375 protein-coding genes, 4 tRNA genes and 3 pseudogenes (2 of these 382 running past the window's edge) are annotated in these 461373 nt (G+C 62.3%); 218 read left to right on the top strand and 164 right to left on the bottom strand.

What is annotated here, in order from left to right; genetic code table 11:
• Positions 1–427, bottom strand: the 5' portion of a protein-coding gene (locus AC0IYN_RS30070; protein ID WP_406597874.1) for a sterol desaturase family protein. It extends 251 nt beyond the left edge of the window; only the first 427 of its 678 coding nucleotides appear in the window; the start codon lies at positions 425–427; its stop codon lies off the left edge, out of view.
• Positions 428–633: 206 nt separating this feature from the next.
• Between AC0IYN_RS30070 and AC0IYN_RS30065 the strand changes: the two genes are divergently transcribed.
• The 6 genes from AC0IYN_RS30065 to AC0IYN_RS30040 all read left to right on the top strand — a co-directional run bounded on the left by AC0IYN_RS30065 (position 634) and on the right by AC0IYN_RS30040 (position 7568).
• Complete coding sequence (locus tag AC0IYN_RS30065) at positions 634–1557, top strand: substrate-binding domain-containing protein (RefSeq protein WP_457239909.1); 924 nt, start codon at positions 634–636, stop codon at positions 1555–1557.
• Positions 1558–1620: 63 nt separating this feature from the next.
• Complete coding sequence (locus AC0IYN_RS30060) at positions 1621–3129, top strand: sugar ABC transporter ATP-binding protein (RefSeq protein WP_406597872.1); 1509 nt, start codon at positions 1621–1623, stop codon at positions 3127–3129.
• Entirely contained in the window at positions 3095–4087 is a 993-nt protein-coding gene (locus AC0IYN_RS30055; RefSeq protein ID WP_078049333.1) for an ABC transporter permease, read from the top strand. The genes AC0IYN_RS30060 and AC0IYN_RS30055 overlap by 35 nt, the downstream gene beginning before the upstream one ends.
• 22 nt (positions 4088–4109) lie before the next feature.
• Positions 4110–5189 carry an alcohol dehydrogenase catalytic domain-containing protein gene (locus AC0IYN_RS30050; protein WP_471844663.1) on the top strand — a complete coding sequence of 360 codons (1080 nt, stop codon included), beginning with the start codon at positions 4110–4112 and terminating at the stop codon, positions 5187–5189.
• A 2-nt stretch (positions 5190–5191) separates the two neighbouring features.
• Complete coding sequence (locus AC0IYN_RS30045; protein ID WP_471844661.1) at positions 5192–6724, top strand: FGGY-family carbohydrate kinase; 1533 nt, start codon at positions 5192–5194, stop codon at positions 6722–6724.
• A gap of 118 nt (positions 6725–6842) precedes the next feature.
• Complete coding sequence (locus tag AC0IYN_RS30040; RefSeq protein ID WP_471844659.1) at positions 6843–7568, top strand: SDR family oxidoreductase; 726 nt, start codon at positions 6843–6845, stop codon at positions 7566–7568.
• Here AC0IYN_RS30040 and AC0IYN_RS30035 read toward each other — a convergent pair.
• From AC0IYN_RS30035 to AC0IYN_RS29970, 14 genes are all read right to left on the bottom strand, one after another.
• Positions 7565–8569: a LacI family DNA-binding transcriptional regulator gene (locus AC0IYN_RS30035; protein WP_471844657.1), complete on the bottom strand. Its 1005-nt coding sequence runs from the start codon at positions 8567–8569 to the stop codon at positions 7565–7567. The two genes, AC0IYN_RS30040 and AC0IYN_RS30035, sit on opposite strands and share 4 nt — an antisense overlap.
• Positions 8570–8627: 58 nt before the next feature.
• Positions 8628–9491, bottom strand: a complete 864-nt coding sequence (locus AC0IYN_RS30030) for a LysR family transcriptional regulator (protein ID WP_457248125.1) — start codon at positions 9489–9491, stop codon at positions 8628–8630.
• A 508-nt stretch (positions 9492–9999) separates the two neighbouring features.
• On the bottom strand, positions 10000–11403 hold the full coding sequence (locus AC0IYN_RS30025) for an amidase (RefSeq protein ID WP_471844655.1): 1404 nt from the start codon (positions 11401–11403) through the stop codon (positions 10000–10002).
• Positions 11400–12668, bottom strand: a complete 1269-nt coding sequence (locus tag AC0IYN_RS30020) for a Zn-dependent hydrolase (RefSeq protein ID WP_457240198.1) — start codon at positions 12666–12668, stop codon at positions 11400–11402. Before AC0IYN_RS30020 ends, AC0IYN_RS30025 begins: the two co-directional genes overlap by 4 nt.
• A gap of 13 nt (positions 12669–12681) precedes the next feature.
• Positions 12682–13377 (bottom strand): ABC transporter ATP-binding protein, encoded by a 696-nt coding sequence (locus AC0IYN_RS30015; protein ID WP_048719438.1) that lies wholly within the window; start codon positions 13375–13377, stop codon positions 12682–12684.
• A complete protein-coding gene (locus AC0IYN_RS30010) occupies positions 13377–14126 on the bottom strand; it encodes an ABC transporter ATP-binding protein (protein WP_471844652.1) in 750 nt (249 codons plus the stop codon). Before AC0IYN_RS30010 ends, AC0IYN_RS30015 begins: the two co-directional genes overlap by 1 nt.
• Positions 14123–15133: a branched-chain amino acid ABC transporter permease gene (locus AC0IYN_RS30005; RefSeq protein ID WP_406598997.1), complete on the bottom strand. Its 1011-nt coding sequence runs from the start codon at positions 15131–15133 to the stop codon at positions 14123–14125. Before AC0IYN_RS30005 ends, AC0IYN_RS30010 begins: the two co-directional genes overlap by 4 nt.
• Before the next feature lies 1 nt (position 15134).
• Positions 15135–15995 carry a branched-chain amino acid ABC transporter permease gene (locus tag AC0IYN_RS30000; RefSeq protein WP_471844650.1) on the bottom strand — a complete coding sequence of 287 codons (861 nt, stop codon included), beginning with the start codon at positions 15993–15995 and terminating at the stop codon, positions 15135–15137.
• A gap of 57 nt (positions 15996–16052) precedes the next feature.
• Complete coding sequence (locus tag AC0IYN_RS29995) at positions 16053–17255, bottom strand: ABC transporter substrate-binding protein (protein ID WP_406598996.1); 1203 nt, start codon at positions 17253–17255, stop codon at positions 16053–16055.
• Positions 17256–17479: 224 nt separating this feature from the next.
• Entirely contained in the window at positions 17480–18250 is a 771-nt protein-coding gene (locus AC0IYN_RS29990; RefSeq protein WP_471844648.1) for a FadR/GntR family transcriptional regulator, read from the bottom strand.
• Between the two features lie 107 nt (positions 18251–18357).
• Positions 18358–19107 carry an alpha/beta fold hydrolase gene (locus AC0IYN_RS29985; RefSeq protein ID WP_471844646.1) on the bottom strand — a complete coding sequence of 250 codons (750 nt, stop codon included), beginning with the start codon at positions 19105–19107 and terminating at the stop codon, positions 18358–18360.
• A gap of 107 nt (positions 19108–19214) precedes the next feature.
• Positions 19215–20633, bottom strand: coding sequence for an efflux transporter outer membrane subunit (locus tag AC0IYN_RS29980; protein ID WP_471844644.1), 1419 nt, complete (start codon positions 20631–20633; stop codon positions 19215–19217).
• Positions 20626–22596, bottom strand: a complete 1971-nt coding sequence (locus AC0IYN_RS29975; protein ID WP_457267764.1) for a MacB family efflux pump subunit — start codon at positions 22594–22596, stop codon at positions 20626–20628. Before AC0IYN_RS29975 ends, AC0IYN_RS29980 begins: the two co-directional genes overlap by 8 nt.
• A gap of 1 nt (position 22597) precedes the next feature.
• On the bottom strand, positions 22598–23767 hold the full coding sequence (locus tag AC0IYN_RS29970) for an efflux RND transporter periplasmic adaptor subunit (RefSeq protein WP_078049318.1): 1170 nt from the start codon (positions 23765–23767) through the stop codon (positions 22598–22600).
• Positions 23768–24023: 256 nt separating this feature from the next.
• Here AC0IYN_RS29970 and AC0IYN_RS29965 point away from each other — a divergent pair, with 256 nt between their 5' ends.
• The 4 genes from AC0IYN_RS29965 to AC0IYN_RS29950 all read left to right on the top strand — a co-directional run bounded on the left by AC0IYN_RS29965 (position 24024) and on the right by AC0IYN_RS29950 (position 28081).
• Positions 24024–24506, top strand: a complete 483-nt coding sequence (locus AC0IYN_RS29965; protein ID WP_078049317.1) for a sigma-70 family RNA polymerase sigma factor — start codon at positions 24024–24026, stop codon at positions 24504–24506.
• Positions 24507–24626: 120 nt separating this feature from the next.
• Positions 24627–25964: a lysine N(6)-hydroxylase/L-ornithine N(5)-oxygenase family protein gene (locus AC0IYN_RS29960; protein WP_406598990.1), complete on the top strand. Its 1338-nt coding sequence runs from the start codon at positions 24627–24629 to the stop codon at positions 25962–25964.
• A 66-nt stretch (positions 25965–26030) separates the two neighbouring features.
• Positions 26031–27251, top strand: coding sequence for a putative DNA modification/repair radical SAM protein (locus AC0IYN_RS29955; protein ID WP_471844641.1), 1221 nt, complete (start codon positions 26031–26033; stop codon positions 27249–27251).
• A complete protein-coding gene (locus AC0IYN_RS29950; RefSeq protein ID WP_471844639.1) occupies positions 27248–28081 on the top strand; it encodes a TIGR03915 family putative DNA repair protein in 834 nt (277 codons plus the stop codon). Before AC0IYN_RS29955 ends, AC0IYN_RS29950 begins: the two co-directional genes overlap by 4 nt.
• Positions 28082–28205: 124 nt before the next feature.
• Here the strand turns inward: AC0IYN_RS29950 and AC0IYN_RS29945 are convergent, their stop codons facing one another.
• The 7 genes from AC0IYN_RS29945 to ctlX all read right to left on the bottom strand — a co-directional run bounded on the left by AC0IYN_RS29945 (position 28206) and on the right by ctlX (position 34082).
• On the bottom strand, positions 28206–28703 hold the full coding sequence (locus AC0IYN_RS29945; RefSeq protein ID WP_016974875.1) for an Lrp/AsnC family transcriptional regulator: 498 nt from the start codon (positions 28701–28703) through the stop codon (positions 28206–28208).
• A gap of 5 nt (positions 28704–28708) precedes the next feature.
• Positions 28709–29539, bottom strand: a complete 831-nt coding sequence (locus AC0IYN_RS29940; protein WP_471844637.1) for an ABC transporter ATP-binding protein — start codon at positions 29537–29539, stop codon at positions 28709–28711.
• 3 nt (positions 29540–29542) lie between these two features.
• A complete protein-coding gene (locus AC0IYN_RS29935; protein ID WP_457240191.1) occupies positions 29543–30256 on the bottom strand; it encodes an ABC transporter permease in 714 nt (237 codons plus the stop codon).
• Positions 30253–30954 carry an ABC transporter permease gene (locus AC0IYN_RS29930; RefSeq protein ID WP_071495875.1) on the bottom strand — a complete coding sequence of 234 codons (702 nt, stop codon included), beginning with the start codon at positions 30952–30954 and terminating at the stop codon, positions 30253–30255. The genes AC0IYN_RS29935 and AC0IYN_RS29930 overlap by 4 nt, the downstream gene beginning before the upstream one ends.
• 132 nt (positions 30955–31086) lie before the next feature.
• The gene (locus tag AC0IYN_RS29925) at positions 31087–31866 is read right to left on the bottom strand and encodes an ABC transporter substrate-binding protein (protein ID WP_406598987.1); all 780 of its coding nucleotides are present in this window, start codon (positions 31864–31866) and stop codon (positions 31087–31089) included.
• Between the two features lie 226 nt (positions 31867–32092).
• Positions 32093–33139, bottom strand: coding sequence for an ornithine cyclodeaminase (locus tag AC0IYN_RS29920; RefSeq protein WP_099492967.1), 1047 nt, complete (start codon positions 33137–33139; stop codon positions 32093–32095).
• A gap of 16 nt (positions 33140–33155) precedes the next feature.
• Positions 33156–34082, bottom strand: a complete 927-nt coding sequence (gene ctlX, locus AC0IYN_RS29915) for a citrulline utilization hydrolase CtlX (protein ID WP_078049311.1) — start codon at positions 34080–34082, stop codon at positions 33156–33158.
• 266 nt (positions 34083–34348) lie between these two features.
• On the opposite strand from ctlX, the gene AC0IYN_RS29910 reads away from it, so the two are divergent.
• Complete coding sequence (locus AC0IYN_RS29910) at positions 34349–35245, top strand: GNAT family acetyltransferase (protein ID WP_457248714.1); 897 nt, start codon at positions 34349–34351, stop codon at positions 35243–35245.
• Positions 35246–35343: 98 nt separating this feature from the next.
• On the opposite strand, the gene AC0IYN_RS29905 is transcribed toward AC0IYN_RS29910, so the two are convergent.
• The 5 genes from AC0IYN_RS29905 to AC0IYN_RS29885 form a co-directional block, all read right to left on the bottom strand.
• On the bottom strand, positions 35344–36363 hold the full coding sequence (locus tag AC0IYN_RS29905) for a branched-chain amino acid aminotransferase (protein ID WP_406598985.1): 1020 nt from the start codon (positions 36361–36363) through the stop codon (positions 35344–35346).
• A gap of 203 nt (positions 36364–36566) precedes the next feature.
• Positions 36567–37946, bottom strand: a complete 1380-nt coding sequence (gene lpdA / locus AC0IYN_RS29900) for a dihydrolipoyl dehydrogenase (protein ID WP_471844632.1) — start codon at positions 37944–37946, stop codon at positions 36567–36569.
• A gap of 3 nt (positions 37947–37949) precedes the next feature.
• Positions 37950–39209, bottom strand: a complete 1260-nt coding sequence (locus tag AC0IYN_RS29895) for a dihydrolipoamide acetyltransferase family protein (protein WP_457239785.1) — start codon at positions 39207–39209, stop codon at positions 37950–37952.
• Complete coding sequence (locus AC0IYN_RS29890) at positions 39210–40268, bottom strand: alpha-ketoacid dehydrogenase subunit beta (protein WP_034107322.1); 1059 nt, start codon at positions 40266–40268, stop codon at positions 39210–39212.
• 1 nt (position 40269) lies between these two features.
• The gene (locus AC0IYN_RS29885) at positions 40270–41505 is read right to left on the bottom strand and encodes a 3-methyl-2-oxobutanoate dehydrogenase (2-methylpropanoyl-transferring) subunit alpha (RefSeq protein WP_406598982.1); all 1236 of its coding nucleotides are present in this window, start codon (positions 41503–41505) and stop codon (positions 40270–40272) included.
• Between the two features lie 195 nt (positions 41506–41700).
• Between AC0IYN_RS29885 and bkdR the strand changes: the two genes are divergently transcribed.
• Positions 41701–42186, top strand: coding sequence for a Bkd operon transcriptional regulator BkdR (bkdR, locus tag AC0IYN_RS29880; RefSeq protein ID WP_010209335.1), 486 nt, complete (start codon positions 41701–41703; stop codon positions 42184–42186).
• On the opposite strand, the gene AC0IYN_RS29875 is transcribed toward bkdR, so the two are convergent.
• Positions 42183–43046 carry an MBL fold metallo-hydrolase gene (locus AC0IYN_RS29875; protein WP_471844628.1) on the bottom strand — a complete coding sequence of 288 codons (864 nt, stop codon included), beginning with the start codon at positions 43044–43046 and terminating at the stop codon, positions 42183–42185. The two genes, bkdR and AC0IYN_RS29875, sit on opposite strands and share 4 nt — an antisense overlap.
• 167 nt (positions 43047–43213) lie before the next feature.
• Between AC0IYN_RS29875 and AC0IYN_RS29870 the strand changes: the two genes are divergently transcribed.
• The 4 genes from AC0IYN_RS29870 to AC0IYN_RS29855 all read left to right on the top strand — a co-directional run bounded on the left by AC0IYN_RS29870 (position 43214) and on the right by AC0IYN_RS29855 (position 48251).
• Positions 43214–44458, top strand: a complete 1245-nt coding sequence (locus tag AC0IYN_RS29870; RefSeq protein ID WP_471844626.1) for an NAD(P)/FAD-dependent oxidoreductase — start codon at positions 43214–43216, stop codon at positions 44456–44458.
• Entirely contained in the window at positions 44459–45271 is an 813-nt protein-coding gene (locus AC0IYN_RS29865) for a sulfite exporter TauE/SafE family protein (RefSeq protein WP_457248718.1), read from the top strand.
• Between the two features lie 185 nt (positions 45272–45456).
• A complete protein-coding gene (locus tag AC0IYN_RS29860; protein ID WP_406598978.1) occupies positions 45457–47103 on the top strand; it encodes an MFS transporter in 1647 nt (548 codons plus the stop codon).
• Positions 47100–48251 (top strand): HlyD family secretion protein, encoded by a 1152-nt coding sequence (locus AC0IYN_RS29855; protein WP_458374942.1) that lies wholly within the window; start codon positions 47100–47102, stop codon positions 48249–48251. The genes AC0IYN_RS29860 and AC0IYN_RS29855 overlap by 4 nt, the downstream gene beginning before the upstream one ends.
• A gap of 77 nt (positions 48252–48328) precedes the next feature.
• On the opposite strand, the gene AC0IYN_RS29850 is transcribed toward AC0IYN_RS29855, so the two are convergent.
• The 10 genes from AC0IYN_RS29850 to AC0IYN_RS29805 all read right to left on the bottom strand — a co-directional run bounded on the left by AC0IYN_RS29850 (position 48329) and on the right by AC0IYN_RS29805 (position 57384).
• Positions 48329–49186 (bottom strand): aldose 1-epimerase, encoded by an 858-nt coding sequence (locus AC0IYN_RS29850; protein WP_471844623.1) that lies wholly within the window; start codon positions 49184–49186, stop codon positions 48329–48331.
• A 66-nt stretch (positions 49187–49252) separates the two neighbouring features.
• Entirely contained in the window at positions 49253–50533 is a 1281-nt protein-coding gene (locus AC0IYN_RS29845; RefSeq protein ID WP_078049299.1) for a TRAP transporter large permease, read from the bottom strand.
• A gap of 1 nt (position 50534) precedes the next feature.
• Positions 50535–51062, bottom strand: a complete 528-nt coding sequence (locus AC0IYN_RS29840; protein ID WP_078049298.1) for a TRAP transporter small permease — start codon at positions 51060–51062, stop codon at positions 50535–50537.
• Between the two features lie 64 nt (positions 51063–51126).
• Positions 51127–52089: a TRAP transporter substrate-binding protein gene (locus AC0IYN_RS29835; protein ID WP_099492957.1), complete on the bottom strand. Its 963-nt coding sequence runs from the start codon at positions 52087–52089 to the stop codon at positions 51127–51129.
• A gap of 51 nt (positions 52090–52140) precedes the next feature.
• Positions 52141–53016, bottom strand: a complete 876-nt coding sequence (locus tag AC0IYN_RS29830; protein WP_457239777.1) for an SMP-30/gluconolactonase/LRE family protein — start codon at positions 53014–53016, stop codon at positions 52141–52143.
• Between the two features lie 3 nt (positions 53017–53019).
• The gene (locus tag AC0IYN_RS29825; RefSeq protein WP_406598974.1) at positions 53020–53844 is read right to left on the bottom strand and encodes an NAD-dependent epimerase/dehydratase family protein; all 825 of its coding nucleotides are present in this window, start codon (positions 53842–53844) and stop codon (positions 53020–53022) included.
• 193 nt (positions 53845–54037) lie between these two features.
• Positions 54038–55300, bottom strand: a complete 1263-nt coding sequence (locus AC0IYN_RS29820) for an OprD family porin (protein WP_406598973.1) — start codon at positions 55298–55300, stop codon at positions 54038–54040.
• A 395-nt stretch (positions 55301–55695) separates the two neighbouring features.
• On the bottom strand, positions 55696–56553 hold the full coding sequence (gene copD / locus AC0IYN_RS29815; RefSeq protein ID WP_457248723.1) for a copper homeostasis membrane protein CopD: 858 nt from the start codon (positions 56551–56553) through the stop codon (positions 55696–55698).
• Between the two features lie 3 nt (positions 56554–56556).
• Complete coding sequence (copC, locus tag AC0IYN_RS29810; RefSeq protein WP_457248724.1) at positions 56557–56922, bottom strand: copper homeostasis periplasmic binding protein CopC; 366 nt, start codon at positions 56920–56922, stop codon at positions 56557–56559.
• Positions 56923–56940: 18 nt separating this feature from the next.
• Positions 56941–57384 (bottom strand): GNAT family N-acetyltransferase, encoded by a 444-nt coding sequence (locus tag AC0IYN_RS29805; protein ID WP_078049291.1) that lies wholly within the window; start codon positions 57382–57384, stop codon positions 56941–56943.
• Between the two features lie 143 nt (positions 57385–57527).
• Between AC0IYN_RS29805 and AC0IYN_RS29800 the strand changes: the two genes are divergently transcribed.
• On the top strand, positions 57528–58148 hold the full coding sequence (locus AC0IYN_RS29800) for a TetR/AcrR family transcriptional regulator (RefSeq protein ID WP_041160967.1): 621 nt from the start codon (positions 57528–57530) through the stop codon (positions 58146–58148).
• Positions 58149–58227: 79 nt separating this feature from the next.
• Here AC0IYN_RS29800 and preA read toward each other — a convergent pair whose 3' ends face one another.
• The 3 genes from preA to hydA all read right to left on the bottom strand — a co-directional run bounded on the left by preA (position 58228) and on the right by hydA (position 62486).
• The gene (gene preA / locus AC0IYN_RS29795; protein WP_406598970.1) at positions 58228–59502 is read right to left on the bottom strand and encodes an NAD-dependent dihydropyrimidine dehydrogenase subunit PreA; all 1275 of its coding nucleotides are present in this window, start codon (positions 59500–59502) and stop codon (positions 58228–58230) included.
• Positions 59502–60869, bottom strand: coding sequence for an NAD(P)-dependent oxidoreductase (locus tag AC0IYN_RS29790; RefSeq protein WP_099493008.1), 1368 nt, complete (start codon positions 60867–60869; stop codon positions 59502–59504). Before AC0IYN_RS29790 ends, preA begins: the two co-directional genes overlap by 1 nt.
• Positions 60870–61046: 177 nt before the next feature.
• Positions 61047–62486 (bottom strand): dihydropyrimidinase, encoded by a 1440-nt coding sequence (gene hydA / locus AC0IYN_RS29785; protein ID WP_457239775.1) that lies wholly within the window; start codon positions 62484–62486, stop codon positions 61047–61049.
• 590 nt (positions 62487–63076) lie between these two features.
• Here hydA and AC0IYN_RS29780 point away from each other — a divergent pair.
• Both AC0IYN_RS29780 and AC0IYN_RS29775 read left to right on the top strand, forming a co-directional pair.
• Positions 63077–64564 carry an NCS1 family nucleobase:cation symporter-1 gene (locus AC0IYN_RS29780; protein WP_071493508.1) on the top strand — a complete coding sequence of 496 codons (1488 nt, stop codon included), beginning with the start codon at positions 63077–63079 and terminating at the stop codon, positions 64562–64564.
• 89 nt (positions 64565–64653) lie between these two features.
• Entirely contained in the window at positions 64654–65937 is a 1284-nt protein-coding gene (locus AC0IYN_RS29775; RefSeq protein WP_457248726.1) for a Zn-dependent hydrolase, read from the top strand.
• 100 nt (positions 65938–66037) lie between these two features.
• Here the strand turns inward: AC0IYN_RS29775 and AC0IYN_RS29770 are convergent, their stop codons facing one another.
• The 3 genes from AC0IYN_RS29770 to AC0IYN_RS29760 are packed head-to-tail and all read right to left on the bottom strand — an operon-like array spanning position 66038 to position 71820.
• Positions 66038–67456, bottom strand: a complete 1419-nt coding sequence (locus AC0IYN_RS29770; RefSeq protein ID WP_471844616.1) for an efflux transporter outer membrane subunit — start codon at positions 67454–67456, stop codon at positions 66038–66040.
• Positions 67440–68609, bottom strand: a complete 1170-nt coding sequence (locus tag AC0IYN_RS29765) for an efflux RND transporter periplasmic adaptor subunit (protein ID WP_406598668.1) — start codon at positions 68607–68609, stop codon at positions 67440–67442. The genes AC0IYN_RS29770 and AC0IYN_RS29765 overlap by 17 nt, the downstream gene beginning before the upstream one ends.
• Positions 68599–71820, bottom strand: coding sequence for an efflux RND transporter permease subunit (locus tag AC0IYN_RS29760; RefSeq protein WP_406598669.1), 3222 nt, complete (start codon positions 71818–71820; stop codon positions 68599–68601). The genes AC0IYN_RS29765 and AC0IYN_RS29760 overlap by 11 nt, the downstream gene beginning before the upstream one ends.
• Before the next feature lie 195 nt (positions 71821–72015).
• Between AC0IYN_RS29760 and AC0IYN_RS29755 the strand changes: the two genes are divergently transcribed.
• Complete coding sequence (locus AC0IYN_RS29755) at positions 72016–72441, top strand: PA0061/PA0062 family lipoprotein (RefSeq protein WP_457239097.1); 426 nt, start codon at positions 72016–72018, stop codon at positions 72439–72441.
• Here AC0IYN_RS29755 and AC0IYN_RS29750 read toward each other — a convergent pair.
• Positions 72438–72599, bottom strand: coding sequence for a hypothetical protein (locus AC0IYN_RS29750; RefSeq protein WP_406598670.1), 162 nt, complete (start codon positions 72597–72599; stop codon positions 72438–72440). The two genes, AC0IYN_RS29755 and AC0IYN_RS29750, sit on opposite strands and share 4 nt — an antisense overlap.
• 210 nt (positions 72600–72809) lie before the next feature.
• On the opposite strand from AC0IYN_RS29750, the gene AC0IYN_RS29745 reads away from it, so the two are divergent.
• Positions 72810–73472, top strand: a complete 663-nt coding sequence (locus AC0IYN_RS29745; protein ID WP_457239098.1) for a C39 family peptidase — start codon at positions 72810–72812, stop codon at positions 73470–73472.
• A 135-nt stretch (positions 73473–73607) separates the two neighbouring features.
• On the opposite strand, the gene pbpG is transcribed toward AC0IYN_RS29745, so the two are convergent.
• Positions 73608–74531 (bottom strand): D-alanyl-D-alanine endopeptidase, encoded by a 924-nt coding sequence (gene pbpG, locus AC0IYN_RS29740; RefSeq protein ID WP_046035572.1) that lies wholly within the window; start codon positions 74529–74531, stop codon positions 73608–73610.
• Between the two features lie 208 nt (positions 74532–74739).
• Complete coding sequence (gene folD / locus AC0IYN_RS29735) at positions 74740–75594, bottom strand: bifunctional methylenetetrahydrofolate dehydrogenase/methenyltetrahydrofolate cyclohydrolase FolD (RefSeq protein WP_471844612.1); 855 nt, start codon at positions 75592–75594, stop codon at positions 74740–74742.
• 279 nt (positions 75595–75873) lie between these two features.
• On the opposite strand from folD, the gene AC0IYN_RS29730 reads away from it, so the two are divergent.
• From AC0IYN_RS29730 to AC0IYN_RS29680, 11 genes are all read left to right on the top strand, one after another.
• Positions 75874–75950: transfer RNA gene (locus AC0IYN_RS29730), tRNA-Arg, on the top strand.
• A 32-nt stretch (positions 75951–75982) separates the two neighbouring features.
• Positions 75983–76058: transfer RNA gene (locus AC0IYN_RS29725), tRNA-His, on the top strand.
• A 56-nt stretch (positions 76059–76114) separates the two neighbouring features.
• Positions 76115–76199: transfer RNA gene (locus tag AC0IYN_RS29720), tRNA-Leu, on the top strand.
• An 80-nt stretch (positions 76200–76279) separates the two neighbouring features.
• Positions 76280–76355, top strand: a tRNA-His gene (locus tag AC0IYN_RS29715).
• 400 nt (positions 76356–76755) lie between these two features.
• Positions 76756–78066, top strand: a complete 1311-nt coding sequence (gene tig / locus AC0IYN_RS29710; RefSeq protein ID WP_034107271.1) for a trigger factor — start codon at positions 76756–76758, stop codon at positions 78064–78066.
• Between the two features lie 91 nt (positions 78067–78157).
• Positions 78158–78793, top strand: coding sequence for an ATP-dependent Clp endopeptidase proteolytic subunit ClpP (gene clpP, locus AC0IYN_RS29705; protein ID WP_034107269.1), 636 nt, complete (start codon positions 78158–78160; stop codon positions 78791–78793).
• A gap of 111 nt (positions 78794–78904) precedes the next feature.
• Positions 78905–80188 carry an ATP-dependent Clp protease ATP-binding subunit ClpX gene (gene clpX, locus AC0IYN_RS29700; protein WP_010209414.1) on the top strand — a complete coding sequence of 428 codons (1284 nt, stop codon included), beginning with the start codon at positions 78905–78907 and terminating at the stop codon, positions 80186–80188.
• A 175-nt stretch (positions 80189–80363) separates the two neighbouring features.
• Complete coding sequence (gene lon, locus AC0IYN_RS29695; protein WP_078049279.1) at positions 80364–82760, top strand: endopeptidase La; 2397 nt, start codon at positions 80364–80366, stop codon at positions 82758–82760.
• Between the two features lie 133 nt (positions 82761–82893).
• Entirely contained in the window at positions 82894–83181 is a 288-nt protein-coding gene (locus AC0IYN_RS29690) for an HU family DNA-binding protein (protein WP_221034285.1), read from the top strand.
• Positions 83182–83412: 231 nt separating this feature from the next.
• Positions 83413–85287, top strand: a complete 1875-nt coding sequence (locus AC0IYN_RS29685; RefSeq protein WP_471844608.1) for a SurA N-terminal domain-containing protein — start codon at positions 83413–83415, stop codon at positions 85285–85287.
• 99 nt (positions 85288–85386) lie between these two features.
• Entirely contained in the window at positions 85387–85911 is a 525-nt protein-coding gene (locus AC0IYN_RS29680) for a GNAT family N-acetyltransferase (protein WP_406598673.1), read from the top strand.
• Here the strand turns inward: AC0IYN_RS29680 and AC0IYN_RS29675 are convergent.
• On the bottom strand, positions 85858–87063 hold the full coding sequence (locus AC0IYN_RS29675) for an MFS transporter (protein ID WP_471844605.1): 1206 nt from the start codon (positions 87061–87063) through the stop codon (positions 85858–85860). The genes AC0IYN_RS29680 and AC0IYN_RS29675 overlap by 54 nt on opposite strands.
• A 117-nt stretch (positions 87064–87180) precedes the next feature.
• On the opposite strand from AC0IYN_RS29675, the gene AC0IYN_RS29670 reads away from it, so the two are divergent.
• Positions 87181–88080: a LysR family transcriptional regulator gene (locus AC0IYN_RS29670; RefSeq protein ID WP_214497767.1), complete on the top strand. Its 900-nt coding sequence runs from the start codon at positions 87181–87183 to the stop codon at positions 88078–88080.
• An 89-nt stretch (positions 88081–88169) separates the two neighbouring features.
• On the top strand, positions 88170–88955 hold the full coding sequence (locus tag AC0IYN_RS29665; RefSeq protein ID WP_457248412.1) for a DUF2242 domain-containing protein: 786 nt from the start codon (positions 88170–88172) through the stop codon (positions 88953–88955).
• 1 nt (position 88956) lies between these two features.
• Here AC0IYN_RS29665 and aceE read toward each other — a convergent pair whose 3' ends face one another.
• On the bottom strand, positions 88957–91617 hold the full coding sequence (aceE, locus tag AC0IYN_RS29660) for a pyruvate dehydrogenase (acetyl-transferring), homodimeric type (RefSeq protein WP_471844602.1): 2661 nt from the start codon (positions 91615–91617) through the stop codon (positions 88957–88959).
• Positions 91618–91763: 146 nt separating this feature from the next.
• Between aceE and AC0IYN_RS29655 the strand changes: the two genes are divergently transcribed.
• A complete protein-coding gene (locus AC0IYN_RS29655) occupies positions 91764–92234 on the top strand; it encodes a MarR family winged helix-turn-helix transcriptional regulator (protein ID WP_078049272.1) in 471 nt (156 codons plus the stop codon).
• Between the two features lie 99 nt (positions 92235–92333).
• Here AC0IYN_RS29655 and AC0IYN_RS29650 read toward each other — a convergent pair whose 3' ends face one another.
• From AC0IYN_RS29650 to AC0IYN_RS29640, 3 genes are all read right to left on the bottom strand, one after another.
• The gene (locus AC0IYN_RS29650) at positions 92334–93350 is read right to left on the bottom strand and encodes a transketolase-like TK C-terminal-containing protein (RefSeq protein WP_471844600.1); all 1017 of its coding nucleotides are present in this window, start codon (positions 93348–93350) and stop codon (positions 92334–92336) included.
• Positions 93351–93684: 334 nt separating this feature from the next.
• Positions 93685–94713, bottom strand: coding sequence for an AraC family transcriptional regulator (locus AC0IYN_RS29645; RefSeq protein ID WP_471844598.1), 1029 nt, complete (start codon positions 94711–94713; stop codon positions 93685–93687).
• On the bottom strand, positions 94710–95840 hold the full coding sequence (locus AC0IYN_RS29640; protein WP_471844596.1) for a carbon-nitrogen hydrolase family protein: 1131 nt from the start codon (positions 95838–95840) through the stop codon (positions 94710–94712). Before AC0IYN_RS29640 ends, AC0IYN_RS29645 begins: the two co-directional genes overlap by 4 nt.
• A gap of 212 nt (positions 95841–96052) precedes the next feature.
• Here AC0IYN_RS29640 and AC0IYN_RS29635 point away from each other — a divergent pair, with 212 nt between their 5' ends.
• Positions 96053–98092, top strand: coding sequence for an oxidoreductase (locus tag AC0IYN_RS29635; RefSeq protein ID WP_471844594.1), 2040 nt, complete (start codon positions 96053–96055; stop codon positions 98090–98092).
• Between the two features lie 57 nt (positions 98093–98149).
• Positions 98150–99034 (top strand): 1-aminocyclopropane-1-carboxylate deaminase/D-cysteine desulfhydrase, encoded by an 885-nt coding sequence (locus AC0IYN_RS29630; RefSeq protein ID WP_471844592.1) that lies wholly within the window; start codon positions 98150–98152, stop codon positions 99032–99034.
• Here the strand turns inward: AC0IYN_RS29630 and AC0IYN_RS29625 are convergent.
• The 3 genes from AC0IYN_RS29625 to AC0IYN_RS29615 form a co-directional block, all read right to left on the bottom strand.
• On the bottom strand, positions 99024–99581 hold the full coding sequence (locus AC0IYN_RS29625; RefSeq protein WP_406598681.1) for a cytochrome b: 558 nt from the start codon (positions 99579–99581) through the stop codon (positions 99024–99026). The genes AC0IYN_RS29630 and AC0IYN_RS29625 overlap by 11 nt on opposite strands.
• Before the next feature lie 114 nt (positions 99582–99695).
• The gene (gene phnX / locus AC0IYN_RS29620) at positions 99696–100523 is read right to left on the bottom strand and encodes a phosphonoacetaldehyde hydrolase (RefSeq protein WP_078049265.1); all 828 of its coding nucleotides are present in this window, start codon (positions 100521–100523) and stop codon (positions 99696–99698) included.
• Between the two features lie 104 nt (positions 100524–100627).
• Positions 100628–101737 (bottom strand): 2-aminoethylphosphonate--pyruvate transaminase, encoded by a 1110-nt coding sequence (locus AC0IYN_RS29615; protein WP_471844589.1) that lies wholly within the window; start codon positions 101735–101737, stop codon positions 100628–100630.
• A gap of 113 nt (positions 101738–101850) precedes the next feature.
• Between AC0IYN_RS29615 and AC0IYN_RS29610 the strand changes: the two genes are divergently transcribed.
• On the top strand, positions 101851–102711 hold the full coding sequence (locus AC0IYN_RS29610) for a LysR substrate-binding domain-containing protein (RefSeq protein WP_406598684.1): 861 nt from the start codon (positions 101851–101853) through the stop codon (positions 102709–102711).
• Here AC0IYN_RS29610 and AC0IYN_RS29605 read toward each other — a convergent pair.
• Positions 102681–103577 carry a LysR substrate-binding domain-containing protein gene (locus AC0IYN_RS29605; RefSeq protein WP_078049262.1) on the bottom strand — a complete coding sequence of 299 codons (897 nt, stop codon included), beginning with the start codon at positions 103575–103577 and terminating at the stop codon, positions 102681–102683. The genes AC0IYN_RS29610 and AC0IYN_RS29605 overlap by 31 nt on opposite strands.
• A gap of 257 nt (positions 103578–103834) precedes the next feature.
• Here AC0IYN_RS29605 and AC0IYN_RS29600 point away from each other — a divergent pair, with 257 nt between their 5' ends.
• Both AC0IYN_RS29600 and AC0IYN_RS29595 read left to right on the top strand, forming a co-directional pair.
• A complete protein-coding gene (locus tag AC0IYN_RS29600; RefSeq protein ID WP_471844586.1) occupies positions 103835–105160 on the top strand; it encodes an MFS transporter in 1326 nt (441 codons plus the stop codon).
• Between the two features lie 109 nt (positions 105161–105269).
• Complete coding sequence (locus AC0IYN_RS29595) at positions 105270–105977, top strand: YebC/PmpR family DNA-binding transcriptional regulator (protein ID WP_028616915.1); 708 nt, start codon at positions 105270–105272, stop codon at positions 105975–105977.
• Positions 105978–106065: 88 nt separating this feature from the next.
• On the opposite strand, the gene AC0IYN_RS29590 is transcribed toward AC0IYN_RS29595, so the two are convergent.
• A complete protein-coding gene (locus AC0IYN_RS29590) occupies positions 106066–107349 on the bottom strand; it encodes a protein kinase (protein WP_471844584.1) in 1284 nt (427 codons plus the stop codon).
• A 39-nt stretch (positions 107350–107388) separates the two neighbouring features.
• Positions 107389–108483, bottom strand: a complete 1095-nt coding sequence (gene zapE, locus AC0IYN_RS29585) for a cell division protein ZapE (protein WP_471844582.1) — start codon at positions 108481–108483, stop codon at positions 107389–107391.
• A gap of 215 nt (positions 108484–108698) precedes the next feature.
• Here zapE and AC0IYN_RS29580 point away from each other — a divergent pair, with 215 nt between their 5' ends.
• The 7 genes from AC0IYN_RS29580 to AC0IYN_RS29550 all read left to right on the top strand — a co-directional run bounded on the left by AC0IYN_RS29580 (position 108699) and on the right by AC0IYN_RS29550 (position 114995).
• On the top strand, positions 108699–109196 hold the full coding sequence (locus AC0IYN_RS29580) for a Csu type fimbrial protein (RefSeq protein WP_428847465.1): 498 nt from the start codon (positions 108699–108701) through the stop codon (positions 109194–109196).
• Positions 109190–109732, top strand: coding sequence for a Csu type fimbrial protein (locus AC0IYN_RS29575; protein ID WP_471844580.1), 543 nt, complete (start codon positions 109190–109192; stop codon positions 109730–109732). The genes AC0IYN_RS29580 and AC0IYN_RS29575 overlap by 7 nt, the downstream gene beginning before the upstream one ends.
• Positions 109733–109750: 18 nt before the next feature.
• On the top strand, positions 109751–110293 hold the full coding sequence (locus AC0IYN_RS29570) for a Csu type fimbrial protein (protein WP_078049257.1): 543 nt from the start codon (positions 109751–109753) through the stop codon (positions 110291–110293).
• A gap of 2 nt (positions 110294–110295) precedes the next feature.
• Positions 110296–110784, top strand: a complete 489-nt coding sequence (locus tag AC0IYN_RS29565; RefSeq protein WP_406598689.1) for a Csu type fimbrial protein — start codon at positions 110296–110298, stop codon at positions 110782–110784.
• Between the two features lie 25 nt (positions 110785–110809).
• Positions 110810–111598, top strand: a complete 789-nt coding sequence (locus AC0IYN_RS29560) for a fimbrial biogenesis chaperone (RefSeq protein WP_471844578.1) — start codon at positions 110810–110812, stop codon at positions 111596–111598.
• A 71-nt stretch (positions 111599–111669) separates the two neighbouring features.
• Positions 111670–114027 carry a fimbria/pilus outer membrane usher protein gene (locus AC0IYN_RS29555; RefSeq protein ID WP_471844852.1) on the top strand — a complete coding sequence of 786 codons (2358 nt, stop codon included), beginning with the start codon at positions 111670–111672 and terminating at the stop codon, positions 114025–114027.
• Between the two features lie 50 nt (positions 114028–114077).
• Complete coding sequence (locus tag AC0IYN_RS29550) at positions 114078–114995, top strand: Csu type fimbrial protein (protein WP_050587889.1); 918 nt, start codon at positions 114078–114080, stop codon at positions 114993–114995.
• Here the strand turns inward: AC0IYN_RS29550 and AC0IYN_RS29545 are convergent.
• Positions 114992–115729 carry an anti-sigma factor family protein gene (locus tag AC0IYN_RS29545; RefSeq protein WP_471844575.1) on the bottom strand — a complete coding sequence of 246 codons (738 nt, stop codon included), beginning with the start codon at positions 115727–115729 and terminating at the stop codon, positions 114992–114994. The two genes, AC0IYN_RS29550 and AC0IYN_RS29545, sit on opposite strands and share 4 nt — an antisense overlap.
• Entirely contained in the window at positions 115726–116232 is a 507-nt protein-coding gene (locus AC0IYN_RS29540) for a sigma-70 family RNA polymerase sigma factor (protein WP_406598693.1), read from the bottom strand. The genes AC0IYN_RS29545 and AC0IYN_RS29540 overlap by 4 nt, the downstream gene beginning before the upstream one ends.
• Positions 116233–116399: 167 nt before the next feature.
• On the opposite strand from AC0IYN_RS29540, the gene AC0IYN_RS29535 reads away from it, so the two are divergent.
• Entirely contained in the window at positions 116400–117482 is a 1083-nt protein-coding gene (locus AC0IYN_RS29535; RefSeq protein WP_471844573.1) for a catalase family peroxidase, read from the top strand.
• Positions 117479–118018: a cytochrome b gene (locus tag AC0IYN_RS29530; protein WP_457248427.1), complete on the top strand. Its 540-nt coding sequence runs from the start codon at positions 117479–117481 to the stop codon at positions 118016–118018. The genes AC0IYN_RS29535 and AC0IYN_RS29530 overlap by 4 nt, the downstream gene beginning before the upstream one ends.
• A 37-nt stretch (positions 118019–118055) precedes the next feature.
• Here AC0IYN_RS29530 and AC0IYN_RS29525 read toward each other — a convergent pair whose 3' ends face one another.
• Positions 118056–119207: a M14 family metallopeptidase gene (locus AC0IYN_RS29525; RefSeq protein ID WP_406598696.1), complete on the bottom strand. Its 1152-nt coding sequence runs from the start codon at positions 119205–119207 to the stop codon at positions 118056–118058.
• Between the two features lie 466 nt (positions 119208–119673).
• Complete coding sequence (locus tag AC0IYN_RS29520) at positions 119674–120024, bottom strand: DUF6124 family protein (protein ID WP_457248428.1); 351 nt, start codon at positions 120022–120024, stop codon at positions 119674–119676.
• Between the two features lie 131 nt (positions 120025–120155).
• Between AC0IYN_RS29520 and AC0IYN_RS29515 the strand changes: the two genes are divergently transcribed.
• Positions 120156–120788 carry a LexA family protein gene (locus tag AC0IYN_RS29515; protein ID WP_471844570.1) on the top strand — a complete coding sequence of 211 codons (633 nt, stop codon included), beginning with the start codon at positions 120156–120158 and terminating at the stop codon, positions 120786–120788.
• Here AC0IYN_RS29515 and AC0IYN_RS29510 read toward each other — a convergent pair.
• The 4 genes from AC0IYN_RS29510 to AC0IYN_RS29495 are packed head-to-tail and all read right to left on the bottom strand — an operon-like array spanning position 120785 to position 126311.
• Entirely contained in the window at positions 120785–122710 is a 1926-nt protein-coding gene (locus AC0IYN_RS29510) for an acetyl/propionyl/methylcrotonyl-CoA carboxylase subunit alpha (protein ID WP_471844568.1), read from the bottom strand. The two genes, AC0IYN_RS29515 and AC0IYN_RS29510, sit on opposite strands and share 4 nt — an antisense overlap.
• Positions 122707–123513, bottom strand: a complete 807-nt coding sequence (locus tag AC0IYN_RS29505) for a gamma-carboxygeranoyl-CoA hydratase (RefSeq protein WP_406598700.1) — start codon at positions 123511–123513, stop codon at positions 122707–122709. Before AC0IYN_RS29505 ends, AC0IYN_RS29510 begins: the two co-directional genes overlap by 4 nt.
• Positions 123514–123528: 15 nt before the next feature.
• On the bottom strand, positions 123529–125136 hold the full coding sequence (locus AC0IYN_RS29500; RefSeq protein ID WP_406598701.1) for a carboxyl transferase domain-containing protein: 1608 nt from the start codon (positions 125134–125136) through the stop codon (positions 123529–123531).
• Between the two features lie 11 nt (positions 125137–125147).
• Positions 125148–126311 (bottom strand): isovaleryl-CoA dehydrogenase, encoded by a 1164-nt coding sequence (locus tag AC0IYN_RS29495; protein ID WP_406598702.1) that lies wholly within the window; start codon positions 126309–126311, stop codon positions 125148–125150.
• A gap of 148 nt (positions 126312–126459) precedes the next feature.
• On the opposite strand from AC0IYN_RS29495, the gene AC0IYN_RS29490 reads away from it, so the two are divergent.
• Positions 126460–128091 carry an AMP-binding protein gene (locus tag AC0IYN_RS29490; protein WP_471844565.1) on the top strand — a complete coding sequence of 544 codons (1632 nt, stop codon included), beginning with the start codon at positions 126460–126462 and terminating at the stop codon, positions 128089–128091.
• Positions 128092–128731: 640 nt separating this feature from the next.
• On the opposite strand, the gene AC0IYN_RS29485 is transcribed toward AC0IYN_RS29490, so the two are convergent.
• From AC0IYN_RS29485 to AC0IYN_RS29475, 3 genes are all read right to left on the bottom strand, one after another.
• Complete coding sequence (locus AC0IYN_RS29485; RefSeq protein ID WP_406598704.1) at positions 128732–129631, bottom strand: hydroxymethylglutaryl-CoA lyase; 900 nt, start codon at positions 129629–129631, stop codon at positions 128732–128734.
• Positions 129632–129647: 16 nt separating this feature from the next.
• Entirely contained in the window at positions 129648–130040 is a 393-nt protein-coding gene (locus AC0IYN_RS29480; protein WP_078049239.1) for a MerR family transcriptional regulator, read from the bottom strand.
• A gap of 79 nt (positions 130041–130119) precedes the next feature.
• Complete coding sequence (locus tag AC0IYN_RS29475) at positions 130120–131055, bottom strand: LysR family transcriptional regulator (protein ID WP_406598705.1); 936 nt, start codon at positions 131053–131055, stop codon at positions 130120–130122.
• A gap of 151 nt (positions 131056–131206) precedes the next feature.
• Between AC0IYN_RS29475 and AC0IYN_RS29470 the strand changes: the two genes are divergently transcribed.
• Complete coding sequence (locus tag AC0IYN_RS29470) at positions 131207–132436, top strand: acyl-CoA dehydrogenase (protein WP_078049237.1); 1230 nt, start codon at positions 131207–131209, stop codon at positions 132434–132436.
• A 107-nt stretch (positions 132437–132543) separates the two neighbouring features.
• On the opposite strand, the gene AC0IYN_RS29465 is transcribed toward AC0IYN_RS29470, so the two are convergent.
• Together AC0IYN_RS29465 and xthA are read right to left on the bottom strand one after the other, a co-directional pair.
• The gene (locus AC0IYN_RS29465) at positions 132544–133875 is read right to left on the bottom strand and encodes a substrate-binding domain-containing protein (RefSeq protein ID WP_471844562.1); all 1332 of its coding nucleotides are present in this window, start codon (positions 133873–133875) and stop codon (positions 132544–132546) included.
• A 514-nt stretch (positions 133876–134389) separates the two neighbouring features.
• A complete protein-coding gene (gene xthA, locus AC0IYN_RS29460) occupies positions 134390–135202 on the bottom strand; it encodes an exodeoxyribonuclease III (RefSeq protein ID WP_406599803.1) in 813 nt (270 codons plus the stop codon).
• Between the two features lie 169 nt (positions 135203–135371).
• On the opposite strand from xthA, the gene AC0IYN_RS29455 reads away from it, so the two are divergent.
• The 7 genes from AC0IYN_RS29455 (at position 135372) to AC0IYN_RS29425 (ending at position 146319) form a co-directional block, all read left to right on the top strand.
• Positions 135372–136022, top strand: a complete 651-nt coding sequence (locus tag AC0IYN_RS29455) for a GNAT family N-acetyltransferase (protein ID WP_078049234.1) — start codon at positions 135372–135374, stop codon at positions 136020–136022.
• A gap of 64 nt (positions 136023–136086) precedes the next feature.
• Positions 136087–137814: an autotransporter assembly complex protein TamA gene (locus AC0IYN_RS29450; protein ID WP_406599804.1), complete on the top strand. Its 1728-nt coding sequence runs from the start codon at positions 136087–136089 to the stop codon at positions 137812–137814.
• Positions 137814–141485 carry a translocation/assembly module TamB domain-containing protein gene (locus AC0IYN_RS29445; protein WP_471844559.1) on the top strand — a complete coding sequence of 1224 codons (3672 nt, stop codon included), beginning with the start codon at positions 137814–137816 and terminating at the stop codon, positions 141483–141485. Before AC0IYN_RS29450 ends, AC0IYN_RS29445 begins: the two co-directional genes overlap by 1 nt.
• 168 nt (positions 141486–141653) lie before the next feature.
• Positions 141654–142127, top strand: a complete 474-nt coding sequence (locus tag AC0IYN_RS29440) for a MarR family winged helix-turn-helix transcriptional regulator (protein ID WP_078049231.1) — start codon at positions 141654–141656, stop codon at positions 142125–142127.
• On the top strand, positions 142124–143575 hold the full coding sequence (locus AC0IYN_RS29435; protein ID WP_471844557.1) for an efflux transporter outer membrane subunit: 1452 nt from the start codon (positions 142124–142126) through the stop codon (positions 143573–143575). The genes AC0IYN_RS29440 and AC0IYN_RS29435 overlap by 4 nt, the downstream gene beginning before the upstream one ends.
• A 15-nt stretch (positions 143576–143590) precedes the next feature.
• Positions 143591–144790, top strand: coding sequence for an HlyD/EmrA/EmrK family protein (locus tag AC0IYN_RS29430; RefSeq protein WP_078049229.1), 1200 nt, complete (start codon positions 143591–143593; stop codon positions 144788–144790).
• Positions 144790–146319, top strand: coding sequence for a DHA2 family efflux MFS transporter permease subunit (locus tag AC0IYN_RS29425; protein ID WP_078049228.1), 1530 nt, complete (start codon positions 144790–144792; stop codon positions 146317–146319). Before AC0IYN_RS29430 ends, AC0IYN_RS29425 begins: the two co-directional genes overlap by 1 nt.
• A gap of 90 nt (positions 146320–146409) precedes the next feature.
• On the opposite strand, the gene lpxH is transcribed toward AC0IYN_RS29425, so the two are convergent.
• The gene (gene lpxH / locus AC0IYN_RS29420) at positions 146410–147159 is read right to left on the bottom strand and encodes a UDP-2,3-diacylglucosamine diphosphatase (protein ID WP_471844554.1); all 750 of its coding nucleotides are present in this window, start codon (positions 147157–147159) and stop codon (positions 146410–146412) included.
• The gene (locus tag AC0IYN_RS29415; RefSeq protein ID WP_078049226.1) at positions 147156–147659 is read right to left on the bottom strand and encodes a peptidylprolyl isomerase; all 504 of its coding nucleotides are present in this window, start codon (positions 147657–147659) and stop codon (positions 147156–147158) included. The genes lpxH and AC0IYN_RS29415 overlap by 4 nt, the downstream gene beginning before the upstream one ends.
• A 249-nt stretch (positions 147660–147908) precedes the next feature.
• Between AC0IYN_RS29415 and AC0IYN_RS29410 the strand changes: the two genes are divergently transcribed.
• From AC0IYN_RS29410 to AC0IYN_RS29395, 4 genes are all read left to right on the top strand, one after another.
• Complete coding sequence (locus AC0IYN_RS29410; RefSeq protein ID WP_406599806.1) at positions 147909–149609, top strand: glutamine--tRNA ligase/YqeY domain fusion protein; 1701 nt, start codon at positions 147909–147911, stop codon at positions 149607–149609.
• Between the two features lie 18 nt (positions 149610–149627).
• Entirely contained in the window at positions 149628–151016 is a 1389-nt protein-coding gene (gene cysS, locus AC0IYN_RS29405) for a cysteine--tRNA ligase (protein ID WP_458374995.1), read from the top strand.
• A 349-nt stretch (positions 151017–151365) separates the two neighbouring features.
• On the top strand, positions 151366–151527 hold the full coding sequence (locus AC0IYN_RS29400; protein WP_471844551.1) for a hypothetical protein: 162 nt from the start codon (positions 151366–151368) through the stop codon (positions 151525–151527).
• Between the two features lie 61 nt (positions 151528–151588).
• Positions 151589–152275 (top strand): reverse transcriptase domain-containing protein, encoded by a 687-nt coding sequence (locus AC0IYN_RS29395; protein ID WP_471844549.1) that lies wholly within the window; start codon positions 151589–151591, stop codon positions 152273–152275.
• Between the two features lie 60 nt (positions 152276–152335).
• Here AC0IYN_RS29395 and AC0IYN_RS29390 read toward each other — a convergent pair whose 3' ends face one another.
• The 3 genes from AC0IYN_RS29390 to AC0IYN_RS29380 form a co-directional block, all read right to left on the bottom strand.
• Entirely contained in the window at positions 152336–152671 is a 336-nt protein-coding gene (locus tag AC0IYN_RS29390; RefSeq protein ID WP_471844547.1) for a DUF6124 family protein, read from the bottom strand.
• Between the two features lie 301 nt (positions 152672–152972).
• The gene (locus AC0IYN_RS29385) at positions 152973–153671 is read right to left on the bottom strand and encodes a Type 1 glutamine amidotransferase-like domain-containing protein (protein WP_471844545.1); all 699 of its coding nucleotides are present in this window, start codon (positions 153669–153671) and stop codon (positions 152973–152975) included.
• Positions 153672–153715: 44 nt separating this feature from the next.
• A complete protein-coding gene (locus AC0IYN_RS29380) occupies positions 153716–154267 on the bottom strand; it encodes a dihydrofolate reductase family protein (RefSeq protein WP_471844543.1) in 552 nt (183 codons plus the stop codon).
• 113 nt (positions 154268–154380) lie between these two features.
• On the opposite strand from AC0IYN_RS29380, the gene lepB reads away from it, so the two are divergent.
• Positions 154381–155049, top strand: coding sequence for a signal peptidase I (lepB, locus tag AC0IYN_RS29375; protein ID WP_471844541.1), 669 nt, complete (start codon positions 154381–154383; stop codon positions 155047–155049).
• Positions 155050–155199: 150 nt separating this feature from the next.
• Here lepB and AC0IYN_RS29370 read toward each other — a convergent pair whose 3' ends face one another.
• The 4 genes from AC0IYN_RS29370 to AC0IYN_RS29355 form a co-directional block, all read right to left on the bottom strand.
• Positions 155200–155898 carry a Type 1 glutamine amidotransferase-like domain-containing protein gene (locus tag AC0IYN_RS29370; protein WP_457240411.1) on the bottom strand — a complete coding sequence of 233 codons (699 nt, stop codon included), beginning with the start codon at positions 155896–155898 and terminating at the stop codon, positions 155200–155202.
• Between the two features lie 8 nt (positions 155899–155906).
• On the bottom strand, positions 155907–156206 hold the full coding sequence (locus AC0IYN_RS29365) for a hypothetical protein (RefSeq protein ID WP_406599811.1): 300 nt from the start codon (positions 156204–156206) through the stop codon (positions 155907–155909).
• Positions 156203–160264: an RHS repeat-associated core domain-containing protein gene (locus AC0IYN_RS29360; RefSeq protein ID WP_471844538.1), complete on the bottom strand. Its 4062-nt coding sequence runs from the start codon at positions 160262–160264 to the stop codon at positions 156203–156205. The genes AC0IYN_RS29365 and AC0IYN_RS29360 overlap by 4 nt, the downstream gene beginning before the upstream one ends.
• A gap of 117 nt (positions 160265–160381) precedes the next feature.
• On the bottom strand, positions 160382–160903 hold the full coding sequence (locus tag AC0IYN_RS29355; protein ID WP_471844536.1) for a hypothetical protein: 522 nt from the start codon (positions 160901–160903) through the stop codon (positions 160382–160384).
• Between the two features lie 240 nt (positions 160904–161143).
• On the opposite strand from AC0IYN_RS29355, the gene AC0IYN_RS29350 reads away from it, so the two are divergent.
• The gene (locus AC0IYN_RS29350) at positions 161144–161602 is read left to right on the top strand and encodes an HIT family protein (RefSeq protein WP_457240578.1); all 459 of its coding nucleotides are present in this window, start codon (positions 161144–161146) and stop codon (positions 161600–161602) included.
• A 126-nt stretch (positions 161603–161728) separates the two neighbouring features.
• Here AC0IYN_RS29350 and AC0IYN_RS29345 read toward each other — a convergent pair whose 3' ends face one another.
• The 7 genes from AC0IYN_RS29345 to AC0IYN_RS29315 form a co-directional block, all read right to left on the bottom strand.
• Positions 161729–162067: a Na+/H+ antiporter subunit G gene (locus AC0IYN_RS29345; protein ID WP_028616866.1), complete on the bottom strand. Its 339-nt coding sequence runs from the start codon at positions 162065–162067 to the stop codon at positions 161729–161731.
• On the bottom strand, positions 162064–162342 hold the full coding sequence (locus AC0IYN_RS29340) for a K+/H+ antiporter subunit F (protein ID WP_005789171.1): 279 nt from the start codon (positions 162340–162342) through the stop codon (positions 162064–162066). Before AC0IYN_RS29340 ends, AC0IYN_RS29345 begins: the two co-directional genes overlap by 4 nt.
• Positions 162339–162827, bottom strand: coding sequence for a Na+/H+ antiporter subunit E (locus tag AC0IYN_RS29335; protein ID WP_406599837.1), 489 nt, complete (start codon positions 162825–162827; stop codon positions 162339–162341). The genes AC0IYN_RS29340 and AC0IYN_RS29335 overlap by 4 nt, the downstream gene beginning before the upstream one ends.
• Positions 162824–164506 (bottom strand): monovalent cation/H+ antiporter subunit D, encoded by a 1683-nt coding sequence (locus tag AC0IYN_RS29330; protein WP_406599838.1) that lies wholly within the window; start codon positions 164504–164506, stop codon positions 162824–162826. The genes AC0IYN_RS29335 and AC0IYN_RS29330 overlap by 4 nt, the downstream gene beginning before the upstream one ends.
• A complete protein-coding gene (locus AC0IYN_RS29325) occupies positions 164503–164847 on the bottom strand; it encodes a Na+/H+ antiporter subunit C (RefSeq protein ID WP_003192163.1) in 345 nt (114 codons plus the stop codon). The genes AC0IYN_RS29330 and AC0IYN_RS29325 overlap by 4 nt, the downstream gene beginning before the upstream one ends.
• Positions 164847–167768 (bottom strand): monovalent cation/H+ antiporter subunit A, encoded by a 2922-nt coding sequence (locus AC0IYN_RS29320; RefSeq protein ID WP_471844531.1) that lies wholly within the window; start codon positions 167766–167768, stop codon positions 164847–164849. The genes AC0IYN_RS29325 and AC0IYN_RS29320 overlap by 1 nt, the downstream gene beginning before the upstream one ends.
• A gap of 211 nt (positions 167769–167979) precedes the next feature.
• On the bottom strand, positions 167980–168909 hold the full coding sequence (locus AC0IYN_RS29315) for a DMT family transporter (RefSeq protein ID WP_099492835.1): 930 nt from the start codon (positions 168907–168909) through the stop codon (positions 167980–167982).
• A gap of 92 nt (positions 168910–169001) precedes the next feature.
• Between AC0IYN_RS29315 and AC0IYN_RS29310 the strand changes: the two genes are divergently transcribed.
• The 11 genes from AC0IYN_RS29310 to AC0IYN_RS29260 all read left to right on the top strand — a co-directional run bounded on the left by AC0IYN_RS29310 (position 169002) and on the right by AC0IYN_RS29260 (position 179917).
• The gene (locus AC0IYN_RS29310; RefSeq protein WP_406599840.1) at positions 169002–169565 is read left to right on the top strand and encodes a helix-turn-helix domain-containing protein; all 564 of its coding nucleotides are present in this window, start codon (positions 169002–169004) and stop codon (positions 169563–169565) included.
• 154 nt (positions 169566–169719) lie between these two features.
• On the top strand, positions 169720–170916 hold the full coding sequence (locus AC0IYN_RS29305) for an SfnB family sulfur acquisition oxidoreductase (protein WP_471844528.1): 1197 nt from the start codon (positions 169720–169722) through the stop codon (positions 170914–170916).
• Between the two features lie 11 nt (positions 170917–170927).
• Positions 170928–171254 (top strand): acyl-CoA dehydrogenase, encoded by a 327-nt coding sequence (locus AC0IYN_RS29300; protein WP_078049214.1) that lies wholly within the window; start codon positions 170928–170930, stop codon positions 171252–171254.
• On the top strand, positions 171254–172633 hold the full coding sequence (locus AC0IYN_RS29295; protein ID WP_457240363.1) for an LLM class flavin-dependent oxidoreductase: 1380 nt from the start codon (positions 171254–171256) through the stop codon (positions 172631–172633). Before AC0IYN_RS29300 ends, AC0IYN_RS29295 begins: the two co-directional genes overlap by 1 nt.
• Positions 172634–172775: 142 nt before the next feature.
• Positions 172776–173678, top strand: a complete 903-nt coding sequence (locus tag AC0IYN_RS29290) for an AMP-binding protein (protein ID WP_471844525.1) — start codon at positions 172776–172778, stop codon at positions 173676–173678.
• Complete coding sequence (locus tag AC0IYN_RS29285) at positions 173675–174448, top strand: ABC transporter ATP-binding protein (protein ID WP_406599843.1); 774 nt, start codon at positions 173675–173677, stop codon at positions 174446–174448. The genes AC0IYN_RS29290 and AC0IYN_RS29285 overlap by 4 nt, the downstream gene beginning before the upstream one ends.
• Positions 174445–175326: a branched-chain amino acid ABC transporter permease gene (locus tag AC0IYN_RS29280; protein ID WP_471844523.1), complete on the top strand. Its 882-nt coding sequence runs from the start codon at positions 174445–174447 to the stop codon at positions 175324–175326. The genes AC0IYN_RS29285 and AC0IYN_RS29280 overlap by 4 nt, the downstream gene beginning before the upstream one ends.
• Before the next feature lie 4 nt (positions 175327–175330).
• Positions 175331–176380: a branched-chain amino acid ABC transporter permease gene (locus tag AC0IYN_RS29275; RefSeq protein WP_099492826.1), complete on the top strand. Its 1050-nt coding sequence runs from the start codon at positions 175331–175333 to the stop codon at positions 176378–176380.
• Between the two features lie 21 nt (positions 176381–176401).
• Positions 176402–177742 (top strand): ABC transporter substrate-binding protein, encoded by a 1341-nt coding sequence (locus AC0IYN_RS29270; protein ID WP_471844521.1) that lies wholly within the window; start codon positions 176402–176404, stop codon positions 177740–177742.
• Between the two features lie 3 nt (positions 177743–177745).
• Positions 177746–178513, top strand: coding sequence for an ABC transporter ATP-binding protein (locus AC0IYN_RS29265; protein WP_471844519.1), 768 nt, complete (start codon positions 177746–177748; stop codon positions 178511–178513).
• Positions 178514–178525: 12 nt separating this feature from the next.
• A complete protein-coding gene (locus AC0IYN_RS29260; RefSeq protein WP_471844517.1) occupies positions 178526–179917 on the top strand; it encodes an FAD/NAD(P)-binding protein in 1392 nt (463 codons plus the stop codon).
• 553 nt (positions 179918–180470) lie between these two features.
• Here the strand turns inward: AC0IYN_RS29260 and AC0IYN_RS29255 are convergent.
• The 4 genes from AC0IYN_RS29255 to AC0IYN_RS29240 are packed head-to-tail and all read right to left on the bottom strand — an operon-like array spanning position 180471 to position 185100.
• Positions 180471–181718, bottom strand: a complete 1248-nt coding sequence (locus AC0IYN_RS29255; RefSeq protein ID WP_471844515.1) for an efflux RND transporter periplasmic adaptor subunit — start codon at positions 181716–181718, stop codon at positions 180471–180473.
• The gene (locus tag AC0IYN_RS29250) at positions 181708–183186 is read right to left on the bottom strand and encodes a TolC family protein (protein ID WP_406599153.1); all 1479 of its coding nucleotides are present in this window, start codon (positions 183184–183186) and stop codon (positions 181708–181710) included. The genes AC0IYN_RS29255 and AC0IYN_RS29250 overlap by 11 nt, the downstream gene beginning before the upstream one ends.
• Entirely contained in the window at positions 183179–184396 is a 1218-nt protein-coding gene (locus AC0IYN_RS29245) for an ABC transporter permease (RefSeq protein ID WP_471844513.1), read from the bottom strand. Before AC0IYN_RS29245 ends, AC0IYN_RS29250 begins: the two co-directional genes overlap by 8 nt.
• Positions 184393–185100, bottom strand: a complete 708-nt coding sequence (locus AC0IYN_RS29240) for an ABC transporter ATP-binding protein (protein ID WP_078047835.1) — start codon at positions 185098–185100, stop codon at positions 184393–184395. The genes AC0IYN_RS29245 and AC0IYN_RS29240 overlap by 4 nt, the downstream gene beginning before the upstream one ends.
• Positions 185101–185456: 356 nt before the next feature.
• Between AC0IYN_RS29240 and AC0IYN_RS29235 the strand changes: the two genes are divergently transcribed.
• Positions 185457–186212, top strand: a complete 756-nt coding sequence (locus AC0IYN_RS29235) for a TetR/AcrR family transcriptional regulator (RefSeq protein WP_078047836.1) — start codon at positions 185457–185459, stop codon at positions 186210–186212.
• A gap of 219 nt (positions 186213–186431) precedes the next feature.
• Here the strand turns inward: AC0IYN_RS29235 and AC0IYN_RS29230 are convergent, their stop codons facing one another.
• Together AC0IYN_RS29230 and AC0IYN_RS29225 are read right to left on the bottom strand one after the other, a co-directional pair.
• Entirely contained in the window at positions 186432–187493 is a 1062-nt protein-coding gene (locus AC0IYN_RS29230) for an FUSC family protein (RefSeq protein ID WP_078050896.1), read from the bottom strand.
• A gap of 156 nt (positions 187494–187649) precedes the next feature.
• Entirely contained in the window at positions 187650–189266 is a 1617-nt protein-coding gene (locus tag AC0IYN_RS29225) for an NADP-dependent glyceraldehyde-3-phosphate dehydrogenase (protein ID WP_406599156.1), read from the bottom strand.
• 138 nt (positions 189267–189404) lie between these two features.
• Here AC0IYN_RS29225 and AC0IYN_RS29220 point away from each other — a divergent pair, with 138 nt between their 5' ends.
• Positions 189405–190274 (top strand): Dyp-type peroxidase, encoded by an 870-nt coding sequence (locus AC0IYN_RS29220; protein WP_406599157.1) that lies wholly within the window; start codon positions 189405–189407, stop codon positions 190272–190274.
• Positions 190275–190366: 92 nt separating this feature from the next.
• Here AC0IYN_RS29220 and AC0IYN_RS29215 read toward each other — a convergent pair whose 3' ends face one another.
• Entirely contained in the window at positions 190367–190828 is a 462-nt protein-coding gene (locus AC0IYN_RS29215; protein WP_457239987.1) for a winged helix-turn-helix domain-containing protein, read from the bottom strand.
• A 604-nt stretch (positions 190829–191432) separates the two neighbouring features.
• On the opposite strand from AC0IYN_RS29215, the gene AC0IYN_RS29210 reads away from it, so the two are divergent.
• The 7 genes from AC0IYN_RS29210 to AC0IYN_RS29180 all read left to right on the top strand — a co-directional run bounded on the left by AC0IYN_RS29210 (position 191433) and on the right by AC0IYN_RS29180 (position 197086).
• The gene (locus AC0IYN_RS29210; protein WP_016969018.1) at positions 191433–191594 is read left to right on the top strand and encodes a hypothetical protein; all 162 of its coding nucleotides are present in this window, start codon (positions 191433–191435) and stop codon (positions 191592–191594) included.
• A gap of 103 nt (positions 191595–191697) precedes the next feature.
• Positions 191698–192582, top strand: a complete 885-nt coding sequence (locus AC0IYN_RS29205; RefSeq protein ID WP_457239984.1) for a SctD/MshK family protein — start codon at positions 191698–191700, stop codon at positions 192580–192582.
• Positions 192583–192590: 8 nt separating this feature from the next.
• On the top strand, positions 192591–192947 hold the full coding sequence (locus tag AC0IYN_RS29200) for a hypothetical protein (protein ID WP_078047840.1): 357 nt from the start codon (positions 192591–192593) through the stop codon (positions 192945–192947).
• Positions 192947–193282, top strand: coding sequence for a tetratricopeptide repeat protein (locus AC0IYN_RS29195; RefSeq protein ID WP_406599160.1), 336 nt, complete (start codon positions 192947–192949; stop codon positions 193280–193282). Before AC0IYN_RS29200 ends, AC0IYN_RS29195 begins: the two co-directional genes overlap by 1 nt.
• Positions 193279–195414 (top strand): type III secretion system export apparatus subunit SctV, encoded by a 2136-nt coding sequence (sctV, locus tag AC0IYN_RS29190; protein ID WP_457267160.1) that lies wholly within the window; start codon positions 193279–193281, stop codon positions 195412–195414. The genes AC0IYN_RS29195 and sctV overlap by 4 nt, the downstream gene beginning before the upstream one ends.
• Positions 195411–196691, top strand: a complete 1281-nt coding sequence (locus AC0IYN_RS29185; protein ID WP_471844508.1) for a type II and III secretion system protein family protein — start codon at positions 195411–195413, stop codon at positions 196689–196691. The genes sctV and AC0IYN_RS29185 overlap by 4 nt, the downstream gene beginning before the upstream one ends.
• A 14-nt stretch (positions 196692–196705) precedes the next feature.
• A complete protein-coding gene (locus tag AC0IYN_RS29180) occupies positions 196706–197086 on the top strand; it encodes a hypothetical protein (RefSeq protein ID WP_099493875.1) in 381 nt (126 codons plus the stop codon).
• A gap of 245 nt (positions 197087–197331) precedes the next feature.
• Here the strand turns inward: AC0IYN_RS29180 and AC0IYN_RS29175 are convergent, their stop codons facing one another.
• On the bottom strand, positions 197332–198096 hold the full coding sequence (locus AC0IYN_RS29175; protein ID WP_457239981.1) for a tetratricopeptide repeat protein: 765 nt from the start codon (positions 198094–198096) through the stop codon (positions 197332–197334).
• Positions 198097–198144: 48 nt separating this feature from the next.
• Between AC0IYN_RS29175 and AC0IYN_RS29170 the strand changes: the two genes are divergently transcribed.
• The 13 genes from AC0IYN_RS29170 (at position 198145) to AC0IYN_RS29110 (ending at position 207472) form a co-directional block, all read left to right on the top strand.
• The gene (locus AC0IYN_RS29170; protein WP_457239986.1) at positions 198145–198708 is read left to right on the top strand and encodes a type III secretion protein; all 564 of its coding nucleotides are present in this window, start codon (positions 198145–198147) and stop codon (positions 198706–198708) included.
• A 12-nt stretch (positions 198709–198720) separates the two neighbouring features.
• The gene (locus AC0IYN_RS29165; protein WP_078047846.1) at positions 198721–198954 is read left to right on the top strand and encodes a hypothetical protein; all 234 of its coding nucleotides are present in this window, start codon (positions 198721–198723) and stop codon (positions 198952–198954) included.
• A 9-nt stretch (positions 198955–198963) separates the two neighbouring features.
• Positions 198964–199398, top strand: coding sequence for a hypothetical protein (locus AC0IYN_RS29160; RefSeq protein ID WP_457239980.1), 435 nt, complete (start codon positions 198964–198966; stop codon positions 199396–199398).
• Positions 199399–199402: 4 nt separating this feature from the next.
• On the top strand, positions 199403–200185 hold the full coding sequence (sctJ, locus tag AC0IYN_RS29155; RefSeq protein ID WP_406599164.1) for a type III secretion system inner membrane ring lipoprotein SctJ: 783 nt from the start codon (positions 199403–199405) through the stop codon (positions 200183–200185).
• Entirely contained in the window at positions 200182–200796 is a 615-nt protein-coding gene (locus AC0IYN_RS29150) for a type III secretion protein (protein WP_457239979.1), read from the top strand. The genes sctJ and AC0IYN_RS29150 overlap by 4 nt, the downstream gene beginning before the upstream one ends.
• Positions 200793–201377 (top strand): FliH/SctL family protein, encoded by a 585-nt coding sequence (locus AC0IYN_RS29145; protein ID WP_406599166.1) that lies wholly within the window; start codon positions 200793–200795, stop codon positions 201375–201377. Before AC0IYN_RS29150 ends, AC0IYN_RS29145 begins: the two co-directional genes overlap by 4 nt.
• The gene (locus AC0IYN_RS29140) at positions 201374–202696 is read left to right on the top strand and encodes a FliI/YscN family ATPase (protein WP_471844503.1); all 1323 of its coding nucleotides are present in this window, start codon (positions 201374–201376) and stop codon (positions 202694–202696) included. Before AC0IYN_RS29145 ends, AC0IYN_RS29140 begins: the two co-directional genes overlap by 4 nt.
• 532 nt (positions 202697–203228) lie before the next feature.
• Entirely contained in the window at positions 203229–203675 is a 447-nt protein-coding gene (locus AC0IYN_RS29135; RefSeq protein ID WP_457239977.1) for a hypothetical protein, read from the top strand.
• Complete coding sequence (gene sctQ / locus AC0IYN_RS29130) at positions 203672–204673, top strand: type III secretion system cytoplasmic ring protein SctQ (protein ID WP_457247791.1); 1002 nt, start codon at positions 203672–203674, stop codon at positions 204671–204673. Before AC0IYN_RS29135 ends, sctQ begins: the two co-directional genes overlap by 4 nt.
• Positions 204670–205323 (top strand): type III secretion system export apparatus subunit SctR, encoded by a 654-nt coding sequence (sctR, locus tag AC0IYN_RS29125; protein WP_078047854.1) that lies wholly within the window; start codon positions 204670–204672, stop codon positions 205321–205323. Before sctQ ends, sctR begins: the two co-directional genes overlap by 4 nt.
• A gap of 10 nt (positions 205324–205333) precedes the next feature.
• Positions 205334–205603 carry an EscS/YscS/HrcS family type III secretion system export apparatus protein gene (locus tag AC0IYN_RS29120; protein ID WP_016969171.1) on the top strand — a complete coding sequence of 90 codons (270 nt, stop codon included), beginning with the start codon at positions 205334–205336 and terminating at the stop codon, positions 205601–205603.
• Between the two features lie 6 nt (positions 205604–205609).
• The gene (sctT, locus tag AC0IYN_RS29115) at positions 205610–206422 is read left to right on the top strand and encodes a type III secretion system export apparatus subunit SctT (protein ID WP_016978389.1); all 813 of its coding nucleotides are present in this window, start codon (positions 205610–205612) and stop codon (positions 206420–206422) included.
• A 3-nt stretch (positions 206423–206425) separates the two neighbouring features.
• Complete coding sequence (locus AC0IYN_RS29110; protein ID WP_471844499.1) at positions 206426–207472, top strand: EscU/YscU/HrcU family type III secretion system export apparatus switch protein; 1047 nt, start codon at positions 206426–206428, stop codon at positions 207470–207472.
• A gap of 31 nt (positions 207473–207503) precedes the next feature.
• Here AC0IYN_RS29110 and AC0IYN_RS29105 read toward each other — a convergent pair whose 3' ends face one another.
• Positions 207504–207926, bottom strand: coding sequence for a hypothetical protein (locus AC0IYN_RS29105; protein ID WP_457247792.1), 423 nt, complete (start codon positions 207924–207926; stop codon positions 207504–207506).
• 407 nt (positions 207927–208333) lie between these two features.
• Between AC0IYN_RS29105 and AC0IYN_RS29100 the strand changes: the two genes are divergently transcribed.
• The gene (locus AC0IYN_RS29100; RefSeq protein WP_457267167.1) at positions 208334–208792 is read left to right on the top strand and encodes an REP-associated tyrosine transposase; all 459 of its coding nucleotides are present in this window, start codon (positions 208334–208336) and stop codon (positions 208790–208792) included.
• Positions 208793–209099: 307 nt separating this feature from the next.
• Here AC0IYN_RS29100 and AC0IYN_RS29095 read toward each other — a convergent pair whose 3' ends face one another.
• Positions 209100–211883, bottom strand: a complete 2784-nt coding sequence (locus AC0IYN_RS29095; protein ID WP_471844848.1) for an ATP-binding protein — start codon at positions 211881–211883, stop codon at positions 209100–209102.
• Between the two features lie 608 nt (positions 211884–212491).
• On the opposite strand from AC0IYN_RS29095, the gene AC0IYN_RS29090 reads away from it, so the two are divergent.
• The 7 genes from AC0IYN_RS29090 to AC0IYN_RS29060 are packed head-to-tail and all read left to right on the top strand — an operon-like array spanning position 212492 to position 216335.
• Complete coding sequence (locus AC0IYN_RS29090) at positions 212492–212764, top strand: BufA1 family periplasmic bufferin-type metallophore (protein ID WP_078047860.1); 273 nt, start codon at positions 212492–212494, stop codon at positions 212762–212764.
• Positions 212761–213189, top strand: coding sequence for a DoxX family protein (locus AC0IYN_RS29085; protein ID WP_457239707.1), 429 nt, complete (start codon positions 212761–212763; stop codon positions 213187–213189). The genes AC0IYN_RS29090 and AC0IYN_RS29085 overlap by 4 nt, the downstream gene beginning before the upstream one ends.
• An 18-nt stretch (positions 213190–213207) precedes the next feature.
• Complete coding sequence (locus AC0IYN_RS29080) at positions 213208–213969, top strand: alpha/beta fold hydrolase (RefSeq protein WP_471844495.1); 762 nt, start codon at positions 213208–213210, stop codon at positions 213967–213969.
• A 26-nt stretch (positions 213970–213995) separates the two neighbouring features.
• The gene (gene bufA2 / locus AC0IYN_RS29075) at positions 213996–214268 is read left to right on the top strand and encodes a BufA2 family periplasmic bufferin-type metallophore (RefSeq protein ID WP_016979675.1); all 273 of its coding nucleotides are present in this window, start codon (positions 213996–213998) and stop codon (positions 214266–214268) included.
• A gap of 54 nt (positions 214269–214322) precedes the next feature.
• Positions 214323–215147 (top strand): MNIO family bufferin maturase, encoded by an 825-nt coding sequence (bufB, locus tag AC0IYN_RS29070; RefSeq protein WP_457247794.1) that lies wholly within the window; start codon positions 214323–214325, stop codon positions 215145–215147.
• Complete coding sequence (locus AC0IYN_RS29065) at positions 215144–215893, top strand: HvfC/BufC family peptide modification chaperone (protein ID WP_457267169.1); 750 nt, start codon at positions 215144–215146, stop codon at positions 215891–215893. The genes bufB and AC0IYN_RS29065 overlap by 4 nt, the downstream gene beginning before the upstream one ends.
• On the top strand, positions 215886–216335 hold the full coding sequence (locus AC0IYN_RS29060; RefSeq protein ID WP_406599179.1) for an alpha/beta fold hydrolase: 450 nt from the start codon (positions 215886–215888) through the stop codon (positions 216333–216335). Before AC0IYN_RS29065 ends, AC0IYN_RS29060 begins: the two co-directional genes overlap by 8 nt.
• Before the next feature lie 3 nt (positions 216336–216338).
• On the opposite strand, the gene AC0IYN_RS29055 is transcribed toward AC0IYN_RS29060, so the two are convergent.
• Entirely contained in the window at positions 216339–217064 is a 726-nt protein-coding gene (locus AC0IYN_RS29055) for a carbonic anhydrase (RefSeq protein ID WP_406599180.1), read from the bottom strand.
• Between the two features lie 200 nt (positions 217065–217264).
• Between AC0IYN_RS29055 and AC0IYN_RS29050 the strand changes: the two genes are divergently transcribed.
• The 3 genes from AC0IYN_RS29050 (at position 217265) to AC0IYN_RS29040 (ending at position 220314) form a co-directional block, all read left to right on the top strand.
• Positions 217265–218629 (top strand): MFS transporter, encoded by a 1365-nt coding sequence (locus AC0IYN_RS29050; RefSeq protein WP_457267170.1) that lies wholly within the window; start codon positions 217265–217267, stop codon positions 218627–218629.
• A gap of 70 nt (positions 218630–218699) precedes the next feature.
• On the top strand, positions 218700–219830 hold the full coding sequence (locus tag AC0IYN_RS29045; protein ID WP_406599182.1) for an MFS transporter: 1131 nt from the start codon (positions 218700–218702) through the stop codon (positions 219828–219830).
• Between the two features lie 16 nt (positions 219831–219846).
• Complete coding sequence (locus tag AC0IYN_RS29040) at positions 219847–220314, top strand: MEKHLA domain-containing protein (RefSeq protein WP_406599183.1); 468 nt, start codon at positions 219847–219849, stop codon at positions 220312–220314.
• Here the strand turns inward: AC0IYN_RS29040 and AC0IYN_RS29035 are convergent.
• Positions 220311–220832: a DUF3087 domain-containing protein gene (locus AC0IYN_RS29035; protein ID WP_100491055.1), complete on the bottom strand. Its 522-nt coding sequence runs from the start codon at positions 220830–220832 to the stop codon at positions 220311–220313. The two genes, AC0IYN_RS29040 and AC0IYN_RS29035, sit on opposite strands and share 4 nt — an antisense overlap.
• 113 nt (positions 220833–220945) lie before the next feature.
• On the opposite strand from AC0IYN_RS29035, the gene AC0IYN_RS29030 reads away from it, so the two are divergent.
• The 6 genes and pseudogenes from AC0IYN_RS29030 (at position 220946) to AC0IYN_RS29005 (ending at position 224993) form a co-directional block, all read left to right on the top strand.
• On the top strand, positions 220946–221125 hold the full coding sequence (locus AC0IYN_RS29030; RefSeq protein ID WP_099493890.1) for a hypothetical protein: 180 nt from the start codon (positions 220946–220948) through the stop codon (positions 221123–221125).
• Between the two features lie 14 nt (positions 221126–221139).
• The gene (locus AC0IYN_RS29025; protein WP_471844490.1) at positions 221140–221340 is read left to right on the top strand and encodes a DUF6021 family protein; all 201 of its coding nucleotides are present in this window, start codon (positions 221140–221142) and stop codon (positions 221338–221340) included.
• A gap of 1335 nt (positions 221341–222675) precedes the next feature.
• Positions 222676–222952, top strand: a pseudogene (locus tag AC0IYN_RS29020) (beta-barrel domain-containing protein); the annotation flags it as partial.
• An 86-nt stretch (positions 222953–223038) separates the two neighbouring features.
• Positions 223039–223587 carry a hypothetical protein gene (locus tag AC0IYN_RS29015; RefSeq protein WP_457267171.1) on the top strand — a complete coding sequence of 183 codons (549 nt, stop codon included), beginning with the start codon at positions 223039–223041 and terminating at the stop codon, positions 223585–223587.
• A gap of 11 nt (positions 223588–223598) precedes the next feature.
• Positions 223599–223742 carry a hypothetical protein gene (locus AC0IYN_RS29010; protein ID WP_457267172.1) on the top strand — a complete coding sequence of 48 codons (144 nt, stop codon included), beginning with the start codon at positions 223599–223601 and terminating at the stop codon, positions 223740–223742.
• A gap of 90 nt (positions 223743–223832) precedes the next feature.
• Positions 223833–224993 carry a hypothetical protein gene (locus AC0IYN_RS29005; protein ID WP_471844487.1) on the top strand — a complete coding sequence of 387 codons (1161 nt, stop codon included), beginning with the start codon at positions 223833–223835 and terminating at the stop codon, positions 224991–224993.
• A 141-nt stretch (positions 224994–225134) separates the two neighbouring features.
• Here AC0IYN_RS29005 and AC0IYN_RS29000 read toward each other — a convergent pair whose 3' ends face one another.
• The gene (locus tag AC0IYN_RS29000; protein ID WP_078047890.1) at positions 225135–225371 is read right to left on the bottom strand and encodes a DUF6555 family protein; all 237 of its coding nucleotides are present in this window, start codon (positions 225369–225371) and stop codon (positions 225135–225137) included.
• Positions 225372–225491: 120 nt separating this feature from the next.
• Between AC0IYN_RS29000 and AC0IYN_RS28995 the strand changes: the two genes are divergently transcribed.
• From AC0IYN_RS28995 to AC0IYN_RS28925, 15 genes are all read left to right on the top strand, one after another.
• Positions 225492–226319 (top strand): arylamine N-acetyltransferase family protein, encoded by an 828-nt coding sequence (locus AC0IYN_RS28995; RefSeq protein ID WP_406597136.1) that lies wholly within the window; start codon positions 225492–225494, stop codon positions 226317–226319.
• A 133-nt stretch (positions 226320–226452) separates the two neighbouring features.
• Entirely contained in the window at positions 226453–227205 is a 753-nt protein-coding gene (locus AC0IYN_RS28990) for an outer membrane beta-barrel protein (RefSeq protein WP_214497514.1), read from the top strand.
• A 145-nt stretch (positions 227206–227350) separates the two neighbouring features.
• Positions 227351–227707 (top strand): c-type cytochrome, encoded by a 357-nt coding sequence (locus AC0IYN_RS28985; protein ID WP_406597137.1) that lies wholly within the window; start codon positions 227351–227353, stop codon positions 227705–227707.
• A gap of 73 nt (positions 227708–227780) precedes the next feature.
• Entirely contained in the window at positions 227781–229112 is a 1332-nt protein-coding gene (locus AC0IYN_RS28980) for a D-arabinono-1,4-lactone oxidase (protein WP_471844846.1), read from the top strand.
• Positions 229113–229168: 56 nt separating this feature from the next.
• Positions 229169–230377, top strand: a complete 1209-nt coding sequence (locus AC0IYN_RS28975) for a DSD1 family PLP-dependent enzyme (protein ID WP_471844844.1) — start codon at positions 229169–229171, stop codon at positions 230375–230377.
• A 247-nt stretch (positions 230378–230624) separates the two neighbouring features.
• Complete coding sequence (locus AC0IYN_RS28970; protein WP_406597212.1) at positions 230625–231218, top strand: transposase; 594 nt, start codon at positions 230625–230627, stop codon at positions 231216–231218.
• 59 nt (positions 231219–231277) lie between these two features.
• Positions 231278–232861 carry a ShlB/FhaC/HecB family hemolysin secretion/activation protein gene (locus AC0IYN_RS28965; RefSeq protein WP_457247803.1) on the top strand — a complete coding sequence of 528 codons (1584 nt, stop codon included), beginning with the start codon at positions 231278–231280 and terminating at the stop codon, positions 232859–232861.
• Between the two features lie 24 nt (positions 232862–232885).
• The gene (locus AC0IYN_RS28960; RefSeq protein WP_406597139.1) at positions 232886–234685 is read left to right on the top strand and encodes a DUF2341 domain-containing protein; all 1800 of its coding nucleotides are present in this window, start codon (positions 232886–232888) and stop codon (positions 234683–234685) included.
• A gap of 11 nt (positions 234686–234696) precedes the next feature.
• Positions 234697–235122 (top strand): ExbD/TolR family protein, encoded by a 426-nt coding sequence (locus AC0IYN_RS28955; protein ID WP_010211136.1) that lies wholly within the window; start codon positions 234697–234699, stop codon positions 235120–235122.
• A 3-nt stretch (positions 235123–235125) separates the two neighbouring features.
• Positions 235126–235830: an energy transducer TonB family protein gene (locus AC0IYN_RS28950; protein WP_123476590.1), complete on the top strand. Its 705-nt coding sequence runs from the start codon at positions 235126–235128 to the stop codon at positions 235828–235830.
• 43 nt (positions 235831–235873) lie between these two features.
• Complete coding sequence (locus tag AC0IYN_RS28945) at positions 235874–237574, top strand: putative porin (RefSeq protein ID WP_406597141.1); 1701 nt, start codon at positions 235874–235876, stop codon at positions 237572–237574.
• An 18-nt stretch (positions 237575–237592) separates the two neighbouring features.
• Entirely contained in the window at positions 237593–238219 is a 627-nt protein-coding gene (locus AC0IYN_RS28940) for a DNA repair protein (protein ID WP_471844481.1), read from the top strand.
• Between the two features lie 20 nt (positions 238220–238239).
• Positions 238240–238692 carry a YbjN domain-containing protein gene (locus tag AC0IYN_RS28935; protein ID WP_406597143.1) on the top strand — a complete coding sequence of 151 codons (453 nt, stop codon included), beginning with the start codon at positions 238240–238242 and terminating at the stop codon, positions 238690–238692.
• On the top strand, positions 238689–239630 hold the full coding sequence (locus AC0IYN_RS28930; protein WP_471844479.1) for a peptidylprolyl isomerase: 942 nt from the start codon (positions 238689–238691) through the stop codon (positions 239628–239630). Before AC0IYN_RS28935 ends, AC0IYN_RS28930 begins: the two co-directional genes overlap by 4 nt.
• 50 nt (positions 239631–239680) lie before the next feature.
• The gene (locus AC0IYN_RS28925; RefSeq protein WP_471844477.1) at positions 239681–240658 is read left to right on the top strand and encodes a LysR family transcriptional regulator; all 978 of its coding nucleotides are present in this window, start codon (positions 239681–239683) and stop codon (positions 240656–240658) included.
• A gap of 570 nt (positions 240659–241228) precedes the next feature.
• Here AC0IYN_RS28925 and AC0IYN_RS28920 read toward each other — a convergent pair.
• Positions 241229–242101, bottom strand: coding sequence for a LysR family transcriptional regulator (locus tag AC0IYN_RS28920; RefSeq protein WP_406597146.1), 873 nt, complete (start codon positions 242099–242101; stop codon positions 241229–241231).
• Between the two features lie 93 nt (positions 242102–242194).
• On the opposite strand from AC0IYN_RS28920, the gene AC0IYN_RS28915 reads away from it, so the two are divergent.
• The 4 genes from AC0IYN_RS28915 to AC0IYN_RS28900 are packed head-to-tail and all read left to right on the top strand — an operon-like array spanning position 242195 to position 244877.
• Positions 242195–242743: a DUF4865 family protein gene (locus tag AC0IYN_RS28915; protein ID WP_457239338.1), complete on the top strand. Its 549-nt coding sequence runs from the start codon at positions 242195–242197 to the stop codon at positions 242741–242743.
• 47 nt (positions 242744–242790) lie between these two features.
• Positions 242791–243345, top strand: a complete 555-nt coding sequence (locus AC0IYN_RS28910) for a histidine phosphatase family protein (RefSeq protein ID WP_099492492.1) — start codon at positions 242791–242793, stop codon at positions 243343–243345.
• 45 nt (positions 243346–243390) lie between these two features.
• Positions 243391–244146 carry a precorrin-6A synthase (deacetylating) gene (gene cobF, locus AC0IYN_RS28905; RefSeq protein ID WP_406597149.1) on the top strand — a complete coding sequence of 252 codons (756 nt, stop codon included), beginning with the start codon at positions 243391–243393 and terminating at the stop codon, positions 244144–244146.
• An 11-nt stretch (positions 244147–244157) separates the two neighbouring features.
• Positions 244158–244877 carry an alpha/beta hydrolase gene (locus tag AC0IYN_RS28900; protein WP_471844474.1) on the top strand — a complete coding sequence of 240 codons (720 nt, stop codon included), beginning with the start codon at positions 244158–244160 and terminating at the stop codon, positions 244875–244877.
• A gap of 132 nt (positions 244878–245009) precedes the next feature.
• Here AC0IYN_RS28900 and AC0IYN_RS28895 read toward each other — a convergent pair whose 3' ends face one another.
• Positions 245010–245564 (bottom strand): DcrB/PsbP domain-containing protein, encoded by a 555-nt coding sequence (locus tag AC0IYN_RS28895; protein WP_457247808.1) that lies wholly within the window; start codon positions 245562–245564, stop codon positions 245010–245012.
• Between the two features lie 72 nt (positions 245565–245636).
• Positions 245637–247445 (bottom strand): monovalent cation:proton antiporter-2 (CPA2) family protein, encoded by a 1809-nt coding sequence (locus tag AC0IYN_RS28890; RefSeq protein WP_471844471.1) that lies wholly within the window; start codon positions 247443–247445, stop codon positions 245637–245639.
• A gap of 186 nt (positions 247446–247631) precedes the next feature.
• Between AC0IYN_RS28890 and AC0IYN_RS28885 the strand changes: the two genes are divergently transcribed.
• The gene (locus tag AC0IYN_RS28885) at positions 247632–247937 is read left to right on the top strand and encodes an XRE family transcriptional regulator (RefSeq protein ID WP_122726305.1); all 306 of its coding nucleotides are present in this window, start codon (positions 247632–247634) and stop codon (positions 247935–247937) included.
• 32 nt (positions 247938–247969) lie between these two features.
• Positions 247970–248866: a LysR family transcriptional regulator gene (locus AC0IYN_RS28880; protein WP_471844468.1), complete on the top strand. Its 897-nt coding sequence runs from the start codon at positions 247970–247972 to the stop codon at positions 248864–248866.
• Here the strand turns inward: AC0IYN_RS28880 and AC0IYN_RS28875 are convergent.
• From AC0IYN_RS28875 to AC0IYN_RS28855, 5 genes are all read right to left on the bottom strand, one after another.
• Positions 248856–249257 (bottom strand): RidA family protein, encoded by a 402-nt coding sequence (locus tag AC0IYN_RS28875; protein ID WP_100491029.1) that lies wholly within the window; start codon positions 249255–249257, stop codon positions 248856–248858. The two genes, AC0IYN_RS28880 and AC0IYN_RS28875, sit on opposite strands and share 11 nt — an antisense overlap.
• 82 nt (positions 249258–249339) lie before the next feature.
• Positions 249340–250242, bottom strand: a complete 903-nt coding sequence (locus tag AC0IYN_RS28870; RefSeq protein ID WP_078047914.1) for an EamA family transporter — start codon at positions 250240–250242, stop codon at positions 249340–249342.
• A gap of 53 nt (positions 250243–250295) precedes the next feature.
• Positions 250296–252200 (bottom strand): asparagine synthase (glutamine-hydrolyzing), encoded by a 1905-nt coding sequence (gene asnB, locus AC0IYN_RS28865; protein ID WP_471844465.1) that lies wholly within the window; start codon positions 252198–252200, stop codon positions 250296–250298.
• A 45-nt stretch (positions 252201–252245) separates the two neighbouring features.
• A complete protein-coding gene (locus AC0IYN_RS28860) occupies positions 252246–253205 on the bottom strand; it encodes a diiron oxygenase (RefSeq protein WP_406597155.1) in 960 nt (319 codons plus the stop codon).
• An 80-nt stretch (positions 253206–253285) separates the two neighbouring features.
• Positions 253286–254071: a crotonase/enoyl-CoA hydratase family protein gene (locus AC0IYN_RS28855; protein ID WP_406597156.1), complete on the bottom strand. Its 786-nt coding sequence runs from the start codon at positions 254069–254071 to the stop codon at positions 253286–253288.
• Positions 254072–254178: 107 nt separating this feature from the next.
• Between AC0IYN_RS28855 and AC0IYN_RS28850 the strand changes: the two genes are divergently transcribed.
• From AC0IYN_RS28850 to AC0IYN_RS28840, 3 genes are all read left to right on the top strand, one after another.
• Positions 254179–254976 (top strand): AraC family transcriptional regulator, encoded by a 798-nt coding sequence (locus tag AC0IYN_RS28850; protein ID WP_406597157.1) that lies wholly within the window; start codon positions 254179–254181, stop codon positions 254974–254976.
• Between the two features lie 103 nt (positions 254977–255079).
• Positions 255080–256633: a DUF726 domain-containing protein gene (locus tag AC0IYN_RS28845; RefSeq protein ID WP_471844462.1), complete on the top strand. Its 1554-nt coding sequence runs from the start codon at positions 255080–255082 to the stop codon at positions 256631–256633.
• A 41-nt stretch (positions 256634–256674) separates the two neighbouring features.
• The gene (locus AC0IYN_RS28840) at positions 256675–257997 is read left to right on the top strand and encodes an Nramp family divalent metal transporter (protein ID WP_078047920.1); all 1323 of its coding nucleotides are present in this window, start codon (positions 256675–256677) and stop codon (positions 257995–257997) included.
• A 212-nt stretch (positions 257998–258209) separates the two neighbouring features.
• Here the strand turns inward: AC0IYN_RS28840 and AC0IYN_RS28835 are convergent, their stop codons facing one another.
• Positions 258210–259142 carry a LysR family transcriptional regulator gene (locus tag AC0IYN_RS28835; protein WP_406597159.1) on the bottom strand — a complete coding sequence of 311 codons (933 nt, stop codon included), beginning with the start codon at positions 259140–259142 and terminating at the stop codon, positions 258210–258212.
• Between the two features lie 118 nt (positions 259143–259260).
• Between AC0IYN_RS28835 and AC0IYN_RS28830 the strand changes: the two genes are divergently transcribed.
• From AC0IYN_RS28830 to AC0IYN_RS28820, 3 genes are all read left to right on the top strand, one after another.
• Positions 259261–259749: a DMT family transporter gene (locus AC0IYN_RS28830; RefSeq protein WP_078047922.1), complete on the top strand. Its 489-nt coding sequence runs from the start codon at positions 259261–259263 to the stop codon at positions 259747–259749.
• 4 nt (positions 259750–259753) lie between these two features.
• Positions 259754–260206 (top strand): DMT family transporter, encoded by a 453-nt coding sequence (locus AC0IYN_RS28825; RefSeq protein WP_406597160.1) that lies wholly within the window; start codon positions 259754–259756, stop codon positions 260204–260206.
• A gap of 88 nt (positions 260207–260294) precedes the next feature.
• A complete protein-coding gene (locus AC0IYN_RS28820; RefSeq protein WP_406597161.1) occupies positions 260295–260465 on the top strand; it encodes a metallothionein in 171 nt (56 codons plus the stop codon).
• A 164-nt stretch (positions 260466–260629) separates the two neighbouring features.
• Here the strand turns inward: AC0IYN_RS28820 and AC0IYN_RS28815 are convergent, their stop codons facing one another.
• Together AC0IYN_RS28815 and AC0IYN_RS28810 are read right to left on the bottom strand one after the other, a co-directional pair.
• Positions 260630–260902: a hypothetical protein gene (locus AC0IYN_RS28815; RefSeq protein ID WP_025855728.1), complete on the bottom strand. Its 273-nt coding sequence runs from the start codon at positions 260900–260902 to the stop codon at positions 260630–260632.
• 14 nt (positions 260903–260916) lie between these two features.
• On the bottom strand, positions 260917–261159 hold the full coding sequence (locus AC0IYN_RS28810) for a DUF6555 family protein (protein ID WP_471844457.1): 243 nt from the start codon (positions 261157–261159) through the stop codon (positions 260917–260919).
• 116 nt (positions 261160–261275) lie between these two features.
• On the opposite strand from AC0IYN_RS28810, the gene AC0IYN_RS28805 reads away from it, so the two are divergent.
• The 3 genes from AC0IYN_RS28805 (at position 261276) to AC0IYN_RS28795 (ending at position 263293) form a co-directional block, all read left to right on the top strand.
• Positions 261276–262040, top strand: a complete 765-nt coding sequence (locus tag AC0IYN_RS28805; protein ID WP_471844455.1) for an AraC family transcriptional regulator — start codon at positions 261276–261278, stop codon at positions 262038–262040.
• A gap of 89 nt (positions 262041–262129) precedes the next feature.
• Positions 262130–262303: a DUF1427 family protein gene (locus AC0IYN_RS28800; protein ID WP_406597163.1), complete on the top strand. Its 174-nt coding sequence runs from the start codon at positions 262130–262132 to the stop codon at positions 262301–262303.
• Positions 262304–262333: 30 nt separating this feature from the next.
• Positions 262334–263293 (top strand): quinone oxidoreductase family protein, encoded by a 960-nt coding sequence (locus AC0IYN_RS28795; RefSeq protein WP_406597164.1) that lies wholly within the window; start codon positions 262334–262336, stop codon positions 263291–263293.
• Positions 263294–263337: 44 nt separating this feature from the next.
• On the opposite strand, the gene AC0IYN_RS28790 is transcribed toward AC0IYN_RS28795, so the two are convergent.
• The 3 genes from AC0IYN_RS28790 to AC0IYN_RS28780 all read right to left on the bottom strand — a co-directional run bounded on the left by AC0IYN_RS28790 (position 263338) and on the right by AC0IYN_RS28780 (position 266422).
• The gene (locus AC0IYN_RS28790; RefSeq protein WP_458375031.1) at positions 263338–264366 is read right to left on the bottom strand and encodes a purine-nucleoside phosphorylase; all 1029 of its coding nucleotides are present in this window, start codon (positions 264364–264366) and stop codon (positions 263338–263340) included.
• 14 nt (positions 264367–264380) lie between these two features.
• Entirely contained in the window at positions 264381–265328 is a 948-nt protein-coding gene (locus AC0IYN_RS28785) for a nucleoside-specific channel-forming protein Tsx (RefSeq protein WP_406597165.1), read from the bottom strand.
• 155 nt (positions 265329–265483) lie between these two features.
• Positions 265484–266422, bottom strand: coding sequence for a helix-turn-helix domain-containing protein (locus AC0IYN_RS28780; protein ID WP_406597166.1), 939 nt, complete (start codon positions 266420–266422; stop codon positions 265484–265486).
• A 260-nt stretch (positions 266423–266682) separates the two neighbouring features.
• On the opposite strand from AC0IYN_RS28780, the gene AC0IYN_RS28775 reads away from it, so the two are divergent.
• Both AC0IYN_RS28775 and AC0IYN_RS28770 read left to right on the top strand, forming a co-directional pair.
• Positions 266683–267942: an ABC transporter substrate-binding protein gene (locus tag AC0IYN_RS28775; RefSeq protein WP_471844842.1), complete on the top strand. Its 1260-nt coding sequence runs from the start codon at positions 266683–266685 to the stop codon at positions 267940–267942.
• An 18-nt stretch (positions 267943–267960) separates the two neighbouring features.
• A complete protein-coding gene (locus AC0IYN_RS28770; protein WP_099492480.1) occupies positions 267961–268734 on the top strand; it encodes an L-iditol 2-dehydrogenase in 774 nt (257 codons plus the stop codon).
• A 42-nt stretch (positions 268735–268776) separates the two neighbouring features.
• On the opposite strand, the gene AC0IYN_RS28765 is transcribed toward AC0IYN_RS28770, so the two are convergent.
• Positions 268777–269469, bottom strand: coding sequence for an NUDIX hydrolase (locus AC0IYN_RS28765; protein WP_078047934.1), 693 nt, complete (start codon positions 269467–269469; stop codon positions 268777–268779).
• A gap of 147 nt (positions 269470–269616) precedes the next feature.
• On the opposite strand from AC0IYN_RS28765, the gene AC0IYN_RS28760 reads away from it, so the two are divergent.
• From AC0IYN_RS28760 to nadE, 3 genes are read left to right on the top strand one after another with little or no spacing between them, the layout of a single operon-like run.
• On the top strand, positions 269617–270264 hold the full coding sequence (locus tag AC0IYN_RS28760; protein WP_406597169.1) for a nicotinamidase: 648 nt from the start codon (positions 269617–269619) through the stop codon (positions 270262–270264).
• An 11-nt stretch (positions 270265–270275) separates the two neighbouring features.
• On the top strand, positions 270276–271493 hold the full coding sequence (gene pncB, locus AC0IYN_RS28755) for a nicotinate phosphoribosyltransferase (RefSeq protein ID WP_457239324.1): 1218 nt from the start codon (positions 270276–270278) through the stop codon (positions 271491–271493).
• Between the two features lies 1 nt (position 271494).
• Entirely contained in the window at positions 271495–272304 is an 810-nt protein-coding gene (gene nadE / locus AC0IYN_RS28750) for an ammonia-dependent NAD(+) synthetase (RefSeq protein WP_458375035.1), read from the top strand.
• On the opposite strand, the gene AC0IYN_RS28745 is transcribed toward nadE, so the two are convergent.
• The 7 genes from AC0IYN_RS28745 to AC0IYN_RS28715 are packed head-to-tail and all read right to left on the bottom strand — an operon-like array spanning position 272305 to position 278744.
• Complete coding sequence (locus tag AC0IYN_RS28745) at positions 272305–273336, bottom strand: ABC transporter substrate-binding protein (RefSeq protein WP_471844449.1); 1032 nt, start codon at positions 273334–273336, stop codon at positions 272305–272307. It lies immediately after the preceding gene.
• A 14-nt stretch (positions 273337–273350) separates the two neighbouring features.
• Positions 273351–274448 carry an NAD(P)/FAD-dependent oxidoreductase gene (locus AC0IYN_RS28740; protein ID WP_406597176.1) on the bottom strand — a complete coding sequence of 366 codons (1098 nt, stop codon included), beginning with the start codon at positions 274446–274448 and terminating at the stop codon, positions 273351–273353.
• Positions 274445–275788 carry an FAD/NAD(P)-dependent oxidoreductase gene (locus AC0IYN_RS28735; RefSeq protein ID WP_471844447.1) on the bottom strand — a complete coding sequence of 448 codons (1344 nt, stop codon included), beginning with the start codon at positions 275786–275788 and terminating at the stop codon, positions 274445–274447. The genes AC0IYN_RS28740 and AC0IYN_RS28735 overlap by 4 nt, the downstream gene beginning before the upstream one ends.
• Complete coding sequence (locus AC0IYN_RS28730) at positions 275785–276075, bottom strand: (2Fe-2S)-binding protein (RefSeq protein ID WP_078047941.1); 291 nt, start codon at positions 276073–276075, stop codon at positions 275785–275787. Before AC0IYN_RS28730 ends, AC0IYN_RS28735 begins: the two co-directional genes overlap by 4 nt.
• A complete protein-coding gene (locus tag AC0IYN_RS28725) occupies positions 276075–276869 on the bottom strand; it encodes an ABC transporter permease (RefSeq protein ID WP_078047942.1) in 795 nt (264 codons plus the stop codon). The genes AC0IYN_RS28730 and AC0IYN_RS28725 overlap by 1 nt, the downstream gene beginning before the upstream one ends.
• A gap of 4 nt (positions 276870–276873) precedes the next feature.
• Positions 276874–277719 carry an ABC transporter permease gene (locus AC0IYN_RS28720; RefSeq protein WP_406597178.1) on the bottom strand — a complete coding sequence of 282 codons (846 nt, stop codon included), beginning with the start codon at positions 277717–277719 and terminating at the stop codon, positions 276874–276876.
• Complete coding sequence (locus tag AC0IYN_RS28715) at positions 277716–278744, bottom strand: ABC transporter ATP-binding protein (protein ID WP_406597179.1); 1029 nt, start codon at positions 278742–278744, stop codon at positions 277716–277718. Before AC0IYN_RS28715 ends, AC0IYN_RS28720 begins: the two co-directional genes overlap by 4 nt.
• A gap of 242 nt (positions 278745–278986) precedes the next feature.
• Here AC0IYN_RS28715 and AC0IYN_RS28710 point away from each other — a divergent pair, with 242 nt between their 5' ends.
• A complete protein-coding gene (locus AC0IYN_RS28710; RefSeq protein WP_406597180.1) occupies positions 278987–279817 on the top strand; it encodes an IclR family transcriptional regulator in 831 nt (276 codons plus the stop codon).
• A gap of 134 nt (positions 279818–279951) precedes the next feature.
• Here AC0IYN_RS28710 and AC0IYN_RS28705 read toward each other — a convergent pair whose 3' ends face one another.
• Together AC0IYN_RS28705 and AC0IYN_RS28700 are read right to left on the bottom strand one after the other, a co-directional pair.
• Positions 279952–280617 (bottom strand): response regulator, encoded by a 666-nt coding sequence (locus tag AC0IYN_RS28705; protein ID WP_078047946.1) that lies wholly within the window; start codon positions 280615–280617, stop codon positions 279952–279954.
• Positions 280592–283975 carry an ATP-binding protein gene (locus tag AC0IYN_RS28700; protein WP_471844442.1) on the bottom strand — a complete coding sequence of 1128 codons (3384 nt, stop codon included), beginning with the start codon at positions 283973–283975 and terminating at the stop codon, positions 280592–280594. The genes AC0IYN_RS28705 and AC0IYN_RS28700 overlap by 26 nt, the downstream gene beginning before the upstream one ends.
• 301 nt (positions 283976–284276) lie before the next feature.
• Here AC0IYN_RS28700 and urtA point away from each other — a divergent pair, with 301 nt between their 5' ends.
• The 6 genes from urtA to AC0IYN_RS28670 all read left to right on the top strand — a co-directional run bounded on the left by urtA (position 284277) and on the right by AC0IYN_RS28670 (position 290559).
• A complete protein-coding gene (urtA, locus tag AC0IYN_RS28695) occupies positions 284277–285485 on the top strand; it encodes an urea ABC transporter substrate-binding protein (protein ID WP_065906042.1) in 1209 nt (402 codons plus the stop codon).
• Between the two features lie 133 nt (positions 285486–285618).
• Positions 285619–286536, top strand: a complete 918-nt coding sequence (gene urtB, locus AC0IYN_RS28690; protein WP_069023195.1) for an urea ABC transporter permease subunit UrtB — start codon at positions 285619–285621, stop codon at positions 286534–286536.
• A 10-nt stretch (positions 286537–286546) separates the two neighbouring features.
• A complete protein-coding gene (gene urtC / locus AC0IYN_RS28685; protein ID WP_471844439.1) occupies positions 286547–287710 on the top strand; it encodes an urea ABC transporter permease subunit UrtC in 1164 nt (387 codons plus the stop codon).
• Entirely contained in the window at positions 287707–288465 is a 759-nt protein-coding gene (urtD, locus tag AC0IYN_RS28680; RefSeq protein WP_105523748.1) for an urea ABC transporter ATP-binding protein UrtD, read from the top strand. The genes urtC and urtD overlap by 4 nt, the downstream gene beginning before the upstream one ends.
• A 10-nt stretch (positions 288466–288475) precedes the next feature.
• On the top strand, positions 288476–289165 hold the full coding sequence (gene urtE, locus AC0IYN_RS28675; RefSeq protein WP_457267017.1) for an urea ABC transporter ATP-binding subunit UrtE: 690 nt from the start codon (positions 288476–288478) through the stop codon (positions 289163–289165).
• Between the two features lie 281 nt (positions 289166–289446).
• A complete protein-coding gene (locus AC0IYN_RS28670) occupies positions 289447–290559 on the top strand; it encodes a hypothetical protein (RefSeq protein WP_406597184.1) in 1113 nt (370 codons plus the stop codon).
• Positions 290560–290657: 98 nt separating this feature from the next.
• On the opposite strand, the gene AC0IYN_RS28665 is transcribed toward AC0IYN_RS28670, so the two are convergent.
• The 3 genes from AC0IYN_RS28665 to AC0IYN_RS28655 form a co-directional block, all read right to left on the bottom strand.
• Entirely contained in the window at positions 290658–292046 is a 1389-nt protein-coding gene (locus AC0IYN_RS28665) for a class II fumarate hydratase (protein ID WP_406597185.1), read from the bottom strand.
• A gap of 12 nt (positions 292047–292058) precedes the next feature.
• The gene (locus AC0IYN_RS28660; protein WP_033897419.1) at positions 292059–293363 is read right to left on the bottom strand and encodes a cation:dicarboxylate symporter family transporter; all 1305 of its coding nucleotides are present in this window, start codon (positions 293361–293363) and stop codon (positions 292059–292061) included.
• Positions 293364–293438: 75 nt separating this feature from the next.
• The gene (locus AC0IYN_RS28655; RefSeq protein WP_406597186.1) at positions 293439–294794 is read right to left on the bottom strand and encodes a class-II fumarase/aspartase family protein; all 1356 of its coding nucleotides are present in this window, start codon (positions 294792–294794) and stop codon (positions 293439–293441) included.
• Between the two features lie 113 nt (positions 294795–294907).
• Here AC0IYN_RS28655 and AC0IYN_RS28650 point away from each other — a divergent pair, with 113 nt between their 5' ends.
• The 6 genes from AC0IYN_RS28650 (at position 294908) to AC0IYN_RS28625 (ending at position 300748) form a co-directional block, all read left to right on the top strand.
• Positions 294908–295639, top strand: a complete 732-nt coding sequence (locus tag AC0IYN_RS28650) for a GntR family transcriptional regulator (RefSeq protein ID WP_406597214.1) — start codon at positions 294908–294910, stop codon at positions 295637–295639.
• Positions 295640–295729: 90 nt separating this feature from the next.
• Positions 295730–296959 (top strand): formamidase, encoded by a 1230-nt coding sequence (gene fmdA / locus AC0IYN_RS28645; RefSeq protein WP_406597187.1) that lies wholly within the window; start codon positions 295730–295732, stop codon positions 296957–296959.
• A gap of 2 nt (positions 296960–296961) precedes the next feature.
• Positions 296962–297309, top strand: a complete 348-nt coding sequence (locus tag AC0IYN_RS28640) for an FmdB family zinc ribbon protein (protein ID WP_457239295.1) — start codon at positions 296962–296964, stop codon at positions 297307–297309.
• A gap of 15 nt (positions 297310–297324) precedes the next feature.
• Positions 297325–298368 carry an aliphatic amidase gene (locus AC0IYN_RS28635; RefSeq protein WP_406597189.1) on the top strand — a complete coding sequence of 348 codons (1044 nt, stop codon included), beginning with the start codon at positions 297325–297327 and terminating at the stop codon, positions 298366–298368.
• 3 nt (positions 298369–298371) lie between these two features.
• A complete protein-coding gene (locus AC0IYN_RS28630; protein ID WP_471844432.1) occupies positions 298372–299355 on the top strand; it encodes an AAA family ATPase in 984 nt (327 codons plus the stop codon).
• A gap of 37 nt (positions 299356–299392) precedes the next feature.
• Positions 299393–300748, top strand: coding sequence for an MATE family efflux transporter (locus AC0IYN_RS28625; RefSeq protein ID WP_406597191.1), 1356 nt, complete (start codon positions 299393–299395; stop codon positions 300746–300748).
• On the opposite strand, the gene AC0IYN_RS28620 is transcribed toward AC0IYN_RS28625, so the two are convergent.
• A complete protein-coding gene (locus AC0IYN_RS28620; RefSeq protein ID WP_100491010.1) occupies positions 300732–301319 on the bottom strand; it encodes a TetR/AcrR family transcriptional regulator in 588 nt (195 codons plus the stop codon). The two genes, AC0IYN_RS28625 and AC0IYN_RS28620, sit on opposite strands and share 17 nt — an antisense overlap.
• A gap of 141 nt (positions 301320–301460) precedes the next feature.
• Here AC0IYN_RS28620 and AC0IYN_RS28615 point away from each other — a divergent pair, with 141 nt between their 5' ends.
• Positions 301461–302633 (top strand): MFS transporter, encoded by a 1173-nt coding sequence (locus AC0IYN_RS28615; RefSeq protein ID WP_471844428.1) that lies wholly within the window; start codon positions 301461–301463, stop codon positions 302631–302633.
• On the opposite strand, the gene ispG is transcribed toward AC0IYN_RS28615, so the two are convergent.
• From ispG to dxs, 3 genes are read right to left on the bottom strand one after another with little or no spacing between them, the layout of a single operon-like run.
• Positions 302601–303878, bottom strand: coding sequence for a flavodoxin-dependent (E)-4-hydroxy-3-methylbut-2-enyl-diphosphate synthase (gene ispG, locus AC0IYN_RS28610; protein WP_471844426.1), 1278 nt, complete (start codon positions 303876–303878; stop codon positions 302601–302603). The genes AC0IYN_RS28615 and ispG overlap by 33 nt on opposite strands.
• Positions 303875–304810 (bottom strand): 4-hydroxy-3-methylbut-2-enyl diphosphate reductase, encoded by a 936-nt coding sequence (gene ispH / locus AC0IYN_RS28605; RefSeq protein WP_406597195.1) that lies wholly within the window; start codon positions 304808–304810, stop codon positions 303875–303877. The genes ispG and ispH overlap by 4 nt, the downstream gene beginning before the upstream one ends.
• Before the next feature lie 2 nt (positions 304811–304812).
• Entirely contained in the window at positions 304813–306633 is a 1821-nt protein-coding gene (dxs, locus tag AC0IYN_RS28600) for a 1-deoxy-D-xylulose-5-phosphate synthase (protein WP_406597196.1), read from the bottom strand.
• A gap of 313 nt (positions 306634–306946) precedes the next feature.
• Here dxs and ispC point away from each other — a divergent pair, with 313 nt between their 5' ends.
• The gene (gene ispC, locus AC0IYN_RS28595; RefSeq protein WP_457267024.1) at positions 306947–308110 is read left to right on the top strand and encodes a 1-deoxy-D-xylulose-5-phosphate reductoisomerase; all 1164 of its coding nucleotides are present in this window, start codon (positions 306947–306949) and stop codon (positions 308108–308110) included.
• Positions 308111–308490: 380 nt separating this feature from the next.
• Here the strand turns inward: ispC and AC0IYN_RS28590 are convergent, their stop codons facing one another.
• Together AC0IYN_RS28590 and AC0IYN_RS28585 are read right to left on the bottom strand one after the other, a co-directional pair.
• The gene (locus AC0IYN_RS28590) at positions 308491–308856 is read right to left on the bottom strand and encodes a type II toxin-antitoxin system HicB family antitoxin (RefSeq protein ID WP_406597198.1); all 366 of its coding nucleotides are present in this window, start codon (positions 308854–308856) and stop codon (positions 308491–308493) included.
• Positions 308853–309104, bottom strand: a complete 252-nt coding sequence (locus AC0IYN_RS28585) for a type II toxin-antitoxin system HicA family toxin (protein WP_457239291.1) — start codon at positions 309102–309104, stop codon at positions 308853–308855. Before AC0IYN_RS28585 ends, AC0IYN_RS28590 begins: the two co-directional genes overlap by 4 nt.
• Before the next feature lie 210 nt (positions 309105–309314).
• Here AC0IYN_RS28585 and AC0IYN_RS28580 point away from each other — a divergent pair, with 210 nt between their 5' ends.
• The 4 genes and pseudogenes from AC0IYN_RS28580 to AC0IYN_RS28565 all read left to right on the top strand — a co-directional run bounded on the left by AC0IYN_RS28580 (position 309315) and on the right by AC0IYN_RS28565 (position 338526).
• Positions 309315–320315 carry an amino acid adenylation domain-containing protein gene (locus tag AC0IYN_RS28580; RefSeq protein WP_471844422.1) on the top strand — a complete coding sequence of 3667 codons (11001 nt, stop codon included), beginning with the start codon at positions 309315–309317 and terminating at the stop codon, positions 320313–320315.
• 3 nt (positions 320316–320318) lie between these two features.
• A pseudogene (locus AC0IYN_RS28575) lies at positions 320319–334512 on the top strand (non-ribosomal peptide synthase/polyketide synthase); the annotation flags it as partial.
• Between the two features lie 33 nt (positions 334513–334545).
• Positions 334546–335835: pseudogene (locus AC0IYN_RS28570) on the top strand (condensation domain-containing protein); the annotation flags it as partial.
• Positions 335824–338526: an amino acid adenylation domain-containing protein gene (locus tag AC0IYN_RS28565; protein ID WP_471844840.1), complete on the top strand. Its 2703-nt coding sequence runs from the start codon at positions 335824–335826 to the stop codon at positions 338524–338526. The pseudogene AC0IYN_RS28570 and the gene AC0IYN_RS28565, both read left to right, overlap by 12 nt.
• Positions 338527–338664: 138 nt before the next feature.
• Here the strand turns inward: AC0IYN_RS28565 and AC0IYN_RS28560 are convergent, their stop codons facing one another.
• Together AC0IYN_RS28560 and AC0IYN_RS28555 are read right to left on the bottom strand one after the other, a co-directional pair.
• On the bottom strand, positions 338665–341046 hold the full coding sequence (locus AC0IYN_RS28560) for a TonB-dependent siderophore receptor (RefSeq protein ID WP_406597202.1): 2382 nt from the start codon (positions 341044–341046) through the stop codon (positions 338665–338667).
• Between the two features lie 154 nt (positions 341047–341200).
• Positions 341201–342853, bottom strand: coding sequence for a cyclic peptide export ABC transporter (locus AC0IYN_RS28555; RefSeq protein WP_099492452.1), 1653 nt, complete (start codon positions 342851–342853; stop codon positions 341201–341203).
• 200 nt (positions 342854–343053) lie between these two features.
• On the opposite strand from AC0IYN_RS28555, the gene AC0IYN_RS28550 reads away from it, so the two are divergent.
• Complete coding sequence (locus AC0IYN_RS28550) at positions 343054–343881, top strand: N(5)-hydroxyornithine transformylase PvdF (RefSeq protein WP_457239287.1); 828 nt, start codon at positions 343054–343056, stop codon at positions 343879–343881.
• A gap of 120 nt (positions 343882–344001) precedes the next feature.
• Here AC0IYN_RS28550 and pvdO read toward each other — a convergent pair whose 3' ends face one another.
• Genes pvdO through pvdM form a run of 3 tightly spaced genes read right to left on the bottom strand, consistent with a single transcriptional unit; the run spans position 344002 to position 347536 of the window.
• On the bottom strand, positions 344002–344862 hold the full coding sequence (pvdO, locus tag AC0IYN_RS28545; protein WP_471844419.1) for a dihydropyoverdine dehydrogenase: 861 nt from the start codon (positions 344860–344862) through the stop codon (positions 344002–344004).
• A 34-nt stretch (positions 344863–344896) separates the two neighbouring features.
• Positions 344897–346168 (bottom strand): pyoverdine-tailoring periplasmic protein PvdN, encoded by a 1272-nt coding sequence (gene pvdN, locus AC0IYN_RS28540; protein ID WP_471844417.1) that lies wholly within the window; start codon positions 346166–346168, stop codon positions 344897–344899.
• A gap of 18 nt (positions 346169–346186) precedes the next feature.
• Positions 346187–347536, bottom strand: coding sequence for a pyoverdine-tailoring dipeptidase-like protein PvdM (gene pvdM, locus AC0IYN_RS28535; protein WP_406597206.1), 1350 nt, complete (start codon positions 347534–347536; stop codon positions 346187–346189).
• 142 nt (positions 347537–347678) lie between these two features.
• On the opposite strand from pvdM, the gene pvdP reads away from it, so the two are divergent.
• The 5 genes from pvdP (at position 347679) to AC0IYN_RS28510 (ending at position 377629) form a co-directional block, all read left to right on the top strand.
• Positions 347679–349304 carry a pyoverdine maturation tyrosinase PvdP gene (gene pvdP, locus AC0IYN_RS28530; RefSeq protein ID WP_471844415.1) on the top strand — a complete coding sequence of 542 codons (1626 nt, stop codon included), beginning with the start codon at positions 347679–347681 and terminating at the stop codon, positions 349302–349304.
• 440 nt (positions 349305–349744) lie between these two features.
• On the top strand, positions 349745–362572 hold the full coding sequence (locus AC0IYN_RS28525) for an amino acid adenylation domain-containing protein (protein ID WP_471844413.1): 12828 nt from the start codon (positions 349745–349747) through the stop codon (positions 362570–362572).
• Complete coding sequence (locus AC0IYN_RS28520) at positions 362569–373863, top strand: amino acid adenylation domain-containing protein (RefSeq protein WP_471844411.1); 11295 nt, start codon at positions 362569–362571, stop codon at positions 373861–373863. Before AC0IYN_RS28525 ends, AC0IYN_RS28520 begins: the two co-directional genes overlap by 4 nt.
• 652 nt (positions 373864–374515) lie before the next feature.
• A complete protein-coding gene (gene macA, locus AC0IYN_RS28515) occupies positions 374516–375667 on the top strand; it encodes a macrolide transporter subunit MacA (RefSeq protein ID WP_406597609.1) in 1152 nt (383 codons plus the stop codon).
• 3 nt (positions 375668–375670) lie between these two features.
• Positions 375671–377629, top strand: coding sequence for a MacB family efflux pump subunit (locus AC0IYN_RS28510; protein WP_368946498.1), 1959 nt, complete (start codon positions 375671–375673; stop codon positions 377627–377629).
• 132 nt (positions 377630–377761) lie between these two features.
• Here AC0IYN_RS28510 and AC0IYN_RS28505 read toward each other — a convergent pair whose 3' ends face one another.
• Positions 377762–378433, bottom strand: a complete 672-nt coding sequence (locus tag AC0IYN_RS28505; protein ID WP_471844408.1) for a LuxR C-terminal-related transcriptional regulator — start codon at positions 378431–378433, stop codon at positions 377762–377764.
• Positions 378434–378588: 155 nt separating this feature from the next.
• A complete protein-coding gene (locus tag AC0IYN_RS28500) occupies positions 378589–379824 on the bottom strand; it encodes a methionine gamma-lyase (RefSeq protein ID WP_406597612.1) in 1236 nt (411 codons plus the stop codon).
• A gap of 123 nt (positions 379825–379947) precedes the next feature.
• On the opposite strand from AC0IYN_RS28500, the gene AC0IYN_RS28495 reads away from it, so the two are divergent.
• The 5 genes from AC0IYN_RS28495 (at position 379948) to AC0IYN_RS28475 (ending at position 385437) form a co-directional block, all read left to right on the top strand.
• Positions 379948–380418: an Lrp/AsnC family transcriptional regulator gene (locus AC0IYN_RS28495; protein WP_233895559.1), complete on the top strand. Its 471-nt coding sequence runs from the start codon at positions 379948–379950 to the stop codon at positions 380416–380418.
• 888 nt (positions 380419–381306) lie between these two features.
• On the top strand, positions 381307–381897 hold the full coding sequence (locus AC0IYN_RS28490; RefSeq protein ID WP_471844404.1) for an antibiotic biosynthesis monooxygenase: 591 nt from the start codon (positions 381307–381309) through the stop codon (positions 381895–381897).
• Entirely contained in the window at positions 381894–383732 is a 1839-nt protein-coding gene (locus tag AC0IYN_RS28485) for an amidohydrolase (protein ID WP_406599761.1), read from the top strand. The genes AC0IYN_RS28490 and AC0IYN_RS28485 overlap by 4 nt, the downstream gene beginning before the upstream one ends.
• A 24-nt stretch (positions 383733–383756) precedes the next feature.
• The gene (gene ycaC, locus AC0IYN_RS28480; RefSeq protein ID WP_122728863.1) at positions 383757–384374 is read left to right on the top strand and encodes an isochorismate family cysteine hydrolase YcaC; all 618 of its coding nucleotides are present in this window, start codon (positions 383757–383759) and stop codon (positions 384372–384374) included.
• Positions 384375–384555: 181 nt separating this feature from the next.
• Positions 384556–385437 carry a LysR family transcriptional regulator gene (locus tag AC0IYN_RS28475; protein ID WP_078047987.1) on the top strand — a complete coding sequence of 294 codons (882 nt, stop codon included), beginning with the start codon at positions 384556–384558 and terminating at the stop codon, positions 385435–385437.
• On the opposite strand, the gene AC0IYN_RS28470 is transcribed toward AC0IYN_RS28475, so the two are convergent.
• Together AC0IYN_RS28470 and AC0IYN_RS28465 are read right to left on the bottom strand one after the other, a co-directional pair.
• Positions 385424–386461, bottom strand: a complete 1038-nt coding sequence (locus AC0IYN_RS28470; RefSeq protein WP_457240157.1) for an AraC family transcriptional regulator — start codon at positions 386459–386461, stop codon at positions 385424–385426. The genes AC0IYN_RS28475 and AC0IYN_RS28470 overlap by 14 nt on opposite strands.
• Before the next feature lies 1 nt (position 386462).
• On the bottom strand, positions 386463–387377 hold the full coding sequence (locus AC0IYN_RS28465; RefSeq protein ID WP_406599763.1) for a GGDEF domain-containing protein: 915 nt from the start codon (positions 387375–387377) through the stop codon (positions 386463–386465).
• A 389-nt stretch (positions 387378–387766) separates the two neighbouring features.
• Here AC0IYN_RS28465 and AC0IYN_RS28460 point away from each other — a divergent pair, with 389 nt between their 5' ends.
• From AC0IYN_RS28460 to AC0IYN_RS28440, 5 genes are all read left to right on the top strand, one after another.
• On the top strand, positions 387767–390280 hold the full coding sequence (locus AC0IYN_RS28460) for a TonB-dependent receptor (RefSeq protein WP_471844401.1): 2514 nt from the start codon (positions 387767–387769) through the stop codon (positions 390278–390280).
• Between the two features lie 142 nt (positions 390281–390422).
• Complete coding sequence (locus AC0IYN_RS28455) at positions 390423–392288, top strand: phytase (protein ID WP_471844399.1); 1866 nt, start codon at positions 390423–390425, stop codon at positions 392286–392288.
• Between the two features lie 46 nt (positions 392289–392334).
• Complete coding sequence (tolQ, locus tag AC0IYN_RS28450) at positions 392335–393027, top strand: protein TolQ (RefSeq protein ID WP_406599766.1); 693 nt, start codon at positions 392335–392337, stop codon at positions 393025–393027.
• A gap of 15 nt (positions 393028–393042) precedes the next feature.
• Entirely contained in the window at positions 393043–393489 is a 447-nt protein-coding gene (tolR, locus tag AC0IYN_RS28445; RefSeq protein WP_471844397.1) for a protein TolR, read from the top strand.
• A complete protein-coding gene (locus tag AC0IYN_RS28440; RefSeq protein WP_471844394.1) occupies positions 393486–394247 on the top strand; it encodes an energy transducer TonB in 762 nt (253 codons plus the stop codon). The genes tolR and AC0IYN_RS28440 overlap by 4 nt, the downstream gene beginning before the upstream one ends.
• Positions 394248–394373: 126 nt before the next feature.
• Here the strand turns inward: AC0IYN_RS28440 and AC0IYN_RS28435 are convergent, their stop codons facing one another.
• From AC0IYN_RS28435 to AC0IYN_RS28405, 7 genes are all read right to left on the bottom strand, one after another.
• Complete coding sequence (locus tag AC0IYN_RS28435) at positions 394374–395318, bottom strand: D-isomer specific 2-hydroxyacid dehydrogenase family protein (RefSeq protein WP_471844392.1); 945 nt, start codon at positions 395316–395318, stop codon at positions 394374–394376.
• Positions 395315–396493: an acyl-CoA dehydrogenase family protein gene (locus AC0IYN_RS28430; protein WP_471844389.1), complete on the bottom strand. Its 1179-nt coding sequence runs from the start codon at positions 396491–396493 to the stop codon at positions 395315–395317. Before AC0IYN_RS28430 ends, AC0IYN_RS28435 begins: the two co-directional genes overlap by 4 nt.
• Before the next feature lie 116 nt (positions 396494–396609).
• Positions 396610–397293, bottom strand: a complete 684-nt coding sequence (locus AC0IYN_RS28425; RefSeq protein WP_406599771.1) for a peroxiredoxin-like family protein — start codon at positions 397291–397293, stop codon at positions 396610–396612.
• Positions 397290–398654 carry an LLM class flavin-dependent oxidoreductase gene (locus AC0IYN_RS28420; RefSeq protein ID WP_471844386.1) on the bottom strand — a complete coding sequence of 455 codons (1365 nt, stop codon included), beginning with the start codon at positions 398652–398654 and terminating at the stop codon, positions 397290–397292. The genes AC0IYN_RS28425 and AC0IYN_RS28420 overlap by 4 nt, the downstream gene beginning before the upstream one ends.
• Before the next feature lie 13 nt (positions 398655–398667).
• Positions 398668–399645, bottom strand: coding sequence for an ABC transporter substrate-binding protein (locus tag AC0IYN_RS28415; protein WP_471844384.1), 978 nt, complete (start codon positions 399643–399645; stop codon positions 398668–398670).
• Between the two features lie 310 nt (positions 399646–399955).
• A complete protein-coding gene (locus tag AC0IYN_RS28410; RefSeq protein WP_471844382.1) occupies positions 399956–401539 on the bottom strand; it encodes a rhodanese-related sulfurtransferase in 1584 nt (527 codons plus the stop codon).
• Positions 401536–402147 (bottom strand): cysteine dioxygenase family protein, encoded by a 612-nt coding sequence (locus AC0IYN_RS28405; RefSeq protein ID WP_025856214.1) that lies wholly within the window; start codon positions 402145–402147, stop codon positions 401536–401538. Before AC0IYN_RS28405 ends, AC0IYN_RS28410 begins: the two co-directional genes overlap by 4 nt.
• 217 nt (positions 402148–402364) lie before the next feature.
• Here AC0IYN_RS28405 and AC0IYN_RS28400 point away from each other — a divergent pair, with 217 nt between their 5' ends.
• On the top strand, positions 402365–403270 hold the full coding sequence (locus tag AC0IYN_RS28400) for a LysR family transcriptional regulator (protein WP_078048001.1): 906 nt from the start codon (positions 402365–402367) through the stop codon (positions 403268–403270).
• Between the two features lie 233 nt (positions 403271–403503).
• On the top strand, positions 403504–404298 hold the full coding sequence (locus AC0IYN_RS28395) for a class II aldolase/adducin family protein (protein WP_078048002.1): 795 nt from the start codon (positions 403504–403506) through the stop codon (positions 404296–404298).
• Positions 404299–404805: 507 nt separating this feature from the next.
• Here the strand turns inward: AC0IYN_RS28395 and AC0IYN_RS28390 are convergent.
• Positions 404806–405888 carry an LLM class flavin-dependent oxidoreductase gene (locus AC0IYN_RS28390; RefSeq protein WP_406599283.1) on the bottom strand — a complete coding sequence of 361 codons (1083 nt, stop codon included), beginning with the start codon at positions 405886–405888 and terminating at the stop codon, positions 404806–404808.
• Positions 405889–406143: 255 nt separating this feature from the next.
• Between AC0IYN_RS28390 and AC0IYN_RS28385 the strand changes: the two genes are divergently transcribed.
• Entirely contained in the window at positions 406144–406800 is a 657-nt protein-coding gene (locus AC0IYN_RS28385) for a hypothetical protein (RefSeq protein WP_457248848.1), read from the top strand.
• 23 nt (positions 406801–406823) lie between these two features.
• Here the strand turns inward: AC0IYN_RS28385 and AC0IYN_RS28380 are convergent, their stop codons facing one another.
• On the bottom strand, positions 406824–407366 hold the full coding sequence (locus AC0IYN_RS28380; RefSeq protein ID WP_458375069.1) for an acyl-CoA thioesterase: 543 nt from the start codon (positions 407364–407366) through the stop codon (positions 406824–406826).
• 108 nt (positions 407367–407474) lie between these two features.
• On the opposite strand from AC0IYN_RS28380, the gene AC0IYN_RS28375 reads away from it, so the two are divergent.
• Positions 407475–408434, top strand: a complete 960-nt coding sequence (locus tag AC0IYN_RS28375) for a GlxA family transcriptional regulator (protein ID WP_471844377.1) — start codon at positions 407475–407477, stop codon at positions 408432–408434.
• 169 nt (positions 408435–408603) lie between these two features.
• Here the strand turns inward: AC0IYN_RS28375 and AC0IYN_RS28370 are convergent, their stop codons facing one another.
• Both AC0IYN_RS28370 and AC0IYN_RS28365 read right to left on the bottom strand, forming a co-directional pair.
• Positions 408604–409068, bottom strand: a complete 465-nt coding sequence (locus AC0IYN_RS28370) for a hypothetical protein (RefSeq protein ID WP_082224460.1) — start codon at positions 409066–409068, stop codon at positions 408604–408606.
• Between the two features lie 146 nt (positions 409069–409214).
• Entirely contained in the window at positions 409215–409937 is a 723-nt protein-coding gene (locus tag AC0IYN_RS28365) for a pirin family protein (RefSeq protein ID WP_078048007.1), read from the bottom strand.
• Positions 409938–410117: 180 nt separating this feature from the next.
• Between AC0IYN_RS28365 and AC0IYN_RS28360 the strand changes: the two genes are divergently transcribed.
• Both AC0IYN_RS28360 and AC0IYN_RS28355 read left to right on the top strand, forming a co-directional pair.
• Positions 410118–411068, top strand: a complete 951-nt coding sequence (locus tag AC0IYN_RS28360; RefSeq protein WP_471844374.1) for a GlxA family transcriptional regulator — start codon at positions 410118–410120, stop codon at positions 411066–411068.
• 95 nt (positions 411069–411163) lie between these two features.
• A complete protein-coding gene (locus AC0IYN_RS28355; protein WP_457248851.1) occupies positions 411164–412687 on the top strand; it encodes a winged helix-turn-helix domain-containing protein in 1524 nt (507 codons plus the stop codon).
• Here the strand turns inward: AC0IYN_RS28355 and AC0IYN_RS28350 are convergent.
• Both AC0IYN_RS28350 and AC0IYN_RS28345 read right to left on the bottom strand, forming a co-directional pair.
• Entirely contained in the window at positions 412634–415396 is a 2763-nt protein-coding gene (locus AC0IYN_RS28350; RefSeq protein WP_457248852.1) for an ATP-binding protein, read from the bottom strand. The genes AC0IYN_RS28355 and AC0IYN_RS28350 overlap by 54 nt on opposite strands.
• 58 nt (positions 415397–415454) lie before the next feature.
• Entirely contained in the window at positions 415455–415853 is a 399-nt protein-coding gene (locus AC0IYN_RS28345; RefSeq protein WP_406599290.1) for a helix-turn-helix domain-containing protein, read from the bottom strand.
• 204 nt (positions 415854–416057) lie between these two features.
• Here AC0IYN_RS28345 and AC0IYN_RS28340 point away from each other — a divergent pair, with 204 nt between their 5' ends.
• A complete protein-coding gene (locus AC0IYN_RS28340) occupies positions 416058–416966 on the top strand; it encodes a LysR family transcriptional regulator (protein ID WP_406599291.1) in 909 nt (302 codons plus the stop codon).
• Between the two features lie 381 nt (positions 416967–417347).
• Complete coding sequence (locus tag AC0IYN_RS28335) at positions 417348–417785, top strand: carboxymuconolactone decarboxylase family protein (RefSeq protein WP_078048013.1); 438 nt, start codon at positions 417348–417350, stop codon at positions 417783–417785.
• A 4-nt stretch (positions 417786–417789) separates the two neighbouring features.
• Here the strand turns inward: AC0IYN_RS28335 and AC0IYN_RS28330 are convergent, their stop codons facing one another.
• On the bottom strand, positions 417790–418560 hold the full coding sequence (locus tag AC0IYN_RS28330) for an AraC family transcriptional regulator (RefSeq protein WP_471844370.1): 771 nt from the start codon (positions 418558–418560) through the stop codon (positions 417790–417792).
• A 99-nt stretch (positions 418561–418659) separates the two neighbouring features.
• Here AC0IYN_RS28330 and AC0IYN_RS28325 point away from each other — a divergent pair, with 99 nt between their 5' ends.
• Positions 418660–419790, top strand: a complete 1131-nt coding sequence (locus AC0IYN_RS28325; RefSeq protein ID WP_471844367.1) for an MFS transporter — start codon at positions 418660–418662, stop codon at positions 419788–419790.
• Here AC0IYN_RS28325 and AC0IYN_RS28320 read toward each other — a convergent pair.
• The gene (locus AC0IYN_RS28320) at positions 419780–421933 is read right to left on the bottom strand and encodes a TonB-dependent siderophore receptor (protein WP_471844365.1); all 2154 of its coding nucleotides are present in this window, start codon (positions 421931–421933) and stop codon (positions 419780–419782) included. The genes AC0IYN_RS28325 and AC0IYN_RS28320 overlap by 11 nt on opposite strands.
• Positions 421934–422149: 216 nt before the next feature.
• On the opposite strand from AC0IYN_RS28320, the gene AC0IYN_RS28315 reads away from it, so the two are divergent.
• Positions 422150–426475 (top strand): dermonecrotic toxin domain-containing protein, encoded by a 4326-nt coding sequence (locus AC0IYN_RS28315; protein WP_471844363.1) that lies wholly within the window; start codon positions 422150–422152, stop codon positions 426473–426475.
• A gap of 5 nt (positions 426476–426480) precedes the next feature.
• On the opposite strand, the gene AC0IYN_RS28310 is transcribed toward AC0IYN_RS28315, so the two are convergent.
• Entirely contained in the window at positions 426481–427383 is a 903-nt protein-coding gene (locus AC0IYN_RS28310; protein WP_471844361.1) for a helix-turn-helix domain-containing protein, read from the bottom strand.
• Between the two features lie 139 nt (positions 427384–427522).
• On the opposite strand from AC0IYN_RS28310, the gene AC0IYN_RS28305 reads away from it, so the two are divergent.
• Genes AC0IYN_RS28305 through AC0IYN_RS28295 form a run of 3 tightly spaced genes read left to right on the top strand, consistent with a single transcriptional unit; the run spans position 427523 to position 431282 of the window.
• Positions 427523–428881, top strand: coding sequence for a glutamine synthetase family protein (locus AC0IYN_RS28305; protein ID WP_458375074.1), 1359 nt, complete (start codon positions 427523–427525; stop codon positions 428879–428881).
• Between the two features lie 23 nt (positions 428882–428904).
• Positions 428905–429993 carry a polyamine ABC transporter substrate-binding protein gene (locus tag AC0IYN_RS28300; protein WP_471844358.1) on the top strand — a complete coding sequence of 363 codons (1089 nt, stop codon included), beginning with the start codon at positions 428905–428907 and terminating at the stop codon, positions 429991–429993.
• Positions 429990–431282 (top strand): NAD(P)/FAD-dependent oxidoreductase, encoded by a 1293-nt coding sequence (locus AC0IYN_RS28295; protein ID WP_471844356.1) that lies wholly within the window; start codon positions 429990–429992, stop codon positions 431280–431282. Before AC0IYN_RS28300 ends, AC0IYN_RS28295 begins: the two co-directional genes overlap by 4 nt.
• A gap of 114 nt (positions 431283–431396) precedes the next feature.
• Here AC0IYN_RS28295 and AC0IYN_RS28290 read toward each other — a convergent pair whose 3' ends face one another.
• Positions 431397–432281 (bottom strand): LysR substrate-binding domain-containing protein, encoded by an 885-nt coding sequence (locus AC0IYN_RS28290; protein WP_406599300.1) that lies wholly within the window; start codon positions 432279–432281, stop codon positions 431397–431399.
• 113 nt (positions 432282–432394) lie between these two features.
• On the opposite strand from AC0IYN_RS28290, the gene AC0IYN_RS28285 reads away from it, so the two are divergent.
• The 3 genes from AC0IYN_RS28285 to AC0IYN_RS28275 are packed head-to-tail and all read left to right on the top strand — an operon-like array spanning position 432395 to position 434660.
• Positions 432395–433399 (top strand): aldo/keto reductase, encoded by a 1005-nt coding sequence (locus tag AC0IYN_RS28285; protein ID WP_406599301.1) that lies wholly within the window; start codon positions 432395–432397, stop codon positions 433397–433399.
• A 17-nt stretch (positions 433400–433416) separates the two neighbouring features.
• Positions 433417–434214 carry an SDR family NAD(P)-dependent oxidoreductase gene (locus AC0IYN_RS28280; protein ID WP_099493446.1) on the top strand — a complete coding sequence of 266 codons (798 nt, stop codon included), beginning with the start codon at positions 433417–433419 and terminating at the stop codon, positions 434212–434214.
• Positions 434215–434243: 29 nt separating this feature from the next.
• Positions 434244–434660: an SRPBCC family protein gene (locus AC0IYN_RS28275; RefSeq protein WP_406599302.1), complete on the top strand. Its 417-nt coding sequence runs from the start codon at positions 434244–434246 to the stop codon at positions 434658–434660.
• A gap of 119 nt (positions 434661–434779) precedes the next feature.
• Here AC0IYN_RS28275 and AC0IYN_RS28270 read toward each other — a convergent pair whose 3' ends face one another.
• Together AC0IYN_RS28270 and AC0IYN_RS28265 are read right to left on the bottom strand one after the other, a co-directional pair.
• Positions 434780–436171 (bottom strand): sensor histidine kinase, encoded by a 1392-nt coding sequence (locus AC0IYN_RS28270; RefSeq protein ID WP_406599303.1) that lies wholly within the window; start codon positions 436169–436171, stop codon positions 434780–434782.
• Positions 436149–436832 carry a response regulator transcription factor gene (locus AC0IYN_RS28265; protein ID WP_003219726.1) on the bottom strand — a complete coding sequence of 228 codons (684 nt, stop codon included), beginning with the start codon at positions 436830–436832 and terminating at the stop codon, positions 436149–436151. Before AC0IYN_RS28265 ends, AC0IYN_RS28270 begins: the two co-directional genes overlap by 23 nt.
• Positions 436833–437147: 315 nt before the next feature.
• Between AC0IYN_RS28265 and AC0IYN_RS28260 the strand changes: the two genes are divergently transcribed.
• Complete coding sequence (locus tag AC0IYN_RS28260; protein ID WP_471844351.1) at positions 437148–438053, top strand: hypothetical protein; 906 nt, start codon at positions 437148–437150, stop codon at positions 438051–438053.
• 98 nt (positions 438054–438151) lie between these two features.
• Here the strand turns inward: AC0IYN_RS28260 and AC0IYN_RS28255 are convergent, their stop codons facing one another.
• On the bottom strand, positions 438152–439363 hold the full coding sequence (locus AC0IYN_RS28255) for a multidrug effflux MFS transporter (protein WP_471844349.1): 1212 nt from the start codon (positions 439361–439363) through the stop codon (positions 438152–438154).
• Positions 439364–439455: 92 nt separating this feature from the next.
• On the opposite strand from AC0IYN_RS28255, the gene pdxR reads away from it, so the two are divergent.
• The 5 genes from pdxR (at position 439456) to AC0IYN_RS28230 (ending at position 446891) form a co-directional block, all read left to right on the top strand.
• Entirely contained in the window at positions 439456–440877 is a 1422-nt protein-coding gene (gene pdxR / locus AC0IYN_RS28250) for a MocR-like pyridoxine biosynthesis transcription factor PdxR (protein ID WP_471844347.1), read from the top strand.
• Between the two features lie 26 nt (positions 440878–440903).
• A complete protein-coding gene (locus AC0IYN_RS28245) occupies positions 440904–441242 on the top strand; it encodes a hypothetical protein (RefSeq protein WP_016975572.1) in 339 nt (112 codons plus the stop codon).
• A 96-nt stretch (positions 441243–441338) separates the two neighbouring features.
• Positions 441339–442568 (top strand): TolC family protein, encoded by a 1230-nt coding sequence (locus tag AC0IYN_RS28240; protein WP_471844345.1) that lies wholly within the window; start codon positions 441339–441341, stop codon positions 442566–442568.
• On the top strand, positions 442561–443736 hold the full coding sequence (locus AC0IYN_RS28235; protein ID WP_471844343.1) for an efflux RND transporter periplasmic adaptor subunit: 1176 nt from the start codon (positions 442561–442563) through the stop codon (positions 443734–443736). Before AC0IYN_RS28240 ends, AC0IYN_RS28235 begins: the two co-directional genes overlap by 8 nt.
• Complete coding sequence (locus AC0IYN_RS28230) at positions 443733–446891, top strand: efflux RND transporter permease subunit (protein WP_471844341.1); 3159 nt, start codon at positions 443733–443735, stop codon at positions 446889–446891. Before AC0IYN_RS28235 ends, AC0IYN_RS28230 begins: the two co-directional genes overlap by 4 nt.
• Here the strand turns inward: AC0IYN_RS28230 and AC0IYN_RS28225 are convergent.
• Positions 446821–447729, bottom strand: a complete 909-nt coding sequence (locus AC0IYN_RS28225) for a MurR/RpiR family transcriptional regulator (protein WP_012723775.1) — start codon at positions 447727–447729, stop codon at positions 446821–446823. The genes AC0IYN_RS28230 and AC0IYN_RS28225 overlap by 71 nt on opposite strands.
• 284 nt (positions 447730–448013) lie before the next feature.
• On the opposite strand from AC0IYN_RS28225, the gene AC0IYN_RS28220 reads away from it, so the two are divergent.
• From AC0IYN_RS28220 to AC0IYN_RS28170, 11 genes are all read left to right on the top strand, one after another.
• Complete coding sequence (locus AC0IYN_RS28220) at positions 448014–449951, top strand: bifunctional 5-dehydro-2-deoxygluconokinase/5-dehydro-2-deoxyphosphogluconate aldolase (protein ID WP_457248970.1); 1938 nt, start codon at positions 448014–448016, stop codon at positions 449949–449951.
• A gap of 130 nt (positions 449952–450081) precedes the next feature.
• Positions 450082–450969 carry a myo-inosose-2 dehydratase gene (iolE, locus tag AC0IYN_RS28215; protein ID WP_406599683.1) on the top strand — a complete coding sequence of 296 codons (888 nt, stop codon included), beginning with the start codon at positions 450082–450084 and terminating at the stop codon, positions 450967–450969.
• A gap of 3 nt (positions 450970–450972) precedes the next feature.
• Positions 450973–451761, top strand: coding sequence for a 5-deoxy-glucuronate isomerase (gene iolB / locus AC0IYN_RS28210; RefSeq protein ID WP_471844338.1), 789 nt, complete (start codon positions 450973–450975; stop codon positions 451759–451761).
• A gap of 29 nt (positions 451762–451790) precedes the next feature.
• On the top strand, positions 451791–452606 hold the full coding sequence (locus tag AC0IYN_RS28205; protein ID WP_471844336.1) for a TIM barrel protein: 816 nt from the start codon (positions 451791–451793) through the stop codon (positions 452604–452606).
• A gap of 10 nt (positions 452607–452616) precedes the next feature.
• Positions 452617–454548 carry a 3D-(3,5/4)-trihydroxycyclohexane-1,2-dione acylhydrolase (decyclizing) gene (iolD, locus tag AC0IYN_RS28200; RefSeq protein ID WP_471844334.1) on the top strand — a complete coding sequence of 644 codons (1932 nt, stop codon included), beginning with the start codon at positions 452617–452619 and terminating at the stop codon, positions 454546–454548.
• 19 nt (positions 454549–454567) lie between these two features.
• Positions 454568–455578 (top strand): bifunctional inositol 2-dehydrogenase/D-chiro-inositol 1-dehydrogenase, encoded by a 1011-nt coding sequence (gene iolG, locus AC0IYN_RS28195; RefSeq protein ID WP_406599679.1) that lies wholly within the window; start codon positions 454568–454570, stop codon positions 455576–455578.
• 154 nt (positions 455579–455732) lie between these two features.
• Positions 455733–456761 (top strand): Gfo/Idh/MocA family protein, encoded by a 1029-nt coding sequence (locus AC0IYN_RS28190; RefSeq protein ID WP_406599678.1) that lies wholly within the window; start codon positions 455733–455735, stop codon positions 456759–456761.
• 127 nt (positions 456762–456888) lie between these two features.
• Positions 456889–457065 carry a hypothetical protein gene (locus AC0IYN_RS28185; protein WP_012723783.1) on the top strand — a complete coding sequence of 59 codons (177 nt, stop codon included), beginning with the start codon at positions 456889–456891 and terminating at the stop codon, positions 457063–457065.
• Positions 457066–457113: 48 nt separating this feature from the next.
• Complete coding sequence (locus tag AC0IYN_RS28180; protein ID WP_038848453.1) at positions 457114–458043, top strand: sugar ABC transporter substrate-binding protein; 930 nt, start codon at positions 457114–457116, stop codon at positions 458041–458043.
• 65 nt (positions 458044–458108) lie between these two features.
• Positions 458109–459662: a sugar ABC transporter ATP-binding protein gene (locus tag AC0IYN_RS28175; protein ID WP_406599677.1), complete on the top strand. Its 1554-nt coding sequence runs from the start codon at positions 458109–458111 to the stop codon at positions 459660–459662.
• A 26-nt stretch (positions 459663–459688) separates the two neighbouring features.
• Positions 459689–460711: an ABC transporter permease gene (locus AC0IYN_RS28170; RefSeq protein ID WP_471844330.1), complete on the top strand. Its 1023-nt coding sequence runs from the start codon at positions 459689–459691 to the stop codon at positions 460709–460711.
• Positions 460712–460783: 72 nt separating this feature from the next.
• On the opposite strand, the gene AC0IYN_RS28165 is transcribed toward AC0IYN_RS28170, so the two are convergent.
• A protein-coding gene (locus AC0IYN_RS28165; RefSeq protein ID WP_471844327.1) for a dermonecrotic toxin domain-containing protein crosses the window boundary here: on the bottom strand, positions 460784–461373 show its end. The gene runs 4162 nt beyond the window's last position; only the last 590 of its 4752 coding nucleotides appear in the window; its start codon lies beyond the right edge, outside the window; its stop codon occupies positions 460784–460786.

Below are 461373 nucleotides of genomic sequence, written 5' to 3'. Positions count from 1 at the left end.
CGGCAACGTTGGGGCTCCAGTGCTTGAGCAGCCACCAGGCGGGCAGGGTGATTGCCAGGCTGTGCAGCACGATCAGCCAGGCTGGGAACAAGATCACCCGCCAATCCCGGGGGCTGTCGTAGGTCATGTGGCCAGGGGTGAAGAAGCTGTGATGATCGCCGGTGTGGCGCGCATAAAACAGCCGGGCCAACCCGTGTTTATGGTGGCCGAGGTGGCGGTGGACCAGGTAGATGCAGAGGTTGAAGAACACCAGGGTCAGCGGCACGGTCAGCCATTGCACAGCGCTGATCTGATGGGTGGATGACCAGGCCAGGGCGATGCACACGATGCCGTAGCCGAACACGAAACTGGCGTGCAGCCAAGGGTTGTAGTGAGGCGCGACAGTGGCGCGGTAACGGGCGCGGAAGGTCTCGGTGGGGTGGTCCATGGCGGGTTGCTCGGTGTTTTTTTGTTGGAAAGTGAGCTTAGTTGGCGCCAGGGAATGTGCGAGTTTTTGCAGGCAGCGCCGCTCCCACATTTTGATCGCGACCGACCAGCGGCCCCTTGCGCCCCTCTTATTTACTTGCTAGTTTCTCGCAAAATGTTAACGATAACATTTGCTCTAAAAATAAAAACAAAACAGAGAATCACGCCATGAAAATGCTCCCGAAAACCCTGTGTTTATTGGCTGTAAGCATCACCCTCGGCACCGCTGCCCCTGCTTTTGCCGACGCTGCAAAGCCGATCCGCATCGGCGCGTCCTTCCAGGAAATCAACAACCCATATTTCGTCACCATGAAAAACGCCCTCGAAGAAGCCGGGGCGACCATCGGCGCGAAATTGATCATCACCGACGCCCGTCACGACGTGTCCAAGCAGGTCAGTGACGTCGAAGACATGCTGCAAAAAGGCATCGATATCCTGCTGATCAACCCCACCGATTCGGTCGGCGTGCAGTCGGCAGTCAAATCTGCCCACGCCGCCGGTGTCGTGGTCGTCGCGGTGGACGCCCAGGCGGACGGCCCGCTGGACTCCTTCGTCGGCTCGAAGAACTTCGACGCTGGCTTCCAGGCCTGTGAATACCTGGCCAAGCACATCGGCGACAAAGGCAATATCGCGATCCTCGACGGCATCGCCGTGGTGCCGATCCTGGAGCGTGTTCGCGGCTGTAAAGAAGCCGTGGCCAAGCACCCGGACATCAAGATTGTCAGCATCCAGAACGGCAAGCAGGAACGTGACCAGGCGCTGACCGTCACCGAGAACATGTTGCAGGCCCAGCCCACCCTCAAGGGCATTTTCAGCGTGAATGACAACGGATCGCTCGGCGCGCTCTCGGCCATCGAGGCCAGCGGCCTGGACGTGAAGCTGGTCAGTGTCGACGGCGCGCCCGAAGCCATCAAGGCGATCCAGAAGCCCGGCAGCAAGTTCATCGCCACCTCGGCCCAGTACCCGCGCGACCAGATCCGCCTGGCGCTGGGCATTGCCCTGGCCAAGAAGTGGGGCTCGCAGGTGCCGGCCACCATCCCGGTGGATATCACCCTGATCGACCAGGCCAAGGCCAAGGATTTCAGCTGGTAAATCGCCCAGGCCCCACGCCTACCGTGGGGCCCAGGTCATCCTTCTGAATACGAGGTCGGCGGTATGAGCAGTCTTCTGAAGCTGGAAAACATCTGTAAGCGTTACCCGGGCGTACAGGCCCTCAAGTCCATCAACTTGCAAGTCGAGCGCGGCGAGATCCATGCCTTGCTCGGGGAAAATGGCGCGGGCAAATCGACGCTGATGAAGATCCTCGGCGGCGTCGAGCATCAAGACGAGGGCCAGATCCTGATCGACGGCCAGCCCCGGCAGTTCGCGACCTACCGTGATGCGATTGCCGCCGGCATCGGCATTGTGTTCCAGGAGTTCAGCCTGATTCCCTACCTCACGGCGGTGGAAAATATCTTCCTTGGCCATGAGTTGAGCAACCGCTTCGGCCTGCTGCGCAAGCGCGAAATGGTCGAGGCCAGCGAGGCGTTGTTCAAGCGCCTCGGCGTGACCATCGACCTGCAATGTGCGGTCAAGCACCTGAGCGTGGCCGAGCAGCAGTTTGTCGAAATCGCCAAGGCCCTGGCCCTGGATGCGCGCCTGTTGGTGCTGGATGAACCCACCGCGACGCTGACGCCCAGCGAGGCCGAACTGCTGTTCGAGATCATGCGCGAGCTCAAGCGCCAAGGCGTGGCGGTGATTTTCATCTCCCATCACCTGGAGGAAATTTTCCAGGTGTGTGACCGCATCAGCGTGTTGCGCGACGGCGGCAATGTGGGCGTTACCGATGTGGCTGACAGTGATATCGACCGGCTGGTCGAGATGATGGTCGGGCGCCGCCTGGAATGCAGTTTTCCACCCAAACCGAACACCGAGCGCGGCCCGCTGTTGCTGGAGGTCAAGGACATCCAACTGGTGCGCAACGGCCCGCACAACAGCTTCCAGCTGCACAAGGGCGAGATCCTCGGCTTTGCCGGCCTGGTCGGTTCTGGTCGTACCGAACTGGCCCTGGGCATGATGGGCGCGCTGCCGTCGGTGAGCAAAGACGTGTGGCTGCGCGGTGAAAAAATCACCCTCGACGACCCGGCCCAGGCCCTGGCGCATGGCATCGGCCTGCTGCCGGAAAGCCGCAAGAGCGAAGGGCTGATCACCGATTTCAGCATTCGCGAAAACATCTCCCTGAACAACCTGCCCAAGTACCAGAACGCCTCGGGCCTGATCGACAAAAGCCGCGAATGCGCCAGCGTCGAGGGCCTGATGAAACAACTGTCGATCAAGGCGCCCAGCAGCGAAAGTCGGGTGTTCAACCTCAGCGGCGGCAACCAGCAAAAGGTTGTGATCGCCCGCTGGATCAACCACCACTGCGACGTGCTGGTGTTCGACGAACCCACCCGTGGCATCGACGTGGGGGCCAAGGCGCAGATCTACGCGCTAATGCGCAACCTCACCGAACAGGGCTACGCAATCATCATGATTTCCTCCGAATTGCCGGAAATCATCGGCATGTGCGACCGCGTTGCCGTGTTCCACAAGGGCGCCATCGTCAAGCTGCTGGAAGCGTCCGCCGTCAATCCTCAAGAGGTCATGCGCCATGCAACAGGGGGCTCAAGTGAATACGTCCATTAGTACCGGCGACAACAGCCGGCTGCGCCTCAACCTGGCGCGGCTGGTGCGCTCGCCGGCCTTTTACCCGTTCGTGGGGCTGGTGGTGGTGACCCTGGTGATGATCCTCGCCAGCGACACCTTCCTGACCGCCAGCAACCTGTCGAACATTGCCCGCCAGGTGTCGATCAACGCGATTATCGCGGTGGGCATGACCTGCGTGATCCTCACGGGCGGCATCGATTTGTCGGTGGGGCCGGTGATGGCGTTGTCCGGCACGCTCACGGCCGGGTTGATGGTCGCTGGCCTGCCGCCCGGCCTGGCGATTGGCGCGGGGATGTTGATCGGCGTGGCCTTCGGCATCGGCAACGGCCTGTTCGTCGCCTACCTGCACATGCCGCCGATCATCGTGACCCTGGCGACCATGGGCATCGCCCGTGGCCTGGGCCTGATGTACACCGACGGCTACCCGATTTCGGGGTTGCCGGAGTGGTTTGGCTTCTTCGGTCGCCAGAGCCTGTTCGGCATTGAAGTACCCATCCTGATCATGCTGATCACCTACGCCGCCGCCTATGTGCTGCTGCAACACACGCGCATCGGCCGCTACATCTACGCCATCGGCGGCAATGAAGAAGCGGTGCGCTTGTCCGGCGTGCGCGCGGCGCGCTTCAAGTTGCTGGTGTACGGCATCAGCGGCCTGACGGCGGCGATTGCCGGGCTGGTACTCACCTCACGCTTGATGAGCGGCCAACCCAATGCCGGCGTGTCGTTCGAGCTGGATGCGATTGCCGCCGTGGTGCTCGGCGGTGCGTCGATCGCCGGTGGGCGTGGCGTGATCGTCGGCACCTTGCTTGGCGCCATGCTGCTCGGCGTATTGAACAACGGACTGAACATGCTCGGCGTTTCGCCCTACGTCCAGAGCGTGATCAAGGGCGGGATCATTTTGCTGGCGATTTTCATCAGCCGTCAGCGCCATAAATAAACTCAAGACAGGACCTAACACCATGGACAAGCACACCGAAATGCAAGCCGTCGTTTGCCACGGCCCCAAAGACTATCGCCTGGAGCGCATCGGCAAACCCCAGGCGCGCGCCAATGAACTGGTGATCCGCATCGCTGCCTGTGGCATTTGCGCCAGTGACTGCAAGTGCCACTCCGGCGCGGCGATGTTCTGGGGTGGCGACAACCCGTGGGTCAAGGCGCCGGTGGTGCCGGGGCACGAGTTTTTCGGCTATGTGGTGGAAGCGGGCGAGGGCGCCGAAGAGCACTTTGAAGTCGCGGTAGGCGACAAGGTGATCGCCGAGCAGATCGTGCCCTGCGGCAAGTGCCGCTTTTGCAAATCCGGCAATTACTGGATGTGCGAAGTGCACAACATCTTCGGCTTCCAGCGCGAAGTCGCCGAAGGCGGCATGGCCCAGTACATGCGGATCCCCAAGACCGCCATCGTGCACAAGATTCCCGAGTCGGTGTCGCTGGAGGACTCGGCGCTGGTGGAGCCGATGGCGTGTTCGATCCATACCGTCAACCGTGGCGATATCCAGCTCGACGACGTGGTGGTGATCGCCGGCGCCGGTACCCTCGGCCTGTGCATGGTCCAGGTCGCCGCGCTGAAAACCCCGAAGAAACTGGTGGTGATCGACATGGTCGACGAGCGCCTGGAGCTGGCGAAGACATTCGGCGCCGATGTGGTGATCAACCCGTCGCGCGACAACGCCCGCGAGATCATCAACGGCCTCACCGACAACTATGGCTGCGACGTCTACATCGAAACCACCGGCGTGCCGGCCGGCGTGACCCAGGGCCTGGATTTGATCCGCAAGCTCGGGCGCTTTGTCGAGTTCAGCGTGTTTGGCGCCGAGACCAGCGTCGACTGGTCGATCATCGGTGACCGCAAGGAGTTGGACGTACGTGGCGCGCACCTCGGCCCGTATTGCTACCCGATCGCCATCGACCTGTTCGAACGCGGCCTGGTGACGTCCCAAGGCATCGTCACCCATGATTTCCCGCTGGACGATTGGGCCGAAGCCTTCGAGCTGGCCAACTCGACCAAATCGATCAAGGTGCTGCTGAAGCCGGTGGTCTGAGCATGAATTACGTGATGGGGGTCGACATAGGAACCCAGAGCACCAAGGCGCTGCTGGTGGATGCCCAAGGCACGATCATCGCCCAGCACAGCCAGGGGTATCGTGTGGATACCCCGAAAGTGCGCTGGGCCGAGCAATGGCCGCAGGTCTGGCTCGATGCGGTCGAGGCGTGCGTGGCGCAGTGCATGGCCAAGGCCGGCGTGGCCAAGGATCACGTGAAGGCCCTGTGCATCAGCAGCCTGTATGGCGGTTCGGGGATTGCGGTGGATGCGCAGCTCACACCGCTGCACCCGTGCCTGATCTGGATGGACCGCCGCGCCGGCGAGCAGGTGGCCTGGGTGCGCGAGCACGTGGACCTGGAGCGGTTGTTCGCGGTCACCGGCAACTCGGTGGACAGTTACTACGGCTTCACCAAGATGCTCTGGCTCAAGCAGCACCAGCCAGAGGTGTGGGCGAAAACCCGCTACTTGCTGCCCCCCAACAGCTACATCAACTGGTGCCTCACCGGGGAGCTGGCGGTGGACCATAGCAGCGCCGGCAATATCGGCGGTGTCTATGACGTAAAGGCGCGCAGCTGGTCTGCCGAGATGCTCGATGCGCTGGGCATACCGCACACCATGATGCCGGAGCGCCTGGTGTATTCCGGGGAAGTCGTCGGTGGGTTGCTGGAGGGTTGGGCTGCGCGTCTGGGCCTGCAGGCTGGCACACCGATTCTGGCTGGTGGCGTCGATGCGGCCATGGCAACGCTGGCCGCAGGGGTGACGCAGCCAGGCAATCACGTGGCAATGATCGGCACCAGCATGTGCTGGGGTTACCTCAATCAGCAAGTGGATGCACACCATGGCTTGGTGAGCATGCCCCACGTCTACAACGGTCACCGTGACCTGTACATCTTTGGCGGTGCGATCACAGCCGGTGCGTCGGTGAGCTGGTTTCGCGAGCAGTTCTGCCAGGCCGAGGAGCAGCAGGCCAAGGCCATCGGCCAGGACAGCCTGGTGCTGCTGGAGCAGCGCGCGATGACGATTGCGGCGGGCAGCGAAGGCCTGTTGTTCCTGCCGTACCTGATGGGTGAACGCAGCCCGGTGTGGGATGACCGCGCCAGTGGCAGCTTTGTCGGCTTGAACCTCTACCACAGCCGCATTCACCTGTATCGCGCGGTGCTGGAGGGGGTGAGTTTTGCCCTGCGCCACAACATCGAAGCGGGCACGCGCGGCGCGCATTCCCTGGACCCACGCTTGATCGTGGTCGGTGGGGCGAGCCATTCGGACCTGTGGATGCAGATCATCGCGGATGTCACGCGGTACCCGGTGTACACCATTGTCCAGGAGGTGGAAGCGGCGCTGGGCGCGGCGTTGCTGGCGGCGCACACGGTGGGGTTGGTGAGTGATGGGGAGATGGACAAGGGGTGGGTGCAGTTGGCGTTGCGGGCTGAGCCCAAGGCGGAAAATGTCGAGGCGTACGACCGTGCGTTCGGCGAGTACCTGAAGCTGTATCCGGCCCTGAAACCGATCATGCACAGCCTGCAATCCCACTGACCCAACACGCCCCAAACCTGTAGGAGCTGGCTTGCCAGCGATAGCGATCTCACGGACGCCATCGCCGGCAAGCCGGGCTCCTACAAGGGGATCTCCATTGTTTTTGAGATGTGAATTCATGAACGCAGCTTTTGACTTCACCCACCAACGCATCCTCGTCACCGGCGCCAGCAGCGGCATTGGGCGCGAAATCGCTTTGCAACTGATCGCCAGCGGCGCCGACGTCTTCGCCCTCGGCCGTGACGCGCAGGCCCTGGCCCAACTCGGTTGCCACACCCTGTGCCTGGACATCGCCGACAGCGCCGCCCTCGACAACGCCTTGAAGGACCTGCCGCCGCTGCACGGCCTGGTCAATTGCGCCGGCATTTCGCGGCTGGAGCCTGCCGCCGCCATCAGCGCCGACGCCTTCGACCTGGTGATGCAAGTCAACGCCCGCGCCGCCGCCCAGGTCAGCAGCCGGGTAGCGGCGAAAATGATCGAAGCACACATCGCTGGCAGTATCGTGAATGTCTCCAGCCAGGCCTCGCTGGTGGCCCTGGACGATCACCTCGGCTACTGCGCCTCCAAGGCCGCGTTGGATGCGATCACCCGCGTGCAGTGCGCCGAGTGGGGCCGCTTCGGCATTCGCGTCAACAGCGTCAACCCGACGGTCACGCTCACGCCGATGGCGGCCATGGCCTGGTCCGAGCCGGCCAAGCGCGACCCGGCGCTTGCGGCCATTCCACTGGGGCGTTTTGCTGAAACCGTTGAAGTGGCGTTGCCGGTGCTGTTCCTGCTGAGCAGCGCCGCCAGCATGATCAGCGGCGTCAGCCTGCCCATCGACGGCGGCTACACCAGCCGCTAGCCGTTTTCCAACTGGCCGGCGATCACCACCTTGTCCCGTGGCTTGTGCGGGTCTTCGAGGCGGTCGAGCAGCAGGCGTACCGCGCTGCTGCCGGCCAGGGATGCATCGTGGGCCACGCAGGCGATGGGCACGCCGAAGATATCGGCGAAGGGCAGGCGGTCGATGCCGCAGATGGTCAGGCTGTCGTGGGGAATGTTGTGCATGCGCAACGCACGCAGGGCGCCCAGGGTGATCAACTGGTTGAAGCCCATGATCGCGTCTGGCGCCGAGTGTTCGGCCAGGTAGTCGAGGGTGTGCAGGTAGGAGGGCATCAGCGTGTAGTCGCCGGCCTGCACTTCGACCTGCACCTGAGGGTGTTCGGCCAGCACTTCGCGCAGGCCCTTGAGGCGTTCGACGGTGATGCGCGAGTGCTCGGGGCCGGTCAGTACCAGCAGGCGCCTGAGGTCGGGCGTCTGGCGCAGCAGGTAGTGCGCGGCCTGGATGCCGCTGTGGTAATTGTCGAGCACCACGCGGCTGAACGGGCTGTCGTGGATCGTGCGATCGAGCAGCACCACCGGCGTCTTGCCGTTGCCCAGGCGTTCGAGGTAGTCGGGCTGGTAGCTCGGCTCGTCGGAGACCGGCGACAGGATGATCCCGGCCACGCGGTAGCCCAACAGGGTATCCACGGCTTTGCTTTCCAGCTCTTCCAGCTCGTCGGTGTCCACCAGCATGATGGTGTAGCCGTGTTTTTTCGCCTCGCGGGAAATCGCCTTGATCATTTCGCTGTAGAACGGGTTGTCCACCGAGGCGGTGATCACGCCGATGATCAGGCTTTCACTGCGCTTGAGCCCGCGCGCGAAGGCATTGGGCACATAGTCCATTTCCCGCGCCACTTCGAGGATGCGCGCCAGGGTGGCCGGCTTGACCAGGTCGGGTTTGCTCAGTGCGCGGGACACCGTGATGGTGGTCATGCCGACCCGTTTGGCGATGTCGCTGATGGTGACGGACTTTTTCTTGTTCATCGGTAAGGCTGCAAAAGGAAACACCCGCAGGCTAGCATGCGCGCAGGTATAGGATGATTCAAATCAACGGGTCCCAGCGCTGCGACCAGTCACTTTCGGCCTTGACCACCTCACGCAGCAACGCCAGCGCCTGTTGCAACACCGCCGAATCCCGCGCCCGTGAATACACTACAAAGGTGGGGAAGTTGAACTCCGGCGCCTTGGGCACGCGCTGCATCACGCCGCTGTCGAGGTAGCTTTGCACCACGCGGGTACGGAAATAGCCGGCGCCGCCGTTCTCCAGGATGTACTGCAGCGCCAACGGGCCGAGGTTGAAACTCAACGCGGCGCGTGCCTTGTCGGGCAGGGCGGCGTCATGCTGCTGGCGAAAGCCCGGCCCCCAGTCGATATACACGTAGGGGGCCGGGTTGCTCACCAGTTGCACCAGGATCAGTTTTTCTTCCAGCACCTGCTCCACTTGCAAGCCGGGCCAGTATTGCGGCTGGAACACCAAGGCAGCGTCGAGCACGCCCAGTTCCAGCTGGCGCAACAGGTAGTCGCCTTCGCGCACTTCGGTGCGCAGCGCATAGCCGGGGATGTGTTGGCGCAGGGCCTGGGCCCAGCCGAGCATCAACGGGTTGCATAGGCTGACCTCGCCGCCGATGTGCAGCACGTTGCGGTAGCCATCGGGCAACGGCAGGTCGCGTTTTGCGGCTTCCCAGGTTTGCAGCAATTGGTTGGCGTATACCACGAAGGCCTCGCCGTCGGCGGTCAGCCTGGCGCCGGCGCGGTTGCGCACGAACAGTGTGCTGCCTAGCTGGCTTTCGAGGCTTTTGACCCGCGCGGTGATGGCGGTCTGGGTGACGTGCAGTTTCTCGGCGGCTGCGGCCAGGCTGCCGCAGCGGGTGATTTCGAGGAAGGTGCGTGCCAGTTCGATGTCCATGAAGCCCCCGGGGATGAATGGGGGACAGTGTAATGGAATGTGGTTGAAACTGTGGGAGGGGGATTGGCTGCGATGGCGGTGGTGATGTGGACATATCCGTTGTTTAGGTAACGGCTGGTATGGGTTCCGCCCTTACGGCGGGTCACTTTTGGAAAAGAGCCCCAAAAGTAACCAAAAGGGCTCTTGCCCCAACACTCGGTACCTCGCCTAGGCTCGGTATGCCCGTAATCCGACAGGTATTTGGGGGGCCGCCGCCACGCGCCATCCATGGCGCGGGGCGGCTAAACCGGCATCCCTGCCAGTTTACCCCCCAAATCCCTGTCGAATTCCGGCCAGCGTGTTTGACGGGGCGCCTAAGATCAAAATCAAAAGCACGGCGGCCTGGTAGCCGACCTGAGTGGTTAGATCTGTAGGAGCCGGCTTGCCGGCGATTGCGGTGTGTCGGTGACGGGTGAGGTGTCTGACACGGCGCTATCGCCGGCAAGCCGGCTCCTACAGGGAGTGCCTTTCAGGTTGGGGTTTGTGGGGCTTGGAGGTGCTGGGTCGGGAAGGCCTTCGCGTAGGCGTGGCAAACCCGCAACACCTGTTCGTCGGCAAAACGCGCGCCTACTACATGCAAGCCCACCGGCAAGCCGTTCGCTGCCAACCCACACGGCACCGAGGCTGCCGGTTGCTGCGTCAGGTTGAAGGGGTAGGTGAACGGTGTCCACTGTGTCCATTCCTGCAAACCCGAACCCGGTGGCACGTCATGCCCGGCATCGAACGCGGTGATCGGCATCATCGGCGATACCAGCACATCGTAATGCTCATGGAACGCCGCCATGCGTGCCACCAGTGCCGCGCGGGCTTCGAGGGCTGCGTTGAAGTCATCCAGGCTCAACCGTTCGCCGCGCTGGGCGATGCGTAGCAGGCCGGGGTCCAGCAGTTGTTTTTGTGCCTCGCTCATGGGCCCGGTCAGGCGTGCAGCGCCGGCTGCCCACAAGGTGCTGAAGACTTCCAATGGGTCACTGAAGCCGGGGTCGATCTGCTCGACATGGGCGCCCAGTTGCACCAGGCCTTGCACCGCCTGGGCGACCACCTTGGCCACTTGCGGGTCGACATTCACGTAACCGAAATTGGGGCTGTAGGCGACGCGCAAGCCTTTCAAATCCGCTGCGCCCGACAGCCACGGTGTGGTGCGTGGCGCGCCGATCAAGCCATCGCGCGCGTCCGGCTGGGCGATGGTCTGCAGCATCAACAAGCTGTCTTCCACCGTGCGGGTCATCGGCCCCAGGTGCGAGAGGATCGTCATGGAGCTGGCCGGCCACTGGGGCACATAACCGAAGGTCGGCTTGATCCCGAAAGTGCCGGTGAATGCACAGGGAATCCGGATCGAACCGCCCGCATCGCTGCCCTGGTGCAACACGCCGAGGTTCAACGCCGCCGCTGCGCCTGCGCCGCCGGACGAGCCGCCCGCCGTGGTGCGGGTGTCCCAGGGGTTGCGGGTGATGCCGTACAGCGGGTTGTCGGTGACGCCTTTCCAGCCGAATTCCGGGGTGGTGGTCTTGCCCAGCAGCACCGCGCCGGCCTTGCGCATAAAGGCCGGGAAGGGCGCGTCGACGTCCCACGGGCCTTCGGCCGATGTGGTGCGCGAGCCCTTGCGGGTTGGCATGCCGACGGTCAGCGTCAGGTCTTTGATCGACGCCGGCACACCGTCCAGCGCCCCGCAGGGTTGGCCGTTAAGCCAGCGTTGTTCCGACGCGCGCGCGGCATTCAGCGCGCCTTCCGGGTCCACGTGGCAGTAGGCGTTCACCACCGGGTTGTAGCGTTCGATCCGCAGCAAGGCGTCTTCGGTGACCTCTACCGGCGACAAGGTCTTGTCGCGAAAATGCTGCAGCAGTTGCACCGCCGTCAGTTGGCCGATCTCGCTCATGCCACGTCCCCCTGCGCTGCGTTGACCATGGCCCGCAGCAATACCGCGCAGCCCGCCGCCAGGTCGTCCGGCGCGGCGTTTTCGATTTCGTTATGGCTGATGCCGCCTTCGCACGGCACGAAAATCATCCCGGCCGGGCCCAGTTCCGCGACAAAAATCGCGTCGTGCCCGGCGCCGCTGACGATGTCCATATGGCTCAAGCCCAAGGCCTCGGCGCCTTCACGCACGGCGTTGACGCAGGCCGGGGCGAAGTCCAGCGGCGGGAAGTCGGCGGTGGGGGTCAGTTCGAACGTCAACCCGTGCCTGGCGGCCGTGGCTTCGATCACGCCGCGCACTTCATCGACCATGGCTTGCAGCGTGTCCGCGTGCAGATGACGCAGGTCGAGGGTCATGTGCACCTGGCCGGGAATCACGTTGCGCGAACCGGGGTGCAAGCTCAGGCAACCCACCGTCCCGCAGGCGTGGGGTTGCTGCTGATGGGCGATGCGGTTGACCGCGCTGACCACCTCGGCGGCGCCGACCAGGGCGTCCTTGCGCAGGTGCATCGGCGTCGGGCCGGCGTGGGCCTCGACGCCGGTAAAGGTCAAGTCGAACCACTTCTGGCCCAGGCAGCCCATGACCACGCCAATGGTAGTGGCCTGGTCTTCCAGTACCGGGCCCTGTTCGATATGCGCTTCGAAATACGCACCCACCGGGTGGCCGAGTACCGCGCGGGAGCCGGCATACCCGATGCGCTGCAATTCGGCGCCCACCGACAGGCCCTGGTCATCGACTTTGTCGAGGGTGTCCTGCAAGTCGAACTTACCGGAGAACACCCCGGAGCCCATCATGCACGGCGGAAAACGCGAGCCTTCTTCGTTGGTCCACACCACCACTTCAATCGGCGCTTGGGTTTCGATGCCCAGGTCATTCAGGGTGCGAATCACCTCCAAACCGGCCATCACCCCGTAGCAGCCGTCGAACTTGCCGCCGGTGGGTTGAGTGTCGATATGGCTGCCGGTCATCACCGGGGGCAGGGCCGGATTGCGCCCGGCACGGCGCGCAAAGATATTGCCGATGGCGTCGACACTGACGCTGCACCCCGCGGCCTCGCACCATTGCACAAACAGGTCGCGGGCCTGGCGGTCGAGGTCGGTCAGTGCCAGGCGACACACGCCGCCCTTGGCGGTGGCGCCGAGTCGGGCCAGGTCCATCAGCGATTGCCACAGGCGGTCGCGGTTGATCAGTGGGGCGTTGCTCTTGAGCGGTTGCGCAAAACTATTCATCTGCAATCTCCGGTCAGGCACTCAGGGCCAAATAGCGGTTCTTGATGGTCGGGTCGGCGCGGAAGGCGGCGGCGCTGCCCTCGTAGACCACGCGGCCCTGTTCGAGCACGTAATGGCGGTCGGCGAGCTTGTCGCAGACCATCAGGTTCTGTTCCACCAGCAGTACCGGCAGGCCGTCGTCCTTGACCTTGCGCAGGATTTTCACCAGCTCGTCGACGATCACCGGGGCCAGGCCTTCAGTGGGTTCATCGAGGATCAGCAGCTTGGGGTCGTTGAGCAGCGCGCGGGCGATGGCGAGCATTTGTTGCTCGCCGCCGGACAGCGCGTGGCCGGCGTTTTTGCGCCGTTCCTTGAGGCGCGGGAACATGCCGTAGACGTCTTCGAGCTGCCAGCGGCTGGTCTTGCGCGCGGCGATGCGCAGGTTTTCCTCGACCGTGAGCAGGCGGAAAATCCCACGGTTCTCCGGCACCAGCGCCAAGCCCTGGCGGGCGATTTCAAAGATCTTCTGGCCCACCAGTGCCTGGCCGTTGAAGTGGATCTGGCCCTGGCGCGGGCAGATGATGCCGAGGATGCTGCGCAAGGTAGTGGTCTTGCCGGCGCCGTTACGGCCCAGCAGCGTCACCAGTTCACCGGGGTTGACGGTCAGCGACACGCCTTCCAGCACGTGGCTCTTGTCGTAGTAGGAATGGATATTCTCGACGATCAGCATCAGGCAGCCTCCCCAAGGTACGCCGTGCGCACACGTTCATCGGCACGCACGAATTTCGGCGTGCCTTCCACCAGGATCTGCCCGTGGCTCATCACTGTGATGCGCTGGCTGATGGACATGACAATGCTCATGTTGTGTTCGATCAGCAGCACCGTGTGGTCGCGGCCGAGGTCGCTGATCAGCTGGGTCATGATCGGGATATCGTCGATGCCCATTCCCGAGGTGGGCTCATCCAGCATCAACAGTTTCGGTTTGGAGCAGATCGACATGCCCACCTCCAGCACCCGCTGCTGGCCGTGGGACAACTCACCGGCCAAGGTGTCGGCGCGGGCCGTGAGTTGCAGGCGTTCCAGCACCTGGTCGGCCATCTCCAGGTGTTCGCGCTTGCTGTCCACGCGGCGCCAGAAATTCAGTGCGCGTGCACCGTCGCGGCCCTGGGCGGCGAGGCGCAGGTTTTCGCGCACGCTGAGGTTCTGGAACAGGCTGGTGAGCTGGAATGAGCGCGCCATGCCCAGGCCCACACGGCCGTGGGCCGGCTTGCGCATCAGGTTCCTGCCGTCGAAATGAATCGCCCCGGCCGTGGCCTGGCGTTCGCCGGTGAGGCAGTGGAAAAGGCTGGTCTTGCCGGCGCCGTTGGGGCCGATGATGGTGTGGATGGTGCCGGCCTCGACCTTGAGGTTCACGCCATTCACCGCGTGGAACGCGCCATAGGCGAGTTCCAGGTCTTTGGTTTCCAGCAGGATGCTCATAGCCCTTCCTCCTTGGCGACGACGACGCTCTTGCGGCTGCCGCGCACCTTCTCGAACAGCGACGCCAGGCCGCCCCACAAACCGCCGCGCATGAAGATCACCACCAGGATCAGGATCACCCCCAGCAGCATCAGCCAGCGCGGCCACAGGTCGGAGAGGAAATCCCCGAGCAGCACGATGGAACCGGCACCGAGCAATGAGCCGAACAACGATCCGGTGCCGCCGACGATGGTCATGATCAGGATGTTCTCGGACATCGCCAGGTCGATATTCGACAGCGGCACAAAGTGCAGCAGCATCGCGTACAGCGCCCCGGCAATTCCGGTCACCGCGCCGGACAGCACAAACACCAGGATCTTGAAGTGGCGTGTGTCATAGCCGATGGCCGAGGCACGGGTTTCGTTTTCGCGGATCGCCATCAGCGTGCTGCCGAAGGGCGAGGCAATCACCCGGCGTGCGCCGATGAAGATCAGCAGGAACAGCACCGCGACAAAACCGTAGAAGGCGCGGGCGTCGGCCAGCGACAACAACACGGTGTCCCCCAGGCGAATCTCCGGGCGCGGGACGCTGAGCAGGCCGTTGTCGCCGCCGGTCCAGTCGCTGAGGGTATAGGCGACAAAGTAGGCCATCTGACTGAAGGCCAGGGTCAGCATCACGAAGTAGATGCCGGTGCGACGGATCGCCAGGGCGCCCACCAGCAACGCCAGGAAACCACCGGCCACGGCGGCGCCGAGCAACGCGGTGAACAGCCCCAGTTGCAGGTGGATCATCAGCAGCGCCGCGCAATAGGCGCCGGCGCCGAAGAAGATGCCTTGGCCAAATGACAATAATCCGGTGTAGCCCAGCAACAGGTTGCAGGCCAGGGCGGCCATGGCAAAGATCAGGATCTCGGTGGCCAGGGTCGCCGAGGGCAATATCAACGGCAGGCCGATCAGCACCGCCAGCACCCACAGCAACATGGCCTTGGACTGGGTCTTGGCAAACGGCAGTGGATTTTTCTCGCTCATGTCAGGCTCTCCCGAACAGGCCGTAGGGACGGACCAGAATCACCACGGCCATGGCGCCGTAGATCATCAGGCTCGCACCCTGGGGCCAGAGTGTGGTCATCAGGCTTTGCACCACGCCCACCAGTAAACCGCCGACCAGCGCACCGCTGAACGAGCCCATGCCGCCGATCACCACCACCACGAAGGCGACGCCGAGAATTTCCGGGCCGACGAAGGGCTGGGCGCCGCGCAATGGCGCGAACAGCACGCCCGCAACGCCGGCCAGGGCTACGCCGAGGGCGAAGGTCATGGAGAACAGCCGGAAGATGTTGGTGCCCAGCAGCGACACGGTTTCGGTGCTTTCACTGCCGGCCCGCACCAGGGCGCCGAAGCGCGTGCGTTCCAGCAGCAGCCACAGGCTCAGGCCGACCAGCCCGGAGAACACGATGAGGAACAGGCGGTAGTAGGGGTAGACGAAGTCACCCACCACCAGCACGCCGCGCAGCAGTTCCGGCACGGCGACGCTCTTGCCCACCGGGCCCCAGATCATCACGCTGGCTTCCTGGATGATCAGCGCGATCCCCAGGGTCACCAGGATCTGGAACATGTGCGGCAAATGGTAGATCCGCTGGATCAGCAATCGCTCGATGGCCCAGGCCAACGCGGCCACCACCAACGGCGCGATCAGCAGCGCCAGCCAGAAGTTGCCGGTGAGGCTCACGGCGGTGTAGCAGATGTAGGCGCCCAGCAGGAAGAACGCACCGTGGGCGAAGTTGACGAAGTTGAGCAGGCCGAAAATGATCGTCAGCCCGACCGCGATCAGGAAGTAGATCATCCCCAACCCAAGGCCGTTGAGGATCTGGAACAGGTAAAGATTTAGCATGCAGGAACCCTCGGCAGGACGCCGCTTGCGCGGCCCTGCGCTACAAAATTCAGGGGATCAGCCGAGCGTGCAGCCCGTGGCTTCCACTGGCGGGAACGACTGGCCGGCACTGAGCACCTTGGCCAGGTCATCCTTGTCGGCCATGTCGGCCGTGGCCTTGCCGATCAGCAGGTAATAATCCTTGATCACCTGGTGGTCGCCGGCGCGGATCGATTCCTTGCCGGTGGGGCCTTCGAAGCTCAGGCCCTGCATGGCCTTGGCCACGGTCGGCCCGTCGAAGCTGCCGGTGGCGATGATGGTGTCGAGCATGACCTTGGTGCTGATGTAGTCGGCGGCCAGCGGGTAGGTGGGGTTGATGCCGTATTTGGCCTGGGTGAGCTTGACCAGTTCACGGTTGAGCGGGGTGTCGACCTGGTGCCAGTACTGCGCGCCGAGGTACACGCCTTCCAGCACATCGCTGCCCAGTTCCTGGAACTGGTCGAGCCCGGCGGACCACACCAGCAACACCTTCATGCGTTCCTTGATACCGAAGTTGACCGCCTGGCGCAGGGTGTTGGACGACTGGCTGCCAAAGTTGAGCAGCACCAGCACATCGGGCTTGGCGGCGATGGCGTTGGTCAGGTAGCCGGAGAACTCCTGTTCCTGCAACGAGTGGTAGCTGTTGCCGATGTGTTCCAGGCCGTTTTCCTTGAGCACATTTTTTGCGCCTTCGAGCAGCGCCTCACCAAACACGTATTGCGGGGTGATGGTGTACCAGCGCTTGGCGTCCGGCAGCAGCTTGATCAGCGGCACCAGGGTCTCGCGGATGGCGCCGTAGGTGGGCACCGACCAGCGGAAGGTTGCCTTGTTGCAGTCCTTGCCGGTGACTTCATCGGCGCCTACCGGGGTCATGAATACGCCACCGACCTTGTCCACTTCCTTGGCCACCGCCAGTGCCGACGATGACAAGGTGCAGCCCTGGAAGAACCGCGCGCCGTCCTGCTGGATGGCTTCCTGCACCTTGCGCACGGCCTTGCCGGCATTGCCTTCGGTGTCGATGACCTTGTAGTTCAGCGGGCGGCCGAGCAGTACGGGGTGTTGCTCCACGGCCAGGCGTGAACCCATGTCGGCAAATTTGCCATAGCTGGCAAACGCGCCAGACATGGACTTGAGGCCGTAAAAGGTAAAGGGCTCGGCGGCGAATGCCGAACGCACGCTCAGCGGGAGGCTGAGGGCGGCGGCTGCGGTAAGACTGGCTTTCAACAACGTACGACGCTGCATGGGGTGACTCCCTGGTTTAGTTATTGGCAGGAGTGGCAATGGCGATACGGTGGAGCAAGGGCCTGTGGGCAGGCCTGTTATTGGTTGGGGCAAACACTGTCTCTGTAGGAGCCGGCTTGCCGGCGATGCAGGCAACTCGGTGGGTCAGTTGAACTGAGTCGATGCCATCGCTGGCAAGCCAGCTCCTACATTGATTGGGGGGCCACAGTAGGTACCGTGGTGTGTCAGTGGTGGTGATCGAACTCCAGTAGAAAATGCGGGCTGACCTGGCCTTCAAGGGCGGTCATGTGGTGTTCGGCATCGCACATGTGTTCATGCATCAAGCTGCGCACCGCGCTTTCGTCCCCGGCGCGGAAAGCGGCCAGCAACTGCTTGTGATAATCCAGGTTGGCCGCGTCGAATTGCTTGCGCTTGGGCTTGTAGGCTTTTTTCAGCACCACCAGGTCGCGCAGCAGGTCGTTGAGGAATTGCGCCGTGAAACTCAGCAGCGGGTTGGGGCAGGCCTTGGCCAGCAGGTTATGGAACTCCAGTTCCGCCAGGCGTTGCTCGCGTTGGCCGGCCTCGCTGTCTTCCGGGGCGCTGCAGAAATCCACGTTGTCTTGCAGGGCCTGGTAGTCGTCTTCGCTGAGGCGCCCCAACACCGACACGGCCAACTCCACTTCGATAACCTTGCGCAATTGGTACACCTGCTCGCCGTCCAGGTGCTGGAAGTGCAGGTAGTTGCGCAAGGCGCGGCTGGCCGGCTCGGTGCCCGCCTGGTTCAGGTACGCGCCGCCGCTGGGGCCGGTGCGCGTGCTCACCAGGCCTTCCACTTCCAGGGCCTTGAGCGCCTCGCGGGCCGAGCCCTTGGAGCACTGGAAACTTTCCATCAGCTCACGTTCGGTGGGCAGGCGGTCGCCGGGCTTCAGGGCGTCGGTGACGATGGAGCGCTTGACCGACTCGACAATCACATCGGACAGCTTCTGGCGTTTGCGTCTCAGCGGGCGGCTTAGCATGGGTTCGATTTATCGTATTAATGCGGATAAATAGCACTTAATAACGATCGAGGTGCAGCGTCAACGGCGGGTGTCGTTTTCGGTGGCAACAGGTCGCAAACGGGTTGCTACTCCGCGTTTGCGGAATCAAGGCAACGCGTGGATCGCGGCGGTTGCTTGCCGTAGACCAGGAAGTCGCCCACCCAGCGGTTGATACACGCGCTGGCGTCCTGTTTGACCGGCTCTTTGAGGCGCAACTGTTCGACCAAGGGAGCGGCCGTCCCGGGCTGTTGCCCGTTGACCAGCACCATGCGCGCCACCCGTTCGGGAAACTGCGCGGCGTAATGGTTGCCCAGGCGGGCGGCAGTGGCGTGGCCCAGGTAGAACATTTGGGCATCGCCGAGTTGGGTACGGACGAACTCCAGGTCTTGAACCGCCTGTTCGATAGCGTTCTCGTTGCTGAGGTCGCGGGTGCTCAGTTCGATGACATCGTAGCGGTTGACCAGTGTGCGATAGGCCGGGTTGGCGTGGGCGCCCCAGAGGCTGGTCAGGCTGATGGCAAAGGTGCCGCCCTGATGCTTTCGTGCGGTGTCGCCGGCCTGGGCAAACACCACGCCTAGCCGGTTCAATGGGTCTCTGGCACCGACGCGGGTCAAGTAAAGGCGCAGGTTGCCTTGCCGGGGCGCGGCATGGTTGCGCGGTACGGACACAGTGCCGCATTGGGTGCGTTCCAGCACCTCGGGGTCCAGGCGGTCAGCGGTGGGGAGGGGGCAGTCCAGCAGCCAGTCGATGGTGGTAGGGGGAATCAGCGGCTGGGCAGCGGCAGTGCCTGCGGTCAGCCAGAGGCAGGCGCACAGCAGGTGTCTTGCAACAATCATCGAGAGGTCCTGGGCGGCCGTGTAGTGGCGGCTTTTTTACCAAGGACCCTGGCTCGATGAATGTAGGGTGAAAAGACGGCTTGTGTACGAAACCGGAGTTTTGTTTATCAGATCCCTTGCTTATCAGAGCGCGGTATTTGCCAACCGCCCCCCAGCGCTTTGTACAAGGCGATGCTGGCTTGCAGGCGTGACAGGCGCAGTTGCACGTTCTGGTCCTGCGCCGCATACAGGGTGCGCTGGGTTTCCAGCACCGTGAGCAGGTCTTCGGCGCCTGCCTGGTAGCGGCTCTCGGCGATCTGAAAGGCACTCTGCGCCTGTTGCAGTTCTTCCGTTTGCCATTGGCGTTGCTGGTCGAGGCGAGTGATGCTGCTGAGGGCTTTTTCCACATCGGCAAAGCCGTTGATGATCGCGCCGCGATAGGTTTGCAGCAGTTCATCCTGGCGGGCGCGGGCCTTGTCGCGTTCAGCGCTTAAACGACCGTTGTTGAAGATCGGGCCCACCAGGCCGGCGGTCAGCGTGTAGTAGGGGCTGCGCAGCACATCCATGGCCTTGTAGGCATCCGAACCCAGGGTCGCGCCGAGGGTGACGGCGGGCAGCATCGCCGCGCGCGCCACAGTGACGTCGGCCTGGGCCGCTGCCAACTGAGCCTCGGCCTTGGCGATATCGGGCCGGCGGCTGAGCAATTGGCTGGGCATGCCAGCGCCGATGTCCGGCCAGGTGAGTGCCTGGAACGGTTCTGCCCCCAGGTTCAGCGCCTGCACCGGCTGGCCGAGCAGGGCGGCCAGGGTGATGCGGGATTCTTCGGCCAGTTGCTGGATCAGCGGCAACTGGCGCTGCTGGCTGGCCACCAGGCTTTTTTGCTGGGCCAGTTCCAGGGCGGTGGCGGAGCCGGCGTCGTAGCGGGTTTGCACCAGGTCGAGCACGTTGCGTGCATTGGTCAGGTTAAGCGCGGCGATCTGCTCGCGCTGGTGGGCGGCGAGGGTTTGGGCATAGCGGTCCGCCACGCTGCTGAGCAAGGTCAATTCCACCGTGGCTTGGTCAAACTCGCTGGCGCGCAGGCTCTGCAGGGCGCTGTCACGGGCGGCCGCGCGGCCACCCCAGAAGTCCACTTCGTAACTGGCGGTGAGGTTGGCACCAAAGTTGTCGACGGCGTCATCGCTTTGTGACGCGTCAAGGTCCGGCCCACCTTTGCCGCGCAGCAATTTCTGATGACTGGTGGCGAGGTTGAACTTCACTTCCGGCAACAACGGTGCACCGGCAATCACCGCACTGGCCTGGGCCTGGCGCACACGGGCCATGGCGGCGGCCACGTCGAAACTGTCACGGCGGGCCTGGTCGACCAGGCGGTTCAACTGCGGGCTGCCGAATTGGGTCCACCACTGCTGGTTGGTGGCTTGCGCCGCATCACGCTCGGCATATTGCCAGGCGGCGGGCGGGGCGATGCCGCTGTCGGGGGCGGCGGGGTTGCCGGCGCAGGCACTGAGGAACACGCACAGGCCGGACACGCACAGGGATCGTTTATTCACTGGTCAACGCCTTAACCGGATCGAGCCGGGCAGCTTTACGGGCCGGCATAAAGCCGAATACGACACCGGTGACCAGGGCGCAACCAAATGCGCCCAGCACGGCCACCAGGGAAAACTGCACCGCCACCTCTGCCAGCACCAGCACGCCGCCCACCAGCAAGGCCAGGGCGATACCGCACAGGCCACCGACCACCGAGAGCATCACCGCCTCGGTGAGGAACTGGCGCAGGATGTCGCGCTGGCGTGCACCGGTCGCCATGCGAATGCCGATTTCACGGGTACGCTCGCGCACGGTCATCAACATGATGTTCATTACACCGATGCCGCCCACCAGCAGGGAAATCGCGGCAATCGAACCCAGCATCAGCGACAGCGTATTCTGCGTGCGGGCCTCGGCCTGGATCATCGCGGCGTTGTTGGTCAGCTCGTAATCACGCTTGCCGTTGTGCAGCTTTTGCATCAACTGGTCGATGGCCACCTCGGCCTCGTGCACCTTGCGCGCGTCGGCTGCGGCGATCACCACATACTCGGGGTTGTAGCTGCCGAACAGGCGCACGCTGGCGGCGGTGTAGGGGATGGCGATACGGTCGTCACTGTCCTTGTTGCCGGAGCTGGCGCCTTTTTCCGCGAGCACGCCGATCACCTGGAACGGCACGTTTTCAATCAGGATGTATTGGCCGATAGGGTTAACCTCGCCCTTGAACAGCTTCTCACGCACGCGATGACCGATCACCGCGACGGTGGCGGCCGCGCGCTCATCGGCTGCGGTGAAGTAATTGCCCTCGACCACCGGCCAATTGAAAATCGCCGGGAAGTTGGTGTCGTTGCCGCCCACATAGGCCATGTAGTCGACGTTGCCGAAACGCACCCCGGCCTCGCTGCCATTGACCGGCATGATGCGCTGCACCTGGGGCAATGCCGCCAGCGCGTGGACATCGTTGAGGGTCACGATCCCCATGGGCGTGCGCGGGTTGGGCGACGACCCACTGAGGTAGAGAATGTTGGAGCCGAACGCACCCATCTGCGCCATGACCTGGCGCTTGCTGCCTTCGCCCACCGCCAGCATCACCACCACCGACGCCACGCCGATGATGATGCCCAGCAGCGTCAGCGCGGTGCGGAAACGGTTGATCCACATCACTCGCCAGGCGGCCTGCACCGCGTCCACCAGTTCGGCTTTCCAGGCGCCATTGTGCTCGGCGCCGTCGGCCAGGCGCTGGCGCAGGTCCACGGCTTGCAGGGCGCCGGTCGTGGCGACGGGGACGGCGTCGCTGTCACCGGCCGAGTCACTGATGATCAAGCCGTCGCGAATCTCGATGATGCGGTTGGCCCGCGCCGCGACTTCGCGGTCGTGGGTGATCAGGATCACCACGTGGCCCTGGCTGGCCAGTTCGTCCAGCAGGGTCATGACCTCGGCGCCGCTGTGGCTGTCGAGGGCGCCGGTGGGTTCGTCGGCAAGGATGATATGGCCGCCGTTCATCAACGCACGGGCGATGGACACCCGTTGCTGTTGGCCACCGGAAAGCTGATGCGGACGGTTGCCGGTGCGCTCGGCCAGGCCCAGGCGCGTGAGCAGGGCGTTGGCGCGGGCATGGCGCTCGGTGGCGCTGATACCGGCATAGATCGCCGGCATCTCGACGTTTTCCTGGGCCGAGCCCGAGGGAATCAGGTGGTAGCCCTGGAACACAAAGCCAAAGGCTTCGCGGCGCAGCCAGGCCAGTTCGTCACTGTCCAAGTGCGCGACGTTCTCGCCGGCGAACAGGTAGTCGCCGATGCTCGGACGGTCGAGGCAGCCGAGGATATTCATCAGCGTGGACTTGCCGGAGCCGGAGGCGCCGACGATGGCGACGAATTCCCCGGCGTGGATGGCCAGGTCGATGCCGCGCAATACGTCGACCTGCGGGCTGTCACCGCCGCCGTAGGATTTGCGGATGTTCTTGAGTTCGATCAGGGGCGTGGTCACCTCAACCCCCGTTGCCGTCGGCCGGGCCGATCAGCAGTTGATCACCTTCGTTCAGGCCGGCGAGCACCTGCACGCGCAGGCGGTCGCTGATGCCGACCTGCACTTGGCGCTGCTCGATACGGCCGTTCTTGCCCACGACCTGGGCGATCTGCTGGCTGGCGTCCGAGGTTCCCTGCAGCGCAGCGACCGGTGCCGTCAGCGTGTCCTTGGCCTGGCTGGCGACGAAAAACACCTGGGTGGTCATTTCGGCCATCAACGCGTTGTCGCTGTTGTCCACATCCAGCAACACGGTGTACAGCACCACGCGGCCGCTGCCGCTTTTATTCGAACTATTGGGGCTGCCGCTGCCCTGGGTTTCATTCAACGGTTTGGGCGGGATCGGCAGGATCTGACGCACGGTGCTGGTCCAGCGTCGGTTGCCGCCGCTCAGGGTGGTGAAATAGGCGGTCATGCCCGGTTTGACGTGGCCGATATCGGCTTCCGAGACTTCCGCCCACACGGTCATCGGTGACAATTTGGCGATCCGCAGGATCAGGGGGGTCTGCTGCTGGGCATTGAGGGTCTGGCCGACCCGCGCGTCCACCGCGACCACGGTGCCGGTCATTGGCGCGTAGATACGCGTGTAGCCCAACTCGGCCTCATCGCTGCGCAGGCTGGCCTGGGCTTGCTGGATCTGCGCCTGGAACATGTCGACCCGGGCCTGGGTGGCGCTCAGTTCGGCTTTGGCGGTTTGTACATCTTCTTCGCGGGTGGCGTTGCCGGCGGCCAGGCGCTGCTGGCGCTGGTACTTCTGGCGCGCCAGTTCGTGCTGGGCCTTTTGCTCCTGCAGCTGGGCCTTGAGGTTCTCGATGGCATAGCGGCTGGCGTCGAGCTTGGCTTTTTGCGTGGACGGGTCGATTTCCACCAACAGCTGGCCTTCCTGGACCTGGTCGCCGGCCTCGACGTGGATCTTGCGGATCTGCCCCGACGCCTGGGCGCCCACGTCTACGTAGCGACGCGGCTGCAAGGTGCCCAGGGCGGTCACGCTGTTCTCGATATTGCCGCGGGTGACGGTGACGGTGGTGAGGGTGTCACGCCCCGGCGGCAGCACCTGCCAGGCCGCGACGGCAATAAGGGGGATCAGGCACGCGATAACGAGCAAGGCGCGTCGGGCAGGTCGAGGGCGTTTCATGCTTGGGTTTCCAGCCAGGAAAGTTCGGACCGCAGTTGCGGGAGAGCTGACAAGTAAACGAGAGAATTGCGCGGGGATTTAGGCGGTTACATAAGCAGTTACAGCTCCCTTGAAGAAAAATTTCGTCCGTTGATGCAAGTCTGCTTTAAAAGTAGATGAGAATTACTATAAATTGCACGCACTCAAACTGCCATCACCTTAACGCTGTCTTTTTTGCACCCAGGGACCTAATGCCGCTACCCGGCGGCCGGGAGTCATGTTGGAAAACTACTATCGCGAGCTGGTGTGTTTCCTCAACGCCAAGCTGGGCAACCGTCAGGTGGCCGAGGATGTGGTGCATGACGCGTATGTCCGGGTGCTGGAACGTTCCAGCGACACCCCCATCGAACAACCCCGCGCCTTTTTGTACCGCACCGCGCTCAACCTGGTGATCGACGGCCACCGGCGCAATGCCTTGCGCCAGGTTGAACCCCTGGACGTGCTGGATGCCGAAGAACGCTTCGCCAGCAGTTCGCCCCACACCAACCACGACCACGCCCAACGCCTGGAACTGCTCGAACGCGCCCTGGCCGAACTGCCGCCGGCCTGTCGTGACAGCTTCCTGCTGCGCAAGCTCGACGGCCTCACCCACCTGCAGATCGCCGAGCGCCTGTGCATTTCCCGCGCCCTGGTGGAAAAACATATCGTCAACGCCATGAAGCACTGCCGGGTGCGGATGCGCGAGTGGGAAGCGCACTGATCACTGATCAGTTAAATTTTATTTCACTGTCCTCGTTTCCTATCAACACACGGCCTGTTGTTCAGGCCTTGAAAGGTATTCCCGCCCCACCGCCAAGGGGCTTATCCAGAGGACACTGGAATGACACAGGCAATTGCTTCGCCCGCGGTTCACGACCTGATCGGTATCGGTTTCGGCCCTTCGAACCTGGCGCTGGCCATCGCCCTGCAGGAGCGCGAGAAGGCCCAGGGCAAACTGGACGTGCTGTTCCTGGACAAACAAGCCGACTACCGCTGGCACGGCAATACCCTGGTGACCCAGAGCGAACTGCAGATCTCGTTCCTCAAGGACCTGGTGACCCTGCGCAACCCCACCAGCCCGTACTCCTTCGTCAATTACCTGAAAGCCCACGACCGCCTGGTGGACTTCATCAACCTGGGCACCTTCTACCCGTGCCGCATGGAGTACAACGACTACCTGCGCTGGGTCGCCGGGCAGTTCCAGGCCCAGGCGCGGTATGGCGAGGAAGTGCTGGCCATCGAGCCGATCCTGCACCAGCAGCAGGTCGAAGCCCTGCGCGTGATCTCCCGCGATGCCCTGGGCGAGCAGCATGTGCGCACCACCCGTTCGGTGGTGGTCAGCGCCGGTGGCACGCCGCGCATTCCCGAAGCGTTCAAGGCGCTCAAGGGTGACAGCCGGGTGTTCCACCATTCTCAATACCTGGAACGCATGGCGACGCAGCCGTGTGTCGACGGCAAGGCCATGCGCATTGCCATCATCGGCGGTGGGCAGAGCGCGGCGGAAGCCTTTATCGACCTGAACGACAGCTTCCCGTCGGTGCAGGTCGACATGATCCTGCGTGGGTCGGCGCTCAAGCCGGCGGATGACAGCCCGTTCGTCAACGAAGTGTTCTCGCCGGCCTTCACCGACCTGGTGTTCCAGCAAGAGGGCGCCGAGCGTGAGCGTTTGGTCGCCGAGTACCAGAACACCAACTATTCGGTGGTGGACCTGGACCTGATCGAGCGTATCTACGGCATCTTCTACCGCCAGAAAGTCTCCGGCATCGCCCGCCAGGCCTTTCGCACCATGACCGTGGTGGAAAAGGCCACCCCAGGCCCGCTGGGCATTGAATTGGTGCTGCGCAACAACGCCAACGGCGACACCAGCGTCAACCATTACGACGCGGTGATACTGGCCACCGGCTACGAGCGCCAGACACACCGCGCGCTGCTGGCGCCGCTGGAAGCCTACCTGGGCGACTTCGACGTGGCGCGCGACTACCGCATCGTCACTGACGAACGTTGCAATGCCGGCATCTACATCCAGGGCTTCAGCCAGGCCAGCCATGGGTTGAGCGATACCTTGCTGTCGGTGCTGCCGATTCGCGCGGATGAGATTGCAGCGTCGCTGTATGCCTTGGACCGTGGACGCGGCCAGGGGCGTTCGGTGCAGGACCTGTTGCTCGCCACCGCGAGCTGACAGGCTGCACTTGTGACCTGGAGGGTTGGCTGATACTGTACAAAAAACCAGTATCGGTAGCCCTCCATGCAGTTGATCGAAAAACTCAGCATTCTCGCCGACGCCGCCAAGTACGACGCATCCTGCGCCAGCAGTGGCGCGCCCAAGCGCAGTTCCGAGGGCAAGGCGGGGCTGGGGTCTACCGATGGCATGGGCATTTGCCACAGCTACACGCCGGACGGGCGATGTGTGTCGCTGCTCAAGGTGTTGCTCACCAACTTCTGTCTTTACGACTGCCAGTACTGCGTCAACCGCCGCTCCAGCGACGTGCCCCGCGCGCGTTTCAGCCCGGAGGAGGTGGTCACCCTGACCCTGGATTTCTACCGACGCAATTGCGTCAGCGGGCTATTTCTCAGTTCCGGTATCATCCGTTCGTCCGACTACACCATGGAGCAGTTGGTGCGGGTCGCCAAATTGCTGCGCGAAGAGCATGACTTCCGTGGCTATATCCACCTCAAGACCATTCCCGATGCCGACCCGGCGCTGATCGCCGAAGCCGGGAAGTATGCCGATCGACTGAGCGTGAACATCGAATTGCCCACCGAGGCCAGCCTGCAGACCCTGGCGCCGGAAAAAAAGATCGTGTCGATCAAGCAGGCCATGCAGACCATCTACACCGGCGAGCAGACGGTCCGTAACGAGCCGCGCGCGCCGCGTTTTGCCCCGGCCGGGCAGAGCACGCAATTGATCGTCGGCGCGGATGACACCGATGACAGCACCATCCTCCACGGTGCCGAGGCGCTGTATGGCAACTTCAAGCTGCGCCGCGTGTATTACTCGGCGTTCAGCCCCATCCCCAACAGCCCGAAAAGCGTGCCCCTGGCCGCGCCGCCGTTGATGCGTGAACATCGCTTGTACCAGGCCGATTTCCTGCTGCGCAGCTATGGGTTCAACGCCAATGAACTGTTCAAAGGCCCCGGCCACCTGGCCCTGGACATCGACCCCAAGCTGGCTTGGGCCCTGGAAAACCGTGACGTGTTCCCCCTGGACCTGAACCGCGCCGAGCCGACCTTGATCGCGCGCATCCCGGGCATTGGTTTGCGCACCACCCAGCGCCTGGTGGACCTGCGCCGCGAACGCAAGATCCGCTTCGAAGACCTGGCGCGCATGCGCTGCGTACTGGCCAAGGCCAAGCCGTTTTTCATCACCAGTGACTACCACCCGCAACAAGCCGACAGCACCAGCGTGCTGCTGCGCGAACAATTGCGCGACCGCCCGCAACCGCAGCAAATGGGGTTGTGGGGATGATCAGCCTGGAATGCGACAACCTGTTCAGCACCTGGCGCGACCAGGCGCGCTGGTTGCTCAGCCATCAGGTAGACCCCAGCCAGGTGAGTTGGGGGGAGGCGGAGGTGGCCGACCTGTTTGCCACCGACCAGTCGATTCCCGAAGCGCCTGGGCCGTTCCAGACGCGGGTGCCCAAGGCCCTGCTGGAACTGCTGGAATCGGCCGCCTGCCACCACGGCGACCAGCGCTGGAGCCTGCTGTACGAAGTGTTGTGGCGGGTCAGCCACGGCGACCGTACCGCCATGCTGGCAGGGGACAAGCTGGGCAGTGAGTTGCAGCGGCGGATCAAGCAGGTCAGCCGCGAGGCGCACCACCTGCATGCGTTTGTGCGGTTTATTGCGTTGCCGGCGCAGGCGGGGCCGGAACTGCCCGAGTACGTGGCCTGGCATGAGCCGGCCCATGACATCTTGAAATCAGCCAGCCAGCATTTTATCGGGCGCATGGGCCGTCATCGCTGGATGATCGCCACGCCGTTGGATGGGGTTTACTACGACGGTGAGCAGTTGATCCATCAACGTGAATGCCCCGAGGCGTGGCGGCAGTTGGCGCAGAATGTCGAAGACCCCCACAGTGCGATGTGGCTGACCTACTACAGCCACATCTTCAACCCGGCGCGGTTGAACCCCAAGGTGATGGAAGGGCATTTGCCCAGCCGGTTCTGGAAGAACCTGCCGGAGGGCAAGTTGATACCGGGGTTGATCAGCGAAGCGCGGACGGGGAAGCAGAAGGATGGGCAGGCGAAGATGATTGGGGTCAAGCCTGGCAAGAAAATACTAAGTGGGCACGGTTAAAAAATGTGGGAGCGGGCTTGCTCGCGAATGCGGTGTATCAGTGACAAATTAAGTGACTGACACTCCACATTCGCGAGCAAGCGCGCTCCCACAGGGGTTATGCAGTGTTTGGTGAAATTGGGGCTCAGGCCAGTTCGGTGGCGGTGTTCTTCACCACCGCCAATTCCGGATGCGCCACCAACTTATCGATGTGCAACTCGTCATTGTTCAACCAGGTCTCGGTCAGCACCCGGTAGTGCTCCATGTCGCGGCAGCGCATGCGCAGGCTGTAGTCAAACGGCCCGCTGATCAACTGGCATTCGAACACTTGCGGGCAGGCCTTCACACAGGCTTCAAAAGCCTTTTGCGCCGACCGCCCGCTTTGGTTGGACAAGGCCACCAGCACCAGCAACGACAGCCCTGGCGAGACCATCTGCACATCGATGATCGCACCATACCCACGGATCACCCCGCGTCGCTCCAGCTTGCGCACGCGTTCCAGGCAGGGCCTGGGCGTGAGGTGCACCAGCGACGAGAGCTTTTCGTAGGTGATACGCCCCTGGTGACGCAGCACTTCGATGATGGCTTCATCGATGCGGTCCAGCGCAGGGGAGGAATGGGGTCCGTTGGCCTTGGTATCCATGGGTTTCACTTCAAACGGTTGGAAAGAAATTGCTGCAAGCGCTCGCTGCTGGGGTGGTCGAGGATCCTGGCGTCGCCGTGTTCCTCGACACGGCCCTGGTGCAAGAACAGCACTTGGCTGGACACCTGGCGGGCAAAGCCCATCTCGTGGGTGACCATCAGCATGGTACGACCTTCCTCGGCCAACGTCTGTATGACTTTGAGGACTTCGCCTACAAGTTCTGGGTCGAGTGCGGAAGTCGGCTCATCGAACAGGATGATCTCCGGCTCCATCGCCAGCGCCCGGGCAATCGCCACGCGCTGTTGTTGGCCGCCGGAGAGGAACGCCGGGTACTGATCGGCCACGCGGCCTGGCAGGCCGACCTTGTCCAGGTACAGGCGCGCACGTTTCTCCGCTTCGGCGGCGCTCACGCCCAACACCCGGCGCGGGGCCATGGTGATGTTTTCCAGCACGGTCATGTGGCTCCACAGGTTGAAGTGCTGGAACACCATGGCCAGGCGCGTGCGCAGGTTCTGCAATTGATCTTGATGCGGCGCACGGGTGCCGGCGCGGCCCTGGCGCATTTCGATGCTGATGCCGTCCAGGGTGATCACCCCAGCGTCCGGCTGTTCGAGGAAATTGATGCAGCGCAGCATCGTGCTTTTGCCGGAGCCGCTGGCGCCGATCAGGCTGATCACGTCGCCATTACGGGCGTTCAGGGACACGCCCTTGAGCACTTCGTGTTCGCCGTAGCGTTTATGGATGCCTTCGACCTGCAGCTTGATGGCCGCGGTGGCGGGTGGGGCGATGGGTTCATCAACAGGATAAGCGGCCAGGGCCTGCGCGGACTGATTCATGGGTTAGCCTCGGGTAGGAACAAGAAAACGCATCCAGCGACGTTCGGCCAGTCGGAACAGGCCCACCAGTGCAAAGGACAGCAGCATGTAGAGCAGGGCAGCGATACCGAATGCCTGGAACGTCAGGAACGTCTCGGCATTGGCGTCGCGGGCCACCTTGAGGATGTCGGCGACGGTGGCGGTAAAGGCCAGGGACGTGGCGTGCAGCATCAGGATCATTTCGTTGCTGTAGGCCGGCAATGCGCGGCGCAACGCCGCCGGTACCACCACAAACAGGTTCAGCCGCCAGCCGTGCAGGCCGTATGCGCGTGCTGCTTCGATTTCGCCGTGGGGAATATTGCGGATCGCCCCGGCAAAGATTTCCACGGTGTAGGCGCAGGTGTTGAGCACAAAGGCCAGCAGGGTGCAGTTCAGCGCATTGCGGAAAAACTGGTTGAGCAGGGCGTTGTCCTGCACCACTTCCAGGCTGTACAGCCCGGTGTAGCAAATCAGCAACTGGATATACAGCGGCGTGCCGCGAAACAGGTAGGTGTAGACCTCCACCGGCCAGCGCAGCCAGAAGTGCTCGGAAACCCGCGCGAGCGCCAACGGTATCGATAGGAAAAAACCGAACACGACAGAGATGATGAACAACCACAACGTCATCGCTACGCCGGACAGTCCTGTGCCATCGCTGAACAGATAGGCCAGGCCGTATTGCTGGAACAGTTCGATCATCGCGCCATCCCCTTGATGCCGAGGTTGTAGCGCCGTTCGAGGCGCTTGAAGATGCGGTTGGAGAGGGTGGTGATCACCAGGTACACCAGGCCCGCTAGGATCAGGAAGTACAGAGGCTCGTTGGTGGTCTTGCCGGCGTTCTGCGCGGCCTTGACCAGGTCCGACAGGCCGATGATCGACACCAGCGCCGTGGACTTGAGCAGCACCAGCCAGTTATTGCCCAGGCCCGGCAGGGCAAAACGCATCAGTTGCGGGAACAGCACCAGGTGAAAGCGCTGCCAGCGGCTCAGGCCGTAGGCGGTCGCGGCTTCCAGTTGGCCGACTGGCACGCTGAGGATCGCGCCCCGGAAGTTCTCGGTGAAATACGCGCCGTAGATAAAACCCAGGGTGACGACGCCCGCGGTAAACGGGTCGATTTCAAAGTAATCCCAGCCGAACACTTCGCTCAGGTCGTTGAGCCACAGTTGCAGGCTGTAGAAGATCAGCAGGATGAGCACCAGGTCCGGCACGCTGCGGATCAGCGTGGTGTAGAGCGTGGCCGGTACGCGCAGCCATTTGGCGCTGGAGAGCTTGGCGCCGGCGGCGATCAGGCCCAGGGCGAGGCTCAGGGCCAGGGCCAGGAATGACAGTTTGAGGGTCATCCAGGCGCCTTGGGCCAGCATCGGGCCGTAGCCTTGCAGGTTGAGGAATTCGTTCATTGGGAGAATCTCTAAAGGGCGCAGACAACCCTGTAGGAGCCGGCTTGCCGGCGATGAGGCCCTTGGGTTCAGCGCAATGCTTCAGGCCGCCATCGCCGGCAAGCCGGCTCCTACAGGGATCAGCCGTTGGCATCACTCGTTGTAGATGTCCTGATCGCCGAAGTACTTCTTCTGGATCTGTGCGTAGGTGCCATCGGCCTGGACGGCGGCGATGCCCTTGTTGATCAGCGCACGCAGTTCCTGGTCGTTCTTGCGCAGGCCCATGGCGATGTCCAGGGGCAGTGTCGGGTCCTTGAAGGCCGGGCCGGTCTTGAAGTCGGCGCCTTCGGGTTTGGACAGGAAGTTGAGCTGGGCTTCGAGCTTGTCGGTCAGGGTCGCGTCGAGGCGGCCGTTTTGCAGGTCAGCGTAGTTCTGGTCCTGGGACTGATACGCCTTGATTTGCGCGCCGAGCTTGGCCAGGTGCGCGCGGGCATACGCCTCTTGCAACGAGCCTTGCAGCACGCCGACTTGCTTGCCCTTGAGGGACTCCGGGGTGTCGCCGAAGTCGGCGCCCTTGCGGGTGATCACCGAAGTCGGGCTGAGGAACAGTTTGTCGCTGAAGTCGATGATTCTTTCACGCGCTGGGGTAACGGCCATGGAGGACATGATCGCGTCGAACTTGCGTGCGCGCAGGGCCGGGATCATGCCGTCGAATTCGTTGTGGACCCAGGTGCATTTCACTTCGAGCTTGGCGCAGATCGCGTTGCCCAACTCGATATCGAAACCTTGCAGGCTGCCGTCGGCGGCCACGGATTCGAAGGGGGGGTATTCGGGGAAAACGCCGAAGCGGATTTCTTTCCAGTCCTGGGCGTGGGCGGCGGTTGCGCAGAGTGGCAACAGCAGCGCGGCGAAGAGTGATCGCAATGGAGTCATGTGCAGGTCCCTATATTTTGTAATTGATGTCAGGGCAGTGAATAACTGGGAGCAGAGAATGCTTCATGATGGTGCGTTTTTTGTGTCGTTTACCCGGTGCCGAAAGCGCAAATTGCGCTGTTAAAACCGCCAATGCAGCGGAATCGGCTGTAGCACCCGCTGAATCGGCTTTTGCGCCTGCAAATCCTGGCCTGCCAGCGGCGCAAAGCGGCAGGCCAGAGCGTTTTCAGGCGCGCTTTTTCTGCTGCGCGCGAGGCTGTTGGGCCAGGCGTGCGAACAGGTCTTTCGGGTCGGCCAGGTCCGGCACCAGTTCAAGGGTGCTGCCCACGTCCAGGGCCTTGGCCACGTCCAGCACATAGCGCAGGGCAGAGTAGTCTTCGATGGCAAAACCCACCGAGTCGAACAGGGTGACCTGGCGCGCATTCTCGCGACCGGGCTTCTGGCCGTTGATGACTTGCCACAGTTCGGTGACGGGCGAATCCTGCGGCATATGCTGGATTTCGCCTTCGATGCGGCTTTGCGGTTCGTACTCGACGATCACGCGGGCGCGCTCGACGATACGTCGGTCCAGCTCGGTCTTGCCGGGGCAGTCACCGCCGACGGCATTGAGGTGCATGCCCGGCTCAATCATGTCGTCGGTGAGGATGGTGGCGTAGGCCTTGTCGGCGGTCACGGTGGTGACGATGTCGGCGCCTTTGACCGCTTCGGCCACGCTGCCGGCCAGGATGACCTTGATCGCCGGGAAGGCCTTGAGGTTGGCCGCCAGCTTGGCGGTGGCCTTGGCGTCGATATCGAAAAGGCGGATTTCAGTGATACCGAGCATGGCGTGGAAGGCCAGGGCCTGGAATTCGCTTTGCGAGCCGTTGCCGATCAGCGCCATGCTGCGGCTGTTGTCGCGGGCCAGGTAGCGGGCGACCAGCGCCGAGGTGGCAGCGGTACGAATCGCGGTGGTCAGGGTCATTTCCGCCAGCAGCACCGGCAGGCCGGTGTCGACATCGCCCAGCGCGCCGAAGGCCATCACGGTGAGCATGCCGGCCAGGGTGTTTTTCGGGTGGCCGTTGACGTATTTGAACGCATACAGCGAGGCGTCGGAAACCGGCATCAGCTCGATCACGCCGTCCGGCGAGTGGTTGGCCAGGCGTGCGCATTTTTCGAAGTCCTGCCAGCGCAGGTAGTCGGCGCGAATGTACTCGGCCATTTCGGTAATGCAGGTGGGCAGGCCTTTTTGCGAGACCAGGTAGCAGAGGTCGTTCACGTCGATGTAGCGGGTCATGGCAAGACTCCTTGAGTTATTGGAAGGTGGTGCGGGCCGGCAGATGCACTTCCGCCAGCATGCAGCGGGCACTGCCGCCGCCGATGCGTTCGATGTTGTCGATGTTCACCACCACTGGCCGCGTATGGCGTTCCACGTGTTGGCGCTGGGCGGGCTGCAAGGCGCCCCAGGCGCTGGCGGACATCACCAGCAGCGGCTGGCCGTCGCGGTCGTGGACTTCGAGCATGTTGCCGGCGAACGCCTCCAGCTGATCGAAATCCAGGGCGAGGATGTCCTTGCCGGTATCGCGCAGGGAGCGTTCCAGGGCCTGGCGCTCGTCGGCGTGGGGCAGGGCTTGCAGGCACACCACCGAGAGGTCGCGGCCGACGCTCATCATCACGTTGCTGTGGTAGATCGGCGCGTGGTGGCGGTCGACGGCGTGGAACACGCAGAGCTGGTAGTCGAGGCGTTCGGCGAACTGGCGCAGGGCGTCGTGGTGGGTGCGCCCGGAGTGGCAGGCGTAGCTGATGCGGTGCTGGCGGTCGAGCACCATGCTGCCGGTGCCTTCGAGGAAGATGTTCTGTTGTTCGAGGTGGCTGAGGTCGATGGTGTCCTTGACGGTAAATCGCTGTTCCAACACTTGCAGCACGCCTTTGTTGCGTTCCAGTCGTCGGTTCTGGCCTTCCATCGGGTACAGCACCAGGCTGCCGTCGGCGTGGCTGCTCCACCAGTTGTTGGGGAAGATCGAGTCGGGTGTATGGGGCGCCGGGGTGTCCTGCACCACCAGCACTTCCACGCCATGCTGGCGCAAGGTGGCGACATAGCCGTCGAACTCTTCCAGCGCTTTCTGCTGTGCGCTGAGCGGGTCGAGGGGCGGGCGTTGGAAACGGTTGTTGATCGCGGTGTCCGGGTTGAAGGCAAAGCGCGCCGGGCGAATCATCAAGACGGTGTTGGTGGTTTGCATGGGTGCACGGGTCCATGGGTTGAGCTGTGGGAATAGTGTGTGGCTTGTGCGGGATGAATCCCGGCTGAAAGCTTGGGAAGGCTCAGCCGGGAAAGCTGAAAAGGGTAATGGCACAGCCGAATCGGCTGTAGGGGGTGGAATGCGATCAACTGTAGGAGCCGGCTTGCCGGCGATAGCGCCGGGTCTGACACACCGCTATCGCTGGCAAGCCAGCTCCTACATTAGTATGGGGGCGGTCGTGAAACCCGAGCCAGGAAGGAGAATGTATGTCTACCGCCGTTCGTACTGCCCAAACCGCCGATGCCGAGGGGATCAGCCAGGTCATTCTGGCGGCCCTGCACAGCAGCAATGCGCGGGACTATCCGGCGGATGTGATTGCGCGGGTTGCCGCTAACTTTACGCCTGAGGCGGTGCTGGAACTGCTCAAGCGTCGCGTGGTGCTGGTGGCGGTTCAAGAGCGGGTGATCGTTGCCACTGCGGCCCTCGATGGCAATGTGGTGCGCTCGGTGTTCGTCAACCCGGCGCTGCAAGGACAGGGCATTGGTCGGCTGTTGATGATCGAGATTGAGCTACGCGCCCGCGAAGCCGGAGTGACGGTGCTGAGCGTGCCGTCTTCGCTGACAGCCGAGCCGTTCTACGCCAAGCTGGGGTTCCATACCGTGCGCGACGTCTACCACGGCAACGAGCGTACGCTGGTGATGGAAAAAGCGCTGCTGTCGCGCCACCCTATCGGGCCGTACCGCGACCGCCCGCACCGGGCGCAGGTGGTGGCGTTATGGCAGGAAGCATTCGGCTATGACACGGCGCATAACCTGCCGACGCTGGCGATTGATAAAAAGCTGGCGGTCAACGACGGGCTGTTTTTCGTCGCGATGGACAAAAAAACCGTGATCGGGACGATTCTGGCCGGCTACGACGGGCATCGCGGCTGGCTGTATTCGGTGGCGGTGCACGCTGACTATCGGCGGCATGGCCTGGGGTCGTCGCTGGTGCGGTATGCGGAACAGGCATTGACGGCGCTGGGCTGCGTGAAGATCAACCTGCAGATCACCAGTGGCAATGACGCGGTGGCGGGGTTTTACGAGGCGCTGGGGTATGGGGTGGAGCCGAGGATCAGCATGGGCAAGAAGATTGCCGAAAACATCCCGAAGAACGGCGCGTAAACCTGTAGGAGCCGGCTTGCCGGCGATGAGGCCCTTGAATTCATCACAGTATTCAAGGCAGCCATCGCCGGCAAGCCGGCTCCTACAGGGTTTATGGGTTAGACCTTGACGATCCAGCCGGCGGGGGCTTCGACGTCACCGGTCTGCACGCCGGTCAGCTCTTTGTAGAGCTTCTGGGTGATCGGGCCGACTTCGGTTTCGCTGTGGAACACGTGCAGCTTGCCGTTGTACTGGATGCCGCCGATCGGCGAGATCACCGCAGCCGTACCGCAGGCGCCGGCTTCCTTGAACTGGTCGAGCTTGTCGATGAACACTTCGCCCTCGATCACGTCCAGGCCCAGGCGGGTCTTGGCCAGTTCGATCAGCGACAGGCGGGTGATGCCTGGCAGCACCGAAGGCGACTTCGGCGTGATGAACTTATTGTCGTGGGTGATCCCGAAGAAGTTGGCCGAGCCGACTTCTTCGATTTTCGAATGGGTCATCGGGTCCAGGTAGATCGCATCGGCAAAACCGGATTTCTTCGCTTCGGAACCTGGCATCAGGCTGGCGGCGTAGTTGCCACCGACCTTGGCGGCACCGGTGCCCTGTGGCGCGGCGCGGTCGAAGGTGGATATCTGGAAATTGTGTGGCACCAGGCCGCCCTTGAAGTAGGCGCCGACCGGAATGGCGAACACGGAGAAAATGAACTCCGGCGCAGTGCGCACGCCGATGTTGTCACCGGTGCCGATCACGAACGGGCGCAGGTACAGGGCGCCGCCGCTGCCGTACGGCGGGATGAAGCGCTCGTTGGCCTTGACCACTTGTTTGCAGGCTTCGATGAAGTCTTCGGTCGACACATGCGGCATCAGCAGGCGTGCGCAGCTGCGCTGCATGCGGGCGGCGTTCTGGTCCGGGCGGAACAGGTTGATCGAACCGTCCTTGCAGCGATAGGCCTTGAGGCCTTCAAAGCATTGCTGGCCGTAGTGCAGGGCGGTGGAGCCCTCGCTGATGTGCAGCACGTTGTCGTCGGTCAGGGTGCCTTCTTGCCATTCGCCGTTTTTCCAGACCTGGAGAAACCGCTTGTCGGTCTTGATGTAGTCAAAACCCAGCTTGTCCCAATTGATGCTTTCGTTACCCATGACACCCTCTATCGTTGGTCAAGTCGGTTTTTTTCTGGATGGGCGCAACAATACTTCATTCTTGGCCGGTGTGGGAGCGGGTGGGCGGACCATTCAGCCTCTGTAATGGCTGATCCACCGCTATCGCAGGCAAGCCAGCTCCCACATTTGCAATGCATTCCACTGTGGGAGCCGGGCTTGCCCGCGATGGCCTCACCTCGTTTTTACAGGTGCAGCGCGTGGCCCAGGGCCCTTAACGCGGCTTCCTGCACGGCTTCACCGAGGGTCGGGTGGGCGTGGATGGTGCCGGCCACGTCTTCCAGGCGCGCGCCCATTTCCAGGCTCAGGCCGAAGGCGGTGGACAGTTCCGAGACACCCACTCCCACGGCCTGCCAGCCGACGATCAGGTGGTTGTCACGGCGCGCCACTACCCGCACGAAGCCGGTTTTCGACTCCAGGGTCATCGCCCGGCCATTGGCTGCGAACGGGAAGCTCGACACGATGCAGTCCAGGCCAGCGGCCTTGGCTTCATCGGGGGTCTTGCCGACCACCACCAGTTCCGGGTCGGTAAAGCACACCGCCGGGATCGCGGCCGGGTTGAATTCGCGGGGTTTACCGCTGATCAGTTCGGCCACCATCTCGCCCTGGGCCATGGCGCGGTGCGCCAGCATCGGCTCGCCGCTCAGGTCGCCGATGGCATACACGTTGCGCATGCTGGTCTGGCAGCGGCTGTCGATCTTGATCGCTGCGCCGTTCATCTCCAGGTTCAGCGCTTCGAGGTTCCAGCCTTGGGTGTTGGGTTTGCGACCCACGGCAACCAGCACCTGATCCGTTGCCAGCGACAGGGTGTCGCCATTCGGGTCGCGTACTTGCAGGCTGCCATCGGCAAAACCCGTGACGCTGTGCTTGAGGTACAGCTTCACGCCCAGTTGCTTGAGGGATTCGTTGACCGGCTGCGTCAGCTCGGCATCATAGGCCGGCAGGATGCGGTCCTGGGCCTCGACCACACTGACCTCGGCGCCGAGCTTGCGGTAGGCAATCCCCAGCTCCAGGCCGATATAGCCGCCACCCACCACGATCAAACGCTTGGGCACTCGCGTTGGCGCCAGCGCTTCGGTGGACGAAATGATCGGCCCGCCAATCGGTAGCATCGGCAGGTTGACGCTTTTCGAACCGGTGGCCAGCAGCAGGTGTTCGCACTGGATGCGCTGGTGGCCGACGTCGACGGTCTTGCCGTCCACCACCTTGGCCCAGCCGTGGATCACCTGCACTTTGTGTTTCTTCAGCAGGGCGGCGACGCCGGTGGTCAGGCGGTCAACAATGCCGTCTTTCCATTCCACGCTTTTGCGGATGTCCAGGGTCGGCACATCCACTTCGATGCCCAGTTGCGAACCCTGGCTGTGGTGGATGGTTTGCTGGAACTGTTCGGCCACATGGATCAAGGCCTTGGACGGAATGCAGCCGATGTTCAAGCAGGTACCGCCCAGCGCCTGGCCTTCCACCAGGATGGTCGGGATGCCCAGTTGGCCGGCACGGATCGCCGCCACATAACCGCCTGGGCCGCCGCCGATGATCAGCAGCGTGGTATTCAATGTCTGCGTCATGCCTTACTCCAGGAACAGGCTGGCGGGTTGTTCGAGCAGGCCGCGAATGGCCTGGATGAATTGCGCCGCGTCCATGCCATCGACCACGCGGTGATCGAACGAGCTGGAGAGGTTCATCATCTTGCGCACCACGATCTGGCCCTTGATCACCATCGGCCGCTCGACGATACGGTTGACGCCCACGATGGCGACTTCCGGCAGGTTCAGCACCGGCGTGCTGACGATGCCGCCCAAAGCGCCGAGGCTGGTCAAGGTAATGGTGGAGCCCGACAGTTCATCCCGACTGGCCTTGCCACTGCGCGCAGCCGTGGCCAAACGGGCGATTTCCTCGGCGTTGCCCCACAGGCTGCGGGCTTCGGCGTGACGCACCACCGGCACCATCAGGCCTACGTCGCTCTGGGTGGCGACCCCTACGTGTACCGCGCCAAGACGGGTGATGACCTGGGCTTCATCGTCGTAACGTGCGTTGATCTGCGGGAAGTCCCGCAATGCCACGACCATGGCGCGCACGATAAACGGCAGCAGGGTGAGCTTGCCGCGCGTGGCGCCGTGCTTCTCGTTGAGGTGCACACGCAGCTCGTCGAGGGCGGTGACGTCGATCTCTTCCACATAGCTGAAATGCGCGGCACGACGGGTGGCGTCCTGCATGCGCTGGGCGATCTTGCGGCGCATGCCGATCACCGGGATCTGTTCTTCGGTGTGGCGTTCGGCGTAAGGGTTGGCAGCCGTTGATGCCTTCGCCGTACCTTGTTGGAGGTAGGCGTCGAGGTCTTCGTGCAGGATCCGGCCTGCCGGGCCAGTGCCCTGGACCAGGCGCAGTTGGATACCTGCATCCAGCGCATGCTTGCGCACAGCAGGGGACGCCAATGGGCGTTCGTCAGCTTCACGTGCCACAGGCGCTTGGGCCGCAACTACCGGCGCAGGTTTGCTTTCAACCACCACCGGCGCAGGCTTGGCTTCAGCCACCGGCGCGGCCTTAGGCGTTTCCTTCACGGCGGGTGCTTCCTTGGCGTTGCCCGCGCCTTCCACTTCAATGCTGATCAGGATACTGCCCACGGCCATGACTTCACCCGGCTCGCCGCCGAGGGAGATCACTTTGCCGTGCACGGGCGAGGGAATGTCCACCATCGCCTTATCGGTCATTACATCCGCCAGCACCTGGTCTTCGACGACCATGTCGCCGACCTTCACATGCCACACCGACAGTTCAACTTCCGCAATGCCTTCGCCAATGTCCGGCATCTTGATAACGTGCGTGCCCATTCAGACCTCCATGACCCGTTTCAACGCCGCGCCCACTCGGGACGGCCCTGGGAAATACGCCCACTCCTGCGCGTGCGGGTAGGGGGTGTCCCAACCGGTGACGCGTTCGATCGGCGCTTCCAGGTGGTGGAAGCAATGCTCCTGCACCAGCGACACCAGCTCGGCACCAAAGCCGCAGGTGCGCGTGGCTTCATGCACCACTACGCAACGGCCGGTCTTCTTCACGGAGTTGACGATGGTTTCCAGGTCCAGTGGCCACAGGCTGCGCAGGTCGATGACCTCGGCGTCGATGCCGGTTTCTTCGGCGGCAACTTGCGACACGTACACGGTGGTGCCATAGGTCAGCACAGTGACGGCCGAACCCGGACGCACGATGGCGGCCACGTCCAGCGGCACGGTGTAGTAACCGTCGGGCACCTGGGCTTGCGGGTGTTTCGACCACGGGGTTACCGGGCGGTCGTGATGGCCGTCGAACGGGCCGTTGTACAGGCGCTTGGGCTCCAGGAAGATCACCGGGTCATCGTTTTCGATGGAGGCGATCAGCAGGCCCTTGGCGTCATAAGGGTTCGACGGCATCACCGTGCGCAACCCGCAAACCTGGGTAAACACCGCTTCGATACTCTGGCTGTGGGTCTGGCCGCCGTAGATGCCGCCGCCGCAGGGCATGCGCATGGTCAGCGGCGCGGTGAACTGCCCGGCCGAGCGGTAACGCAGGCGCGCGGCTTCGGAGATGATCTGATCGGTGGCAGGGTAAACGTAGTCGGCGAACTGGATCTCGGCGACCGGGCGCAGGCCATAGGCGCCCATGCCCACGGCCACGCCGATGATGCCGCTTTCGGAGATTGGCGCGTCAAACACCCGCGAGCTGCCGTACTTGGTCTGCAGGCCTTCGGTGCAACGGAACACGCCGCCGAAGTAGCCGACGTCCTGGCCGAACACCACCACGTTGTCGTCACGTTCGAGCATCACATCCATGGCCGAGCGCAGGGCCTGGATCATGGTCATGGTGGTGGTGGTCATGGCGGTTTCCACTTCAATGCTGTTGTTGTGATCGTTCATGTCAGATCCCCAACTCTTGACGCTGGCGCTTCAAGTGCTCCGGCATCTCTTTGTAGACGTCTTCGAACATGGTCGCGGCGCTTGGAATCTGGCCGCCGGCAAGGGTGCCGTACTGTTCGGCTTGTTTTTGCGCCGCAATCACTTCGGCTTCAAGTTCGGCACTGACCGCCGCGTGTTCCTCTTCGGACCACTGGCCAATGTGGATCAGGTGCTGCTTGAGGCGCGCAATCGGGTCGCCCAGGGGGAAGTGGCTCCAGTCGTCGGCGGGGCGGTACTTGGACGGATCATCGGAGGTGGAATGCGGGCCGGCGCGGTAGGTGACCCACTCGATCAGCGTCGGGCCCAGGTTGCGGCGCGCACGCTCGGCAGCCCAGGCGGAAGCGGCGTACACCGCGATGAAGTCGTTGCCGTCCACACGCAGGGAGGCGATGCCACACCCCACGCCGCGTCCGGCAAAGGTGGTGGCTTCGCCGCCGGCGATGGCTTGGAAGGTGGAAATGGCCCACTGGTTGTTGACCACGTTAAGGATCACCGGCGCGCGGTACACGTGGGCAAAGGTGAGGGCGGTGTGGAAGTCGGATTCGGCGGTGGCGCCGTCGCCGATCCAGGCGGAAGCGATTTTGGTGTCGCCCTTGATCGCCGAGGCCATGCCCCAGCCCACGCCTTGTACGAACTGGGTGGCGAGGTTGCCGGAAATCGTGAAGAAGCCAGCGTCTTTCACTGAATACATGATCGGCAACTGACGGCCCTTGAGCGGATCACGCTCGTTGGACAGCAGTTGGCAGATCAGGTCCACCAAGGGCACGTCGCGAGCCATCAGGATGCTTTGCTGGCGGTAGGTGGGGAAGCACATGTCGTCGATGTTCAAGGCCAGGGCCTGGGCGCTGCCGATGGCTTCTTCGCCAAGGCTCTGCATGTAGAACGACATTTTTTTCTGACGCTGGGCGACCACCATGCGGTTGTCGAAGATCCGCGTCTTGAGCATGGCGCGCATGCCTTTGCGCAGAATCTCGACGGGGACGCTTTCAGCCCAGGGACCGAGGGCCTGGCCCTGGTCGTCGAGCACGCGGATCAGGCCCTTGGCCAGGTCGGCGGTGTCGGCGGGTTCTACGTCGATGGCGGGTTTGCGCACCAGGCCGGCGTCGGTCAGGCGCAGGTAGGTAAAGTCGGTCTTGCAGCCTGGGCGTCCCGAGGGTTCAGGGACGTGCAGGCGCAGTGGTTCGTACTGCTGGGTCATGGCTTTCTACGCTCTATCTTGTGAATTTCTTGTAGTGGGCGCGCTAGCTGACAGTCAGACTCCGGGTAGGAGAAATCTTGTCCTACAACAATCATAGGCGTGGCGTAGAAGAATATTTATCTCTGTTTCGTTGCGCTCAAGACCATTTGCGGATAAAAAAACTGCATAAACATAATAAACAGGTGATTTTGTCTCATGCGCAAACTGGACCGTACCGATATCGGCATTCTCAACGCCCTGCAGGAGAATGCCCGCATCACCAACGCCGACCTGGCCCGCTCGGTCAACCTGTCGCCCACGCCGTGTTTCAACCGGGTGAAGGCGATGGAAGAACTGGGCCTGATTCGAGACCAGGTCACGCTGCTCGACGCCGACCTGCTGGGCCTGCACGTCAACGTGTTCATCCACGTGAGCCTGGAAAAGCAGAATGAGTTGGCATTGCAGCAGTTCGAAGGTGCGATCTCCGACCGGCCCGAAGTGATGGAGTGCTACCTGATGGCCGGCGACCCGGACTACCTCATCCGCGTGCTGGTGCCGACGATCCAGTCGCTGGAACGCTTCATGATGGACTTCTTGACCAAGGTGCCGGGCGTGGCCAACATCCGTTCCAGCTTCGCCCTCAAGCAGGTGCGCTACAAAACCGCGTTGCCGCTACCGGCCAACGGCATCAACCTGGGTTAGAGGTGGTTGACCGGAATCTTCAGGTACACCACACCATTGTCCTCCGCCGGCGGCATATTCCCCGCCCGCACATTCACCTGGATCGCCGGCAGCAACAGCGTCGGCATCCCCAGCCCTGCGTCGCGCGTGGTGCGCATCTCGACAAACGTGGCTTCATCCACGCCATCATGCACATGGATATTCCCCGCGCGCTGCTCGGCCACCGTGGTCCTGCACTTAGCCTCACGGCCTTCAGGCGGGTAGTCATGGCACACGTACAACTCGGTTTCCAACGGAAACGCCAGCAACTTGCGCATCGACGCATACAACTGCCGCGCATCGCCGCCAGGAAAATCACAGCGCGCCGTGCCCACGTCCGGCATGAACAGCGTATCGCCCACCAGGATCAGCCGGTCGTCGATCAGATAGGCCATGTCCGCCGGCGTATGCCCGGGCACATGCAGGGCCTGGGCCTTGATGGCGCCGATATGAAACACCTCATCCGGCGCAAACAAGTGATCGAACTGCGAGCCGTCCACGCGAAATTCCGGCTCCAGGTTGAACAGGTTCTTGAACACGTCCTGCACTTTACTGATGGATTGGCCAATCGCGATCTTGCCGCCCAGCGTGCGACGCAGGTAAGGCGCGGCAGAGAGGTGATCGGCGTGGGCGTGGGTTTCGAGCAGCCACTGCACCTGCAGGCGATGTTCGCGCACATAGGCAATCACCTTGTCGGCCTGGCGTGTGTCGGTGCGACCGGAGGCGGGGTCGTAGTTGAGGACCGAGTCGACGATGGCACAGGGGCCATCATCTGATTCGTGCAGGACATAGGTGTAGGTCGACGACGCCTCGTCCAGAAAGGCTTGTATCAACGCGGGCATGGCGGCGGTCCTTGTAGTGGATTGCGGCTTACATTCGAGATGTTTTCCACATAGGCTTGCGAGCTTAAGTGAAAAAAACGGTCCGAGGCAAAGGATCGACCTGTAACGGAACGTGACGCCACACGGCAACGCTCCTTGTGTGCATCGAATTAAAAAGGCGATAGACCATGACCGAACAACACTGGGGCCCTACCATCAGTGGCGATATCGTAGTCATCGGCGGCGGTTCGGCGGGCATAGGCCTGCTGGCCAGCCTGCTCAAGCGCGACCCCCACCTGAATATCACCTTGATTGAACCGAGCGACCACCACTGCTACCAGCCTGCCTGGACCCTGGTGGGCGGCGGCGCCTACGACCTGGAAAAGACCCGTCGCCCGCTGGCCGACGTACTGCCCAACGGTGTCACCTGGGTGCAGGCGGCCGTCACCGAACTGCTGCCGGACGAGCAAACGCTGGTCCTCGACAATGGCCAGCGGGTGAGCTGGAACAACCTGATCGTGTGCCCCGGCCTGCGCCTGGCCTGGGAGAAGGTCGAAGGCCTGCAAGACACGCTTGGCAAGCATGGCGTCACCTCCAACTACAGCTACCAGCACGCCGCCTACACCTGGCAGTTGGTGCAGCAACTCAAGGGCGGCAAGGCGATCTTTACCCAGCCGGCCATGCCGATCAAATGCGCGGGCGCGCCGCAGAAAGCCCTGTATCTGTCCTGCGACCACTGGCTCAAGCACGGCGTGCTGAAAAACATCGACGTCGAATTCGACCTGGCCGGCGCCGCGCTGTTTGGCGTGGCGACCTTTGTGCCGCCTTTGATGAAGTACGTGGAAAAGTACAACGCCCGCCTGGCGTTCAACGCCAACCTGGTCAAGGTCGACGGTCCGGCACGCAAGGCCTGGTTCGAAGTGAAGGATGCCGAAGGCACGGTCAGTATTGAGGAAAAAACCTTCGACATGCTGCACGTGGTGCCGCCGCAAGTGTCGCCGGATTTCATCCGCCAAAGCCCGCTGGCCGATGCGGCGGGCTGGTGCGAAGTGAACCCCCACAGCCTGCAACACCTGCGTTACCCACACATCTTCGGCCTGGGTGACGTGTGCGGTACCACCAACGCCAAGACTGCCGCTGCAGTGCGCAAGCAGATCGTGGTGGTCGCCGAAAACCTGTTGGCCCTGCGCAAACAGGCGCCGCTGCCGCTCAAGTACGACGGCTACGGTTCCTGCCCGCTGACGGTGGAGAAGGGCAAGGTGGTGCTGGCCGAATTTGGCTACGGCGGCAAGCTGCTGCCGACCTTTCCCCTCGACCCAACCCAGGCGCGTCGCTCGATGTGGTTCCTCAAGGCCACCTTGCTGCCGTGGTTCTACTGGAATGGCATGCTCAAGGGCCGCGAGTGGCTGACCCGCCTGAGCAAGGTGGACTGAATGCTGCTGGCCAGTGTGTTGGGGTTATTGATGGGCCTGGTCATGGGCCTGACGGGTGCGGGCGGCGGCATCCTCGGGGTGCCGGCGCTGGTACTTGGGCTGGGCTTGAGCATGACCCAGGCCGCGCCGGTGTCGTTGCTCGCTGTGGGCGCGGCAGCGGCGGTGGGGGCCATCGACGGTTTGCGCCACGGCCTGGTGCGTTACCGCGCCGCGTTGCTGATCGCCTTGCTGGGCGCGCTGTTTTCGCCGGTGGGGGTGTTTCTTGCCCACCAACTGCCGGAAGCGCTGCTGATGGGCCTGTTCAGTGCATTGATGGTGCTGGTGGCCTGGCGCATGTTGCAGCGCGAAAAACGCGAGGCGGGGCCGAGTGACCATGGCGCCGCGTCCTGGGGCCAGAAGAACTGCATGCTCGACCAGCAGACCGGGCGCCTGGCCTGGACTGCCAAATGCAGCGCGACCCTGGCGGCCCTCGGCGCGGTGACCGGTGCCGTGTCCGGCTTGCTGGGCGTCGGCGGTGGCTTCTTGATCGTGCCGGCGTTCAAGCAACTCACTGACGTGCAGATGCGCGGCATCGTCGCCACCTCGTTGATGGTGATCAGCCTGCTCTCGCTGATCGGCGTGGCCGGCGCGTTCCATGCCGGTGTGCGCATCGAGCCGCTGGGCGGGGTGTTTATCGGCGCGAGCATCGTCGGCATGCTGGCCGGGCGGCGCCTGTGCTCGGTGATTCCCGCGCGTACCTTGCAGGTGGGGTTTGCCAGCCTGTGTGTACTGGTGGCCGTTGGCATGTTGGTCAAGGCCGGTCTTACATCCTAAGTGCCGGGCTTGTGACGGGGCCCGTCCTACGCCGAAGTTGCCGGGCACCCGCTGCCCGTACAAGACCGCGCTCGTTTGGAGGGTCAATCACCGCCTCGACATGGCAAGATGAACTCCGCTCAGGTTTACTACTCCCTGAGTAATGGTTTTACCGACATCCTGCGTCGGGTCATCTAGGTCATCGAATGAACAAATACACCCCTCACACCTGGGAGCCCCATGAGCGGCCAAGCCTGCCTGGCTCGCCGTCGACGCCGTTGCACCCCACCCACAAGCGGTGGCTGTTTGCGATGGTGGGCGTGCTGGTAGCGATTACTGGGGGGTTGGGTAATGCGCTGGTCATTGCCAACCTGCAATACCTGCAAGGTGCTCTCGGCGCGACCACCGCCGAAATGGCCTGGCTGCCCGCCGCCTATGTGATGACCAACGTGTGCATGAACCTGCTGCTGGTGAAGTTCCGCCAGCAGTTCGGCCTGCGCGCGTTCACCGAGGTGTTCCTGGTGCTGTATGCACTGGTGACGTTCGGGCATTTGTTCGTCAACGACCTCAACTCCGCCATCGCCGTGCGAGCGGCCCACGGCATGGTGGGCGCGGCGCTGAGTTCATTGGGTTTGTATTACATGATCCAGGCCTTCCCGGCCAAGTGGCGCTTGAAGGCCTTGGTGCTGGGGTTGGGCACGGCGCAATTGGCCTTGCCACTGGCGCGGCTGTTCTCCGAAGACCTGCTGCAAATCGCCGAATGGCGCGGGCTGTATCTGTTTGAACTGGGCATGGCGCTGATCTGCCTGGGCTGCGTATTCCTGCTCAAGTTGCCGCCCGGTGACCGCTTCAAGACCTTCGAAAAACTCGACTTCCTCACCTTCGCCATTCTTGCAACCGGGGTTGCCTTGCTCTGCGCCGTGCTGTCCCTGGGCCGAATCGACTGGTGGCTGGAAGCGCCGTGGATCGGCGTGGCCTCGGCCTGCTCGCTGGTGCTGATCATGGCCGGGCTGGCCATCGAGCATAACCGCGCCAACCCGATGCTGATGACCCGCTGGCTGGGCAGCGGCGTAATGATCCGCCTGGCATTGGCGGTGGTGCTGATTCGCATGGTGCTGTCCGAACAGTCCACTGGCGCCGTGGGGTTCATGCAGATGCTGAACATGAGCTACCAACAGATGCACACGCTGTACGTGGTGATGCTGGCCGGAGCGATCGCGGGCCTGGCGGTCAGTGCGCTGACCATCAACCCGGCGCATTTGCTGATGCCGCTGGTGATTTCCCTGGCACTGATGGCGACGGGGTCGGTGATGGACAGCTTTTCCAGCAACCTCACGCGGCCGCAGAACCTGTATATCAGCCAGTTCCTGCTAGGCTTCGGCGGTACGTTCTTCCTGGGGCCGACCATGGTGCTGGGCACCAAGAACGTGCTGACCAACCCGCGTAACCTGGTGAGTTTTTCGGTGATGTTCGGGATCTGCCAGAACCTCGGCGGGCTGATTGGCGCGGCGTTGCTGGGCACGTTCCAGATTGTGCGCGAGAAATATCACTCCAGCATGATCGTCGAACATTTGACCTTGCTGGACCCGCGTGTGGCCGCGCGGGTGCAGAGCGGCGGCTCGGCCTACGGCGGCATTGTCGCCGACCCCGAGCTGCGCAACTTGATGGGCATTCGTAGCCTGGCCACGGCGGCAACCCGCGAGGCGAACGTGATGGCCTACAACGATGTCTTCATGCTGATCGCGATCATCGCGATACTGACCATGATCTGGATCTTTATCCGCAGTCTGTGGCTGATGAGCACCACCCAGGCAGCAGCCACTCCCGTTCAACCCAGCGGCGCTTCTTCATGACCGAACCGACTTCCACCACCACGACCACCAACGCCATCGCCTCCACCCCGGAGGGCAGCACACCGCCCGGCGCCACGGTGACCGAGCCGCGCTCCTTGCGGGTGCGCATCGTCTCGTCCCTGGGCTTTGCCGCGATTGCCATCGTCGGGGTGCTGATCGTGTTGTATGCCTGGCAGTTGCCACCGTTCAGCAGTGCCGTGGAAACCACCGAAAACGCCTTGGTGCGTGGGCAGGTGACAATTATCGGCCCGCAGCTCAGCGGCTATGTGTTCGAAGTGCCGGTGCAGGACTTCCAGTACGTGAAGGCCGGCGACCTGCTGGTGCGCCTCGACGACCGCATCTACAAGCAGCGCCTCGACCAGGCGCTGGCACAACTGGCGGTGCAGAAGGCCTCGTTGGCGAATGTGGTGCAGCAGCGCAACAGCGCCGAAGCCACCATCCAGTTGCGCCAGGCGGCATTGGCGGACAGCCAGGCGCAGGCGCGCAAGAGCACCGCCGATCTGCGTCGCAATGAAGAACTGATCAGTGACGGTTCGGTGTCCAAGCGTGAGTTGGACGTGACCCGCGCCGCCAACGCGCAAACCATCGCGGCGGTGGCCCAGGCCCAGGCCAGCCTGGAAATCGCACGTCAGGACCTGCAGACCGTGATCGTCAATCGCGGCTCACTGGAAGCGGCCGTGGCGAGTGCCGAGGCGGCGGTGGAGCTGGCGCGCATCGACCTGTCCAACACCCGCATCACCGCGCCACGCGACGGGCAACTGGGGCAGATTGGCGTGCGCCTGGGGGCCTACGTCAACTCCGGTGCGCAGTTGATGGCGCTGGTGCCGAAGCAACTGTGGGTGATCGCCAATATGAAGGAAACCCAGATGGACAATGTGCAGGTCGGCCAGCCGGTGACCTTCACCGTCGATGCCCTGAACCACCGCAAATTCCACGGCACGGTGCAGCACATTTCCCCGGCCACCGGCTCGGAGTTCAGCCTGTTGCAGGCAGACAATGCCACCGGCAACTTCGTGAAGATCGCCCAGCGCGTGCCGGTGAGGATCACGGTGGACCCCGACCAGGCCGAGAGCGAGCGGTTGCGGCCGGGGTTGTCGGTGGTGGTGAGCATCGACACGGCAGGACGCCTTAAAAACAGCCCGCCCTGACACAGCCCCCACCGTGTAGGAGCCCGGCTTGCCGGCGATGGCGTGCTTACAGACGTCATTGCCGGCAAGCCGGGCCTCTACAAAGGGCAGTATTTGAGGCTGAAATCCAGGTGGGTTGACTGGCCCTGTTCCAGCCGCTTCAAACCGGGCCGGCCAGGCAGGTGATGAGCATTCACCGGATGGCTCACCGGCTCGATGCAAAAGAACCCCAGCCCCGGCGGGCAGTACAGCAGGAAGTAATCCGCGCCGCTCGCCTGGCATTCCAACGCATACCCGAGCTCCGGTTGTTCTATCCGGCAGTGTCCGTCCCATTGGCAGAAACCATTGTCCACCAGGCCTTCCGGCAGGGCTTTCAAGGCGCTGAAGTCCCAGGCCTGCGGCACCGGCGCCAGCCCCGTAGGCAACTTGGACGCGTCACTCATCCACACCTGCGACGCCCTGGCCTGCAGCCGCGTGGTGGCTCGGCGTGGCAGGTAGGGATGCAAACCCAACCCATGCCAGGCGGCTTTTGCGCCGAGATGGGTCACGCGCAGGGCAATGCTCAGTTCACCTTCGTGCAGGCGAAATCGCTGCTCGGCGCGATAGGCGAAGGGCGTGTCGCACTCTACCGCCAATACCGCTTCATCCTCAGTGTGGCTCAGCACCTGCCAGGCCTGTTGCCAAGCCGAGCCATGGATCGGCAACGGGTCGGTCAGGCTGTTGGGCGCGAGGGTCAACCAACCGTCGGGGTTGTCGAAACCGCCTTGGGCAATGCGGTTGGACCAGGGCGCCAGGGGGTAACACCCCAGCTTGCCCGGCAGGCCAGTACTGATCGCCAGCTCGTCGCTATGGCGCAACAGCGGCTGGCCGGTGGCGCGCACGCTCCAGTTGACGATGCTGCCGCCCACGGCCGGGGCCAGGGTCAGCACGGTCAGTTCATCTCTGAGTTCCAGCATCACATGTTCACCTTGAAATGCAGGTCACTTGTAGGCGCCAGCTTGCCGGCGCCTGCAAGGGGAGGGTTACAGCACCACGCTGGGCAGCCACAGCGACAGCGCCGGGATGTAGGTCACCGCCATCAGCACCAGGAACAGCACGCCATAGAACGGCAGCAACGCCTTCACGGTTTTCTCGATGCTGACCTTGCCCACCGCCGCGCCCACAAACAACACGGCACCCACCGGTGGGGTGATCAACCCGATCCCCAGGTTCACCAGCATGATCATGCCGAAGTGCACCGGGTCGACGCCGATCCCCAGGATCACCGGCAGCAGGATCGGCGTGAGGATCAGAATCAGCGGCGCCATGTCCATCACCGTGCCGAGCAACAGCAGCATCGCGTTGATGCACATCAGGATCACGTAGCGGTTGTCCGACAGGGTCAGGAACAGCGTGGTGATCTTCGCCGGGATCTGCATCAGGGTCATGATGTAGCCGAAACTGGCGGCAAAGGCGATCAGGATCATCACGATGGAAATGGTGCGCACCGTGCGGTGCATCAGCTTGGGCAGCTCGCTCCATTTATAGTCGCGGTAGATGAACATGGTCACGAAGAATGCCCACAGCACGGCAATCGCGGCGGACTCGGTGGCCGTGAAGATGCCCGAGAGAATACCGCCGAGGATGATCACCATGGCCATCAGGCCCCACAGCGCATCGGCGCAGATTTTCAGGGCCTGCTTGAGCGGGATGACTTCGCCCTTGGGGTAGTCGCGCTTCTTGGCGAAGATCAGGCACAGCACCATCAGGCAGGCGCTCATCAGCAAGCCCGGGACCACGCCGGCCATGAACAGCGAAGCGATCGACACCGTGCCACCCGCTGCCAGGGAGTAGAGCACCGAGTTGTGGCTGGGCGGTGTCAGCAGGGCCTGCACCGAACCGCTGATGGTCACGGCCGTGGCGAACTCCCTGGGATAGCCCCGGCGTTCCATTTCCGGGATCAACACCGAGCCGACCGAGGCGGTATCGGCCACCGACGAGCCGGAGATCGCACCAAAAAATGTCGAGGCCATGATGTTCACCAGGGACAGGCCGCCGCGCACAAAACCTACCAGCACCCCGGCAAACGCCACCAGCCGGCGCGACATGCCGCCCTCGGCCATGATCGCCCCGGCCAGCACAAAAAACGGAATCGCCATCAGCGAAAACTTGTTCACCCCGCCAGCCACCTGGATCATCAGGGCCTGGAACGGAATGTCGATCCACCACGCGCCGATCAAGGCGGCCAGCCCCAGGGCGTAGGCCACGGGCATGCCGATCAGGATCAACGCGATAAAGCTGCCCAACAGAATCAATGCGTCCATATCAGGCGGCCCCTTCGCTTTCTTCAACCAGGTCGAAACGCACGACCCGACGGTTGCTCTGGTCACCGAGCAGGAGTTTCTCCAGCACAAACACCAGGGTCAGCAGCCCGCCAATCGGGATCGGCATGTAGGTGATGCCCACGCGCAACGTGGGGATGGCGCTCATGAACTGGTTCCAGGTGGACAGGCACAGCTTAGTGCCCCAGATCGCCATGAACAGGCAGATGGTTGCCATCAGCAGCTGGGAAACGATGCCGACGACGCGGCGTTGGGTGGGAGGCAGGCGGTCGGTGATCATCGCCACCGACATGTGCGCCCCGGCGCGATAACTGGCGGCGGCGCCGATGAAGGTGAATACCAGCATCAGCAGGATGGCGGTGGGTTCCGGCCAACTGGAACCGGTGCCGAGGACGTAGCGGGCGAAGATGCCCCAGGGAATGATCAATGCGACCCCCAGTACCGAGAGGCCGGCGACCCAGATGCAGGTCATGTAAATGCGGTCGTTGATGCGCAGCAGTAAATTCTTCATGGCGTTCACCGTAACCGGGCGCGTCAGTGCCGACCGCGCCGGGCCTTGCTAGAGAAGGAGGGCGTTACTGAACGGCGTCGATGCGCTGGATGATGTCGGCGTAAGCCGCACCGTATTTGGCGCGCACCGGCGCGGTGGCGTCATAGAAGGGTTTTTTGTCGACAGTGATGAACTCGACACCGGCGGCCTTGAGCTTGGTTTCACTGCTGGCGGACTTGGCGTCCCACAACACGCGCTCGTCAGCCTGGGCGGCCTTGGCGGCGTTTTTCACCATGACCTGCTGCGCGGGGGTGAGCTTGTTCCAGGTGATTTTCGACATCACGATGGGCTCGGGCAAAATCAGGTGCTCGGTGAGGGTGTAGTACTTGGCGTTCTGGAAATGGTTGTGTTCCAGCAGCGTCGGCGGGTTGTTTTCTGCGCCGTCGATCACGCCGGTCTGCAGGGCACTGAAGATCTCGCCGGTGTCCATGGCGATGCCGTTGGCGCCCATTTCATTGAAGGCCTCGATGAACAGCGGGTTGCCTTGCACACGGATTTTCATGCCCTTGAGGTCTTCGATCTTGCGTACCGGTTTCTTGGTGTAGAGGTTGCGCGTGCCGCCGTCCATCCAGGCCAGGGCCACCAGGCCGAACTCCGAGTCGGTGATCTTGGCGAGGATCTCATCGCCGATCTCGCCGTCGATAACCTTACGCATGTGCGCCTGGTCACGGAACACGAACGGCAGGTTGAACACGTTCACGTCGGGGACCACCGGGCCGACGATACCCAGGCTGACCCGGGCCATCTGGATGGCACCGACCTGGGCCTGTTCGACCACTTCCTTTTCGGAGCCCAGGACGCCACCGGGGAAGAACTTGAAGGTCAGTTCACCGTTGCTTTCCTTGGTCAGGGCCGCGCCCATGTTCTTTTCGGCGACCACCGTGGGGTAACCGTCCGGGTGGATGTCGGCAAATTTGATTTCCAGCGCGTGGGCAGCGCTGCTGAGGGTGAAGAATGCAGCGGCGAGCAAGGTGCGTTTGAAGTCCATGGGATGTCTCTCCTGTCTTGTTATTGTTGTATTCAAGGCACAGCGATGCAGCTAGAGGATGAACTGGGGCTCCGGCAATCCGACAACGCCGGGGTTGAGGGCGAACACGCCGCCGGACAGTGACTGCGCACTCTGGTCATCACGGATCGAGGTGACGAACAGGGTGTCCAGGCGACTGCCGCCAAAGGCGCACATGGTGGGTTTTTTTACCGGTACGGTGAGGGAGCGGTCGAGGCGACCTTCGGGGGTGAAGCGGTGGATGAGCCCGGCGTCGTTGGCGCAGATCCAGTAGCAGCCATCGGCGTCCACGGCGGCGCCATCGGGGCGGCCCAGATGGTTGTGCATGTCCACGAACACGCGGCGATTGGACGGCGTGCCGGTGTCGATGTCGTAGTCGAAGGCCCAGATCTGCTGCACCAGTGGGTGGGAGTCCGAGGCATACAGGGTGCGGCCATCCGGGCTGAACGCGAGGCCATTGAGGGTGATGAACCCGCCCAGTTGGGCGTGGGGTGCCGCGCCGGACGCGTAGCGGTAGAGGGTGCCCTCAGCCGCGTTCAAGCCCATGTTCAGCACCATGCTGCCGGCCCAGAAACGACCCTGGCGATCACAGCGGCCGTCATTCAGGCGCATGTCCGTGCGCGGGTGCTCGATGCTCGCCAGGGGCGTGGTGTCGAGGCTGCCATCGTTGTGTGGGGTGAGCTGGAAGAAGCCGGTTTCCATCCCGGCGACCCAGTTGCCCGCCGTGGTGCGGGCGATACAGGCGAGCATCTGCGGGGCTGTCCAGGCGGCGATATGGCCGCTGGCGGCGCTCCAGCGTTGCAGGCCGCCATTGGGGATGTCCACCCAGTACAGGGCGTTTTCCCCAGGCACCCACACCGGGCATTCACCCACGGCATTGCGCGCGTCGACAATCAATTCGGCGCTCATGGGTCAATCACCGAAGGGGCCGGCTGCGCAGAACGCGCCGCCTTGGTAAACCTTGGCCGGGTCATTGTCGGCCACCGGTGGCTGGGTTTCGACCTGGGCGCGGAACACCTCGGAGCTGTCCTTTGGCGCAAAGCCCAGGTGGGCGGCGTAGCGGTTGTCCCACCAGGTGTCGAGGTTATCCGACATGCCGTAGACCACCGTGTGGCCGACGTTCGGCGTGTACAGCGCGCGTTCGAGCAGTTGGGTCAGGTCATCGAAGCTCAGCCAGGTGTGCATCATCCGACGGTTCTGCGGTTCCGGGAACGACGAGCCGATGCGGATGCTCACGGTCTCGATGCCGTAGCGGTCGAAGTAGAAACTGGCCATGTCTTCGCCGTAGGACTTGGACAGGCCGTAGTAGCTGTCCGGGCGGCGAGGGGAGTGGGCGTCGAGGGTTTCGCCCTGCTTGTAGAAGCCGATGACATGGTTGGAACTGGCGAAAATCACGCGCTTCACGCCATGGCGACGAGCGGCCTCGTAAATATGGAAAATGCCGCAGATGTTGGCACCGAGGACTTCTTCGAACGAGCGCTCCACCGATACGCCGCCAAAGTGCAGAATCGCATCGACGCCTTCTACCAGGTGGTGCACGGCGTGTTTGTCGGAGAGGTCGCAGGGTTGCACTTCTTCGGACGCATCGGCCGCCGGGGCCATATTCGCGATGTCCGACAGGCGCAGCACTTGGGCATATGGGCGCAGGCGTTCGCGCAGGACTTTGCCCAGGCCACCGGCGGCACCGGTGAGCAGCAGGCGGTTGAATGGAACAGGCGTGGTTGTGGTGGTGGTCATGAGGGTTCCATTGTTGTTGTAGGTTGTCGTATGACTAGGCGGAAGTATCGTTAGTGATTCCCCAAGTTGTCAACGATCTTGCTGGCGGCAAAATACTATTGTGGGAGCTGGCTTGCCGGCGATTGCGGACTGTCAGTTGACATCTACATTGCTGATGCGCCGCCATCGCAGGCAAGCCCACACATTGGTCGCGTTACAACAGTGAGATGGGATAGCTGACAAAAATCCGGTTCTCATCGAACTCGTTGTTGCTGAAATCCCGACGCATGGTCGAATTGCGCCAGCGCACGTTCAGGTCCTTCAGCGCACCGCTTTGGACCGTGTAGGCCAGTTCCGATTCGCGGCCCCATTCCTTGCCGTCGGTGATCGCCCCGGTGTGCACGTTACTGCCGCTGATGTAGCGGTTCATCATGGTCAGCCCCGGAATGCCAAGCACCACGAAGTTGAAGTCATGGCGCACCTGCCAGGATTTTTCCTTGGCGTTATCGTAGCTGGCGTTGTAGCTGTCGTTGGCCAGGGTGCCGCCGCTGGTGCCGTTGACCCGCATCCACACGCTGTCGCCGGTGAGTTTCTGCAGGCCCACATAGAAGGTGTTGCCGTTGTACTTGGCCGAGAGCAGGGCGAAGGCGGTCTTGTTGTCGAGGTCGCCGGCCAGGGCGCTGCCGTCTTCCTTGCCGTTGAAAAAGCCGAGGTTGGCGCCCAGGGTCCAGTCGCCCACGGGTTGGCTGTGGGTCAGGTTGAAATACTGTTGCTGGTAGATATCCGTGAGTTCGGCGTACCACACGCCGACCTGGGTGCGTTTGTCGTTGAAGCTGTATTCGCCGCCGCCGAAGTTGAAGCGGTCGGAGGTGAACGCGGCTTTGCCGTTCATGAACATGTCTTCCATGCTCGCGTCGTTGCGCGGGCTGTTACCGCGGAACTGGCCGCCGTAGAGGGTCAGGCCGGCGATTTCGCTGGAGGTGACCTGGCCGCCACGGAAGGTCTGGGGCAGCGAGCGACCGTCGTCGGAGCGCAGGATCGGCAGCACCGGCATCCACTCGCCGACCTTCAATTCGGTCTTCGACAGCTTGGTTTTCAGGGCCACGCCCAGGCGGCCGAAGTTGTCGGCGGGGCGCCCATCATCGTGGATCGGCAATAACTGCGTGCCACCCGTGCCTTTGCCGCCGTCGAGTTTTTGCGAGTACAGGCCCAGGACATCAATCCCGAAACCCACGGTGCCTTGGGTGAAGCCGGACTTGGCATCAAGGATGAAGTTCTGCGTCCACTCTTCGGCCTTGCCCTGAGGGTTGGTTGGGTTGGTGAAGTTGCGGTTGAAGTAGGCGTTGCGCAGGTTGAGCGTGGCCTTGGCGTCTTCGATAAAACCGTCGGCGTGGACGCTGAGGGGGAGGGTAAATGCCAGGCTGCCTAGACCGAGGAGGCCGATAGACGAGGAGGAATTGCGGGCGAATTGACTCACAGTGGAACTCCCTTTTTGTTGTTTTTATTATTTGTCGTACGTCGTCGTACAACATTGAGGGGGATATTTGCGGGGTTTTTGAGGGCTGTCAAGCGGAAGTTATACGATGACTTGGGGTGGCTTGATCTAGAGCGGGCAGGATCAATGTGGGAGCTGGCTGCCTGCTAAGGCGGCCTGACAGTCGACCACAATCTAACTGTTGCCCCGCGATCCAACTGTGGGAGCGGGCTTGCTCGCGAAGGCGGCCGGACAGCTGACCGCTATCTGACTGTAGCCCCGCGATCTAAATGTAGGAGCTGGCTTGCCGGCGATGGCATCGACTCGGTCTGTCTGATGTACCGAAGTGTCTGCATCGGCAAGCCAGCGCCCACATTGATTGCGTTCCAATTTCTTTTTTAGCCAGCCATGACCATCGGCGGAAGGGTGCCCAGCAGCGAAACGGCGGCTACCGCCGAAACACCCAGTAACCATTCCAGCATCACGCTGGCCTTCAAGGTGCCCGGTCGCGCTTCACAGCGTTCGATACGCAGGCGGTTCAACAAGGCCAGTACCAACATTCCCAGCACCAGCAGAACCTTGATCAACAGGATCAGCGCGAACCCGTTGAACAACGGCGTGGGCCACAGTTGCCCGGTGAGTACGCGCACGTTGATCAGGCCGGTGACCAGCAACCCGGCGACGAGGCCATAGCCCACGCCGCTGAAGCGTCTGAGGATCGCCTGCACCGGGTGCACATGCGGCTGCCTGAGGATCAGGACCAGCAGTAACAGCCCGCCGAGCCACGCCCCCACGCAGACCAAGTGCACCACTTGGTTGAGGATCAGCAATTGCCCGCTGAGCCCATCGAGCATAGCGCCATGCCCGACCGGCGCCAGCGTCGCCAGCAGCAGCGCGATTACCGGCAGGCGCAGTGCCGGCCAGGGCTTGATCAGCACGATGACCAGCAGCAGGTTCAGCAGCAGGTGCCAGGTCCATACCTGGCCAAAAAAGGTCTTGCCCAGGACCAGTTGCACCGTGGCCGGCTGCAACGCCGCCGCCCAGCTGCCGGCCATGCTGGCAGTGATCAGCAGCAACCAGGCGAGGCCGGAGCCCAGCCCCAGCCAGGCCAGCCCACGGGAGATACGGTGAAGTTGCCGGTCGAGTACCGGTTGCGGTCCAGCGCCCACCAGCCAGGGCCTGAACACACAGGCCCCGAACATCAACAACACGACGGTGAAATGCAGGAAGCGGCACAGCACCAGCAGGGTCGCCATGGGTTATTGGCCGACCTTGAAGCTGTATTCACCGTTGCTCTTGTGGGTGTCGACCGAGACTGCGTTCCACACCAACTTGTAGTTGCCGGCGGCCAAGGGCGCGGCCGGCGTGACAACCAGGACTTTTTTGTCGGCATCCGGGGTTTCCAGGCCCTTGATGGCGATTTCGGTGCCGTCCTTGCTCAGGGACACCTTGGTGAACGTGGCTTCGACGCCTTCGCTGAAGGTCAGGCGCAGATCCTTGGGCGCGGCGACGCTGCTGTCTGCCGCAGGTTCAGCGCTCTTGAGATGGGCATGGGCAAACGCCGCCGAAGCGCCCAGCAGGGAGGCGAGCAGGGCGACGGTGGTGAGGCTTTTCTTGATCAACATTGTTCAATACCTTCAGGTTCAGGGAGTCGGTAGAGCCATGTGCAGCAAGGGAAAGGGTTTGCCTTCGCCATCCAGCGGCGAGCGCGCGACCTGGATAAAACCATAGTGCAGGTAGAACCCCACGGCCTGGGGGTTTTGTTCATTCACATCCACCGTGAGGGTGTCGTGACGGGCGCGGGCGTGGTCCAGCAACTGGCGGCCAATGCCCTGGCCTCGACGGTCCGGGTCGATAAACAGCATTTCGACATTTTGCCCTCCGGTGCCGATAAAACCGGCGATACCGTCCTGATCCTCGTATACCCACACCTCCAGGGCGGGCATGGGCAGGTAAGTATCGCGCACCAGGGGCAGCAACCGTTGAATGTCGTCCTCGGGGAGGAAGTCATGGGTGGCGCGTACCGAGCGCTCCCACAGCGCTCCCAGCACGGGGTCGTCGGTGGCCACGCGAGGTCGAATAGTCATTGCAATGATCCTTCATGGGGATCGCGATCCTAACCAATCCGTTTTCCAGGGGAAAGGTTCGCGTCAGAAGTTTCATTATGGCTTGTCGCCGCGATCTAGAGCCGATGGTAGTCTTTAAGCCAAGTTGTTGTCAGGGAGCCCTTATGGGCAATCACAAGATCGGAATTCGTCGGGTCAACGTCGAAAAAATCCTGCTGGCGGCGGAGAAAGTCTTCGCCGAAAAAGGCTATGGCAGCACTGCCATGGCCGACATCGCTGAAGAAGTGCAACTGCCGCGCTCCAACCTGCACTACTACTTCACCACCAAAAGCGAGCTGTACAGCGCCGTGCTGTTCGACCTGCTGGAAGTGTGGAAGCAGGACGCCCTGAGCTTCGAAACCTTCGATGACCCACGGGTGGTGCTCAGTAGCTACATTCGCGCCAAGATGCAGCGCTCGCGCACGCGGCCGTATGGCTCCAAGGTGTGGGCCAATGAAATCATCCACGGCGCGCCGACCCTGGGTGAGGCACTGGATGAAAGCCTGTACGACTGGGCCAAGATGAAGGAAGCGAAAATTCGCCAGTGGGTGGAGGACAAACGCATCCTGCCGGTGGAGCCGTCGAGCCTGCTGTACATGATCTGGGCCTCGACCCAGCACTATGCCGACTTTGATCACCAGGTGAAGATCCTCAACGATCACCAGCCGTTGTCGGACATGCAGTTCGAGAAGGCGATACAGACGGTGACAGGTGTGATCTTGCGGGGGATTGGGTTGGAGCCTTGATGTCGGTGAGCTGATCCCATTTTTGTGGTGAGCGGGCTTGCCCCGCGCGAGGCAAGCTCGCTCACCACACTATTTCGGTTTACACAGCCTCCCTGTATGGATTCCTCGGATCCTGCGTCCAATTCAAAAACGGCTTGCCCGTGTCCATCGGCACCATCTCGATACAATCCGCCACCGGGCAGGTGATCTGGCACAGGTTGCAACCCACGCACTCATCATCGATGACCTCGTATTTATGCGTGCCATCCGCCAACTTCACACTCGAAATGGCCTGGTGCGAGGTGTCTTCACAGGCAATATGGCAACGCCCGCAGCCAATGCAGGCTGCCTGGTCGATCTTGGCGATCACCTGATAGTTGATGTCCAGGTACTTCCAATCGGTGGTGTTGCCCACCGCGCGCCCGGAGAATTCCTGCAAGCTTGTGTAGCCCTGGCTGTCCATCCAGCGCGACAGCCCGTCCTTCATCTCTTCCACGATCCGAAACCCGTGCAGCATCGCTGCCGTACACACCTGCACCGCGCCGCAGCCCAGGGCGACGAATTCCGCTGCGTCGCGCCAGTTGCCGATGCCGCCGATGCCGCAGATCGGCAGGCCCTGGGTCTGCGGGTCGCGGGCGATTTCGGCGACCATGTTCAGTGCAATTGGCTTCACCGCCGAGCCGCAGTAACCACCGTGGGTGCTCTGGGTGCCGACCACCGGCAGGGCGACCATGCGCTCCAGGTCCACGCTGGTGATGGAGTTGATGGTGTTGATCAGCGACACCGCATCCGCACCGCCGCGATACGCCGCCCGCGCTGCCACACGGATGTCGGTGATATTGGGCGTGAGCTTGACGATCACCGGCAGCGAGCAATACGTCTTGCACCAGCGTGTCACCTGTTCCACATACTCCGGCACCTGGCCCACCGCCGCGCCCATGCCGCGTTCGGGCATGCCGTGGGGGCAGCCGAAGTTCAGCTCGATTCCGTCGCAACCGGTGGCTTCCACCAGCGGCAGGATGTTTTTCCAGGACTCCTCCACGCACGGCACCATCAGCGACACGATCAGTGCGCGGTCGGGCCAGTCCTTTTTCACCTGGGTGATTTCCCGCAGGTTGATCTCCAGGGAGCGGTCCGTGATCAACTCGATATTGTTGATGCCCAGCACCTCACGGTTGGCGCCGTAGTGGGCCGAGTAACGCGATGACACGTTGACCGCTGCCGGGTCTTCACCCAGGGTTTTCCACACCACGCCGCCCCAGCCGGCTTCGAAGGCGCGCACCACGTTGTAGGCCTTGTCGGTGGGCGGCGCGGAGGCCAGCCAGAACGGATTGGGGGCTTTGATACCGGCAAACACAATCGAGAGATCGGCCATTACGCAGCCTCCACATTCAGCATGAGTTGGGCGTGCATGGCTTCGGCAGCCAGCTTGCCGTGTTGCACGGCCTGCACGGTAAGGTCCTGGCCGAGGCTGACGCAGTCGCCACCGGCATACACTCCGGGAATACTGGTGCGCAGCTGTTCGTCGACGAAGATGCGCTCACCGACGCGGTGCAGTTGCTGCGCCAACGGGTCGTGCAGCGCCTCGTTGTCGAATCCCTGGCCGATGGCCTTGAAGATCGCATCGGCGGCCAGCTCGAAGGTTTCGCCGGTGGGGTGCAAGCGGCCGTTCTCCATGCGCGTTCGCAAAAAACGCATGCCGCGTACGTGGCCCAGGTCATCCAGCAGCACGGCTTCGGGCTGGGCCCAGGTGAGCAGGCGCACCTGGTTGGCCTTGGCGATGTCTTGTTCATGGTGGGTGGCGCCCATGTCCGCCAGGCCTCGGCGGTACACGAGGTTGACGTCGCGGGCGCCGAGGCGGGCCATTTGCACGGCCATGTCGATGGCGGTATTGCCGGCGCCGAGCACAATGCAGCGGTCGGCCAGCGGCAGTTGAGTCAGGTCATCGGCCTGGCGCAACTCGCGGATGTAATCGGTAGCGGCGAGCAGGCCGGGGGCGTCCTCGAAGGGCAGGCCCAGTTGTTTGCTTGCCGCCAGGCCGAGTCCCAGGAAGACGGCGTCGAATTGCTGGTGCAGCTCGCTCAACGTGAGATTGTCCCCCAGTCGCTGGCCGTGACGGATCTCGATGCCGCCTATCTGCAGGAGGAAATCCAGCTCCTTCTGCGCAAAGTCGTCCACCAGTTTGTACTTGGCGATCCCGTATTCATTCAGGCCGCCGGCTTTTTCCCGGGCTTCGAAAATCACCACGTCATGACCGTGCAACGCACTGCGGTGGGCGCAGGCCAGGCCAGCGGGGCCGGCACCGACCACCGCGATGCGCTTGCCGGTGGACGCGGCGCGGTGAAAGGGATGCTCGGTGAAGTGGGCATTGTCGACCGCATAACGTTGCAGGAGGCCGATCAGCACCGGGGCGCACTCTTCGGCGTTGTTACGCACGCAGGCTTGCTGGCACAAAATCTCCGTGGGGCAGACCCGCGCGCAACTGCCGCCGAGGATATTGGCCGAGAGGATTTTCTGCGCCGCGCCTTGCACGTTTTCGGTGTGGATATTGCGGATAAACGAGGGGATATCGATCTCGCTGGGGCACGCGTTCACGCACGGCGCGTCGTAGCAATACAGGCAGCGCGACGCTTCCAGTTGCGCCTGGCGCGCATTGAGGGGCGGTGCCAGGTCGGTGAAATGGCTGGCGAGGGTGGCGCCATCCTCAACGGGATGGGGGAGGTGGGTCAGGGTCTGGATCACGGTGGTGGCCTCACGGTTATTGAGGTGCTGCCTCTGATGGGCATTGGTTTTTGTGTTGCCGGTGCTGGCTTTATCGCAGGCAAGCCAGCTCCCACAGGGGATCGGGTTCACATCGTTCAAATGTGGGAGCCGGCGGTGCGACGATTCGACTTGCCCGCGATAGGCCGAAGGCCGCTTTTAGCGTTTCACTGCAGTGGGCCTGGAACGCTCCGCCCGCTTGCTCAACTGCTCGAACACCGCCGGATACGCTGGTCGCTCTACATACCGCCCGGCCCCGCGCTCGGCGCGCAGGTCGCCATCGGCCCAGACCAGCTTGCCCTGGCTGATGGTGTGGCTCGGCACGCCGCGCACGGTCTTGCCTTCGAAGATGTTGAAGTCGACCTGCTGGTGATGGGTCTTGGCGGAAATGGTCCGCGTGCCCTCTGGGTCCCACAGCACCAAGTCAGCATCCGCACCTACGCGAATCGCGCCTTTGCGCGGGTAGAGGTTGAAAATCTTCGCGGTGTTGGTGGAAGTCAGTGCGACGAACGCCTGCATCGACAGGCGCCCGGTGTTGACGCCTTCATCCCACAGCAGCGCCATGCGGTCTTCGATACCGGCTGTGCCGTTGGGGATCTTGCTGAAGTCGTCACGGCCGGCGGCTTTTTGCTCGGCGCAGAAGCAGCAGTGATCGGTAGCGGTGGTGTGCAGGTTGCCGGATTGCAGGCCGTGCCACAGCGCCTCCTGATGCCCGCGCGGGCGGAACGGCGGGCTCATTACATAGCCGGCGGCGGTGTGCCAGTCGGGGTGCTGGTAGACGCTGTCGTCCAGCAGCAGGTGGCCGGCGAGGACTTCGCCGTAGACTGGCTGGCCCTTGCCACGGGCGTAGGTGATTTCGTCCAGCGCCTCTTTGGTGGACACATGCACCAGGTACAGCGGCGTGCCGATGGTCTCGGCGATGCGGATCGCGCGGCTGGCCGCTTCGCCCTCCACCTGGGACGGACGCGACAGCGGGTGCGCTTCCGGCCCGGTGATGCCCTGGGCCATCAGCTTGCGTTGCAGGTGATACACCAACTCGCCGTTTTCGGCATGCACCGTGGGCACTGCGCCCAGCTCCAGGCAGCGCTCGAAGCTGGCGACCAGGGTGTCGTCCGCCGCCATGATCGCGTTTTTGTAGGCCATGAAATGCTTGAAGCTGTTGATGCCGTGGTGGCTGACCAGCTCGGCCATTTCCTCGCGCACCTGCTCGCTCCACCAAGTGATCGCCACATGGAAGCCATAGTCGGACGCGGATTTTTCCGCCCAGCCGCGCCACTGGTGGAAGGCTTCCAGCAAGGATTGCTGTGGGTTGGGAATCACGAAGTCGATGATCGACGTGGTGCCTCCCGCCAACCCTGCCGCCGTGCCGCTGAAAAAGTCTTCACTGGCCACGGTGCCCATGAAGGGCAGTTGCATATGGGTGTGGGGATCGATGCCGCCGGGCATCAAGTATTGGCCGCTGCCATCGAGTATTTCAGTGCCGGCGGGAATATCCAGGTTCGTGCCAATGGCGCGAATTAGACCGCCTGCGCATAACACGTCGGCGCGGTAACTTTCATCATGGGTAATAACGGTGGCGCCACGGATCAACAGCGACATGTCGAGTTCCTCACAGGCTTGACCGGCTTGTGCCAGTTCTAAGTGTTGTAATGCTGCTTACCGACGGTCGGTTAATTCCTGTCATCGGTGACAGGAATAGAAACTAGCCCGAGTTATTCGATTGGGCAAGAAGATTTTTTATAAGCTTATATAGTGTTTAACATATTGATTAATAAGGTAAAAAAATAGAAATCACCAAAATGTCGCGCCCTCTCACCATTTTGACGCACTTGACAGGTTCTTAAATTGAGCAACATTTCTTATTGCAAATCAGACGCTTGAGACATACCCCTTGACGAAGGCAGTGAATAAAAATAATTGTGTTGCACCAGATTGAGTCCTGATCGTTCGGGCAACTTCCACGTTATCTAGCCTGAGTAACGCGGCAAGTACCGAAGGCTCAATCGGAAAGCTGATTAACATCAGCCAGTTATATACGCGGTGTGGGTGCGGTATCGGTTGTCGGCACGGTTATTGAGTGCAGTGGCGGCTGGCCGGACCCGTGATGTCATGTTGTTTACGAGGTACTCCGGCCGCCTGCACCCAATGGCAGGCGAGCAAAAATAATTCGAAAAAACCGTGGAGCGGCCATGCAACAGAACAGATCGCAAGTCATTGAGCGCAACGGCCTGTACGAACTCGACGCCGGCCCCGACGTCCTCGACAGCCCTCGCTACAACCACGACATGGCACCGACCAAGGTGCATGAACGCACCTGGAACAAGTGGCACATCACCGCGCTGTGGGTCGGCATGTCGATCTGCGTGCCCACCTACACGTTGGGCGGCGTGCTCACTGCGTATTTCGGCCTGTCGGTGGGCGAAGCGCTGATGGCGATTTTGCTCGCCAACATCGTGGTGCTGATCCCGTTGACCCTCAATGCGTTCCCTGGCACGAAGTACGGCATACCGTTTCCGGTGCTGCTGCGTTCGTCGTTTGGCATCCTCGGTTCGAACGTGCCATGCCTGATTCGGGCACTGGTGGCGTGCGGGTGGTTTGGTATCCAGACGATGTTCGGCGGGTTGGCGATCCACCTGTTCCTGGGCTCGATTTTCGAGGGCTGGAAGTCCCTCGGCGGCACGGGTGAAGTGATTGGCTTCATGATTTTCTGGTGCCTGAATTTGTGGGTGGTGCTGCGCGGTGCCGAATCGATCAAGCGCCTTGAAACCCTGTCGGCGCCGCTGCTGGTGGCGGTGGGCATTGGCTTGCTGGTGTGGGCGATGCCCAATGTGTCGATCAGTGAGTTGATGGCGATCCCGCCGAAACGCCCGGAAGGCGCGAGCCTCACCGGTTACTTCATGGCCGGGCTCACCGCGATGGTGGGATTCTGGGCCACCTTGTCGCTGAACATTCCCGACTTCAGCCGCTACGCCAAAAGCCAGAAGGACCAGATCCTCGGGCAGATATTCGGCCTGCCGCTGACCATGTTCCTGTTCGCCGCCCTCGGCGTGATCATGACCGCCGCCTCGGTGAAACTGGTGGGCGTCAGCGTGTCCGACCCGGTGACCCTGATCGGGCATATCCAGAGCCCGGTGTGGGTGGCTGTGGCGATGGCATTGATCATCGTCGCGACCTTGTCCACCAACACCGCGGCGAACATTGTCTCGCCCACCAACGACTTCCAGAACATCGCGCCCAAGCTGATCAATCGCACCACCGCCGTGATCCTGACCGGCCTGGTGGGCTTGGCGTTGATGGCCCATGAGCTGCTGAAAAAGCTCGGGCTGATCGTTTCCGATGTGAGCCTGGAGACCGTTTATTCCAATTGGTTGCTCGGCTATTCAAGCCTGCTGGGGCCGATTGCCGGGATCATGGTGGTGGACTACTTCATCACCCGCAAACAGCAGCTCGACCTGGCAGGCCTGTACCGCGATGACGTTTACCCGGCCTGGAACTGGAGCGGCTTCATCGCCTTTGGCGTGCCGGTGGTGCTGACCTTGCTGTCACTGGGCAGCGATGCGTTCAGCTGGTTCTACAGCTATGGCTGGTTTACCGGTTCGGCCTTGGGTGGCTTGTTGTACTACGGGCTCAATGCCAAGCGCGGGGCCAGCCCGGTCGCGGTGAAAACACCACTGTAAATAATTTGAAATGCAATCCACATGCATGACCGCATTCCATTGATGGCATTGAGTCAATCCATAAGAAATGTAGCCTGAGGAGATCCCCCATGAACGCTGCCCTCGACGTTCTGCAATCGACCCATCAGCACATCAACCGGGACCGCCTGTGGCAGTCACTGATGGACCTGGCCAAGCTCGGCGCCACCCCCAAGGGCGGCGTCTGTCGCCTGGCCCTTACCGACCTCGACCGCAAGGCCCGCGACCTGTTCGTGCAGTGGTGCGAGGCCGCAGGCTGCACCGTGACCGTCGACGGCATCGGCAACATCTTCGCCCGCCGCCCTGGGCGCAATCCCAACCTGCCACCGGTGATGACCGGCAGCCACATCGACACCCAGCCCACCGGTGGCAAGTTTGATGGTTGCTTTGGCGTGCTGGCGGGTGTGGAAGTGCTGCGTACGCTCAATGACCTCAAGGTGGAAACCGAGGCGCCGCTGGAAGTGGTGGTGTGGACCAACGAGGAAGGCTCGCGCTTCCCGCCGTGCATGATGGGCTCCGGCGTGTTCGCCGAGAAATTTACCCTGGCGGACACATTGGCCAAGGTCGATGTGGACGGCGTCAGTGTCGGCGATGCATTGAATGCAATTGGCTATGCGGGCTCGCGTCCGGTCAGTGGGCATAAGGTCGGTGCGTATTTCGAAGCACATATCGAACAAGGCCCGATTCTTGAGGACGAGAAGAAAACCATCGGTGTGGTGCTCGGCGCACTGGGGCAGAAGTGGTTTGACCTGAAGCTGCGTGGGGTTGAAGCGCATGCGGGGCCGACGCCGATGCACCTGCGCAAGGATGCTCTGGTGGGCGCGGCAGCAGTGGTGGCGGCGGTCAACGCGGCAGCGCTGGGTCATCAACCCCATGCGTGTGGCACGGTGGGTTGCTTGCAGGCTTATCCGGGATCGCGCAATGTCATTCCCGGCGAAGTGCGCATGACCCTGGACTTCCGCCACCTGGAACCGGCGCGCCTGGACTCGATGATTGCCCACGTGCGCCAGGTCATTGAAGACACCTGCGCCAAACATGGGCTGAGTTTCGAGATGGAGCCCACCGCGGACTTCCCGCCGCTGTACTTCGACAAAGGCTGCGTGGAAGCGGTGCGCAATGCGGCGAATGGCCTGGGCCTGTCGAACATGGACATCGTCAGCGGGGCAGGGCACGACGCAATCTTCGTCGCCGAACTGGGGCCGGCGGGGATGATCTTCGTGCCGTGTGAAGGCGGCATCAGCCATAACGAAATCGAGAATGCCGCGCCGGATGACCTGGCGGCAGGGTGTGCGGTGCTGCTGCGCGCCATGGTGGCCGCATCGGCGGCCATCGCCAGCGGCAAGCTCGCCGCCTAAGCCATCACCGCCCAACGTAGGAGCCGGCTTGCCGGCGATAGCGGCGTGTCAGGCACCACGCTATCGCCGGCAAGCCGGCTCCTACGGAGGATGGACAGTGTCAGGAAGAGGGCTGCCAGCCGCCACCCAACGCGGTCACCAGCCCGACGCTCGCCTGTAACTGCCGGGTCTGCACCGCCTGCAAGGTCCGCTGCGCTTGCAATGCTGCCGTCTGCGCCGTCACCACATCCAGGTAGCTCACGGCCCCGGCCTGGTAGCTGTTCATGGCCAGCGCTTGGGTGTGCTGCGCCGCATCCGCCGCCGCTTGCTCATCCTGCGCCTCCTGCTGCAAATCGCGCAGTTGTGCCAGGTTGTCTTCCACCTCGCGCACGGCCTTCAGCACCTGGCTGCGGTAGTGCGCCGAGGCTTCTTCAAACTCGGCCTTGGCCTGGCGTTCATTGGCGCTCAAGCGCCCGCCATCAAAGATCGGCAAGTTCACCAACGGCCCCAGCGCCCAATAGCGATTGCTAGCGGACAACAAGTTACCAACCCCTTGGGTCTGGCCGCCGATCAAGCCGGTCAGGCTGAAATCCGGGTACCACGCCGCCTTGGCCACGCCGATATTGGCGTTGGCGGCAAACACGCGACGCTCCGCCGCCGCGATGTCTGGCCGGCGTTGCAGCAGATGGCTCGGCAACTGCGATGGGACGCCCGGCAGTGCGATCAATTGCTGGCTCGGCGGCACGCTAAAGTCACTGGCCGCCACACCCACCAACTCACCTATGGCGTGTTCGGTGAGATTGCGCTGCCCGCGGACTTCATCCCGTTGCGCCTTGGCTTCGGCGAGTTGGTTTTGCGCGCGGGTGAGGTCCAGCTCCGAAGCAATCTGGCCCTCATACCGACTGCGGGTCAGTTGCAGTGCCTGGCTGAAATCCTCCAGTGAACTGTTGAGAATCCGCGCCTGTGCATCCAGCCCATTGAGTTGCACATACAGCGTCGCCAACTGATGTTGCAGGCTCAGGCGCGCCACGGCCAAGTCATCGCCGGACGCTTGTGCCTGGGCATCGCCGGCCGCGACCTGGTTGCGGATTTTGCCCCACAGGTCCAGGTCATAACTCAGCGAAAACCCCGCCGTATTGCTGTTGTACACCGACGGCTGCGTGGTCCCCCGCAATGGCCGCGAGTCCGATTGACGCTGGCGCAATGGCTGCGCGCTGGCGGTGACCTGCGGGAACAGCCCGGCATGCAGCTGGCTGGCATACGCCTGGGAGGCATCGAAGTGTGCCAGTGCCGCCGCCAGGTCCGGGTTGGCCTTCAGCAGTTGCTGTTGCAGGTCGTTCAGGCGCGGGTCGTGGTAGAGGGTCCACCAATCGGGCGCCAATGAGTCGGACGGCTGCGCGCTGTGCCACGGGCCATCGCTGGTCTGTTCGCGGTAATTCGCGGGCAGGTCAAGTGACGGCACTGTGTAGGTGGGCGCCATCGAGCAACCCTGCAACGCCAACAGCATCAACGCCGCGAGGGGCTTAAGCCTTGGGCGCATGCGTACCTCCAGAGGCGTCGGCCAGTTGCACCGGGTCGCCTTCGCGCAGGGCGTCGGGCGGGTTGTCGACCACGCGGTCGGCGGGTTTCAGGCCTTGGTCGATGACCAGGCGTTCGCCCAGGTCGAGGCCGATGTGGATGTCTTGCAGGTGCACATGATTCTGCGCATCCAGCACGGCCACTTGGGTGCCTTGGGCACGGAAGATCAGCGCGCTGGCCGGGATGCTCACGCCATGGGTGTCCGCCGGAATCGGCAGGGTGGCTTCGGCGTAGTCGCCGGGCAGCAACTCGTCATTGGGGTTGTCGGCGACGAACTGCGCGAGCAGGGTGCCGGAGCGGCGGTCGATGGCGGTGGAGTCGCCGATCAGGCGCGCCTTGAAATGCTCGCCGGGGTGCTCGGGCACGGTCAGCTCGGCTTCTAGGCCTGGGTGAATGACCGCCGCATAGTTCTGCGGCACAGGCACATACAAGCGCAATTGGTGGGTGTCGGCGATGTTGAACAGCTCTGGGTCGCTGTCGGTATCAGCCTTGATCAACTGGCCGATGTCGGTGTTGCGCGCAGTGATGGTGCCCGCGAATGGCGCGCGGATAGTCTTGTAGCTTTCCAGTGCCGTAAGCCTGGCGTAATCGGCAGCGGCGGCTTCGGCGTTGGCTTTGGCGGCAGCGGCGTTGGAAGTTTTTTCATCGGCCTCCTGGCGCGACACCGAGTGACTGGCCAGCAGGTTCTGCCAGCGGGTGGCGGTGGTGGCGGCCAGGCGTGCATTGGCCTGTTCCTGCACCAGCCGCGCATGGGTTTGGGCCAGTTGTTGGTCGAGGTCGGGGCTGTCGATCTCGGCGAGGATCTGCCCGGACTTGACCTGGGTGCCGATGTCGGCTTTCCAGTCCTTGAGGTAGCCGCTGACCCGGGCGTGGATCGGCGCCTTGCTCCAGGCTTCCAGGTGCGCGGGCAAGCGCAGGGTGTCGCCCGCGGCATTCTGCTGCGGTTGGAACACCATCACTTGCGGGACGGCGGCGGTCTCGGTCCAGGCAGTGACCGATTGTTCGTGCAATGTGCGGGCGTGCAGGCCGTTGGCGACCAACAGGGCGGCCAGGGTCAGGCCGCCGACACCCATGAGCATCAGACGCTTGCGCGAGGGTTTGTGATCAGACGACATGAGACGTTTCTCCAGCAGTTGCGCGAGTAGGGTGACGACCGTGGACCAGGCTGAAGACCACGGGGACAAACAACAGGGTGGCGGTGGTGGCGAGGATCAGGCCGCCGATCACGGCGCGGCCGAGCGGGGCGTTCTGCTCTTCGGAAATCGCCAGGGGCAACATGCCGATGATCATCGCCAGGGCGGTCATGCACACCGGGCGGAAGCGCGTGTAACCGGCTTCCAGGGCGGCCTTCAGTGCATCACCATGTTCGGCCAGGCGTTCACGGCAGAAGCTCACCACCAGGATCGAGTTGGCGGTGGCGACGCCCATGCACAGGATCGCGCCGGTCAAGGCGGGCACCGACAAGGACGTGCCGCTGAGAAACAGCATCCACACAATCCCCGCCAGGGCCGCCGGCAAAGCAGTGATGATCACGAACGGGTCGACCCACGACTGGAAGTTGACCACGATCAGCAGGTAGATCAGCACCACCGCACCGAGCAGGCCGAAGCTCAGGCCGCTGAAGGCTTCATGCAGCGCGTCGATCTGCCCATGCAGGCTGATCACCGCGCCTTTGGGGCGCATGGATGCGGTGTCGTCCAGCACTTTTTGCACGTCGCGGGCCACGCCGCCGAGGTCGCGGCCTTGCACGTTGGCGTACAGGTCCAGGGTCGGTTCGATGTTGTAGTGGGTGACCACCGCGGGGCTTTGCACGCGGGCAATAGTCGCCACGCCGCCAAGGATCTGCGACTGGCCGTCAGCGCCGGTCACCGGCAGGGCTTCCAGTGAGGGCAGGCTGTCGAGGCGGTATTGCGGGGTCGCCGCTACGATGGAGTAGGACACGCCGTTGGCCGGATTGAGCCAGAAGGTTGGCGCCACCTGGGAGCTGCCGGCGAGGGAGGCGACCATGCTGTTGGTCACGTCGCGCTCGGTGATGCCCAGGCCATTGGCGCGCATGCGGTCGACGTTCACCTGCAGCGACGGGTAGCCGGTGGACTGCTGGATACGCAGGTCGGCAATGCCCGGTACGTGCTGCAAGCGACGCTCAAGCTCCACCGCATAGGCACGGTTTTCTTCATCGCTGCGCCCGGAGATTTTCACGTCCAACGGGGCGGGAGCGCCAAAGTTGAGGATCTGGCTGCTGATGTCCGCCGGCAGGAAGGCGAAGTGGCTGCCGGGGAAACTTTGCGGCAAGGCTTCGCGCAGTTTTTTCACGTAGTCGGCGGTGGGGGCGTGGTCTTTTTTCAGGGTGACCTGGATATCGCCGTCCTGCGGGCCGATGGTGCCGCTGCTGCTGTAGGCCATGTCGATGCCGCTGAGCGGGATGCCAATGTTATCGACGATGGTGTCCAGCTCTTCGGCGGGGATGACTTCACGAATCCGCGCTTCGATGCGGTCGAAGGCGGCGGCGCTTTCTTCGATACGCGTGCCCAGTGGCAAACGCACGTGAAGGGCCAGGGCGCCTGCATCGGTGGCTGGGAAAAAGTCCTGGCCCAGGCTGGGCAACAGCAGGAAGGACGCCAGGACACAGGCCAGGAAACCGACGATAAAACGCTTGCGGTTGCCCAGGGCCAAGGTCAGCAGGCCGTGGTAGGTGTCACGGATATTCGAGAAGTGGCGCTCGAACCCCTGCTGGAAATTCAACACCGATTGCAGCACCGCATTGCGTGGTTTTGTGTGCTGCTCGCCTTCGTGGTGGTTAATGAACTCATCCTCTGGATGATGCCCCGCACCGGCCTCGGGCGTGTGCGGCTTGAGCAGGAACATCGCCAGGGTCGGCACTAGCGTACGCGAGAGGATGAAGGAGCTGGCCATGGCAAAGATCACCGCCAGGGCCATTGGCCGGAACAGGTAGCCGGCGATGCCTTGCAGCAAAAACATCGGCACGAACACGATGCAGATACACAGCAGCGAGACGAACGCCGGCCCGACAATTTGCGCGGCACCGTCGAGGATCGCGGTCTTCACCGCCTTGCCTTGCTCCAGGTGCCAGTTGATGTTCTCGATGGTCACCGTGGCGTCGTCCACCAGGATCCCCACCGCCAGCGCCAGCCCGCCCAACGTCATCACGTTGAGGGTTTGCCCGCTGACCGCCAGCAGCGCGATGGCCGACAGCACGGCCAGCGGAATCGATGCAGCGATGATCAATGTCGAACGCCAACTGCCGAGGAACAGCAGGATCATCGCGCTGGTCAGCAACGCGGCGATGATGCCTTCCTGGGCCACGCTGCCTACCGATTGCTTGACGAACACCGAGGCGTCGCCGAGCAGCGAAGTCTTCAGCGACGGCGGCAGGGTTTCATTGATGCGCGGCAGCATCTGGCGGATGCCGTCGATGATCGACAGGGTCGAGATGCTGCCGTTTTTCAGCGCCGGCATCAGCACCGCGCGATGGCCGTCGACGCGCACGATATTGGTCTGCGGCGGCGAACCATCGCGTACGTGGGCCACTTGGCCGATGGTGATCAGCGCACCGTCGACGGTCTTGATCGGCAGGTCATTGAGTTCATCGATGGCCTTGGGGCTGTTGTTGAGCAGGATCGTGTATTCGTTGGGGCCGAGTTTGGCGGTGCCCACCGGGATGATCTGGTTCTGCAACGCCAGGGCATTGCCCACGTCCTGGGCCGACAAGCCTTTGGCGGCGAGCGCCTGCGGGTCGAGGTCGAGGGTGATCTGGCGTTGCTTGCCGCCCATGGGTGTGGGCATGGCCAGGCCGGGCAGGGCGCTCAGCGGCAGGCGGATATTGTTCTGCACCAGGTCGCGGATCTTCGCTTCCGAGAGGCTCGGGCTGGAGAACGCCATCTGCAGGATCGGCACCGTCGAGGCGCTGTAGTTGAGGATCAGCGGCGGCGTGATGCCTGGGGGCATTTGCTTGAGTACGGTTTGTGAAACCGCCGTCACTTGGGCGTTGGCGGTGCGGATATCCACGCCAGGCTGGAAGAATATTTTCACGATGCCCATGCCGGGCAGCGATTGCGATTCGATGTGTTCGATGTCGTTGACGGTGGTGCTCAGGGAGCGTTCGTAGGTGTAGATCACCCGACCGGCCATGGCGTCCGGCGACAGGCCATTGTACTGCCACACCACGGCGACCACGGGGATGCCGATATCCGGGAAAACGTCAGTGGGGGTACGCAGGGCCGCCATCGGCCCGATGATGCAGATGAATATGGCCAACACGATAAACGTGTACGGCTTTTGCAGTGCGGTCTTTACCAGCCCGAGCATGCGTGAACCTCCAGAGGAGCAGGATTGCAAACCCCGGCAGTCTCGCGCGACCCACCTAACACGCACCTTTCAGCCAGGTGAAGGAACATTTAGGTAAGCGCTGAAGATCGTTTCATATGTATTCATTTGTTCTACACAGGTCCACTCCCCAAGCTTGTAACCCATCGGACACATGTCCTGCTTTGGAGCCCTGCCATGTCACTCAAAACCCAGTCACTCAAACCATTGCTGTTGATCCCCGCCCTCGGTGCCGTGCTGTTGTTATCGGCGTGCGCCGGCCCGATCCCCAAGGCTGACCCGAGCGAAGCGTGGATCGGTCTGAAAGAAGAAGCACCGAACGACCTGATGGCCGAGCGTGTAGACGGCAAGCGCGTGGATGACGGGCGCTTTTTTGAGGTGCCGCCGGGCGACCATCGCTTGGATGTCACGCTGTTCGAAGAAGAGCCGGGCGACGACAACCAGCAGGACTGCCAGGGTCGCGTCGAATACAAGCACTTCAAGGCGGGTGAGCACTACACTCTGGTGGAATCCAGCCTCGGCACCACCGTGCGCGCCGCCTTGATGGATGGCCACGGCAAGGAAGTCGCGGCGACTCAGGACTTCAATTGCATGCCTGGCTAGGCGTGGTGCACTGCCGCCTTATGGGGCTTGGCAGGTGCAGCGGGTTTGACGTGGGGGTGATGGTGCCGGCGGGTTATGCGCAACACCCCCCACAACATGGCGCCGGCTACCGCCAGCCAACCGCAGATCAACAGTAAAATCGTTGTTGCAAGGCTCATTCGGGCCTCCTTACGCCCCGTCCGGGGCACACACAGTCTTCTCAATGGACAGTCTAGCTATCTGGCCGTTGCCTGCTATTGACCAATGGTCGTGTCCTTCCAACTTCTTTGCTCTATCCATTCCCTTTACTAAGCCTGCGGGCTATACCCGCGTGGCCGGGCGTCCTATGATCAGGGCCCTTACCGGCAGTTGATCAAGAGAGTAGAAAATTGCGGTTACGGTCAAACCTTAAAACATCCGTTCTATTGGCCTGCGCCCTGGGGCTTGCGGCCTGTTCCGCAACGCCGTCGAAACTGGCGGGCCTGCCGGAACGTGTCGAACTCAATGGCGTGCCGACGTTTCGCAGCGAGGCTTATCAGAGCGGTCCTACGGCATTAGCCAGCATGCTGTCGCAACAAGGCATTGTCATGACACCGGGGTTGCTGGATAAGCCGCTGCATCTGCCGGGCGGCGAAGCGGACCTTGAGCGCAATATGCAGGTGCTGGCGCGCGAGTACGGGCTGATGGTGTACCCGCTGGACGCCAAGCTGACAGCGGTGCTGGCACAGGTGGCGGCGGGTTATCCAGTGATGGCGCGGATCGGCGGCGGGCTGTGGTCGGACGCGCACTACGTGGTCGTGGTGGGTTTCAATCAACAGAAAAGCACGGTGTTGCTGCGCTCGGGCATGGACCGGCGGTTGTTGATGAGCTTCAGCGACTTTGAGTCAAAGTGGAACAGCGCCGGCAGTTGGGCGATCCTCACCCAGCGCCCGAGCCAGTTGCCGGCCAATGTGGACGCCCAGCGCTGGCGGGATGCGGCCAACGCGACGGGCCAGGCGGGGCAGGAGCGCGCGGCGGCGCAGGCGCTGAAGGTGCTGGCGGAACGCAAGTAAACAACACACCGACGCTCCAGTGCGGGCGCTGGGTTGTGTGGGAGCCGGGCTTGCCCGCGATGCAGGCACTGAGGTGTTCCAGTTACACCGCGGTGATGCGATCGCAGGCAAGCCAGCTCCTACATGAATGTGTGATCAGCGACGTACTTCGGCGGCGTTAGGACGGTTTTTCAGGTTCTTGTCAGCCTTGTAGCGCAACGCCACATCCGGCACCGAACCGCTCTTGCCGGTCTCGACCCAATTGCGGATACGGCTGGCATCGGCAAAGTGGGTGAATTTGCCGAAGGCATCCAGGATCACCAACGATACCGGGCGGTTGCCCATGCTGGTCACCAGCACCAGGCAGTGGCCGGCCTGGTTGGTGAAGCCGGTCTTGGTCAGCTTGATGTCCCAGTTGGCGCGGTTGATCAGATGGTCCGTGTTAGAGAAGCCCAGGGTGTAGTTGGGCTTGCGGAACGACACGGTCTTTTCCTTGGTGGTGCTCAGTTGGCTCAGCAGCGGGTAGTGACGCGCGGCGGCCAGCAATTTGCTCAGGTCACGGGCGGTGGACACGTTGTGGATCGACAGGCCCGTGGGTTCGACATAGTGCGTGCTGGTCATGCCCAGCGCCTTGGCCTTGGCGTTCATCGCGGCGATGAAGGCTGCATAGCCACCCGGATAGTGGTGGGCCAGGCTCGCGGCGGCGCGGTTTTCCGAGGACATCAGGGCGATCAGCAGCATTTCCTTGCGCGGCATCTGGCTGCCGATCTTCACGCGCGAGAACACGCCTTTCATTTCGGGCGTGTCGGTGATGTTGATATCGATGTACTCATCCATGTTCTGCTTGGCTTCGAGCACGATCAGGCCAGTCATTAATTTGCTCACCGAAGCGATGGGCACCACCACGTCCGGGTTGCTGGAATAAATGACCTTGTTGGTCTGCAGGTCGACCAGCATGGCGCTGCCAGAAGCGATTTGCAGCTTGGACGTATCACGCGGGGCCTGGGTGGTTTCGGCGGCGTGCGCGAAGTTGCCTGTGAAAGCGAAAAATAGGCTGATGATAGAAAGACGAATTTTCACGCGGATGAACTCGCTAAAAAAGTAAGGAAATACCGTTCGGAAACGGGTTTTTGGTAAATGCCGTTACATTTTAGGAGTATGGATCAGAAACTGTCGAATGTTCTTCTAGAACCGGACGAAAGTGCTTAAAAACTAAGAAAAAACAGGTTTTATTGCGGGCAATAAAAAGCCCTGCGATAAGGCAGGGCTTTTTCAGTACGCCTGGTTATTAATCGTGCAGGGTTTCGGCGGCGTACAAGGTGTTCTCAAGCAGGCAGGCGCGCGTCATCGGGCCGACGCCGCCTGGTACTGGAGTAATCCAGCCAGCGCGGGGCAGGGCGGTTTCGTACACCACGTCGCCGACCAGCTTGCCGTCGTCCTGGCGGTTGATGCCTACGTCGATGACGATGGCGCCTTCCTTGATCCACTCACCCTTGACCAGGCCCGGCTTGCCGGCGGCGACGACCACCAGGTCAGCGCGGCCAACGTGGCCGGCAAGGTCCTTGGTGAAGCGGTGGGTGACGGTCACGGTGCAGCCGGCCAGCAGCAGTTCCATGGCCATCGGGCGACCGACGATGTTGGACGCGCCGACGACCACGGCATCGAGGCCGTACAGGTCGACACCGGTGCTTTCCAGCAGGGTCATGATGCCTTTCGGGGTGCACGGGCGCAGCAGCGGGATGCGCTGGGCCAGGCGGCCGACATTATAAGGGTGGAAACCGTCGACATCCTTGTCCGGGCGAATGCGCTCCAGCAGTTTGGAGGCGTCCAGGTGCTCGGGCAGTGGCAATTGGAGCAGGATGCCGTCGATCGCGGGATCGTCGTTGAGGCCGTCGATCAGGTCGGTAAGGGCCTGTTGGGTGGTCTCGGAAGGCAAGTCGTAGGACTTGGAAATAAAGCCGACCTCTTCACAGTCTTTACGCTTGTGCGAGACATAAACCTGAGAGGCAGGATCGCTGCCGACCAGGATCACCGCGAGGCCCGGCGTGCGCAGGCCTTGCTGGCTGCGCTCGGTGACTCGTTTGGCGATCTGCTGGCGCAGGCTGGCGGCGATTGATTTGCCGTCGATAAGTTGTGCAGTCATTACGCGTGATTAACCATCGAGAGGGGGAAGAAAAGTGCGCGCATTCTCGCATGCCAGGACGTGAGGGCAAAGGCGCTTGGTCTGCAAATTGCCCTAACCCCTTAAATAAAATCAGTTTTTTTCAAAAAAGATTTGACGGGTTTCGAGGGCGTCTATACTATTCGTCGCACTTGTCGGGCACAGCCTAGCACTGGTTAAGAAGGTCGAGCAGAATGGCGTGTTGTTCTGCAAGGCTGGAAGCACTTAGTTTGTAATCTTCAAAGAGTACAGATTAATCAGGCGCCCGTAGCTCAGCTGGATAGAGCATCCGCCTTCTAAGCGGATGGTCGCAGGTTCGAGTCCTGCCGGGTGCGCCATTAGGCAGCTTTGGCACAAGTAGCGCTATATGGTGGGCGTAGCTCAGTTGGTAGAGCACGGGATTGTGACTCCCGTTGTCGAGGGTTCGATCCCCTTCGTCCACCCCATATTTTAAAAGGCGCCAGATTAATCGTCTGGCGCCTTTGCTTTAAGAGCTTCAAGCGCGGATGTGGTGGAATTGGTAGACACACTGGATTTAGGTTCCAGCGCCGCGAGGCGTAAGAGTTCGAGTCTCTTCATCCGCACCAAATAAAGCTTGGCCCCGTTGAAAAACAGGGTAGGGCTCAACAAAGAAGAAGTGGTTTGGTTTCTTTGTTAACGCAATATGGTGGGCGTAGCTCAGTTGGTAGAGCACGGGATTGTGACTCCCGTTGTCGAGGGTTCGATCCCCTTCGTCCACCCCATATTCGAAAGGCGCCAGATTTAACAGTCTGGCGCCTTTTTTGGTTTCAGCGGTTCGAATATTCCGCGGCTGCAGGTACTGGGTCGCAATGGCAGGGCGTTTCGTCGTATTTATGTATCTCGATGATGCCGCACTGCCTGCCGGCCCTGTTCGAAGGGTTGGCCGTCAGGGAGATGGATGACGACTTCTTCTATATATAGAAGGGGCGGCGCACAGCCCTGGCGTGATGGGCTGTATTTGTCACCGGGGCGGGGTGCGTCAGTGCCTTCGTACCGATAAATTGCCGGCTGTTTTCGGGCGTATTTCCAGTAGGGTGACTTCTTGAGTTTGACCCACTAGAATGCATGCCCTTGATTGGGGTCGGAAATGGCCGGCTAACGTCTGTGCAACGAGGAATATCCATGCAAGTTTCTGTTGAAAATACTACTGCTCTTGAGCGCCGCCTGAGCATCACCGTGCCGGCTGAGCGTATCGAGACTGCGGTCAACAAGCGTCTGCAGCAGACTGCCCAAAAGGCCAAGATCGCTGGTTTCCGTCCAGGCAAAGTGCCAATGAGCGAAATCAAGCGCCGTTTTGGTGCCGATGCGCGCCAGGAAGCTGTCGGTGACGTGATCCAGGCTTCCTTCTACGAAGCAGTGGTTGAGCAAAAGCTGAACCCGGCTGGTTCGCCGTCGATCGAGCCTAAGTCCCTGGAAGCAGGCAAGGACCTGGAATACGTTGCCGTATTCGAAGTGTTCCCTGAGTTTGAAGTGGCCGGTTTCGACGGTATCGCTATCGAGCGCCTGAGCGCCGAAGTGGCTGATTCGGACCTGGACAACATGCTGGAAATCCTGCGCAAGCAGAACACCCGTTTCGAAGTGGCCGAGCGTGCTGCCCAGAACGAAGACCAGCTGAACATCGATTTCGTTGGCAAGGTTGACGGCGAAGCATTCGCTGGCGGCTCCGCCAAGGGTACTCAGCTGGTGCTGGGTTCCAACCGCATGATCCCGGGTTTCGAAGACGGCCTGGTTGGCGCCAAAGCCGGTGAAGAGCGCGTTCTGAACCTGACCTTCCCTGCTGACTACCAGAACCTGGACCTGGCTGGTAAAACCGCCGAGTTCACCGTGACCGTCAACAGCGTGTCCGAGCCTAAGCTGCCAGAGCTGAACGAAGAGTTCTTCGCTCAATTCGGTATCAAGGAAACCGGCATCGAAGGCTTCCGCACCGAAGTTCGCAAGAACATGGAGCGCGAGCTGCGTCAGGCCATCAAGTCCAAGGTCAAGAACCAGGTCATGGACGGTCTGCTGGCCGCCAACCCGATCGAAGTGCCTAAGGCCCTGCTGTCCAACGAAGTGGATCGCCTGCGCGTGCAAGCTGTTCAGCAGTTTGGTGGCAACATCAAGCCTGACCAACTGCCGGCCGAGCTGTTCGAAGAGCAAGCCAAGCGCCGCGTCGTGCTGGGCCTGATCGTGGCTGAAGTGGTCAAGCAGTTCGACCTCAAGCCTGACGAAGACCGCGTTCGCGAAATGATCCAGGAAATGGCTTCGGCCTACCAGGAGCCTGAGCAAGTCGTGGCTTGGTACTACAAGAACGATCAGCAGCTGAACGAAGTGCGTTCGGTTGTGCTGGAAGAACAAGTTGTGGATACTGTTCTGCAGAAGGCTAAGGTGACCGACAAAGCGGTCTCTTACGAAGAAGCAGTCAAACCGGCGGAAGCAGCACAAGCCGACTGATTGTCCAACTCGTTGGAAATTCAACCATAAGCCAGCCTCGCGCTGGCTTATGCGTTTTCAAGACATGACTATTTGGGAGTAACTGCAGAGCATGTTCCGTAATTCCTATATTCAGCAGAACTCTGATATCCAGGCCGCTGGCGGCCTGGTCCCGATGGTTGTCGAGCAGTCCGCTCGTGGCGAACGCGCCTACGACATCTACTCGCGCCTGCTCAAGGAGCGAGTGATCTTTCTGGTGGGCCCCGTAGAGGACTACATGGCCAACCTGATCTGTGCGCAGCTGCTGTTCCTTGAAGCGGAAAACCCGGACAAGGACATCCATCTCTACATCAACTCCCCGGGCGGTTCGGTGACTGCAGGCATGTCGATCTACGACACCATGCAGTTCATCAAACCTAACGTGTCGACCACCTGCATCGGCCAGGCTTGCAGCATGGGCGCGTTCCTGCTGACAGCAGGTGCCGAGGGCAAGCGTTTCTGCCTGCCGAACTCGCGCGTGATGATTCACCAGCCATTGGGCGGTTTCCAGGGCCAGGCTTCGGATATCGAAATCCACGCCAAGGAAATCCTGTTCATTCGTGAGCGTCTCAACACGCTGATGGCCAAGCACAGCGGGCGTACCCTGGAAGAAATCGAGCGCGATACCAATCGCGACAACTTCATGAGTGCCGAAGCGGCCAAGGAATACGGGCTGATCGACGCAGTGATCAGTCAGCGCCCCGCTTAATATAAGCTGCTCAAAATAGGGCTGGTCGGCATGCCGACCACTGGCGGGCTTGAAAAAGCCCGCATAAGCCTTCATCTTGTGTTGCAAGCCTATCGGATTTGGATCGAACGAATGACTGACACCCGCAACGGCGAGGACAACGGCAAGCTGCTCTATTGCTCCTTCTGTGGCAAAAGCCAGCATGAAGTACGCAAATTGATTGCCGGCCCCTCGGTGTTTATCTGCGACGAATGCGTCGACCTGTGCAATGACATCATCCGTGAGGAGGTGCAGGAAGCCCAGGCCGAGAGCAGTGCGCATAAATTGCCTTCGCCTAAAGAAATCAGCGGCATCCTTGACCAGTACGTGATTGGTCAAGAGCGTGCAAAGAAGGTTCTGGCCGTAGCGGTGTACAACCACTACAAACGCTTGAACCAGCGTGACAAGAAAGGCGACGAAGTTGAACTCGGCAAGAGCAACATCTTGCTGATCGGTCCTACAGGTTCGGGTAAAACCCTGCTTGCAGAAACCCTCGCTCGCCTGCTGAACGTTCCGTTCACCATCGCCGACGCCACCACCCTCACCGAGGCTGGCTACGTGGGTGAAGACGTCGAGAACATCATTCAGAAACTGCTGCAGAAGTGCGACTACGACGTAGAGAAAGCCCAAATGGGTATTGTCTACATCGACGAGATCGACAAGATCTCGCGCAAGTCGGACAACCCGTCGATCACCCGGGACGTTTCCGGTGAAGGCGTGCAGCAGGCCCTGTTGAAGCTGATCGAAGGCACGGTTGCTTCCGTACCGCCACAAGGCGGCCGCAAGCACCCGCAGCAGGAATTCCTTCAGGTTGATACACGCAACATCCTGTTCATCTGTGGCGGTGCGTTCTCTGGTCTGGAAAAAGTGATCCAGCAGCGTTCCACCCGTGGTGGCATCGGTTTCAGTGCAGAAGTGCGCAGCAAGGAAGAAGGCAAGAAGGTGGGCGAGTCCCTGCGTGAAGTCGAGCCTGACGATCTGGTCAAGTTCGGTCTGATCCCGGAATTCGTTGGCCGTCTGCCGGTCCTCGCGACGTTGGACGAATTGGATGAGGCGGCTCTGATCCAGATCCTCACCGAGCCGAAAAACGCCCTGACCAAGCAATACGCCAAGTTGTTCGAGATGGAAGGTGTAGACCTCGAGTTCCGTACCGACGCACTCAAATCAGTGGCCAAGCGGGCACTGGAGCGCAAGACCGGTGCACGTGGCCTGCGTTCGATTCTTGAAGGCGTGCTGCTCGACACCATGTACGAGATCCCCTCGCAGTCCGAGGTGAGTAAAGTGGTGATCGACGAAAGCGTTATAGAAGGTAAGTCCAAGCCACTGTATATCTACGAAAACAGTGAGCCGGCTGCCAAGGCTGCGCCAGACGCGTAAGCGTTTCGCAGTGTCGGTATAAACAAAGGGGCCTCCAGGGGCCCCTTTGTTTTTACGGCGTTTTTTACGCCAGAGCGTTTACTGCGTTTAACTGCTGGCAATAAGCTTGTTTTTTTTGCATGCAGCCCCCATCTTGGTTTCAAGCTTACTTTTCAACTGTCATAGAGGCGAAATCATGAAGACAACCATCGAATTGCCTCTCCTGCCGTTGCGTGATGTCGTCGTCTATCCGCACATGGTTATCCCGCTGTTCGTGGGGCGCGAGAAGTCTATCGAAGCCCTCGAGGCCGCGATGACGGGCGACAAGCAGATCCTGCTGTTGGCCCAGAAAAATCCTGCTGATGATGATCCAGGCGAAGACGCCCTGTATCGCGTCGGTACCATTGCAACCGTGCTGCAATTGCTCAAGCTGCCCGATGGCACCGTCAAGGTGCTGGTGGAAGGTGAACAGCGCGGTGCGGTCGAGCGCTTCATGGAGGTGGACGGCCACCTGCGCGCTGAAGTGGCGCTGATCGACGAAGTCGAGGCCCCGGAGCGCGAGTCCGAAGTGTTTGTACGCAGCCTGCTCTCGCAATTTGAGCAGTATGTGCAGTTGGGCAAGAAAGTCCCGGCTGAAGTCCTGTCTTCCCTCAACAGCATTGATGAGCCAAGCCGCCTGGTCGACACCATGGCCGCGCACATGGCGCTGAAAATCGAGCAGAAGCAAGACATCCTCGAAATCATCGACCTGTCGGCCCGTGTTGAACATGTGTTGGCGCTGCTGGATGCTGAAATCGACCTGCTGCAGGTCGAGAAGCGCATCCGTGGTCGCGTGAAGAAGCAAATGGAGCGCAGCCAGCGCGAGTACTACCTGAATGAGCAGATGAAGGCCATTCAGAAGGAGCTCGGCGACAGCGAGGAAGGCCACAACGAAATCGAGGAGCTGAAAAAGCGCATCGATGCCGCCGGCCTGCCGAAAGACGCCCTGACCAAAGCCACCGCCGAGCTGAACAAGCTCAAGCAGATGTCGCCGATGTCGGCCGAAGCCACCGTGGTGCGCTCCTACATCGACTGGCTGGTGCAGGTACCGTGGAAGGCCCAGACCAAAGTACGCCTGGACCTGGCGCGCGCTGAAGACATCCTCGACGCTGACCACTATGGCCTCGAAGAAGTCAAAGAACGCATCCTCGAATACCTCGCCGTGCAAAAGCGCGTGAAGAAGATTCGTGGTCCGGTGTTGTGCTTGGTCGGCCCGCCTGGTGTAGGTAAAACCTCCCTGGCCGAGTCGATTGCCAACGCCACTAACCGTAAATTCGTGCGCATGGCCCTCGGTGGTGTACGCGATGAAGCGGAAATCCGTGGTCATCGCCGGACTTACATCGGTTCGATGCCAGGAAGATTGATTCAAAAGATGACAAAAGTGGGCGTGCGCAACCCGCTGTTCCTGCTTGATGAAATCGACAAAATGGGCAGCGACATGCGTGGCGATCCGGCCTCTGCCTTGCTGGAAGTGCTCGACCCCGAGCAGAACCACAATTTCAACGACCATTACCTGGAAGTCGACTACGACCTGTCCGACGTAATGTTCCTGTGCACCTCCAACTCCATGAACATCCCGCCAGCCCTGCTGGACCGGATGGAGGTGATTCGTCTGCCGGGTTACACCGAAGACGAGAAGATCAACATCGCCGTCAAATACCTTGCGCCCAAGCAGACTTCGGCCAATGGCTTGAAGAAAGGTGAGATCGAGTTCGAGGTCGAGGCGATCCGCGACATCGTGCGCTATTACACCCGCGAAGCCGGTGTACGGGGCCTGGAGCGCCAGATCGCGAAGATCTGCCGCAAGGCGGTCAAGGAACATGCACTGGAAAAACGCTTCTCGGTGAAGGTCACGGCCGACTCCCTTGAGCACTTCCTGGGCGTGCGTAAATTCCGCTATGGCCTGGCCGAGCAGCAGGATCAGGTCGGTCAGGTGACTGGCTTGGCGTGGACCCAGGTGGGCGGCGAGTTGCTGACTATCGAAGCCGCGGTGATCCCGGGCAAGGGCCAGCTGATCAAGACCGGTTCCCTCGGTGACGTGATGGTCGAATCCATCACGGCCGCGCAGACTGTGGTGCGCAGCCGCGCCCGGAGCCTGGGGATCCCCCTGGACTTCCACGAGAAGCACGACACTCACATCCACATGCCGGAAGGGGCGACCCCGAAAGACGGCCCTAGCGCTGGCGTAGGCATGTGCACGGCCCTGGTGTCGGCATTGACAGGCATTCCGGTACGCGCCGATGTTGCCATGACCGGGGAAATTACCCTGCGTGGCCAGGTATTGGCGATCGGTGGTCTGAAAGAGAAATTGCTTGCTGCACACCGGGGTGGTATCAAGACCGTGATCATTCCTGAAGAGAATGTTCGCGACTTGAAGGAAATTCCGGACAATATCAAGCAAGATCTTCAGATTAAACCGGTTAAATGGATTGACGAGGTCCTGCAAATTGCGCTGCAATACGCGCCGGAGCCCTTGCCGGATGTGGCTCCGGAGATAGTTGCAAAGGACGAAAAACGCGAGTCTGATTCCAAGGAAAGAATTAGCACGCATTAATGCGTTAAAGCCTGGTGGCTTCCTTGACAGCTTTTTAGAGCCCTTGTTATAAAGCGGCTCTTAAGTGTCTGTAGGCCATTCAGCACTGGTTTTTGCTTTCACCAAAAAACTTAGAATCATACTCAATAGATATATAAGGGGACTTAGAGTGAACAAGTCGGAACTGATTGATGCTATCGCTGCATCCGCTGATATCCCGAAAGCTGCTGCTGGCCGTGCGCTGGATGCAGTAATCGAATCCGTCACTGGCGCTCTGAAGGCCGGCGACTCCGTGGTACTGGTAGGCTTCGGTACTTTCTCTGTGACTGACCGCCCAGCTCGCACTGGCCGCAACCCACAGACTGGCAAAGCACTGCAAATCGCTGCTGCCAAGAAACCAGGTTTCAAAGCCGGTAAAGCCCTGAAAGAAGCCGTTAACTAAGCTTCGATCTAGCCTTTACCTACCCGGGTCGAACGTAGGTTCGACCTGGCAGCGGAGCGGCAGCTGACCCACGTATCCATCGGGTCGCCACGCCGGGGGTGTGGGTTCAAACCCCCGTCCGCTCCGCCAGTTACGAGAAGGCGCATCCTCGGATGCGCCTTTCTTCTATCCGGACTCTACCCACGCTCCACGGTTGCCTATTTTTGAAGTTCAACCGTTTCTGGGGGACGCATGCTGCAAAATATCAGGGACAATTCACAAGGCTGGATTGCCAAGACCATTATCGGGATCATCGTCGCATTGATGGCGTTCACCGGTATCGAAGCCATTTTCCAGGCTTCGGGTAACAGTAAGCAGGACGTGGCCAAGGTCAACGGTGAAGCAATCACCCAGACCGAATTGAGCCAGGCCGTCGACATGCAACGTCGCCAGCTGATGCAACAGCTGGGCAAGGATTTCGATGCTTCCCTGCTGGACGAAAAACTGCTGCGCGATGCGGCCCTCAAGGGCCTGATCGATCGCAAGCTGCTGCTGCAAGGCGCCGCCGATTCCAAGTTTGGCTTCTCTGAAGCCGCGCTGGACCAAGTGATCCTGCAGACGCCGGAATTCCAGGTGGACGGCAAGTTCAACGCCGACCGTTTTGACCAGGTCACTCGTCAATTGGGCTACAGCCGCCTGCAGTTCCGTCAGATGCTGACCCAGGAAATGCTGATCGGCCAGGTTCGCGCAGGTATTGCCGGCAGCGGTTTCGTCACCGATTCCGAAGTGCTGGCATTCGCCCGTCTGGAAAAACAGACTCGCGACTTCGCCACCGTCAACATCAAGGCCAACCCTGCGGCGGTGAAACTTACCGACGACGAGGTCAAGGCTTACTACGACCAGCACGCCAAAGAGTTCATGACCCCTGACCAAGTGGTTATCGACTATCTGGAACTGAAGAAGTCTTCCTTCTTCGACCAGGTTGCCGTGAAGGACGATGAGCTGCAGGCTGCCTATCAGAAAGAAACCGCCAACCTCGCTGAACAGCGTCGTGCCGCGCATATCCTGATTGAAGTCAACGACAAGGTCACCGACGCGCAAGCCAAGGCCAAGATCGAAGAAATCCAGGCCCGCCTGGCCAAGGGTGAGAAATTCGAAGCCCTGGCCAAGGAGTTCTCCCAGGATCCAGGTTCGGCCAACAGTGGCGGCGACCTGGGCTTCGCCGGCCCTGGCGTCTACGATCCGGACTTCGAAGCTGCCTTGTACGCGTTGAACAAGGACCAGGTCTCGGCGCCGGTGCGCAGCACCTTCGGTTGGCATTTGATCAAGCTGTTGGGCGTTGAAGCACCACAAGTGCCGACGTTTGCCAGCCTGAAAGACAAGCTGACCAAAGAGCTCAAGACCCAGCAGGTCGAGCAGCGTTTTGTCGAAGCGACCAAGCAATTGGAAGATGCGGCATTCGAAGCCTCCGACCTGGCCCAGCCAGCGTCCGACCTGAAGCTGACCGTTCACACCTCCGCGCCATTTGGCCGTGACGGTGGCGAAGGTGTCGCGGCCAACCGCGCCGTGGTCACCGCTGCGTTCAGCCCGGAAGTCCTGGATGAGGGTGCCAACAGCACCGCCATCGAGCTGGACCCGGAAACCATCATCGTGCTGCGTGCCAAGGAGCACCTGAAGCCTTCGCAACTGCCGCTGGAAAGCGTTGCAGCGGCGATTCGCACCCAGATGGCCAAGGAACGCGCCAGCGCGGCTGCCAAGGCCCACGCTGACGAGTTGATCGCCAGCCTGCGCGATGGCAAAACCCCGCTGAACCAGCCGGTCGACGGTCAGGCATGGAAGGTCACTGAAGCGGCTACCCGTAGCCAGGAAGCGATCGACCCGGCCGTGCTGCAAGCCCTGTTCCGCATGCCCAAGCCTGCGGCCAAGGACAAGCCGACCTTCACCACCGTGACCCTGGCTGACGGTAGCCTGGTGATCGTGCGCTTGAACGGCGTCAACGAAGCCGCTGCCCCAACGGACGAAGAAAAGGCGCAATACCGCCGCTTCCTCGCCTCCCGCGTGGGCCAGCAGGACTTCGCGGCCTACCGCAAGCAGCTGGAAACCAAGGCTGACATCAAGAAGTTCTGATGTTGGTTTGAACAAAAAGCCCCCGGCCTGAAAAGTCCGGGGGCTTTTTTATGTGCGCTAGACTGGGCATTCGTTATCGCCGACCAAGGAGTTTCAAGCGTGTCTATTCAAGGAAAAGAAGACTGGGTGATCCGTCGTGCCAGCGCAGCGGATGCTCCGGCCGTGCTGCAGGTGTTTGACGAGGTGATCGCCTGGTTTGTCGGGATGGGTAATAACGCCCAATGGGGCACCGCGCCCTGGTCCGCATTGCCCCGGCGGGTAGCGCAAGTCACAGACGCGTGTGCCATGCCCGGTGCCTGGGTGGTTGAAACGCCTGAGGGGCGGGTGCTGGCGGCACTTGTGCTGGGCGAGCCCATGCCTTACGTACCGCCAGCGTCTGAGCCGGAAGTCTATGTGCGTTTGCTGATCGCCGCACGTGATGCACGTGCGCGTGGGTTGGGTCGGCAGCTGTTGGCGTTCGCCGATGAGCGTGCCCGCGCTGCCGGGGTCAAGCGCCTGCGCGTGGACTGTTACGCCGGCGGCACGGGCGACCTGGTGCGTTTTTACGAGGCGTGCGGGTATCAGCGTATTTCAACGTTCGACCTTGAAGGGTGGCCGGGCCAGTTGTTGGGGCGCCGCCTGTAACGCGCCGGCCAGGGCCAGTAACATCAGCAGCACAACCGCCCAGGCAAATGCGCCGACGCCCCAGCCTTCGAGCAACACACCGCCCACCAAGCCGCCGCCTGCGATGCCCAGGTTCCACACGGTCACCAGCATCGATTGCGCGGCGTCCGCCGACTCGCCGGCCGATTTGGCCAGCGCTGTTTGCAGCAGGGCAGGCAGGCCGCCGAACGCCAGGCCCCATAACGCCACGGCGAGGTAGATCACCGCTGGCAGGTTCAGCCAGAACGACAAGGCCAAGGCGACCAAACCAAACAGCGCGCAACTGATCAGCAGCAGTGCACGCAACCACCGGTCAATCAACACACCGGCCAGCCAGATGCTCAACAGCGCGGCGAGGCCGAACACCAGCAGCACGCGGTCGATATCGGCGGCAATGCCCGCCGGCACCAGCAATGGGGCGATGTAGGTGTAGAGAATGTTGTGGGCCAGTACGTAGGTAAAGGTCACCCACAGCACCGGACGAATACCCGGCAAGCTCAGCACTTGATGCAGGGCCAAGCGTTTTGCGGCCTGTTCGCCGGCGAAATCCGGCAGTTGCAGGCGCGCCACTATCAACAGCAACAGCGTCAGGCCGGTCATGAGTGCAAAGCTCAGGCGCCAGCCAACGGCGGCGCCAAGAAACGTACCTGCGGGCACACCCAACGACAGCGCCAGCGGGGCGCCCAGCATCGCCACTGCAATGGCTCGACCTTGCAGGTGTGGCGCGACCATCCGGCTGGCATACCCCGCCAACAACGCCCACTGCAGCCCGGCGAACACACCGGCAAAGAAGCGCGCCACCAGGGTCAGCCCATAGTGGCTGGAAAGCGCGGTCACGCTGTTGACCAGGGCGAAGCCGCCAATCGCCACCAGCAACAACGGCCGGCGGCGCCAGCCGCGCGTCAACAGCGTCAGCGGGATGGCGGCGACGAGTGAGCCCAGGGCATACAGCGTCACCAGTTGGCCAACCAGTGCGGGCGACACGCCCAGGCCTTCGCCCATCTGTGGCAGCAGGCCGGCGGGCATGGCTTCGGTAAGGATGGTGATAAAACCGGCACTGGCCAAGGCCAGCAAACCTCCCAGCGGCAGGGTGTCTTTTTGAGCGGTTACGGGGGAATCGGTGAGGGAAGTCATCACACTCTATCCATGCAAAAGGGCAAGCAGGCAGAGTAAGGGGCTGTTGCCTGCGGAAAAACAGGCTAAGGTTCCGAACTTATCGGACGTAGGCGTCCTTAATCATTGTGAGGGATCATGGACAACTTGGGCAGCCTCTCGGTATTCGTGCAGGTGGCGGAGACGCGCAGCTTCACCCTCGCAGGGCGTGTACTGGGTGTGTCATCGTCGGCCGTCGGCAAGAGCATCGCGCGGATGGAAGAACGCCTGGGCGTGCGGCTGTTTCACCGCAGCACCCGCAGCATCACCTTGACCAGCGAGGGTGCGCTGTTCCTTGAGCGTTCACGGCGTATCCTGGCCGAAGTCGAAGCCGCCGAGCGCGAACTGACAGAGGCCAGCGCCACGCCCCGAGGCAAGTTGCGCATCAGCGTGCCGCAAGTGCGTGGCTTGTTGATGCCGGTGCTCAGCGATTTCATGCGGGCTTACCCGGAGATCGAGTTGGATGTGGATTTCTCCGACCGCATGGTGGACGTGATCGAAGAAGGGTTCGACGCGGTGATTCGCACGGGCAAGCCGGAAGATTCACGCCTTATGGCGCGTCATCTGGGGCATTACCAGCTGGTAGTGGTGGGCACCCCAGCCTATTTCCGCGAGCATGGCACCCCGCGACTGCCGCAGCAGTTGAGCGAGCATGCCTGCCTGCGTCACAAGTTCTGCGCCACGGGCAAGCTGGAGCCCTGGCCGTTGCGCCTGGCTGCCGGCGCCTCGGAACCTGTCTTGCGTGCCCCGTTGGTCAGTACCACCATCGAGTCCCTCAACCACGTGGTGCATGAAGGCCTGGGGATCGCCTGCCTGCCGGACTACATGGTCAATCAGGCCGTTGCCGACGGGCGCCTGCAACGGGTGCTGGATGACCACCTGGAACATCGGGGCAGTTTCTGGCTGTTATGGCCATCAAGTCGCCATGCGTCGGTCAAATTGCGCGTGTTTATTGAGCATATGTGCGCAGGGCTTTTTCCTGCGAGTGGTGCAATCTAAGGCTGTGACGTTTTACCGACAGGAATGCGCGCGCCAAGGCCTCGTTCTGTTGCACAATACCGCCCGGACCGTTTTCCTCAGGATTTTCAATGTCGACATCATTTCACTTGCGTAGCCTCGGGTTGGCGCTGGTGTTGGCGGGCGCCGCGGGCTGCTCGTCACCCAAGACCGCTATTTATGAACATGAGAATTTCGACGACTCCGGTACGTTTTCCCGGGATTACCCGGTGACTGATGTCGCTGCGTGCGAAGCCGCACGGCGCGCCTTGCTGAGCCAGGGCTACATCATCACCAGCAGCGACCCGAAACTGGTCGTGGGTAACAAGAGCTTCCAGCAGACCGGCGAGACCCACTTGCAGATCAGCTTCAACGTGGTGTGTGCCGATGATGGCAAAGGCACCAACCATTCGACGATGTTCGCCAACGCCTTGCAGGATCGCTACGCGCTGAAGAAGGTCAACAACTCCGCGAGCCTGGGGGTTGGGGTGTTGGGTTCGGTGTCGATGCCGATCGGCTCCACCGATGACTCGATGGTGAAGGTGGCGAGTGAGACCGTTTCGGCGCCGAAATTCTACGAGCGTTATTTTTCGCTGGTGGATGTGTTCCTGCCACAGGAAGTGAAGAAGGCCGAGCATATCCCCGAGCAACCGAAAGCCGAGCTGGGGGTGCCGGAACCCAAAGTCGCCCCGGCTGCCGAGAAGGTCGAGCCGCCGAAGGAAGAGCCTGCCGCCCCGCAGCCTGTCTCCCAGCCCGTCACGCCACCTGCCGAGGCCGCGCCGATTGCGCCGCAGGCAGAGCCCGCACCGGCCACCAGCAACCCGGACCTGCCTGCGCCGACAGAAGCGATTCCGCCCCTGCCGACGCCTGCGCAGTAACTCAGATTGCTGCGGGGTCGACCTTGTCGACGTTGATCCCGTAGCGGCTGATCGCTTCACTGACGTTCTCGCGTTCGATCACACCGTCATCCGCCAACGCCTTCAAGGCCGCCAGCGCGATGAAATGCCGGTCCACTTCGAAGAACGCCCGCAGGGTTTCACGGGTGTCCGATTGCCCAAAACCGTCCGTGCCCAACGCCACAAAGCGCCGTCCGGGAACGAAGGGGCGAATCTGATCGGCAAACAGCTTCATGTAGTCCGTCGCCACCACCACCGGCCCCGTTTCACTGGCCAGGCATTGCTCCACGTAGCTCACCCTTGGCTCGCTCTGCGGGTGCAGCAGGTTCCAGCGCTCCACGGCATGTCCGTCACGGCGCAACTCGGTGAGGCTGGTTGTGCTCCATACATTACTGTGGATGCCGAAGTCCTTGTGCAGCAGCTCGGCCGCCGCAATCACTTCGCGCAGGATTGAGCCGCTGCCCATCAGTTGCACCTGGGCCTGCGTGCTAGCACTGAGCCGGTACATGCCCTTGAGAATGCCGTCCTCCACACCTTCGGGCATTGCCGGGTGCGGGTAGTTTTCGTTCAGCAGGGTGATGTAGTAGTAAACGTCCTCTTGCTGCACGTACATCCGCCGCATGCCCTCGCGAATAATCACCGCCAGCTCGTAGGCAAACGTCGGGTCGTAGGACACGCAGCAAGGGATCACTGACGACAGGATATGGCTGTGCCCATCGTCATGCTGCAAGCCTTCGCCCATCAGCGTGGTGCGGCCTGCCGTGGCCCCCAGCAGGAAGCCGCGCGCCCGCGCATCGCCTGCCGCCCAGGCGAGGTCGCCAACGCGTTGGAAGCCGAACATCGAGTAGAAAATATAAAACGGCACGGTCATCACACCGTGGTTGCTGTAGGACGTACTCGCCGCGATCCATGAGGAAATGGCGCCGGATTCATTCAGGCCTTCCTGCATGATCTGTCCGTCCTTGCTTTCCTTGTAGTAGCTCAGTTGCCCTGCGTCCTGCGGGGTGTAGAGCTGGCCTACGGCGGAGTGGATGCCGATCTGACGGAACAGGCTTTCCATACCGAAGGTACGCGACTCATCCGGTACGATGGGCACGATCAACTTGCCCAGGTGCGGATCCTTGAGCAGGGTGCCAAGGATGCGCACAAAGGCCATGGTGGTGGAGATTGCCCGTTCGCCGGTGTCCTTGAGCTGGGTGGCGAAAGCGGCCAGTTCGGGGATCTGCAAGGGTTCGACCGCGCTGTGGCGCGCCGGTACGTAGCCGCCCAGGGCGTGGCGGCGAGCGGCGAAGTAGCGGGCCTCTTCGCTGTCGGCTGCGGGCTTGAGGTAGGGGAGGTCGGCGAGCTGGTCGTCCGCGACGTCCAGGTCGAAACGATCGCGGAATGCTCTAACCGCATCGGCGCCCATTTTCTTCAATTGATGGTTGATGTTCTGGCCTTCGCCGGCTTCACCCATGCCGAAACCCTTGACGGTTTTCGCCAGGATCACGGTGGGCTGGCCGCCATGGCGCACGGCAGCCGCATAGGCGTTGTAGACCTTGTCCGGGTCGTGTCCACCCCGTGAGAGTTTCCAGATTTCGTCGTCGGACATGTCCGCAACCAACGCAAGTAATTCCGGGTACTTGCCGAAGAAATGTTCACGCACATAGGCGCCGTTCTGTGACTTGTAGTTCTGATAGTCGCCGTCCACGCATTCCATCATGCGTTGGCGCAGCAGGCCGCTTTGGTCTTTGTCCAGCAGCGCGTCCCAGCCACTGCCCCAGATCACTTTGATCACGTTCCAGCCGGCGGCGCGGTACAGGCTTTCGAACTCCTGGATCACCTTGGCGTTGACGCGCACGGGGCCGTCCAAGCGTTGCAGGTTGCAGTTGACCACGAAGATCAGGTTGTCGAGTTTCTCGCGCCCGGCCAGGGAAATGGCGGCCAGGGATTCCGGCTGATCCATTTCACCATCACCGAGGAAGGCCCAGACCTTGCGTCCCTGGTGTTGCTTGAGGCCGCGCAATTCCAGGTAGCGCATAAAGCGCGCCTGGTAAGCGGCGGTGATGGGGCCGAGGCCCATGGACACGGTAGGGAATTGCCAGAAGTCCGGCATCAGCCGTGGGTGTGGGTAGGACGAAATACCGTCGCCACCGGCCTCGCGGCGGAAGTTGTCGAGTTGCGCTTCGCTGATGCGGCCTTCCAGGTAGGCGCGGCCGTAGATGCCGGGGGAGGAGTGGCCCTGGATGTACACCAGGTCGCCCTCAAAGCTGTCGGTTCGGCCACGGAAGAAGTGATCAAAACCTACGTCGTACAGCACTGCGGCTGACGCATAGGTCGCGATGTGCCCACCGACGCCTGAGTGTTTGCCTGCACGCAACACCATCGCCATGGCGTTCCAGCGGATAAACGCATTGGTACGGCGTTCGATGGCCAGGTTGCCAGGGTAGGGCAACTGCCGATCCACCGGGATTGTATTGACGTAGGGCGTAGTCACCCTCCCGTAGAAGTCGCCATGCCGCGCCACGTCGAAATCCAGCAACTGATCGATCAGGTAGTGGGCGCGCGGGCGGCCTTCGGTGGACAGCACCGATTCGATGGAGTCCAGCCACTCGCGGGTTTCCTGTGGATCGTCATCGCGTCTGACTGCGTTGTTCGGGGTCATGTGAGGCTCCAGGGTAGGCGGATTTCAAGTGGCGGGCTCCTTGTGGGAGTGCCGGCAAATGTAGTTGCAATTGCAACTACATGACCGAATCTAGCGCGGGATGAGCTACTATTGCAACCTTCTTGAAATTGCCCGGATGGTGTTGCATGTCGTCGAAAGAACCAGATGTATGGTTCCGTTTTGTCAGGGCCCACAGGACGGTCATCCGCGAAATCGAGCGGCGCCTGGCAGAGGCGGGCCTGCCACCCTATGCCTGGTATGACGCGTTGTGGGGCCTGGAAAGCGGCCCCGACGGTACCCGCCGCATGCACGAACTGGCCGATGTGCTGGCCATCGAGCGCTACAACCTCACACGGCTGGTCGACCGTCTGGAAAAGGACGGCTTGGTGGTGCGTTCACGCTCCGACGGCGACGGCCGCGCAGCGTTTGCCTCGATCACCGAGGCCGGTCGGGTGCTGCGTAAAAAGATGTGGAAGATCTACGAAAGCACGGTGGATGAGCTGTTCCTGTCACAGATCGAGCCCGAGCAACGCCAGTGCTTTGCCGACGCACTGGAGCGCACCGCCGGGCTGGCGATGGACGCCGGCGTCCAGACCCGCAGCCGCCGCAAAACCTAAAGCCCCACGAAACCGTGTAGGAGCCGGCTTGCCGGCGATAGCGGCCTATCAGGCAGTCCATTCCAGGCTGACACACCGCCATCGCCGGCAAGCCGGCTCCTACAGTCCAGCGCGTTCCACTGCATAGCGATTCATCGCGGCCTGCACCTGCCGTGCGTCGATCCGCCCTTCATCCGCCAATGCCCTGAGCGCCGATACCACGATCCAATAACGACTCGGCGCCGCCGCCTGCACCGATCCCGCGCCCAGCGCCACAAAGCGTGCATCCACGTGTGCCGCTAACTGATCGACAATCGCCTGCGGATAGCCGGTCACTGCAATCACTGGCGCTGCATTCCCGGCCAGGCAATCGCGTAGATGGCAGCTGCGCTTGGGCACCCCGGGGTGCAGGCGATTCCAGCGTTCAGCCGCGCCAGCCTCGCGGGCCAGTCGTGTGTAGCTGGGGCAGCTCCACAGTTGCGCGGTGATGTCCCAGTCCTGTTCCAACAGTTGCCTGGCCTGCAACACCTCTTCAAGCGCCCGGCCTGCGCCGAGCAGTCGCACATCCGCAGGGGTGTCAGGTTGGAGTCGGTACATGCCCTTGAGTGCGGCTTCTCGGTCCTGCTCACTCAGGGGCGCCGCGCTTTCATGATCATGCAGCGCCAGGTAATAGAACCCGGGCTTGCCGTCGACATACAGGCTACGCAACGCCGCCAGCACAATCGCTTGGGCTTCCTCGCCGGAGGCCGGGTCATACGGCGTGCAGCACGGGTGGGTGGCGAGCCATAACGGTAGGGAAGGCTGCGCGCCCTTGGGCCACCGGGAGGGTTGGTTTTCGATGTCGTTGCACAAGATGCCGCGCTGGTGGGCAGCGTCGGACAGCGCACTCAACTGCGCCGACGATTGCGCACTGTGCAGGTACAGCAAGGGTTTTTCGACGGTATTACGCGCGAACCAACCCGGCCAGTGACCCACGCGCCGGGAGCGTGACTGGCCGCGGATCACCCAGGCCTGACGGCTGAATTCGAGGGTGTCGGCCATGCTTGTCACGGTGTACAGCGGTGAGCGGCTGGCGGGCGTGGCAGCACTCAGGGCGTCGATGCAAAGCTGCGCGGCGTGTGCGGTAGCGGTGGTCATGGAGAGGGTCACCTGGCGACAAATGCCATTACCCTAATGGAAACTCGCAAGTGATTGCAAATGCAATGATTGCAAAAGTGCCTTGATGGCCGGGTGCTAAATCCCTGCAACGCTGCTACGTTTAATCCTTGAGTGCAGGAACGTCATGGCGTCGACATTTTTTCGTCATGACGGCACTTTAGGCTGGCTGTGCAGGTCATTAATCAGCAGCCGCTTTTAACATCAAGAAGGAGTCCGGCATGGACGATTACCAGGAAGAACTGCTCGAGTACCACGCGATTGAGTCGGACCCGCTGGAACCCGCTGACGATGCAACAGAGTTGTAAGACCGACTTCAGGCGGAATGCCGCTGACTGCGGCGAAATTCCCCTGGGGTCTGGTTGTTCCATCGCCTGAAGGCCCGTTGAAACGCCTGGGCCGAGGCAAAACCGAGCAGATAGGCGATCTCGCCGAACGCCAGTTCCGTATCGCGAATGTAGGTCATGGCCAGGTCGCGGCGGGTATCGTTGAGAATCGCGCGGAACTGAGTGCCTTCTTCGGCCAGTTTGCGGCGCAGCGTCCAGGTGGGCAGCTTCAGGCGTGCCGCCACTTCTTCCAGGTCGGGTTCCCGGCCGCCATTGAGCATCGGCCCGAGCAAACGGGTAATGCGCTCGCGCAGGCTGCGGGTGCGCGTCAACTGCTCCAATTCCCTTTCGCACAGCTGTAACAGCAATTGCCAGGTGCTTGGGCAGTGCTGCGGGTTGCGCAGCGCCAGGGTGTGCTGGTTGAGGCGCAATTGATTGGCGTCGGCGCCGAAGTGAACGTCTCCCAATGCGTTGTAGCAATCGCCGTATTCTGGCGTGTCGAACTCGATATCGATGCGCTGCGCCTGCACCGGTTGCTGGGCCAGGCTCGACAATTGATGCAGCCAGCCAGCGATGATCGAGTCCACCACAAAGCGGTTGTAGGCGTTGTAGGGGCTGATGGAATAGAAGCGCAGCCAGGCGCCTTCGGCATCTTCGACAAAGCTCGACTGCCCGCGATAATTGGAGCCGTAAAGCGCCTCGAAGCGCGTCAATGCGCGCGCCGCCTCGCGTACATTGGGCGCCTGGGCGGCGGTGACGCCGGCCAGCCCGGCCTGGCTCAAGCGGCTGAGCTGGCCCATGCGCAAGCCCAGGCTCGGGTCGCCGGTGAGTTGGATGGCCGCGTGGCCCAGGCGCATGTAGCGTGGAATCGACAAGCGTGCGCCGGCCTCGGCGAGGCGGGCCGGGTCGAGGCCGTATTGCAACAGCAGCGGCTGTGGGTCCAGGCCGTGGCTGTGGATGGCATCGGCCAGGGTGTGCACGAAGCCCACCGACAGATCCCCCAGCCGCACCGGTTTCACAGCCAGATATTCAACAGGCGTGCGCCACGCGCTTCACCATCGGCGCTGATTTGCCCATTGCTGCTGAGAAAGCTGTGCCCGGCGGTGCCCAGGTCCCAGAACTGCCCGCGCAGGAACACGCTCATGCCGGCGCTGGCCTGGCTGATGGGTGGCTGGCTGATCAGCGTGAGCCGACGCCAGGCCTCGCCCTCGCTGAGCTCTTCGGGCTTGAGGCTGATTTCGGTCGGGGTGGACACGCTTTTGAACCCGCGCCAAGGGCGGTCCCAGGTATCGCGACCGAGCACAAAGGCCGGCACTGCAATCAACTGCGCACCTTGCTCGTTGAGTTTGCGGTAGTTGTCCGGGTACCAACTGTCGCTGCCGACCAGCACACCCAGGCGCCCGGCCGGGGTGTCGACCACGCTGACGACGTTTTCATCGCCGGGCTGGATAAAGCCGCGTTCATCGTAGATCGGGTAGAGCTGGCGCTGTGGGTCGCCGATCGGCAAGCCATCGGCGGCAAACACCACGCTGGCGTTATACAGCGCGCCATGGCCGACCTGCAGTTGACCCTGGCTCACACTCGGGTTCGGCAGGGTGATGGAGCCGGCCACCAACGTAACGCCGAACTCCTTGGCCAGGCCGCCGAACAACAGCTGATAGTCCCGCGCCATGTCTTGGGCTTTCATGCGCAGGTAGGCGTCGTCGGTGCGGTTGTCGCCCGTGGCACTGATCCAGGCGCGGGCGAACAGCAGCGGGTTGCTGACCGACAGCCAATTCATCGCATCCTTGGCGTGAAGGGCCTGGTACACCTCGTTCTTTTCGCCGGTGAGCATCAGCCAGGTGCCGATATGTTCAGGCAGCACCACAATGGTCTTGTCATTGATCAGCCCCTGGTCACGGGCTTTTTGCAGGTAGGCCGCGAGTTTCAGGTGCAGGCGTTCCAGGCTCTGGTAGTCAGCGGGAAACAACTCTGGCTGGATGCCCAGCAAGTTGCCACGGTCGGCAGGCAGGCCTTCGTTGACGGCCAGTGTGATACGCAGGTCCGACAGGTAATGCCCCACAGGGCGCTCCTGGGTCCAGACCAGATACGCGGCGATGGCGGCAACCAGGGCCATGGTGACGGTGAAAATCAGAAGTTTACGCATGGGGGAACAGACAACAGACCGTGTGCAGGGTTCGCCGACTAGGGTAGGGCGCATGGGCGGCCTTGCCAAGGGGCGCTGTGCATTTGGATCAATAAGTTGTCAGTTTCAGTCATTGAGCCGTCGTCCACCGCCTCTTAGTCTGTGGGACATAAACCGATGGCAGGCCATTCGAGCCTTCCACGTCCCGTGATGATCCGTTGTGGAGCTTGACCATGACCGCTGTTGCCTACCCGCACCTGCTGGCCCCGTTGGACCTGGGTTTTACCACCTTGCGCAACCGCACCCTGATGGGCTCGATGCACACCGGCCTGGAAGAAAAGCCCGGCGGTTTCGAACGCATGGCGGCCTATTTTGCCGAGCGCGCCCGTGGTGGCGTTGGCTTGATGGTGACTGGCGGTATTGGCCCCAATGACGAGGGCGGCGTGTATGCAGGCGCCGCCAAGCTGACCACCGACGAAGAAGCGCAGAAGCACAAGATCGTCACCCAGGCGGTACACGAGGCGGGCGGCAAGATCTGCATGCAGATTCTTCATGCCGGCCGTTATGCCTACAGCCCCAAGCAGGTTGCGCCCAGTGCGATTCAAGCGCCGATCAACCCGTTCAAGCCCAAGGAACTGGACGAAGAGGGCATCGAAAAGCAGATCCAGGATTTTGTCACCTGCTCGCTGCTGGCCCAGGTCGCCGAGTATGACGGCGTGGAAATCATGGGGTCCGAAGGCTACTTCATTAACCAGTTCCTCGCGGCTCACACCAACCATCGCACCGACCGTTGGGGCGGCAGCTACGAAAACCGTATGCGCCTGGCGGTGGAAATCGTGCGCCGCGTGCGTGACGCCGTGGGCCCGAATTTCATCATCATCTTCCGCCTGTCGATGCTCGACCTGGTGGAAGGCGGCAGCACCTGGGAAGAAATCGTGCAGTTGGCCAAGGCCATCGAAGGCGCCGGTGCGACCATCATCAACACCGGTATCGGCTGGCACGAAGCGCGCATCCCGACCATCGCCACCAAGGTCCCACGCGGCGCGTTCAGCAAAGTCACCGCCAAGTTGCGCGGTGCGGTGCAGATTCCGCTGATCACCACCAACCGCATCAATACCCCGGAAATCGCCGAGCAGATCCTGGCCGAAGGCGATGCCGACATGGTCTCGATGGCGCGTCCGTTCCTGGCAGACCCGGAGTTCGTCAACAAGGCCGCCGCCGGCCGTGCCGATGAGATCAACACCTGCATCGGCTGCAACCAGGCCTGCCTGGACCACACCTTCGGCGGCAAGCTGACCACCTGCCTGGTCAACCCGCGGGCCTGCTACGAGACTGAGCTTAACTACCTGCCGGTCCAGCACATCAAGAAGATCGCCGTGGTCGGCGCCGGCCCTGCCGGTCTGGCGGCGGCCACGGTGGCGGCGGAGCGCGGCCACCAGGTGACGCTGTTCGATTCGGCCAGCGAGATCGGTGGTCAGTTCAATATCGCCAAGCGTGTGCCGGGCAAAGAGGAGTTCTTCGAAACCCTGCGCTACTTCAAGCGCAAATTGCAGACCACCCACGTGGAGCTGTGCCTCAACACCCGCGTCGACGTGGCGCAGTTGGCGGCAGGCGGCTATGACGAGATCATCCTGGCCACCGGCATTGCCCCGCGCACCCCGGCGATTCCAGGGATCGACAATGCCAAGGTGCTGAGCTACCTGGACGTGATCCTGGCGCGTAAACCCGTCGGCAAGCGCGTCGCGGTAATTGGCGCGGGCGGTATCGGTTTTGACGTGTCGGAATTCCTTGTGCACCAGGGCGTGTCCACCAGCCTGGACCGCGAAGCGTTCTGGAAGGAGTGGGGGATCGACACCCAGTTGCAAGCCCGTGGCGGTGTGGCTGGGATCAAGCCGAAACCCCATGCACCGGCGCGTGAAGTGTTCCTGTTGCAGCGCAAGACCTCCAAAGTCGGCGATGGCCTGGGCAAGACCACCGGCTGGATCCACCGTACCGGCCTGAAGAACAAGCAGGTGCAGATGCTCAACAGCGTCGAGTACCTGAAGATCGATGATGAGGGCCTGCATATCCGCATTGGCGCCGAGGGCGAGCCCCAGGTGCTGGCGGTGGACAACATCATCATCTGCGCCGGCCAGGACCCGCTGCGCGAACTGCAGGACGGCCTGGTCGCGGCCGGCCAGAACGTGCACCTGATCGGCGGCGCCGATGTGGCGGCCGAGCTGGACGCCAAGCGCGCGATCAACCAAGGCTCGCGTCTCGCGGCCGAGCTGTAAGCCCCCGGACGGGGCGGTGTTAGACTACCGCCCCGTTTTTCATGCAGATCCCTCCCGATGGGTCCCTTCGATTGGCTTCCCCACGCACCGCTTGAGCCTTTGCAGCTGGAATGGCTGAACGGCGTCGAGTTGGCCGTGCTGCGCCTGGATCGCATCGACCCGCTGATCAGCGGCAACAAGTGGTTCAAGCTCACCGGGCACTTGGCGCAGGCGCAAACCGCGCGTGGGCTCATCAGCCTGGGCGGCGCTTACTCCAACCATCTGCACGCGTTGGCTGCCGCCGGCAAGCGCTTCGGTTTCCCTACCGTGGGCTTGTTGCGCGGGCATGCGCAAGACACCCCCACCGTCCTCGACTTGAAAGCCTTTGGCATGCAACTGCATTGGCTGGGCTATGGCGGTTATCGTGCGCGGCATGAACCGGGTTTCTGGCTGCCTTGGCGCGAGCAGTATCCCGACCTGCACCCCGTGCCCGAAGGCGGTGGCGGGCTCGCCGGTGCGGTTGGCTGTGGTGTGCTGGTACAACAGGCTCGCGCGCAGTTGCCCGCACTGGGCTGGGCGGATTACGACGTCTGGTGGCTGGCCGCCGGCACGGGTACCACGCTGGCGGGCCTGGCGCTGGCAGAGGCGGGCGCGCACCCGGTGTACGGCGCCATGGCGGTGCCGGATGACCACGGCGTGGCACAGAACGTCGACGCCCTCGTGCAGGGCGGCTATGAGCTGCTGGACGCCAGCCGAGGTGGCTTCGCCAAAGTCGACCCGGTGCTGCTCGACTTCATCGACGCCACGCAACAGGCTTGTGGCTTGCCCCTGGAGCCGCTCTACACCGGCAAGGCGTTACTGGCCTTGAAGATGCAGATCGAGGCCGGGCGCTTCGCACCTGGTACTCGCCTGGTGTTCGTCCACACCGGCGGCCTGCAGGGCAACCGGGGCTTCACGGGTTAGCGCGCTTGCCCGGCATCATGCGCAACGCCGTGTTGTCCCGCAGGATGTAATGGTGGGCAATCCCAGCCAGTGCATGCAGCCCGATCAGCCAGTAACCGACCTTGCCGAACCACACATGCCAGCCTTCGATCTGCTTGGCCAGGTCCTTGTTCTCACCGATCAACGGCGGCAGCTCCATGCCGTAGAACATTACCGAATGGCCCTCGGCACTGACGATCAGCCAACCGGCAATCGGCATGCCGATCATCAACGCGTAGAGTGCGAAGTGCATCAGGGTCGCCAACAGGCGCTGCCATTGCGGCGGCGCCGGTACGATCTTCGGTGCCACCCCCAGGCTGCGTGCGAACAAACGCAGCCACACCAGCACAAACACGGTGAGGCCAAACATAAAGTGCATCTCGACGATCAACGTGCGCGCACCGCTGCCTTTGGGGAACTGGCCGCGTAACTCAATGCAGGCGTAGACCACCGCCAGCAGCACCACCATCAACCAGTGCAGCGCGATCGACATGGTGCTGTAGCGCGTATCGGAGTTTTTCCACGGCATTGCTGGGTTCCTCACTCATCAGGGCAAACCTCCATTCTTTGGCGATGGAGTCCTTTAACTGTATGCCGGTTTTGAGCGCTTTGCCTGGCGTAAGTGCCGTTGTGTTGACCTCTATCAGTGGCTTTGCGGCATTTCCCCACGGGCCAGGCGCGCATTGATGTCGGTGATGACAGCGGGCAGGTCGTTGAGGGTGTCGATCAGGTAATGCGGGCGCGAGCCTTCGAACATGGCCTCGATACGCTTGCGCTCGCGGTCCAGGGTGGTGCTGTCCAGGGCGCGGAACTGTTCATACGTCAGGCCCAGGGCATTGCCGGAGCATGTCAACGCCACGGTCCACATCCCGGCACGGCGCCCTTCGAGAATGCCCGGCACCGTGTCATCGACCTTCACGCACGCCGCCACGTCATCGATGCCCAGCGCGATCACGTTGGCCAGGGCCTGGGCAGGCCATGGGCGACCGTTGGGTACTTCGTCGGTGGCGACCACGTGGTCGGCGATATAGCCATTAGTGGCGGCCAGGGCGACGACCTTGTCCATCACTTGCTTGGGGTAGCCGGAGCACGAGCCGATCTTGATGCCTTGCACGCGCAGCCGGGCGATGACGTCGAGGGCGCCAGGAATCAGGGCTGAGTGTTCGGCGATTTTCTCGATCTGCAACGGCATGAAGCGCTGGTAGATGGCGGTCACGTCATCGTCGGTGGGCGTGCGGCCGAAGGCCTTGCGGTAGCGTTCGGCGACTTGCGGTTGATCGCAGAGGGTACGGATATGGTCCCACTTGCCCATGCCCATCGGGCCACGGGCTTCTTCGATAGACACTTGCACGTCGAACTCGGCGAAGGCCTCGACAAAGATTTGCGTGGGGGCAAACGAGCCGAAGTCGACCACGGTGCCGGCCCAGTCGAGGATGACGGCCTGGAGGGTGTTGGGGTTTTGATAGTTCATGGTTAAAAATCCTGTGGCTCATAGGGGCACTGTAGGAGCCGGCTTGCCGGCGATAGCGATCTCCAGGACGCCATCGCCGGCAAGCCAGCGCCTACGCGGGGGTGTCAAATCTCGAGTACTTCCATTTCTTGCAGCACGTCGGCTATCGCCTTGACCGCCGCCCGCATCCCTGCCGCGTCGACATGGCCGATGCAGCCCACGCGGAAGGTTTCCACTTGGGTCAACTTGCCCGGGTACAAGATGAACCCCTTGGCCTTGACCCGTTCGTAGAAGTCCTTGAATTGGTAGCGCGGGTCTTTGGGCGCGTGGAAGGTGACGATAATCGGGGCCTGGATATCTGCTGGCAGGAAGCTGCGCAGGCCCAGTTCACCCATGCCATCGAGCAACGCCTGGCAGTTGCTGGCGTAGCGTTTATGACGCGCGGGCAAGCCGCCTTCTTCCTGGTATTGCAGCAGCGCCTCGTGCAGGGCCGCCACCACGTGGGTCGGCGGCGTGAAGCGCCATTGGCCGGTCTTGGCCATGTAGCTGTGCTGGTCGAACAGGTCCATCGCCAAGGAGTGGCAGTTGCCCCGGGCGGCGGCCAGCGCCTGTTTGTCGGCAAAGACGAAGCCCATGCCCGGCACGCCTTCCAGGCATTTGCCGGAGGCAGCGATCAGCGCGTCGAACGGCACTTCGCGGGCGTCGATGGGCAGTGCGCCGAAGGAACTCATGGCGTCGATGATCAGGCGTTTACCGTGGTTTTTAACCACCTGGGCGATGTCCGGCAGAGGGTTGAGAATGCCGGTACTGGTTTCGCAGTGGATCAGCGCCACGTGGGTGATGGCCCTGTCGGCTTGCAGCAGGCGGTCCACATCGGCGGCGGTGGTGGGTTCGTCCTCGGCGGTTTCAAAGGTGCTGAAATCGCGGCCCAGGACTTCGCAGATTTTCGCCAGGCGCTTGCCGTAGGCGCCGTTGATCAGCACCAGTACCTTGCCGTCACGCGGGACCAGGGTGCCAATGGCCGCTTCCACCGCGAAGGTGCCGCTGCCTTGCAGGGGCACACAGTGGTGGCTGCCCTCGCCGTGAAGGATCGCCAGCAATTGCTCGCACACGCTGGCAGTGAGCTGGTTGAAACGGTCATCCCATGAACCCCAATCCACCATCATGGCCTGGCGGGTGCGGTGGGAAGTGGTCAGGGGGCCGGGGGTCAGCAGGATGGGCGCGGCAGTGGTCATCTCAAGTCCTCGCAAGGCATCGGGGGTTGAAGCTACGGCGCTTAAATTGCAGTTTGGCTTGTTATCAATCAAATTGTTTGTTGTTATGCGAGCTATCAGTGAGGCCGATAGCTATGAACCTGTTCCAATTGCGTGCATTCGATGCCGTGGCCCGTGAGGGCAGTTTTACCCGTGCCGCCGCGCGGCTGTTCATCAGCCAGCCGGCGGTGACCGGGCACATCAAGGCACTGGAGGAGTACTACCAAATCCCGCTGCTGCGCCGCACCGCGCGACGGGTCGAGTTGACGGAAGAGGGCGCACGCCTGGCGGCAATCACCCGGGCGATCTTCGGCCTGGTGGACGAAGCACAGACCTTGTTGGAGGCCAACCGCCAGTTGCTCACCGGGCGCCTGGAAGTCGCGGCGGACGGGCCGCACCTGGTCATGCCGATGATCGCCAGCCTGCGCGCACGTTACCCAGGCATCACCGTCAACCTGCGCTTGGGCAACGCCCAGGAAACCCTGGCGGCGTTGTTGTCCGAGCATGCGGACGTGGCGGTGCTCACGGAAGTGGAGCCGCGCAATGGCCTGCACCTGCAACCGTTGAGCGAGTCGCGGATCTGCGCGTTGGTGCCGGCCGCGCACCCTTGGACGCTGCAGCCCAAGGGGATTCGCCTGGCGCAATTGGATGCGGTGATCATGGTGCTGCGAGAACCCAGCTCGATCACCCGGCGCACCTTCGACGACGCCTGTGCCGCCACCGGCGTGCAACCCAAGGTGTTGCTGGAGCTGGACAGCCGTGAGGCGGTGACCGAGGCCGTTGCGGCCGAGTTGGGCGTTGGCGTGGTGTCGTCCATGGAGGTCAGCCAGGACCCCCGGGTGCGGGCGGTGCCGATCCAGGGGGAGGGCCTGGTAAACCGGCATATGCTCGGTTGCATGGAGCGGCGCCGGTCGCTTCGCTTGATTCAGGCGTTCTTTGAGCTGGCGCCGGGTTGAAGGCTGTCGCGCACGATGTCGAGAAAGGTCGCCACCACCCGGCGTGAACTCTGTTCCTTGAGGCACACCAGGGTCTCTTTCATCCGTTGGCTGCAATCGCGGATCGGCATGGCGTACACCCGTGAGTCGGCGCCGAACTCCGCCGCCGAGACCACACCTACCCCAATCCCCACCACCACCGCTTCGCGCGCCGCTTCACGGCCTTCGACCTGGATCGCCGGGCGAATGCGCAGCCCGGCCTGGTTCATCTCTTGTTCCAGGGTCTGACGGGTCACGGAGCCGATTTCGCGCAATACCAGCGGCGTGTCGTCGAGGTCCGCGAGGCAGATGGATGCTCGTCCGGCCCAGGGGTGGTTGCGTGCGACAAAGGCCAGCAACTGGCCGTCGGGCAAGGGCAGAGACAGCAGGCGTTCGTCGTCGACGTCGCGCCCCAGCAGGGCCAGGTCGGCCTGGTAGTTGTACAGGCGAAACAGCGATTCGTCGGTGTTACCGGTTTCGATCTTCACGCTGATCCCTGGGTAGCGTTGGCAGAAACGTGCGATCTGCGGGAGCAAGTGCACGGGAGCATCCACCGCCAGGGTGAGGGTGCCGGTCTGCAAGGCGCGAGAGTCTTGCAGCAACTCTTCGGCTTCGGCCTCGATCACAAACAGGCGCTGGGTGATGGCCAGCAGCCGCTCGCCCAGGTCGGTCAGGCGCACTGAGCGTTTATTGCGATGAAACAGCAGCACGCCAAAGCGTTCTTCGAGCTTGCGAACCTGGTCGGAAATCGCCGGTTGGGTGAGGAACAGGCGCTCGGCGGCCTGGGTGAAACTGCCGTGGAGTGCCACGGCATGAAAGGCTTTGAGTTGGGCGTGGGAAACCGACATCGCAGATCCTCTTACAAGCTGAGCTTATATTTGAAATACGATAAATCGATTTTACCTATTAGTCAGCCGTTGCTTTGATACGCCCCAGTCGCCGTAGGTTGAGTCCTACAACTGCGGTGACCATGGGTCCTGGCAAACAGGGCTCATCTGACCAATGCCGCGCCCTACAAGGCCAGGCGTTGCAGTGCTCAACAATAAAAAAACAGGCATTTGTTTTCGATTCTGCCGGCACACTCACACCTGAGGTCAGAACCACCATGAATATCCCTATGGGTAGCATCAAGCGTTGGCGCGTGCAGATTTTTGCCATCACCTGGCTGGCCTACGCCGCCTTCTATTTCACGCGCAAAGCATTTTCCGTTGCAAAGCTGGGGATCGGTGACGACCCGAGTTTCCCCCTCGACAAAATGATGATGGCCAACCTCGATGGCCTTTACCTGGCGGCGTACGCCGTGGGGCAATTCACCTGGGGCATGTTGGCCGACCGCTTCGGGCCACGGGTGGTGGTGCTGGGCGGCTTGCTGATTTCGGCAGCGGCCGCGTTGGTGATGGGCACGTTTGCGACCTTGCCGATCTTTGTCACCTGCATGTTGATCCAGGGGCTGGCGCAGTCCACCGGTTGGTCAGGGCTCTGCAAGAACCTCGGTAGCTTCTTCCCGGCGCAGCAGCGCGGGCGGGTATTGGGTTTGTGGAGTTCGTGCTACGCGTTTGGTGGGCTGGTGGCGTCGCCCTTCGCCGGGTGGTGGGCCTACACGTTGGTCGGCAGTTGGCACGCAGCGTTTATCTCTAGCGCGGCGGTGGTGGGCGTGGTGGCGGTACTGTTCTTCATCTTCCAGCGCAACACACCACAGGATGTGGGCTTGCCCGCGGTAGAGCCAGAGCCCGTCTTGACCGCAGAGCAGGCTGCCGCCGAAAAACGCATCAGCGTGCTGGAGCCGCTGCGCGCCATCCTGCGCAACCGCACGGTGCTGACCCTGGGGCTGGCGTATTTCCTGCTGAAACCGGCGCGCTACGCGATCCTGTTGTGGGGCCCGGTGATCGTCTATGAGCAAATGCCATCGGTGGGCAAGGTCGGGGCGGCGATTGTGCCCACGGCGTTCGAGCTGGCCGGGCTGCTTGGGCCGATCATGATCGGCCTGGCCTCCGACAAACTGTTCGGTGCCCGGCGCATGCCCGCCTGTGTGCTGAGCCTGCTGGCGCTGACCGTGGCCCTGGCGTTGTTCATGGGCGCGTTGCACACCGGCAGCGTGATGCTGGTGATGGCCTTGCTGTTCGTGATGGGCCTGACCCTGTACGGGCCGGACTCGATGATCAGCAGCACCGCCGCGATCGACTTCGGTACCGCCAAGGCGGGCGCCACGGCGGCTGGCTTCGTCAACGGCTGTGGTTCGGTCGGCGCGATCCTCGGCGGCTTGTTGCCGGGTTACTTTGACACCGTGACGGTCTTTATTGTGTTTGCCGGCGCCGCATTGTTTTCCGCCCTGGTGCTGATGCCTTACTGGAACGCCAGACCGGCGGTACTGGCCCAGGCGGGCGACTTCGTGCCGGACCGCAGTGGGGCGATCAAACCCCTGCGCACCTGAAGGCCTGGCCGGTTTTTTGGTGGATTAGAGTGTTTTTGCGCTATAAACTCTGCCCCCAAAGCGCCGGCCAGTAGACGTTTCGGCGCGATGGACGAAAAGAGAGTGAGTCATGGGCGCACAGTGGAAAGTCAAACATAAAGAAGCGGCAGCCAATGCCAAGGGCAAGATCTTCGGCAAGCTGGTGAAAGAAATCACCATCGCCGCCCGCAACGGCGCGGACACCTCCACCAACGCTCACCTGCGTCTGGTCGTGGAACAGGCCAAGAAAGCCTCGATGCCCAAGGAAACCCTGGACCGCGCCATCAAGAAAGGCGCCGGTCTGCTCGGCGAAACCGTGCAATACCACCGCGTGACCTATGAAGGGTTCGCCCCGCACCAGGTGCCGCTGATCGTCGAGTGCGTGACCGACAACATCAACCGTACCGTGGCGGAAATCCGCGTGGCGTTCCGCAAGGGCCAACTCGGTGCTTCCGGCTCCGTGGCCTGGGACTTCAACCACGTCGGCCTGATCGAAGCCTCGCCGGACAGCCCGGACGCCGATCCGGAAATGGCCGCCATCGAAGCCGGTGCCCAGGATTTCGAAGACGGTGAAGAAGAGGGCACCACCCTGTTCATCACCGAGACCACCGACCTCGACGCCGTGCAGAAAGCCTTGCCGGAGCAGGGTTTCACCGTGCTCTCGGCCAAGCTGGGCTATCTCTCGAAGAACCCGGTGAGCGGTTTGAGCGATGAGCAGATGGCTGAGGTTGAAGCCTTCCTCGAAGGCCTGGACAACCACGATGACGTGCAGGATATGTTTGTCGGGTTGGCTGGCTGACGCTTACGTGCTGACTGACAATGCCTTGTAGGAGTTGGGTTGCCGGCGATGGTGGTTTCAAGGACGCCATCGCCGGCAAGCCCGGCTCCTACAGGATGTGTGTTATTTCGTTGAAGCTCGGCCGTGCCAGCACATCGCGCTGACAGCATCTTTTTTGCAGCTCGACTAATTCACTGCTCACCTGTCCTTCAACCCGCTCCAGCAGTTCCCCCAGCAAAATCCCGAACGCCCGCACTTCTATGCGCTGCAACGCCCTGGTTTCCACCGTGTTCGCCATCGCATGAAACGACGCTGCGCCAAAATCCCCCAGCAGACAATCGCCCGCTTCATTCCACAGGATATTGTGGCCGTACAGGTCACCATGGGTGATGCCGTGCCGGTGCAGGTGCGCGCCCACCGAAGCGATCCCGCGTGCGATGCGCAGCGCCACCGCCAGGCTGAAGCGAGTGCCCGTTTCGTAGATGTCGCGGGTGCACGAGGCCAGGCTCGGCAGGGCTGCGAGGTTGCGGTAGCTCGGGTCGATCAGGTCCATCACCAACGCGGCCTGGTCGTCAGGGTGGCCGACCAGGCGGCCCTCGACCTTGATCAGGTTGGGGTGCAGTCCAGCAGCAATGCAGGCCTGCATTTCGTGCAGCGGCGAGCCGTCGCTGGTGATGCTGCCTTTATACAGCTTGACGGCGACAGGTCTGCCTGACGGTTTCCACAGCGCTTTGCGGATGACACCGGAAGCGCCTTCGCCGAGGACTTCGGCCAGTTCCAATTCGGGCCAGGGAATATCTGGCGTGGCGTCATCGCCCGCCACCTCCACTGCCATTTCCACCGGGTTGCCGGCATACGCCAGCCACGTCAGGCTGGGCAACGCCAGCAGCCACGCTGGCAAACGTGTAAAGCGGTTGGAGGCGATGCGCAGCAACTCAAGGTTGTGGCAGTCGGCCAGGCTTTCCGGCAGGTGGCCCAGTTGGTTGCCGGCCAGCATCAGTTTCTGCAGCAGAGGCCGTTCACCCAGTTCGCTCGGCAATTGACTGATGCGGTTATCGGTCAGGATCAGCCAGCGCAACAGCGGCGGCAGGGCGGTGGCGGGCACGTGACTGATCTGGTTGGCCTTGAAGCCGATCATGCTCAGCTTGGCGCATTGGCCCAGGCCGGCTGGCAGCTCGGTGAAGAGGTTGTCCGAGCAGAACAGCACGCGCAGGTGCGGCAGGCGGTACAGGTCGTCCGGCAGGCTGCTCAAGGCATTGCCGCTGAGGTTGAGGATTTCCAGGGAGTCGGCCAGCTCGAAAATTTCCCGGGGGAATTCGGTGAGTCCGCAGGACAGGTCCAGGCGCGTGATGCCGGCCAATTGGCCGGCCTTGAGTTGGGCGAGGGTATTCATGAACGGCGCGGTCACTCGGCGAGATGGCGTAAATGGCGCTCATGATACCGGGTCGGGCGCGTGTTGCGCGTTGGCCTGCTGCAATTGTACGAGACGGCTGGCAGTGCGCGCCAGGTCGATGGCTTGGCCGCTCAAGGCAACGTCGAGCGGTAATTCGCCGATCAGTACCAGGTGCTTGTCGCGGTCGTAGAGCACGTCCACCAGGTTGATAAAACGCTGCTGCACGGCAATCGGGCAGTCCGCCAGTCGGGGCAGGCCGTCGATGATCCAGTGGTCGTAGTCCTGGCATAGCAGCAGGTAGTCCATCACCGCCGTCAGTTGTTCGCACAGGTCGTTGAAGGTGAAGGCGACGCTGCGCCCTTCATGGCGGCGACACATCAACGTTCGGTGGCCGACGGCCAGGGGGTGGGGCGGGCAGTCCGCAGCGGGTAGGTCGAGCGCCGCCCGCTGGCTCGGGGTGCCCGGCCACAGGTACTGACCGCAGGTGAAACGTTGCGCGCTTTGGGCTTGGGGCAGGCTGCGAAAGTCTTGGGGCGAGCTGACTTCCAGCACCTCCATGCGCGCATCGATCAGGTCGATCACCGGCTTGAAGCGCTCGTGGTACAGGGGGTTGGGCAGCAGCCCTTGCGGTGCATAGTTGGAGGTCACCAGCACCAGCACACCGCGCTCGAACAGGGCCTTGAACAACCGCGTAATCAGCATGGCATCGCCGATATCGTGGACGTGGAATTCGTCGAAACACAGCACCCGGCAGTCTGCCAACTGTTCATCGAGGGTCACGGCCAGGGCATCGTCCTGCGCACGGTGCGTGAACATGCCGCGATGCAGGTGGGCGAAAAAGTCATGGAAGTGCACGCGCTGCTTCTCGGCGATCGGCAACGCCTGGAAAAACCCGTCCAGCAACCAGCTTTTGCCGCGTCCCACCGGTCCGTGCAGGTACAGGCTGCGGGCGGGCTGGCCGGCCAGCAGGTGCTGGGTTTCCCGGGCCAGGGCGGTAATGGCGCGGGTTTGACCGGTGCTCAGGGTGTAACCCTGTTGCTCGGCCTTTTGCTGAAAGAAGGCGGGGATGGGTGAGGCGTCGAGGGTGTCGGGCTTGTTGCCGAGCAGGCGACGGATCAGGGAAAGCGCGGCCAATGCAAGTCACTCTGTATTTCAGTGGTCGCTCACTTTAGGGCGCTCGCCGCGTTTTGACCAATAGAGAAGGGCGCTGCCAGCTATCTCGAAAAAGCATGTCACACAGGTAATCCTGTCCAGACTGGCAGTTTCTCGCTGAGTGACTAACCTCCTACACAGCAGTCACCCCTGTACAAGGATTTGGGGCAGTGAAGGGACGAGCAGTATTGGCAGTCATGGGCGCGATGCTCTGCAACACGGCTTACGGTGCACAACTCCAGGTGGAGGTGCGTATCGACGTGCAGCGGGGCTGCCAGCTGGTGGGGACCACCCGCAGTGCTGGCATCGAGCAACTTGGCGTATTGGATTTCGGCAGCGGCCCGCGTCTGGATGACCCGGCCGGGCCCCTGAGTGCGGCGTTGATCAGCCAGCGCCAGCCGCGCCTGGAGTGCAACCCCGACACGCCGTACCAGGTACGCGTCGATGGCGGCCTGCATGGCGGCACCGGCGAAGTGCGCTACCTCAGCGCTACCCCATCGACCAAACCCATACCCTATCGCATCTATGCCGACGCCGCGCGGCGCGTGCCGTTGCCGGTCGATGTGCCGCTCAGCGGCCGGGTGCCGGACGCCGGGTTCGTCGACCTGCCGCTCTACGGGCGCATCGAGCCGCTCAAGGACATCCCCGCCGTCGGCCGCTACACCGACCTGCTCAAGGTGACGGTGACATGGTAAGCCGCTGCCTGGCCCTGGTGGCCATGGGCGGCCTGCTGTTGCTGGCCGAAGACGCGCAGGCGGCTGTCGCCAGCGGGTTTATCCAGGCGCGGCTGGTGATCACCGCCAGTTGTGAGGTGAGCAAAGGCGTCGAGAGTGCGCCGGTCAGCCCCACGGGCGGCACGGCGATGCTCGACTTCGGCAGCCAGGGCCCGACCTGGAGCAACCCGTTGGGCGCCGGCATCACCGATGGCGACAAGGCGCCGTTGGCGGTGTCGTGCAACCCCTCGGTCTCGAGCTTCACCGTGACCATCGACGGTGGCACCAACGGCGACGGCACCACCCGGCGCCTGAGCAATGGGCGCCAGATGATTCCTTATCGACTGTCCGCCGACCCGCAGGGGCACAGCACCTACAGCATCGGGCAGCAACGCAATTTTGTCGTGGCCAAGGGCACCCAGATACCGATCCCGGTGTTTGGCTCCGTGGTGGCAAATACCAGTGCCTTACCGGCAGGGATCTACACCGACACGTTGACGGTGACACTGGACTGGTAACTCAAGAGGATGAAAACCATGCATGTACTTGTTTCGCGATTAGGCGTCTGTGCGCTGGGCCTGGCGATGGCCTCCAGCCTCAACGCGGCAACCACGGTGACGGGGCAGATCACCTCCAGCCTGACGTTGATTGCCAGTTGCCAGGTCAACGGCTCCGGGGCGGCCACCGGCCTGAACTTCGGTTCCTTGAATTTTGGTACCACCAACAGCCTGTTCACCAACGCCGATGCCCAGTTGCTGGGCGGTACCGGCACCGGTGGGGCGTTGTCGATCCTGTGCTCTAGTGGCACCACGCCAGCAGTCAAGGTGCGCGCCGGTGCTCATGACGGCGCATCCCCGGGAGGCAGCCGCGCATTGGCCGACGGTGCGGGCAACTTCGTGCCCTACGACTTCTATACCGACAGCGGCCACTCCGCGCTGCTGGCGATCGACGGCGTGATTACCCTCGCCACCAGTACCGGCGTGGCGCAGACCGTCAACCTCTACGGTCGGGCGGTGGGCAAGGCGGGGCTGCCGGCAGGCACCTACACCGACACCGTGGCCGTGGAACTGACGTTCTAGCGATGTGGCTCAGAGCCTTGATGGCCTGTGGGCTGGCAGTGCCGCTGCCGTTGTCGGCGGTGACCAGCCAGAGCTTCCAGGTGAGCGCGACCATTACCCCCGGCTGCCTGATCGTGGGCGGCGGCGCCAATTACGGTGCGCTGACTTACGGCAGCTACTCGGCGCTGGCGACAGGCACGGTCACGGCTGCGCTGACGGGGGGCGTCACCTTGCAATGCACGCCGGGGGTGACGCTGAGCATGAGCGTCGACGGCGGGCAGCACAGCAGCACCGGGCGCAATTTGCAGCTCAACAGTGGTAGCGCGCGGGTGGCTTACCAGTTGTTTCGGGATGCGGCGTTCAGCCAGAGCCTGGGGATCGGCCAGAGCGTCAACGTGGCCTACAGCGATGCGAACAACATCAGCCTGCCGATCTACGGGCGGGTGCAATTGCCGGGCAATCAGCCTGGGGGGACATACAGCGACACGCTGCAGGTGCAGCTGACGTGGTAAGGCTATCGGTATAAGGAGTGGGGTTATGCGTTCACCTTCCCGGCGGCTGTGGGCCGCGGGTATTGCCTTGAGTGCGGTGTGCTCGGCGGGGCTTGTGCAGGCGGCCAGCTCGGTGCTGATCTGGCCTATCGACCCGGTGCTGGAGGCCGATCAACAGGCCAGTGCACTGTGGCTGGAGAACCGCGGGACCGAGACTGCAAGCCTGCAGATTCGTGTGTTCGCCTGGAGCCAGAGCGGCTTTGACGAGCAGTACCAGAACCAGCGCGATGTGATCGGCAGCCCGCCCGTGGCGCGAATCGAGCCGGGGCAAAAGCAACTGGTACGCCTGACCCGCACCCGTGAAGTACCACCGGGGCAAGAGTTGGCCTACCGCATCATCATCGATGAAATCCCTTCACCCTTGCAGGTGCCCACGCCGCCGGAAGGCAAGAACACCGCAGCGGCGATCCGCTTTCAGATGCGTTATTCGGTGCCGCTGTTTGCCTACGGCGCAGGCCTGTGGAGCAAGGAAGACAGCACGCGCCAGCGCGATCCCAAGGGCGCCGGCAAACCGGACTTGAGCTGGCAGAAAGTCACGGTGGCGGGGCGCCAATACCTCGAAGTGCGCAACCAGGGCGCCGTACATGCGCGCCTCACCGATGCTTCGTTCAAACAGGGTGGGCAGACCCGGCCTCTGGTGGACGGCCTGCTGGGCTATGTATTGCCCGGCGCGACCATGCGCTGGCCGGTGCCGGACGGGCTGTCGGCCGACCAGCCGTTGCAGGTCAGGATCAACGGTGCGCAACAGATGGAGAGCCTTGCGCCGAAGCGGTAACGGCAGCGTAGCGGGGCTGGGAGGCCCCGGGTTTTAAACGGATGGAGATGTCCATTGAAGGACACAACGCCATGGTGAGTCGTGGTCGGGCTCGCAGTCTATGGCTGTCGGTGGTAGGCGGGCTGGGCGGCGCAATGATTGCGCTTCCGGGCGTGGCTGGCGACCTGCCACCGCCCCCGAGCAGTATGGAGGCTGTCGCCGATGCACAGTTGTTTCTGGAGCTGGTGGTCAACCAGATGGACACCGGCCGCGTCATCGCGGTCGATCAGCGGGCCGGGCAACTCTATGTGCCGGCCAGCGCACTGCAGGACGTGGGCATGAAGCTGCCCGGCGAATTGAGCGGCAACGTGGCGCTGGACAAGATCCCCGGCCTGCACAGCGATTACGACAGCAACGGCCAGCGCCTGCTGCTGGATGTGCCGCCGTCGTGGCTGAAGGAACAATTTATCGGCAACCGCAACACTTACCCGCGCACCCAGGCGATGAGCAGCTTCGGCGCCTTGCTCAACTATGACCTGTATTTCAACGACACCGACGAAGGTGGCAGCTACCTCGCCGCCTGGAACGAAGTGCGGCTGTTCGACAACTGGGGCACCTTGTCCAATACCGGTCAGTACCGCCAGACCTTGGCCGATGGCGTCAGCAGCAGTACGTTCAACAACGGCTACCGGCGCTACGACACTACCTGGCGGTTCTCCGACGATGAGCGGCTGCTGACCTACGAAGCCGGTGACGTGATCAGTGGCGCCTTGCCCTGGAGCAGTTCGGTGCGCCTGGGCGGCGTGCAGTTCTCGCGAGACTTCGCGGTGCGCCCGGATCTGGTGACATACCCCCTGCCGCAATTTGCCGGTGAGGCCGCGGTGCCGTCGTCGGTGGACCTGTTTATCAACGGCTACAAATCTGACAGCGCGCTGCTGCAACCGGGGCCGTACACCCTGACCAACGTGCCGTTTATCAACGGCGCCGGCGAAGCGGTGGTGGTGACGACCGACGCCCTGGGTCGCCAGGTGTCGACCACCGTACCGTTCTACGTGACCAGCACGTTGTTGCAACAAGGCCTGACGGACTTCTCGGTGGCCGCCGGTTCCTTGCGTCGGGAATACACCTTGAAGGATTTCGCCTATGGCCCCGGCGTGGCCAGCGGCACTTTTCGTTATGGTTATTCCGACAACCTGACCCTGGAGAGCCATGCCGAGGCCTCCAGTGACCTGACCCAGGGCGGCCTGGGCGGCAACCTGCGGCTGGGCAACTTCGGCGTGCTCAATACGGCTGTCAGCCAAAGCCAGTTCGAAGGGCGCACCGGCCAGCAACTGAGCCTGGGGTATCAGTACAACAGCACGCGCTACAGCCTCTCGTACCAACGGGTCGAGCGACGCGACGAATACGCCGACCTGACCCTGGTCGACACCCCTTACGCCAGCCTCAGCAAGCGCAGCGAACAGGTGACGCTGAGCCTCAACCTCGAGCGCTTCGGCAGCCTGGGCATGGGTTATTTCGACGTGCAGGCGGCGGACGATTCGCGCACGCGCCTGCTCAACCTGAGCTGGAGCAAACCGCTGTGGCGCAACACCAGTTTCTACCTGTCGGCCAACCGCGAGATCGGCGACAGCAATTGGGCGATGCAGGCGCAGTGGGTGATTCCGTTCGATCTCAACGGCAGTCTGGCCTTGAGCACCGAGCGCAGCAAGGACGGCGCCAGTCGCCAGCGCCTCAATTACAGCAGCGCGGTGCCGAGCGAGGGCGGGGTGGGCTACAACCTCGGTTATGCCCAGGGCGATGGCGCGGCGTACCGGCAGGCCGACCTGACCTGGCGCTTGCAGTCGGTGCAGTTGCAGGCCGGCGTGTACGGCAGCAGCGATGCCGAGACCCGCTGGGCGGATGCCAGCGGCTCGCTGGTGTGGATGGGCGGCGACACCTTTGCCGCCAACCGGATCAATGATGCCTTTGTGGTGGTGAGTACCCAGGGTTTCGCCGGGATCCCGGTGCGCTACGAGAACCAGCTGGTGGGCGAAACCGACCGCAACGGCCACCTGCTGGTGCCGTGGAGCAGCGCGTACTACCGCGCCAAATATGAAATCGATCCGCTGAACCTGCCGCTCAACGTGCAGAGCCCGAATGTGGAGCAGCGTGTGTCGGTGCGCCGTGGCAGTGGCTACCTGCTGGAGTTCCCGCTGCGCCGGGTGCTCGCGGCCAGCGTCACCCTGGTGGACACCCAGCATCAGGAACTGCCCCTGGGCAGCCTGGTGGTGCACGAGCAGAGCAACCAGCAGGCGGTGGTCGGCTGGGATGGCCTGGTGTACCTGGAAAACCTCTCGGCGCATAACACCTTGCAGGTCACGTTGGGTGAAGGGCGTACGTGCCAGGCGCGATTCGATATGGACGAGCAGCAACAAGGCGTGCCGCTGATCGGGCCGTTGGTGTGCCAATGAGGGGGCTGGGGTGGCTGTCTGTCGTAGGCGTAGTGTTCTCGGGCCAGGCCATGGCAGCGTGTTCGGTGGTGACCACGCTGCCGGCGAGCTTCGGGTCGATCAGCTCGATGACGGTACGCACGGCGGCGCAGGCCACGTCGACAGCCAACTCAGGGTTGAGCTGCACCTCGGCATTGATCTCGCTGCTGGTGTCTTCCGACCATTTCTACGCGACGATCACCTCCTCCAAGACCGGCATGGTCGGGCCTACCGGTGACGTCATCGGCTATACGATCTACGCCAACAACAGCACCAGCTTTCCGATAACCCGTGGGGCGCAATTCGATTTTGGCGGGGCGGGGGGCATTGCCCAGAGCATCGGGTTGATCGCGGGGCCTGGCTCGAAAACCGTGCCGCTGTACGTGAGCAGCATCACCGGCAGCAACGTCGCCGCAGGCTTGTACACCGAGACCTTGAACATTGCCTGGAACTGGAACTACTGCTCGGGGATTGGCATTGGCGGTGTCTGCCTGGGCCGCGACATCGGCAGTGGCACGGCCGCTTTGACGGTGAGCATGACCGTCACCAATGACTGCCAGATCACCGCGCCCAATATCAGTTTCGGCAGCGCCCCGGTGATCAGTGGTTTCACCACGGTGACCGGGCAGGCGAGCATTTCCTGCACCAAGGGCAGTGCGTACAGCGTAGGGCTGAGCGACGGCCAGAATTCAGTCAGCGCGGGCGGGCGGCGGCGGATGATCTCAGGCAGCAACTACCTGGCCTACGACATCTTCAAAAGCGCCGGCACCACCCGTTGGGGCAGTGTGGGCGCGGCGCGTCGCGACAGCTCCACCGCCGAGGTCAACCCCGGCAATGGCCTGGGCACCGGCAGCCAGGTGTTCAACTACAACGCCAGGATCTATAGCGATCAAACCACTCCGCCGGCCGGCACCTACCTCGACAACGTGGTACTCGACGTGGGCTTCTAGAACTCCAGCATCGCCGGAGTGGGCTGGTCTGCCGGGCTGACCACCGCATAGTTGTAGCCGGCACCGGACCAATATTGGGCCTGCAAGCCATCGGCACTGCGGCTGCCACGGGGCAGGAAACCGTTCTCCGGTCCCGGTGGCCGGATATAGAAACTGATGCGCCGCCCTTGTGGGTCTTTGTACAGCACCATGGCCGCCGCGCCTTGCTCGGTGGTGAGCAGGCGCCCGCTGACCGGCGTGAACCCGGAACCGCTCAAGTCAGGCAAGCGATGGGCCTGGTTGAAGTAGCGATCGAGCCAGGCCTGCATTGTGCCGCTCCCTTGAACTTGATAATCGGCGGGCATGATGCCGTCCTGGGCGAACAAGCGGAACGCCTGCATCGCATCGGCCATCGGCAATGGGGCGGGCTGGGTGGCTTCACGGGCGTGCCAGCCACCGACACCGCCAAGGCTGACGGCGATCAGTAGCACGGCTGCCGAGGCGAAGTGGCGGCGCGACTGGCGCTTGATGCGCTGGCGAATCAATGCCGGGTCCAGGTCCGGGTTGGGCGGCTGTTGCAGGGCACCGCCCAACGCCGCGCGCAGCAACTGTGCGTCGTGCTGCCAGGCATGGACCTGGGCCGCGATGTCGGGGTGGGCCGCCAGATAGGTTTCAAGCACACGGCGATCACTCTCCAGCAGTTGGTGATCGACGTAGGCATGCAAATCGCGTTCGCTGGGGGGCAGGCTGATCATTTGAGTATCCGCAGGGAAGGGCTGGCAATTTCGCCATCACTGAGTTGGCGCAGGGCTTGGCGCGCCCGCGACAGGCGCGACATCACGGTACCGATGGGCACTTCGAGAATCTCGGCGACTTCCTTGTAGCTCAAGCCTTCGACCGAGACCCATAGCAGCAAGGCGCGCTGCTCGGTGTTGAGTTGATCGAAGGCTTGCAGGGTCGACTGAGCGATCACGGTACGTTCCACCGACGGTTGCGCGTCGTCGCGTCCGGTAAAGAATTCCAGCATGCGTGCATAGCGTCGGGTGCGGCGGTGGGCATCGAGGAACTGGCGGTAGAGGATCGAAAACAGCCAGGCGCGCAAGTCGCCTTCGACGCGTTTATCGGCCCAACTGATGATCCCCCGTTCCAGGGTCGACTGCACCAGATCGTCCGCACTGCTGGCGTTACGGGTCAGGGACACGGCAAAGCGCCGCAGCCTGGGGATGAGTTCACGTAACTGTTCGTCGAGTTCATGCATGGGAATCTGGCTGGTCACTACGCTGGGACTAGAAAGACGTGCGGCGTTGAGTGTTATTCCCCTTGCTTGAAAATAAATACCAGGCCAGGGAATAGAGCCGACCGGCGTTCGTCTTAATGCTCCGACCTTATGTTCACCCCTAAGGCCTTTGGCCCTGGAGTTCCTTCATGGTAGATCACTCATCACCGCCCCGTCCCCCGTTGAGCACTGCGAGCCTGATCGCGCGCCTGGCGGGTATCGGTGCCGTGGTTGCGGTTGTGGCGGGGGCATTTGCCTACGTCAATGGCACCCTCGACCCACAGCGCCTGCGCCCTAAAACCCTGGTCAATGCCCTGGAAACCAACAATGGCGTGCACCCCGGCTTCCGACGTAACCATGCCAAGGGTGTGTGTGTCGCGGGGTATTTCGAGAGCAGCCCCGAGGCCCGTGCCTACTCCAGCGCCCAGGTGTTCAGCGAGGCCAAGACTCCGCTGGTCGGCCGGTTTGCCTTGCCCAGCGGCAACCCCTATGCGCCCGACAGCAGTGTGCCGATCCGCAGTTTTGCCGTGCAATTCACCCAGGCCAACGGCCAGCAGTGGCGTACGGGCATGAACAGCATGCCGGTGTTCCCGGTGGGTACGCCTGAAGCGTTCTACCAGATGCTCAAGGCCGGTACTCCGGAGCCGGCCACTGGCAAACCGAACCCGGCGAGCATGCCGGCATTCTTTGCCGCTCATCCCGAGACCGCGCCGTTCCTGGCGTGGGTCAAGACCGCCAAGCCCTCGGCCAGTTATGCGACCGAAACCTACAACGGTATCAACGCGTTTTACCTGGTGGGTGCCGATGGCAAGCGTCAGGCAGTGCGTTGGGGGGTGGTCCCGCAGCTTCAGGATGCGGCGGGCGATGTTGCGCCGGCCGGGAGTGACTTCCTCGAACAAGACCTGGTGCAGCGCCTGGCGACTGGGCCGTTGCGCTGGCAGTTGAACATGACCCTGGCCAATCCTGGGGACCCGCTGGACGATGCGAGCAAGGCCTGGACCGGCGAGCATAAGGTGATCAACGCCGGCACCCTGGTAGTGCAAAGCAGCCAGCCGCAAGCGGACGGTGATTGCCGCGATATCAACTTTGACCCGCTGATTCTGCCCAGCGGCATCGAAGCCTCCAATGACCCCTTGCTGGCAGCACGTTCGGCGGCCTATGCCAGTTCGTACCTGCGCCGCGCCGGTGAAGTCAGCCCGTTGCACAGCGCCCCTCAGGAGTCGAAGCCATGAATGCCCAACCACGGTTCTTCGCGCCGCTAGCGCGTCTGTTGCACTGGCTGATGGCGCTGATGGTCATCGCCATGCTGTTTATCGGCGCGGGCCTGGCGGCTTCTGTGTCGCAGCGGCATGAGTGGTTGATCCACCTGCACAAGCCGCTGGGGATCGCGATCCTGGCGTTGGTGATCGTGCGGTTGGTGGTGCGCTTCTCTACGCGCCAACCCCCGTTGCCGGCTGACTTGCCGCTGTGGCAAGTAGTGGCGGCCAAGGCCTCCCATGTGGTGCTGTATGCCTTGATGCTGGTGTTGCCGCTGCTGGGCTGGGCAATGATTTCAGCGGCGGGCGACCCGGTGATGCTCAGCAGTTCGGTGCAGTTGCCAGCGCTGGTGGGCGCGAACGCGCCGTTGTTCGCGGTGTTGCGCAAGGCCCATGGGTTCTTAGCCTACTTGTTGTTCCTGACGGTGCTGTTGCACCTAGCGGCGGCGTTGTTCCATGGGTTGATCCGGCGCGATGGCGTATTGCAAAGCATGACCGGCAGCAAACGCTGATTATGTAGGAGCCGGCAAGCCGGCTCCTGCAAGACGTTTAGCGTAGGGTGGTCACGATGTCGGCGACGGTGCTCAGTACGTCTTTACCCAGCTGCTTGGAGCGCTCACCGGACCAGCCGGTTTTCAGGTTGGGCGCGTCGTCGTTGTCCTTGAACGGCATTTCCAAGGTCAGGGACAGGCAGTCGTATCGCTGGCCAACGGCGTTGCACGCCAGGGTCATGTTGGCTTCGCCCGGCAGGTCGCGGGTGTAGCCGTAAGTGGTCTGGAAGTCGCGGGTCAGGCCGCTCAAGTGGCTGCGAAAGTGTTTTTCCAATGCCTCGATGCGAGGTGTGTAGCCGGGGTTGCCTTCGCAGCCGGCGGTGAAGACGTAGGGGATTTCCTCGTCACCGTGGATATCGAGGAACAGATCCACGCCGTACGTTTCCATCTGTTGTTGGACGAACCACACTTCCGGGCTCATCTCCTGGCTGGCGCTCTGCCAGGCACGGTTGAGGTCCTGGCCCATGGCGTTGGTGCGCAGGTGACCGTGGAAGGCCCCGTCCGGGTTCATGTTGGGCACCAGGTACAGGTCGGCGACTTTCAGCAGTTTTTTCAGCTCGGCGTCACCGTCCTGTTGCAGGCGTTCGATGATGCCCTCCATGAACCATTCGGCCATGTGCTCGCCAGGATGCTGTTGGGCGATGATCCAGATATTGCGGCGGCCTTCACCGCCTTTGCCGCGACGCAGCAACTGGATGTCACGGCCCTCGGCACTCTTGCCGGTGGCCAGTAATTGCGTGTTGGCGCGGTTCAGGGCCTGCTCGATCAGCCAGTCGTGACGTGCACGGCTGTAGGGTTCGAAATAGGCGAACCACGCATGCTTCTCGCGGGTTTCCAGGCTGATATGCAGGATTTCCCCATCAAAGCGCGAAGGCACCCGGAACCAGTTGATGTGGTCATAGGACGCCACGGCGTTGTAGCCGCTCCACGCGTGCGGGTAGGAAGACTTGCCCGCGTTGCTCAAGCGGAAGGTGTGAGTGTGCCCCACGTGCATGCCTTCGGCCTTGAAGTGGAACCATTGGTAGTGTTGGCTGCGCGTGTCGGGTTTGATGGCCAGCAATAACTGATAGGCATCGTGGGCATCCAGTACCTGGATATTGCCACTGTCGAAGTCGGTGCTGATTTTGATGGACGTCAAGGCCACGGTCATAGTCTGGGTGCCTGAATATGAGTGTTGTGGCGGCCATATTACACAGGAGTCTGGTAAAGGCTGGATGCAAAATTGTTGCGGAGGGGAGGGGGGCGTCATCCGTGACGCCGCCGCAGCTTAGAATCTATGAGATTGATTCTCAAGCGCTATTTCGCAAAGATCTGCGCTAGAGCGTTCGACTGGCTTTCTTTTGGCGATGGTCTTTTGCTACCATGCGCGCCATCGAGCAACACACAGTCTTCATTAGCCTGAAGCCATGCCAGGAAAACTGGCAAAAAAAAGACCCGGCCAAAGAGCCGGGTCAAAAACCGTGATTAGCCTGATGAGGAGATATTCCAAGAGTCCGACCTAAGGTCCCTTGGTCTATCGACTGATCTCGCGATCAGCTAGGTCCAATAATAATCATTATCATTTGCAAGTCAAATGTTTTTATCCCCTGGATAGAAATATTTTTTCTTCGCGCCTGTTATACGTTCGCTTGAGCCTCGGGCGCTCGCAACGACCGCTCCACCATCGCCTTCGCCATATCAATCAAATACACCACTGAAAACGCCAGGTCGCGCTGATTGCCCTGATGGCTGCTCGCAGATTCATAGGCCGTGGCCGCCGCACTGCGCAACAGGTCCGAGGCGTGCACCAGGGCTTCCTCCTGGCTGATGCCTGGCTTGATGGCAAACAGTGCGCCGTCGGGCACGGATGCCGACATATCTTCTTTCAAGTAAAAGTCCAATGCGCGCTGGGCGGCGCCGCTGCTGCGCAGGTCGTGCAGCTCCGTGTCTTCAGGGAGTTCGGGCAGGAGGTACGGGCTTGTCGTCATAAGGGGCAGTACTCTGGGTGGGTGTCGAAAACCTTATGCCCGATGATAGTACGTATCGTATTTATGTCGTTTTATGGATTACTACAAACTGTTTATTGCCCTGGAAACTGCGTGCCGTATTGTCAGCGCCCATGGATAACTGGATTGCGTTGGTCAGGGCCAACATGGAAGACCGCAAGGTCACGCAGGGTGAACTGGCAGAGCGCCTGGGCATGTCCCAGGGCGGCGTGGGCCATTGGCTCAACAAGCGCCGTGCGCCAAGCCTGGTGGACATGAACCGAGTATTGGCGGCGCTGGGGCTCGGGTACCTGGAAGTCGCCCTGGATATTCGCGAGCGGGCCGCTGAGGTGCCTCCAGAGAAAAACTACAACCCGTATTTCCGCTACCCCGTCAGCGATTGGAGAGGGCTGTGCGAGGTCCGCGAAGAGCGGGCACCTTATCGCGCCACCCGCTTCGAGTTGAGCGATTATCATGCCCAAGGCGAGGCGTTCTGGCTGCCGGTCACAGGCGATGCCATGACCGCGCCCAGCGGCCTGAGCGTCAGTGCGGGCATGATGATCCTGGTCGACCCGGCCATTGCCGCCAAACCCGGCAAACTGGTGGTCGCCCGATGGGAAGGGAGCCCCCAGGCAACCTTCCGCCAGTTGTTGGAGGAGAGCGGCCAGCTTTACCTGGTACCGCTCAACCCCACCTATCCCAAACAGTTGTTGACCGACGATTGCCGCCTCCTCGGCGTCGTCGTGCAGGCCACGGCGAAGTTTTAACCTGCTGTTTCAAGCTCCACCAGCGCGCAACCTTCTGCAACCATTTCGCCCTCCTGGCAGAACAGGGCCTTGACCACCCCGGCCTGGGGCGCGCGGATGCTGTGTTCCATTTTCATGGCTTCCAGCACCACCAGTTGCGTACCGGCCTCGACGTGCTGGCCCAGCTCCACCAGTACGCGCACGATGCTGCCGTTCATGGGTGCTGTCAGGCCGCCTTGGTGGGACTGGCTGGCCTCGACCGCGGCGATCGGGTCGAACAGCGTCACGCCCTGCATTTCGCCGTCCCAACGCAGGTACACCGTGCGGTCGTGCCGTACCGCCAGATGGCTGCGACGCACGCCCTGATGTTCGATCAGCAGCTGCTCGCCGCGCAACGGTGGCGGCTCTGCGGCCAGTGTGACCAGCCGATCCTGGCCATTGCAGCTCAAATGCAGTGAGACCTCGGCAGGCAGCCCGGCACGAAACCCGCGCTTATCCGCCCACGGTCCCTCACCCGATGGCAGGCTCTGAATAAAGGCCGAGCCCGCCGCCTGCCAGAATTCATCACTCAGTTCCCCAGGCGCCGGCAGCAACTCATCCTGATAGCGCGGGATAAACGCGGTATCCAGCTCGGCCGCCGCAAACGCCGGGTGCCCGATAATGCGCCGCAAAAAGCCCAGGTTGGTCTTGAGCCCGCCCACGGCAAACTCATCCAGCATGCCCAGCAAGCGCAGTCGCGCTTGTTCACGGTCCTCGCCCCAGGCAATCAACTTGCCGAGCATGGGGTCGTAGAAGGGCGACACGCTGTCGCCTTGCTCGACCCCGCTGTCCACGCGACGCCCCGGCCCCGGTGCGGATTCGCGGTAGAGCGTCAAGTGCCCGGTAGCGGGCAGGAAATCATTGGCCGGGTCCTCGGCATACAGGCGCACTTCTATCGCATGGCCAATGAGCGGCACCTGCGCCTGGGTGATCGGCAACGCCTCGCCCTGGGCGACACGAATCTGCCAGGCCACCAGGTCCAGGCCGGTGATCGCCTCGGTCACCGGGTGCTCCACCTGCAGCCGCGTGTTCATCTCCATGAAGAAGAATTCGCCGCGTGCGTCGAGCAAAAACTCCACCGTACCGGCACCGACATAACCGATCGCCTGGGCAGCCCGCACAGCGGCTTCGCCCATGGCCTTGCGCTGCTCGACACTCAAGCCCGGCGCCGGTGCTTCCTCGACGACTTTTTGGTGGCGGCGCTGGATCGAGCAGTCCCGTTCATTGAGGTACAGGCAGTGCCCATGCTGATCGGCAAACACCTGGATCTCCACGTGACGCGGCTTGAGCAGGTACTTTTCCACCAGCATCTGCCCATTGCCGAAGGACGACAGCGCTTCACGCTGGGCCGACGCCAGGGCTTCGGCCAATTGGCTGACGTCTTCGACCACCTTCATGCCTTTGCCGCCGCCACCGGCCGTGGCCTTGAGCAGCACGGGGTAGCCGATGCGTTCGCAGGCGGCGCGGAAGGTGTCCAGGTCTTGGGCTTCGCCATGATAACCGGGCACCAGGGGTACGCCTGCGGTTTCCATCAGTGCCTTGGCGGCCGATTTGCTGCCCATGGCATCAATCGCCGAGGCGGGCGGGCCGAGGAAGATCAGCCCGGCTGCTTCAACCGCGCGGGCAAACCCGGCGTTCTCGGACAAAAAACCATAGCCTGGATGAATCGCCTGGGCGCCACTGGCCTGGGCGGCGGCGATCAGTTTGTCGATTTGCAGGTAGCTGTCAGTGGCCTTGCTGCCACCCAGGTCGACACGAATATCGGCCTCGCGACTGTGACGCGCATCGCGGTCGGTGGCGCTGTGCACTGCCACGGTAGTCAGGCCCATGGCCTTGGCGGTGCGCATCACCCGGCAGGCAATCTCGCCACGGTTGGCCACCAGCAGGGTCGTCAATGTGCTCATGAACGTGGCTCCTGGGGCTGCCAGCTTGGCGAACGTTTTTGCAGGAAGGCGCGCAAGCCTTCCTGGCCCTCGGCGCTGACACGAATGCGCGCAATGGCGTTTTCGCAGTAGCGGCGCAGGGCCGGGGTGAGGGCGCCGTTGCCCACTTCACGTAGCAAGTCCTTGCTGGCGCGCATGGCTGCTGGGCTGTTTTGCAGCAGGTTGGTGATCCACTGTTCGACTTGAGCGTCCAGCTCGCCAAGGGGATAACTTTCCGCCAGCAAACCGATGTCCCGCGCGCGTTGGCCGCCAAAGCGCTCGGCGGTCAGGGCATAGCGCCGCGCCGCGCGTTCGCCGATGGCTTGCACCACGAACGGGCTGATCACCGCCGGCGCCAGGCCGATGCGAACTTCCGACAGGCAGAACTGCGCGTCATCCGCGCCAATCGCCATGTCGCAGCAACTGATCAAGCCCAGCGCGCCACCGTAGGCCGCGCCTTGCACCACCGCGAGGGTCGGGATCTTCAGCTTGGCCAGGTTGTACATCAGCTCTGCCAGTTCGCGGGCGTCGTCCAGGTTGGTGTGGTAATCCAGCTCGGCCGACTGCTGCATCCAGGCCAGGTCGGCGCCGGCGCTGAAGTGCTTGCCGCGCCCACGCAGGACCAAAAAGCGCAGGGACGGATCGCCTTGCACCTGGTCGAGGGCGATGATCAGTTCGCGGATCATCTGGGCATTGAACGCGTTGTTCTTGGCTTCACGACTGAGCCACAGCGTGGCAAAGCCACGGGGGTCGGTGATCAGTTCCAGGGTATTGAAATCGCTCATGGGGTACAGCTCCATTTACATGCGGAACACGCCGAAGCGGCTCGGCTCGATGGGGGCGTTCAGCGCGGCGGACAAGGCCAGGGCCAGCACGTCGCGGGTCTGCAACGGGTCGATCACACCGTCGTCCCACAGGCGCGCGCTGGAATAGTAGGGGTGGCCCTGGGTTTCGTACTGGTCGAGGATCGGCTGCTTGATCGCCGCCTCTTCTTCGGCGCTAAAGCCCACGCCGGCGCGCTCGGCCTGCTCGCGCTTGACCTGCACCAGCACACCGGCCGCCTGTTCGGCGCCCATCACACCAATGCGTGCGTTCGGCCACATCCACAGGAAGCGCGGGTCATAGGCACGGCCACACATGCCGTAGTTGCCGGCACCAAAGCTGCCGCCGATGATCACCGTGAACTTCGGCACCTTGGCGCAGGCCACGGCGGTGACCAGCTTGGCGCCGTGCTTGGCAATGCCGCCGGCTTCGTACTTCTGGCCGACCATGAAGCCGGTAATGTTCTGCAGGAACAACAGCGGAATGCCGCGCTGGCAGGCCAGTTCGATAAAGTGCGCGCCTTTTTGCGCGGCCTCGGCAAACAAAATCCCATTGTTGGCCAGGATCGCAATCGGGTAGCCGTGCAGGTGCGCAAAACCGCACACCAGGGTGGTACCAAACAGCGCCTTGAACTCATCGAATACCGAGCCATCCACCAGGCGTGCGATCACTTCGCGCACATCAAAGGGCTGCTTGGGGTCGGCCGGGATCACCCCGTACAGCTCTTCGCTGCTGTACAACGGCGCCACGGGCGGTCGTTGCAGCAACTCGCCCTGTTTGCGCCAATTGAGGTTGGCCACGCTGCGCCGGGCGAGCGCCAGCGCATGTTCATCGCTGTCGGCATAGTGGTCGGCCACGCCGGAGATCTTGCAGTGCACATCGGCACCGCCGAGGTCTTCTGCACTCACCACTTCACCGGTCGCGGCCTTTACCAGCGGCGGGCCGGCAAGGAAGATAGTGGCCTGGTTACGCACCATGATCGCTTCGTCGGCCATCGCCGGCACATAGGCACCACCGGCGGTGCACGAACCCATCACCACGGCGATCTGCGGGATGCCCTGGGCACTCATGTTGGCCTGGTTGAAGAAGATCCGCCCGAAGTGCTCGCGGTCGGGAAACACTTCATCCTGGCGCGGCAGGTTGGCACCGCCGGAGTCCACCAGGTAGATGCACGGCAGGCGGTTCTGCTCGGCGATGGTCTGGGCGCGCAGGTGTTTTTTGACCGTAAGCGGGTAGTAGGAGCCGCCTTTCACCGTAGCGTCGTTGGCGACGATCATGCATTCGACACCTTCCACGCAGCCGATCCCGGCGATCACCCCGGCAGCCGGCACGTCTTCGCCGTACACCTGATGGGCGGCCAGTTGGCTGAGTTCGAGAAACGGCGAGCCCGGGTCAAGCAAACGATTGATCCGCTCGCGGGGCAATAGCTTGCCGCGCGACGTGTGCCGCTCCTGGGCCTTGGCGCCGCCGCCTTGCTGCACGTGGGCGAGCAGGGTGTGCAGGGCGTCGACCTGATGGCGCATCGCCGCGCTGTTGGCGGCAAACTCCGCCGAGCGCGGGTTGAGCTGGGTGTGCAAGGTGGCCATGGTGCGCTCCTTCAGCGGGTTTCGTTGAAGAGTTCGCGACCGATCAGCATCCGGCGGATCTCACTGGTGCCGGCGCCGATCTCATACAGCTTGGCGTCACGCAGCAGGCGCCCGGCCGGGAATTCGTTGATGTAGCCATTGCCGCCGAGAATCTGGATTGCGTCGAGAGCCATTTGCGTGGCGCGTTCGGCGCTGTAGAGAATCACGCCGGCCGCATCCTTGCGTGTGGTCTCGCCACGTTCGCAAGCCTGGGCCACCGCATAGAGGTAGGCGCGGCTGGCATTGAGTTGGGTGTACATGTCGGCGACCTTGCCCTGGATCAGCTGGAATTCGCCGATGCTCTGGCCGAACTGCTTGCGGTCATGGATGTACGGCACGATCAGGTCCATGCAGGCTTGCATAATGCCGGTAGGGCCGCCGGACAGCACCACGCGCTCGTAGTCGAGGCCGCTCATCAGCACTTTGACGCCGCCATTGAGCGCGCCGAGGATGTTTTCCTCCGGCACTTCCACGTCATCGAAAAACAGCTCGCAGGTGTTGGAGCCGCGCATGCCCAGCTTGTCGAACTTGTTGCTGCGGCTGAAGCCTTTCCAATCGCGCTCGACGATGAACGCGGTAATGCCGTGCGGACCTTTTTCCAGGTCGGTCTTGGCGTAGATCACATAGGTACTGGCATCGGGGCCGTTGGTGATCCAGGTCTTGCTGCCGTTGAGCACGTAGCGATCGCCACGTTTATCGGCGCGCAGCTTCATCGAGACCACATCGGACCCGGCATTCGGCTCGCTCATGGCCAGGGCGCCGACGTGTTCGCCGCTGATGAGTGTGGGCAGGTACTTGAGTTTCTGTTCGTGGTTGCCGTTGCGGTTGATCTGGTTCACACACAGGTTGGAGTGCGCACCGTAGGACAGCGCCACCGACGCCGAGCCCCGGCTGATCTCTTCCATGGCCACCACGTGGGCCAGGTAGCCCAGGCCGGCGCCGCCGTATTCTTCCGGCACAGTGATGCCCAGCAGGCCCATGTCACCGAACTTGCGCCACAGGTCGGCGGGGAACAGGTTGTCGATATCGATCTGGGCCGCGCGGGGCGCGATCTCCTTGCTCACGAAGGACTGCACCTGGTCGCGCAGCATGTCGATGGTTTCACCGAGGGCGAAGTTCAGGGACGGGTAACTCATGGACAGGCACCTTAATGTGAGCGTTGTTGTTGTGTGGAGGGCGCCAGGGGAGGGCGCTCACCTTTACGTTAACGTAAGCTTGCGTCACGGCGCTGTCAATCGTAGTTTACGTTTACGTCAACCTACAAAAAAGACAACAGGGGTCGTTATGGATCAACCGAATCAGAGCTTCAGCCGTGGCTCTCAGGACAAGACCTTGCTGGCCATGACCATCGGCCAGGCCTTTGATCACACGGTCGCGCAATATCCCGAGGGCGAGGCCCTGGTGGTGCGCCATCAACAGCGCCGCTACACCTGGCGGCAGTTGGCCGAGACCGTTGAGCTGCACGCCCGTGCCTTTCTTGCCCTGGGCATGCAAGCCGGCGACCGCCTGGGTATCTGGGCGCCCAATTGCGCCGAGTGGTGCATCAGCCAGATCGCCAGTGCCAAGCTCGGCGTCATTCTGGTCAATATCAACCCGGCGTACCGAAGCACTGAACTGGACTACGTACTCAAGCAGTCCGGCTGCCAGTGGCTGGTGTGCGCCGGGTCGTTCAAGACCTCTGATTACCACGCGATGTTGCAAGAGCTGAAGCCTGACCTGCGCGGCATGATCAGCCTCGACCCCAGCCCGCCCCCGGGATTCCTGCCCTGGTCGCAATTGGCCGCGCTCGGTGCAGGCATCCCGCCCGAACAGGTGCACAGCCGCCAGGCCAGCCTGCACTTCGACCAGGCCGTGAACATCCAGTACACCTCCGGCACCACCGGCTTCCCCAAGGGCGCCACCCTCAGTCACCACAACATTCTCAATAACGGCTACATGGTCGGCGAAAGCCTGGGCCTGACTGCGCAAGACCGCCTGGTAATCCCGGTGCCGCTGTATCACTGTTTCGGCATGGTCATGGGCAACCTGGGTTGCATCACCCACGGCACCACCATGATCTACCCAAATGACGGCTTCGACCCGCTGCTGACGCTCACCGCCGTCGCCGAAGAGCGCGCCACCGGCCTGTACGGCGTGCCCACCATGTTCATCGCCATGCTCGATCACCCGCGCCTCGGTGACTTTGACCTGTCCACCTTGCGCACCGGCATCATGGCAGGCGCCACGTGCCCCATCGAAGTGATGCGCCGGGTCATCAGCGAGATGCACATGAGCGAGGTGCAGATTGCCTACGGCATGACGGAAACCAGCCCGGTGTCCTTACAAACCGGGGCGGACGACGACCTGGAACGCCGCGTGACCACGGTCGGGCGCACCCAGCCGCAGTTGGAAAACAAGATCATCGACGCCGACGGCAACACGCTGGTGCGCGGTGAAATTGGCGAGTTATGCACCCGTGGCTACAGCGTGATGCTCGGCTACTGGAACAACCCCGATGCCACCCGCGAGGCCATCGACGACGACGGCTGGATGCACACCGGCGACCTGGCGAGCATGGACGCCCACGGCTACGTGTGCATCGCCGGGCGTAACAAGGACATGATCATCCGTGGCGGCGAAAACGTGTACCCGCGTGAGGTGGAGGAGTTTTTCTTCACCCATCCAGCGGTCGCGGATGTACAGGTCATCGGCATTCCGGATGCGCGTTACGGCGAGGCCATCGTCGCCTGGGTCAAGTTCCATCCAGGGCATGTGGCCAATGAGCTTGAGTTGCAAACCTGGTGCAAGGGCCGCATCGCACACTTCAAGACGCCCAAGCATTTCAAGTTCGTGGACGAGTTCCCGATGACGGTGACGGGCAAGATCCAGAAATTCCGCATGCGCGAAATCTCCATCGAAGATCTCAAGAACGCTTAATTGTAGGTGCCGGCCTGCCGGCGATGAGGTCTTCGAGATCGCTGTAGGTCTTGCGACCGCCATCGCTGGCAAGGCAACGCCTACAGGGGGAGGGAGGCAGTGATAGAAAGCACAAAGGGGACCCGAGGGTCCCCTTTAACGTGTCGTTGCGTGCTCTTTTTTATTATTGAGGGGCGGTCTATTGTTGTTTTTGGCAACCGTTACCCTTTACCGCTGTTTTGGGCGACCCCCATCCGGGGTCAAGAGCAAACGTATTTTTTTGAGCGCTGATCTGCTTCTTCGTGAACGATCCAACCAGTGGGTAGCTACCTGAGGTAGTTTTATTTTTCTCTAACCGGTTGTGGGTTTCGGCACGCCGTACCCTGCGAAGCACATCTTCTCCAAAAAAATCTGTTAGCTGCGTCTCTGCCGTGTTGTTTTTGTTATGTCAGAGTCGTTTCGTCTTATTTTTATTAGGTTTGGTGCTTTTTATTCTTGTTATGCCATAGAGATAGCAGAAGCCGTGCCAACTTTTAAATTCCCTTTAAAATCAATGAGATAATTTTTATGTAGGGAATGGCCTACGGCAAATACGACAAATTATGTTCCCGTGTTACTCGATGTGTAGCCGTGCGGTAACACATTGTCACGGCGAAGCGACTCAACCGGCGTTACGCGCCTTCGCTACACGCGATCCGGTAGGCCGGCCCAGCACAGTGCTGATTTGCTGGCCCGCGCCAATCAATGCCTCCAGGTCGATTCCTGTGTGGATTCCCAGGCCGTTGAGCAGGTACAGCACGTCTTCGGTGGCGACGTTACCGCTGGCGCCTTTGGCGTAGGGGCAGCCGCCGAGGCCCGCGATAGAGCTGTCGAACACGGTGATACCTTCCAGCAGGCTGGCGTAGATATTCGCGATGGCCTGGCCATAGGTGTCGTGGAAATGCCCGGCCAGTTTGTCCCGTGGCACCTGCGCGGCGACCACCTCGAACAACCGCCGCGTCGCGCCCGCCGTGCCGGTGCCGATGGTGTCGCCGAGGGACACCTCATAGCAGCCCATGGCATACAACTCCCGCGCGACCGCTGCCACTTGCTCCGGCGCGACCTCACCCTCATACGGGCAACCCAGCACGCACGACACATAACCGCGCACGCTGACCCCGTGCTGCCTGGCGGCCGCCATGATCGGCGCGAAGCGCTCCAGGCTTTCGCTGATGGAGCAGTTGATATTGCGCTGGGAAAACGCCTCGGACGCCGCCGCAAACACCGCCACTTCCTTTACGCCGGCCGCCAATGCGTCCTCGAACCCGCGCAGGTTCGGCGCCAGTGCCCCGTAGGTCACGCCGGGCTTGCGCTGGATCTGCGCGAACACCTCGGCGGAACCCGCCATCTGTGGCACCCACTTGGGCGAGACGAAACTGCCGACTTCGATGTAGCTCAGGCCCGCCGCGCTGAGGGCGTCCACCAACTGGACTTTGTCCGCCACGCTGATGGGTTGGGCTTCGTTCTGCAGGCCGTCGCGCGGGCCGACTTCCACCAGGCGTACGTGTGAGGGGAGGGACATGGCAGTTACCTTCTGATCAATGGCCGGCCTGGCGCATGGTGTGGGCCAGGGCCTGGGTGCAGCGCTCTTCGGCGGTGTCCAGTTCCAGCTTCATCTGTTCGATATCCAGCAGTTGCTGTTCCAACTGCTCGCGGCGCTCGGTGATCTTCGCCAGCATGCTGTTGAGCTGCACGTGGTTACCGCTGGTGGGGTCGTAGAGTTCGATCAACTCGCGGCATTCCGCCAGGGAAAAGCCGATGCGCTTGCCCCGCAGGATCAGCTTGAGGCTGACCTTGTCGCGCGCCGAGTAGATGCGCTCCTGGCCCCGGCGTTCCGGGGCCAGCAGGCCTTGTTCTTCATAGAAGCGAATGGCGCGGGTGGTGATGTCGAGCTCGCGGGCGAGGTCGGAAATGCTGTAGGTCGTGCTCATGGGGGCGCTCAAGAAGGTCTCGGCGCTAAGCTAATGTCAGGTTGACGTAAACGTCAAGCGAATCACGGTAGGAGCCCTCTCAGGATTGTTGTCTGTCGAGTTTCTTTTCGTGTGCCGTCACCTGCTGGCACAGCTCGATCATCTGCTCGCGCATCCAGCGGTTTGCCGGGTCCTGGTCGGTGCTTTCGTGCCAGTACAGGTGAGTTTCCACTGGCGGCACGTCGTTGACCGGCAGGTTGAACCAGTGCAGTTCGTGGCGGCGGGCGAAGCGCTCGGGCACGGTCATGACCATGTCGGTCTGCTGCAACACTTGCGACGCCATCAGGTAATGCTGGGAGCGCAGGGCGATCTTGCGCTGGATGCCCATCTTGCCCAGGGCCAGGTCGACGTGGCCCAGACCGTTGCGGCGGCTGGAGATGTGGATATGGGTCAGCGACAGGTAGTCATCCAGGGTCAGCTTGTCCTTGCCGGCCATGGGGTGGCCCTTGCGCATGGCGCATACGTAGCGGTCTTCCATCAGCTTGACGTGGCGCACCTGCGGGTCGGTGTTCAACGGCGCATCCACGGCAAAGTCCAGGCGTCCGGCGGCCAGTTCCTTGGTGGTCTCGCGGCGCTTGGACAGGAAACTCTCGATCACCACCGTCGGCGCCAGGCGGCGCAAGCGCTGGAACAACAGCGGCAGAATCACCGCTTCGGTCAGGTCAGTCATGCTGATGCGGTAGGTCTTGGCCGCCTGTTGCGGGTTGAAGATGCGGCTTTCCTGCACCGACACCCGCAGCAACGACAGCGCATTGCGCACCGGGCCGATGATGTTCTGCGCCATCGGCGTGGGCACCATGCCCTGGGCGGTACGCACGAACAGCGGGTCGTTGAAGGTTTCCCTCAGACGCGCCAGCGCGTTGGACACCGCCGGCTGGGTGATGCCGACAATCTGCCCGGCGCGGGTCAGGTTGGCTTCGGTGTAGATCGCGTCAAAGACGATAAACAGGTTGAGGTCGACCTTGCTCAGATTCATTTCGTAGCGCTCTTATTGTTAGGTGGCCATACGTCGATCATATATCGGTGATGAATGTTAATACACGCCGAGAATAGGCTAGGTAAATTATCAGCGCTGTTCTAGCATCGATTGCATGACCTAAACAACCTCTCAGAGAAGGGAGCTGCTCATGGATTTCGCCTATTCGCCCAAGGTTCAGGAACTGCGTGAACGCGTCACTGCGTTCATGGATGCTTACGTTTACCCGGCCGAGCCGGTGTTCGAACGCCAAGTCAGCGAAGGCGACCGCTGGCAGCCCACCGCAATCATGGAAGAGTTGAAAGCCAAGGCTAAAGCCGAAGGCCTGTGGAACCTGTTCCTGCCTGAATCCGAACTGGGCGCCGGCCTCACCAACCTTGAATACGCGCCGCTGGCTGAAATCATGGGCCGTTCCCTCCTGGGCCCGGAGCCGTTCAACTGCTCTGCCCCCGACACCGGCAACATGGAAGTGCTGGTGCGCTACGCCAACGAAGAGCAGAAACAACGCTGGCTGGAGCCGCTGCTGCGCGGCGAGATCCGCTCGGCGTTCGCCATGACCGAGCCGGACGTGGCGTCTTCGGACGCGACCAACATGGCCGCCCGGGCCGAGCGCCAGGGTGACGAGTGGGTGATCAACGGCAAGAAATGGTGGACCTCCGGCGCCTGCGACCCGCGCTGTAAGATCCTGATCTTCATGGGCCTGAGCAACCCGGATGCGCCGCGCCACCAGCAGCACTCGATGATCCTGGTACCGGTGGATACCCCCGGCGTGAAAATCGTGCGCCCGCTGCCGGTATTCGGCTACGACGACGCGCCCCATGGCCACGCCGAAGTGCTGTTCGACAATGTGCGTGTACCGTACGAAAACGTACTGCTGGGCGAAGGCCGTGGCTTTGAGATTGCCCAGGGGCGTCTTGGCCCAGGCCGGATCCACCACTGCATGCGCTCAGTCGGCATGGCCGAGCGCGCGCTGGAGTTGATGTGCAAGCGCTCCGTCAGCCGTACCGCGTTTGGCAAACCACTGGCCCGCTTGGGCGGCAACATCGACAAGATTGCCGACTCACGCATGGAAATCGACATGGCGCGCCTGCTGACGCTGAAGGCGGCGTACATGATGGACACCGTGGGTAACAAAGTGGCGAAAAGCGAAATCGCCCAGATCAAGGTAGTGGCGCCGAACGTAGCCTTGAAGGTGATCGACCGCGCGATCCAGATTCATGGCGGTGCCGGGGTGTCCAACGACTTCCCGCTGGCCTACATGTACGCCATGCAACGCACCCTGCGCCTGGCCGACGGCCCGGACGAAGTGCACCGCGCGGCGATCGGCAAGTTTGAGATCGGCAAGTATGTGCCTAAAGAGCTGATGCGCAGCGGCCAGTAACACCACCCACCCCTGTAGGAGCCGGCTTGCCGGCGATGAGGCACTTGAGACCTGTGTAGATCTCTCGGCCGCCATCGCCGGCAAGCCGGCTCCTACAGGGAGGTGGGTCAGTAGACCCACACCTCCACCCGCCGATTCTTGATCCGGCCTTCATCTGCCGTATTCGCCGCCACCGGCATCTGCGCGCCAAACCCACGAATATCCCGCAGTACCACACCGTTTTTCACCAATTCCCGACGCACCGCCATCGCCCGCAACTTTGACAGCAGCGCCGCTCGCTGCGGGTCATCCTTGGCATCACCAAAGCCCACCAGCGACACCTGTTTGTCGAGCTTGCCATGGCTCTTTATATACGCCACCACCCGCTGCAGATCCTGGCGCGCCTTGTTGTCCAGGCTCGCACTGCCTTCCTCGAAGCGAAAATTCACGGTCAGACGCTGTGCCTCGCGGGCGATAGCCTGATAGTCCTCGGGCATCGAAGTACGGGGCTCCACGGCGATCGCCTGCACCTGCTGGGCGATAAACCCGCTGGCCGCGACAATCGCCTGGCCCTTGCTGCTCTGGGTAAAGTCCACCAGTGCCTTGGCCCACGGGTTGCGTGCCGACGGCGGCAGGTAAAAGAACAAGCGGCGGGAGAGGGGGTAATCCTCGGTGGCGATCAAGCTGTTCAGGGGCAACATGGGTTGTGAGTCGCCATCCACAATCGCCACCGCCTTGGCCTGGCGCACGTAGGGCAGGCCGATAAAACCGATGCCCTGGGGATCCCGGCTGACTGCATCGGACAACTGCTCGCTGGACTCGAAGCGCTTGGCGGAGGGCGCCAGCGGTTTGCCGCGCAGGCGCAGCACCAGGTCCTTGAAGGTGTCGTAGGTGCCGGATTGGTCATCACGTGCGTACACCTGAATCGGCCCGCCGACGCCGCCCACGGCCTCCCAGGTACTGGCTTCGCCATTGAAGATCTGCGCCAGTTGCTCGGTGTTCAGGCTGTTCAACGGGTTTTGCGGGTTAAGGATGATCGCCAGGCCGTCGATGGCGATCACCTGTTCGGCTTCGGGGCTTTTCAGGTCGCCGAGGGGTTCGAGGTCGACCAGTTCGCTGTCCTTGATCGGGCGGGACGAAGCCGCCAGGTCGGCTGTGGTTTTTTTCAGCGCTGTGAAACCGGTGCTGGACCCATGGGCCGCGACCTCGATGGTGACGGTCTTGCCCTGGCGCGTCTTGCCGATTACACGCTGTTCATTGGCGCCTTCGGCCGGCTCATTGTGCACGGCCAGCAGGCCCTGGTGTTCCATCAAGCCTTTGACCAGCGCGGGACCCAGTGCTGCGCCAATGGTGTTGGAACCCTGGATGCGCAATGCAGGGCCTTGGTCGGGAACGGGTAGGGGGGCAGCAACAGAAGCGAGGGGTAACAGGGTCAGCAGGAACAGAACGCGCAGCCTCATGCCGCCACCTTCTCAAGCCAAAGGGAGTGCTGCGAGAATAAGTCAGGCAGGTTGCATAAATATGACGCAACTGTAGGAGCTGGCTTGCCAGCGATGGCGGTCCGACAGCCGACCTGGATGTTGGGTCAGGCCGAGTACATATCCGTTATTTAGGTAACGGCCGCCTAGGGTTCCGCTCTTACAGCGGCTCACTTTTGGAAAGGCCCAAAAGTAAGTAAAAGGCCTTCGCCCCAACACTCGGCACCTCGCTTAGGCTCGGTGTGCCCGGAATCCGACAGGTATTTGGGGGGCCGCCGCCACGCGCCATCCATGGCGCGGGGCGGCTAAACCGGCATCCCTGCCGGTTTACCCCCCAAATCCCTGTCGAATTCCGGCCAGCGTGTTTGATGGGGCGCTTTAGATCAAAAGCACATCAAAAGCAGATCAAGATCAAGAGCGGCTCGCTTCGCATCGTGGTTACCGTGGTTACCGTGGTTGCTACAGCGTTCTGTAGTTACCTGGCTGGACGGTGTCGTCAGCTCAGTTCGAGCCAGATAGGCGCATGGTCCGATGGCTTTTCCAGGCCGCGCAGGTCGTAGTCCACGCCGGCGTCCTTGACGCGCGGCATCAGGCCGTTGGAGGCCAGGATCACGTCGATCCGCAATCCGCGCTTGGGCTCATCTTCAAAGCCGCGGCTGCGGTAGTCGAACCAGCTGAAGCGGTCGGCCACGTCCGGGTTGAGGTGACGGAAGCTGTCCACCAGGCCCCAGTTTTTCAGGCGGGCCATCCACTCGCGTTCTTCTGGCAGGAAGCTGCACTTGCCGGTCTTGAGCCAGCGCTTGGCGTTGTCGGCGCCGATGCCGATGTCGCAGTCTTCCGGGGAAATGTTTACGTCGCCCATCACCACCAGCGCCTGGTCATTGCTGAACTGGCTTTCCAGCAGGTGCTGCAAGTCTGCATAGAAGCGCTGCTTGGCCGGGAATTTGGTGGGGTGGTCGCGGCTTTCGCCCTGGGGGAAGTAGCCGTTCATGATGGTGACCGGGTGGCCGTTCTCGTCGGCGAAGGTGCCCCAGATGAAGCGGCGCTGGGCGTCTTCTTCATCACTGGCAAACCCTTTGTGCACGCTCAAGGCTTCTTTGCGCGAGAGCAGGGCCACGCCGTAGTGGCCTTTCTGCCCGTGGTAGTACACGTGATAGCCCAGGGCCTGTACTTCGGCGAGGGGGAACTGGTCGTCGTGGACCTTGGTTTCCTGCAGGCCGATCACGTCGGGCTGGTGCTTTTCAATCAGCGCCGCCAGCTGATGAGGGCGGGCGCGCAGCCCGTTGATATTGAAGGAGACGATTTTCATGGTCGGCAGTCCAGTCCTGGCAAAAGGGCGATGCTAGCGGACAAGTCGGACGGGGGCCAGCGTGGCGGTAGGCCAGATGCGCTGCTAATGTCTGGGAACGACTCGTGCTGCGTGGGTTCGTACCCATAAGAACGCCGCCTCCTGAGCGGTGCCCAGGGAGATTGATTGTATGCCTGACACCTCGACTGCCATTGCCGAAATCCGCCTGCTCAACAGCGGCTATTCCCGTGAGGCTCGTTCACTGCTGTACCAGGCCTATCGTCACGAGCCGACCTTTGCCTACATTTTCGAAGCCGAGCGCTCGGGCTACGAGCAGCGGGTACGCGCCACCGTGCGCGAGTTGGTCAAGCAGCATTTCTTTCAGAAACTGCCGGCGATTGGCCTGTTCGTCAACGACCGGCTGATCGGCATCGCCCTGATTGCGCCTCCGCAACGGCGCCTGGGGATCACCGAGAGCTGGGCCTGGCAATTGCGCATGTGGCTGAGCACCGGCGTGCGCGGGACGCGGCGCTACCTCGACTACCATCATGCCGTGCTGGCGTGCCTGCCGAGTGAGTCGGTGCATGTGTTGCCATTGCTGGGGATTCACCCGCAATTCCAGGGCAAGCATTATGGCGAGCAGTTGCTTGAGGCCGTGCACAACTGGTGCGCCGAAGACCCGCATTCGGCCGGTGTGGTGCTGGATACCGGCAATTCACGCTACCTGGAATTCTATAAACGCCAGGGCTATGAGGAAATTGGTGAAGTCGCTATAGGCCCCATCCTGGAACACGTGTTTTTTCATCCGAACCCCCAGCCGTTACATGCTGCAACGGCTTAGCGCAGAATTTTTCAGAATTGTCTGAGTTCTAAGTTTCTCCCCAGCTCGTGTAGCATCCGCGCCTATGAAGTTTCCAGGAAGATTTACCAGCGGCTTGGTTCTGCTGTTCACAAGCTGCGGCGCGTTTGCGCAAAGCGAATTGGACGTGCGGATCAAGCCTTCAAACGACGCGTTGAAAGCCAACATCGAAGGCTATATCGGCGGGGTGGGTGATCGTGATGAAGAGGCCCTGCTGCGGTTCAGCCGTGGCGCCGAGGAGCAGGCGCGCAAAGCCGCCCAGGCGCTGGGTTTCTATCAGCCACAGATCGAAAGTGATGTGAAGGGCGGAAAGAACCCGCGCCTGATCCTTACCATCGACCCCGGCGAGCCGGTGCATTTGCGTAACGTGACCATTCGGGTCGACGGCCCTGCCGCCGACCTCAAGGCCTTTCGCGTGCCCGTCAGCGACGACCTCAAATCCGGTGCCGTGCTCAACCACGGCCATTACGAAGACGCCAAGCGTCTGATCCAGAACCAGGCGTCGCGCTACGGCTTTTTCAGCGGGCGCTTCACCCACCAGACACTTTCGGTAGACCCGCAGGCCGGTGTCGCCGATATCGAACTCATCTACGACAGCGGCCCGCGCTACACCCTTGGCAAGGTCAGCTTTGCCGGCGATACGCCGTTCGACGAAGAACTGCTGCAACGCATGGTGCCGTTCAAAAGCGGCACGCCCTACGATTCCGAACTGATCGCCGAACTCAACCAGAACCTGCAAGCCAGTGGCTTTTTCGAAGGCGTGCGCGTGGACGCCGCCCCGGCCGCCTCCAGCAATGACACGATCCCGGTCGCCGTGCGCCTGGAAACCCGCAAGCCGCGCACCATGGGCCTGGGCCTGGGTTTTTCCACCGACGTGGGGCCGCGCGGCAAAGCCAACTGGACCCGCCACTGGGTCAACCCCCAGGGGCACAGCTATGGCTGGGAAGCCGAACTGTCGGCGCCACGCCAGAACGTCGGCCTGTGGTACGACATCCCGCTCGACCCGCCGCTCACCGACAAGCTGCGATTCGCCGGTGGCTACCAGAATGAAGAAATCGCCAACACCGACACCCTGAGTAAATTGCTCACCCTCGGCCCCGAGTGGCACAGCAAGTTACCCAGCGGCTGGACCCGGGTGATCTCGCTCAAGTACCAGCGCGAAGAATATCGCCTGGGCAATGACTCCGGCCTGAGCAACCTGGTGATGCCGGGGGTCAGCTACTCCTACCTGCGCAGTGACAACCGTATCGATCCGCACAATGGCTACCGCCTGCAATTCGATACCAAGGTGGCCAAGGAAGGCCTGGGGTCCGACACCAACCTGCTTTATGGCACGGCCATGGTCAAAGGCCTGACCACTTTGTGGGACAACCACCGCTTCCTGGCGCGTGCCCAGGTGGGCGGCAGTGCCACCAATGGCTACAAGTCGGTGCCGCCGTCGCTGCGCTTCTTTGCCGGTGGCGACCAGAGCGTGCGCGGCTATGAGTACCAGACGCTGTCGCCCGAGAACGACCGTGGCGACCGCATTGGTGGTCGTTACATGGTCGCCCTGAGCGCCGAGTACCAATATTCCATCGCCGAAAAATGGCGAATCGCGACCTTTATCGACCAGGGCAACTCGTTCAATACCCTGGAAATGCCCAGCCTGAAAACCGGCGTAGGCGTCGGTATTCGCTGGGTGTCGCCGGTCGGCCCGATCCGCCTTGACCTGGCCCATGCCCTCGAAGATCCGGGTGGCGTTCGATTGCACTTTTCCATGGGGCCTGAGCTGTGATGCGTGGTGTGAAAATAGCGGGGTTGGCCGTGGTGGCCATCCTCGCCGTGCTGTTACTGGCAGTGTGGGCGGTGCTCGGCACCCAGGCGGGCAGCCGTTGGGCCTTGGCACGCGTGCCAGGCTTGAGTGTCGAAAATTTCCAGGGGCATCTGGGCGGCCAATGGAGCGCCGACCATTTGCTGTGGCAGCAGGACACCAGCCGCATCGAACTCCAGGCGCCGCAGTTCGACTGGTCGCCGGCGTGCCTGTTGCGCATGACCTTGTGCATCGACCGCTTGGACGTGGAACAGGTCAGCCTGCAATTTCCACCGAGCACCGAAGAAAGCAGCGGCCCCATCGCACTGCCTGACTTGAAGCTGCCGGTGGCCATCCAGTTGGGCGACGTGCGCGTCGGTAGCCTGCTGTTCAACGGCAGCGAAGAGCTCAAGGGCCTGCAACTGGCGGCGCATTGGACCGCCGCCGGTATGCAGATCGACTCGGTGCACCTGCAGCGCGATGGCCTGGTGCTGGACCTGGCTGGCCTGCTGCAACCCACCGGCGACTGGCCGTTGAGCGCCAGCGGTAATCTGAGCCTGCCCTATGCGCCAGGTGATGCACCCTGGAAGGTGGCGCTCAAGGTGGATGGCGACCTGCTCAAGACCCTCAAGCTTGACGCCGACAGTACGGGCTATTTGCCGGCCAAGCTCACGGGGGAACTTCAACCCCTGGTGGAAAACCTCCCGGCTCAATTACACATCACCGCCGACGGCTTCAAGCCCAGCGCCGAGCTGCCCGACACCCTGCAACTCAATCAACTCGACCTCACCGCCAAAGGTGATTTAAGCCGTGGCTACCAACTGCTGGGCAAAGCCGTGCTGCCGGCGGAAAATGGCCCGGTAGACTTGCTGCTGCAAGGCAAGGTCGACGCCAAGGGCGCACAGATCGCCGGCCTGGACCTGAATGCCGGTGACAAGCAAAGTCTCAAGCTGACGGCCCAGCTGGACTGGCAACAAGGCTTCAGCGCCGACGCCAAGATCGATTGGCTGGACTTCCCCTGGCATCGCCTCTATCCGGTGATCGACGAGCCGCAAGTCACCCTGCGTACTTTCAATGGCGAGATCTCCTACAAAGACGGCAACTACCTGGGCAACCTCAAGGCCGACCTCGATGGCCCGGCGGGCAAGTTCAATGTGGTCACGCCGTTCAGTGGCGACCTCACGCAAATCTTCCTGCCCGAGCTGAAACTCACCGCCGGCCAAGGCAAGGCCGAAGGCCACCTGAACCTGCAATTTGCCGATGGCATTGCCTGGGACACGGCCCTCGACCTGTCGGCGCTGAACCCGGCATATTGGGTGGCCGAATTGCCCGGCACCCTGGCTGGGCCGTTGCGCAGCAAGGGCGAGTTCAAGAACGAGCAACTCAAGCTCAATGCCGACCTCGACCTCAAGGGCCGCCTGCGCGGGCAAACCGCGGTGCTGGCGGCCAAGGCCGAAGGCGCGGGCGAGCAGTGGACCCTGGCCAACCTGGACATCCGCCTCGGCGACAACCGCATCAACGGCAGTGGCAGCCTGCAACAACGCCTGGCCGGCCAGATCGATATCAAGCTGGCGCGCCTGGCCCAGTTGTGGCCGCAGTTGCGCGGCCAGGTCAATGGCCGGCTCGACGTGGCCGGCAGCCTCAACGCCCCTCAGGGCAAACTCGCCCTCAAGGGCCAGCAATTGGCGTTTGCCGAGAACCGCCTGCAAAGCCTCACCCTCGATGCCAACCTGGATAACGCCCAGCGCGCCAAAATCGACCTCAAGGGCAGCGGAATCCAGGCTGGCGATACCCAGGTCGGCACCCTGACGGCCAGCGCCCAGGGCGATATCAAGAACCAGAAAGTCCAACTGGACCTGGCCGGCCCGTTGGTCAAGCTGGCCCTGGCATTGGACGGCAATCTCGACAAAGGCAATTGGCGCGGGCGCCTGGCCAGTGGTGATGTTCAGGCCGGTGGCCAGGACTGGAAACTGCAGGCGCCGGCAAAGATCGAGCGCATGGCCGATGGCAAGCTCACCTTTGCCGCGCATTGCTGGGTGTCCGGGCCCGCCAGCCTGTGCGGCGAAGACCAGCGTCTGATGCCCGAGCCTAAGCTGCGCTACCACCTCAAGCAATTCCCCATCGACAGCCTGGCGGCATTCCTGCCCAAGGATTTTGCCTGGCAGGGCAAGCTCAACGCCGACCTGCAACTGGACCTCCCGGACAGCGGCCCCAAAGGGGTGGTCTCGGTGGACGCCAGTGGCGGCACCCTGCGCGTCAAGGACAAGGACCAGTGGCTGGATTTTCCGTACGACACGTTGAAGCTTGAAACCACCCTCAACCCCAAGCGCATCGACACCCAGCTCAACTTCCGTGGCGGCAAGCTGGGTGAATTGATGGTGCAGGCGCAAATCAACCCGTTGCCGAAGAACAAGCCGATCACCGGCAATTTCAACCTGGCCGGCCTCGACCTTTCCGTGGCGCGGCCGTTTGTGCCGATGGTGGAAACCCTCAGCGGCAAGCTCAATGGCAATGGCCGTATTTCCGGTGGTTTGCTGGCACCCCAGGTCAACGGCAACGTGAATCTGGTGGGCGGCGAAGTGTCCGGCCCGGAACTGCCGATCAGCCTGGAAGGCCTGAACGTGCAAGCGCTGATTGCGGGCGAAAGCGTGCAGCTCAACGGCGCCTGGCGCAGTGGCAAGGCGGGGCAGGGCAGCCTCAAGGGCCAGGTCGACTGGGGCCAGGCACTGGTGGTGGACCTGAGTTTGCAAGGTTCGCAACTGCCGGTCACGGTCGAGCCTTACGCCGTGCTGGAAGTGGCCCCCGACCTGAAGATCAGCCTGAAGAACGACAAGCTGGCGGTCGCCGGCAAGGTGCACATTCCACGTGGCGATATCACCGTGCGCGAGTTGCCACCGTCCACCGTCAAGGTCTCCGATGACACGGTGATCGTCGGCAGCCAGACCGAAGAGGGCAAGCCGCCGATGGCGATGGCCATGGACATCGACGTGGTGGTGGGCGAGGACAAGCTCAACTTCTCGGGCTTTGGCCTCACCGCCAAGGTACAGGGCCATGTGCACATCGGCGACAACCTCGACACCCGTGGCGAGCTGTGGCTCAACGATGGCCGCTACCGAGCCTATGGGCAGCGGCTGGATGTGCGCCGTGCGCGCTTGCTGTTTGCCGGGCCGCTGGACCAGCCCTACCTGGACATCGAAGCCATCCGCAAGACTGACGATGTGGTTGCCGGTATCCGCCTCAGCGGCAGTGCCGAGCAACCTACCACGCAAATCTTCTCCGAGCCGGCCATGAGCCAGGAACAGGCGCTGTCCTACCTGGTACTGGGCCGTCCCTTGAGCAGCACCGGCGAAGATAACAACATGCTGGCCCAGGCCGCGCTGGGCCTGGGGTTGATGGGCAGCGCCGGGGTGACCTCGGACTTGGCCAACAAGTTGGGCATCCAGGACTTCGACCTCGACACCCAGGGCAGCGGCAACAACACCGCCGTGGTCGCCAGCGGCAAGATCACCGAAAAACTCAGCCTGCGTTACGGGGTAGGGGTGTTCGAGCCGGCCAGTACCATCGCCTTGCGCTACCTGTTGAGCAAAAAGGTGTACCTCGAAGTGGCGAGCGGCGTGGCCAGCTCACTGGACATCTTCTACAAACGCGATTTCTAACCCCCACCATCCTTGTAGGCGCTGGCAAGCCGGCGCCTACAGTCTTGTGCATCCCGCCGCTTGTCCGCCAAATACCAAGCAAGCTAATAATTCCATTTGACATTCGCTGCCTAAGCAGTAACATCTTGTCATACATTCACTGCCTAGGCAGTAATAAGGTGACTTCCGATGCCCCACTTCACCCCTGACAGCTTTCGCAACTGCCACCTCGGCCTGCTCCTGGGCCGGGCGGCGCTGCTCAAGGACCGCATTATCGACACCCATATGGAGCCGCACGGCGTGACCGCCGCGCAGTTCAAAGTGTTGATCATCATTGCCCAGTTCGACGTCGATACCCCGGCGGAGCTGTGCCGCAACCTGTCCCTGGACAGTGGCTCCATGACCCGCATGCTCGATCGCCTGGAGCAAAAGGGCTTGCTGGCACGCCAGCGTTCCGAGCAGGACCGCCGCCAGGTGCGGCTGGTCCTCACGGAAGACGGCCAGCGCCTGGCAGACATGCTGCCGCACATCGGCGCCCAGTCGATGAACGAGCTGGCCGGCGCCCTGGAGCCTGGCGAGCTGCAAACCCTGGAAAAAATCCTCAAGAAAATTCTCGTCGCAGCCGGTGACGCCATCGTCATCCAGCGGGTAGGTAACTCATGAACACACGCGCATTCAGCCTGGTGCTGGTGGCGATGACACTGGCCGGTTGTGCCAACTACAGTGGCCTCGACACCCAAGGCAAACGCCTCGACGCCAACACCCTGCAAACCGGTAAGTCCCTGAGCGGCATGACCCTGTCGAGCGCTGCCTGGCCGACCGCCGACTGGTGGAAAAGCCTCGGCGACCCACAGCTCGACGGCCTGATCCAGGAAGCCCTGCAAAACAGCCCCGACATGCAAGTCGCCAGCGCCCGTGCCCACCAGGCCGAAGCCGCTGCCTACGCCGCCAACGCCGAGCGCATGCCGACCCTCGACGCCAGCGCCGGTGTCAGCCGCTCGCGCCTGGCCAAAGACCAGGACCCGCGCGGTGAAGGCGATGCTTATTCGACCGTGCGCAACATCGGCGCCAGCTTCAACTACAACTTCGACCTCTGGGGCGGCCAGCGGGCGGCCTGGGAAGCTGCCTTGGGTGAGGCGCGTGCCGCCCAAGTCGACCAGCAGGCGGCACGCCTGACCCTGGCCGCCAACGTGGCCAAGGCCTACAGCGACCTGGGCCAGGCCCATATCGTGCGGGACCTGGCCAATGACGACCTCAAGCGCACCCGGCAGATGCTCGACCTGGGCAAGCGCCGCCTGAATTCGGGCATCGACAGCCAGTACCAGTTCCAGCAGACCGAAAGCCTGGAAGCCAGCGCCCAATCGCAACTGATCGACGCGGAAAAACAACTGCAAAGCGCCAAGATTTCCTTGGCGGTGTTGCTTGGCAAAGGCCCGGACCGGGGCAGTGAGCTGGCGCGGCCCGCCGTGCTGAAACCCAGCGCCGTCGCGGTGCCATCCGTGCTGCCGGCCGAACTTCTTGGCCGTCGCCCGGACCTGATCGCCGCGCGCTGGCGTGTGGAGGCGGCCGGCAAGAACATTGATGCGAGCAAGACCCGCTTCTATCCCAACCTCAACCTGAGCGCGAGCGCCGGGGCCGAGTCGTTGCTGGGGGATGCGATGTTCGGGTCGGCCAGCCGCTTCTTCAACATTGCGCCGACGATCTCGCTGCCGATCTTCGACGGCGGCCGCCTGCGCGCCGACCTCGACGCCCGTGACGCCGACTACGACCTGGCGGTGGCGCAGTACAACAAGACCCTGGTGCAAGCCCTGGGCGATATCGGCAACACCCTTTCGCAACTGCGCGACACCGGCCGGCAGATCCAGGCCCAGCAACACGCCGCGGACATTGCCCAGCAGTCCTACGACACCGGCGTGCAGCGCTACAGCTCCGGGATCGGTAACTACCTGGATGTGCTGAGCATCGAGCAGCAATTGCTGCAGGCCCAACGCCAACTGGCGACCCTGAATGCGGCGCAGATCGACCTGTCGATTCAATTGATGCAGGCCCTGGGCGGCGGCTACAGCGCCGACAACGTGGCAGCGACCACCCCAGCCACACGCACGGAATAATTTGAGGTATTTGTCATGGCCACTGCCGAAAACACCAACGCAACCGAACAACCCAAAGACAACAACCCACGTAAACGCAAAGTGATGCTGATCGGCCTGGCGCTGATCGTCATCCTCGCCGTGGTCGGCGTGTGGGGCTGGTATGAGCTCTACGGCCGCTTCAACGAAAGCACCGACGACGCCTACGTGAACGGCAACGTGGTGGAAATCACCCCGTTGGTCACCGGCACTGTGGTCAGCATCGGCGCCGACGATGGCGACCTGGTCCACGAAGGCCAGGTGCTGATCAACTTCGACCCGAACGACGCCGCTGTCGGCCTGCAAAGTGCCCAGGCCAACCTGGCCCGTACCGTGCGCCAAGTGCGCGGCCTGTACAGCAACGTCGACGGCATGAAGGCCCAGGTCAATGCACAGAAAGCCGACGTGCAAACCGCCCAGGACAACTTCAATCGTCGTAAAACCCTGGCCCAGGGCGGGGCGATTTCCCAGGAGGAGCTGTCCCATGCCCGTGACAGCCTCACGGCGGCCAAAAACGCCCTGACCAACCTTGAGCAGCAACTCAAAACCACCAATGCGTTGGTGGACGACACGGTGATCAGTTCCCACCCGGATGTGCAGGCCGCTGCCGCGCAATTGCGCCAGGCCTACCTGACCAATGCGCGCAGCACCTTGATCGCACCGGTCACTGGCTACGTGGCCAAACGCACCGTGCAACTGGGCCAGCGCGTCCAGCCGGGCACCGCGTTGATGGCGGTGATCCCGCTGAACCAGCTGTGGATCGACGCCAACTTCAAGGAAACCCAACTGCGCAATATGCGTATCGGCCAACCCGTGGACATCGAGTCGGACATCTACGGCAGTGACGTGAAGTTCAGCGGCACCGTGGACAGCCTGGGTGCCGGTACCGGCAGTGCGTTTGCCCTGCTGCCGGCGCAGAACGCCACCGGTAACTGGATCAAGATCGTGCAACGCGTACCGGTGCGCATCCACGTTAACGCCGATGAGTTGGCCAAGCACCCACTGCGCGTGGGCTTGAGCACCGTGGTCAACGTGGACCTGCATGACCAGAGCGGCCCGGTACTGGCGCAACAGCCCCCACAAAAGGCCTCGTTCACCACCAACGTGTATGACCGCCAATTGGCCGAGGCTGACGCCATGATCAACCAGTTGATCCATGACAACAGCACCGCCGCACCCAAGGCTGCGCAACGCTGATGAGCAATAACGCCTCCTTCACGCCACCCAGCCTGTTGATGGCCACTATTGGCCTGTCGCTGGCGACCTTCATGCAGGTGCTCGACACCACCATCGCCAACGTGGCGTTGCCGACCATTTCCGGCAACCTTGGCGTGAGTTCGGAGCAGGGCACCTGGGTCATCACCTCGTTTGCGGTGAGCAACGCCATCGCCTTGCCGCTCACCGGTTGGCTCAGCCGCCGGTTCGGCGAGGTGAAGCTGTTCTTGTGGGCGACCCTGCTGTTTGTGCTGGCGTCGTTCCTCTGTGGTATTTCCACCTCGATGCCGGAGCTGATCGCGTTTCGGGTCATACAAGGCCTGGTGGCCGGGCCGTTGTACCCAATGACCCAGACGCTGTTGATCGCCGTGTACCCGCCGGCGAGGCGAGGCATGGCCCTGGCGCTGTTGGCGATGGTGACGGTGGTGGCGCCGATTGCGGGGCCGATCCTCGGCGGCTGGATCACCGATAGCTACAGCTGGCCGTGGATCTTCTTTATCAACGTGCCCATCGGCATCTTTGCGGTGATGGTGGTGCGTTCACAATTGAAGAAACGCCCGGTGGTCACCAGTTTCCAGCCAATGGACTATGTGGGGCTGTTGAGCCTGATCGTCGGGGTCGGCGCCTTGCAGATCATCCTCGACAAGGGCAACGACCTGGATTGGTTCGAATCCAACTTCATCATCATTGGCGCGGCGATTTCGGTGATTGCCCTGGCGGTGTTTATCATCTGGGAGCTCACCGACAAACACCCGGTGGTCAACCTGCGGCTGTTTGCGTACCGCAACTTTCGCATCGGCACCATCGTGTTGATCCTCGGTTACGCGGGCTTCTTTGGCATCAACCTGATCCTGCCGCAGTGGTTGCAGACCCAGATGGGCTACACCGCCACCTGGGCCGGCCTGGCAGTAGCGCCGATCGGCATCCTGCCGGTGCTGATGTCGCCGTTTGTCGGCAAGTACGCGCACAAGTTCGACCTGCGCCTGCTGGCGGGCCTGGCGTTCCTGGCGATTGGCTTGAGTTGCTTCATGCGGGCGGGCTTCACCAATGAGGTGGACTTCCAGCATATCGCCCTGGTGCAGCTGTTCATGGGTATCGGTGTGGCGCTGTTCTTCATGCCGACCTTGAGCATCCTGATGTCCGACCTGCCGCCGAGCCAGATTGCCGACGGCGCCGGCCTGGCGACTTTCCTGCGGACCCTGGGCGGCAGCTTCGCGGCGTCGCTGACCACCTGGATCTGGATTCGCCGGGCGGACCAGCACCATGCGTACATGAGCGAGAACATGACCACCTACGACTCCGCGACCCGCGACGCCTTGCAGGCGCTGGGCGGGGCAGGGCAGAAGGCCTACACGCAACTGGACCAGATCCTCACCAGCCAGGCGTACATGATGTCCACCGTGGATTACTTCACGTTGCTGGGGTGGATGTTCATGGGATTGATGCTGCTGGTGTGGCTGGCCAAGCCGCCGTTTGGCGCCAAGGCCGGGCCGGAGGCTTCCGGCCACTGATTCGAGGGTGTACGCGATCAAAAATGTGGGAGCGGGCTTGCTCGCTCCCACATTAGATCTCTGTCACATCGGATCGGTAGTGTCTGAAGCTCAGGCACCAGGCAACGCCAGCTGTGGATTGACGAAATCAAACGCCGCCAACTGAAACCCTTGCTCATCCACCTGCAACGCCCAGCCCTGCTTGTCCCAATCCCCCAGCACAATGCGCTTGGCCGCCTGGTCGCCAATCTGCAGCTTGTGAATGGCGGGGCGGTGGGTGTGGCCGTGGACCAGGGTGCGCACGCCAAACTGCTGCATCACGCGGGGCACTTCCTCGGGGGTTACATCGACGATGTCGTTGGCCTTCATGCGCGTCTGCGCACGGCTCTCACTGCGCAGCTTGCGTGCCAGTTTATGGCGCGTGCCCAGCGGCAGGTGCCGCAGGATAAACAACACAATCGGGTTACGCAGGATGCGCCGCAGCTTCATATAGCCGACGTCGCGGGTGCAGAGGCTGTCGCCGTGCATCAGCAGCACGGGCTCGCCATGGAGCTGCACGACACTCGGGTCCTTGAGCAAGGTGGCACCTGCGGCTTTGCAGAACGCCTTGCCGATCAGGAAATCGCGGTTGCCGTGCATGATGAAAATCGGGGTGCCGCTGTCGCTCAGCTCGCGCAGAGCCTTGCAGATCGAACGCTGGAAGGGGGTCATCCCATCGTCGCCAATCCAGGCTTCAAAGAAGTCCCCCAGAATGTACAACCCCTGGGCGCCATGAGCGCGGTGGTGAAGCAGATCCAGAAACGCCCGGGTGATGTCCGGGCGCTCCTCTTCCAGATGCAAATCTGAAATCAGCAATATCACCCAACGATCTCGGCTTTCTCGACGATCACGTCGTCTACCGGAACGTCCTGGTGACCGGCTTTACCGGTGGTCTGCACGCCTTTGATCTTGTCAACGACGTCCTGGCCTTCGGTCACTTTACCGAATACCGCGTAGCCCCAGCCCTGCACGTTCTTGCCGCTGTGGTTCAGGAAGGCATTGTCGGCGACGTTGATGAAGAACTGCGCGGAGGCCGAATGCGGCTCCATGGTACGGGCCATGGCGACGGTGTACTTGTCGTTGGAAAGGCCGTTGTCCGCTTCGTTCTGGATGCTTGGACGCTTGTCTTTCTTTTCTTTCATGCCAGGCTCGAAACCGCCGCCCTGGATCATGAAGTTGCCGATGACACGGTGGAAAACGGTGTTTTCGTAGTGGCCGGCGTTCACGTACTCGATGAAGTTGGCGACGGTGATCGGCGCTTTCTCGGCGTTCAGCTCGATGACGATGTCACCGTGGTTGGTGGTCAGTTTGACTTGAGTCATGTTCACTACTCTTTTCAGGGAATTCGTGGGTTTGGGTGCCTGGGCACCACGACCGGTATGGCGAAACTGCGGCCAAGGGGCGCAGTTTAGCGTGCCCGGCGGGAATTTCGAGGTGGTTTTTTACCGCCTATGCAATAAATGCTGCAGTTTTCGGTGCTGCCCTGTCAGGTGCTTGACAGCATCGGCTATGATATCGCCTTTGTTTTATCTGGCCTCACCCGGCCACGAACCTGTCTGTTCAAGGATCCTATGAGCAAGCCCACTGTCGACCCTACCTCGAATGCCAAGGCCGGACCTGCCGTCCCGGTCAATTTCCTGCGCCCGATCATCCAGGCGGACCTGGATTCGGGCAAGCACACGCAGATCGTCACCCGCTTCCCGCCAGAGCCCAACGGCTACCTGCACATCGGTCACGCCAAGTCGATCTGTGTGAACTTCGGCCTGGCCCAGGAGTTCGGTGGCGTCACGCACCTGCGTTTCGACGACACCAACCCGGCCAAGGAAGACCAGGAATACATCGACGCCATCGAAAGCGACATCAAGTGGCTGGGCTTCGAATGGTCCGGTGAAGTGCGCTATGCCTCGAAGTATTTCGACCAGTTGTTCGACTGGGCCGTCGAGCTGATCAAGGCCGGCAAGGCCTACGTCGACGACCTGACTCCGGAACAGGCCAAGGAATACCGTGGCACTCTGACCGAGCCGGGCAAGAACAGCCCGTTCCGCGATCGTTCGGTAGAAGAGAACCTCGACTGGTTCGCCCGCATGCGCGCCGGTGAGTTCCCGGACGGCGCCCGCGTTCTGCGCGCCAAGATCGACATGGCCTCGCCGAACATGAACCTGCGCGACCCGATCATGTACCGTATCCGCCACGCCCATCACCACCAGACGGGCGACAAGTGGTGCATCTACCCGAACTACGACTTCACCCACGGCCAGTCGGACGCCATCGAAGGCATCACCCACTCCATCTGCACCCTGGAGTTCGAAAGCCACCGTCCGCTGTACGAATGGTTCCTCGACAGCCTGCCGGTACCGGCGCACCCGCGTCAGTACGAGTTCAGCCGCCTGAACCTGAACTACACCATCACCAGCAAGCGCAAGCTCAAGCAACTGGTCGATGAAAAGCACGTACACGGTTGGGACGACCCGCGCATGTCGACGCTGTCGGGCTTCCGCCGCCGTGGCTACACACCGGCGTCGATCCGCAACTTCTGCGACATGGTCGGCACTAACCGTTCCGACGGCGTGGTCGACTTCGGCATGCTCGAATTCAGCATCCGCCAGGACTTGGACGCGAACGCCCCGCGCGCCATGTGCGTGCTGCGTCCGTTGAAAGTCGTGATCACCAACTACCCGGAAGACAAGGTCGACAATCTCGAACTGCCGCGTCATCCGCAGAAAGAAGAACTCGGTGTGCGCAAGCTGCCGTTCGCCCGTGAGATCTACATCGACCGCGATGACTTCATGGAAGAGCCGCCAAAGGGCTACAAGCGCCTGGAGCCGAACGGCGAAGTGCGCCTGCGCGGCAGCTATGTGATCCGTGCCGACGAAGCGATCAAGGACGCCGATGGCAACATCGTCGAACTGCGTTGCTCCTACGACCCGGAAACGCTGGGCAAGAACCCTGAAGGCCGCAAGGTCAAGGGCGTGATCCACTGGGTGCCAGCCGCGGCGAGCATCGAGTGCGAAGTGCGTTTGTACGATCGCCTGTTCCGCTCGCCGAACCCAGAAAAGGCCGAAGACAGCGCCAGCTTCCTCGACAACATCAACCCTGACTCCCTGCAAGTACTCACTGGTTGTCGTGCCGAGCCATCGCTTGGCGACGCACAGCCGGAAGACCGTTTCCAGTTCGAGCGCGAAGGTTACTTCTGCGCGGATATCAAGGACTCGAAACCAGGTCAGCCGGTATTCAACCGTACCGTGACCTTGCGTGATTCGTGGGGCCAGTGATTCTCTAAGGAAGCCGTTGTGCTAACGATCTACAACACACTCAGCAAGACCAAAGAAGTCTTCAAGCCGCTGGATGGCAACAAGGTGCGCATGTACGTGTGCGGCATGACCGTGTACGACTACTGCCACATCGGCCACGGCCGCAGCATGGTTGCCTTCGACCTGGTGACCCGCTGGTTGCGTTTCAGCGGCTATGACTTGACCTATGTGCGCAACATCACCGACATCGACGACAAGATCATCAACCGCGCCAATGAAAACGGCGAGTCGTTCGACGCGCTGACCGAGCGCATGATCGCCGCGATGCACGAGGACGAGGCCCGCCTCAATATCCTCAAGCCGGACATGGAACCGCGTGCCACGGACCACATCCCTGGCATGCACGCGATGATCCAGACCCTGATCGACAAGGGTTACGCCTACGCCCCAGGCAACGGCGACGTGTACTACCGCGTCGCCAAGTTCATGGGCTACGGCAAGCTGTCGCGCAAGAAAATCGAAGACCTGCGCATCGGTGCACGTATCGAAGTCGACGAAGCCAAGCAGGACCCGCTCGACTTCGTGCTGTGGAAAGCTACCAAGCCGGGCGAGCCAAGCTGGGAATCGCCATGGGGCGCCGGGCGTCCGGGCTGGCACATCGAATGCTCGGTGATGTCCACCTGCTGCCTGGGTGACACCTTCGACATTCATGGCGGCGGCAGCGACCTGGAGTTCCCGCACCACGAAAACGAAATCGCCCAGAGCGAGGCCGCCACCGGCAAGACTTACGCCAACGCCTGGATGCACTGCGGCATGATCCGCATCAATGGCGAGAAGATGTCCAAGTCCTTGAACAACTTCTTCACCATTCGCGACGTGCTGGCGAAGTACCATCCGGAAGTCGTGCGTTACCTGCTGGTGTCGAGCCACTACCGCAGCGCCATCAACTACTCGGAAGACAACCTCAAGGACGCCAAAGGCGCCCTGGAGCGTTTCTACCACGCGTTGAAAGGCCTGCCCGCCGTGGCACCGGCCGGCGGCGAAGCCTTCGTCGCACGGTTTACCGAAGTCATGAACGACGACTTCGGTACACCGGAAGCCTGCGCGGTGCTGTTCGAGATGGTGCGCGAGATCAACCGTTTGCGTGAGAGCGATCTCGACGCCGCGGCCGGCCTGGCGGCGCGCCTGAAAGAACTGGCCAGCGTGCTTGGGGTTCTGCAAATGAAGCCTGAAGATTTCCTGCAAGCCGGCGCCGAAGGGCGTGTGGATGCGGCTGAAGTGGATGCGTTGATCCAGGCGCGTCTGGCTGCGCGTGCCAATAAAGACTGGGCGGAATCCGACCGTATCCGTGACCAACTGACCGCGATGGGTGTGGTGTTGGAAGACGGGAAGGGCGGGACGACGTGGCGGTTGGCTGATCAGGCCTGATCGGTAAACGCTGAACGAAAAACGCCCCGACTGGTTCGGGGCGTTTTTTATTTTGCGTCTGAAAGTTTTTCAACCGACGAGTCCATAGTAGTTATGTTTTTTGCTCTGGCGCGAGAACACCTCTACCGTCGATAAATGATGGCTGCATGATATTGCAAGCCACAAACTTAAGGTGATAGGATCCAATCTTCCTGGCGACAGGCTGCCCGTCAGCGTGTCCCTCATCGCGTCACTATGTGATCTCTGGGTTGCCCGAATGTACACGTTATGTGTCATCGGTTTCCTTGTTGGTTGTAAAGCCATGCGCTAAGCGCTCGGTAAGCCAGGAATTCAGATGAGGTACGTAATCATGAAGAAATTCGATTACAGCCAAGCTCGAAAGCGTGTTGAGTTTGCTACCGCGGTCATCACTTTAGCTACGGCTATTGTGGAGTTCGCGAATGCAGTTCTGCCGCTTTTGGGCGTGGCTTTTAACTATTCTGAGCAGTTAGCTGATGCAAAACTCTCATAAATGGGTCAGTAGATTTAAGCTAAGATCCAAAACTTGAGTCTATGTCCCGACACCTGATACTTTGCGGGAAGGTAGGTTTTTAAAAAAGCTTATAGAGCTTAAGTGGTCCCCTCCAAGTAACTATTACCATCTAAAGCCGGGTGGTCATGTTGATGCAATTAAATATCATCTGGATGGAAGGTTTTTTATTCGTGCGGATCTAAAGAAATTTTTTAATAGTATTAATAGAAGTCGAATAACTCGTGAGTTAAAGCCTTATTTTGGTTATGACAAAGCTAGAGAAATTGCCATGGAGTCAACGGTGTCGATACCTGTTGAATCAGGGCAAGTGTTCGCACTTCCATTTGGCTTTGTGCAATCAACAATTATAGCCTCTTTATGTCTTCATAAGAGCGCGTTGGGTAAAGTACTACAGAAACTAAATAAAATCGAAGGTGTGAAAGTCAGTGTTTACGTAGACGATATTATTGTGTCTTCCCAATGCCTCGAAAAAGCTCATGCTGCGCTCGAAATGATACTGGGTAGTGCGGATAGATCCGGTCTGGTATTGAATGTTGATAAGCTGAAGGGGCCGTCAGAAGCCATAACGGCGTTCAATATCGACCTGTCTCCCAACTCGGTTTCGATAAATCAGCTTCGATTTAACGAGTTGCTATCGGATTATAGGGGGGCAGACAGCAGATACAAAAAGTGTGGGATTTGGGGGTATGTTAATTCGGTTAACTCTGCGCAAGCTGCGAGCTTGTGATATTCGAAAATCTAAAGGGCGGATCTAAAAATTTGATTTAGGCGCGCCCTATGTTTAACGCTATCTATCAAAATCGGTATTGTGTCGAGCTAAAGTTGTGTCGACCAACAGTTTTACTCCCTCCAGCATCCGGCAAATCCCTAGTGCCACGCTGCGAGGACTCCCGTCGATTTCAAACGCCAAATGGCTTGCCAGCGCTTGAACCGATGCAAGATCTTCCGACGCGTTGATCAGTAGCGTCTCGACGTCTAATCCTTCACGGACGGTAAACAAGCCATGATCCTCAGCAGATGGGGCTGGCTTTTCAGACGGGTTCAGGTAGTGATTTATTGCTCGATGAGCCGCAGTATGAAACGCGGCTGAGTCTGACGGCGGATTTGGACTGTCTTTGATCATGACGAAGCTCCTAGAGTATTGGAGTCACCACCCATCGCTGCGAAACGATAATCGGGTGGCAGCTGTACGCAGGTTCGCAGACCGGGACTCTAGGCACCCGGCATACCCGAAGGTATCCCGCGCACAGCCGCCATAACATCAGGCATAAAAAAGCGCCCTCGGTGTTGAGGTGAACGCTGTGCGTCTAGAGTTTAACCGGGCTGCGAAACCCGGTCGCTGAGTTTTCAGCGACCACCGAAGATTAGGTGGTCATTTTCCGAGCGACACCCCTAAAACGCTGTCGGAAATTTCCTTGCTGCGTTTACCCACCTGAAGTTTGCAATACCTGTGCTAGGTAGGGGGGCCTTGTACTGACTTTATAGGCGTTACTAGCTGCGTCGTTATAGATCGTCTCGTGGTACTTGCCGCCCTTGAAATGCAAAGCGACGCCATCATCGACCGCGTAGGCGGGTCGTATCCCCTCACGCTGAACAAGCTCGACAAACGACGTTTCCCTTCCTGCTTCTGAGCTGAAATGCGGACACAGTGCTCCTGGTAGCAAGCCCAGGCCGTGAACCAGCGCAAATACTCCTCCTGAATCGGAATGCCCGTGCTCGAACCAGCAAATGGCGCCTGCACTGACACCACACAGGACTTTGCCGTTTTCCCAGGCCCTCTTCAGATGGTCCACTACAGCAAATTCGCGCCAGATCGCCAACATGGCGCGGGTATTTCCGCCTGGTACGTAAATAATGTCGGCTTGCTCAAAGAGTGATGATACATGGTTGGCATTGGGGAAGGGTGAAATGAAAAATGCCAGCGTGGTTACACGGCAGCCAACGCTTTCATATTTGGCGGTGAAATCGGAAATCTTGATTCGGTCATCGCCATTGGCGGTGGAGATGTAGAGCACAGTAGGGTGCGTTTTGCCTGATGACGCGACGATGTGTTTATCGATACGCGTCATACGCTGCATGTCTTCGGTGGACTCGCCGCCGATAACAATAATGTGCTTAGTCATCCTGACCTCCTGTCCGTCTTGCGCGATATGAGTGTCTGCCGCCGCTATGAAGATTGCATCACTTGATACCGACTTTGAACAAAACCATTGTCCGACTCATGCGTGCCGATATGGCGAAGCTCAAGTTCTCGACTGATCTGGCTGAAGAGTGGGATCCCTTGCCCGAGTAAAACCGGGATACGCGTAATGATCAGCTCATCGATCAGGCCCGCTTCAAGAAACGCCTGGATCGTTTGGCCTCCGTCGATATAGAGGTGCTTCATGCCGCGCTCGGCTAACGTTGCCACGAGTGAGGTGACGTCTCCTGCCATGACCTCGACCTTGCCCTCCAGGTGCGCAGGGATCTGCAGAGGCTGGTGGGACAGCGCAATGACGGGCGTGCCCTCGTAGGGCCACTCGGGGAAGGACAAGATTTTCTCCAGGGTTTTGCGACCCATTACCAGTGCATCGACCGTGGCGATGAAGCGTTCATAGGTCACGCCGTTCAACTCGGCGGTTTCGTACTCTGGTCGGTGCAACCACTCGATATCACCGTCCGGGCGGGCAATAAAGCCGTCGATGCTGGTTGCGATAAAAACGGAACATTGGGTATCCATGGCGAAAACTCCTTTTAGTGCGCGTGGACGCTAATGTTAATTTAATCCTCGCGTGCAACAACCGGGCGTCTAAGAAACAGTCCTGATGCCCCTTTCCTGTCGTGCGAGGATGTATGCAAAGTTGGGTGATCCGTTACCGTTACGCAATCATTTTCTGGATGTGCTTCGGCGTTTTCCGTACATCCCTGGCCGACTGGAATCCCATTCCCTCTGGCTCCATGCGCCCGACCTTGATGGAGGGCGATGTGGTGTTGGTGAACCGGGTGGCCTACGACCTCAAGCTGCCGCTCACGGACATTTCCCTGGCCAAGCTCGATAACCCCCAACGTGGCGATGTGGTGACGTTTTCATCGCCCAAGGACGGCATGCGCCTGATCAAGCGCATCGTCGGCATACCCGGTGACACCCTGGAAATGAAAGATGAGGTGTTGTGGGTCAACGGCGTGCCTGCCACCTACAGTGACGCGCAGGACATCAGCGAACCCATCCTGCCCGGCCATACGGTGCCAGGAATCAAGCTGAACGAGCGGGCGGCCAACCGTCAGCGCACGGTGCAGTTCATGCCGACGGTGCGGGCAATGCGTAATTTCGGCCCGGTGGTGGTGCCGGCCGACAGCTATTTCATGCTGGGGGACAATCGCGATAACAGCGATGACTCACGGTATATCGGCGTTGTGCCACGCCGGCTGTTGATCGGGCGCGCGCACCATGTGCTGGCGTCGGCAGAAATCATGGATCACTGGATGCCACGCCTGAACAGGTTTGGCGCGCCGATCCTGTAAGGACAAGCCCCCATTACCCCTGTAGGAGCTGGCTTGCCAGCGATGGCGGCGTGTCCAATACAGTGACGGCGACTGACACGCCGCCATCGCAGTTCAGATTGAGCTCATGGTCTGTTCCTTCAAAGGACTGCACCTGGAAAAGGGAAGGGCCTAGCCGCCGGAAACCTGCGAAAGCTGTGTTAGATACGGAGGTGCCGTAGTGACGTCATAAGCACTCTTTTTCGCGTTGTTATGAATCGTCTCGTGGTATCTGCCGTTCTTGAAATGCAGGGCGACGCTATCATCGACCGCGTAGGCGGGCTGTACACCTTTGAGCCGGACAAGCTCAACAAACGAAGTTTCTCTTCCCGCCTCTGAACTGAAATGCGGACACAGCGCTCCAGGCAGAAAACCCAGGCCGGCAATCAGGGCGAACGCTCCCCCTGAATCGGAGTGCCCATACTCAAACCAGCAAATCGCCCCTGCACTGACCCCACACAGGACCTTGCCATTTTTCCATGCCTTTTCCAGAAGGCCCACTGCGCCAAATTCATGCCAGATAGCTAACATGGCGCGAGTATTCCCGCCTGCCACGTAGATGATGTCGGCTTGCTCAAACAACGATGAAACATGATCTGGGCAGGGAAAGGGTGGAATGAAAAATGCCAGCGTGCGCACGCGGCAACCAGCACTCTCATATTTGGCCGTGAAGTCGGCAATCTTTACACGGTCGTCGCCGTTGGCGGTGGAGATATAGAGAACCGTGGGTTGGACCTTGCCGGATGACGCGACGATATGTTCGTCGATGCGGGTCATGCGAGTCATGTCTTCGCTGGACTCGCCGCCTATGACAACGATATTTTTATCCATCGTGTTTTTTAACGCTGTATTAATTGAGATTGCGCACGGAGGAGTAGCGTGCCTAGCGTATCAATTGATTGCGTGGTAAGAGTCAAAATAGGTGAGTCCCAGTCATAGTCTTTGACGACCTTTATCTGGAAGTGGCCTTTTGCATCGAATGAAGGAAACCAACCTACATCGAGTAAGAAACCGTCCGGATACTCCACCTGAAGCATATCCTCCTTCAAGTTGTGTACTTGATCTTCAATCGCGGACTCCTCCAGCAAAGAAAGCTCATCATAGGTGATATTGCCGTGTATGAAGTCTAACGAGATCATTTGGTTAATCTCTTGAATTCTTGCTCAGAAATAGGATGGCCGTGAATGGTTTTTGCGCTTAATTCTATGCGTATCCAACGGCTCGGAGCCCCCTCGCTCGCGCCGATGCTTTCAGCATACTCCATCACTTTCCAAGGTTTGCCATTCGTCGTCATCCTTCCGTTTTTATAGGCTTCTCTCTCCAGGTTTTCAATATCTATCCCTGGCCGGTACTTGGCTGGACCAGATTTTGTCGTCGTCACGATATGTTTCCAAGACACTTTCTTTGAGGGACTGTGCTTATAGCCATGAGGCGTCCATTCAATATCTTCAGGGGAAGGAAGCGGTGGGTGACCTTCGTTGACGTTCGCGTTGCTCGGAGAGCTTTCAGGACTTTTAGCTGGATCACAGTTGCCAGGGCACTTGCTCAGCCCCAGTGGATCCACCCAACCCGTAGGATTAGGTACGTACTGGTAGGCGTTGATCCCACCCGCCAATTTCACCGGGTCTGGCGTGAGGTAACGACCAACATCCGGATTGTAGTAGCGATGGCGGTTGTAATGCAGCCCGCTTTCTTGATCGAAATACTGTCCCTGGAAGCGCAGCGGGTTGTCGACTTTTCCTATGTCGAGACGGCTGATTTCGCCATACGCGCGGTAATGCGCGGACCAGACGATTTCGCCATCCGGGGCGGTGAGTTCCTGCGGGGTGCCGAGGTGGTCGAGTTGGTAGTGGTAGGGCTTGGTTTCCTTTGGGCCGAAGCCTTCCAACAAGGCCAGCGGGCGGAAGCTGTCCGGTTCGTAGAGGTAGCTGCGGTGGCGGTTCGCGTGGTGCTCGGCGATGAGTTTGTCGCCTTGCCAGAAGAACTCAGTCGTGATGCCGTCGACGGTTTTGCTGATACGCCGCCCAAACGCGTCGTAGCGATAGCTCGCGGTTTGGCCGTTGGGCGTCTTAACGCCGATCAGCCGATGCTGGCAGTCGTAACGGTATTCGGTGACGAGTTGATGGCCTTTGCCGCGTCGTTCGCGGATGAGGTTGCCGAAGGCGTCGTAGTCGTAGTGGTGGTCGCCTTGGATCATCAGGCGGTTGCCGGCGACGATGTCGGGGCCGGGGCGGTCTTGCATGAGCAGGTTGCCGGCGGGGTCGTGGCCGAAGCGTTCTTGCTCGTCTTGGGTGTGGTCGGCGCGGGTGAGGCGGCTTAGGGGGTCGTAGTGGTAGCGGTGATCGCCTTTGCGGGTGTCGAGCAGACGGGTGAGGTTGCCGGATTTGTCGTAGTCGTAGTGGCGGCGGTATAGCGGGCCTTCGGCGTCGTTGATGCTCTGGTTGACCAGGCGTCCCTGGTGGTCGTGTTGGTAGTGGCTGAGCAGTTGGCCTTGTTGGCGTTGCTGTTCTTGGCCAGCTTTGTAGAGATGAGATGTAAGGATTTCACCGTTCAGTTCGACGGTGGCGAGGTGACCGCCTTTGTCGTGTTTGAAGGTGAGGCGGTTGTTGTCCGGCAGGCGTAGGTTTTGAAGGTGGCCGCAGGCGTCGTAGCCGTAGCGCAGGGTGCCCCAGCCTTGGTGTTCGGCGGTGAGGCGGTTTTGTGTGTCGTATTCGTAGGCCAACGCCCAGTGGCCGTCCTCGACGCTTAAGAGATTGCCTTGGCGGTCGTAGGCATAATCAACCAGGTTGCCATCAGGCAGGGTTTTTCGTACGAGCCGACCGGCATAATCGCGCTCGTAGCGGGTAACCAGCTGACTGCCGTCATCGCCGTGTTCGGTCTTTTCCTGCAGGTTGCCATTGAGGTCGTAGACGTAAGCCGTGCGCTGACCGTCAAACCCGGTTTCCTGCTGGATCAGGCCGTTGCTGTGGTACTGGAGTCGGTAGGTTTCGCCAACCTCGTTTTCGATCTCGGTCAGCAACAAACGCGCGTTGTCGTAACGGTATTTGACCTGGCTGCCATCAGCGTTGATGCGCCGGCTGATCAGGTGCAGGCCGTTGGCGTATTCGTAGCGGGTGACGTGCCCCAGTTCATCGTGCTCGGCGGTGATTTTTCCGTAGGGGTTGTAGCTGTATTCCCTGAACTCGCCGCCTGGCTGTACAACGCGAATCAACCGACCCACGCTGTCCCACTGATACTGGGTCAGCGTGCCATGCTCATCCTCCCGCGCAATTTGTCGCCCAAGATCGTCATAGCGATAGCGCTTAACGCCGCCATTCGGCAACTGCTCCTCAAGCAACTGACCACGCTCATTCCAAACCAGCCGATGACAGCTGTGATCGGGATACCAAACCTGCGTCAGTTGCCCGCGTTTGTTGTAGCTGTACTCAGTCGAATGGCCGTCAGGATCGGTCCTACGCGTAACGTCGCCCTGGTCATTACGCTCATATTTCCAAACCGCCTTATCCCGCCTTACAACCCGTACGAATCCATTGTCATGCTCGTAGGATGTTGGCTCATCATCCCCAGGAAACACCGCCACCAAACGTCCAGCTTCGTCGTACTGGTAGGCCGTGATCGCGCCCAGCGGATCCTGCTCAACCGTCAGCCGCCCGTTGTCATCGTAGGACTTAAAGTGCTCGGCCCCGTCCGGATCCACCCGTTGCACCAGCCGTGCGCGCTGATCGTGGACATAGACTTCCTGGCTACCATCGGCGTTAAACACCGTGACCTGCCCGTTGTCGTCCCATGCATACCGCGTGTCCATCTGCGAAAAGCTGGCCCAGTGGCGGACACACCGCGCCGCCTTGCCAGCCCGTTCCCACTCCCAGTAGAAACTCGCCCCACCGGCCAAGCCGCGCTCAAGAATGACGTGCTGATCGTCGTACCGATAAACCTCGCTTTCGCCGACAGCGTTAGTCGCTGAAATCAGTCGCCCAAGGTCGTCATAGGCGTAGGAAACAACCGTCTGTTCCGTCACCCAAACATACGGACCCTCGTCCACGATGCGTTGAACTTGGTAGTCCACCGCCACGATCCGGCCCGACGCGTAGCGCAACAACAGCGAGCGCCCCACACCGTTATCGAGCCGCTCAATGCGCCCCAGAAAATCCCGGGCAATACGCAGTCGGTTGTCATACGCGTCGCTGATCGCTGTCAGCACACCGTCGCGGAAGTGGTAGAAACGTGACGCCTGAGCCAGCACCAGTTCATCGGGCAACGACCCTAAATAGATCGCCGCTTCAGCCAGGCTATTGGTGATTGCGGGGCGAGAGATCGACGGCAAGGGCAGGGTGGTCGAGCGGTTTTCATGATCGGTCCACACCACCGAATCACCGGAAACACTCAGCCGATGCGCCAGTGAGTGACTCCAGCCAAACCCCAATCCGCAATCCATTTCCACCGCGCTGGTGCGGTACAACCGGGTCCACTCAAACGGCAACATCCCGTCCAGCGCCCCATCGGTGAGGGTCAGCAGTTCCTCGCCCGTGACCATCGACACCGGGCAGCCGTTAGTGGCGGTCTTGTCGGAAGAGGCGGCAGCATCCCCAGCCGGATTCTTCGCAACAGCCGGCGCATCATCCACATGTTCCTGGCGCACCAACACCGTCCGCTGGGACTTGTTCCGAGCCACCGGTACCGGGTTGGCAATCACCTGATCCCCAGCCTTCAATGGCGCATCCGGAATCGTCTTGATCGTTGTGGCCGGGCTACTGAGCAATATCGGCTTAGCCACCTCCGCGTGGTCATCCACACGAAACTTCCCGAAGTGCCCAGCCATGTGCTCCAACCACCTGCGCGCCCGCTGAGACTTGATGCCACCCAGCACCTTCGAACTCAAACGCACCGCCATCCCCATTCCTGCGGTGGCCAGGCACAGCAACAAATTGATCAATACTTCGGCGCTGACTTCCCCCAGCAACTCGTTCATATAAGGCGGCGGCAACATCCGCATCCAGCTGACCATCGCCGACACATAAATGAACAGCAGCGGCTCATCGCTCAGCACCAACAAGCCCTTCGCTAGGCTTTCGGTACCAAGCTTCAACAGCGTTTCAAATTCTTCCTGGGTCAGGTAATGCAGCAGCTTTTCGGCATACCCCAATGGGTCTAAAAACCACTGAAACATCTGCTTGATGTTTTCCCAGAGTGAATACAACGCTCCACCAAACCCGCGTGCGTACGCCTCCTGCAGCGAGAGATAGCGCTTGAGGAAGTTGGCTTCGGAATAACCTTTCCACAGCGGTTCAAACTTGGTGCTCCATTCCGCACGCAGTCACCCTTCCAACGGTGCGATAACCGCCTGATAAGAGGCGTACAGCGCCTTGAAGTGCTCTTTGGACACGTTGGGGTAGAAACTGACCCGGTACTGTTGGTTGCGATCACATTCCTTGATTTCGAGAATGCCGCTGGGACCGATGGTTTTATGGATGGGCTCCCCGAGTGGGCCACCCTTTGGGTCGATGCGCTGCACCATCACGGGCGTATTGCCAATGGGCACGAATCGAGAGCTCTGGAACATATGCACCAGAGTCAGCGTGCCATCCGCCTGGCAAGTTGCGGTGGTGGTACTGGGAAACAGGGAGCGGTTGATCGGCGCAACCAGCGCCACTTCATCCCCAACCTTGAAGACCTGCTCGATATCCAGCGCCGAAAAGCTGAAAAAGCTCTCAGCCCAGGCGTCGTAGTGATTTAGGCAGCGCTTGAAGTCGCTGATGACGGATTCGACGTCTCGCGTCTTTGAATCCAGGGCGGCCAGTACCAAAAAACCAATGGTTTGGCTGGTCACTTCGATCATGAGGCCGCCCCATTGACCGGGGGCCAAACAAATAATGCCATCTGCAATCCCTCGCACTGTGTATTCAGGCGAGGGACTTTGCAGAGGTCTTCAAGGGCGAAGAATAGAGGTTGTCCGGTGCTGATGTGGGAAGTTTCGGTAAACTGTGCGACCGCCGAAGATAGGGGTTTGACTCCCACCCAATCCTGACTTTAGATGTTTGCCACGACCAAACCCACGATGAAACCAGCGGTGATTAAAATGGATTGTATCTTCTGCAGCATTGTTCAAAAGACCTCCCCAGCGCACATTCTGTGGGAAGACGACCAGCATATGGCGTTTCTCTCGATCTTCCCTAACACCCCCGGTTTCAGCGTGGTAATCCCCAAGCAGCACTACGGCAGCTATGCGTTTGCGCAGTCGGATGAGGTGTTGGCCGGGCTTGCTATCGCCGCGAAGAAGACTGCGCAACAGATCGACCGCGCGTTTCCCGATGTGGCCCGTACGGGGATGATTCTTGAAGGGTATGGAGTGGATCATTTGCATGCGAAGCTGTTTCCCATGCACGGGACGGGCGGGGACAGTACCTTCAAGCCCATCAGCTCCAAGGTGGAGAAGTTCTTCGAAGCCTATGAGGGCTATATCTCGTCCCACGATTTTGTGCGGGCGGATGATGCCGAGCTAGCGGAGTTGGCGGCGCACATCAGATCATTTGTCTAATGCAAAACCAAATGTGGGAGCGGGCTTGCTCGCGAATGCGGTGGGTCAGTCGCTGATGTGCTGACTGAAAAACCGCATTCGCGAGCAAGCCCGCTCCCACATTTTTTACTGTGTTCGCTTGATGAATCAGCGGCGGCTGCTGACTTCGGCCGGCACATCATCACCGGCCATGCGCTTGCGGAACAGTGCAGTGCGGGCCAACAGCAACGTGGTCACTGGCACGGTGATCGACAACAAGATCGGTATCAACCACCCGTGCAACACCGGCCCGGACTTGAGCACCGAAAAATAAATGATCGACGCCAACGCCACACACCACGCCCCCAGCGTCGAAGCCAGTGCCGGCGGGTGCATGCGCTGGAAGAAGTCCTTCATGCGCAACAACCCGATCGCGCCGATCAACGCAAACACACTGCTGAGCACCAGCAGTACCGCGACGACGATTTCCATCCATAACGGCATCATTCAATCACCTCCCCACGCAGCAGGAATTTGGCCAGGGCAAACGAGCCCACGAAGCCGAACAGCGCGATCAACAGCGCCGCTTCAAAGTAGGTGTCACTGGCATAGCGAATGCCCAGCACCAGCATCATCAGCATCGCCAGGATGTACAGGTAGTCCAGCGCCAGTACCCTGTCTTGCGCCGACGGGCCCTTGAACAGGCGGATCAGCGTCAGCACCATGGCCAGGGAGAACAGGAACAGGCTGAACAGGATCGCATTGGAGAGCAGGGCGCTCATTCGAAGATCTCCATCAGGGGCCGTTCGTAGGCCTGTTTGAAGTGGGTGATAAACGTCGCCTCGTCATCCAGATCAAACACGTGCAGCAGCAAAATGCTGCGGTCCAGGGCCAGTTCCGACCAAACGGTGCCTGGGGTCACGCTGGTGATCATCGACAGTACGGCCAGGCCGTTGGGGTCGCGCAGGTCCAGGGGGATCTTGATAAAGCGCGAACGCGGGGGGCGCGAGCCGCAGGTCAGTACGCCCCAGGCCACGTGCAGATTGGAAATAATCACGTCGCGCCCGACCAGGAAAAACAGGCGGATGATCACCCCCGGGCGGCGGATACGGATCGCCAGCGGCCGCAACGGCGCCATCATCAGCGGTGCAAGAACGCCCAACAGCGCGCCCAGCAGCAGGTTGCCGGGGCTGACCGACAGGTTCAGCACCAGCCACAACACCCACAACGCCAGGGACAGCCACGGAGCAGGGAGCAATCGCTTCATGGTTGCACCTCCAGCGCGGCCGCCTGGGCTTCAGGGCTTGGCACTGGACGTGTCGCCATCACGGCCATCACATAGTGTTCCGGGTTATTCAGGCTGACGGCCGTGTCCTGGGTGTAGCGCATCAGCGGCTCGGCCTTGAACGTCAGCAGGATGCTGAGGCCGAGCAGGAAGAAGATCGGCAGGCACTCGTAACGACGCAGCAGTGGCGATGGACGCTCTTCCGGGGTCCAGAAGCGCTGGATGCCCAGGCGCGCGAAGGCGATCAACGACGCCAGGCCGGAAAGAATCAGCAACGCCACCAGGCCCCACGCGGCGGGACGAATCGGCTCGTCAACACTGACGCCCAGGCCCAGCGGATTGACCAGCGCACTCAACAGGCTGAGCTTGCCGATAAACCCGGAAAGCGGCGGCATGCCGATAATCAGCAGGGCGCAGGCGATAAAGCTCAGGCCCAGGAAGGCCATGGTCCAGGGAATCACCTGGCCGACCACGGCTTTCTGCTCGTCATCGAGGTTGACGCCAGGACGCGGATGCAGGGATTCCATGGCCTTGGGCAGCGCATCGATCTCTTCATCCAGCGGCAGGTCGTTGGCCGAGCGTGACCGCTCGATCAGTTCGGCCAGCAGGAACAGTGCGCTCAATGCCAGCGTCGAGCTGACCAGATAAAACAGCGCCCCAGCGGTGAGGCTCGGCTGGGCGAAACCCACGGCCGACAGCAGGATCCCGGCCGACACCAGGATGCTCAAGCTGGCCATGCGCTCCAGCCGCTGCGCCGCCACCATCGCCAGCGCCGCGCAGATGATGGTTGCCATGCCGCCGTATACCAGCCAGTCACCGCCAAACAGCGCCGAGGCACCGGCCTGGCCGGAAAACAGCAGGGTCCACAGGCGCAGCACGGTATACACGCCGACCTTGGTCATGATCGCGAACATCGCCGCCACCGGCGCACTCGCCGAGGAGTAGGCGGGGGCCAGCCAGAAGTTCAGCGGCCACATGCCGGCCTTGGCCAGGAATGCGGTCGCGAGGATGGCCGCACCGGCGTGCAACAGGCCGCGATCCGCCTCGGGCACCAGCGGGATTTTCAGCGCCAGGTCGGCGAAGTTCAGCGTACCGGTAACACCGTAAATCATCGCCGCGCCAATCAGGAACAGTGACGAGGCCAGCAGGTTGATCGCGATGTAATGCAGCCCCGAGGACACCCGCGCACGCCCGGAACCGTGCAGCATCAAGCCATAGGACGCCGCCAGCAGCACCTCGAAGAACACGAAGAGGTTGAACAGGTCGGCGGTGAGAAAGGCTCCGTACAGGCCCATCATCTGCACCTGGAACAACGCGTGGAAGCTGGTGCCCGCGCGGTCCCAGCGGGCCATGGCGAACAGTAGCGCGCTCACGCCGATGATCCCGGTGAGCACCAGCATCAGCGCCGACAATTGGTCGACCACCAGCACGATGCCAAACGGCACTTGCCAGTTGCCCGGCAGGTACACGCCGATCGAGCCGGGGCCGCCTTTTTGCGTCCAGTACAGCAGCAGGATGGCGATGCCCAGGCCGATCATGCTGGAGAACAGGTTGATACGCGCTTTCAGTGGCCGGTGCTTCTCGCCGAGCATCAGCATCAGGGCTGCGGTGAGCAACGGCAGCAGGATCGGCGCGACGATCAGTTGATTCATCCACGTCATTCCTTGGGCTCCCGGCCGTCCACATGGTCAGTGCCGGTCAGGCCCCGGGACGCCAGCAACACCACCAGGAACAGTGCGGTCATGGCGAAGCTGATCACAATGGCCGTGAGCACCAGCGCCTGGGGCAGTGGATCGGTGTAGTTGAGCAAGTCTTGCGGCACGCCGTCCTTGATGATCGGCTCCTTGCCGATAAACAGGCTGCCCATGCTGAAAATGAACAGGTTGACCCCGTATGACAGCAGGCACAGGCCCATCACTACCTGGAACGTCCGTGGCCGCAGGATCAGCCAGACGCCGGAGGCGGCCAGGACCCCAATGGCAATTGCGATGACTTCTTCCATCAGGCGGCTCCTTCCGTTGCGGCAACCACTTTGGCCTGGTTGCTCGGTTTATGGGCCCGCACGGACTGGTGACCGAGGGCGGTAAGCATCAGCAACGTCGAACCGACGACCATGGCGTACACGCCGACGTCGAAGAACAAGGCGCTGGCGACATGGATGTCGCCCAGCACCGGCAGGCTGAAATGCCAGGTATGGGTGGTCAGGAACGGATACCCGGCAAACAATGCACCGAGCCCGGTCAGCGTCGCCGAGAACAGGCCAAAGCCCATCCAGTGCATCGGTCGCAGGCTCATCTGCGCCTCGACCCACTGCGTGCCGGCAACCATGTATTGCAGGATAAACGCGACCGACATCACCAGGCCGGCGACAAACCCGCCGCCCGGTTGGTTGTGGCCGCGCATGAACAGGTAGAACGACACCACCAGCGCTATCGGCAGCAGCAGGCGCACCAGCACCGCCGGCACCATCATGAAGCCCAGGGCGGTGTCGCTGGCCTGGCGCGGGTTGACCAGGTCGGTGGCCACGTCCGGCGCCAACTGGCGCTGTTGCGCGGGCAGTTGCATGCTTTCCTTGGATGGGCGGAAGCGCCGCAGCAGGGCGTAGACCGTCAGCGCCACGGCGCCAAGCACGGTGATCTCGCCCAGGGTGTCGAAGCCACGGAAATCCACCAGCATCACGTTCACCACATTGCTGCCGCCGCCTTCGGGCAGGGCGCGGCTTAAATAGAACGAGGAAATGTCGTTGGGTGTCTGGCGGGTCAGCATCGCGTAGGACAGCAGCGCCATGCCGCCACCCACCACCGTGGACAACAGGAAGTCACGCAAGCGACGGATGCGAGCCTTGCGCAGCGAGCTGGGCAGTGGCGAGACTTCTTCGATCCGCCGTGGCAGCCAACGCAGGCCCAGCAGGATCAGCACGGTGGTCACCACTTCGACCACCAGTTGGGTCAGCGCCAGGTCCGGCGCCGAGAACCACACAAAGGTGATGCAGGTCATCAGGCCGCACACGCTGACCATGGTCAGGGCTGCCAACCGGTGATACTTGGCTTGCCAGGCGGCGCCGAGGGCACAGGCAATCGCCAGCAGCCACAGGGTCACGAACACGATGGAACCGGGGATCTTCGGTCGGTCGCCCCAGCTGAGGCCGCTGTTGAGCATCGGGATCATGCCGCCGATCACCGCCACCAATACCAGCAGGAACAGTTGCGTCTGCAGGCGCTTGGTGCTGATGCGTTTCTCGATCTTGCGCACACCGCGCATCATCACTACCAGGCTGCGCTCGAAACCGCGCTTGCCGTTGAAGTAGCTGATCACCGGCGGGTATTTGAAGCGGCCACGCTTGAGTTGCTTGCGCAACAGCAGGTACAGCACCACGCCGCCGGACATGGCCACCAGGCTCATGATCATCGGCGCGTTCCAGCCGTGCCAGATCGCCAGGCTGTACTCCGGCAGCACACCGCCCACTACCGGCAGCGCGGCGGCGGCGAGGATCGAGCCGACCACCTGGGCCGGGAAGATGCCCACCAGCAGGCAGGTGAACACCAGCAGCTCGACCGGCGCACGCATCCAGCGCGGCGGTTCGTGGGGCGTGTGCGGCAGGTTGGTTGCGGTAGGGCCGAAGAACACGTCGACGGTGAAGCGCAGTGCGTAGGCCACGCTGAACGTACCGGCGATGGTCGCGATCAACGGCAGGGCGAACTCCACCCAGGCGGTCGAGGTGATGAACACGGTTTCGGCGAAGAACATCTCTTTGGACAGGAAGCCGTTGAGCAACGGTACGCCCGCCATGGACGCACTGGCCACCATCGCCAGGGTCGCGGTAAACGGGATCAAACGCACCAGCCCGCTGAGCTTGCGGATATCCCGCGTGCCGCTTTCGTGGTCGATGATGCCTGCGGCCATGAACAGCGAGGCCTTGAATGTGGCGTGGTTAAGGATATGGAATACGGCTGCGACGGCAGCCAGCGGGCTGTTCAGGCCAAGCAATAAGGTGATCAGCCCGAGGTGGCTGATGGTGGAGTAGGCCAGCAGGCCCTTGAGATCATTCTGGAACATGGCGCAGTAAGCGCCGAGGAGGAGGGTGAGAGCGCCGGCACCGCCGACGATCCAGAACCATTCTTCGCTACCGGACAGCGACGGCCACAGGCGGGCCAGCAGGAACACGCCGGCCTTCACCATCGTCGCCGAATGCAGGTACGCCGACACCGGCGTGGGCGCCGCCATCGCGTGGGGCAGCCAGAAGTGGAAGGGGAACTGGGCGCTTTTGCTCAAGGCGCCGATCAGTACCAGGGCCAGCATGACCGGGTACAGCGCGTGCGCGCGAATCTGATCGCCCGCTGCCAGCACCCGATCCAGGTCGTAGCTGCCGACGATATGCCCCAGCAACATCACGCCCGCCAGCAGGCACAAGCCGCCCGCACCGGTAACCATCAACGCCATATAGGCGCCACGCCGTGCATCGGCGCGGTGGTGCCAGTAGCCGATCAGCAGGAACGAGAACAGGCTGGTCAGTTCCCAGAAGAACACGATCTGGACCAGGTTGCCGGAGATCACCAGCCCGAGCATGGCGCCCATGAAGGCCAGGAAAAACGCGAAGAAGCGCGGCACCGGGTCATCCGGCGACATGTAGTAGCGCGCATACAGCGACACCAGTGTGCCGATACCCAGCACCAGCATCGAGAACAGCCAGGCAAACCCGTCCATGCGCAACACGAAGTTCAGCCCAAGGCTGGGCAACCACATGAATTCTTCGCGGATCACGCCACCGTGGGCGATCTGGGGGTAGAGCAGGGCGACTTGAACGGTACCGACCAGGGCCACAAGGCCAGCCAGCAGGGATTCGGTGTTACGTGCATTGTGCGGCAGCAAGGCCGCCAGACAGCTGCCAATAAACGGCAGAAGCAGTAGAACTATCAGGGACATAGGCTTCTAATCTGCGGGAGTTTGGGATGCATCATACGTGCCGCTTTAACGATCACCAAACGGCAACATGTGGCAGGATCCTACAAGATAGGTCGAAACTGCTCATTTGGCCTTGTTTAAAGTGACCGCATTCCTACGGGCGACACCGCTCCCTGTGGGAGTCGGGCTTGCCCGCGATGGCAATCTGACAGCCACCGCAAGCATTCGGACCCTATCCCTGCTGTTCCTGTTCCCGCTCATCGCGCAATTCGAGGGCCTTCTGCCCCTTGGTCTTCATCTCACTGACAATCACCGCCGCCACAATCAACGCCGCCCCCAGCATCGCAATCGGCGGAAAACGCTCCCCCGCGATCCGCCCCACCACGCCGGCCCACACCGGCTCGCCGGCATAGATCAACGTGGCGCGGGTGGGCGAAACACTTTGCTGCGCCCAGTTCATCGCCACTTGGATCACCGCACTGGTCAAGCCCAGGCCCACTGCACTGAATAGCAATAACCATGAAAACCCCGGCAGCGCCTCGCCCATCGGCACCACCATCAGGAACGACAACAACGACGCCGTGGCCAGTTGCACCACGGTCACCCGGCGCACATCCACCTGCCCGGCAAATGCGCTGATCAGGATGATCTCTGCCGCGATCGCGACCGCGCCGATCAACGTGGCGATTTCACCGGGGCTGAAATTCAACGAAGCGCCCGCCGGCCCCGTCAGCAGCATCAACCCGGTGAACGCCAGCATGATACCGATGCTCGGCATCAACCCCGGGCGCCGGCCCAGCACCAGCCACTGCAGCAATGGCACGAAGGGCACATAGAGCGCGGTGATAAACGCCGACTGGCTGCTCAGGATCGTCTGCAGGCCGATGGTCTGCAACCCGTAGCCAAACATGATCGCCACGCCGATAAACACCCCGGCCTTCAACTCGAACAGGGTCAGGTCGCGCAGGGTGCGCAAGGAAAAGAACCCCACCACGATGGCCGCCGCCGCAAACCGCAGGCCGACGAAAAACATCGGGCCACTGACGGTCATCGCATGCTGCACCAGCAAAAAGGTGCCGCCCCAGATCATGGTGATCACCACCAGGATGCATTCGGCTTTGCTGAAACGGTTGAAACGCGAAGGGGAGTTCGGGGTGGTCATGGCGGCTCGGTCTTGCAAGGGAAAGGCACGGACCGCACAATGCGCCGCACGCTGGGCAGTATACTGCGCACACCCACCCATTGAGCAATATAGTGCACAAAGAAAATTCACACCGGGCCTCGGTCCTGCAGCACGTCAGCCAGAATGTCCGGCGCCTGCGCCATGCCGCCGACCTGAGCCAGACCGCGCTCTCGGAAAAATCCGGGGTCAGCCGGCGCATGCTGGTGGCCATCGAGGCGGGCGAAAAGAACGTCAGCCTGTCCACCCTCGACCGTGTTGCCGAAGCGCTGGACGTGGCGTTCAGCGACCTGATCCAGGCCCCGGATGCGCCTGACCACAGCCGTATCAACGAACTGGCCTGGGCGGGTGAAATTCCTGGGAGCAAGGCGGTGCTGTTGGCCAAGGCCACGGCGCGGCGTGAGGTCGAGTTGTGGGAAATGCAACTGGAGCCGGGCGATCGCTACAGTCCCGATCCCGACCCGGATGGCTGGAGCGTGCAGCTATTTGTATTCGAAGGCTGCCTCACATTGCTGGTGGGCGAGGAAGAAAAGCACGTTGCCGCCGGTGAGTTTTATATGTTCGCCAGCCGACACGTCCATGGCTATCGCAATGATGGCGACGTGGCTGTGCGGTTTGTGCGCAACGTGGTGATCTAACTGTTCACCCGGCAACAGTGGATGGACACTTTGCTGGTTTGAACGACGCGCTACTGCGCTTAACTGCCCGCAACACGCTGATTTTATTGGCGATTAGATTCAGGCACGACTCCTGCAATCACTCCAGTATCCCCTCGGAGCCTGGAGTCGGCCCATGTCAGCCCACCCTCAACACCCTGCCCATGTCATCCGCTCGGACGCGGAAGCCATCGAGGTCGCCACGCGCCTGGCTGCACGTTTTGCCGTCGACGCCAGCGCGCGCGACCGTGAGCGTCGCCTGCCGGTGGCCGAACTCGACGAGTTTTCTGCCAGCGGCTTGTGGGGCATCACCATTCCCAAAGCGTACGGTGGCGCCGGAGTGTCCTATGTGACGGTCGCCGAGGTGATCAAATTGATCTCCGCCGCCGACCCGTCCCTGGGGCAGATCCCACAGAACCATCTGGGCGTGGTGGATATCCTGCTGCAAACGGCCACAGAGGCACAAAAGCAGCACTACTTCGGCAAAGTCCTCCAAGGCTACCGTTTCGGCAACGCGTTCTCCGAAGCCAAGAGCAAGAACGCCGGCACCTTCGACACGCAGATTCGCTTCCACGGCGACACCGTGCAAATCAACGGCGAGAAGTTCTACTGCACCGGCGCGCTGTTCGCCCATATTGTGCCTACGGTCGGCAATAACGAACACGGCCAGGCGTTTATCGCCTTCGTCGAACGCAATGCCCAAGGCTTGCAGGTGATCGACAGCTGGGACGGCTTTGGCCAGCGCACCACCGCCAGTGGCGGCGTGACCCTCGACGGCGTGACCGTGCCCGTGAGCGCGGTGATTCCAGCCCACTTGGCCTTCGACCAGCCCACGGCCAATGGCCCGATCTCGCAGATCATCCAGGCCGCCGTCGACACCGGCATCGCCCTCGGCGCGCTGGAGCAGGCGAAGCACTACGCGCGCCAAGCGCGACCCTGGATCGACAGCCAGCAGGATCACGGCTGGCAGGACCCGTTCACCATCGCCGCCATCGGCGACCTGGAGTGGCGCGTGCACGGCACCGAAGCCATTCTCGCCAAGGCCGGCCTGGCGGTGGACCGCGCCCTCGCTGAACCGAGTGAAGACAGCGTGGCCCATGCCTCGTTGGTGGTCGCCCAGGCCAAAGTGCTGTCCGCCGAAACCGCCTTGCTCGCCAGCAGCAAACTCTTCGAACTGGCCGGCACCCGCTCTGTCACCGGCAAGCACAACCTCGACCGCTTCTGGCGCAACGCACGCACCCACACCCTGCACGACCCGGCCCGCTGGAAATACCACCTGATCGGCAACTTCGTGCTCAACGGCGTGAAGCCCGCGCGCCACGCCTGGAACTAAGGAGCTTAACCATGACTGCACTGAGCCTTGCGCGCCAACTATTGGACAGCACCCGTCGGCATGTCGAGAAAAGCGATGACCCCTACGTGATCAGCCGCTTTGGCGACTTACAGATTCGCGTCGATGTCGCCGCTGCCCTGTTGGAACGCGCCGAAACCCATCCCAGCCCGGTGGCCGCCACCGAAGCGCAAATTGCCGCCGCCGAAGCCCTGATCGCCGCGAGCAACGCCGAATTCGAATTGACCGGCCAACGCACCGCACTGCCGTCGACCCTCGACGACCCCCTGCGCTGGAAATACCAGGTTGTCGGCAACTACCACCTCAACGGAGTGCTTTGATGTCCCGTGAAATCCGCTTGAATGCCTTCGACATGAATTGTGTCGGCCACCAATCGCCCGGCCTGTGGGCGCACCCGCGTGACCGTTCGTGGCAGTACAAGGACCTGGAATATTGGACCGACCTGGCGAAAATTCTCGAACGCGGCAAGTTCGACGGCCTGTTTATTGCTGACGTGCTCGGTATCTATGATGTGTACAACGGCAACGGCGACGCGGCGATTCGCCAGGCGGCGCAGGTGCCGGTCAATGACCCGCTGTCGCTGATTGCGCCGATGGCGCTGGTCACCGAGCATCTGGGTTTTGGCCTCACCGCTTCGTTGTCCTTTGAGCATCCGTACCCGTTCGCCCGCCGTCTCTCCACCCTCGACCACCTGACCAAGGGGCGCATCGGCTGGAACATTGTCACCTCCTACCTGGAAAGCGGCGCCAAGAATCTCGGGCAGAAAGCCCAGACCGAACACGACGCGCGCTACGACTACGCCGAAGAATACCTGGAGGTTTGCTACAAACTCTGGGAAGGCAGTTGGGAGGAGGGCGCCGTGCTACGTGACCGTGAGCGTCGGATTTTCAGCGACCCGAGCAAGATCCACGAAATCCGCCATGTCGGCAAACACTTCCAGGTGCCCGGCATTCACCTCTGCGAGCCGTCACCGCAGCGCACGCCGGTGCTCTACCAGGCCGGTGCGTCTAGCCGTGGCAAGCAGTTCGCCGCCGAACAGGCCGAGTGCGTATTCGTCGCCGCGCCCTCCAAGGTGCTGCTGAAAAAGACCGTCGCTGACATCCGCCGGCGTGCCGCCGAAGCCGGGCGGGATCCGAAGAAGATCCTGATCTTCAACTTGCAGACGGTGATCGTCGGTGAGACCGACGCCAGGGCCAAGGCCAAGTTTGACGAATACAAATCCTACGTCAGCTACGAAGGCGCGATGGCGCTGATCTCTGGCTGGACCGGCATCGACTTCAGCCAGTTCAAGCCCGATGAACCGCTCAAGCACGTGCACACCAACGCGATTCAATCGGCGGTGGAAGCCTTCTCCACGGCGGACCCGAACAAGGTCTGGACGCCAAACGAACTGGCTGACTGGGTCGGCATCGGCGGCTTTGGCCCGCTGTTTGTCGGCGGCCCGGAAACCGTGGCAGACCTGTTGCAGGAGTGGGTCGAAGAAACCGATGTCGACGGCTTCAACCTGGCCTATGCGCTGACCCACGAAACCTTCATCGACGCCGTGGACCTGCTGGTGCCGGAGTTGCAGAAGCGTGGCGTGTACAAGACTGAGTATGCCCAAGGCACGCTGCGCGAGAAGTTGTTTGGCGATGGCGCGCGGTTGGGCGCCAATCACCCCGGCGCCGGCTATCGCGACCTCAAGGCCAACTCAATCTAACCCTGTAGGAGCCGGCTTGCCGGCGATGGCGCCCTCAAGATCGCTATCGCCGGCAAGCCGGCTCCTACAGAGATTAGGGTTTTCAAATATCCCGGCCAGCGGACCACCGCACGCACACCACCCAATAGGAGCAAAACCCCCTATGAGCGTGCACGAACTCAAACGTCCGCTGGCCCTGGAATGGCCCGCCGAACTGCTCGGCAACCTGCCCAAGGCGCTGGAACAACTGCAGCACTGGGCGCAGATCACGCCGCTGCACATCGCCCTGCGCCACAAGCGCCAGGGGCAGTGGTACGCGTGGCGCTGGATCGATGCATTGCGTGACGTCGAGCGCCTGGCCGATGGCTTGCGCCAGCAAGGTTTCAGCGAGCACTCGCGGCTGGCCTTGAGCGGTGCGTTCGAGCCGAACCTGTTGTTGCTGGCGCTGGCGGCGCAATCCATCGGCGGGCAGGTCCTGACCCTGGCTGACGACCTGGAACCCGAGGCGCTCCAACAGCACCTGTGGCGCATTCGCCCCACCCATTCCTATGTGCAGAGCCGCCAGAACGTGCGGCATTGGCAGTCGGCCAATCTGATGGACTTCGCCCAATTGCTCGGTCCGTTGGCGCCCGCGCAACACCTCGCACGTTGGTGGCATCCCACGGCGGAGACCGTGCTGTGGAGCGAAGAGGGCACCCATTGGCAGGGTGGCCTGGCGGTGGTCCTGGAGCAGTGGCTGAACAGCGGCCATGGCCTGGCCTTCCCGGAAAGCCTGGCGTCGGCGCGACGTGACCGCAGTGAAGTCGCCCCCACCGGCCTGCTGCTGTCGCCCGCACGTCTGCAGCACTTGGCCGACGAGATCGAGAGCCGCCTGGCGCCCCACGGCACCTGGCGCCGTCGCCTCTGCGACTGGGCCATCGCCCATCCGCAAAGCGGCCTGCGTCGCCTGCTGAAAAACCGCGTGCGCAAACTCCTGGGTTTCCAGCGTCTGGCGTATATCTGGCAACCCGTCAAATCCACCCCTTCGCCGGCGTGGCTGGCGGAATTCAAGCGGGACATCGCATGAGCCAGGCCATTCTCCAAGTGCGGGATATTTCGCTGTCGTTCAAGGGCGTCAAGGCGATCAATGCCTTGTCCTTCGAGGTGGCGCGCGGCGAAATCTGCGCGCTGATCGGCCCCAATGGTGCGGGTAAAAGCTCGTTGCTCAACGTGCTCAATGGCGTGTATCGCTTCGATGCTGGCGAGATTGTCTTCGAAGACCAGCACTTCCACCGCATCGACCCCTTGGGTGCCGCGCGCCGGGGCATTGGCCGCACTTTCCAGAACAACGCGCTGTTCAAGAAGATGAGCGTGCTCGACAACCTTCTCACCGGCCTGTCGCGCCACATGCGCAGCAGCGTTATAGAGCAGGCCCTGGGCTTGCCCCGCGCACGCCGAGAAGCCGAGGCATTCCGGTTGCGGGCCCAGGGCATTCTTGAATTCCTGGAGCTGCAAGCCCATCGCGATGTGTTGGTGGGCAACCTGTCCTACGGCCTGCAAAAGCGCGTGGAACTCGGCCGGGCGTTGATCGCCGGGCCGAGCCTGTTGCTGCTGGACGAGCCCATGGCCGGCATGAACGCCGAGGAAAAACAGGAAATGGCGCGCTTCGTCGCTGATGTAAACCGCGACCTCGGCACCACCGTGGTGTTGATCGAACACGACATGGGCGTGGTGATGGGCCTGTCCGACCATGTGGTGGTGCTCGATTACGGGCGCAAGGTCGGCGATGGCACGCCAGCCGACGTGCAGGCCAACCCCGAGGTGATCGCGGCCTACCTGGGAGTTGTAAACCCATGACGTTCTTCTTCGAAACCCTGCTCGGCGGCCTGCTCGCCGGCACCATGTATTCGTTGGTCGCCATCGGCTTCGTGCTGATCTACAAGGCCAGTGGTGTGTTCAATTTCGCCCAGGGCTCGATGCTGCTGTTTGCGGCGCTGACCTTTGTCAGCCTGCATGACCAAGGCGTGCCGTTTGCCCCGGCGCTGCTGCTGACCGTGATCGTGATGATCGTCGGCGCCTTGCTTATCGAGCGGCTGGTGCTGCGGCCGCTGGTGAACCGTTCGCAGATCACCTTGTTCATGGCCACGTTGGGCCTGTCGTTCATTATCGAAGGCCTGGCCCAGGGCTTGATGGGCTCCCAGGTGCGCGCCCTCGACCTGGGCATCGACGACGTACCGTTGTTCGTTGGCCCGCTGATGCTCAGCCAGTTCGACCTGATCGCTGCCGCCGCTGCCGTGGTGCTGGTGACAGTGCTGGCGCTGCTGTTCAACAAAACTCGCATCGGCGTGTCGCTGCGTGCGGTGGCGGATGACACCACGGCGGCGCTGTCCATCGGCATCAACCTCAACCGCATCTGGCAGATCGTCTGGGCGGTGGCGGGCATCGTCGGGCTGGTGGCGGGCCTGCTGTGGGGCGCGCGCCAGGGCGTGCAATTCTCCTTGTCGCTGGTGGTGCTCAAGGCCTTGCCGGTGTTGATCATCGGCGGCTTTACCTCGATTGGCGGGGCGATAGTCGGCGGGCTGATCGTCGGCGCGGCGGAGAACCTCGCCGAGGTCTACATCGGCCCGTTGATTGGCGGCGGCATCACGCCGTGGTTCGCCTACGTATTGGCCCTGGCCTTCCTGTATATCCGTCCCGCCGGCCTGTTCGGCGAGCGCGCCATCGAGCGAGTCTGAAACCATGTCGATCCCCGTTGCTCAAGACACCGCGCCGTTGTTGCTGATTCAGCGGCGCATCCCCTGGGCCCTCAGCGGCCTGTTGGCGCTGGCCTTCATCGTGGTGCCGCTGTGGGGCAATGACTACTGGCTGAACGCGATCCTGATCCCGTTCCTGGTGCTGTCGCTGGCCGGGCTGGGCCTGAACCTGCTCACCGGCTACACCGGCCAGACCTCGGTGGGGGCGGCCGGCTTCATGGCCGTCGGCGCATTTGCCACCTACGGATTTTTACTGCGCCTGCCGGAGCTGGGGTTGCCGGTGGCGCTGCTCGGTGGTGGCATCATCAGCGCCTTGGTCGGCCTGCTGTTTGGCCTGCCGAGTTCGAGGATCAAGGGCTTCTACCTGATGGTCACCACCCTGGCCGCGCAGTTTTTCCTGGAGTGGCTGTTCGTCAAGTTCCCCTGGTTCTACAACTACGGCTCGTCCGGGACCATCTCTGCGCCGAAGCTGGCGCTGTTCGGTCATGACCTCAATACGCCGTTGGGCCGTTACCTGCTGACCCTGGTCACCGTGGTGCTGTTGACCTGGACCGCGATCAACCTGGTGCGCAGCCAGGTCGGCCGCAACTGGATGGCGATCCGTGACATGGACACCGCCGCCGCCGTAGTCGGCATCCCGGTGGTGCGCTACAAGCGCCTGGCGTTTGCGGTCAGCTCGTTTTACTTAGGTATTGCCGGCGCGCTATGGGCCTTTGCCTACCTGGGCACGGCCAGCGCCAGCAGCTTCGATATCAATCGCTCCTTCCAGATCCTGTTCATCATCATTATCGGCGGCATGGGCAGCATCGCCGGCAACTTTGTCGGCGCGGCCTTCATCAGCCTGCTGCCGATCTTCCTCAGCCATGCCGGCCAGGCACTGTTCGGCGGTTCGGTGGATGCGGGGCAGTTGCAGAACCTGCAGAAAATCATTTTTGGCGTGTTGATCATCGTGTTCCTGATCAAGGAACCCGAGGGTTTGATTCGCCTGTTGCACAACCTGCGTGACCGTGTGCGGCAGTGGCCGCTGCGTTTCTAACATTCCCTCAAGAGAATTCCCATGCGTGCATCCTTGAAACGTTCCATGATCGGCGCCGCGTTTACGCTGGCAACCCTGGCCGGTGCGGTCCCCCAGGCGATGGCTTCGCCGGACCAGCAATTCATTCCCCTGGCCACCTATCGCGTGGGCGCCTACGCCTCCAGCGGTGTGCAGGTGTGGGCCGGGATGATCGACTACCTGCGTTATATCAACGAGGTCGAAGGCGGCATCAATGGTGTGAAGCTGGTGTGGCAGGAGTGCGAAACCGAGTGGACGGCGGAGAAGGGCATCGAGTGCTACGAGCGCTTCAAGAATGGCCTGGATGGCGCCCCGGTCGCGGTCTACCAGCCCAACGGCGCGCCAGCGGCGTATGCGCTGAGCGAGCGCGCTGAAGTCGACAAGATCCCGCTGATCACCCTCGGCTACGGCCGCACCGAAGCCACCGACGGCACCGTATTCCCCTACAACTTCCCGGTGATGCTGACCTTCTACAGCGAGGCGTCGACGCTGGTGAACTACATCGCCCAGCGCGAAGGCGGCTTCGACAAACTCAAGGGCAAGAAGATCGCCACGGTCTACCACGACTCGGCCTATGGTCGCGAAACCCTCGGCCCGCTGAAGCTGCTGGCGCAAAAGTACGGCTTCGAAAACATCCAGATCCCGGTGGCCGACCCCGGCAACGAGCAATCCGCGCAATGGCGCCAGGTGCGTCAGGCCAACCCGGACTGGGTGTTCCTGCGCACCTGGGGCGTGTCCACACCGGTCGCGGTGAAGACCGCTGCGCGTTTCGGCTTCCCGGTGGACCACATCGTCGGTGATATCTGGGCCAGCTCCAGCGAAGACGTGTTGCCCGCCGGTGCGGCCGCCAAGGGCTACCTGGCCCTCACGCCCTACCCGGCCGGGGCTGATTTCGAGATCCACAAACGCCTCAAGCAGTACATCCTCGACAAGGGCCACAGTGACCTCAAGGACCTGAAGAACTTCGGCAGCGTCTACTACAACTCCGGCCTGGTGAACGCCGCCGTGGCGGTAGAAGCGATTCGCACCGGCCAGGCCAAGTTCGGCAAGCGCCCGCTCAATGGCGAAGAAGGCCGCTGGGGCCTGGAACACCTGAACATCGACGATGCGCGCTTGAAAGGCATGGGCTACCTGGGCCTGATGCAGAACCTCAAGCTCTCGTGCCGCGACCACGAAGGTGGCGGCTCGGCGCGGGTGCAACAGTGGGACGGCGCCAACTGGACGCTGATCAGCGACTGGATCGCCGCCGACCGCGCCCTGTTGCGCCCGCTGATCGATGAAAAGTCGGCAGCGTTCGCCAAGGAAAAAGGCCTGACGCCGCGTACCTGCACCGGGGATGAATAAACCATGAGCCAGCCCGCCGCTGAATCCGCCAGCCAGGCGCTGTTAAGCGTCAACGACATCGAAGTGATCTACGACGGCGCGATCCTCGCGGTGGCCGGTGTGTCGCTGAGCGTACCCAAGGGCGCGATCGTGGCCTTGCTCGGTGCCAATGGCGCTGGCAAGAGCACCACGCTCAAGGCCATCTCCGGGTTGGTGCGTGCCGAGCGGGCCGAGGTCAGCCGGGGCACGATCGAATACGCCGGCACCGACCTGGCCGGCGTCGACCCCAGCCAGCGCGTGCGCCAGGGCATGGTCCACGTGCTGGAAGGTCGCCATGTGTTCGGCCAACTGAGCGTGGAAGACAACCTGCGCAGCGGCGGTTTTGTCCGGCGCCTGAGCCGCAAGGAGATGGAGCACGACCTGGAACGCATCTACGCCTGGTTCCCACGGCTCAAGACCAAGCGCCACACCCGCGCCGGCCTCACCTCGGGCGGCGAGCAGCAGATGGTCGCCATTGGGCGGGCGTTGATGACCCGTCCTACTTTGGTACTGCTCGACGAGCCGTCCATGGGTTTGGCGCCTATGATCGTGCAGGAGATTTTCGCGATCATCGCGCAGCTCAACCGCGAGCAGCAGGTGAGCTTCCTGATCGCCGAGCAGAACATCAACGTTGCGCTGAACTATGCGTCCCACGGCTACGTATTGGATACTGGGCGCGTGGCCTTGAGTGGCAGCGCCGCTGAACTGTTGGCGCGGGGCGACTTGCATGACATTTATCTGGGCAAACAGTAAGGGCAACTCTGCATGACTGAATCCATCCGCAACGCTGATGTACTGATCATCGGCGGCGGCCTGAGCGGCACGATGCTGGCCGTGCAACTGCTGCGCCTGCCTGGCCAACGCCGGATCCTGGTGATCGAGCCGCGCGCGGAACTGGGGCGCGGCGAGGCCTACAGTGCTGTCGAACTGGGCCACACCCTGAACGGCAATGCGGCGCGCATGAGTGTCGACCCGGACAATGCCGACGACCTGACCCAATGGCTCACCGAGTACATTGGCGCCGGAGGCTGGCCGGAGTCGCGCCAGCAGCACGTGCCGATCAGCGAATTGTTCCCGCCGCGCGGGATATTTGGCTTGTACGCCCAGCAACGCTTGGCTGAGGCCAAGGCACAGTCTGCATCCAGCGTCGAGCACGTGCGCGGCGAAGTGGTGGACCTGCAAGCGGAGGAAGACTCGACGCTGCTGACCCTCGATAACGGCCATCAACTGCGCGGCGAGTTTGCGGTACTGGCCACCGGCATGTTCCCGGCGGCACGCACGCCACAGACCCAATCCAGTGGGCTGAACGCGGCGGCGGTGGACCCGTGGGATGTCAAGGCGATGATCGGGATTGACCCACAAGCGCCGGTGCTGATCATCGGGTCGGGGCTGACGATGGTCGACGCCGTGGTCTCCCTGGAACAGGCCGGGCATCGCGGACCCATCGAGGTTTTCTCGCGCCACGGCTTGCTGCCCCACGTGCGCCGGCAACCGCCGGGCTGGGTGGATTTTCTCGGTGAGGATCACCGTCTGCGCAGCCCTCGGCAATTGCTGCGCGAAGTGCGTCGACAATGCGCTATTGCGCAAACGCAAGGCATCGATTGGCAAGCGCCGCTGGACACCGTGCGCGCGCACATCGGCCGCCTGTGGAGCCAGGCTAGCGAGCGCGAGAAACGCCAGTTCGTGCGGCATGTGCGGCCGTGGTGGGAAAGCCATCACCACCGTTCGCCGCCGTTGAGCGCGCAATTAGTGGCACGCTTGCATGATGAGGGGCGATTACGGATTCGGGCAGCGTCCTTCAAGGGCTTGGAACCTTCGGCTGAAGGCGTGACCATTCGCTTGCGTCATCGCGGCGAGCAAGCCATCACCCAGGTCTCGGGCGCAGCGCTGATCAACTCCAGCGGTATCGAATACGACTGGCGCCGCGTGGCACGTGCGCTGCCGCAGCAATTGCTCAAGCGTGGGCTGATCCAGCCAGGGCCGCTGGCGTTGGGGATTGCGGCGGACGCATCGGGCGCGGTGCTGGACGCCGAGGGCAATATCAGCCGGCGCCTGTTCGCCATGGGTCCGCCGTTGCGCGGGATGTGGTGGGAAAGCACCGCAGTGACGGATGTAGCACTGCAAGCCAAGGCCCTGGCCGCACGACTCACCCTATAGGCGCCGGCTTGCCGGCGAAAAACGTAAAGGCGCCGCATACCTTCTGGCTTTCCGCGTCATCGTTGACGACCATCGCCGGCAAGCCAGCTCCTACAAAACCGCGTACCCACGATGCGAAGCGAGCCGCTTTTGATCTAGATCTTGATCCTGCTTTTGATCTCAGACGCCCCATCAAACACGCTGGCCGGAATTCGACAGGGATTTGGGGGGTAAACCGGCAGGGATGCCGGTTTAGCCGCCCCGCGCCATGGATGGCGCGGGGCGGCGGCCCCCCAAATTCCTGTCGGATTACGGGCACACCGAGCCTAGGCGAGGTGCCGAGTGTTGGGGCAAGAGCCTTTTGCTTACTTTTGGGCTTTTCAAAAGTGAGCCGCCGTAAGGGCGGAACCATTAGCAGCCGTTACCCAAATAACGGATATGAACCCGGTCAGATCCAACATCCAGGTCGGCTGCCAGGCCGCCTTCGCAGGCAAGCCAGCTCCCACATTTGGATCGCGGGGTAACAGTTGGAGAGTGGTCGGCTGTCAGGCCGTCATCGCCGGCAAGCCGGCTCCTACAGGGGATTGGTGTCCACGAAACCGGGCTTCAGGCCGAAGACCTCGACGCCTAGGGCGGTCGATTGCCCGGTCGTCACCTTCACCCGCTCCACCGGCTTATCCATCGCCTCGCGGTATTCGACCGTCTTATCCGCCCGAATCGCCTGGCTCGGAATCACAATCGCCTGCGCATTGTTGTACGTCACAATGGTCAACCGCGCGCTCATCCCCAGCCGTACCCGCTGCAACTGCTGCGGCGTGAGCCTGGGGATCGACAAGGTCACCGGAAACTGCGCGCTGCCCTGGCTGTCATTGGCAATCGCCAAGCCACTCACCACACTCACTGAACCGGTCAGCCGCTCGCCATCAAAGCCATCCCCCAGTACTTCCACGGCCTGGCCCTGGTGCAACTGGTTGATATCCAGCTCCGACACCTTGGCGACGATTTTCAGCCGTTCGATATTGGCCAGGCCGAACAGCACCTGACCCTGGCTGACCTTGCTGCCGGCCTGCACCGGGGTATTGTTGTTGCCGCCGCCCTGGGGGGAGGTGTTGCCGGGCGCCGGCACCACAATGCCGGAGAATGGCGCCTTCACGTCCTGGCCTTCGAGCAACCTGTGCAGGGCGTCGTATTTCACCGTGGCGTTGGTCAGCTCCATATCGGCGATCTGGCGGTATTCGCCCTTGCCCTGGTCGATGGCCTGCTGCAGTTCGCTGCGGGCGGAGGCAAGGTCGAGCTGTTGCTGCTGGGTCTGTTGCTTGAGGTCGTCCAGTTCATTGCGCGGGATGATGCCGCGCTTGAACAGGTTTTCGCTTTCGGTGAGTTTGCGCTGGGTGTTGCCGGCGGTCATTTCAGCCGTGCGCAGGCTGCGGCGGGCGCGGCTGACAGCGGGGCTGCTGTCCCAGTCCTGCATCTCTTGCACGGTGCGCCGGGCCTTGAGTTGGGCGGAGAGGGCGTCGCGCAGTTGCACCTCCAGGGTCGCCGGGTCCATGCGCAACAGCACCTGGCCGGCTTCGACGCGCTGGCCTTGCTCCACCAGGTTGGCGTGCACATTGCCGTCGAAGGGCGCAGTGAGGGTGATGGTGGTGTCGGGCTCGATCTTGCCCACCAGGCCGATCTGGTGCACCAGTGCGTCAGGCTTGACGGCCAGCCACTGATCGGTGGCGCTGACCGGGTCTGAAGCCGGGCTGCGCAGGGCCAGGCCTGCACCGCCCAGTAGCACGATCAACACAGCACCCAGCAGGCGTTTCTGATTAGTAGTCATTGAGGGCGATTTCCCAACTTTCCAGCGTCATGCCCAGGGTCAAGTCGAGCTGGGTCTGGGCGTTCAAATAAGCAATCAGCGCATTGAGTTGCGCGTTTTCGGCGTTGCGCAGGTCGGTCTCGTAGCTCAGCACCTGGAAGTTGGTGGAGCGCCCGGCACTGAGTTTTTCCCGCTCGATCTCGATCTTGCGTCGCGACAATTCCACCGCCCGCTGGGAGATTTCATACTGGCGCCAGCGGGTGCCGAGGTCGCGCACTACGTCGTTGACGCTGCGTTCCAGTTCCTGGCGCGCGTCGGTGATGCGAATCTCCTGGTCTTCCACATTCACCCGCGCGCGCACTTCGGCCTGGCGCGTGCTGATATCGCCAATGGGAATTTGCACCTGCACCCCAGCGTAGCTGTCCCAGGTGCGATTGTTGGAGCGGCCGGCATCGTTGTCGTAGGCGTCGCGTACCTGGTTGGCGCCGGCCACCAGGTCCACCTGCCAGCGGCCGGAGTCCTTGGCGATCACCAGGTTAAGGTCAGCCTGCTGGCTGCCGAGCAGGGCGGCGAGGTACTCCGGTTGCTGGGTCTGCGCGAGGTTGAAGGCCTGGCGCTTGTCGATCTGCATGGGCCTGGCCTCCAGGGCTTCGGTGGCGCGGATCGGCGTGGACAGGTCCAGGGCCAGTAGGCGCAGCAAGGCCAGGCGGCTGGTGTCCAGTTGGTTCTGCGCTTCTTCGACGCCCAGTTGCTGGGTGGCGATATCGGCTTCGGTCTGGACGATTTCGAATTCGGCCATGCGCCCGGCACTGATCAGCGCCTTGTTCACTTCCAACAAGGTGCCGGAGCGCTTGAGGGCATCCTGCACGATGCTCAGTTGCTCCTGGGCGCGCAGCAGTTCGCGGTAGGTGGCGATGATCTGGCTGATGGTCTGTGCCACGGTGGCCTTGAGGTTCAGGCGGTTGGCCTGCTCCGACAGCCGCGACAGGCGCAGCGGCGCGGTGGTGGCATCCCAGCCGGCACCGCGCAGCAGCGGTTGGATGATAGCCAGGTCCAGGCCGTCGCTGCGGTAGCGGCCGGCGCGGTCGGCGGTGTTCAGTTGCTGGGTCCAGGCCATGCTCAGGCGCGTGCCGTACTCGCCAAGCAGGCTGGTGGCCGGCGCCACGTTGGCATTGCGCGCGTTGTCGGCGGAGCCACGGGTACTGCGGTAGTAACTGTTGAGGGTGAGCTTGGGGTTGAACACATCTTCGGCCACGCGCAGGTCGAATTTCTGTGCCACCCGTTGCAGGTACGCGCTGCGGATCGCCGGGTTGTTGCGCAGGCCCAGGTACACTGCATCGCCGAGCGTCAGGGTGGTGACCTGGGCATTGAGCGAGACACTGCGGTCGTAGCCGCTGCGCGTGGTGCTCGGCGCCGACGGCTTGATCACCACATCGGCGGCCACGCCCGGCAGGCTGACCAGCGCAAGCCACAGCAGCCACCTATTCATCGCGCAGAGCCTCCACCGGCTGCAGCCGTGAGGCCGAGACCGCCGGGTAGATGCCGAAGAACAGCCCGACCAGCAACGTACTGCCCACCCCCAGCGGCAAGGCGGCGACGGCCAAGGCAAACTCCCAGCCCGACAGCCAGGCATACAGCCAGGCGGCGGTCATGCCCAGGACCGCGCCGCACAGTGCGCCAACGGCGGTGAGGGTCACGGCTTCGAGCAGGAACAGGTTGCGGATATCCCGCTGGCGCGCGCCCAGGGCCATGCGGATACCGATCTCGCGACGCCGCTCCGACACGTTCATCAGCATCACGTTCATCACCCCCACGCCGCCACCCACCAGGGAGATCGCGCCGAGGGCCAGCAGCAGATAGGCGAAGGTGCGGCTTTGCCGGGTCATGCCGTCGATCATTTGCTGGGGCACCTGGATGTCCGCATCGTGGTCGGGAAGCTGGGGGCTCAAGGCGGCGGCTGCGTCCCTGGCAAGGCGTTCCATGTCCTGGCCGGGCGTGGCGCGGATGATCACGTTGCCGATTTGCGGCGTGGCATAGATACGGCGCATGCCTTCGGCGGGGATGAACAGCGATTCGTTGGCCTGCACCGGCATCAGCATCGCTCGGGGCTGGTTGCGTAGGATGCCGACGATCAGGAACAGGTAGTCGTTGATGCGCACGCGGTCGCCCAGTTGCAGTGGGTCGCCTGGCGCTCCCAATGCCTGGGCCAGCTGATCGCCGATCACGCCGTAGGTTTCGTTGGCATCGAAGCTCGATAGGAAACGCCCCTGGTGCACCGCCAGGCGCATGGCGTCCTTGACGCCTGGCGTGCTGCCGACAAAGTTGGCGTTGACGGTCCGGCCATGAAACACGATAGGCCCGCTGAATAACGTGAGGGCGCCGATATGGGCAATGCCCGGCACGGTCTGGCGTACCGCGTCCAGGTCGAGGCGGGCGGGCAACGGGGTACTGCTGCCGCCTTTGGGTGGGAACTGGGCGATCAGGGTGTCGGTGCCCATGTCCTTGAAGATCATCGCGGCATCCACCGCCGCGTTATGGCCGATATTGATCAACGCCACCACCGACGAGCTGCCGATCACGATCCCCAGCAATGCCAGGACCGAGCGCTTGCCCAGGGTGCGCAGGCTGATGAACGCTTCATGCAGCAGTTGGCTGAGGCTCTGTTCAACCCGCAGGCGGCTGTTTACCTGCTGGGTCATAGGCAACCGGCCTCTTGCACCACACCGTTGCGCACCAGGATCTTGCGTTCCAGGCGCTCGGCAATGTGCGGGTCGTGGGTGACGATGATCAGCGTGACCTGTTGCTCGCGATTCAGCCCCAGCAGCAGGTCCATGATCTCCTGGGCCGTGGTGCTGTCGAGGTTGCCGGTGGGCTCATCGGCCAGGATCACCGAGGGCTTGCCCACCAATGCCCGCGCGATGGCCACGCGTTGGCGTTGGCCACCAGAGAGGTCGGCGGGGCGATGGTGGGCGCGGTCGGCCAGGCCGACTTGCTCAAGCATGCGCAAGGCCTGTTCCACGGATTCATGCCGCGATACGCCGCGATAGCTCAAGGGCAGGGCGACGTTATCCAGGGCGCTGAGGCGTGGCAGCAGGTTGAAACTCTGGAACACGAAGCCGATCTGCTGGTTGCGGATCGCCGCCAGCTGGTCGGGCGTGGCATTGAAAATATCGTGGCCGGCAAAGTGGTACTGGCCGCAGTTGGGCAGGTCGAGCAGGCCGAGGATATTGAGCAGGGTACTTTTGCCGGAGCCGGACGCGCCGAGGATGCCGCAGCTGTCGCCGCTGGCGATGGACAGGCAGACATCATTAAGAATGGACAGGTGTTGCCCGGCCAGCTGATAGCTTTTGCCGATGCCTTGCAGGGAAATCAAGCCTGGGTGCGCGGGGGTATCTGTCATCATGACTACGCCTTCAGTCTCGACGGTGCCGCGCTGCCCCGGAAAAGCCTTTTTACAATTTCGGGAACCGCCTGGTACGCATCACGGACTGGTTTTATTTCTTGTTTTTAAAATATTGTTTGAATACTAACCGTGTTCCAGCGGCTTCGCCAGCCATGGATATAGAGCGGTTTCATCCTTTGAAACGATTTCTGCGACGGGGCAGCAGGCCACTCACAGACCTTTCGACTAGCCTCAGGGAGCCCGGCTGCAAAGGCTTTCGATCATATGGCGGTGTGTCACTACTTGCTTTCGGACGAAGGCCCCGGTATAAAAAATCAAATTATTTTTTAAAACAATATTTCCCACGTGGAACTTCTATGGTCGCGAAGAAAGTCAGCGCTCCAAACATTACCAAGACTCGACTGCTGGATGCGACAGAGGCTCTCTTCATAAAGTACGGATACGACGCGGTTTTGTTGCGGCAGATTACCGAGCGTGCGCAGGTCAACCTGGCGGCGGTGAACTACCATTTCGGGGACAAGGATTCCCTGATGCAAACCCTGCTCAAGCAGCGCCTGGAGCCGCTCAACGAGCAGCGCCTGGAACTGTTGGCCCGCTGCGAGGCCGAGTCCGACGGCCCGTTGGACTGCGACACCTTGCTTGGCGTGCTGTTCGCCCCGGCCATGGGCCTGGAGCGCAGCGACCCGGCCAGCGCCAGTGGGGAAGGGCGCTCGTTTATCCGTTTCCTGGGGCGGGTGTACAGCGATACGTCGCCGTTTATCCAGGAATACCTCAAGGTGCATTACCAGCCGGTGTTCCAGCGCTTCTTCGAAGCTTTTGCCCTGGCCTTGCCGGACCTGCCGCGCAATGAACTGGGGGTGCGCCTGCAATTTGCCCTCAAGGCGATTTCCGGGGTGATGGCCGGCACTGAACTGCGCCTGCTGATGAACTCCATGAGCTTGGGCCGCCCGGCCACGGATGCGGAGGTGATGGCCAAGTTGATCACCCTGGTGTCGGCGGCGATTCGCGTGCCACAGCAAAGCCCGGAAGCCGAAAACGCGCTGGCGAGGGTGCTGGATACCCAGCGCGCCATTCGCGAGCAGGCGGCACCTGCCAGCAAAGCCGCCCGCTGATACCTGTAGGCGCCGGCTTGCCGACGCCTACTGCCACGGTGGGAGTGGCTGAGCGAAAATCAGGCAAAAAAAAGCCCGCTGGGGCGGCGGGCTTGATGTGCAACATTTGTAACGGATGAGGCTTCACCCTACGTCTCGGGATGTGAATAAAACGTGAAAAATATGTAAGAGAAAGTGTGAAAGTATTTTTCTTGGTAAAAACCCCAACGGCCCACCTTTCTAGATCTTCCAATGCCCGGCGCTTTTCGCCAGGCGCTGGCGCATCGCATCCACGTTTGCTGCCAGTTGCACCGTCAACAGCCGGTATCCGTCCAGCGCGCTGTACACCGGCGCATCCAGCGTAGGTTCGGTGCCGTTGATGTGACTGGGCCGTTCCAACCGCTCCGTCACACCCGACTTCAACGCCCGTGCCATTCCCACCAGTTGCACGCGAATCTGCCGATGCTCGGCCCTCAACATCACTTGCATTCGCGCCATCGCCTGCTCATCCCGTGGATCGGGGCGGGTATTGCCAAGAATCTCCAGGGTGCTGATACACATGCGCAGGTGGCGCTGGATCGCGTCCAACTCCGTCATCGAAATGCGTACTTCCTTGGACACCGACGGCATCAATGAGCGCAGTTGCAACATCGCCGCATTCAAGCGGTTGAGCAGTTTCAGGTGTTCGTCATCGGTGACTGACTGGCCATTGATGATCCGGCTGTAGATCGCCGCGCAGTCGCGCAAGGCGCTGGCCAGGTTGTAGCGCCAGGAGTAAACGGCATACAACGGCAGGGCGAAGGAAAACGCCAGGGCCAGGACGATGCCGATCAGGATGTCGACGGTGCGCCACAGGCCATCCGAGATCGGGTTGTCGCCGTGGCCGGCAACGATAAACACCGTGATCGCTGACAGCAGCGCAATGTAGCCGCCTTTGCCGATGGCGTGGTAGGAAAAGAACCCGCACACCGCCGACATCAACAGGTAGGTCAGGAACGGTTGGCCGAAGTAGGCCTGTTGCACCACCAGCAGCAAACCGACGCTGGCGCCGATCAAGGTACCGTAGGCGCGCTCCACGGCTTTCTTGCCAATATTGCCGTGGTGTTGCAACCCGCCGATCACGATCAACATGGTCACCGATGCCCACTCACCGTGGGGCAGGTTGATGCCGGTGGTCAGCAGGATCGTCGCCAGCAAGCCGATGGACACGCGCACGGCGTGAATCAGCTTGGCGTGGCGATAGCGGCGGTAGGGGTCGAGCAAGGGGCGTAGCAGGCGCCGGGCAAACAGAGGTAGGTGCAGATTCATCGGTATTAAAGTGGCCTCGATTGTATGAATGTGCGCGATCAAATGTGGGAGCAGGCTTGCTCGCGAATGCGGTGGGTCAGCCAATACATCCGCTGCTGGTACACCGCATTCGCGAGCAAGCCCGCTCCCACAATGTGTTTGGCGCCGTTCTTAGAAAATGTAGTCGGTCGTCAGGAAGCTCGAGTCACGGTTGCGCAGGATGTCGCTGACCAGCGCCTTGTTGCTTTCCTGGAACTTGGTCGCCACCAGCGTGCGGATCGAGAACACGCGCAACGCGTCATGTACCGACAGCGTGCCCTCGGCCGAGTTCTTGCGCCCGTTGAACGGGAAAGTGTCCGGGCCGCGCTGACACTGGGCATTGAGGTTGATGCGCCCGACCTGGTTGGCGAAGGCGTCCACCAGGCGCCCGACTTCCACGGCGTTGGTGCCGAAGAGGCTCAGTTGCTGGCCGAAATCCGAGTCCAGCACGTACTCGATGACCGTCTCCAGGTCACGGTAGGGCACGATTGGCACCACCGGGCCGAACTGTTCCTCGTGGTACACGCGCATCTGCGGGTTCACCGGGTACAGCACCGCCGGGTAGAAGAACGACCCGCGGCTTTCACCACCGTGCTCATTCACCACCTTGGCGCCGTGTTGCGCGGCATCGGCGACCAGGCTGTTGAGGTAATCGACCTTGCCCACTTCGGGCAATGGCGTCAGCGCCACACCGTCTTCCCACGGCATGCCGGGTTTGAGCGTGGCCACCTTCTTATTGAATTTGTCGATAAAGCTGTCGACGACGTCTTCATGCACAAACAGGATTTTCAACGCGGTGCAACGCTGGCCGTTGAACGACAACGCGCCGGTGACTGCTTCACTGACTGCGTTGTCGAGGTCCACCTCCGGCAGCACAATGCCGGGGTTTTTCGCATCCAGGCCCAGCGCCGCACGCAGGCGGTGTGGTTTCGGGTGCAGCTTTTTCAAATCGCTGGCGGCCTTGTTGGTGCCGATAAACGCAAAGATATCGATCTTGCCGCTGGCCATCAGCGCGCTGACGGTTTCGCGGCCGCTGCCGTAGATCACGTTGATCACCCCGGCCGGGAAGCTGTCGCGGAAGGCTTCCAGCAACGGGCGAATCAACAGCACGCCGAGCTTGGCCGGCTTGAACACCACGGTGTTGCCCATGATCAGCGCCGGGATCAGCGTGGTGAAAGTTTCGTTCAGCGGGTAGTTGTAGGGGCCCATGCACAATGCCACGCCCAGCGGTACGCGGCGGATCTGGCCGAGGGTGTCCTGCTCCAGTTCGAAGCGGCTGGAGCGGCGGTCCAGCTCTTTGAGGGCATTGATGGTGTCGGTGATGTAGTCGCAGGTGCGGTCGAATTCTTTCTGCGAATCCTTGAGGTTCTTGCCGATCTCCCACATCAGCAACTTGACCACCGCATCGCGTTGCTCACGCATGCGCCGCAGGAACGCTTCAACATGTTGGATGCGGTCGGCCACGCGCAGGGTCGGCCATTCACCCTGGCCACGGTCATAGGCGCGCACGGCGGCGTCGAGGGCGGTGAGGGCGGTGTCGGCATCCAGCAGCGGTGTGCTGCCGATATGCACGCGCTCGTCGCCCAGTTGCACCGGGCTTTGCACTTTGGCCAAAGGGCCATTCCATACCCGCAACTGGCCGTCGACCAGGTAATCACGCTGTTCAATGGGCGCGCCGAGCTGGAACTGTTCGGGAATCGCGGCGGCGGAGGCGGGAAACAGCTGGGCGAGCAGGTTGCTGGTGGTCATGTCGCTACCCCTGGAATAGTTGCAAAACATGACTAGAGAGTCACCCAACAACAGGCTCTATGGCAAGGCTTGCGCGCTTTCTTGTTCGCTGCGCTGCGCCTGAAGGTTAAACTGCGCGGCTTTCTTGAAGGAGTTCACATGAGTCACTACCAGCCGGGCATTCTTGCCGCACCGGTGCCGTTGCAGGCACGCCATCTGTTTTTTGCCGTGGAGGCCCTGGCAGCCGTGCCCGCTGCGCTGGATGCGCTGGTGCCGTTGGCCGATTCGGCGGCGGTGGTCGGTTTTGGCGAGCCGCTGGTCAGCGCACTGGGCGCCCGCATTGATGGCCTGCGCGCCTTTCCCACGGTCAGCGGGCCGGGCGCGCATAACCCATCGACCCAACAGGCCTTGTGGGTGTGGCTGCATGGCGAGGATCGCGGTGAATTGCTGTTGCGCAGCCGCGCCGTGGAAAAGGCCCTGGCCCCGGGCTTTCGCCTGGTGCAATCGACCGAAGGCTTTCGCTACAAGACCGGTTTTGACTTGACCGATTACGAAGACGGCACCGAAAACCCCCACGACGACGCCGCGGTTGAAGCCGCGCTGACCGACAGCGGCGCCAGCTTTGCCGCGATCCAGCAATGGCAGCACGACCTGGATGGGTTTGCGGCGTTGCCTGCACAAGAGCGCGATCACATTATCGGCCGCCGGCATGGTGACAATGAAGAGTTGGAGGACGCTCCCGAGTCGGCTCACACCAAGCGCACCGCGCAGGAGAGTTTCACGCCCGAAGCCTTCGTGGTCCGTCGCTCGATGCCGTGGGCCGAGAACGGCCAGGCCGGGTTGATGTTTCTTGCGTTTGGGCATTCGTTCGATGCGTTTGAAGCCCAGTTGCGGCGGATGAGTGGGTTGGAGGATGGGATTGTCGATGGGTTGTATCGCGTGAGTACGCCGTTGACGGGGGGGTATTACTGGTGTCCGCCGATCAAGGGTGGGCATTTGGATCTGAGCGCGGTTTTTGCCTCGGTGTAAATCCAAATTTTTTCGCCGCGCTGTAAATTCAAACTGTAGGAGCCGGCAAGCCGGCTCCTACAGGCGGTGTGGTGGTGGGCTAGATCAGGCCATCATCTGTTCTGCATACCCATCTGTGCAAACAGCGGCATCGTCCCGGCGCCGCGGCAATGACGGCAGCCATACACCTCCAGTACCACCGGTTCTTTCACCACCGCCTTCGGCGTGCGTTCGAACCAGGTCGGCGCGACAAAGCGGTAACCCAACCCCGGCGCCGTGGCGATATAGAACGACTCATCGTCGCCCAGGGTGCGGCGCAGTGTTTTTATCTGCGTGCGCAGGTTGCATTCCTCCACCACCAGCTTTGGCCAGGCGATGTCGAGCAGTTCGGTTTTCTGCAGCAGTTCGCCGGGCCGTGAGGCGAGGGCGATCAGCAGGGTCAGGGCGCGGTTGCCCAGGTTCACCGGCTGACCATGCTTGAGCAATTGATGGCGCTTGGGCAGCAGTCGATAGGGGCCGAAGTGAATCTCTGTGCAACCGTCGTCTTCGAGGAGAGTTCTGGATGAATAATTCATGTCGGTCATAGATCACCTGGAAGTTTTTTCAGAGTAAGCCCGCCTGCACACGAGTCCTTTGGTTATTAGTGCAGTTGCACTAACAGGCGCGGGGAAAGTTATTCGCCAAGCAAGTAGGCTGCTTGGGACGAGTTATCAAACGCGATGATTAAGTCGCTTCTGTTACAAATCGAAATATCTATAAAGTTTGGCAAAAGGCTATTAGCGAAAAATGTGAAGTCGTCGCGAAAATAACGGCCACACCTTGCTTTGCTGGTCATATTCGTTGCCTCTTATTGTTCACTTTTGTTCGGGTGATGGCGTGTAAGTGCACGTAGACAGCGGCCTGTAGCGTGTTTTTATTTTTTAATGAAAGTTCCATGCCTCGCCGGCGATGAGTTTTTCTCAACGCCAGGTTGAGCCAAACCTTTCACGGCGCCTGCCTGAAACGTTTCACAAGCTTTCACAGCGAAGGCGTTTTGATCGTGAGTAGTATGGATCCCATGCAAACCAACGGCGGTTCGAAGGCTCACTGTCTGACGTTTTGGGCATTCACCGGTTTGCATACTTTCAGCGTGCTGTTGCGCAACTGAAATAACTTCCCTATCGATGCAAGGAGATGAACATGGCTGATGTCCCACCAGTAAAAGCAGGCGGCGCCGACGACGCTATCGCGAAGATGGAAGCGACCTTCAACATGGCTATCGAGAAGTCGGCCAAGATCACCGAAATCAGCACCGCGAAAAAAGCGGAGCTCGACGCCACCAAACAGCGTCCGCAGAACTGATTCGCCAAACGGGCGGCGCCGGCGCTGCCCGTTTACCTCCCAAGTCCCGTTTTTATCCTGATTCTTGACCCCGTTGCACAGGCTCAAGGGGGCAAACCCGACTATGACAGCCCTGATTTCCCTGGGTCCGGTCGCCGCTACTGGCGCACCGACCTTGACGGTGACCGGTGGTTTGCATCAGGGCAGTTCCCTGGTGCTCGACCAGCCTGTCTATACCATCGGCGCCGACCTGGCGGCTGATTTGGTGCTCAGCGATCCCGGCATTGCCGGCCTGCATTTGCGCCTGCGTTTTGAGGGCGGCCAGGTGGCCGTCGAAGCGTTGGGCGGCGACGTACTGATCGCCGGCAATGTGCGAATCCCCCACGGCAGCGGCCATCGCGCGCGGTTGCCACTGCAGCTGCGTATCGGCACGGCGGGTGTGAGCCTGGCGTTGCCTGGCGGTGCTGAAAAACCGTCGGACGCGCCACGCAAATTGACCCCCTGGATTGTCGCGTTCGTGCTGCTGTTTATCTGTGCCGGTGCGCTGGCGGTGCGTAGCGAAGCGCCACTGCTGCCCGCAACCGCCGTCGCCGAGGTTGCGCCGGTGAAAAAAGCCTCCCGCGAGCACGCCAAGGCCTGGTTGGAACAGCAACTGCAAGCCGCCCACCTGGACACCGTGAAGGTCAGCAACAGCAACGGCCAGCTCAGCGCCACCGGCACCTTCGAACAGTCGCAAAAACCGCAGTGGCTGGCCTTGCAGCAAGCCTTCGACCAGCGTTACGGCCAGCAGATCGTGCTCAACCCGCGCGTCGCCGTGCGCGCCGATGCAGCCGCCCCGCGGGTGCGCTTCCAGGCCGTATGGTTCGGCCCCCACCCCTACGTGATCAACGACAGCGGCAAGCGCCTGTACCCCGGCGCGGCGCTGGCAGACAACTGGGTGCTGGAGCGTATCGAAAACAACCAAGTCATCCTCGCCCGTGGCGCGGAGCGCTTCACCTTCACCCTATGAGCTCACGCATGAAAGTCGAACCCCGCCCGCTCATCCCCAGTGACGTACGCAGCGCGCCAGTCGAAGCCGTGCGCCCGGTCAACTCGCGTCAGGCCACCGCGTTCGAAGCGGTGCTCAAGACCCGCAAGACCCAAACCCGCCGCTCCCTGCGCAGCGATCTGGAAGCACTCACCAGCGCCGCCGGCGTCGACTCGCTGCTGTTCGGCAGTGCCCGTTCCCTGGAACTGCTGGAGCACGTGATGGAACACATCCTGCCAAGCCTGGACGCCGAGCCCCACATCAAGGCGCTGGCCGTTGAACTGATCAGCGAAGAAATCGAGATGCGCCGCACCCTCGCACAGCAACGCTCGGAGGTACACGCCTGATGGCCCGCGATAACGACGACGCCGTGCAACTGCTCAAGGGCATTGGCGAACTGTACCGGCGCAACGGCCAGTCCCAGCGCGCCCTGGTGATGTTGCTGATCGCCGTCAACGTCGCACCCGACGACGGCGTGCTGCTGCGCTCGCTGGTGCTGGCCTTCACCGACAGCGGCGACCCGGCCCGCGCCCTTGGCGCCTTGGACCGCCTGGTGGTGCTCGAAGGCGAGTCCGCCAGCCTGATGCTGCTGCGCGCCCGCGCGTTGTGGTACGGCGAACGCAAGGACGAAGCGCGCCAGTGCTTCAAGCGCTACCTGGCCGCACGCAGGGCCGGCGCATGAATGCACTCAACCGCCTGAACAACCTGGCGCGCCTGGCTGCACAGCGCACTGACGTGATCATCGTCGCCTTTATGCTGATGGCGATTGTGATGATGATCATCCCGCTCCCCACCTACCTGGTGGATGCGCTGATCGGCCTCAACATTGCCCTGAGCATCCTGATCCTGATCGTCGCGTTCTACATCGGCCACTCCGTGGAGTTCTCCGCGTTACCGCCGCTGATCCTGCTCAGCACGCTGTTTCGCCTGTCCCTGTCGATCACCACCACACGCTTGATCCTGCTGCATGGCGACGCCGGCCATATCGTCAAGGCCTTCGGCGACTTCGTGATCGCCGGCCAAGTGGTGGTGGGCATGGTGGTGTTCCTGATCATCACCGTGGCGCAGTTCGTGGTCATCACCAAGGGCGCCGAACGTGTGGCGGAAGTGGCCGCGCGCTTCACCCTGGACGCAATGCCCGGCAAGCAGATGAGCATTGACAACGACCTGCGCAACGGCGATATCGACCAGCCCGAAGCACGCCGCCGCCGCTCGCGCCTGGAGCGTGAAAGCCAGATGTTCGGCGCGATGGACGGCGCCATGAAGTTTGTCAAAGGCGACGCCATCGCCGGTTTGGTGATCCTGGCCGTCAACCTGCTCGGCGGCATGCTGATCGGCATGATCGAGCGCGACATGCCCTTCGGCGTGGCAGTGCACACCTACTCGTTGCTGACCGTGGGTGACGGGCTGATCGCCCAGATTCCGGCGCTGCTGATTTCCGTGGCGGCGGGCACCGTGGTCACCCGCGTCAACAGCGACGGCGAAGCCGGGGACCTGGGCAGCGAGATTATCAAGCAACTGGGCGCCAGCTACCGCGCGCTGGGCTTGACCGCGTTGATCATGATTGGCGTGAGCCTGTTGCCGGGTTTTCCGACCTGGGTGTTCCTTGGCTTGTCCCTGGTGTTTGGCGGCGCGGCATTCATGATGTATCGCCGGCATAACCGTGGGACTGATGAAGGTGAGGTGCTGGTCGAGGCACCGGAGCCAGCGGTCGAAGTGCACGCCGAGCTGGACGACAACCTGCTGCCCGATACCCGCGTAGTGCTGACCCTCGGCAGCGGCGTGTCCCAGAGCGCGCCGCGCCAGTTGCTGCGCCAGCGCGTCGAAGCGTTGTGCCACGACCTGCGCACCGACCTCGGCGTGGACGTGCCGGTGCCGGGCATCTACATGGAAGCCAAGGCCAGCGCGGGCAGTTTTCGCGTGTCTCTGGAAGGCGTGCCGGTGAGCGAAGGCGAATTGCCGATCAACTGCCTGCTGTTGCAGGACGACCCCGTGCACGTGCAATTGCTCGACATCACCACGGTACAGGCCGATTCACCGCTCAATGGCCGCAGCGCCCACTGGATCGAGCGTCAGCATGAAGACACGTTGCGCAACGCCGGCATCGGTTTCCTGCTGCCCGACGAAGTCCTGCGCGGTGTGTTGGAGCGCAGCCTGCGCCGCTACGCCGCCGACTTCCTCGGCATCCAGGAAACCCGCCTGTTGCTGGAGCGCACCGAGGCCACGTACAGCGAACTGGTCAAGGAAGCCCTGCGCCTGGTGCCGCTGCAGCGGGTGGCTGAAACCCTGCGCTTGCTGGTCAGCGAAGGGGTATCGATCCGCAACCAGCGCGCCTTGCTCGAAGCCATGGTGGAGTGGGGCGCCCGCGAAACCGACGCTGGGCGCCTGGCCGAACATTTGCGCGCGGCGTTGGCGCGGCAGATCAGCCATCAGTACGCCGACCGCAATCGGGTGATCGGCGCGCTGGTGCTGGCGCCGGGCCTGGAAGACCAGTTGCGCGGTTCCCTGCGTCGCCAGGAACCGCAGCGCGACCTGATCCCCGAAGAAGTCAGCCGCGCCTTGCTCGCCCAGCTGCGCCAGGCCTGCGAAAACACCCGTGAGGTCAACAGCGCGGTGTTGCTGGTGCACCCGGAACTGCGCCGCAGCCTGCGTCGCCTGGTCTTGCGCGGTGAGTTGGAGCTGGCGGTGCTGTCGTTCCGCGAGCTGGCCACTGAGTACAACCTGCAAGCGCTGATGACCATCAGCCTCACCGAGATTTCCAACCGCCGCGCGCCTGCCGCGGCTTCCGTCACTGCCCTGGCGTCTGCCTCATGATGCGTTTTTGCGTGCTGTTGCTGAGTGTTTTTGCGTGTGTGAGCCAGGCTCAGGAAATCGCTGCTGGCGCCGGTGGCTCGATCGCCCTGTCCTCGGGGGAGGGGCGCATTCTGCACTTTGTCGCGCCCGTGGATTCGGTGCTGGTGGCCGAACCGAATGTGGCCGACCTGCAAGTGGTGTCACCCGGCACGATCTATATCTTCGGCAAGGCACCGGGCAATACCAGCCTGATCGCCCTCGGCAGCGACGGCAAGCAACTGGCGAGCCTGACCCTGGCCGTCAGCAGTGGCAGCCAGGCGGTGACCACCCCCATGCAGGCCTTGCACCCCGGCAGTGGCGCGCAGGTCAGCGGCGCCGGCAACCGCTTGATCGCCAAGGGCACGCTGGGTTCGGTGGCGGAAGCGACGGACCTTAACGCGTTGCTCAACCCACAGGGCCAAGGCTTCCAGAGCGCGATCAACACCGCTGAGTACGCGGGGTCTGCCCAGGTGAACCTGCGGGTGCGGTTTGCCGAAGTGTCCCGCTCGGAGCTGCTGCACTACGGCGTGAACTGGAACGCGATGTTCAATAACGGCACCTTCTCGTTCGGCCTGATCACCGGTGGCCCGTTGGCAGCGGCGTCGGCGGGTGGCTTGGCGGCGGCGGGCGCCGGCTCGGGCAATGTGAATATCGACGGCATGCTCGACGCCTTGCAGGCCAACGGCGTGCTGCAGATTCTCGCCGAGCCGAATATCACCGCCATGACCGGCCAGACCGCCAGCTTCCTCGCGGGTGGCGAAGTGGCGATCCCGGTGCCGGTCAACCGTGACCTGGTGGGCATCGAATACAAGTCGTTCGGCGTGTCGCTGCTGTTCAACCCGACCCTGCTGCCCAACGGCCGCATCGCCCTGCAAGTGCGCCCGGAAGTCAGCAGTGTGGTCAGCGGCGGCACCGTGGATTTCGGCAACTTCCATGTGCCGTCCTTCAGTGTGCGCCGCGCCGATACGCGGGTGGAAGTCGGCAGTGGGCAGACCTTCGCCATCGCCGGCCTGTTCCAGCGCGAAAGCAGCCAGGACATCGAGAAACTGCCGCTGCTGGGAGACCTGCCAATCCTCGGCAACCTGTTCCGCTCCAAGCGCTTCCAGCGCAATGAAACCGAGTTGGTGATCCTTATCACGCCCTACCTGGTTGAGCCGGTGCGCGGTCGCACCCTCGCCACGCCCCTGGACGCACAATCGGCTACCGCAGCAGCCTCCGGACCGCGCAGCGGCGGGGCGTTCGGTTTCTACATGAATTGATCAGGGGGCCTGCCATGACTGCTTTGCGAGTGTTGATGCTGTTGCCCCTGGCACTGATGGGTTGCCAGACCCATTTGGCGCCGACGTATTACTCGTCCGAATACCGCGCGGATGGCTTGCCAACCCAGTGTCAGCAACCGCCGGCCACCGACACCATCGGCCTGGGCGAAGACTTCAAGCCGACCCTGGCATTGGGCTGCGCGAATAACTTGAACCTGATGCAGATGGTCGAGCGCAAGCAGGACCTGACCCAAGGCCGCCCGACTGGCCCGGCGATGGCCGCCCCCGTAGGCCGCGCCGCCCAGGTCTACATCGAAGGCTTCGACCGCGAGCAGCTACAGCGCCGCAAAGACCAACAAGAAGCCAAGGCTGGCGCAGCGGGGGGCCAACAATGACCGCTTGTACGCTGATCCCATGTAGGAGCTGGCTTGCCAGCGATAGCGGCCTCCCAGCCAACCCAAATCTACCTGACACCCCACATACCAACTGTGGGAGCGGGCTTGCTCGCGAAAGCTTTGTGTCTGGCGCTAGAGATTTCGGGGTGGGGTACATATCTATTGCTGCGGTAACGGCCGCTTATGGTTGCGCTCTTACAGCGGGTCACTTTTGGAAGCCAGATCAAAAGCAATCGTGTGTTGTGTCAGTTGGGGGCTACCAACCCCAGCTCTTTTGCTTGCGCCACCGGATCACTGATGGCTTTGATGCGTTTCGCTTCCACCACCAACCGTTCACGCTCGGCAGCCGGAATGTCATCCAGCGGCAGTGTGGCAACCCGCTGCTCATAACCGGCCAGCACCATCACCAACAGCACATTGCGCTGGTGCCGAGGCAAGGCGCGGGGCGATTGGGTGACCGGGGCGATGGTGTCCAACGCCTGTTGCGACTGCCCACCCAGCGCGTACGCCAGGGCCAGGTTGCAACGGTTGTCGAGGTCGTCGGGCTTGAGGCTCAGGCTCTTGGCGAACGCACTTTGCGCTGCACCGGCCTGGCCATTGAGGATCTGCGCGACACCCAGGCGGGTGTAGGCCACCGGCAAGTGGCTGATCTCGGCGGCCTGGCCCAGGGCGGTGACCGCACGCTGGGTCTTGCCCAACTGCAATTGCGCGGTCCCCAGGCCGAGCAGGGCGTCGGCATTGCGCGCGTCGAAACCCAGGGCCTGCTGGTAGGCACGCTCTGCGCCCGTCGCGTCCTTGGCGTCGAGCCTGGCCTGGCCGAGCTTGAGCCACCGCTCGATACCGGCGCCAGGTTGCTGCGCCGCACGCTCGTACAGCGCCGCCGCACTGGCATAGTCGCCGCGCTTGCTCAGGTCATCGGCCAGCTGCAAGGACTTGTCGGAATCGGTCGCGGGCTTGCTGGAGCAGGCAGCCAGCAACAGGGTACTGGCGAGCAGAAAATTCTTGGACATCGTCACAACTCGTCTGGCGAAGGCGGACGCCATGTAAGCATATTTTTGCTGGCCGTCCTATGCCTGTTCAACAGCAGTTTTGCCCGCGCCGCCGAAGAGCCCGCGTGGTTCTCCCAGCCGTACGCCTACGTGCTGGTCGACCAGGATGTACGCAGCGCCCTGGAAGAATTCGGCCACAACCTCGAGGTGCCGCTGGTGCTCTCCGACAAGGTCCGCGGCAAGGCCCGCAGCACCCTTCGCGCGGCCACCGCCGGGGAGTTCCTGCAGGACCTGTGCAGCACCAACGGCCTCACCTGGTACTTCGACGGCAACCTGTTGTACCTCAACGCCAGCGATGAAATCAGCACCAAGCTGTTCAAGGCCAGTGCCCTGGACCTGGACCTGTTGCAGGCCTACCTCAACAACCTCGATGTGTTCGGCCAGCAGCTGTCCATGCGCAACGGCCCCGAGGGCGACGAAGTGTTCGTGTCCGGACCACCGCCGTACCTGGCGCTGGTGCAACAGCATGTCGACCACCTGCAACCCAAGACCCTGGCCGCCCCGGTGGCGCGCGAGCGGGGCGTGCGGGTGTTCCGTGGCGCTCAAGTCAGTACCGAAACCTCAACCCAGTAAAGGAGCAGCACCATGTCCGTAACGGCCGTAGACAGCAATCTCGCCCCTGGTGGCGCCAGCCCTGAAGCCAAGTTCAATGCCGCGGTGGATAACGCCAAGGCCGCCGACAAACCTGCCGAGCCGACCGACGCCGAGCTCACCGATTCGTTCATCACCCAGGCGGTCACCTACGGCGGCCAGTTCATCATCATGCCGAAGATGCAGGAACTGCTGAACGACGCCATGTCCGATGACGACGAAGAATAGGAAGCCCCTATGACTATCAGTCTCGCCGCCGGCGCATCGGCGTTGCCGCCGTCTGCCGGCGCGGGGCCCGCTGGGGCCTCGCAGAACCTGTTCGAGCACATGGCCAACACCGCCAAGGGCATGCCCGAAGGCGCCAGCCCGCACCAGATCGGCTCGGGCCTGATGGAGCGGATGAACAGTTTTATCGACCGCACACGGGCTTTTTCCGAGCGTGCCGACCTGCTCACCAATAACCCGTCGTCACCGCCGCCAGCCCAGGCAGAGATCCGCACAGCCAGTGCCTCGCCATCGGCAGAGCCGGGGAAAAAAGTCGGCGAGCAACAGGTCGACCAGATCGTCCACTCCCTGGGCAAGATGTTCGACTACTCCATCGAAACCCAGATGGTGGTGCGCGGCGCGACGCAGATTTCCGGGTCCGCCAACACCTTGCTCAAGGGTCAATAACCGTATGCCAAGCCCAAACCGCGCCTTGCGCCTGTTGCTGATCGGCCTGCTCGCCAGCCTGCTGCAAGCGTGCAACACCGACCTCTACACCAACCTCAGCGAGCGTGACGCCAACGCCATGGTCGCGGTGCTGCTGCGCGGTGGTATCCCGGCGGAACGCAAGGCCCAGGACAACGGCCAGCTCAAGGTGGTGGTCGACGAATCGCGCTTTGCCGAAGCCATGACCCTGCTCGATAACGCCGGCCTGCCGCAGCAGAGTTTTTCCAACATGGGCGAGGTGTTCAAGGGCAATGGCCTGGTGTCGTCGCCGGTGCAGGAGCGGGCGCAGATGATCTATGCGTTGAGCGAAGAACTGTCCCACTCGGTGTCGCAGATCGACGGCATCGTTGCCGCCCGTGTGCACGTGGTGCTGCCGGACAACGACTTGCTCAAGCGCGTGATCTCGCCGTCGTCGGCCTCGGTGCTGGTGCGTTACGACCCGGGCACCGACATCAACACGCTGATCCCACAGATCAAGACCCTGGTGGCCAACGGCATTTCCGGGCTCAGCTACGACGGTGTCTCGGTGACCGCGATCAAGGCCGCTGTCGCCATCAGCCAAAACCCGGCGCAACCACGGCTGGCGCGCTTCCTGGGCCTGTGGCTGCTGGAAGATAACCTGCCACAGGCACGCTTGATGTTCGGTGCGCTGTTCCTGATCGCACTCGGTGCGCTGGGCGTGCTGGCCCGCCAGCAATGGGTGCGCCGCCAGTCCCAGGCGCTGTATGTGCTCAAGGAGGGTGAATGAGTGTGTTCGAGCGTTGGCAGGAGCTGGTGGCCGAGCCCTTGCAGTTCGTGAGTGGGTCCAGCCTGGGCGGGTGTTTTGCCGATGAGTTGCCCGAGGCGGTGCTGCAGGCGATGCAGGGCCAGCCGCGCTTTCGCCAGCGCCTGGAACAGCTGCTGGTCAGCCATTACCAATTGGCGCCCATGGATCAATTGATCACACCTGTGGCGGCGGACTTGCCGGTGTTGCTGCTGTCGCCGGCGCAGTTCGCCCGCTTGCCGAGGCAGTGCGGGGCGATCTGGCATGCCTCGACCCTGAGCCGGGAGATCCGTCGCGAGGTGGTCAATGAGCTGCGCGAAGGCCTCGGCGCCGAAGTCTTCGTGGCCGCCCTGGCCTTGCGCCAGCTGGGTGGCGCGGCGGATCTGCTGCGTGATCCCGCTGAATTGGTCGAGGCGATCGACCGCGACGGCCAGGGCTGTGTCGCCGCGTGGTTGCACGCCCAACCTGCCGACTGGCAGGGCTGGTTGCGTTTGCGGTTTGCCTTTCCCCAGGGCCACGGCGCCAGGGTGCCCCGCGACCTGGAGATCGTCCAGGCCGCTGCCGCGTGCCTGCTGGCCGAGGAGATTACGCCATGAGTGAATTGCCGAGTCGTCCCACCGCCCGCATCCTGCGCGCAGAAGAGGCCGCGTTGTGGAGCGACGGTTTTGCCTTCCTGCAAGCGGCCAAGGCACAGGCCGAACAGATCAAGACCGACAGCGAACAATGGCTGAGCAGCGCCCGCGCCGAGGGCTTTGAAAGTGCTCGGCAGGAAGGCGCCGAACAGGTGGCGCAGTTGCTGCTGCAGACCCAGTCCCAGGTGCAGCACTACTTGAGCAGCCTGGAAGCGTCCCTGGCCGACCTGGCCCTGGGCATCGTGCGCGAAGTGTTGGGCGAACTGGATAACGCCGATCGCGTGGTGCGCAGTACGCGCCAGGCCTTGAGTGCGTTTCGCCAGGACCAGGCCCTGACCCTGTGGGTGCCGCCGGCGGAAGTCGATGCACTGCGCCAGCGCCTCACGCTGGAAGGGCTGGCGATTGCGGTGGACGCCGATGAACAGTTGCTCGCCGGCCAGGCACGCCTGAACAGCCCGGCCGGTTCCGTGGAGTTGGGCCTTGAAGCCCAATTAAACAACCTGCGGCGCAGCTTGTTGCCTTTCGCCGAAGAGGGCGTGGCATGAACCTTGAGCAGTTGCTGCCTCGACTCAGCGCACGCCTGGCCCAGGCGCGTCTGCGGCCCATGCACGGCTCGGTGCTGAGCATTCGTGGTGTGCTGCTGCGGGCCAGTGTGGCGGGCGCGAGCATTGGCGAATTGTGCCAACTGCGCGACCCCGGCAGCGCGCGCAGCCTGAGTGCCGAAGTGATCGGTTTTGAGGGTGACGAGGCGATCCTGTCGCCCATTGGCTCCATGGAGGGGCTGTCCACGCGCACCCAGATCACCGCCACCGGCGAGACCCTGGGCGTGGCGGTCGGTGATGCGCAGTTGGGGCGGGTGATCAGCCCCATGGGGGATTTCCTCGATGGCGACGGCCTTCCACCGACCGTGGCCTTGCAGCATTACCCGCTGCATGCCGAACCGCCGGCACCGTTTTCCCGGCAACTGATCGTGCGCTCAATGGCCCTGGGCATTCGCTCCATCGATGGCTTGTTGACCTTGGCCCAGGGCCAGCGCATGGGGATATTTGGTGAGCCCGGCGTGGGCAAGTCGTCGTTGCTGGCCAGCATCATTCGCAACAGCGAAGCGGATGTGATCGTGATCGGGCTGATTGGCGAGCGGGGCAGGGAGGTGCGCGAGCTGCTCGATGTGCAACTGGATGCCCAGGCCCGTGCGCGTACGGTGGCGGTGGTCGCGACGTCGGATCGTCCGGCGGCCGAGCGGGTACGTGCGGCGTTTGTCGCCACCACTCTGGCTGAATATCACCGTGACCAGGGTCGCACTGTGTTGCTGTTGATGGACAGCCTGACTCGCTTTGCCCGTGCGCAGCGTGAGATCGGCCTGGCTGTGGGTGAGCCGCCGACTCGACGGGGTTATCCACCGTCGTTTTTTTCGGCTTTGCCGCGTCTGCTGGAACGCGCTGGTCCGGGACCCACGGGCAGCATCACCGCGCTGTACACCGTGCTCACCGAGGGCGACGCCGCCAGTGATCCGGTGGCCGAGGAAGCCCGTTCGATCCTCGACGGACATATCGCCCTCAGCGCCGAACTGGCGCAGCGTAATTACTTCCCAGCAGTGGATGTGTTGCGCAGTCGTAGCCGCTTGATGGAGCAGGTCGCCGGTGAGGAACACAAGCGCCTCGCCATGCGCATCCGCGAATTGATGGCGCGGTATGGCGAGATCGAGATGCTGATTCGCGTGGGCGAATACTCCGCCGGCAGCGACCCGCTGGCGGACGAGGCGATAAACCGTCACGCGGCCATCGAAGCCTTCTTGCGTCAGAACGCTGATGAACCGAGCAGTCTGGAGCAGACCCTGATCCGCATGCGGCAGGTGTTGGCATGAAGTTGGATGCATATGCTGGTTTTTGTAGGAGCTGGCTTGCCGGCGATGGCGGTCTATGGGGGTACATATCCATTGCTGCGGTAACGGCGACTTATGGTTCCGCTCTTACAGCGGGTCACTTTTGGAAGGACCCAAAAGTAACCAAAAGGTCCTCGCCCCACCACTCGGCACCTCGCCTAGGCTCGGTGTGCCCTCACTCCGGCTTGAATCCGTGGGCCGCCGCCACGCGCCATCCATGGCGCGGGGCGGCTAACCCGGCGTCCTGCCGGGTTACCCACGGATTCAAGCCTGCGTTCGGCCAGCGTGGTTTTACGGGGCGCCTCAGATCAACAGCAAGATCAAAGGCAAGAGCAAGATCAAGAGCGGCTCGCTTCGCATCGTGGGTACGTGTAGGAGCTGGCTTGCCGGCGATGGCGGTGTATCGGTCACAGAGGGATCTGGTTGACCTGCCGAATTTGCCGGCAAGCCAGCTCCCACATTGGATCTTCATGGGGTCCTCGATGTGTTTTGGCATGAAAATGGAGACAACCGAATGAAAACCGAACAACTGCGCACCCTGCAATCCTTGCGGGTCTTGCGTGAGCAAAGGGCCGCGAGCCAACTGGCTGCGCAGCAGCAGCGCTGTGAGCAGACGCACGGTGTGTTGACCGACGCCAAGGAGCAGTTGCGTGTGCACCGGGAAGCCATCGCCGAGGAGGCGCGCCAGGTGTATGCGTCGCTCACCGAGGGCTTGTCGGTGGCGAGTTGGCAGGCTGCTCAGGACCGTTTGCGCGGTTTGTCGGATGACCAGCAGCAATTGGAAAACGATGTGACCCATGTGTCCATTACCCTGGAAAGCCAGGAGCGTGAGCGTGACTTGTTCCGTCAGGAACGCTTGAGCCGCCAGCGTCAGTCGGATGCCTGGCAAAGCCTGCTGGAAGGCCGTGAGAGCGATGAGCGTCGGGTGGGTGAGTTGCGTGATGAAGGCACCGGCACATGATCGCCGCCCTTGCCGACCCGCTGTCGCCGTGGTTGACCCACTACGACCCGGCGTTACTGGCCCTGCATAACCAGGTGCACCGCCGCCGTCGTCCCTGGCAGGGCCGTTGTGCCGGGCAGGACTTGCGTGTGTCCTGGGCCGCCGAGCCCCAGGTGCTTGTGGCACCACATGAGGTGTTGCTGGCGCTCGGTCGCGCTCCGGCGCGGCTGCGTTTGTCCGCCGCTGCGCTGGAGCAATGGGTGCTGCCACTGGCATTACCGTTCGATGTGCAGCAACTGCCGGCGTTGCCGCGTTCGTTGTTGTTGGAGTTGGCGGTGCTCGACCTGATCGAAACCTTGGAACCGTTGCTCGGCCATCCGGTGCAGTTGCTCGACGCCGCTGACGGCCAGGCGGTGTTTGCCATGCAAGTGGCGCTGGAGCTGAGCTTCGGCAGCCAGCCGGCGATGAGCGCCCAACTGGAGCTGAGCGAAGGCGCCGCCGTGCTGGTGGCGCAGTTGCTGGCGCAATACGCACCGATCGCGCCCGACCCGTTGCCAGCCCTGCGCCAGACCCTGGCGGTGGTGGCGGGGCGGCAATGGTTGAGTCTCGGTGAGCTGCGCAGCCTGCGCCCCGGCGATGTGCTGATGCTGGAGCAAGGCCCCGGCCTGCTGCTGGACCTCGACGGCCGCCTGCAGGCCCGCTGCCAATACCAGGGTGAAGTCCTGCGCCTGCAGGAAGCCTTGAAAGCCCCCTTTCTGGAACCGGAGAACACCATGACCGATGTTGATGCCGCCACGGCGCTGGATGACTTGCCGTTGAAACTGGTGTGCCAGGTCGGCAGCCTGGAACTGACCCTGGCGCAATTGCGCGAACTGGGTGCGGGCAGCCTGTTGCAGCTCAACACGCCGGGCGTGGACAGCGTCGACCTGATGGTCAACGGCCGCCGCGTCGGCCAGGGCCAACTGGTAAAAATCGGTGACGGCCTGGGTGTGCGCCTACTGAGTTTCGCCACCCCATGACCGGTTATCAGCCGAACCTGATCGAGATCATCCTGGTCGTTGCGACGATCGGGTTGATCCCGTTGGCGGTGGTGACGCTCACCGGGTTCATGAAGATCTCGGTGGTGCTGTTCCTGATCCGCAACGCCCTCGGCGTGCAACAGACCCCACCTAACCTGGTGCTCTACGGCATTGCACTGATCCTCTCGGTATACGTGACCACGCCGTTGATTGGCGACATGTACCGCCAGGTGGAGGGCCGCGATCTCAACATCGAGCATGTGGAGCAGCTCAAGGACCTGGGTGACGCCCTGCGCCCGCCGTTGCAGGCGCATTTGGCGCGGTTTGCCAATGAGTCCGAGCGTGGTTTTTTCGTGCAGGCCACCGAGACCATCTGGTCGCCGCAAGCGCGGGCCGACCTGCGTGACGATGACCTGGTGGTGCTGATTCCGGCGTTTGTCAGCTCGGAGCTGACCCGTGCGTTCGAGATCGGCTTTTTGCTCTATATCCCGTTCCTGGTGGTGGACCTGCTGGTGTCCAACGTGCTGATGGCGATGGGCATGTCGATGGTCTCGCCGAACCTGATCTCCATTCCGCTGAAGATCTTTTTATTCGTGTCCCTGAGCGGCTGGTCGCGCCTGATGCACGGTTTGATTCTGAGTTACGGCTGAGGCACGACCCATGGGCCAGGACGTATTCCTGTCATTGATGAAACAGGCACTGATGACCGTGCTGATGCTCTCCGCACCGGCGCTGGGGGTGGCGATTATCGTCGGGTTGAGTGTGGGGCTGTTCCAGGCGCTGACGCAGATCCAGGACCAGACCCTGCCCCAGGTGGTGAAGCTGGTGGCGGTGCTGCTGACCATCGTCTTCCTCGGCCCGGTGCTCGCCGGGCAAGTGGCGGAACTCGGCGGCCAGGTGCTGGACAATTTTCCGATGTGGACGCGCTGACCGCCCATGGATGCCAGCCTGACCGCGCAGTTCCTGGAAGTCGCCTACCCGGTGATCAGCTCCGCCTCGCTTGCTGCCTGCCGTGCCATGGGCGTGGTGGTGATCACCCCGGCGTTCAACCGCTTGGGCCTCACCGGGATGATCCGAGGCTGCGTGGCGGTGGCGATTTCCATCCCGATGTTCTTCCCGGTGTTCGAAGCGCTGACGTCAATGCCGGAGCACGGCAGCGTGTTTATCGCCGGGTTGTTGATCAAGGAATTCCTGATCGGCATTCTCATCGGCCTGCTGTTCGGCATTCCGTTCTGGGCGGCCGAGGTGGCGGGGGAGTTGATCGACCTGCAACGCGGCTCGACCATGGCGCAACTGGTGGACCCGTTGTCGTCCGGGGAATCCAGCGTGATGGCGACCTTGCTCACGGTGATGCTGATCACCCTGTTCTTCATGTCCGGCGGGTTCATCCTGATGGTCGACGGTTATTACCACAGCTACCAGCTCTGGCCGGTCACCTCGTTTACGCCGGTCTTCGCCAGCTCGGCGTTGCTGGCGGTGTTGTCGATCCTCGACCAGATCATGCGTGTTGGCGTGCTGATGGTCTCGCCGTTGCTGATTGCGCTGCTGGTTACCGACCTGATGCTCGCCTACCTGTCGCGCATGGCGCCGAACCTGCACATCTTCGACCTGTCGCTGCCGGTGAAAAACCTGTTTTTCACGATCCTGATGGTGATCTATATCGGCTTCCTGATCCCGATGATGCTCGACCAACTGGCGGAGTTTCGCGGCACCGTCGAACTGCTCAAGACCCTGGCCGGCATGGAGTAGCCCATGGCCGATACCAGCGAAGAGAAATCCCTGCCGGCCACGGACAAGAAGCTCCAGGACGCGCGCAAGAAAGGCCAGGTCGCCAAGAGCCAGGACCTGGTCTCGGGCATGGTTATCCTGTTCTGCACCCTGTGCATCTCGATCCTCGCACCGCGGGCCAAGGCCCAGGTCACCGCGCTGATCGACCTGACCGCGCAGATCTACATCGAACCGTTCGCCACCGTGTGGCCCCGGGTGCTCGACCACGCCGAGCAACTGGTGATCGGCATCACCCTGCCGGTGATGGCGGTGACCACCGGCGTGGTAATCCTGACCAATATCATCACCATGCGCGGCTTTGTGTTCTCGGTGGACCCGATCAAACCCGAGTTCAAGCGCATCAACCCGGCAGAGGGCCTGAAGAAGATCTTTGCCCTGCGCAACCTGGTGGAGTTCATCAAGGGCCTGATCAAGGTGCATGTGTTGGCGATCGCGTTCTACGTGGTCGGCAAGCACGCGTTGCAGGCGCTGATGGAATCGTCGCGCTGTGGGGCGGAGTGCATGGAGTCGACGTTTTTCCTGGTGCTCAAGCCGCTGGTGTTCACCGTGCTCTGTGCCTTCATTGTGGTGGGCGCGGTGGACGTGATGATGCAGCGCTGGCTGTTCGGCCGCGACATGAAGATGACCCGCAGCGAAACCAAGCGCGAACGCAAGGACATCGACGGCGACCCGCTGATCAAGAGCGAACGACGGCGCCAGCGCAATGAAATGCAGGCGCTGGCCACCAAGCTGGGTTTGAACCGCGCCTCGATGATGATCGGCACCACCGACGGCTGGGTGATTGGCGTGCGTTACGTGCGCGGGGAAACCCCGGTGCCGGTGATCGTGTGCCGGGCGTCGCCGGAGGAGGCGTTGTTGATGCTGCAGGAGGCGTATGACCTGGGAATTCCCCACGCGCCGGACAAGGCCCTGGCCGCTGACATTGCGCGCAAGACCGTGCCCGGCGACCCGGTGCCGGATGCCTCGTTCCAGGCCGTGGCGGACTGGCTGGTGGCGGCCCGTCTTATCTGAGGCAAGGGTGTTGTCATAGCCGTCAAGCAGGCTAAACGCGCATCGCGCCAGACGTCGGGACCGCGGTGAGAGCAAGTAAGGCAGGCGCAACCGGGTTGGCTGCGCCTATAACAGCTGACGCCTTTTGGGGGTGTTCATCGACTGACGGCAGAGGTAAATCGACAGGTGTTGCCTCTTTTACGGCAGGTTTTTCCGGGGTGCGCAGATGTTCGGGCACCTCGTTTTGCAAGGCTTTCCAGGACGGCTCTAGGGATGTCGCCGGGTTATTGATGGGCGCGGGGGCTGGTTGCTCATCGGATGTGGGCGTAGGCGCCTTGTCGCCAGTGATGGCCTCAATCGCTTTACTGGTGCCGTAGGCGGCGCCGGCAGTTGCCGCACCGGTGACGGCACCGACAGCGACTGCTTTGGCAGCACCCACCAAGGCGGGGATGATTGCAGCAAGAAATGGAAACATAAGCAGGGTCCTTCAGTGACCGGGATGGGAGTCGATCATGAGTGTCCAGAGCACCTTCTTCAGTTCCATGTCCCAGGGCTGGGCTCAATCAGCTTTTACCTGGTGGTATTCACTGCCATAGCCATCGCCCACCCGCCAGATGATGTCGTGGTTGTCATTGGTCCATTCCGATTCCTTGTAGTCATTCGGCTTGAATTGCTTATTGCCGGCCCCGATGGCTGCCAGGGTCTCGGCCTTGTCATTGCAGCGATTTGCGGGGGGGGCTGTGGTGAGCAGGCTTCTTGTGGTGAGGAGGGGCCAGCCCGCTCACCACGGATTGGGATACATCCAGTCATCAAGTGAGACTGGCTCACCGCAAATCAGTCGCTAGCCTTAGTTCTCTTAAGGACCTACCAGGAACAACGGATTTGCGCCTAGCCCCTCAATCCCACCGCCTGCGCCACGGACGATATTCGGAGCACGGACGCAGTTACCTCATCACCATCGTCGTTCACAACCGCCAACGTCTATTCACTGACGTGTTCCTGGGGCGCTTGCTGGTTCCCGAATTCCGGCACGCTCATGAATTGGGCCTGATCGACTCCCTGGCCTGGGTCATCATGCCTGACCATATCCACTGGCTATTCGAAATGAAGCAAAAGACCTTGGCCGATGTAATGCGGCGTATCAAGTCACGTAGCACGCTGACCATCAACCGTCGTCGTCAAAGCAAAGAACGTGTCTGGCAGCCCGGTTATCACGATAGGGCGGTGCGCGTGGAGGACGATGTTCGGAAAATGGCCAGGTACATCATCGTCAATCCATTGCGAGCCGGGTTGGTTGAGCGGGTAGGAGATTATTCGCTGTGGGATGCGGTTTGGCTTTGATTGAATTCAAATTGTGGCTTGTAATTGTGGTGAGCGGCCGGTGGCTTTGGCTTGTAATTGTGGTGAGCGGGCTTGCCCCGCGCTGGGCTGCGAAGCGGCCCTAAAACAGCCAATCGGGTTCTGGCTGAAAGAACGCGGTGCCTGTGTTGGGGCCGCTTCGCGGCCCAGCGCGGGGCAAGCCCGCTCACCACAGCAAGCTTGCCCACCACAGCAAGCCCGCTCACCACAGCAAGCCTGCCCACCACAGCAAGCCCCTTCACCACAGCGAGCTTGCTCCACCACCGTCAGGCATTTCCAATCGACGTCCCTACCGGTGCTGGAAACGGGGCAGGGAGGCAATGCGCAGTTTGGGTTCCTGGAGGCGGGCCAGGTCGGTTGCGATCTGGGCGCGCCAGAAGTGTGCGCCCGACAATTGCGCGTCCACCCACGCTTGGCGCAGCAGTACTTTGGCCTTGTCCACCGAGCCGTAGTGAGCCTGGCGCAGGGTCAGTTGCGCCTTGATTCGCAGCATCTGTGGCGCGAACCAGCGTTCATGGCGGCCGAGGGCCAGTTGCAGGGTGTCTTCCAGCACTTCCAGGGCGAGTTTCTCCAGGCCCAGGCGCGCCAGGCCCAGGGCGTATTCGCAGCGCAGCAGGCTGTAGAGCTGGCTGTCACCCTGGCCTTGCAGGTGATGCAGGGCTTCGCCCAGTTGCGGCACGCCGGCTTCCGGCGAACCCTCGCGGATCAGCAGGATGCTCTCGAAACACAGGCGAAATTGCCGCCAGATATGCAGGTCCTGGCCGGTGGTGCTGTGTTGCAACAGGCCCAGGTAGTAGCGCGCTTTCGGCAGGTTGGACGCCAGCAGCGCCAACGGGATTGCGCCCAGGCACAGGGTGTACCAGAGGGTCGCGGGGTGATCGAGGGAGATGGCTTCATCCACGCAGCTGCCGATCAGGCGCAGCGCCGGGTCGACATCCCCTTCGAGCAACTGCACCTTGGCCTTGAGGCAGCGGGCGGCAATGCGTTGGTCGAAGTGCACATCGATGATGTGCGAGCGTGGCGCCGACGGTGAGCCGAGGGCTTCGTCGATATTCAGCCGTGCGCCCAGCAGGTCGCCCATATGGAACAGCGCCACGGCGCGCATGCGCTTGCCGAGCAGTTGGTGGCTGCCGCTGCTGTTCAGGGCGATGTAGCGCTCGGCCAACTCCAGTGCTTCGGCGTATTGGTTGCAGCCGCAGCGGTCGGTCCACAGGCCCCAGAGTGCGCGCAATTTGTGGTCCGCATCGCCCAGGTCGCGGGCGTCTTCACGCACCTGGCGCCAGGCTTCGCGCATCGCTGTGCCGGTGCCGTAGGTGAGCATCAAGACACTGGCCAGCGCGGTCTGCAGCAACATGCGCTGGCGCAAGGGCAGCGGGATAAGGGCATCACTGGCCAGGCCCTTGTCGACCCAGGTACGGCACTCGTTGACCAGCGACAACCGCAGCCACAACGGCACGCCGCCGAGGGTCAGGTCGATGCCCAAGGAGAGATCGCCGGTGGCCGAATAGGCCCAGTCGAGCGCGGCGCGAATGGTGTTGATCTCCGGCCCATAGAGCGCCAGCCACGTGGCGGGGGACAATCCGTCCAGGGTCTTCCCGGCTTCTTGCAACATCCCCAGGGCATAGCGTGCATGACGTTGGCAGGTGGCGGTGGTTTCACCCTGTTCGTTGAGTTTTTCCAGCGCGTAGGCGCGGGTGGTTTCCAGCAGGCGATAGCGTTTGGGCACGCAGGATTCGCTGGCGATCAGCAGCGACTTGTCCATCAGGCTTTCGAGCAGGGGCAGGGCGTTGCGCGGGTCGAGGCGGCTGCTGGCGGTCATTGCCTTGACCGCGTCCAGGGTGAAGGAACCGGTGAACACCGCCAGTTGGCGCAGCAGCGTCTGCTCGTCGCCACTGAGCATGGCGTAGGTCCAATCCAGGGTCGCGCTGAGGGAGCGATGGCGGGCGAGGGCGGTGCGTCGGCCGGTCATTTGCAGGCGGAAGCTGCCGTCGAGCAGGCCCACCAGGTCTTGGATACCAAAGGTGCGCACCCGTGCGGCGGCGATCTCGATGGCCAGCGCGTTGCTGTCGAGTTTGCGGCAAATTGCGCTGACGGCTGCAACGTCTTCATCGTTGAACACAAAGCCGGGGTCGAGGGCGCGTACGCGTTCCACAAACAGGCGCACGCCGGACCAGGCCAGGGCTTGGCTGGCACTGAGATGGGCGTGCGCGTCAGGGACCTCCAGCGGCGCCAGGTCGTGCACCCGTTCGCCCTCGGCGCGCAGCGGCTCGCGGCTGGTGGTGAGCACAAAGCAGTGGGGCGCGCTGCGCAGCAGGGTTTCCACGGCGTCGGCGGTGGCGGGCAGTACGTGCTCGCAGTTGTCCAGCACCAGCAGCACGCGGCGGTTGGCCAGGTTGGCGGCCACGCAGTGCAGTGGGTCTGCGCTGACAGTCTGGATGCCCAGGGCGCTGGCGAGCATGCCGGCTACCCATTGCCCGCTGGTGGCCGGGGCGAGGTCGACAAAACAACTGCCCAGGTTGAGTTCAGCGGCCAGGCGTTGTGCCACGGCCAGGGCCACGGTGGTCTTACCGATGCCACCGGGGCCGGTGAGGGTCACGAAGCGCTGGCTCATGACCTGGTCGGCCAGGCTGGCGGTCAACGCGTCACGGCCGATCACTTCCACCGTAGGCGACGCCAGGCAGGGCTCATCAACCCGCACGGACGGCACCGGCAACGGCTCTTCACCTGCCGCCTGCACCGTGACCGGTGCGACAAAACGATAGCCGCGGCCCGGCACGGTGACGATATAGCTGAAGTTGCCATCGTCGCCCAGGGCACGGCGCAGCGCGACGATCTGCGCGCGCAGGTTGCATTCCTCCACCACCACCTTGGGCCAGGCGAAGGAGATCAGTTCGGACTTTTCCAGCAGTTCGCCGGCACGGGTCACCAGGGCAATCAACAGGTAGAGCGCGCGGCTGCCCAGGGTCACTGGCTCGCCATTGCGCAGCAACACATGCTGCCTGGCCAGTAATAGAAAGGGACCAAAGCCAATGGTGCTGTCGGGGGTGGCCGGCGCGGGGTGGTCTGCATCCATGAAGGACACTGCGTGGTGCTTGCTCGAGCTCATCAAATCATCCTTTTTATAGTCGGGCTTGTTATTGGCGATCAGGCCATTCGCCCTTTTTGGGGTACAGATGTGCAGCAGCAGTTTTGGAAAGTTGATGTCGATCAAAAGGTCGGAAGGTCGCCCTCCTTTGGGGCGTTGTGGTTTTTATGGGTGGGTCGCGGAGCGTGTTTCAGGTGATGAGACTGTCTCAGCGCTGAAACATTTTATTACTAGAAATAGGGATAAAGCAGAATGTATGCCAGTTGGCATGTAACAAACATGACAACAACCGCATGAAATTTATGGTGATTTTTGCGGTCGTCGGCGACACGCAAACGCCTTCGTTCGGAAAGGCGAATATTTCTAATTGTGTCGTTCGGGATGCCGAATAAAACGCCAGGGTTTTGGCACTGTTTTTTTGACTGTGTATCGAACTGTATCCCCGCACCATCCTGATACACCGGCATGACGTTCTATCGCGTTCGCGACACAGAGCGGATACACGCCTGGCTTTAACTCTGTCCACCAGCTGGCGCAGGCGGTCACCGACCCCAAGGCGCCCTGGCCACACTCAGTCAAGCCAGGAGACTTACCCCATGAAGCGTCCTTACGCAGCCCTCGCGGCAACCCTCGCCCTGTCTATCAGCGCCTTTGCGGCCGTGGCCCACGCCGATGAGCCCAAGCCCCAGGAAAAATGCTTTGGCGTGTCCCTCGCCGGTGCCAACGATTGCGCTGCGGGCAAAGGCACTTCGTGCGCCGGCACCGCCACCACCGACTACCAGGGCAATGCCTGGGTGTTGGTGGACAAAGGCACCTGCACCCAAATCAAGACGCCCAAAGGCTTTGGCAGCCTGACGGAGCAGCCATGAGCCGAGCGGCCCCGGCGCTGATCCAGCGCCTGCTCCCCGAAGCCCTGCTGTTGCTGGTGGCCCGGGTGGCGGTCGCGGCGGTGTTCTTTCTGTCAGGGCGCACCAAGGTCACCGGGTTGCTTGAACTCAAGCCGTCGACCTACACGCTGTTCCGCTCGGAATACGCCTTGCCGCTGATCCCGCCGGAGTGGGCGGCGCACTTGGCGACTTACGCCGAGCACCTGTTCCCGCTGTTGCTGGTGCTGGGCCTGCTGACCCGTCCGGCGGCCGCTGCGTTGCTGGGCATGACCCTGGTGATCGAGGTGTTTGTGTACCCCGATGCCTGGCCGGTGCACCTGACCTGGGCGGGCCTGTTGTTGCCGCTGCTGGCGTATGGCGGTGGGGCCTGGTCGCTGGACCGCCTGATCTCAGGCAAACGTTCATAACTTTGATGGAGATTTCCAATGCGTATGCTTTCTTCCCTGGCCATTGCCATGGCCCTGACGGTCCCGATGCTGGCCGAGGCGGCAGATGCCCCACAGCCCGGCACCGGTAAAAGCGTGGTGATCGTGCCCGGTTCGTTTGTTGACGGTTCCGGCTGGCGCGTGGTGCACGACATCCTGATTCACAAGGGCTACAAGGTCACCGTGGTGCACCAGGGCCACGAGAGCCTGGCCGCCGATGTGGCCGAGGCGCGCGAAGTGCTGGAGCAGCAAGTCGGCCCGGTGGTGCTGGTGGGCCACAGTTCTGGTGGCGGGGTGATCTCGATTGCCGGCGACCGCGACAAGGTCAAGTCGCTGGTCTACGTCTCGGCGCTGCAGCCGGAGGTGGGTGAGAACATGGCCCAACTCATCGGCTCAATGCCAGCCCCCAGCGATGACATCAAGGCCAGCCGCGACGGTCACCTGTTTTTCGATCGCGCCAAATTCAACGCCGACTTTGCCGCCGACCTGACCACCAACCGCACCGACTTCATGGCCGCCTCCCAAGTGCCGGCGACCACCGCTTTGTTTGGCGGCACCGTGTGGGCCGCGGCCTGGCACAAAAAACCGACCTACGCGGTGGTCTCCACCGAAGACCGTGCCCTGAGCCCGGACCTGCAGCGTTGGATGTACAAGCGCGCCGGCTCCAAGGTCACCGAAATCAAGGCCAGCCACTCGGTGTACATCTCCCAGCCTGAGGCTGTGGCGAAGGTCATCGAAGACGCTGCTTCCGTTATCAAGTAATTCACCCCAACCCCGGAGAAACACCCATGAACACTGCACTCAAATCCCGCTTGAGCCTCGCTGCCGCTGCTGCCCTGATCGCCATGGCATCCGCCTCGTTTGCCACGGCCGCCAGCGCCGCCGACCAGCAGGAAAAACCCGGCCGCTGCTACGGCGTCAACACCTGCAAAGGCACCAGCCTGTGCGCCACCGCCAAGAACGACTGCAAGGGCCTCAACAGCTGCAAGGGCGAAGGCGTGATCGTCAAGACCCCGTCCGAGTGCCTGAAGGCTGGTGGCACCCTGACTGAACCGAAGTAACCCACCCGGCGAGCCCCGTGCGGGCTCGCCACTTATTCTTAGCGGAGATCCGCCATGTCGACACCCAACCCACACTTCTCAGGCTACGGCCTGGGGCTGCGCAAGGAGCACTACTGCGACTTCCTGGAGACCTCGGTGCCCGTGGATTTTGTCGAAGTGATCTCCGAAAACTTCATGGTCGCGGGCGGTCAGCCCCGGCATATCCTGCGCCAGGTGCGCGAGCGCTACCCGGTGGCATTGCATGGGGTGTCCCTGTCCATCGGCACGGCCGAGGGTTTGGACACCGACTATCTGCAGCGCCTCAAGTCGCTGGTGGACGAGGTCCAGCCGCTGTTTGTCTCCGACCACCTGAGCTGGTCGCGCAGTGGTGGCTTCAATGCCCATGATTTGTTGCCCGTGCCCTACACCGACGAAGCACTGGACCGAGTCTGCGCCAATATCCATCAGGCCCAGGAGGTGCTCGGCCGCACGATGCTGTTTGAAAACCCCTCCAGCTACCTGGCGTTTGAAGGCGCTTCCATGACCGAGTGGGAATTTATCGCGGCCATGGCCCAGCGCACCGGCTGCGAATTGCTGCTGGACGTCAACAATGTGTTCGTCAGCGCCAGCAATCATGGTTTCGACGCTCTGGCGTTTCTCCAGGGCATCCCAGCCGAGCGCGTGCGCCAGGTGCACCTGGCCGGTCACAGCCAGGGCCGTGACATCTTGATTGACAGCCATGACAGCCCGGTTTGCACCGGCGTCTGGGAGCTGTATGCCCAGGCCATGACCCGGCTGGGCCCGGTGGCGACCATGATCGAGCGCGATGATGAGATCCCGCCGCTCGCCGAGTTGCTCCAGGAGTTGGCCATGGCCCGCACGTTGGGGGCGCAGCGATGAACCTGGCGCAACTGCAGCAGACCTTTCGCGAATGGTTGGTGAGCGCGTCGGACGCATCCGCGCAACGGTTGGGCAACCACCACGCAGGCCTGGCGGTGTACCAGAACAACTACCGCGCGCAGTTGGTGGGCTGCCTGGAACAGGCGTTTCCCAATCTGCGCTGCTGGCTGGGCGAGGACGCCTTCCTGGCCGCGAGCATCACCCATATTGACAACCATCCACCCCATGCCTGGACCCTGGACGCGTACCCCGAGGGGTTCTACGCCACCTTGAAAGCCGTGTTCCCGCGCAATCCGGATGTGCATGAGCTGGCCTGGATCGAGGCCGCCCTGAACGACGCCTTTGTCGCCGCCGATGCGCAGCCTCTGGCGCTGGAAACGTTGGCCGAGCTGGACTGGGACACGGCGGTGCTGCACCTGACACCGTCGCTGCGCTGCCATGGCCTGAGCACCAATGCCGAAGCCATCTGGTCGGCATTGTGGCAGGACGCGCCCGCGCCCGAGGCGGTAATGCTGGAGCAGGCGGGCGGCTTGCTGGTATGGCGGCGTCAATTCACCTCGCGACTGCGCCAGGTGGATGTGCAAGAACTTCAAGCGTTGCAGCACGTACAGGCTGACGGCCGTTTCGCCGGGCTGTGTGAGTGGTTGGTGCAACGTCTTGGCGAAGAGGCCGGCGTGATGCAGGCCGGTGAATACCTGGCCGGTTGGCTGGGCAGTGAATTGATTGTGGGGGTGAGTCATGTTTGATCGTCGTGGTTTTTTGCTGCTGGCGGCGGTGGTCCTGGCCGCGCCGGCGTTGGCGGTGCAGCAGGTGAGCACCGATGACCAGGAGATCCGTTATGAACAGTTTGGGCCAGAGGAGGGCCGGGCGATCATGTTGCTGGGGGCGAATGTCAGTGCGTTCTCCGACGTGACGGCGCCGCTGGCGGCCCAGGGGTTTCGGGTGATCGTCCCGTACCTGCGCACGGCAGACGACGCTGCGCTTGGCCAGGATGTGCTTGACCTGATGAATGCGCTGCACATCCCCGAAGCGGTATTCGCCGGAGCGGAGCAGGGCGCACGGATCGCTGCGCGGGCCGCGACGTTGAAGCCGAGCCGCTGTGTCGGGCTGGTCACACTGAACACCGCACCCCAGGCGGGTTTTGCGCAAGCCGTGGGGTTGATGGCCAGCACCGGGCACTGGCGTTGAGGGTCAGCCGATCAACTCGACCCGGCCACTGTGCAACCTGTAGATACCGCCGACAATGTGCAGTTTGCCAGCGGCCAGGGCGTCCGCCAGCAGCGTCGACTCGGCCTTGAGCTGCGCTACCGTGTCGCGGACATTTTGCGCAATGGCGTTCGCAAGCAGATCGCCAGGCGCTTTCAAGACCTTGCGCACCGACGGCTTGAACGCGTCGGCCAGGCCCTGGATCTTGCCGGGGAACGTGGCGTTGTCGGTGGTGGCTTTCACCCCGGCGGCAAGGGCGCCGCAGCTGTCGTGCCCGAGCACCATGATCAACGGCGTGCCAAGCACCGCCACCGCATATTCGAGGCTGGCGAGCCCGTCGTCGGTCACGAAGTTTCCCGCCACCCGTACGGCAAACAGGTCGCCGAGGCCGGTATCGAACGCGTATTCCGGAGTAATGCGTGAGTCAGCGCAGCTCAGGACCGCCACGAACGGATTCTGCCCGCCCTCCAATGCCTCGCGCTCGCTCATGAATTCATGGCGCTTGGTGACGCCTTCGGCGTAGCGACCGTTGCCTTCCATCAACCTGGCCAGGGCTTGTTGTGGGTTGAGGTTATTGGCCGCTTTCGGTGTCGGCGAGGCGTGTGCGAGCGCTGCGGGTAACGCGCTCGTGAGCATCAGGGCGCCAGCGCCGACAGTAGCAAGGCGTAGGAATTGTCGACGGTCGTGGGTCAGGGGTGGCTGCTTGTGCATGGGCGGCGTTCTCCGGTTCGTTAAGAGAAGAAACGCCAAGGGTGCAAAGAATGGTCGGGGGGAAATGTAGGCTCTGTCCGTTTTTTGGCGGGAATCGCGTGGCCATCAACATGAAAATTCTGACAGCCAGGCCATCGGCCACTGAAAAAAAAACGGTCTGCCCGTAATCTAGGAGCCTTTGTCACCTGCGCGGATTGTTCATGTCTTCTGTTGCCGATGGGTTGCCCCTCAATAAACGCCTGCCGGCCGTGCTCGCGATCTCCCTGGGGATTGGCATGGCGACCCTGGACACGGCCATCGTCAACACGGCCTTGCCGACCTTGGCCGAGGGGATTGGCACCGATTCCGCCTCGGTGATCTGGGTGGTCAATGCCTACCAGTTGGCGATCATCGCCACGGTACTGCCGTTTGCGTCGCTCAGTGATGTGCTGGGGCATCGACGGGTGTATCTCGGCGGGTTGCTGCTGTTTATTGTGTCGTCACTGTTTTGCGGGCTGGCGGGTTCGCTGGTCACCCTGACGGCCGCGCGCGTGGCGCAGGGGCTCGGGGCGGCGGCGATCATGAGCGTGAACACGGCGTTGTTGCGGCATATCTACCCGTCGAAAATGCTCGGACGGGGCCTGGGCTACAACTCACTGGTGGTGGGGCTGGCGTTTACCTTGGGGCCCACGGCGGCCTCGGCGATTCTGTCGGTGGCGACCTGGCATTGGCTGTACCTGATCAACGTGCCGCTGGGCTTGCTGGCCTTGGTGCTGGGCCTGCGTTCATTGCCAACGTTGCCCATGACCGGGCATGCCTTTGACCGACTCGCAGCGTTATTGTGTGCCGGGTTGTTTGCCTTGCTGGTGCTGGGCCTGGGCACGGCGGTGCACGGTGCCCAGGGTGCGCTGACGGTGGGCCTGATCGCCGTGGCGCTGGTGTGCGGCGCCTTGCTGTTGCGGCGCCAGGCCGGGCACCCGGCGCCGATGCTGGCGCTGGACCTGTTCAAGCGCCCGGTGTTTGCCTTGTCGTCCTTGACCGCTATTTGTGCGTTCAGCGCCCAGGGCCTGGCCTTTGTGTCGCTGCCGTTTTTGCTGCAGGCGGTGCTGGGGCATAGCCAGGTGGAAACCGGTTTCCTGATGACACCGTGGCCGGCCGTGGTGGCGGTAATGGCATTGGTGGCGGGGCGCTTGGCCGACCGGGTGTCGCTGGGGCTACTGTGTGGCATCGGCTTGTTGATGCTCAGCGTGGGCATGGCCGCGTTGGCCACCCTGGGCAATGGCGCCTCGGCGTTTGATATCGGCTGGCGCATGGCGCTGTGTGGTGCCGGTTTCGGTTTCTTCCAGTCGCCCAACCTCAAGGCATTGATGACCAGCGCGCCGTTGGCCCGCAGTGGCGGGGCGAGTGGCATCGTGGCGATTTCGCGGTTGCTGGGGCAAACGCTGGGGGCGTCGCTGGTGGCCTTGTGTTTCCACCTGTCCCTGGGCAATGGGCCGCACTATGCGCTGTGGCTGGGCTGCGGCTTTGCCCTGGTCGGCGCGGTAGCCAGTGGCTTGCGTTTGTTGCCCTACGGTAAAAAGCCGTGATTGGGCGTTGTAAAACATCGGTGTGGAAGGCTACCGTGGCGACCTGAGTATTTCGGGATGTTTCAGATTTATGTCCAGCCTGGCCCTCCGCACCGCTGATACACACTCCCGCCGCGCCGCGCTGACCCTGGCTTTATGCTTGCCCAGTGACGTGTTGCTCTACCTGCTGCTGCCAATGGAGTCCCAGGCCTTCGGCATCACCCTGGCCCAGGCCGGTGTGCTGCTGGCGGCCAACCGCCTGGTGCGGATTTTCGGCTACCGGCATGTCCTCAATTTCTACGCACGCAACGGCGACCGCCTGACCTGCATGATCGCCGCCGGCGCCGCGACCCTGTGCGCCTTGGGCAACTCGGTGTTGTCCGGCTTCGCCGCCTTGCTCTGCCTGCGCCTGGTGTGGGGCCTGTGCTTTGCCGCGTTGAACCTGTCCACCCAAGTGCTGGCCACTTCGGAGCCGGCCGGTGCCGCACGCCGGGCCGGGCGTTCCCGCGCGCTGATCGCCCTCGGGCCAATGCTGGCGCTGCCGCTGGGCGGCTGGTTGACCCTGTGGGCCGGGCCGCGTCCGATCTTTCTGATTCTGGCCGGGTGCTGCCTGGTGGGCTTGTGGATGGCGCGCGGCTTGCCTACGGTGGGGCACGACTTGCACACCACGCCGGGGCGGCGCTTCAAGTGGCCGGACAGCGTGGCGGTGTGGTCGTTTATCGAGGGGGTGGCGCTGGATGGGCTGTTTATCTTCGGCCTGTCGATTCAGGCGCAAAAGCTGCTGGGCGGCGATGCAGTACTGATCGCCGGTGGCCTGATGGCGCTGCGTTACGTCTCGGAAATGCTCCTGAGCCCCCTGGGCGGGCGCGCAGCCCAGCGCTTTGGCGCCACGTCGATGCTGCTGCTGTTTTCGTTCCTGAGTGCCCTGGCCCTGACCGCGTTTGGCAGTTACTGGGTGATCGTCGGCGCGGCGGCGGTGCTGGTGCTGCGCGCGCTGCAACTGCCGCTGGTGACCACCTTGGTGGCCGAGCGCAACCCCGGTTCGATGCGCGTCTCGGCCCTGGCTTCGAATGCCGTCTGGCGGGATATCGGCGCCGGCCTTGGGCCATTGCTGGCCGGCCTGCTGCTGCCGATTGCCTCGGCCCCTTGGGTGTTTGGCCTGGCGGGCGCGGCGATCGCGGTGAGCGCGGTGTTCTGCTGGCGGGCAAAAACTTCCAACTGACACGGTGAGGTTGTGTGTGTCCCTTCAAGAAAACTTCGTAAGCCTGCTGGATGCGGCGTACCGACACTGGACCGGCCAGGGACTGCCGGCCCCCGAACACCTGGACCCGCAACAGCGCCTGGCCTGGCTGCACAGCGACGCGCCCTACAGCCTGCTGGCCCATGACGGCGGCGCCGACCCGCGCTTTACCTACGTGAATGACTGCGCCCTGCAGTGCTTCAAATACCCGCGCGACGCCTTCATCGGCATGCCCTCACGCTACAGCGCTTCGGCACTCGACCGCGCCGCGCGCCAGGTGCTGCTGGAGCAAGTCACCGCCAATGGCATCGCCCAAGGCTACAGCGGCTGGCGCGTGGATGCGCACGACCAGCCGTTCATGATCCACGCCGGCGTGGTGTGGACCCTGCTCGATGACGCCGGCCAAGCGTGCGGCCAGGCGGCCTTGTTCTGGCCCGATGAACAGCGCATCGGCGTGTTGGCTTAAGCGGTCTTAAAGGCATCCAGCCAGGCGGGGTCGAACCGGGTTTGCTCGGTATCGATCCCCAGCGCCTGCATCTTGGCCTTGTGCGCCTCGACCTCCGCAACCAACTGCACCTGGGCGCTGGAATTGGCATCCAACTCATGCATCTGCGTCAGGCCCAAGTGATAGAAGCGCAGCACCTTGATTGCCGTCGGGTCATTGGCCTGGACCCGCTCCGTGACCTTGTGCATCACGTTGGTCACGCTCATCAGGCTGCGCTTGAGTTGCCAGCCATACACCGCCGGCGCCAGCCACGGCTGGGTCCAGAACGGGCCACGCACCAGGGCCAGCGTGATCAGCACCCCGGCGAACACGCCACCGACATTGAAGCGGAAATTGTCACCGCCAGGCTCGCCGAACAGCATCACTGCCAGGGTCGACAGCAACATGGCCAGGGCCAGGAACAGCACCGCGACCATCAGCGTGCTGCGCCGGGTCTGTTGGCGGAAGGTCACAGGGTCGCAGGGTTTGAGCTCGAACATCCGGTTCATGTCTCCAGAAGGGGCCCGCATCATCTCACGCCTGGGCAAACAAGTTGAACGATGGTGCAGGACGGTTTCTCTAAACCTGTGTAGACCCTTTGAGGTGAACCATCATGTCTGACTACAACCAACCACCCCCCGGCACCCCGAACCCTGACCGCACACCCGGTGAAGAGGAGCGCGACAACGATGCGTTGCGCCCCAACGACCCGAAAGAGCGCGACGACAATGAGGATGTAGAACGCGTCGAGGAAGACCTGGAAAACCTGCACGACAAAGCCCGCCCACTTTGAACAAGGAGAACGCCGTGAGTAATACGCCGAAAGGCCCGTCTTCAGGCGAGCATGCAAGTGGCAAGGACGAATTGGGTTTCGACCCGGATTCGCCGGACGTGGCGGACCCGCAAGTCGATCCTATCGGCCCGGCGATTGCGCCGCTGGATAAGGAAAAGAAAGACGAGGATGAAAAGAAGCCGGCCTATGATCCGTTGGGTGATTTGAAGCCGTAGGCGGGGTAGGGGACGCGTTAAGCGTTTCGGTTCTGCGAGCGTGAGCGCTCGACTTGAGCATGTTGTTATTAAACGCTGACATCGGTTGGCGTTTTTTTTGCGTGGTCAAAAAGCTTGGTTTCAGGGGCTTGTGGTAGCTGTGCGCACACACCCACGCGGTTGCGCTTTTACACAGTCTTGGCTGGCAAGTAGAGTTGGGAAGTTTTTTATGGCAGGTGCAAATGATGGCTCCCTCCGATCTTCAGGACTGTGATGTTGCCTGGGTAGCCACCGACGCCATTGGGCAGGTGGCGCTCTTCACAACGGGCGGCCCGGGGCCGGTACCTGATTCCGCACTGCCCTCCGTCGAAACGCTGAAGAATATGTCCTTTCATTGCCGCAGGTGTCCGCTGCAGATCGGGCCAGAGCCATGGCTGGCGCGAACGCTTTCGTTGAGTTTGCCAAACGTGGGTTCTTCGCCTACGACTGGTCGGACGTTCATCGCGATGCGCGCCAGGCCTTGAGAGGTTATGAGCTGCAATACCGTCCACTGACTCCACTGACACTTTTCGACCTGCCGACCCCTTTAAGGGCATTGGTTGAGGTTACCCGGCTATCTGAGGTGACGTTTGGAGCATCCATCGTAGTGATAGGTAGTCAGGTTTCTTGGCCATCGTTAGGTGGTTAGAAGGCTTTTTTGGTTGGGAGCTTTAGATTGTGTATGGCAGCAACCGGCCAGAAGCGGTCCTTTGAAAGCGTCTACGGAAGAAGGACCGATTCAAACCATTTGGCGTAAGGTGCAGGTTATGCCGCATTAAGAATCTAGTACCTCAATCGGTAACGATTATCCCGAATCAATTTGTGATGTCGAGCGCCGCAAATGGCTTACTCACTCACATCGTGAGCATCCGATTTAGGATGCACGATGGTTTACGGGCCTTCCCCGGCCGCTTGCGTTTTTTTGGACGTGCCCTATACATCAACGGCAAGTGATTCTTGGCAATTCGCGGATGCGCGCAAACTCCAAACGGTAACAATTAACGCTCTACAATCCTTGCCGATTTGCGATACCTGTAGCCCCACGAATGCCGAGAGGCATGGTTCTGAAAATGGATTGTCATGAGTAACTGCACAAGGATTTGCTGTGTGATTGCCTGTGATGAAGTTGTCTTTGTGACGAATATGGGAAATACCTATTTGGCTAAAAGGCTTGTGGCGGGAGACGTATTTGTTTTTTATCAGTACTCGACGAGCCATCAGGATTTTGAATCTTTAGATGCGACTATCACGAATTTTTTAAGTCAGAAACTAGTTCGCTGAGGGACTGAGTATGAAGCTTGTTGAGATTGATTCTAATCCATCAAGGTGGAAACCTTCACCTTCACTCTTACGGCACCGTCGAGGGGAGGTGATCGGGGTGTCTAACGATGTAATAGACGATGAAAAACGTGGGCCCGTCTACAGCAGTCGTATTCGACTGAAGGAAGATCATTTGAATATCAAGGGAGAACGCGTTGCGCTGTCTCCGGGTATGACGGTGACGGCGGAGGTCAAGACGGATCAGCGTCGGGTGCTGGATTACTTCCTGAGCCCTTTGCAGCAGCATGTTCAGGAGAGTTTGAGAGAGCGTTAGGCGGACCATTTTCATTGATGGTGTTCGGTCTGGCGCGGCTCGAACCGTCTTAGCTTCAAGGTCCTCACTTTTCGCTGGAGTGTTCTGTGCAGCTAAAACTGAAAATACTTCTCACTGCGATACTTCTTATAACTATTCCACTTATAGGGAGCGCTGCAGAGCCATGTACATTTGGAAATAGCGCAGGCGGAGGAAAGTTACCTTTTAAATTTAATTTTTCCAAGGAGAACTGCCAACGAGTTTTTACTCGAGATGGTAGTACGTTGACACTTTCCGTTCAATACCCGGAAATGCGTTTAGTCAAGGAAAGAGTATTAGATGGTGAATTGATAAGTTTGCGTATGAGCCATATCGATCCTGAGCGATATGACCAAGATAGGGTGATCGAAGGGCGTAAGCCAGACAGGCACATAGGCGATATAGACGTTTATGTTATCGGTTCATCGGATGTGTATCGTTTTCGAGGCACAGACGGTGCCATCGTTTTTGTCAGTGATTGGGGTAATACCTACGTGGCGACACGTCTATTCGCGCACGACATTTCTATTTCTTACCAATACTCTTCAAGCCATAAAAACGTTAAGGACATGGATGCTGCTGTTCTGTCCTTTCTCGATGAACATCTGATTCGCTGAGGTGCTGATGTATGAATATCGTCAATTTTAACGCCGAGCAAGACTCAGCACTTCGAGCCTTTTTAGTCGAAAAAAATTACCCGGCTGCGTATGACTATATGCGTTTGCTGATAAATGAAACGTTACTTCATACGGCTGATGAGCGAGTGAAGTAAGATCTTGAGGCTGCTTCCACGTGGCTCAAGTCTGCGAGTGCTATAAATCGGAATGATGGCTCGTTTACCAGTGAGATGGTACGCGGTTCCATGTGGGCGGCTGTTGCATTATCAGGGGGTAGCCTTACGGATGCTCAATTCCAAAAAGCGTCAGATAACCTGGCAAATTCTGTTTTAAGAAGAACATTGTTTTTAGGCGGTTTCCCTGAAACTCAGAACGTTCTCGACGAAGATGTAAACTCCGCTGTAAATGAGTTTGGGCTGGCACGCTGGCAGTGGGCCGGAACGGTAGGCGATATACTTCCGGTTGCGCTCGGTGGTCTCGGTTATGACTATGTTCAGATCCCTGGTGAGACCTCCACTGAACTTGTCAGCAATTACGGTTTTTCGCTTATACAAAATGCCGCGGGTATCGGTCGATCGCTTGCCCACGGCGTAGAGGAGACCGGTGAAGCAGTCATTATCGTTACCCGAACAGTTGACTGGCAAAAACTTATCCTCATGCCTTTCCTAGGGCTTGCGCCCCTCGACAATCCCCTCCAGCCGTCGACACTCGCCACGGCTGAGGGTATACGTGCCATCGACGTCAATGCTGACGGCAATGTGCAACTGATGGTGCCGCTTGCATCCAGTGCTGTTGGTGAAGCGACATTGCTCTACAAGAAAGATAGCGTTCAAATCAGCGTCGCCGGAATTTCCTTAATGGAGGTCCCGAAAGATTCGACTATTACCGTTGGAAAGCAAAACGTTTCTGTATCACACAGCTATGGCGACTTGTCGGCTACCTATCGTTTGACGGCTCAAGGGGTAGCTGTCGCATGGAGAAACGCCGATGGTGGATTGGCGGTGGAGCAGACCTACGGTTTCGATGGACTGCCTGTAAACACCACCTGGAAGCAGAACGGTCAAACGTTCACCGGACCTGCGCAGGATCTGGCCGCGTTCATCAGCCAGACGTCTACCCAAGCTGGCGCGTTGGTCTTGTCCCAGACCCTGGCATCTCAGCAGGCACAAATGGGTGCCCTATTGGCTACACCTGCCGAGGGGGCATTCGCCGCTGCGGAAAATGCCCTGTCCTTGAAGGCTCTGCAGCATCGCCTGGCCCAGGAACCCTATTCTGATCGCTGGTCACCCACTGCATTGGGCGCCAGTATTCCTTTTGCACTGAGATTGTCGAACGGCTTACAGGCGGCAATCCAGCAAGTACTCAATATTGCTCAGCAAGGCTGGGGTCAACCGGTCGCTAGCTAACGTCCGCTTCTGGCCGGAAGCAGTCCTTCGTGGATGGCCGCTTCCAGCCAATGCCCCAAACCCCCAGCCCTCGACCTACATAAGCACAAAAAAGGCAAGTCACTCGCAAAAGCCCCGCCTGACACGGCGGGGCTTTTCCCTTCACTTCGGCGCAACCCAAGTTACGTCCGTAATCCCATACTTCTCCGCCCAAGGCCGCGTCGTTTTCTTCACCTGTTCATGGCCTACGCGCCCCACGCGACTCACGTGCGCGATGTCGGCATCGACCGCCGCCCAGTGCCAGGCTTCGGCGTTGTTCATCACTTCGGCACGCACCACAAAGGACTTCGGTTTGCCATGCAACTGGTAGTGGATGGTGTAGATTTTTGCGGTACTCATGTTGCCTCCCTGTGTTGTTATAGATGGATAGGGGAGTGTTCAAAAAGGTTCATTCAAAATGACAATCTGCGTGCTGGCGCGGCATAGTGTCGCCATCCCCTCGCGCTCAAGGATTGCGCCATGCCTCTGCTGACCCATAGCCGCCTCTATCTGCAACGCCTGGGCTATGACACGCCGCCCGCGCCGACCCTGCAAACCCTGCAGGCGCTGCAGTTGCGCCATGTGTGCACCTTTGCCTTCGAAAGCCTGTCGACCTTGATGCGCGTGCCGGTGCCTATCGACTTGCCCAGCGTCGAGCAAAAGGTGTTGTTGGAGGGCCGGGGCGGTTATTGCTATGAGTTGAACCAGATGTTTTTGGCGCTGTTGCAGGCGCTCGGCTTCGATGCGCGCGGCATTACCGGGCGGGTGGTGATGGGTGGGCCGCCGGATGCGCACACGGCGCGTACCCATCGCTTGAGCCTGGTGACCCTGGACGGGGTGCGCTATATCAGCGATGTCGGTTTTGGCGGCATGGTGCCCAGCAGCCCATTGCAGCTGGACACCGAAGCAGTGCAGGCCACGGCGCATGAGCCTTATCGCCTGACCTTCGACGGGCAGGGCAGTTACACGCTGTGGGCACAGGTGGGGGAGGAGTGGCGTGGGCTGTATGTGTTCGACCTGCAGGAGCAGGCGGCCATCGACTATGAGATCGGCAACTGGTACGTCTCCACGCACCCGGATTCGCCCTTCGTGGGCCAGCTGAAAGTCGCACGCTTGGCGCCGGGCAAGCGCCATACCTTGAACAACGCCAACTACGCCGTGCATTACCTGGATCGACCGAGTGAAAAACGCACCCTCGGCAGTGCCGATGAACTGTTGGATTTACTGACCGAGACCTTTGGCATTCGGGTACCTGCCGGCACGACGCTGCGCCAGATCCTTGATGGCCTTGTAATGGCTAATTCGTGAGAATATTGATCTAGAGCCTTCGCTGAACCGTTTTACCTTCAAATCGGTGCAAATTAATTCGAACCTTTCGCGCGAGCAGGGGTTCGAAGCGGTTCCTGAATAATTTGCTCACCAGACAAGGAAATGTAAAACGATGTCCAAGCTATTCGGAAAATTCCTCAAGGGTTCCTCGCTGCTGGCGCTGGTCGCTGCGCCTGCCGCGGTGTTCGCCGCACCGTCCACTGACCCGATTTCTACCTTCGGGATCCTGGGCAGCTATAACGATTTCAAATTTGAAGGCGGCAGCGAGAGCGACAAGAGCCACATGCCCGAAGCCGGCCTGTTCTACAACTTCGGCAACAAGCTCACTGCCGAATCCGGCTTTATCTACCAGGCCGGTATCGAAGCCAAGTACGGCGAAAAGAGCGACAACAAACTCAAGGAAGGCCAGGCCGACCTGGACCTCGGCTGGCGTGCCGCGCTGGATGCGCGCAATTTTGTCGACGTGATCGTGGGCGGTGGCTACAGCTGGACGCGCTACGAGCCGGAGATCAACGACCTCGACGTGAAGCTCACCAACAAGTCGCCGTTCGCCAAGGCGGCCCTGGGCTACAACCACCAGTTCGATGATATGACCCTGCGTGTCGAAGCCGGCGCCCGTCGTACCATCGATGGCCGCACCAAGCTCAAGGTCGATGACTTTGGCAGCGACACCGTGGACCTCAAGGACCGCACCAACCCCTACGCTGAAGTCAGCCTGCTGATGAACCAGAAGGGTGACCTGCCGGTCGTTGCGGGCCTGTACTACACCCGCACCGAGTACAAGCTTGACGGTGACTCTGACGTGGCCGACAACACCAAGCTCAAGCGTGACGAGTACGGGTTCAAGGTCGGTATCGCCTTCTAAGCCCCTCGCCAGGACGTGGGTGGCCAACGCCCACGTTCAACTGTCCGCAACAGCCCCCCTTTGTGTCCGCCAAAACCCTCAACGCCGCCGCGCCGCTGCCTTAGTGTGGAAACCGCTTTCCACATCATAAGAAGAGAGGGTGGCCATGCCCCGCATCGCCTTGCTGTTGGTTGTATTCGGCCTGCTCACAGCCTGTGATGACAAACCCCGCCACCCCCCCGAACGCGCCACTGCGGCGACTGCCATGCCCGCCGACCCGGCGCTGGCCCAGGTCTATGACAGCAGTTGCAAGCTGTGCCACGCCAACCCGGCGTCCGGTGCGCCGCTGACCGGTGACCGCGCGGCGTGGAGCCCGCGTATCGCCCAAGGCGTCGACACGCTGCTGGACCACAGCATCAACGGCTACAACGGCATGCCGCCGATGGGCCTGTGCATGCAGTGTTCCGAGGAACAGTTTGTGGCGCTGATCGGCTTTATGGCCGGTGTTCAAATCCAACAATAAGACGGGGTGGTGAATGGCGCTTTCACGGCGGCAACTCTTGCAGCGCGCCGGCATGGCCGGGGCTTTCATGGCGCTGGCCAGCAACCCGGTGCTGGCCCAATTGGCGCGGGCACCTCGCCTGATTCCGTGGCGCAACTGGTCGGGGGCGCAGACCTGTTTACCATTGGCACGCCTGGCGCCGAAAGACCTGGACGAACTGGTGCAGGTGATTCGCCACGCGCCGGGGCAGATGCGGCCTGTCGGTTCGGCGCATTCCTTCAGCGCCCTGGTGCCGACTGACGGCACCTTGCTGTCCCTGAGCTACTTCAATGGGCTGCTCGATCACGACCCGGCAACCTTGCAAGCCACCTTCGCCGCTGGCACGCCGATGTCGCGCATGGGCCCGGCGCTCAAGGCGGTGGGCCAGGCGCTGCCGAACATGGCGGATATCGATTACCAGACCCTGGCCGGGGCGATTTCCACCTCGACCCACGGCACTGGCGTAGGCTTCACCTCGTATTCCGGTTGCGTCACCGGGCTGCAATTGGTGACCGCACAGGGTGACGTGCTGGACTGCGACGCCCAGCGCCATCCGGAGGTGTTCAGCGCCGCCCGCGTGTCCCTCGGCGCGCTGGGCGTAGCCACCCGCATTCGCTCGCAGAACCGCACGCCCTATCGCCTGCGCGAACGCCAGTGGATCGCCAAGACCGAAGAGCTGCTGGAAGACGTGGATAAAAACACGCGGGACAACCAGCACTGGGAAATGCTGGTGGTCACCCATTCCGACTACGCGCTGTCGATTGCCCTCAATGAAACCAACGATCCAGCAACACCCCCCATCGACCCGGCGGAGGCGGGCGGCAATGAGTTCGTGACGATCATCGAGAAGCTCGACAAATACGCCAGCGACTTCCCCGGCACACGTCGCACCTTGCTCAACAGCCTGCGCTTTTTTGCCAGCTTCGAGGACCGCGTGGCCGAGTCCTTCGAGGTGTACGCCAACGTGCGCAATGTGCGTTTCAACGAGATGGAATATTCGGTGCCTGCCGAGCATGGGCCGACGTGCCTGCGCGAGATCCTCAAGCTGATCAACGACAAGGACCTGCGCACCTGGTTTCCCATCGAGTACCGCTACGTCAAGGCCGATGACATTCCCCTGAGCATGTTCGAAGGCCGCGACAGTTGCTCGATCTCCGTGCACCAACACTACGCCATGGACCATCACAACTTTTTCGCCGCCGTGGAGCCGATCTTCTGGAAATACGCCGGCCGCCCACACTGGGGCAAATTGCACACCCTCAACGCGCGCACCCTGCAGCCGCTGTACCCGCGCTGGGACGAGTTCACCCGCGTGCGCCGTGAGCTGGACCCGAGTGGCAAATTCCTCAACGCGCACCTGTCATCCATCCTGGGAGTGGCCCGATGAACCGTCGACATTTTGTACTCGGCACAGGCGCCTTGCTGGCCGCCGGCGCCTGGTGGTTGCGCCCGAGTGACCGGGGCAGCCCCTACAACGATTACTTCCGCACCCTCAACACCGAACTCAAGGCCCATGGGCCGATGCGCCCGGTGATGCTGATCGACCTGGATCGGCTGGATCACAACATTGATGTGGTCATGCAGTCGGTCAAGCGTGGCGGCAAACACCTGCGCCTGGTGGAGAAATCCCTGCCATCGCCGGGGCTGCTGGCCTACATCGCCAAGCGTGCGGGCACGCAGCGGCTGATGTCGTTTCACCAGCCGTTCCTGAACCATGATGCCCAGGTGTTTCCCGAGGCGGATATTTTGCTGGGCAAGCCGCTGCCGGTGCGTTCGGCCGAGCTGTTTTATCAGACCCATAAGGGGCCGTTCGACCCGTCGCGGCAATTGCAGTGGTTGTTGGACACGCCCGAGCGCTTGCAGCACTACCTGGCGTTGGCCCAGGGCTTGGGCGTGCGGTTGCGGGTCAACATCGAGCTGGATGTGGGGCTGCATCGAGGCGGTATCAGCGATAACGCGGTGCTTGGGCAGATGCTCACGCTGATCAGCGCCAACCCTCGGCATTTGGTGTTTGCGGGGTTCATGGGCTATGACCCGTTCGTGGGGATGGGCGTGCCGGGCATTCTGGGGTCGCCCCAGGCGTTGTTCGAGCAGGTGATGCGGCGCTACACCGGCTATGTGGATTTCACTCGGCAGCACGTTGCTGGGGTGTGGGGGGAGGGGCTTACGTTGAATACGGCGGGGAGCCCGAGTTATCGGATTCATGAGCAGGAGCGGCTGAGCACGGAGGTGTCGGTGGGGACCGCGTTGCTCAAGCCCACTCACTATGATTTGCCTTCCTTGAGCGAGCATGTGCCAGCGGTGTTTATCGCCACGCCGGTGTTGAAAAGCACGGGGGCGGTGTATATTCCGGCGTTGGATGGCAAGTCGCGGGTGTTTTCGTGGTGGGATCCGAACCAGCGGGGGACTTACTTTATTTATGGCGGGAATTGGTTGGCGGAGTTCGAGTCGCCGGGTGGGTTAAAGAGCAATGAGTTATATGGGCGTAGTTCTAATCAGGAGATGGTCAATGGGTCGCCAGCTGTGGGGTTGAACGTGGATGACCAGGTGTTTTTGCGGCCGACGCAGAGTGAGTTTGTGTTGTTGCAGTTTGGGGATTTGCTGGGGGTACGGGGGGGTAAGGTTGTTGAGGTTTGGCCGGTTTATTCGTGACGATTGGCGGTCTATCCATTGCTGCGGTAACGGCTGGTAAGGGCGGAAGACATAGCAGCCATCACCCAAATAGCGGCTATACACCCCACCAGGAATTGCCCCCCACCCAATCCAAAATGAAGCTTTCATGACAAAAGTTCGGTAGCCCTTGGCCACTCCCGTCTCTCCTGTGTAACGCGCTTGAGCCCACCAGAAAGGTGGGCTTTTCAGCCGCAAGCAGGATGCCAGGAGTGGGGCGATGGGAACTATGGAACGTTACTCGAAAGTCGGCATGCAGGAGCTCGACCAGCGCCTGTCGAAGATCGTCGAAGCCGCGCGCAAGAAGCCGGTGTCGGTCTATCGCTACGGCGCACCCTGGGTCTGGATCGTCTCCCAGGACGACTGGCAGGGCGCCCGCAAGGAAGTCTCCAGCTACATCCCGGCCAGCCATTCCCTGGTATTGCTGCGCCCGCAGATCGACGAAGTCCTCGACCAGCACCGTGACTGGCTCACCACCGAACCCGCGATGTCGATCGCCCCACAGACCGTACTGCAGATCCTGCTGCTGCAACTCCTGTATTCGGTACCCAGCGAGCAGCAACTGCATGAACAGCTCAACTACAACCTGCTGTTCCGCTGGTTCGTCGGCCTGGACCTCAACCAGAAGGTCTGGAGCATCCATGCATTGACCCGCGACATCGCCACGCTGCTCAACAACCCGCGTGCGGTGCAACTCATCCAGAAAATCATCGGTGACGTGTTTTGTGGCGCCTTGCTGCACATGCCGGAGTTCTCGCTGAACTTCGCCCTGTTGCACACCTGGCTGGCACGCCACGGCAGCACATCGATCACCAGCAATTGAGCCAGCCGCACGCCGGGCAATCGGCAGCGGCGCAAAAAATCAGACAGTCAGGGGGCGGTGTGGAGCATCTGTTCAAATTAACATTGGCGCTGTGTTGCGTGACGCTGGGGAGCCTGGCGCAAACGGTGTTGGCCGAGGAGGAAGAGGGCGCGCGCAAGGTCGACGTCAACGAGTACTTCGTGCGCGGCAACACCGTGCTCGATGCGGCGACGATCGAGGAAGCGGTGTATCCGTTCCTGGGGCCGCAGAAGACCCTGGGCGATATCGAAGGCGCCCGCGATGCGTTGCAAAAGATCTACCAGTCGCGTGGCTACCAGTCGGTGTTTGTCGAGCTGCCGGAGCAGAAGGTCGATGACGGTATCGTCTATCTGCAGGTCAGCGAGACCAAGGTCGGCCGCGTGCGCGTGGTCGGTGCCAAGCACTATTCACCGGTGGAAATCCGCGAGCAGGTGCCGGCCCTGGAGGAGGGCGCGGTGCCGGACTTTGCCACGGTGCAGACCCAATTGGCCGGTCTCAACCGGGGGGCCGGGCGCCAGGTCACGCCGCTGGTACGCGAGGGTCAACGCCCCGGCACCATGGATGTGGATTTGCAGGTGGAAGACCAGAACCCCTGGCACGCCAGCCTTGGCCTGAACAACGACTACAGCGCCGACACCGAAAAGCTGCGCTCGGTGGCGACCCTGGGCTATGACAACCTCTGGCAACTGGGCCACAGCATTTCCCTGACCTTTTTCACTGCGCCCCAGGACACCGAGAATGCCAAGGTCTGGTCCGGTTCCTACACGGCGCCGCTCAACGAGCGCTGGACCTTGCAGTTCTCGGGTTACCAGTCCGACAGCAACATCGCCACCATCGGCGGCAGCAATGTGTTGGGCAAGGGCCATTCCTACGGGGTGTCGGCCATCTACAACCTGCCGGCGGCGGGCAACTGGGCCAACTCATTCTCGTTCGGCGTCGACTTCAAGGACTTCGACGAGCAGATGAAGTTCGGCGCCAGCAGCGACCAGGTGCCGCTCAAATATGCGCCGTTCACCTTGGGCTACAACGGCTTTCGCTACACCGAACAGTCGCAATTGGGCCTGGGCCTGAACCTGGTGGTGGGCACCCGCGCGTTTTTCGGCTACGGCAGCGACGCCGAGGAATTCGAGTACAAGCGCTACAAGGCCAGCGCCAGTTTTGCCGTGCTCAAGGGCGACCTGAATTACACCTACACCTTCGCCAACGATTGGCAGTCGGCGACCAAGGGCGGCTTCCAACTCGCCTCTGGCCCCCTGGTTTCCAACGAGCAGTATTCCGCCGGTGGCGCCACGTCGGTGCGCGGTTACCTGGCGGCGGAGCGCACCGGGGATGAGGGGTACTTGCTCTCCCAGGAACTGCGCACGCCGTCCTTGGCCAAGTTCCTCGGCAGTTATGTGCAGGAGTGGCGCTTCTACGCGTTCGCCGAAGGTGCGCGCATGCGCCTGCACGACCCGCTGCCCGAGCAAGAAGACGAATACAGCCTGGCCAGTGTTGGCCTGGGCACCCGCGCCAGTTTGAGCAAATGGTTGTCCGGCAGCCTGGATTGGGGCTACCCGCTGCTCGATGGACCGAACACCCAGAAACAGGACTCGCGGCTGCACTTCAGTGTGCAGGCGACTTTCTGACTTTTTCTTCCGGAGACTTCACCCATGCAACGCCTATTCCTGAGCCTGTTGATCTGCCTGGGCTTCGCGCTCCCGGCCACTGCCCATGCCTGGTGGCAGGACGACTGGCACTACCGCAAACAGATTTCGGTGGACACCACCGCCCAAGGCGCCGCGATCAACCAGGCCCTGGGCCGCACCGCGCTGCTGGTGCGCCTGCACACCGGCAACTTCACCTTTGACGGGGTCAAGGATGACGGCGCCGACCTGCGCTTTGTGAGTGCCGACGACAAGACCGTGTTCAACCACCAGATCGAGAGCTTCGACCCGCTGATGGGCATGGCGCTGATCTGGGTCGATGTGCCCAAGGTCGAAGGCGGCCAGCGCCAGGACCTGTGGATGTACTACGGCAACCAGAAGGCCCCGGCCACCGCCAACGGCCAGCTGACGTTCGACCCGAACTACACCGCGCTCTACCATTTTGACGGCGCCAATGGCACGCCGGCCCGGGACACCACGGCCTATGCCAACACCGCGCTGAACGCCACCGGCGCAGCCATCGATGGCGTGATTGGCCGCGCCCTGCAGTTCAGTGGCCAACCGCTGATGTTGCCGGCCAGCCCTTCGCTGCAACACGCGGCAGGCGGTGCGTTCACCTTCAGCGCCTGGTTGCGCCTGGACCAGGCGAGTGGCGAGCAAGTCGTCCTGGCTCGCCGCGATGGCCCCCACAGCCTGCTGCTGGGCTTGAACCAGGGCATGCCGTTTGTGGAGATCGACGGTCAGCGCGCGGTGTCGACCCAACCGCTGAACCCCGGCCAATGGCAGCACCTGGCGTTCACCGCCGAGGGTGACAAGGTCACGCTGTATGTGAATGGGCGTGAAACCGCGACCCTGGCGGTCGCCTTGCCGGCGTTCAATTCGCAGCTGGCCCTCGGCGCCGACTTGCCGGAAGCCGGCAGCACGCGCCAGCCATTCGCAGGGGCCATTGATGAGCTGCGCCTGTCCAAGGTGGCGCGCCCGGCGGCTCTGTTACTGGCCGATGCCAGCGCCCAGGGCGCCGAGTCGAAACTGGTGGCCTACGGGGTGGACGAAGAACAGTCCGGCTTTGGTTTCGGCAGCCTGGGCTTCCTGCTCAACGCCGTGCCGGTGGACGCCTGGGTGATCATCCTGGTGCTGGTGGCGATGATGTTCCAGTCGTGGGTCATCATGCTGCGCAAGAACCGCCAGGTCAGCCGGGTGAGCGGTGCCAACGAGATTTTCCGCGAGCACTTCGCGCAGATCGGCACGCGCCTGGAGATGTACGCCGACGACGCCCAGCTCGGCGAACGCCTGGCCCATTCTTCGCTGTGGCGCCTGTACCTGGTGGCGGTCAAGGAGATCCGCACCCGGCGTGCCCAGGGTGCCGACACCTCGTCGGTCTCGGCCGCCACCATCGAAGCCATCCGCTGCTCCATGGACGGCGTGCGCACCCGTGAAAACCAGGCGCTCAGCGCCAAGCTCTCGACCTTGTCCAACGCCATTGCCGGCGGCCCGTACATCGGCCTGCTCGGTACGGTGCTGGGGATCATGGTGGTGTTCCTCGGTACGGCGATGGCCGGTGACGTAAACATCAACGCCATCGCCCCCGGTATGGCGGCTGCGTTGCTGGCGACGGCCATGGGCCTGTTTGTCGCGATCCCGGCGCTGTTTGGCTACAACCGCCTGATCACGCGCAACAAGGAAGTCAGCGCGGACATGCGTGTGTTTGTCGACGAGTTCATCACCCGCCTGGCGGAGATGCACGGCGAGAGCCAATCCAGTGAAGCGGCGCACCGTCGTGACCATCACGCGGCTGTTCCGGCCTGAGGAGAATCGCCATGGCTTCCGTAAATGCCTCCCACGACGATGACGATGACGCGGCCGTCGACAGCATCAACATCACGCCCCTGGTGGACGTGCTCATGGTGGTGCTGGTGATGTTTATCCTCACCGCCACGGCCCAGGTGTCGGGCATCCAGATTCACCTGCCCAAGGCCAGCGCTTCGGTGTCGTTGTCGGAGGCCAAGACCAAGGCCATCTCGGTGAATGACGGCGGCCAGGTATTCCTCGACGCCTACCCGGTGACGCTCGGCGAGCTGGAAGAGCGCCTGCGCATCGAGAAAGCGCTGAACCCGGACTTCCCGGTGATCGTGCGCGGCGACGCGATGGTGCAGTACCAGAAGGTGATCGAAGTGCTTGACCTGCTGCGCCGGCTGGAGCTGTCCCAGGTCGGGCTGGTCACCGGCAAACCGAGCCAGGGCTGAGCCATGACCGCACAGATCCCGATCGCACCCTTGCCCGTCAAGAAGAAGCCGCCGTTGCGCCCGTTGAAGTGGGGCGCCGGCCTGTTGCTGGGCGCCGTGGCGGCCTGGTTCTTGTGGCAATGGGCCAACGACATGAGTGGCGTGCGCCGCGAAGCACCGAAGGTGCCGACGATTATCCCGTTGCCGCCGCCACCGCCACCGCCGCCGGAAAAGCCCAAGGAGCCCGAACCCCAGGTCGAAGAAAAAATCCCGGAACCGGTGCCAAGCCCGGAACCCGAGGAGGTCAAGCCGGCCGAGGAAGCGCCGCCGTCGCCTAACGAAGACCTGGCCAACCCGATGCAGATCGACGGCGACGCCCAGTCCGGCAACGACGGTTTCAACATCGGCGCCGGCAAGGGCGGCGGCATGGCTGGCAGTGGTGGCGGTGGGTTGGGAACGGGCACTTACAAGCAGTACCTGGCCGGCACTTATCAACGGCTGATGCGCGAAGACCCTGAGCTGCGCAAGAAGGCGTTCTCGATACAGATAGACCTGTGGTTGGGCGCCGATGGCCAGGTCACCAAAGCCTTGGTGGCCAAGTCCAGCGGCGATGCCGAGACCGACGCGCAGATGCTCGCCTTGATCCAGGCACCGCGTGCCACCCAGAAGCCGCCGGCGTCGCTGACGCTGCCCATGCGCCTGTCCCTCAAGGGCCGGCGTCCGGATTGATCGAAACCTCTTATCTACGGTTTTTTACAGGAGTTGCGTACACATGATTTCCCCCGTGAATCGACTGACCCTGGCGGTTGGCATGGTCATCGCGACCCTGGTCGGCCAGGCGGCTGCAGCGCCGGTCGCGCCCTCGGAAAACGTCACGATCAACCTGATACGCCTGTTGGTGCAGCAAGGCGTGCTGACCCAGGACACCGCCAATGGGCTGATCGCCCAGGCGGAAAAAGAAGCCCAGCAGGCACGCCAGGCGAATGCGGCGCCAATGGTTGCCGCCGGCCCGACCGCCGCGCCCGGCGATGTGCGCGTGCAGTACGTGCCGCAGGCGGTCAAGGATCAGATTCGCGACCAGGTCAAGGCCGAGGTCATGGCCACCGCCAAGCAGGAAAACTGGGCCCAGCCCAATACGTTCCCGGACTGGGTCTCGCGCATCAGCTTTGATGGTGATATCCGCCTGCGGGATGAATCACGCTACTTCTCGGGCAACAACAGCAACGAGATCGTCGACTACGCCAAGCTCAATGAAAGCGGCCCGTACGATACCAACAAAGACACCAACACCAGGCTGCCGCCGCTGCTCAACACCACCAAGGACCGCGAAAACCTGTTCCGCCTGCGTGCGCGCCTGGGCATGAAAGCGGTGCTGTCGCCGGAATGGACCGCCGGTATTCGCGTCGGTACCGGCTCCGACAACAACCCGGTGTCCACCACCCAGACCCTGGGCGGCGGGTTTGGCAAGAAGGACATCTGGCTCGACCAAGGCTACCTGAGCTGGAAGGCCACCCCGGACGTGACCCTCACCGCCGGGCGCTTCGCCAACCCGTTCTATTCCACCGACATGATGTATTCGGGCGACCTGAACTTCGACGGTATCGCCGCCAATTTCAACCATGCCCTGAACAGCGAGTGGGGCCTGTTCGGCACCCTCGGCGCGTTCCCGGTGGAGTACACCTCCGACTCGGCCAGCAGCAACGGCTTCGACAAGGAAGACAGCGAAACCAAGTGGCTGTTTGGCGGGCAGATCGGCGCCAACTGGAAGATCAACCGCGAAAACAGCCTCAAGGGCGCGATGGCGTACTACCACTTTGACGACATCGAAGGTAAGCGCTCCGGTGCCTGTGAACCCTGGGCCGGGCAGCCTGCCTGCGACAGCGACGGGTCGCGCCTGGCCTTCATGCAGAAGGGCAACAGCGTGTTCCTGCTACGTGACATCACCCCCAACCCGGCCACGCCTGGCCTGACCCCACAGCCCCAGTTCGTGGGCCTGGCGTCCAAGTTCGATGTGCTCGACCTGAACCTGGCCTGGGATGCCGAGTTGCCCAGCGACTTCAAGCTGCGCACCCAAGGCAACTTCATCCACAACCTGGCCTACGACAAGGGCGAGATGCTCAAGCGCAGCGAGGGCGAGATCGTCAACAACATCAACAGCAAGGGCCAGTTTGAAAGTGGCGGCAATGCGCTGATGGTCTCGTTCACCCTCGGCACTGCGCTGGAGATGCGCAAGCGCGGCGACTGGAACGTGCTGGCTGGCTACAAGTACATCCAGCCCGACGCCTTGCCCGACGGCTTCAACGATTCTTCGTTCCACCTGGGCGGGACCAACGCCAAGGGTTACTTCATTGGCGCCAACTACGGCATCGAAAAGAACATTTACGCCAGTGCGCGTTGGTTGAGCGCCTCCGAAGTGTATGGCGCGCCGTTCGAAGTCGATGTGATGCAACTGGAACTCAACACGCGCTTTTGATGCGCAGGGAGATGCCACATGAACACGCGAATCTGCGGGCTGTTATTGCTGCTGATCACCACCGGTGCGTCGGCCGAGGGCATGGAAGAGCGCCTGCGTACGCAATTGCGCAGCACCACCCAGCAATTGCAGGCGCTGCAAAGCGAGCAGGCCCAGGCCAGCGCAGCGCGCATTGCCGCCGAAAACCAGGCCAGGCAGGCCCAGGCGCACATCAAGCAATTGACGGCCGAACTCGCCCAGGCGCGTGGCGTGGCCGAACAAATGGCTGGCCAGCAACAGAGCCTGCACAGCCAGGCACAAGCCCAGGTGGCGGCCAGCAACGAGCAGATCGGCAAGTTCAAGAAGGCCTATGACGAATTGCTGGTGCTGGCCAAGGGCAAAGAGGCCGAGCGCGCCCGCTTGCAGGCGTCCTTGAGCGAACGTGACACACAAGTGCAGCAATGTTCAGTCAAGAATCAACAGATGTACGGCGTGGCCCAGCAGTTGCTCGCGGCCTACGAAAAAATCGATGTGGCCGAGGTGATGAGCATTCGCCAGCCGTTCGCCAGCAGCGCACGGGTCAAGTTCGAGGAACTGGCCCAGGGTTTTGGCGACGATTTGTACAAGAGCCGTTTCGATGCGCCCCAGGCAACCGCCAATCATTGATAGACAAGGAAGAGATCACCATGAGCGAATTGATCACCAGCGTCACCACCCAGAGCCTTACCGAGCTGCTGCAGGAAGCCGGCTACCGGGTCAACCAGACTGAACAAAATGGCATCGTGCAATTGCTCAGCGCCAGCCAGGGCATCGGCTTTGCCGTGCGCTTCGGCAACCCGGCGGCGGAGCAGGGTAGCTATGTGGATTTCACCTACAGCTGCGCGCTGCGGGTACAGGGCGAGCTGCCTGAAGGCCTGGCCCAGGTGTGGAACGCCTCGCGGCGCTTTGCGCGGTTGTCGGTGCAGGGTGAATTCCTGCTGATGGAAATGGACGTGGTGGTGGCGGGCGTGGGCGCTACGCACCTGCGCAGTCAGCTGGAGTTGTGGGATCGCCTGTTACAGGAATTTATCGTTTACCTGCGTGAATACAGCCAGCAGGCCGCGCAGTTGCAGGCTGAAGCCGAGGCGCCGGTATTGTGAAGAAACCAACCTTGATGGTCGGCGCGGGTGCGTTGGTCTTGCTGGTGGTGGCGGTGGGCTTGAGCCTGAGGCCGGGCAGTGACCCGGTGGCGGCGCAGCAACCGGCGCCGGTGATCAATCCTGTATCGGCCGTGCCGGCGGTGGCCCGCCTGGGCAATCAGCAGGTCGACCTGACGGAGCTGAAAACCGTGCTGGCCAGCCTGCCTGCCGAGTCCCGTGAGCAGTTGCGCGGTAACCGTGGCGCGTTGGAAACCTGGATTCGTTCACGCTTGGCGCAAAAGGCGGTGCTTGAACAAGCCGATGCCCAAGGCTGGCGCCAGCGCCCCGACGTGGAGCAGCAGACCCGCGCCGCCGTCGACCAGATCGTGTTTCGCGACTACATGCTCTCGGTCAGCCAGGTGCCGGCCGATTACCCCAGCGCGGCTGAATTGCAGCAGGCCTACGACAGCGGCAAGGCCCAGTGGGTAACGCCGCCGTTGTATCGCGTGAGCCAGATTTTCCTGGCGACCAATGACCCGCAAACCGTCGATAACGTGCGCCGCCAGGCCCAGGAGCTGAGCCGTCGTGCCCAGGCCGCACCGGGTGATTTCGCCGCCCTGGCCACCCAGTATTCCCAGGACGCCGACTCCGCCGCGCGCGGCGGTGACTCAGGCATGCAACCCCTGCAACAGCTGGTGCCGGAAGTGCGTAATGCCGTGTCGCGCCTCAAGGTCGGCGCCGTGTCGGACGTGGTGCAGAGCGCGGCGGGGTTTCATGTGCTCAAACTCACCGGCCAGCAACCGGCGCGTACTGCGACCCTCGACGAACTGCGTGAGCGCCTGACCCAGGCCCTGCGTGCCCAGCGTCAGGAGCAGATCGCCAAGGCGTACCTCGAAGGCATGCTCAACACTGCCACCCTGAGCATCGACGGCGCCGAGCTTAACAAGGTGCTGGAGTAATACAGGTCAACCGCATTGGATGCACAGACTGACAAGACAGGGAGTCTCCCATGGCATTTCTAGAACCGTCTGCCCCCCAGGGCTCTTCCGCTTATCGCGCACCCGCCGAGGGCCGTAGCAGTTGGCTGGCCCTGGCCCATGAGATCGACCCGGAGGTGGCGCGCTACTTTCTGGTGAGTGCGCGCTGCGGTTGTTTCATGCAGGCGGCGCGCAGTTTGAATATCAAGGCGACGCTGTTGCGCAAGCGTTTGGCGCAGCTTGAAGAACACGTGCGTCATTCGCTGTTCAGCTATCAGGGCAATGGGCTGGTGCTCAGTCGCGATGGCCAGCAGTTGCAGGCGCAGCTGATTGCCCTGGCCCAGGAGCGACGCTTGCCGGTGACGGAGCAGCCGTTGATTCGGCTGGCGGTGGCTGAGCCGATCTTGCATGACATTCTTGGGCGCGACCTGATCGCCTTGCTGCGCCGCAATGCCAGTGTGCGTCTGGAGATCATCTCCATCGACAGCCAGCTGTCATTGCAGGCGGTGGATGTGGACGTGGTGCTGTGGCTCTCGGACGCGGAAGGACCGGTGCCTGGCCCGAGCTTTGCCACTGAGCCGCCGCGGGCCTTGGCGCGTTTGCAGTATTTGCCGCATATCGCCAAGCGGTATTCGCGGTTGACCACACGGCCGGACAGTGTGGAGGACCTTGACGACTACATGTTGGTGCAGTGGCAGCCGGATGCGCAGGTGGCGGCTTTGCAGGCGTGGAACCAGGTGGTGCAGCAACGCTTGGCGGCGGTGGTGCAGGTGCATGCTTATTCGCTGATGCTGGAGATGATTCGTTGTGGGGCGTGCATTGGGTTGTTGCCGCATTACATGAGCAGTTTTGACCGGGGGCTCGTGGCGTTGCCGGGGTTGTTGGATGAGTGTATGCAGCGGCAGGTGTGGTTGGCGGTGAATGCGCGGGTGGGGGAGGGTGAGGCGGTGCGGGGGGTTGTGGAGTTGATTGTGGGCGCGTTTGAGGGGAGGCGGGAGTGGTTTGAGTGATGGTTGATTGGGTACATATTCGTTGTTGGGGTAATGGCTGATAAGGGTTCCGCTCTTACAGCGGGTCACTTTTGAAAAGAGCCCAAAAGTAACCAAAAGGCTCTTGCCCCAACACTCGGCACCTCGCCTAGGCTCGGTGTGCCCGTAATCCGACAGGTATTTGGGGGGCCGCCGCCACGCGCCCTCCATGGCGCGGGGCGGCTAAACCGGCATCCCTGCCGGTTTACCCCCCAAATCCCTGTCGAATTCCGGCCAGCGTGTTTGACGGGGCGCCTCAGATCAAGATCAAGAGCGACTCGCTTCGCATCGTAGATACGCTTTTTGTTCTCTGTGGAGCCGGCTTGCCGGCGAAAAACTGTCGGGCGCCGCGTGCTGTCTGGTTTGCCGCGTTATCGTTAACGCCCATCGCCGGCAAGCCGGCTCCTACAATGTGGTGCTTCAGGTCGTCTTGGTTTCGCGTGGTGAAACGCGGTCCTGTAGGAGCTGGCTTGCCGGCGAAAAACTCTCGGGCGCCGCGTGCTGTCTGGCTTGCCGCGTTATCGTTAACGCCCATCGCCGGCAGGCCGGTGTCTACACGGGGTTGCGTAGCGCGCCGCGGAAGGTGGCGCTCAGTGCGCGTAGTGTTTCCTTGGAGCGGCCATCGGTGATGCGGCTGTGGAGGACGACTTCGCTCACGGGTAAGGCGGGCAGGCCGTATTGCTCGCTGACTTCTACAGCGCCAGTCGGTGCTACGCGGTGGGCGAGGGCGGCGACGCCGAGTCCGGCGCTGACGGCGGCGCCGACGGCCATGACGCCGCCGCCGACGAATACTTCGGTCCAGTCGATATGTGCCGTGTCGAGGGCGCGGGTCGCCAGGTGGCGCACGCCGCAGGGCGCGGCCATGGTGGCCATGCGCAGCGGCGTGCCGGGGGTGTGTTGCCAGGTGGGGGCGGCGAACCAGCCGAAGCGTTCCACCGCCAGGACTTCGCCGTCTCGGCGGTCGCCTTCGTTGCGCACGATGATCGCGTCCAGCTCATTGCGATCAAAGGCGGCGACGAGGTCGCGGGAGGAAGCGATGCGCACTTCGAGGATCACTAAAGGATCATAGGCAGCCAGGCGGCTGAGCCAGGTCGGCAGGTCGGGACCGGCCACGTGGTCGCTGATGCCAATCACCAGGCGTCGCAGTGCGTGGCTGTCCATATCGGCCAAGGCGCGTTCATGGGCATTGAGCAGGGCGCGGGCGGCGACAATGAATTGTTCGCCCTGGGGCGACAGCCGCACATGCCGGGGCGTGCGTTCAAGCAGGCGGTAGCCTAGGCGTTCTTCCAGGCGTTTGAGCTTGAGGCTGATCGCCGCCTGCGAGGTGTCGAGGGCTTCGGCAGCGCGGGTGAAACTGGCGAAATCGGCCACCAGTACGAAAGCCTGCACAGTGTCAATATCCAGCGGTTTGAGCACGTCAGCCATATTGATTCCTTATCGCACTTATATCCGCTGATATCTTGTTGAAATCATCGTCGCTGCGCAAGCTGAACCCTCATCTTGCACAGGGGTTTTCGTATGTTTGCCAAACAATATTCTCACCGCTTGCCTGCTGACTACGACATGGGCGTGATCCGCCGGCGCGCCGCGCAATTGGGGCCGCTCTGGGACGACGCCGAAGGGTTGCTGTTCAAGGCGTTTATCGCCCGGGAGAGCGGGGGCAATGTGTATGCGTCGGTGTACCTGTGGGCCGATCCGTTGCAGGCCGCTGACTTTTTACTCGGCGAGCGTTTTCAGAAGGTGCTCGACAGCTTTGGACGGCCGCATATCGAGAGCTGGTTGCCGCTGGATGTGCAACGTGGCCCGGCGCAAGGTGCGTTGAGTTTGTATCGCGAGGAGTGGCCGCTGGCGCCGGAAGCAGACAGGGCGGCGGTGTTGGCCGAGGAGAAACAGCGCAATCAACAACTGGCCGACCGCGGCGACACCTTTGCAGTGTTGCTGGCGCTGGATGTGCAAGCGTGGCGGCTGGTGCGTATTACTGTGTCGGCCAAGGCACTGGATACAGAGCGCCAAGGTAACGGCTATCACGTGCTCTATCTGGCACAGGGCGTTGCGTCCCTGCGCTAACTGCGCCAGTCTTGAAGCTCTTTCTTTTTGGTCTCAAGCACTCTGCGATGCACACCACTCGTTTGACGCTCATCTGCCACGCCGTCACGCCCCTGCAAAAACAGGGGCGTTTTCCCGATGACGAGGCCGTGGTGATGGACTGGCAAGGCAAGGCGTTGTCGCTGGCTGATCGGTACAAGAAAACCCGGCGACTCGTGTGTGGGCCGGAGGCCAGGGCACGGCAGACGGCAGGCTTGTTCGGCGATGACGGGGTGATCGAGATCGCATTGCGCGATGGTGATTTCGGGCAGTGGAAGGGCCAGGACATCGGCCAGTTGGAGAGTGACGAGTTGAACACTTGGCTCACTGACTTCACTTGCGCCCCCCATGGTGGCGAGTCGGTGGAGCAAATCTGCCTGCGGGTGGGTGAGTGGATGAAAACCCTCGAATCGCAGCCCGGCCATGTCGTGGCCATTACCCATCCGTTTGTGATCCGTGCCGCGATGTGGCATGCCATGCAGTTCCCGCTGTCGATGTTCTACCGGATCGATGTCGAACCGCTGTCCGCCACTGAGCTGCGTTTCAACAACCTCTGGCGCTTGCGCCTGGAAACTCACGCCTAGCCCCATGAACATGGCAAAATCCACGCCCCGCAATGAGAGCAATCCATGAAACGCATCCTGATCATCGGCATTGGCGCCGGCAACCCTGACTACATCACGATGCAGGCCGTGAAGGCGCTCAACCGCACCAACGTGTTTTTCCTGATGGACAAGGGCCAGAGCAAAGACAAGTTGATCGACCTGCGCCGCGAGATCTGCGAGACCTACATCACCGAGCCTGGCTACCGCTTCGTCGAGGCCGAGTGCCCCGAGCGGGTGCGTGGCGACATCGATTACACCACTGCCGTACAAGACCTGAACCGCGACAAACAACTGACCTTCGAGCGCATGATCAACGAGGAAATGGCTGACGGTGAAGTGGGCGCTTTCCTGGCATGGGGCGACCCTGCGCTGTACGACAGCACCATTCGTATCCTGCAGGCGATCCTGGCCAGTGGCCGCTGCTCCTTTGAGTTTGAGGTGATCCCCGGAATCACCAGCGTGCAGGCCCTGGCTGCCCAGCACAAAGTGCCGCTGAACCGCATCGGCAAGTCGGTCGAGATCACCACCGGGCGCCGCCTGGCGGCAGGGCAGGCCAGCGATGCCGACACCCTGGTGGTGATGCTGGACGCCGAAGACTCCTACCGCACCGTGGCGGATCAGGGCCTGGATATCTACTGGGGCGCCTACTTGGGTACCCCGGACGAGATCCTTATCAGCGGCAAAGTGAGTGAGGTGGCTGAACAAATCGAGCAGGTGCGCAAGGCGGCGCGCCTGGAGAATGGCTGGATCATGGACACTTATCTGCTTCGCAAACCCTGAGGTAACGTCCCATGCTCAAAATGTTTGCCCTGGCGCTGACCCTGGTGGCCGGCGTCGCCCATGCCGACGATACGCTGCACACCGATTTACCGCTGTCGTACCTGGAACACACCCAGGGCGACGCGCGCAACCAGCCGCTGGTGATTTTCCTGCACGGGTTTGGCAGCAATGAAGAAGACCTGTTCGGCATCAAGGATGCGCTGCCGTCGACTTGGACGTACCTGTCGGCCCGTGCGCCGATGCCGGTGGACCCGCACGGCTATCGCTGGTTTACCAAGACCCCCGGTGAAGGCGACTACGATGGCGAGACCGCCGACCTGCAACGCAGTGCCAAGCTGATCGAAGACTTTGTCGGCCAAGCCACCGCCAAGTACCACACTCAACCTGACCGAGTGTTCCTGGTGGGGTTCAGCCAGGGCGCGATCATGTCCTATGAGGTGGGCTTGCGCCGGCCCGAGTTGCTGCGTGGGATTGCGGCGTTGAGTGGCAGCGTGTTGCCGGTACTCAAGGCGCAACTGAAGCCGGACGCGTCACTGGGTCAATTGGCGATTTTCATCGGCCACGGCACCCTGGACCAGGCGCTACCCTATGCCTCGGCGACCCGGGCGAATGACGTCTTGACGGGGTTGGGGTTGAAACCGGAGTTTCACGGGTATCCGGGGATGAACCACACCATCAGCGAAACAGAAGTGCAGGACCTGAAAGCCTGGCTGGAAAAAAGCCTGAACTGAACGCGGTCAAAATAGGTGGGAGCTGGCTTGCCTGCGATAGCCATTGATCAGTCGACAACCCTATTGACTGATGCACCGCTATCGCAGGCAAGCCAGCTCCCACATTAGAGTTGAGTTGTTTGGGAGATCAGGTTATTTCCCGCCGGTAATCTGCTTCACCAACGCCGCATGCCCCTTCGCATCATCCGCCCGCGAGATCGCCTGGATCACCAGCAGGTGGTTGCCCGAACCGCCCAGGAACGTGGAGTTCAGCGTCTTGCCGCCGCCTTGGGTGGCGGTGCTGTCCACCTGGCGCAGGCCCAGGCCCTTGAAGGTCAGTTTCTTCTCGGCCTGTTTCTTGAAGTCAGGCAGCGCTGCGCTCTGGTCCTTGACGAAGCCGGCCACGGCGCCATCAAGGAATGTCGCGTCGTTATCCCCGATGGTTACCCCGTCGTTGCGCACGGTTTCGGCGACGATCACCACACTTTTCGTGGTCTGGTTGGCGTACATCGTGCCTTGGGTATCGGCAGTGCCATCTTCGGCCTTGCCGGCTGGCAGCGTGTCGGCGGCATAGGCCTTGGGCAGGTTGAAGGTGAATTTGCCGCCCAAGGTGGAGATGGTTTGCGTGGACGGCTTGGATGCGGCGAATACACTGCCGGCGGTCAGCGCGAGGGCCAGCAGGACGGCGGTCTTGGTGAAAGTGGCCATGAAGCGCTCCAGGGATGAACGAAATTGCGGCGTATTCTGTCAGAAATTTCGCAAAATCGTTCACCTGCAGCCTCACACCTTGTCGGACTCTTCCTCAAGTCGATCCATCTCAAACAGCCGCGCCAGTTCTGCCCGCGCTTCCTGGGCGGTTTGCATCACTTTGGCGGCGTCGTCGTACACCGCGTGTTGCGCGGCCAGCACTTGCAGGTCGTGGTTCTTGAAGCGGGTGATACGCGCGTCGGCCTGGGCCTGGCTCAAGCCGAGGCCCACCAGGGTGCGGCGGCTCATTTCCAGGCTGGAATAGAACGTCTCGCGAATCGGCGAGGCGTCCAGGTCCACCAGACGGTGCACATGCTGGCGGTTACGTGCGCGGGCGATGATTTTCATGTGCGGGTAGAGGTTGCGCACCAGCTCGGCAGTCTTGATGTTGATCTCCGGGTCGTCCATGGCGATCACGAAGAACTCTGCCTGGTCGACTTTGGCCGCGTGCAGGATCTCGGGACGTTGCGGGTCACCGTAGAACACCGGCATGCCACCGAAGCTGCGGGTCAGTTCGATGGTTTCCACCGACGTGTCCAGGGCGATAAACGAGATGTTCTGCGCGCGCAGGATCCGCGCCACGATCTGGCCCATACGGCCCATGCCGGCGATGACCACGCGCGGGGCGTCGCTTTCGATGGTGCGGTATTCCTCCGGCACTTCCACCGGCTTGACCTTGGGCTTGAACAGCTTCGGGCACACCAGCAGCAGCAACGGCGTCACCGCCATGGACAGGGTGATGGTCAGCACCAGGATGTCGTAGAGGTGTGGTTCGAACAGGCCCTGGTCGCGGCCGATCTTGAACACCACGAAGGCGAACTCACCGCCCGCCGCCAGCACCACGCCCAGGCGCAGGGCGCTTTCGCGATTGAGGTCACCGACCATGCGGCCCACGGCATACAGCAGCGGCAGTTTCAGGCCGATCAGCAGCAGCGTCAGGCCGATCACCACCAGCGGCGCGCTGATCAGCAGGCTGAGGTTGGCGCCCATGCCCACGCTGATAAAGAACAGGCCCAGCAGCAGGCCCTTGAACGGTTCGATCTGGGATTCCAGTTCGTGGCGGTACTCCGAGTCCGCCAGCAGCAGGCCGGCCAGGAAGGCGCCGAGGGCCATGGACACGCCGACCAGTTCCATCAACCACGCCGTACCGATCACCACCAGCAGCGCGGTGGCGGTAGAGACTTCGCGCAGGCCGGTCTTGGCAACGATGCGAAACACCGGGCGCAACAGGTAGCGTCCGCCGATGATCACCACCGCGATGCTGCCGAGAATCTGCAACACATGCTGCAAACCCTGGGCTTCGGTGGTCGGGTGATCGCTGCCGGCCAGCAGTGGCACCATGGCGATCAGTGGGATCGCGGCGATGTCCTGAAACAGCAGGATGGCAAACGCCAGGCGGCCGTGGGGTTGGTTCAGTTCCTTGCGCTCGGCCAGGCTTTGCAGGCCAAACGCGGTGGACGACAGCGCCAGGCCCAGGCCCAGCACAATTGCGCTGTTCCACGATTGGCCAAACAGCCACAGCGCCACCACCCCCATGACCAGCCCGGTGAGCAGCACCTGCGCCAGGCCGACGCCAAACACGGCCTTGCGCATCACCCACAACCGCTTGGGCGACAGTTCGAGGCCGATGATGAACAACAGCAACACCACGCCCAGCTCGGAGAACTGCGCGACGCTTTGCGGGTTGCCGATCAGGCCCAGCACCGACGGGCCAATGATCACACCGGCGAACAGATAGCCCAGCACCGCGCCCAATTGCAGGCGCTTGGCCAGGGGCACGGTCAGCACGGCGGCGAGCAGGAACACCACCGCTGCTTGTAACAGGTTGCCTTCATGGGGCATTGCGAACTCCAGGATCTCTAAAACCAATCAACAGGGGTGTATTAGAGCGCTTTTTACATTTCGAAAATTGTGTTTTTGAGCGGGATGGGAAGAGACTCAGGTAAAACGCTTTTTGACAGGTTGAATTTTTTATTCCTTTGGTGGAATATTTTGTGCGGTCGAATGCTGGTTGGGAGGGCCGTCACCATGGCTAAGAAATTCGCTGAACTGCAAGCGCGCATGACGCCGCAATCCCGGGCCGAAGCCAAGCTGTTGTTTCAGCAGCATCTGCAGGAAATGCCACTGCATGAGCTGCGCAAAGCCCAGCAGTTAAGCCAGGCGAGCCTGGCTAAAGCACTGAACATCAACCAGGCGGCCGTCTCCAAGATGGAGCGGCGCACCGACATGTACATCAGCACGTTGCGCGACTATATCCGCGCGATGGGCGGCGAGTTGGAGATTATTGCCACGTTTCCCGATGGTCAGGTCAAGATCGACAATTTCGCCTGCTGAAAGCGGTTGCAGCTATCCAGAAGGTCATCCTTGTGAACCAACTTCTCGCCATGCGTGCCTTTGTTCGCGTCGTCGAAACCAGCTCCTTCAGTCGTGCATCCGACCAGTTGGCGCTGCCGCGCTCCACCGTGAGCAAGCTGATCACCGACCTTGAGAAGCACCTCGGCATCAAGCTGATGCACCGCACCACACGGGCTTTGGCGCCAACGTCCGAGGGGTTGGAGTATTACCAACATGCCCGGCGCCTGGTCGTAGAGTTGGACGAAGTAGACAGCGCCATCCGCGGGCAAGTCCTCAAGCCTGGCGGGCATCTGCGGGTGGATGCGCCGGCGTCGTTTGCCAATTGCCTGCTGATTCCGGCGCTGGTGGATTTTCATCGCGAGTATCCCGATATCACCATTGCCTTGGGTATCAGTGATCGTTCGGTGAATATTGTGGGGGAAGGGGTGGACTGCGTGATCCGCGCCGGCAAGCTGGATGACATGGCGATGATCGGGCGCAAGATAGTCGATCTGGAATACCTGACCTGTGCCGCTCCTGATTACCTGGAGCGACGAGGTGTGCCGGTTTCCCCGGAGGATTTGGCGCACAACCATCTCAAGGCCGGCTATTTTTTTGCCGGATCCGGTAAGGCGGAGCCGCTGATTTTCGAGCAGGGTGACAGGCGCATCGAACTGGGCGATTGCGCCTATTCCACCAATGAAGGCAACGGCCTCAAGGAAATGCTGCTCGCCGGGCTGGGCGTCGGGCAGCATTTCAAATCCATCGTTCAGTACTACGTGGACAGCGGCCAATTGGTACGCGTGCTGCCGCAGTGGTCGCGCCCGGCCACGCCGCTGCATATCCTTTACCCACCCAATCGTCACCAGAGCGCGCGGCTCAAGGTGTTTGTCGAGTGGGTGATACGGACGTTCGGGGTCAGGGAATAATCGCGGTCACGCGGATTTCCACGCGCATGGTCGGCAAACCCAGGGATTCGACACCGACTTGCGTCCAGATCGGCGCATGGTGGGGCATGTACTGGCGGTAGTGCTTGACCATCGCCTCGTTGACTTCGGGGGGGAAGCCACCGACGTGGTAGGAGTTGACGTGAATCACGTGCTCCCAACGTGCGCCGGCGGTGGCCAGGGTGCGTTCCAGGTTATGGAACGCTTGGGCGATTTCCTCGGCCAGGTCGGTGGGAATCTGGAACTCATCGTCCCAGCCGCCCTGGCCTGAGGTTTCCACGCGATTACCGACTTTTACTGCTTGCGAGTAATGCAGGTGCTCGCGCATGTAATCGCCGTAGCCTGGAGTGACAAAAAATTCGGGCGTGCTCATGGTGTTTCCTCACGTTCAGTACAAGACCGGACCCAAGTTAAAGCAGCCAATACGCGAACAAAATCCCGAATTTATGCCATGACTATCTATCCATATGGACAATCGGTTGCGGTTCGGCAGGCGCCAGGTTGACCGGCTTGCGGTACAGGCCCACAGCCAGCCCCGCGATGATGATGCCGATGGAGATCAGGTTGGGCGTAGAAATGCGCTCATCAAGCATCAGCATCGAACTGGTGATGCCGAACACCGGAATCAGCAACGACAGCGGCGCCACGGTAGACACCGGGTACAGCTTGAGCAGCGAGTTCCAGCCCCAGTAGGCAAAGTGCGTCGCCAGGTACACCTGGAACAGGATCGACAGGACCGCCGTGAGGTCGAGGCTGGTTTGCAAGCCCTCGAAGGCGGCGCCGCCGTGCATCAACCAGGCCGTGAGGAACAGCGGGATCGGCGGGATCAGGCTGGCCCAGACCATGAACGAGAAGATCTCCTTGACCCCGGATTTCTTGATGATGACGTTGCCCACGCTCCAGGCCACCGCGCTGAGCACGATCAGCATGACGCCCAGCACGGCGTGGTTGCCTTCCTGGGTGGAGATGATCCCTGCCAGGCCGACCAAGGCCAACACGGCGCCGACCATCTGCGCGCCACGGATTTTCTCTTTGAACAGCACAAAGCCCCAGCCCATGGTGAAGAACACGCTGAGTTGAATGATCAATGAAGCAATACCGGGGCTCACCCCCACCTGGATGCCGTAGTTGATCACGCCCCACATGCCCAGCCCGAAGATGAAGCCGTAGGCGGCCACATAGCTGAACTTGACGGCGGGGCGCTTGATAAAGAACACCAGCGGCAGGGCGGCGAGGGCGAAGCGGATACCCGTAAGCACAAATGGGTCGATGGCACGCAGGCCCAATTTGGTGATGGGAAAGTTAACCCCCCATACCAGGGTGACGAGCACGGCGAGTGATAAATGTTTTTTCAGCATGGACCCTCCTTGGGTCAGGCGGCACACCGCAAACGCGGTGCGCCACCGGGAAGTCAGTTCAAGGCGAACCGTTTTTGCATCAGGCACAGCCCGGCGATTTCCATCAGCAGGTTGTCTGCCGAAGCGCGTTGGGCGGGGGACAAGCTTGGCAGGGTTGCCAGCAAGGCGCGTATTTTACGTGGATCGAAGAACGGCACGTTGCTCAATGCCGGGCCGCTCAATACGTCGTTGATCATTTCATACAGCTTCGATTGCGGGCTTTCGGACGCCGGTGGCGCGCGGAAGTATTGTTTCTTGCGGTCCAGCACGGCTTGCGGCACGTATGGGCGCATGGCCTCGCGCAGGGCGTATTTTTCGGTGGCGCCGCGCACTTTCATGTTCACCGGCAAGCGGCACGCCGCCTCGATCACCTGGTGATCCAGCAGTGGCGGACGGCCCTCCAGGCTGCCGGCCATTTCCATGCGGTCGCCCAGGGACGTCAGTACCACGTTGGGCAGGCTGGACTTGGCCACCACGTACAGCGAGCGATTGACCGGTTCCCAACCGTTGAGCGCCCGTGGGCTCAGGCGGTCGTAGAACTCGCGATAGGCATCGGTATTGCTGAAGCGCTCACGGAAGTCATCGTGGTACAGCTGCGCCAGGGGGCCGAACAACGCCGATTGGGTTTGCAGCCAGGACACGCCGTGGCCCAGTTCGTCCTGCACCCATTTCACATCGTTCCTGGCACCGGGCAGGTAGCGATCTTCGCTGGCGTGCAGGCGCCGGGTGAGTTCGGCGATGGCCGTCGGGTCCTGGTTTTCGTGGTTGTACAGCACCATGTCGCGGCGATAGTGCGGGTAGCCACCGAAGACTTCGTCGGCGCCTTCACCGGTCAGCACCGCGCGCATGCCCTGGCTCTGCACGTATTTGCACAGCAGGTACTTGGCCACGCTATGGGCGTTGGCGAAGGGCATCTCGGCATGCCACAGGGCATTTTCAAAGTTGTCCGCCATGTCGGAAGAGTTCACCGACAGCACGTTGAGGTGGGCGCGGTTGTGCCGGGCGGCCACTTCGGCGTATTGGCGTTCGTCGTAGGCTTGCTCGCCCTCGAAGGACAGGTGGAATGCCTGCAAAGGTTGGCCAGTCAGCTCGGTGGCAATACCGAGCATGGCCGACGAATCCAGACCGCCGCTGAGGCACACGCCCACCGGCACATCGGCGTGCAGGCGCAGGCGCACGGATTCTTCGATGGTGTGGCGCAGCGAGTCGATCATCTCGGCTTCACTGCGTTGCTCGGTGGCCTGGGCGTCGGGGAAATCCCAGTCCCAGTACTGTTCGGTTTGCAGGCCGCTTTCGTCAGCGATGATCCAGCAGCCGGGTTTTACGCTGCGAATATTGTTGAACACAGTCCGGTCGCGCAGGATAAAGCCCCGGTTGGCGTAGGCTTCGTGGTCCCACTGCGCGGGTACACCGGCGGCGAGCAAGGCTTTGATTTCGGACGCGAAGTACCAGGCGCCTTCATGCTCGGTGTAGTACAGCGGCTTGACGCCCACGCGGTCACGCACCGCAAACAGCTTTTTGCGCAGACGATCAAAGATCAGGATGGTGAACTCGCCGCGCAGTTGCTTGAGGCCGCGGACGCCATGGCGGCGGTACAGGTGCATGGCGATTTCGCTGTCGGACGAGGTCTTGAAGCGGCAACCGTCGCCCTCCAGCTCGGCGCGAATGCGTTGATAGTCATAGAACTCGCCATTGACCATCATCACCAGGTCGCCTTCGTCGGCGACGATCGGCTGGGTGCCGTTGCCCAGGCCGACCAGGCCCAGGCGCACATAACCGAAGGCGGCCTGGCCCTTGGGGTCGAACCACTGGCTGGAGCTGTCCGGGCCACGGTGATGGATCGCACGCAGGGCGGCATCGAACATGTTGGGGTTGAACGCACGAGGTTGTTTGGCAAAGACGCCAATGTATCCACACATGACATTTACTCTTATGAAATTGTGAGGGTCAGCAGCACGCTGGGTTCAAACGGTGATGGCCGGTTCGCTCATCACGGGCAGCTCAGGCAGCACCGCTTCGGGGTGTATGCCAATGGAGCTGAGGATCTCGGGCATGGCCGAGTAGTCCGCTTCGCCGGTCTCGGTGAATTGAGTCGGTAGCAGCAGCGATTGGTCGCCGAACACTTCGAGCAGTTGCGGCAGGATGATTCGCCACGCCGAAATCTCGCGCATCGGGAAGATCCGGATCGAGTTGGCGATGCCCCGGGTGAACAAGGCGGTTTGCTGCGCGGTGAAGTCACCGACCACCTGCTGCACGAACAGCGGGAAGATGTGCTTGTGCACCAGCTCGTCTTTTTTGTGCAGGGCCACCACGTGACGGAACACCGGCTGGATGTCCGGCGCGTCGCTGAGGTCGGCCAGGTAGTCGCTGATAAAGGTCTCCGAGACCAGCGAAAAGGCCAGGCGGTAGACCTTGAAGTCCGCCTCCGACAGGGTGGCCTGGGCCTGGCTCAGGTGGCGGGTCAATTCCAGTTCTGGCCATTTGATGCGCATGCCGCGCTGGGTAATTGCCAGCTCACACATGTTGATCGAAAACAGCGTGTGATAAGCCTCATCCGCCAGGGTTTCGGAAATCGTCGCGGCGCTGGCGGAGCTCAGGCGCGAGCCCAACTGCAGCAGGTCGATGCAGGACGGGCAGATGATCTCGGTTTCGATGGCGATGGTTTTCTGGTTGTAGATGACCCAGCCGGCCGACAGGATCAGCAGCTTCAGGGCATGGGGATAATCCTGGTAATGCGGGTCATGGGCGAAAGGTAACAGGGCCTCGAGAAAGTCCGGCGCTTGCAGGTCCAGCTGGATATCCGGGCGTTGGGAATCGAGCTTGATCTGTGCGCGTTTATGCCAGCTGCGTTCGATTTTGATCAATCGTTCATCGGTCGCGTCATTGCTGCGATAAAGATCGTCTAGAGTGCTGTGCTGAAACATGGTTTCACCGGGTTGATAGTGAGTTGTGAAGGCCATCCATGGTTTGCCGAGGGGCGCCCGGCAACGTTCACGACCGGGAGTTACACCGCTGGCGCGGTCTGGATCTTGTCCTTCTTGCGATCCAGGAAGTCCGCCAGGCGATCCTGTGTGCGGGTGTCGGACGACACCACTGCGGCAATCAAGGCTTCCGTCATCAGGCCGTCCTGCTGGCTCTGATCGACAATCCGTGGGAGCACGTGGGTCACCGCGTAGTTGGTCATGGGCAGGTTGCCGGCGATCTTGTGCGCCAGCTCGGTGGCCTTGAGCACCGCCTGGCCGACCGGCACCAGGTACTGCGCCACGCCGCGTTCATAGCTTTCCTTGGCGTAGAGCGTGCGGCCGGTGAGCATCATGTCGGTCATCAGGGCAATACCGGCGATGCGCGGGAAACGCACCGAGGCGCCGACGCCGACATACAGGCCACGCATGGCTTCGGGCAGCGAGAAGAAGGCGCTGTCATCCACGACGCGCAGGCTGCAGGCGGTGGCGATTTCCAGCCCGCCACCGATGGCGGCGCCGGTAATGGCCGCGACCACGGGCACCTTGCCGAACTGGATCAGTTCGAAGGTCTTGTGCCATTCGCGGAAGGCCTGGACGTTATCGATGACCGATTGATCGCGGATTTCCGACAGGTCCAACCCCGTGCAGAAATGCTGGCTGGTGCTGTAGAGCACGGCGGCGCCAATACCTTCGGGTATGTTGGTGAAGGTATCGCGCAGTTCGTGCATGACTTCCAGAGACATGGCGTTTCGCTTCTGCGGGCGGTTGAGTCCCACCATCAGAACGGCGCCGTCTACGCTTACGTCCAAGTAGTTTTTGACACTCATTTTCCGAATATCCCTTCGATATGAACCCAACTTGGGGAGCGACGATTCTAGGTGGCAGACTAATGGCCCGCTTGCTATGTCAGGTCATACTTTGACAAAATCGGGCCATGCCGCCGACCTTCACTTTTTCGCCCTATGAACCCGATAGCCCCGAAGCGGTGGTGACGCTGCGCGAATACCCGTCCGGCACTGTGTTTCCCAGGCATACCCATCGGCGCGGGCAGTTCGCCTACGCCTCGACCGGCGCGTTGAAAATGTTCACCGACCTGGGTAACTGGGTAGTGCCGCCCCAGCGGGCGATCTGGGTGCCGGGCGGGGTGTCGCACGAAATGCACATGCGCGGCGATGTGGTGATGCTCAATACCTACCTGGATGACGACGCGGCCCGACGCGCCGGTTTGCAGGACTATTGCCAGGTGTTTGGCGTCTCGCCGCTGTTGCGCCATCTATTGGAGGCGGCGCTGGCGATTGGGCCATCGGCCTCGCCCAGCGTGCGCGATCGTTGCGTGCTGACCTTGCTGGTCGACGAAATCGGCACCATGCCCGAGCTGCCGTTGAGCGCGCCGCTGCCTTCGGAATCGCGGCTGGCCCGTTCTTGTCAGCGTTTTCTTGAAGCGCCCACACAGAAAATCTCCATCTGCGAGATGGCAGACTGGTCGAGCATGAGCCGGCGCACCTTTACGCGTAACTTTCGTGAGTGCACGGGCATGACCTTTGTGTCGTGGCGTCAGCAGGTTTGCCTGCTGGAGGCGACGGCGCGGCTCAGCCACGGCTCGTCCATTACCGATGTGGCGTTCGAGTTGGGTTTCAGCAGCTCCAGCGCGTTCACCTCGGTGTTCCGCCGTAACCTGGGCGATTCACCGGCGCGATACCTGGCCAAGTCCAAGGCGGCTTCCATCTTCTGAAAGGAAGAGGGGGCCAACGTGGTGCCTTTTGCCCCAGCGGTACGACGTTGAGCCGCGCCCTTTGTTACTATCGCCGTCCCTTGTCACCAGGAGTCACCGCCCCATGCAGCACCAGTGGGATGAAATGCACCGCACCCGCAAGCCCACGTTCCTACTGTGCGGCGAGCCTCAGGGCGATGTGCTCAATCTCTATGTTCACGGTTATTCGGCGTTCTTCAACCGGCAACAATTGGGCAGCTTCAAGGCGCAGTTGGCGGGCATCGAGGGCTCCACCAACCTGATGCTGTTCTGGCCGGCGGGGCATTTCCTGGAGAACCTGTTTGCACCGTTCAAGGATGTGATCGGCGCAATGCTTGGCGGCGGCAGCCTGGGCGCGGCGACTGTCGGGGTGGGCAAGGCAATTGCGTATTTCCTCGATCACTACAAAAGCGTCGAGGCACGGGTGGACGAGGTCGCCAGGAGCTTGCTGCCCGAATTGGCCAATTACCTGCACGGCGAGTCCCTGGCAGTCCGGCGTATCAACCTGATTGGCCATTCCCTTGGCGCACGCATTCTGGTCAAGAGCCTGCTCGCCAATCCCGAGACCGCCCGTGAGCTGCCATTGGACAATCTGCTGTTGATGGGCGGGGCGATCTGCACGTCGAGCCCGTGGGATGATGTATCGGCGCCGCTCAGCGGGCGCGTGATCAATTGCCACTCCAGCAAAGACTGGGCGCTGGCCCTGAAACCGGATACCGAGCGTTGCATCGGCCGCTATGCGATCCCGGTAACGCCGGCGCTCAAGGCCAAGGTCACCAACGTGCACTTGGCGACCTTCGATCATGCCGCCTACTGGCCGCAGTTGCAGACGGTGGTGCAGTACACCGACCTGTTGCACGAGCGGCGCGGCATGATCCGCTCCGACCAGCGCAGCCCGCAGGTACGTTTTGCCGAAGAGGACGCGGAGCTGTTTCCGGCGCTGGTGCAGGCGCGGCCCGAGGAGTTGAAGTTTCTCGCTGAACTGATGGCGCAAAAGCGCAGTGCGACCATCGACGCCACAGTGCGCGAGCCGCTCAAGCTGGCCATCGAGTTGCAGCGCATGGGCGGCGACAGCTTTATGAACCTTGCCCGTGGCCACGGCGTGAGTTACCGCCAGATCGCCGAAGATGTGGTGCAGCGGCTGGGTATCAAATTCGATGAGCCGCTCAATACCGTCGACTTGGCCGACCTTGAAGCCCAGGTCGCCGAAAAGCTCATCGAGCAGTACAAGGACAAACTCAGCAACGCTGACCGCCAGGTGTTCGACGCCGAACTCAAGGCCGCCGCGCAAAAGGAGCAGGGCTTGTTCAACCGTTTCGATGTCGGCCGATCGGCGACCACCGCGTTGAGCGGCACGGCGCTCGCCGGGTTGACCGGGTTTATCCTGCGTCGTGGCGCGGCCACGGCCATCCCGGTGGTGGGCCAGGCACTGGCCGCAGCGATGCTGCTGGTGAGCGGGGTCCGCGCATTTTCCGGCCCGGCGTATTCAATCACCACCCTGGCGGTGCTGGTGATAGGTGTGATCCGCCAGCGCATGGAGCGTGAAGCGCTGAACCAGGAGATGGACCTGGTGGTGCAAGTGGTCGAAGCGTTCGACTTGCCACGGGAGACGGTGATGCGCACGGTCGCATCCGACTGATAAGCTGCGTCTCTATCGAGTGTGTTTGCCTGGGATACCGCGTGAAATTCAGCCTGCCAAAAATCGCTACCGCCCCCTTTTGCCCGCCGGAAGTCGCCGGTTCCGTCGCCGTTGACCCCAAGGCTTCGTTCTTCAAGCGCGCGCTGATGTTCGCCGGCCCAGGCTTGCTGATCTCCATTGGCTACATGGACCCAGGCAACTGGGCCACGGCCATCGAGGCGGGCTCACGCTACGGTTACAACCTGCTGTTCGTGGTGTTGCTGGCCAGCCTGGCGGGGATGGCGGTGCAGTGCCTGTGCTCGCGGTTGGGCATTGCCACCGGAAAAGACCTGGCGCAACTGTGCCGTGAGCGCTACAGCAAGCGATCCGCACGCACCCAGTGGGTGCTTGCGGAAATCTCCATCATTGCCACCGACCTCGCCGAAGTACTCGGCTGTGCCCTGGCCTTTCACCTGCTGCTGGGGGTGTCACTGACCACCGGCATTGTCATCACTGCCTTCGATACCTTGTTGATCCTGGCTCTGCAGAACCGCGGTTTCCGCCGCCTTGAAGCGATCATGCTGGCGCTGGTGGCCACCATCGGCGTGTGTTTCTTCATCGAACTGGTCCTGATCAAACCTTACTGGCCCGATGTGTTCAGTGGTTTCACCCCATCGCTGTCGGCCATCAGCGATGCTGCGCCGCTGTACCTGGCCATCGGTATTCTCGGGGCCACGGTAATGCCCCATAACCTCTACCTGCACAGCTCCATCGTGCAAACCCGCCTGATCGGCAAGGACCTCGCCAGCAAACAGGACGCGGTCAAGCTGGCGCGTATCGACACCATCGGCTCACTGGCCCTGGCTTTGCTGGTCAATGCCGCGATCCTGGTACTCGCCGCCGCCGCCTTCCACAAGACGGGCCACACCGACGTGGTGGAAATCCAGGACGCCTACCACCTGCTCGATCCTCTGGTGGGCGGCGCGTTTGCCAGCATCCTGTTCGGCATCGCCCTGTTGGCCTCCGGGCAAAGCTCCACCTTTACCGGCACCATCGCCGGGCAAGTGATCATGGAGGGCTACCTCAACCTGCGCATTCCCTGCTGGCAACGGCGCCTGATCACGCGCGGGCTGGCGCTGATCCCGGCATTCCTGGGCGTATGGCTGATGGGCGACGATGCCATTGGCAAGCTGCTGATCCTCAGCCAGGTGGTACTCAGCCTGCAGTTGCCGTTTGCGCTGTATCCATTGATCCGCATGACCGGCGACAAACAGCTGATGGGGCCGTTCGTGAATCGCCTGCCCACCCGGTTGCTGGCGTGGTTCCTGTTTGCAGTGATCAGCGGGGCGAATGCCTGGTTGATTGGGCAGTGGGTGTTGGGTTGACAGTTCAGGTTGATCAAGAGGACCTGTGTCCAGCGTGTGCTTGATCTAACGTCACCGTAGTTCCTGCGCATGTCGTATTCATGAACGCTGTCCCATCGCGGAAGTTGCCCACGTCTGCCGCACTACGCTTTGCCCAAAAATACTGGCCGGCAAAATCAGATCCTACCTACTTTTTGAGGTAGGAAATGCCCTCAGTGGTGCGCTTCTACAGGTCACCGATCCCAATACGGCACACTCCCAAAACACTCAACAAAGTAATCAATCACCGTGCGCACCTTCAGTGACAGGCGCCGGCTTCCCGGCCACAGCGCCGCAATCTGCTGCGGCTCCAGGGTCGTCGCCACTTCGTACTCCGTCAGCACCGCGTGCAAAGTGCCTGCACGCAGGCCTTCGCCGATCAACCAGGAAGGAAACACCACCAGCCCCAGCCCCTGCTCGGCGGCGTGGGTCAGGGTGTCGGCGTGGTTGCCGGTGATCGGGCCCTTGACGCTATAGGGTGTCCAGTCTCCCTGGCCCTTGCGGAAGAACCAGCGTTGCTGGCCGGTGATGCCTTTGTAGGCCAGGCACTGGTGGTTGCTCAGTTCGTCGGGGTGTTGGGGCGTGCCATGCCGGGCCAGGTAGGCAGGGCTGGCGGCAATCCGAAAGCGCTGGGGCGCGAAGATGCGTGCCTGCATGCTGGAGTCGTTGAGTACGCCGATGCGGAACAGCAGGTCGGTGCCATCTTGCAGGGGGTCGACGTAGGTGTCGGTCTGCTGGATATCCAGTTGCAGCTTCGGGTAGCGCCGGCACAACTCGCCCAACCATGGGGAAATGTGGCGCTGGCCGAAGACCATCGGCGCATTGATGCGCACCAGGCCGCTGGGTTCGCTTTCCTGTTCCTGCAGGGCTTGGCCGGCGGCTTCGAGTTGTTCGAGCATCAACCGCGCATGCCGCCCGAGCAGGCGTCCGGCCTCGGTAGGGCTGACCGCGCGGGTGTGGCGGTACAGCAACTGTTGGCCGAGGGCCTGTTCCATCAACTGTATCTGGCGGGAGATGGAGGAGGGCGCGAGGCCCTCACGGCGGGCCACTTCGGAAAAGCTGCCGAAATCCAGCACGGCGACAAACAGGCGCAGCGCCTTGAAGCTCAATTCATTCAGGCCTTGCATCATGCCTCCAGGTTGTGCGTTTTGCGCAAAGGTGTTGTCGGCATGCTCCCATTTATCGCACAGGACGGCCACCGGATAATGCGCGTCATCCAATCCTTCGTTGATGTGCAGGTGATGTATGCAAGCAAGTGCTGTTGAGGGCGTGGCGCACGCCAAACCGAAGAAAAATGCCCTGCGGCTGCTGTTGCTGCCGCTGGTGATCCTGGCCGGCATGGGCCTGTCGGTGGAGGCGGGGTTACTCGGACCGCTGGGTGTGCAGGTCGGCCATCTGTGGGCAACCCTGAGCATTTTCGGGGTGGGCTCGGCGATCCTGTATCTGCTGCTGTTGTTCAGTGGCCCGCAAAAGGGCCCGGCGCTGTCCGAGCTGCCGCGCTGGCAGTTGATCGGCGGTTTCCTGGGGCCGATCTACGTGGTGGTGCTCACGCTCGCCACGCCGCATATCGGCATTGCGATGACCATGATCGCGATTTTGTCCGGCCAGGTAGGCAAGAGTGTGTTGATCGACCATTTCGGCTGGTTCGGCACAGCGCGCAAGCGGGTCAATGGTGAACGCTGGATTGCCCTGGCGTTGATTGTGGTGGCACTTGTTCTGATTGCACGGGGTTAAGGCGATGAATCTGATTCTGTTATTGGTTGTTGTGGTTGCCGCCGGTGCGGTGTTGAGTGTGCAGGCGGCTATCAATGGTCGCCTGGGTCAGACCGTAGGTGTGTTGCGTGGCAGCCTGGTGACCTTTGTGGTCGGGGCGATTGTCACCGCGTTGCTGATCCTGTTCTTTGAACCCGCCCAGTCAGTGAGCCTGTTGCAGGTGCCGAAATGGCAACTCACCGGCGCGTTGTTCGGCGTGGTGTACATGATGGTGATGGTCGGCGCGGTGCCGGTGGTCGGCACGGCCGTCGCGACCGTCGCGGTGATCGTCGGCCAATTGGGCATGGGCATGTTGATCGACAATTTTGGCTGGCTGGGCAACCCGGCTATCGAATTGTCGGGCAGCCGGATCGTGGCGATGGCCTGCCTGGCGTTGGCGTTGGTGTTCATGTACCGCAGCAATACGCGCACCGACTGATGGTTTGAACCATCGACGGCGGGCCACAGTCACTGCTTAAGGTGCCGGCGCCCGCCGCACCGGGACGACCATGAAGAAGGAGTCTGACATGCCAGATAAAACCTGTGCCTGCCCACACTGCAAGTGCGTGCTGGGAGCCGATGCGATAATGAAGGACGGCAAGGGCTATTGCTGCCAGGGCTGCGCCGAGCACCATGCCCATGGTGAACCGTGTGCAGCGGCCACCGGCTGCGAGTGCGCGAAGTCAGCCAAGGGCTGAATGCGGTCAAAAATGTAGGAGCTGGCTTGCCTGCGATGGCGTCGCCTGGGTGTGCGTGATGTACCGAGGTGCCCGCATCGCCGGCAAGCCAGCTCCTACAGCTCTAACCACTCAGGCCGCCTTCGCAGGCAAGCCAGCTCTCAAAGGTATCGGTGTTCTGTGGGCTACTGCGTTTCCAGTTCAAGCCTCAGGCTATGGTCTGACAAACGCTGACGGTCCTTCACGATGGCGCTGGTGCGCCGCCCCTCCAGCGCAAACACCACGGTGTGTGCCGCGTGCAGGTCATCCGGCAAAGGCTGGAACACTTTCAGCACTGTCCAGCCAGGTTGTTGCTGCAAGCTCACCTGGCATTCAACATGTTTGGCCATTGGCCCGAATAGCGTGTCCTGGGTGTAGTCAATGCGCGCCTTGCCATTGACCCTTACCGGTAAATCCATGGTTCTCTCCCTGATCAAGCCTGGGCGCGCGCATCCGAGCGGCGCCATTTCACGTTGGTGATGCCGAATTTTTCCGCCTGCTGCTGGCTGGTCTTCTTCACTTGCTCGCGGGCAAAGCGGCCGATACGGCCCACGCCGGCGTCACAACTCGCCCAGTGCCAGGCTTCGGCAGCATCCAGTTTCTCCAATCGAATGATGAACGACTTGGGTTCGCCATGCAGGGTGTAGTCGATCACAAACAGCTTTGCGTTATTCATTGGTCCATTGACCCTCCCGGTATAAGCAAGTGATCACCCGCGGCCGTAAAAATTCACTCGGATTGTCGAGCGGTGGTCATTACCATGGCGGCTCACCCCTGATTGATGTGCACCCCATGGCCCAGGCTGCGCCCCCCGACCTCAGTGATCACGCCGTTCCCGTGCAGCCCCTGGCGCGCACCTACCCGCGTGGGCTGTACGTTGAACCCCACAGTCACGACTGGGGCCAGTTGCTCTACGCCATGAGTGGCGTGATGTGGGTCGAAACCCCGCGTGAAGCGCTGGTGGTGCCGCCGCAGCGCGCCATATGGCTGCCGCCAGGCGTGGAGCATGGGATTCGTGTGGTGTCGGATCTGCAGATGCGCAACATCTACCTGCGCCCGGCGCTGGCGGCGACGCTGGACAGCCAGGTGCAGGTGATCGAAGTTGGTGGGTTGCTGCGGGAGTTGATCGTCACGCTGGTGGACGAGGGCGACAACGGTGAGGCGGATTACTACCATGCAGTGGTCAGCCTGGCCCTGCTGGAGCTGCAACGGGCGCGCCGCTCGCAAATCCGCATTGCCATGCCGGTGGAGGCAGACCGCCGCCTGATCAATGCCTGCCAGGCGGTCATGGCCGCGCCGTCCCTGGAGATCCCGTTCGAACAGCATGCCGAAACCGCCGGTGCCAGTGTGCGCACCCTGGCGCGGCTGTTCCAGAACCACCTGGGCATGGGCTTTGCCGAGTGGCGCCGCCAGGTGCAACTGGCCACGGCGGTGGCGGAGTTGATCCAGGGCCAGTCTGTCAGCGGCATCGCCCGTTCCCTCGGCTACTCACCCAGCAGTTTCAGCGACATGTTCCGCCGCGAACTCGGCGTGGCGCCTTCGCACTACGTGGGTTGAGGGTTTGGCCGAAATCCTGAAGCACTTGGCCGATGCTTCAGGTTTCGGCTCTCTACACTGAGCGCAACCACCTACACGGCGCTCACCCCATGAACTACCTGATTTCCCTCGCCATCGGCCTGTTTGTCGGCGTGATCTACGGCGCCCTGGATTTCCGCTCGCCAGCCCCCCCGGCCATCGCCTTGATCGGCCTGATGGGCATGCTGCTGGGCGAAAAGCTTTGGCCCATGGGCCGGCTGTGGGTGGGCACCTGGTTGTCTTGATCCCTTTTTACTCTTCGATGGATATTGGCCATGAAAGCACTGCAATTTACCGCCACCGGCGATCTCGCCGCCCTCAGCGTAGTCGACGTCGCCACACCGGTGCCGGTCGAGGGTGAAGTGCTGGTACAGATCAAGGCTGCGGGCCTCAACCCCAGCGACGTCAAAAATGTGCTCGGCCGTTTTCCCTACACCACCTTGCCACGCATTCCCGGTCGCGACTTCGCCGGCGTCGTCGTGGAGGGGCCACAAGAATGGGTAGGCCAGGACGTCTGGGGCACAGGCCGCGACCTGGGATTCTTTGCCGACGGTTCCCATGCCCAATACCTCACCGTCTCGGCCAAGGGCGTTGCGCACAAACCCACCCACCTGAGTTTCGCCCAGGCCGCCAGCCTCGGCGTGCCGTACACCACCGCCTGGGACGCGCTGGAGCGCAGCGGTGTGGGGAAAGGCACACGGTTGTTGGTGATTGGCGCCAATGGTGCCGTGGGCAGCGCGGCATTGGCTTTGGCGAAAATTCGCGGGGCCCAGGTGCTGGCTGCGGTGCGTCGACCGGAGCAGGTTGCAGCCTTGCAGGGGCAGGGCTTTGAGGCGATTGCCCTGGGCAGACCGGAAGAACTGGGTTCGCAGGTGAATGCCCTGTTTACGGGCGGCGCCGATGTGATCTTCGACACCACCGGTTTCTGGCTGCCGGCGGCTGTGGCAGGCCTGGCGCCGTTCGGTCGCATTGCAATCATCGCGGCACCGGTGGACGGCCATGTGCAACTGCCGGCCCTGGCCTTGTACCGCAAGGGCGGCTCGGTGGTGGGGATCAATTCGTTGCTTTACAACTGCGAGCAATGCGCGGTGATGCTGGAGCAGTTCGGGCGCTTCTTTGATGAAGGCCTGCTGCCGTTGCCCACGGGCCTGCGTGAAGTCGCGTTGGCAAATGGCGTGCAGTGTTATGAAGAAGTGAACCAGGGCAGCGCCGACAAAATCATCTTCGTGCCCTGACAGGACCTGCTGTAGGCGCTGGCAAGCCTGCGCCTACAGAATCATCAGGCTTCGGGAACGCCTTTTTCCCATGCGGACCAGTTCATCAGGATCGCCTGCACCAGCGGGTTACCGGTGCGGTACAGGTTCTCCAGCGCCGGCACGAAGCCGCCTTGATCGGCGTATTTCAGCAGGTTGTCCACTTCACTGTAGCCAGGGTACGGGCGGTCGAAGTCCGACCCGGCGCGCACCACTGCCAGGCGTTGGATATCCACCAGGCCTTCGCGGCTGGCGCGTAGCAGGGCTTCATAGGTGGAATTGTCTTCCTGCTGGGTGGTGCAATACTCGCCTTTGTTGTCGGTCAGCAACTTGGTCCAGACTTCGGCACGCTCGCTCAAGCGCGTGCCGGAGAACCAAGTGTTGCCCGCGAGGGTGTCACAGCGGGTGACTTGCGGCGGCTGGTTGGCCGGGGCAGCAGGGTAGTGTTTGCGCCAGGCGCTGGATTCCTTGCTTTCGGTCAGCTCGACTTTCTGCGACAAGGCGAAGGCCTTGGCCTGCAACTTGGGGTTCAGCTCGAACACTTCGGTCTTGTAGTCCAACGGTGGTTTTTCGTTGGGGCCCTTGGTGTTGATGCCGATATAGCCGGTCGGCCAATCCTTGGGTGCATCCCGTGAATCCAGCTCCCACTGAGTGCCGAACTCGACCAGGTAATGCGCCCAGGCGGCGGTGCCGATGGTGCCATGCTTGGGGCTGATGCCGGCAATCCCGGCGATCAGGAAATAGCTCTGGCGCAGGTCGAACTTGGGCGACAAGGCCAGGGCGAGGGTGGAGGCCGCGGCATTGGTCTGGCCCATGCCGGTTACCAGCAGGCACACATCCTGGGTGTTGCAGCGGATTACCGGGTATTCGGCGGACAGTCCCGGCACGCGCACTTCCTGCTTGAGTGCCAGGCGGTCGATCCAGGTTTGTGCCTCCGGGGCGAACATAGTGATCAGCATGACCTTGGGTTTGATCGGCGCAGGCGCATCCGCCAGCACCACGTGGGGTAGCAGGGCCAGGCCGACGGCCATTGAGAGACGTTTGAACGCTTTCATCTAAAGCTCCTTGATTAGAATTGATAGCCCACGCCGGCGTAGTAACCCCAGCCATCAGAACGGGCGCGGAAGTTGCCTTCGCCGAAATTCAACTCGCTGCCATCTTCCCAGTTGCCGCCGTTATGGAAGTAACGGCCGACCAGGGTGAAACGCAGGTGGGTGAACGAATACAGCAGCACGTTGGTGGCCACCAGGGAGTTGGCGGTGCGCGCCGGGTTGTCCTTGTGCAGGTCCGAACCGAAATCGTAATTGGTGAAGCCGATGTAGGTCAGTGAGGCACCGTTGTCGAACTTGCCGATGGGCACGATGTATTTCATTTGCGCACGGTAACCGTCCCAGGAGTATTCATTGCTGGCGCCATAGTTTTCCCACTGGTAACGCCCGTAGAAGTTGGCCGACAGGTTGACCCGCGAGTGGGTGTCGATGTCGGTGCCGAGGCCGCTGTACAGGGTGTTGGCGCGGTTTTCTTTGTTGCTGCCGTGGTCGTAGATCCAGTCGAACGCCACGTACCATTCCTTGAACGGTCCGAAGGCCAGGCTGCGGCCCGCCAGGTAGTCGATGGAAATGCGCGGCTCATGCTCCATGAATACCGGCGAACCATGGTCCCACACGCCTTTGTCATTACTGTTACCGATGGTGAGGATCTTCGGCACGTCGATGTAGCCGTACAACTCGAACGGCCCTTTGCGGCCGAAGTACTCGTACTCCAGGTAGACATCATCCTGCGGCTTGGGGCCGAAGCTGATGTCTTTGCTGCCGATCAATGTCAGGTCCTGGTTGAACCAGTCCGACAGGTACGCGCCTTTTTTCGCCGGGCTGGCTTCAGGGCTGAGCGTTTCGCCCTGTGCTGAGTCATCGAGGGGTTTTTCCTGCGCCAAAATAGACGCGCTGAGTAGTCCCGTAACGGCAGCCAGTAGCAAAGAAACACCAAAGGGGGTAGGACGCCTTGAGGTGGGGTGCATTGAAAATCCCTATTCGTACGCGGTTTAGACCCGATGCTTCGGGTGGAGGTGAACTTGGTTGCCAAGTTCGTACCGCAAACGTTTGCACAGGCTGTACCAACTTTGCTCAATCGATTGATCAGCATGAAAAAAAGCGCAATTAGTCGACCTTTTGGTCAAAATTGACTGGGTGTCATTTTTTCGATGCGCTGGAACAAGTGCATGGCCGTTTCGCGCCGGTAGTCGCTCGGCGTCTGGTTCATTTCGATCCTAAAATGCCGGTTGAAATTGGACAGGTTGGCGTAACCCACTTCAAAGCAGATGTCCGCCACTGACATATCACTTTGCAGCAACAGCCGGCAGGCGCGTTGCACACGAAACTTGCGCATCAGGTCGATGAAACCGTGGCCGGTGTTGCGCTTGAAGAAGCGTGAGAAGCCCGGCTCGCTCATTTCCAACTGCTGTGCAATGACCGACAGGCGCACATCGCCGGTCAGTTCGCGCATCAAATAGTCGAACGCCTTGTTGATGCGTTCGGCGCTGCGGGCGTCCAGGGTCGGCGCGTAGCAGGGGCTGGCCAGGGCCTTGACCTGCTGCGGCGGGGCGTTTTTGAGGCTGTCGAGCAGTTGCAGGAACAGGATCAAGCGTTGCAGGCCATGGGCGCTGCCGATGGCTTCCATCAAGTGCGCGGCCTGCAACGCGGTATCGCCAGTGAATTCCAGGCCACGCCGGGCCTGTTCGAACAATGCCTGCAGGTCGCCGAGTTCCGGCAGTGTCTTGCGCAGGGCGAGCAGGGCGGCGCCGTCGAATTGCAGCACCACGTCGCGGCCGGTCAGGTATTCGTCGGGGGCCAGTTCGCCAATCCAGTCGTGGGGCAGGTCGGGGCCGATCAGCGCCACATGCCCGGCACTGAACGCACCGATATAGTCGCCGGCCACCAGCTTGCCGCTGCCTTGGCGGATCAGGTGGATTTCAAACTCAGGGTGGTGGTTCCAGCGCGCCAAATCATAGGGGTAGTCGTGTTCGAACCAGCGAAAGCAATGGTCCGGTTCGGGCAGGATCACTTCGAGTTCGGCAGGGCGGTGCTCGAACAACTGGGCGCGGCTGATGGGCATGGCGATGCCTCTTTTATTTATGGAAGGCCTCAAAATACGCGGGTTGACGACTTGGGCGCTACCCCCGGTTTTGCCCGGCACTGATACTTTTTTAACTGTCCGTCGCCGGTTAAAAAAGTACCAGTCGAGCATCCGCCTAGCGTTTGTGAGGGGCTGGCCAAGCTGCTGTAATCAGCGCTCAACAACAAAAACAACAGGTGGAAACCGCGATGTTCAAGCTCCCGCAAGCGTTGTTCCTGCTTTCCGGCCTGGCATTGGCCATGCCCAGCCATGCCGCCGACACCGTCACCATCGCCACAGTCAACAATAGCGACATGATCCGCATGCAGCGCCTGTCCAAGGTGTTCGAAGAACAGCACCCGGACATCAAGCTCAATTGGGTGGTGCTGGAAGAAAACGTCCTGCGCCAGCGCCTCACCACCGATATTGCCACCCAGGGCGGGCAGTTCGATGTGCTGACCATCGGCACCTACGAAACCCCACTGTGGGGCGCCAAGCACTGGCTGGAACCCTTGGCCCAACTGCCAGCGGACTATGACGTCGAGGATATTTTCCCCTCGGTGCGCCAGGGCCTGTCAGTCGACAACACCCTGTACGCCTTGCCGTTCTATGGCGAGAGCACCGTCACCTACTACCGCACCGACCTGTTCAAGCAGGCGGGGCTGAGCATGCCGGCGCACCCCACCTGGACCCAGCTTGGCGAGTTCGCGTCCAAGCTCACCGCCAAAGACAAGGACCAATATGGCCTGTGCCTGCGTGGCAAGGCCGGCTGGGGCGAAAACATCGCGTTGCTGAGCACCATGGCCAACGCCTTTGGTGCGCGCTGGTTCGACGAACAGTGGAAGCCCGAGCTGACCAGCCCCGAATGGGCAGCTGCTGCCAACTTCTACGTCAACACCCTCAAGCAATATGGCCCGCCGGGGGTGTCCAGCAACGGCTTCAATGAAACCCTGGCGCTGTTCAACAGCGGTAAATGCGCGATCTGGGTTGATGCCAGCGTGGCGGGCTCCTTCACCACTGATAAAAGCCAAAGCAAGGTCGCCGACAGCGTAGGCTTTGCCGCCGCCCCCACCGAAGTCACCGACAAAGGTTCCTCGTGGCTCTATGCCTGGTCCCTGGCGATCCCGGCCACCTCCCAGCACAAGGACGCCGCCAAGGCCTTTATCAGTTGGGCGACCTCCAAGGCCTATATCCAACTGGTCGCCGACAAAGAAGGCATCACCAACGTACCGCCTGGCACGCGCCAGTCCACCTACAACGAGGCGTACCTGAAGGCCGCGCCGTTCGCCCAGGTGACCCTGGAGATGATGAAGCACGCGGACCCCGCGCACCCTTCGGCCAAGCCGGTGCCGTACGTGGGCATCCAGTACGTGACCATCCCTGAGTTCCAGGCCATCGGCACCTCGGTGGGCAAGCTGTTCTCGGCCGCGCTGACCGGTGGCATGTCGGTTGACCAGGCCTTGCTGCAAGCGCAGTCCAGCACCGAGCGCGAGATGAAACGCGCCGGCTACCCGAAATAGTTTTCACAGGACACCTCAATGAAACGACTCGAAGGTAAAAGCGCGCTCATCACCGGATCGGCGCGCGGTATCGGCCGCGCCTTTGCCCAGGCCTATATCGCTGAAGGTGCGACGGTGGCCATCGCCGATATCAACCTGCAACGCGCCCAGGCGACGGCCGCCGAACTAGGCCCGCAAGCCTATGCAGTGGCAATGGATGTCACCGACCAGGCTTCCATCGACGCAGCGATCGCGGCCGTGGTGGCCCAGGCCGGCAAGCTGGATATCCTCATCAACAACGCTGCGCTGTTTGACTTGGCGCCCATCGTCGACATCACCCGCGACAGTTACGAGCGGCTGTTCTCGATCAATGTCGCCGGTACGCTGTTCACCCTGCAGGCCGCCGCGCGGCAGATGATCAGCCAGGGTCATGGCGGCAAGATCATCAACATGGCCAGCCAGGCCGGACGCCGGGGCGAGCCGTTGGTGGCGATCTACTGCGCGACCAAGGCGGCGGTGATCAGCCTGACTCAATCGGCGGGGCTGAACCTGATCAAGCAAGGCATCAACGTCAACGCCATCGCACCCGGTGTGGTGGATGGCGAGCACTGGGACGGGGTGGATGCGTTGTTTGCCAGGCATGAAGGGTTGGCGCCTGGCGAGAAGAAGAAGCGGGTAGGGGAGGAAGTGCCCTTTGGGCGGATGGGCACGGCGCAGGACCTGACCGGGATGGCGATCTTCCTGGCTTCGAAGGAGGCCGACTATGTGGTGGCCCAGACCTACAACGTCGACGGCGGCAACTGGATGAACTGACCCCTGTAGGCGCCCGGCAAGCCGGGCTCCTACAGGCGTGGGTCATTCGGCAAAGCTGCGATCGAAGAAGTAAATGTCCCCGGGCTTCAGGTTCTCCACCGTCGCCTGGGGCCTGCCGCCTTCACCCTGTTTCTTGCGCCCGGTCTCGCGTAAATACCCTGCCTCCGTGAGCTTCAACAAGCGCTGGCGAATACTGGTCTTCAGCACCGGGCGAGCCAGCACCAGGGAAAAAATCGTGGTGGCTTGCGGGGCACTGAACTCATCGCCCAGGAACATCAGCGGCAAGCTGCTGTAGAGCGACTTGGAGAACAGCCGTTCCTGCACCGATGCCACGATCATGTTGTGATCGAACGGCAGCTTGATGCTGCCGTCAGCCACGGCATTCAGTGAATACCAGGCTTGATGCTCGCCGAGCGTCACCTCCTGCGCCACGATCGCCAGGTAGTACGTGGACGACGACCAGCAACGCGGGTCGCGGAACGCATCACCCACGGTGCCCACTTGCTCGCTCCAGGCCAGTTCGAACCCCACCTTGTCACTCGCCCGCAAGCGCTCCACCGCATCCTGGAGGCGCAGATCTTGCACGCCGCCGTTCACCACCACACCCGGCAACGCCCAGTGCCCGGCGAATGGCTCGGCGTCGCGTTTGTTCAGCAGCAGCTTGAGTTCGCCCGTGCTGCGGCAGTAATACAGGACGCACAGGTCGACGGTGTGGAGGTAGGCGCTAAGCGGCATGTGAGGTCCTTGCGAATAACAGTAAGGACACAGTCTAACGGATCGAACAGATATGTCATGTACCGGCACCAGGATAGATAACTAAATGTTTCTTGCAATGAAAGTACATGACGTGTACTTTTGTTTCCAGGCCACAGGAGAACCATCATGACCCTTGCGAAAACTGCCATTGCCTCATTCGACGTCGACGCCCAGAAGAGCTTCACGCCACTGTGCCCCAACGAGTTGCCTGTGGCCGGCGGTGACCAGATCGGTGCCGAACTCAACTACATGGCCAGCCTCGCCGGCCACCGTGTCGGCAGCAAGGACGCCCACACCCCACACGCGCCCTGGGTGGTGGCACAGCACAGCGACATGCTGCAACCCACCGGCCTGGCCCACGCCGATGTGACCTGGGTGAGCCACTGCGTCCCCGGCACCGAGGGCTTCACCCTGCTGGACGCGTTGCCCACGCCCTATGAGTACGACTACTTCATCTGGAAAGGCGTCGAACCCGACCTGCACCCCTACGGTGCCTGCTACCACGACCTGCACGACAAACTGTCCACCGGCGTCATCGAATACCTCAAGGCCCAGGGCGTCAGCCGCGTGATCGTTGGCGGGCTGGCGCTGGACTACTGCGTCAAGACCACCGCGTTGCAACTGCTCAAGGCCGGCCTGGAAGTGGTCCTGCACCTGCCGGCGTGCCGAGGCATCAGCGAGGAGGGCGGTGTGCAAGCGGTCAATGAGTTGCTCAAGGCCGGTGCTGTCATCAGCAGCACCCGCGAAGAACTGGCCGCGATGGCCACGCGTTAAGGAGAGACACCATGGAAAGTGCATACGACTACGAGTCCCCGGTAATCCAGGGTTTGCTCGACACCGACTACTACACCTTCACGATGATGCAGGCCGTGTTGCACCAGCACCCGAACGTCGACGTCGAGTACAACTTCATCGTCCGTTCGAAGGAAAAACTCGGCCACCTGATTCCCGAACTGCGCGCCGAGCTGGAAAAAATGGCCGGCCTGCACATGCGCGAAGGCGAACTGCGCTTTCTGTTCAACCCACGCTTTCGCGAATACCTCACCCCGGACTACGAGCGCTTCCTCGGCCTGTTCCGCTTCAACCTGCGCTATATCCATGTCAGTGAAGTCGACGGCCAACTGAACATCCGCGTAGTCGGCCCGATGCTGCACTGCATCATGTTCGAACAACCGGTTTTGGCCCTGGTCAGCGAGCTGCGCAACCGCGACAAATACCCCGACGTCACCCTCGAAGACGTCACCCGCAAGCTCTACCAGAAATTCGACTGGCTGGAGAAAAACCTCAGCCGCGATGAGCTGGCCGACCTGCGCGTCTCCGACTTCTCCACGCGCCGGCGCCTGTCGTTCAAGGCCCAGCGCGAAGTGGTCGACATCATGCGCCGCGACTTCCCCGGCCAGTTTGTCGGCACCAGCAACGCGCACCTGGCCTACGAATTCGACCTGCCGCTGATCGGCACCATGGCCCACCAGTGGCTGATGGTGCACCAGCAACTCGGCCGGCTGCGCGAAAGCCAGAACGCTGCGCTGGAAAACTGGGTACGCGAATACCGTGGTCGCCTTGGCATCGCCCTGACCGACTGCATCAGCACCGACTTTTTCCTCAAGGACTTCGACCTGTACTTCGCCAAGCTGTACGACGGGTTGCGCCAGGACTCCGGTGATCCCATCGTCTGGGCCGACAAGGTACTGGCCCGCTACAAGCAACTGGGCATCGACCCGATGACCAAGGACCTGATGTTCTCCGACGGCCTGAACTTCGAAAAATGCCTGCCGATCCTGCGCCACGTGCGCGGCAAGGCGCGGTTCGGGTTCGGCATGGGCACCAGCCTGGCCTGCGATGTGGAAGGCGTGGAACCGCTGAGCATCGTGATGAAGCTGGTGCGGGTGCATGGCGAACCGGTGGTGAAATTCTCGGATGACCCGATCAAGAACGTCTGCGAAGACGCCTCGTTCTTGCAGTACGCAGCGCAGGTATTCAACGTCGGCAACGTGGAGGTGTGACATGCAAGACCGTATCGCACGGGAACTGAATATCAACCGCTCGCTGACCCAAGGTGGCGAGCCCGAGGAAATTCAACGGCGCATCGACTTCATCAAGGCCACCTTGCGCCATTCAGGCTGCAAGGCCCTGGTGCTCGGCATCAGCGGCGGCGTGGACTCGCTGACCGCCGGCCGCCTGTGCCAATGGGCGGTGCAGCAATTGCGCAGCGAGGGTTATGCCGCACGCTTCATCGCCATGCGCCTGCCCTATAAGACCCAGGCTGATGAAAGCGACGCCCAGGCCTCCCTGAACTTCATCACCCCGGACCACATCGACACCCTCAACATCGCCGCCAGCGTCGACGGTCTGATGGCCAGCCTGGCCGCCGGCGAAGCCAGCGCCGAGCATGTCGATTTCATCAAGGGTAACGTCAAGGCCCGCACGCGCATGATCGCGCAATACGCCGTGGCCAACCTGCACAATGGCCTGGTGGTCGGCACTGACCACGGCGCCGAGGCGTTGATGGGGTTTTTCACCAAGTTCGGTGACGGCGCCTGCGACCTGGCCCCGCTGTCCGGCCTGACCAAAACCCAAGTGCGCCTGCTCGCCACGGCCCTCGGCGCACCGGACAACCTGGTGCACAAACACCCGACGGCCGATCTGGAAGAACTGGTACCGGGCAAGCTGGACGAGCACGCCTACGGTTGCACGTACGCAGAGATCGACGCCTACCTGATGGGCGAACCGGTGAGCGAGCGGGTGAGGACGATTGTCGAGGGCGCGTACAGCAAGACAGCGCACAAACGCGCGCTGCCGATTGCGCCCCTTTGACTAACGCTCGATCGACCGACTCCACCGCGCATTCCACTCCGGCCGCGCCTGGTTGACCTGGTCCCAGTCAATCGAGATCGCGGTCTGCAAGTAACCCTGCATGGCTTCCACCCGCGCACGGGTCTTGTCGGTGGTCGGTGTGGTCGGGTTCGAGGGAATCTGATCACCTTCTTCCAGCGCCGGTGCCTGGGCTTCGGCGGTCAGCAGGTAAGCCGCAAGCTTCTGCGCCAGTTCCGGTTGGTCGTTGCGCGCGATCACGCATTCGGCCACGTTCAGCACCACCGCACCTTCCTTGGGCTGCGCATATTCCATAGGCACGCCGAGCAGTTTCTGGGTGGCGACCTGGGTCGGGGTGAGGGGGAAGATCGCGGCTTCGTCGGTCTGCACCATTTCGGAGATTTTCGCCGAGCTGGCGATGTATTCCAGCACGTTGGGGCCGACGGTTTTCGGCCAGGCCTTGAAGCCGAGCTCGACGTTGGTTTCATCGCCACCCTGGATACGGTTGAACATCAGGAAACCGTGGAGGCCGAAGGTGGACGAAGCCAGGGACTGGAACACCACTTTCTCCTTGAAGCGCGGGTCGGCCAGGTCCATCCACGAGGTGGGCGCGGCCCAGCCTTTTTCCTTGAACATCTTGGCGTTGTAGCCCAGGCCGGTGACGCCGAGGGTCACGGCCACGGCTTCGTCCTTGATTCTGGCCTTGGCCGGGATCTGCTCCAGGGTCGGGCTCGGCGCCAGCTTGTCGCACAGGCCCATGGAGATGGCGCGGTACATGATGCCGTCGTCGAGGAACATCACGTGCATCTGTGGGTTGTCTTTGTTGGCCTGGACCTTGGCAAGAATGTCCGACGACGTGCCGGGCACAATCACCACCTTGACGTTGTTGGCCTTCTCGAACGCGGGCAGCACCTTGTCGGCGTACACCCGTTCCATGGTGCCGCCGTTCATGCCCAGGTACAGCGTGGGCGCGGCATGCGCGGTGGAGGCGAGCAGGGCGAGGGACAAGCAGGACAGCGCAATACGTGGGTTCATGGATGTTTTTCCTCTCAGGCTTGGAAACGACGGATGGAAAACGCTTCGATGGGTTGGCGGCTGGCGCCGTCGCAGACGATCTCTGCCAGGGCTTCACCGACCGCGGGACCGAGCTGGAACCCGGCACCGGCAAAGCCGAAACCGTGGAGCAGGCCAGGTTGGGTGCTGCTGGGGCCGATCACCGGTTCGTGATCGGGTAGATAACCTTCGGTGCCGCTCCAGGTACGAATCGCCTGGGCACCCTTGAGGAACGGGTACAGCTCGCCGGCATTGCGCAGGATCTCCAGCACGGCGGCCTGCCCCGGTCGCGCGGTCAGCGGGCCAAGGGCAAAGCCGCGACCGCCGCCGAGGATGCAATTGCCCCGGGCGACCTGGCGCGCATAAATCCCGCCGCCTTCCACCCCAGTGCTGACATTCATCACCACTGGCAGCGGCTCGGTGACCAGCATCGCCGGGTGCGCCGAGGTGATTGGCACCGCTTCGCCAAACTGCGCAGCGACAGTACCGGCCCAGGCGCCGGCACAGTTGAGCAACCACGGCGCTTGCAGGTGCAGGCCGTTGGCGCAATGCACCTGGAACTGCTGGCCGTCATGTTCTATGCCAATCACCTCAGCTTGCTCGTACACCGATGCGCCAAGGCGTTGCGCGGTACGTGCGAAGGCGGGCGATACCAGGCGCGGGTTGGCGTGGCCGTCTTGCGGACACAACGAGGCGCCCACCGCAATATCACCCACCCAGGGGAAGCGTGCGCGCAGCTCGGTGTAGTCGAGCAGCTGCAAGCCCAGGCCAAAGCCACGGGTCTGTTCGGCATACGCCTGCAACGCGGCGAAATCAGCATGGCTGCGCGCCAGCTTCAAATGCCCGGAGCGCACGTATTCGCCGTCGATGCCGATCAGGCCCGGCAAGTCGGCCCACAGTTGATGGGCGCGTTGCGACAGCGGCAACTGATGCAAAGGCCGGCCCTGGCGGCGTACACCGCCATAATTCACGCCACTGGAATGCGAGCCGCAGAAATCCCGCTCCACCAGGGCCACGCGCTGGCCTTTCTGCGCGAGCATCAAGGCTGCCGACGCGCCGACAATCCCACCGCCCAGTACGATGACGTCGATCATGGCTGCGCCTCCACGCCAAACGGCAACGGTTTGATCGGCGCCTGGCCACGCAAGCGGCCGACGTTTTCGATGCCCCGGCCACTGCGCTCGGCGACGATTTCCGCCGCCGCCAGCCCGCACATACGCCCCTGGCAGCGGCCCATGCCGACGCGGCAGTGGGCCTTGACCCGATTGATCTCCCAGTGGCCTTCATCCACCACTGCGCGTATTTCGCCGGCGCTGACTTCTTCGCAGCGGCACACCATCAGCGTATCCGGTGCCTGTGCAGCCCACTGCTCAGGGAAGGGGAATGCGGTTTCCAAACCCTGGCGAAAGCGCTGGATGCCGGCCAGTTGTTGCTCCAGCGCGGCAGGGCGACGGTGATCAATGGCAATGCCCGAGTCTTCCAATACTGCCAGCGCGGCGCGCTCGCCGGCCATCTGCGCGGCATCCGCGCCCATGATCCCGGCGCCGTCACCGGCCAGGTACACACCGCTGACACTGCTGCGCCCGGCGCTGTCGCGTTGCGGAAGCCAGGCGCGGTTCAATGCGTTCCAGGCGAAGGCGCAACCGAGCAGATCCGCCAGTTGCGTCTCGCTGCGCAGGGCATGGGCAAAGCCCACGGCGTCGCATTCCAGGCTGTGTTCGCCCCAGCGAATACCGCTGACTCGCTGTTCGCCTTCGATCTGCGTGAGCGTGGCGCCTTGATGCACGGCAATCCCATGGGCCGTCAGCCAGGCGCGGTAATACAAGCCCTTGGCCAAGGTCGCCGGTTGCCCGAGCAATGCCGGCAGCGCGCGGCACTGCGCGCTGAACGGTGCGCTGTCGAGCACCGCGACGACCTTGGCCCCGGCTTTGGCGTACTGATAGGCGACCAGATACAACAACGGCCCAGTGCCACAGAACGCCACGCGCTCCCCGATGGCGCAGCCCTGGTATTTAAGGGCGATCTGCGCCGCGCCGAGGCTGTAGACACCGGGCAAGGTCCAGCCCGGCACCGGCAGGATACGGTCGGTGGCGCCCGTGGCGACGATGATCTGCGCGTACTCGAGGCTCTCGGCGCGCCCGTTGTTGAGCAGGTCCAGGCGGCCGTCCTCGGCATTCCACACCAGGGTTTGCGGCCGGTAGTCGATCAGCGCGCCCAGCTCGTCCATCGTGCGGTGCACGGCATCGGCCTTGCTTGCTTCAAATCCGTAGAGTTGCCTGGCCGTGCGTTGGAAACCTTGGGGTTGGCGCCGATAAATCTGCCCGCCGCCACGCAGGTTCTCGTCCACCAGGCACGGTGTGATGCCGTGGTCGAGCAGGGTGCGCGCCGCGCTGATGCCGGCCGGGCCGGCGCCCACAATCACCACCGGCTTCATGGCTGGCGCCCCGGATCGCGGCTGATCGCCTGGCCTTCTTCCAGCAGCGTCGAGCAGGCACGCACGCGGCGTCCGTCTGCAAGGCGCACCCAGCAATCCTGGCACGCGCCCATCAGGCAGAAACCGGCGCGGCGCTCGGCGCTGAAATCACTGCCGCGCAGGTGTTCGGCGCAGGTCAGCACGGCGGTCAGCACTGTGTCACCCAGCAAACCGCTGGCAGGCTGGCCGTCCAGGGTAAAGGCCAGGGCAGGGCGTTCGGTCTCGGCCAAGCGTTTGAACAGGGCCATCAATGTTTCCCCACCAGCACGCGGTCGAGGCCGTAGACCCGGTCGAGCAGAATCATGGTCGCCGCCGTCAGTGCAATCACCAGCGCTGACACCGCCGCCATCATCGGGTCGATGGACTCGGTGGCGTACACGTACATGCGCACCGGCAGGGTCTGGGTGGCGGGCGAGCTGACAAAGATCGACAGCGTCACCTCATCGAAACTGTTGATGAAGGCCAGCAACCACCCCCCGGCGACACCGGGCAGGATCATCGGCAGGGTGATCTGGCGAAACAGCGTAAAGCGGCTCGCCCCCAGGGACTCGGCGGCTTGCTCGGCGCTGCGATCAATACCGATGGCCGCCGCCAATACCAGGCGCAAGACATAGGGCGTGATGATCACCACGTGGGCCAGCATCAGCCAGGTAAAGCTGCCGTTGACGCCCATCAGCGCGAACAAGCGCAGCATGGCCACGCCCAGTACCAGATGCGGGATGATGATCGGCGACAGGAACAACGCGCTGAAAAAATTGCGCCCCGGGAACGTGTACCGGCTGATCGCCAAGGCCGCCGGCACGGCGATCAAGGTGGCCAGGGTCGCGGCGGTGAAGGCCAGGACCAGGCTGTTATAGAACGCCTGGATAAAATCCGCACGCTCGAACACCGCGCGAAACCAGCGCAGCGAGAAGCCCGAGGTGGGCAGGCTCAAGGTGTTTTCGGGCGTGAACGCCACCAGGCACACCACCACCAGCGGCGCCATCATGAACAGCACCACCAAAGCGTGGAAACCGAGGGCCAAAGGACCGTTTCTGGACATGCGCTTAAACCCCCAGGGACTTTTTGTAGCGGCCTTCGACCATGCGGTTCCAGCTCAGCATGATCAGCAGATTGACCAACAGCAGCACCACCGCGATGGTCGCGCCCATGGGCCAGTTGAGTTCCGAGAGGTACTGGTCGTACACCACGGTGGCGACCATTTTCAGGCGACGCCCGCCGAGCAGGCCGGGGATCGCAAAGGAACTGGCGGCCAGGCCGAACACGATCAGGGTGCCGGACAGCACGCCGGGCATGACTTGCGGCAACACGATCTTGCGCATCACCGTGGCCTGGCTGGCGCCCAGGGACAACGCCGCCTGTTCAGCCGACGGGTCGAGCTTCTGCAGGGAAGTCCATACCGGGATGATCATGAACGGCAGCATCACGTGCACCAGGGCGATGATCACCGCGAACGGCGTGTACAGCAGCTTCACCGGGCGTCCGCCGAGCAACTGGATGACCTGGTTCACCAACCCGTCCGCGCCAAGCAACAGGCTCCAGCCAAAGGCGCGCACCACTACCGAAATCAGCAGTGGCGTGAGGATCAGGATCAGGAAGATCGAACGCCACGGAGTGCCCATGCGGCTGAGGATGTAGGCCTCGGGCACACCGATCACCACGCACAGCAGCGTGACCAGCGCGCTGATCCAAAAGGTGCGCCAGAAGATTTCGTAGAAGTACGAATCACTGAACAGCGACAGGTAATGCGCGAAGGTCCACTCATCGGCCTTCACGCCCACCTGGTAGTCGAACACATTGAACGACAGCACCAGCGTCAGGCCCAGCGGCAGGATCAGCAGCCCGGCAAACAACACCAGCGCCGGCAGCGAGAGCAGGTAGCCGCGGCTCATGGGTGCACCTCATCCGCGGCCAACACACGCAACAGGCTGGCGTGCCAGTCCAGGCCCACCGCTGTGCCGCAACGCAGCGGCGCGTTGCCGTCGTTGCTGCGCACCACGGTGACTTCGCCGAGGGCGGTATCGATGTGGTACAGCCACTGGCTGCCAAAGAAGTAGCGATTGATGACCTGGCCTTGCAGGCGACCTGTGCCTGCGTCCACCAATTGGATCTTTTCCGGGCGCAGGCTCAGGGTCAGCTCGCCGTTGCCGCTTTCGTGGCGCACTTGCGGACTTCCCAGCGGGTCGTAGTCGCCCGGCAGCAGGTTGGCCTTGCCGACAAAGTCCGAGATGAAGCGTGTACGCGGGTGCTCGTAGAGCTTGTAGGGCGCGTCGATCTGGGTCACACGGCCGGCTTGCATCACCACCACGCGGTCGCTGATCGACAGCGCCTCAGCCTGGTCATGGGTGACCATCAAGGTGGTGATCCCGACGGCGCACTGAATGCGGCGGATCTCGAACTGCATTTCTTCGCGCAGGTTGGCGTCGAGGTTGGACAGCGGTTCATCGAGCAGCAACACCGGCGGTTCGATCACCAAGGCGCGGGCCAGGGCCACGCGCTGGCGCTGACCGCCGGACAGCTCCCGTGGGTAACGGTCGGCATGCGGTGCCAGGCGCACCAGGTCGAGCACGGTCTTGACCTTGCTGGCGATCTCGCTGGCCGGCACTTTACGCATCTTCAGGCCGAAGGCGACGTTGTCGCGCACGCTCATGTGCGGGAACAGCGCGTAGCTCTGGAACACCACGCCCAGCCCACGGCTGGCGGGTTTGGCGTGGGTGATGTCACGGCCGTCGAGCAAGATCTGCCCGCCGCTCACATCGACGAAACCAGCGATCATTTGCAGGGTGGTGGTCTTGCCGCAACCCGAAGGGCCGAGCAGGGAAACGAATTCGCCTTTTTCCACCGCGAGGTCGGTGGCGACCACCGCATCGACGGCGCCGTAGCGTTTGCTCAAGGCGTTGAGTTGGAGAAATGCCATGTCTGCGTTCCACCTTTTTTGAGTCGCGTCGAAACGCGCTTTTTTGTTTTGGGCAGATGCGAAAAGGGTGTTGCGGGTGCGTTGGCGCTCGATCTCAAGTCGGCTGCCGGTTGTTGTTCATTTCGCCCCTGTGGACGCAGATTAGGACGAAGACTAGGATGGGCGGAAGACGGAATTTCACTGAACGGACTATTATTTTTAAATTTATTCACTCACCGGAATTAATAAAGAGATTGGTTGTTATGGATTCCACTGATCGGAATGAAAGCAGTAGAGAAGTTGGGGCAGGCGCGGTGTCTCGTCTGTTCGCGCTGCTGCGAACCCTGGGTGAAGTGCCGGAGGGTGGCGAACGCGTTACGCAGCTCGCGCAACAGGTGGGCCTGTCCCAACCCACCACCCACCGGCTGCTGCGCAGCCTGATGGACGAAGGCATGGTCGAGCAGGACGCACGCAGCAAGCGCTATCGCCTCAGCCTGGAGTTCTTCGCCCTGGCGGCGAATGCCGGCAAGACCGGCAACCTGCGCGACCTGGTGCGGCCGAGCATGCTGCGCCTGAGTGCTTCATTGGGGGATTCGCTGTTCCTGCTGGCGCGCAGTGGCTTCGATGCGATCTGCCTGGACCGCAGCGAAGGCCCGTACCCGATCCGCACCTTCACCGGCGATATCGGCGGGCGCGTCGCATTGGGTGTTGGGCAGGGCAGCCTGGCGATCCTGGCGTTTTTGCCAGAGGAAGAGCGTGAAACGGTGATCCGCTACAACCTGCCACGGCTCAAGGACTTCCACCTGTATGACGAAGTGCTGTTGCGTTCGGAAGTCGAGAACGTGCGCAACCTGGGGTATGCGGCGCGCAATACCGGGGTGCTGGAAGGCATGGCGGGGTTGGCGGTGCCCATCCTCAACCGCGACGGGCATGCGGTGGCGGCGTTGAGTGTGGCGACCATCAGCGACCGCCTGGGGCCGGGCCGGTTGCCCATGGTGGTGGAGTTGCTCAAGCGCGAAGCGGCGGCGATCGGGCCACGCATCAACCCGTTTGATCCGACCTTGAGGCGACCCTCACACACCTTTGGCGGGTGACGATTTCAGCCACGATGAAGATCAAAAAATGTGGGAGCGGGCTTGCTCGCGAATGCGGTGGGTCAGCCAAGGATATGTCAACGGATACTCCGTATTCGCGAGCAAACCCGCTCCCACACAAGCCCCACATACATTCAGATTGCAGCCAACGCGACTGACGTGGCCGCTGTGCGGGTTTCCACGCCGAGCTTCACATACACATGCTCCAGATGCTTGTTCACCGTCCTCGGGCTCAACCCCAGAATATCGCCGATATCTCGATTGGTCTTCCCGCAGGCTACCCAGCGCAGCACCTCTACCTCGCGCTCGGTCAGTTGGAACCGGGCCGACAGCAGGCGTTGGGCCGGTGCATCTTCGAGCGTCAGCACACTCGGCTGCTGCGCCTCCCGCGCCGAGAGCAAAATGCGCGAGGTGCGCAAATGCGCCGCCACCCGCGCCAGTACCTCGTCGGTCTGGATCGGCTTGGTCACGTAGTCACTGCCCCCCACTTCAAAGCCCTGCACCACGTGCTTGGTGTCGGTCAGCCCGGTCATGAACACCACCGGGATATCCGCACTGGCGGGTTGCGCCTTGAGCCGACGGCAGGTTTCGAAGCCATCCAGGCCGGGCATCATCGCGTCCAGCAGGATCAGGTCCGGGCGCCGGCGTTGCACGCGGTTCAACGCGCTGAGCCCGTCGAGGGCCACCAGCACCATGTAGCCGGCGTCGTCGAGGGCATCGGAGAGCATCGCCAGGTTGTCCGGGGTGTCGTCCACGATCAGCACGACGCCGGGTTCAGTGCTGCGGGTGAGTGCATTCATCTTCGGCCTCCTTGAGGGTTCGGTTGAGTTCATCCAGGCGGAAAGTCTTGAGCAAACCACGCGCCTTGCTGATGAAAGGCTCGGTATCGGGGTGGTGCGCAAGGATCGTGTCGAGTTTTTCGTGCAGGCCGCGCACGTAGCCGATAGCGCTGAGTTCGGCGAGGGCCGCCAGGTCTTCCGGGCTGGGCAAGATGCTGGGTGGCGGTGGCGGCACCCGGCTCTTGGTGCGCCGCAGCCAGTGCAGGTCCAAGTGCTGTTGCAAGCGCCCAAGCAGTTCCGGCGTGCGCACGGGCTTGGCCAGGTAGTCGTTGCACGCGGCGGCAATGCTGCGTTCGCGGTCGTCGGTAAAGGCGTTGGCCGAAATCACAATAATCGGCGCCGTGGACAGTGCATTACGCCGGATCAGGCGGCTGGTTTCGTAGCCATCCAGGGTCGGCATCGACAGGTCCATCAGGATCAGGTCCGGCGCCAGCAATGCCACCTGGCGGATTGCGTCCTGGCCATTGCTGGCCTGGATCACTTCGAACCCCAGGGGCGTGAGCATGCCGCTGAGCACCTTGCGATGGTCCACATGGTCATCCACCACCAGGATGCGTCGCCGCGCCCCCTGATAGCCGATGATGTCGTGTTCCACATGCACCACCGCCTGCGGCGCGCGCACCTGGGACAAGAACAGCCGCACCTGGAAGCAGGTGCCCTTGTCCAGCTCGCTGGTCACCCGCAGCTCGCCACCCATCAATGAGGTGAGCATGCGCGTGATGGTCAGGCCCAGGCCCACGCCGTTGTCCTGGCGCATCAGGTCGCCGCGTTCGAACGGCTGGAATATCCGCTCCAACTGCCCCGGATCAATGCCGATGCCGGTGTCGATAATCTCGAAGTTGGCGGTCTCGCGCCTATAACTGACCCGCAGGTGCACCTCGCCGCTGTCAGTGAAATTCACCGCGTTGCCCAGCAGGTTGATGAGGATCTGGCGTACGCGTTTTTCATCGCCGCGCACCACCGCCGGGATCTTGCCCACGCAGTCCAGGCGAAAGCGCAGGCCCTTGTCCTGGGCTTGCGGGGTGAACATCTGTTCCAGGTCATGGAGCAGCTCGGGGAAGGGGATTTCAGTCAGTTCCAGGCGCAATTTGCCAGCCTCGATCTTGGCCACATCCAGCAAGCCATCGATCAACGAGACCAAGTGCGAGCCACTGCGCAGGATGGTTGCGAGTGCATCCTGGTGCTGCTCGGGCATGGCGCTGTCGCGCTGCAGGATCTGGGTGAAGCCTAAGATGCTGTTCAGCGGCGTGCGCAGTTCATGGGACAACCCGGTGACGTAGCGGCTCTTGGCGGCATTCGCCGCCTCGGAAGCTTCCTTGGCTTGCTGCAGGGCCTGGTCGGTGAGGCTGTGGGCGTCGATTTCCTGCATCAGCAGCAGGGTCTGGCGGTCGGATTCCTCCTGGGCCACGCCACGGCTTTCGCGGGTCAGCACCACCCACCAGGCGAGCACGGCGGCCAGTACCGAGAGAGTCAGGAACGCCTTGAAGAATGCCTGGTACAGGGTTTCCGAATGGGGCAAACCCTGGGCCGCCTGCACATAGATCAAGGCCAACGCGCCGGCAAGCATCAACACCAGCGCCAGCAACAACCCCAGGTAATGGGCCAGGCGCGTGTGCAGGCGCGGCATCATCGTATTGGGCAGCAACCAACGCAACACACCCTCGAACTGGGTGACCAGGCGGGCGTGGGGTTTGCACCGGTCACCGCAACGCGCATCCAGCGAACAACACAGCGAGCAGATCGGCGTGCTGTAGGCCGGGCAGAACGCCATGTCCGCGGTCTCGAACGGGTTGCTGCACAAGCCGCACACCGCGTGGGTCGCCGGGGCAATCGGGTGGATCAATTGCACGTCACTGGTGCGGGCGATGTAGTACTTGCCCTGGGTCAGCCAGGCCAGGAGCGGCGCCATCACCAACGCAGTGCCCAGGGCCACGAAGGGCGGCGCCGCCTGGGCCAGGGCGCCGAACAGGCCGAAATGGGCAAGGATCGACAGCAGCGAGGCAATCAGCATCGAGCCGACGCCCACGGGGTTGATGTCGTAGAGGTGCGCGCGCTTGAACTCGATGTGCCTGGGCGACAGGCCCAACGGCTTGTTGATCACCAGGTCCGCCACCAACGTGCCGATCCAGGCAATCGCGATATTGGCGTAGAGCCCCAGCACTTGGTCGATCACGTCGAACACGCCCAACTCCATCAGCATCAACGCGATGGCCACGTTGAACACCAGCCACACCACCCGGCCGGGGTGGCTGTGGGTCACGCGGGCGAAAAAATTCGACCAGGCCAGCGAGCCAGCGTAAGCGTTGGTCAGGTTGATTTTCATCTGCGAGATGATCACGAACAGCACCATGGCGCCGAGTGCCCATTCTGGCGAACTGAACACGTAGCGGAAGGCGACCAGGTACATCTGGGTCGGCTCGGCGGCGCGTTCCATGGGGATTTCATGTTGCAGCGCGAGAAAGGCCAGGAACGCGCCGGCGAACATCTTCAGGGCGCCGGGGATGATCCAGCCAGGGCCGGCGCAGAGCAGGGCGGCCCACCAGCGCTTGCGGTTGGCGGCGGTTTTTTCCGGCAGGAAGCGCAAGTAGTCCACCTGTTCGCCGATCTGCGTCACCAGCGACAACGCTACGGTGCAGGCAGCGCAGAACGCCAACAGGTTGAAGCCGCCGCCATCACCGCTGCGTCCGACAAAGCTGGTCCAGTCGCTGAAGGCGTCGGGGTTTTTCCACGCCACAAAGCCGTACGGCAGCACCAGCAACAGCAGCCACAGCGGTTGCGTCCACAGTTGCAGGCGGCTGATCAGGGTCACGCCGTAGGCCACCAGTGGGATCACCAACAGCGAGCAGATCACGTAGGCGAAGGCCAGCGGGATATGAAAGTACAGCTCCAGGGCCAGGGCCATGATCGCCGCTTCCAGGGCAAAGAACAGGAAGGTGAAGCTGGCATAGATCAGCGAGGTGATGGTGGAGCCGATGTAGCCGAAGCCGGCGCCGCGGGTCAGCAGGTCCATGTCCACGCCGTAGCGCGCCGCGTAATAGCTGATGGGCAGGCCGGTGAAAAAGATCACCAGGCTGATGGCGAGGATCGCCCAGAAGGTGTTGGTGAACCCGTAGCTCAAGGCCAACACGCCGCCGATGGCTTCCAGCGCCAGGAACGACACTGCGCCCAGGGCGGTGTTGGCAATGCGCAGCTCCGACCACTTGCGAAAGGACTTGGGGGTGTAGCGCAGGGCGTAGTCTTCCATGGTCTCGTCGGCGACCCAGGTGTTGTAGTCGCGGCGGATCTTGACGATGCGCTGGGTGCCGGGAGGAGGGTGCACGGTGGGATAGCTCCGGGAAGTGGGCCAGGTGGATGAGCAAGTTCCGTGCCCCGATTCAAAATGTGGGAGCTGGCTTGCCTGCGATGGCGGTGGGTCAGCCATGGGGAAGTTGATTGATACACCGCCATCGCAGGCAAGCCAGCTCCCACATTGATCGGTGCTGTCAGGGCGGGCGGGATCCTGCGCGAAAATGGTGCGCAGCGGCATACGTCAAATGACGTACGCCGTTACGTCAGGCTGCGTATACCCGCGCTGGCCCACTGCCGCCATGCTGGACCCCTCATTGCAGAGGAGTCGCCCCATGGCACCACGATTGATCCGCTCCAAACCGCTGTTGGCCTTGTCATTGCTGGCGGCCGCGCTGTTCAGCCAGGGCGTGCTGGCCGATAACGAAGGCCTGGCCGTGACCCCGACGGAGGTCACCGTTGGCCAGTTGCACTCGGCCACAGGCACCATGGCGATTTCCGAAACCGGCTCGATCCAGGCCGAACGCCTGGCCATCGAACAGATCAACGCTTCGGGCGGGATCCTGGGACGGCAGATCAAGGTGATCCAGGAAGACGGTGCGTCCGACTGGCCGACCTTCGCCGAAAAAGCCAAGAAGCTGCTGGTCAACGACAAGGTTGCCGCCGTGTTCGGCTGCTGGACATCGGCCTCGCGCAAAGCCGTGCTGCCGATCTTCGAGAAAGAAAACGGCCTGCTCTACTACCCGACCTTCTATGAAGGCCTGGAACAGTCGAAAAACGTGATCTACACCGGCCAGGAAGCCACCCAGCAGATCCTCGCCAGCCTCGACTGGATCGCCAAGACCAAGGGCGCCAAGACCTTCTACCTGGTCGGCTCCGACTATATCTGGCCGCGCACCTCGATGAAGATCGCGCGCAAGCACATCGAAAACGTCCTGCACGGCACCGTGGTCGGCGAAGACTACTACCCGTTGGGCAACACCCAGTTCGGCTCGCTGATCAACAAGGTCAAGCTGAAAAAGCCTGACGTGGTGTTCGCGGCCGTGGTGGGTGGCTCCAACGTGGCGTTCTACAAGCAACTCAACGCGGCGGGCGTGAACTCGTCCAAGCAGACCTTGCTGACCCTGTCGGTGACTGAGGACGAACTGCTCGGCATCGGCGGTGAAAACATGGCCGGTTTCTATGCCTCGATGAAGTACTTCCAGAGCCTGGACAACCCGAACAACAAAGCCTTCGTCGAGGCCTTCAAGGCCAAATATGGCAAGGACGCCGTGATCGGCGATGTGACCCAGGCGGCCTACCTCGGCCCATGGCTATGGAAAGCGGCGGTGGAGAAAGCGGGCAGTTTCGACGTGGATAAAGTCGTGGCCGCATCGCCTGGCATCGAACTGAAAACCGCGCCGGAAGGCTACGTGAAGATCCACGAGAACCACCACCTGTGGAGCAAGTCGCGCATTGGTGAGGTGCAGCCCAACGGCCAGTTCAAGGTGATCTACGAGTCGGATCTGATCGAGCCGAACCCGTTCCCTAAAGGCTACCAATAACCTTTCCCCCTTAGGAGCCGGCTTGCCGGCGATGGCATCCCCTTGGTGCAACTGCAATACCGAGGTGCCTGGATCGCCGGCAAGCCGGCTCCTACAGGTCTGTTTTCAACCTGGCTCTCAGGAGACCATCATCATGGAATGGCTATCGGAATTTGGAGCCATCGCGGCGATGCAGGGGTTCAACGGCTTGTCCGTGTTCTGCGTGCTGTTGCTGATGGCATTGGGGCTGGCGATCATTTTCGGCCAGATGGGCGTGATCAACATGGCCCATGGGGAGTTCCTGACCATCGGCGCCTACACCACGTATGTGTGTTCGAGCCTTACGGCGCACTTTGCACCGAGCTTCCAACCCTATTACTTCTTCTTCGCCATTGCCCTGTCATTCCTCGTCGCCGGCGCCATTGGCTGGCTGGTGGAATGGGCGATGATCAGCCGCTTGTACAAGCGCCCGCTGGACACCTTACTCGCCACCTGGGGCCTGTCGCTGGTGATGCAGCAGACCTTCCGTTCGGTGTTCGGCGCCCGCGAAGTCAGCGCCGAACCGCCGGCCTGGCTGATGGGCTCGGTGAACTTCACCGATGCCATCGAGATCCCGCGCAACGGCCTGTTCATGATGGCCCTGACCTTGCTGCTCACTGCGGCGATCTTCCTGATGCTCTACCGCTCGCGCTGGGGCCTGCAGGTGCGCGCTACGGTGCAGAACCGCTTGATGAGCCGTGCCGTGGGCATCAATACACGCAAGGTCGACCGCATGACCTTCGCCCTCGGTTGCGGCGTCGCCGGGGTGGCCGGTGCGGCGTTCACTACCATCGGCTCCACCGGGCCGACGGCGGGTTCGCAGTACATCGTCGACACCTTCCTGGTGGTGGTGTTCGGCGGCGCGCAAAGCCTGTTTGGCACCATCGCCTCGGCCTTTGTGATTGCCCAGACGCAATCGCTGTCGGAGTTTTTCCTCAGTGGCTCGATGGCCAAGGTACTCACCTTGTCCTCGGTGATTCTGATCCTGATGCTGCGCCCGCAAGGGTTGTTTTCCATCAAAGTGCGCAAGTAGAGGCGACCGGATGAAGGCTCTAGACAAGCTGCTGGGCGGCCAGCAAAACCTGATCGGCATCGTGTTGCTGGCGCTGTTGATCCTGGTGGTATTCCCCCTGACCCTGGATGCGTTCCGCCTGAACATGGTCGGCAAATACCTGACCTACGCGTTTGTCGCGGTCGGCCTGGTGTTGTGCTGGGGCTATGGCGGCATTCTCAGCCTGGGGCAGGGCGTGTTCTTCGGGGTGGGTGGCTACTGCATGGCGATGTTCCTCAAGCTTGAGGCCTCGGACCCGGAGAGCACCAAGATCCAATCCACACCGGGCATCCCGGACTTCATGGACTGGAACCAGATCACCGAACTGCCGTGGTTGTGGCAACCGTTCCACAGCTTCAGCTTCACCCTGGTGGCGGTGATCGCGGTGCCGGTGCTGCTCGCGTTCATCATCGGCATGGCGCTGTTCAAGCGGCGCGTGGGCGATGTGTATTTCTCCATCGTCACCCAGGCGATTGCGTTGATCCTGACGGTGCTGATCGTCGGCCAACAGGGCCTGACCGGTGGCGTCAACGGCATCACCGACCTCAAGACCCTGCTTGGCTGGGACCTGCGCACCGACAGCGCAAAGATGATCCTGTACTTCATCAACGCCGGGTTGCTGTTCGGCTGCATCTTCATTGGCCGGTTCATCCTCGCGTCCAAGCTTGGCCGGTTGTTGATGGCGATGCGCGACAAGGAAGAACGCGTGCGTTTTTCCGGGTATGACGTGGCCAGCTTCAAGATCTTCGTGTTCTGCGTGGCCGCCGCGTTCTCGGCGATTGGCGGGGCGATGTTTGCCTTGCAGGTGGGCTTTATGTCGCCGTCGTTCGTGGGCATCGTGCCGTCGATCGAGATGGTGATCTTTGCGGCGGTGGGCGGGCGCATGTCGCTGCTCGGCGCGGTGTATGGCGCGCTGCTGGTGAACTACGGCAAGACCTACTTTTCCGAGTCCTTCCCCGAGTTGTGGTTGTACCTGATGGGCGGGCTGTTCATTGCGGTGGTGATGTACTTCCCCAACGGCCTGGCTGGTTTGTGGGACAGCCACGGGCGCCAGGCGCTGGCCAAAGTGCTGCGGCGTAAACCCCTGGTGGCGACCCCGGCGCACCCGCCGGTTAAACCCAAGGCCAACAGCAAGATCCTGGAGACCCAGCCATGACCGCCGTCGGCTTCGAAATGAAAAAACCGGTGCTGGCCATCGAAGGCCTCACCGTGTCGTTCGACGGCTTCAAGGCGGTCGATAACCTCAACCTGTATATCGACCGCAATGAAGTGCGCGTGGTGATCGGTCCCAATGGCGCCGGCAAGACCACCGTGCTTGACCTGATCTGCGGCAAGACCCGCGCCACCAGCGGCAGCATCCAGTTCGACGGCCAGGAACTGACCAAGATGCGCGAGTACAACATCGTGCGTGCCGGTGTGGGCCGCAAGTTCCAGAACCCGTCGATCTACGAAAACCTCACGGTGTTCGAGAACCTGGAGATGTCTTACCCGGCCGGGCGCAAGGTATGGGGTGCGTTGTTCTTCAAGCGCAACGCCCAGGTGATCGCACGGGTGGAGGCGGTGGCGCGGGAGATTTTCCTTGGCGACCTGCTGCAACAACAGGCCGACCTGCTGTCCCACGGGCAGAAGCAGTGGCTGGAGATTGGCATGCTGCTGATGCAGGACCCCGAGTTATTGATGTTGGATGAGCCGGTGGCGGGCATGAGCGTCAACGAGCGCGCGCAAACCGCCGAACTGCTCAACCGCATCAGCCAGGGCCGTTCGGTGCTGGTGATCGAGCACGACATGGAGTTCGTCAAAAGCATCGCCCACAAGGTCACGGTGCTGCACCAGGGCAAGGTGCTGGCCGAGGGCAGCATGGAGTCGGTGCAAAGCAACCCGAAAGTCATCGAAGTGTATTTGGGCCACTGAGGAGCCGCGCATGTTCAAGATCGACCAGTTGTCCTGCGGCTACGGGCAGAGCCAGATCCTCCACGACCTGGACCTGAACGTCGCCAAGCGCGAGATCGTCGCGGTGATGGGCCGCAATGGCATGGGCAAGACCACCTTGTTCAAGAGCCTGATGGGCATCCTCCCGCAGTGGAAAGGCCAGGTGAGTGTGGACGGGCACGATGTGTCGGCGCTGGAAACCCATGCGCGGGTGGAGCGTGGCATCGCCTATGTGCCCCAGGGCCGCATGATTTTCCCGAGCATGACGGTGCTGGAAAACATCCAGACCGGCCTGCCGGCGTCGGCGCGAGGCAAGGTGCCCGAGGATTTGTACGCGCTGTTCCCGGTGCTCTACGACATGCAATCGCGCAAGGGCGGCAACCTGTCTGGCGGGCAGCAACAGCAGTTGGCGATTGCCCGGGCGTTGGCCACCAACCCCAAGGTGCTGTTGCTGGATGAACCGACCGAGGGCATCCAGCCTTCGATCATCAAGGACATCGCGCGCACGCTGAAGGAGATTCGCAACCTGCGCGACTTGACCATCGTGGTCTCCGAGCAGGTGCTGTCGTTCACCCTGGAAATTGCCGATCGTTTCCTAGTGATCGAGAAAGGGCGATTTGTGATTGAGGAAACCCGGGATCGAGTGGATGAAGCAACGATCAGTCGGTATTTATCGGTTTAATCGTCCTGGTTCTTATCGGCTGAAGCGATGTACGGGTAAGTATTCCTGCCTGTCAGAGTCGTAGTGACCTGCACGTAACGGAACCATTTCTTCGCCTATTGCCACAGATTGAGGCTGATCAAATGCCGGTTCAGGCGTTGGTCACGTTCTGTGCATTTACTATTTGAGGTGTTGCGATGATAAATACTCCGTTCGGTCAACCGACGCCGGTTCACTACCCGCAATCTCCCCTCGCGTTCGGTAGGACCGGGTTTGGTAATCAGCCTGGTATGAATCCACCCATGATGGACTATCGCGGAGCCCCCCATTCAGTGGTGGCGCGGGAATTTGCCGGTGCCTACCCTTATTTTCAGGGAGAGTCCGGTTTCGTCACGCGGGACGTTCTTCAGCACGCTGCCAACCGTCCTTTGACCGGCAACCCGGTAGACGACCCGATGACCCGACTGGCCAGGGAGATACTCGGCCGGCCTGGGATGAGTAGCTTGCTCGATGGCGTCAACCATGGCGGTCATGAAGACGGGCTGATCAGCCTGGGAGATGCTCATGCAGCGGTCGACATGTACGAAGCGGACGAATCCTCTCGCTCACAGAATGAACCGATGGCATATAACGCTGGCGCACGGGCCGGCTATGAGCGGTATTCCGGTGGCATGCAGCGCCATCGTGTTGAAAATGGATATGGTGAGAGGGGGGGCTACACTCGTCACCCGGTATTCGACAACCCTGCAGTCGGTCAGCCGTTCTCCAGGGGTGCGTATGAGCCGTCGTATGACGGCCGCATGGGTCCACAGAATAATGCGCTCGCTAATGACTTCAAGTGCGCCAAAGACTCGGATCTGGCGACGGAGCTGGGCAATAACTTTGATTACTTCAAACCTAACGAGCTAGGCAAAATAACTCAGAACTCGCTTCGTGAAGTCGCAGGTCGGCCTTTGACTGGCAATCCGGTAGATGACCGGATGACCCTCCTGGGCAGGGAAATCCTCAGTCGACCAGAATTCAATAGAAAACTGGATTCCGACCACGATGCTGACAAACCTGACGGCATAGTTGGGCGCGACACCATTGAAAGGCTGTCCAGTCAGAAGGCTGAGCCAAACTATGAAAAAATGAATGATATGGAATTGCTTGAAGCGGTGAAGGAGAAGTTCCAACAGTACGAGGGGGCAAAAGGCTATATCAACTTCGATAGTCTGAGGGAAGCGGCTGCAGAGTCGCCGCCCACGGATCGAACTCGACTCGCATCTGCATTGCTCCATCGTCCGGGCCTGATGAAAGAAGTCGATATTGGCACTAAAGGCAATGGCGTCAGGGGCGCGGAAGATCAAAGGTTTGATAGGGTCAATGTCGACTACGTAATTGCCGGAAAAAAAGTGCACTCGTCGACCGGTTGAGTGTGGTCCGGTGCAGCTCAGGCCATGGTCTGCACCGTTAACTTGAGAGCACCGGCTCACCGGTCGTGCGCACGCCTCAATAGCGCAGCGTGCAGTGATCAGCCAGGGTTGATCATCCTTTCCGGCCGCACCCGTTGCTCGTAGTCTTCGGCGGTGATCAGCCCCAACTGCACCGCCGCCTCCCTCGGTGACAAACCTTCATCCGCTGCCTTGCGGGTGATCTGCGCCACGCGGTCATAACCCAGCACCGGGTTCAGCACCGTCGCCATCAATAACGAATGCTCAACGTTGCGCGCCAGTTGCGGGTGGTTCACCTCCAGGCCGTCCAGCAGCTTGTGGGTGAACAGACTGACGCAGTCGCTGAGCACATCGATCGAGTGCAGCAGGTTGTGGATCAGCACCGGTTTGGCCACGTTCAATTCGAAGGTGCTGGACGCCCCCGCCAGGGTAATGGTGGTGTGGTTGCCCATCACCTGCATCGCCGCCTGCACCAGCACCTCGGCGATGGTCGGGTTGCGTTTGCCGGGCATGATCGAGGAGGTCAGGCCATCGTCGGGCACGATCAATTCGCCCAGGCCGCAGCGCGGGCCCGAGCCGAGCAGGCGGATGTCATTGGCGATCTTGGTCAGTGACACCGCCAGCACATTCAGCGCACCGGAGGCCTCTACCAGTGCGTCGTGGGTGCCCATGCCTTCGAACTTGCAAGGGTTGGTTTCGAACGTAATGCCGGTGAGGTGGCTGATTTCCTCGCAGAACGCCAGGTCAAAACCTGCCGGTGTATTCAGCCCGGTGCCTACCGCCGTGCCGCCCTGGGGCAGCAGAAGCAGGCGCGGCATGCAGGCTTCGATGCGCGCGATGCCGTGCTGGATCTGCTGGGCAAACGCGCCGAAGGCCTGGCCCTGGCTCATGGGCACCGCATCCATCAGGTGGGTTCGGCCGATTTTCAGCACCTCCCGCCAGGCGTCGGCCTTGGCGGTCAGTGCTTCGGCCAGTTGTCCGAGGGCAGGCAGCAGGCGGCCACGCAGTTCCAGCACGGTGGTCAGGTGCATCACCGTGGGGAAGCTGTCGTTGGACGACTGCGAGCGGTTCACATGGTCGTTGGGGTGCACCGGCGACTTGCTCCCCAGTTCGCCGCCGAGCGCGAGGTTGGCGCGGTTGGCGATCACCTCGTTGGCGTTCATGTTGGTCTGGGTGCCGGAGCCGGTTTGCCAGATCGACAGCGGAAAGTGGTGGTCAAGGTCGCCCCTGGCCAACTCTTCGGCGGCCTGGTCGATCGCATGCGCCAGGGCCGGCGCCAGGGCGCCAAGGCGCGCATTGGCGCGGGCACACGCACGTTTCTGCTGGCCAAAGGCGCGGATCAGGCAGGTAGGGAACGGCTGTTTGGCGCCGAACACCTCCAATGCCCGCTGGGTTTGTGCGCCCCAGTAACGGTCGGCCGGTATGGACACCGGGCCGAACGCGTCGTGTTCGATTCGCAGAGTGGTCATCACGAGGCTCCGTTAAAGCGCAGCGCCGGCGGCACGGCCGAGTACGCGTTGGTATTCATCCTGGGCGGTCTGCTGGGAGAACTCGCCGGACCATTTCGACACCACTACCGTCGCCACGCTGTTGCCGATGGTGTTGCAGGTGGCGATGGCCATCGACATGAAGCGGTACACGCCAAACAGCAGCGCCAGGCCTTCTGCCGGCAGCACGCCGATGGCGGTCACCGTCGCGGCGAACACCACGAAGCTGCCACCCGACACCGCCGCCGCGCCCTTGGAAGTCACCAGCATGATCGCGATGATGCCCAACTGTTGTTCCCAGCTCAGCGGCACCCCGTAGGCATTGGCGATGAACAGCACGCACAGCGACATGTAGATCGAAGTGCCGTCGAGGTTGAACGCGTAGCCGGTGGGCAGTACCAGGCCGACGCTTTGCTTGGAGCAGCCGAACTTCTCGAGTTTTTGCAGCAGGCGCGGCAGGGCGCTTTCCGACGAGGCGGTGCCGAGCACGATGAAGATTTCATCCTTGATGTAGGTGAGGAAGCGCCACAGGCTGAAGCCGCTCAACCGACACACGGCGCCCAGCACCACAAAGATGAAGAACGCGATGCCGACATAGAACATCAACACCAGGTTGGCCAGGGACATCAGCACCGCCGTGCCGTTGCTGCCCACTGCATACGCTACCGAGCCGAAGGCACCCAGGGGCGCGAACTTCATGATCAGGTTGATAAACTCGAAGAAGCACTCGGAGATGCGGTTCAGGCCATCTTCGATCACTTCGCGGCGCTCGGGCTTCAACGCCAGCAGGGCGAAGCCGAACAGCACGGAGATCACCAGCACTTGCAGTAACTGGCCGCCGGCGAAGGCACCGACGAAGTTGTCCGGGAAGATGCCGTAGATAAAGTCCATGGTCGACGCGGGCGCATGCCCCTTGGCAACGGCGGCACTCGCGGCGGCCGCGGCGGCGCTGCTTGGGTGGGCGTCGTGCATGCCGGAGCCGATCTGCAGCAGGTTGCCCCACAACAGGCCGATGGCCAGGGCGATGGTGGAGACCACTTCGAAGTAGATCAAGGCGCGCAGGCCGACCTTGCCGACGCGTTTGATATCACCGGCCGAAGCGATGCCGTGGACCACGGTGAAAAACACCAGCGGCGCGACAGCGGTCTTGATCAGCTTGAGGAAAATGTCGCCGAGGATCTTGAAACTGGCGGCCAGCTCCGGGGCGAGAAAGCCGAAGGCAATGCCGAGGAACATGGCGGCGACGACCTGAAAGGTCAGGTCCTTGTAGAGCGGTTTTTTTGCGGGGGTGGATGACATGTCTGTGATCTCATTGTTGTTATGGTTCGGTGTGACGCTGGAGATCCCACAGTTAGATCTCCATTGGATTTGGGATCAGCGTTTGACTGGGCCGGGGCGCGCCAGCGCGATATCCACCATTTGCGGCGCCAGCCCCAGGTAGTTGGCCGGGTCGGTCAGGCGCTGCAGATCGGCCAGGTCCAGTTGCGCAGTGGCTTCACCCTGGGCGAGCAGGGCGTCGAGCAGGCTGGTGCCCTGGTCATTGGCCATGCGGCAGGCGGCATACACCACGTCATGGGCCACTTGGCGGCCGAGGGCCGGGGCGAGGCCCATCATCACGGCTTCGGCGACGATCAGGCCCTGGGTCATGTCGAGGTTTTTGCGCATGCGTTCGGGGCGCACTTCCAGGCCGGCGAGCATGAAGGTCGCCTGGCCCAGGGACGCGGCGCTGAGGGCGAAGGCTTCGGGGATGGCGATCCACTCCGCCTGCCACGGGCCGGTGGAACGTTCGAAATCCTGGATCATCGCGTCGAGCATCAGCCCGGCGTGTTGGCGTACGCCCTTGGCAGCGGCATACATCAGCTCGCAGGAAATCGGGTTGCGCTTCTGCGGCATGGTGCTGCTGGCGCCACGGCCCTTGACGAAAGGTTCATACACTTCACCCAGCTCGCTGGTCATCATCATCATGATGTCGAGGGCGATCTTGCCCAGGGAACCGGTGACCAGGCCGAGAAAGTTCAGGGTCTCGGCCAGCCCATCGCGGGCCACATGCCAGGTGGCTTGCGGTACGCCCAGGCCGAGTTCAGCCATCAACGCTTCCTGCACCTCCAGTCCCTTGTCGCCCAGAGAGGCAAGGGTGCCGGCGGCCCCGGCGAACTGGCCGATTTCAACGCGTGGCCGCAGTTGCACCAGGCGCTCGGCGTGGCGGTCGAACATGCTCAGCCACACCGCGCACTTGTAGCCGAAGGTGATCGGCAGCGCGTGCTGCAAGTGCGTGCGACCGGCCATGGGCGTATCGCGATAGCGCTCGGCCAGGCCGGCGAGCAGGCCGCGCACGGTCTGGATGTCCCGCTCGACGATGGCCAGCGCGGCGCGTACCTGCAGGACCACGGCGGTGTCCATGATGTCCTGGGTGGTCGCGCCCCAATGCACATAGCGGCCGGCGTCGCCGCAGATGTTCGACAGTTGCTCCACCAGCGGCAGGATCGGGTAGCCGACGATTTCGGTCTCGTGCTGCATCAGCGCCAGGTCCAGCGCCTCGTACTGCGACAGCGCGGCGATCTGTTCGGCGGCGTCCGCCGGGATCACGCCGCAACGCGCTTCGGCGCGGGCCAGGGCCACTTCCACTTCGATGTAGCGTTCGATCAGGGCTTTATCGGAGAACACGCCGCGCATTTCGGCGGTGCCGAACATGTCGCGGAACAGGGCGGAATCAAAAACGGTACTCGACATGGGAAAATCCTAATTGTTATTTTTAAACCATACATATTTAATATGTCCGTACATTATGATTACGCCTGTGCTGATACACTGTCAACTCGACAACGAGGGTAAAAATGGAAAGCGTGAGCCAGAGGCGTTATGCGGCGGTTGCCAAGGACTTGATCGACCAGATTGGCAGCGGCCATTACCCGGTAGGGTCGTTGTTGCCGACGGAATTCGAACTCTGCTCGCTGTATGCGGTGAGCCGGCACACTGTGCGCGCGGCCATCGACCAGTTGCAGGGCCAAGGCATGGTCTCGCGGCGCAAGCGTGTGGGCACCCGGGTTGAAGCCGCTTCGCCCCAGGGTGGGTATTCCCAGGCGATGGCATCGGTGGCCGACCTGGTGCAAGTGGCCGAAACCCATATCCGTGATATCCAGGCGGTGCGCGAGTTCGTCGCCGATATCGCCCTGGCCCGGCGCCTGGGGCTGGAGCCGGGCGGGCATTACTTCTGCGTGTCGAGCATCAAGGTCGATGCCAGCGCCGGCAACGCCCCGTTGTGCTGGACCGACGTGTACGCCGAGCAGGCCTTTGCCGAGGTGGTTCCCGCAGCACGCAAGCACCCGGACGAACTGATCGCCGCGCTGATCGGCAAGGCGTTCTCGCGGCATATCGATGTGGTGGACCAGCAGGTGCGCCCGGTGCAACTGTCGGCCGAATTGGCTGCCAGCCTCAAGGCGCAGGGCGGCGCGCTGGGGCTGAACATCATCCGCCAGTACCGTGACGAGGCCGGTGGGGTGATTGCGGTGTCGGAAACGGTCTACCCGGCAGACCGTTTCACCCTGACCATGCAGATGAAGCGCGACAAGGTCTGACCCCCATACGTCATCCAACGTATTTCCCGTTTTCCCTGGCCACCTGAGACTGGATCGCACGCACCCCGTCATCCGTCCAGGAGCCAGTCCATGACTGAAACGCTGATCAAAGTCGACCTCAACCAGCCTGTCACCGAGAACGAACAGATCCATAACCGCTGGCACCCGGATATTCCGATGGCCTGCTGGGTCAAGCCGGGCGATGACTTCATCCTCGAGACCTACGACTGGACCGCCGGCGCGATCAAGAACAACGACGACGCCAGTGATGTGCGCGATGTGGACCTGTCGACCGTGCACTACCTGTCGGGCCCGGTGGGTGTGCACGGCGCCGAGCCGGGGGACTTGCTGGTGGTGGACTTGCTGGATATCGGCGCCAAGGCCGACTCCCAGTGGGGCTTCAACGGGTTCTTCTCGCGGCAGAACGGCGGTGGCTTTCTTACCGATCACTTCCCCAGCGCGCAAAAAGCCATCTGGGATTTCAAAGGCATGTTCACAAGTTCGCGGCACATTCCCGGGGTGAACTTTGCCGGGCTGATCCATCCCGGCCTGATTGGCTGCCTGCCCGACCCGGTGATGCTCGCCGACTGGAACCGCCGCGAACAGGAACTGATCGACACCAACCCCACCCGCGTTCCGCCCCTGGCCAATGCACCGCTGGCCGCCACCGCCCACATGGGCAAGATGAAGGGCCAGGCGCGTGACGATGCCGCGGCGACCGGCGCACGCACAGTGCCGCCGCGCGAGCATGGCGGTAACTGCGATATCAAGGACCTGTCCCGGGGGTCGAAGATCTTCTTCCCGGTCTACGTCAAGGGTGCCGGGCTGTCGGTAGGGGACCTGCACTTCAGCCAGGGTGACGGCGAAATCACCTTCTGCGGCGCCATCGAGATGGCCGGCTGGGTGCACATGAAGGTCGAGCTGATCAAGGGTGGCATGGCCAAGTACGGGATCAAGAACCCGGTATTCAAGCCGAGCCCGATCACGCCGAATTACAAAAACTACCTGATCTTCGAAGGCATCTCCGTGGACGAACAGGGCCAGCAGCATTACCTGGACGTCAACGTCGCCTACCGCCAGGCGTGCCTGAATGCGATCAACTACCTGACCAAGTTCGGCTACTCGCCGGCCCAGGGCTATGCGCTGCTCGGCTCTGCACCGGTGCAAGGGCATATCAGCGGCGTGGTGGACATCCCGAATGCCTGCGCGACCTTGTGGCTGCCGACGGAAATCTTCGAGTTTGATATCAACCCCAACGCGAATGGCCCGACCCAATTCCTCGACGGCAGCATCGACCTGCCCATCGCCCCGGACCTGTAGCCATGCCGACCTACGAATACGCCTGCGACACCTGCGGCACCTTCACAATGCTGCGCCCGATTGCCCAGCGCAACGAACCCAGCCAGTGCCCTTATTGCGAAGGGCCGGGTGGGCAGTTGCGGGTGTCGGCCCCGGCGCTGCAAACCTTGTCGGCCCAGCAGCGCAAGGCCATCGCCGGTAACGAGCGCAGCGCCCATGCGCCGCAAACCGTTGGCGAATACCAGGACAGCCGCAAACACCCGGCCGGGTGCAGTTGCTGCGGTACCCGCAAGCAGGTCGAGCCCAGCAAGGCCAACCCCTTGGGGCTCAAGACCCGCACCGGCCCACGGCCGTGGATGATCAGTCACTAGAACAGGAGCGTTGCAATGCGCCATGGCGACATTTCCAGCAGCCCGGACACCGTCGGTGTAGCGGTGGTGAACTACAAGATGCCGCGCCTGCACAGCAAGGCCGAGGTCATCGACAACGCACAGAAGATCGCCGAGATCATTGTCGGCATGAAGCAAGGCTTGCCCGGCATGGACCTGGTGGTGTTCCCGGAATACAGCACCATGGGCATCCTGTATGACCACGATGAAATGATGGCGACCGCCGCAAGCATTCCCGGCGAAGAAACCGCGATTTTCTCGGCAGCCTGCCGCCAGGCGGATACCTGGGGCGTGTTCTCCCTGACCGGCGAGCGTCACGAAGAACATCCGCACAAGGCGCCCTACAACACGCTGGTGCTGATCAATAATCTTGGCGAGATCGTGCAGCGCTATCGCAAGTGCATTCCCTGGTGCCCCATCGAGGGTTGGTATCCGGGGGACCGCACGTACGTGTGCGACGGGCCCAAGGGCATGAAGATCAGCCTGATCATCTGCGACGACGGCAACTACCCGGAGATCTGGCGCGACTGCGCGATGAAGGGTGCTGAGTTGATCGTGCGTTGCCAGGGCTACATGTACCCGGCCAAGGAGCAGCAGGTGCAGATGTCCAAGAGCATGGCCTGGGCCAATAACTGCTATGTGGCGGTGGCCAACGCGGCCGGGTTCGACGGCGTGTATTCGTACTTCGGCCACTCGGCGATCATCGGCTTTGACGGGCGCACCCTGGGTGAGTGTGGCGAGGAGGAGATGGGCATCCAGTACGCGCAGTTGTCGGTGTCGCAGATCCGCGATGCGCGGGCCAATGACCAGTCGCAGAACCATCTGTTCAAGCTGCTGCACCGGGGCTACACCGGCATGCACGCCTCGGGGGATGGCGACAAGGGCGTGGCGGATTGTCCGTTCGAGTTCTACCGCACCTGGGTCCTGGATGCACAGAAAGCCCAGGAAAACGTCGAGAAGATCACCCGCAGCACGGTCGGCGTCGCGGAGTGCCCGGTGGGGCAATTGCCCCATGGTGGTCAAGCAAAGACGGCGGGGTAGGGCATGCGCTTTACCTTTGAACCCGCCCAGGTCATGGCCTTGCTGCGCAGCCGGATCGTCGGCCAGGACGCGGCGTTGGCCCAGGTGGAAGGCCTGCTCAAGGTGGTCAAGGCCGATATCGGCGAACGTGACCGCCCGCTGAGCGTCAACCTCTTCATGGGCCCGACCGGGGTCGGCAAGACCGAAATCGTGCGCCTGCTGGCCCAGGCGCTGCAAGGTCGCGCCGATGGTTTCTGCCGCATCGACATGCACACCCTGGCCCAGGAGCATTACGCCGCCGCGCTGACCGGCGCGCCGCCCGGGTATGTGGGCAGCAAGGAGGGCATCAGCCTGTTCAACAGCGAGTTGATCCAGGGCACCTATAGCCGGCCGGGGATCGTGCTCTTCGATGAACTGGAAAAAGCCAGCCAGGAAGTGGTGCGCAGCCTGTTGGGCATTCTGGAAAACGGTCAACTGACCCTGGCCGGTGGCACGCGCACGCTGGACTTTCGCAACAGCCTGATCTTCATGACCAGCAATATCGGCGCGCAACAGGCGCGCCGGCATCGCCTGCGGTTTGCCCAAGGCTGGCGGCGTCTGCTGCGCGTGTGTGTGCGGGGCGAGGCGCAGGTGCTGGAGGAGGCGCTGCATGGGCACTTCGAACCGGAGTTCCTCAACCGCATCGATCGCATCCTGATGTTTGAGCCCATCGACGCGCGGTGGCTGGAAGCACTGCTGGAGGTGGAACTTGCCAAGCTCAACCAGCGCCTGGCGGCGCATCAACGTTCATTGGTGCTGGATGAGCAGGCGCGCGCCTGGCTGTGTCGTCAACATGACACGCGATTCGGCGCGAGGGCGCTGACCAGACGCTTGCGCGTCGAACTGGAACCGGCGATTGCCGAATGCCTGTTGCAAGGTCAGGCCCGGCACCTGAGTGCGACGGTGCGCGGCGCTTGTCTGGTGGTTGAACCCGAAAGCACAGGAAGATGGGATCCACTTCCGGTATAACCCTCGGACGCTTTAGTTTTCCGAGGCCCCGTTTTTCATGCAAAGCCCCTTGCAACGACCGCTGTGGCAGATCTACCTGATCTTTCTCGCCCCCATGGTGCTGTCCAACTTCCTGCAAAGTTTTTCCGGCACGCTCAACGGCATCTATGTCGGGCAGATGCTCGGCACCCAGGCGCTGGCCGCGGTGTCGGGCATGTTTCCCATCGTGTTTTTCTTCATTGCCCTGGTGATCGGCCTGGGGGCGGGCGCCTCGGTGCTGATCGGCCAGGCCTGGGGCGCGCAGGAAACGGGGATGGTCAAGGTGATTACCGGTGCGACCCTGACCCTCGGCGCACTGGTCGGCCTGATTGCCGCAGTGTTGGGCAGCCTGTTTGCGCGTCCGGCGTTGCAGGCGCTGGGCACGCCGGTGGACGTGCTCGACGATGCGGTCGGCTATGCCCAGAAGATGATGCTGATCATGCCGTTGCTGCTGGTGTTCATCCTCTACACCCAGTTACTGCGCGGCGTCAGCGACACGATCTCACCGTTGCTGGCATTGATGGTCTCGACCCTGGTCGGCCTGCTGCTGACCCCGGCGCTGATTCGCGGCTGGGTCGGCTTGCCGCCCATGGGCATCCAGAGCGCGGTGTATGCAGGGTTGGTGGGCAACACGTTGGCCATGCTGTTTTTGGTCTTGCGCCTTCGGCATAAAAACCATGTGATGGCGCCGGACCGCGAACTGCTCGCGGCCTTGCGCCTGGACCCTGTGATTCTCGGCAAAGTCCTGCGCATCGGCTTGCCTACCGGCCTGCAGATGGTGGTGCTGTCGCTGTCGGAATTGGTCATCCTCGCCCTGGTCAACGGCCATGGGTCGCAGGCCACGGCGGCCTATGGCGCAGTGACGCAGATCGTCAACTACGTGCAGTTCCCGGCGCTGTCGATTGCCATTACCGCCTCGATCCTCGGCGCCCAGGCGATTGGCGCCGGGCGTCTGGAGCGCATCGGGCCGATCCTGCGCACCGGCCTGTTGATCAACACCTGCCTGACCGGTGGCCTGATTGTCCTGGGTTATGTCCTGTCCCACTGGCTGCTCGGCCTGTTCATCACCGATGACGCGGCACGGGTCAATGCCGAACACCTGTTGCACATCATGTTGTGGAGCATTTTGGTCTTCGGCTTCCAGGCCGTGATCGGCGGGATCATGCGCGCCAGCGGCGTGGTGCTGATGCCGGTGATCATCTCGATCTTCTGCGTGCTGTGCGTCGAGCTGCCGATGGCGTACGTGCTCAACGCCCACTTCGGCCTGGAAGGGGTGTGGATGGCCTTTCCGGTGACCTACCTGGCCATGCTGCTATTGCAGACGGCGTATTACCGTTTGGTGTGGCGTCACAAGCAGATCAAGCGGTTGGTGTAAGGCTCAGGCCACGCAACAATAGTTCCAGGCCTTGCAAGCCTTGCTCCAGCCGCTCGTCCGGGTGCTCTTCCCGGGCGATCCACAGGGCAGTATTGACCAGGCTGCCGTTGATCAATTGCGCCAGCGCGGCGCTCGGGGCGGGGTGAATGACACCGGCTTGCATCAGGGCTTCCAACCGATGCTGCATCGACTCGACACAATGGTGCTGGGAGCCGGTATCGCCCAATACGGCCGGCGCATCCTGCAGCACAATGCGCTGGATTTCCCCGTCCTGGGCCATGCGCAAATAAGCGCGGCAACGTTCGCAAAAGCCGCTCCAAGGGTCTGCCGCTTCATCTGAAATGCGCTGCAAACGGCTGTCCATCTCACTGTCAAGCTGGGCAACCACGGCGGCTAACAGCCCCTTCTTGTCACCAAAGTGGTGATACAGCGCTCCGCGCGTCAAGCCGGCGCGGGCGGTAAAATCGTCCATCGATGTGTTCGCATAGCCTTGGGTGGCGAAGGCCTGGCGGGCGCTGGCGATCAGCCTAGCGCGGGTGTCTTCGATCATTTCGGCACGGGCTCGGCTCATGGTTAAGCTCACAATGGGCAAGTGAAAGATTGACATACGTTGCGTATGTTAAGCATGATTTGCCACATACGCACCGTATGTATTTTGCCTCGATGCTTGCAGATAGCAAGTTCCCGGGCGTTCAGGAAGAGGTCAAGCAGGATGGCAAACCCCTACGCCGAGTTGTTCCAGGCCCCCGGTGCCCGGGCCTTTGTACTGGCGGGCATGCTCGCGCGCATGCCCGTGTCGATGACCGGGATAGGCCTGATCACCATGCTGTCGCAGGTGCACGGCGGCTACGGCCTGGCGGGCTCGGTAGCGGCGGTGTTTGCCCTGGCCACGGCGTTTTGCGCGCCGCAGGTTTCACGCCTGGTGGACCGCTACAGCCAGGGCCGGGTGCTGCCGATTGCCGCGCTGATCGGCGGCGGGGCGTTGTTGATGTTGCTGCTGTGTACCCGCTTGCAGGCGCCGAACTGGACGCTGTTTCTGTTCGCGGCCCTGGCCGGTTGCATGCCCAACATGTCGGCCATGGTGCGGGCGCGCTGGACCGAGGTTTACCGAGGCCAGCCCAAGCTGCAGACCGCCTTTGCGCTGGAATCGGTGCTGGACGAGGTGTGCTTCATTATCGGCCCGCCGATTTCGGTGGGGCTGAGCGTGGTGCTGTTCCCGGAAGCGGGGCCCTTGGTGGCGGCGCTGTTGCTGGCGGTGGGCGTCACCACCTTTGTACTGCAGCGCGCGACCGAGCCGCCTGTGCATGCACATCAGGACCACCACGGCCGCTGGCTGATCGCTTCACCCCCGGTGCTGATCCTGATGATCCTGCTGCTGGCCATGGGCGTGATCGTCGGAGTGGTGGACGTGGTCAGCGTCGCCTTTGCCCAGCACCAGGGCCAGCCGGCGGCGGCGAGCATCGTGCTGTCGGTGTATGCCATCGGCTCGTGCCTGGCGGGGCTGGCGTTCGGCACGCTCAAGCTCAAGGCGCCGCTGCCCCGGCAGTTCCTGTACTGCGGCGTGGCTACGGCGCTGACTACCTTGCCGTTGCTGCTGGTGAGCAATATTCCCGGGCTGGCGGTGGCGATCTTTATCTCCGGGCTGTTCTTCGCTCCCACGCTGATCGTATCCATGGCCCTGGTGGAGCGGATCGTACCCGCCAGTCGCCTGACCGAAGGCATGACCTGGCTGATCACCGGCCTCAGCATCGGCGTGGCCATCGGTGCCGCGAGTTCCGGTTGGATGATCGACCACTTCGGCGCCACCAGCGGGTTCTACGTGGCGTTGGCGGCGGGGGCCGTAGTGTTGGGTTCAGCGTTGCTTGGCTATCGGCGCCTGGGCTGAAAGCAGTGCCTGCAGGTGTTGCCCCTGGTGGCCGTAACGTGAGCGGACATACGCCTCAAGTAGCTGAATGAAATCCGTGGCGATGGATTGACCCTTGAGTGTCGTCACGCGCTCGCCATCGATGTAGACCGGGGCCGACGGGTGTTCACCGGCACCTGGCAACGAGATACCGATATCGGCCAGGCGACTTTCACCCGGGCCGTTGACCACGCAGCCCATGACCGCAACCTGCAGGTGTTCGACATCGGGATAGCGGGCGCGCCATACCGGCGTTTGCGTGTGCAGGTAGGCCTCGATCTGTTGCGCCAGTGCCTGGAAAAACACGCTGGTGGTCCGTCCACAACCGGGGCATGCCACCACTTGCGGGGTAAACGCCCGCAAGCCCATGGTTTGCAGGATTTGCTGCGCGACTTGCACTTCACGGTCGCGCGCGCCGCCGGGGTCTGGGGTAAGGGAAATGCGCAAGGTGTCGCCAATGCCTTCCTGCAACAGCACGGCCAGGGCTGCCGTCGAGGCAACGATGCCCTTTGAGCCCATGCCGGCTTCGGTCAGCCCCAGGTGCAAGGGGAAGTCACACCGTGCGGCCAAGCTGCGGTAGACCGCGATGAGGTCCTGCACGTGGCTGACTTTGGCGGATAACACGATATGGTCCGGCGGCAGGCCGACGTCTATTGCTCGCTGGGCATTTTCCAGCGCCGACACCACCAGCGCTTCGCGCATCACCCCGTCTGCCTGCAGTGGTACGGGCAGGGCGGCGTTGGCATCCATCATACGGGCGAGCAGGTCCTGATCCAGGCTGCCCCAGTTGACGCCGATACGCACCGGCTTGTCGTAGCGGCAAGCGATTTCGATCATCTGGCAGAACTGTTCATCGCGGCGTGCGCCCTTGCCGACATTGCCGGGGTTGATCCGGTATTTAGCCAGCGCCTGGGCGCATTCGGGGTAGGCGGCCAGCAGGGAATGGCCATTGAAGTGAAAGTCACCCACCAAGGGGACGTCGATTTTACGGGCGTCCAGCAGCGTCCGTATAGCCGCCACTTGGGCTGCGGCTGCATGGCTGTTGACGGTGATACGCACCAGTTCCGCCCCGGCAAGCGCCAGTTCTTCGACTTGCACCGCCGTGCGCTGGGCATCGGCGGTGTCCGTGTTGGTCATGGCCTGCACCACGATCGGTGCGTCACTGCCCAGCCGCACGGCACCGATATGCACTTGACGGGTAACGCGCCGCAGAACAGGCGTCTTCATGGCAGTTGCCTGAGTGTCAGCCCGGGTGGCGGACGGAATTCGACCCGTTCCTCACGCCCCGGCAGCGTCTGGATCTGCAACGGTGCCAGACTTTTCAGCGCGACCAGAACATCCTTCACCGATGCTTCGGGCGTGGAGGCGCCGGCGGTGATACCGACGGTTGTGTCGGGGGTAAACCAATCGGGCTCAAGGGCACTGCCATCGGCTATCAGATGGCTGGGTGTACCGATGGCATTGCCCAGTGCGCACAAGGTCACGGAATTGGCGCTTTTCTCGCTGCCCACCACCAACAGCACATCAACCTGGGTGCACAGTTCACGCACGGCTTGCTGGCGATTTTGAACGGCGTAGCAAATATCCCGACTGGCCGGCCCAACGATGTGAGGGTAACGCTGCATCAAGGCCGCAACCACCGCGCGGGTATCGTCGACGCTGAGGGTGGTCTGGGTGAGGTAAGCCAGCGGCGTATCGCCGGGGAACCGCAGCGCCGCGACCTGTTCAACGGTCTGGATCAAGGTGACAGGCGCGCCGACCTGGCCCTGTATACCGATGACTTCCGGGTGGCCCGGCTCGCCGATCAATATCAGTTGGTAGCCCTTGGCGACGTACTGGCGTCCATGGTTGTGGACTTTTGTCACCAGCGGACACGTCGCGTCCACAACGTGCAAGTAACGGTCTCGAGCCTGGTTCTCTACCGTGAGGGCAACCCCATGCGCACTGAAAATGGTCACCGCGCCTGGGGGGACTTCGTCGAGTTCTTCGACAAACGTCGCGCCCTGATTCTGTAGCGACTCAACCACATGCCGGTTATGTACGATCTCATGGCGCACGTAGACCGGCGCGCCGAACTGCGCCAAGGCGTGTTCTACCGTATCGATGGCGCGTACAACGCCCGCGCAAAAGCCACGAGGCTGGGCAAGGATTACCTTCATGTTCAGGCACTCGCTTGATGGAACACTGACGGCGCGGCAGGGCAGCCCAACCCCAGGGCCTGGGCATACCGACGAATTGCTAGTTCTGTCCCCTCTGCATCCAGGCCGTACTGGTTGAGTAACGTTTCAGTCGCGCCGTGCTCGATGAATTGATCGGGCATGCCCAACTGCAATGTCGGCAGACACGCCCCTTGGCTGCTGAGGAATTCCAGGCAAGCGGAACCCGCGCCACCCATGACACACCCTTCCTCGAGGGTGACGAGCCAATCGTGCTCCCGTGCCAACGCCTGTAACAGTTGAGTATCCAGCGGCTTGATAAAACGCATGTTGGCCACCGTGGCATCTATCAATGCTGCCGTCTGCAGCGCGACTGAGACCATCGAACCAAACGCCAGAATCGCAATGCGTTGCCCCCTGGGTTGCGTACTCCGACGGCTGACGACGCCCTTGCCCAACGGCAGTGTCGTCAGCTCGCTGCCCGGCGCTATGCCGCTTCCTGTGCCGCGCGGGTAGCGCACCGCACAGGGCCCTTCCTGTTGCAGCGCGGTCTGCAGCATTTGCCGGCATTCCTGCTCGTCCGCTGGCGCCATCAACGTGAGACCCGGGATGCAGCGTAGGTAGGCCATGTCGAACTGACCCATATGCGTTGCCCCATCGGCACCGACAAATCCGGCACGGTCGATGGCAAATACCACCGGCAAACCCTGCAGGGCGATGTCGTGGATGAGTTGGTCATAACCCCGTTGCAGGAACGTCGAGTAGATGGCTACCACGGGTCTCATCCCATCGGCGGCGAGGCCGGCCGCGAAGGTGAGGGCGTGTTGTTCGGCAATGCCCACATCGAAATAACGCTCAGGAAACCGCCGCTCGAACTCGACGAGACCAGAGCCTTCGCGCATGGCGGGGGTGATGGCAATGACACGTGAGTCTCGCTCGGCGGCGTCTACCAGCCACTGGCTGAAGACTTGGGTGTAAGTGAGGCTGGCAGAGGGCGATTTGCGAATGCCCTCGGCGGGATTGAACTTGCCAGGGCCGTGGTACAGCACTGGATCGGCAGCGGCGGGCGAATAGCCATGACCTTTTTCGGTGACCACATGCAGCAACTGCGGGCCTCGACAGGTTTTGAGGGTTCGCAGCGCTCGCAGCAATTCTGGCAGGTCGTGCCCGTCGATAGGGCCGGTGTAGGGCAGCCCCATCGCATTGAAAAGGTTGGCCTCAGGGTTGCCATGCCGGTTGGCGATCAAGGCGCCCAAGTGCTCGCGCAACATACCCACGGAGGGAGAGATCGACATGTCGTTGTCGTTGACGATCACTAGAAACTGAAGGTCTGGATACAAGGCTGCATTGTTCAGTGCTTCGAAGGCCATGCCGCCACTCAGGGCGCCATCGCCGATGACGGCGATGCAGTGGTGCGATTCACCCGTGTTGCGAGCGGCGATCGCCATGCCCAGCGCCGCCGAGATCGACGTGCTGGAGTGCGCAGTGCCAAAACAGTCATACACCGATTCACAACGCCGAGGAAAACCCGAGATACCGCCGAACTGTCGAATCCCAGGCATGTCATCACGACGACCGGTGAGGATCTTGTGGGCATACGCCTGGTGACCGACATCCCACACAATACGGTCGTCAGGCGTTTGGAAAACGTAATGCAGTGCGATGGTCAGCTCGACGGTGCCCAGGTTGGCGGAAAGATGACCGCCCGTGGCGCCAACGCTGTGCAGGATGAACGATCGCAGTTCGTCGGCGAGCGGCGCCAACGCTGCGTGATGTAGGGTGCGCAGGCGTATGGGTGTATTGATGCTGTCTAGTAGTTCGAACATGGCAGCACTCCAATAGGTGGATACCATTGGACGATACTGCGGACCAAGGGGTGGCTGTGGTGGGGAAGTTACTAATAGTTAAGGCGTGTATTTCAAGTATGCAATAAGTTTCTTAGTCTTTTTTGAAATAATTAATGTGCGTTGTTGTACGAACGATGAGTACGTGATTTAACGGGGCGAAAAGATAGATTCAAACGATAGATAATATATAGCAAGTTCGTATTTATTATCGCTCGGTACTGCGACTAGTCTCGGCGTTACATTATGTGCACGACCATTCGCCTAACAGATCGTCAGCAAGGATGACACCATCATGTCTCAACGCCTGCTCGTTCTCGGTTCAACCGGGTCGATCGGCGACAGTATTTTAGATGTAGTCGCGCGTAATCCCGAGGAGTTCACTGTCCATGGCCTCACAGCCCATCGGCGGATGGACAAGCTGTACCAGCAATGCCTGAAATTCCGGCCGGTGCTGGCTGTGGTCAGCGAGCCGCATCACGCCATCGAGTTGCAAGCCCATCTCTTGGCGGCTGGCCTGCGTACCGAAGTCTATTGCGGGGTCGACGCACTGTGCGCTATTGCGGGCGCGTCGGACCACGACACGGTTATTGCCGCTATCGTAGGGGCTGCGGGGCTGCTCCCCACAATGAGTGCCGTGCGTGCCGGGAAAAAAATCCTGTTGGCCAATAAGGAAGCCCTGGTCATGTCCGGCGCGCTTTTTATGCAGCTCGCCAATCTTTCCGGGGCTACCGTGGTACCTGTGGACAGTGAGCACAACGCGATTTTCCAGTGCTTGCAAGACCCTCGGGGCGTGGAGCGTTTGCTGCTCACCGCATCCGGCGGCCCTTTCTGGACCTGGCCCGAACAGGCTCTGGCTGCGGTGACCCCGGCGCAAGCCTGTGCGCATCCCAATTGGACGATGGGCCGCAAAATTTCGGTGGATTCGGCGACCATGATGAACAAGGGCCTGGAAGTCATCGAGGCTCGCTGGCTATTTGACATTGAGGTCAAGCGCATTGATGTATTGATCCACCCTCAGAGCATCGTCCACTCGATGGTGGTTTACCAAGACCAATCCGTGCTTGCCCAATTGGGCAATCCAGATATGCGCATCCCGATCGCACATGCCTTGGCCTACCCCCGTCGGATACCGTCGGGTGCGCTACCCCTTGACCTGGCAGCCATTGCGACCCTGACGTTTGAGCGGCCGGATATGCAACGCTTCCCGTGCCTGGCTCTGGCCCTGGAAGCGCTTAAGTCCGGCGCCGAGGCGTGTGTAATGTTGAATGGCGCGAATGAGGTGGCCGTGGAGGCATTTCTTGCCCACCGGATACGGTTTACCGACATTTGGCGGGTCATCGAACACGTACTGCAAGGCACACCTGCCTGCTCTATCAACAGTATTGATGATGTACTGTGCGTCGACCAACAGGCCCGTCGAGTGGGTGCGCAAGTGATCGGGCAATATGCACGTTAGTTAGCCAAACTCGCTGATATCTAAGTAGAAATGGCCGAAAGGGTTGAGGTGGGCATTGCGTACTTTTCATGTTTATAAAGGGAGATTACCCATGAAAAAAATCATTGGCGGTGAGCAGCTATTGGACCCTGAAATTGGGGGCGGCAAGTATTAAGTTCAAGTGCTGCGCGTCAGTTGCTTGATTGCGATCTGCAAACCGCCATGAATTGCGTAAGTCAGTTGCGTGATGATCGTATCGCAAACCCGGCAACTTATCTTGCTCTGTGCGGACAAGCTCAAGGACTATGTCGCCGGTATCATTCATTGGCACAGCTCAGTCAACCATTACTATCGTAACCTGCAACGCCACCCATTGCCCAAGCCCGGTTGGATGGTGAAGGTCAGCCCGTTACCGGGCAGGCATCCCCACCTTGATGTTTGAGGAATTCATTCAGCGCCTGGCGTGTCAGGTCATTGAGTGTCACCTTTTTACGGGTCGCTGCCAGGGCTGCCGCCAGATGCAGGTCATGGCCGACCCGAACATTGAAGGAGCCCTTGCAGGGTTTTTCCGGTGTTTGCCCCAGGGTCTGGCAGGTGGCGAGGTAGTCGTCCACCGCCTCACGAAATGCGCCGTCCAGCTCGGCGACGGTTTTTCCTTCGTAGCTCACCAGCGCCTTGATGAACAGAATCTTGCCGAACAGGCAGTTGTCTTCGAGGCTGGCTTCGATAGAGCCGATGTAGCCTTTGTGTTGCAGTTGATTGTTCACTGAATCAGTTCTCCTGATTTCAATTGCTCGATGATCTGGCGCCGAATGTAGTGTTTCAGTTCGTTGCCCGGGTGAGGCTTGTGCAAGGTAATCATTGCACTGGGGTCACCGATGTCGAATCTGACGCGGCTTCCAGCCCCTTCAATCTGTGTGTAGCCCAGCCGGCGCAGCAGTGTCACGCGTTCGGGCCAGGTAAATGCCGTGTGCTCGTTGAGCAGTTTGGCGAGCAGCTTTTCATTTTTGGACACGGCGTTCCCTGCGTGTAACTAAATTTAGTTGCAACAAGTGGTGTTCGTCAATGCTAGCTCGTCTTTCGCTGGGCTTGCTGAGATTGATGTAACCCTTGATGACACCTCGCGCCGTACCTCCCATGCCCTCGCTAATTTTTCCCTCTGCGGTTCGTTTTATAGGGACGACGTGCCTTTGTGCTTCCTGCCTATTGCTCCGGACTCCAAGAAATGAATGCTGAAGACTCCTTGAAACTTGCTCGCCGGTTTATCGGGTTGCCCCTGGAAAAGCGCCAATTGTTCCTGCAGGCCTTGCAGAAAGAAGGGGTGGATTTTTCCCGGTTTCCGATTCCGGCAGGGGTGGAAGCGGAGGATCGCCAGGCGCTGTCCTACGCGCAGCAGCGCATGTGGTTTCTGTGGCAATTGGACCCGGCCAGTGGGGCCTATAACTTGCCCGGCGCCGTACGGCTCAAGGGCGAGCTGAACTTCGGCGCGTTGGAGCAGGCGTTTGCCAGCCTGGTTGCACGCCACGAAACCCTGCGCACGGTGTTCCAGCGCCAGGCAGATGAGCGCCTGTTGCAGGTGGCGACAGACACGTCGTTGACTATCGAGCAACTCGACCTGAGCCATCTGGCCCCCGCCGAGCGTGAACAGGCCGTCAACCAAGCCGCGACTCGTCAATCGCTGCTGCCGTTCGACCTGGAAAACGACCCATTGCTGCGCGTGCAACTGCTCAAGCTCGACGCCCGGGAGCACGTGCTGCTACTGACCCTGCACCATATCGTCTCCGACGGCTGGTCGATGAATGTGCTGATCGACGAATTCATCCGTTGCTACGACGCCCATGAGCGCAACCAGGCCCCGCAATTGCCGGCACTGCCGATCCAGTACAGCGACTACGCGCTGTGGCAGCGCCGCTGGCTGGAAGCCGGGGAGCAGGCACGTCAGCTGGAATACTGGCAGGCGCGCCTGGGTGATGAGCACCCGGTGCTGGAGCTGCCCACCGACCGCCCGCGCCCGGCCATGCCGAGCTACCAAGGCACGCGACACACCTTCGCGATCGACCCGCAGTTGGCCGCGCAACTGCGTACCTGCGCGCAAAAGCACAACGTTACCTTGTTCATGCTGTTGCTCGGCGCCTTCAATGTGCTGCTGCATCGCTACACCGGGCAGGGCGATATCCGCGTCGGCGTGCCGATCGCCAACCGCAACCGCACCGAAGTTGAAGGGCTGATCGGTTTTTTCGTCAACACCCAGGTGTTGCGCACCGAGCTGACCGGGCAAACCCGTATCACTGAGCTGCTGCAAGGCATCAAGGAGCACGCGCTGGGTGCCCAGGCTCATCAGGAATTGCCCTTCGAACGCCTGGTGGAAGCCCTCAAGATCGAGCGCAGCCTCAGCCATACACCGCTGTTCCAAGTCATGTACAACCACCAGCCGGTGGTGGCCGACATTGCCAGCGTCAGCACTGCCTCCGGCCTGGAGCTGGCGCTGGTGGAATGGCAAGGTCGCACGACCCAGTTCGACCTGACCCTCGACACCTACGAAAAATCCGGCACCCTGCACGCTGCGCTGACCTACGCCAATGACCTGTTCGACGCGCCGACCGTCGCGCGCATGGCCCTGCACTGGACGCGCCTGTTGCAGGCCATGGTGGGCGAAGGCGAGCAGCGCATTGGCGAGTTACCGATGCTGGCTGCGGATGAGCAGCATGTGCTGGTCCACGCCTGGAACCAGACCGCCGAGGCGTACCCGACCGCACGCGGCATTCACCACCTGATTGAAGACCAGGTGCAGGCCACCCCGGATGCGCCGGCGCTGGTGTTCGGTGCGACCACGCTGACCTACGCCCAACTGGACGCGCGCGCCAACCAACTGGCCCATGCCTTGCGCGAACAGGGCGTTGGCCCGGATGTGTTGGTGGGGATCTGCGTCGAGCGTTCCATCGAGATGGTGGTCGGCCTGTTGGCCATTCTCAAGGCAGGCGGCGCCTACGTGCCGTTGGACCCCGAGTACCCCCAGGAACGCCTGGCCTACATGATCGAAGACAGCGGCGTCGGGTTGCTGCTCAGCCAGCAGCGCCTGCTGCCATCGCTGCCCGCCGCTAGTGCCCGAGTGATTGCCCTGGACCAGCCTGCACTGTGGCTCGACGGCTACAGCAGCGAATCGCCCGCCGTGGCGATGCATGCACTGAATCTCGCCTACGTGATCTACACCTCCGGCTCCACCGGTAAGCCCAAGGGCGCCGGCAACAGCCATCGCGCGTTGGTCAACCGCCTGTGCTGGATGCAACAGGCCTACGGCCTGGACGCCAGCGATGCGGTGCTGCAGAAAACCCCGTTCAGCTTTGACGTTTCGGTGTGGGAGTTCTTTTGGCCGCTGATGACCGGTGCACGCCTGGTGGTGGCGGCACCGGGTGAACACCGCGAACCCGCGCGCCTGATCGACACCATCGGGCGGCACGGCATCACCACCTTGCACTTCGTGCCGTCGATGCTCCAGGCGTTTATCCATGAGCCGGGTGTGCAGGCCTGCGGCAGTCTGCAGCGTATCGTCTGCAGCGGCGAAGCCTTGCCGCTGGATGCGCAGTTGCAGGTGTTCGCCAAATTGCCACAGGCCGGACTGTTCAACCTCTACGGCCCCACCGAAGCGGCCATCGATGTGACCCACTGGACCTGCGTCGACGAAGGTGCCGACAGCGTGCCCATCGGCCGGCCCATCGCCAACCTCGGCACCTACGTGCTCGACGCTCAGCTCAACCCGGTGCCCGCGGGCGTCAGTGGCGAGCTGTACCTGGGCGGCACCGGCCTGGCCCGCAGTTACCATCGGCGCCCGGCACTCACCGCCGAGCGTTTTGTGCCAAGCCCCTTCGGCGACGGCGCGCGCCTGTATCGCACGGGCGACCGCGTGCGCCAGCGTGCCGACGGCGTGATCGAATACCTGGGGCGCCTCGATCACCAGGTCAAGCTGCGCGGCCTGCGTATCGAACTGGGCGAGATCGAGACGCGCCTGATGCAACACCCCTCGGTGCGCGAAGCCGTGGTGCTGGTGCAAGGCGGCAAGCAACTGGTGGCCTACCTGGTGCTGGAAGACCAGGCGCCGGCCGACCTCAAAGCCTGGCTGCTGAGCAGCTTGCCGGAATACATGGTGCCGACCCATATGGTGCCCCTGGCCAAGCTGCCGGTGACCGCCAACGGCAAGCTCGACCGCAAGGCCCTGCCATTGCCGGATGCCGCGCCACCGCAGGCCTATGCCGCACCGGAAAACGATGTGCAGAAAGCCGTGGCGGCGATCTGGAGCGACGTGCTGGGTGTGGAGCAAGTCGGCCTTGACGACAACTTTTTCGAGCTGGGTGGTGATTCGATCATCTCCATCCAGGTGGTCAGCCGTGCGCGCCAGGCGGGCATTCGCCTCAGCCCACGGGACCTGTTCCAGTACCAGAGCGTGCGCAGCCTGGCGTTGGTGGCGCGCTTCGAACAGGCAACGGTCATCGACCAGGGGCCGGTCACCGGCGAGGTGAGCCTCACGCCCGTGCAACACAGCTTTTTCGAGCAGGCGATCCCGGCGCGTCAGCACTGGAACCAGTCGCTGCTGCTGACCCCGCGTGAAACCCTCGACCCCGTGCGCCTTGAAGCCGCCCTGACCGGGTTGATCAACCACCATGACGCCCTGCGCCTGCGCTTTATGCAACAGGCTGGCGCTTGGCAGCAGGTTCATGGCGAGCCGGTTGCCAGCGCTTCGTTGTGGCAGTCCCAGGTCGCCGACGAGGCTGAGTTGGCGGCACTCTGCGACGAGGCCCAACGCAGTCTCGATCTTGAACAGGGCCCGCTGCTGCGTGCGGTCCTGGCCGGCATGGCCGATGGCACCCAACGCCTGCTGCTGGTGGTGCATCACCTGGCAGTCGACGGCGTATCGTGGCGCATCCTGCTCGAAGACCTGCAACTGGCTTACCGCAACGCCGCGTTGCCGGCCAAGACCAGCGCCTACCAAGCGTGGGCGCAGCAGTTGCAGGCCCACGCACAAACGCTGGGTGAGCAACTGCCGTACTGGCAGGCCCAGACGGCGAGCGCCGATCTGCCCTGCGACAACCCCCAAGGCGGCCTGCAGAACCGCCTGGGCAGCAAGCTCGAAATCCGCCTGAGCGCCGAACACACCCGTCAATTGCTGCAAGACGCCCCGGCGGCCTACCGCACCCAGGTCAACGACCTGCTGCTGACCGCGCTGGCACGGGTTATCAGCCGCTGGAGCGAGCAGCCGGCCGCGCTGATCCAGCTGGAAGGCCATGGCCGCGAAGACCTGTTCGACACGGTCGACCTGAGCCGCACCGTCGGCTGGTTCACCAGCCTGTTCCCGGTGCGCCTGCACGCCGAGGGCGAACTGTCGGCGGCGATCAAGTCGGTGAAGGAGCAACTGCGCGCCGTGCCGAACAAAGGCATTGGCTACGGCCTGTTGCGTTACCTCGGCACGCCTGACGCCCGTGAAGCGTTGTCGACCCTGGCCGCGCCGCGCATCACGTTCAACTACCTGGGCCAGTTCGACCGTCAGTTCAACGACTCGGCATTGTTTGTACCGGCCAGCCAAGGCAGCGGCCAGGCCCAGGATCCGGAAGCACCGCTGGCCAACTGGCTGACGGTGGAAGGGCAGGTGTATGGCGGCGAACTTGCGCTGCAATGGGGCTTCAGCCGTGAGATGTTCGAGGTGGCGACTGTGCAGCGCCTGGCGGATGATTTCCAGCAGGAACTGCTGGCGCTGATCGCACATTGCGTTGAGCCGACACAGGGCGGCCTGACACCGGCCGACGTGACCTTGGCACAACTGACCCAATCCCAGCTGGACGACCTGGCACTGCCCGCGCGGGAGGTACAAGACCTGTATCCGCTGTCGCCGATGCAACAGGGCATGCTGTTCCACAGCCTCTACCAGCAGGATGAGGATGACATCTACGTCGGCCAACTGCGCGCCGATGTGCAGGGTTTGGACGTGGCGGTTTTCCAGCGCGCCTGGGAGCAGGTGCTGGCACGGCATGACATGTTGCGCACCGGGTTTGTCTGGCAGGACGACCAGGGCCAGGCCCTGCAAGTAGTGCATCGCCAGGTCAGCTTGCCGTTCTCTGAATACGACTGGCGCGAGCGTCAGGACCTTGCCGCTGCCCTCGACAGCCTCGCCGCCGAGCACCATCGTGAGGGCTTCGAGCTGGCGCGTCCGCCGTTGCTGCGGGTGGCGCTGGTACGTATCGGGGAAGACCGCTGGCACTTGATCTATACCAGCCATCACATCCTGATGGATGGCTGGAGCAACGCCCTGGTCCTCAATGAAGTACTGCAGGCTTGCAAAGGCCAGGCGCTGCCGCCGGTGGGCGCGGCGTTTTCCCAGCACATTGCTTGGCTGCAACGGCAGGACCCTGCGGTGGGCGAAGCGTTCTGGCGCCAGTGCCTGGGGCAATTGGATGAACCCACGCACCTGGCGCGCAGTGTCGCCAAGCGTACAGGGCACAGTGCTGCTGAATACGGTGAACTCCTTTACGAGCTGGATGCGGTTCAGACGCAGCGCCTGAGCGATTTCGCACGTGCCCATCAAGTGACGCTCAACACCCTGGTGCAATCGGCGTGGCTGTTGCTGCTGCAGCGCTACACTGGCCAGTCCAGCGTCGCCTGTGGGGTGACGGTGTCCGGGCGCCCGGCAGAGCTGGCGAATGTCGAGCAGCAAGTCGGCCTGTTCATCAACACTTTGCCGCTGATTGCCACCCCCAGCCCGGCGCAAAGCGTCAGCGACTGGGTGCAAAACGTACAGGCACTGAACCTGGAAATGCGCGAACACGAACACACGCCGCTGTTTGATATCCAGCGCTGGGCCGGTTCGGCCGGTGAGGCGTTATTTGACACGCTGGTGGTGTTCGAAAACTTCCCGGTGGCCAAGAGCCTGGAGCAGTCGGGCGAGGGCGGCCTGCGTTTCAGTGGGGTCAGCCATCAGGAACGCACCAACTACCCGTTGACCCTTACCGTACACGGCGGCGAACAACTGAGCCTGCACCTGGAATACCGGCAAGCGGATTTCGCCACTGACACCGTGCAGCACATCTGCGCCTACCTGCAGGGCTTGCTGCAGCAATTTATCAATGTGCCTGGGCAAGCCGTGGGCGCCGTCCCGTTACTACTGGACCATGAATACACCCGCATGCTGCAAGACTGGGACCCCAAGGGTGTCACTCGATCCGCCCAGGCCAGCGTATTGCAGCGCTTCGAACAACAAGCGGCGTTGCACCCAGAAAACATCGCACTGATCCTGGATCAGCAGCGCATGACCTACGCCGAGCTCAATGTGCGCGCCAATCGCCTGGCCCATCGCCTGATCGAGTTGGGCGTCAGCGCCGACACCCTTGTGGGCGTTGCGGTGGACCGCTCCCTGGAGATGATCGTCGGCTTGCTGGCCGTGCTCAAGGCCGGCGGCGCTTACGTGCCACTGGACCCGAAATACCCCGCCGAACGCCTTCAATGCATGATCGAGGACAGCGGCCTGCAAGTGCTGCTGACCCAGCAGCCGTTGGTGGAGCATCTGCCGATCAGCGCAAGCCTGCTGCTTGTCTGCCTGGAAACCGGCGCCGGCTGGCTGGCCGATTACAGCGCCGAAAACCCCGTGTCGAGGGCGCAGCCGGGCAACCTGGCCTACGTCATGTTCACCTCCGGCTCGACCGGCAGGCCAAAAGGCGTGGGCATCGACCTCGCGTCACTGGCGCGGCATGTGGAAGTGTTCACCGAACTGTTCGCGCTGCAAGCCCATGATCGAGTGCTGCAATTCGGCACGTTCAACTTCGACGGTTTTGTCGAGCAGCTCTATCCGGCGCTGTGCTGCGGTGCGGCGGTGGTGGTACGCGGCGGCGAACTGTGGGACAGCGACACCTTCTACCAGCAACTGCTTGAGCACGACATCTCCGTGGTCGACCTGACCACTGCCTATTGGCTGTCGCTGGTGCGTGATTTTGCAGACCTGGGCCCGCGTGGCTACGGGCGCTTGCGCCAACTGCACATCGGCGGTGAAGCCATGCCACCGGAAGGCCTCAGTGCCTGGCGCACGGCGGGTTTGCAGCCTGTGCGCCTGCTCAACACCTATGGGCCCACCGAGGCTACGGTGACTGCCACCGCCCTGGACTGCGCCGCCTATGTCGATGGCCGTGAAGCCTTGCCGTCGATGATGCCGATTGGCCGAGTGCTGGACGGTCGTGCCATCTACCTGCTGGATGCCAACCTCAACCCGGTGCCGGTAGGCGTCGCGGGCGAATTGGTGATCGGCGGGCCGTTACTGGCGCGAGGGTACTTCAATCGTCCGGACCTGACGGCCCATCGCTTCATTCCCGACCCCTTCTGCCGCGACGGCGTTGGCCGCCTGTACCGCACCGGTGACCTGGCACGTTACCGCGCCGATGGGATGATCGAGTACGTGGGGCGGATCGACCACCAGGTCAAGGTGCGTGGTTTCCGCATCGAATTGAGCGAAATCGAAGCGCGCCTGTTGGCCCAGGCGAATGTGCGCGAGGCGCTGGTGATCGCCGTGGACAACCAGTTGGTCGGCTACGTCGTGGCCAGCCAGGCGCTGTCTGACACCCAGCAGACCGAGTTGCGCGCGGCGCTCAAGGCCGCATTGCGCGTAGAGCTGCCGGACTACATGGTGCCAGCGCATGTGCTCCTGCTGGAGTGCCTGCCCCTGAGCCCCAACGGCAAGCTTGACCGTGCCGCGCTGCCCAAGCCGGATCTCAGCCAACCCCTGGTCGATTGGATTGCACCGGTCACCGAGACGCAACAACGCGTCGCGGCGATCTGGGCCCAAGTGTTGGGCGCCGAGCGGGTCGGGCTCAACGATCACTTCTTCGAAATGGGCGGGCATTCGTTGCTTGCCACACAGGTGGTGTCCCGGGTGCGTCATGGGCTGGGTATTGAAGTGTCGCTCAGGACGCTGTTTGAACAACCCATACTTGGAGATTTTGTCAGCAGTCTGGCTGACGTCAGCACTTCGGCGCCGGCGATAGTGGCGGCGAATCGCGATCAGCCGCTGTTGCTGTCCTATGCCCAGGAACGCCAGTGGTTCCTTTGGCAGTTGGACCCGCACAGTTCGGCCTATCACGTGCCCAGTGCGCTGCGCTTGAAAGGCCCACTGGACCGTTCTGCCCTGCAACGTGCCTTCGATACCCTGGTGGCGCGCCACGACAGCCTGCGCACGCACTTGCAGCAAGAGGCGGATCGCACGGTACAAGTGGTCAGCCCACAGGCGCGGATCGAACTGGCGTCGGAATTCACCGACGAAGTGCAGCTCAAGTCCAGGGTCGAAGCGCTGGTGGCCCAACCGTTCGATTTGCGCCAGGGGCCACTGATGCGTGTGAATCTCCTGCGACTGGCGGAAGACGAGCATGTGCTGGTCCTGGTGCAACATCACATCATCTCCGACGGTTGGTCCATGCAAGTGATGGTCGACGAATTGGTACAGCTCTACGCCGCCTATAGCCAGGGCCAGCCTCTGCGATTGCCGGCCATGCCGATCCAGTACGCCGACTATGCCCAGTGGCAGCGCGCGTGGATGGAGGCGGGGGAGAAGGCCCGTCAACTTGACTACTGGCGTGAACTGCTTGGCGGCGAGCAACCGGTACTGGAGTTGCCTTTCGATCAACAGCGCCCGGCGGTGCCGACCCATCGCGGTGCGCGGTTGAATATTGCGCTGCCGACCCCACTGATCGATAGCCTCAAGGTGCTGGCCCAGCGCGAAGGGGTGACCCTGTTCATGCTGTTGTTGGCCTCCTACCAGGCGTTGTTGCATCGCTACAGCGGCCAGCAGGATATCCGCGTGGGCGTCCCGATTGCCAACCGTAACCGGGTCGAGACCGAGCGGCTGATCGGCTTCTTTGTGAACACCCAGGTGCTCAAGGCCGAGATCGACGGGCATACCACCGTCCGCCAGTTACTAGCCCAGGTCAAACAGCGCGCGCTCGAAGCCCAAGCCCATCAAGACCTGCCATTCGAGCAATTGGTCGAAGCCCTGCAACCTGAACGCAGCCTGAGCTTGAGCCCGTTGTTCCAGGTGGCGTTCAACCACCATATCAGCCACTCCGGCCAGCATTTACAGCGCCTGGCACAGCTGGACATGAGCCCGGTGAGCTGGGATGAAACGGCCGCGCATTTCGACCTGACGCTGGATATCGAGGAGTCCCAGAGCCAACTCCGCGCCTCCCTGAGCTACGCCACCGATCTGTTCGCCCCGGCGACCATCGAGCGCATGGCCGGCCACTGGCAAAACCTGTTGCAGGCAATGGTTGCCGACCAACAGCAACCCATCAGCCAACTCAACCTGCTGGGCCAGGATGAGCAACAACACATCCTGCAGCTGTGGAACCAGACCGACGCCGGCTTCTCGGCTACCCGACTTGTTCACGAACTGGTCGGCGACCGTGCCCGCGAAACCCCCGATGCCGTGGCAGTGAAATTCGACGCGCAAACCCTGACCTACGGCGAACTGGACCGCCAGGCCAACCGCCTGGCCCATGCGCTGATCGCCCGTGGCGTCGGCCCGGAAGTACGCGTGGCCATCGCCATGCCGCGCAGTGCCGAAATCATGGTGGCGTTCCTCGCGGTGATGAAGGCCGGTGGCGTGTATGTGCCGCTGGATATCGAATACCCGCGTGATCGCTTGCTGTACATGATGCAGGACAGCCGCGCGCAGTTGCTGCTGACCCACACCAGTGCGTTGCAGCAACTGCCGATTCCCGACGGCCTTGATAGCCTGGCGATTGATCGTACCGAGGAATGGGCCGATCACAGTGACACGGTTCCGCAAATCGAATTGGACGGCGATAACCTCGCCTACGTGATCTACACCTCTGGTTCGACGGGCATGCCCAAGGGTGTCGCCGTTGCTCACGGACCACTGGTAGCCCATATCATCGCCACCGGCGAGCGTTATGAAACCTCGCCCGCCGACTGCGAACTGCACTTCATGTCCTTCGCCTTCGACGGCTCGCACGAAGGCTGGATGCACCCGTTGATCAACGGCGCGAGCGTGTTGATCCGCGACGACAGCCTGTGGCTGCCGGAATACACCTACCAGCAAATGCATCGCCACAACGTGACCATGGCGGTGTTCCCGCCGGTGTACCTGCAACAGCTGGCCGAGCATGCCGAGCGTGACGGCAACCCGCCGAAGGTGCGTGTGTACTGCTTTGGCGGCGATGCCGTCGCCCAAGCCAGCTATGACCTGGCCTGGCGCGCACTCAAGCCGACCTACCTGTTCAACGGCTACGGCCCGACCGAAACTGTGGTCACGCCACTGCTGTGGAAAGCGCGCAAGGGCGACCCGTGCGGCGCCGTCTATGCACCGATTGGCACACTGTTGGGCAATCGCAGCGGCTACGTGCTGGACTCGCAACTCAACTTGCAGCCGATTGGCGTAGCCGGTGAGTTGTACCTGGGCGGCGAGGGCGTGGCGCGGGGTTATCTGGAGCGTCCGGTACTCACTGCCGAGCGCTTCGTGCCGGACCCGTTCGGCAAACCGGGCAGCCGCGTGTATCGCAGCGGCGACCTGACCCGTGGTCGTCCGGATGGCGTGGTGGACTACCTCGGTCGTGTAGACCATCAGGTGAAAATCCGTGGTTTCCGTATCGAGCTGGGCGAAATCGAAGCGCGTCTGCGTGAGCAGGAAAACGTCGGCGAAACCGTGGTGGTCGCCCAGGAAGGACCGACCGGTAAACAGTTGGTGGCTTATGTGGTGCCCGCAGATGGCAACCTGGCCAACGAAACCGAGTTGCGCGAAACCCTGCGCCGCGCCCTGAAAACCCGCCTGCCGGATTACATGGTGCCGACGCACTTCATGTTCCTGGCGCAGATGCCGCTGACCCCCAACGGCAAACTCGACCGCAAGGGCTTGCCCGAGCCGGACGCCAGCCTGTTGCAACAGGCCTATGTGGCCCCCGAAACCGAGCTGGAACAGCAAGTCGCCGCTATCTGGGCTGACGTGCTGCGCCTGCCGCAAGTGGGCCTCAACGACAACTTCTTTGAAGTGGGCGGCCATTCCCTGCTGGCGATCCAGATCACCTCGCGGGTCCAGGCTGAACTGGGGCTGGAAGTGCCGCTGGTGGAAGTGTTCCAGACCGAAACGCTGCGCGCCTATGTCCAGGCCGCCGCTACTTTCCGCGCCGGCAGCGCGGAAGACTTTGATGATCTTCGTGACTTTTTGAGCGAACTAGAGGCGATTTGAACCATGCTTTCCAACCCTAATATCGACCTGGTTTCGCGCTTTCTTCGCCTGCCTCTGGAACAGCGCCAGCAGTTTTACCAGCGCCTGCAAAGCCGGGGCATGAGCTTCGCCCAGCTACCGATTGCCTCGATCCGCGAGGACGGCCAGAAGCTGCCGCTGTCCTACGCCCAGGAGCGCCAGTGGTTCCTCTGGCAGTTGGACCCGGACAGCGACGCCTATCACGTCCCCGGCGCCTTACGCCTGAGCGGCCAGTTGGACAAGGCCGCCCTGCAACGCAGTTTCGACACCCTGGTGGCACGCCATGAAAGCCTGCGCACGCGCCTGCACCTGGACGCCGATGAGCGTGCCCAGGAGGTGCTGGCCCACAGCGTGATCGAGATCGCCGAAAGCGCGGTCGACGAAGCACACCTCAAGGCCCGTGTCGAAGCTGAAATCGCCCGTCCCTTCAACTTGCAGCAAGGCCCTTTGTTGCGGGTCAGCTTGCTCGCAGTGAATGCAGAAGAACACGTGCTGGTACTGGTGCAGCACCATATCGTCTCCGATGGTTGGTCGATGGGCGTGATGGTGCAGGAGTTGATGCAGCTCTACGCCGCCTACAGCCAGGGCCAGGATTGTGTCTTGGCGCCGCTGCCGATCCAGTACGCCGACTATGCGCTGTGGCAACGCAGCTGGATGGAAGCGGGGGAGAAGGCCCGTCAACTGGCGTACTGGCGCGAACTGCTCAGCGGCGCGCAGCCGGTGCTGGAGTTGCCCTTCGACCAGCCGCGCCCGGCGCAACAGAGCTTTCGCGGCGCGCGCCAGGACATCGCGCTGGAGCCGGCACTGGTTGCGGGGTTGAAAGCCCTGGCCCAGCGTGAAGGCGTGACGATGTTCATGCTGCTGCTGGCCTCGTTCCAGGCCTTTCTTTATCGCTACAGCGGCCAGCCGGACATCCGCGTCGGCGTGCCAATTGCCAACCGCAACCGCGTCGAGACCGAGTCACTGATTGGTTTCTTCGTCAATACTCAAGTGCTCAAGGCCGACCTCGACGGCCAGATGAGCTTCGCCCAGCTGCTGCAACACACCAAGCGCCGTGCGCTGGAGGCCCAGGCCCATCAGGACTTGCCCTTCGAGCAACTGGTGGAAGCGCTGCAACCGGAACGCAGCCTGAGCCACAACCCACTGTTCCAGGTGATGTTCAATCACCAGGCCAGCACTCAAGCAGCAGCGCACGCGCTGCCGGGCTTGCGCGTGGCCAACCTCGAATGGGACACCCACAGCGCCCAGTTCGACCTGAGCCTGGATACCCAGGAGAGCGGCGACGCGATCTGGGCCTCCCTGACCTATGCCACCGACCTGTTCAGTGCCGCCACCGTGGCGCGCATGGCCGAGCACTGGCTGAGCCTGTTGCGCGCGGCCGTGGCGAACACCGCGTTGCCTTTGCAGGACCTGGCGACACTCAACGCCCATGAGCGCGAGCAGATTCTCTCTGAGTGGAACGCCACCAAGCGCGACTATCCGCAAGGGCAGTGGGTGCATCAGTTGTTCGAGGCCCAGGCGCTGGTACAACCGGATGCGCCGGCGTTGCGCTTCAACGAGGCGACCCTTAGCTATGCCGAGCTCAATAGCCGCGCTAACCGCCTGGCTCATCGCCTGATCGAAGCCGGGGTAGGCCCGGACGTGCTGGTGGGCCTGGCAGTGGAGCGTTCCGTCGAGATGGTCGTGGGCCTGCTGGCGGTGCTCAAGGCCGGGGGTGCCTACGTGCCGCTGGACCCGGAATACCCCCGTGAGCGCTTGGCCTACATGCTCGACGACAGTGGCGTGAAACTGCTGCTGACCCAGGCACATTTGCTTGATCAACTGCCAATTCCGGATAGCCTGGAAAGCCTGGTGCTGGGCGATTTGGCCTTTGAAGCCTACAGCGACGCCAACCCAGGCGTCGCGCTGGACGGCGAAAACCTTGCCTACGTGATCTACACCTCCGGCTCCACCGGCCAGCCCAAAGGCGCCGGCAACCGTCATTCGGCGTTGCTGAACCGCCTGCAATGGATGCAGGAAGCCTATGGCCTGGACGCCAGCGACACCGTGCTGCAGAAGACGCCGTTCAGCTTCGACGTGTCGGTGTGGGAGTTCTTCTGGCCACTGATAACCGGCTCGCGCCTGGTGGTGGCGGCGCCGGGGGATCATCGCGATCCGGCCACATTGATCAACCTGATCAATCAGCAGCAGGTCACCACGCTGCACTTTGTGCCGTCGATGTTGCAGGCGTTCCTGCAGGACCCGGCGGCGTCGAGCTGCCAAAGCCTGCAACGTATTGTCTGCAGTGGCGAAGCCCTGCCGGTGGACGCCCAACAGCAGGTCTTCACCAAGCTGCCGCAGGCCGGGCTCTACAACCTGTACGGCCCGACCGAAGCCGCCATCGACGTGACCCACTGGACCTGCATCGACGAAGGCCGCGACGCGGTGCCGATCGGTCGCCCAATTGCCAACCTTGGGTGCTACATCCTCGACAGCAACTTCGAACCGGTGCCGGTCGGCGTGCTGGGCGAACTGTACCTGGGCGGCGTTGGTCTGGCCCGTAGTTATCACCGCCGTCCTTCCCTGACGGCCGAGCGTTTTATCGCGCATCCGTTTGTCAAAGGCGAACGCCTGTACCGCACTGGCGACCTGGCGCGCTACCGCGAAAACGGTGTGATCGAATACGCCGGGCGTATCGACCACCAGGTCAAGCTGCGCGGCCTGCGTATCGAGCTGGGTGAAATCGAAGCGCGCCTGCTGGAACACGACTGGGTCCGCGAGGCCGCCGTGCTGGCGGTCGACGGCAAATACCTGGTGGGCTACCTGGTGCTGCACAACGCCGGCGACGACTGGCGCGATGTGCTGAGTGCCCACCTGGGCCAGCATCTGCCGGATTACATGGTGCCGGCCCAGTGGATGCTGCTGGACCAAATGCCCTTGAGCCCCAACGGCAAGCTGGACCGCAAAGCCCTGCCCAAGCCCGAAGCCACCCACCACTACGAAGCGCCGCAGAGTGGGCTGGAGCAGCAGATCGCCGCAATCTGGGCCGAGGTGCTGGGTGTCGAGCAAGTGGGGTTGAACGACAACTTCTTCGAGCGTGGTGGTGATTCGATCATCTCCATTCAAGTGGTCAGCCGCGCCCGTGCCGCCGGTATCCATTTCACTGCCAAGGCATTGTTCCAGCACCAAACGGTGCGCAGCCTGGCCCGCGTGGCGCAGTTGCAGACGGCTCAGGTGATCGACCAGGGCCTGGTGCAGGGCGAGACGCCGTTGTTGCCGTTCCAGCAATTGTTCTTCGAGATGGACCTGCCGGACCGTCACCACTGGAACCAGTCCTTGCTGCTGACGCCACGCCAGCCCCTTGAGGCGGAGCCGTTGGAAGCGGCGCTGCAAGTCCTCACCCAGCACCACGACGTGCTGCGCCTGAGCTTCAGCCAGCAGGCCGGGGCCTGGACCGCACGGCATGATGCGCAGGCTGCACCCCTGCTATGGCAGGCGAACCTACACGACGCCGCCGAACTGCACGCCCTGTGCGAACGCGCCCAGCGCAGCCTCGACCTGCAGCAAGGCCAACTGCTGCGTGCGGTGCTTGCCGAGATGGCCGACGGTTCCCAGCGCCTGTTGTTGGTCATGCACCACCTGGTGGTGGACGGCGTGTCCTGGCGAGTGTTCCTCGAAGACCTGCAAAGCCTGTATCGCCAGCAACCGTTGCCGGCCAAGACCACATCGTTCAAGGCCTGGGCCGAGCGCTTGCAAGCCCACGCCCGCAGCGAAGCCGTGGAGGCAGAAAAACACTTCTGGCTGCAACAGCTCCAGGGCGTGCCGACCGACTTGCCGTGCCGGGATCCACGCGGCGCACGTCCCGGTCGACTGGCGCAGACCGTGGTCAGCCAACTGGACGCCGAACACACCCGGCAATTGCTGCAACAGGCGCCCACGGCCTATCGCACCCAGATCAACGACCTGCTGCTGACCGCGCTGGCACGCGTCATCTGCCAATGGACCGGGCAACCCTCCAGCCTAATCCAGCTGGAAGGCCATGGCCGTGAAGACCTGTTCGACGACATCGACCTGACCCGCACCCTCGGCTGGTTCACCAGCCTGTTCCCGGTACGCCTGACCCCGGCCGAATCCCTGGCCACCTCGATCAAACAGGTCAAGGAGCAACTGCGTGCCGTGCCGGACAAAGGCCTGGGTTTCGGCGCGCTGCGTTACCTGGGTGACGACGCCACGCGTCAGGCGTTCAGGGCGCTGCCGGTGCCGCGCATTACCTTCAACTACCTGGGCCAGTTCGACGGCAGCTTTGACCAGCCGGACGGTCTGTTCACACCAGCTTCGGAGCACGCTGGCGCCGAACAGAGCCCGGATGCGCCACTGGGCAACTGGTTGACCCTCAACGGCCAGGTGTACGGCGGCGAACTGCAAATGGGTTGGACCTTCAGCCCGCTGATGTTCGACGCACCGCAGATCGAAGCCTTGAGCCAGGCCTTCACCCGCGAACTGACCGCATTGGTTGAACACTGCTGCACGCCTGGCAACAACGGCGTGACGGCGTCCGACTTCCCGTTGTCGCGCCTGAACCAGCAGCAGTTGGAGTCCCTGCCGTTGGCCGCCGACGCCGTTGGAGACATCTACACCCTGTCGCCGATGCAGCAGGGCATGTTGTTCCACACCCTGTATGAACAGACTGCCGGCGACTACATCAACCAGATCCGCGTGACGGCCGATGGCCTGGACGTGGCGCGGTTCCAGCAAGCTTGGGATGCCACGGTGCAAGCCCACGATGTACTGCGCAGCGGGTTCTTTTGGGAGGGCCAGCTCGAATGGCCGTGCCAAGTGGTCTATCGCGAGGCTCGGTTGCCGATCGAACACCTCGATTGGCGTGCCATGCCGGAGCGCGAACTGGAATTGCAGAACCTTCAGGAGGCCCAGCGCCGCCAGGGCTTCAATCTGGCCAAGGCGCCCCTGGTGCGCCTGGTACTGGTGCGCACCGATGAGCAACGCCATGAATTGATCTACACCAGCCATCACATCTTGATGGATGGGTGGAGCAATTCGCGGCTGTTCGGCGAAGTGCTGCAACGTTATGCCGGTGTCGCAGTGCCTGAAGCGGCCGGGCGTTATCGCGACTACATCGGCTGGCTGCAGCAGCGTGATGCCGCAGCGACTGAAACCTTCTGGCGCGAACAACTGAGCGTTCTGCAAGCACCCACACGCCTGGGCAGCAGCCAGCCGACGGCGGCGGACGGGCATGGCGAGCATCAGCTCAGCCTGGATCGCGCACTGACTGAACGGCTTGAAGCCTTCGCGCGCAATCACAAGGTCACGCTCAACACCCTGATCCAGGCGGCGTGGCTGGTCCTGTTGCAGCGCCATAGCGGGCAGCCGGTGGTGTCCTTCGGCGCCACCGTGGCCGGGCGCCCGGCAGAGTTGGCGGGGGTGGAGCAGCAGATCGGGCTGTTCATCAACACCCTGCCGGTGATCTGCGCGGTGGACGCCCAACAGACAGTGGCCGACTGGCTGCAAGCGGTGCAGGCGCAGAACCTGGCGTTGCGTGAGCATGAACACACCGGGCTGTACGATATCCAGCGCTGGGCCGGGCAGGGCGGTGAAGCCTTGTTCGATAACATCTTGGTGTTTGAAAACTACCCGGTGTCCAAGGCCCTGGAACAGAGCGGCGGCAGCGGGATCCGTTTTGGCGTGCCGGACTCGTACGAACAAACCAACTTCCCGCTGACGGTGCTGGTGGATGTCGGTGACACGCTGTCGGTGCAATTCAGCTTTGCGCGTGCGCATTTCAACGCAGTCACAGTGCAAACCTATGGCCGCCATTTGGTCAACCTGCTGCAAGCCATGCTCGAAGGCGACCAACAACGCCTGGGCGACCTGGCAATGCTGGAGGTGGCGGAACGTCAACAAGTGGTCGTTGACTGGAACGCCACGGCGCAGGACTACCCGTTACCGCACTGTGTACATCAACTGATTGAACAACAGGTGGCGCGCACGCCGGACGCTGCTGCGCTGGTGTTTGCCGAGCAGCGCTTGAGCTATGACGAGCTGAACCGTCGTGCCAATCGCCTGGCTCATCGATTGATCGAGGCCGGTGTGGGCCCGGACGTGCTGGTGGGCCTGGCGGTAGAGCGTTCGATTGAAATGGTGGTAGGCCTGCTGGCGGTGCTCAAGGCCGGGGGTGCCTATGTGCCGCTGGACCCGGAATACCCGCGTGAGCGCCTGGCCTACATGCTCGACGACAGCGGCGTGAAACTGCTGCTGACCCAGGCGCATCTGCTTGAGCAACTGCCGATTCCGCAAGGCTTGAATAGCCTGGTGCTGGGTGAAGCCGCGTTCGAAGGCTACAGCGACGCCAATCCTGAAATCGCGGTACACGGCGAAAATCTCGCCTACGTGATCTACACCTCAGGCTCCACCGGCCAACCTAAAGGCGCTGGCAACCGTCATTCGGCCCTGGCCAACCGCCTGCACTGGATGCAGGAGGCTTATGGCCTGGATGTCAGCGATACCGTGTTGCAAAAGACCCCGTTCAGCTTCGACGTATCGGTGTGGGAGTTCTTCTGGCCGCTGATGACTGGCTCACGCCTGGTGGTTGCGGCGCCGGGCGCTCACCGGGATCCGGCCAAGTTGATCAAGCTGATCAATACAGAGCAGGTCACCACGCTGCACTTTGTGCCGTCGATGTTGCAGGCCTTTCTGCAAGACCCGACGGTTGCGACCTGTCACACCCTGCACCGCATCGTCTGCAGCGGTGAGGCCTTGCCGGTGGACGCCCAACAGCAGGTCTTCGCCAAGCTGCCGCAGGCCAGGCTCTACAACCTCTACGGCCCGACCGAAGCCGCCATCGACGTGACCCACTGGACCTGTGTCGATGAAGGCCGCGACGCGGTGCCGATCGGTCGCCCGATTGCCAACCTTGGGTGCTACATCCTCGACAGCAACTTTGAGCCGGTGCCGGTCGGCGTGCTGGGCGAGTTGTACCTGGGCGGCATCGGCCTGGCGCGGGGTTACCATCGTCGTCCGGCACTGACTGCCGAGCGTTTTGTTGCCCACCCGTTCGTCAAGGGCGAACGCCTGTACCGAACGGGCGACTTGGCGCTTTACCGCGAAGACGGTGTGATCGAGTACGCCGGGCGTATCGACCATCAGGTCAAGCTGCGTGGCCTGCGCATCGAGTTGGGCGAAATCGAAGCGCGCCTGCTGGAACACGACTGGGTGCGTGAGGCTGCCGTACTGGCGGTGGATGGCAAGTTCCTGGTGGGCTACCTGGTGCTGCAAAACGCCAATGACGACTGGCGCAATGTGCTAAGCGCCCATCTGGCGCAACAGCTGCCGGACTACATGGTCCCGACCCAGTGGATGGTGTTGGAGCAGATGCCCCTGAGCCCCAACGGCAAGTTGGACCGCAAAGCCCTGCCGAAAGCCGACGCCAGCCTGCAAGCCCGGGAGTTCGTCGCCCCGAACAGCGAGCTGGAACAGCAGATCGCCGCGATCTGGGCCGAGGTGCTGGACGTTGAACGGGTGGGCATGCACGACAACTTCTTCGAACTGGGCGGGCATTCCCTGCTGGCCACCCAGGTGGTGGTGCGCCTGCGCGAGCAGTTGCACGCCGAATTCGACGTCAAATCGATCTTCACCACCCCGACCCTGGCTGATTTCATCGCCCATGTGGCGGCCCAGCAGACAAATAATTCGCCGGTGCAGGACGCATTGGCTAAATCCTTGGAGGCCCTCAAACGTCTATCAGCAGAAGATTTGGATAAATTGATTTCCTGAGGGGCGTGGCGTGCAAGCATTAATCGAGTCGGTAGGGTCACTTTCGGCGCAACAAAAGAAAGCGTTGGCGGTAATGCTCAAGCAGCAGGGCATCAACCTGTTTGAGATTGCCCCGGTTTTCAAGCGCCAGGAAGGTGAGCCCCTTCGGCTCTCTTATGCTCAGGAGCGGCAGTGGTTTTTGTGGCAGTTGGAGCCGCAGAGCCCGGCCTACCACCTGCCGCGCGCCCTGCGGTTGAAAGGCCGCCTTGACCGGGCGGCCTTGCAACGCAGCTTCGACAGCCTGATCGCCCGCCACGAAAGCCTGCGCACCTACTTGCATGAGGATCTTGACCAAGTGCTGCAAGTGGTCAGGCCTGAATTGCAGCTGGATATCCCCCTCGAAACGGGTGACGCCGCGCAGCTTGAAGCCCAGGTGCAAGTGGAGGTCGCCAAGCCCTTTGATCTGCAACAAGGCCCGCTGCTGCGGGTCAAGTTGCTGCAGGTGGCGCCCGATGATCATGTGTTGGTGCTGGTATTGCACCACATCGTCTCCGATGGTTGGTCGATGCAGGTGATGGTCGACGAACTGGTGCAGTTGTACGTCGCCTACAGCCAGGGCCAAGACCTGCGCCTGCCAAACTTGCCGATTCAATACCCGGACTACGCCTTGTGGCAGCGCAGTTGGATGGAAGCCGGCGAAAAAGAGCGTCAGCTCGGTTATTGGTGCGAGCAGTTAGGCGGCGAGCAGCCAGTGTTGGAGTTGCCGCTTGATCACCCGCGTCCGGCCGTGCAGAGCTATCGCGGTGCGCGCCTGGATATTGGCCTGGACGCGGCACTGGTCACCGGCCTCAAGGCGTTGGCCCAGCGCGAAGGCGTGACGCTGTTCATGCTGTTGTTGGCGTCGTTCCAGACCCTGTTGTATCGCTACAGCGGGCAGTCGGACATCCGCGTTGGCGTGCCGATTGCCAACCGCAATCGTTCGGAAACCGAGCGGTTGATCGGCTTTTTCGTCAATACCCAGGTACTCAAGGCCGACATCGACGGGCAAATGACCTTCCGTCAGTTGCTAGCCCAGGTCAAGCAACGTGCGCTGGAGGCCCAGAGTCATCAGGACCTGCCGTTCGAACAGTTGGTGGAGGCCTTGCAGCCCGAGCGCAGCCTGAGCCACAACCCACTGTTCCAAGTGATGTTCAACCATCAGACCGAAGGCCGTCGGGTACGTGGTGAGCAGCAGTTGCCGGGGCTGGCGGTGGAAACCCTGGAGTGGGACAGCCTGAGTGCGCAGTTCGACCTGAGCCTGGATACCCAGGAATCGCCCGAAGGCATTTGGGCGTCGCTGACCTATGCCACTGACCTGTTCGACGTGGCGACCGTGCAGCGCATGGCTGCGCATTGGCAAACGTTGTTGCGTTCAGTGGTCGGGCGCGCCGGCAATCGCATTGCGCAACTCGCGATGTTGGTCGACGACGAGCAACGCCGGTTGTTGCAAGACTGGAACCACAGCGCGGCAGCGTTTGAGGACCTGGTGGGTGTACAGGGATTGTTTGAAGCCCAGGTTCAGCAGCATCCCGACGCGGTTGCCTTGTGCCTGGACGATCAGTCCATCAGTTACGCTGAGCTGAACCGTCAGGCAAACCGTCTGGCCCATCACTTGATCAGTCTGGGCATTGGCCCGGAAGTGTTGGTGGGCGTAGCGGTCGAGCGTTCGTTCGATATGGTGGTGAGCCTGCTGGCGGTGCTCAAGGCCGGCGGCGCCTACGTGCCACTGGACCCGCAATACCCGCGTGAACGCCTGCTGCATATGCTCGAAGACAGCGGCGTGCGCCTAGTGCTGACCCAGGCCCATGTGCCGATGCCATTGCCCGAAGGCATGGCGACGCTGGACCTGGCGGATGCGCGCCTGGCGCTGTGCCCTGAGCGCGACCCGCAGGTAGCGGTCTCGCCGCAAAACCTGGCCTACGTAATCTACACCTCGGGCTCCACCGGCAAGCCCAAGGGCGTGGCGATCAACCATGCGGCACTCACCGAGTTTTCCAGCATTGCCGCGGGTTATTCACGGTTGACCCGTGAGGATCGCGTGCTTCAATTCGCGACCCTCAACTTCGACGGTTTCGTCGAGCAGTTGTACCCGGCATTGACCCACGGCGCCACCGTGGTGCTGCGCGGTCCGGAGTTGTGGGACAGCGCGCGGTTGTACGATGAAATCATCGCCCAGGGCATTACCCTGGCCGACTTGCCGACCGCCTATTGGAACCTGTTCCTGCTCGACTGCCTGGCCGCCGGCCCGCGCTCCTACGGCGCGCTTCGCCAGATCCATATTGGCGGCGAAGCCATGCCGCTGGACGGTCCGGCACAGTGGTTGAACGCCGGGCTCGGCCATGTGCGTTTGCTCAACACCTATGGCCCGACCGAAGCCACCGTGGTATCGAGCGTGCTGGACTGCACGGCGGGCACCGAACTGATCGGCGCCACCGCCAGCCCGATTGGCCGCTCGCTGCCAGGTCGCGCGTTGTATGTACTGGATCGCGATCTGAACCTGGCACCGTTGGGCGCCGTGGGCGAGTTGTATATCGGCAGCCGCTGTGGCCTGGCGCGTGCCTATCTGAACCGTGCGTTGCTGACGGCTGAGCGTTTTGTGCCGGACCCTTTCGGTGAGGCCAGCGAGCGTCTGTACCGTACCGGCGACTTGGCACGCTACCGCGCTGACGGTGTAATCGAGTACGTCGGCCGGGTCGACCATCAAGTGAAAATCCGCGGTTTCCGCATCGAGCTGGGTGAAATCGAAGCGCTGTTGCTGGCCCAGGCGGGCGTGCGTGAGACGCTGGTGTTGGCGGCCGACAACCAGCTCGTTGCTTATTTGGTTGCCGAGCAAAACGACGCCGAAGCACTCAAGTCGATCCTGTGTGAACAATTACCGGATTACATGGTGCCTGCGCACCTTATCTTCCTTGAACGCATGCCGCTGAACCCGAATGGCAAGCTGGACCGCCAGGCACTGCCCAAGCCGGATGCCAGCCAATCGCAGCAGGTGTGGGTCGCGCCGGTCACGGAACTGGAGCAGCAAGTCGCCGCAGTGTGGGCCGATGTTCTCGGCGCCGAGCGGGTAGGGCTGACTGACCACTTCTTTGAGATGGGCGGGCATTCGTTGTTGGCGATGCAGGTGGTGTCGCGCCTGCGTCATGCATTGGGGCGTGAAGTCCCGCTGAAACTGGTGTTCGAGCAACCGCGCCTTGAAGGTTTTGCCGCCACCCTGCACGCACTCGAGGCGCCGGAAGGTGAGCAGGCGCCGCCGCTGCTGGCGGTGGGCCGCGAACACCCACTGCCGCTGTCTTACGCCCAGGAGCGCCAGTGGTTTCTCTGGCAGTTGGACCCGGACAGCGCTGCGTACCATATCCCCAGCGCCTTGCGCCTCAAGGGGGCTTTGGATGTCTCGGCGCTGCAACGCAGTTTCGAGGCCCTGGTGGCGCGCCATGAAAGCCTGCGCACCCATGTGCAAGTGCAGCCGGAGGGCGCGCGGCAAGTGATTCGAACTGACGCCGCCTTGCCGATCAGGTTGGGCGAGGTCAACGAGGCCGATCTACAGGCCCAGGTCGAGGCCGAGATCGCCCGGCCATTCGATTTGCAAGAGGGGCCGTTGTTGCGCGTGACCCTCCTGCGCCTGGCCGAAGACGACCATGTATTGGTGCTGGTGCAGCATCACATTGTGTCCGATGGTTGGTCGATGCAAGTGATGGTCGATGAGTGGGTGCAGTTGTATGCCGCATTCAGCCAGGGCCGGGCGCCAGACCTGCCGGGTATGCCGATCCAGTACGCCGACTATGCCGTGTGGCAACGCACCTGGATGGAGGCTGGGGAAAAGGTCCGCCAGCTCGATTACTGGCGTGACCTGCTCGGCGGTGAACAACCCGTGCTGGAATTGCCGTTCGACCATCAGCGCCCGGCACAACAGAGCCATCGCGGCGCGCGCCTGGACGTAGCGCTGCCGACCACCCTGGCCGCCGAGCTCAAGGCCTTGGCCCAGGCGCAGGGCGTGACCCTGTTCATGTTGCTGCTGGCCTCGTTCCAGACCTTGTTGTACCGCTACAGCGGCCAGCAGGACATTCGGGTCGGCGTGCCGATCGCCAATCGCAACCGGGTTGAGACCGAACGGCTGATCGGCTTTTTCGTCAATACCCAGGTGCTCAAGGCCAATATCGATGGGCAAACCACCGTTGCCCAGTTGCTGGCCCAGGTCAAGCAGCGCGCGCTGGAAGCCCAGGCGCACCAGGACCTGCCGTTCGAGCAACTGGTCGAAGCCTTGCAGCCCGAGCGTAGCCTGAGTCTCAACCCGCTGTTCCAGGTGATGTTCAACTACCAGGCCGAAGGTCGCACCGGTGATGAACCCCAGGCGCTGGCGCAGTTGCGCATCGAAGGCTTGGCGTGGGACCGGCGTACCGCCCATTTCGACCTTGACCTGGATGTCCAGCAAAGTCCGGACGGGCTCTGGGCGTCGCTGGGGTATGCAACCGACCTGTTCGAAGCGTCGACTATCGAGCGCATGGCGCGGCATTGGCAGAACCTGTTGCAGGCGATGGTTGCCGATCAAGAGCAAATCATCGCGCACCTGAACCTGCTTGACTTTGATGAGCAGCAACACATTCTTCAACTGTGGAACCAGGCAGATGCAGGCTTCTCGGCCGAGCGTCTTGTGCATGAGTTGGTGGCTGATCGCGCCAGGGAAAACCCTCAGGCGATCGCCGTCAAATTCGACGCGCAAACCCTGAGCTATGGCGAGCTGGACAGCCAGGCCAATCGCCTGGCCCACGCCTTGATCGCCCGCGGCGTCGGCCCGGAAGTGCGCGTGGCGATCGCCATGCCACGCAGCGCCGAAAGTCTGGTGGCGTTCCTTGCGGTGATGAAAGCCGGTGGCGTGTATGTGCCGCTGGATATCGAATACCCGCGTGATCGCCTGCTGTACATGATGCAAGACAGCCGTGCGCAATTGTTGCTGACCCATAGCCGTGCGTTGCAGCAACTGCCGATTCCCGAGGGCTTGGACACCCTGGCGATTGATCGCACCGATGACTGGGCGGATTACGCCGACACGGCGCCAGAAGTGGCATTGGACGGCGATAACCTGGCCTACGTGATCTACACCTCCGGCTCCACCGGCATGCCCAAGGGCGTGGCGGTGTCCCATGGCCCGTTGGTGGCGCACATCATCGCCACCGGCGAGCGCTATGAAACCAGCCCGTCTGACTGTGAACTGCACTTCATGTCGTTCGCCTTCGACGGCTCCCACGAAGGCTGGATGCATCCGCTGATCAATGGTGCCAGCGTGTTGATCCGTGACGACAGCCTGTGGCTGCCCGAATACACCTACGCACAAATGCACCGCCACAATGTGACCATGGCGGTGTTCCCGCCGGTTTACCTGCAACAGTTGGCTGAGCATGCCGAGCGTGACGGCAACCCACCCAAAGTGCGTGTGTACTGCTTTGGCGGTGATGCGGTAGCCCAGGCCAGCTACGACCTGGCCTGGCGCGCACTCAAGCCGACTTACCTGTTCAACGGTTACGGCCCGACTGAAACCGTGGTCACGCCGTTGCTGTGGAAGGCTCGCCGTGGCGATCCATGCGGTGCCGTCTACGCGCCCATCGGCACGCTGTTGGGCAACCGCAGCGGCTACGTGCTGGACTCGCAACTCAACCTGCAACCCATCGGCGTAGCTGGCGAGTTGTACCTGGGCGGCGAGGGCGTGGCCCGTGGATATCTTGAGCGCCCAGCACTGACCGCCGAGCGTTTCGTGCCGGACCCATTCGGCAAACCGGGTAGTCGCGTGTACCGCAGCGGCGACCTGACCCGTGGCCGTCCGGATGGCGTGGTGGATTACCTCGGGCGTGTCGACCATCAGGTGAAGATCCGTGGTTTCCGCATCGAACTGGGCGAGATCGAAGCGCGCCTGCGTGAGCAGGACAACGTTGGCGAAACCGTGGTGGTCGCCCAGGACGGTCCGACCGGCAAACAACTGGTGGCGTATGTCGTGCCGGCCGAGGGCCCGCTCGTCAAGGAAAGCGAATTGCGCGAAACCTTGCGCCGTGCGCTGAAAACCCATCTGCCAGACTACATGGTGCCCGCGCACTTCATGTTCCTGGCGCAGATGCCGCTGACCCCCAACGGCAAGCTCGACCGCAAGGGCCTGCCGCAGCCGGACACCGCGCAGTCGCAAGGCGTCTGGGTTGAGCCGGTAACGCCGTTGCAGCAGCAGGTCGCGGCGATCTGGGCGCAGGTGTTGGGCGCCGAGCGCATCGGCCTGAACGATCACTTCTTCGAGCTGGGTGGGCACTCGTTGCTGGCCATGCAGGTGATCTCGCGTGTGCGTCAACTGCTTGAACGGGAAGTCGCCTTGCGCACCTTGTTCGAGGCGCCGCAGTTGGAAGGCTTTGTGTTGGCCTTGCAGGCTGCGGACCAGACGCTGGCGCCGCCGATGCTGGCGGTCGGGCGTGACCAGCCGTTGGCGCTGTCGTTTGCTCAGGAACGCCAGTGGTTCCTTTGGCAACTGGACCCGCACAGCGCGGCTTACCATATTCCCAGCGTGTTACGCCTGAACGGGTACTTGGACCAACAGGCCTTGCAGCGCAGCTTCGACGCACTGGTGCTGCGTCATGAGAGCCTGCGTACCCAGGTCTGCCAGGACGGCGAGCGTGCGGTTCAAGTGATTCGCCCAGCCACTGCGCTGGTGATTGCTCGGGCAGATGCCGACGCCGCCCATCTTCAACAGCAGGTCGAAGCCGAAATTGCCCGGCCGTTCGACCTGCAGAGTGGCCCACTGCTGCGAGTTACCTTGCTGCGCCTGACCGAGGATGAACATGTGCTGGTGCTGGTGCAGCATCACATCGTGACAGACGGCTGGTCGATGCAAGTGATGGTCGACGAGTTGGTACAGCTATACGCCGCCTACAGCCAAGGCCAGACGCCGCAGTTGCCGGAACTGGCGCTGCAATATGCCGATTACGCGCACTGGCAGCGCCAGTGGATGGCGGCGGGCGAGCGCGAACGTCAATTGGCGTATTGGCAGCAACTGTTAGGCGGCGAACAGCCGGTGCTGGAGCTGCCCACTGCGAATGCGCGGCCGGCGGTGCAAAGCTACCGTGGCGCCAGCCTGCAACTTGAATTGCCGCCCGCGCTGGCGGCCGGGCTCAATGCTCTGGCGCAGCGTGAAGGCGTCACGTTGTTCATGGTGTTGCTGGCGTCTTTCCAGAGTCTGCTGTACCGCTACAGTGGCCAGCAGGACATCCGCGTCGGTGTGCCAATCGCCAACCGCAGCCGGGTTGAGGTGGAACGCCTTGTCGGGTTCTTCGTCAACACTCAGGTATTCAAGGCGGATATCGATGGGCAGCTCTCTGTCGGCCAATTGTTGCAGCAGGTCAAGCGCCGCAGCCTGGACGCCCAGAGCCATCAGGACCTGCCGTTCGAGCAGTTGGTGGAGGCCCTGCAACCAGAGCGCAGCCTCAGCCATAACCCGCTGTTCCAGGTGATGTTCAACCACCAGAGTGAGGCGGGGCTGATGACGTCGGGGCAGTCACTGCCGGACTTGCGCGTAGAAGGGCTGGATTGGGGCAGCCAGACCGCGCAGTTCGACCTGAGCCTGGACACCCAGGCTTCGGCGGAGGGTATCCACGCCACCCTGACGTACGCGACCGACCTGTTTGCCCCCGCCGTTCTCGAGCGCATGCTGGCCCATTGGCAGAACCTGTTGTGGGGCATGCTGGATGATCCGCAACAGCGGGTCAGCCAGTTGCCGCTGCTGGAGCCTGTCGAACAGCAGACCCTCGTAAGGCAATGGAATGCCACGGCGCGCGACTATCCACAACAGCCGGTGCATCAATTGATCGAAGCGCAGGTTGCGCAGACGCCGGATGCCCCCGCACTGGTCTTCGCCGCGCAGCGCCTGAGCTATGCCGACTTGAACCGGCGCGCCAACCGTCTTGCCCATCGCTTGATCCAGGCTGGCGTCGGGCCGGACGTGTTGGTCGGATTGGTCGTCGAGCGTTCCATCGAGATGGTGGTCGGCCTGCTCGCCGTGCTCAAGGCCGGCGGTGCCTATGTGCCGCTGGACCCGGATTTCCCGCCTGAGCGCCTGGCGTACATGCTTGAAGACAGCGGCGTGAAGCTGCTGTTGACCCAGTCCCACCTGCTGGAACAACTACCGCGTGCCGAAGGCATCGAATGCCTGTTGCTGGGCGACTCTGGGTTCGAAGACTTCCCTGACACCAATCCCGGCCTTGCGCTGGACGGCGAGAGCCTCGCGTATGTGATCTACACCTCCGGCTCCACCGGCCAGCCCAAGGGCGCGGGCAACCGCCATTCGGCGTTGACCAACCGCTTGTGCTGGATGCAAGAGGCCTACCACTTGACCCCTTGCGATACGGTGTTGCAGAAGACACCGTTCAGCTTCGACGTGTCGGTTTGGGAGTTCTTCTGGCCGTTGATGACCGGTGCGCGCCTGGTGGTCGCGGCGCCGGGGGATCACCGTGATCCGGCGAGGATGGTGGCGCTGATCAACGCCGAACAGGTGACGACGCTGCACTTTGTGCCATCGATGCTGCAGGCGTTCATGCAGGATGCGGCAGTCTCCAGTTGCCAGAGCTTGCGCCGCATTGTGTGCAGCGGTGAAGCGTTGCCGGTGGACGCGCAGCAACAGGTCTTTGCCAAATTGCCTGCGGCCAGCCTGTACAACCTGTACGGGCCGACGGAGGCCGCCATCGACGTCACCCACTGGACCTGCGTCGATGAACAACGCGACACGGTACCCATCGGCCAGCCGATCGCCAATCTGCAGACCTATGTGCTGGATGCCCAGTTGCAAGCGGTGCCCGTCGGCGTGGCGGGCGAGTTGTACTTGGGCGGCCTGGGCCTGGCGCGCGGCTACCACCGCCGTCCCGCGCTGACCGCTGAACGTTTCATTGCCTCGCCGTTCGAGTCGGGGGCGCGCTTGTACCGCACGGGTGACCGTGTGCGCCAGCGCGCCGACGGTGTGATCGAATACCTCGGACGCCTGGATCACCAGGTCAAGTTGCGTGGCCTGCGTATTGAATTGGGTGAAATCGAAGCGCGGATCCTCGAAACCGCTGAAGTCCAAGAGGTGTCGGTGCAAGTGGTCGATGGCAAGCATCTGGTCGGCTACCTGGTGCTGCAAGCGCCCGGTGAGCACTGGCGCGAACCGCTCAGTGCGCACCTTGCGGCGCATTTACCCGATTACATGATTCCGGCGCAGTGGGTGTTGCTGGAACAGATGCCCCTGAGCCCGAACGGCAAACTGGACCGCAAGGCCTTGCCCAAGCCCGACGCGTCTCAGCACCAGCAGGTGTTCCGCGCGCCACACACCGAGCAGGAACAGCGCCTTGCAACGATCTGGGGCGAGGTGCTGGATGTCGAGCGCGTTGGCCTGGATGACAACTTCTTTGAACTGGGCGGTCACTCGCTGCTGGTGTTGATGCTCAAGGAACGCATCCGCAAGGCCACCGGCAAGACGCTGTCGGTCAGCCAATTGATGCTTAACCCCACGGTCGCTGGGCAGGTGAATTGCCTGGGCAACGGCGCGGGGCAGTCGCTGGTCGTCAAGCTCAACAGCCAGACCGAAGGCACGCCGCTGTTCCTGTTCCACCCAAGCTACGGCTCGGTGCATTGCTACAAGGCCATCGGCCTGGCACTGCGCGAGCGGCGGCCGGTGATGGGCGTGATCTGCCGCGCGTTGGCCGAGGAGGGCAGCGCCGTACCGAGCTGGCAAGCGATGGTCGAGGACTACACCGGGCAATTGCTCGATGCGTTGCCCGAGGGGCGCTATCGTCTCGCGGGCTGGTCCATGGGCGGTAACCTGGCCATGGAAGTCGCTTATGCCCTGGAGCAAGCCGGGCGTGAGGTGGAAGTGGTCGGCTGGATCGATGCCTCGCCACCGTACTGGCTCAAGGCTTACTGGGACGCAGCGGTGATTGCGGATGACGATGAACTGTCGGTCAACCAGCGCCGCGTTGAACTGTTGCAGGTGATGTTCCCGGCGTCGAGCCAGCAGATCCACACCGCCTGGTTGGACAGCCAGGCATTCTTCAGTGATGAAGCGCAGCAATGGCAGGCACTGGGCGCCTGGGCTGAAGAGGCGTTGGGCGAGACGTTCCGGGAAATCAAGGCAAGCTTGCTTGAAGGGGATGAAGCGCAGATCTCCTGGGAACTGGACCGCACCCTGGGCCAGCGGCTCAAGGACGCCGACTTCAAACCGCTCAAGGCGCCGATCCGCTGCTGGTGGGCCGCCGGCAGCCGTGCAGGCCAGCATCGCCAATTGATTGAAGCGACCATGGAGCAGGTGGTGGGCCAGGGGTGTGTCCAACAGTCGGTGCTGATCGACTCCACCCACGATCGCATCATCGATAACGCTGCGTTTGTGCAGAGCTTCGCCGATGCGATGAAGTAACGGTCGGCAGTAACCCAAGCCCCTGGCCTCTACGGCTAGGGGCTTTTTTGTGCCGGGTGTACGGGCAGGCGCGCACTAAAAAGCCCCTGGTCATTGCGCATGGCCAGGGGCTTGGTTGGAACGGCTAGCGTCTATGCATCAGAAGTTCCAGCGGGTACTGAGCATGATGTTACGTGGGTCACCGTAGTAGACCGAATTGTAGAAGCCGATGTTGGTGTAGTACTTCTTGTCGAAGATGTTGTTGACATTGAGGCTGGCCGATACGTTCTCGGTTACCTGGTAACGGGCCATCAGGTCCACAAGCCACAGGGGATCCTGGGAGAGTTTATCCTGGCTGCCGGTGGCGTAGTTGTTGGTCAGCACCTTCCAACCCGTACCCTGCCAGCGCACGCCGCTGCCCAGGGTCAGCTTGTCGAGGGCGCCGGTCAGCTTGTAGCTGGTGTAGATGTTGACTTGGTCTTCCGGTTCCCAGGTCGAAAGTTTTTCACCGTCTTTGTCGCGCATGATCTTGTGCGTGTAGCCCGCCTGCAACTGCCAGCCGGGGGCCAGCTCGCCGGAGACTTCCGCTTCATAGCCCTTGGTCTTGGCCTCGGTGCCCTTGGACGCGTAGTCAAGACCAGGGTAGCTGTCGGGTATGTAGTCATTGTCGTCGATGGCACGGTTTTTCTCGTGTACTTCGAAGTAGGCGAGGCTGGCGTTGAGGCGGCCATCGAAGAACTCGCCCTTGAAGCCGACCTCATAGTTCTTGCCTTCATCCGGTTCGATCGGCTTGTTATTGCGGTCGCGGTAGTCGTCCTGAGGCAGGTAGATCTCGGTGAAGCTGGCATAGGCCGAGAGGTTCTCGGTGAAGTCGTAGGTTAGGCCGGCGTAAGGCACGACCTTGCCGGTGTCCTTGACCTGGCTGGTGCCGCTAACCTCGTAGTTGTTGACTCGGGTACCCAAGATCAAGTGCCAGTCATCGGCCAGGCTGAAGCGGCCGGTGATGTACTGGGCGCTCTGGCGAGTCAGCTCGTCGTTGCGCTTGGTCTGCGGGCCACGGTCAGGCTTGGGCGCGTCGCCGTCCCAATCGAAGTAATCGTGGCTGTTGTTGTAGTTGGTGGCGTTGGTGTAGTCGCGGCCCAGCCAGCGGGAGCGCGAGACCGAGGCGCCGACCACCAGTTCATGCTCGCGGCCGAACAGGCTGAAAGGCCCGGTGGCGTACAGGTCGCCGGTGTCGCTGGTGGTCTCGCCATTGTAGGTACGCGTAAGCAGCGAAGCCTTGCCGGTGGCTGCGTTCGGTGCTAACAGGGCGGACAACGGTGCCTTGTAGCCGTTGATCTGGTGGTTGTACTGCGCCTTGCCAACCCAGCCGTTATCGAACGTATGTTCCAGGGTCGCGAAGCCGGTACGGGTGTACTGGGCCCACTTGCTGTACTTGGCGCCGTTGTTGAACGAACGCGAGGTGCTGATGCGGTTGCCCTCGGAGTCATACAGCGACGCCGCCCCTGACCAGCTGGAACCTTGTGGGTCGCTGTCCTGGTAGTCACCGCCGACGGTCAGCAGAGTGTCCGGCGCCAGATCGAATTCCAGGATGCCGTAGTACACGTTGGTCTTGCGCTGGTAGTGATCGAGGAACGTGTGTTTGTCCTGGTAGGCCGCCACCGCACGGCCGCGCACGTTGCCGGATTCGGTGAGCGGACCGCTCACATCCACTTCCGAGCGGTAGTTGTCCCAGGAACCGGCGCCCAGGTCGATGTAGCCCTTGAATTCCGAGGTCGGCTTCTTGCGGACCATGTTGATGGTGCCGCCAGGGCCACCGGCGCCGGTCAGCAGGCCGGTCGCGCCCTTGAGGATTTCGACGCGGTCGTAGATCACTGTATCGGTCAGGGTGTGGCCGGACGAATACTGGGCGTCTTGCAGGATGGGAATGCCGTCGTACTGGAAGTTCTGGATGGCAAAGCCACGGGAGAAGTAGCTGGTGCGTTCGCTGTCATACGCGGCAACAGTGATGCCGGGGGTATGGCGCATCACGTCGTCGATCGACTTGAGGTTGAAGTCATCCATGGCCTGGCGGGTCACCACCGAGATCGATTGCGGCGTCTCCCGTGGCGTCAGCACCATGCGGGTCGCGGTCGCGATGGTCCCGGGCGTATAGGAGCCCGAACCCTCGGTAATTGTGCCGAGCTGGTTGGCGGTCACCTGGGTCGCGCCCAGCTCCAGGGCGGACGAGCGGCCGGCAGTCAGTGTCATCGTGTTGCCCTGCAGGTCGAAGTCGACGCCGGTGCCGGTCAGCAGCGTGGTCATGGCCTGGCCAGGCTGCAACTTGCCCTTGACCTTGTGGCTGCGCTTACCTTCGACGTCAGTCGGGCTGTACAGCACTTGCAGGTTGGCCTGCTTACCAAACTCTTGAAGAGCACTACCCAGCGACTGTGCGGGGACATTCAGCTCGATCTCCTGCGCTTGAACATAACCGGCGACTGGCAGCGTCAGCGCAACGGCAATCGCGCCAGGTAGCACGTGGGTGTTCAAGAGGCGGCGCATGGAGAGTGCCTTGCTCAAGGGACTCAGACCAAATGTTGCTGGCATGGGTGAATTCTCTTCTAGGTATTAAGTGGGCAGATTATAAGTATTTGTTGGGGTTGGTTCTCATTACCACTAGTGAGACGTTCCTACCTGCAGAAACCGGAAAAGAAATTCACGCGGGTTCCATTTCATACACCACCTGGCCCGCACTCAGGCGCACCAACTGGTCGGCAATATCGAAATAGCGGTCGTCATGACTGATCACGATGATGGTCTTGCCCAGGCGCTTGAGGTCCGGCAGCAGCTCGGTATAGAAGACGCGGCGGAAGGCCGGGTCCTGGTCGGCGGCCCATTCGTCGAACACCAGTACCGGGCGTTCTTCCAGCCAGGCATTCACCAGGGCCAGGCGTTTGCGCTGGCCAGTGGAGAGGTCGGTGGTGCTGAACACGCCGTCCTTGACGCTGACCTTGTGCGCGATTTCCAGGCGTTCCAGGTACTTGGCGGCACTGTCCAGCGATTGGGTGGCGCTGCCTTGGACCAGGTCATCGAACAGGTAGTAATCGGCGAAAACCGTGGTGAACAGCTGGCGGTAGTCGTCGCGTGCCGGGTCGGTCACGGTTTCGCCGTTGAGGCGGATTTCGCCGGCGTGGGGTTGATACAGGCCCAGCAACAGCTTGATCAGGGTGGTCTTGCCGCAGCCGTTTTCGCCGACGATAAATACGATATCGCCCTGCTTGATGCTCAGGTTGATCGGCCCCAGATGGAACGGCTGGCTGCCTTCCACTGGCGGCGGGCTGTACGTCACGCCGCGCAATTCCAGGCTGTTGACCACCGGCGTCGGGGCTTCGCTGCCATCCATCAGCAAGTGCGGCTCGGGGGACGAGAAACGGTCGGACAGCTCGGTAATGCGCGCAAAGGCAATCCGCGCCTTGCCGATGATCGGCAAGTAACCCACCACATGCTCCAGCGGGCCTTTCATGTACAGCAATACCAGCACGAAGCCGGTGATCACCGCCGGGTCGGGGTTGGGGTTGTAGGCCTGCATGGCGAGGGCCAGGCCAATGACCACGAAGAACAGCATCGAGCCAAAGGTCTTGGCGACGATATAGATGTTCACCGAGCGCACCTGGATATCGCTGATACGGTCGGCAGTTTCCTGGATGCGGTGGGTGTTCATGCGATAGCGGCGTGGGCGGTGGATGCGCAGTTCCTTGGCGCCCGAGGCGATCGCGGAGTAGTAGCGTTGTAGTTCGTCTTCCTGGTCGCGGGCTTCGTCGAAACCGCGGATGCCCTTGTGCCCGGCGACAAATTGCACGCTGCTGCCGATGGCGATGGCCACGATCATCATCAGGAACATCGGCACCGACAGATACGCCAGGTAGCCCAGGCACCCGAGGGTGACGGTGGTGGCGATGGCCAGCGGGGTGAACGCAAAGGAAAAATCGCTGATGGTATCGACGTCGTGGGTCAGCACCGGAATCAACCGGTGGGAGCGATACCGCTCAATCTGCTCGATGGGCGCTGACAGCACCTTTTCACCGAGGTCCTTGCGCAACGCGGCGATAATCCGCTGGCCCACATAGTTGGTGCCGATATCCGACACGATCGAACTGGTCAGCGCCAGCACACACAACGCCGCAAACGTCAGGATCACCCCCTGCGTCATCCCGGTGGACGAGTGCAGGGCGTTATTGATGGTCGCCAGCAACAACGTGATGGCCAGGCCGCCGGCCATGCCCAGGGTGACGGAGACGATCACGATGGTGCGAAAGGGCCTGAGCAATGCGAGCAAACCGTTGAAGGCGCCGCGCTTGGGGTCGGTCATAAATACTTCCCGGAAAATGAAAAAGAGGGGGCTGGGCACACAGACCCTTACCCATGACAAACGAAGGATTGGCGCGACTATTTAGCTCGGCGTGCCCGGCGGTGAAGGGGGTGGATAAATTGGGCGGGGCCTGGTTCGTTCTTGTGGTGTAGGCGCACGCGTATTGGCGCGTGCCTGATCTATCCAGCGAGAGCGAGACAATGACGAAAAAGAATCTGGTGTACGTGTGGTCCCTGCGCAATGCCGCGGCCGACAAGGCCGGGCAGCCGGTGGCGTACAAGGACCACGAGCGCTACATGATGTCGGTGCTGGAATCCCTGGCGGGGGCGCTGAACGACACGCCGCTGGGCGATGCGTACAACCTGGTGGGGGTGGTGTACGACGATGACGAGCAGAACCCGCGTGACCAGCAATTGGTCCGTGACTATGGTTTTGCCTACCAGCCGGGGCGCCAGTGGCTGTACCCGGCCGACCTGCGGGTGCAGGGGCGCCTGGTCAATGATTTGCTGCTGAGCGTGCCGTCCACTTATCGGCGCCTGCCACGGGGCAGCGCGGAGCACATCGCCGGCAAGCAGGACTTCGAACGCCGCCTGCACGACACGCTGGTGGAATTGAAGGCCGATATCGTGGTGCTGGACGGCCTGCTGGTGATCCTCGATGAGCTGGTACGCCCCGGTGCGCCGTTTGCCCGTCGCATCATGAACATCCACCCGGGCATCACCCGCATCGAGTCGCCTTACGAGCGCCGGGGCGCCTATGCAACCTGGAACGCCCTGTACGGCGCACGTGGGCTGACGGTCACGGACTGGGCCACCAAGGCCACGACGCCTTCGGAGCCGCTGTACCTCACCGGCGCCTCGTTCCACTACGTGGACAACGGCATCGATTCGGGCGAAGTGTTCCACGACGTGCTCAAGACCGAGATCTCGCCGGACGACACCATCCTCGAACTGCGCTGGAACAACTTCAACAACAGCCTGTTCCCGGCGTTGCATGAAGGCTTGGCGTTGCTGGCCAAACACGCCTGAATAAGCGCATCCCTGTAGGAGCCGGCTTGCCGGCGATAGCGGTGGATCAGGTTAATTGATGCTGACTGATCCACCGCCATCGCTGGCAAGCCAGCTCCTACCTGTTGAATGGTGTTCGTGTTACAGATCGCGCACTACGCGGAACCCGATCCAATCCCCCCGCGTCTGCGGGTAGATGGTGTTGCGGTTGCCCGAGCGTGAGAACACCGGCGCTTCACCCCAGTCATTACCCCGGATCATGTAGCCCTCGCAGTTCGGCTCCATCCACGCACTGCCGTCGGTAGGCGCGCCGACGTAATTGGGGTGTTCGCAGTCGGCCACGCGCTCGTAGACGTTGCCGTGCATGTCGTACATGCCAAAGGCATTCGGCGGGTAACTGCCGACCGGCGACGAGTAGCTGTAGCCATCTGCGGGGCCATAGGTATTGGCGTGCTTGGCGATGCTGTAGTCCTTGCTTTCATCGAACGGGAAGGGGAACGGCCCGGTAGAGCCGGCACGCGCGGCGTATTCGCGTTGGGACTCGCTGACCATGTGGTACTGCTGGCCGGTTTTTTTCGACAGCCAGGCCACGTACTGCTTGATGTCGTCCATGTCCATGCACACCGCCGGCTGGCGTGGGCCCTGGGGGTAGCGCGGCTTGCTGGCGATGCATTCGCGGCCGGGGCGGGTGTCGCCATCGGCGATCTTCACCCCGGTCTGACGCACATAACTGTCCCATTCGCCGGCGGTGATGTGGAAGCGGCTCATGGCGAACGGCTTGGCAAAGGTCACGTCGTGCATCGGGCCTTCATCCGGCTCGCGGCCGACTTCACCCTCGGGTGTGCCCATGGTGAAGGTGCCGGCGGGCAGCACCACCATTTCCGGGCAGTCCTTGCAGTCCTTGAACACTTTGCCGGGTTGTGGCGCGGCGGCCTGGGCCAGGTTGGGCAGCAAGGCGCCGCAGAGGGCGGTGAGCGCCAGGGCCGTGAGGGGTTTGTTCATGTGGGCCTCTCATTCAAGTGGGAAAAGGTGTGCGTCACGCCCGCTGGCTCAGCAACGTCATGAAGCGCTGGATTTCTGCGGAAGAATTGAGCAGCCCAGGCGCGGTGCGGATCACTGGGCCGACATCACGGTCTACCGCATCGATCACCACGCGGTTTTTCATCATGTAGGCGGCCACGGCGTCACTGTCCTGGCCCTTGACCCTGAAGAAGGTAAAGCCGGCTGAAAGCTCAGGGCTGCGTGGTGTGACCAGTTCGATCTGCGGGTGTGCCAGCAGGTGATCTTTCAGTTCGGTGTTCAATGCATGGATGCGCGCCTGCACCGGCGCCTTGCCCAGTTGCAGGTGCAATTTGAAGGCTTCGTCTGCCGCCCAGCGATGCTCGAATGCGTGGTAGCCGCCTGGGGTCATGGTGGTGGCGAAGTCCTTGTCTTCGGAGAAGGTCGGCACCATGGGGGTCACGTACTTGTTTTGCGGGTCGCGGGCGCACACCAGTCCGGTGCCGCGCGGGCCGAACATCCACTTGTGGGTGCCGGCGATGAAAAAGTCGCAGTGCATGTCCGGGAAATCGAGGTTTTCCACGCCAAAGCCGTGCACGCCGTCGACCACGTAGAGGATGCGGTCCTTGTCGTCACGGTTGCGGTTGTGTTCTTCCACCAGCTTGCCGATCTCGCCGATGGGCAGTTTCACGCCGCTGCCGGACTGCACCCAGGTCATGCCGAGTAACCGGGTGTTGGGGCGGATGTTGCGCTGGATGTTGCCCAGCACCTCGTCGACGGACACGCGGTGGGCGTTGTCGAACAGGCGGATCTTGCGGACTTGGGTCTGCTCCTTGCGCACCCGGAAGTCCAGGCTGAACTCGGTGGCGTAGTGTTCGTGGACCGTGGTGAGGATCTCCTGGTCGGGCCGCACCTTGATCCCGCCATAAATCATCGCCAACCCTTCGGAGGTGCTGCCGGTGAGGGCGATCTGCGGCGGCGTGGCGTTCAGGTAGCGGCCAGCCCACTCGCGTACCTGGCCTTCGCGTTTCCAGGTTTCCTGCAGGTCCCAGTCCATGGCCAGGCCAGGGTTGCGGTCGATCTGCGCGCGGTAGCGCTCGATGGCCTCGCGCACCGGCTTGGGGTGAGTTGCCACGAGGAAGTTGGAGAAGTGCAGGTAGTCCGGGTCCTGGTTGAACAGTTGCTTGAGCCCCGTCCATGGGTCATCGGTTGTGTTGACGGCGAAGGCCTGCGGGAGCAGGGCAGCGCCCAGTGGCAGGCTGGCGGCAAATACACCAGCCTGCTTGAGGAACGTACGGCGGTCGGTCATGGACTGGCTTCTGGATGATTAGCGGTTGGCCAACGGCTTGGCGGCTTTTTGTACCTGGTCCCACACCCGCAGGAAGTTGCCTCCCCACAGCTTGGCGATGTCGGCTTCGGAGTAGCCGCGCTGGATCAGTTCGGCAGTGACGTTGCGTATTTCGCCGACGTTGTTCCAGCCCTGGACGCCGCCGCCATCGTTGAAGTCCGAAGACAGGCCGACATGGTCGATGCCGATCTTGCGCACGGTGTAATCGATGGCATCCCCCAGGTCCTTGAGGGTGGCCTTGGGTTCTTCCTCGAGAATGCCGTACAGCGCGCTGGCGTACTCGCCGAACTTGTGTTCGGGCCAGGCGGCAATGATCGCGTCGCCCGGCATCAGCGCCACGGCGAGGTTGGGCAGGGGCGGCAGGTCGAAACGGGCGCGCAGGGCGTTGAGTTTGTCCTGGGTCGGCTGGCTCAGCGGGCGCAAGTAAGCGGAGAACCCCACGATCTGCACCACGCCGCCGCTGTTCTTGATCAGTTGCAGCTCTTTGTCGCTCAGGTTGCGCGGGATGTCCACCGACGCGCGTGGCGCCGAGTGCGACGCCACCATGGGCGTGCGGCTCAGTTGCGCCACTTGCTCCAGGGCCTTGGTCGACATCTGCGACACGTCGATGATCACCCCCAGGTCATTGAGACGGTGCACCGCTTGCTTGCCGATGTCCGACAAACCGTCGAGTGCGTCGGTGGAGTCATTGAAAAACGGCAGCGGGCGCGACGAGTCCGACCACGCGTTGTTGCCCACATAGCTGAAACCGAACATGCGCATGCCGCGCGCCGCCCACAGGTCCAGCAGGTTCAGGTCGTTGCCCAGCGGGTAGGCGTTGAGCATGCTGATGAAGATTGCGAACTTGCCTTCGCCATGCAGGCGCCGGAAGTCATCCGGGGTGTAGGCGATGGCGACCTGATTGGGGTAGTCGCGCACCATGCCGCTGATGATCTTGTAGCGCACTTCCTGTTCGTTGCGCGCGGCCTCGACAAAACCGTCGGTGGGCTTGTGCGGCGCATTGGGGCCGTTCCAGATCTCCGGCCAGCCAAAAATCGTCAGGGCCGCACCGGACAAGCGTCCGCGTGCTGCCTTGGCCAGGTCGAACTGGCCTTCACCGTCCTTGTCGGCCTCGTTGCCGGCGGTGCCGAAATCCACGGGCACGGTGATATGGCTGTCGAACGACAGCAACCGGTCCTGCATTTCATTGGCCTGCTTGATCACCGCCAGCGGGTAACCGGCGTTGCCCTTGAACCAGTGATCCCAGACCAGGAAACCGGCTCCGGCACCGATGGCCAGTGCCAGCGGCAAGCCGATATACAGCGCCTTTTTCGAACGTGGTTTTGTCATTGCCATCTCAGTCAGTTGAGGCCTTCGCTATCAGGGAAGAACGAGTGATGGGCGGGGAAATTTAGGCGGGCAGGGCGCGCCGGTAAATTTCCCCGGCGTGCAAACGTTCTAGCTCTGATAAAGCCGTTTCCTAAGGTAGACAATGACCATCTCTCGACGTGGGTTCATCGCAGGCCTGGCACTGACAGGTGCCGCTGTGCCGGCAGCCTTCTATGCCCATCGCGAGTTGACGCGCGAAGAAGAATTCCCCATCACCCCCGGCGAAGCCACGGTGGACCTGGCCGACACCGCCGGCCAGCACCTGGCGAACACGCTGCGTGGGGTCTGGGACCTGCGCCTGGAAGGTCGCGACGCCGGCCTCAAGGGCCTGCCATCGCAAGGCTTGGCGCTGCTGCTCGATATCGCGCCCCGTGGGCGTGGCCTGCGCGGCTACCTGGACACCGCCGCCAACCTGCGCGCCGAAGGCGAACCGCGTTACCGCGTGCTCGGTGATCTGCTGACCGGGGAGAGCGCCGTGCTCTACTGGCGCCTGATCGACCGAGATTCGGCCGATGGCACGCCGGCCTATGAATTCAAGATGACCCTCGATCAGGTCTGGGCGGATTTTGCCAACGCCGGCAGCAGCACCCTCAGCGGGCAGATCCTCGACCTGGATAGGCCACTTGCATTGGTTGAGCGCGATAATCGCTTCATCGCCCACAAGCAGTGGTTCCCCGAAGCCCGCCAGCGCATCGGCCTCAACCCGACCCTGCTGGCCTGGCTGATTTCCCCCGAGCACCGCCTGTTTCACCAGCTGTGGCACGCCACCCGTGACCAGTGGCACAAACTCTCCGAAGAAAAACGCGACGCCCTGCGTGGTATTGGCTGGCAACCCGGCCCACGCGGCCAGGAACGCGATGCCCGGGGTAAACGCAAGGACCGTAACGGCTCGGGTATCGACTTCTTCTTCATGCACCGCCACATGCTCGGCACCGCGCGCTCCATGCAGGATCTGCCCTCGTGGCCGCAATTCCCCGAGCCGCAACCGGCCCTGGAACGCGATCGCCTGGGCTTTCTGCGTTACTTCAACAACTACGATGGCTTCGCGTTGCCGCCCACCTGGATGGCACCCGATGACAGCGAGTACACACAGTGGGTCAGTGACATCAAGGCTGCCGAGACTTACCACAGCAACTTCCAGGTGTGGGAGTCCCAATACCGCGACCCGCGCTACCTGGCCAAATTCACCCTGGGGCAGTTGGGCTCCGAGATGGAACTGGGCCTGCACGACTGGCTGCACATGCGCTGGGCCTCGGTGCCGCGCGACCCTTCCAACGGCGCACCGGTGCCCACGGCCCGCGACCCGGCGGACTTCGCCCCACGCTGGTACGCGGCGGAAAACGACTTCCTTGGCGACCCGTTTTCCTCCCACGTCAACCCGGTGTTCTGGCACTTCCACGGCTGGATCGACGACCGCATCGAAGACTGGTTTCGCGCCCATGAGCGCTTCAATCCGGGTGAAGTCCAGCGCATGCAGGTCAACGGCGTCGCCTGGTTCGCGCCGGGGCGCTGGGTGGAGGTAGGCGACCCCTGGCTCGGCCCGGACACCCATGGCTGCAGCACCACGCCGGGCTTGCAGGTGGGCAAGTCGATGGAGATGGACCCGGAGGTCATGAAGCTGGCGCTGCGCATTACCTTCGGCGAAGACGAAGGTATGTTGCAGGGACTGTTCAAGCGCGTACCGAAACGGCCTTGGTATGCGCGGCACCTGAAGTTGAAAACCTCCTGATTTTGAAACCGGGCGCGTGTTATGGCGAGTGGGACTTGCTGTGGTGAGCGGGCTTGCCCCGCGCCGGGGCGCGAAGCGGCCCCAATACAGCTACCGCGTTCTTTCAGGTAAAACGAGGCGGCCGAACTAGGGCCGCTTCGCGCCCCGGCGCGGGGCAAGCCCGCTCACCACAATAAGCCCACTCACCACAATAAGCCCACTCACCAAAGGAATACGGCGTCCCGCAATTGCGATTGAACCAACCCAGATCCTCCTTGTCCCCGCTTCCCATGTCACCCCCCGCCTGTCAAATCCCTTAATTTTCCAAGCCTGCCGGAAGCCTCTCCAGGCCCCCGGCTGCGCCCGCTATTTTTTTGGATGCGGGGCGCCCAGCACCCGATCCAAGCGGCGGCTGAAAACGGACTTTCTTCTCAACCGTGACTTACCAGGCAGGTTACCCCATGCAGTTCAGCGAATTATTGGCAGCGATTTCCACCCATGCGATCCGTCTGCAACTGGAAGAAGGCGACCTGATCATCCTCGGTGACGATGAGGCACTGGAGGACGCGCTGTGGGATCAATTGATCGCCCACAAACCCCGGCTGCTGGCGTTGGTTGCCGAGCATGGTGGTGACTGGCTGAGCCCGGCCTATCGCATCACGCCGGACATGCTGGCGCTGGTCAGCCTCGACCAGGCGGCCATCGACCGTATCGTCGCCGCCATCCCTGGGGGCGCGGCGAATGTGCAAGACATTTACCCGCTGGCGCCGTTGCAGGAAGGCATGCTTTACCACCACCTGTCAGCGGAGCAGGGCGACCCCTACGTGCTGCACGCGCAGTTTGAGTTTGACAGCCGCGCACGTTTGCACGCGTTTGCCGAAGCCTTGCAATGGGTGATCGACCGCCACGATATCCTGCGCACCTCGATGGTCTGGGAGTGCCTCGACGAGCCGCTGCAGGTGGTGTGGCGCAAGGCGGACCTGGTGTGCGAAGCCGTGGAGGTCGATGCCCGCAACTACCGCATGGACCTGGGCCAGGCGCCGCTGCTGCGCCTGGTGTTTGCCGAGGACGCACTCACTGGGCGTGTGGCGGCGACCCTGCTGTTTCACCACACCATCCTCGACCACACCGCCCTGGATGTGGTGCGCCATGAAATCCAACTGTACCTGGCCGGCGAGCAGGCCCTGGCGGGAGAGCCGGTGCCGTTTCGCAGCTATATCGCCCAGGTGCGCCACGGCGTCAGCGAACAGGCCCATGAGGCCTTTTTCCGCGAGATGCTGGCAGACATCGATGAGCCGACGTTGCCTTTCGGGTTGCAGGACGTACAGGGTGACGGGCTGGGCATTGACGAGGCACGTGTCGCCGTCGACAGCACGCTGAGCCACCGCCTACGCATCCTGGCGCGGCCCCTTGGCGTCAGCGTGGCAAGCATGATGCACCTGGCGCTGGCCCGCGTGCTGAGTGTGGTTTCCGGCCGTGATGCCGTGGTGTTCGGTACCGTGATGCTCGGCCGCATGGGGGCGGGCGAGGGCGGTGAACGGGCCTTGGGCATGTTCATCAACACCTTGCCCTTACGCGTGGACGTAGGCGAGCAGGGCGTGCGAGCCGGGGTCAAGGCCACCCACGAGCGCCTGACCACCTTGCTCAACCACGAACATGCGTCCCTGGCGCTAGCCCAGCGTTGCAGTGGTGTCGCCGCGCCGACGCCGCTGTTCAGCGCCATGCTCAACTACCGCCACAGCGCCGCCACGGACATGGCCGAGGTGATCGAGGTGGCCGAGGGCATTCGCGTGCTCGGCGCCGAGGAGCGCACCAACTATCCGCTGACGGTCAACGTCGATGACCTGGGTGAAGATTTCGCCCTGACGGTGATGGTCGACGCGTCCATCGGTGCCGCCCGTGTCGCCACCTACCTGCACACCGCCCTGGAAAGCCTGGCCAATGCCCTGGAACAACGACCGGATATGCCGCTCAGCGGCCTGAACATCCTGCCCGACGCCGAACGCCACACCCTGTTGCACCGCCTCAATGAAACCCCCGCGCACTACGCCGACACGGCCCTGATCCATCAACACGTCGAAACCCACGCCGCCGCCCAGCCCGACGCCATTGCTTTGCGCTTCGACAACCAGCGCGTGAGCTACCGTCAACTCAACGAGCGCGCCAACCAGGTCGCCCACCGCCTGCTGGCCCAGGGCATCCGTCCCGATGACCGCGTGGCCATCTGCGTGGAACGTGGCCCGGAGATGATCATCGGCCTGCTCGGCATCCTCAAGGCCGGCGCCGGCTACGTGCCGATCGACCCGGCCTACCCGCTGGAGCGCATTGCCTACACCCTGGCCGACAGCGAACCCGTGGCCGTGCTGGTGCAGGCCAATACCCGCCACCTGGTCGGCGACCTGCCGCAGGTCGACCTCAACGGCTTGCGCGGCGAATCCCTCGTCAATCCTCGGGTCAGCCTCAGCCCGGCTCACCTGGCCTACGTGATCTACACCTCTGGCTCCACCGGCCAGCCCAAGGGTGTGATGATCGAACACCGCCAGGTCGCGCGCTTGTTCACGGCGACCGAGCACTGGTTCGGCTTCAACCGCAACGACGTCTGGGCGCTGTTCCATTCTTTCGCTTTCGACTTTTCGGTGTGGGAAATCTGGGGCGCGTTGATGCATGGCGGCCAGTTGCTGATCGTGCCGCAACTGGTCAGTCGCTCGCCGGACGAGTGCTACACGCTGCTCTGCGAAGCGGGCGTGAGCATCCTCAACCAGACGCCCAGCGCGTTCCGCCAATTGATCGCTGCACAAGGCCAGAACCCGCAGTCCCATTCCCTGCGCCAGGTGATCTTCGGCGGCGAGGCGCTGGAGCCGGGCATGCTCAAGCCGTGGTACGCCCGGGCGATCAACGCCGGGACGCAATTGGTGAACATGTACGGCATCACCGAAACCACCGTGCACGTGACCTACCGCGCGCTGGAAGCGGCGGATGCGCAGTTGGTCGGTGTCAGCCCGATTGGCGTGCGCATTCCCGATTTGCAGCTGTATGTGCTCGACGCACGCCGCGAGCCCTTGCCGCTGGGTGTGGTCGGCGAGTTGTACGTGGGCGGCGCTGGTGTGGCGCGAGGTTACCTCAACCGTGACGCGCTGACCGCCGAGCGCTTCCTGCCCGACCCGGCCACCGGCCTGCGCATGTACAAGACCGGTGACCTCGGCCGCCTGCGGGCCGATGGCAGCGTCGAATACCTGGGCCGCAACGATGATCAGGTGAAGATTCGCGGTTTCCGCATCGAGCTGGGCGAGATCGAAGCGCGGCTGGCCAGCGCCGAGGGCGTGCGGGACGCCGTGGTGATCGCCCGTGAAGACGAACCGGGCGACAAGCGCCTGGTGGCCTACGTGATTGCCGACGGCGCGCTGCGTGCCGCCGACCTGCGCGACCACCTGCTGCTGAGCCTGGCCGAACACATGGTGCCCAGCGCCTTCGTACTGCTGGAAAAATTGCCGCTGACCACCAACGGCAAGCTTGACCGCAAGGCACTGCCCGCACCGAACGCCGCAGCGCTGGCCCGCCGAAGCTACGAAGCCCCCCAAGGCGCGGTGGAAACCGCCATCGCCACGATCTGGCAAGACCTGCTCAAGCTCGACCACGTGGGGCGTGACGACAACTTCTTCGAACTGGGCGGCCATTCCCTGTTGGCGGTCAAGCTGATCGAGCGCATGCGCCAGGTCGACCTCAGCGCCGACGTGCGCGTGCTGTTCGGCCAGCCAACCCTGGCGGCGCTGGCTGCGGCGGTGGGAGGGCAACAGGAAGTGCAGGTGCCGGCCAACCTGATAACCCACGCCACCACGCACATCACCCCGGACATGATTCCCCTGGTGGAACTGGACCAGGCGGCCCTCGACCACATCATCCAGCGTGTGCCCGGCGGCATCAGCAACGTGCAGGACATCTACGGCCTGGCGCCGTTGCAAGCCGGCATTCTTTACCATCACCTGGCAACCACCGAGGGCGACCCCTACGTGTTGCAGGTGCAGTTCAGCTTTAACGACCAGGCGGCGGTGGACGCGTTTATCCAGGCGCTGCACAGCGTGATCGAACGCAATGACATCCTGCGCACCGCGATCCTCTGGGAAGGCCTCAACGAACCGGTGCAGGTGGTGTTGCGCCAGGCTGCGCTGGCTGTCGAGCGTATCGATGAGCCCTTCGCGCGCCTGCAGCAACGCTTCGACCCCCGCCACTTTCGCCTCGACCTGACCCGTGCCTCACTGCTGCGTTTTGCCTACACCGAGGAACAGGGGCGTTTCGTCGGCATTCTGCTGCTGCACCATATCCTGCTGGACCACACGGCCTTGCAGGTGCTGGTGCAAGAGATGAGCGCGAGCCTGTCCGGCAACAGCGCGCAACTGCCCGCCGCCGTGCAATACCGCAACTATGTAGCCCAGGCGCGGCTTGGCGTCAGCCAGGCGCAGCACGAAGCGTTCTTCAGCGAGATGCTCGGCGATATCGACGAACCGACCCTGGCCTTCGGTTTGCAGGACGTGAATGGCGACGGCAGCGGCATCCTTGAAGCTCACCTGCCCCTGGAACCGGCACTGAGCCTGGGCCTGCGCGAACAGGCGCGGCAGCTTGGCGTGAGTACCGCGAGCCTGGTGCACCTGGCCTGGGCGCAGGTGCTGGGGCAGGTGTCCGGCCAGCAGGCGGTGGTTTTCGGCACCGTGTTGCTGGGGCGCATGCAGGGCGGCGAGGGCGCCGACCGGGCGCTGGGGATGTTTATCAACACCTTGCCGCTGCGCGTCAGCCTCGGCTCCGTCGGCGTACAGGCCGGCGTGCGCGCCACCCATGCGCGCCTGGCGCAGTTGCTCGGGCATGAGCACGCCTCGTTGTCCCTGGCCCAGCGATGCAGCGGCGTGCCGGGTTCGCTGCCGTTGTTCAGCACCTTGCTCAACTATCGCCACAGTGCACCGGGGGAGGCGCCGGGGGACAGCCCATTCGCCGCCTCCGGCATCCAGATTCTCAGTTCCGAAGAGCGCAGCAATTACCCGCTGGTGATCAACGTCGATGATCTGGGCACAGGCTTTGCCCTGACCGTGCAAGGCGTGGCGAGCCTGGATGTGCAGCGCGTCGGCGACTACATGCTCACCGCGTTGCGCCACCTGGTGACCGCATTGCAGCAGGCGCCCACCACACCCTTGCAGGCTGTCTCGATCCTGCCGGCCGCCGAGCGCCACCAGTTGCTGGTGGACTTCAACGCCACCGCCCGTGAATACCCGTCGCAGCTCACCGTACACCAGCTATTCGAAGCCCAGGCGCTGGCTCGTCCGGAAGCCGTGGCGGCGGTGCATGGCCAGTTGTCCTTGAGTTACCGCGACCTCAACCGTCGCGCCAACCGCCTGGCCCATCACTTGCTCAACCAGGGCGTGCAACCGGGCGAAAGCGTGGCGATCGCACTGCCGCGTTCCCTCGATCTGCTGATCTGCCAGCTGGCGATCCTCAAGTGCGGCGCGGTGTATGTGCCGCTGGACGTCAACGCGCCGGTCGAGCGCCAGGCGTTTATCGTGCAGGACAGCGGTGCGCACCGGGTGCTCAACAACCTGGCGGACCTGAACCTGGACGCCCAGTCGCCGCGTAACCCTGAACTGCGGCAGTCTGCCGAAAGCGTCGCCTACATCCTCTACACCTCCGGCTCCACCGGGGCGCCCAAGGGGGTGCAAGTGCCGCACCGTGCTATCTCGCGCCTGGTGCTCAATAACGGTTATGCCGAGTTCAACGCGCACGACCGTGTGGCCTTCGCCTCCAACCCGGCGTTCGACGCCAGCACCCTCGATGTGTGGGCGCCGTTGCTCAATGGCGGTTGTGTGGTGGTGGTCGAGCACGCGGTGCTGTTGTCCCAGGCAGCGTTCGCGGCGTTGTTGCAGGAGCAATCCGTCAGCGTGCTGTGGATGACTGCCGGGCTCTTCCACCAGTACGCCGACGCGCTGATGCCGGTGTTCCGCCAATTGCGCTACCTGATCGTCGGTGGTGACGTGCTCGACCCGCAGGTGATCGGCCGCGTACTTGAACACGGCAAACCCCAACACCTGCTCAACGGCTACGGGCCCACCGAAGCCACCACGTTTTCCACCACCTTTGAGATCACCCAGGTCGGTGAGGGCGGCATTCCCATCGGCCGGCCGATCGCCAATGCCCAGGCCTACGTGCTGGACGCGCGCCAGCAACCGGTGCCGTTGGGTGTGGTCGGCGAGCTGTACATCGGTGGTGCGGGCGTGGCCCAGGGCTATTTGAACCAGCCACAACTGACCGCCGAGAAATTCATCCCCAACCCGTTCGGCGACGGCGTGCTGTACCGCACCGGTGACCTGGCCTGCTGGCAGGTCGACGGCACCTTGCTGTACCAGGGGCGCAATGACCTGCAGGTGAAGATCCGTGGTTTCCGTATCGAACCGGGCGAGATCGAAACCTGCCTGGCCAGCTTCCCGGGTGTGAAAGACGCCGTGGTGCTGGCCCGTGAAGACGAACCTGGCGACAAGCGTCTGGTGGCTTACTACACCGCCCGTGAGCCGTTGGACATCGAAACACTGCGCGCCCACCTGCAAGGCCAACTGCCGGATTACATGGTGCCGTCGGCCTACGTGTGGCTGGCGCTGTTACCGCTCACCGCCAATGGCAAGCTCGACCGCAAAGGCCTGCCGGTGCCCGACCAGAGCGCGCTGCTCAGCCGTGGTTTCGAAGCGCCGGAAGGCGAAGTGGAAACCCAGCTGGCGCAGATCTGGCAGGACGTGCTCAAGCTTGACCGCGTTGGCCGTCACGATCACTTCTTTGAGTTGGGCGGGCACTCGTTGCTGGCAGTCAGCCTGATCGAGCGCATGCGCCAGGTCGGCCTGAGCTGCGACGTGCGTGTGTTGTTCAGCCAGCCAAGCCTGGCGGCGCTGGCCGCCGCCGTGGGCAGTGGCCGGGAAGTCGTGGTGCCGGCCAATGGCATTCCCACGGGGTGCACGCACATCACGCCGTCGATGCTAACCCTGGTGCAGCTCGACCCGGTGGCCATCGAACGAATCGTCGCGAACGTGCCGGGCGGTGCGGCGAACGTGCAGGACATTTATCCGCTGGCGCCGTTGCAGGAAGGCATTCTTTATCACCACATCAGTGCCGAACAGGGTGATCCGTACCTGCTGCAATCACGCATGGCGTTCGACAGCCTGGAGCGGCTGCGCGCGTTTATGGGCGCGCTGCAACAGGTGGTCGCTCGCCACGACATCCTGCGTACCGCTGTCGTCTGGGAAGGCCTGGACAGCCCGGTGCAAGTGGTGTGGCGCGAGGCGCAGCTGGTCGTTCAAGAGGTCGATCTGGACCCGGCGGACGGCGGCATCATCGAGCAGCTGCATGCGCGCTTCGATGCGCGTCATTACCGCCTGGACATCACCCAGGCGCCGTTGCTGCGCATGGTGTATGCCCAAGACCCGCAGCACGATCGAATCGCCGCGATCCTGCTGTTCCACCACCTGGCGCTGGACCACACCGCCATGGCCGTGGTGGGCCAGGAGATGCGCGCGTTCATGTTCGACCAGGCCCAGGGCTTGCCTGCAGCGGCGCCGTTTCGCAACTACGTGGCCCAGGCGCGCCTGGGTGTCAGCGTGGCGGAGCACGAGGCTTTCTTCCGCGACATGCTCGCGGATGTGGATGAGCCGACCTTGCCGTTCGGTGTGCAGGACGTGCAGGGCGATGGGCGCGATATCGAAGAGGCCGAACAGCCGGTTGACCCGGCGCTCGCTCAGCGGGTGCGCGAACAGGCGCGGCAGTTGGGCGTGAGCGCGGCCAGCCTGATGCACCTGGCGTGGGCGCAGGTGTTGGGGCTGGTGTCAGGGCGTGATGATGTGGTGTTCGGCACCGTGTTGATGGGCCGCCTGCAGGCCGGTGACGGTGCGGACCGCGCGCTGGGCATGTTCATCAACACCCTGCCACTGCGGGTCGACGTGGCGGCGACTGCTAGCGTGGCGGTCAAGGCTACCCACGGGCGCTTGAGCGCCTTGCTCGGCCATGAACACGCGTCCCTGGCGCTGGCCCAGCGTTGCAGCGGCGTGGCGAGCACATCGCCGCTGTTCAGTGCGTTGCTCAACTACCGCCACAGCGACCCCGACGAAATGGCCCGCGATGGCCATGGCATCTGGGAAGGCGTGCAATTGCTCGGTGGTGAGGAACGCAGCAACTACCCCTTGACCCTGAGCGTAGACGATTTGGGTGAGGGCTTCGGCCTGACCGTGTTGGCGCTGCCGCAGATCGGCGCCCAGCGGCTGTGTGCCTACATGCATAACGCCATCGAACAGTTGGTCGAGACTCTGGAAAGCGCACCCAAGACCCCACTCAGTCAATTGCCGATCCTGCCGGCAGCGGAGCGCGAAACCTTACTGCGCGAGTTCAATGCCACCGCCAGCGATTTCCCCAAGGGCCAAACGGTGCATGGTGCTTTCGAGATCCAGGCCGAGCGCCAACCTCACGCCATTGCCGTGGTGCAAGACGGCGAATCGCTGACCTACCAACAGCTCAACACACGTGCCAACCAGTTGGCCCATCATCTGCTGCAACAGGGCGTACAGCCCGACGACCGTGTCGCCCTGTGCTGCCGTCGCGGCCCGCAGATGCTGGTGGGCTTGCTCGGCATCCTCAAGGCCGGTGCCGGTTATGTGCCCATCGACCCCGCGTATCCCGCCGAGCGTATTGCCTACCTGCTGCACGACAGCGCACCCGTGGCGGTGTTGGCCGAAGCCAGCACCCGCGAGCTGCTGGACACCGTCGCCACTGTGGATCTGCATGACCCGAGCCTGCAACAGCGCGCCGTCAGCAACCCGCAGCTCAGCGCCCTGACTCCGGCGCACCTGGCCTACGTGATCTACACCTCCGGCTCCACCGGCCAGCCCAAAGGTGTGATGGTGGAGCACCGCACCGTGGAAAACCTGGTGCACTGGCACTGCGAGGCGTTTGGACTGGATGCCACGGGGCACACCAGCAGCGTCGCCGGTTTCGGTTTTGATGCGATGGCCTGGGAGGTCTGGCCGGCGCTGTGCGTCGGCGCCACCCTGCACCTGCCGCCTGCCAGCGTCGGTAATGAAAACATTGATGAATTGCTCGCCTGGTGGCTGGCGCAACCGCTGGACGTCAGCTTTCTGCCAACGCCGGTGGCCGAGTACGCCTTCAGCCAGCACCTGCAACACCCCACCTTGCGCATCCTGCTGATCGGCGGCGACCGCCTGCGCCAGTTCACCCAGGAGCGGCGCTTTGCGGTGATCAACAACTACGGCCCCACCGAAGCTACGGTGGTTGCCACCTCCGGCCGCGTGCGCGCCGGGCAGGTGCTGCATATCGGCCGGCCGATCGCCAATGCCAGCCTCTACCTGCTGGACGCGCACTTGCGTCCGGTGCCGGTGGGGGTGGTAGGCGAGTTGTATGTGGGCGGCAGCGGTGTAGCGCGCGGTTACCTGAACCGGCCGGACCTGAGCGCCGAACGCTTCCTGCAAGACCCGTTCAACCAGGGCCGCATGTACCGCACCGGCGACCTGGCGCGCTGGTTGCCGGATGGCAATATCGAGTACCTGGGGCGTAACGATGACCAGGTGAAAGTGCGTGGCGTGCGGGTGGAGCTGGGTGAAATCGAAAGCCGCCTGGCCGCACTGGACGGGGTCGGCGAAGCGGTGGTGCTGGTGCGCGAAGGGCGCTTGATTGCCTGGTTCACCGAACAGCAACCGTTGGACATCGACAGCCTGCGCGCGCAACTGCAAGCCCAGTTGCCGGCTGCCCTGGTGCCGGTCGCCTATGTGAAGCTGCATGCATTGCCCCTGACTGCCAATGGCAAGCTCGACCGCAAGGCCCTGCCGGAACCGGATCAGGCGGCGTTGCTGACTCGGGAGTACGCAGCACCTCAAGGCGAGGTTGAGAGCACCCTGGCGCGTATTTGGGCCGAGGTTTTGCAAGTGGAGCAGGTCGGGCGCCATGACCATTTCTTTGAGCTGGGTGGCCATTCGTTGCTCGCCGTGAGCCTGATCGAACGCATGCGCCAGGTCGGCCTGAGTGCCGATGTGCGCGTGCTGTTCAGCCAGCCGACCCTGGCGGCGCTCGCGGCTGCCGTGGGCAGTGGGCGCGATGTGTTGGTGCCGGACAATCGTATTCCGGCGGGTTGCCAACGTATTACCCCGGATCTTTTGTCCCTGGTGGAACTCGACCAATCGACCATCGACCACGTCGTCGCCCAGGTGCCCGGTGGCGCGGCCAATGTGCAGGACATCTACCCGTTGGCGCCGTTGCAGGAAGGTATTCTCTACCACCACATCAGCGCAGGGCAGGGCGATCCTTACCTGCTGCAATCGCACCTGGCGTTCGACAGCCTCGACCGCTTGAATGCCTTCGTCCAGGCGCTGCAACAGGTGATCGACCGTCACGACATCCTGCGCACCGCCGTGGTCTGGGAAGGCCTGGCCCAGCCGCTGCAAGTGGTGTGGCGCAAGGCCCGCTTGCAAGTGCAGGCGGACGTGATCGACCAGTTGCACCAGCGCTTCGACCCGCGCCAGTACCGTGTGCCGATGAATCAGGCGCCGCTGATACGCCTGGTGTACGCGCCGGACCCGGCCAACCAGCGCGTGGTCGCGATCCTGCTGTTCCACCACATTGCCCTCGACCACACCGCCCTCGACGGCGTACGTCACGAAATGCAGGCCAGCCTGCTCGGGCTGCCACAGCCCACGGGTGATGCCACGCCGTACCGCAACTACGTGGCCCAAGCGCGGCTGGGCGTCAGCGAACAGGCGCATGAAGCCTTCTTCCGGGGGATGCTCGGCGACATCAGCGAGCCGACCCTGCCGTTTGGCCTGCAGGATGTGCGCGGCGACGGCAATGCCATCGAGGAGGTCCAGCTCAGCCTGGCGCCGGCGCTCAACCAACGCCTGCGGGCCCAGGCGCGTTTACTCGGCGTGAGTGCCGCCAGCCTGTTCCACCTGGCCTGGGCGCGGGTGCTCGCCAGCACGTCCGGCCAGGAACACGTGGTGTTCGGCACCGTGCTGTTGGGGCGCATGCAAGGCGGCAAAGGCAGTGACCGCGCCCTCGGCATGTTCATCAACACCTTGCCGTTGCGCGTGGACATCGATGGCAGCGGCGTGCGCATGGCGGTCAAGCAGACTCATGCGCGGTTGACCGCCTTGCTCGGTCACGAGCATGCGTCCCTGGCGCTGGCCCAGCGTTGCAGCGGTGTGGCCGCGCCACAGCCGTTGTTCAGCGCCATGCTCAACTACCGCCACAGTGACAGCCAGCAGGCGCCGGTCTCCCGGGCCTGGGAGGGCATCCACACCCTGGCCAGCGAGGAACGCACCAACTACCCGTTGACCTTGAACGTGGACGATCAGGGCGACGGTTTCCGCCTCACCGCCATGACCTCCAAGTCGATTGGCGCGCAACGTCTCTGCGGTTATCTGCAGGTGACCTTGCAAGGGTTGGTCGAGGCGCTGGAGCAGGCGCCGCAGTTGGCCGTCAACCGCCTGCCGGTGCTGGAGGCGCAGGAACGTCAGCAACTGCTGTCGGGTTTCAACGCCACCGAGGTGGCCTATGACCTCGACCAGACCTTGCACGGTCTGTTTGAGGCGCAGGTGACGCGCACACCGGACGCCATCGCCGTCAAGGCCGGTGAGCTGGCATTGACCTACGCCGAACTGAATGCGCAAGCCAATCAGCTGGCGCATCACCTGATCGAAATGGGCGTTCAAGCCGATTCGCGAGTCGCGATCTGCGTGGAGCGCGGCCTGGACATGGTGGTCGGCCTGTACGCGATCCTCAAGGCCGGTGCGGCCTATGTGCCGCTGGACCCGGCGTATCCGCTGGAACGTATCGCCTACATGCTGGAAGACAGCGCGCCTGTTGCGGTGCTGGCCCAAGGCGCTACGCGTGGTTTGCTGGGCGACGCGCCGGTGATCGATCTGGACCGCCCGACCTGGCAACACCACGCCATCGACAATCCCCGCGCACAGGCCCTCAGCGCCTACGTGATCTACACCTCTGGCTCCACCGGCCAGCCCAAGGGCGTGATCAACGACCATCCCGGCGTGGTCAACCGCTTGTTGTGGATGCAGGACGCCTACGCCCTCAAGGCCCACGACCGGGTGTTGCAGAAAACCCCGTTCAGCTTCGACGTGTCGGTGTGGGAGTTCTTCTGGCCGCTGTTCACGGGTGCCTGCCTGGTCATGGCGCGTCCTGGCGGGCATAAAGACCCGGCCTATCTGTGCGAGGTGATCGCCGCTGAACAGATCACCACGTTGCATTTTGTACCGTCGATGCTCGACGTATTCCTGGCCCACGGCGATGTCAGCCACGCGGCCGGCCTGCAACGGGTGATGTGCAGCGGCGAAGCGTTGCCGGGCAGTCTTGTGAGGCGCTTCAAGCAGCAGTTGCCGGGGATCGGCCTGTACAACCTGTACGGTCCGACCGAGGCGGCGGTGGACGTGACCGCCTGGAACTGCGCGCGCCCGGACGTGCCGGACAACACGCCGATTGGCAAACCCATCGCCAACACCCGCATGTACGTGTTGGATGGGCACATGCAGCCGGTGCCCCTGGGCGTGGTGGGCGAGTTGTTCATCGGCGGCGTGCAGGTGGCGCGGGGCTACCTCAATCGTCCCGAGTTGACCGCCGAACGTTTCCTCAAGGACCCGTTCACTGATGGGCGCCTGTATCGCACCGGCGACCTTGGGCGTTACCTGCCCGACGGCAATATCGAGTACCTGGGCCGCAACGACGACCAGGTGAAGATCCGTGGCCTGCGTATCGAGCTGGGCGAGATCCAGGCGCGACTGCTGGAACATCCGCAGGTCAACGAAGCCGCGGTGGTGGCCCGCGACGATCGGCTCGTCGCCTACTACACCGGCGTCCGGGCCACCGAGCTGCGCGAGCACCTGTTGCAGCACCTGCCGGACTTCATGGTGCCCGCCCTGTTCGTGCACTTGGACGCGCTGCCCTTGAGCCCCAACGGTAAGCTCGACCGCAAGGCACTGCCGGCGCCGGGCAGCGAGGCGCTGACCGTGCGCGAGTACGAAGCCCCGGTGGGCGACACCGAAATCCTGCTGGCGCAGCTATGGGCCGAACTGCTCAACGTAGAACGGGTAGGGCGCCAGGACAATTTCTTTGAACTGGGCGGGCACTCGCTGCTCGCCGTGAGCTTGATCGGGCGCTTGCGCCAGGAAGGCATGGAAGCCGATGTGCGCGCGTTGTTTGAACAGCCGACCCTGGCCGGCTACGCCGCAATGACTGAACGAATGGAGATCGTCCTGTGAGCATTCTTGAACTGCTGGCGACGCTGAAAACCAAGGACGTGCAGCTCACGCTGAAGGGTGAGCAGTTGTCGGTGCAAGGCAACAAACACGCGCTGAGCGACCCGTTGATCCTCGCCGCCTTGCGCGAGCACAAGCCGGCGTTGATCGAACTGATCAAGGCCGGTGAATATTCGGCCGCCAACGAAGTGCCGGCCAATGGCATCCCGGCCGGTGCGCAACACATCACCCCGGCCATGCTGACCCTGTCTGATCTGAGCCAGGAGGAAATCGACCGCATCGTCGCCACGGTCGACGGCGGCGTGGCGAATATCCAGGACATCTACCCGCTGGCGCCGCTGCAGGAAGGCATCCTGTTTCACCACGTCAGCACCGAGCAGGGCGACCCCTATGTGATGCAGTCGCAGTTCGCCTTCGACAGTATCGAGCGTTTCGACGCGTTTGCCCTGGCCCTGCAAGGGGTGATGGACCGCCACGACATCCTGCGCACCGGCGTGGTCTGGGAGGGGTTGCGGCAGCCGTCGCAAGTGGTGTGGCGCACGGCGCGCCTGCTGGTGCAGGCCCTTGCGCTGGACCCGGCCGACGGCGATATCGCTGCCCAGTTGCACGCACGTTTCGACGCTCGCCAGTACCGCCTGGACGTGACCCAGGCGCCGCTGCTGCGTCTGGCCTGGGCCAGGGACTCGGCGCAGGGGCGCATTGTCGCCATGCTGCTGTTCCATCACATGGCCCTGGACCACAGTGCCCTGGAAGTGGTGCGCCATGAAATGCAGGCGTTCCTGCAAGGCCACGCCGGGCAACTGGGTCACGCCGTGCCGTTTCGCAACTATGTTGCGCAGGCGCGGCTGGGTGTCAGCGAGCAGCAACACGAGGCGTTTTTCCAGCAGATGCTCGGCGATGTGGTCGAGCCGACCTTGCCCTTCGGCTTGCAGGATGTGCAGGGCGATGGCCGTGACATCAATGAACTGGATTGGCCGCTGTCGGACGCACTCAACCAGCGCCTGCGCGCCCAGGCTCGAGCGCTGGGCGTCAGCGTTGCCAGCCTGTTCCACCTGGGCTGGGCCCAGGTACTGAGCGTGCTGGCCGGCAAATCCCAAGTAGTGTTCGGCACCGTGCTGATGGGCCGCCTGCAAGGCGGGCATGCCACGGACCGCGCCTTGGGAATCTTCATCAACACCTTGCCGTTTCGCGTGGACGTGGCTGGCGACGACCTGCGCAGCGCGGTCAAGGCCACCCACACGCGACTCACCGCGCTACTGCGCCACGAACACGCACCCCTGGCGTTGGCGCAAAGGTGCAGCGGGGTGGTGGCGCCGACGCCGTTGTTCAGCGCGTTGCTCAACTATCGCCACAGCGGCACAGGTACTAGCAGCGAAGCCGTGGCGGCGTGGCAGGGCATCGAGACATTGCGTTCGGATGAGCGCACCAACTACCCGCTGACCCTGAGTGTCGATGACCTGGGCGAATGGTTTATCCTGCGTCTGCTCGCCACCCACCAGGTCGATCCGCAGCGCGTCTGCGCCTACCTGCAAACCGCGCTGGAAAACCTGCTGGCCGGCTTGGAGCAAGCGCCCGACACCGCGCTTAACCAACTGTCGGTGGTGCCTGCGGACGAACAACAGTTGCTGTTGGAGCACTTTAACGCGACCCAGGCGGTTTTCCCCCAAGGCACCACCCTGCACGGGCGCATCGAGGCCCAGGCCGCGCTCACGCCCGACGCCGTTGCCGCCGTGTATCAGGGCCGCCAGCTCACCTATGCCGAGCTCAACCAGCAAGCCAACTTGCTGGCCCATCACTTGCTGGCGCTGGGGGTCAAGCCCGACGACCGCGTCGCTGTCGTCGCCCGCCGTGGCCTGGACACCCTGGCCGGCCTGTTAGCGGTGCTCAAGGCCGGTGCGTGCTATGTGCCGGTAGACCCGTCCCACCCGGCCGAGCGCCTCAACTACCTGCTCAGCGACAGCGGCCCGGTGGCGGTGTTGACCCAGCAGGCCTTGCTGGAGCGCCTGCCGGCCCTTGAGGTGCCGGTGATCAACCTCGACCGCTACACCTGGCAGCACCATTCGGCAAGCAACCCCAAAGTGGCGGTCACGCCGTCCAACCTCGCGTATGTGATCTACACCTCTGGCTCCACCGGCCTGCCCAAAGGCGTGATGGTGGAACACCACACCGTCGCCAACCTGGTGGACTGGCATTGCAGCGCCTTTGACCTGTGTGGCGGGCGCCACACCGCCAGCGTCGCCGGGTTCGGTTTTGATGCGATGGCCTGGGAAGTCTGGCCGGCGCTGTGTGTGGGCGCGACCCTGCACCTGCCGCCGGCCCAGGACGGCACCGAGGATGTCGACGCACTGCTGGCCTGGTGGTGCGCACAGCCGTTGGACGTGTGCTTCCTGCCCACCCCGGTGGCCGAGTACGCGTTCAGCCAGCAGATCGAGCACCCGACGCTGCGCACCCTGTTGATCGGCGGTGATCGCCTGCGCCAGTTTGGCCGGGCGCAGCGCTTTGACCTGATCAACAACTACGGCCCCACTGAAGCCACAGTGGTCGCCACTTCAGGCAAGGTCGAGGCCGGCCAGCCGTTGCACATCGGCAAACCGGTCGCCAATGCCAGCGTGTACCTGCTGGACGAGCAGCAGCGGCCGGTGCCGCTGGGCGTGGCGGGGGAGTTGTACGTCGGCGGCAAAGGCGTGGCGCGCGGCTACCTCAATCGCCCCGAGTTGACCGCCGAACGCTTCCTGCGTGACCCGTTCAACGCCGGGCGCATGTACCGCACCGGTGACTTGGCGCGTTGGTTGCCGGACGGCAACCTCGAGTACCTGGGCCGCAATGACGACCAGGTAAAAATTCGCGGCATGCGCATCGAGCTGGGCGAAATCGAAACCCAGCTCAACCAGTTGGCAGGCATCCAGGAAGCCGTGGTGCTAGTGCGTGAAGAGCGGCTGGTGGCGTATTTCACCGAAAACCGCCAGCTCGACCCTTTGGCCGTGGGCGATATCCGCGCCCACCTGGTGGCGCACCTGCCGGACTACATGGTGCCGGTCGCCTACGTCAAATTGGACGCGCTGCCCCTGACTGCCAACGGCAAGCTCGACCGCAAGGCCCTGCCGGCGCCGGACATGGCCGCAGTGTTCACCCGCGAGTACGTGGCCCCTGAGGGTGAAATCGAAAGCGTGCTGGCGCAGATCTGGGCCGATGTGCTGCACGTGGAGCGTGTGGGGCGTCGCGACCATTTCTTCGAACTGGGCGGGCACTCGTTGCTGGCCATGCGCATGGTCTCGCAGATTCGCCAGCGCCTGGGCGTCGAGTTGCTGCTCGGCGACTTGTTTGCGAATGCCGAACTGGCCGCCGTCGCCGAGGTGCTGGCCCGGTCCGGTCGCAGCACCTTGCCGGATATCCTCCCCGCCAATCGCGATGAACAGGTGCCGCTGTCATTTGCCCAGCAGCGCCTGTGGTTCCTTGCGCTGATGGAAGGGGCCAACACCGCCTACAACATTCCGATTGGCCTGCGTCTGCGCGGGCAGCTGCATGTCGAGGCGCTGCAACGGGCCTTGGCCCGTATCGTCGCGCGCCACGAAACCCTGCGCAGCCGCTTTGCCCAGCACGGCGATGACGCCCAGGTCTTGATCATGCCCGCCGAAGAGGTGCTGCCCCTGCAAGTGCAGGACCTGCGCCGCCATCCGCAACCCCAGCAGGCGCTGGACGCGTTGATCCACGGCGAAGCCTCGGCCCCCTTCGACCTGGAGCGCGGCCCGTTGCTGCGCGGGCGCTTGGTGGTCATGGGCGATGATCACCATGTGTTGCTGCTGACCCTGCACCACATCGTCTCCGATGGCTGGTCCATGGGCGTGCTCACCCGTGAACTGATGGCGCTGTACCAGGCGTTCAGCCACGGCCAGGCGGACCCGTTGCCGCCGCTGCCGATCCAGTACGGCGACTTCGCCGTGTGGCAGCGCCTGTGGCTCAGCGGTGAAGTGCTACACCGCCAGAGCGCCTATTGGCAGCAGGCGCTGGCGGGGGCGCCGGCCTTGCTCACCTTGCCCACCGACCGGCCGCGACCGGCGCAGCAGGACTACGCCGGCAGCAGTGTCGAGGTACGCCTGGACGAGCGCCTCACCGCCGGGCTCAAGGCGCTCAGCCAACGCCACGGCACCACGCTGTACATGACCTTGATGAGCGCCTGGGCCTCGTTGCTCGCGCGGTTGTCCGGGCAGCAGGAGGTGGTGATCGGCTCACCCGTGGCCAATCGCACGCGCAGCGAAGTGGAAGGCCTGATCGGTCTGTTCGTCAACACCCTGGCCGTGCGTATCGACACCTCCGGCGAGCTGAGCACCGAGGCGCTGCTGGCGCGGGTCAAGGCGCTGGCGCTGGAAGCCCAGGCCCATCAGGACCTGCCGTTCGAGCAAGTGGTGGAAGTCACCCGCCCGCCGCGCAGCCTGGCCCACAGCCCGCTGTTCCAGACCCTGCTGACTTGGCAGGACAGCAGCGCGCCAACTTTGGCCCTGGGCGACCTGGCCCTGGAAGGCATCGTCGAGAACAGCCATTTTGCCAAGTTCGACCTGTCCCTGGACCTGGCGGAAGTGCAGGGCACCCTCATTGGCGCGTTGGAATACGCGGTGGCGCTGTTTGATGAGTCGACGGTGCAGCGTTATGTCGGCTACTTCACCCGTGTATTGCAGGCCATGGTCGATAACGACCAGGCCGTGCTGGCGCATGTACCGCTGGTGGATGAGCGCGAACGCGAGCACTTGCTGTTCGACTTCAATGCCACCGAGGTCGATTACAACCTCGACCAGACCTTGCACGGTCTGTTCGAAGGGCAGGTGGCGCGTTCGCCGCAGGCTGCCGCCGTCAAGGCGGGTGATCGGGTACTGACCTATGCCGAGCTGAATGCGCGAGCCAACCAGCTGGCGCATCACTTGATGGAAATGGGCGTTCAAGCGGATTCGCGGGTGGCGATCTGCGTCGAGCGGAGCCTGGAAATGGTCATCGGCCTGTACGCGATCCTCAAGGCCGGCGCCGCCTATGTGCCGCTGGACCCGGCGTACCCGCTGGAGCGTATCGCCTACATGCTGGAAGACAGCGCGCCTGTGGCGGTGCTGGCCCAAGGTGCCACGCGTGGGTTGCTGGGCAACGTGCCGGTGATCGACCTGGACCAGCCGACCTGGCAGCACCAACCCGTCGACAACCCCCAAGTGGCCGGGGTCAGCGCCTATGTGATCTACACCTCCGGCTCCACCGGCCAACCCAAGGGCGTGATCAACGACCATCCCGGCGTGGTCAACCGCCTGCTGTGGATGCAGGACGCCTATGGCTTGCAAGCCCATGATCGTGTCTTGCAGAAAACCCCATTCAGCTTCGACGTGTCAGTGTGGGAGTTCTTCTGGCCGCTGTTCACCGGCGCTTGCCTGGTAATGGCGCGCCCTGGCGGCCATAAAGACCCGGCGTACCTGTGCGACGTGATCGCGGCCGAGCAGATCACCACGCTGCACTTCGTGCCGTCGATGCTGGACGTGTTCCTGGCCCATGGTGACGTGAGCCAGGCGGCCGGTCTGGTGCATGTGATGTGCAGTGGTGAAGCCTTGCCGGGCAGCCTGGTGCGGCGCTTCAAGCAGCAACTGTCGGGTAGCCAATTGCACAACCTGTATGGCCCGACCGAAGCCGCCGTCGATGTGACCGCGTGGAACTGCGCCGGGCCGGTAACGCCGGACAATACGCCGATCGGCAAACCGATCGCCAACACCCGCATGTACGTGCTCGATGCACAGATGCAGCCGGTGCCGTTGGGTGTGGTCGGCGAGCTGTTCATCGGCGGCGTTCAAGTGGCACGCGGCTACCTGAACCGCCCTGAATTGACCGCCGAGCGTTTCCTCAAGGACCCGTTCACCGACGGTCGCCTGTACCGCACCGGCGACGTGGGCCGCTACTTGGCGGATGGCACGATCGAGTACCTGGGACGCAATGACGACCAGGTGAAAATCCGTGGCCTGCGCATCGAGCTCGGGGAAATCCAGTCGCGCCTCACCGACTATCCGCCGGTCAACGAAGCCGCGGTGATCGCCCGCGACAATCGTTTGATCGCCTACTACACCGGGGTGTTCAGCGAGATCGACGCGTTGCGCGCGCACCTGTTGCAGCACTTGCCGGAGTTCATGGTGCCGGCCATCTTCGTGCACCTCGACACCTTGCCCCTGAGCCCCAACGGCAAGCTCGACCGCAAGGCACTGCCCGCGCCAGGCCTGGAGTCGGTGGTGGTGCGCGAATACGAGGCGCCCCAGGGCGACACGGAAATCGCCTTGGCCAGCCTGTGGGCCGAGTTGCTCAACGTGGAGCGCGTGGGCCGTCACGACAACTTCTTCGAATTGGGCGGCCACTCGTTGCTCGCGGTGAGCCTGATGGGGCGCATGCGCCGCCTCGGGTTGTCGGCGGATGTGAAGGTGTTGTTCGGCCAGCCGACTTTGTCAGCCTTGGCGGCGGCCTTGGGCGGTGGTCGGGAAGTGGCGGTGCCGGCCAATCGCATTGCCGCCGATTGCACCGCGATCACGCCGGATATGTTGCCGTTGGTTCAACTGGATCAGCCATCCATCGAGCGTATCGTCGCCTGCATTCCGGGCGGCGCAGCCAATGTGCAGGACATCTACCCGCTGGCGCCGTTGCAGGTCGGCATGCTGTATCACCATCGTGCGGTACAGGGTGCTGACGACTATGTGCTGCGCGCGCAGTTTGCATTCGACAGCCAACAGCGCCTGGAGGCGTTCGCCCTGGCCTTGCAGGCGGTGATCCAGCGTCACGATGTGCTGCGTTCGTCGTTCCATTGGGACGGCCTGGAAGAGCCGGTGCAAGTAGTGTGGCGCGCGGCGTCGCTGCGTGTTGAACGCGGGCCGGTGCCGGAACGACTCGACCTGTTCCAGGCGCCGTTGATGCGCCTGGTGGTCACCGACGACAATGCCACGTTGCTGTTCCATCACCTGGTGATGGACCACATCGCCCTGGAGATTCTGCAACAGGAGATGCAGGCGTTCCTCATGGGCACTCAACACACCTTGGGCGTGGCTGTGCCGTATCGTAACTATGTGGCCCAGACCTGCGTGGGTGCAGAGGATCACGAAGCGTTTTTCCGCGAAATGCTCGGTGATATTGATGAGCCGACCCAGGTCGAACGCCTGGGCAAAAATGAGCAGATTCAACGCCCACTGGATACGGAATTGAGCCAACGGCTGCGCACCCAAGCGCGGCAATCCGGCGTCAGCGCCGCCAGCCTGATGCACCTGGCCTGGGCCCAGGTACTGGGCAAGGTCTCGGGGCGCGATCAGGTCGTGTTCGGCAGCGTGATGCTTGGCCGCCTGCAAGGCGGTGAAGGTGCCGAGCGGGCCATGGGTGTGTTCATCAATACCTTGCCGTTGCGGGTCGACCTGGGTGAGCACTCGGTACGCGACGCCCTGCGGGCGACCCACGCACGCCTCAGCCAATTGCTCAGCCATGAGCAGGCGCCGCTGGCGTTGGCCCAGCGTTGCAGCGGTGTGCCGGCGGCGACGCGGCTGTTCGACACGTTGTTCAATTATCGTCACAGTGCGCCGCAGGCTGCCAGCGAAGCGTGGCAAGGCATTCGGATGCTCAAGGCTGAAGAACACAGCAACTATGGCCTGTCAGTGAGCGTGGATGACCTGGGCGACGGTTTCTCCGTGAAAATCGTAGGGCAGGGCGCGCGCCGGTTGTGCAGCTACTTGCAAGTTGCCGTGGAACAGGTGGTGCAGGCGTTGGAGCAGGGCAGCGCAATGGGCATCAGCCACTGGCCGATCCTGCCTGCTGCCGAATGCCAGCAACTGCTGGACTTCAACGCCACCACACGCGTATTCCCGCGTGAACACACAGTGCAACGCTTGTTCGAAGCCCAGGCCCAGGCGCGTCCTGGCGCATTGGCGGCGCTGCATGGCGGGCAGTCACTGAGTTATGGCGAGCTGAATACCCGCGCCAATCGCTTGGCCCATCACCTGCTGGGCCTTGGGCTGCGTCCTGGTGATAACGTGGCGATCCTGTTGCCGCGCTGCCTGGACCTGCTGATCAGCCAACTGGCCGTGCTCAAATGCGCCGCCGCCTATGTGCCGCTGGATATCAATGCGCCTGCCGAGCGCCAGGGTTTCATGGTGCAGGACAGTGCCGCAGCCTGGTTGTTGGCCCGCAGCGACATCGCCGTCGACTTCGGCGTGCAACGCTTGGATCTGGACACCTTGGCCCTCGACCCGCAGCCTAGCCACAACCCGGACCTGTCGCAGTCCTCGGACAGCGTGGCGTACATCATGTACACCTCAGGTTCCACCGGCACGCCCAAAGCCGTGTTGGTGCCCCATCGCGGCATCACCCGCCTGGTGCTCAACAACGGCTACGCCGATTTCAACGCCAGCGACCGCGTGGCCTTCGCCTCCAACCCGGCATTCGACGCCAGCACCATGGACGTGTGGGGCCCGCTGCTCAACGGCGGCCAGGTGCAGGTGATCGACCACGCCACCTTGCTGGATCCTGCAGCCTTCGGCGTAGCCTTGGCGGATGTAACGGTGCTGTTCGTCACCACGGCATTGTTCAACCAGTATGTGCAGCTGATCCCCCAGGCCCTGGCGGGCTTGCGCATTCTGCTGTGTGGCGGCGAGCGTGCCGATCCGGCTGCATTCCGCAGCTTGTTGGCCCAGGCGCCCGCGTTGCGCCTGGTGCATTGCTATGGGCCGACCGAAACCACCACTTACGCCACCACCTATGAGGTGCGCGCGCTGGCTGAGGATGCCGACAGCGTGCCGATTGGTCGGCCGATTTCCAACACGCAGATTCATGTGCTGGATGCGCACCTGCAGCCGGTGCCAGTGGGCGTGACCGGTGAAATCTGCATCGGCGGGGATGGCGTGGCGCTGGGGTATCTGAATCGACCTGATCTCACCGCTGAAAAGTTTGTACGGGATCCGTTGAGTGAGGGCGCCTTGATGTACCGCACCGGCGACCTCGGCCGTTGGACTGAGAACGGCCTGCTGGACTGCATCGGGCGCAATGACGATCAGGTGAAGATCCGAGGTTTCCGCATCGAGCTGGGCGAGATCGAAGCGCGCCTGGCGACCTTCGACGGTATCCAGGAAGTGGTGGTGCTGGCTCGCGAAGATGCGCCGGGCGACAAGCGCCTGGCCGCGTATTTCACCTGGGCTGATCAGCCTGTCGACCTCGACAGCGTGCGTGCTTATCTGCAAGGCCAATTGCCGGAGTACATGGTGCCGTCGGCCTTGGTGCCGCTGGATCACCTGCCGTTGACCGCCAACGGCAAGGTCGACCGCAAGGCGTTGCCGGTGCCGGCCCTGGAAACGTTCAACCGCCGTGAGTTCGAGGCGCCCGCCGATGGGCTGGAACACACCCTGGCCCAGCTATGGGCCGAGGTGTTGAAGCTGGAACAGGTCGGTCGTCATGACAGCTTCTTCGAGTTGGGCGGGCATTCATTGCTGGCGATCCGGCTGGTCAACCTGATGGAAGAAGCGGGGTTGCAGGTGTCCCTGGCTGAGCTGTTCCAGCATGCCAGTGTGGCGTCCGTTGCCGCGATGCTGCGCCAGCGTACGGAGGAGCCGGTGCGTGACACGTCGGTGATCACGGTGCGCAGCGGTGGTTCGCAAGCGCCGCTGTTCCTGGTCCATGAGTTCAGCGGCATGGACGTGTACTTCCCGGCGCTGGGTCAGCACTTGCCGGGGGATTATCCGATCTATGGCTTGCCAGGCGTGGCGCTCGGCGAACCGCATCTGAACACGATGGAAGGTCTGGCTGCACGGCTGGTCGGGTTGATCCGAGGCATTCAACCCCATGGGCCTTACCGGGTTGCCGGCTGGTCGTTTGGCGGGGTGCTGGCCTATGAAGTGGCGATGCAACTGCTGGGGCTGGATGAACCGGTGGAGTTTCTCGGTTTGATCGACAGCTACGTGCCGCGCATGACCGACCAGGGCAAGGCGCGCTGGAGTGGGCCGGACGCGCTCAAGCGGCATTTGCTGTTGCAGTGCACGGCGTACTGGAAAACACAGGGAGGTGTGGATGAACTGGCGAGCCTTGGGCAGCTGGAGGCGCAGGTTGGACAGTTGGACTTTGCAGGCCTGCTGCAACGTTGTCGCGATGAAGGTGTGCTGCACGCGCAAATGGCAGCAGCGACGGACGCGGACCTCTTGAACTACATCGAGCGGGAAGTGGGTCACGGGCATGCGTTGGCGCATTACAGCCTGTTTCCGTTGCCGATCGCGGTGCATCTGTTCAGTGCGAGTGGGCGGCCGACTGAGTTGTCGCGGCGCAGTGAATCCTTGGGGTGGAATGAGGTGCTGGCGCCGGGGCAATTGCGTCAGGTGGCGGTGCCGGGGGATCACCAGAGCATGATGCAGGCGCCGCATATCCAGGAATTGGGCCAGGCGATGGCTGAGGCCTTGGTGACATGCACTCCGCAGGTTCAGGCCTCGCATCAGCCCTTGCTGCGGATTCAGAGTGGCCGGGCGGGGTATGCGCCGGTGTTCTGTGTGCCGGGGGCGGGGGACAGCGTCACCGGGTTTATCGGTTTGAGTGAGGCGTTGGGACGGGATTGGCCGTTGTTTGGCTTGCAGCCGCGTGGGTTGGACGGTGAGGCGGTGCCCCATAGCCAGGTGGAAGCGGCGGCGGCTTGTTACTTGAAGGCGTTGGAGCAGGAGTGTCCGCAGGGGCCGGTGCATTTGGTGGGGCATTCGTTTGGGGGTTGGGTTGCGCTGGAGATGGCGTTGCGGTTGCAGGCGGCGGGGCGGGAGGTGGCTTCGTTGACGGTGATTGACAGTGAGTCTCCGGAGCGCGCTGTCAGGCCTTATACGACGACGGCGGCGTTGGTGCGGTTGATTGAGGCGATGCAGTTGTCGGCGGGGAAATCGCTGGGGATTGATCTGATTGATTTTGCCGAGGGGGATGAGGTGGCGCAGCGCAAGGCGCTGCATGGGGGGATGGTTGGGGTGGGGTTGCTGCCGGGGCGGTCGGCTGTGGATGCTATGGATGGGCCGGCGCGGACTTATGCGGCGGCGTTGCGCACGCGGTATCGACCGGGTTTGCGTTTTAACGGGGTGGTGAGGTTGGTGCTGGCTGAGGATCCGGCGTTGGATGCGGCGGGGAATCAGCGGGAGCAGGGGGGGATGGTTGAGGGGTGGAGGCGGCAGGGGAGTGGGGTGCAGGTTTGGTATGGCGGGGGGAATCACTTTACGTTGCTCAAGGCGCCCAATGTTTTGGGGTTGGCGCGGTGGTGGGTGGATGGGGTTGTTGTTGGGGAGGTGGTGTCTTGAGCGGGGTGTGCCCTCACTCCGGCTTTGGAGCGTGGGCCGCCGCGATGGGCCATCCCTGGCCCAGCGCGGCTAACCCGGCGTCCTGCCGGGTTACCCACGCTCCAAAGCCTGCGTTCGGCCAGCGTGGTTTTACGGGGCGCCGACGATCAAAAGCCAGAGCAAAAGCGACTCGCTTCGCATCGTGGATACGCGGTCCTGTAGGAGCCGGCTTGCCGGCGAAAAACGTGAGGCCGCTGCGTTTATCCAGATGTCCCCCCATCATCGTTAACGACCATCGCCGGCAAGCCAGCTCCTACAGTGGACCGCGTTTGCTTTTGCCGTTGCTTTACACCACTCAGGTCGGCTGTCAGGCCGCCGTGCTTTTAATTTTGATCTTAGGCGCCCCGTCAAACACGCTGGCCGAACGCAGGCTTGAATCCGTGGGTAACCCGGCAGGACGCCGGGTTAGCCGCGCTGGGCCAAGGATGGCCCATCGCGGCGGGCCACGGATTCAAGCCTTCGTTACGGCACACCGAGCCTAGGCGAGGTGCCGAGTGTTGGGGCAAGAGCGTTTTGGTTACTTTTGCGCTTTTCAAAAGTGACCCGCTGTAAGAGCGGAACCAATAGTGGCCGTTACTCAAATAACGGATATGTTCTCGATCGAAGGTCATCTATGCAAAAGCCAACGCTACGCAAACTAGGAATGCTCGCCACACTGGCCATCGCCATAGGCTTGATCATCTACACGGTCCAGTCCCCCGCCGACGCACCGCAATACCTCACCGCCACCGCCGAACGCGGCAACATCGAAAACGCCGTCCTCGCCACCGGCCTGCTCGAAGGCATCAAACAGGTCGACGTGGGCGCCCAAGTCTCCGGCCAATTGAAATCCCTCAAGGTCAAAGTCGGCGACAAGGTCAAAAAGGGTCAATGGCTAGCCGAAATCGACCCATTGATCCTGCAAAACACCCTGCGCAAAGCCCAGGTCGACGAAGAAAACCTCCAGGCCCAACGCCGCGCCACAGCGGCCCAACTCAAGCAAGCCAAGTCAGTGTACGAACGCTACAAGGGCCTGCAGGATGACGAATCAGTGTCGCGCCAGGATTTCGAAGACGCCGAGTCCACCTTCCAGGTGCAACAGGCCAACCTCTTGTCCCTGGACGCCCAGATCAAAAGCGCCCATATCCAGATCGATACCGCCAAGGTCAACCTGGCCTACACCCGCATCGTCGCGCCCATCGACGGCGATGTGGTAGGCATCGTCACCCAGGAAGGCCAGACCGTGATCGCCAATCAACTGGCGCCGGTGCTGCTCAAGCTGGCGGACCTGGACACCATGACCGTCAAGGCCCAGGTCTCCGAGGCCGATGTGATTCATATCAGCCCCGGCCAGCAGGTCTACTTCACCATCCTCGGCGAGGCCGACAAGCGCTACTACGCCAAGCTGCGCGGCACCGAACCGGCACCGCAAAACTTTCTCGAAACCCAGACCGCCGGCACGCCCAAGCAGAACTCAGCGGTGTTCTACAACGCGCTGTTCGATGTGCCCAACCCCGATCACCGCCTGCGCATCGCCATGACCGCCCAGGTGCGTATTGTGCTCGATACGGCCCAGGCTGCGTTGATGGTGCCGGTGGCGGCACTGGGGGCGCGCAACCACGACGGCAGCTACTCGCTGCGGGTGCTGGACGCCAAGGGCAAGGCGGTGTCGCGGGAGGTGAAGACCGGGATCAACAACAACGTCAAGGTGCAGATCCTCGACGGCCTGGCCGAAGGCGACAAGGTGGTGATCGGCGACGCCACGCCAGCCGTGGCGGGGAACTGACGCATGACCCAGCCACTGTTGGAACTCAAGGGCATCACCCGTAGCTTCATGGCCGGCGAGCGTGAATTCATCGCGCTCAAGGGCATCGACCTGACAATTCATGCCGGGGAAATGGTCGCGATCATTGGCGCCTCGGGGTCCGGCAAATCGACCCTGATGAACATCCTCGGCGGCCTGGATTACGCCAGCGCCGGCAGCTATAAAATCAACGGCATCGAAACCCGTTCTTTGGGTGATGAGCAGTTGGCGGAACTGCGCCGCGATTACTTCGGGTTCATCTTCCAGCGCTACCATTTGCTGGCGCACTTGAGCGCCTTGCACAACGTGGAAATGCCGGCGATTTATGCCGGCACACCGGAAACCGCGCGTCACAGCCGGGCGCGGGAGTTGCTTGCGCGCCTGGGTCTGGCGGGTCACACCACCCACCGTCCCAGCCAGCTTTCGGGGGGGCAGCAGCAACGGGTGAGTATCGCCCGCGCGTTGATGAACGGCGGCGAAGTAATCCTTGCCGACGAACCCACCGGCGCCCTCGACACCCACAGCGGCAAGGAGGTAATGCGCATCCTCGCCGAGCTGCACGCGGCCGGGCACACGGTGATTATTGTCACCCACGACCCCAAGGTCGCGGCGAATGCCCAGCGCATTGTCGAGGTCAGTGATGGCGAGATTGTCAGCGACAAGGCCAACGACAGTGTCGGCCTGGAACTGCCCAGCGAAACCCCGATAGAGCCCAAGCGCAGTGGTGCCCGGCGCCTGGTTGCAAGCCTGGGGTTGTTCAAGGAAGCCTTCAACATGGCCTGGGTTGCGCTGGTGTCCCATCGCATGCGCACGTTGCTGACCATGCTCGGTATTGTCATCGGTATCACCTCGGTGGTGTCGATCTCGGCCATCGGTGAAGGCGCCAAGCGCTATGTGCTCAAGGACATCCAGGCGATCGGCAGCAACACCATCGATATCTTTTCCGGCACCAGTTTTGGCGACAGCCGTGCCTCGGCCATCGAGACGTTGATGCCGTCGGATGTGGACGCGTTGAACCAGCTGTATTACGTCGACAGCGCCACGCCGGTGGTGGGCCGCAACCTGTTGCTGCGCTTTGGCAACATCGACCTGGACGCCCAGGTCAATGGCGTGAGCGACCGCTATTTCAAGGTCAAGGGCCTCAAGCTCGAAGCCGGTATCGCCTTCAGCGAAAGCGACGCACGGCGCCAGGCCCAGGTGGTGGTGATCGACCACAACACCCGGCATCGTTTGTTCGGGCCAAACGTCGACCCGCTGGGCCAGGTGATCCTGGTGGGCAACCTGCCGTGCACGGTGATCGGGGTGACCGCCGACAACAAGAATATGTTCGCCGCCAGCAAGGCGTTGAACGTATGGGTGCCCTATGAGACGGCGGCGGGGCGTTTGCTCGGGCAGCGCCATCTGGATAGCATCACCGTGCGCATCAAGGACGGCCAGCCGAGCAAGGTGGTCGAAGACAACGTCAACAAGCTGATGCTGCAACGCCACGGTACCAAGGACTTCTTCACCAACAACCTCGACAGCATCATGCAGACCGTGCAGAAAACCAGCCGCTCCCTGGCGCTGTTGCTGTCGTTGATCGCCGTGATTTCGCTGCTGGTGGGCGGTATCGGGGTGATGAATATCATGCTGGTGTCTGTCACCGAGCGTACCCGTGAGATCGGCATTCGCATGGCGGTCGGCGCGCGCCAGTCGGACATTCGCCAGCAGTTCCTGGTGGAAGCGGTGATGGTGTGCCTGATCGGCGGGCTGATCGGGATCTCGCTGTCCTATGCCCTGGGCTTTCTGTTTTCGTTGTTCGTGAAGGAATGGGAAATGGTGTTTTCCCTGGGCTCGATCATTACGGCGTTTGCCTGCTCGACACTGATCGGCATTGTGTTCGGCTTCGTGCCGGCCAGGAATGCGGCGCGGCTGGACCCGATCGAGGCGCTTGCCAGAGATTGAGGTTTGTCAGCCAATGGAGATAAAATGTGGGAGCGGGCTTGCTCGCGAACGCGGTAGTTCAGCCAATGAATCTGTTGACTGACACACTGCATTCGCGAGCAAGCCCGCTCCCACATTTTGAACAGGTATGTCTTAAAAGGCTGTGTTGTCCTCAGTGGCATACATCCACCGCAGCAATGAATGCCGGCCACTGATCCCCAGTTTGATCGACGCGCGCTTCAGGTAGCTCTCGATGGTGTTGACCTTCAACGCCAACTGCTCCGCCAGCTCCGGCGCGGTCCGCCCGGCGAGCAGGCCCACGCACACCTCAAGCTCACGGTTGGATAGGGTCAGCCCCGACTGTACCAACCGTTCTTCGATGCGCCTGCGCAGGGTTTCGAGGCCCTGGTTTTCCGGCACCACCGCGTTGCTGTCATGGCGGCAGGGCTGGATCGCGGCGATGTGTTTTTCCACCATGGGCAACAGCAAGGTGGAGAAGTCCTGCAGCATGCTGCGTTCCTGTGGCGAAAAGCTTTCGGACTGGTGTGTGCGGTACACCGACAGCACATAGCGCACGTCATCCCGGCGCCGGGTGAGGTGCAGTTCTGCTGCGGGTTGTTCTTCGTCGAGGGTCGCGACCGAGTCGGTATAGATCGGGCTGATCTTGCGACGAGTGTGCCCGTCGGCGCTGATCTGCAATTGCGTGATATGGGTGGCGTCCACGGCCAGTTGAGTGAGGATGAGGTCATGCAGCATGCGTGGAAAATGGCGACTGCCGGTGCTGGCGATGACCTTGCCAATATGAGGGAACAACTGTGCGTTCATCAATTCGTCCATGAGGCGTGCAGGTATTCGGCTTCATAGCGGCGGGGATTAAAGTGCAAGCCAATGCGAATAACCTAGCGTGATAGTCCTTCCCGCCGGAACCTATGCTAGTACAGCCTGGCGGCGGGAAGGGGATCCAATCTGAAAAAATCAGATTAAAAACTCACAAGCTTAGAAGGACGCGTCAGGGTACGGCTGCACTTGGCCAGCGCCTGCTGCACATCCGCCAGCAGGTCGGCGATATCTTCCAGGCCCACCGACAAGCGCACCAAGCCTTCGCTGATGCCATGTGCCGCCCGTTGCTCCGGGGTGTAGGTGGAATGGGTCATGCTCGCCGGGTGCTGGGCGAGTGACTCGGCATCGCCCAGGCTGACGGCGCGGGTGAACAGCTTGAGGGCATTCATGAAGCGCCGGCCGGTGTCGATTCCGCCTTTGAGTTCAAAGGCGATCATGCCCCCAGGCAATTTCATTTGCCGCGTCGCCAGTTCGTATTGAGGGAACGAGCGCAGCCCGGGGTACGTCACCCACTGCACGGCCGGGTGCGCCTGCAAGGCTTCGGCCACCGCCTGGGCATTGCTGCAATGGCGGTCCATGCGCAGGGCCAGGGTCTTGAGACCGCGCATCAACAGCGAGGCGTCCTGGGGCGACATCACCGCGCCGGTCAAGTCCTTGAGGCCTTGCAGGCGAATCCGCTGGGCCAGGGCCTGGCTGCTCACGGCGATGCCCGCCGTGATATCGCCGTGGCCGCTGAGGTATTTAGTGGCCGAATGCACCACCACGTCGGCACCCAGGTCCAGCGGGCGTTGCAGGTAGGGCGTGCAGTAGGTGTTGTCGACCACCACGGTGACATTCGGCTGTTGGTGGGCGAGGGCGGCCACGGCGGCGATGTCCACCAGCTGCAGGGTGGGGTTGGCCGGGGTCTCGCAATAGATCATGCGGGTGGCGGGGCTGAGCGCGGCTTGCAGGGCCGCCAGGTCCGTGAGGTCGACATGCCGCACCTTGATGCCGAATTCGCCAATGCCATGGTGCAGCAGGGCGAAGGTGCACCCGTACAGCGTCTGGCTGACGATCACTTCATCGCCGGGGCGCAGCAGGGTCCAGAACGTCGCGGCGATCGCGCCCATGCCGGAACTGAACGCCACTGCTGCCTCACCGTTTTCCAGGGTCGCCATGCGCGATTCCAGCAGCGCCAGCGTCGGGTTGGAGATACGTGTGTAGAAGTGCCCGTCGGCTTCGCCGGCAAAGCATGCGGCGCCGTATTCGGCGGTGGGGAACGCAAAGGTGGCAGACAGGTAGATCGGCGGCACGAGCGCGCCGTGGTGGTCCTTGGGGTCGTAGCCGTGGTGGATGGCGCGGGTGGAAAAGCCGAATGTGTTGTGTTTATTGTTCATGTCGGACGCTCCTTATTTCCTACAATGCTATGCTCATAACCGGAGATGAACTTTGCAATGTTTGCTGCTAATTCCTGCGTCCTGGGATGAAAAACCTCGAAAAATAACAATCAGAGGCACGTTATGCCCGTCAGTCTCGACCGTACCGATAAAGCACTTTTAAACGCGTTGCAGGGCAACGCCCGGCTCACCGTGGCCGAGTTGGCCGACCGCGTTTCCCTGACCACCTCGCCGTGTTGGCGGCGGGTGCGCAACCTGGAGGAGAGTGGGGTGATCAGTGGGTATCAGGCGATCCTTTCGCCCAAGGCGTTGGGGTATGGGGTGACGGCTTTTGTCAGCATCATGATGGAGAGTCATACCCAGGAAATTGCCCGGGCGTTTGAGCAGCGGTTGTTGGAGATTCCGGAGATTGTGGCGTGTCATAACGTGTCGGGGCGGTATGATTTTTTGTTGGAAGTGGTGGCTAGGGATCTGGAGTCGTTTGGGGAGTTTGCGCGGGAGGTGTTGCAGACGTTGCCTTGCGTTAAGGAGATTTATTCGAGTTTTTCTTATAAGTCGGTGAGGGCTTTGAGGGTGATTCCGTTGCCGGGGTGATGGGGGGGTGTGTGTGGTGTGGTGTGGTGTGTACATATCCGTTGCTTCGGTAACGGCGGCTTATGGTTCCGCTCTTACAGCGGGTCACTTTTGGAAGGACCCAAAAGTAACCAAAAGGTCCTCGCCCCAACACTCGGTGCCTCGCCTAGGCTCGGCATGCCCTCACTCCGGCTTGAATCCGTGGGCCGCCGCCACGCGCCATCCATGGCGCGGGGCGGCTAACCCGGCGTCCTGCCGGGTTACCCACGGATTCAAGCCTGCGTTCGGCCAGCGTGTTTGACGGGGCGCCTCAGATCAAGATCAAGAGCGACTCGCTTCGCATCGTGGATACGAGGTCTTGTAGGAGCCGGCTTGCCGGCGAAAAACTTGAGACCGCCGCGTTCATCCAGACACCCCACGTCATCGTTAACGACCATCGCCGGCAAGCCGGCTCCTACAGGGCCGCGTTTGCTTTTGCCTTTGCTTTCCACCACTCAAGCCGGCTGTCAGGCCGCTGTGCTCTTGCTTTTGATTTTGATCTTAGGCGCCCCGTTAAACACGCTGGCCGGAATTCGACAGGGATTTGGGGGGTAAACCGGCAGGGATGCCGGTTTAGCCGCCCCGCGCCATGGATGGCGCGTGGCGGCGGCCCCCCAAATCACTGTCGGATTACGGGCACACCGAGCCTAGGCGAGGTGCCGAGTGTTGGGGCAAGAGCCCTTTGGTTACTTTGGGGCTCTTTTCCAAAGTGACCCGCCGTAAGGGCGGAACCATAAGCCGCCGTTACCCAAATAACGGATATGTACTCAACAAAACACCCCCCCCGATACAGCACGTACATCCAATTTTCCCCACCCCATCCCCCGCAAACTCCCTCATCGCTGAATCTTCAAGGCAGAGGGACACCCCATGGACCCAGCAACAAAACCCAGCCCCGACGAAGTCGTCACCCTGGTGGTCAAGCACCTCATCAAACCCGGCCTGGAGGCCGACTACGAAGCCTGGCTGCGCCGCATCGTACGCATCGCCGGCGCGCGCCCTGGCCACCTCGGTGTCGACGTAGTGCGCGGCAAACAAGGCAACCTGGCGCTGTTCACCTGTGTGTTGCGCTACCGCTCCACCGATGACCTGGAAACCTGGCTCGACTCCCCCGAGCGCAAAACCCTGATTGCCGAAGCCACCCCCATGCTCGCCGACGGCGACAACACCGAAATCGGCGCGGTCAACGAATTCTGGTTCAACCCCGAAACCCCAAACGCCGCCAAGCCGCCGCGCTGGAAGCAGGCGGTCGTCACCCTGTGCGTGATCCTGCCGCTGACCCTACTGGTGCCCATCGTGTGGGGCCCGGTGCTGCGCCTGCACCCGTTTCTCTCCAACTACGTGGTCGCCACGTTCCTGGTGACCCTGACCATCGTCGTCCTGGTGGTCTACCTGCTGATGCCGGCGGCCACCCGCCTGTTTGCTCCCTGGCTTGAAGCCTCTGTAAAGGAAACCCTATGAACGCCGATCTGATTCTGTTCAATGGCCAGTTCCACACCGTGGACCGTGAAAACCCGCGTGCCACCGCCGTCGCCATCACCCAGGGGCGCTTTGTCGCCGTGGGCACCGACGGTGAAGCCATGGCCCTGCGTGGCAGTGGCACCCAGGTCATCGACCTCAAGGGCCGCACCGTCATCCCCGGCCTCAATGACTCCCACCTGCACCTGATCCGTGGCGGGTTGAACTACAACCTCGAACTGCGTTGGGAAGGCGTGCCGTCCCTGGCCGATGCCCTGCGCATGCTCAAGGACCAGGCCGACCGCACGCCCACCCCGCAATGGGTACGCGTGGTGGGTGGCTGGAACGAATTCCAGTTCGCCGAAAAACGCATGCCGACCCTGGAAGAGTTAAACCAGGCCGCGCCCGATACGCCAGTGTTCGTATTGCACCTGTACGACCGCGCCTTGCTCAACCGTGCCGCCCTGCGCGTGGCCGGCTACACCAAGGACACGCCGAACCCGCCGGGCGGCGAAATCGTGCGCGACAGCAACGGCAACCCCACCGGCATGCTGGTGGCGCGCCCGAATGCGATGATCCTGTATTCGACCCTGGCCAAGGGCCCGAAATTGCCGCTGGAATACCAGGTCAACTCGACCCGCCAGTTCATGCGCGAACTCAATCGCCTGGGGCTCACCAGCGCCATCGACGCCGGCGGTGGTTTCCAGAACTACCCCGATGACTACGCGGTGATCGAGCAACTGGCCAAGGACGAACAGCTGACGGTGCGCATCGCCTACAACCTGTTCACCCAAAAGCCCAAGGAAGAGCTCAGCGACTTCAAGCATTGGACCGGCAGCGTCACCCTGCACCAGGGCGATGACTACCTGCGCCACAATGGCGCCGGCGAGATGCTGGTGTTCTCGGCGGCGGACTTCGAGGACTTCCTCGAGCCACGCCCGGACCTGCCGCTGACCATGGAGCAGGAACTGGAGCCGGTGGTGCGCCACCTGGTGGAGCAGCGTTGGCCGTTCCGCCTGCACGCCACGTATGACGAGTCGATCTCGCGCATGCTCGACGTGTTCGAGAAGGTCAACCGCGACATTCCGTTCAATGGCCTGCCGTGGTTCTTCGACCACGCCGAAACCATCACCCCGAAAAACATCGAGCGTGTACGCGCCCTCGGCGGTGGTATTGCGATCCAGGACCGCATGGCGTTCCAGGGCGAGTACTTCGTCGAGCGTTACGGCGCCAAGGCGGCCGAAGCCACGCCACCGATCAAGCGCATGCTCGCCGAAGGCGTGCCGGTCGGCGCGGGCACTGACGCTACGCGGGTGTCGAGCTACAACCCTTGGACCTCGCTGTACTGGATGGTCAGTGGCCGCACCGTCGGTGGTCTGGAGCTGCACGCCGAAGGCCTACCGCGCCTCACCGCGCTGGAACTGTTTACCCACGGCAGCGCCTGGTTCTCGTCCGAGCAAGGCAAGAAGGGCCAGATCAAGGTTGGCCAACTGGCGGACGTCGCGGCGCTGTCAGCGGACTTCTTCAGTGTCGATGAAGAAGCCATCAAGTGGATCGAGTCGGTGCTCACCGTGGTCGGCGGCAAGGTGGTCTACGGCGCCGGTGACTTCGAAGATTTCGCACCGCCCCGTGTGCCGGTGCTGCCGGACTGGTCGCCGGTGGTCAAGGTGCCGGGTCACTGGCGCCCGAGTTCGCCGTTGCAGGCTCAGGTTCACCAGTGCAGCGGCCCGTGCGGTGTGCATTCCCACAGCCATGAAAAGGCGCGGCTTTCCAGCGTGCCGGTCAGCGACTTCCAGGGATTCTGGGGTGCGTTTGGCTGCTCGTGTTTTGCTTTCTGATCAAACCCCCGAAGGAGTTAACCCATGACTTACAAACGCTTGAACAAAGATGACGCCGTTGTCCTGTTGGTCGATCACCAGACCGGCCTGATCTCACTGGTCCAGGACTTCTCCCCGAACGAATTCAAGAACAACGTGCTGGCCCTGGCTGACGTGGCGAAGTTCTTCAAGCTGCCGACCATCCTCACCACCAGTTTTGAAAGCGGCCCTAACGGCCCACTGGTGCCCGAGCTGAAAGAACTGTTCCCGGACGCGCCATACATCCCGCGTCCTGGCCAGATCAACGCCTGGGACAACGAGGATTTCGTCAAGGCGGTCAAGGCCACCGGCCGCAAGCAGATCATCATTGCCGGCGTGGTGACGGATGTGTGCGTTGCGTTCCCGACCCTGTGCGCCCTCGATGAAGGCTTCGAAGTGTTCGTGGTCACCGACGCCTCCGGCACCTTCAACGAAACCGTGCAACAGGCCGCCTGGGCGCGCATGACAGCAGCCGGTGCCCAATTGGTGAACTGGTTCTCCGTGGCCTGCGAGCTGCAAGTGGACTGGCGCAACGACATGGAAGGCCTGGCCAACCTGCTGTCGCCACGCATCCCCAACTACCGCAACCTGATGAACAGCTACTCGGCGTTCACCGCCAAGTAAGCTTCGCCACGGAACACCGCTGAACCCTGTGGGAGCCGGGCTTGCCCGCGATGGCGGTGTGTCAGTTGACAGCAATGTTGGCTGACACACCGCCATCGCAGGCAAGCCAGCTCCCACATTTGATTTGTGGTGTGGCGACATACCCGTTATAAAAACCGCAAATGTCCACCGAGAAGCGACAATGAACCCCTTCGAAGACATGCGCCTGTTCTGCCAGGTCATGGAATCCGGCAGCTTCACCGCCGCCGCCGAACAACTGGGCCTGTCCAAGCAGTTCGTCAGCCGCCGCCTGATCCAACTGGAAGAGCGCCTCGGCGTGCGCCTGCTCAACCGTTCCACGCGCCGTCTGGATGTCACGCCACTCGGCCAGAGTTACTACGAATCCGCCTTGCGCCTGCTCAGTGAAGTCGAGCAAGTGGAGCAGGGTATCGCCGGGCAGAACAGCGAACCCCGTGGCACCATTCGCCTGAGTGCGCCGTTGTCGTTTGCCATGGCCCATCTGGGTTGCCTGTTGCCGCTGTTCTTGCAGCGCCACCCCCAGGTGGCGGTGGAGGTCGATTTGAGCGACCGCCCCGTGGACCTGATCGGCGAAGGTTATGACCTGGTGCTGCGCATCGGCACCCTGGAAGATTCCACCCTGATTGCCCGCCGTATCGCCAGCATTCCCCGGGTGTACTGCGCCAGCCCCGATTACCTGGCCCTGCGCGGTACGCCGCAAAAACCCGATGACCTGGCCGCGCACGATTGCCTGCCCTACGGCCATGGCCGCCAGGTGCAATGGCGCTTCAAGGGTAAGTTGCAGGCGCTGAACGTCAGCGGACGCATGCGCGTGAACAACGGCGACCTGCTGCGCGACACGGCCATCGCCGGCCTGGGCGTGACCTACCTGCCGACCTTTATCGTCGGCGAAGCGCTGAAGGACGGCCGCCTGGTTACCGTCCTCGACGAATTCGCCCCCGAGGCCCTGACGCTCTCGGCGGTGTACCCGCAACACCGGCAAAGCTCGCGGCCGGTGCAGGCGCTGGTGGAGTTCCTGCGCGAACGCCTGGCTAGCGGCTGTTGAACAACTGTCGGATCAGGTTGGGGGTGCTGCCGGTCCAGCGTTTGAACGAGCGTCGAAAGTTCGCCGCATCGTTGAAGTTCAGGTACGCCGCCACCTCATCATTGCTGTAGCCCTTGACCTGGTACAGGTGCAGCGCCACCTGCTTGCGCACACGGTCCACCTGTTGCTGGAAACCGGTGTCGTGCTTGTGCAACTTGCGCTTGAGCGTCGCCGGGCTCATGGCGAAGGCGTGCGCGGCCTGTTCCAGGCTTGGTGGTTGGCGCACCTGCTCGCGCAGGTAGTCATAGAGGCAGTCGAGAAAGCTGCCAGCGAAACCCAGTTGGTCGATCTGCTCGCGGGCCTGCTGGCGCGCGACCTGGCCGGCGGTGGCCGAGGCGCCTGGCCAGGTACGCATCAGGTATTCACGCGGGAGGCTCATCATGTCCAGCGGTCGATCGAAACGTGTGCCTTCGCCCAAGTGCACCCAATACTGCTCGACATACCGCGGTTCGGCGTGGCTGAAACTGCACACCCACGGCAGGCGTTCGCCGCTCAGCCATTGGCTCATGGCGACCAGCGAGGTCATGCTGGCTTCCAGCAAGAAGCGCCAATGCTCGCCGGCGCCGCAACTGTCCAGCCAGTACAGGTAGGCGTGGTGCTCATCCAGCTCCAGTTGCAGGGTGACCAATGGGCTGAGCAGCACCTGTTGCTGGATCAGGATCTCCAAGGCCTGGTGCAGGTTTTGCGCATGGCCCAGGGCATGGCTGGCCGCGCCGTAATAGCCTGGCAACAGCCGCTGGCCAAACAGAAAGCTGCTGTCATCGGCGTCGAGCCACTTGCGGCTGTTGCCGATCAACCCGAGAAACTGCTGCGGGCTCAACCGCGCAGTGCCGGCGAGGATGTCTTCATGAAACAGCCCGGTGCCACGCAGCAGACGATGGCTGTCGATGTCCCGGGACAAGGCCAGGTCGATCAGCGTGGCGGGCTGGTAGTGCCCGGGGATGAAGCGGCTGTCGGCTTCGTACCAGCTTGTTTTAACCGACATGTCAGGCACTTTTCGCCAAGGGTTGCTTGGCCCTGGCCAGGGCCAGATTGAGGCGCTTGAGCAAGTCGTGGGGTGGCTCGTTCAGGGCCATGACCACGGCGGTGGTCGCCGCAAGTTGCAGGCGCTCACCGTGCAGCCGGGTTTTGTGCGCCAGGCCGCGTACCGCCTGTTGCAACTCCAGTGCGAGTTCCTTGGCCTGGCGCTCGCCGGTGTTGGGCAACAGCACCACAAAACGGTCGCCGGCCAGGCGACACAGCAGGTCCTGGCGGCGCAGGTTGAGCAGCAGCAAATGGCTGAGGGCCTGCAACACCGCGTCGCCCTCGGCATGCCCGTAGGCCTGGTTGATGGCCGCGAAGTTGTCCAGGTCCAGGGCCAGCAGCGACAGCGGTTGCTGCTGGTCGTGGCTGTCTTGCAGGCTGTCGGCCAACTGGCGCTTGAGGTAGTCGGCGCCGGCCAGGGGCGTGAGTTTGTCGAACAGCCGATGCTCGCGGAACAGCCGCTCGCGTTTTTCCATTTGCGCGCTGATCGCCAATTGTTCGCGATGCCAGTGGTAGATACCGATGGTCAGCAGGATCATGCCCACCGGCATCGGCCCCGACTCCAGCCAGTGGTCCCAGGTGATGCTGTCGGGCAGGCGGATGAACTCGTCGAGGCTATCGATCCACCAGGAGAAAAAGATGCACGACAGGCCCAGCGCCAGGTAGTTGGTGACGCGCCCGGCGGGGCGGCTCTTCAGCACCAGGCCCAGCCAGACCAGGGCGAGTAGGGCAGAGCCGCCTTCGCCGAAGATGTCCAGCCACACCCATTCGCTGACGCTTTTCAACTCGCCGCAGGCCAGGTGCAGGATCAGCCCGAGGTTGGCGGCGATCAGCAACAGGGAGAGTTTCCAGCGATGTGGCTTGAGCACGGAAAACATGGCCGCGAGTCCTTGGGCAAATAAGCGATGGGCGCCAGCACAGCAGATGGATGTGACGGTTGCGTGACGGTGGGGAGGGGTCGAATCAGCTCATGCCATACACACAATCTCCTGCCAAACACAAAACAAATGTGGGAGCGGGCTTGCTCGCGAATACGGTGGATCAGCCACACATGTGCTAGCTGCAATACCGCATTCGCGAGCAAGCCCGCTCCCACATTTTGATCGAGGTCATTTCAGCTCATTTGCTTGCCGGAACAAACTAAAAACCGCGGTTTACGTGGCTTTGCGCCAACCCCTGTCACAGAACCGTCATCCCCCACCCCTAGCGTGCCCTCCCAGTTGCCGGGCCTCTTGCCTGGCGCCAACGGATTCTTGGGGAGGATTGCATGTACAAGCGCACCGGGCTCGTCAGCTTCACGCTTACTGCCTTGGCCCTGGCGATTGCCAGCGAGCGACTCAACGCGGCTGAAGTGGCCAATACCGAGCACGTCGAAGTGGTCGGCCAGGCCGCAGCCATCGACCAGGCGTTGAAGGAGCAGCGGTCGTCCGACAGCATCAAGAGCGTGGTGCATGCCGACGGTGTCGCCCAGTTGCCGGATGAAAACGTTGCCGAAGCGGTGCAGCGCTTGCCGGGCATCAGCGTGGAGCGCGACCAGGGTGAAGGGCGCTTCGTCAGCGTGCGTGGCCTGGGGCCGGACCTCAACAGCGTGACCATCAACGGCACCCTGGTGCCGGCCCCGGAAAGCGCGCGGCGCGCCGTGGCGCTGGATGTGTTGCCCTCGGAGCTGGTGCAGTCGCTCTCCGTGATCAAGACCCTCACCCCGGACATGGACGCCAACTCCCTCGGCGGCACGGTCGATGTGCAAAGCCTGTCGGCCTTCGACCACAAGGGCCTGTTCTACACCGGCAGCACCGAGGCCAGCTACGACAAGAACACCCGCCAGACCAGCCCGAAATTCTCCGGCGCTGCCAGTAACCGTTTCAGCCTCGGCGATGGCATCGACAACTTCGGCGTGGCGGCGGCGCTGAGCTGGCAGAAGCGTGACTTCGGCTCGGACAACGTCGAGACCGGTGGCGCCTGGGACTTCACCGACGGCGCCAAGCTCAACGAATTCGAACAGCGCGACTACGACATCAGCCGCGAACGTGCCGGCGGCGGCCTGAACTTCGACTACAAGCCGGATGACCTCAGCAGCTACTACCTGCGCACCCTCTACAGCCGCTACAAAGACACCGAAACCCGCAACGCCGCCAGCCTCGAATTTGCCGACCCACAGGCCGCCGGCGAGCTGGGCGATGCCGAGGCCAAGCGCAAGCTGAAAAACCGCGAAGAAACCCAGGAAATCCAGTCCTACGTATTCGGTGGCGAACGCATGCTCGGCCTGTGGACCCTGAGCGGCCAGGCCGGCTACAGCCAATCCAGCGAAGACAGCCCGGCGCACATCGCCGGTGCGACCTTCGACGGTGGCGACTTTGCCAACAGCGGCTTTTATGACAAGGACAAGCCACGCCCGATCATCGGCAGCGGCTTCTATGACGCGCGCAATTTCACCCTCGACAAAGTCGACTGGGAAAAACAGAACACCCAGGACACCGAGAAAAACCTGCGCCTGGACCTGGCCCGCGACTACGACCTGAGCGGCTATGCCTCCCAAGTGAAGTTCGGCGGCAAGGTCAGCCGCCGCAACAAGGACAACGACCTGGAAGCCTGGGTCTACAAAGACTTCGACACCCTCGGTTTCAGCGACGACCAGCTCAACCTCACCCAATTCCAGAAGGGCAGCGTCGACTATCGCCTCGGCAACTACGGCCCCGGTATCAGCCCCAGCGCCATCAAGCAGTTGATCGGTAGCCTCAACCCGGCGGACTTCTATGACGAGACCGAATCCCGGGTCAACGATTTCACCATTCGTGAAGACATCAACGCCGGCTACCTGATGAACACCATCGATATCGATGACTGGCGCTTTATCGCCGGCCTGCGTTACGAAGGCACCGAGTTTGAAGCCAAGGGCACTGGCGCCACCGATGGCGTGTTCACGCCGACCGAGACCAAGCGCCGCTATCACCACTGGCTGCCGGGCTTGCATGCGCGCTATCAGATCGACAAGAACACCCAGGTGCGTGCGGCGTGGACCAAATCCGTGGTGCGCCCGACCTTCGGCCAATTGGCGCCGGGTTTTGTCATCGACGATGACGAGGCCACCTTCGGCAACCCGGACCTCAAGCCGCTGGAATCGAGCAACCTCGACCTGGGCATCGAACACTTCATGGGCCGCGCCGGCACCGTCTCGGCGTTCGTGTTCTACAAAGACATCAAGAACTTCGTCTACAACACCGACCTGGCGGGCACTGGCGCCTGGACCAACTTCGCCGAGGCGCATACCTATGCGAATGGCGACAGCGCCAAGCTCTATGGCCTGGAGCTGGCCTACTCACAGAAATTCGATTGGCTGCCGGCACCGTGGAATGGCCTGCTGGTAGGTGCCAACACCACATTCAGCCGCTCCAGTGCTGACATCGAAGGCTTCGACAGCGCCAGCGGGACGAACCGCAAGCGCAACATCAGCCTGCCCAACCAGTCCGACACTGTCGGCAACCTGATGCTCGGTTGGGAAAACGACAAGCTCAGCCTGCGCCTGTCGGCCAACTACAAATCGGCCTACCTCTACGAGTTGGCCTCGATCAACGACAAAGCCCACGACCTGCACGTCGACGCGCAGACCTTCGTCGACTTCAGCGCGCGTTACTCGCTGACCAAGAACCTGCAAGTCAGCTTCGAAGCGCAGAACCTCACCGATGAGTCGTACTTCGTCTACACCGGCCACCGCAGCTACAACGGCCAGTACGAAGAGTACGGCCCCACCTACAAGCTGGGCCTGACCTTCACCCATTTCTAAGCACCAACCCCGATTTGAATGTGGGAGCTGGCTTGCCTGCGATGCAGACACCTCGCTGTTTCAGGCAGACCCCGTCGATGCCGTCGCAGGCAAGCCCGCTCCCACAGTCGATCTCCAGTGTTTTCAAAGGATTTGTTTGTTCATGAGAACTTCCAAGTTGTACTTGCTGTTTGCTTTAGCTACCTGTGGTCAAGCCATGGCCGCCGACCTGGCGCTGGTCCCTTGGGCGCCAAACCTGAATGCCGAAGCGGTGGCCTTCCTACCTGGCGGCACCCAACGCCTGGCCGCCAGTACCCGCGACGGCCTGCAACTGCTGGACAATAAAGGCACCGAGCTGGCGCGTTTCAATGGCAACTTCAGCAGCCTCGACACCCGTGCTGCCGGTGCCCAGACGTTTGTGGCCAGCCTCGACAACGACCGCCAACAGGCGCTGCTGATCAGCCTCGATGCGTCCACCAAGTCCTTTGGCCAGCCCCTGTACTTGCCCACCCGCGACTATCCGGTGAACGGCCTGTGCCTGTATCGCGACGGGGCATCAAACCTGTTTGTGTTCCTGGTGGGCGAAGAGGGCAAGGGCGAGCAATGGCTGGTAGGTAACGGCTCGACCTTGCTGCGCGACCCTCAACGTGTACGCGGCTTGCCGCTGCCGCCGTCGGCGCAGTTCTGCCAGGTGGATGACGCCCGCCAACAACTGGTGGTGAATGAAGAAAACGTCGGCTGGTGGGCCTACCCGGCGCACCCTGAGGCTGAGGTGAAACGCACGCCCGTGGCGCTGTTCGACCATCCCAAGCGCGAAGCCGGCGCCATGGCGTTGGTGCCGGGCGGAGTGGTGGCGCTTGATCCGAAGACCGCCCAATTGCACCTGTTCCAACAGAACGGCGAGCGTTGGGTCGAACACGCCAGCCTGACGCTGCCGGGCCTCAAGGAGCCGGAGCAACTGAGCATCAATGGCCAGCAACTGCTGGTACGTGACGATGACACCGGCAAGCTCTATCAGGGCACACTCGAGTGGAAGGCCAAGCCTGTGCCGGTCGAGCCCGTGCTGCCTGAAGTCGCTGCGCTGCGCCAGACCGACCCGGTCGGCCGCCAGGGCGATGCGGCGGATGACCCGGCGATCTGGATTCACCCCACGCAGCCAGAAAAAAGCCGCGTGCTCGGTACTAACAAGAAGCAGGGCCTGCTGGCCTATGACCTCGACGGCAAGCTGTTGCAGGAACTGGCGGTCGGCCGCCTCAACAACGTCGACGTACGCCCCAACTTCAAGCTCGGCGCAACCACCGTCGACCTGGCCGTGGCGAGCAACCGCGATCACAACAGCCTGAGCCTGTTCAGCATCGACCACCAGAGCGGTGAGCTGCGCGAGGCCGGTGAAGTGCCGACGCCGCTCAAGGACATCTACGGTATCTGCCTGTTCCAACCCGCCAGCGGCGAGATCTACGCGATCGCCAATGGCAAGGATGGCACCTTCCTGCAATACCGCCTGAGCGCACCGGACGGCCGTGTGCAGGGCGAGCTGGTGCGCCAGTTCAAGGTCGACAGCCAACCCGAGGGCTGCGTGGCCGACGACCAGCGCCAGCGCCTGTTCATTGGCGAAGAAGACGTCGGCGTCTGGGCGGTGGATGCGCGTGCCGACCAACCGGCCACGCTCACCAGCGTGATCAAGGTCGGCCCGCAGCTGCATGCGGATGTCGAGGGCCTGGCGTTGTACCAGAGCGAAAAACGCGACTACCTGGTGATCTCCAGCCAGGGCAACGACAGCTACCTGGTCGTGGATGCCGAGCCACCGTTTGCCACCCACGGCGCCTTCCGCGTCGGCCTGAATGCCGCCGCCGGTATCGATGGGGCTTCGGAAACCGATGGCCTGGAAGTCACCGCCATCAACCTGGGCGGGCCCTGGAGCCAAGGCATGCTGGTGGTGCAGGACGGGCGCAAGCGCATGCCCGAGCAGACCCAGAATTTCAAGTTCGTGCCTTGGGCCGAGGTAACCCGCACGTTGAAATTGCCGTAGGCGTCATCACCCGGTCATCACTTTTTAATCGAATAGGAGCTTAACCATGCACGCGACGATGGAACATATGACGATCTGGGGTTTGATCAGCAACGCCAGCCTGTTGGTCAAGGCGGTAATGGTCACGTTGCTGCTGGCATCCGTGCTCAGTTGGTACCTGATCATCCAGCGCGGCAGCGTGCTGCGGCGCCTGGAGCGGCAGTTGAACGGCTTTGTGCAGCGCTTTCGTGCCGCGCCCGACTTGCAGCCGTTGTACCGCGACACCGTGCAGGCCGGCGAGGGCGGGATTGCACCGATCTTCATCGCCGGCGTGCAGGAATACCAACACCTGCACAGCCATGATCCGGCCGTGCTGGAGGGCGTGGAGCGTGCGTTGCAGGTGGCGATAACCGAGCAGGAAATCGAGCTGGAAAAAGGCCTGCAATTCCTTGCGACCGTGGGGTCGGTGAGCCCCTACATCGGCCTGTTCGGCACTGTGTGGGGGATCATGAATTCCTTTATCGGCCTGTCCCAGGTACAGCAGGCCACGCTGTCCACCGTGGCGCCGGGTATCGCCGAAGCATTGATCGCCACGGCCATCGGCCTGTTTGCCGCGATTCCGGCAGTGATCGCCTACAACCGTTTCGCCGCACGCGGCCAAACCTTGCTCACCCGCTACTACGCCTTCGGCAACGAACTGCAAGTGCGCCTGCACCGCACCTTGCGCGGCACACCGATCAACCTGGCCGTGGCCGCCTGAACAAGGAGCAAACCGATGTTGACCAGGCCGCAACGCAAGCACGGGCCCAAGGCCGAGATGAACGTAGTGCCCTACATCGACGTGATGCTGGTGCTGCTGGTGATCTTCATGGTCACCGCGCCGATGCTGACCCAGGGCGTGAAGATCGAACTGCCCAAGGTCGCCGCCGAGGCGCTGCACACCGACACCCGCCAGCAAATCCTCACACTGTCGGTGAAGGCTGACGGCGGCTACTACTGGAACCTCGGCGGTGAACTCGACACCCGCAACCAGACTGACAGCGCAGTGACCCTGGATGAAATGGGCGCCAAGGTCATGCAGGTGGTCGCGGCGCGCAGTGATACCCAGGTGTATATCCGTGCTGACGACAACGCCGGCTACGGCCGGGTGGTGGCAGCCATGGCGGTGCTGCAAAAGGGTGGCGTGAGTAACCTGGGGTTGGTGACCGAGGCCCTGCAATGACGGCGATGATCATGCACAGTCCGATGCTCGCAGTGGGGCCTGGGGAGCCTTCCGGGTTCTGGAGAAACAGCGTGGCGGCCAGTCTCGCGGTGGCACTGCATGTAGGCGTGCTGGCGGTGTTGATGCTGGGTGGGTCGCCAGATAAGCCGCAGGTGGAAACGCCGAGGGTGATGCATACCCAGTTGGTGATGGTACCGCCGACGCCCGCTCCCGTGCCTGAGCCGGCGGCCGTCGCAGCGCCTGCGCCGGAGCCTGTGGTCGCTCCCGTGCCGGCGAAACCGGTGATCGATCCAAAGATCCAGGCACAAAAACTGGAAAAAGCCGCATTGGCGCGCAAGCGGGTCGAGGAAAAGAAGCTGGAGCAGCAACAGGAGCGCCTGGCCACTGAACAGCGCAACCGCGAGCTGGAGCAGCAGCGTCTGGCCCAGGAGCGCCTCGCCGCTGAACGTACGCGCCCTGCAGCACCGACCGCCGCGCCGGCCTTCGACAGCCGACAGTACCAACCCTTGAGCAAAGAGGCGCCGGACTATCCGGAGCGTGCCCTGGACAAAAACATCGAAGGCGATTGTTCAGTGGAGTACACCGTCAACACCCTAGGGCGTGTAGAAAACCCCAAGGTGCTGGACGGCTGCCATCCACTGTTCATGCGGCCTTCACTGGCGGCGGCGAATACCTTCCGCTACCAGCCGAGGATCGTTGATGGAAAACCCGTGCCGGTGCCGGCCGTGCGCAATACTTTCCATTACCGCATCAAATGATTTCTCCCAGTCAACACAGGTCCCATGTGGGAGCGGGCTTGCTCGCGAATACAGAGTGTCAGTCGATACACCTTTGACTGAACCACCGCATTCGCGAGTAAGCCCGCTCCCACATTTTGATTTGCGTTAGACGTAAGCTAAGTTATTCAGCGCTTGACCCGCCACGTAGCGCTCCAGGTTCGCCAAAAACGTATCCGCAATCTCATTCCGGCTATTTGTCGAAATCGCCGACGTATGCGGCGACAACCTCACCCTCGGGTGGGTATACAGCGGATGCCCATCCGGCAACGGCTCCGGCTCGGTCACGTCCAGCGATGCCAGCCCGATCTGCCCGTTGTCCAGCGCTTCCAACAGCGCCTCCTGGTCGAGCAGCCCGCCCCGCGCGATGTTGATCAGGTGCAGCCCTGGCTTGGCGCTGCCCAGTACATCGCGGTTGATGATATGCCGCGTGGACGCGGTCAGCGGTGCGGCCACCACCAGGTGATCGGCGCGGGCGAACAGGTCGTGGATGTCCTTGGCGGCGTCCACCCCCTTGCTGAATGGCGTCGGGCTCTGGCGCAGCGCCAACACGTGGATCCCCAGGGCCAGGGCTTTTTGCGCCAGGCTTTCGCCAATCGCACCAAAGCCGAGGATGCCCAGCGTGGTGCCCTTGAGGGGGCGCAATGGGGTGAACTGCCACTGGGCGTCCTTTACCCAGATGTCTGGCAAATGCTTGGAGGCGGCAAAGATCGCCGCCAAGGCAAATTCGGCCAGGTTGTCGGCCGCGCTGCCGCGTGAGGTGGTCACCGGTGGGCCGTTGAACAGCCACTGTGGGTAAAAGTCGATGCCCGACGACACCAGGTGCACCCACTGCGCGCCGTAGGGCCAGCCCGGTGGCGGCGTGTCAGGGGCGCTGTAGCCACGCACGTTGATCGGGCGCAGCAACAGGATATTCGCCTGGGGCGGCAGGTCGCTGGGCACGCCCGCAGGCACGCCGATCACTTGGGCGGCAGGGTGGCTGGAGGCCAGGCGCTGGCGGAGCACGTCGTTGTAATCTTCGTCCAGCTGGCTGGCAATAATAACCTGACTCATGGGCGTTCCTTCTGGCGTTGGGCGAAGACCGTCTTGCCGACGCCTTGCAGCACGGCGTCGTTCTGCGGGGTATGCACGCGACTGCACAGCACGTCGCGGTAATGCCGTTGCAATGGGCTGTGGCGCGACAGGCCCGGGTTACCCGAGGCCTCGATGGCCAGCTCCACGGCGCGGATGGCGTTGTGGGTCACCAGGTACTTGAGTTGCGCGGCATTGGCCGCCGGGGTGTGGCCTTCGGCGGCGGCATCGAGCAGGCTGCGGTTGGCAAACAGCAGGGTGTCGATATGGCCGACGGTTTCCTGGAAGCGCGGCAGCGTCGACAGCGCTGCGCCGAGGTTGGACGGCTGGCGCTCTTCCAGCCAGTTCACCAGCCAGTCCCGCGCCGCCTGGGCCACGGCGTCATACACCGAGGACAGCAACACCGACATCCACAGGAAACCCTCGCCATCCAGCTCCGGCGACGGCGCGCTCCACGGGCTGACGCTGACGGCGTGGTCGAGTGGCACCAGCACGTTGTCGAGCACCACCTCATGGCTGCAGGTGGCGCGCATGCCCAGGTGGTCCCAGGTGTCGATGATGGTCACGCCGGGGCTGTCTTTTGGGACCAGCCAGGCACCGACCAACGGGTCGGCGTCATCACTACGACCCCACACGCTGAACCAGCTCAGGCCGTGGCTGCCGGTGGAGTAGATCTTGCGCCCGCTGATGCGCCAGCCTTCGGCGGTACGCACGGCGGTGGTCGCCGGCAGCCCGCCACGGGCCGGGGTGCCCAGGTCGGGCTCCACGCGCAGGGCGTTGATCAACGCGCCGTTGCGCACCGCGTCTTCGGCCACTTGCGCGCGCAGGTGCGCCGGCCAGGTCTTGCTGTCTTGCAAACGCGTGTGTTGCAGGTATTGCATCACCAGGATCAGTGCGGTGGACGGCTCGCCCTTGGCGATCGCACTGATCGCCTTGCGCGCCTGGGGCAGGCTGGCACCACCGCCGCCCAGGGCTTTGGGCACGGTGAGGGCGACCAGGCCGTGTTCGTGCAGCAATTTGAAGTTGGCGTGGGGGAAGGCGCCGCTCTCGTCATAGCGGTGCGCGGTGCTGGCCAGCTCGGCGCTGAGGCGTTCGAGCAGGGCTTCGAAGTTGGCGACTTCCACGGAGCGCAAGGAAGGTTGTGAGGATTGGCTCATGGTTGTTTCACTCGGTCGATAGGTAGACACCCGCCCTCTGTAGGAGCCAGCTTGCCGGCGATGGCGTCTTCACGGGCGCCATCGCCGGCAAGCCGGCTCCTACAGGGGATGGGGGTTCAGATGGCCAGTCTTACGGGCTGTTGGCCCAGCAGTTGCTCCACCACCTGCAACACCGGCTCCGCTTCGGTGCGCACCAACCAATCCGGGCTCACTTGCACAAACGCCACCGTGCCGTCCCTGGCAATCACCACCACTGTCGGTTGCGGCAACTCCCAAGTGCCGGTGCCGGTGGTTTCACCGATGTGATTGCCCTTGGCCAACGCGGCATTGCGCGACGCCTCGTCGAAGCTGTAGAGAATGCCCAGGCGGCGCCCGAGGTTGTTATCGGGGTCACTGGCCACCAGCAGTTGCAGGGTGTGGCGGGTCTTGATCTCCACCAGGCGGTCAGGCACTTGCGGGCTTACCGCCACCAGAGGCACCCCGAGTTCGCGCAGGCGTGGGTAGAGTTGGCGTTCGTAATAGGGCAGGGCGATGTTGCACGCCGGGCAGCCGGCAAAGCGGAAGAAAATCAGCACCGCCGGACCGTCCGCCAGCAGCAGCTCGCGGTTGAGTTCACCGCCTTCCACATTCAGCAGGGTGAACGGGTCGAGTTCATCGCCGACCTGTACGTAGTCGTCTGGCCGCGCTTGAGCCACCAGGCGCTGGCGCTGGTCGATGTTGACCTGCAGCGCCGCGGGCGCCCAGGTGGCGACACGCTCGGCGTGCAGTTCGGCCAACTGCCGGTTGAGGGATTCACTCATGCCAGCGCCTCCTGTTTTTCTCCAACCTGGGCGGCGACACTGTAGCGGTTGGCCGGAACGTCCAGGCCGAGGTTGTCGCGCAGGGTATGGCCGCTGTATTCAGTGCGGAACAAGCCGCGCTGTTGCAGCACCGGCACCACCAGTTCGGTGAAGTACTGCAAGCCATCCGGCAGCACCGAGTTGATGATGAAACCATCGCTGGCGCCGGTCTCGAACCAGGTCTGGATCGCGTCGGCGACTTGCTCCGGGGTGCCGACGAAATCACGTTTTGGCCGCGAGAACCGCAAGGCCACTTCACGCAGGGTCAGGCCTTCGTCCCTGGCCAGTTGCTTGATGCGGTCGGAGCCGCCTTTCTGGCTATTGGAACCGAGGTCACCCAGCTCCGGGAAGGGCTCGTCCAGTGGGTATTGGCTGAAGTCGTGATCGTTGAACGGGCGGCCGAGGGCGACGATGGCATCTTCCACGGTGACCAGCTCTACGGCCTGCTGATAGCGGCTTTCCACTTCGGCCTGGTCGCGGCCGACAATCGGGCGAATGCCCGGCAGGATCGACAGGCTGTGCGGGTCACGGCCAAAGCCTTTGGCGCGGCGTTTCAGGTCCTGGGAATAGGCCAGGCCTTCTTCGAGGCTGTCCACGTGCACAAAGATCGCATCGGAGTTCTGCGCGGCAAAGTTGCGCCCGTCCTCCGAGGTGCCGGCCTGGAAAATCACCGGTTGGCCCTGGCGCGAACGCGCGATGTTCAGCGGGCCTTTCACCGAGAAGAAATCACCCTTGTGGTTGAGTGCATGCAGCTTGCCCGGGGCGAAAAACTCGCCGGACTGTTTGTCGTAGGTAAAGGCATCGTCTTCCCACGAATCCCACAGGCCCTGGACGGTGCTCACGTGTTCCTTGGCGATGCGATAACGCACGGCGTGGGGTGGGTGCTCGGCCTTGCTGAAGTTGTCGGCGGTGCCGCTCAGCCACGAGGTGACGACGTTCCAACCGGCGCGGCCACCGCTGATATGGTCCAGGGATGCGAATTGGCGCGCCACTTGGTAGGGCTCGGTGTAGCTGACGGTCACGGTGGCGACCAAACCAATGTTCGTGGTGATCGCCGCGAGTGCCGACAGGATGGTCAGTGGCTCGAATCGGTTGAGGTAGTGCGGGCTGGACTTGGCGTGAATGTGCAGGCTGTCGGCGATGAACACGAAGTCGAACTTGGCGGCTTCGGCCAATTCAGTCTGCTGCTTGTAGAACCCGAAGCTGGTGCTGGCATTCGGTTGGGCGTTCGGGTGGCGCCATTCGCCCCAGCCGTGGCCGACGCCGTGGACCATGGCGCCCAGTTTCAAATGGCGGGGTTTTGCTTGCTGTGGCTTGCTCATGTTCTGCTCCTGGTTAGCGCGAGGCTTGCTGGGGAAGTTGGACACGCTTGGCGTTGAAGCTCTTGTCGAAGCCCTGTGACACGTCGATGTGCCGGGTCAGCAGGCCTTCTTTTTGGTAGGTGTCGGCGGTTACTTGCAGGCCGCTGATCACCGAGTCGTCGATGGCGACCGGGGTCAAATGGGTGTCCTTGGCCACTTCCTCGTGTACTTGCAGCGGCAGGCCGGTGATCTTGGCCTGGGCGGCTGCGTATTCGTTGGGGTGGGTGTTGGCCCAGGCATTGGCGCGGTCGACGCGGGCGACAAAGTCGTCCAGTTGCGGGCGCTTGTCGGCAATGGCCTGGCGGGTGGCGGCGAGGTAGAGGTGGTTGCTCAGCAGCGTGTTGCCGCTGATCAGCACGCGGGCCTGGCTTTGTGACGTGACCACAGTGGTGTACGGGTCCCAGGTGGCCCAGGCGTCGACGGTGCCGTTATCCAGCACCAGGCGCGACTCGCTTGGCAGCAGGAAAATGAACTGCACGTCCTTGGTGGTCAGGCCGGCCGTGGCCAGGGCCTTGATCGCCAGGTAATGGCCGATGGAGCCGCGGCCGGTGACGATTTTCTTGCCCTTGAGGTCGGCGACGGTCTTGATCGGCGAGTCCTTGGGCACCAGCAGCGCGGTGGTGTTGCGCCCTTCGGCGTGGATGATGCTGACCACCTTGAGCGATGCGCCGGCACCGAGGGCAAACACGTAGGGCGCATCCCCCAGGGCACCGATGTCCACGGCGCCGGCATTCAGCGCTTCACCCAAGGGCGAGGCGGAGGGGAATTCCGACCATTGGATTTCGTAGGGCACGTTTTTGGTTTCGCCGGAGACTTCCAGCAGCGCCTTGATTGTAGATTTCTGGTTGGCTACCCGCAGCGGCTGCAAGTCGGCGGCGTGGGCCCCGCCAGTCAGGCCAAGAGCGAGAGCTGTGCCCAGGAGCAGGCGTTTGAAAGGGGTGGTAAAGACCATGGGATGCAGGCTCCAGGCAGATCAAAATGGGGGGTCGGTTACCTCCGCCTGGAGAAGGGGTCGGTGAGTGGGTTAACGTTATGCCCATAAAAACTCGCTGTGAAGTTCTTTTTGGTTATATGTTAATTATTAAAATATTTGATTATGTGTGAATTGATTATTCGTTAATTGCATTTGAAGGGGGCGCTGCGGGCCAAGGCAAAGAGGCCATCCATGCGCCAATGCTCACTGCGAGCAGGCTCAGGGCGGCTGTGCAGGTTCTTTGCCGGAGCGGGCCTGCACCCGGCACGGGCGCAGGCAGGTGGGTGAGTCAGATCACATAGAAACCGTGGGTGCCGTCGCGGGCCAACTGGTCGACCAGGCCGAATTCCCAATCCAGATAGGCCTGCATGGCTTCCTTGGGATTGTCGGTGCCTTCGTACGGGCGACGGTAGCGGTCGATGCGCGGCGAGGCCAGGTGGGTTTCACCTTCTTCCAACGGTAACTGCGCGTTGATCCAGCCGGCAGTGCCGTCCTGCAGTAGAAACACTTGCTTGCCGGTGATGGCTTCGACTTCGGCCACCGCCAGGCGCGCCAGTTGGCTGCTGCCGCAGGTCAGCACGTAGCGCTGGGCGGCGGGCACCTTGGCCAGGGCTTGGGGCAGTTGCGCACGCAGCGCCCACCAGGCACCGGGGATATGGCGCTTCACGTAATTGGCGCTGGCGGTGAAGTCCAGCACCACGGTGTCGCCATGGGCCTGCCATTCGGCGAGGGTATGGGGGCTGATCAGTTCGGCCTGGGGCGGTGTCGGCACCGGCGCGACCCAGGCACCTTGCTCGGTGAAGTGCGCCGGTTGCAGGTCATCCAGCACATGCACTTCCCAGCCCAGTTGAGCCAGCCAGGAGGCGGACATGTTCGCGCGCACGCCGTCGTCATCCACCAACACCAGCCGTGCCCCGCGCACGCTGGCGACATGGTCGGTTTCCTGCACCAGTTGCCCGCCCGGTGTGGAGCGCGCGCCGGGCAGGTGGCCGGCTTCGAATTCTTCCGGAGTGCGCACATCGAACAGGTAGGTGGTGCGGGTTTTTTCCTGCTGCCAGGCCTGCAGGTCGGCCAGGGTGGCACGGCCCACGCGAGCCTTGTCGGCGACGCGACGCGCATCCACGGCGGCGACCTGGCGGTGTTCTTCCGAGGTCGGTGCAAAGCGCCGCGCTTGGCCATGGGCAAGTTTCTGCCCGGCCAGGGTCCAGCCGATGGTGCCGTTGCGCAGGGCCGAGACCGGGTTGGCCACGCCGGCATTGATCAGCGACTGGGTGCCGATAATGCTGCGGGTGCGCCCGGCGCAGTTGACGATGATGCGGGTGGCCGGGTCCGGCGCCAGTTCGCGGGCGCGCAACACCAGTTCGGCCCCCGGCACGCTGATGCCGGTGGGGATGCTCATGGTCTGGTATTCGTCGAAACGCCGCGCATCGAGCACCACTACGTCGGCCTGGCTGTCGAGCAGGGCCTGGACTTCTTCGGCGGCCAGGGACGGCGTGTGCCGCTCGCTTTCCACCAGTTCGCCAAACGCCTTGCTCGGTACGTTGACGTCGATGAACAGCTCGCCACCGGCCTTGCGCCATCCTTCAAGGCCACCTTCGAGCAGGCTGACCTCGGTGTAGCCCAGCGCAACCAAGCGCTCGGCCGCACGGCCCGCCAAACCTTCGCCGTTGTCGTAGACGGTGACTTGGGTATCGCGCCGTGGAATGCGCGAATACACCTCCAGTTCAAGTTTGGACAACGGGATGTTCGCGGCAAACAGCGGGTGGGACTCGGCGAAGGGCGCCTCTTCACGCACGTCGACCAGGGCGACTTCTTCATGGTCCAACAGGGCCTGGCGAATCTGGGCGAAGGTGCGGGTGGATACGGTGGTCATAGGGCAGGGCTCTTTTCTTTGGACAAATCCCAGATATTCGGGAGGAAGGCGTTGGAATAACCGGAGATAAACAGTTTCTCGCTGCCGTCGGGCTGGTACACCGCGCGGCGCACCGCACCAATATTGGCGCCGTACACATGGATGCTGATGGACACCTGGTCGCTGTGGGCATTGCTCACCTGGTGGATGTCACCGACTTTGGGCGACACGGCTTCCACCTGACCCGGCACCAACTGGATCGGCTTGCCTTCGGCAATCAGGCTGCCATCGGGGGCGCGTTCGAACCCTTGGGAGAACTCTGAGCCGCGTAACATCCCGATCAGTCCCCATACCCGGTGGTCGTGGATCGGTGTGCTTTGCCCCGGCCCCCACACAAAACTGACGATGCTGAAGCGCTGGCGCGAATCGGCATGCAGCAAGAACTGCTGGTAGCGCTCGGGGTCGGGCTGGGCGTATTCATCGGGGAGCCAGTCATCATGGCTGACCAACTGCGCCAGTAGCTTGCCGCCACGGTGCAGCAGGTCGCCTTCGCGTGGATTGCCGTCGATCAATTCTGCCAGGGCGCCTATGAAGGCTCTGAGTCTTTCGGGGTGTCGGGCCTGGGTCATGACAATTCCATCGTGTGGTCGGTGGTGATGGGTTTATCTAAGCATAATGTTTATAGTTAATATGCTATTTTTTAATGATTAGCTTATAGCCGAAGGTAATTTAGAACCGGTCTGAATAGCGTTAGACGTTATCGATCACAGCCCGGGCTATCCAGACCGCGTTCCTGCAACTATGCTTCGCACACATCTTAATGACTGTTCTCTATGTGCGGCCCAAATGAAAATTGACGATATCGATGCCTTTGTCGAAGTGATTCGTTGCCAGTCCATCAGCCATGCCGCCGAGTCGTTGCAACTGACCCAGCCGGCCATCACCCGCCGCGTGCAGAACTTCGAGCAGGCGCTGGGTGTGGAGCTGTTCGACCGCAATACCAAGCCCCTCAAGCCTACGCTGATCGGCACCCGTGTGTACGAACAGTGCCGGCTGATCCTGCGCGAGATGGATGCCCTGCGCGAGTTGGTGGCCACCGACGCACCGCCCACCGGCCTGCTGCGCCTGGGCGTGCCGCAGACCATCGGCGATGTGGTGCTGCTGGACGCGCTCAAGCACCTGCGCACCGAATACCCCGAGCTGCGGGCCCAGGTCGCCACGGGCTGGGGCAGCCAATTGGTCGGCAAGATCGAGCGCGGCGAGCTGGATGCAGCAGCGGCGTTGTTTCCGGCGGGCAAGATCTTCCCGGACAACATCGTCGGCGAGTCCATCGGCAAGATGGAACTGGTGGTGGTGTGCGCCAAGGCGCAGTTGCCGAAGAAGCCGTGCAAGCTGGCGGATGTGTACCAGAACGGTTGGATCCTCAACCCGGACGGCTGCGGCTTCCGTGCGGGCTTGCAGCGGACCTTGTCCGATCAGGGCCTGGCCCTGCGGGTGAACCTGGAAACCTTCGGCACCGAGTTGCAACTGGGCCTGGTGGCGGACGGCCTGGGCCTGGGCCTGGTGCCACGGCCGTTGCTGGAGCGCAGCGCCCACCGCGAGCACTTGGCGGTGATGCCGCTCAAGGACTTCAAGCCGGTGATGGACCTGTGGCTGATCTACCCGCACTTCCTGGGCAACCTGCAAGGGCCGGTGGATGCATTTGGCAAGCTGGTCGCAAACTCCCTGCACAAGATCCGCAACGCCGCCTGACCCTGGATTCCCTCTCTTTGTAGGCGCCGGCTTGCCGGCGATGAGGCCCCCGAGATACGTGCAGGGCTCAAGGGCGCCATCGCCGGCAAGCCGGGCTCCTACAGGCGAATGCGGTGCTGTGGTGGTTATGAAAAAAAATAATAATTAGCTTAGATTAAAATGTGCTTTTTATTATCTTTTTGCATCCCATAGGCTTGCCTGGAAGTCCTTAAGGCCATCCAGGAAGTTTTGCCATGAGCAGCGTCACCTCGATCTCCAGTGTTTCCAACAACGTTCGCCAACGCGTCACTCCGGAGGAATGGGAAGTGCGCGTCAAATTGGCCGCCGCCTATCGCCTGGCGGCCTTGTACAAGTGGACCGATCACATCTACACCCACTTCTCCGCCCGCGTGCCGGGCCCGGAGGAGCATTTCCTGATCAATGCCTTTGGGCTGTTGTTCGATGAAATCAGCGCGTCCAACCTGGTCAAGGTCGACCTCGACGGCACCATCGTCGACGATCCCACTGGCCTGGGTATCAACTACGCCGGCTACGTGATCCACAGCGCCATCCACGGCGCGCGCCACGACCTGCAAGCGGTGTTGCACACCCACACACGTGACGGCATTGCGGTGTCGGCGCAAAAAGACGGCCTGCTGCCGATCTCCCAGCATTCCATTGGCTTCTCCGGGCGGGTGGCGTACCACGGGTATGAAGGCGTGGCCCTGGACCTGGACGAGCGTGAGCGACTGGTTGCGGACTTGGGTGACAAGAGTGTGATGATCTTGCGCAACCATGGCTTGTTGACGGCGGGTGTGAGTGTTGAGCATGCGTTTCAGCAACTGCAGCAGTTGGAGCGTGCGTGCAATATCCAGGTGGCGGCGCAGGCTGCGGGGAATGCGGAGTTGATCTTTCCGCCGCGGGAGGTGGTGGAGAAGGTTGAGCAGCAGGCCAAGGTGTTTGCCAGTGGGGAAGGGCCGGGCGTGGCGCGGCATTGGAATGCGTTGATTCGGCAGTTGGAGCGCAGTGATATCGACTACAAGAATTGATTCGGGCGTGACCTGGGGGGGGCTGGCTTGCCTGCGAAGGCGGCCTGGCAGCCGACCTGGATGTTGGATCTGATCGGGTACATATCCGTTATTTGGGTAACGGCTGCTATGGGTTCCGCCCTTACGGCGGCTCACTTTTGAACAGCGCAAAAGTAAGCAAAACGCTCTTGCCCCAACACTCGGCACCTCGCCTAGGCTCGGTGTGCCCGTAATCCGACAGGTATTTGGGGGGCCGCCGCCACGCGCCATCCATGGCGCGGGGCGGCTAAACCGGCATCCCTGCCGGTTTACCCCCCAAATCCCTGTCGAATTCCGGCCAGCGTGTTTGACGGGGCGCCTAAGATCAAAATCAAAAGCACGGCGGCCTGACAGCCGGCCTGAGTGGTTGGATCAAAGGCAGATACGTAGGAGCTGGCTTGCCGGCGATGGCATCACCTGGATTTACCTGCTGTACCGAGGTGACTGCATCGCCGGCAAGCCAGCTCCTACATGGGGTGTGCTTTGTGCTTAAGCGACCTGTTTGGCTTGCTCGCGTTCAGCGACCAGCTGGCGGGTGAGGGGGATCAAACGCTTGCCGTAGTCGATGGCGTCATTCAGGGGGTCAAAGCCACGGATCAGGAAGGTGGTAATGCCCAGGTCGTAGTAGTCCAGCAGCGCTTGCGCAACTTGCTCGGCTGTGCCGACCAGCGAGGTGGAGTTGCCCTGGGCGCCCAGTAACCCCGCGATCCCTGTCCATAAACGCTTATCCAAACGCGACCCTTGCGCTGCCGCTGCCAGTAACCGGCGCGAGCCTTCATTCGGCGGTTCACGCCGCACAAAGCCATTTTTCTCGGCCAGTTCGGTGGCTTGCTGCAGGATCTTGTCGGCCCGTGCCCATGCCAGTTCTTCGGTTTCGGCGAGGATCGGCCGAAGCGACAGGCTGAAGCGAATCGTGCGCCCATGCTTGGCCGCTTCGGCGCGGACCCGGGTCACGATCTCGCGCACTTGCTCGTAGGTTTCGCCCCACAGTGCATACACATCAGCGTGTTTGCCGGCCACTTCAATCGCCGCTGTAGAGGAGCCGCCGAAGTACAGCGGGATATGAGGCTGCTGCGGTGATTTCACCGTGGAGTGCGCGCCTTCGACCTGATAGTAGGTGCCCTTGAAGTCGAAGGGCTGTTCGCGGGTCCATTCCTGGCGCACCACGCTCAGGTATTCGTCGGTGCGGGCGTAGCGTTCGTCCTTGCCGATGTGGCTGCCATCGGCGCGCAGTTCGCGGTCGTCGCCGCCGGTGATGATGTGCACGGCCGTGCGCCCACCGTTGAACACATCCAGGGTGGCGAACTGGCGCGCGGCCAGGGTGGGCTGGGCGAAGCCGGGACGGTGGGCGATGAGGAATTGCAGCTTTTTGGTCACGCTGGCGGCGTGGGAGGCGATTAATGTGCTGTCCGGGCTGTTGGAGTGGAAGGCTACCAGCGCACGGTCGAAGCCGGCGTCTTCGTGGGCGCGGGCCACGGTCTCGACGTAGTCGGGTTGCAGGGTAGGGCCGCTGCGTGGATGGATTTCGGAGGCGTGGTGGCCGCCGATGTAGCCGATGAATTCGATGCTCATGGTCTGTCCTTATCGTGGGAGTGGTCTTGTGCGGGATGGTCACCTCCACCGGGCAAGGGGTCGGTTATTCGCGTCCAAAATAGGGGCAGGGGCCAGGGCTGTAAAATGCCGATTGGTTCTATCCTAATTATTAAAATATAGAATCATTGTTTGATTGGTGTATCAGTAAATTGCATTTTTATCGCCTTCAGCTGGCGCCGGGTTGCCCAAGGCTGACCGGAGATAACGTTGTATTTTCCCCTGCGCTGAGGTCTGATGGGCGCCGAAACGGGCACGCCAGGATGGGGATGTATGCGGGCAGAACTTGCGCACTATGGCGGTATCACCGTCATGATTCCGGCCGCCATCATCATTGCGGTGTGGCTGAGGTATTCCAACCCTTGGGCACTGCGCGCCTGGATAATCACCGTTGGCGTGACCTATTCGATTGTTGCCTTCAGCAAGTTGCTGTTCAAAGGCTGGGGCTTATCGTTCGAGCCTTTGGGTATTGCCGTATTAAGCGGACATGCCATGAATACCTGCCTGATGCTGACCGTGGGACTCAGCCTGTTGGCGCGCCAGTTCAATCCGGTGCTCCGTTGGCCGGCAGCCGGGGCAGGGTTATTGGCGAGTGCCTGGTTCAGTGCTTATTGCGTCGCGCCTTACATCCATCCGCTGAGCGAAGCCTTGGCCGGTGCGACGCTGGGCGCGGTGGCGGCGATTGCTTTTCTGTGGCGTATTGAACGCGCCGACATCAAGGTGTCCCCCTCGTTTATCGGCGGCGGACTGGTGGTGTTGCTGGCCTGCGCGCTGGTGCCAAAATACAACGCCGAGTTGCTGCTCAACCGTGTCGCGACTACGTTGTCAGGTGCTGAACACGCCTATCAAGCGCCTTCCTGGCGGGTGAACGGGGTGCATGGAAAGGTTGAGTAAGCTGCAACTCACATAAGCGCGTCTCATACCTGCTCCTCACTCCGCAACTGCACACTCATGTCATCACAGCTTTGCGCCCAGTCGCTGAGCCATTGCGGCATCGGTGGTGACACGTCGTCCAAGCCCAGTTCACGCACAAACTCCGCCGGGGGCAGGGTGCCTTTTGCCGACCGGAACAGCCCGCGCATCACCACCACGCCGACCACCCGGCCCTTACTGACAAAGCGGTGCTCCATGAGGCTCCACTTGTGGTCCCAGCCGAGCATGCGGGTGTGCACCTCGAACACTTCGAACAGTTTCAATTCACGACGGAACTTGCCCCAGGTATCGCCCACGATCGGCAGTGCCTTGTTGCGCAACGCCACGCGAAAGGCGCCGGTGCGCAGCACGAAATCCATCCGTGCGATGTCTGCCAGGGAAAAGTAGCGGCCGTTGGTGACGTGCCGGTTGATATCCAGGTCCAGCGGCCAGACGCGCATGCGCACCACCGTGGTTGCCAGGCCATGGGCAGGGTTGCGCCAGGGGCGCCGGGACAGCATGAAGAGCAAGCGAAACCAGAGATTCATAAAAACGCCAGGCAGTTGATCAGTGGCAGCACTGTAAAGCGCTGGAATCGGCTAAGGTAGGTGCGCAAATGACTTATTACATGCGAAAAGCGCAAGCGAGTTCCTATCATGCACATTACCTTGCTCCTGGCTGACCGGTGCTCCGCTGCCAGCGCTACCCTGGCGCTGGAGATGCTGAACGCGGCCAACCTGTTTGCCGACACGCCACCCTTCGACATCGTGGTCGCTTCCCTGGACGGCCAGCCGGTGGAGGCCTGGGGCGGCCAGCGTTTGCAGGTGGATTGCTCGGTGGCGCAGGTCGCCCAGACCGACCTGATACTGATCCCAGGCTTTCTGTTCACCTTGAAAGAGGCCTTGCCGGCCTTTCCTGCCTACGCCCCCTGGTTGCGTGAACAGCATGCACACGGCGCAGTCCTGGCTTCGATGTGCACGGCGGCCTTTCTGTTGGCGGAGTCCGGTGTGCTGCAAGGCCTGCGCGCCACGACCCACTGGGCGTTCGCCGAGCTGTTTCGACGCCGCTATGCGGACGTGAGCCTGGATGATGGGCAGATTCTCTGCGAAGAAAACCGCGTGATCACCAGTGGCGGCGCGAGTGCGGCGATAGACTTGGTGTTGCACCTGATCCGCCGTTTTGGCTCACCGGAACTGGCCCACACCTGCGGCAAATACCTGCTGATCGATACGGTGCGCAGCGAGCAGTCGGCGTACGCCATGTGGTCGCTGCCCAAAAACCACGGTGACGGTGAGATCCTGCGGGTGCAGCACTGGTTGGAGCAGCATTTTGCTGAGGCGCTGGTGATTGATGAGGTGGCTCGGCGTTTCGGTTTTGGCGTGCGCAACTTCAAGCGGCGTTTCAAGGAGGCCACTGGCTACACGCCGATTGCCTACCTGCAAACCCTGCGCCTGGAACGGGCCAAGCACATGCTTGAGTCAACCCGCATGACGTTGGAAAGCATCACCTACGCGGTCGGCTACGAAGACAGCAATTCATTCCGCCGCCTGTTCCAGCAACGCGTGGGCCTGTTGCCGGCGGCGTATCGCAAGAAATTCCTCGCCCGTGCGGTTTGATTCAGCGGTGTAACACATGCTGGAAACCGTGCAGCAGGTGCATGCACGCATCGAAGCGCGGCAGCGATCGGCAAGGCAGTGCTGTGGGTGGACCGCGAGCTGCATTAATTAAAGGCGAAAAAAAACCGGCTGATCAGGCCGGTTTGGGGTTCCCGCAAGCAGCGCGGGGTTATGCGTTGTTGCCTTGCAGGCGATCAGCACCGCCTTCAGCCAGGCCACGTTCCTGCAGACGATCAGCACCGCCTTCAGCCAGGCCACGTTCCTGCAGGCGATCAGCACCGCCTTCGGCCAAGCCACGTTCTTGCAGGCGATCAGCACCGCCTTCGGCCAGGCCACGTTCTTGCAGACGATCAGCACCGCCTTCGGCCAGGCCACGTTCTTGCAGACGATCAGCACCGCCTTCGGCCAGGCCACGTTCTTGCAGACGATCAGCGCCACCTTCGGCAACACGGCGTTCCAGCAGGCGGTCCGAACCGTTTTCGGCAACGCGGTTACCTTGCAGGCGGTCCGAGCCACCCTCTGCGACGCGACTTTCGATCAGGCGATCCGAACCGCCTTCAGCGACGACAGGATGGGCAAAAGCATTTGCAGCGAGTACCGAGAAAGCGAGGCTAAGCAAGATTTGGCGTTTCATGAGAGTGTGCTCCGAGTATTTTAGTTTGGGTTGTTGCTGGTATGGGTTTGATGTTACGCGTTGCATTTTTTAAGAGAACTTCATTGGGCTGATGGTGACTATCGACGCCAGCGATGGCTCGTTGTGGCGAGCCATCGCCGGGGCAGTCATGGCATCTGCGGCAGTTCCTGTGGGCGCAGGTCGAACACCAGCACCTCGGCATCGTCACCGTGGCCCAGGCGGATCTGTTGCTCATCCCGCACGCGGGCGCCGTCGCCTTCCTGCAAGCGTTGGCCGTTGATTTCAACGCTGCCCCGGGCCACATGGATGTACACATGGCGATCGGGCGGCAGGTCCAGGGTGGCGGCTTCGTCACCGTTGAACAGGCCGGCATACACTCGGGCGTCCTGGCGCACGCTGAGCGAGCCGTCGTGGCCATCCGGCGAGATGATCAACTGCAAGCGCCCACGTTTCTGCGCGTCAGTGAAGTGCTCTTGCTGATAGCGCGGTTCAGCACCGGCCACGGCTGGCACGATCCAGATCTGCAGGAAGTGCACGCCACGGGTCTGGCTGTGGTTGAACTCGCTGTGGGCCACGCCGCTGCCGGCGCTCATCAGTTGCACATCGCCAGGGCGGATCACCGAACCGGTGCCCAGGGTGTCCTTGTGCTCCAAGGCGCCTTCAAGCACATAGGAGAAGATCTCCATGTCGCGGTGCGGGTGCTGGCCAAAGCCTTTGCCGGCCGCGACGCGGTCGTCATTGATCACCAGCAGGTCGGAAAACCCCTGTTCATTGGGGTTCCAGTAGTTGGCGAACGAGAAGGTGTGGAACGACTTCAACCAACCGTGATTGGCGGCGCCGCGTTCGGAAGCTTTGCGAAGGGTCAGCATGGTCTTGTCCTCAAGTGGGAGCGGGCTGCGAAATGCAGGGCTCCTGCGTTGAGAAGAAGGTTAATGGTTACTGGGAAATTCATTAAGAACATGAAATCTGAATAACTGTCCCCTTCAAGTTGACAGTGGTAGACGTGCCATAATGCCTGCCGCATTCCTTCTCGATGGACCCTCCCCGATATGAAAACCGTGGCCATGGCGCTGTTTCCGGACTTTCTCCTGCTCGACATGGCCGGGCCACTCGAAGTGTTTTCGATTGCCAACCGCTACCTGCCGGCGGCGGAGCATTACCGGATCCTTACCCTCGGCACCGAGCCCGGCCCGCTGCGCGCTTCCAATGGCGTGGCGGTACAGGCCGACCTGTTGTTGGACCAGGCCCAGGACGCCTACGACCTGCTGCTGGTGCCCGGTGGTCCCGGGGCCTATAACGAATGCCACCCCGCGTTGTTGCCCTGGCTCAAGGCGGCAGCCCCACGGGCGCGGCGCTTCGGTTCTATCTGCACCGGGGCGTTCGTGCTGGGGCATGCCGGCCTGCTGAACAATCACCGCGTGACCACGCACTGGCACTACACCGAGCGGTTGATCAAGGCGTTTCCCAAGGCCATTGTCGAGACTGACCGCATCTATCTGCAGGACGGGCGGTTGATCACCTCGGGTGGCGTCACGGCCGGTATCGACCTGGCGCTGTCGGTGGTGGCCCAGGACCACGGCAAGCAAGTCGCGGTGGACGTGGCCAAGGTGCTCCTGGTGGTGATGAAGCGCCAGGGCGGGCAGGCCCAGTTCAGCCCGATGACGGCGGCGGTTGCGCCCCAGGAAACTGCGATCACCCGTGTGCAGAACCATGTGCTCGAACATCTGTGCGAACCCTTCACCATCGAGTCCATGGCCGCGTTGGCCGGCATGAGCGCACGGCATTTTGCGCGGCTGTTCGCCAAAGAGGTGCAGATGACGCCCATGGCGTTCCTGCAAGGCGCGCGCATCGACCGCGCCCGGCAGTTGCTCGAAACCACCGACCTGCCGCTCAAGACCGTGGCGTTCCACGCTGGGTTTGGCAGCGTGCGGCATATGCGCTTTTTGTTCAGCGAGAAACTGGGCCTCAACCCGACTCAATACCGACAACAGTTCAGTTAACGACAAAATGTCCGTCTCGGGCACCCGAATGTCCGTGTCGCTCCCCGTGCCAGCATTGTCCTGTCATGCCCAGGTGGCAAGATAGCGTCAGGCCCATGGAAAAGGATGCGCAGACGCCCAAGGCCGGGCGTTTCAGCGCTTTTGCACGCATGAATAACCCTCAGGCGATTGACGTTGATGGCACGCTGCGCTTCGGCGCTTATGTCTTTCACCGGCAACAACGGCTGGTCAGCAAGTCTGGCTGGCCGGTGCCGTTGGGAGGCCGTGCGCTGGATATCCTCACGGTGCTGCTCGAAACGCCCGGGCAATTCATCAGCAAGGCGACCCTGATCGAGCGGGTCTGGCCGCACAGCGTGGTGGAAGAAAACAACCTGCGCGTGCACATCGCTGCGCTGCGCCGTGCCCTCGATGGGCAGCGCTATATCCTCAACGACCCCCAGCGTGGCTATTGTTTCGCGGCCAAGCTGCAGGGCGGGCTGCCCGCCACGCAGCCTCGGCACAACCTCAGCGCACGGCTCAGCGCGGTGATGGGCTGCGACGCGCTGCTGGGCGTGTTGGTGCGGCGTTTGTCCGGGCAACAGCTGATGACCCTCACCGGCTGCGCTGGCGTCGGCAAGAGCACCCTGGCCCTGGCGTTGGCCGAACGCGTGTTGCCGCGCTACCGGGATGGCGTGTGGTGGGTCGACCTGGCGACTGTCGAGGCGCCAGTGGCCATGCTGCGCCACCTGGCCACGGCCTTGCACCTGGAGCCCATCGCCAGTGCCACTGAGCTGGGCCGGCAATTGGCGTCCCGCCAGCTCCTGCTCGTACTGGATGGTGCCGACCTGCTGCTCGGCGCCTGCCGGCACCTGGTGGCCGTGCTGCGCGAAATAGCGCCGCAGGTCGGCGTACTGGTCAGCAGCCGTGAAGCCCTGCAGGTCGCGGGTGAGTGGGTGCAACGCGTACCCCGGCTGGCAGTGCCTGCGCCGTCGGCGCTGGGCAGTGTTGAGCAGGCGATGGCGTATCCGGCGGTGCAGTTGTTTGTGGCGCGGGCAAGGGCGGGCCAGCAGGGGTTCGTGCTGCGGCCCCAGGACCTGGCGCCGCTGCGCGATATTTGCCGGCGCCTTGATGGCATTCCCCTGGCCCTTGAACTGGCGGCCGCCCAAATCGATGCCCTTGGCGTGCGCGGCTTGCAGCAGCAACTGAGCAAGGGCCTGCACGTGTTGACCCACGGTCGGCGCACGGCGGTGGAACGCCATCGATCCCTGACGGCCGCCCTGGACTGGACCTACCAGCGCCTGAGCCTGCCCGAGCGGTGGCTGTTCCTGCAGTTGAGTTTATTCAAGATGGCCGTGACCTTGCCCACCTTGAGCGAGCTGGTCAGCGGGACTGAATTGGAACACGCCGACCTGTCCTACCTGCTGGGGCGCCTGGTGAATACCTCGCTGCTAAGCCTTGAGCCCGGCCCGGGCCTGGCACGCTACCGCCTGCTCAACTGCGTGCGCTGCTATGCCCTGGCGCAGCTGCGTGACCCGGTGCAGGTGGCGCGCTTGCAGCAGGGCTATGGGCATTACCTGGGGCCGTTTTCAGGCCGGCCGTTTGTCCTGCAACTCATCGAGCAGGCGGCGTACGCGGACTAGGTCCTGGGTGGCAAAACCTTCGGTGTACCGCGCGTAAATCGAGCCCAGCAAGTCTCGCGCTGCCTGCAGGCGGCCTTGGGACTGCCATAAACTTGCCAATGACGTCGCACAGCGTAACTCCCAGGCCAGCGCGCCTTGCTGGTGTGCCAGGCCCAGGGCCTCCAGCAACAGCGCTTCGGCTGCGCAGGCATCGTCCAGGCTGTCGGCGCGTACCCGCAGGATTTCTGCAGTGCACCAACCCGCGTCGCCCGCACGGGCCCGTTCGAAGCCTGGCGCTTCCACCGCGTGGGAACCCAGTGTGACCAGGATGTCTTCGATCAACCCCAGGCCTTGCAGGTCCTTGTGCCCAAGGATGCCCGCATAGTGGCCTGCCCAGGTCTGGAATAGCTGCACCGAATGTTTGTGGGCATGTTCCAACAGCAACGCCTGCAGGGTCTGGGCGCTGTCTTCGTCACCGTTGTAACGGGCGATGACCACGCCCGCCAGCGCGAGAGTGTAGCAGATGGAGGTGCCATGGTTGATCTGCTGCGCCAATTCCAGCGCCTGGCTGGCGGTGCGCCAGGCCTGCTCGGGAAAGCCTTGCAGCCACAGGATGCGCGCCAGCACCGTGAGCGAGGCGACACTCTGGTCGTATTGCACACCGATGCCGTGGGCAAACCGGTTGAGGTGGCCGCTGTGTGCCATGCGTTGGATCACTTGCTCGGCATTGTGCCGGGCAAGTGCCTGGTTGCCGTTGTAATGCTGGGCCAGGACGCGCAGGCGCTGGGCGCTGATGTCCAGTTGCGGGTCGGTGCGTGGGTCCAGGCGATCAAACTGCACGCTTTGCGCCAGCGCCTGGCGATACTGGCCAGCGCACAGGTTCACCGCCATATGCCCGGAGACCGCACGCAATTGCCCCGCGACGTCTTCGCGCGCCTCGGCCAGGCGCCGCGCACTGACGAATGCGGCGATGGTCTGCGGGGCACCGCCTAGGGCGTGATACGACAGGCTGCCCAGCGCCAATTGCAGTTGCATCGTCAAGCGGGGGCAGGGCGAGACGGCCTGGTCCATCAACGCCAGCGCCTTGTCCACGTACAAACGGTGTTCCCTGAGCAACGACAACTCCTGCCACAGCGGCATTGCGCTGACCGTCAGGCGGATAGCCAGCAGGTGTTCGCCGCCCTGTGCGAGCCCCCAGTCGAGGGCCGAGCGGACATCTTCACGCAGCGGCGCGTAACGGTCGATCCAGGATTGGGTGGCGACCGACTCCCAATCGCCGCGCGCCTGTTCCATCAGTGCCAGGCAGCGTTCAGCGTGACGCTCACGAGTGGCGTCCAACTCGTGGGCGACGCTGAGTTTTTCCAGGGCGTAGGTGCGGGTGACGTCCAGCAGGCGATAGACCATCTCGTCATCACCGGCTTCCACATTGAGCAATGACTTGGCGACCAATTGCGTGATCGAGCCCAGCACCTCGGTCGGCGCGACCTGTTCCCCGGCAATCACCGCCGCCGCGCTGGCCAGGCTGAAACCCCCGCGAAACACCGCCAGGCGGCGCAGGCAGATCTGCTCGCAGGCGGTGAGCAGTTCAAAGCTCCAGTCCAGCGTGGCCCGCAGGGTTTGATGGCGGGGCAGGGCGCTGCGCCGGCCACGGGTCAGTAAGCGGAAGTTGTCTTCCATTTGCACCAGCAGTCCCGGCAGGCCGAAGCGCTCGATCTGCGCCGCCACCCACTCGATGGCCAGGGGAATGCCGTCCAGGCGCTGGCAGATATCGATCGCCAGCGGCAGTTCGGCGTCGCTCAGTTCAAAGCTGTCCTGGTGAGACATGGCCCGCTCGATCAGCAATTGCAGGGCCGGGTAGCCCAACGCCTGGGCGCGGTTGCCGCTGGCGGGCGGGCACGCCAGGGGCTCCAGGCGCTGCACGTACTCACCTTCGGCGCGCAATGCCTCGCGGCTGGTCGCCAGGATGTGCAGCCTCGGCGCGTGGCGCAGCAGGGTTTCGCTGATCAGGGCGATGTCGTCCAACAGGTGCTCGCAGTTGTCGATCACCAGCAGCACCTGGCGTTCCTGCAGGCTGCGGGCAAACGTGACCAGGGGCTCATGCTCGGTGTGGGTGAGGTCGAGCAGGGCGGCGAGATTGGGCAGGATCATCGACGGCGCGCTCAGCGGCGCCAGGTCCAGCAGGCGAATACCGTCGCGGTAATGCCCGATCAGCAGTTCTGCCACCCGCAGCGCGACAGTGGTCTTGCCGATTCCGCCGGCGCCGGTGAGGGTGATAAAGCGCTGTTCGGGCAGTTGCTGCACCAGGCTATCGATCAGGGCCTGGCGGCCGAGCATCCGGGTACGGCGCAGCGGCAGGTTGTGGCACGTGCCTTGGGGGGCGCCTTCGGTGGGTAGCGTCATTGGTTCGATGCTCAGTGGCGCAACAAAACTGTAGCCGCGCTGGGCGACAGTGACGATATAGCGCTGGCCGGCCTGGCCATCCCCCAGCGCCTTGCGCAACGCGGCCATATGCACCCGCAGGTTGCCGTCTTCCACCACGCTTTTGGGCCACACCCGGGCGATCAGTTCCTGCTTGCTCACCACATTGCCGGCCTGTTCGAGCAGGATCAGCAGGATATCCACGGCGCGCCGCCCCAGGCGCAACGGACGACCGGCCTCCAGCACCAGGCGTTGGCGCGGGTGGATGCGGTAGGGACCGAAATGCACGGCCTGGTCGCCGGGATCACTCATGGGAGGCCATGCTCGGAAAGAGGGGAGCGGCCAGCATATTCCAGCGACGCACCGACCACTAGGCTGCGATCACTTGGGGCTTGTGGCGCGAGTGGTGATTTCGCCAGGTCATGGGGTTGACGCCTTCGCTGCGGGTGAACATATGGCAGAAGTGCGCCTGGTCGCAAAACCCGCATTCCAGGCTGATTTGCGTCAGGCTCAGGGTGGAACTGGCGATCAGTTCCTTGGCCCGCTGGATGCGCTGTTGGCGGATCCACTCCTGTGGCGACAGCCCGGTGGTGCACTTGAACGCACGGGAAAAATGGCTGCGCGACAACGCGCAGGCCTGGGCCAGGTCGGCAATCACCAGGCTTTCGCCCAGGTTGGCCAGGATCAGTTGCTTGGCGATACGCTCGCGCCGGGGGCATAGGCCACCGGTGGCGGACAAACGAGGGGCATATTGCTCGAGTCGGGCCATGACAAATATCCGCAGTCGATGGGAGCGTTCCCGGTGAATGGATGCAGTGTAGACGTGGCTAATCTTGTTGCCGGACCGTCCGGCTGACGAGTTAATCGTTGTTAATTTCGCCAGGTACCGGCGTGGAAAAGACAGCACAGACATGCAATCCGGCCAGGGTCTGGCGTGCTTATCTGTGAGCTTGCCAACCGCTTGGATACCGCCATGAACCGCAACGACCTGCGCCGCGTCGACATGAACCTGCTGGTGATTTTCGAAGCGCTGATGTTCGAGAAGAACCTGACCCGGGTCGCCGAAAAACTCTTCATGGGCCAACCGGCGGTAAGTGCGGCATTGGGCCGTCTGCGCGACCTGTTCGACGACCCGTTGCTGCTGCGCAACGGGCGGGGCATGGAGCCCACGCCACGCGCGGTGGCGATACTCAAGGAGTTGCAACCGGCCATGGACACCATTTCCGGTGCGGTCAGCCGTGCCAAGGATTTCGACCCTTCCACCAGTTGTGCGGTGTTTCGCATTGGCCTTTCGGACGACGCTGAATTTGGCCTGTTCCCACCGTTGCTCAGCCAACTGCGCGAAGAGGCACCGGGGATCATCGTGGTGGTGCGTCGGGCCAATTACCTGTTGATGTCGTCGCTGCTGGCCAGCGGTGAAATTACGGTCGGGGTGAGCTATACCACCGAATTGCCGGCGAATGCCAAGCGCAAGAAGTTGCGGGACATCCCGTGCAAGGTCTTGCGTGGGGACGACGCAACCGAGCCGCTGACGCTGGATGACTACTGTGAGCGGCCCCATGCGATGGTGTCGTTTTCGGGGGACTTGAGTGGCAACATCGATCTGGACTTGGCCCGGATTGGCCGGGCACGCCGGGTGGTGTTGGCGGTGCCGCAGTTCAGTGGGTTGCGGGCGTTGTTGGCGGGCACGCAGATTATTGCGACGGTGCCGGATTATGCGGCGTGCGCGTTGACGGAGGGCACTTCGTTACGGGCGCAGGATCCGCCGTTTGCGATTGAGGAGGCGCAGTTGTCGATGGTGTGGAGTGGGGTGCATGACAATGATCCGGCGGAGCGGTGGTTGAGGGCTCGGATTGGGGAGCATATGGCTCGGGTGGTTTGATTGGGGGCAGCTAACCCGGGTTACCCACGGATTCAGGCCTGCGTTCGGGCAGCGTGTTTAACGCGGCCTTAGAGCCGACCGGTTGCATACTGTCGACCTCGGTCAACCTGTAGGAGCCGGCTTGCCGGCGATGGCATCACCCGGGTGTGCCTGCTGTACCGAGTCGCCTGTATCGCCGGCAAGCCAGCTCCTACACGTATCTGCCTTTGATTCAACCACTCAGGCCGCCGTGCTTTGATCTTAGGCAGCCCCCCAAATAACGGACATGTACCCAACCAGCCAACCCAATTGGTCACCCATTCTTACCCCAAATTGGATATTCCTCCTCCAAGCCCCGATGACTAACCTAGCCATCAATCCCCACCGCCTTGGAGCATCACCATGCAAACCCGTACCGATTTCTACACCGCCTCCCCAGACGCCATGAAAGCCATGCTCGCCCTGGAAGCCGCCGTCGGCAAACTCTCCATCGAGCTGCCACTGCTGGAACTGGTACGCCTGCGGGTATCGCAGATCAACGGCTGCGCCTTCTGCCTCGACATGCACACCGCCGACGCCCGCAAAGGCGGCGAGACCGAACGTCGCCTGTACACCGTGTCAGCCTGGCGCGAAACGCCGTTCTTCACCCCACGTGAACGCGCTGCACTGGCTTGGGCCGAAAGCCTGACCTTGATCAGCCACACCCACGCGCCCGACGAAGACTTCAACGCACTGGCCGCCGAATTCAGCGCCCAGGAGCAGGTCGACCTCAGCGTGGCAATCGCCACCATCAACAGCTGGAACCGCCTGGCCGTCGGCTTTCGCAAGATGCCCAAATAAGGCCTCAACCTGATTTGAAATAACCGCGCGGCGTGGTGCCGGTCATGCCCTTGAAGAAGGAGATCAACGCGCTGTCGCTGGCAAACCCCAGCTCAAAGGCGCAGTAGCCGAGGCTGCGCCCGGTGGCGAGCAACTCGATGACGCGCATCAAGCGCCACTGCTGGCGCCATTGCTGATACCCCAGGCCGGTTTCTCGCAGGAAAATCCGGCCGATGGTCTTGGTGCTGGCGCCGATCTGCTTTTCCAGGTCTTGCAGCGTAGGCGGCAATCGCTCCAGATTGGCCAGCAATGGCGCCAGGCGCTTGTCCCGTGGCAAGGGCAGGAGCAGCGGTTGCTCGGCCGCACCCTGAATTTCTTCCAGGCACAATGCCAGCAAATGCGCATAGCGGCCTGTGTGCCAATGGGTCTCGAAAGGGGCCATAGCCATCGGTTCCAACACCGCCCGCAACAAGCCGCTCACTTCGATCACCCGCACCTGTGCCGGCAGCCGGGCCGCAATGGCCGGGCTTACATACAGCGAGCGATAATCGACGGTCTTGCTCATCACCGCACGGTGATGCACACCGCAAGGTATCCACGCCGCGCGGGTCGGCGGCAGCAGGCACAGTTGATTATCCAGGGTAATGCGGGTGCAGCCCTGCTGGGTAAACAGCAGTTGACCGCGCTGATGCTGGTGCAGTCCGGAGTCGTGGTCACCGAGCAGGGCGGCGATGCCAATGACGGGCGCCGGGTAATGGTCCGGGTCGAATGATGCGTCGGCAGCGAGCCAGGCCATGGGTTGTCCGATTTGATGGATAATTTGTCGAAGTCTGGATAATACCCCAGCCCAGGCTGCATAGAATCCTCACGCTCTTTTCTCGTGAAGGATCTGTCCATGTCATCTAAATACTTGCTGGTACTGGCCGTGGCACTGCTGATGTTCCCGCAGTTGGCCCAAACCCTCTACAGCCCGGCCCTGGGTGATATCGGCCAGGCTTTCGCGGTCGGGCCTGAACGGGCCGGGCAGGCCCTGTCGGTGTACTTCCTGGCGTTTGCATTCGGCGTGGTGATATGGGGCCGTTTGTGTGATCGCTGGGGCCGGCGCCCGGTAATATTGGCCGGGCTGGGGTTGTATGTTGCCGCCATGCTGCTGGCCTTGAGTGTTAGCACGTTCAACGGCTTGCTGTTGGCCCAGGCCATCGCCGCCTTTGGCGCGGCAGTCGGTTCGGTGGCCACGCAGACGCTGTTGCGCGACCGCTTCCAGGGCGCGCAGTTGGCGCAGGTGTTTTCCGTAATGGGCATTGCCTTGGCCGCCAGCCCGGCAATTGGCCTGTTCACTGGTGCGACGTTGGTGCAGTACTTTGGCTATCGCGGCGTGCTCACGGGGCTTTTGCTGATGGCAGGGCTAGTGTGGACCACCTGCCTGTGGGCCTTGCCCGAGACGCGTCCCGCCTCCTTGCCGAACTCGCCGTTGGGCGAGACCGTGGGCCTGATGCTCAGGGACGCCGGAGTGTGGCGTTCCGTTGGCCTGGTGGCGGCGTTCAATATTGCGCTGTTTGGCTACTACAGCGTGGGGCCGTTTATCTTCGCGAGGCTGGGATTGTCCGCTGCCGAATTCGGCTACAGCGGTGTGTTGCTGGCGCTTGGGTCAGGACTCGGGGCGTGGCTGAACAAAGCCTTGCTAAAGCGTGGGCTCGATGGTGACCAGTTGGTGTTGGCCGGCGCCGGGCTGGCACTGCTGGGCGGCGTGTCAGTCCTGGTGCTGCAACACAGTTGGCTCTTCGTGTGGCCGATGCTGCTGGTGGTGCTGGCATTCGGTATGGCGATTCCGAACGTGCTGGGGGCGGCGCTGGTGGCTTATCAAGACCGCCTGGGCACCGCCGCTGCGGTATTTGGCTTGCTCTATTACCTGGTGATTGGCGCCGGGCTGACCCTGGTCGCCTGGGCACAGGACCTTGGCTGGAGCCTGTTGACCTGCGGCCTGGCGGCACTGTGTCTAGCGGCGGCGCGGGTGTTCAGAAGTTGACCGAAGCACTCAGGCGCGCCGTCAGCGGCGCGCCCTGGAACAGATAGTCATCGCCCAAGTACTCGCCCGCGTCGCGCCAGTAGCGCTTGTCAAACAGGTTGTCGACGCTCAGGCGAAACACCGTCTCATAGCCGCTCACCTGGGTGGTGTACCGGCTGCCCACGTTCACCACTGCGTAATCCCCCACCTCCACATTGCCGCTGCGGTTGGCGAACTTCTTGGCGCTGTATTGCACACCGCCCAGCACCGCCAGGCCATTGACCCAAGGCAAGGCGTAGTCGGCGTACAGGCTGGCGCGCAATTTGGGCACGTTGATCGCCTGGTGACCTTCGTAATCCGCGGTACCACTGCCGGTGACGCGTGCGCGAATCGCCGCGACGCTGGTGGCGATCTGCAGACGCTCGGTGGCCCAGCCGTTGGCCGACAGTTCCAGACCGGTGTTTTTCTGTTCGCCCTGTTGCACATAGGTGAAGACGCCAGCGCCGTCGGGCTTGGCGTACTGGTAGGCCTGGCGGGTCTGGAACACGGCGGCGGCAAAGCTGATGCGGCGCCAGTCATATTTCACCCCGGCTTCGATTTGGCGTGAGGTGGTAGGGGCCAGGGTGTCGCCGTCGTTGGTGGTTGTCCACGGCGCCTGGCCGCCCAGGGACAGGCTTTTGCTGTAGCTGGTGTAGAGCGAGATATGTTCGACCGGCTTGTAGATCAACGACGCCTGCGGCAGGAACACGTATTGCTGGGTGTGACGTACCTGGTCGCCAGAGGTGCCGTCGAAGGCTTTTTCGTCCAGGCGCACTTCGCGGCCACCGAGGATGGTTTGCCATTGCTCGTTGAGGCGGATGCGGTCGGTGACGAACAGGCCGTACTGGCGACTGTCGAGGTTGCGATGGCTGTCGTTCAGCGGCTTGTCGGTGGGGGGGAAGGTTGGGGCGTCGACGTTGATGTTAGTGCTGCCGATGTATTCGTTGACTGACTTGCGCTTGTCGACCACCCGGCGAAAGGCGCTGGTGCCAAAGGTCAGTTCATGGCCCAGGCTGCCCGTGTTGAACAGCCCGGTCATGGCTGCCTGCACTTCGTCGTCGCGGCGGGTGTCGTCGGGGCTGCGGTAGTCGTAGACGTCATAGTCACCGGTAGGGCTGAAGAAGGCGGTGCCGCAATCGGTCACGTAGAAGCAACCATAGGCAAACGAACTGTAGTCATCGATCACCACCTTGCTGCGCGCCGCGCTCACGCTGCCTTTCCACTGATCATTGAAGCGGTATTCAAACTTGCCGTTGAGGTTCAGCGAGTCGATACCCACTTGCCTGGACCCGCTCTGGTGGCCCAGCAATTTCTTCGGCGAGGCATCGTGTGGCACCTCGGTGCCGCCCAGCAGTTGGTAGCCCGGCACCGAGCGTTGCTGTTTGTCCTGGTACTCGGCGTCCAGTTGCAACACCGCATCGGGGCTGATGTTCCAGTCAAAGGCCAGGGACACAAAATCGCGCTGGCCATTGGCGTGCTCCACATAGGAATTGAGGTCTTCATGGGCCACGTTGGCGCGCAGGCCGAACTGTTGCTCGCTGCCAAACCAGCCGCCGACATCTGTAGCGATATAGCCGCTGCCGCGATCGTCGGTGGAGACCGTCACCGAGCGTATATCTTCCGGGCGCTTGGTCACGTAGTTGATCACGCCGCTCGGCTCGGAGATCCCGCTCTGCAGGCCCGCCAGGCCCTTGAGCACTTCCACCTGCTGCTTGTTTTCCAGGGCAACGTTCTGCTCGCCGGTGATGGTGCGTCCATTGATCTTGTAGCTGCTGGCCGCATTCAGCGAGAAACCGCGCACCACAAAGTTCTCGTAGTAACCGATGGGCGCATAGCTGTCGCCCACCGAGGCGTCGTTGCGCAGCACTTCACTGAGCAGGCGCGCCTGCTGGTCCTTGATCAGTGCGGCGTTGATCACGGTGATCGAGGCCGGCGTATCGAGCAGCGGCGCATCGTCGAAGCCGCCCACGGAAGCGGTTTCACTGCGGTAGCCGGACTCATCCTGGCCCTGGACCTTGACCGCCGGCAGTTCGATTTCAGCCGCCAGGCTGTTGCCGATGCCGCCGCTGAGCAGCAGGCCGAGGGCGAAACGTGAAGTGACGACGGGACGAAAACGCAAAACCATGGTGGCAAGGCCTTAAAGCGCAGGGCGGGGGGCGCATAAGCTAGGCATAAGTGCTCGCTATTACAAGGTTTTGAGAACAGTTAGCGTTAGGGCAGGGGGCCGCAGGCTACATCCACCGTCCGTTTCACGCCGGGTGTGTCCTGGGTTTTTCCGATCTTGCCGGCGCGCGAGGTCGGATAGAGTCAGGGACTCTTGAATAACAAATGGATTGTTCTCATGACAGACATAGCAGCCCCCCTGACGGGGCTTGAGGCCTTGAACCAAGCGGTCCAGAGCAGCCTGCTCCTAAGCCCCGCCGAATACGGCACATCGTTGATTCGGCAGAAGTGGGGCGCCACGCTCGACCCCGCCACTGCCCAACTGGTGACGCTTGACTATGACTACCACGGGCATCCCCCCATCGACGGCGTGCACCAAGGGCAGATTCGCGTACAGCAGTCACTGGTACAGGCACTGCTCAGCGACTATCAGGCCGTGGCCGATGACCGTTTCGGTGAAACCGCCTTTGGCTTTTACACGCCACCGGCAATCGGGCCGCACATCACCCTTGTGGACCACGTTGATGAGTTTGCCTCCCAGGAAGGTGGTTTTCACAGGGACTACGAAGGCATTTATCGCCACACCGTCCCGCAAGTCTATGGCCCTTCCACACAGCTGCCGATTACACCAGCCGCCTTCAAACAATGGGTATGGCGCCTGGAGTTCAAGGAGCAGTATCAAGATTACCTGGCCAAGACATTGCCCTCCGATGAAGTCCTCAATGGGGCGGCCCCTTATGCCCTGCGGACTTCGGCAAAAACCGCATTTGTGATGGCCGCTTTTTTACAGCGGCGCGAGCTGAGCTTGTCTCCGGCGGGGTTGCAACTGGCGCTCTCGGCAGCCGGCCTTGGGGAGAACCAGACTCAGTTCTCGTTTATCAACAACGCCCAGCTTGAGCACTGCACCCACCCGATGGCGCATGTCGAGGTGTCGCGGTTGATGATCTACCGCTATACCGCGCAGGACATCTGGGTATTCCGTCATCGTACACAGGGGCGTGTGTTGCTCTACGTTCCCGGCAACTCTTCCCCGCTGCACGAACTGGCTGACCTCAAGGCTTTACGTACGTGGGTGGTGGCGCAGAGCAACTTACCCGAGAAGAGCGTGGCCCTGGCTGGGCATTTCACCAAAGAGGACCGCACTGACGGTACGTTTCACGCCGGTGTGTTGACCGCCCTGGAAGCGATGACCGAATACCCGAACCAGCACCGTTTGAGCCGCGAATCCGGCTTTTTCAATAACGATGGTTATTGGAACCCCGACGACTACATCAACCTCGATACCCAACCCAATACGGTTGATCCGTTTGCAGAGCTGGTCAGGGTGTTCAAGCAGACGTATCTGCAGACTGCCGAGGACGCGATCCGTGATGACAGTGATGTCAACCGAGCGAACCTGAGTGCGGTTGTCGAGCCTGTGGTGGGGTGGCTCAATCGGTGGGGCATGCTGGCGATTTTCTTTCCGGGCAGTGAGGGGCTGGTGGCGCTCGCCGGGTTGATCGAGGCCGCCTATGGCGAGAATGAGCTGGAAAATGCAGACAGAGCGGAAAAACGCAACGAAGGCGTTGAGCGTATGGTGTTCGGTTTACTTAACGCCCTTCCGTTACTGGCCATGGCTGGTGCGGGAGTGGCCGAGGCTGAGCGTGGACCGCGGGTAAACGTCGAAGTGCCCATTGCTGAAAAAACAGAACAGGCCACGGGCACGCAGACCGTTGATTTGCCGCCGCCGGTGCTTGCAGACCCAGGCATTGTGTTCTGGCCTCCCGGCACTGAAGGCCTGCCGCTGTCAGAATGGAGCCGTGCGCAGTTGATGCGCGGTTTCGGACCCGCCGTGGAAGGGTTACCCGCCGAGATGCTTGAACAGATTCGTCAGGTCAGCGGTGTGGCCGACGACCATTTGCGCGTGATGATCGCCAATGGACGTCAACCCGAGGGGCTGCTGGCGGATACGCTGGTACGGTTCAAGACTGAAGCGAAAGTGCAGGAATACCTCGAACAGCTTGGCGGCAGCGATTCACCGCTTGGCACGTTGCACCTGGCGCGGTGGTTGACAATGGACAGCGTGTGGCCCGCTGACGTTGGATTACAGCTGATGGATGGCGGGAAAGTTGTGTGGGCATCCGAACACGTGGGCCAAGCCGCTGAAGTGCTGAACATTCAGCAGGAGAGCCCGTTCTTCACCGCGCTGGCCCGTCGTCTTGAACCGTCGCAAGCCCGAGCCTTGCTGCAAGGGTTGCTCAAGGCGGACGAGCCTTATCCAAACCTTTATACGCGTGCCCGGTTGCTGCGGCAGCGGTCTGAAACCATCGCGCAAAATAAGCGCATCGAGCTGTTTGATAGCTACTACCAAGAGGCAACCAAGGCTCAGGGTGAGTTGCTGCAGACGCTGGCCGGCCAGTACCCGTCGTTGCCTACGCCGGTGCTTGAAGCACTGTTGAGCCGGGAAAACCTGACGCCCGCGTCACAACTGAGCCTGTCCGAAGTGAAAGGGCTGTTTACACGACTTGAACCCCAGGTGGCGGAGTACGAACAGGGCGTGCGTTTATCGCGTGCCTATGAAGGGTTGTTCTTGAACTCCGTACACAATGCCGACAGCGATACCTTATTGCTGCATAGCATTCAACGCATGCCGGGTTGGGATGTCCAGGTGTCGGTGGTGGTGCGCGAAGGTTCCCTTAGTGGGCCGGTCGTGGATAGGGTCGGTAGCTCTGCACTTTCCAGACAGCGCACGCTGGTACGCGTCGGGCAACGGTACCAGGCGTTCGATGAACAGCACCAGGCCGGCTATGCATCAGCCGATTTCGCTGATGTGGTCCTGCATAGCCTTTCGAAAGAGGCTTCAAGTCGGATGGGGGTGCGAGTCGACGACCTTGAACATTTCAAATTCAAGGTGCGGCGTAATGCGCTGCAGCGCCAAGCGTTTGAGTCCGTGCTGCGTCGCCAGCAATTACGCACGCCGTTCTACGAGCCGGAGGATGTCGGGTTGCTCGGCGGCAGCGGGACGTCTGCGGTGGAACTTGAGGTGGGCATACGCAACGCGAACAGGGCGTTCGTCAAACGGATGAACCCCGATTTCACTGACCTGCAGGCCGATGAGCTCATGGGTTGCATGGAGGAGTTGGACGCTGCACAGCAGGAGTTGCAGCGAGTCAGCGACACGTCGGCCTACCTGGAAAGGTACCTGCAGGACTGGATTTCCGATAGCCGTTTGGAACGCGCCTATTATAGATCGAGGCCGGACGTTGAGTCTGAGTCTGAGTCTGAGTCTGAGGATTGGGGTGAGGATGACGATGGCGATGAGGATGAGGATGAGGATGAGGTATCGCAGAGGTTGGAATGGATCAACGAGGAGAGAAGCCGCCGTACGTCGTTTATCACGACCTTGCGCCGGCTATACAGGTGGCAGGGGGACGAGACGGAAAAGGTGTACCGCAATGGACGAATGGTGGGGTTCAAGCTGACGCTTAATCAGCCAAATGGACGCCTCTTCGACGATCTTTTCATGAGGTCACCACCGGGGACGCTCGGGGTTTATCAATCTATGAGGACGGAGTTCAATGCCGTCGTCTCGCTAACAGTGTCGTATCCCTCCGATGGTCTGGGCAGGGTACTGGAAATGTTCCCGCGCCTCGAAACGCTGGAGATAAGTGAGCTGAGTCATAGACCAGCGGCGTTTGATAGCATTACTAGACGTGGAGTCCCGCTGAATCCTGGCCTGTTGCCTGAACAACTTTGGCAGTTGAAAACGTTGAGGCATTTTAGTCTACGGGAGTCTAATTTTCCGCTAACACCTAGAGACACGCTAACGCTCGAAGGGCTGAAGTCCCTGGAAGTACTTGACCTGAGTGGCACTTCATTAGCTACCCCGCCGTCGCTGACAGGATTCACCCAGTTGAAAACACTGAACCTCAGTAACACAGGTATTTCCGTATTTCCGGGCGGCATCACCGATCAAATTCCATCCCAGGCGCTGGTGTTGACGTTCAACCAAATCAAGGCGATCCCTGCCAAGGTCACCTTGAGGGCAGGCATTGATCTCACAGGAAACCCTATTCCTTACCCGGAATCCTTGAGGCGGATACTGGCCTTTCGCCGACAGACCGGCCATGAGCTTTGGAATCGCTATGACGCGACATTACTGCCCCAACCCGAGATGTGGCTCAGAGGCTGGCCTGACACAAAGATCACAGCCAGGCGGGCACTTTGGGATAGCTTGATCAAGCAGTCCGACAATTGCATCCTTATGGAGCGCTTTTCTGGATTGAACAAGATGCCTGAATATCTGGTGGAGTATGAACGTCTGCAGTGGCGGATCTGGGCGCTGTTGAGGAGGATTTCCAATTCGCAGGAGCTTGGCACGCAGTTGGTTAAGCTCTCAGTGCGGCATCCCACTATGAGCGCCGGGATCCTGCTGGAAACGCTGGAGCAGGGCGTACTGAATTTTGATGCGCTGAACCAAGGCCAGCCAATGTACCAACTGTCCAAACACCCAAGGCCGGAGTGAGGTGATTACTGCTTCTGGCGACACTTGATTGTTTCACTGGGCAGCTCTTTGAACAGGGCACGATAGCTATTGGAAAACCGCCCCAAATGCCAGAACGCCCAGTTCATCGCCACCTCGGCCACGGTGGCATCCCCTGAACTCAACAACTCCCGTCGCGCCCCATTCAACCGGCGTAGCCGCAACCACTGCGCCGGGCTCATGCCGGTGTAGGTCTTGAAGCCCTGCTGCAATTGACGCAACGGCACGCCGGCGATCCGCGCCAGCTGCAGCAGGTTGACGGTCTCGTCCGGCGCATCCGCCGCCCATTCGCCAATGCGCGCCATCAGCCGACGCTCTTCGCTGCGCCGCTGCAACGAGTGGTGGTCCAGGCACACGCAGGCGTTGTCGAGGATAAACAGGCAATCGTCGAGCAGTTGCTGGGTGAGGGCGTCACGGCTGGCGGGGTCGATCACGGCGGACAAGCGGGTGAGGGTGCCACTCAACCAACGGCTGAACAGCGCATTCTGCTGGCACGTCAGCGGCGCCATGAACAGGCCTTCGAGTTTCGCCACATCCAGCCCATGGCGCTGCACGAACTGCGGCCCGAACACCACCGCCACTTCACGGTAGTTTTCCGGGGTGATCCAGGTGTTGCGGCTTTCGCCATTGAGCAGGTACAGCGCGTTGTCGCTGCCGTCGAAACAGAACGCCAGGGCGCCGGCGGGTGCGTTGAAATGCTGCTCCACGCGGGTGTTCATGCACTCTTCGTACACCTCCACACCTTGTAGGTCGAGGTAGCGGATCTGCCCGGCAAAATGCCCGGGAGACATCTGCTGGTACTGCTGCACCCAGCCGGGTGTTGCACTGCATTGGGCGGCCACATCACCGGTGGTGAAGGCCTGTACGCGCAAAGCTGTTGCCTGTGTCATGGGAAACCTGGGCGCACTCTATTGGTGCGTTGTGGGTCGTGCAAAGTGGATAGATGCCGCCGTGCGGCGGCCTCAAGATAGACCTCAATGCGCCAGGAGTACAAGCCGGCGCATGCACCCAACCCATGACGAGGTCCTTATGAACGCCCCCTTCGATCAGCTGTCCGCCTGGCTGAAAGAACACAAGATTACCGAAGTCGAATGCGTGATCAGTGATTTGACTGGCATCGCACGTGGCAAGATTGCGCCCACCAATAAGTTCCTGCATGAGCGAGGCATGCGCCTGCCGGAAAGTGTGCTGCTGCAAACGGTAACCGGGGACTTTGTCGACGACGATATCTACTACGACCTGCTCGACCCGGCTGACATCGACATGATCTGCCGCCCGGTGTCCAACGCCACCTACGTGGTGCCATGGGCCATCGAGCCCACCGCGATTGTGATCCACGACACCTTCGACAAGCAGGGCAACCCCATCGAGCTGTCGCCGCGCAACGTGCTGAAGAAAGTCCTGCAGCTCTACACCGACAAGGGCTGGCAGCCGATTGTCGCGCCGGAAATGGAGTTCTACCTGACCCAGCGCTGCGAAGACCCGGACCTGCCGCTGAAAACACCGATTGGTCGCTCCGGCCGCGCCGAGACCGGGCGCCAGTCGTTTTCCATCGACGCGGCCAACGAATTCGACCCGTTGTTCGAAGACGTCTACGACTGGTGCGAAGCCCAGGGCCTGGACCTCGATACGCTGATCCACGAAGACGGCCCGGCGCAGATGGAAATCAACTTTCGCCACGGTGACGCCCTCGACTTGGCCGACCAGATCACCGTGTTCAAGCGCACCCTGCGCGAGGCCGCGCTCAAGCACAACGTGGCCGCGACCTTCATGGCCAAACCGGTGGCCGACGAGCCGGGCAGCGCCATGCACCTGCACCAGAGCGTGGTCGACATCGCCACCGGCAAGCCGGTGTTCGTCGACGCCGAGGGCAATAAGAGCCCATTGTTCCTGCACCATATCGGCGGCCTGCAGAAGTACATCCCCAAGCTGCTGCCGATGTTCGCGCCCAACGTGAACTCGTTCCGCCGCTTCCTGCCCGACACCTCGGCGCCGGTGAACGTGGAGTGGGGCGAAGAAAACCGCACTGTCGGCCTGCGTGTACCCACCTCCAGCCCCGACGCCATGCGCGTGGAAAACCGCCTGCCCGGCGCCGATGCCAATCCCTACCTGGCGATTGCCGCTAGTCTGTTGTGTGGCTACCTGGGCATGGTCGAGCAGATCGAACCGAGCGCACCGGTGGAGGGCCGCGCCTACGAGCGCCGCAACCTGCGCCTGCCGTTCACCCTCGAAGATGCGCTGGCACGCATGGAGGACTGCGACACGGTCAAGCAGTACCTGGGCGATAAATTCGTGCGCGGCTACGTCGCGGTCAAACGCGCCGAGCACGAGAATTTCAAGCGGGTGATCAGTTCCTGGGAGCGTGAGTTCCTGCTGTTGAGCGTCTAAAAAACCAATAAAGGGGTGTCGATATGCGTCTTGTGAAACAGCTTCTCCCGCTGGTCCTGGTGGCCGCGTTCAGCAGCACCAGCCAGGCCGCGCCGACGGTCAGCGTCTACAACTGGACCGACTACATCGGCGAGACCACCCTGGCCGACTTCCAGGCCAAGACCGGGATCAAGCCGATCTATGACGTGTTCGACTCCAATGAAACCCTGGAGGGCAAGTTGCTCGCCGGGCGCACCGGCTATGACGTGGTCGTGCCGTCCAACCACTTCCTGGCACGCCAGGTAAAGGCCGGTGCGTTCCTCAAGCTCGACCGTGCGCAGTTGCCCAACTTCAAGAACCTCGACCCCAAGCTGCTCAAGCTGCTGGAGAAAAATGACCCGGGTAATGCACACTCGGTGCCCTACCTGTGGGGCACCAATGGCATCGGCTACAACGTCGACAAGGTCAAGCAGGTGCTGGGCATCGACCATATCGATTCGTGGGCGGTGCTGTTCGAGCCCGAGAACATCAAGAAGCTCAACCAGTGCGGCGTGGCCTTTCTCGATTCGGCGGATGAGCTGTTCCCGGCGATCCTCAACTACATGGGCAAGGACCCGCGTAGCGAGAATCCCGAGGACTACAAGCAGGCCGAAGCCAAGCTGCTGACGCTGCGGCCGTACATCACCTACTTCCATTCCTCCAAGTACATCTCGGATTTGGCCAACGGTGATATCTGCGTGGCATTCGGTTATTCCGGCGACGTGTTCCAGGCCGCCAACCGCGCCAAGGAAGCCAAGAACGGCGTGAACATCGCTTATTCGATTCCCAAGGAAGGTTCCAACCTGTGGTTCGACCTGCTGGCGATTCCCGCCGACGCGAGCAACCCGAAAGAAGCCCACGCCTTCATTAACTATCTGCTCGACCCTGAAGTGATCGCCAAGGTCAGCGCCTCGGTGGGGTATGCCAACGCCAACCCCGCCGCCAAGGCCTTCATGGACCCGGAACTGGTGAACAACCCCGAGGTGTACCCGCCGCAGGAAGTGCTCGACAAACTCTATATTTCCACCACGCCGACCCCGGCGACCATGCGCCTGATGACCCGCGCCTGGAGCAAAGTGAAGACCAACAAATGATTCAATCGACTGACCACGCCCGGTCCTACTACCGGGCCACGGCCAACGCCCTGGTGGAGCGCCCGGCACTGGGCGCCGACCTGACCGCCGATGTGTGTGTGATCGGTGGCGGGTTTACCGGCGTCAACACCGCCATCGAACTGGCCCAACGTGGGCTTTCGGTGATCCTGCTGGAGGCCCGGCGCATCGGCTGGGGCGCCAGCGGGCGCAACGGCGGGCAACTGATCCGCGGCATCGGCCATGACGTGTCGGGGGTCGCCAAATACGTGGGTGAGGAGGGCGTGCGTTACCTGGAACGGGCCGGCATCGAGTCGGTGGCGCTGGTGGGTGAGCGCATTCGCGAGCACGGCATCGACTGCGACTTGCGCTGGGGCTTTTGTGAGTTGGCGAATACGCCGGCGCAGTTCGCGGCGTTCAAAGGTGAGCAGGCGCACTTGGCGGCGATGGGGTATGCCCACGAAACGCGGCTGGTGGGTCCGCAGGATATGCAGCAAGTGGTCGGCTCGTCAGTGTATGCCGGCGGCCTGGTGGACATGGGTTCCGGGCACCTTCACCCGTTGAATCTGGTGCTGGGTGAAGCGCAGTTGGCCGAGTCTCTCGGGGTACGGATCTTTGAGCAAACTGAGGTGCTGGAACTGCTCCACGGCGACACGGTGCAAGTGCGCTGCGCAGGCGGCACGGTGCGCGCCGCCAGCCTGGTGCTGGCCTGCAATGCGCACCTGGAGGAACTGGAACCGCGCTTGAGCGGCAAGGTACTCCCGGCCGGTAGCTACATCATCGCCACTGAGCCGTTATCGGAGGATGTGGCCAATCAACTGATCCCGCAGAACCTGGCGCTGTGCGACCAGAAGGTCGGGCTGGATTACTACCGGTTGTCCGCCGACCGGCGCCTGTTGTTCGGCGGCGCCTGCCATTACTCCGGACGCGATCCGGTGGATATCGCCGCCTATATGCAACCGAAAATGCTCAAGGTGTTCCCGCAACTGGCCAACACCGCCATCGAGTTCCAGTGGGGCGGCAAGATTGGCATCACGGCCAATCGCTTTCCGCAGGTGGGGCGCTTGAAGCAGTACCCCAACGTGTTCTACGCCCAGGGCTATTCCGGGCATGGGTTGAACGTGACGCACTGGTGCGCAAAGTTGCTGGCCGAAGGTATCCACGCGGGACACAGCACAGGCCTGGATATTTTCAGCCAAGTGCCACACATGACCTTCCCTGGCGGGAAAGCGTTGCGCTCGCCGCTGCTGGCGTTGGGGATGTTGTGGTATCGCCTGAAAGAGTTGGCTTAACGCCGAACCCCTTGTAGGAGCTGGCTTGCCAGCGATAGCGGTGCGTCAGTGGGCGCATTCGGTGGCTGATGCACCGCCATCGCTGGCAAGCCAGCTCCTACAGGGGGCGCTTTATCAATCTGCGAGTACCTTGCGGAAGGTTTCCACCAGCGGCCGCAGGTTGACGCGGTGCCACGCCGCCCACAGCGGGGTGGTGTAGTTCAACCACGGCAGTTCGCGCAGCACCACGCCGGGCGGGGCATTGCGGCTCAAACCTTTTTGCACCATCGCCACACCCAGCCCCGACGCAACCAGGCCCAACGCGGTAAAGGGTTCGCCGGCTTCCATGGGGATCTGCGGGGTGAAACCGGCGCGGATGCAGGCGGCCACAAAGTCGTCGGCGGGGTTGGCGCCAGGTTTGCGTTGCACGCCGATCCACTCCTGGTCGGCCAGGTGCTCGGGCAACAACTCGCTTTGACGGGCCAATGGATGGTGCTCGGGCAACGCCAGCAGCATCGGGTCGTCCAGCACTTGCCGGGCGACCAGGTCCGGGTCGTCGGCGGCCGGTGGTTCGCCGACCAGGGCGATGTCCAGGCTGCGTTGGCGCAGGCCTTCGAGTTGTTCCAGCGACGGCAGGTTATACAGCTTGATATGCACGGTGGGGCGGTCGTCCCTCAAGACGCGCAAGGCGTTGGGCAGTACACCGGCATGCATGGCGTTTTCGATATAGCCGATGCACAGGCCACCTTCCTCACCACGGCCCAGGCGCTTGCCCAGGGACTCCAGGCGATTGGCGTGGGTCAGCAAGGCCTTGGTTTCAGCCAGGAAAGTCTGGCCGTCGCGGGTCAGGCGGATGCGTTGCTGGCTGCGTTCAAACAGGGTCAGGCCCAGGCGTTCTTCAAGCTGGGCTATCTGCCGGCTCAGCGGCGACTGCGAGATGTGCAGGCGCTCGGCTGCACGGCCGACGTGTTCTTCTTCGGCGACCACTTCGAAGTAGCGCAGTTGGCGGAGATCGATCATGTTAGACCTACGAGGACTCAAGTTGGTCGCAGTATGTCTTGGACGGTCCGATCTTGGCAACCTAGGATCTGCTCAACGGTCACGACGACCCCGAACCGATTGAGGATCCAACCATGAGCTTGAAAGACAAACTGCCCGGCGTTCTGGGCTTTGGCACCGCACCCCTGGGCAATATGTTCCGTGCGATTCCCGAAGAAGAAGCCCAAGCCACCGTAGAAGCCGCCTGGAACGCCGGCGTGCGCTATTTCGATACCGCGCCGTTCTATGGCTCGGGCCTGTCGGAAATCCGCCTGGGCCAAGCCCTGTCGCAGTACAACCGCGATGACTTCGTGCTCAGCACCAAGGTCGGCCGGGTGATTCTCGACGAAATCGAAGCAAGCCCCCGTGACCTCGGCGAAAAAAGCGGCGTGTTCGAACACGGTCGCCCGAACAAGATGGTCAACGACTACAGCGCCGACGCGACGATGCGCTCGATTGAAGACAGCCTGGCCCGCCTGAAAACCGATCGCCTCGACATCGTGTGGATCCATGACATCGCCCAGGACTTCTACGGCGACCAGTGGTTGGATTACTTCAACCAGGCCCGCACCGGTGCCTTCAAAGTACTCACCCGCCTGCGTGAAGAGGGCGTGATCAAAGCCTGGGGCCTGGGTGTGAACCGCGTCGAGCCGTGCGAGCTGACCCTGGACCTGAGCGAAGCGCAACCCGACGGCTTTTTGCTGGCCGGCCGCTACACTTTGCTGGACCACGACCGCGCCCTGCAACGCTTGATGGATGCGGCCCTGGCACAGAACGTCGAGATCGTCGTCGGTGGGCCCTACAGCTCCGGCATCCTTGCCGGTGGCGAACACTTCGAATACCAGAAAGCCAGCCCGGCGATCATCAGCAAGGTCGAGCAGATCAAGGCGATTGCCCAGGCGTTTGGCGTGAGTGTAAAAGCCGCCGCGCTGCAATTCTCCCTGGCCCATCCGGCCGTGGCGGCGGTGATTCCCGGTGCCAGCCGTCCGGGCAGGATTGCCGAAGACGTCGCGGCGTTGTCAGAGAAGATCCCGGCAGCCTTCTGGCAGGCCCTGCGCGATGCCCGATTGATTTCGGATCGCGCACCACTGCCGCTTTAACTTCAGGAGTTTCAACCATGAAAATCGATGTAAGCGGCAAAGTGGCTATCGTCAGCGGCAGCACGGCTGGCATAGGCCTGGGCATCAGCCAGGCACTCGCGGCATCCGGCGCTACTGTGGTGGTAATCGGGCGTGAAGCCGGCAAGGTCGATGACGCACTGGCGAGCATCCGCCAGGCTGTCCCCGGCGCTGACCTGCGTGGGCTGGTGGCTGACCTTGGCACGGCCGAAGGCGCAGAAAAACTGTTCGCCGCCGAACCGCGTGCCGACATCCTGGTCAACAACCTGGGCATCTTCAACGACGTAGATTTCTTCGAGGCCCCGGACAGCGAATGGACACGTTTTTATGAGGTCAATGTGATCTCCGGTGTACGCCTGGCGCGGCATTACGTGCCAGGCATGGTCGGGCAGGGCTGGGGGCGGGTGATCTTCCTGTCGTCGGAGTCCGGCGTGGCGACACCGGCGGACATGATCAATTACGGCGTGACCAAGAGCGCCAATTTGGCGGTGTCCCATGGCTTGGCCAAGCGCCTGGCCGGCACCGGTGTAACGGTCAACGCCGTGCTGCCGGGCCCGACCTTTACCGACGGTCTGGAGCAGATGCTCAAGGACGCGACACAAAAATCCGGGCGCAGTGCGCGGGATGAGGCGGATGTGTTTGTGCGTAATGCGCGGCCGACGTCGATCATCCAGCGCGCGGCGAATGTGGATGAAGTCGCCAACCTGGTGGCGTACATTGCTTCACCCCTGTCATCTGCCACCACCGGTGCCGCGTTGCGGGTCGACGGTGGTGTGGTCGACAGCATGGCCATCTGAATTGTTTTCTATTTTCTGGAGTAATTAACGTGGCAACAGCGTCTTCTGTGATTGAAATCCCGGTCTCGGCCGATCAGGTCTGGCAATTGGTCGGCGGCTTCAACAGCCTGCCGGACTGGCTGCCGTTCATTGTCAAAAGCGAGCCAAGCGATGGCGGCCGCGTGCGTCACCTACAGACCGCCGACGGTGGCGTGGTGGTGGAGCGGTTGCAGAGCTTTGATAACGTTGGGCGCACCTACAGCTACACCATCGAGCAGTCACCGTTTCCGGTGAGTGCCTACCTGGCAACATTGCAGGTTGAGGCCTTGACCGAAACGTCGGCGAAAGTGACCTGGTCGGGTGTGTTCACGCCGGCGACGGGGACTACGGATGCAGCGGTAGAGGAGCTGTTTGCCGGTGTCTACAGCGGTGGGCTTGAGGCGTTGCGCGCCAATTTCCCAGGCTGACCTGCGTCCACTGTAGGAGCCGGCTTGCCGGCGATCGCGGTAGATCTGTCAATATTTCCAGCGACTGATACACCGCTATCGCCGGCAAGCCGGCTCCTACAGTGGGTTGAGTGTTTGTGTTATTCGGGCATGAGTTGTTGGCGGCATTCGAGGGTCAGGCGGGCACCGCCTTGCTCGCTGCTGCCCACCTCGAGTTTGAACCCGTGCAGGTTGATGATTGCCGCCACAATCGACAAGCCCAAGCCGAACCCGCCTTGCTGGTCGCTCTCATCCACGCGATAGAAACGTTGGAACACCGCGTCACGTTCCGCCGCCGGGATGCCCGGTCCGGAGTCGTGCACTTCAATGCGTGTGCTGCCAGCGTCATTGACCCCACGCAGAATTACCTCGCCGCCCGGCGGGGAGAACTTGATCGAATTGCTCAGCAGGTTGGACAGGGCTTCGAACAACAGGGCGCGGTCGCCGGTGATCCACGGCAGGGATTCCGGAGTTTCGAGCCGCAGTTGCAGTTCGCCTTCTTCGGCCAGGGGCAGGTAGAAATCGTGCAGTTCGCGCAACAGCGGCAACGGGTCCATCACCAAAAAGCCTGATCGACGCTGGTGGTCTTCCAGTTCGGAGATGCGCAGCAGCCCGCGAAAGCGCGCCATCAAGGTGTCGGTTTCGGCAATCGCGTCGTCCAGTTTCACCGCATAGTCCGACTCTGCCTCGGCCTCCTGCCGGATGCGGTACAGCTGTGCACGCAGGCGAGTCAACGGGGTGCGCAGGTCGTGGGCGATGTTGTCGCACACGCCCTTGACCTCGTTCATCAGCTTTTCGATGCGGTCGAGCATGGCGTTGACGATGGCGGCGAGCATGTCCAGTTCGTCACGCCGATTGGACAGCGGCAGGCGGTGGGTGAGGTCGCCGGCCACGATGGCTTCGGCACTCGCCTGGATCCCACGGATGCGTCGCAACGGACGGCGGCGCAACAAGTGCCAGCCGGCGGCGCCGGGGATAATCGTCAGGGACAGCGCCCACAGCAATGCGTGCCAGATGATGCGGGTTACGCCGAACAACGATCCGTTGGCCCGCACCAGCACCAGCCAGCGGCCGTCGTCGGTGTGGGTGGCCACTGCGTCGCAGCTGTCCTTGGGCAGTTTGGGGTCGTTGGACTCCACGCAATTGGCCAGGGCGTGGATCTTGCCGTCCAGGGGCAGATCCGGCGGAATCGCGCGGATCGGCCCGCTGAGGGGCTGGAATTGCTCATCGAACAGCCCGTAGGCGTCCACGCCCTTCATGTCGAAGGTCATGCTGGTGGTCAGGGCTTCCACCAGTTCCTCGCCGTCGAAGCGCTGGAACAAATGCTGGCGCTGCATCAGGGAATGGCGCGACAGGTCGCCCAGGTACCCGGACACCTCGTAATACAGCACCCCCATGAGGATGCAGCTCCAGGCCACGAACAGCGAACTGTACAACGCCAGCAGGCGACTGCTGGAGGAGCGCCAGCCTTTAGAGGGGTTCAGCAATGACATAACCGGAACCTCGTACCGTGCGGATCAGCGGCGTGAGGCCCGGTGGGTCGATCTTCTTGCGCAGGCGACCGATATGCACGTCGATCAGGTTGGTGCCCGGGTCGAAGTGATAACCCCAGACCTCCTCGAAGATCATCATGCGTGACAGGATCTGCCCGGTGTTGCGCATCAGGAATTCGAGCAGCTTGTATTCGGTGGGCAACAGGCTCAGGGGTTGTTCGGCGCGGCTGGCTTCGCGGCTGATCAGGTTCAGTTCCAGGTCGGCGACGCGCAGGGCGGTTTCGAATTCCTTGACCGTGCTTTTGCGCCGTAGCAGCACTTCAACGCGGGCGGCCATCTCGTCCGAGGCGAACGGCTTGGTGAGGTAATCGTCACCACCGGCGCGCAGGCCGCGCACGCGTTCGTCTACGTCGGAGAGGGCGCTGATCATCAGGATCGGCGTGGAGACGCCAATGGTGCGCAGTGTCGTGACGATGGCGAGGCCATCGAGTTCCGGCAGCATGCGGTCAAGGGTGATCAAGTCGTAGTCCCCGCTCACGGCGCGGACCAGGCCTTCGCGGCCGTTGTCTACCCAGTCTACGTCCAGTCCATGGCTACTCAGCTCGGCGACGATCTCGCGGGCCGTTACGGCGTCATCCTCGATGGTCAAAATACGGGTCATGGGATTACCTTTCACACTGGAAGACCGCATTCGCCGGCAAGCCGGCGCCTACAGAAGTACGGGCATTTTGCCAAGAAATGGCTGAACGCTTCCTAAATAAAACTTCATGTTGGCAAAACCGCCACATTGATCTTCGGGAATGCATAAAGCCCGCCTGCCACTGCCGTTTCTTGCAACTTGCATGGTCCTAGGAAGTTCAAGTTATTTAACTTGTTGAAATATATAGATATTTATTTTTGTGGCGACTGGCATGGTGCCTGCACTGTCCCTTTTGAGACTTGTAACACTATTTTTCTGCCTTGGAGCACAACAACAATGATCACATCTTCATCCACGCTGCAAGAGTCGAGCGCGCTCTCCGGGGTCTCCTGGGGGGCGATTTTTGCTGGGGCGGCCGCTGCGGCCGCATTATCCCTGATCCTGGTGCTGCTGGGCTTCGGCCTGGGCTTTTCGGCGGTATCGCCGTGGGCTGACAGTGGTATCAGTGCCAAGGGGCTTGGCATTTCCACGATTGTCTGGCTGGCGTTTACCCAGATCGTCGCGTCCGGGCTGGGCGGTTATATCGCCGGCCGGTTGCGGGTGAAGTGGGCGAATATGCACGGCGACGAGGTGTACTTCCGCGACACGGCCCATGGTTTCCTGGCTTGGGCTGTGGCCACGCTGATTACTGCGGTACTGGTGGTCGGTTCAGTGAGCAGTGTCGTCAGCGGTGGGGTAAAAGCCGGTGCCAGTGTTGCTGCCGGCGCGGCCAGCGGTATCACTCAAGCCGCTGGCAGTGCAGCCAAGGGCGTCAACGGTGGCGATTTCGACTATTACGTCGACAGCCTGTTCCGTGATGATCGCCCGGTTGCCGTCAGTGATGACGCCGCCCATGGCGTGGTTGCCCGCATCTTTACCCGCACCCTGAGCAACGATGGCCAACTGGCCCCTGAAGACCGTGCCTACCTGGCCCAGTTGATCAGCCAGCGCACCAACCTCAGCCAGGCGGACGCCGAGGCGCGTATCGACAAGGTCTATGGCGATGCCCGTAAAGCCGTTGAAGACGCCAAGCTCAAAACCAAGCAAGCCGCTGACACCGCTGCAAAAGTCGCTGCGTATACCTCGCTGTGGACCTTTGTCGCGCTGTTGATCGGTGCGTTCTTCGCCAGCTTCGCAGCCACCTTTGGCGGTCGCCGTCGCGATGCCGTGGTGTATGTCGAAACCGAACACTTCGTACGTTAATTCAAGGAGAACATCATGCGCTCATTACTGCTTTGGTTCCTCGGTGTGCCTATTCCGGTGATCATCCTGATCGCGATCTTCATGCACTGATTGTTGCGTTACCCGAGCCGCGCCTGAGCAACAGGCGCGGCTTTTTGCTGCAAGGCCAGCCAGCTAGTCCCCAGCAACACACTGGCCAGTGCCGTAATCATCACCAACGGTGCCGACGTGCCATCGGACAACAGCCCGGTCGCCCAACTGCTTACAGCCGTCAGGAACATCTGGGTGAAAAAGAACAGCCCGGATGCCGTTCCCGCGATTGCACCGTAAGGCTGCAGCACCGACAGCTGACAGGCCGGAATCACCATCCCTACCGACACCATGATCAGCACCATTGGCAGCACAATCGCCAGCCATTCCCCCGGCAGCGCGACGGTCGCCAGCGCGAGAATCCCACTGCCCAGCACGTTCACGCCTATACCGGCGACGATCAAACGGTCTGCCTCGAAGCGCCGCACCAGCCGACGAAACAGGTTCGCGCCCAGCATGTAGCCGCTGATGGTTGCTGCGAATACCAGTGCGTAAGCAGTCGCGGACAGATGAAACCCCCGTTGCAGCAACGCCGATGACTCGCTGATAAACGGAAAATAGGTGCTGTACACGCAACCGATCGCCACGGAGTAACGCAGGAAGTAGCGGTCACGCAGCAGTTGGCCGTAAATGCGCAGCAGCCCACGCGGCGGGGCGGCGGCGACTTCCGCCGGGCGGGTTTCAGGCAGACGGCGATACACCACCAGGCACAGCACAGCTCCGATCACGCCCAGCAGCACGAACAGCCCGCGCCAGTGGATGAACGGCAGCATCAGGCTACCCAGTACCGGCGCGGCCATGGGCGAAATTGCCATGGCCATGGAGATCAGCCCAAGCAGGCGTGCTTGCTCGTTGCGGTCGAAATAATCGCGCACGATCACACGGCCGATCACGGTGGTGCAACAGCCACCCAAGGCCTGGAACAGTCGGGCGATGATCAACACGGCGATGTTGTCCGCCAGGGCGCAAGCTGCCGTGGCGAGGACATACAGAAACAACCCGGCCAGCAACACTGGACGACGACCGAAGCGGTCGGTGAGCGGACCACTGACCAGTAGCGAAATCGCCGAGCCGAGGGCGTACAGCGTCAGGGTCAGTTGCAGCTGGCTGTCGCTGGTCTGGAAGGCGTCGGCCATGGCGGGCAGGGCTGGCAGGTGCATGTCCAAGGTCACGCGTGGCAAGGCGATGAGCACGGTCAGCAGCACCAGCCAGAACCCGGTGGAGAGGGCGCGTTGAGTCATGTGAGGCCTCGATGCAGAGAGTAGAGCCCCGACTCTAACGGGGTTGTGGTTTAATCCTCTGGGCCATTTATGCCTGCATCGATAGGACCACTATGAGCCGAGGAAAAACCGCCGCCGCCCTCGACCTGCCGCGCCCCAATACGCTGGACGCGGGCAAGCAGCAGGGCGCCTACGACGCCTTGCGCGGGGCGATCCTGAACCGTCAGTTGCCGGCGGGCAGCCGCTTGCCTTCCACGCGCAGCCTTGCCGAGCGCTGGCGTGTGTCCCGTGGCACGCTGGAAGCAGCGTTCGACCGCCTGCACAGCGAAGGCTATGTGCAGCGCGTGGCCGGCTCCGGCACACGGGTGTGCGCGGTGATCCCCGAGCAATTCATTGCGGCGCCATTGGCCAGGGAAGCCCCGCGCCGCGCCGTGCAGCCGGATCAGCCGGAGGCCGGTGTGCAGAGCCATGTACCTTTCGTTGCACGCCGCCCGGATGCCAGCCTGTTCGATCTGAAGACCTGGGCCCGTTGCATTTCCCGTGGCTTATTGACGGCAGGCCCGGGCGTGCTGGAAGCGGCGCATCCGGCCGGCTTGCTCGAATTGCGCGCGCAGATTGCGGACTACCTGCGCAGCTATCGCGGCCTGCAATGCGAGGCCGATGAAGTGATCGTCACCACCGGTATTCGCCATGCCCTCGACCTGATCGCGCGCAGCCTGCTGCAACCGGGCGACACGGCGTGTGTCGAAGACCCCGGCTATCTGCCGGCGCGGCGCTTGTTCGCGATGGCTGGCGCGAACGTGCAGGGCATTCCCGTCACGGCTGAAGGCCTGGACACCGCCCAACTCCCCGAGGTCGCCCGCTTGGCCTACGTCACCCCGGCGCACCAGGCGCCGCTGGGCATGACGCTGTCGGTGTCCCGTCGCCTGGCGCTGCTGGACTGGGCAGCCCGCGCCGACGCCTGGGTGGTCGAAGACGACTACGACAGTGAGTACAACTACAACACCGCACCGCTGGCTGCGCTCAAATCCCTGGATTCAGGCGACCGGGTGATCTACTGCGGCAGCTTCAACAAGAACCTGTTCCCCGGTTTGCGCGTGGGCTTCATGGTGGTGCCCAAGGCGTTGCGTCGCGGGCTGTTGCGCACCTTGCAGCTCACCGGGCATTCGGTGGGGGCCACTGATCAATTGGGGTTGGTCGAGTTCTTGCGCAGTGGCGCCTTCGTGCGTCACTTGCGCGCCTCGCGCCAGGCGTACCAGGCCCGTCGCGATGCGTTGCTGGAATGCCTGGGCGGGCGCTGCGCGGTCAGTGGCCAGCAGGCAGGGTTGCATTTTGTGTTGTGGTTGCCGGCCGATGTCGAAGAAGGCGATTTCTGCAACCATGCCGCCGAAGCCGGGTTGACGCTGCAGCCTCTGGGCAAGTTCTGTCACGGCGTGAGCTTGCCGCCGGCGGTGATCATCGGCTACACCGCGTTGACCCTGGCCCAGATCCGCTATCACGGCCGAGTTCTCACGCAATTGTTAATAGCGGCTTAACCCGCGCTTGGCTAGACTCGCGCCCCATGAGCCGCCTTTTGCGTTTAGTCCTGGTCCTGCTGTTGAGCCTAACGCTTCCCCTGACCGGGATGGCGGGTGTGCCGTCGAGCACCGAACCCTGCCCGATGAAGATGTCGGACATGCAGGTGATGACCGACATGAACCCTGACTGCTGCCAGGACGGCGTCGATCACGGCAAGGCCTGCAAACCCGGCCAGGAGTGCAAGACTGGCGGCTTGCTGCAACTTTCCTTGCCGGTGCTCAAGGCGCCGTTGACCCTGGCGCATCCGCTGCTCGTCAGCGCCTCTTCGGATTTCATCCCGGACCGCACGCCGTCCGGCGTCTGGCGCCCACCCCGTTCCTGATTCCTGTTGCACCTCAAGACGCATCCCCTGACCGGGATGGCTTTGCTGTGGGCCGCGTAACGCGGCGCGCAGCGCAACGGAACAGGAATCTTCAACATGAATCCCTTCTACATGCGCGCCCTGGTGGTGGGCGTGCTGGCGTGGCCGGCGTGGGCGAGTGCGCTGACCCTGGACGACGCCCTGCGCCTGGCGCAGAACAACGCACCGTCGCTCGCTGCTGAGTCGGCCAAGTTGCAAGCCGCGACCCAGGCGGCGATCCCGGCGGGCGAACTGCCCGACCCGAAGCTGGTGGTTGGCCTGCAGAACTTCCCCATCGGTGGGCCCAATCGCGGCACGTTGTATGGCGATGACATGACTGAACAAATGATCGGTATCCAACAGCAGGTGCCCAGCCGCGACAAGCGCAAGGCGCGTATCGAGCTGGCCGATGCCACGGTGGAGCGCACCGCCGCCGAAGGTCGGATCGAGCGCCTGAACGTGCGCCAGGCCACTGCCCAGGCCTGGATCCGTGCCTATGCGGTGGAACGCAAGGAGGCCTTGTTCAAGGACTTCTACCAGCAGAACCGCCTGCTGCAAGACAGCGTGCGTGCGCAATTGGCCGGTGGTCGCGGCCAGCCCTCGGATGCGGTGATACCACGACAGGAAGCCGCCGAGCTGGCCGGACGCGAAGATGAACTGGTCCAGCAACGCGCCCAGGCCCGCGCGGCGCTCAAGCGCTGGATCGGCCCAGCCGCCAATGAAGCACCCAGCGGCCAGTTGCCCAACTGGCCCATCGACGGGCGTTACAACCTGCATCAACACCCTGAACTGCAAGCCTTTGCGCCGCGCACCCGCGAGGCCGAAGCGCGGTTGCGCGAAGCCAAGGCGCAAAAGACTTCGGACTGGAGTTGGGAAGTGGACTACCAGCACCGTGGCCGTGAATACGGCGATATGGTCAGCCTGCAATTGAGTTTCGACCTGCCGATCTTCCCCGGTCGCCGGCAAAACCCCGGGATCGCCGCCAAGCAAGCCGAGCTGGATCAACTGGATGCCGAGCGCGAAGCGGTCACCCGCGAACACACCCAGCAACGGGATGATGACCTCGCGCAATACCAGCGTCTGGACCGCGCCGTGCAGCGCAGCCAGGACAGCCTGGTGCCCCTGGCTGAAGAGAAGGTCGCGCTGAGCTTGGCCGGTTATCGCGCTGGCAAGGGTGACTTGCTCAATCTGGTCGGCGCCCGACGTGAGCTGGTCGAAGCGCGTTTCAAACAGATCGATGCCCTCGAGCAACGTGCCTTGGTTGGCGCGCAGCTGTATTTCGCCTACGGAGAAGCCTCCCATGATTAATCGACTCCTCGCGGTGGCGTTGTTGGGCGGCGGCCTGGGCGCCGGTTACTGGCTGGCGCAGGCACCAGCGCCCGTCGCGGCCATGGCCGACAAACCGGCGCTGTACTGGTATGACCCCATGTACCCGCAGCAGAAATTCGACAAACCCGGCAAGTCGCCTTTCATGGACATGCAGTTGGTGCCGCGTTATGCCGAAGGCGCTGCAGACAGCGCCGCTGTGCAGATCGACCCCCGTGTGGCGCAGAACCTCGGTGTGCGCCTGGCAACGGTCACGCGAGGCGTGTTGGCGTCCGCGCTGGAGCTGTCTGGCATCCTCGCCTTCAACGAGCGTGACGTCGCCGTGGTACAGGCGCGGGCGGGCGGCTTTGTCGAGCGCGTGTATGACCGCGCGCCAGGGGATGTACTCAAGGCTGGCGCGCCTCTGGCTGACCTGTTGGTACCCGAATGGGCGGCGGCCCAGGAAGAGTTCCTGGCCTTGCGCCGTAGCGCGGATGCGCCGCTGTTGGCGGCTGCGCGCCAGCGTTTGCGCCTTAGCGGTATGCCCGCCGGGTTGATCGCGCAGATGGAGCGAAGCGGCCGTGTGCAATCGGTATTGACCGTCGCCAGCCCCATCGGCGGCGTGGTGCAAACCCTCGACGTGCGCGAAGGCATGACGATGGCGGCGGGGCAGAGCCTGGCGCGCATCAATGGCCTGGATCGCCTGTGGTTGCAGGTTGCTGTGCCGCAATCTCAAGGTGCGGCCCTGGCTGTGGGGCAGGCGGTGGAAAGCCGCTTTGTCGGGCTGCCGGGGCAAGTCGTCAAGGGCGCCGTCAGTGCCATTCTGCCGACGATCGCCGGCGACAGCCGTACCGTGCAGGTTCGCGTTGAACTGCCCAATGCCGATGGCACCTTGCGCCCCGGCATGACGGCCCAAGTGCGTCTGGCGCAATCCTCCGCGCAATCCGTGTTGCAGGTGCCCAGCGAAGCGTTGATCCGTACCGGTAAACGCACGTTGGTGATGCTGGCCGAGGAGGGCGGGCATTACCGCCCGGTGGACGTCGAGGTCGGCGCTGAAAGCCAGGAGATGACGGTGATCCGCAGCGGTTTGCAGGAAGGCCAGCAGGTGGTCGCGTCCGGTCAATTCCTGCTGGATTCTGAAGCCAGTTTGCGCGGGATTATCCAACCATGATCGCCTTATTGATTCGTTGGTCAGTCGCCAACCGTTTTCTGGTAGTGCTCGCGACGTTGTTTGTCACGGCCTGGGGCGTCTGGGCGGTGCAAAACACGCCGGTCGACGCACTGCCGGACCTCTCCGATGTGCAGGTGATCATCCGCACGCCGTATCCCGGCCAGGCGCCGCAGATCGTGGAAAACCAGGTCACCTACCCGATGACCACCACCATGCTTTCGGTGCCGGGCGCCAAGACCGTGCGCGGGTTTTCCTTTTTCGGCGACAGCTACGTCTATGTGCTGTTCGACGAAGGCACCGACCTGTATTGGGCGCGTTCGCGGGTGCTGGAATACCTCAGCCAGTTGCAGGCGCGCTTGCCCGTATCGGCCAAGCCAGCGTTGGGTCCGGACGCCACTGGCGTCGGCTGGATCTACCAGTACGCACTGGTGGACCGCAGCGGCCAGCATGACCTGGCGCAGTTGCGCGCCTTGCAGGACTGGTTCCTCAAGTTCGAACTCAAGACCCTGCCCAATGTGGCCGAAGTCGCGACCATCGGTGGCCAGGTCAAGCAGTACCAGGTGCAGCTCGATCCGCTGGCCCTGGCCAATCGCGGCATTACCCAGGCACAGGTCGTGGAGGCCATCGGCAAAGCCAACCAGGAAACCGGCGGCTCGGTGCTGAACATGGGCGAGTCCGAGTACATGGTGCGGGCGTCCGGCTACCTCAAGTCACTGCAGGATTTTCGCGGGATTCCCTTGCGGCTGGACGCCAACAGCGTGCCTGTCACCCTCGGTGATGTGGCAACCGTTCAACTGGGGCCAGACCTGCGTCGGGGCGTCAGCGAGCTGGACGGCGAAGGCGAGGCGGTGGGCGGTGTAGTGATCCTGCGCAGTGGCAAGAATGCCCGTGAAGCCATCGCTGCGGTCAAGACCAAGCTGGAACAACTGAAAAGCAGCCTGCCGCCCGGCGTGGAGATCGTCACCACCTACGACCGCAGCAAACTCATCGACCGCGCCGTGGACAACCTCAGCCACAAGCTGCTGGAAGAGTTCGTGGTGGTGGCGCTGGTCTGCGGGATTTTCCTGTGGCACCTGCGTTCGTCCCTGGTGGCGATCATCTCGCTGCCGGTGGGGGTGTTGATCGCGTTTATCGTCATGCGCTTCCAGGGCATCAACGCCAACATCATGTCCCTGGGCGGCATCGCGATTGCCATCGGCGCGATGGTCGACGCGGCAGTGGTGATGATCGAAAACGCCCACAAGAAAATCGAAGCCTGGCACCACGCCAATCCGGGTCGTGAACTCAAGGGTGAAGACCACTGGCAGGTGATGACCGACGCGGCGGTCGAGGTCGGCCCGGCGCTGTTTTTCTGCCTGTTGATCATCACCTTGTCGTTCATTCCGGTGTTCACTTTGCAGGCCCAGGAAGGTCGCTTGTTCGGCCCGCTGGCCTACACCAAGACCTACGCCATGGCGGCCGCCGCCGGGTTGTCGGTGACCTTGATCCCGGTGCTGATGGGCTACTGGATTCGCGGGCGCATTCCGGATGAGCAGCGTAACCCGCTCAATCGCGGCCTGATCAAGCTCTACCAGCCTGCACTGGAGGCGGTGCTGCGTCGGCCGCGCCTGACCCTGGTGGTAGCGTTGCTGGTGGTCGCCAGTGCGGTGTGGCCGATCTCGAAACTGGGCGGTGAATTTTTGCCGCCGCTGGACGAAGGGGACTTGCTGTACATGCCCTCGGCACTGCCGGGGCTGTCGACGCAAACGGCGGGTGAGTTGCTGCAACGCACCGACCGGCTGATCAAGACCGTACCCGAAGTCGCACACGTGTTCGGCAAGGCCGGTCGCGCCGAAACCGCCACTGACCCGGCCCCGTTGGAAATGTTCGAGACCACTATCGAGTTCAAGCCCCGTGACCAATGGCGCCCCGGTATGACCCCGGACAAACTGGTGAAGGAACTCGACCGCGTGGTGCAGGTGCCGGGGTTGACCAACATCTGGATCCCGCCGATCCGCAACCGCATCGACATGCTTGCCACCGGCGTGAAAAGCCCGGTCGGCGTGAAGGTCGCCGGTACCAGCCTGATGCAGATCGACGCAGTGACCCAGGCGGTGGAAAAAGTCGCCAAGGGCGTGCCGGGCGTCAGTTCAGCCTTGGCCGAACGCTTGACCGGCGGGCGTTACATCGACGTGGATATCGACCGGGCAGCGGCCGCGCAATACGGACTGAACATCGCCGATGTGCAGTCGATTGTGTCGGGTGCCATCGGCGGGGAAACCATTGGCGAAACCGTGGAAGGCCTGGCGCGCTTCCCGATCAGCCTGCGCTATCCAAAGGAATGGCGCGACTCGGTGACGGCCTTGGCAGGTTTACCGATCTACACGCCGTCAGGCAGTCAAATCACCCTGGGCACGGTGGCCAAGGTCAAGGTGAGCGACGGCCCGCCGATGCTCAAGAGCGAAAACGCACGGCCTTCCGGCTGGGTCTACATCGACGTGCGCGACCGCGACCTGGCATCGGTGGTGAAGGATCTGCGCGCGGCAATCAACCAGCAGGTGCAGCTCCAACCGGGCATGAGCCTCAGCTATTCGGGGCAGTTCGAATTCCTGGAACGGGCCAATCAGCGCCTGAAACTGGTGGTGCCGGCGACTTTGCTGATCATCTTCGTGCTGCTGTACATGACCTTCCGCCGGGCGGACGAAGCGCTGCTGATCCTGGCGACTTTGCCGTTCGCACTGACGGGTGGGGTGTGGTTGCTTTACTGGCTGGGCTTCAACTTGTCGGTGGCGACGGGCGTGGGGTTTATCGCGCTGGCCGGTGTGTCGGCGGAGTTCGGCGTGATCATGCTGCTGTACCTGAAAAACGCCTGGGCTGATCGCAAGGATGGGGATCTGCTGGCCGCCATCACCGAAGGCGCGGTGCTGCGGGTACGGCCCAAGGCGATGACGGTGGCGGTGATCATCGCGGGCCTGTTGCCGATCCTGCTGGACGGCGGCACCGGCAGCGAAGTGATGAGCCGCATCGCCGCGCCGATGATCGGCGGGATGCTCACCGCACCGTTGTTGTCGCTGTTTGTGATTCCGGCGGCCTATCGGTTGATGCTCAGTCGTCGAACCCAACCTGCTCATGAATCTCATCCACCTTCAACTCCAATCGGTACGCCACCGCAATAAACAACGCCTGGCACAGGCACAGGGTGGCGCTCAACGAGCGGAAGGCAAACGACGAGCCTTCATTCACCAACAGCACCGCGTTCGCCCGCTTGGCCAGGGGCGACAGGTTGCTGTCGGTGATGATCAGGGTCTTGGCCTGGTGGTGCTGGGCGATGCGCAGGCAGTGCTGGGTCTCCTTGCCATACGGCGTGAAGCTGATCGCAATCACCAGGTCATTGGCGCGCACGCTGCGCATCTGCTCGCGGTAGCTGCCGCCCAGGCCTGAAATCAGGTGGATGCGCTTGTTGGTGTGCTGCAGGTTGTAGACCAGGTAATCGGCGACCGCAAAGGAGCGGCGCACGCCGACCACGTAGATATTGTCGGCGTTGACCACCAGGTCCACGGCTTTGTCGAACGCGACATCATCCAGCTCCAGCCCCAGGCGCTCGATGCCGGACAAGGTCGCGTTGACGCATTCGCGCGCCAGGTCGCCGCCGCTGGCCTTCTGCGACTTGTTGGCGATCATGCTGCGGATGCGTTGCTGGTAGTTCTGCACCGGCGTGGTCTTGTGGGTGTAGGCCTCGCGAAACAGCGCCTGCATCTCACTGAAGCCACTGAACCCGAAGCGTTGCGAGAAGCGCACGATGGCCGACGGGTGCACCTCGCACTCGCGGGCGATGTCGCTGATGCGGTCAACCATGATCCGGTCGCTCTGCTGGCTCATGTAGCTGGCGATGCGCTTTAGCTGGCGCGGCAGGCTCTCGTATTCGTCGGTGATCAGCTGCAACAGGCGCTCGGCATTGATCGGAGGGCTGGCGATAGAGTCTTCCAGGGTGGTCTCGGGATCGGTGCGGGACATGGGCAATCCTTCTGGCGTTGTTGTCTGTTGCGCTGATGGGTGGCGCAAGTCTACAGGGTAGGCGCAAAAAAATACCCCAGCATCACGGCCGGCGTGGCCTGCTGAAACGATGCACTGTAGTGGGACTGGCTCTGTACAAGCTTAATGGAAAAAATATTCCAATGAAAAAATATCTGGAATAAATATTGATTGGTGTCGCCGGACGTTCTAGTCTGCTCCCACCAAGAGCGTTTGCCGTCGCCATGTCGGCACAACGCAGGCTGATAAAAATAACAGGAGCCAGCATGGGCCAGACTCGTTTTGCCAGTGGGCGTCAATTGGATCTGATTTGCCTCGGGCGCCTGGGCGTCGACCTCTATGCACAGCAAGTGGGTGCGCGGCTTGAGGATGTGTCCAGCTTCGCCAAGTACCTCGGCGGGTCCTCCGCCAACATCGCCTTCGGCACCGCCAGGCTGGGGCTCAAGTCGGCGATGTTGAGCCGCGTCGGCGACGACCATATGGGGCGCTTCCTGGTCGAGTCCCTGGCCCGCGAAGGCTGTGACGTCAGCGGCATCAAGGTCGACCCGGAACGCCTAACCGCCCTGGTGTTGCTCGGCCTCAAGGACCGCGAAACCTTCCCCCTGGTGTTCTACCGCGAAAACTGCGCCGACATGGCCCTGCGCGCCGAAGACATCAACGAAGCCTTTATTGCCTCCAGCAAGGCGCTGCTGATCACCGGCACGCATTTCTCCACCGACGGCGTGTACAAGGCCAGCATCCAGGCCCTGGACTACGCGGCCAAGCACAACGTCAAGCGTGTGCTGGATATCGACTACCGCCCGGTGCTGTGGGGCCTGGCGGGCAAGGCCGATGGCGAAACCCGCTTTGTGGCCGATCAAAATGTCAGCCAGCACGTGCAGACCATCCTGCCGCGCTTCGATTTGATCGTCGGCACCGAAGAAGAATTCCTGATCGCGGGGGGCAGTGAAGACTTGCTCGCCGCCCTGCGTAAGGTGCGCGAACTTACCCCGGCGACCTTGGTGGTCAAGCTCGGGCCGCAGGGTTGCACGGTGATCCACGGCGCTATTCCAGTGCGGCTGGAAGACGGTGCTATTTACCCCGGCGTGCGGGTTGAAGTGCTCAACGTATTGGGCGCCGGCGATGCGTTCATGTCGGGCTTCCTCAGCGGCTGGATCAACGACGCGAGTGACGAGCGTTGCAGCCAGTTGGCCAACGCCTGTGGCGGCCTGGTCGTCTCACGCCACGCTTGCGCTCCGGCCATGCCGACGCCGGCGGAGCTGGAGTACCTGTTCAACAGCCCGGTGCCGATTACCCGCCCGGACCAGGACGTGACCCTGCAACGCCTGCACCGCGTGACGGTGCCGCGCAAGGCCTGGAAACAGCTGTTCGTGTTTGCCTTCGATCACCGCTGGCAACTGGTGGACCTGGCGCAAAAAGGCGGCCAGGACCCGGCGCGCATCAGCGATGCCAAGCAACTGTTTATCCAGGCCATCGAACGCGTCGAGAAAAAACTCGCCGAGCAAGGGGTGGAAGCCGATGTCGGCCTGCTCGCCGACCAACGCTTCGGCCAGGACGCGCTCAACGCCGCCAGTGGCCGTGGCTGGTGGATAGCGCGCCCGGTGGAAGTGCAGAACTCGCGCCCCTTGGCGTTCGAACATGGCCGTTCAGTGGGCAGCAACCTGATCGCCTGGCCCCAGGAACAAATCATCAAGTGCCTGGTGCAATTTCACCCGGATGACGAGCCGATGCTGCGCCTGGAGCAAGAGGCGCAACTCAAGGCGGTGTATGAGGCGTCGATTGTCAGCGGCCATGAACTGCTGCTGGAAGTCATCCCGCCCAAGGATCATCCGTCCACCTACCCGGACGTGCTCTATCGCAGCCTCAAGCGCCTGTACAACCTGGGCATCTACCCGGCGTGGTGGAAAATCGAGGCGCAATCGGCCGAGGACTGGAAGAAGCTCGACGAACTGATCCAGGAGCGCGATCCGTACTGCCGTGGCGTGGTGTTGTTGGGCCTGAATGCGTCGGCGGAATTTCTCGCCGACGGCTTCCAGCAGGCCAGCCAAAGCACCACCTGCCGAGGCTTTGCCGTGGGCCGCACGATCTTCCAGGAACCAAGCCGGGCGTGGATGGCGGGGGAGATCGATGACGAGACCTTGATCCAGCAAGTCCAGGCCACCTTCGAACAGCTCATTAACGCCTGGCGCCACGCCAGAGACTGACACCACCCCCTGTAGGCGCCCGGCTTGCCGGCGATGGGGCCTTCAAGACCGCTATCGCCGGCAAGCCGGGCTCCTACAGGGGTGGTGCCAGCCAGAAGATGAAACCAGACAACAACAAAAAGGTGCAGCCATGCCCGCAATCCGAATTGGCATCAACCCGATCTCCTGGAGCAACGACGACCTGCCGGCCCTGGGCGGCGAAACGCCCCTGAGCACCGCCTTGAGCGAAGGCAAGGAAATCGGCTACGAAGGCTTTGAACTCAACGGCAAGTTCCCCAAGGACGCCAAGGGCGTCGGCGACGTATTGCGCCCTTATGATTTGGCGCTGGTTTCCGGCTGGTACTCCAGCCGCCTGGCCAGGCGCTCGGTGGCTGAGGAGATCGAGGCCATCGCCGGGCATGTCGAGTTGCTCAAGCAGAATGGCGCCAAGGTTTTGGTCTACGGCGAGGTGGCCGATTCGATCCAGGGCTCGCGCATTCGCCTGATCGAACGCCCACGTTTTCACAGCGAACAAGCCTGGCAGGACTACGCCGACAAGCTCACTGAACTGGCGCGTTTCACATTGTCCCAGGGCGTGCGCCTGGCGTATCACCACCACATGGGCGCTTATGTCGAATCCCCGGAAGACATCGACCAACTGATGCGCCGCACCGGTCCTGAAGTCGGCCTGCTGTTTGATTCGGGTCACTGCTACATGGGCGGCGGCGAACCGATCGAGGTGCTGCGCAAACACATCGACCGCATTTGCCACGTGCATTTCAAGGACGTGCGCAAACCGGTGGTGCAACTGGCGCGTAACCAGATGTGGAGCTTCCCCGACTGCATCGTCAACGGCACTTTCACCGTGCCCGGCGATGGCGATATCGACTTCGCCGAATTGCTCGACGTGCTGCTGGCTGCCCACTACGAGGGCTGGCTGGTGGTGGAAGCCGAGCAGGACCCGGCGGTAGCCCCCAGCTATATCTACGCGAAAAAGGGCTATGACACCTTGCGCGCGCTTCTCAACGAGAGGACTTGAGTGATGAGCTTGTTGGTCAAAAGCAGCAAACGCGGCCAGATCATGGTCGCCCTGGAAGCCGGGCGCCTGGAGTACGTGGGTTTTTCCGCCTACCGCCTGAGCCTGGGGGAAACCCTGCCGGTCAGCGCCGGTGATAAAGAACTGTGCCTGGTGCTGCTCAGCGGCCGGGTGAACATCGAAGGCGAAGGCTTCAACTGGCAGAACCTCGGGGATCGCCATTCGGTCTTTGAAGAAAAATCCCCCTTCGCCGCCTACCTGCCACCGGGCACCGATGCCCAGGTCACGGCCTTGAGCGACGTGCAGATTGCCGTGTGCGCCGCGCCGGGCAGCGAGGGCTACGCGCCACGCCTGATCCGCCCCGAAAACTGCAAGCGCAGCGTACGTGGCAAGGGCGCCAACACCCGCTACGTGTGCGACATCCTGCCCGACAGCGAGCCGGCCCATTCGCTGCTGGTGGTGGAAGTGCGCACGCCGTCCGGGCATTCGTCGAGCTACCCGCCGCACAAGCACGATACCGACGACCTGCCGCACCAGAGCTTCCTGGAAGAAACCTACTACCACCAGATCAACCCGCCCCAGGGCTTCGTGTTCCAGCGCGTCTACACCGACGACCGCAGCATCGACCAGGCCATGGCTGTGGAAAACAGCGACCTGGTGGTGGTGCCCAAGGGGTATCACCCGGTCAGCGTGCCGTATGGCTACGAGTCCTATTACCTCAATGTCATGGCCGGCCCCAAACGCGCCTGGCACTTCCACAACGACCCGCAGCACAGCTGGCTGCTGGACCTCTAATCAGCGGTTTAGGACGGAGAACAACAACAATGAAGTCGCCCCTACGTTTTGCCCTTAACCGCATGGTTGCTCCCAACCTGTCCCTGCCGGATTTCATTCAGCTGGCCGCAACGCTCAAGTGCGATGCGATCGAGATTCGCAATGACCTGGCCGACAAGCAGATCGAATTCGGTACCCCGGCCAGCCGCGTGCGCGAACTGTGCGCGGTGCAGGGCATCACCGTGTTGTCGATCAACGCGCTGTACCCCTTTGATGTGTGGAACGACGAGCGCCGGGCCCAGGCGATCACACTGGCGACCTACGCCCGTGAATGCGGCGCCCAGGGCCTGGTGATGTGCCCGTTCAATGAGCCGGGCGACACGCGCAATGAAGCCCAGCGCGCGGCCGCGTTGCGCACGGCCTTGAGCGAGTTGGCGCCGATCCTGCGCGAGTACGGGATACTCGGTTTCATCGAACCCCTGGGTTTTGAAGAATGTGCCTTGCGCCGCAAGCGCGTGGCGGTGGAGGCGATCAAGTCCATCGGCGGCCTGGATGTGTTCCGCCTGGTGCATGACACCTTCCACCATCACCTGGCCAGCGAGCATGAGTTTTTCCCGGAGTTGACCGGGCTGGTGCATATCTCCGGCGTGGAAGATAGCGAGGCGCCGCTCAGTTCGATTCGCGACGGCCACCGCGTTCTGGTGGGCGAGGGCGACATCCTGGGTAACGCCGCACAGATCGACACCTTGCTCAGCACCGGCTACAGCGGCTACTTGTCATTCGAACCGTTTGCCGAGAGCGTGCATGCATTGGCGGATATCCAGCAGGCGTTGGGGGCAAGCATCGCCCACCTGCAGAAACGATAAGGGGCGCGAAATGACCACGACAAGACTGACCATGGCCCAGGCCCTGGTGAAGTTCCTGGACAACCAATACATCGAAGTCGATGGCGTGCAGAGCAAGTTCGTCGCCGGGGTGTTCACGATTTTCGGCCACGGCAATGTGCTGGGCCTGGGCCAGGCCCTGGAACAGGATGCCGGCGACCTGGTGGTGCACCAGGGCTGCAACGAGCAGGGCATGGCCCACGCTGCCATCGGTTTCGCCAAGCAGCACCTGCGCCGCAAGATCTACGCGTGTACGGCCTCCGTCGGCCCTGGCGCCGCCAATATGCTCACCGCCGCTGCGACCGCCACGGCCAACCGTATCCCGTTGTTGCTGTTGCCCGGCGATGTGTACGCCAGCCGTCAGCCTGACCCGGTGCTGCAACAGATCGAGCAGTTCCATGACTTGAGCATCAGCACCAACGATGCCTTCCGCTCGGTCAGCAAATACTGGGACCGCATCAACCGCCCCGAGCAGTTGATGACCGCCGCCATCCACGCCATGCGCGTGCTGACCGACCCGGCCGAGACCGGCGCGGTGACCCTGGCCTTGCCCCAGGACGTGCAGGCCGAGGCCTGGGATTATCCGGATTATTTCCTGCAGAAACGCGTGCACCGCATCGACCGTCGCCCGGCGACCGCCGCGATGATCAGTGATGCATTGGCGGCGTTCCGCGGCAAGCGCAAGCCGCTGATCATCTGCGGTGGTGGGGTGAAGTACTCCGGCGCCAATGCCGCGCTGCAAGCCTTTGCCGAGCGGTTTGATATTCCCTTCGCGGAAACCCAGGCGGGCAAGAGCGCCGTGGTTTCCAGCCATCCGCTGAACGTCGGCGGGATTGGTGAAACCGGCTGCCTGGCGGCGAATCTGCTGGCGCCCGAAGCGGACCTGATCATTGGTATCGGCACGCGTTACACCGACTTCACCACCTCGTCCAAATCGCTGTTCAAGCACGCAGACGTGAAGTTTCTCAACCTCAATATCAGCCCTTGCGACGCCCTGAAACTGGATGGTGTGCAGGTGTTGGCCGACGCGCAGATCGCCTTGGAGGCACTGGCGGATGCCCTCGGCGATTACCGTTCCGGTTGGGGCGAGCAGGTCAGCGAGGCCAAGGCGCAGTTGGAGGCCGAAGTGGACCGTGTGCATCAGGTCGAATATGCCGGCGCCGGTTTTGTGCCTGAGGTCGACGACCACCTGGACCGCGCTGTGCTGCGTGAATTTATCGAGCTGACCGGCTCGTGCCTGACCCAAAGCCGCGTGCTGGGTGTATTGAATGAAACCCTGGCCGACGACGCCATCATCGTCGCCGCCGCCGGCAGCCTGCCCGGCGACCTGCAGCGCGCCTGGCGCAGCAAGGGCGTGAACACCTACCACGTCGAGTACGGCTATTCGTGCATGGGCTACGAGATCAACGCCGCCCTCGGCGTGAAACTCGCCGAACCGACCAAAGAGGTCTACGCCCTGGTCGGTGACGGCTCCTACATGATGCTGCATTCGGAGCTGGCCACCTCGATCCAGGAGCGCCGCAAGATCAACGTGGTGCTGCTCGATAACATGGCCTTCGGCTGCATCAACAACCTGCAGATCGGCAACGGCATGGACAGCTTCGGCACCGAATTCCGCTACCGCAACCCCGAGAGCGGCAAGCTCGACGGCGGCCTGGTGCCGGTGGATTTTGCCATGAGCGCGGCCGCCTATGGCTGCAAGACCTACAAGGTCAGCAGCGTGGAGCAACTCGAAGCAGCACTGGCGGATGCGCGTACTCAAACGGTTTCGACGCTGATCGATATCAAGGTGCTGCCCAAGACCATGATCCACGGCTACCTGTCGTGGTGGCGAGTGGGCGTGGCGCAGGTTTCCACCAGCGAACGCACGAATGCCGCCGCGAAAAAACTCAATGAACACCTGGCGAAGGCCCGGCAGTACTAATCACAAGAGGAGTGTTTGTATGTCTTTGAAGCTCGGTGTCATCGGTACAGGCGCTATCGGCCGGGACCATATCCGTCGTTGCAGCCAGACCTTGCTCAACAGCCAGGTGGTGGCGGTGACCGACATCAACCTGGAGCAGGCCGCCAAGGTGGTGGCTGACTTGAACATCAGCGCCGAGGTGTACGCCGACGGCCATGCGCTGATCAACTCCCCGGAAGTCGAAGCGGTACTCGTCACCTCCTGGGGGCCGAGCCACGAAGAATTCGTGCTCGCCGCCATCGCCGCCGGCAAGCCGGTGTTCTGCGAAAAACCGCTGGCGGTCACCGCCGAAGGCTGCCGCAAGATCGTCGATGCCGAAGTGGCCTTCGGCAAACGCCTGGTGCAGGTCGGTTTCATGCGCCCCTACGACGAAGGCTATCGCGCCCTCAAAGCGGTGATCGATAGCGGCCAGATCGGCGAGCCACTGATGCTGCACTGCGCGCACCGCAACCCGACGGTGGGCGAGAACTACAAGACCGACATGGCGATCACCGACACCCTGATCCACGAGCTGGATGTGTTGCGCTGGCTGCTCAACGACGACTATGTGTCGGTGCAAGTGGTGTTCCCGCGCAAATCCAGCAAGGCGTTGGCGCACCTGCGTGACCCGCAGATCGTGCTGCTGGAAACCGTCAAGGGCACGCGCATCGATGTGGAAGTGTTTGTGAACTGCCAGTACGGCTACGACATCCAGTGCGAAGTGGTAGGGGAGACTGGCATCGCCAAGCTGCCGGAGCCGTCCCAGGTGCAATTGCGCAGCGGGGCGAAGCTGTCCAACGCGATTCTGATGGACTGGAAGGATCGGTTTATCGGTGCCTATGACGTGGAATTGCAGGCGTTCATCGACAGCGTACGCGCCGGACAGGTCGGCGGGCCTTCGGCATGGGATGGCTTTGCTGCGGCAGTGGCGGCGGATGCGTGCATCGAGGCGCAGAACAGTGAGCAGATTGTGAAAGTGAGCCTGCCGGATCGCCCGCACTTCTACGGCTAAACCAATCCCGGGCAACCCCCGCTCCCTGTAGGAGCCGGCTTGCCGGCGATAGCGGTCTATCAGATTCAGCGGGATGACCTGATGCACCGCCATCGCCGGCAAGCCGGCTCCTACAGGTTTGAATGAGTTTGCAGTTCAAGTCAGGAGTGTATCTATGCGAATTGGATTGGTCGGCTACGGCCACGGAGGGCGCTTCTTTCATGCGCCGTTGATTGCAACACTGCCCGGCGCCACGTTTGTTGGCGTCGTGACGCGCTCACCCGAACGCCGTCAGCAATTGAACACGGACCATCCCGGCGTAAAAGCCTTTGACTCCATCGGCCAGATCGTCGAGGCCGGTGTCGACGCCCTGGTCATCTCCACCACCCTCAAAGGCCGCCCGGCCCTGGTGCTGGAAGCCATCGAACATGGTGTCACCGTGGTCAGTGACAAGCCCTTTGCCGCCAACGCCGAACAGGCCCAGGCGCTGATTACTGCCGCCGAGCGCCAGGGCACGCTGCTCAGCGTGTACCAGAACCGGCGTTGGGATTCGGACTACCTGACCCTGCGCAAGCTCATCGACGCCGGTGCCCTGGGCAAGATCACCCGCTTTGAGTCCCGCGTAGAACGCTACAGCCCGCAAGCCGTGGGCAACGCCAGCGGTGGTGGCTGGCTGCGCGATCTGGGCAGCCATTTGGTCGACCAGGCGTTGCAACTGTTCGGCCCGGTGGATCGAGTGTTCGCCCAACTGCACTACACCGCCGAACACCCCACGGTGGATCACGGCTTCTTTGTCTCCCTGACCCATGCCAACGGCGTGATCTCCCACCTGTGGGGCAACGCCTTGCAAAACAGCCAGGCACCGCGTTTTCGCGTTAGTGGCACGTCGGGTTGCTACACCGTCGAAGGCCTGGACGGTCAGGAAGAGGCGCTAATGGCCGGCAAGTCGCCGAAGACCGAAGGCGAGCATTGGGGCGCCGAAGAGCACCGGCGCTGGGGCTGGTTCGAACAAGGCGCGGAACGTGAGCGGGTGCCGTCGGAGAAGGGCTGCTGGACGCAGTTCTATCGGCAGTTGCAACTGGCCGTGCAAGGGCAGGGACCGTTGCCAGTGGACGCCTATGACGCCTTGGAAACCACCCGTATATTGGACGCCGCACGCCTGAGCGCCGAGCGCCAGCAGGTGGTTTCAACAAAAATAGAATAAAATTCTAAAACAGGTTGATATGGAAATTATTTTCCAATAAAGTCTTTTCCAGGTTGCATAAAGTACGTTCGGGCTCGACCCGCGCGACTCAACAAAAACAAGATCAAAAACAACCAGGTACCGTCAGATGAAAATCTTCAACGCTGTACTGCGAGTTTTACGCCCTGCCCACACGCCACGCGGTCTGCCCCGCGCCCGGCCGTTCTACTTCTCCTTCCTTAATGTGCTGTGCGTCGAAAACAAAGGCGCGCTGGTGTGCTGCATTCCAGGCGCACCGGTCGTCCGGCTGCCTGCCGAGCTCTGATAAACGCAACGTCCAAAAAACCAACAAGAAAGTGGAGACAGACCGTTCATGAAGACCCCGATCCGTTTTACCGCGCTGGCCCTGTCCATGCTGCTCGCCAGCGGTGTTGCCTCGGCTGCTGACCTCAAGATAGGCGTGAGCATGTCCGCCTTCGATGACACCTTCCTGACCTACCTGCGCGAAGACATGGACAAGCAAGCCAAGTCCTATCCCAAGGGCGATGGCGTGCAATTGCAGTTCGAAGACGCGCGTGCCGACGTGGTCAAGCAACTGAGCCAGGTCGAGAACTTTATCAGCCAGAAAGTCGACGCGATCATCGTCAACCCGGTGGATACCGCGTCGACGGCCAACATCATCAAGGCCGCCACCGCAGCGAAAATCCCGCTGGTGTTCGTCAACCGGCGTCCTGACAGCCCGACATTGGCCCCAGGCGTCGCGGCGGTGACGTCCGACGACGTCGAGGCCGGCAAGCTGCAGATGCAGTACATCGCCGAAAAGCTTGGCGGCAAAGGCAACATCGTGATCCTGCTGGGTGACCTGGCAAACAACTCCACCACCAACCGTACCAAGGGTGTGAAGGAAGTCCTGACTAAGTACCCAGGCATCAAGATCGAGCAGGAGCAGACCGGTATCTGGCTACGTGACAAGGGCATGACCCTGGTCAACGACTGGCTGACCCAGGGCCGCGAGTTCAACGCGGTGTTGGCCAACAACGATGAAATGGCCATCGGCGCGTCCATGGCCCTCAAATCGGCGGGCAAGAAGGGCGTGTTGATCGCTGGTGTCGACGGCACGCCGGACGGCCTGAACGCAATCACCAAGGGTGACATGACCGTGTCGGCCTTCCAGGACGCCAAGGGCCAGGCGGACAAGTCGGTCGAGACAGCGCGCAAGATGGCCAAGAACGAGCCTATCGAGCAGAACGTAGTGATCCCGTTCCAGCTGATCACCCCGGACAACGTCAAAGACTTCAAGTAGCCCCTACATAACAACAATAAGCCGGCAGGGCGGTCGCGCCCGCCTTGCCGATGGAGTACCTCCTTATGCTCGCTCAAGCCGCTGTCTCGCAGCCCCCCGGCATCCAGCCGTTGCCGCTGGACGAACCCTACCTGTTGGAAATCGTCAACATCAGCAAAGGCTTCCCCGGCGTCGTGGCCCTGGCCGACGTGCAACTGCGGGTACGCCCCGGCACGGTGCTGGCGCTGATGGGCGAGAACGGCGCGGGCAAGTCGACGCTGATGAAAATCATCGCCGGTATCTACCAGCCCGACGCCGGCGAGATTCGCCTGCGCGGGAAGCCGATTGTGTTTGAAACACCCCTGGCGGCCCAGAAGGCCGGGATCGCGATGATCCACCAGGAACTCAACCTGATGCCGCACATGAGCATCGCCGAGAACATCTGGATCGGTCGTGAGCAGCTCAACAGTCTGCACATGGTCAATCACCGCGAAATGCACCGCTGCACCGCCGAGTTGCTGGCGCGCCTGCGCATCAACCTGGACCCTGAGGAACATGTGGGCAACCTGAGCATCGCCGAGCGGCAGATGGTCGAGATTGCCAAGGCCGTGTCCTACGACTCCGACATCCTGATCATGGATGAGCCGACGTCCGCCATTACCGAGAAGGAAGTGGCCCACCTGTTCTCGATCATTGCCGACCTCAAGTCACAGGGCAAAGGCATCGTCTACATCACGCATAAAATGAACGAAGTGTTCGCCATCGCCGATGAAGTGGCGGTGTTCCGCGACGGCCACTACATCGGCCTGCAACGCGCCGACAGCATGAACAGCGACAGCCTGATCTCGATGATGGTCGGCCGTGAGCTGAGCCAGCTGTTCCCGGTGCGCGAGACGCCCATCGGCGACCTGCTGCTGTCGGTGCGCGACCTGACACTGGACGGTGTGTTCAAGGACGTATCGTTCGATCTGCACGCCGGTGAAATCCTCGGTATCGCCGGGCTGATGGGCTCGGGCCGTACCAACGTGGCAGAAACCATTTTTGGCATCACGCCCAGCAGCAGCGGCCAGATCTCCCTGGATGGCAAGGCGGTGCGCATCACCGACCCGCACATGGCCATCGAGAAAGGGTTTGCCCTGCTGACTGAGGACCGCAAGCTCAGTGGCCTGTTCCCGTGCCTGTCGGTCCTGGAAAACATGGAAATGGCCGTGCTGCCGCATTACTCGGGCAACGGCTTTATCCAGCAGAAAGCCCTGCGTGCGCTGTGCGAAGACATGTGCAAGAAGCTGCGGGTGAAAACCCCGTCCCTTGAGCAATGCATCGACACCTTGTCCGGCGGCAACCAGCAGAAGGCCTTGCTGGCCCGCTGGCTGATGACCAACCCGCGCCTGCTGATCCTTGATGAACCCACGCGGGGCATCGACGTGGGCGCCAAGGCCGAGATCTATCGCTTGATCTCGTTCCTGGCCAGCGAAGGCATGGCGGTGATCATGATTTCTTCCGAGTTGCCCGAAGTACTGGGCATGAGCGACCGGGTCATGGTGATGCACGAAGGCGAATTGATGGGCACCCTGGACCGCAGCGATGCGACCCAGGAAAAAGTCATGCAGTTGGCCTCCGGGATGACCGCAGTCCACTGACGTACAGAATAAAAAGGTGATGGGTTATGAACGCAATAACGGATAACAAACCTGCGACGGTGCCAACCAAAAGTCGTCGACGCATGCCCACCGAGCTGAGCATCTTCCTGGTGCTGATCGGTATTGGCCTGGTGTTTGAATTGTTCGGCTGGATCGTGCGTGACCAGAGCTTCCTGATGAACTCCCAGCGCCTGGTGCTGATGATCCTGCAGGTGTCGATCATCGGCCTGCTGGCGATTGGCGTGACCCAGGTGATCATCACCACCGGTATCGACCTGTCCTCCGGTTCGGTGCTGGCGCTGTCGGCGATGATCGCCGCCAGCCTGGCGCAAACCTCGGACTTTTCCCGTGCGGTGTTCCCGAACCTCACCGACTTGCCCGTGTGGATCCCGGTGGCGATGGGGCTGGGCGTGGGGCTGTTGGCGGGCGCGATCAACGGCAGCATCATCGCCGTCACCGGCATTCCGCCCTTTATTGCGACGCTGGGCATGATGGTCTCGGCCCGTGGCCTGGCGCGTTACTACACCGAAGGCCAGCCGGTAAGCATGCTCTCGGATTCGTACACGGCCATCGGCCATGGCGCGATGCCGGTGATCATCTTCCTGGTGGTGGCGGTGATCTTCCATATCGCGCTGCGCTACACCAAGTACGGCAAGTACACCTACGCCATCGGCGGCAACATGCAGGCGGCGCGCACCTCGGGTATCAACGTCAAGCGCCACTTGATCATCGTGTACAGCATCGCCGGACTCTTGGCTGGCCTGGCGGGTGTGGTGGCCTCGGCACGTGCCGCCACCGGCCAGGCCGGCATGGGCATGTCCTATGAGCTGGATGCGATTGCTGCGGCAGTGATCGGCGGCACCAGCCTGGCGGGCGGGGTAGGGCGTATCACCGGCACCGTGATCGGCGCATTGATCCTTGGGGTGATGGCCAGCGGGTTCACCTTTGTCGGGGTGGACGCGTATATCCAGGACATCATCAAGGGCCTGATCATCGTGGTGGCGGTGGTGATCGACCAATACCGCAACAAGCGCAAGCTCAAGCGTTAACAGCCGTTGCACGTTTCAAGCGGCAAGCCAGGTGTTCACTTGAGGCTTGCCGCTTGCCACTTTCTACTGCCCTCAAGGCACCAGCGGCAAGAACCAGCGCTCGACCAGCTCGCGGCTGAGCGTGCCACGATGAATCTCTACCACCTCGTGAGGGTTTCGCGCCTTGGCCAGCAGCGAGTAATAGCTTTCTCGACGCTGCTTGCGGGTTTTCGCATGGGCCACGCTGTACTCCAGTTTTGGGGTGTCAACGTTGGGGTAGTGGATGTGGGCGTACCACAGGGGGTAGCCGCGTTTGTCGTTGATCGCATACTCCTGGTAGAAGTCCCGGCGCTCGCCGGTCGAGGCGATGCGTGAGTCGAGGCTGGCGACCTGCACGTGGTTTTGTTCGAACAGGTACGCCAGGTGACTGTCAGTGGGCAATAGTGCGAGGGTACGCTCGATGCGCAGCGCCTGCCCTTGGGTGATGAGGGTGGTGGATGCCTGGCGCATTTCGTCGAGCAAGGTGCGGTCCGCAGCCGTCTGTTGATCCTCGGGTTGAGCTTCGATTGCGCGTTGCAGCTCATCTGCCAGTTGGCTGAACGCGCGCGCTTCATACTCCAGGCTTTCCTGGATTTCGATCGGGAATCGCGACACTTTCGCATAGCCTTTCTGGCGCTGCAGAG

It is taken from the genome of Pseudomonas sp. AC112, assembly GCF_979253545.1.
The sequence above is the reverse complement of the archived record's forward strand: the minus strand, read 5'-3'. Positions and strand labels throughout refer to the sequence as shown.

Coding starts and splice junctions, on each gene's coding strand:
- tolR (WP_471844397.1), top strand. CDS start 393,043: ATGTTGACCAGGCCGCAACGCAAGCACGGGCCCAAGGCCGAGATGAAC.
- AC0IYN_RS28425 (WP_406599771.1), bottom strand. CDS start 397,293: ATGAGTGAATCCCTCAACCGGCAGTTGGCCGAACTGCACGCCGAGCGT.
- AC0IYN_RS30055 (WP_078049333.1), top strand. CDS start 3,095: ATGCAACAGGGGGCTCAAGTGAATACGTCCATTAGTACCGGCGACAAC.
- AC0IYN_RS28405 (WP_025856214.1), bottom strand. CDS start 402,147: ATGACCCAGGCCCGACACCCCGAAAGACTCAGAGCCTTCATAGGCGCC.
- AC0IYN_RS28225 (WP_012723775.1), bottom strand. CDS start 447,729: ATGTCCCGCACCGATCCCGAGACCACCCTGGAAGACTCTATCGCCAGC.
- AC0IYN_RS29595 (WP_028616915.1), top strand. CDS start 105,270: ATGGGCGCACAGTGGAAAGTCAAACATAAAGAAGCGGCAGCCAATGCC.
- sctQ (WP_457247791.1), top strand. CDS start 203,672: ATGATCGCCGCCCTTGCCGACCCGCTGTCGCCGTGGTTGACCCACTAC.
- AC0IYN_RS29120 (WP_016969171.1), top strand. CDS start 205,334: ATGGGCCAGGACGTATTCCTGTCATTGATGAAACAGGCACTGATGACC.
- AC0IYN_RS29165 (WP_078047846.1), top strand. CDS start 198,721: ATGTCCGTAACGGCCGTAGACAGCAATCTCGCCCCTGGTGGCGCCAGC.
- AC0IYN_RS30060 (WP_406597872.1), top strand. CDS start 1,621: ATGAGCAGTCTTCTGAAGCTGGAAAACATCTGTAAGCGTTACCCGGGC.
- AC0IYN_RS29875 (WP_471844628.1), bottom strand. CDS start 43,046: ATGCCCGCGTTGATACAAGCCTTTCTGGACGAGGCGTCGTCGACCTAC.
- AC0IYN_RS28950 (WP_123476590.1), top strand. CDS start 235,126: ATGACCGCACAGATCCCGATCGCACCCTTGCCCGTCAAGAAGAAGCCG.
- AC0IYN_RS29865 (WP_457248718.1), top strand. CDS start 44,459: ATGCTGCTGGCCAGTGTGTTGGGGTTATTGATGGGCCTGGTCATGGGC.
- ispG (WP_471844426.1), bottom strand. CDS start 303,878: ATGAAGACGCCTGTTCTGCGGCGCGTTACCCGTCAAGTGCATATCGGT.
- AC0IYN_RS29455 (WP_078049234.1), top strand. CDS start 135,372: ATGCCTGACACCTCGACTGCCATTGCCGAAATCCGCCTGCTCAACAGC.
- urtA (WP_065906042.1), top strand. CDS start 284,277: ATGGCACCACGATTGATCCGCTCCAAACCGCTGTTGGCCTTGTCATTG.
- AC0IYN_RS28770 (WP_099492480.1), top strand. CDS start 267,961: ATGAAACGACTCGAAGGTAAAAGCGCGCTCATCACCGGATCGGCGCGC.
- AC0IYN_RS29295 (WP_457240363.1), top strand. CDS start 171,254: ATGTCCCGTGAAATCCGCTTGAATGCCTTCGACATGAATTGTGTCGGC.
- AC0IYN_RS29860 (WP_406598978.1), top strand. CDS start 45,457: ATGAACAAATACACCCCTCACACCTGGGAGCCCCATGAGCGGCCAAGC.
- AC0IYN_RS29615 (WP_471844589.1), bottom strand. CDS start 101,737: ATGACCACTGCCGCGCCCATCCTGCTGACCCCCGGCCCCCTGACCACT.
- AC0IYN_RS29840 (WP_078049298.1), bottom strand. CDS start 51,062: ATGAAGAATTTACTGCTGCGCATCAACGACCGCATTTACATGACCTGC.
- AC0IYN_RS28780 (WP_406597166.1), bottom strand. CDS start 266,422: ATGCCCATCAGCCGCGCCCAGTTGTTCGAGCACCGCCCTGCCGAACTC.
- AC0IYN_RS29390 (WP_471844547.1), bottom strand. CDS start 152,671: ATGATCAAAGACAGTCCAAATCCGCCGTCAGACTCAGCCGCGTTTCAT.
- AC0IYN_RS29750 (WP_406598670.1), bottom strand. CDS start 72,599: ATGAGCCTTGCAACAACGATTTTACTGTTGATCTGCGGTTGGCTGGCG.
- AC0IYN_RS28620 (WP_100491010.1), bottom strand. CDS start 301,319: ATGAGCCGAGCCCGTGCCGAAATGATCGAAGACACCCGCGCTAGGCTG.
- AC0IYN_RS29570 (WP_078049257.1), top strand. CDS start 109,751: ATGCATGTACTTGTTTCGCGATTAGGCGTCTGTGCGCTGGGCCTGGCG.
- AC0IYN_RS28255 (WP_471844349.1), bottom strand. CDS start 439,363: ATGACTCAACGCGCCCTCTCCACCGGGTTCTGGCTGGTGCTGCTGACC.
- AC0IYN_RS28900 (WP_471844474.1), top strand. CDS start 244,158: ATGCTCAAAATGTTTGCCCTGGCGCTGACCCTGGTGGCCGGCGTCGCC.
- AC0IYN_RS28745 (WP_471844449.1), bottom strand. CDS start 273,336: ATGAACCCACGTATTGCGCTGTCCTGCTTGTCCCTCGCCCTGCTCGCC.
- AC0IYN_RS29035 (WP_100491055.1), bottom strand. CDS start 220,832: ATGTTCGAGCTCAAACCCTGCGACCCTGTGACCTTCCGCCAACAGACC.
- AC0IYN_RS28235 (WP_471844343.1), top strand. CDS start 442,561: ATGATTAATCGACTCCTCGCGGTGGCGTTGTTGGGCGGCGGCCTGGGC.
- AC0IYN_RS28500 (WP_406597612.1), bottom strand. CDS start 379,824: ATGAACAATAAACACAACACATTCGGCTTTTCCACCCGCGCCATCCAC.
- AC0IYN_RS29270 (WP_471844521.1), top strand. CDS start 176,402: ATGCGTGCATCCTTGAAACGTTCCATGATCGGCGCCGCGTTTACGCTG.
- AC0IYN_RS29995 (WP_406598996.1), bottom strand. CDS start 17,255: ATGCAGCGTCGTACGTTGTTGAAAGCCAGTCTTACCGCAGCCGCCGCC.
- AC0IYN_RS29445 (WP_471844559.1), top strand. CDS start 137,814: ATGCGTGGTGTGAAAATAGCGGGGTTGGCCGTGGTGGCCATCCTCGCC.
- AC0IYN_RS28995 (WP_406597136.1), top strand. CDS start 225,492: ATGCCTCTGCTGACCCATAGCCGCCTCTATCTGCAACGCCTGGGCTAT.
- AC0IYN_RS29870 (WP_471844626.1), top strand. CDS start 43,214: ATGACCGAACAACACTGGGGCCCTACCATCAGTGGCGATATCGTAGTC.
- AC0IYN_RS29775 (WP_457248726.1), top strand. CDS start 64,654: ATGAACGCTGCCCTCGACGTTCTGCAATCGACCCATCAGCACATCAAC.
- AC0IYN_RS29560 (WP_471844578.1), top strand. CDS start 110,810: ATGCGTTCACCTTCCCGGCGGCTGTGGGCCGCGGGTATTGCCTTGAGT.
- AC0IYN_RS28380 (WP_458375069.1), bottom strand. CDS start 407,366: ATGAATCTCTGGTTTCGCTTGCTCTTCATGCTGTCCCGGCGCCCCTGG.
- AC0IYN_RS28915 (WP_457239338.1), top strand. CDS start 242,195: ATGTTTGCCAAACAATATTCTCACCGCTTGCCTGCTGACTACGACATG.
- copD (WP_457248723.1), bottom strand. CDS start 56,553: ATGGCGACCCTGCTGGTGCTGTGCCGCTTCCTGCATTTCACCGTCGTG.
- AC0IYN_RS29260 (WP_471844517.1), top strand. CDS start 178,526: ATGACTGAATCCATCCGCAACGCTGATGTACTGATCATCGGCGGCGGC.
- AC0IYN_RS28465 (WP_406599763.1), bottom strand. CDS start 387,377: ATGTTTTCCGTGCTCAAGCCACATCGCTGGAAACTCTCCCTGTTGCTG.
- AC0IYN_RS28295 (WP_471844356.1), top strand. CDS start 429,990: ATGATTCAATCGACTGACCACGCCCGGTCCTACTACCGGGCCACGGCC.
- urtE (WP_457267017.1), top strand. CDS start 288,476: ATGTTCAAGATCGACCAGTTGTCCTGCGGCTACGGGCAGAGCCAGATC.
- nadE (WP_458375035.1), top strand. CDS start 271,495: ATGCAAGACCGTATCGCACGGGAACTGAATATCAACCGCTCGCTGACC.
- AC0IYN_RS29410 (WP_406599806.1), top strand. CDS start 147,909: ATGAGCAAGCCCACTGTCGACCCTACCTCGAATGCCAAGGCCGGACCT.
- AC0IYN_RS28660 (WP_033897419.1), bottom strand. CDS start 293,363: ATGTCATCCACCCCCGCAAAAAAACCGCTCTACAAGGACCTGACCTTT.
- AC0IYN_RS28340 (WP_406599291.1), top strand. CDS start 416,058: ATGAACCGCAACGACCTGCGCCGCGTCGACATGAACCTGCTGGTGATT.
- AC0IYN_RS28365 (WP_078048007.1), bottom strand. CDS start 409,937: ATGCTGACCCTTCGCAAAGCTTCCGAACGCGGCGCCGCCAATCACGGT.
- AC0IYN_RS28220 (WP_457248970.1), top strand. CDS start 448,014: ATGGGCCAGACTCGTTTTGCCAGTGGGCGTCAATTGGATCTGATTTGC.
- tolQ (WP_406599766.1), top strand. CDS start 392,335: ATGCACGCGACGATGGAACATATGACGATCTGGGGTTTGATCAGCAAC.
- urtD (WP_105523748.1), top strand. CDS start 287,707: ATGACCGCCGTCGGCTTCGAAATGAAAAAACCGGTGCTGGCCATCGAA.
- AC0IYN_RS29400 (WP_471844551.1), top strand. CDS start 151,366: ATGAAGAAATTCGATTACAGCCAAGCTCGAAAGCGTGTTGAGTTTGCT.
- AC0IYN_RS28555 (WP_099492452.1), bottom strand. CDS start 342,853: ATGACCGACCCCAAGCGCGGCGCCTTCAACGGTTTGCTCGCATTGCTC.
- AC0IYN_RS28940 (WP_471844481.1), top strand. CDS start 237,593: ATGAACACGCGAATCTGCGGGCTGTTATTGCTGCTGATCACCACCGGT.
- AC0IYN_RS29370 (WP_457240411.1), bottom strand. CDS start 155,898: ATGGATAAAAATATCGTTGTCATAGGCGGCGAGTCCAGCGAAGACATG.
- AC0IYN_RS28890 (WP_471844471.1), bottom strand. CDS start 247,445: ATGCCCCATGAAGGCAACCTGTTACAAGCAGCGGTGGTGTTCCTGCTC.
- AC0IYN_RS28305 (WP_458375074.1), top strand. CDS start 427,523: ATGAACGCCCCCTTCGATCAGCTGTCCGCCTGGCTGAAAGAACACAAG.
- AC0IYN_RS28990 (WP_214497514.1), top strand. CDS start 226,453: ATGTCCAAGCTATTCGGAAAATTCCTCAAGGGTTCCTCGCTGCTGGCG.
- AC0IYN_RS28825 (WP_406597160.1), top strand. CDS start 259,754: ATGAATCTGATTCTGTTATTGGTTGTTGTGGTTGCCGCCGGTGCGGTG.
- AC0IYN_RS28170 (WP_471844330.1), top strand. CDS start 459,689: ATGAACGCAATAACGGATAACAAACCTGCGACGGTGCCAACCAAAAGT.
- fmdA (WP_406597187.1), top strand. CDS start 295,730: ATGACTGAAACGCTGATCAAAGTCGACCTCAACCAGCCTGTCACCGAG.
- AC0IYN_RS28740 (WP_406597176.1), bottom strand. CDS start 274,448: ATGATCGACGTCATCGTACTGGGCGGTGGGATTGTCGGCGCGTCGGCA.
- AC0IYN_RS28775 (WP_471844842.1), top strand. CDS start 266,683: ATGCCCAGCCATGCCGCCGACACCGTCACCATCGCCACAGTCAACAAT.
- AC0IYN_RS29255 (WP_471844515.1), bottom strand. CDS start 181,718: ATGACTACTAATCAGAAACGCCTGCTGGGTGCTGTGTTGATCGTGCTA.
- AC0IYN_RS28830 (WP_078047922.1), top strand. CDS start 259,261: ATGCAAGCAAGTGCTGTTGAGGGCGTGGCGCACGCCAAACCGAAGAAA.
- AC0IYN_RS28285 (WP_406599301.1), top strand. CDS start 432,395: ATGAGCTTGAAAGACAAACTGCCCGGCGTTCTGGGCTTTGGCACCGCA.
- AC0IYN_RS29545 (WP_471844575.1), bottom strand. CDS start 115,729: ATGATCAGCCTGCCCCCCAGCGAACGCGATTTGCATGCCTACGTCGAT.
- AC0IYN_RS29510 (WP_471844568.1), bottom strand. CDS start 122,710: ATGAGCACATTGACGACCCTGCTGGTGGCCAACCGTGGCGAGATTGCC.
- AC0IYN_RS28710 (WP_406597180.1), top strand. CDS start 278,987: ATGGATTCCACTGATCGGAATGAAAGCAGTAGAGAAGTTGGGGCAGGC.
- AC0IYN_RS29575 (WP_471844580.1), top strand. CDS start 109,190: ATGGTAAGCCGCTGCCTGGCCCTGGTGGCCATGGGCGGCCTGCTGTTG.
- AC0IYN_RS28290 (WP_406599300.1), bottom strand. CDS start 432,281: ATGATCGATCTCCGCCAACTGCGCTACTTCGAAGTGGTCGCCGAAGAA.
- AC0IYN_RS29845 (WP_078049299.1), bottom strand. CDS start 50,533: ATGGACGCATTGATTCTGTTGGGCAGCTTTATCGCGTTGATCCTGATC.
- AC0IYN_RS28240 (WP_471844345.1), top strand. CDS start 441,339: ATGAATCCCTTCTACATGCGCGCCCTGGTGGTGGGCGTGCTGGCGTGG.
- AC0IYN_RS28805 (WP_471844455.1), top strand. CDS start 261,276: ATGGCCCAGGCTGCGCCCCCCGACCTCAGTGATCACGCCGTTCCCGTG.
- AC0IYN_RS28395 (WP_078048002.1), top strand. CDS start 403,504: ATGAGCAGCGTCACCTCGATCTCCAGTGTTTCCAACAACGTTCGCCAA.
- AC0IYN_RS30045 (WP_471844661.1), top strand. CDS start 5,192: ATGAATTACGTGATGGGGGTCGACATAGGAACCCAGAGCACCAAGGCG.
- ispH (WP_406597195.1), bottom strand. CDS start 304,810: ATGAAGGTAATCCTTGCCCAGCCTCGTGGCTTTTGCGCGGGCGTTGTA.
- AC0IYN_RS29960 (WP_406598990.1), top strand. CDS start 24,627: ATGACACAGGCAATTGCTTCGCCCGCGGTTCACGACCTGATCGGTATC.
- AC0IYN_RS28330 (WP_471844370.1), bottom strand. CDS start 418,560: ATGGCCTGGCTCGCTGCCGACGCATCATTCGACCCGGACCATTACCCG.
- AC0IYN_RS29215 (WP_457239987.1), bottom strand. CDS start 190,828: ATGAATTATTCATCCAGAACTCTCCTCGAAGACGACGGTTGCACAGAG.
- AC0IYN_RS28420 (WP_471844386.1), bottom strand. CDS start 398,654: ATGAGCAAGCCACAGCAAGCAAAACCCCGCCATTTGAAACTGGGCGCC.
- AC0IYN_RS28860 (WP_406597155.1), bottom strand. CDS start 253,205: ATGTTTCAGCACAGCACTCTAGACGATCTTTATCGCAGCAATGACGCG.
- AC0IYN_RS29940 (WP_471844637.1), bottom strand. CDS start 29,539: ATGAATCAGTCCGCGCAGGCCCTGGCCGCTTATCCTGTTGATGAACCC.
- AC0IYN_RS29250 (WP_406599153.1), bottom strand. CDS start 183,186: ATGAATAGGTGGCTGCTGTGGCTTGCGCTGGTCAGCCTGCCGGGCGTG.
- AC0IYN_RS29665 (WP_457248412.1), top strand. CDS start 88,170: ATGTCGACATCATTTCACTTGCGTAGCCTCGGGTTGGCGCTGGTGTTG.
- AC0IYN_RS28765 (WP_078047934.1), bottom strand. CDS start 269,469: ATGCCGCTTAGCGCCTACCTCCACACCGTCGACCTGTGCGTCCTGTAT.
- AC0IYN_RS29135 (WP_457239977.1), top strand. CDS start 203,229: ATGAAAACCGAACAACTGCGCACCCTGCAATCCTTGCGGGTCTTGCGT.
- AC0IYN_RS29685 (WP_471844608.1), top strand. CDS start 83,413: ATGCTGCAAAATATCAGGGACAATTCACAAGGCTGGATTGCCAAGACC.
- AC0IYN_RS28335 (WP_078048013.1), top strand. CDS start 417,348: ATGCAAACCCGTACCGATTTCTACACCGCCTCCCCAGACGCCATGAAA.
- AC0IYN_RS28245 (WP_016975572.1), top strand. CDS start 440,904: ATGAGCCGCCTTTTGCGTTTAGTCCTGGTCCTGCTGTTGAGCCTAACG.
- pncB (WP_457239324.1), top strand. CDS start 270,276: ATGGAAAGTGCATACGACTACGAGTCCCCGGTAATCCAGGGTTTGCTC.
- AC0IYN_RS28895 (WP_457247808.1), bottom strand. CDS start 245,564: ATGGCCACTTTCACCAAGACCGCCGTCCTGCTGGCCCTCGCGCTGACC.
- AC0IYN_RS28490 (WP_471844404.1), top strand. CDS start 381,307: ATGGACCCAGCAACAAAACCCAGCCCCGACGAAGTCGTCACCCTGGTG.
- AC0IYN_RS29440 (WP_078049231.1), top strand. CDS start 141,654: ATGCCCCACTTCACCCCTGACAGCTTTCGCAACTGCCACCTCGGCCTG.
- AC0IYN_RS29315 (WP_099492835.1), bottom strand. CDS start 168,909: ATGACCACCCCGAACTCCCCTTCGCGTTTCAACCGTTTCAGCAAAGCC.
- aceE (WP_471844602.1), bottom strand. CDS start 91,617: ATGACCCCGAACAACGCAGTCAGACGCGATGACGATCCACAGGAAACC.
- AC0IYN_RS29970 (WP_078049318.1), bottom strand. CDS start 23,767: ATGAAACGCCCTCGACCTGCCCGACGCGCCTTGCTCGTTATCGCGTGC.
- AC0IYN_RS28205 (WP_471844336.1), top strand. CDS start 451,791: ATGAAGTCGCCCCTACGTTTTGCCCTTAACCGCATGGTTGCTCCCAAC.
- AC0IYN_RS29185 (WP_471844508.1), top strand. CDS start 195,411: ATGATGCGTTTTTGCGTGCTGTTGCTGAGTGTTTTTGCGTGTGTGAGC.
- AC0IYN_RS29105 (WP_457247792.1), bottom strand. CDS start 207,926: ATGTTTCCATTTCTTGCTGCAATCATCCCCGCCTTGGTGGGTGCTGCC.
- AC0IYN_RS28615 (WP_471844428.1), top strand. CDS start 301,461: ATGGCAAACCCCTACGCCGAGTTGTTCCAGGCCCCCGGTGCCCGGGCC.
- AC0IYN_RS28655 (WP_406597186.1), bottom strand. CDS start 294,794: ATGTCGAGTACCGTTTTTGATTCCGCCCTGTTCCGCGACATGTTCGGC.
- asnB (WP_471844465.1), bottom strand. CDS start 252,200: ATGTGTGGATACATTGGCGTCTTTGCCAAACAACCTCGTGCGTTCAAC.
- AC0IYN_RS29825 (WP_406598974.1), bottom strand. CDS start 53,844: ATGACCACCACCACAACCACGCCTGTTCCATTCAACCGCCTGCTGCTC.
- pvdO (WP_471844419.1), bottom strand. CDS start 344,862: ATGAACAAACCCCTCACGGCCCTGGCGCTCACCGCCCTCTGCGGCGCC.
- AC0IYN_RS29210 (WP_016969018.1), top strand. CDS start 191,433: ATGGCTGATGTCCCACCAGTAAAAGCAGGCGGCGCCGACGACGCTATC.
- AC0IYN_RS28175 (WP_406599677.1), top strand. CDS start 458,109: ATGCTCGCTCAAGCCGCTGTCTCGCAGCCCCCCGGCATCCAGCCGTTG.
- AC0IYN_RS28885 (WP_122726305.1), top strand. CDS start 247,632: ATGGCTAAGAAATTCGCTGAACTGCAAGCGCGCATGACGCCGCAATCC.
- AC0IYN_RS28850 (WP_406597157.1), top strand. CDS start 254,179: ATGCCGCCGACCTTCACTTTTTCGCCCTATGAACCCGATAGCCCCGAA.
- AC0IYN_RS29555 (WP_471844852.1), top strand. CDS start 111,670: ATGGTGAGTCGTGGTCGGGCTCGCAGTCTATGGCTGTCGGTGGTAGGC.
- AC0IYN_RS29965 (WP_078049317.1), top strand. CDS start 24,024: ATGTTGGAAAACTACTATCGCGAGCTGGTGTGTTTCCTCAACGCCAAG.
- AC0IYN_RS28985 (WP_406597137.1), top strand. CDS start 227,351: ATGCCCCGCATCGCCTTGCTGTTGGTTGTATTCGGCCTGCTCACAGCC.
- AC0IYN_RS29430 (WP_078049229.1), top strand. CDS start 143,591: ATGGCCACTGCCGAAAACACCAACGCAACCGAACAACCCAAAGACAAC.
- AC0IYN_RS29580 (WP_428847465.1), top strand. CDS start 108,699: ATGGGCGCGATGCTCTGCAACACGGCTTACGGTGCACAACTCCAGGTG.
- AC0IYN_RS28505 (WP_471844408.1), bottom strand. CDS start 378,433: ATGAACGCACAGTTGTTCCCTCATATTGGCAAGGTCATCGCCAGCACC.
- AC0IYN_RS30025 (WP_471844655.1), bottom strand. CDS start 11,403: ATGAGCGAGATCGGCCAACTGACGGCGGTGCAACTGCTGCAGCATTTT.
- AC0IYN_RS29355 (WP_471844536.1), bottom strand. CDS start 160,903: ATGATCGAAGTGACCAGCCAAACCATTGGTTTTTTGGTACTGGCCGCC.
- AC0IYN_RS29450 (WP_406599804.1), top strand. CDS start 136,087: ATGAAGTTTCCAGGAAGATTTACCAGCGGCTTGGTTCTGCTGTTCACA.
- AC0IYN_RS29225 (WP_406599156.1), bottom strand. CDS start 189,266: ATGACCACCAGCAACCTGCTCGCCCAGCTGTTTCCCGCCTCCGCCGCC.
- AC0IYN_RS30005 (WP_406598997.1), bottom strand. CDS start 15,133: ATGAGCGAGAAAAATCCACTGCCGTTTGCCAAGACCCAGTCCAAGGCC.
- AC0IYN_RS29605 (WP_078049262.1), bottom strand. CDS start 103,577: ATGTCGGTTTCCCACGCCCAACTCAAAGCCTTTCATGCCGTGGCACTC.
- AC0IYN_RS29830 (WP_457239777.1), bottom strand. CDS start 53,016: ATGAGCGCCGAATTGATTGTCGACGCGCGCAATGCCGTGGGTGAATGC.
- AC0IYN_RS28715 (WP_406597179.1), bottom strand. CDS start 278,744: ATGGCATTTCTCCAACTCAACGCCTTGAGCAAACGCTACGGCGCCGTC.
- AC0IYN_RS28550 (WP_457239287.1), top strand. CDS start 343,054: ATGACGAAAAAGAATCTGGTGTACGTGTGGTCCCTGCGCAATGCCGCG.
- AC0IYN_RS29525 (WP_406598696.1), bottom strand. CDS start 119,207: ATGACCGTGGCCTTGACGTCCATCAAAATCAGCACCGACTTCGACAGT.
- AC0IYN_RS29045 (WP_406599182.1), top strand. CDS start 218,700: ATGTCCAGCCTGGCCCTCCGCACCGCTGATACACACTCCCGCCGCGCC.
- AC0IYN_RS29755 (WP_457239097.1), top strand. CDS start 72,016: ATGTCACTCAAAACCCAGTCACTCAAACCATTGCTGTTGATCCCCGCC.
- AC0IYN_RS29855 (WP_458374942.1), top strand. CDS start 47,100: ATGACCGAACCGACTTCCACCACCACGACCACCAACGCCATCGCCTCC.
- AC0IYN_RS29640 (WP_471844596.1), bottom strand. CDS start 95,840: ATGCGTAAACTTCTGATTTTCACCGTCACCATGGCCCTGGTTGCCGCC.
- iolD (WP_471844334.1), top strand. CDS start 452,617: ATGACCACGACAAGACTGACCATGGCCCAGGCCCTGGTGAAGTTCCTG.
- AC0IYN_RS29050 (WP_457267170.1), top strand. CDS start 217,265: ATGTCTTCTGTTGCCGATGGGTTGCCCCTCAATAAACGCCTGCCGGCC.
- AC0IYN_RS30040 (WP_471844659.1), top strand. CDS start 6,843: ATGAACGCAGCTTTTGACTTCACCCACCAACGCATCCTCGTCACCGGC.
- AC0IYN_RS28260 (WP_471844351.1), top strand. CDS start 437,148: ATGATCACATCTTCATCCACGCTGCAAGAGTCGAGCGCGCTCTCCGGG.
- AC0IYN_RS29765 (WP_406598668.1), bottom strand. CDS start 68,609: ATGTCGTCTGATCACAAACCCTCGCGCAAGCGTCTGATGCTCATGGGT.
- AC0IYN_RS29030 (WP_099493890.1), top strand. CDS start 220,946: ATGTCTGACTACAACCAACCACCCCCCGGCACCCCGAACCCTGACCGC.
- AC0IYN_RS29205 (WP_457239984.1), top strand. CDS start 191,698: ATGACAGCCCTGATTTCCCTGGGTCCGGTCGCCGCTACTGGCGCACCG.
- pvdP (WP_471844415.1), top strand. CDS start 347,679: ATGACCATCTCTCGACGTGGGTTCATCGCAGGCCTGGCACTGACAGGT.
- AC0IYN_RS29300 (WP_078049214.1), top strand. CDS start 170,928: ATGACTGCACTGAGCCTTGCGCGCCAACTATTGGACAGCACCCGTCGG.
- AC0IYN_RS29485 (WP_406598704.1), bottom strand. CDS start 129,631: ATGTCCCTCCCCTCACACGTACGCCTGGTGGAAGTCGGCCCGCGCGAC.
- AC0IYN_RS29200 (WP_078047840.1), top strand. CDS start 192,591: ATGAAAGTCGAACCCCGCCCGCTCATCCCCAGTGACGTACGCAGCGCG.
- AC0IYN_RS29340 (WP_005789171.1), bottom strand. CDS start 162,342: ATGAGCGCCCTGCTCTCCAATGCGATCCTGTTCAGCCTGTTCCTGTTC.
- AC0IYN_RS28470 (WP_457240157.1), bottom strand. CDS start 386,461: ATGTCGGTTAAAACAAGCTGGTACGAAGCCGACAGCCGCTTCATCCCC.
- AC0IYN_RS29245 (WP_471844513.1), bottom strand. CDS start 184,396: ATGACCCAGCAGGTAAACAGCCGCCTGCGGGTTGAACAGAGCCTCAGC.
- AC0IYN_RS28960 (WP_406597139.1), top strand. CDS start 232,886: ATGCAACGCCTATTCCTGAGCCTGTTGATCTGCCTGGGCTTCGCGCTC.
- AC0IYN_RS29540 (WP_406598693.1), bottom strand. CDS start 116,232: ATGCATGAACTCGACGAACAGTTACGTGAACTCATCCCCAGGCTGCGG.
- AC0IYN_RS28580 (WP_471844422.1), top strand. CDS start 309,315: ATGAATGCTGAAGACTCCTTGAAACTTGCTCGCCGGTTTATCGGGTTG.
- AC0IYN_RS28315 (WP_471844363.1), top strand. CDS start 422,150: ATGACAGACATAGCAGCCCCCCTGACGGGGCTTGAGGCCTTGAACCAA.
- phnX (WP_078049265.1), bottom strand. CDS start 100,523: ATGAACTATCAAAACCCCAACACCCTCCAGGCCGTCATCCTCGACTGG.
- AC0IYN_RS29935 (WP_457240191.1), bottom strand. CDS start 30,256: ATGATCGAACTGTTCCAGCAATACGGCCTGGCCTATCTGTTCAGCGAT.
- AC0IYN_RS29435 (WP_471844557.1), top strand. CDS start 142,124: ATGAACACACGCGCATTCAGCCTGGTGCTGGTGGCGATGACACTGGCC.
- AC0IYN_RS29415 (WP_078049226.1), bottom strand. CDS start 147,659: ATGACTCAAGTCAAACTGACCACCAACCACGGTGACATCGTCATCGAG.
- clpX (WP_010209414.1), top strand. CDS start 78,905: ATGACTGACACCCGCAACGGCGAGGACAACGGCAAGCTGCTCTATTGC.
- AC0IYN_RS28185 (WP_012723783.1), top strand. CDS start 456,889: ATGAAAATCTTCAACGCTGTACTGCGAGTTTTACGCCCTGCCCACACG.
- urtC (WP_471844439.1), top strand. CDS start 286,547: ATGAAGGCTCTAGACAAGCTGCTGGGCGGCCAGCAAAACCTGATCGGC.
- AC0IYN_RS28475 (WP_078047987.1), top strand. CDS start 384,556: ATGAACCCCTTCGAAGACATGCGCCTGTTCTGCCAGGTCATGGAATCC.
- AC0IYN_RS29380 (WP_471844543.1), bottom strand. CDS start 154,267: ATGGATACCCAATGTTCCGTTTTTATCGCAACCAGCATCGACGGCTTT.
- AC0IYN_RS29780 (WP_071493508.1), top strand. CDS start 63,077: ATGCAACAGAACAGATCGCAAGTCATTGAGCGCAACGGCCTGTACGAA.
- AC0IYN_RS30010 (WP_471844652.1), bottom strand. CDS start 14,126: ATGAGCATCCTGCTGGAAACCAAAGACCTGGAACTCGCCTATGGCGCG.
- AC0IYN_RS29530 (WP_457248427.1), top strand. CDS start 117,479: ATGAATGCCCAACCACGGTTCTTCGCGCCGCTAGCGCGTCTGTTGCAC.
- AC0IYN_RS29600 (WP_471844586.1), top strand. CDS start 103,835: ATGAATATCCCTATGGGTAGCATCAAGCGTTGGCGCGTGCAGATTTTT.
- AC0IYN_RS29280 (WP_471844523.1), top strand. CDS start 174,445: ATGACGTTCTTCTTCGAAACCCTGCTCGGCGGCCTGCTCGCCGGCACC.
- AC0IYN_RS29055 (WP_406599180.1), bottom strand. CDS start 217,064: ATGCACAAGCAGCCACCCCTGACCCACGACCGTCGACAATTCCTACGC.
- AC0IYN_RS29140 (WP_471844503.1), top strand. CDS start 201,374: ATGAACCTTGAGCAGTTGCTGCCTCGACTCAGCGCACGCCTGGCCCAG.
- lon (WP_078049279.1), top strand. CDS start 80,364: ATGAAGACAACCATCGAATTGCCTCTCCTGCCGTTGCGTGATGTCGTC.
- AC0IYN_RS29550 (WP_050587889.1), top strand. CDS start 114,078: ATGGCAGCGTGTTCGGTGGTGACCACGCTGCCGGCGAGCTTCGGGTCG.
- bufA2 (WP_016979675.1), top strand. CDS start 213,996: ATGAACACTGCACTCAAATCCCGCTTGAGCCTCGCTGCCGCTGCTGCC.
- AC0IYN_RS28415 (WP_471844384.1), bottom strand. CDS start 399,645: ATGGTCTTTACCACCCCTTTCAAACGCCTGCTCCTGGGCACAGCTCTC.
- AC0IYN_RS28635 (WP_406597189.1), top strand. CDS start 297,325: ATGCGCCATGGCGACATTTCCAGCAGCCCGGACACCGTCGGTGTAGCG.
- AC0IYN_RS28945 (WP_406597141.1), top strand. CDS start 235,874: ATGATTTCCCCCGTGAATCGACTGACCCTGGCGGTTGGCATGGTCATC.
- AC0IYN_RS29475 (WP_406598705.1), bottom strand. CDS start 131,055: ATGAATCTGAGCAAGGTCGACCTCAACCTGTTTATCGTCTTTGACGCG.
- AC0IYN_RS29500 (WP_406598701.1), bottom strand. CDS start 125,136: ATGGCCACCTTGCACACCCAGCTCAACCCGCGCTCGGCGGAGTTTGCC.
- macA (WP_406597609.1), top strand. CDS start 374,516: ATGCAAAAGCCAACGCTACGCAAACTAGGAATGCTCGCCACACTGGCC.
- xthA (WP_406599803.1), bottom strand. CDS start 135,202: ATGAAAATCGTCTCCTTCAATATCAACGGGCTGCGCGCCCGCCCTCAT.
- AC0IYN_RS29240 (WP_078047835.1), bottom strand. CDS start 185,100: ATGATGACAGATACCCCCGCGCACCCAGGCTTGATTTCCCTGCAAGGC.
- AC0IYN_RS28435 (WP_471844392.1), bottom strand. CDS start 395,318: ATGAGTCAGGTTATTATTGCCAGCCAGCTGGACGAAGATTACAACGAC.
- AC0IYN_RS28670 (WP_406597184.1), top strand. CDS start 289,447: ATGATGGACTATCGCGGAGCCCCCCATTCAGTGGTGGCGCGGGAATTT.
- AC0IYN_RS29890 (WP_034107322.1), bottom strand. CDS start 40,268: ATGAACGATCACAACAACAGCATTGAAGTGGAAACCGCCATGACCACC.
- AC0IYN_RS28820 (WP_406597161.1), top strand. CDS start 260,295: ATGCCAGATAAAACCTGTGCCTGCCCACACTGCAAGTGCGTGCTGGGA.
- AC0IYN_RS29910 (WP_457248714.1), top strand. CDS start 34,349: ATGTCTACCGCCGTTCGTACTGCCCAAACCGCCGATGCCGAGGGGATC.
- AC0IYN_RS30015 (WP_048719438.1), bottom strand. CDS start 13,377: ATGCTGATCGTCGAGAATATCCATTCCTACTACGACAAGAGCCACGTG.
- AC0IYN_RS28845 (WP_471844462.1), top strand. CDS start 255,080: ATGCAGCACCAGTGGGATGAAATGCACCGCACCCGCAAGCCCACGTTC.
- AC0IYN_RS29565 (WP_406598689.1), top strand. CDS start 110,296: ATGTGGCTCAGAGCCTTGATGGCCTGTGGGCTGGCAGTGCCGCTGCCG.
- AC0IYN_RS29760 (WP_406598669.1), bottom strand. CDS start 71,820: ATGCTCGGGCTGGTAAAGACCGCACTGCAAAAGCCGTACACGTTTATC.
- AC0IYN_RS29920 (WP_099492967.1), bottom strand. CDS start 33,139: ATGACCCGCTACATCGACGTGAACGACCTCTGCTACCTGGTCTCGCAA.
- AC0IYN_RS29985 (WP_471844646.1), bottom strand. CDS start 19,107: ATGATTGTTGCAAGACACCTGCTGTGCGCCTGCCTCTGGCTGACCGCA.
- AC0IYN_RS28485 (WP_406599761.1), top strand. CDS start 381,894: ATGAACGCCGATCTGATTCTGTTCAATGGCCAGTTCCACACCGTGGAC.
- AC0IYN_RS29060 (WP_406599179.1), top strand. CDS start 215,886: ATGTTTGATCGTCGTGGTTTTTTGCTGCTGGCGGCGGTGGTCCTGGCC.
- AC0IYN_RS28375 (WP_471844377.1), top strand. CDS start 407,475: ATGCACATTACCTTGCTCCTGGCTGACCGGTGCTCCGCTGCCAGCGCT.
- tig (WP_034107271.1), top strand. CDS start 76,756: ATGCAAGTTTCTGTTGAAAATACTACTGCTCTTGAGCGCCGCCTGAGC.
- AC0IYN_RS28430 (WP_471844389.1), bottom strand. CDS start 396,493: ATGAGCCAATCCTCACAACCTTCCTTGCGCTCCGTGGAAGTCGCCAAC.
- AC0IYN_RS30000 (WP_471844650.1), bottom strand. CDS start 15,995: ATGCTAAATCTTTACCTGTTCCAGATCCTCAACGGCCTTGGGTTGGGG.
- lpdA (WP_471844632.1), bottom strand. CDS start 37,946: ATGACGCAGACATTGAATACCACGCTGCTGATCATCGGCGGCGGCCCA.
- AC0IYN_RS29000 (WP_078047890.1), bottom strand. CDS start 225,371: ATGAGTACCGCAAAAATCTACACCATCCACTACCAGTTGCATGGCAAA.
- AC0IYN_RS28760 (WP_406597169.1), top strand. CDS start 269,617: ATGACCCTTGCGAAAACTGCCATTGCCTCATTCGACGTCGACGCCCAG.
- AC0IYN_RS29925 (WP_406598987.1), bottom strand. CDS start 31,866: ATGACTCCATTGCGATCACTCTTCGCCGCGCTGCTGTTGCCACTCTGC.
- AC0IYN_RS28800 (WP_406597163.1), top strand. CDS start 262,130: ATGAACTACCTGATTTCCCTCGCCATCGGCCTGTTTGTCGGCGTGATC.
- sctV (WP_457267160.1), top strand. CDS start 193,279: ATGAATGCACTCAACCGCCTGAACAACCTGGCGCGCCTGGCTGCACAG.
- AC0IYN_RS28855 (WP_406597156.1), bottom strand. CDS start 254,071: ATGAGTGTCAAAAACTACTTGGACGTAAGCGTAGACGGCGCCGTTCTG.
- AC0IYN_RS29490 (WP_471844565.1), top strand. CDS start 126,460: ATGGATCAACCGAATCAGAGCTTCAGCCGTGGCTCTCAGGACAAGACC.
- AC0IYN_RS28230 (WP_471844341.1), top strand. CDS start 443,733: ATGATCGCCTTATTGATTCGTTGGTCAGTCGCCAACCGTTTTCTGGTA.
- AC0IYN_RS28510 (WP_368946498.1), top strand. CDS start 375,671: ATGACCCAGCCACTGTTGGAACTCAAGGGCATCACCCGTAGCTTCATG.
- AC0IYN_RS29480 (WP_078049239.1), bottom strand. CDS start 130,040: ATGAGCACGACCTACAGCATTTCCGACCTCGCCCGCGAGCTCGACATC.
- AC0IYN_RS30030 (WP_457248125.1), bottom strand. CDS start 9,491: ATGGACATCGAACTGGCACGCACCTTCCTCGAAATCACCCGCTGCGGC.
- AC0IYN_RS28360 (WP_471844374.1), top strand. CDS start 410,118: ATGAAAACCGTGGCCATGGCGCTGTTTCCGGACTTTCTCCTGCTCGAC.
- pvdN (WP_471844417.1), bottom strand. CDS start 346,168: ATGACCGACCGCCGTACGTTCCTCAAGCAGGCTGGTGTATTTGCCGCC.
- AC0IYN_RS28720 (WP_406597178.1), bottom strand. CDS start 277,719: ATGAGCCGCGGCTACCTGCTCTCGCTGCCGGCGCTGGTGTTGTTTGCC.
- AC0IYN_RS28355 (WP_457248851.1), top strand. CDS start 411,164: ATGGAAAAGGATGCGCAGACGCCCAAGGCCGGGCGTTTCAGCGCTTTT.
- AC0IYN_RS28455 (WP_471844399.1), top strand. CDS start 390,423: ATGAGAACTTCCAAGTTGTACTTGCTGTTTGCTTTAGCTACCTGTGGT.
- AC0IYN_RS29010 (WP_457267172.1), top strand. CDS start 223,599: ATGAATATCGTCAATTTTAACGCCGAGCAAGACTCAGCACTTCGAGCC.
- ycaC (WP_122728863.1), top strand. CDS start 383,757: ATGACTTACAAACGCTTGAACAAAGATGACGCCGTTGTCCTGTTGGTC.
- AC0IYN_RS29330 (WP_406599838.1), bottom strand. CDS start 164,506: ATGACGTGGATGAATCAACTGATCGTCGCGCCGATCCTGCTGCCGTTG.
- AC0IYN_RS28815 (WP_025855728.1), bottom strand. CDS start 260,902: ATGGATTTACCGGTAAGGGTCAATGGCAAGGCGCGCATTGACTACACC.
- AC0IYN_RS29495 (WP_406598702.1), bottom strand. CDS start 126,311: ATGAGTTACCCGTCCCTGAACTTCGCCCTCGGTGAAACCATCGACATG.
- AC0IYN_RS28385 (WP_457248848.1), top strand. CDS start 406,144: ATGGGCGCCGAAACGGGCACGCCAGGATGGGGATGTATGCGGGCAGAA.
- AC0IYN_RS29930 (WP_071495875.1), bottom strand. CDS start 30,954: ATGAACGAATTCCTCAACCTGCAAGGCTACGGCCCGATGCTGGCCCAA.
- AC0IYN_RS29945 (WP_016974875.1), bottom strand. CDS start 28,703: ATGGATACCAAGGCCAACGGACCCCATTCCTCCCCTGCGCTGGACCGC.
- AC0IYN_RS29515 (WP_471844570.1), top strand. CDS start 120,156: ATGGATAACTGGATTGCGTTGGTCAGGGCCAACATGGAAGACCGCAAG.
- AC0IYN_RS29350 (WP_457240578.1), top strand. CDS start 161,144: ATGGATTGTATCTTCTGCAGCATTGTTCAAAAGACCTCCCCAGCGCAC.
- AC0IYN_RS29145 (WP_406599166.1), top strand. CDS start 200,793: ATGAGTGAATTGCCGAGTCGTCCCACCGCCCGCATCCTGCGCGCAGAA.
- sctR (WP_078047854.1), top strand. CDS start 204,670: ATGACCGGTTATCAGCCGAACCTGATCGAGATCATCCTGGTCGTTGCG.
- AC0IYN_RS28310 (WP_471844361.1), bottom strand. CDS start 427,383: ATGACACAGGCAACAGCTTTGCGCGTACAGGCCTTCACCACCGGTGAT.
- AC0IYN_RS28910 (WP_099492492.1), top strand. CDS start 242,791: ATGCACACCACTCGTTTGACGCTCATCTGCCACGCCGTCACGCCCCTG.
- AC0IYN_RS29065 (WP_457267169.1), top strand. CDS start 215,144: ATGAACCTGGCGCAACTGCAGCAGACCTTTCGCGAATGGTTGGTGAGC.
- AC0IYN_RS28955 (WP_010211136.1), top strand. CDS start 234,697: ATGGCTTCCGTAAATGCCTCCCACGACGATGACGATGACGCGGCCGTC.
- AC0IYN_RS28440 (WP_471844394.1), top strand. CDS start 393,486: ATGACGGCGATGATCATGCACAGTCCGATGCTCGCAGTGGGGCCTGGG.
- AC0IYN_RS29085 (WP_457239707.1), top strand. CDS start 212,761: ATGAGCCGAGCGGCCCCGGCGCTGATCCAGCGCCTGCTCCCCGAAGCC.
- AC0IYN_RS28795 (WP_406597164.1), top strand. CDS start 262,334: ATGAAAGCACTGCAATTTACCGCCACCGGCGATCTCGCCGCCCTCAGC.
- AC0IYN_RS28920 (WP_406597146.1), bottom strand. CDS start 242,101: ATGGCTGACGTGCTCAAACCGCTGGATATTGACACTGTGCAGGCTTTC.
- AC0IYN_RS29520 (WP_457248428.1), bottom strand. CDS start 120,024: ATGACGACAAGCCCGTACCTCCTGCCCGAACTCCCTGAAGACACGGAG.
- AC0IYN_RS28460 (WP_471844401.1), top strand. CDS start 387,767: ATGTACAAGCGCACCGGGCTCGTCAGCTTCACGCTTACTGCCTTGGCC.
- AC0IYN_RS28410 (WP_471844382.1), bottom strand. CDS start 401,539: ATGACCACCGTATCCACCCGCACCTTCGCCCAGATTCGCCAGGCCCTG.
- AC0IYN_RS28325 (WP_471844367.1), top strand. CDS start 418,660: ATGTCATCTAAATACTTGCTGGTACTGGCCGTGGCACTGCTGATGTTC.
- AC0IYN_RS29180 (WP_099493875.1), top strand. CDS start 196,706: ATGACTGCTTTGCGAGTGTTGATGCTGTTGCCCCTGGCACTGATGGGT.
- AC0IYN_RS28925 (WP_471844477.1), top strand. CDS start 239,681: ATGGCATTTCTAGAACCGTCTGCCCCCCAGGGCTCTTCCGCTTATCGC.
- copC (WP_457248724.1), bottom strand. CDS start 56,922: ATGTTGATCAAGAAAAGCCTCACCACCGTCGCCCTGCTCGCCTCCCTG.
- urtB (WP_069023195.1), top strand. CDS start 285,619: ATGGAATGGCTATCGGAATTTGGAGCCATCGCGGCGATGCAGGGGTTC.
- AC0IYN_RS29005 (WP_471844487.1), top strand. CDS start 223,833: ATGTGGGCGGCTGTTGCATTATCAGGGGGTAGCCTTACGGATGCTCAA.
- AC0IYN_RS28810 (WP_471844457.1), bottom strand. CDS start 261,159: ATGAATAACGCAAAGCTGTTTGTGATCGACTACACCCTGCATGGCGAA.
- AC0IYN_RS29505 (WP_406598700.1), bottom strand. CDS start 123,513: ATGAGCGATTTCAATACCCTGGAACTGATCACCGACCCCCGTGGCTTT.
- AC0IYN_RS29080 (WP_471844495.1), top strand. CDS start 213,208: ATGCGTATGCTTTCTTCCCTGGCCATTGCCATGGCCCTGACGGTCCCG.
- AC0IYN_RS29675 (WP_471844605.1), bottom strand. CDS start 87,063: ATGACTTCCCTCACCGATTCCCCCGTAACCGCTCAAAAAGACACCCTG.
- AC0IYN_RS28400 (WP_078048001.1), top strand. CDS start 402,365: ATGAAAATTGACGATATCGATGCCTTTGTCGAAGTGATTCGTTGCCAG.
- AC0IYN_RS30065 (WP_457239909.1), top strand. CDS start 634: ATGAAAATGCTCCCGAAAACCCTGTGTTTATTGGCTGTAAGCATCACC.
- AC0IYN_RS29275 (WP_099492826.1), top strand. CDS start 175,331: ATGTCGATCCCCGTTGCTCAAGACACCGCGCCGTTGTTGCTGATTCAG.
- dxs (WP_406597196.1), bottom strand. CDS start 306,633: ATGTTCGAACTACTAGACAGCATCAATACACCCATACGCCTGCGCACC.
- AC0IYN_RS28790 (WP_458375031.1), bottom strand. CDS start 264,366: ATGAAAGCGTTCAAACGTCTCTCAATGGCCGTCGGCCTGGCCCTGCTA.
- bufB (WP_457247794.1), top strand. CDS start 214,323: ATGTCGACACCCAACCCACACTTCTCAGGCTACGGCCTGGGGCTGCGC.
- AC0IYN_RS29265 (WP_471844519.1), top strand. CDS start 177,746: ATGAGCCAGCCCGCCGCTGAATCCGCCAGCCAGGCGCTGTTAAGCGTC.
- pvdM (WP_406597206.1), bottom strand. CDS start 347,536: ATGACAAAACCACGTTCGAAAAAGGCGCTGTATATCGGCTTGCCGCTG.
- AC0IYN_RS28970 (WP_406597212.1), top strand. CDS start 230,625: ATGGAACGTTACTCGAAAGTCGGCATGCAGGAGCTCGACCAGCGCCTG.
- AC0IYN_RS29465 (WP_471844562.1), bottom strand. CDS start 133,875: ATGAGGCTGCGCGTTCTGTTCCTGCTGACCCTGTTACCCCTCGCTTCT.
- AC0IYN_RS29770 (WP_471844616.1), bottom strand. CDS start 67,456: ATGCGCCCAAGGCTTAAGCCCCTCGCGGCGTTGATGCTGTTGGCGTTG.
- AC0IYN_RS29625 (WP_406598681.1), bottom strand. CDS start 99,581: ATGCCGTGGAAAAACTCCGATACGCGCTACAGCACCATGTCGATCGCG.
- AC0IYN_RS28565 (WP_471844840.1), top strand. CDS start 335,824: ATGCTGGATGATCCGCAACAGCGGGTCAGCCAGTTGCCGCTGCTGGAG.
- AC0IYN_RS28560 (WP_406597202.1), bottom strand. CDS start 341,046: ATGCGCCGCCTCTTGAACACCCACGTGCTACCTGGCGCGATTGCCGTT.
- AC0IYN_RS28320 (WP_471844365.1), bottom strand. CDS start 421,933: ATGGTTTTGCGTTTTCGTCCCGTCGTCACTTCACGTTTCGCCCTCGGC.
- AC0IYN_RS28875 (WP_100491029.1), bottom strand. CDS start 249,257: ATGAGCACGCCCGAATTTTTTGTCACTCCAGGCTACGGCGATTACATG.
- AC0IYN_RS28835 (WP_406597159.1), bottom strand. CDS start 259,142: ATGCAAGGCCTGAATGAATTGAGCTTCAAGGCGCTGCGCCTGTTTGTC.
- cobF (WP_406597149.1), top strand. CDS start 243,391: ATGAAACGCATCCTGATCATCGGCATTGGCGCCGGCAACCCTGACTAC.
- sctJ (WP_406599164.1), top strand. CDS start 199,403: ATGCCAAGCCCAAACCGCGCCTTGCGCCTGTTGCTGATCGGCCTGCTC.
- AC0IYN_RS28180 (WP_038848453.1), top strand. CDS start 457,114: ATGAAGACCCCGATCCGTTTTACCGCGCTGGCCCTGTCCATGCTGCTC.
- AC0IYN_RS29630 (WP_471844592.1), top strand. CDS start 98,150: ATGGGTCCCTTCGATTGGCTTCCCCACGCACCGCTTGAGCCTTTGCAG.
- AC0IYN_RS29320 (WP_471844531.1), bottom strand. CDS start 167,768: ATGTCCCTGATAGTTCTACTGCTTCTGCCGTTTATTGGCAGCTGTCTG.
- AC0IYN_RS29535 (WP_471844573.1), top strand. CDS start 116,400: ATGGTAGATCACTCATCACCGCCCCGTCCCCCGTTGAGCACTGCGAGC.
- bkdR (WP_010209335.1), top strand. CDS start 41,701: ATGCGCAAACTGGACCGTACCGATATCGGCATTCTCAACGCCCTGCAG.
- AC0IYN_RS29150 (WP_457239979.1), top strand. CDS start 200,182: ATGAGTGTGTTCGAGCGTTGGCAGGAGCTGGTGGCCGAGCCCTTGCAG.
- AC0IYN_RS28270 (WP_406599303.1), bottom strand. CDS start 436,171: ATGTCATTGCTGAACCCCTCTAAAGGCTGGCGCTCCTCCAGCAGTCGC.
- AC0IYN_RS29670 (WP_214497767.1), top strand. CDS start 87,181: ATGGACAACTTGGGCAGCCTCTCGGTATTCGTGCAGGTGGCGGAGACG.
- AC0IYN_RS29335 (WP_406599837.1), bottom strand. CDS start 162,827: ATGAAGCGATTGCTCCCTGCTCCGTGGCTGTCCCTGGCGTTGTGGGTG.
- AC0IYN_RS29655 (WP_078049272.1), top strand. CDS start 91,764: ATGTCGTCGAAAGAACCAGATGTATGGTTCCGTTTTGTCAGGGCCCAC.
- AC0IYN_RS29175 (WP_457239981.1), bottom strand. CDS start 198,096: ATGTCCAAGAATTTTCTGCTCGCCAGTACCCTGTTGCTGGCTGCCTGC.
- AC0IYN_RS29160 (WP_457239980.1), top strand. CDS start 198,964: ATGACTATCAGTCTCGCCGCCGGCGCATCGGCGTTGCCGCCGTCTGCC.
- AC0IYN_RS28725 (WP_078047942.1), bottom strand. CDS start 276,869: ATGTCCAGAAACGGTCCTTTGGCCCTCGGTTTCCACGCTTTGGTGGTG.
- iolG (WP_406599679.1), top strand. CDS start 454,568: ATGTCTTTGAAGCTCGGTGTCATCGGTACAGGCGCTATCGGCCGGGAC.
- AC0IYN_RS29345 (WP_028616866.1), bottom strand. CDS start 162,067: ATGATGCCGTTATGGATGGAAATCGTCGTCGCGGTACTGCTGGTGCTC.
- hydA (WP_457239775.1), bottom strand. CDS start 62,486: ATGTCGCTGTTGATCCGTGGCGCCACCGTTATTACCCATGATGAAAGT.
- AC0IYN_RS28370 (WP_082224460.1), bottom strand. CDS start 409,068: ATGAAACGCCAAATCTTGCTTAGCCTCGCTTTCTCGGTACTCGCTGCA.
- AC0IYN_RS29090 (WP_078047860.1), top strand. CDS start 212,492: ATGAAGCGTCCTTACGCAGCCCTCGCGGCAACCCTCGCCCTGTCTATC.
- iolB (WP_471844338.1), top strand. CDS start 450,973: ATGAGCTTGTTGGTCAAAAGCAGCAAACGCGGCCAGATCATGGTCGCC.
- AC0IYN_RS28705 (WP_078047946.1), bottom strand. CDS start 280,617: ATGAATGCACTCACCCGCAGCACTGAACCCGGCGTCGTGCTGATCGTG.
- AC0IYN_RS29850 (WP_471844623.1), bottom strand. CDS start 49,186: ATGCTGGAACTCAGAGATGAACTGACCGTGCTGACCCTGGCCCCGGCC.
- AC0IYN_RS30020 (WP_457240198.1), bottom strand. CDS start 12,668: ATGAATAGTTTTGCGCAACCGCTCAAGAGCAACGCCCCACTGATCAAC.
- AC0IYN_RS29885 (WP_406598982.1), bottom strand. CDS start 41,505: ATGACCCAGCAGTACGAACCACTGCGCCTGCACGTCCCTGAACCCTCG.
- AC0IYN_RS28735 (WP_471844447.1), bottom strand. CDS start 275,788: ATGAAGCCGGTGGTGATTGTGGGCGCCGGCCCGGCCGGCATCAGCGCG.
- AC0IYN_RS28495 (WP_233895559.1), top strand. CDS start 379,948: ATGCCCGTCAGTCTCGACCGTACCGATAAAGCACTTTTAAACGCGTTG.
- AC0IYN_RS28730 (WP_078047941.1), bottom strand. CDS start 276,075: ATGGCCCTGTTCAAACGCTTGGCCGAGACCGAACGCCCTGCCCTGGCC.
- preA (WP_406598970.1), bottom strand. CDS start 59,502: ATGGCCGATCTCTCGATTGTGTTTGCCGGTATCAAAGCCCCCAATCCG.
- AC0IYN_RS29990 (WP_471844648.1), bottom strand. CDS start 18,250: ATGCTAAGCCGCCCGCTGAGACGCAAACGCCAGAAGCTGTCCGATGTG.
- AC0IYN_RS29590 (WP_471844584.1), bottom strand. CDS start 107,349: ATGAATACCCTCGCCCAACTCAAGGCCGGCCAATTGGCCGGCATCACG.
- AC0IYN_RS29905 (WP_406598985.1), bottom strand. CDS start 36,363: ATGGGTAACGAAAGCATCAATTGGGACAAGCTGGGTTTTGACTACATC.
- AC0IYN_RS29895 (WP_457239785.1), bottom strand. CDS start 39,209: ATGGGCACGCACGTTATCAAGATGCCGGACATTGGCGAAGGCATTGCG.
- AC0IYN_RS29800 (WP_041160967.1), top strand. CDS start 57,528: ATGGGCAATCACAAGATCGGAATTCGTCGGGTCAACGTCGAAAAAATC.
- AC0IYN_RS29805 (WP_078049291.1), bottom strand. CDS start 57,384: ATGACTATTCGACCTCGCGTGGCCACCGACGACCCCGTGCTGGGAGCG.
- iolE (WP_406599683.1), top strand. CDS start 450,082: ATGCCCGCAATCCGAATTGGCATCAACCCGATCTCCTGGAGCAACGAC.
- AC0IYN_RS29365 (WP_406599811.1), bottom strand. CDS start 156,206: ATGATCTCGTTAGACTTCATACACGGCAATATCACCTATGATGAGCTT.
- AC0IYN_RS29325 (WP_003192163.1), bottom strand. CDS start 164,847: ATGGAAGAAGTCATCGCAATTGCCATTGGGGTCCTGGCCGCCTCCGGC.
- AC0IYN_RS28630 (WP_471844432.1), top strand. CDS start 298,372: ATGCGCTTTACCTTTGAACCCGCCCAGGTCATGGCCTTGCTGCGCAGC.
- AC0IYN_RS29610 (WP_406598684.1), top strand. CDS start 101,851: ATGAACCTGTTCCAATTGCGTGCATTCGATGCCGTGGCCCGTGAGGGC.
- AC0IYN_RS28935 (WP_406597143.1), top strand. CDS start 238,240: ATGAGCGAATTGATCACCAGCGTCACCACCCAGAGCCTTACCGAGCTG.
- AC0IYN_RS28300 (WP_471844358.1), top strand. CDS start 428,905: ATGCGTCTTGTGAAACAGCTTCTCCCGCTGGTCCTGGTGGCCGCGTTC.
- AC0IYN_RS29635 (WP_471844594.1), top strand. CDS start 96,053: ATGACCGCTGTTGCCTACCCGCACCTGCTGGCCCCGTTGGACCTGGGT.
- AC0IYN_RS28190 (WP_406599678.1), top strand. CDS start 455,733: ATGCGAATTGGATTGGTCGGCTACGGCCACGGAGGGCGCTTCTTTCAT.
- AC0IYN_RS28265 (WP_003219726.1), bottom strand. CDS start 436,832: ATGACCCGTATTTTGACCATCGAGGATGACGCCGTAACGGCCCGCGAG.
- AC0IYN_RS29285 (WP_406599843.1), top strand. CDS start 173,675: ATGAGCCAGGCCATTCTCCAAGTGCGGGATATTTCGCTGTCGTTCAAG.
- pdxR (WP_471844347.1), top strand. CDS start 439,456: ATGAGCCGAGGAAAAACCGCCGCCGCCCTCGACCTGCCGCGCCCCAAT.
- sctT (WP_016978389.1), top strand. CDS start 205,610: ATGGATGCCAGCCTGACCGCGCAGTTCCTGGAAGTCGCCTACCCGGTG.
- AC0IYN_RS29110 (WP_471844499.1), top strand. CDS start 206,426: ATGGCCGATACCAGCGAAGAGAAATCCCTGCCGGCCACGGACAAGAAG.
- clpP (WP_034107269.1), top strand. CDS start 78,158: ATGTTCCGTAATTCCTATATTCAGCAGAACTCTGATATCCAGGCCGCT.
- AC0IYN_RS28640 (WP_457239295.1), top strand. CDS start 296,962: ATGCCGACCTACGAATACGCCTGCGACACCTGCGGCACCTTCACAATG.
- AC0IYN_RS29305 (WP_471844528.1), top strand. CDS start 169,720: ATGTCAGCCCACCCTCAACACCCTGCCCATGTCATCCGCTCGGACGCG.
- AC0IYN_RS30035 (WP_471844657.1), bottom strand. CDS start 8,569: ATGAACAAGAAAAAGTCCGTCACCATCAGCGACATCGCCAAACGGGTC.
- AC0IYN_RS29425 (WP_078049228.1), top strand. CDS start 144,790: ATGAGCAATAACGCCTCCTTCACGCCACCCAGCCTGTTGATGGCCACT.
- folD (WP_471844612.1), bottom strand. CDS start 75,594: ATGACTGCACAACTTATCGACGGCAAATCAATCGCCGCCAGCCTGCGC.
- AC0IYN_RS28525 (WP_471844413.1), top strand. CDS start 349,745: ATGCAGTTCAGCGAATTATTGGCAGCGATTTCCACCCATGCGATCCGT.
- AC0IYN_RS29955 (WP_471844641.1), top strand. CDS start 26,031: ATGCAGTTGATCGAAAAACTCAGCATTCTCGCCGACGCCGCCAAGTAC.
- AC0IYN_RS30050 (WP_471844663.1), top strand. CDS start 4,110: ATGGACAAGCACACCGAAATGCAAGCCGTCGTTTGCCACGGCCCCAAA.
- AC0IYN_RS28280 (WP_099493446.1), top strand. CDS start 433,417: ATGAAAATCGATGTAAGCGGCAAAGTGGCTATCGTCAGCGGCAGCACG.
- AC0IYN_RS28390 (WP_406599283.1), bottom strand. CDS start 405,888: ATGAGCATCGAATTCATCGGCTACATCGGCGGCCACCACGCCTCCGAA.
- AC0IYN_RS28870 (WP_078047914.1), bottom strand. CDS start 250,242: ATGCTGAAAAAACATTTATCACTCGCCGTGCTCGTCACCCTGGTATGG.
- AC0IYN_RS28345 (WP_406599290.1), bottom strand. CDS start 415,853: ATGGCCCGACTCGAGCAATATGCCCCTCGTTTGTCCGCCACCGGTGGC.
- AC0IYN_RS29195 (WP_406599160.1), top strand. CDS start 192,947: ATGGCCCGCGATAACGACGACGCCGTGCAACTGCTCAAGGGCATTGGC.
- AC0IYN_RS28625 (WP_406597191.1), top strand. CDS start 299,393: ATGCAAAGCCCCTTGCAACGACCGCTGTGGCAGATCTACCTGATCTTT.
- AC0IYN_RS29470 (WP_078049237.1), top strand. CDS start 131,207: ATGGATTTCGCCTATTCGCCCAAGGTTCAGGAACTGCGTGAACGCGTC.
- AC0IYN_RS29385 (WP_471844545.1), bottom strand. CDS start 153,671: ATGACTAAGCACATTATTGTTATCGGCGGCGAGTCCACCGAAGACATG.
- AC0IYN_RS29220 (WP_406599157.1), top strand. CDS start 189,405: ATGAGTCACTACCAGCCGGGCATTCTTGCCGCACCGGTGCCGTTGCAG.
- ctlX (WP_078049311.1), bottom strand. CDS start 34,082: ATGCAAACCACCAACACCGTCTTGATGATTCGCCCGGCGCGCTTTGCC.
- AC0IYN_RS29835 (WP_099492957.1), bottom strand. CDS start 52,089: ATGGACTTCAAACGCACCTTGCTCGCCGCTGCATTCTTCACCCTCAGC.
- AC0IYN_RS28785 (WP_406597165.1), bottom strand. CDS start 265,328: ATGCACCCCACCTCAAGGCGTCCTACCCCCTTTGGTGTTTCTTTGCTA.
- AC0IYN_RS29650 (WP_471844600.1), bottom strand. CDS start 93,350: ATGACCACCGCTACCGCACACGCCGCGCAGCTTTGCATCGACGCCCTG.
- AC0IYN_RS29095 (WP_471844848.1), bottom strand. CDS start 211,883: ATGGATGCAGACCACCCCGCGCCGGCCACCCCCGACAGCACCATTGGC.
- lepB (WP_471844541.1), top strand. CDS start 154,381: ATGCAAAGTTGGGTGATCCGTTACCGTTACGCAATCATTTTCTGGATG.
- ispC (WP_457267024.1), top strand. CDS start 306,947: ATGTCTCAACGCCTGCTCGTTCTCGGTTCAACCGGGTCGATCGGCGAC.
- AC0IYN_RS28665 (WP_406597185.1), bottom strand. CDS start 292,046: ATGACCACTCTGCGAATCGAACACGACGCGTTCGGCCCGGTGTCCATA.
- AC0IYN_RS29235 (WP_078047836.1), top strand. CDS start 185,457: ATGGTCGCGAAGAAAGTCAGCGCTCCAAACATTACCAAGACTCGACTG.
- AC0IYN_RS29290 (WP_471844525.1), top strand. CDS start 172,776: ATGAGCGTGCACGAACTCAAACGTCCGCTGGCCCTGGAATGGCCCGCC.
- AC0IYN_RS29950 (WP_471844639.1), top strand. CDS start 27,248: ATGATCAGCCTGGAATGCGACAACCTGTTCAGCACCTGGCGCGACCAG.
- AC0IYN_RS28350 (WP_457248852.1), bottom strand. CDS start 415,396: ATGAGTGATCCCGGCGACCAGGCCGTGCATTTCGGTCCCTACCGCATC.